The following is a 450058-nucleotide window of genomic DNA, read 5'->3' as shown; positions in this document are numbered from 1 at the left end:
GTCGATGTCGCAGACCTCGGTCTCGTCCTGGTCGATGACGATCCACCACCGGCGCGACGCTCCGCGGACGTCGTCGAACACGAAGTGGACGACCTGCGGCGGCTCCACGACGGCGTCCCGGTCGACGTTGCGGTGCATGTCCCACATCAGCAGCTTCGGATCGAGGTCCTCGTCGCCGAGGGTGCCGATCCACCGCACTCCCCAGAGGCCGACCGACTCCACGACGGTCTGCAGCTCCTTGCCTGCCGGCGTGAGCAGGTATCGGACGTCATGCCCGTCGACCCGCTTCTCGACGATGCCGGCCCGGACGAGCTGGTTGAGGCGCTTCGAGAGCAGCGTCGGAGACATCCGCGGCAGGCCCCGGCGCAGGTCGTTGAAGTGCTGACTGCCCAGCACGAGCTCGCGCACCAGCAGCATCGTCCAGCGCTCGTCGAGCAGCTCCATGGCTTTCGCGACGGGGCAGAACTGGTGGTAGGACGCGCCCATCCCTGCAGCGTACGGCTGGTACAGATCTCGTACTAGGCCGCTTGCAGCGCCGTCCGTAGCGTGCTTGGGGTCGGGCGAGAGACGCCCGGCGAAGGGGGAATCTCGACATGACGACTCACACGACCGCAGCCCAGGACACCGGAGCCGATGCTGCGCTCAAGGCGAAGCACCGCACGATGTGGGGGCTCGGCGACTATCCGGCTGTCGCGACCGAGGTCATCGCGAGCCTCGGGCCGGTCCTCGTGGAGGCGACCGGGATCGGGCCGTCCGACTCGGTCCTCGACGTCGGCGCCGGCTCGGGCAACGTGGCGATCCCGGCAGCGCGCACCGGTGCGACCGTCGTGGCGAGCGACCTCACCCCGGCGCTCCTGGAGAACGGACAGGCTGCTGCGAAGGCCGAGGGTGTGTCCCTCCGGTGGGAGGAGGGCGACGCGGAGCACCTCCCGTACGACGCGGACGTGTTCGATGCCGTGGTCTCCTGCGTCGGCGTGATGTTCGCGCCGCACCACCAGGAGGCGGCCGACGAGCTCGTCCGGGTCACGCGACCCGGCGGACGAATCGGGCTCTTGAGCTGGACGCCGCAGGGCTTCATCGGGCAGATGTTCGCGATCATGAAGCCGTACGCCCCGCCGCCGCCCCCGGGCGCGCAGCCGCCGCCGCTGTGGGGCGACGAGGACCACGTCCGCGCGCTGCTCGGCGACCGTGTCCGTGACGTCATGGCGGCACGGCAGTCGCTCGTCGTGGACCGCTTCGCCTCGGGCGAGGAGTTCCGTGACTTCTTCAAGGCGACGTACGGCCCCACGATCGCGGTCTACAAGGCGATCGCCGACGAGCCCGGCCGCGTGGCGACGCTCGATGCCGAGCTCGCCGAGCTGGGGCGCAGCCACGGGGCGGAGACCGGCCGGATGGAGTGGGAGTACCTGCTGCTCACCTGTCGCAAGGCTTGAGAACGGGGGGCAGGGACCACGCGGCCGGTCAGACGCCGGCGAGGTCGGCGTAGATGGCCGCGTGGTCCGAGGCCTCCTCCACCTTGGACGTCAGCGTCGGGAAGATCTCCCACGGGTCCTTGGTGCGCGGACCACGCCAGACGCCCTTGCGGAAGACGCCACCGCCCTCGGCGCGAGCGAAGAGCGCGTCGGACAGGAGCACGTAGTCGATCTTGTCCTTCTCGTTGCCCGAGCCGTACGTGCCCTTGCGGTGGTTCCAGTCGAACGCGGGGTGGGTGCTGATGTCGGTCAGTCCACCGTCGACGAGCAGCGGCGCGAGGGCGTCGCTGCCCGGGTCGTCGTTCAGGTCGCCCGTCACGGCGATCAGGTCGAACCCCTCGTCGCGCAGGGAGCGTACGATCCGTGCGACCCGGGTGGCCTGCCGCCGTCGCTTGGTGCTCCCGATCGGGTCGCCCGGCGAGCTGTAGCCCTTGGACTTGAAGTGGTTGGCGAGCACCACGAGGCGATTGCCGAGGGGGGTGTCGAGGTGGTACTCGCAGCAGTCCCGGGAGAAGACGGTGCCCGACTCGTCACGGTCGAAGATGTGGCTACGCATCTGAACGAGCCGGTAGTCGGCGTAGGCCAGCATCCCGACGTCGATCCCACGCTCGTCGTTGCCCTCGACGACCATGACCTGCTCGTACGAGGTCCCGCCGACGGCGGGGAGGAGCGACTCCGAGAACAGGTGCAGGTCGGGGCGGTTGTCGGCCTCCACGACCGTGACGACGTCCGCCTCGAGCTCGTCCAGCACCCGTGCAGTGTTCTCGGTCGCGGCGACGTTCACGGCGACGGTCACCAGCTCGACCCAGCCGACCCAGTCGGACCGTCCGGACGCCGCCAGCGACACCGGCCCGGACCGCGGCCGCCGCAGCAGCTGGCCACGCATCTTGCGCAGACGCGCGTACGGCCCGTTGTCGGACTTCAGCAGGCCGAGCGTGCCGAGGAGCGTGAGGATGTCCGGCTCGACTCCCGCGTAGCTGTCGCGGTCGAGAAGCGACGCGAGCCGCGCATGAGCGGCGAGGATCTTCTTTCGTGCCGCCGACGAACCCTGGTCCTCGGCCATCGCCTTCGGCCGCGCGAACAGGTTCTCGACGTTGAACGATGCCAGTCTCATGGTGAACCCCCCGTTCGCCAGTGTGCGCCGGACGGGGGCCGCGCGCGGGGCGGATTGTGCCGCGGTTCGATTGCGCCGTGCGTGCCGCGTCGCCTCAGTACGGGATGCGCAGCGTGGCCTTGATCGGGTTGTGGTCCGAGGCGAACGGTGTGCGGTACCGCTTGCCGTCCAGCCGGATCACCACGCGGAAGGCGCTGACACCGATACCGGGGGAGACGTAGACGTGGTCGACGTGGTGGTGGGTGCGCCACGGCTTGGGTCGGAGCTGGTTCGCGCTGTTGTAGCTGCCGTTCCTGCGGGTCCGCGCCACCGCGTACGCGTCGCGTGCACCCGCCATCTGTCGCATCGCGCGCTTCGGCGCGTCGAAGGTGTACCGCCGTGACGCCGAGGAGTTGTAGTCGCCGGCCCACACGATCGGCCAGGCAGCGCCGTGGGCCCGGCGGACGGCAAGGGTGTCGTTGATGAGGTTGCGAGTCTGCCGGTAGCGCCGCAGGTCCATGGCGCGGGTGGCGCCGGTGGCGAGGTGGACCGACGCGACGAGGAACCGGGCACCCGTCGCCTTCTCCGTGAGCAGCTGGTAGCACCCGTAGTCGGAGGCTCCCTTGTGCGTGCGGTCGAGGAGGATCCGCCCCGAGATCTCTCGAGATCCGGAGAACCGCGACGGGTTGTAGAGGATGCGGGTCCGGGCGTCGCGGACCTCAGTCCCTCTGATCCTGCCGCAGCGAGCGGTCGCTGCGAAGCGGTGCTTCACCTTGCGGCGCAGCGACGGGAAGTTGAACATCCCGTGGGTCTCCTGGAGCGCGACGACGTCGAAGCGGTTGCGCAGGATCTGACGAGCGACGCGGTCGCGCCGCTTCGCCGTCCACGGCATGAAACGGTCGTCCTTGTGGACGTTGTACGACCCGACCCGAACGGTGGTGCGTCCCCGTACGGCGGTCGTCATCGCGGCCGGCGTGACCGCGGCGGCGGTGGAAGAGGTCGCTGCTGTGGCGGGCGCGGGGGAGGTGAGGCCGGGCGTCGTGAGCGCCACGACGACGGTCGTGGCGCTCGCAACAGCGGTCGAGAATCGGGAGAATCCGGTCATACCTCCATGCGATACCCAGAACCCTCGCCACGCAAACTGGCGTCCGTCCCGCTGGCCGACGCTGTCACCGAGCCGGGTCGGCCTCGCCGCGCAGCCGGGCGAACTCCTCGGCGAGCCGAGGCAGCGTGAAGTGGGCGTTGAGCCCGCTCGGGTTCGGGAGGACCCAGGTGCGCGCCGCGCCGATGAGGCGCTGCTGCGGGCCGATCCTCGCCCGAGGCTCGCCGAACGCGGCCCGGTAGCCGGTGATGCCGAGCACCGCGACCCAGGCGGGCTGCGTACGGACGGCGAGCTGCTCGAGCGCCTGCCCGCCCGCCGCCAGCTCGTCACGGGTCAGCGCGGACGCCTGCGCCGTCGCGCGCTCGACGAGGTTGGTGATGCCGAGCCCCAGGTCGAGCAGGACGTCGCGCTCCCACGGCGCGAGGAGGCGGTCGGTGAAGCCCGACAGGTGCAGCGCGGGCCAGAAGCGGTTGCCCGGCCGAGCGAAGTGGAGGCCGGTCGCTCCCGAGTAGAGGCCGGGATTGAGCCCGCAGAACAGGACCCGCAGACCGGGTCGTACCCAGTCCGGGATCGTACGGCCCTGGGCCGCCGCGACCTCCGCCGGTGTCGGGCGCGGCGGGGGTCCTGAGCGTTCGGCGTCCACCGTGCCGTTCTACCGCGTGGCCCGAGCGACCGCCGAAGGCGCCGCTCAGTGCTCGCGCAGCAGGGAGCCCGAGCCCTCGACACGGTCGGTGATGCCGTGCTCGCGCAACGCGTGCCACAGCGTGGCCGCGTTGATCGCGACCACGGGCTTGCCGAGCTCCACCTCCAGCACCTCGGAGAGGCCGACGAACGAGAGGTTGGTCCCGACCTGGACGATCGCGTCCACCCCAGGTCCGTCCAGCTCGCCGACGACCTCGCGCAACCGTGCGTCCTCGACGCGGGCGATGTCGGTCGCGGTCGCGCAGCGCAGACCTGTGATGGCGGCGACGTCGAACCCGGCCTCGGTGAAGAACCGGCCGACCTCGACGTCGGCGACGGGCTGGTACGGCGAGAAGACCGCGATCCGGCGCACCCCCAGCGTCTCGAGCGCGGCACGGCACGCACTCGCACCCGTGGTCACCGGCAGCCCGGTCGCGTCCCGCAGCCGTCGCTCGAACGCCGCGTTGCCCTCGACCCCGCCCCAGAACGTCTCGGCCGACATGCCCATCACGAGCCGGTCGGGCTCGGCCGTCAGGGCGTCGCGCACCGCGGTGTCGATCGACGCGCGGATCTGCACCAGCAGCGCCTCGAACCCTGCGTCGCCGTTCATCGACGGGTCAGCGATGTGCATCGAGCCGGCACGGAACGCCACTCCGTCGACGCCGGCGCGCCAGTAGTCGTGCTCGACGACCGTGTTGGTGGAGGGGACGACCACTCCGAAGAGGGCCCGCGGCCCGACGACATTCGTCACGGCGACCGAGACTACAGCGAGCGCGTCCGGACGACCTAGATTCGTCTCATGACGATCCCGAGCCCTGCCCGTGACCGGACCGTCGGCATCGTCGGCGGTGGCATCGTCGGCCTCGCGATCGGACGTGAGATCGCGGTGCGGCACCCCGGCACACGCGTGGTGGTGCTCGAGAAGGAGAGCAGTCTCGCTGCTCACCAGACCGGTCACAACTCCGGTGTGGTCCACGCCGGCATCTACTACCGGCCGGGAAGCCTCAAGGCGCAGCTGTGCACCCGTGGGAGGGAGCTCCTCAAGGAGCTCTGCGTGGACCGTGCCATCCCGTACGACGAGTGCGGCAAACTCGTCGTCGCGGTCGACCCCGCCGAGAAGGGGCGGTTCGACGCGCTCGAGAGGACGGCGCGGGAGAACGGTGTGCCCGGACTCGTCCGGGTCGACAGCCGCGGCATCAGCGACATCGAGCCGCACGCGGTCGGCCTCGTGGCGCTGCACTCGCCCGCGACCGCCATCACGGACTACGTCGCGGTCGCTCGGGCGCTCGGCGACGACATCGTCACGGCGGGAGGCGCGATCCACCTCTCCACGCCTGTCACCGCCATCGAACGACGAGGTGGCGGCGTGGTCGCGACCTCGGGGTCGCGGGCCTTTCGCGTCGACAGGCTCGTCGTGTGCGCCGGGCTCCAGAGCGACCGCGTCGCCGAGCTCGCGGGAGGTGACCCGGCGCCGCGCGTCGTCCCGTTCCGTGGGGAGTACATGGCGGTCGCCCCGCAGAAGCAGGACCTCGTACGCGGCATGATCTATCCCGTGCCCGACCCGCGCTACCCGTTCCTCGGCGTGCACTTCACGCGCCGTGTCACCGGCGGGCTCGAGGTCGGCCCCAACGCGTTCCTCGCGTTCAGCCGCCAGCGGTACGGGCGAGCGTCGCTGTCACCGCGCGACCTCGTCGACACGCTGGGCTGGCCGGGCTTCTGGCGCTTCGCCGGCGACCACTGGCGTACGGGGATCTCCGAGCTCGGGGGAGTCCTCTCGAAGCGCGCGTACATGGGGGCGGCTCAGCGGTACGTCCCGGCGATCGGCGCCTCGGACGTGACCCGCCACGGCATCGGGCTGCGCGCGCAGGCGGTCGCGCGGGACGGGTCCCTGGTCGAGGACTTCGTCGTCGAGCAGCGCGACGGCGTGACCGCGATCCGCAACGCCCCGTCCCCGGCCGCCACGTCGAGCCTCGCGATCGCCGAGCACGTCGTCGAGCGGATGCACCTCACGGCGTGACGCTCAGCGGCCCTTACGTATGTCCAGTGGGGTTCCCGCGCAGATGGCCCCGGGCTCCACCGGTCGAAGCCTCACGCATTCCCCTGCCGTCTCCGCGGGTACGGGCGGAGGTGGCATCCGAGTCGACGCGAAGGGCATCCTGCGGTCTGGGTGCCAACACCCAGACCGGCTCAGTCCTATCGCGGCCATCGATCAAGCGCCTCGAGAAACTCAGAAATCGAGGCCACCGGCGAGACGTAGCAATCAACGCCCGCATTCCGAAGCACGCCCCTGACAGTCGCGCTATCCGAGCTCCGTCGGCCTCCGCGACGGAGTCGTGCGCCTGCCAGCTGGCGTGCGTGGGTTTGGTCAACGGCCGACTGACCCGCTAGCGACTCACCGCGACGGATAAGTCGGGGGGCTGTCGCAGCCCATACGACGAAACTGGGAGAAACTCCACGCCTGGACATACGGCGCGACTATCGTGGTCACCGAAGCTGGAAATCGGAGGCCGAGACTTGTCATCGAACGGGGTGCCAATTCGCCTTGGCGACCAACTACGCTTCCGACTGCGAGGGCAGCGAGGATCGTACGACGTCGAGGCTGCGGTCATCGGCGTCCATGGTAGCCATATCGACGTCCGTCTGACGGACGAGCGCACACTCCGACTACCGCTGGACGCCATCGAGAACTGGACGAACGTGAACAGCGGCCTCGATAATCGTCCGGGACCTACCGCGCCGGAGAGGCCCGTTCCCGCTTGCATCGACCGCACCCTGCGATTCACCGCTGAACACAGCTTCAGCGAGGCAATAGAAAGCCAACTCGCCGCTCTGTTGGAGTATCAACCGAAGTTCGAGCAGGACAGCGAATGCGACATCCTTGACCGCACGATCATTGTTCTCCGAACGGCCATGAAGCGTCTGAATGCTGAATCGTATCGTGAGGCGGAGGAATATAGATTCGCCTTCCTCGCAGAACTGCATGCTATTAAGAGGGCGGCGAATCCGCGTAGCCGCCGCCTCGAAAAGGCACTTACACGGCTCCGTCAAGAGGAGGCCTTGGAGTGGGGGCGATACACGAGTCGCTTTGAAGCCCGGCCGCACATCCTGACAGATGGCACGCTCGGAATAACTGTTCCGTCGGGTGGAGAGTTTGAACTTCCGATCCGTATCGCACTGGACAATGCGTATATGCCGGCGCGGGATGTTTCCGTCGTAATCGAGCAGCATCGCGGCTTAGAGCTGGTCGGCCATACGCCCGTCATCGAACTGATCGAGCCCGGGGGAACGAGGACAGTATACGTTCGAATGAAAGACAGGAGGAGGCAAGGTGCAAGGGATGACATTCGAATCGAAGTAAAGTTGACATTTGCGGGTACCGGGGCGGAGGTTAGAGAGTCCGGACGCCAGCGTCTGACTGTAAGATTGCGCCGAGCTGAGCCTTTTGAGCCAATCGGTAACCCGTTCCGGCAATATGCCTCGGGGATTCCGGTGGACGAGCCCGGAATGTTCTTCGGGCGAGAACAGCTAATTACCGACATCGTAACTCACCTCCTGTCAGTAAAGCCAGGGCGGTGTTTCGGTCTGTATGGGCAGAAGAGAACCGGCAAGTCCAGCGTTGTGGAGCAGGTTCGTTTGCGCTTAGCGGACGAGGGGATACTCGTCGCGTCTGTTTCCATGGGGGTCGTCGATCGATCCAGCATTACCGCCAGCTTTTTCACCGAGGTGCTTGATCAGTTGCGCTCCCAGGTCGGCGGGCTCCTCAGTGAGTCCGTCTTCGCAAGGCTCCTCACGCGATGGCCGGATAGCGCCGCTGTCGCTCGGGAACCGCTGAACAGTTTCCGGAAGGCGATCGTTGCGACCCGTGCCCTGCTCCGAGCTGACGGCGAGGCGGAGCCGAGATTGGTGATCGTGGTCGATGAGTTCACGTACTTGTTTGAGATCCTCCGAAGGAGTCACGTATCGCCATCCGAGCATGATCAACTTCGCGACTTCATGCGTCAATGGAAAAGCCTGATAGAGGCCAGACTATTCTCGGCTCTTGTTGTCGGCCAGGACTCAATGCCGTACTTCATCGACGCCTTCCCCAATGAATTTAGCGTAATGCAGCTTGAGCGACTCGAGTATCTGACTACCTCCGAGACTGAGACGTTGGCGGACCGCCCAATTCTTCGCATTGATGGAAGTTCTCGGTTCGTCGGGTACGCCCTTCACAGCATTCCCGCATACACAGACGGCCACCCGTTCTTTACGCAGATACTTTGTGATCGCGTTGTCACCATTGCAAACGAGCGGAAAAACCCATCGATCGCGCAGCACGATGTTGAAGAGGCGGTCGAGTCATTACTGGCAGGCCGACGTGAGATCGGGATGTATAGGTTTGACTGCCTTTTGACTGCAGACAACACCGGCATGCTCCTGCACGGCGGAACTTTGGAAGAAGACCCAACTCCACAAAGTCTCGCCGAAACGGCGTCACGAATATTGACAAAGATTGCCGCTGACGCTGGCGCGCAGAATGCTCCAGTCGACCGAGATCGGCTGGACATGAGCGTGTTCGAACTCAAGGTCTATGAGGATCTCCTATTGCGACAGGTCATCACCGAGCGAAATGGGCGGGTGCACATTCGCATCGTCCTGTTTGCTGAGTATCTGCGAAGGCGGGCACGTTGAGTACACGGACGGACCAGGTAGCTAGGGTCGCTGGACTGCTCGGCGGGCGATCAAACGTCGCGATTCACGGGGCTCCGGGCACGGGTAAGACGTGGCTCGCGGATTCTGTCGTCGATTCGTTGCGTGAGTCGGAAGTTCAGATTCTGAGGGTAGATCTCAGTATTTCGCATTCCGGCGCAGAAGTCTTCAACGAGCTACTCGCAACCTCAGAGGGAGAACGCCCGTCCGAGGACGAAGATGGTGTATCTGTGTTCGGTGCGTGGCGGCGACTGCGCGAGGCACTGGTAGCTGCGGGCAGACCTACGATCATCGTGATGGATGAGTTTGATGCGGTGGTGCGTTACGCTGATTCTGTTGATTTTCTTCGACTTTCACGCGAGCTCGTCCACCGCCCTAGCGCCACGACCTGCGTCGGGTTGTTTGTCTCGCGACGCTCGCTCGAGTCAGTTGAGGAGATTGTACGAGGAATTTCTACTCTTGCGACTCTTTGCTACCAGGAGTATATGAGGCCTGTGTCCGCCGACGATATTCGGAGTTCGTTTCCCTTGGCTGCGGCCTTATCGGAAGAGGAATGCCTTCATTGTCTGAACTGGTCGAATGGTCACCCCGCTTTGGTTCGATACTGGCTGAGCGTTCGTCCTGATTGTGTCGGGAATCCTGACGGTGTTTCACAGAAGATACTCGCGATGGATAGGTTGGTCGATTATCTAGACGCGCTTCGGCTTGTGGACGCGGCTGCGCAGTTGGTTATAGGGCCGGTGGTTGATGACTGGATTCGGGAACGCGGTCAGTTGGACGAACTCGGAGTTCTACGGGTAGACGGCTTGTCCATTGGAGTTTCCTATTCCGATTGCGCGGTTTTCGTCGACCTTTTGAGACGTCGGACGTGGGATCTCAATCCGTGGGGGATCCTTGGCCGTGCGGAAGTTCAACTCCGTGGGCTGATCGAGCAGATTCAAGTAGAGCATGACGGTGAGGGCTGGGCGGAGCGCTCCCAACAGCGCGCGATATGCGCGGTGTACGACCGCTCAGTTGCTATGCGGGACGACGACATTCGTCGTCTCGGGCGTGGTGCGAGCTGGCTAGCGTATACTTATCCGGGTGACCTGTGGAACATCATCAGTGTCAATTGGTCGCGGTTTTGCGAGGTCTTTTCGCGAGGTGACAAGCAGTATTGGCGCGAGCGGTTTGAAGGCATGGCGCGGTACCGAACGCCGATGGCACATAATCGTTTTGAAACGGTGACCCGCGAAGATCGCGCGTTGTGTCGTATGTATGCCGACGACATTATTCGCGCGATAGGGGATTGGCGCGAGGGATAGCTACATCTCCCCGGCCTCCGTGACGCTCAGCGCGGGGTGACCGGCGCCTGGAGGAGCCCCGTGAGGGCGTCGACCAGAGCGTCGGTGGACGCCTGGCGACCCATGGCCCGCGCGGAGCCGTCCGCGGCGGCGCGTTCGTGCTCGGCGTTCATCTGGGTCACGAGGTGACGCAGCATCATCGTGCGCGACTCCCACACGTCGGAGGGCATCGCCGGGAGCCGACGCTTGATCTCGCTCATCACGACGCGGACGCTGTCGTCCTCGCTGGTCTGACGGTCGACGAGGGAGCGAAGTGTGGGGTCGGCCGTGAGCTGCGCCGTGAACCGGGCGTACCAGGTGGTGTCGCCGAGCTCGGCCAGGTGGATGACGACCGGCTCGACGAGGCAGGCGACCCACTCGCGCAGGTCGGCGTCGTCGTCCATCCCGGCGAGCATGCGGCCACGGATCGTCGAGATCGCGGCCGAGTGCCGCAACGCGATCGCGCGGACCAGGTCGGTCTTCGTGCCGAAGTGGTAGCCGACCGCCGCGTTGTTGCCCTGGCCGGCCGCCTCGCTGATCTGACGGTTCGAGACGTGAGCTATGCCGCGCTCGGCGTACAGCCGCTCGGCGGTCGCGAGGATCGTCTCCTGGGTCGCGACCGCGCGGGCGTCGCGGCTCGTGGTCTTGGTCACATCCACCTCGTTCGTCGGGACAAAGGCATCCTACAGGTTTGAATAAGTCAAGCACTTGACTTAAAGTCGATCCGTTGTCCCCGCCGTCCCTTCCGAGGAGTCCCATGACCGCCACACTCACCCCTGACTCCGCGCGTCAGGACCTCCCGGCACGTTCGCCGTCGATCATCGTCGCCGTGCTCGCGTTCGCGGGCATCGTCGTCGCCCTCATGCAGAGCCTCGTCATCCCGATCGTCCCCGAGCTGCCGCAGCTGCTGCACGCAGACGCGGCGGACACCGCGTGGGCGATCACCGCGACGCTTCTGGCGAGCGCGGTCGCCGTGCCGATCGTCGGGCGCCTCGGCGACATGTTCGGCAAGCGGAAGATGCTCATCCTGAGCCTGGTCGTGCTCATCGCGGGATCGGTGCTCGGGGCGCTGAGCGACACGCTGACCGTGCTGATCGTGGCCCGCGCCCTGCAGGGACTCGCGTCCGGGGTCATCCCGCTCGGCATCAGCATCATGCGGGACGAGCTGCCGCCCGAGAAGCTCGGCAGCGCGGTCGCCCTCATGAGCGCGTCGCTCGGGATCGGCGGAGCGCTCGGCCTGCCCGCCGCGGCCCTGATCGCCGACAACTTCTCGTGGCACATCCTGTTCTGGACCTCCGCCGTCGCCGGTGTGGTGGCCCTGGCCGGCGTGCTCACGCTCGTCCCTGCCGCCGACCTCAAGAGCGGCGGTCGCTTCGACGCGGTGGGTGCGGTCGGCCTCTCGGTCGGGCTCTTCTCGATGCTGCTCGCGATCTCCAAGGGCGGCACATGGGGCTGGGGATCCGGTCGCACGCTCGGCTTCGCCGCGCTGGCGATCGTCGCCCTCGTCGTCTGGGCGGTGTGGGAGCTGCGGACGACCGATCCGCTGGTCGACCTCCGCACGACCGTCCGCCGCCAGGTCCTGCTGACGAACCTCGCGTCGATCATGCTCGGGTTCGCGATGTTCGGGCTGTCGCTGGTCGTTCCTCAGATCATCCAGGTCCCCGAGGCCACCGGCTACGGATTCGGCGGCTCGATGCTCGAGGTGGGCCTCGTGATGGCGCCCTCCGGACTCGTGATGATGCTGATCGCGCCCGTCTCCGCTCGGATCTCGCGCGTGTACGGCCCCAAGGTGTCCCTGATGGTGGGAGCGCTCGTCGTCGGCCTCGGCTACCTGTTCACCGTGTTCTTCATGTCAGAGGTCTGGCACTTCGTGGCCGCCGCCGTCATCACCGGAGTCGGCATCGGGCTGGCGTACGGGGCCATGCCGGCGCTGATCATGTCGGCGGTCCCCGTGACGGAGACCGCGGCAGCCAACGCGCTCAACACGCTGATGCGTTCGATCGGCACGTCGGTCTCGAGCGCGGTGGCGGGCGTGGTCCTGGCACAGATGACGCTCGACCTGGGCGGCCACGAGGTCCCGTCCGAGGACGGGCTGCGACTGGTCCTGGCGCTCGGTGCCGTGGCCGCCTTCGTGGCGTTCGCCATCGCGGCGTTCCTCCCACGCCGTCAGGCGGGTGAGGTGCTGGCCGTGCGCCGCTGAGGGGTCGGGGGTCTCGATCGCTTCGCGCCTCGACCAGCGGCGTGGGGTGGGCGCCGCGACCAGCGGGCGTGGGGTGGGCACCTCGACCAGCGGACTCCCGTGTTCAGCGCAGTGCGCCGACGTCCTGCACGGTCTCGCCGCCGTAGTAGTCGCTCAGGAGCGCGGCGGCGACGCGGTCGCCCCACGCCTCGAGCCTGCGGCGTCCGGCCTCGCCGCGCCCGAGCACGCGGTAGCGGACGGTGTTCTCGACGAAGGCCGCCGCGGTCGCCCACGGGACCCGGACCGGAAGACCGAGCTCGCGCATGCTCCGGGGGCCTAGGAACGCCGTCAGCATCGACAGCGTGCGCTCCTGTCGTACGGCGCCGCGCGGAAGGTCACGCAGCGTGGAGATGATCGACTGCGCGAGCTGCGGGCCGGCCGCCGAGATGTCGGCCTGGGCCAGCACGAGGTGGTAGTTCAGCCGGTGCCGCTCGCGCTCGGTGTCGACCAGCCACAGGTCGTCGACCCCCATCAGCCAGCCGACGTACTTCCACAGGTGCATGACGGCCTGCGACTCGCGGCGCGTGACGGGGACGCCGAGCGCGCGGGCGCCGAGCAGGAGGACGCCGTCGAACAGGCCGAGCGTTGCGGCCTGGTCGGTCTGGTTGATCGGCAGCCCCCAACGGGCGACGTCCCAGGTGGGCTCGAACGCGTGGTTCACGAGCGCGTGCATCGCGCGGACGTGGACGGTGAGGCGCCAGCCTTCGCCGTACGGGAGAAGGGCGTCCGGCTGGGCGAGCGCCACGGCCCACTTCTGCGTCTCGGCGAGGCGTCGACGGGTCATGTCACCCGTCAGCCCGCCCGTGGCGACGAGCAGGTCGGTCGGTCCGCCGAACCGGTAGCCGCCGATGAGGGAGAGCTGGAGGAGGACGTCGGCGGCGTTGCGGCCGAACCGACGCTGCATCCGGCCCGCCTCGGCGATCAGGTCCAGGTCGACCCAGTCGGGGGTCGCCTCGACGGTCGCGAAGAAGTCCGCGAGCGCCGGTGGGGCGTCGGGGACGGCGACCGGATCCGCGAGCCGTGCCGCGAAGTCGCCCATCGGCACCCGCTGCGGATCGTCGGCTCGCAGACGCATCGCTTCCGCGAGCCGGTGGCCGACCTCGTCGCGCTCGAGGAAGCCGGCGCCGATGCGCGCCATCAGTGCTTCGTCGACGTCGGTGACGCGGCCGAGGAGCCGCAACGGCTTGGCGATGCGGGCACTGCGTTCCTCGGACTCGCGGAACCGGGTCGGGTAGGCGGGCGAGCCGGACGTGGCAGCGGCGGCGGTCTCGAGCGTCGTCATGGCTCCATCCTGACGCGAGTCATCGCTCGCATACCAGTCGTATGCTGAGCCCCATGACCGCGCCAGCACCACCCCCGTACGGCACCTCGGACTCGCTGCAGCCGCGCAAGCAGCCGCGCCAGGCACGGTCCCGGGCGACAGTCGACCGCATCCTCGGTTCGGGCCGTGAGGTGCTGCTCCGCGACGGCTACGACGCGTTCTCGACGAACCGTGTCGCCGAGGCGGCGGGGATCAGCCCCGGCTCGCTGTACCAGTACTACCCGAACAAGCACGCGATCATCGCCGCCATCGTCGAGCGCTACGCCGACGACGTGTCCGACCAGGTCGCGGCCTCGCTCGTCGACCGGCTCGGCGAGGTCGGCCCGTCGATGGTGCGCGCCTGCGCCGACGCGCTGCTGCGGGCTCTCGAGGAGAACGCCGACCTGCTGCGCGTCGTCTTCGAGGAGCTGCCGGCACGACAGAACGCCGTACGCCGTGCTGCCCTGGAACGCCGGGTGCAGGATCTGGTCGCCGCGTACCTCGCGGCATCGCGCGCAGGCTCCCCGTCGACACGACAGCCGACCGTCATGGCCTGGGTCCTGGTCCTCGCGGTCGAGAACCTCGCCGTCCGCTGGGTCGTCGACGCCCCCCAGATCCCTCGCGACGTCGTGCTCGACGAGCTCGTCCGGCTCTGTCTCGGCTACCTGCAGGCCGACCGAGGTGCGGGCAGGCCCAGCCGCTGAGAGCGTGGGGAGACCCAGCCACACGCTCACAGGGGGCTCCATGACCAGGTCCCGCGCGCTCGCGTCGGCCGCCGCCGTTCTCGTCCTTCTCGCGACGGCGGCCTGCACCGACGACGACGATCCCGATGACGACGACACCCCGGCACCGACCGCGACCACGGACGCACCGTCCGAGCCGACCCCGACCACCGGTGCGACGAGCGACGACGACGACAACGACAACGACCCGATGGAGTTCGACCTCGACACGGCCGACGACTCCGTCGACGTCGACGGGGTGGCCTCCGTGTGCGAGAACCCCGACGCGTCCACGCTGAACGTCACGTTTGTAGAGGACGGAGCCGCCGACGACGGGGCGACGGTCGTGGTCACGGTCAGCGGTGGCTCAGGAAGCGTCGTCGTCTCCGGGTCGACGGAGTTCGAAGGCCGGATCACGTCGATGATGATCGCCGACGACGGGGCCGTGAGCGCCTCGGGAGAAGGCAGCCTCGCCGACGACACCGCGCAACCGACCACGTTCACGCTCGAGGGCCGGTGCTGACCGCCCACTGACACCCGGCCCGTCCACGGTCGGGAGGTTGTGGGAGGCTCCGACGCATCGACGATCGAAGGAGCATCCCGTGCAGCTGTCCGACGTGCTCGCGCAGCGGTGGAGCTGTCGCGCCTACCGCGCCGAGCCGGTGCCCGACGAGACGCTGCGCGACGTGCTCTCTCTCGCGCAGCGGACCGCGTCCTGGTGCAACACCCAGCCCTGGCACGTCCACCTGCTCAGCGGTGACGCGACGCGCGAGCTGGCCGAGAGCCTGACCGCCCATGTCCAGGCGCACGCGCCGGCGTCGGACCTGCCGACCCCTCAGGAGTACACCGGCGTCTACCAGCATCGCCGCCGCGAGTCGGGCTTCGCCCTGTACGAGAGCCTCGGCATCGAGCGGACAGACATGGCTGCGCGCGGTGCGCAGATGCTGAAGAACTTCACGTTCTTCGGGGCCCCGCACGTCGCGATCGTGACGACGGACGCCGCCCAGGGCGTGTACGGCGCGGTCGACTGCGGCGGCTACGTGGCCAACCTGCTCAACGCGGCCCACGCGTACGGCGTCTCCAGCGTCGCGCAGGCGGCCGTCGCGATGTACTCCGACCACGTGCGCCAGGTCCTCGGCATCGCCGACGACCGCCTCGTGGTCTGCGCGGTCGCGCTCGGCTACCCCGACGAGGAGCATCCGGTGAACGGGTTCCGTACGACCCGGGCGTCGCTCGACGAGTCCGTCACGTTCGTGCGCTGACCCCCGCGACCCGCCGCGTCAGGGTTGCGGCACGTCGCCGAACGGCCCCGCCTCGCCCATGGAGAGGTTGGCCGCGGACACGATGAGGCCCAGGTGCGAGAACGCCTGTGGGAAGTTGCCGAGCATGCGGTCGGCGACGGGGTCGTACTCCTCCGCGAGCAGGCCGACGTCGTTGCGCAGGGCGAGCAGCCGCTCGAAGAGCGCCCGCGCGTCCGCCGTACGACCGATCAGCGCCAGAGCGTCGACGAGCCAGAATGTCGTCATCACGAACGCCCCCTCGCCGGGCGGGAGGCCGTCGACGGTTCCCTGAGCCGCCGGCGGGTAGCGCATGAGGAGCCCGTCGACGAGGAGGTCCTTCTCGACCGCCTCGACCGTGCCGACGATGCGCGGATCGTCGTGGGGGAGGAAGCCGACCCGGGCCAGCATGAGCAGCGAGGCGTCGACGACATTCGCGCCGTAGAACTGGACGAAGCTGTTCTTGGCGTCGCTCCAGCCCTTCTCGCAGACCTCGGCGTGCACGGCGTCGCGAAGCTCCACCCACCGCTGGACCGGCACCGCCTCCTCGAGGGCGAGCTTCTCCGCGATGCGGATCGCCCGGTCGAACGCGACCCAGGCCATCACCTTGGAGTGCACGAAGTGGCGACGGGGCCCGCGGATCTCCCAGATCCCCTCGTCCGGGTCCTGCCAGACCTTCTCCAGGTGCTCCATCAGCGCGGGGAGCATCGCGTCCTGCTGGTGACGGAGCACCGGCAGATCCTCGGGGTGCGTCACGAGCTCGGCCTTGACGGCGGTCCACGAGGCGTCCAGGACCTCGCCGAACACGTCGAGCTGGAACTGGTCGCTCGCCGCGTTGCCGATCCGGACCGGCCTCGACCCCTCGTACCCGGGGAGCCAGTCGAGCTCGATCTCGGTCAGCCGGCGCTCGCCGCGTACGCCGTACATGATCTGGAACTCACCAGGGCTCCCGGCGACGGCGCGGCGCAACCACCCGTACCACGCCTGAGCCTCGGCCTCGTAGCCGCTGAGCACGAGCGCCTGGAGCGCGAACGACGCGTCGCGCAGCCACGAGTAGCGGTAGTCCCAGTTGCGGACCCCGCCCACGAGCTCGGGCAACGACGTCGTGGCCGCCGCGGCGATCGCCCCGGAGGGCGAGTACGAGAGAGCCTTCAGGGTGATCAACGAGCGCAGGACCTCGTCGCTCCAGTCGCCGTCGTAGGAGCATCGTGACGCCCACTCCCGCCACCACGCCTCGGTGCGTGCGCACGCGGCGGCGGCGTCGAGGGGGAGCGGTGGATCCGACAGGGAGTCGTACCAGACGAGCGAGAACCCGAGGACCTGGGCGGCCGTGCAGGTGAAGTCGGCGACGGTCCGCATGTCCTCGCCGCGCACCGGCACCGCGGCGTGGAGCCGGAGAGCGTCGGCGCCGGCGACCAGCGTCTGACCGCCCGGGACGCTGTTGACCCATGGGGTGATCGAGCCGTAGTCGTAGCGGACGGCCAGCTCCATCGTCATCGGCACGGTGCCCCGGCGACCCTCGACGATCCGGAAGATCCGCGGGTGCGCGTCCGGCGGCGCCATGAAGTCGACGACGGCGACGATGCCGCTCGCCGTCTCGTACTCGGTCTCGAGGACGAGAGTGTCGTGGCGGTACCAGCGGCGTACGGAGATGATCTCCTCCGCCGGCCGCAGCAGCCAGCGGCCGTGGCTCTCGTCGCCGAGCAGGGCCGCGAAGCAGGCACCCGAGTCGATCCTGGGGGTGCACCACCAGTCGATCGAGCCGGTGCGCTCGACCAGGGCCACCGTCTCGGTGTCGCCGATGACGGCGTAGTCCTCGATCCTGCCTGCCATCGGACTCACCCCTCGCTCGCCGTCGGCGCCGCCAGCCTAGCGATGCCTGCCGATCTAGGCTCGGCGCATGAGCGAGACCGCACGCGTGGACGTGCTGGTGGTCGGCGCGGGTCCGACAGGGCTCACGCTCGCCCTGGAGCTGTCGGCGCACGGCGTCGACGTGGCGATCGTGGACGCCGCGCCGGACGCCGTGCACGAGTCGCGCGCGATGGTGATCCAGGCGCGGACGCTCGAGGTCCTCGACCGCCACGGTGTCGCCGACGACCTCGTCGCGGCGGGTGACGACGCCACGAGCGTGACGGTGCACGGTCGGCGCCGGGAGGCGACGATCCGTCTCTTCGACGCGGCGGTCGGCGAGACGGCGTACCCGTTCCTGCTGTTCCTCTCGCAGGCAGAGACCGAGCGGATCCTCGCGGAGCACCTCGCAAGGCGCGGGGTCGACGTCCGTCGGGGGAGCCGGGTGGTCGGCGTCGAGCAGGACGGAGACCGCGTCAGCTGCACCGTCCACGACGACGCGGGGACGCCGGCGCGCGTCCACGCCCGGTACGTCGTGGGCTGCGACGGCGCCCACAGCGCGGTGCGCGAGGCGACCGGGATCGCCTTCCGCGGCGAGACGTACCCGCAGACGTTCGTCCTCGCCGACGTCGACGTCGACGGGCTCGATCCCGGGGTGCACGCCTTCCTCGGCCCGACCGGGCTCGTCTTCTTCTTCCCGCTCGCCCGTCCGGCGCCGTGGCGCGTCCTCACGATGCGGCCGGACGGCGCGGAAGGTCCCACCGCCCTCCTCGACCTGCAGCGGGCGGTCGCCGCCCAGGCGGGCGGGCGGGTCCGCGTCCACGACCCGGTGTGGTTGACCGACTTCTCCATCTCGGAGCGGTGCGTCGACCGGCTGCGCGCGGGTCGGGTCCTCCTCGCCGGCGATGCGGCGCACATCCACAGCCCCGCCGGCGGGCAGGGCATGAACACCGGGATCCAGGACGCGGTCAACCTCGGCTGGAAGCTCGGTCTCGTGTGCCGCGGTGTGGCGCGTCCGGGCCTGCTGGAGACCTACGACGCCGAGCGCCTGCCGATCGGGCGGTACGTCGTCGAGACGACCGGTCGCGTCTTCCGGATCGCGACGTCGTCGAACCCTCTCGTCCGCTTCCTCCGTCCCCGCGTGGCGCCGCTGGTGCTCCCCGTTCTCGCGCGGCTCCCGGCACTGCGGCGCGCGGGCTTCCGCGCGGTGTCGGAGCTCGACGTCCACTACCGCGGTGGTCCGCTCGCGGGCGAGTCGACGGGACGGCGTGCGCGCGGCGCGCGTCCGGGGGATCGTCTGCCGGACGGTCGCGTGCTCGTCGACGGGACGCCGGCCGCGCTCCACCGGTGTCTGTCGGCGACGGCGTTCACGCTGTTGCTCTATGGACCGGTCGGCCGGTGGCCGCAGGCGACGGTCGACGCGATCGCGACCCGGTGGGGCGCCGCCCTGCGGACTCGCCGGGTGTCGCTGTCCGACCCCGCCGTGGATCGGGGAACCGTGCGCCGGCTCGGGATCCCCGCCGACCAGAGCGCGCAGCTGCTGGTTCGGCCCGACGGCTACGTCGCGCATCGTACCGACGGTGTCGACCTGGGCGGGATCGACCGTTACCTCGAGTCGGTGCTCGGCACCGCGGCGGGCTGAGCTCGCCCGGCGCGATCAGCCCTGCTGGTCGCCGACCGGCCTGAGGAGGAGAACCTCCATCGGCTCGGCGAGCAGGTCGGTGACGGCCGTGACCAAGGCCGTGAACTCCGGGGACGAGCCGTGCTCGCGCAGCGCCTCGCCCGACGCGTACTCCTCGAGGAGGACGTACGCGTTCTCGTCGTCCACGCGGCGCTGGAGGTCGTAGCGCTCGCAGCCCTCCTGGTCGAGCATGGCAGGCCGTGCGGCGGCGATCGCGGACTCGAAGGCGGGACCTTCGCCGGCCTTGACCGTGAACAGTGCGACGACATTGATCGCCATGGGGACTCCTTGCTCGGGCCACGGGGACCCGGCTCGCCGGGTACCGGCACTTAGCGGGGCCTCACCACCCGGTCACGTGGAAAGTCCCTCCTGGCAGAATTCTCTGGTGACGATCCTCATCGACCGGGCCGACTTCACGGACCCGCGGCTGGCCGTCTTCCTCCAGTCGCACCTCGACGACCTCGCCCCGACCGCACCAGCGGAGAGCCGCCATGCCCTCGACCTGACGGAGCTGCAAGGCCCGCAGGTGCGGATGTGGGTCGTGGACGACGGTGAGTCGATCGTCGGCACCGCGGCGCTGGCGGCGCTCGAGCCGGCCCACGAGGAGCTCAAGAGCATGCGGACGGACCCGCGGCACCGCGGGCGCGGTGTCGCGAAGGGGCTGCTCGAGCACGTGGTGGCCGATGCGCGGTCGCGCGGAGTCTCCCGGATCTCGCTGGAGACCGGCACCATGGACTTCTTCGCGCCGGCACGGGCCCTCTACGCGAGGGCGGGCTTCGTCGTCTGCGGTCCGTTCGGGTCCTACGGGGAGGATCCGAACAGCACGTTCATGACGCTGTCGCTCACCCCGTCGACGCCCGGATCCGCAGCTCCGAGGGAATGACCGCGCGGCGGGGCAGCCGGCTCTTGTCGTGATCGGTCCCGCCATCGAGCTCGTCGAGCAGGATCTGGACGCCCGCTCTCCCCACGTCGACGTGGGAGCCGCCGAGCGTCGTGAGGGTGGGGTGACAGAGCTCGGCGGCGAAGATGTCGTCGAACCCGACGACGCTGACGTCCGCGGGGACGCGCAAGCCCCGCTGCACGAGCCGTTGGAGGACACCGATCGCCAGCAGGTCGTTGTGGGCGACGATCGCGCTCGCCGACGTCGTCAGGGCGGCGTCCGCAGCCGCTGCCCCGTGGGACGCTCGCGGGACGAACGGGCCGGCGCGGTGCAAGGTCAGTCCGAGCTGGTCCGCCGTCCTCCGCAGCTCCGTCCACCGGTGGCTCGCCATCCACGAGGTCGGGGGGCCCGACAGGTAGACCAGCTCGCGGTGCCCGAGCGACGCGAGGTGCTCGACGATCTGCCGGCACCCGTCGGCATGGTCCAGCGACGCGCTGGGGGCGCCGGCCAGCTCGCGGTTGAGGAGTACGACCCCTCTGACGGCGGCGATCTGGACGAGGTTCTCGTCAGGAAGCCTGCTCGCTGCCAGCACGAAGCCGTCGACCGACCGTGACAGCTGCTGGATCTGGTCGTACTCGACACGAGGAGTCTCCTCCGCGTTGACCAGGACCAACGTGTATCCCGCGGCCTTCGCTCCCAGCTCGGCACCACGGACGAGCTCGAAGTAGTGCGGGTTGGTGATGTCGGAGACGACCATCGCGATCGTCCGCGACCTTCCGGCCGGTGCCCGTCGACGGCGACTGCGGTAGCCGAGCGCGGCGGCCGTGTCGAGGACGCGGTGGCGGGTGTGCTCGCTGAGCCGAAGCGGGTCGGAGAATGCCCGAGACACCGTCGACGGTGCCACGCCGGCGGCTTCGGCGACGTCGTAGATCGTCGGCCTCCCCATGCCGCCATTCAGTCATCGCCGTGCGTGGACGGCAACGAGTTGCCGCCGGTTGCCATCGGATCCCCGCGATCTTCGTGCAACTTCACGGCAACTTTTTGACCCGCTGACAGCCGCGCGGACACCGTGACGTGATCTGCATCTCGTTCGAAGGAGATCACGATGGCAGCCAATCGACGACAGGTCCTGAAGGGTGCGGCAGCGGGGGTGCTCGGTGTGGCGGTGGCGAACGGCGCGGCAGCGATGACCGCCGGGGCTGCGGCATCGTCACCGGCCGCGGCCGGCCTCCGGAGACGCCCGGCACCGAAGCTCGGCGAGCCGGGTTCGCTGGACGACCGGCCGTTCCCGGCGTACGACTACTCACGCGCCAACAAGCTTCCCCGGGAGATGACCGGCTGGTGGCAGAAGTCGTTCACCGTCGGCGAGGAGGTCCGGACCGCGAAGGTCTACATCTCGCCCGAGACGCCGATCCGCTCGTACTACACCGTCATCGCGCTCCCGGACGGCGTGGACACCGAGGAGTTCCTCGAACGGTCCGGCTGGGTCGACGTCGCCTACCGCCGGGAGGAGGGACTCGTCGTGCTCGAGCCCGGCGCGGGAGGCTGGGGAACGCCCGCGGAGGAGGCGGCGTACGTCAACCAGGTGATGGCGTTCTACCAGTCCAACCGCTACTTCTCGATCTTCGGCGTCCACTACTTCGTCGGGTACGGCGCCGGTGCCGCGCCGCTCGAGGCGTGGGCCGTCGCGAACCCGCTGCGGGTGATCAGCCAGGCGTACGTCGGCTCCTCTGGCCTCGACCGCGCCTACCTGGAGTCGTACGCGGACCGCGAGTTCGACGGCACCACCGACAACTACGTGCCGGTCGAGTTCCCCGAGGGGTTCGACCTGATCTCGTACGAGGAGACGCTGCTGCCGACCTGGTACGTCGACCCGCGGAGGTCGTTCTCGGACAGCCTCGCGTACTGGAAGCGGGCCAACGACACCGACTGGCGGGGGGAGCGCGACCGCACGATGGGCGTGGTCTACGAGCAGCGTCGCCGCTCCGACCGGTGGATGACCTCGCACGCGGGACCGGTGTCGCAGGTCGCTGTCGACGAGCGTCGTACCGACCCGTGGGACCCGTCGACCACGCACCACCTCGTCGCGTTCCTCACCTACTACACGCGCTACGAGAACTTCTTCGCCTACGGCAACCAGCTCTACGAGCGGGGACACCTCGACGACCTCGGCATCGAGGTGCGGACGATGATGGTCGAGGGGTACGTCCGCGAGTACCTCGTCCACGTGCCGAGGTCGGCGCGCAGGCGTTGGGGGAGGGCGGCGCCGGTCGTCTTCGTGTGGCCTGGCAACAGCCAGACCGACAAGGTCTTCCTCGACGCCACCCAGTGGTGGAAGGTGGCCGAGGAGGAGGGCTGCATCCTCGTGGTGATCTGCGAGCAGTACAGCAACACCTCCGTCTCCGTGAGCCACTCGGCGTCCAACACGTTCTACCGCCAGCTGCGCGACGTGGTGCTGCGCGAGTACGCGGTGGATCCGACGCGGTTCTACTCGACCGGTCAGTCGGCGGGCAGCATGCTGACGCAGAGCTTCGCGATCGGGGCGCCGGCCTACTTCGCGGCGGTCGCCTCGACGTCCGGCGCGGCGGCCCCGAACGCGTCCGGCAACGTCCGCATCGACGGCGTCGACCACCCGGCCAGCAACGAGGCGATCCCGAACTACCTCGTCTACGGCTACGGCGACCTGGCGAACCTCGAGGGCGACCTCTGGGACGACACGGTCAACACGCTCGACCAGTGGGCGGCGTACCACCTCGCGGCGAACGGTCTCGATCTCGCCGACGTCGACAGCCAGGGCGAGCGCAGCGGGTGGGAGGACCGCTTCGAGACGTGGACCTGGACGAAACGTCACGGTCGGACGACCGTGCCGGTCCTCAAGGTGTCGCGCAACCACTACCGCTCGCACAACACGATGGCGGAGGAGACCCCGCTGCTGTGGGACTACCTCCAGCACTTCAGTGCGGAGGTCGACCGTCGCGGCGAGGTGACGCGGTACTACAGCCCGTCGGCTTTCCGGCGGCGCGGCGACCGCGTCCGCCTGGGGTGACAGCCGGCCCGTCGGTCGCCGCTGCGGGCGGCCGACGGGTGCCCGGTCTGCCATGATCCGAAGAACGGCCGACGGAGCGGTCGGCTCGGACGGGACGGGGGTGGCGGTGGCCATCGAGGACGTGGCGCACGAGCTGTACGGCGCGCTGCCCGCAGACTTCGTCAGCACCCGCACCGCGGCGGCGAAGGAGGCGCGGGCGTCGGGCGACGCCCCGTTGGCCCGACGCATCGCGGCCTTGCGCAAGCCGACGAAGGCGGCCTGGGCGACGAACCTCCTGGTGCGGGAGGAGCGCTCTCGGGTCGAGGCGCTGCTCGAGCTGGGCACGGAGCTTCGCGACGCGCAGGAGCGCCTCGACGCGGCCGTGCTGCGGGGGGCGGCTTCTCGGCGGCGTGAGCTCGTCGCCGAGCTGGTCGGCGCTGCCCGCCGGCTCGCGGAGCAGGCGGGTGAGCCCCTCGGAGACCCCGGCGCGGACGCGGTCGCGACCACGTTGAACGCCGCGCTGGCCGACGCCCGCGCGGCCGCCGCGCTCGAGACAGGCCTGCTGGTCGACTCCCTGACCGCGACGGGGTTCGAGCCGATCGACCTCGACGGCCTCGTGGCCCTCCCGGAGGCGGTCGGCGAGGTGGTCGGGCGACCGCACCTCCGGCTGGTGCCGTCACCCGAGCCGGCGAGCACACGCCGCGCGACCGAACCACGGACGGCCGACCGGCCGGCACGGAAGGCGCGCGGAGCCGACCGGACGTCGTCGGAACCGACCGATGCACCGCGCAGGCGCAGGCCCGATGCACGCAGCACGCCGAAGGCAGGCACGGCGAGGAAGCCGAAGGCCGACGCGTCGACCAAGGCCGACGAAGCGCGGCGGAAGAAGGCCGAGGCGACCCGCAAGCAGGCGGAAGCCACTCGGAAGGACGCCGAGGACCGGTTGAGCAGCGCGCGCGAGGAGGCGGCCGCGGCGCAGCAGCGTGCGACCGAGGCGAGCGCCGCGGTCAACGACCTCGAGCAGCGCCGCACCGCTCTGCAGGACGAGCTCGTCGCGGTCGAAGAGGCCCTGACGCGTGGTCACCGCACGGCGAAGGAAGCACGTCGTGCGACCGCAGCCGCCGAGCGCGAGGAGGCGAGGGCGCGCCGCGCGCTCGACGACCTCAGCTGAGACCGCCGGAGCCGACGGTCGTTGCTGCGGCACCATCCGATCGGTGGACCGCGTGCCAGGCGTCGACGGTCTCCTGGCAGGGTGAGCACCAGACGGGCCGCACCAGGGTCCGGAGACGGTTGCCGCCGGAGCAGGGGCGGCGATGAGAGGAACGCAGCATGACGATGTCTGAACAGTGGGCCGATCGGACCGTGGCCGTTCTCGGTGGCACCGGCCCGCAGGGGCGCGGGCTGGCCCGACGTTTCGCCGCCGCCGGGGTCTCTGTCGTCCTCGGCTCGCGTGACGCCGGGCGTGCCGCCGACGTCGCCGCGACGCTCACCGCGTCGATCGGCGCCGGATCGGCCTCCGTGACCGGCGCGACGAACGCCGACGCCGCCGCTGCTGGAGACATCGTGCTCGTGGCCGTGCCGTGGGACGGGCACCGGGAGCTCCTCGTCGAGCTCGCCCCGAGCCTCGCCGGCAAGATCGTCGTCGACTGCGTCAACCCGCTCGGCTTCGACAAGCAGGGCGCCTACGCTCTGCCGGTCGAGGAGGGATCCGCCGCGCAGCAGGCGCGCGCCGTCCTTCCCGAGTCGGTGGTCACCGCGGCGTTCCACCACGTCTCGGCCGTCCTTCTCGAGGATCCCGAGGTCGAGTCCGTCGACACCGACGTCCTCGTGCTCGGTGACGACCGCGAGGCCACCGACCTCGTCCAGGAGCTCGCCTCGGCGATCCCCGGCGTCCGCGGCGTGTACGGCGGACGGCTCCGCAACGCCCACCAGGTCGAGGCGCTCACCGCGAACCTGATCAGCGTCAACCGTCGCTACAAGGTCCACGCGGGACTGCGGGTCACCGACCTCTGAGCGGTCGCGTCGGTCAGGCGGGCGGGTCCGTCGCGCCGAGGGCCCACCGTCCGAGCAGCGCGCCGTCGTGCTCGAGGAGCAGGCGAGGCACCGCCGCGCGGTGGCTGCCCAGGCCGTGCGCGATCCGCGGGTGTGCCCCCGCGACCATCAGCGGGGAGATCGTCAGGCAGAGCTCGTCGACGAGCCCGGTGGTGACCATCGTCGCGAGGAACGTCGGGCCGCCCTCGCACAGGCCGCGGGTCCAGCCGCGCGCGACGAACGCCTCGGTCATCGTGACGAGATCGACCTCGTGCTCCCCGACGACGAGCACGCCGTCAGGCCCGAGCAGCTCGGCGGCGTGGTCCAACGCCTCCCTGCCCGCCGCTTCGCACGTCACCAGCAGCACCTCGCCGTGGCCCTCACGGGGTTCTGCGACGAGCGACTCGGGAACGCGCCCGCGCCGGCTCACCACCGCCAGCGCCGGTGCCGGTGGGCGTCCGTCCCGTCGTGCGGCCCAGGCGGCGGCGGGCGGTCTCGGAGCGCGATAGCCCTCCAGCTCGACCGTGCCGGCGCCCACGACGACGACGTCGGCCAGCGCCCGGAGAAGCCCGAACACCTCCTGGTCGAACTCGTCGCTGATCGTGCCGGCGAGCCCGTCGCTCCCGGTCGCCGCACCGTCGAGCGTCGTGACCATGTTGGCCCGCGACCACCAGCCGCTGCCCGCGTCGGGCGGGTAGGCGTAGAGGTCGGCGAGGTCGACCTCGCCAGATCGGTCGGCCTCGGTGGCGCCGAAGTCCTTCGGGAGACCGAGATCGTTCGGGAGACCGAGATCGTTCAGGAGACCGAGATCGTTCAGGAGGACGCGCACGACCACACCACCACGAAGTACTGGACCCCGAACGGGTCGTCGTCCCACCGGAGGTCTCCGGTCGGTGCAGGAGCCGTGTCCCGCATGACCGCCGCGAGCACGACGAGTGCCCGGTGGCCGGCGGCGAGCAGCGTGTCGGCCAGCTCGACGTCCTGGGCCAGCAGCGCGTCGGGATCCGGTGTCGCGAGGGCGGTCCGTGTCACCGCGTCGTACGCCGCGGCACGCGGGTCCAGATAGCCGGGTGCCTTCTCGCTCCGGCGCGCGCTGCCCTCGCCGAGTACCAGCAGCGCGGCGCGCTCGGGGCGTTCGACCAAGGGCTGGGCGAGCTTCTCGAGGTGAGCGGCGTCGGCGTCGGCGGGGACGACGAGGTGCTCGACGCGGGGCTGATCGGCCGGCCCGGCGGCGGCGAGGGCCGTGCTCACCAGGAGCTCGGCGACCCGCTCGGCCACCGAGGGCGAGCGCACCGGGTCCTCGACGGTGACGACGACGAGGACGGCGGGCCGGCTCGCCACGAGGTCAGCGACGGCGCGCACGCTGGCGTCCCGCAGCTCACGACCGACGTCGTCACGGCCCGCGAGCTCGGGGAGCAGCAGCGGGGGAGCGGGGCACACGGCTCCGGCGACGATCACCTGGACCTCCTCACGCGAGGCCCCGTACGACGCGGCTCGGCGGCCGGACCCCACGGATCGTGGAGACCATGTCGACGACCTGCCGGGTCTCGACCACCTCGTGGACCCGGAACACCCGGGCGCCGTGCCAGGCGCAGACCGCGGAGGCACCGAGCGTACCCATCAGGCGCTGGCCCACCGGCAGGCCGAGCGACTCTCCGACGAAGTCCTTGTTGGACAGCGACACGAGCACCGGCCACCCGCTGGCGACCATCTCGTCGAGACGGCGCGTGACCTCCAGCGACTGCCAGGTGGTCTTGCCGAAGTCGTGCGCCGGGTCGATGAGGACCCGGTCCCGGTCGACGCCGAGGCTCACCGCGCGCTCGGCGAGCCCCACGGTAGTGGCGATCGCGTCGGCGACCACGTCGTCGTACTCGACCCGGTGCGGGCGGGTTCGCGGCTGCTGCGGGCCGACGTGCGTGCACACCAGGCCCACGTCGAACTCCGCCGCGACCTCGGCCAGCGCCGGGTCGGCACCGCCCCACGCGTCGTTCAGCAGGTCGGCACCCTCCGCGCACACGGCGCGTCCGACGCTGGCACGCCACGTGTCGACGCTGATGACGAGGTCGGGGTGCTCCGCCCGCACCTTGGCGACGAAGTCGACGACGCGGCGCATCTCCTCGTCCGCGTCGATCTCGGCACCCGGTGCAGCCTTGATGCCGCCGATGTCGACGATCTCGGCACCCTGGTCGACGACCGTACGGACGCGTTCGAGCGCAGCGTCCTCCTGCCAGGTGGCGCCCTTGTCGTAGAACGAGTCGGTCGTCCGGTTGACGATCGCCATCATCAGCGTCTCGTCGTCGCCGAAGGTCCTGCGTCCCAGCCTCAGCACGGGTGCTCCGCAGCGTCCCTGCTGGCGTAGCGGGGCACGGTGACGGCAGGAGGGCGCTCGTCGACGGGGACGAACCGGTCGAGAGCGACCGGCTCCTCGTCGCGGATCGCGAACTGGCGGAGGTGCACGGTCTCCGGTCCGGCGGTGCCGTCGGCGCGGGCACGGTCGCGCGCCATCGCGAGGATCTGCGTAGCCATCACACCGAGGTCGTGCAGGCCTTGGTGCCCGTGCTCACGACGGCCCAGGTCGACCTGCGCGATCGCCGACGCGCCATGCGCGGCGGCGGTGTCGACGAGGGCGGCCAGCTCGACCGCGTAGCCGGTGGGAACGGACAGCTCGGCGAACCACGAGCGCCGGATCGCCCACTCGCCGGCGAGCGGCTGGACGAGTCCGCTCAGCTCCGGCCACTGCAGGGCGATGACCGGGCGGGCGACGAGCTCGGTGACGCGCCCCGCCGCCAGCGCCGAACCGTCCCCGAGGATCAGGGGCCGCTCGTAGAAGCCCTTGACGAGGTCGATCGCCGGGTCCTCGAGGAACGGGCCGACGAGACTGACGACGAAGTCGGTGTCCCACTCGACGAGGTCGGCGTCCATGAACACCAGGACGTCGCCCTCGGTGACGAACAGCGACTTCCACATCGCCTCGCCCTTGCCCGGCCGGCTGCCGAGCTCGGGGGCGATCTCCGACGCGCGGTGCACGCGGGCGCCTGCCGCGGCCGCCACCTCGTACGTGGCGTCCGTCGAGTCGGAGTCGACGACGACGAGCTCGTCGACGAGGGGTTCGCCGTCGACCAGGTCGGCGACGAGGCGTTCGACGATGCTGCCGATCGTCTTCTCCTCGTCACGTGCAGGAAGGACGACGCTGATCCGCAGATCCTGCCGACGCTTGCGCTCGACGAGGTCGGCCGCGCTCCATCGGCCTCGCCCGAACGTGCGGCGATTCGCGACTGGGTGGCTCACTCTCGAAATGGTAGTTCACCGGTCCTGACCGGTTCGGGCCCTGACGCTGACTCAGGCGCGGGCGCCGGCGAGGCCCGGTCGGCCGACGACCGCCCCGGGGCGTACGTCAGCGCGTACGCCCGCGGGGCGCGTCGGGAGAGCGTCCGGTCAGCGGTCGGGCCACGGCCGCTGACGCGACTCGTCGCCACGCTCGAGCCGGGGCATCTCACCCAGGGCGTCGACCTGCTCGGTGAGCGCGTCGAGCACCGACCGGAGCTGGATCTGGGCGACCTTCGCGAACGTCCTGACGTACTCGATCTCGGCCACCGGGTGGTCGTAGCGGGCAGCGCCTTCGGTCGGCGCGGTCCGCACCTGCTCGGCCGTCTCGGCGGCCTTCTCGGCGGCGGCAGCCGCTGCGGCGTGCGCGTCGCGGACGATGTCACGCTGCTGCGAGCGCGCCGACACCATCAGCTCGCGGGCGTGCGAGACCGCCTCGTCGATCAGGCTGTCGGCGATCTTCTGCGCCTCGGCGAACATGATGACCGCCTGAGCGCTGATCGGCTCGGTGCTCTTGACGTCGCGGGCCTTCAGCTCCGCACGGAGGGACTCGTTCTCCTCCTCGATCCGCTGGACGGCGCCCGCCAGCTCGCGCAGGAAGATGCCGACCTCGTCCTCGTCGAACCCGCGACGTCGCACCGTGAAGCTCGCGCGGCGGATCTCGGACGCGATCTTGCTGACGTCGGTGGGGGTGGTCATGGCGTCACTCCGTCCTTTCCGTGTCGGCGGACGGCGGAGGGCCGCTCGTCCCGAAGTCCTCGTAGCGGATGTCGTCGCGGGGGATGCCCGCCGCAGCGAGGTCGGTCAGTGAACCCTCGACCATCGCGCCGGAGCCGCACACCAGGACGCGGTAGCCGGCCCAGCTGCCGTGCGCGGCCGCGACCTGGGCGACGTTGCCCCGCAGGCCTCGGTAGGTCGAGTCGTCGGAGACGGCGCTGTCGTAGGCGAACCAGGGGCGGTCGGTGAACGCCCGCATGGCCTCGTCGTCGTACAGGTTCCACGGCATCCGTGCGCCGTGGAACAGGTGAACCTTCGGGCCGCTGCCGGTCTCGCTCCACAGCCGGTCGACCTGCTCGACGAGTGCCTTGAAGGGCGCGAGCCCGGTCCCTCCTGCGACGAGCAGGAGGTCGCGGGTCGGGTCGTCGAGCGTCAGCGCCGTGCCGATCGGAGCGCTCATCCGTACGACGTCGCCGGCCGTCAGTTCCTTGACCATGGCGCTGCTGACCTGGCCGCCGTCGACGATCTGCACGTGCAGGTCGAGCGTGCCGTCCTCACGCGGGGCGTTGGCGGGGCTGTAGTAGCGCCACAGCCGCTCACGCTGGGGGACCTCGACGGCCAGCGACTGTCCAGGCTCGTACGGCAGCGGCTGCTGAGGACGGAGCTGGATCACCGCCACGTCGAGCGTGCGGCGCTCGACCGAGAGGACTTCGGCATCCCACCACGACGGCGCCGTCTTGGCCGCCTCCTCGGCGCCCTGCACCATCGTTTTGGCGATCACGCCGTACGCGGCCGCCCAGTCGGCGGCCAGCTCGTCGGTCCACTGCGATCCGAGGAAGTGCTGGAGGGTGGCGAGCAGGGATGCTCCGACCGCGTTGTACTGGTCGGGCGTCGCGCGGAACCGCCGGTGGTCGTTGCCGAGTTGCCCGAGCAGCGGCGCGACCGTGTCGAACTGGTCGACGTTGCTCACGACGGCGCCGAGTGCGGCGACGAGCTTGTCACGCTGCCCGGACATCGAGATCGGGAACATGCTCCGGACGTCGGGATGGGACAGGAACAGGTGCGAGTAGAAGAACAGGGGGACGTCGTCACCGTTCTTCGCGACGTACGCCCAGCTCTCCTTCAGTGCTGCCGGATCCACGCCGGTCAGCTCTGCGGGGCGACGATCTCGGGCTCGACGGCCGTGAGCGTCCCGCCGAGCGAGGCGATGATGTCGTCGGGGACGCCCGCGCCCACGAGCACACCGACGAGGTGCTCGGTCACCCGCGCGTACGCCTCGGGCGTGATGTCGAGGCCGGCGTGCGCGTCGCGGAGCTCGCGGCCGTCGTACGAGACCGGGCCGTCGAGCAGGTGCGAGATCAGCTGCACCTGGTGACGCTTGAGGCTCGTCAGGTCGCTGTCGGTGAAGTAAGGGGCGAGCGTCTCGTCGGCGAGGACGAGCTCGTAGAAACGGTCGACGACAAGCTTGACGGCGGGTCCACCGCCGACGCGCTCGTAGGGGGTCTGCTCGTCCTGAGCTGTGGCGACCTCGGTCATGCGACGCTCCCTTCTGCGGGGTCGGCTCCGGATTGCGACCCACGTGTCCGGCGCCTGTATAGCAGTGATTTCATCAAGCAGCCAAGGCACTTTGAGGAGGTGCTAGCGCGTTCTGTACGCGTATGTGCGGCTTTGTCGGAAAATGTGAGGCGAAGTCGAGGCGACAGGAAATGTGACCTGCGTCACACTGCTGCGGAGACCCGTTCGCGCGTACGACGTCGGCCCTGCCGCCAGTCGTCGAAGTGGTCGAGGATCGTCTGCTCGGCTGCACGGTAGTCGATGCCGAGCTCGTCCACGCTGCGACTGTTGTCGACCGCGAAGCGGATCCCGAGGTGCTTCGCGATGTAGTCCGGGGTGAGGCCGAAGCGCGGTCCGAGCACGCGTACGGCGGCGTCAGGCACCGGGTGTCGAGGGATCAGGACCCGGCGAGGATGTCGGCTCCTGATGATGCGCGCCATCTCGAGGAACGAGAGCATCTCCGGGCGGGCCACGATGTAGCGGCCGTGCGCGTCGTCGAGCTCGGCCGCGCGGACGTGCGCCGTGGCGACGTCCCGGACGTCAGCGACGGTGAAGCTGAAGTCGGGCGCTCCGTAGAAGAAGTAGCCGCTCATCAGCTCGTTCATCAGGAAGAGGCTTCCCGAGTCGGACGGTCCGCCGATCGAGGGTCCGAGGACGAGGCCCGGGTTGATGCAGACGAGGGACCAACGCTCCTGCGCCCTGGCCGCCTCCCAGGCGAGGTTCTCCGCCCGTGTCTTCGCATAGTGGTACGGGTTGTTCTCCAGCGTGCTCGTCTCGTTCACGTACTCCTCGCGCAGGGTCTGGTCCCGCATCGCGAGCACGTCCACGTAGTCGCCGAAGATCGCGCCCACCGTGGAGGTCAGGACGAGCCGCTCGACGCTCGGCGTGGCGTTGACGGCGTCGATCACGTTGCGGGTACCGATGATCGCCGGATCGAGCACGTCACGTCGACCGTCCTCGATCTGCTCGGGCATCAGGAAAGGGCTGGCGACGTGGAAGGCACGCGTACAGCCGTCCATGGCCGCCGTGAACCCTCCCCCGTCGAGCAGGTCGGCCTCGAAGAGCTCGAGGGTGCCGGGTCGCGTGGCGGCGAGGTCGCGCAGCGGCTGGACCTTGTCGGTGCGTGCCAGGTCGCGGACGCTCGCGCGCACCGCGTACCCGGCGTCGAGCAGCTGGGCGACCAGGTGCCCGGCGACGAAGCCGCTTCCCCCGGTCACGAGCACCGTGTCAGTCATCCGCGCACGATAGCCCCCCGCCCACGCTTCGCTGGTCGAGGCCGGAGCGCCAGCGGAGGATCGATACCGTGGCTCGACCCTCCGCATCCGGTCAGCGCACCGTCTGCACCGCCGTCCGGTACGGCTCGACCGTCACCGGGCCGAGCAGGCCGTTCGTCGTCGGCTCCCGGCTGCCGAACTCGCTCGGTCGCGTGGTGCGCAACCGGTTGAGCAGCGTGCTCGCCACCGTGACCTCGATCGTGTTGCGCCCGGGGACGAGCCGGCCGCCCAGGTCGATCCGCGTGTCGAGCTGGTCGGCGACCGGCAGTCGCCTCCCGTTCACGACGACCCGGTACGAGCCCGAGACGGCGCCCAGGTCGAGCACGGTCCCCGCGTCGGCCAGCGCCTTCGAGGCGGTGATCTCGGTCGTGTACGTCCCGACGCCGACCGCATCCTTGATCTCCGGGATCTGCGTCCACGAGACGAGGTCGACGTCCTCGATCGCGTGCTGCTGGTGGCGCGTGACGTCGGAGGCGTCGTCGGGATCGCCCGGCAGCCACTCGTCCAGGTCCAGGTCCCACGAGGTGAGGGACGTTGGAGCGGGCACCGACCCGATCGTCGACCGGACGACCCGCCCGTCGCTCAGTCGGGTGGTGACGCTGCCGCCCTCGGTGTCCGTCACGGTCAGCGTCTGGCGCGCATGCCTCCCGCCCGTGGTCGAGACCGCCGCGTCGTCCGCAGTGGTCGTGACGGCGTGAACCGCGACTGTTGTCCCGGTGAACCGTCGCTCCGCGAGAGCGAACGCCTTCGCCGCGCCGGGTTCCAGGTCGACGGAGCGGACGACGACCCGGTTGCCCCGGCGGTCGTACACGCCGACGGGCTTCACGGAGCCGGTCCACGGGTCGAGCGTGTACGGGGCGGTGCTGCGGTCACCGGCGATCGCGACGTCGGTCGTGACCGGCGCGTCGGTGCGGTTCACGAGGACGTAGTAGTCGCGGCCGCCGTCCGACCGGCGGGCCACCTTCACGCCGGGGTCGGACACCTCGGCGTCGGCCCGGACCTCGTCCTCGAGGGCAGCGAGGGCACCCGCGTCGTCAGCGACGACGGTCGTCGAACGGGATGCCGCGATGCGCGAGAACGTCCGCCGCACCTCGCGGTCGAGCGCGGCGGCAGCCGTCGCGTCGCGTGCGTATCCGGCAGAACGTGTCGGACCCTCGCCGACGACGACGATCCGCAGCCCCGAACGCGCGAGGCGCTCGACCTCGCGTGCGGTCGCGAGGTCGGTCGGCTCGCTGCCGACGACGAGCGCCCGGAAACCGGCGCCGCCGGGGTCCAGCACGCCGCGGGAGACCTTCTGGCCGCGCAGCGCCCCCGGCGTGGCGTAGCCGAACGTGTAGCCCGCGGCATCGAGGAACGTGCCGTCGTGACTCGCCGCGTCGGCGCCGAGCGCCTGGTTCAGCACCGCGACGTCGTACCGCGCCGAGCCGGTCTGCAACGTCTGCTGCATCCGCGCGTAGTAGCCAGCAGTGTCGGACTGCATCGACCAGGACGGCTGGCGTGGACCGAACGCCTCACCGATGTTCGCGCCGAACCCGTGGAACCCCGGCCAGGATGAGGCGTTGTCGACGACGGTGCCGTCGGCGCTCGGGGGGATGTTCGGGTAGGGCAGGCCGTGGAACACCATCTGGTTCGCGCCCAGCGCGTACTCGCGGTTGACCGCGGCGGTGATCTGCGCCTGCGTGAGGCCGTACAGGTTGCCGAAGCCGCCCGGCAGCATCTCGCTGCTGAGGACCTGCTTGCCGGCGAGGCTCACGCCGGCGGCCGCCGTCCGGAACTGGTCCTCGCTGCACCCGAGCGTCTCGCACTCGGTGACGTCGAGGTGCGAGGCTGCGCCACCGAGGTCGATCGGCTCGCCGTACGGCTGTGCGCGGAAGGTCAGTCCGAGTCCCCTGGCCCATCGGCGGACGGGCTTCACGTGGTTCTCGAGGTAGAGGTCGTTCAGCGTCTGGTCGACGTCGTGGAGGACGCGCTCGGCGACCGTGTCCTGTCCCTCGCCGAACGCGAACTCCGGCGACGGGGGAGCGAACGGGCTCGACGCCTCGCGCTGGGCGAGGGCGGGCAGGTAGGGCCGTACGGAGTAGCCGTTGGTCTTCTGGAAGGCCGCGAAGAACGTCGGCGTCCAGGCCTGCGCGAACTTCAGCTCGAGCGAGTCCTCGAAGATCGATCCGCCGTTGGCCTTGAGGAGGCGCCGCGTGGCCGGGTCGAGCAGCGTGTCGAAGTACGCGATGAACTCCTCTGTGCCTGCCCTGCCGAAGTGGTCGACGACCCGCGACTCCGGGTCGGAGAGCAGCGAGACGGTGGAGCCGAACGGGGCGTCGTTGCGCTGAGCCGTCCCGCGCTGCCAGTAGCCGGTCACGAGCCACGTGCCCTCGGCGGGCGCGGTCCACGAGACCTTCCCGTCGCGTACGGCGCCGCTGATGTCACGGACGGAGCCGAGGTCGAGCCGGGGCTTGGCCTCGGTGCAGTCCGCGACGCACCGGGTCGCCGTCGCGGTGACGTACGTGGGCTGCGACGTCTTCGTCGTGGAGGTGATGACCCCGTTCTCCGACGTGCGGTCCTGGTAGGTCCGCGGGGTCGGCGCCGGGACGGCGGCGGCGTACGTCGTGCCGCCCGCGACGGTCGCGCTCCCGGTGACCAGCTCCTGGCTGGCGCTGTCGGTGCCCACGTCGAGCCCCGGGACTGCCGCCGGCCACCGGCCGCCGAGGGTCAGGTCGACCTGGACGCCGAGCTGCTGGGCCTCGGCGAGCACGGCCCGGACCGCCGCACGCCAGCTCGCGTCACCGAACGCGTGCTCGTCCGGGTCGACCGGGTAGGTGGTGCCGTCCATGACGAAGGCGATCTCGACACCCTTGTAGCCGGCGGCGGCGACCTGGCGGAGCTGGCGGACGGCGGGGCCGGCCTCGACGGAGGACGGCCACCACCAGCGGAACATCGCTCCGTGCTCGCGGTCGGCCGACGTGAAGTCCTTGACGAAGCCTGAGGGTGTGGAGGACGCGCCGGGATGGCGGGCAGGGGGCGCTGCGGTCGCGGGTGCGGTGAGCGCACCGCCGAGGAGGCAGGCGGCCGCCGCGACGCCGGTGAGCCACCGCGTCCTGGGACGGGAGGGGCGAGAGTGTTCGGTCACGGGAGGTCTCCCTGAGGTGAGGGACTGAAACGTTTCATAGCCTGTGACCCAGGTCACCTGACGGCAAGGGTTCGGCCGAGATCTGTCAGGAACCGGCCAGTGCCGCCGAAGGGTCAGATGAAGCCGTGCCGAATCGCCCAGACGACGGCCTCGATCGGCTTGCCGACGCCGACCGACTCGCAGATCTGGCGGGTGCGACGGTGAGCCGTGCGCTCGCTCATGTGCAGGCGGTGCGCGACGACGCTCCACGGCACGCCGGTGCTCAGGACGCGGAGGAGCTCGATCTCCTCGGCGTCCAGCGCGGACCGTGGTGGGGCGTCTCGACGATGGTCGACCTGCATGCCGATCATGCTAGGAACCGAACACCTAGTGAACAAGGTTTTGGCGTGGCAGGTTCCGGCCATCGGTAGCATCGACCCCGTGAGCGGAGTCCGGGGCCGGTACGTCAGCGGGCGTCAACGGGAGGAGAGCATCCTCGAGGCCGCCGCCGCGCGGTTCGCGCAGGCCGGCTACGTGAACACCTCGTTGGCCGCCATCGCGCGCGACGTCGGCATCACCCAAGAAGGCGTCCTGCACTACTTCCCGAGCAAGGCTCACCTCCTCATCGCGGTGCACGGCAGGCGCATGGCGGAGATCCAGCGATGGTGGGGTCTCCTGCCCGCGGCGCCGACGGCGATCGACGTCTTCGCCCGCATGCAGCTGTCGACCACGCTCTTCGCGAACGACCCCGAGCTCGTCGAGCTCTCGGTCCTCACGGCCGTCGAGACCGCTCGCCTCGTCAAGTCGAAGAGCTCGTACGAGGCCGCTGACCATCCCCGCGTCGTCGCTGCCGTCACCGCGCACTTCGCCGGGTGCCTCGAGCGTGGAGACCTGAGTCCGGACGTCGACCCCGAGCGGCTCGCCCGGCAGTGCATCGCGATGAGCGACGGCCTGCACTTCCAGTGGGTGATCTGCGAGCGCGCGTTCGACCTCGCGAGCGTCTGCCTCGACCACCTCGAGTACGTCGCGCGGAGCGTCGTCCCGGAGGACCGGCTCCCGGCTGACCCGCGCGCCGCCATCGCCGCGCTGGCCGAGGAGGGGCTGGGCGACGTCGCGGCCGCCGACGCTGCTCGCTGAGCGTCCGCCGCGGCGAAGGCCGACGTCACTCCTCGTCGGCCGCCTGCTGGTCGAGGAGCTCTCGTGCGTGACGACCGGCGTCCCCTTCTTGGCCGATGCCTCGGCGGAAGCTCTCCAGCTTCTCGCGCCCGCCCGGGAACGGGGGCAGGAGAGGCTGGTCGCGGTCCACGATCGCTTCGATGACGACTGGCCGGTCCGCCGCGAAGGCACGCTCCCAGGCGGAGTCGATGTCGTCGGCCGACGCGAGACGGATGCCTTCGAAGCCGAGCATCGTCGCGTAGTCGGCGTACGGGAAGGCCGGGAGCGCCTGGCTCGCTGCGTACCGCGGATCGCCCTCGGTCTCGCGTTGCTCCCACGTGACCTCGGCGAGGTCTCCGTTGTGGAGCACGAGCACGACGAACCTCGGGTCCTCCCACTCCGGCCACAGGCGTGTCAGCGTCACGAGCTCGTTGATGCCGTTCATCTGCATGGCGCCGTCACCGACGAGGGCGACCACCGGACGGTCCGGTCGGTCCAGCTTCGCAGCGATGCCGTACGGCAGGCCGGATCCCATGCTCGCGAGGGTCGAGGAGAGGTGCGCCGGCACACCCGGGGGCAGCATCAGGTGGCGGGCGTACCAGTAGGTGATGGATCCGACGTCGACGCTCACGAGAGCCTCGTTCGGAATGTGGCGGTTGAGGCGGTGCACCACGGCTTCGGGATTGACCGGCTCGGCCGGTCGCGCGGCACGACGCTCACGGATCTCGTGCCAACGGGTGACCTGCTCCGCGACGCGAGCGGGCCAAGGGTCAGACGCTCTGTGCTCGCCGAGCATCGGCAGCAGGCGTCGGAGGGTCTCGGCGGCATCGCCCCGGACGCCGACGTCGACCGGATAACGGTGGCCGAGGTTTCGGCCGTCGATGTCCACCTGCACGGCTCGAGCGGAGCCGGGAGCCGGGTAGAACTCGGTCCACGGATCGTCCGAGCCGACGATCAGAAGGGTGTCGCAGTGCTCCATCAGCCACCCTGACGCCGTCGTCCCGAGGTGACCCATGACTCCACAGCTGAAGGAGAGCGTCTCGTCCCACCACGGCTTGCCGAGGAGGCTTGTGGTGACGCCCGCTCCGAGGTGCTCAGCGACCGCGCGCACCTCGTCGCCGGCGTGACGTGCTCCCTGGCCGACGAGGAGGGCGGTCCGTTCGCCGGCGCGGAGGACCTCGGCCGCGGCCGCCAGCTGTGTGTCGTCCGGCACGACGTGCGCCGGCGACCACCGGGGGGCGCTGACGACGATCCCGTGCTCGTGCGCGGGCTCGTCGGGGAGCGTGGCGTTCTGGACGTCGTGCGGAAGCACCACCACGCACGGCGACCGCCGCTCGAGTGCGGTGCGGAAGGCACGGTCGATGACCACCGGCACCTGCTCGGGAGACATCACCGTCTGAGCGAAGTCGCGAGCGACGTCGCTGAACAGGACCTGCAGGTCGATCTCCTGCTGGTACTCGGAGCCGAGAACGGTCGTCTGCTGCTGCCCGACCAGCGCCACGACCGGCACGTGGTCCAGCTTGGCGTCGTACAGGCCGTTCAGGAGATGCACCGCTCCCGGTCCCTGGGTGCTCGTGACGACCCCGACACCGCCGGTGTACTTGGCGTGGCCGACCGCCATCAGAGCGGCGTTCTCCTCGTGGCGGGCCTGGACGAACGCCGGGTCACCCGCCGCGCGCCGCAGTGCGCCCATGAAAGGGTTGATGCCGTCGCCGGAGTAGCCGAACACACGCGGCACGCCCCACGCGCGAAGTCGGTCGACCAGGAAGTCCGCCACCAGCAACTCGTCGCCCATCATGATGCCCTTCGTCGTCGGCCGGGTCCTCGACCCTGTACCCAAAGGCGGCGGGTGAGAATCCACCGGCCGCGCGACGAGCGTCCGCTCAGTGCTGCGGTGCGGGCGTGAGCAGGCGTGCCGGGTTCACCACCAGCATCTGGTTCAGGTCGTCGTCCGTCGCACCGCCGTCGCGCAGGAGCGGGACGATCCGGCGGTGGAGGTTCTCCATGTGCCAGTTCGGCACGTGCGTCGCGCGCCAGCTGGGAGGCGTGACACGGCTGAAGAACGCGGCGTCGTGCGACAGCACCATGCGGTCGGCGTAGCCGAGCTCGAGCAGCGCCAGCACCGTGCGTACGCGCTGCTCGTCGGGCAGCACGTGCTCCATGCCGAACCGGTCCATCCCCAGGGTCGCTCCCGTGTCGGCGAGCTCGCGCAGGTAGGCGAGGTCCTCGGAGTCGCCGCAGTGCCCGACGACCACCCGCTCCGGTGCCACGCCGTGCTCGACGAGGAGCGCGAGCTGGTCGCGGCCGTTCTGCGACGGGGCGTGCGTGTGGGTCGTGATCGGCACCCCGGTGTGCTGGTGCGCGATCGCGGCCGCCGTGATCACCCGGACGACGTCCGGCGTGAGACCGGGTCGATCGGTGACCACCTTGAGCATCCCGGCGCGGATCGCCGTGCCGGCGATGCCGACCTCGATGTCGTTCACGAACATCTCGACGAGCGGGTCGGGCCCGTCGATCAGCAGCCCCGGCCCGTGGGTGTGGAAGTACGGCGGGAGCACGTCGGCCGTGTAGTAGCCGGTCGACGCGACCAGCTGCACACGTGACCGGGCGGCGACCGTCGCAACCCGAGCCACGTCGCGACCGAGACCGAGGACGGTCAGGTCGACCACCGTGCGTACGCCGAGCTCCCAGAGCCGGTCGAGGCCCGCGACCGCCGCCTCGACGGCCGCGGCCTCGTCCCACTCCGGATGGGGGAAGTTCAGGTCCAGCTCGGGATGGCCGACAAAGACGTGCTCGTGGATCAGCGTGACCCCGAGGTCCGACGCCGGCACCGGTCCCGTGAAGGTCTGGACCTCCCCCGCCTCCGTCATCCAGCCGTTCCCCGGATCGCCTCGTACACCGCGAGCTGCTCGTCGTTGAAGTTCTCGCGCAGGTAGGCGTCGGCCTTCTCACGGAACGCGTCGACGTCCACGTCGTCGACGACCTCGAGCGACCCGCTCTCCGACCAGGCGTCGAGCGTCTTCTGCTCGTCCTCGGCCACGCAGCCCGGCACCTCGTCGACCGCCTTGTCGACGGCCGCCTGCAGCGCCTCCTGCTGCTCGTCGGAGAGCTCGTCCCAGACCTTGCCGATGATGACCAGGTTGGAGTTCGCCTGGTGCGAGGACATGCTGATGTAGTCCTGCACCTCGTCGAGGCTGATCGCCTCGATGTTGACGATCGGGTTCTCCTGGCCGTCCACCGTGCCCTGCTGCAGCGCGAGGAACAGCTCCTCGTACGCCACCTCGGTGGCGTTCGCGCCGAGCGCCTTGGCGTTCATCAGGAACTGCGGGGACGCCGGGAAGCGCATCCGCAGGCCCTCGAGGTCGGCGGGCTCACGGATGGGGTCGTTCGCGGTGAACTGTCGCATCCCGGCAGACCAGGCACCCAGCGTGGAGACGCCTGTCTCCTCCTTGAAGCCGTCGAGGACGTCGTCCGAGGCATCGCTGTCGAAGAATGCCGCCAGGTGCTCGGCGTCGTCGAAGGCGTACGCCGCGTCGAGCACGGCGACGGGCTCGTAGACGGCCCCGAGTGCCGAGGCGCCCTGGATGTCCATGTCGATGTCGCCGGAGACGACCGAGCTGATCCGGTCGGCGTCCCCGCCGAGCGTGCTGTTGGGGTGGATCGTGACGGTGAGACCGACGTCGGCGTTCGCGACCTCGTCGGCGATGACCTGAGCGCCGCAGCGGTGCTGCGGCTGGGTCTCGGTGTAGCTGTGCGCGAGCTTGAGCTCACGTTCGGTGGAGTCGCCACCGCCTCCTCCGTCGTCGTCGCCGCCGCACGCCGCGAGGGCGAGCAGGGGCACGACCGCGCAGGCGGCGATCGACGCAGTGCGTCGGAGCTTTCGAGCGGACATTTCAGTGGTTCCTTTCTCCGGAGGACTCCCGAGACCGATGGTTGTTGGGGACGTCCACGTCTGGCGGCGCGGCGGTCTCGGCCGAGACCATCTCGTCGAAGTCGCGGAACATCTCCTCGCGATGAGCTGTCCTCCCTGTGAGGAGCTCGAACGTGTCGGCGGCCTGGTGGACCGCCATCCCCGCACCGCTGAGGGTGGGACAGCCGTGTGCTCGGGCGGTACGGAGCAGCTCGGTGAGGAGGGGGCGGTAGACGATGTCGGCGACCCAGCGCTGGGCAGCGAGCAGGCCCTCCGGGACCGGACTCCCCGGGTGCTGAGCCATCCCGACCGGGGTCGCGTTGACGAGACCGCTCGCGTCGGAGAGGGCGTCGGCCAGCGCGTCGGGTCCGTCGACCGCCACCTCCACGTCGGGAGCCGTGCTCGCGAGCGTGTCCCGCAGTGCGTCAGCCCGCGCACGGTCGGGGTCGATCAGGTGGAGTCTGCTCGCACCCAGGTCGACGAGGGCGTCGGCGACGGCGGTGCCGGCACCGCCCGCACCCAGGAGGACGACGTCGCTCAGGTCCGCACCTGGCAGGCCTTCGCGGAAGGCACGGGCGAAGCCGGTGACGTCGGTGTTGTGGGCCCGCGTCACGCCGTCGCGGACGAGGACGGTGTTGAGCGCGCCGATCCGCTCGACCTCCGCGGCACGTTCGTCGACGAGCGGCAGCATCGTCCGCTTGATCGGGTGGGTGACGTTGAGACCGTCGAAGCCGAGCTCGATCGCCGCGGCGAGCAGCCCGCGGAGATGCTCGACCTCGAGCCGGTCGCCCTCGAGGTCGACCGTCTTGTAGACGTAGCGCAGGCCGTGGCGCTGCGCCTCGCGCTCGTGCATCTCCGGGGTCAGCGACGGCTTCACGCCTTGTCCGAGGAGGCCCACGAGGACGGAGCGTCCGGGATCGCGTGGCGCGCTCACAGCCCGAGCTCCTTCGGGAGATAGAGGATCGCGTCGGGCCAGAAGATGATGGCGAAGCACAGCAGGAGCATCGGCACCATGAACGGCAGGGAGCCCCAGAACACCTCGGACATCCGTGCCTTCGCGATCGCCTGCAGGACGAAGATCACCGTCCCTACCGGCGGTGTGAGCAGGCCGATCATCTGGGACAGGATCATCAGCACGCCGAGCGCGATCGGGTCGACGTCGTACGCCGCGCTGATCGGGAGCAGGATCGGCACCATCAGCGTCAGCACCGCGATCGCGTCGAGCGCCGTGCCGAGGACGAGCGACAGCACCAGCACCAGCAGGAGGAACACGGTCGCGTTGTCGGTGAGGCCGAGGACCCACGTGGAGATGTGCTGCGGCACCTGCTCGAGGGCGAAGATGTAGCCGAGCAGGTTGGCGGAGGCGACGATGAGCATGATCGCGCCGGTGGTGAGGACGGCCTCGGTGAGAACCTTCGGCATGTCCCGCAGCCGGAGCGTGCGGTAGGCGAAGCCGAGGATCAGCATGTACGCCGCCCCGACCGCGGCGGCCTCCGTCGGCGTGAAGACTCCGCCGAGGATGCCGCCCAGGATCACGACCGGTGCTCCGAGCGGGGCGATGACGCGCTTGCCGGTCTCCCAGACGCGCGGCCAGCTGAACTCCGTGCGCTGGACGTTGTCGTCGCGGCGCACCCAGAGGAAGACGACGACGCACAGGCCGAGCGCCATCAGCAGGGCAGGGACGACCGACGCTGCGAAGAGGGCGCCGGTCGACACCGCGGCCAGCCCGGCGTAGATCACCGCAGGGATGCTCGGCGGCATCACCGGCGCGATGAGCGAGGAGGACCCGACGACACCGAGCGCGAACCGCTTGGAGTAGCCGCTGCGGAGCATCGCGGGGATCTGGAGCTTGCCGAGCGCCGCGGCGTCGGCGACCGCTGAGCCGCTCATCCACGAGAAGCCGACGCTGACCCCGACGCTGACGTAGCCGAGGCTGCCGCGGACGCGACCGAGAAGGGCGAGCGCGAAGTCGAAGAGCCGGTCCGCGATCCCCGCGTGGTTGGCGAGGCTCCCGAGAAGGATGAAAAGCGGGACGGCGAGCAGCGGGAAGCTCGCGGTCGACTGGGCCACCAGGCGCAGCGGGAGGCCGAGCGACTGGTCGTTGGTGAGGAGGTAGAGGAGCGACGGGCCGATGAACGCGAACGCGATCGGGACACGGATCACCAGCAGGGCGGTGATGAGGAGGCACAGGATCAGGAGGCTCATGCGACCGGTGCCTCCACGTCGGCCCAGTTGTCGCGGGGGGCGCCGACGACGGCGTACTGCACTGCGGCGATGGTGGCGCGCAACGCCGTGCTCACGAAGCCGATCATCGAGATCGCGTAGAACCACGACATCGGCATCCGCATCGCCGGGGACTTCAACATGCCCTGCTCCTGCACGAGCGACCATGCCGCCGCGGTGAGGATGACGCCGGTCGCTGCGACCACGACGCACGAGATGACGCGGACCAGGCGCCGGACGACCTCGTTGTCGACCGTGTCGATCATCTCGATCGCGATGTGCGAGTCGGTGGTCACCAGCACGCCCGCGACCACGAAGGTCAGCCACACCAGGCAGAAGCGTGCGAGCTCACCGGTCCACGGCCAGCCGTCGACCGGCAGGTAGCGCTGGAAGGCCTGCGCGAGCACCAGGAAGAAGATCAGCAGGAGCGCGGCGATGCCGATCGCGAGCTCGATCGCCGTGAGGGTGCGCGTCGTCCGCGACAGCCACAGCGGGGGTTGCGTGAAGAGCTTCTGGAGCCACGCGGGGCCACGCGGCGGTGGTGTGACGTCGGTCATAGCACGCGAACTTAGGGAGGGTGGCAACCAGGCGGCAAGCAGTTGCCACCGGGTTGCCAGATCGTGTTCCCTGTGTGACATGGCCCACCCGACGATCTACGACGTCGCCGCCGCCGCCGGAGTGGCGACGTCGACCGTCTCGCGCGCGTTCTCCACGCCCACCCGTGTCAGCGCACGCACGCGCGAGCACGTCCTCGCCGTCGCTGCGGAGCTCGGCTACCGTCCGAACCCGCACGCGCGAGCGCTGTTCTCGGGGCGCCACCACACGGTGGCGATGGTGGTCTCCGACATCACCAACCCGCACTACTTCGAGCTGATCCGCGGGGCAGAGCTGCGCGCGAAGGCGTCGGAGTACACGCTCGTGCTCGTCAACGCGGAGGAGTCGCCGCGGATCGAGTACGACCAGATCCAGCGGCTGGTCAGCTCGGTCGACGGGTTCGTCCTCGCTGCGAGCCGGCTGCCCGACGAGAATCTCGAGCAGATCGCCGCGCAGCGTCCGGTCGTGCTGATGAACCGTGAGCTCGGCGGGATCCCGAGCGTCGTGCTCGACCACGTGCAGGGGTGCCGCCAGATCGTGGAGCACCTGGTCTCGCTCGGCCACCGGCACCTCGTCTACCTCGCCGGTCCGCGCAACTCCTGGATGGCGTCGACGCGCTGGTCGGCGCTGCGGACGGCGGCGGAGAGCCTTGGCATCGCCGCAGAGCGTGTCGGCCCGTTCATGCCGAAGGTGTCCCAGGGCGGTGCCGCGGCCGACGGCGCTCTCACGACGCGTGCGACTGCGATCGTCGCGCACAACGACCTCCTGGCGATCGGTGTCGTGCAACGTCTCGCCCAGCGCGGTGTGCGGGTTCCCGACGACGTGAGCGTGGTCGGGTTCGACGACATCTTCGCCTCCGACCTGTGCACACCGAGGCTCACGACCCTCGGTGGCGCGCACGTCGAGGTCGGTCGGGCCGCGGTGGAGATCCTGCTCGACATGGCCACGCCGAACGGCAGGACGCGTACGCCGCCACGGGTGGTGCTGCCCACCGAGCTGGTGCTGCGCGGCTCCACGGGGACGGCGCGGGAGACGTAGCCGCTCAGCGGTCGGCCGGCGCCGCGGCGGTGGCGCGTTGCGCGGCGAGGCGTACGGGTGCGTCCGCGGCGGCACCGTACCCGTCGTACGCCTCGCGCCGCTCGACGAACTCGAGGAAGACGTCCCCGAGCGTGCGCGTGTAGAAGTGCACGAACCCGCCGTCGGCGTCCTCGTCGTACAGCAGGTCATAGTCCTGCAGCTGCGCGACGAAGGCGTCGTCCAGCGCGAACCGGGCGCGGAGGTCGTCGTAGTAGTTGTCTGGCACCGGAAGGAACGACAGCCCGCGTCCGCGCGCTGCGCGGGCGAGACCGACGACGTCGTCGGACGTGAAGGCGACGTGCTGCGTGCGCCGGTCCTCGGCCTGCGGCTCGACGTTCAGCGGAAGACGGACGCAGCCGTCCGGCGTCCGCATGACCTGGCTGCGGACGAGACCGCGCGGGCTCGCCACCTCGCGCGACGGCTCGGACTCGAGACCGAGCACACTCTGGTAGAAGAGCACCGCCTCGTCGAAGTCCTGCCACCGCTGGGTGATGTTGACGTGGTCGATCGACCGGGCGACGTCGGCGCGTTCAGGGTCGCCGTAGGTGAACTCGTCGAGCCAGCGCGGGTCCGGCCCGTTGTCGTTGAAGAGGATCTGCATGCCGTCCGGGGCCGCCGTCGCAGGCAGATCCTGCTCGCCGGCGTGCGTCTGCCGGAACACCGGCGGGGCGGCGAGCTCGCGCGCCCGAGCGACGGCGGCCTCGGCGTCGGCGACCTCGAGCCCGAACGCCGCGAGGTGGGCCGGGCGTTCGTTGCCGCGCTGCTCGTTGAGGATCACGCGAGCGCGTCCGGACGACCACAGCCTGACCGGCTTCGTGCGGTGCCGACCGCGGAAGGTGAAGCCGAGCTGCTCCAGCACCAGGTCCACCTCGTCGAGACCGGACCCGCGCAGCTCCACGAAGTCGAACGCCTGCGGGGGAGTGATCTCGGTGAGGTGCTGCGTCGTCTCGGTGACTCCTGGCCGTCTCACCTGGTCCTCGAGCCACACGAGTGAGCGGTGCGCGTGCGCGGCGGTACGGCGGAGGTCGGTCTGACGGAAGACGTCGTTGAACACCTCGAGCGAGAGCGGCCCGGTGTAGCCGGCAGCGAGCACGTGGCCGAGAAAGCCGGTCAGGTCGAAGCTGCCCTCGCCCGGGAAGAGCCGGTGGTGGCGGCTCCACGAGAGCACGTCCATGTCGAGCGCGGGCGCGTCGGCGAGCTGCAGGTAGAAGATCTTGTCGCCCGGGATCTTCTCGATGTCGCTCGGGTCGTGACCGCGCGACAGGATGTGGAAGGAGTCGAGGCAGACACCGACGTTCGGGTGGTCGGCGCGCTCCACGATCCGCCAGGCCCGGCGGTAGTCGTCGACGTACTTGCCCCAGGCGAGCGCCTCGAACGCGATGCGGACGCCGTACGACGCGGCGAGGTCGCCGAGGGTGCGCAGCTGTGCCGCAGAGACCTCGTCGGAGTCGATCGTCGCGGTGCCCACGTTGCTGCACACGAGCATCAGGTCCATGCCGAGACGCTGCATCAGCTGGAACTTGGTCTCGGCGCGCCGGAGGTTGTCGGCCAGCGTGGCGTCGTCGACGCCCTCGAAGTCACGGAACGGCTGGTAGAGGTCGAGCGAGAGCCCGAGCCGGTCGGCGAGCGTCCGGATCTCCTCCGGTGACTCGTATGCGGTCACGAGGTCGGGCTCGAAGATCTCGACGCCGTCGAACCCTGCCTCGGCGCAGGCGTGGAGCTTGGGGACGAGGCTGCCGCTGATGCAGACGGTGGCGATCGACGTACGCACGCCAGTGAACGTACCATTCAGTACATTGCGCGGCTAGAGGGTCGAACGGCGATGGAGCGGCCCCGGGCTCGATAGGGTGGTGCGGTGGCTGACCAGGTCCCGAGGCGACGTGACGCCGAGCGCACGAAGGCCGAGATCCTCGAGGTCGCCACGCGAGCGTTCGCCGAGGACGGCTACTCCGGCGCCCGGGTCGACGAGATCGCCGAACGCACCCGCACGACGAAGCGGATGATCTACTACTACTTCGGTGGCAAGGAACAGCTGTACCTCGCGGTCCTCGAGGCCGCGTACCGAGGCATCCGTGAGGCGGAGGAGCGGCTCGAGGTCGGCGACCTCGGTCCGGTGGACGCCGTCCGGCGCCTGGCCGAGCTGACGTACGACCACCACGTCGAGCACCAGGACTTCATGCGCCTGGTCGCGATCGAGAACATCCACCGCGGTGAGGGGATCCGCAAGCTCGAGGTCCTGCGCGACCTCGGCAAGCCGGCGATGGAGGTCCTCGAGACGATCCTCGAGCGAGGCATCACCGACGGCGCCTTCCGCGCCGACGTCGAGGCGCTCGACGTGCACCTGCTGATCAGCTCGTACTGCGTGTTCCAGGTCGCCAACCAGTACACGTTCGGCTACCTCTTCGACGTCGACATGCTCGACGACAGCACGCGTCCGAGGCTTCGGTCTCTGATCGGCGACGTCGTCGTCGCGTGGCTCTCGACGCCCCCGCGCTGACCTCCGCTGCTCCCGCTTGTCGAGGCGCTTCACCCTCCGCTGGTCGAGGCGCTTCACCCTCCGCTGGTCGAGGCGCGAAGCGATCGAGACCACCCGCACCCTCCCGCTCACGCCTCGAGTCGCAGCAGCCCCGCGCTCGTGGCCCTGAACCCGCACCTGGCGTAGAAGTCGGCGAGGTGCGGCTCGAAGTCGACGTGCAGCCACGAGCACCCTGCGGCGGCGACATCCTCCCGCAGTCGTTCCACGAGGGAGAGACCGATGCCGCGGCGCTGGTACGACGGGTCGACGACGGTGTCCAGGAGGAAGCCGTGCGCACCGCCGTCCCACGCCGCGTGCACGAAGCCCACGAGGTCGCCGTCGAAGGCGCCGACCCACGCGACGCTGTGACGTTCCAGCCGCTCACGCCACGGCGACGCCCGCGCGTCCGGAGTGCCGAACGCGCGGGCGTGCAGGGCGCTGAGCGCGTCGTCGTCCACCGCGAAGCGCGAACGGATCTCGACCATCCGAGCAGGATGCCAGGCTAGGCGCGTCGTCGACCGACCGGCAGCTCCATGAGGTCCTCACCGACGACGAGCCGTCCCGAGTAGCCACGCTGCGCCTTCCGCCACCGCGACATCGGATTGGCGCCCGGCACCATGTGCGAGAGGACGAGGTTCTTCGCCCCGGCAGGCTCCGCGACGTCGCGGCCGACCTGCTCGATCGTGGTGTGCGCGCCGAGGAGGTGCTCGCGGACAGCGGGGCCCACGTCAGCGGGGAGCGCCGCGGTCAGGTCGTCGACGAAGACCGGGTCGATGACTTCGTGGACCAGGTAGTCGCAGTCCTGCGCGAGGTCGATGAGGTTCTCGCTCACGGTGGTGTCACCGGAGACGACCACCGAGCCGTCCGGGGTGTCGAACCGGTACGCGAACGCAGGGGCCGTCGGGTGGTGATCGACGAGCGTGGCCGTGATGCGGACGTCGCCGTCCTCCCACACGGGGATCGGCGCGTCGAGGCGCGGTGGCTTGCCGAGCGGGTCCACCGTCCAGACGCCGCTCAGATCGATGTCGTGGACGTCGAACATCGCGTCCGGAGCGGTGAAGTTGCTGTCTCGAAGCCGGTCGTTCACGTCCTGCGCGAACGCCTGGCGCAGGTAGCCGGTCATGCCGCTGATCCCCGGCGTCGGGTCGTCGGGCGAGACGAGCGCGGGCGCCGGCCGGTTCGGCGGGAACACGCGCGGAAGCGTGTCGCGGCGGCCCGGGCCGAACACCTGGATCGCGCCGTCGGTCCTGCCTGTCGCGTTCATGCTGCCCGTCACGTAGGTGCCGGGCCAGTCGACCGTGTGGTCGCTGTGCAGGTGGGTGAAGAACACGCCGCGCACGTTGGTGAGGGCCGATCCCAAGCCGTTGTCCGGTCCGAGTCCGCTCTGCGCAAGACGTTGGAAGGCGCCGAGCCCAAGGTCCACGACGTACACGCGGTCCTCGAACACGACGGCGGTCGAGACGCCCGCGCGCGTCGCGTCGACGTACGCCGGTCCGCCGGCGGTGCCGAGAAGCACCAGGCGCGTGCGAGCCGGACGACCTCGCCGGTGCGCGGGCGCCCCTGCGGCGGCAGACGGTACGGCGGTGGCGAGCGCGCCGACGGCGGCGGACGCGCCGAGGACCTTCAGGAAGCGGCGTCGTCCCGGGTCCGGCACGGACGACAGGGCGTTCGAGATGACGTCACACATGGACGCGCACCTTCGGGGTGCGGGGAAGGAGGGTCTTCGCGGCGACCGCCATCACCAGGGAGGCGATGCCGACCACGACGAGCGCACCCCCGAGCCCGCCGAGCGCAGCGGTGAGCCCGACGACGATGAGCGGGCAGAAGAACTGGCCGATGAAGAAGGCGGCGGTCCAGAGTCCCGTGCCGCGGCCCCGCAGCTCGAAGGGCAGCGACGAGATCGCCCACGTGACCAGCGTCGGAAGCATGAGCCCCGTGCCCGCGGAGGCGACGACCGCGCCGATGGCCGTGACCGCCACCGATCCCGCGATGCCGATCACGACGATGCCGGTGCCGGCGAGACCCGCGGCGATGGGGAGGAGCGTCGCGGTCCCGCGGCCCGACACCCGCCCGAACACGAAGGCGCCGGTCGCCGTCGCCGCCGACGCGATCGCGCTGATCGCACCGATCGCGGCGGTGGACTCGACGCCGAGGTCGTCGAGGGCGTACGAGAGCTCGACGATCGGGGTGTAGAACACGACGCCGCCGACGAGGGTGAAGAGGATCGGGGCGCGGAGGGTCCGCCACGGGATCGGCGGAAGCGCGTGCGCCTGCGCCGCCGGCGACTCCGTACGTGCGTGCGGCTGCCACAGGACGGTCGCGGCGAGCACGGCGAAGACGAGGCCGGACGCGTACAGCCAGAACGGGGTCCGCCAGCCGAACGACCCGAGCGCACCGCCTGCGGCGAAGAACACGGTGGCGGCGAGTGCGGTGAACACCGTCTGCAGACCCAGCCAGCGGTCGCGCTCGCGCCCGGAGAAGTAGTCGGCGATCAGCGTCGTGCAGCACGTCATGATCGCGGCTTCGGCGACGCCGACGCCGGCGCGGCTCAGCACGATCGCCGGGAGCGGCTCGAGCCACAGCGGCGCGGTGCCGAACAATGCGTAGACGACGAGGCCGCCGACCAGGAGCTGCTTGCGTCCGAAGCGGTCGACGAACCTGCCGGCGAACGGTGCGAGCACTCCGATCATCAGGGCGGGCACCGTGAGAGTGATCGGCACGAGCGCGTCAGCGCCTGCCGTCGCCTCGAAATGGTCCTGCATGCGCGGCAGGACCGGGGCGAGGAGCACCGAACCGAGCACGGGGAGGCAGCTGATCAGCATGAGGAGGAGGCCCTGCCGGCGACCGGCCGACCGGGGAGGGGCTGGCGGGTTCGCACTTCCGGCGAGGCCGGTGCCGGTGTCTGTCATCGTGTGCTCCAGGTCCAGGGAGCGGCGCAGCGGAGGTGCGCGCCGTGTGACGGGCGTCACGACCAGAACTGTGCGGCCTCGGCGTGGCAGCAGGGAAATCGATTGTGTTGGGGTCAGGTATCCATAGCGTCGATGCTGCGGCGTCCGATGTCGTCGCCGACGTCCCGAAGAATCTGGCGCAGCCACTGGTGTGCCGGGTCGGACCGGAACTGCGGGTGCCACCAGAACGCCTCCTTGAGCGGCACGACGTCCCAGGGGCACGCGAAGACACGGATGCCGGCGGCGGCCGCGAGCCGATGGGCGAGCTGCGCCTGGAGCACCGCGACACGGTTCGTCCCGGCGACGAGGAACGGGATCGCGAGGAAGCTGTCGACCACGATGTGCACGTCGGGCTCCACCCCGATCATCCGAAGCTGCCGCGCAGCCGGTGCGAACGCGGTGGGCAGGTTGTACGTCGCGACCCACGGCAGCGCGGCGACGTCCTCGAGCGTGAGCGTCTCGCCGACCCGGTCGTTGTCCTCGGACACGACGCACACCCAGGTGTCCTCGTACAGGTCGACGGCAGGGATGTCGCTGATGAAGCCGTGCGGCAGGACGATGCCGTCGAGCGTCCGCAGCGACTCGCGAGCGTGGTCGACCGCGGCCGGGGTGTTGGGGACGAACCGCAGGCGTACGCCGGGTGCCTGTCGAGCGACGGCGGTCGCGAGGTGGTCGCCGAGGATCGTGGCGCCGTAGTCCGAGACCATCAGCGTGAACTCGCGGTCGGCCGTCGCCGGGTCGAAGTCGGAGGAGGCGTCGAAGACACGCTGGACGCCTGACAGGGCCGTGGCGGTCCGTCCGGCGAGCTGCTCCGCGAGCGGGCTGAGCGAGTACTTGTTGCCCGTACGCTGCAGCAGCTCGTCGTTGAAGTGGCGGCGAAGGCGCCCGAGAGCGGCCGACACGGCGGGCTGGCTCAGTCCGAGCCGCTCCGCCGCGCGGGTGACGTTGCGCTCCTGGAGGAGCGCATCGAGCGTGAGCAGCAGATTCAGGTCGAGATTGCGCAGGTTCTGGCCGGCCATGACGCGAGCATAAACCTCGCTGATGGTGGGGATAGCCAAGTGGCGGTTCCCAAATAGTGACGCAGACCGCAGAGTGGTCGTGGTCACAGCCGGTCATCAACCTCGCAGGAGCCGTTCCATGCCCGCAGTCAGCAGTGCCCTCGTCGTCGGGGCCGGTGCCGCCGGCACCGCCACCGCGATCCTGCTCGCCGAGCAGGGTGTCTCCGTCGACCTCGTGGAGATCAAGCCCGACATCGGCGCGCTGGGATCCGGCATCACGCTGCAGGGCAACGCGCTGCGCGTCCTCCGCGACCTCGGCGTGTGGGACGAGGTCCGCGCGGAGGGCTACCCGTTCGACTCGCTCGGGCTCCGGGCGCCCGACCCGCACGGCACGCTGATCGTCGAGATGGACGACGCCCGCACGGGTGGCCCCGATCTGCCCGCGACCCTCGGCATGTATCGCCCGACCCTGGCCCGGATCCTCGTCGACCGCGCCGTCGAGGCCGGCGCGAAGCTGCGCCTCGGCACGACGTGCACCGCCCTCGTGCAGGACACCGACGGCGTCGACGTGACCTTCACCGACGGCTCGGTCGGCCGGTACGACCTCGTGGTCGGCGCGGACGGCATCCGGTCGTGGACGCGCCGCGCGATCGGCATCGAGCTCGAGACCGCGAGCACCGGCATGGGGATCTGGCGCGCCTTCGTCCCGCGGCCGGAGGCGGTCACGCGCACCGACCTCGTGTACGGCGGCCCCTGCTACATCGCCGGCTACTGCCCGACCGGTGAGGACTCGATGTACGCCTACCTCGTCGAGGACGCTCAGGACCGCAGCGCCCTGAGCCCCGAGGACTCGCTCGCCGTGATGCGTGAGCTCGCCTCGGGCTACCACGGACCGTGGGACGAGATCCGTACGTCGCTGACTGATCCGTCGCGGGTCAACTACACGTGGTTCGAGACGCACGTGCTCGACGCTCCGTGGAACCGCGGCCGCGTCGTCGTGATCGGCGACGCCGCCCACACGTGCCCGCCCACGGTCGCGCAGGGCGCCGCGCAGGCGCTCGAGGACGCGGTCGTGCTCGCCGAGCTGCTGACCTCGCGCGACCGCCTCGACGGCGACCTCTGGGCCACGTTCACCGAGCGCCGCTTCGAGCGCGCACGTGCCGTCGTCGCGGCATCCGTGCAGCTCGGGCAGTGGCTCCTCGACCGCGAGCAGGGTGACGTCCCGGGCCTCATGGGCCAGGTCGCCGCACTGCTCTCCGACCCCGCCTGACTCCACCGATCCCAGACCGGGAGAACCTCCATGACCGAACGCCTCATCACGCACCTGCGGCACGTCGACCTCGCCGTGCCCGACTACGCGCAGCAGCTCGAGTTCTACACCTCGATGTGGGGACTCACGCCGGAGACCAGCGACGACGGCATCGCGTTCCTCGCCGCGGCCGGCTCGCCGGAGCAGTACTCCGTACGACTCCGTCGCGCGGACGAGAAGCGGCTCGACCTCGTGTCCTTCGGCGCCGCGAACGCCGCAGACGTGGACGCGATGGCCGAGCAGCTCGGCCGCGACGGCGTCTCGCTCATCACCGAGCCCGACAAGCTCCAGACGCCGGGCGGCGGGTACGGCTTCCGCTTCTTCGACAACGACGGCCGGACGATCGAGGTCTCGTCCGACGTTGCCGTGCGCCAGCACCGCAAGGTCGAGGAGGGCGAGTCCGTCCCGGTCAAGCTCTCGCACGTCGTCGTGAACTCGCCGAACCCCGAGCAGACCGTCGCCTTCTACGAGAAGCACCTCAGCTTCGCCCTGTCCGACACCCTGTTCTCCCCGCACATGGGCGAGGTCATGTGGTTCATGCGGACCAACCCCCAGCACCACAGCTTCGCCGTCGCACGGGGGCCGCACGTCGCGCTGCACCATGCGTCGTTCGAGATGCGTGGCATCGACGAGTACATGCGGGGGACCGGTCGCCTCCTGCGGGCCGGCGTCGAGAAGGTGTGGGGGCCTGGTCGCCACATGGCCGGCAACAACACCTTCAGCTACTTCCTCGACCCGCACGGCAACACCCTCGAGTACACGACCGAGCTCGAACGCCTCGACGAGGACAGCTGGCACCCGCACATCTACGACTTCTCCGACCCCGAGGTCACCGACCAGTGGGGCACCGCGAACCCGATGAGCGAGTTCGTCGCGAAGCAGTCGTTCAACGATCCCGACCGCGGCGTCTTCGTCGCGCCGCCGGTCTGAGCCCGCATGAGACTCGCCAGCTTCATCGAGGTCGACGGTGCGGCGGCGCCCGTACGAGTCGGAGTGGTCACCGACGAGCGGATCCATCCGTTCGACGACGCGCTCACGATGCGTGAGGTCGTCGAGCGCGGTCTCCCGTACGCCCTCGCAGCAGGGGATGCCGCGCTCGCACGACGGGGACTCCCGCTCGACGGAGTCCGGCTGCTCGCGCCGCTCGAACCGGCGAGCGTGCGTGACTTCGTGGCGTTCGCCGAGCACGTCGAGGGTGTGCGCCGCAGCATCGACGGGGCCTCCGGGGTGCCCGACGCGTGGTACGACGCGCCGACGTTCTACTTCACCAACCCGCACCGCATCTTCGGCCCGGGCGACGACATCGCCTTCCCGGCGCACAGCATCGCGCGCGACTTCGAGCTCGAGGTCGCCGTCGTCGTCGCGGAGCGGGGTACGTCGCTGACCGTGGAAGACGCCGCCGCCCACGTCTTCGGGTACACGCTCTTCAACGACTGGTCGGCGCGCGACCTCCAAGGTCGGGAGATGCAGGTGAGCCTGGGCCCGGCGAAGGGCAAGGACTTCGCGACGTCGATCGGCCCGTGGATCGTCACCGCCGACGAGTTGGCGCCGTACCGCGACGACGACGGCTTCCTCGACCTGTGGTGCACGGTCCTGGTCAACGGCGTGGAGGTCGGGCGTGACCTTCTCTCCAACTCCGGCTGGACGTTCGAGGCGATGATCGCGTACGCCTCGCGCGACAGCGCGGTGGTGCCCGGCGACCTGCTCGGCTCGGGGACGGTCGGGAACGGCGGGTGCCTGGCGGAGCTGTGGGGTCGCCACGGACGGCAGGAGCCGCCCCCGCTGCGCGACGGCGACACGGTCACCATCACGGTCGAGCACCTCGGTGCTCTGACCAACCGCGTGACCTCCGCGCCGCCGGTCCCGCCGATCCCGCCACCGCGGCGGCGGGATCCCGCCCGGGCACGAGGAGCAGACGCATGACCGCGCTCCGCCCCGCCTACCAGCCACCCGTCCCTGCCTGACCGCACGCAACCGAAGGACCCACCATGTTCGAGTACTTCCCCGGCAACTACGTCTGGAACCTGGGCGTCGTCGCGACGCTCAACAGCGGCGGGCAGATCGACGAGGTCGACCGCGCCTGCCGGCCGATCCGCGAGCTCGCCGCCCAGGGTGCCGACGTCGGCACGAGCGCGTTCATGGCCTCCTGGCGCGCCGTCGCCGACCAGCTCGAGGACCAGGCGCTCGAGGCGGAGAAGGCAGGTCACCTCGAGACGGCAGGACAGGCGTACTTCCGCGCGTCCGTGTACGTCTCGCAGGCCGAGCGGATGCAGAGCGCGCACGCGCCAGAGCGCAACGCGGAGTACCAGCACAGCGTCGACCTGCTCGTGAAGTCCTTCGAGCTGCTCGATCCGCGCACCACGAAGGTCGAGGTGCCGTACGGCGACACCAGCCTCCCGGCGTACTACTGCGACGCGTCGACCGACGGCGCGCCTGCGCCGGTCGTGATCATGTGGAACGGCCTCGACTCCACCAAGGAGATGATGGTCGGCGCCGGGTTCCACCACCTGCTGGCGGCACGAGGCATCTCGACACTGATGGTCGACTGCCCCGGCAGTGGAGAGGCGCTGCGGCTGCGCGGGCTGACCGCACGGGTCGACACCGAGGTGTGGGCGGCCGCGTGCGTCGACTACCTCGAGGAACGCGACGACGTCCGTGCCGACCGGATCGGGCTGGCCGGCTGGTCGCTCGGCGGCTACTTCGCGCCGCGCGCCGCCGCGTTCGAGAAGCGGCTGGCGCTGTGCGTCGCGTGGGGCGCCAACCACAACTGGGGTGCGGTGCAGAAGCGCCGCCTCAACCGCGAGGGCGAGAACCCGGTGCCGCACTACTGGGACCACGTCATGTGGGTGTGGGGCGAGAGCGACCTCGACACCTTCATCGAGAAGGCCGAGGCCGTGCACCTCGACGGGGTCGTCGAGAAGATCACGGTGCCGTTCCTCATCGCCCACGGCGAGAACGACCGGCAGATCCCGCTCGACTACGCGCACCGGTCGTACGAGCAGGCGGTCAACAGCCCCAAGCGCGAGCTGCGGATCTTCACCGCGCAGGAGGGCGGCGCCGAGCACATCGGGCTCGACCACCTCGGTCACGTCGCGACGTACATCGCCGACTGGGTGTCCGACACCTTCGTCGAGCTCGACGCCGGGGCAGACGCGTGACGCCCGAGGAGCTCGACCGTACCGATCCCGAGGGCGCGATCGCGGCCGCCGCGAAGCGCGTCTCCAACTGGGGGCGCTGGGGCGCCGACGACGTCCGCGGGACGATGAACTTCCTCGACGCCGGTACGCGGCGCGGGGCCGCCGGCCTCGTTCGGACGGGGGAGTCGTACTCGCTGTCGCAGTCCTTCGACATGGACGGTCCGCAGAAGGGCTGGCGGCGCCGGACGAACCCGATCCACACGATGCTCGACACGGGTACGGACGCCGTCGCCGGTATCCAGGGCTTCCCGCACGGCCTGGGTGGCGCGGACGACGTCGTCACGATGCCCCTGCAGTGCTCGACCCAGTGGGACGGGCTCGGACACATCTTCGATCACGGCGTCGCGTGGAACGGACGGCCCGCGGGGGAGGTGGTCACGAGCCTCGGTGATGGCGTGACCGGGATCGAGACCGTCGCCGACGTCGTCGCAGGGCGTGGCGTGCTGCTGGACGTCGGGCGCGCGATCGGCTCCGACGGCGAGCTCCCCGACGGCTTCGCGATCACTGAGGAGCACCTCGCCGCGACGATCGAGGCGCAGGGTCCGACGTCGGAGGTGCGACGCGGCGACATCGTCGTCGTCCGCACCGGACGTCTCGCACGAGCGCGACGCGACGGGTGGGGTGACTACGCCGGCGGTGCGGCGCCCGGTCTGTCCTTCACGACCACCGACTGGCTGCACCGTACGGAGATCGCGGCGGTCGCGACGGACACCTGGGGCTTCGAGGTGCGTCCGAACGAGTTCGACGAGGCCTTCCAACCGCTGCACCAGGTCGCGATCCCGCACATCGGGCTGTTCATCGGGGAGATGTGGGACCTCGACGCTCTGGCCGGCGCCTGCGCGGACGACGGCGTGTACGACTTCTGGCTGACCGCTGCACCGATCCCCGTCACCGGAGCGGTCGGCGCGCCGGTCAACCCGGTCGCCGTGCGCTGAGGTGGCCCACCCCCGCTGGTCGAGACCGCCCCACCCCCGTTGGTCGAGGCCGCCCCACCCCCGCTGGTCGAGGCCGGAGCGTTAGCGGAGGATCGAGACCTGGGTCTCGATCGCTTCGCGCCCCGACCAGCGGAAGTTCCGTTGTGGGTCGAGGCCCCCCTCTTTCCGTTGGTCGAGGCCGGAGCGTTAGCGGAGGATCGAGACCTGGGTCTCGATCGCTTCGCGCCTCGACCAGCGGAGAGGGTAGGGGCGCCTCGACCAGCGGGGTGGGGTGGGGCGCCTCGACCAGCGGGGCGGCTGCGGCGATCTGTGCGGCGCGCGTCGCGCCCACAGAATCGAGTGGTGAGCATCCGCCTCGTTGAGACGATTCCGTTCGGCCATCTGACGATCTCCTACGACGGGTCCGTGCTGACTCCACGGGCGTGGACCGAGCGCCAGTCCCAGCTCGCGGTCGAGCTCGCCGAGCAGTCGCCGGCAGGACCCGTGCTCGAGGTGTTCTCCGGCGCCGGGCAGATCGGTCTGCTCGCTGCTTCACAGATGGAGCGTGATCTCGTCCAGGTCGACGTGGACCCCGGCGCATGCGCGTTCGCCCGGGCCAACGCGCACGCTGCTGGCCTCGCGGTCACCGTCGACGTCCGCTGCGGCGCACCGGAGGACGTGCTCGCCGAGGCCGAGAAGTTCGCCGTGGTCATCGCCGACCCGCCATGGGTCCCCACCGACGACATCGGCCACTATCCCGAGGATCCGCCGCTCGCGATCGACGGTGGGGTCGACGGCCTCGAGCTCGTACGGCACTCCGTCGAGGTGGTCGGCCGTCATCTTGCCGCCGGTGGTCACGCGGTGGTGCAGGTCGGCCCGTGTGAGCAGGCCGAGGCGTTGACTCAGGCCGTGCGCACCATCGAAGGACTCGAGTGCATCGGCGCCGAGGAGTTCGACCGCGGGGCTCTCGTGGTGATCAGGAGGGGCGCGCCCGGCTGAGGCTGCTCGGTCGCGCTCGCGCCACCAGCCCGGAGCACTCGTTGCAGTCGGACACGACGGGGTGCGCGCACGTCACGACGTGGGAGAGGAACCGGTCGGCGAGCTCGAGGTCGGCGACCTGCTCGGCGATGCTGGCGCGCTTGGCGGCGATGATCTCGAGCCGGTCGGCCCGCTCCGCGGCGGCGAGCTCGCGGACCTCCGCGAGCGAGAGTCCGGCGCGCTGGCAGATCTGGATCATCCGCGCCTGAGCAAGCGTCTGGCCGTCGTAGACGCGATGGCCCGAGGGGAGTCGCGGAGGGCGGAGCAGCCCGACGTCCTCCCAGTGGCGCAGGACGTGTGCGGCGATCCCGAGGACGGCGGCAGCGTCCCCGACCCGCATCTCCGTATCGGGCATTGGCCACCCCTTTACTTCAGGTCGACCTGAAGTTATACCGTCCCGGCATCGATGGTCAAACCCGACGACGGAAGGCGGTCACCCCGGTGTCCGATCAGGTTCGCTCACCCAGCTTCACCGCATGCTGCGCAGCAGCCGCAGGTCTCGTGACGGGCATGGTGCGTCCGCGCCCTCGTGACGAGCGGTTCCTTCGCAGCCTGACCGACGCGGGTCTCCCGCCTGCGACTCGGACCGTCACGATCACGCCGCTGCGGCAGGTCTCCCGGCCGGTCCCGACCGCGATGATCGTGGAGGGTCGCCGGAACCCGCGGCACATCCCCAACGCCCTCCAGTCCTTCGTGGTCACCCACCCGGAGGCCACGTTCCTGGTCGACCCGAGCCTGTGCCTCGACGCCGAGCGTCGCGCCGTCGCGCAGCTGCCGGCAGTCCTCCGAGCTGTGATGAGCCCGCCGGGCCGTACCGTGCCGACCGTCACGGCACTTGGTGAGCTCGACCCGGCGCCGATGCTCGACTTCGCCCTGCCGACCCATGCGCACTGGGACCACGTGTGCGGCCTGCTCGACCTTCCCGACCTCCCTGTCCACCTGCATGCGCGCGAGCGCGACTGGGTGATGGGCGGTCGCGTCGCGCCGGTCGGAGGCGTGCGGGACGCGCTGCGGGGGCGTCCCACCGTCGCGTACGACCTCGACGGCCCGCCCGTCCTCACGTTCACCGCGAGCCACGACCTCTTCGGCGACGGCTCAGTGGTGCTCGTCGATCTCGCGGGCCACACGCCAGGAAGCGTCGGGGTCCTCCTCCACACCGACGGAGGGTGGGTGCTGCTCGCCGGTGACGCGGCGTGGCACGGCCTGCAGGTCGAAGATCTCCGACAGAAGTCCGCCTTCCCCGGTGGACTTGCCGATGAGGACCGGGGCGAGACCTTTCGGACGCTGCACCGGCTCCATGCCGTCAAGGATCGCGTGACCGTCGTCCCCACCCACGATCCGCAGGCTGCTCGACGTCTGCGAGAAGCCGTCGTCCCGCGCTGACGTCGCAGGGCGGTCAGCGGCGAGCGGTCGCCGACGTGGGCAGCGTGTGCAGCGGCGAGGCCGCTGACGCGGCGGCGTCGTCGAGCGTGCCGCGCGCCTCACGGTGGCGCTTCATCAGGACCGCGAGAAGCACCCCCGCCGCGCTGACTGCGGCCATGACCCAGGACGCCGCAGCCAGCCCTCCGGCGAGCGCCTCGCCGTCGGTCGCACCGTCGTCGAGCCGGTTCGAGATCACCGACGCGTTGACCGTCGCCGCGACGGCGGTCGCCACGGCGGCACCGACGTAGCGGGCCATGTTGGAGACGCCGGATGCCGCACCCACGTCGTCGGCGTCGACGCAGGCCGTCGCTGCGGACGACGCCGGGCCGTTCGACAGACCCATGCCGACGGCGATGGCGATCAACGGCAGCAGGAACGCGAGGTAGCGCCAGTCCGACTGGGTCAGCCCGACGACGGCGAACCCGATCGCGGTCACGAGGAAGCCGAGTGCCACGACCTGCCGTCCGCCGAACTTCCGCGCGAGCCGGGGAACGAGCGGCGCGACGAGGACGAGCCCGACCGTCGCGGGGAGCGTCGCGAGCCCGGCCTCCAACGGAGTGAAGCCCAAGGCATCGGGGTTCTGGAAGTAGAGGCTGAGCAGATACATCAGCGCGTTGATCGTGCCGGCGCCGATGAGGATGGCGATCGTCGCGCCGACGAGGGTGCGGTTGCGCAGGAGCGCCAGGTCGAGGAGCGGCACGCTGACCCGCTTCTCGACGGCGACGAACGCGAAGCCGGCGAGCACCGCGACCACGACGCACCCGATCGTGGCGACGCTGAACCATCCCCAGTCGCTGCCCTTGCTGGTCGCGAGCAGGATCGGGCTGAGCGTGAGCGCGACGAGGACGGCTCCGCCGTAGTCGATCGAGCGAGAACGTGTCTCGTCTCTCGACTCGGCGACGTTCGCGAACGTCATCAGCATGCAGGCGACCGCGATGCCGGCGTCGATCCAGAACAGACCCTGCCACCCGGTCAGGTCGACGAGCACGCCACCGACGAGAGGTCCTGCGGCCGCGCCGACGGCGGCAGCCGCGCCCCACAGGGACACGGCACGGAGCTGGGCCTCGCCCTCGTTGGCGACCGACAGGAGGCTGAGCCCGCAGGCGAGGATCGTGGCCCCGGCCGCGCCCTGGATGAGCCGGCCGATGATGACCATCTCGCCGGTGTTCGCGAGTGCGATCAGGATGCACGACGCGACGAAGAGCAGGAGGCCGAGCTGGAAGACCCGCTTGCGGCCGAAGACGTCGCCGAGCGCTCCCGACGTCACGATCACCGCGGCACCGACGAGCGAGTAGCCGGTCACCGCCCACTGCAGGGTGTCGACCGACGTGCCGGTGTCCTCGCTGATCGCCGGGAGCAGGATGCTCACGGCCGACGTGTTGGCGTTCACGACGAGCGTGGACAGGCACGTCGCCGCAAGCACGCCCCCTGCCTTCGCGGTCGTTGCATCCGTCGTCACGGGCACACGCTAGCGTCGGAGGCGCCGGCCCGCACTGTGGTTGTGGGCCGGCACCTCGTACGACGAGCCGCGGAGGCCGTCAGTCGTCGGTCACGACGAGCGTGACCTCGATGTTGCCGCGGGTGGCGTTGGAGTACGGGCAGACCTCGTGAGCCTTCTCGGCGAGCTTCTCGGCCGTCGCCTGGTCGACGTGCGGAAGCGTGATCTCGAGCTCGACGGCCAGGCCGTAGCCGCCGCCTTCGCCCGGACCGAGCGACACGCGAGCGCCTACGGTCGAGTCGGCGACGTCGACCTTCGCCTGGCCGGCCACCAGCCGCAGGGCGGAGTGGAAGCACGCGGCGTAGCCGATCGCGAACAGCTGCTCGGGGTTCGTCCCGTCGCCGCTGCCGCCCATCTCCTTGGGGATCGCGAGATCCACCTCGACGCGGCCGTCGGAGGAGCGGCCGTAGCCGTTCCGGCCGTCTCCGGTCGCGAGGGCTTCGGCGGTGTAGAGGGGGGTCATGGGATGTCCTTTCGTCGGGACAGCTCGTCTGGGGACGAGTGGTGTCGGGACTCTTCGAGGGATCGGGTGAGCTGGTGGACCGCCTGGAGGAGGTCGGCCGAGTCGCTCAGGCTCAGGCCTGTGGCGGAGAACGCCTGCCGGGGAACGTCGCGGGCGAGCTCCTGGAGAGAGCGCCCCTCCGGCGTCAGGGCGACCTCGACCACGCGCTCGTCCTCGGCCGAACGCTCGCGCGCGACGAGGCCGCGGGACTCCAGCCGTTTGAGGAGCGGCGACAGGGTGCCGCTGTCGAGATGGAGACGTGCGCCGAGGTGACCGACGGTCAGGCGCTCGTCCTCCCACATCACGAGCATCACGAGGTACTGCGGGTACGTGAGCCCGAGTCCGTCGAGCAGCGGACGGTACGACGCGGTCATTGCGCGGGACGCGGAGTAGAGCGCGAAGCACAGCTGCTGGTCGATGGTCGGCATGGCCATGAGCCATGTATAGCGCGCAATTCAGTTGTGCACAACTTAAATTCGTCGGACGCAACGACGCCCCTGCGCCAAGGGGGTGCTGCGCAGGGGCGTCGTCGGCTTGTGCCGTGTCAGGTCACGGCATGACCGGGACCCTCCAGCAGTTGGAGAGCGTCCACCGGCCGGCGAGCCGGTCCTCGAGCCAGTCGAGCGCCGAGCCCTGGTCTTCGATCAGCGGGAGGAAGTGGTTCGTGAGCACGACCTTGTCGCCCAGGTTCGGCAGATAGATCGGGTGGTACGTGACGTTGGCGCCCTTCTTGCACCAGTCGACGGCGAGCTGGCGCGCCTGGCCGTGGGGAACGGTGTCGTCGGCGATGCCGGTGGCCACCCGGACCGGGGTGGCGGGCTTGAGTCGTCCGATGCGCTGCGCGTCGACCGCCGCCTTGATGACGGGCTCGCGCGCGACGACCTCGCTGAGGGAGATGCCCTGCTTCGTCCAGTCCTTCGTCCTCGCGAACGGGTAGCTCAGGATCCCGTCACCGACGCACGTCGTGGCGATGTCGGCCAGGGCGGCGCGGCCCTTGTCGTTGGTGTAGGCGTCGACCAGCGGACGCAGCTCGGGGTAGGTGTGCGCGAGACCGTTGACGGTCCATCCGGCAGCGGCCGCGAGGGCGCTCCCGTCGATGCCCGGCAGTGTGCGCGCCAGGTCGGCCGGCGGAGCCCCGACGTACGCGCCGGCGAGCGTGAGCTCCGGGGCGTAGGTGGGCTGGAGCTCGGCCGCCGCGCCGGTCGCGCCGCCGCCCTGGCTGTAGCCGTACAGTCCGACCGGCGACCCGCTGGTGATCGACGTGTTCGGCAGGGCCCGCGTCGCGCGGACGGCGTCGAGGACGGCGTGAGCCTCGTCCAGTCTGTTCACGTAGGTGTGGACGCGGTCGGTCGTCCCGAGACCGGCGTAGTCGGTGACGGTCACGGCGATGCCGCGGGCGAGCAGCCGGTACGCGGCGAGGTTCTCGTAGCCCACCGACACGGTGATGCCGTCGCTGAGTCCCAACGTCAGCGGGTTCTCGAGGGCGAGCGACGCGGCGCACTGGTCGCCCTGGCCCATCGTCCCGGGGGCCAGGACGACGAGCGGTCGCGGCCCGTTGCCGGTCCACCGTGCCGCTGGCTCGATATATGCGGCGGTCACAGCCACCGGCTGCCCGTGCGTGTCGGTGGACTTGTACATCAGGCGCGTCGCGGTGCCGGGGAGCTGGCGCCCGTCGAGGCCCGGCAGGCGGAGGCCGAGCTGGAGCGGTTCGGTGCGGACGAGCGCGCCGTTGGCTGCGGGCAGCGTGGCGGGCGGGTTGTAGAAGGTCGGGATCTTGACGCCTCGGGAGACGACCTGGTCGCCGTCGGCGGCTGAGGCGGGGACCGCCTGGATGCCGACGAAGGCGAGGGCGGACAAGACCGCGGCCAGGCATGCGATGCGCAGCTGCTTCACGAGTGACTCACTCCTGTGGTTCGTGGACGTCCCGCGAGCCGGGTCGTCCAGGGTGTGTCGGAGTGCGTGCACCCGCGGTGGCAGGCGACGGCGCAGCTGTCCGGACCGGCCCGCTCCCTGGGTCCCTCCATGCGGGCGGCCACGTCCTCGCCTCAGTGCGGCGGCGACGTTACTGGCTGGTAACGGAGTGTAGAACGCTGTGACGCGGAGTGACAAGGGGAGTTGCTAGTAGCCGTCTGACAGCGCGCGTGGAGGAGGTTCGCGCTGCTGGGACCGTTCACGTCGGACGGGGGGCCGTTGCCGACGCTGCGGGGAGTGCCGCGCACAGCCTCGAACGGCGAGCCGGACGACGCGTAGACCCGGGGTGGTCTCCGAGCGGGTCGAGCTCGCGGTCGGCGCAGCGCGAGCAGCTGCTCGAGCGCCTGCAGGTCCTCGCCGCGGTCGACGAGCGCACCACCTGATGGTCACCCGCCGAGCGACCGGAGCCTGACCTCGAGTGCGCCGAGTCCCGCCTGCCGTGCCGCCTCGACCGGCGTGCACTCGTCGAACACCGAGGCGAGGCGAGGGTTGGCGCCGTGGTCGAGGAGAAGGTTCGCGACGTCCTCCTGACCGTCGAGGATGCAGGCGACCAGAGCGGTCGACTGGAACTCGGGGTGCGCGTAGTCGACGTCGACTCCTTGGTCGATGTGGAACCGGACCAGCTCGACGTCGCCCTTGCAGGCTGCGTTGAACATGTCCTTCCAGTCACCACCAGACATGGTCTCTCCCTACTCCGTCCTGCTAGCCGTCGGCGGCGAGGCGGCCTCGGGCGACGCTGGTCGCCGAGTGCGCGGGGTCGCCGTCGAACGGTTCGAGCGAGATGTCCACCGAGTCGTACGCGGCGAGGTCCACGCCCGACGGGACGGCGAACGTCTCAGAGTCCTGGTCCATGACGCCGAGGGCGATCATGCCGTTCGTGGTCGGGTCGAGGAGCCAGGCCTGGAAGAAACCGGACCCGGGCGACCCGGTGTCGGCGAGGTCGATCGTGACACGACGTGTGCCACCGTCGTCGACGACCGTCGCCGTCCCCTGCGCCGACTGCCCCTCGAGCGGGATGAGGTCGCCGCTCGCGACCACCGAGCCGTCGTCACGCCCGTCGGACGGATCCTCGCCGCGGTCGACGACGAGGAGCATCCCGACCACCGCAGCAGCGACGCCTGCGACGAACGCGGTGACCCGGATAGCCACCTCACGCCGGCGTGAGCGGTGCTCGAACGGCACGACCGTCCCTGGCGGTGAGGCCCCGGGCGCGGGCTCGGCGACCGCACTCTGGATCCTCGTCCACACCTCCGGCGGCGGACTGACGAGCGGCGGCCGGTCAGCGGTCAGGAGGTCTGCGGCACGCAGCGTCCGAGCCAACTCTGCGACGTCCCCGCTGCACTCGTCGCACTCCTCGATGTGGCGGCTCGTGTCGTCGTCGACCGGGTCACCCATCGCGTAGGCGGCGCGTAGCTCTTCGTCAGGATGGCTCATCGGTCACCTCCACGAAGTCGCGCAGCTGGATCAGGCCACGGCGGATGTGGCTCTTCACGGTCCCCAGCGGGAGGCGGAGCTGCTCGGAGATCTGCGTGTGCGTCAGGTCCGACATGAACGCCAGCTCGAGGATAGTGCGGCGCGGCTGGTCGACCTGGGACAGGCCCTGCGCGATGACGACGGAGTCGATGACCGCTTCGGTCCGCGCCGTGTCCGTGAGCGGGTCGGCGTCGTTGCCGACCCGTGCGGTGAGGCGGGCGTCGCGCGACTGGCGCGCACGATGGTCGGCGATCACGTGACGAGCGATCCCCACGAGCCACGCCGGCAGGGGACGCTGGGTGGGATCGAACCGGACGCGTCCCCGCCACGCCTCGACGAACACCTGCTGAGTGATGTCGTCGGCCGACGCGTGGTCGGTGGCGCGGAGGGCGAGCGTGTGGACGAGCGCCGACCACCGGGCGTACGCCTCCTCGAGCGCCGCGTCGTCCCCACCGCGGAACCGCTCGCCGAGAGCGGCAACGGCTTCGGGTTGCTCGGCACCGGGAGAGCGGGCCGAGAAGCGGGCACGTCTCACGATGGTCTCCAGATCTCGGTGCGTCGAGTCTTCCAGACCAGAATCCGCCTTTCAGAACGATGCATCCAAACACCGGAGCCCAGCGGAAGTACTCACAAGGACCGGTTCGTCCGGTACACCCGATCGAGAGGTGGACTCATGCTGAGATCCAAGGTCATCGGAGCGTTCGTCGCGCTCGTCGCGGGACTCGGTCTCGTCGCCGCAGGGACGGCGCCAGCCGAGGCGCACGCCCGCCACAAGACCGGCTACACGCAGGTCGTGGTCGCTCCGGACGTGTACGCGCTGGTGGCAGGCGCGGGCATCACCCCGGCTCCGATCGAGGGCGCGAAGGCAGCCCCGTACAAGGACACGCTCGCCGCGAAGTTCCCGATCACCGGGTACTCGCTCGGCAAGCTGCGGATCAAGCACAGCGGTGGCATCAGCCTCACGGCGGGTGCGGCGACGATCTCGCTGAAGAACTTCTTCATCGACCTCGGCCGGCTCCGGGTCAGTGGTGAGGTGTCCGGCTCGATCGGGGACGTCGGACGTGCCGACCTGTTCAAGATCGGCCTCTCCGACCGGCGCGACCTCGGCGTCGTACGGCTCCGTCTGACCGACACGGCCGCAGGCGCCCTGAATGCGACCTTCGGTGTCGAGGCGTTCAGCGCGGGCGACACCTTCGGGTACGCGACACCGAAGCCGTTCTCGCGCTTCTGACCTGCGAGGACCCCACGCGAGGTGCCTAGGATCGGTCGGTGACGTGTCCGCGTCACCGACCGATCGGAGGCCCAGGTGCCGGAGTCGACGCTCTTCGTCGGAGGTTCCGTCTTCGACGGCCATTCGTACGCCGGCGCCGCGGAGGTGCTGGTGCGCGACGGTCGCGTGGTCGGTGTCGGGCCAGACCTGGAGCGCGATGGCGCCGAGGTCGTCGACGCCGCGGGTGGGCTGGTTGCGCCCGGGTTCGTCGACGCCCACGTGCACGCCGTCCAGGGCGGGCTGGAGCGGATCCGTTGCGACCTCACCGCCGGCGGCACGCGCGAGGACTACCTGCGGATCGTCGCTGCGTACGCCGAGGCGCACCCGGAGCTGCCCTGGATCCTGGGCGGTGGCTGGGCGATGTCGGCGTTCCCCGGCGGGACCCCGACCGCCGCGGAGCTCGACGCCGTCGTCCCCGACCGACCGGTGTGCCTCCCCAACCGTGACCACCACGGCGCGTGGGTCAACAGTCGCGCGCTGGCGCTCGCCGGGGTCGACGCGTCCACGCCCGATCCGCCGCACGGACGGTTCGAACGCGACGCCGCCGGGCGTCCGACCGGCACGCTGCACGAGGGGGCGATGCACGTCGTGGCGCGCCTCGTGCCCGCGACCACCGACGCCGAGTACGACACCGCGCTGCTCGAGGGCCAGCGCTACCTGCACTCGCTGGGCGTCGTCGGGTGGCAGGACGCGATCGTCGGCGCCTACGCAGGCATGGACGATCCTGGCCCGGCGTACGTCCGTGCGGCCGCGCGCGGAGACCTCACCGCGAGCGTCGTCGGGGCGCTCTGGTGGGACCGCGAGCGTGGCGAGGAGCAGGTGGAGTCGCTCATTGCGCGACGCGACGCGTACTCGGCCGGACGGTTCCGTGCGACCAGCGTGAAGATCATGCAGGACGGGGTCGCCGAGAACTTCACCGCAGCGCTGAGCGCGCCGTACCTCGACCGCTGCGGACACGCCACGACCAACGCCGGGCACTCGTTCGTCGATCCCGACGCGCTGCGCCGGTACGTCGCCCGGCTGGACGCCGAGGGCTTCCAGGTGCACGTGCACGCGATCGGCGACCGCGGGGTACGAGAGGCACTCGACGCCTTCGTGGGCACCGACCCGCGCCGCCGTCACCACCTGGCCCACCTGCAGCTGGTGCACCCGGACGACGTTCCCCGGTTCGCCGAGCTCGGCGTCGCAGCGAACCTGCAGATGCTGTGGGCGTGCCTCGACGAGCAGATGGCCGACCTCACGCTTCCGTTCCTCGGCCCGGTGCGGTCCGGGTGGCAGTATCCGTTCGGCGACCTGCTGCGTGCCGACACTCTGCTCGTCGCCGGGAGCGACTGGCCGGTGAGCAGCCCCGACCCGCTCGAGGCGATCCACGTCGGCGTCAACCGCTGGGCGTACGGCGAGCCGGGGGCGGGCGGCAGCGAGCCGTTCCTGCCCGATCAGCGTCTTCCGCTCGAGGCGGCGTTCGCGGCGTACACGTCCGGCTCGGCGTGGATCAACGGCCGCGACGACGCGGGCGTCCTCCGTCCCGGCGCCACGGCCGATGTGGTCGTGCTCGACCGTGACCCCTTCACCGGGCCGGTGGATGAGGTCGCGGCTGCGAGCGTGACGTCGACGTGGATCGACGGCGTGCCCGTCCACCGGGCCTGACGGCCGCGCAGCGGACCTGCCGATCCACGCGGAACACGGTCGCGCGTCGGCGTCGACGCCGGTTAGCGTCAGCCCCATGGACATCGAGGTGGTGACGCTGGCCGAGCGGCCGGAGCTCGAGCCGCTGCTCGGCGGGTTCGACGCGGCCTGGCCCGAGTTCATGCAGTGGGATCCGATCGCGCCGCTCTACTACTCCGTGGTCGAGGAGTGCTACCCCGAGTTCGTGCAGATCGCACTCGACGCCGCCGTGCCGGACCGCGCGGTTGCGGTCGCGTACAGCGTCCCCGTCGCCTGGGGCGAGGAGCCCCTGCCGCCCGGCGGGTGGGACCGGATGGTCCAACGGTCGGCGATGAACCGCATCCTCGGCACACCGACCACGATGGTGTCCGCGCTGGAGATCTGCGTCCAGCCGGACAAGCGCGGGCGCGGCCTGTCGTCGGTGATGCTGGCGGCGATGCGGGCGAACGCCGAGCGACACGGCTACGCGACGCTCGTCGCCCCCGTCCGCCCGAGCGCGAAGCACGAGCGGCCCGACGAGCCGATGAGCGAGTACGCCCGCCGCCTGCGTCCCGACGGCCTGCCGGAGGATCCCTGGCTTCGGACGCACGTCAGGGCAGGTGGCGTCGTCGAGGGAGTCGCGCCCCGCTCGATGTCGATCCCGGGGACCCTCGAGGAGTGGCGGCGGTGGACCGGGCTGGCGTTCGATCGGTCAGGCCCCGTTCACGTCCCGGGCGCGCTCGCGCCGGTGCACTGCGACGTCGACCAGGATCACGCCGTCTACGTCGAGGCGAACGTCTGGGTCCGCCACCGGATCCGCTGAGGCCGCTCGGCCCCGCTCGCCGGGTCAGCGCACGCCGAGCAGCGCGTTCATCCGGCCGTAGTCGACGCCGCCCTCGAGCAGGTCGAACGTGCCGTCCTCGAGGATGGCGCGAGCGACCCGCTCGGTGAGGCCGTACGCTGCCTCGGCCAGCGCCGTACCGGTGCTGATCCGGCGCGCCCCGGCGGCGGTCAGCTCGCGGACCGACGGTGAACCCGGCCCGGCCATCACGTTGACCGGGGCGCCGACCGCCTTCGTCAGCGTGGTGAGGGCGTCGAGATCGCTCAGGCCGGGCACGAACATGCCGTCCGCGCCGGCCGCGACGTAGGCACGGGCCCGGTCGACGACGTCGTCGAGGTCGTCGCCGCCCAGCAGGTAGACGTCGGTCCGGGCGTTGACGAACAGGGCGACCCCGGCGGCGTCGGCCGATGCGCGGGCCTCGCCCACGCGCGCCGCCATCGCGTCGGTCCCGAGCAGGACACCGGCCTCGGAGTCCTCGAGGTTGATGCCGACCGCGCCCGCGTCGACCAATCCGGCGACCGTCCCGGCGACGTCTCCGAAGCCGGCCTCGATGTCGGTGGTGACCGGGACGTCGACCGCGGCCACGATGCGACGCACGGCGTCGAAGACTGCGACCGGCGCCAACCCTTGGCCGTCCGTCGCACCGAGTGCCCACGCGACACCTCCGCTGGTCGTGGCGATCGCCGGTGCGCCGGCCTCCTGGATCAGCCGGGCGGATGCGGCGTCCCAGGCGTTGGGGAGGACGAGCACGTCGTCGTGGAGGGCGCGGAACGTCGCGGCGAGGTCGTGGGAGGTCATGCCGTCCAGTGTTCCTCGCGGATCGGCGATGTTCCGGCGGGAATCGGACATGACCGTGGACGTCTCGCGAGGAGCCGCGCGTTGGATCCACGAGCCGCTCGTGTCGGGACCCGCCGATAGCGTGGTCGGTGAGTCGTACCGAGAGAGGAGTCACCATGGCTGAGGTCGTCCTATTCCATCACCTGCGAGGGCTGACCGACGGGGTGAAGGCCTTCGCCGACCAGCTCGGCGGAGGCTCGCACGCGGTGCACACCCCTGACCTGTTCGACGGTGAGCTGCCGGGGAGCCTCGAGGAGGGCCTGGCATTGTCGCAGTCGATCGGTGACGCCGGCATCGCCGAGCGCGTCGACGCCGTGCTCGCCGACCTGCCGGATGCGCTCGTCTACGCCGGCATCTCGTTCGGAGTGATGCAGGCGCAGCGGCTCGCGCAGGCGCGTCAGGGAGCCCGGGGCGCTTTGCTCTACGAGGCGTGCGTCCCGGTCACGGGGGAGTGGGCGTTCGGACCGTGGCCTCACGGGGTTCCCGTGCAGGTCCACGGCAAGGACGACGACGAGTTCTTCGCGCACGAGGGCGACATCGACGCCGCGCGAGAGCTGGTCGAGATCGTGGGCCCAGAGCTGGGCGAGCTCTTCGTCTATCCCGGTGGCCAGCACCTCTTCTTCGACAGCTCGTTGCCGACGTACGACGCCGACGCCGCACTGCTCGTCGTCCAGCGCTCGCGTGCGTTCCTCGACCGCCTGGGGTGATCGTGAGCGCACGGGCCCGAAGTCACTCCAGGAATCGAGTTGATCCGCACGCTCGTGCGAGGCAAGATCGTTGTTGGCCGCAACTGGTCATCAGATCTGGACGGAATGGAGCACGGGATGCAGCACCGGGGAAGCGAGGCGGCCCGAAGGGCCTGCTCGGGCTCCGGGCGCCCTGCCTCGACCTTCACAGCCTGATCATCGGGCACGGGTCGAGGGACCGACCCGACCCCCCAGCCTGAGAGCGACCTCCCTGATGCATCCCCTGACCGAGTCCCAGATCCGTGCGTCCTTCGTCAACGCCTCCCGGCGTGAGACGACCCAGGCGCCGCTCCCGCCGAACATCGCCGACCTGAGCTGGGACGAGCACGACTTCCTCGGGTGGACCGACCCGAAGGCGCCGCGGCGGGCGTACGCCGTGATCCCCACCCATGACGGCGTCGTGGGGCTCCTGCTCCGTACGACGCAGCCGACGTCGCAGCGTCCTGCCATCTGCACGTGGTGCGAGGACGTCAAGGAGACCGACGACGTCGTCCTGTACGTCGCCAAGCGCGCGGGGTCCTCCGGGCGCAACGGCAACACCGTCGGCATGCTGATCCACGCCGACCTCTCGTGCTCGGCCAAGGCTCGGCGCCGTCCCGCCCCCTCCGAGCGCGCCGGCGACCCCGACGCGTTCATCGCTCGCAGGGTCGCGGGGCTGCGCGAGCGGACGGCCCGGTTCGCCGAGCGCGTACGCGACGGCGACTAGCGGGCGGCTAGGACAAGGCTGCTTCCTCGGCGGCGATCGTCGTGTCGTCTCCGTGCCCGGTGTGCACCACCGTGGAGCCGGGCAGCGTGAACAACGCCGACCGGATCGACGCGACGATGAGGTCCGCGTCCGAGTACGACCGTCCGGTGGCACCCGGACCACCTTGGAAGAGCGTGTCGCCGGTGAACACGCAGCCGAGGTCCTCGGCGTACAGGCACACGGCCCCGGGAGCGTGCCCCGGCGTGTGGATCACCCGGAGGGACGTGCCGCCGACCTCGATGGTGGCGCCGTCCTGCAGGTCGACGTCCCACAGGCTGTCGGGGTGCGTGAGCTCCCACAGCGGACGGTCGGCCGGGTGGAGCATGATCGGTGCGACCACCCGGTCGCGCAGCGCCGGAGCGACTCGCACGTGGTCGTCGTGCGCATGGGTGCAGACGATCGCCTTCACGGTGCGGTCGCCGACGACGGCCAGGATGTCGTCGACGGAGTGCGGGGCGTCGATCACCACGCACTCGGTGTCGTCGCCGACCACCCACACGTTGTTGTCGACGTCGAACGTCTCCCCGTCGAGGCTGAACGTCCCCGACGTCACCGCGTGGTCCACGCGTGCCATCAGAACACCACCACCGAGCGGAGGACCTCGCCCCCGTGCATGCGGCCGAAGGCAGCCTCGACGTCGTCGATGCCGATCTCCTCGCTGACGAACGCGTCGAGATCGAGCCTGCCCTGCTGGTAGAGGTCGACGAGCATGGGGAAGTCGCGCGACGGCAGGCAGTCGCCGTACCAGCTCGACTTGAGGGCGCCGCCGCGGCTGAACATGTCGATGAGCGGGATGTCGGGCAGCTCCATGTCGGGGGTGGGGACGCCGACGAGGACGACTGTGCCGGCGAGGTCGCGGGCGTAGAAGGCCTGCTTCCAGGTCTCCGGCCGCCCGACGGCCTCGATCACGACGTCGGCGCCCTCCGCTCCTTCGTACACCGCTCCGACGATCTCGCGGATCGCGGCGACCGGGTCGGTGGTGGACGAGTCGACCGTGTGCGTCGCGCCGAGGCGTACGGCGGCCTCGAGCTTCTTGGGGTCGATGTCGACGGCGACGATCGGTGAGGCGCCGGCGAGCGCGGCGCCCGCGACGGCAGCCACGCCGACCCCGCCGCAACCGATGACAGCGACCGACTTGCCGCGAGTCGCGCCGCCGGTGTTGATGGCGGCACCGATTCCCGCCATGACTCCGCAGCCCAGGAGACCGACCGCGGCCGCGCGTGCGGACGGGTCGACCTTCGTGCACTGGCCTGCGGCGACCAGGGTCTTCTCGGCGAACGCGCCGATGCCGAGCGCGGGTGACAGCTCAGTGCCGGCGTCAGGTCCGTCGGCGAGCGTCATCTTCTGGGTGGCGTTGTGGGTGTTGAAGCAGTACTGGAGGTCTCCGCGCTTGCAGGCCCTGCACTCTCCGCACACGGCGCGCCAGTTCAGGACGACGAAGTCGCCCGGCGCGACACCGGTGACGTCCGGTCCGACCGCCTCGACGACGCCCGCGGCCTCGTGCCCGAGCAGAAAGGGGAACTCGTCGTTGATGCCGCCCTCGCGGTAGTGCAGGTCCGTGTGGCAGACACCGCATGCCGCGATCGCCACCACCGCCTCACCCGGACCGGGATCCGGCACGTTGATCGTCGTGACCTCGACCGGCTGCCCCTTGGTCCGTGCGACGACCGCCTTGACCTGCTGCATCTGCTGCTCCTCCGTCGATGGGTCTGCCTCCTCAACCTCTCATTCGAGGCGCTGGCCCGGCACGGCGAGGGTGGTCAGAGCGGTCGCCTTCACGAGACCGGGGGCGCGCGCGGGCGTGATGGTGCCTTGGTGCACGGCCGTCGCGGCACCGTGGAGGAGGCTCTGGATCGCGGTCACCTGCCAGTCGAGCGGCATGTCCCGACGGAACCGGCCGTCTCTGCGGCCGCGTCGGAGCAGCGACTTCGCGCGGTCGACGAGCTGGGTGTGGGCGCGCTGGAGCAGCGCCGGTGACAGTGCGTTCTCGGCTGCCTGGACGAGCCCGCCGTTGCGGAAGGTGACCTCCCACGAAGCGTCGAGGAGGCGTCCCATCGCCTCGTACGGATCACCGCCGAGGTCGACTGCGGACAGCTCGGCCTCGGCTCGGTCGAGTGCGTGCTCGACGGCGACCGCGACGAGGGACGATCGGGACTCGAAGTGGCCGTAGAGCGTCATCCGGCCCACTCCCGCCGCCTTCGCGATCGTCGCCATGCTCACGTCCGGGTCGTCGGCGAGACAGCGGGTGGCGGCCTCGACGATCGCCGTGATGTTGCGCCGTGCGTCGGCCCGCTTTCGTGGCGCGACCTCGTGGACGTCGTCGACCACGGTGGTTCCCCTCTCGACGATGGGTGGTCCTCGCATCCTAACTCGTACAGGTGGGTCCAGGTTCGTGCTAGAGTCATCTCGTACACCTGAGTACGAATTAGGGGGATCCGGATGATGGAGGAAACACACGGGACGATGACCCTGGGGGAGGCGCCGCGCTCGTGGTGGCGGCGTCCGGCCGGAGTCTTCGTCCGCCACTACCTCGAGATGATCGCGGCGATGCTCCTCGGCATGGCGCTGCTCTATCCGCTGTGGACGATGGCGACGGAGGGCGTCGACGCCGACTGGGTTCGTCGTGCGGACGCCGAGTCGACCGTGATGGCGACGGCGATGGCCGTCCCGATGATTGCCTGGATGGTCTTCCGCGGGCACGGTCCGCGGCCGATCGTCGAGATGACGCTCGCCATGTACGCGGGGTTCTGGGTGCTCTTCCCGTTCCTGTGGTGGGGTTCGCTCGACGAGATGGGCGTGATGATGATCGGACACGTGCTGATGCCGGTCTTCATGCTGGTCGCGATGCTGCTGCGCCGTGACGAGTATGCTCACGCGCACTGAACAGACGGTGCGTCGCCCGGGCCTGCCCTTCGGTGCCGCAGCACGGAAAGGTTGGCGTGATGAGGAACGCGATCGTGACAGGCGCAGCGAGCGACATCGGGCAGGCGATCGCCCGCGCGCTCGTGGCCGACGGTGACCATGTCGTCCTCGCCGACAACGACCTCGAGACGGTGCAGGCGTTGGCCCGGGACCTCCCGGGCACGGAGGCGGTGCACCTCGACCTCCGCTCGGCCGACTCGGTGCGCGAGGTCTCCGCCGAGCTCGTCGAGCGTCTCGGAGCACCCGACCGCCTCGTCAACGGGGCAGCAGTGTGCAACGGCGGGGAGTTCGAGTCCGTCGACGAGGCGACCTGGTCGCAGGACCTCGACGTCGTCCTCGGCGGCACGATCCGGCTCTCGCAGGCGTTGCTCCCCTCCATGCGCGAGGCAGGGCGTGGGTCGGTCGTCAACATCGCATCCGTGAACGGCCACGCCTACTTCGGCAGCGACGTCTACAGCGCGGCGAAGGCCGGCGTCCTCAACCTCACCCGGACCCTCGCCGTCCAGTACGGGCCGTTCGGCGTCCGCGTCAACTCCGTGTCGCCCGGCACGGTGGTCAACGCCCCGCGCAGGCGCCAGCTTGCGGAGGATCCCCACGCGCTCGACCGCGCGACCGACTTCTATCCCCTCGGCCGTGTCGGTGTGCCGGACGACGTCGCCCACGCGGTCGCCTTCCTGCTCTCCGACCGCGCGAGCTGGATCACCGGCACCGATCTCCGGGTCGACGGCGGCCTGCTCGCGGGGATGCGCGGGCTCGCCGCGGCGCTCTCCACGGGCACGGACACCGACTGAGGGCCCCGAGTCAGCCACGCTCCCATACCCGGCATGGCTGCGGACATGCGCGCCGCGCGTTTGAAAGCGGCTCGACCGGTTACTTCTCCGGTGGATCGTGCGTCTGTCGATCCAAGTCGTGACCAGCGAGCTAGCCACGGATCGGGGACTGCATGGACCGCTCGGCCGATCTCGTCGTCCTCCTGGATGACGAGCACGTCCCCCGCGGGGTGGCGATGCGGACAGAGGTACACGGTCACGACACCCCCCTCCACCTCGCGTTCTCCTGCTATCTCTTCGATCCCGCAGGTCGTCTGCTGATCACCCGCCGAGCCGTGAGCAAGCGCACGTGGCCGGGCGTCTGGACCAACTCGTTCTGCGGTCACCCGCGACCGGGTGAGCCCGTCGCGGAGGCGGTTCACCGCTACGCCGACCACGAGCTGGGCACGTCGCTGCGCGGTCTACGGTGTCTGCTTCCATCCTTCCGCTACCGCGCCGTCGATCCCACGGGCGTCGTCGAGAACGAGGTGTGCCCCGTCTACACCGCCGTCTGCGACGGGGACCTGTCTCCGAACCCTGCAGAGGTGGAGGAGCACCGGTGGCTGAGCATCAAGGAGACACGTGCCGCGATCGATGCTGCTCCGTGGGCCTTGAGTCCGTGGATGATCCAGCAGGTGAGCAGTCTCGAGGACGCCGGAGCCTGGTGGGCGATGGCACCATGACCCCGGTCCGTGCGGTGCAGGAGCATCTCGCTGCGTTCGACGACCAGGTCGCTCTCCATCTCGAGAGGCTGTGGGAGGGGGTCGCCCAGGGACCCGACGCCGCGGCGCTGAGAGCTGCACTCGACGACGCGGTCTCGGGCGGGAAGAGGTTCCGGCCCAGGCTCCTGGCGGCGGTGCACGCGTCGCTGGGCGGTTCCCGAGACGACGCGACGGTTGCGCAGACCGCCGCGGCCGTCGAGCTGCTCCACACCGCATTCGTCGTCCACGATGACGTGATCGACGCCGACGACGTGCGACGCGGGCGGGCGAGCGTTCCCGGTCGATTCCGCTCCGCCGCCCTGCGCAAGGGCGTGACGGCATCGCGCGCGGCGACGTACGCCCTCGCGGGCGGCGTGCTCACCGGTGATCTCGCCCTGAGTGCCGCGTTCCGTGCGATCGCGACGCTGCCGGAGTCTGCCGAGATCCGGACGCAGGTGCTGGACCTCGTGACGCGTGCCTCGTCCGCGTCCGCCGCCGGCGAGCTCACCGACGTACGGCTCTCTCTCGGCGTGGACCGGCCCACGACCGACGCCGCGCTCGCGCTGGCGGAGGGGAAGACCGCGGCGTACTCGTTCGTGCTGCCCATGGAGCTCGGGGCGACCCTCGCGGGAGCCGAAGCGGACGTCGTCGCAGCGGTGCGCGAGGCGGGTCGGCTGCTCGGGATCGCTTTCCAGCTCTACGACGACCTCGCAGGCGTCTTCGGCGACCCGGCCGAGACGGGCAAGAGCAACCTCGCCGACCTCCGCGAGGGCAAGAGCACGCTGATGATCGTCCACGCGCGCCAGACCTCATCGTGGCCGTTCATGGAGGCGGCATGGGGCGACGCCGCCCTGACCGAGGAACGTGCGGCCGCTGTCCGAGCGGTGCTCGAGCGGTGCGGGTCGCGCGCGTACGTCGAGGCGGTCGCGTCCGAGCATCTCGAAGCCGGAATCGCCCAGGCTCGCTCGGCCGGACTGACCGTCGACGTGCTGGAGTGGCTGGTGACCCTGCCCGCGCGGCCGGCCGTGGGGGCGGCATGAGCCTGCTCGCCCTGAGGTCCGCGCCGCCGGTGTCCCCGGCGAGCAGGTACGACACGGTGGCGGACGCGAGCGCCGCGCTGGTCATTCGCCGTTACTCGACGTCGTTCGGGCTGGCGGCCCGTCTCCTCGCCGAGCCGGTGCGGACGCACGTCCGCAACGTGTACGCGCTGGTGCGCGTGGCGGACGAGATCGTGGACGCACCACGACCCGGCTCCACGACGGCAGAGCGGCGGCGCCTCCTCGACGCCTTCGAGGGCGAGACGGCCGCTGCGCTCGCGACGGGCCACAGCGCCAACCTGGTCGTGCACGCCTTCGCCCGCATGGCGGCGACGTGTGGGATCACGAGCGAGCTGACGTCGCCGTTCTTCGCCTCGATGCGGACCGACCTCGACCGTTCGGACCACGACGAGACCAGCTTCGCCGCGTACGTGTACGGGTCGGCCGAGGTCGTCGGGCTCATGTGCCTGCGGACGTTCGTGCGCGAGCTGTCCGACCCGACGACCGCGTACGAGGCACTGTCCCCGGGCGCGAGACGCCTGGGCGCCGCCTTCCAGAAGCTCAACTTCCTGCGCGACCTGGCTGCCGACCACGACCGGCTCGGCCGGTGCTACTTCCCGGGCGTCGAACCGGCGAACCTCTCGGCCGCGCAGCGTGACCACCTCCTCGACGACATCGACGACGAACTCCGCGTGGCCGCGCGTGCGATCGATGCTCTGCCGGCGAGCTCGCGACGCGCGGTCGCGCTGGCGCACGCCCTGTTCGCTGCCCTCGCGCGCGAGCTGCGCACCGCTCCGGTGGAGCGGATCCGGCACGAGCGGGTGCGGGTGCCGGGACCCGTCAAGGCGGGAGTCGTCGCCAAGACGCTGCTGCGGGGCGCTCGGTGACGGGGCACGCGGTGGTGATCGGAGGGGGCATCTCCGGACTGGCCAGCGCGGCGCTCCTCGCCCGCGAGGGGTGGCGGGTCGACCTGGTCGAGCGTCAGGGCGCGGTGGGCGGACGAGCAGGGGTCTGGGAGCACGACGGATTCCGCTTCGACACCGGTCCGTCGTGGCTGCTCATGCGTGAGGTGTTCGAGCACTTCTTCGCGCTCTGTGGCACCTCGCTCGACGCGGAGCTCGATCTCGTACAACTCGACCCCGCGTACCGCGTCTTCTTCGAGGGGTACGAGGACCCGCTCGAGATCCGGGCGCACCGCGCGGCGAACCTGGCGGCGTTCGAGGCGGTCGAGCACGGTGCCGGTGACGCGCTCGACGACTACCTCGAGTCCGCGCGCGAGGTCTACGTGCTGGCGGTGCGGCGGTTCCTGTACGGCACGTTCGCGTCCAAGCGGTCGCTGCTCACGCGTGACGTGGTGCGCCACGGTCGACGCCTCACCTCGTTGCTCACGCGGTCTCTCGCCACGCACGTCGCCGCGCGGTTCCGCGACCACCGCCTACGGCAGGTCCTCGGCTATCCGGCCGTGTTCCTCGGGACCGCGCCGGACCGTGCGCCGAGCATGTACCACCTCATGAGCTGGATGGATCTCGCCGACGGCGTCTTCTATCCCGTCGGTGGCTTCGGGTCGCTCGTCGCGGCGGTCGAGCGGGTGGCGACCGGTGCGGGTACCCGGATCCGTACGTCGACGACGGCGACCGCGATCGAGGTCGACCGATCGGGGTCCCGGCCCACCGTCGCCGGGGTGCGCGTCGTCGGGCCCGACGGTCGGACCGACGTCATCCCGGCCGACCTCGTCGTCGGTGCAGCCGACCTCCATCACGTCGAGACCGCCCTGGTGCCCGAGGACCTCCGAACCCGCCCGGAGGCGTGGTGGAGCGCTCGCGACCCTGGGCCCGGCGCGGTCCTGGCCTGCCTCGGGGTGAGCGGAGCGTTGCCCCAGCTCGCGCACCACTCGCTCTTCTTCACCCGAGACTGGTCCCGCAACTTCGGCGACATCTTCGACCATCCGACCCGTGTGCCTGACCCGGCGTCGGCGTACGTCTGCCGGCCGTCGGCGACCGACGGCTCGGTCGCGCCGGCGGCGCACGAGAACCTCTTCGTCCTCGTCCCCGTGCCGGCCGACCCCGGCATCGGCCACGGCGGGTTCGACGGGGCGGGGGACCCGACCGTCGAGAAGGTCGTCGACGCCGCCGTGGCGCAGATTGCGGCGTGGGCCGACGTGCCCGACCTCGCCGACCGGATCGTGGTGCGGCGCACGATCGGTCCCGCCGACTTCGTCGCCGACCTCAACGCCTGGTCCGGCGGTGCCCTCGGCCCCGCTCACGTCCTCAAGCAGAGCGCGTTCTTCCGGGCCGGAAACGCCTCGAGGAAGATCTCCGGTCTGCTCTACGCCGGTGCGAGCACGATCCCGGGGATCGGCCTCCCGATGTGCCTCATCAGTGCCGAGCTCGTGCTGAAGAGGGTGCGCGGCGACCGGTCGACCACACCGCTGCCGGAGCCGGTGGCCCGATGAGCTGGCTGTATCTCGCGACCATCGTGGTGTCGACCGTCTGCATGGGACTGGTCGACCACCGGTGGCGGCTCTTCCTCTTCGCCCGTCCCGGCCGCGCGGTCGCGCTCGTCGGTGCGGGCGCTGCGCTCTTCCTCCTGTGGGACCTCGTCGCCATCCGACTCGACATGTACGAGCGCGGAGGGTCGGAGCTGATGACGGGGATCGAGATCGCCCCCGACCTCCCGATGGAGGAGCTCTTCTTCGTCGTCTTCCTCTGCTACCTGACGATGGTCGTCCACCGCCTGCTCCTTCGCCTGCTGGGCTCGGTGCAGACCCGCACGGATCGTGCGCGGCAGAAGGCCGCACGATGACGTACGCCGTGCTGGCCCTCCCGTTCCTCGCCGTCGCCGTGGGGGTGCTCGTCGCCGGAGCGATCCTTCGCCGTCCTGGCCGGCGATGGTGGGTGGCGGTCGCGGCCACGTGCGTGGTGCTGGTGACCCTCACTCTCGTGTTCGACAACCTGATGGTCGCCGCCGACCTCTTTCGGTACGACGAGGAGAACCTCTCGGGCCTGAGGGTCGGTCTCGTTCCGATCGAGGACCTCGCGTGGCCGGTGGTCGCTGCGCTGGGGCTCCCCGGTCTCGCTCTGCTGACCGGCGACCCCGGGGAGCAGACGTGAGCGCGGCGACGATCGGCTCCGAAGGGCGCGGTCACGGGACGCTCGTCACCGTCCTCGGCTCGTCGCGCCCGTTGAGCTGGGTCAACACGGCCTATCCGTTCGGTGCGGCGTACCTCCTCGCCGGCGGTGGAGTCGACCTCGCCTTCCTCGTGGGAGTGCTCTACTTCCTCGTGCCGTACAACCTGCTGATGTACGGCGTCAACGACGTCTTCGACTACGAGTCGGACGTGCACAACCCGCGCAAGGGCGGCGTGGAGGGTGTGGTCCTCGACCGTGACGTCCACCGGTCGACGATCGTCATCGCGGCGGTGGCCAACATCCCCTTCCTCGTGGCGCTGGTCGTGCTGGGCACCCCGGTGTCCAACGCCCTCCTCGCTGTCGCCGTGCTCGCGGTCCTGGCGTACTCGGTCCCCGTGCTGCGGTTCAAGGAGCGCCCGCTCCTGGACTCGCTCACCTCCAGCACGCACTTCGTCGCACCGGCCTGCGTCGGCGTCGCGATGACGGGGGCGTCGCCCGCGTCGGCGGCCGACGTCCTGGCCGCATTCTTCGTGTGGGGCGTCGGCTCCCACGCGTTCGGCGCGGTGCAGGACATTGAGGCCGACCGCGCCGGGGGCATCGCCTCGGTGGCGACGTGGCTCGGCGCCGCAGGCACCGTCCGGCTGGCGCTGGCGGCGTACGTCGTGGCCGGGCTCCTGCTGCTGACGCTGGAACCGCCCTACGTCGTGGCGGCGGTGCTCGCCGTCCCGTACGTCCTCAACGTCGCCCCTTACGTCGTCCTGACCGACGCCGACTGCGAGCGCGCTCACGCCGGCTGGCGGCGCTTCCTGTGGCTGAACTACCTGACGGGGTTCCTCGTCACCCAGCTCCTGATCTGGGCCGCCCTCGGGTGGTAGCGGTCCCGCCACCGCAGCCACGGCGGGAGCACCGTCCAGTTCAGCCGGAGGGTCGTTCGTGCCCGCTGCATCCTCCTCCGACGCTGGGCCCGCCCGGAGAGGGAACGCGCGGAGACTCCGACCGCCACCCGTACCAGCCGGATGCGGCGCGTCGGCCCCACCACGAACGCCAGGTCCATGTCGTCGTGCACGTCGGCGTGGCGATGGACGTCGGCACGGATGTCGAGCCACGTCTGGCGGCGGAACGCCATGTTGGAGCCCCACAGCGCCGTGTGACCGAGCGCGAGGTGGGTGAGGCCGTAGTAGGCGCCGAGGTACGCCACCGCAGCGGCCGTCCGCAAACCGTGTGGCAGGTCGTAGAAGGACCCCAGGCCGCTGACGGCGTCCAGCCGCGGGTCTCGCACCAGCGGTCCGACCAGCTGTGACAGCCACCGCGGTCCCGGTCGGGTGTCGGCGTCGCAGCGCACGACTATCTCGCCGGTGGCCCGGTCGTACCCGGCGGCGGCGGCGGAAGGGATGCCGACGCGGTGCTCGGTCACGACGTGCGCGCCGTGTGCCGCGGCCACCGCCGCGCTGTCGTCGCTCGAGGCGTTGTCGACGACGACCACCTCGCTCGGCGTCATCGTCTGGAGGGCGAGGAGCCGCAGGCAGCGGTCGAGCGCGGCAGCGTCGTCACGGACGGGGATGACGACCGACACCGACGGTGCCACCCCCTGCACGGCGCTACGCCTGCTCATGCTCCTCACGGGTTGCTCCTCATGGCCGCGCGCCGGTGAGCAGCACGCCACGGGCCAGCAGGATGCCCGCGAGCACGGCGCCGACGGTGCCGGCGGCGAGATCAGCGATCGTGTCGGCGTACCCGACCTGGATGCGGTCGTCGATCCGGACATGACCGAACCACTCGCCGAACTCCCACACCGTCGCGAGGGCGACCCCGAGCGCGGTCGTCACCACCGCACTGCCCCACCGGGGGTGACGCAGGCGCGCATCGTCCACCGGTGCGACGGCGTCGAGCCGTACGAGGGCGAGATGGACGACTGTCGCGACCAGTCCGGTCACGGCGGCGTGCACGACCACATCGAGCCAGCTGACGGCGACGTACCAGTCGAGCTGTGCGGCCCATCCGGCGACGAGGATCGACACGCAGTAGGCGATGTCGAGCGAGGCAGGGGCGCGCAGCGCGCGGGGGATCATCGTTCCTCCCAGCACGAGGAAGAACAAGGCACCCGCCAGCGGCCCGAACACGACCAGCCCGACCACGACGCTCACTGCCGCAGCCACCCGCACGGCGTCCGCGACGACCGTCGCCGCCGCGACCGACCGGGTCGACGGATCAGGGCGCACGCCTCGACCCTAACCGCGCTCGCGGGCCAGTGCTGCCGGAGGCGTCCGTGCCCTGCCACCGGGCATGAAGGGCGCACCGAAGGGAACCGCGGAGGCCTGACTGCTCTCGCTCGGACGGGCAGGAAAGCTCGGAGGAGCCCACCGTGGAACGAGAACCATTCGACATCGCCGAAGCCCTGGCGGAGACAGCCCCGACGACCCGCGGTGGCCCAACTCCATGCCGCTGGCTGTTCGTCGCGAGCTTCGCGCGCAGCTCGCCGTCCGTCTCTACATCGAGGCCGAGACGCTCGGCGGTCTGAACCTGTACTCGACGTCTCCGACACCGTGGATCCGGGAGCGGTGCGGCGCACGCGGCACTCGCGCTCGGTCGCTGGCGGCAGGAGGAGACGCTGAACGAGGCGCTCACCTCAACTTACGGACGGTCGCGCAGGAGGTCGTCGAGAGCACCAATGCGGTGCACGCCCGCACGGCCGACCACGACTAGCCTGCCGCCGAAGGACGCAGCTCAGCCGAGGTCGTCGAGCTTGCGGCGCAGCACTGCCCGCTCGGCTGCGCCGCCGCACAGCTCGATCGCCCGCGCGTACTCGTCGCGGGCCTCACCGCGACGCCCCAGACGGGTGAGCAACTCCGCGCGCACGGCGGGGAGCAGGTGCGATCGCTCGAGACCGCCGCCAGCGGCGATCCCGTCCACGATCACCAGGCCGCTGGCGGGGCCGGATGCCATTGCGACCGCCACCGCCTTGTTGAGGTCGACCACCGGTGAGGGAGCGACCTGACCCAGCGCCTCGTACAGCACGACGATCCGGTCCCAGTCGGTCTCGGCCACCGTCGGAGCAACCGCGTGGCACGCGGCGATCGCGGCCTGCAGGCCGTACGGGCCGAGTCCTCGCCCCGCCGATGCCGCCTGCTCCAGGGCAGCCTGTCCGCGTCGGATCGCCGACCGGTCCCAGCGTCTGCGGTCCTGGTCCTCCAGCAGGACGGCCTGGCCCGACGCGTCGAGCCGGGCAGGGAACCGCGCCGAGGTCAGCTCGAGCAGGGCGAGCAGCCCCATTGCCTCCGGCTCGGGTGCCAGACCCGCCAGCACGCGTGCCAGCCGCACCGCCTCCAGGGCGAGATCCGTCCGGATCCACGCGTCGCCGCCGGTCGCCGACGACCCCTCCGTGAAGATCAGGTAGATCACGTTGAGCACGGAGCCGAGCCGCTCGGCCCGCTCGTGCGGCTCCGGGACGGCGAAGGGGACGTGGGCGGCGGCCAGGGTCTTCTTCGCGCGGGTGATGCGGGCCTGGACCGTCGGCACCGGGACGAGCAACGCCCTCGCGATCTCGTCGGTCGTCAGACCGCCCACGACACGGAGCGTCAAGGCGACGCGGGACTCCTTGGGGAGCAGGGGGTGGCAGGCGGTGAACACCAGCGCGAGGACGTCGTCGTCGATCGCGTCCGGGTCGAACAGCACGTCGACGCCAGGGCTGCTCTCGTCGAGGTCACGGGCAAGGGTCGCGTAGCGCTCGTCACGCCCGGAGCGGCGTCGGAAGGCGTCGATCGCCCGGCGACGACCGACCGAGAGCAACCAGCCGGCCGGATTGTCCGGCACCCCGCTGGTCGACCATCCGACCAACGCTTCCGCCAGCGCTTCCTGCGCGACGTCCTCAGCCAGTGGAAGGTCGCCGGTGTAGCGGGCGAGGGCGCCGACGATGCGGGCGGACTCCATCCGCCACACCGCCTCGACGGCGCGCCTCGCCTCGTACCCGTCCATCGGGAGGATCAGAGCTGCCCGGTGCGCTCGCGCCAGACCCGCTCCTTCTGGATCCACTCGTTGTCCTGCGGGAACTCGTCGATCGTCGGGACCCGGCGGATCTCGACCTTCGTGCCCTGCGCGTACGGCAGGCGCTTGGCCCACTCGACGGCTTCCTGCTTCGAGGCGACGTCGAGGATGTAGTAGCCGCCGAACAGCTCCTTCGTCTCTCCGTACGGCCCGTCGCTCACCACCGGGGTCTCGCTGCTGAAGTCGACGACGACCGAGTCGGCAGGGTCGTCGAGGCCCTCGGCCGCGAGCAGGACACCTGCACGCATGAGCTCCTCGTTGAACCGGCCCATGATCTCGAGCATCTCGTCGAAGTCGACGTTCTCGAACTTCGCCAGGCCCTCGTCGGTGGTCCGCATGATCAGCATGTACTTGGACATCGCGTTGCTCCTCGTTCGGTCGAGGTCGCCGTTCGACCTCGCTTCACCCACAGGTCGAACGGGCGATGCGCGGATCGACAGCGCGGAGAACTTTCTTCCGGATCTTCTCACCCAGGCCCTTCGCTGTCTGCGGCGCGCCGCGCTCGGTCGTCGGTGAACGAGTGGTGCTCGTGCGCGATGCGCCAGGCCCCGTCGACACGGCGCAGCCCGATCGTCAGTCGGAGTCGCTGGTCGGGGTGCTCGTCGGAGGTGCCCGACTTCGGGCCGCAGCGCAGCAGCCCGAACGCGTACGCGATGTCGTCTCCGGCAGTCACCTCGAGGGACTCGACCACGAACTCGCCCTCGGCGCGCTGCCAGGCCAGGAACTCCGGCCACGAGTCCCGGTACGCCTGAGCGCCCCGGTTGCCTGCGTACGGAGGTGGGACGTCGAACATCACGATGTCGTCGGTGTGGTCGGCGACCACGGCGTCGAGGTCGGTTCCGTCGTTCACGGCGTCGATCCAGCGCATCACCAGCTCGCGGACTTCGGTCTCGGGATCCATCATGGTCCTCCAGGTCTGAGAGTGTGTCGTCGTGGGAGGAACCCCGGCGGACGGCAGGACTCATCGCGCGGAGCGCGCAGAGTCCGACGAGCTGGCGAGCGCCCGCGAGGGCGACGCCGACGCGTTCGCGCGCCTCGTCGCCCCGTACCGTCGCGAGATCCGGCTCCACTGCTACCGGATGCTCGGCTCGACTGCCGACGCCGCGGACGCGGAGCAGGAGACACTCGTCCGTGCGTGGCAAGGCCTCGGCGGGTTCGACGGCAGGCACCTGCGGGCGTGGCTCTACCGGATCGCCACCAACCGGTGCCTCACGCTGATCGACCGTCGCCGGCGCCGCGAGCTTCCGGTGGCCCTCTCGGGAGGCGAGACCGACGTCGCGTGGCTCGAGCCGCTGCCCGGCAGCTGGACCGGGGAGACACCGGAGGTGCGTGCCCTCGGGCGGGAGAGCGTACGCCTCGCGTTCGTCGCCGCGTTGCAGCACCTCCCGCCGGCTCAGCGGGCGGTCCTCCTGCTGCGCGAGGTCCTCGAGTTCCGTGCCGCCGAGGTCGCCACGATCCTCGACCTCACCGTCGCCGCCGTGAACAGCCTCCTCCAGCGGGCCCGGGCAGCGGTGTCCAGCGGCCTGCGTCCCTCGTCGACGGACGACGACACGTCGCTGGACGTGGTGGCCGAAAGGTACGCGGCGGCGTGGGAGGCGGGCGACGTCTCGGGGATCGTCGCGATGCTCGCCAACGACGTCCGCTACTCGATGCCGCCGCTGCCGCGCTGGTACGCCGGCCTGCCGGACGTGACGGAGTTCCTCCGCGCGGGCCCGATGCGGGAGACCTGGCGGTTCCGGCGGACGACGGCGAACGGGCAGCTGGCCTTCGCGACCTACCTCTACGACCCCGGGCACGGGGACTTCCGTCCGGGAGGGCTGGACGTCCTGCGGGTCGAGAACGGGATGGTCGTCGAGGTGGTCGCATTCCTGGAGGCGGACTTCGCGGCGTTCGGGCTGCACACCTCTCTGCCGGCTGACGTCAGCGTGCGGCCGGTGGTATGAATCGTCTGCGCGCCCGCCTGGCGAGCACAGACGCGAGGAGCGTGCGTTGACGGAGCCTGTGGCGTCGTGGTCGGAGATCGTGGGTCTGATGGTGGTGGGGCGAGGGCCGCTGCCCACGCTGACGGGCGTCGTACGCGTCGTGTCGGTCGACTGGGACGACGATGACGACGGTCGCGGTCCTGGAGAGCCGGTGGAGACTGTGCACCGGGTGTACGTGAGCGGGAGCCGCGTCCGCCGTGAGTCGCTCGAGGGTGTGGTGTGGGCGATCGACGGCGAGGACGAGCAGTGGATCTGGGACGACCCGGACGAGCCGCCGGTGTGCGACCCGTACTCGTCGAGCGCGTTCGGTGAGGATGCTCCGATCACGCGCGAGCAGACCTTCGAGTGGGACGACGACGAGGATGAGCGCCCGGTCGAGCCGATCCTCTCGACCGAGTACCTCGGTCGCCGAGCCTGGGACGTGCGGTGGCGGCATCAGCGACACCGGCGGCTCGTCGTCGACGACGAGACCGGCCTCGTTCTCCATCGCTCGGGCGACGGTGGTGAGGTCGAGGTGGCCGAGTGGTTGGAGCTGACGACCGGAGCGTCTCTGGATGACGGGTTGTTCGAGTGGGATGGACCGGGACCCGTGCGCGGCGGCGGCGACGCCACGCTGCTCGACGCCCGGGCCGAACGCGACGCGCGAGCGCGAGCCCACCTGCTGACCGCGGTCGTGCGGGCGCTCGACCGCTGGGACGAGGTTGCCGCGTTCGCCGCCGAGGCCGAGACCGAAGGCGACCTGCTGACGCGCCTGGGGGAGATGCTCGACATCGATCCGGTGGGCGCGCAAGCAGTGGCTGACCTTCAGCTACGGCGGGCCACCGGCGCATCGCGCGAGCGCATCGAGGACGACCTGGCGGGAGCGCGGTCGTCGCTGTACTGGAACGGGCGGTCCCGCGAGCGCTGGCAGCTCGGCCCGTACGACAGCATGTGGAGACGCGCTCGCTGTAGATTCTGCAACGAAGCCGACGTGATGGCTCTCGTCGCGACCGGTGATCTCCAAGCGGCGAGCGGCTTCTTCCTCTGTGGAGTGTGTTTCGCTGCCGCACGCGCCTCCGACGTCGAAACGCTCGCCCGGCGCGTCGACGATGCTCGGCCTTCGGGTCACCGCAGGACGAGCCGCGACCCGGCGCCCATCCTCGAAGCCATGGAGCGCGGCTCGTACGAGCTTCGCGCGCACCCCGACGGCGCGACGGATCGGTGAGGTTGCGCCGCTCGCCTACGCTGACCGGCATGAGCAGCCTTCGTCGTCGAGCGACCGTCGTCGGCGGGACGCTCATGCTCGCCGGAGCGTCGATGGTCGCGTCCGCGAACGCCGTCGTGCTCAACCGCGCCGAGCGGTGGATCGTCCACGACCCGGCCGACCTCCCGCACGCGCAGGTCGCCATCGTGCCGGGTTCGCTGGTGCGCGCCGACGGCAGCCTCGGCGCAGTCGTACGGCAGCGCGTGGACGCCGCGGTCGCGCTCTACGAGGCCGGGAAGGTCGACAAGCTGTTGCTCTCCGGCGACAACGGGACCCACGAGTACAACGAGCCCGACACGATGCGCGACGCCGTGCTCGCGGCTGGGGTCCCGCCCGGGGACGTCTTCACCGACTACGCGGGATTCAGCACGTGGCACACCATGCGCCGCGCGCGCGAGGTGTTTCGCGTGACGAGCGCCGTGGTGGTCACCCAGAACTTTCATCTCGCACGATCGGTGGACCTGGCGCGCGCGGCCGGCATCGACGTGCACGGGCTCGGCGTGGGAGACATCAACGGTCGGCGGGCGGGCGCACGAGAGGTGATCGCCCGGGTCCGTGGACTCGGCGAGGCGATCGTGCGGCCCGAGGTCGTGCTCGGGCCCGAGCTGCCGATCGCAGGCGACGGCCGCACCTCCTGGGCCACCGACTGACCTCTCGCTGGACAGGACGTATTGGGGCGTTCCGCATCGTCCGCGCCCGTCTGGCCCCTACGATCCTCTCGCCGGACAAGGAAGGACGTGCCGATGACTCACACCGCGCTGAAGCCGCGCCAGGTCGTCATGCTGTCCATCGCCGCAGCCTTGATTGCGGTCGTGGCGGTGGGCGTCGGCTCGTACGCGTGGGCAACCGCGGGGCCCCGGATTGACGAGGAGTACGCCGCCGGGATGAACGGCTCGACCCAGGTACGCGGACCGGGGACGGTGACGATCTACGCCGGGGAGCTGTGTCTGGACGACGACGGGACGGTGGAGCTCCTCGACGTCGCGGTGGCGGACTCGCTCCATGGGATCACGGTGACCGACTTCGGGCTGGTCGAGCCGATGCCGCAGGCCGGTGGTGGAACGGTCGACCTCGGCAGCGCGAAGAAGCCGCTTCGCGAGGCGGTCCGTGGGCGTCCCGTGAGCCGGACGCTCTCGTACCGGTGTGGTGACAACGAGGGATTCGACACCTTCCTGGTCGAACTGCGCAAGCCCCAGGCCGGCAAGGCTCGCGCGCGCGGTCTCGACATCACGTACCGCAGCGCTGGACGCGAGCACACGCTCCACGTCGACTTCGACGTCACATTCCGCGAACCTCGGCGGGGGAGTGCGCTGTGACCGACCCCGTGACGACAGACGTGGCGCCGTGGGTCACGAGGCGCCGTGCCGCCGTTGGTCTCGGCACGGCGCTCATCGTCGTCGCAGGCTCGATCGGGGCGTGGGCCTACCTGACCGCTGGCGCGCGGATCAACGATTTCGAAGACGCCGGGTCAGTCGCGCGGAGCACTCACGTCGCGGGTCCAGCGACGATGTCGTTCTCGATCGGTCCGCTCTGCGTCGACACCGCGGACGGCACTGTGGAGGTGACGGACGTCGTGCCGGCAGATCGCGACGGGGGCCTCACGGTCACCGAGTTCGGGTTCGTGGACTACATCTCCACCGCTGACGGTGGCAGTGAGTCGACGATCGGGGACGAGGAGGCGTCCCTGTCCGAGAACCTTCGCGGACGTCGCCTCACCGCGACGTTGTCGTCCACCTGCGACGGTCGTGACAGCTCGCCGCCCGAGCTGGTGATGCAGATCGACAAGACACGAGCCGGCACCACCGGCACGACGGGATTCGAGGTCTCGTACCGATCGGGGCACCGCAGCCACCAGGTCTTCGTCCCGTTCGGTCTCTGGGTGTGCGAGCCGAAGGTGACTTGCCCCGCGCGGACCTGGTCAAGCATCTCCCGCGGAGGCGACTGATGCCGGATACGGTTCGACCATGACTCGAACCTCCGCCGAGAAGACCGGCTTCTGGGACCGTGCAGCCACCTGGAAGGCCCTCCTTCTCGTGGTGGTCTACCTGGTGTTCTACCTGGCCGTCGGCCGCCTGATCGGCATGGTCTTCGACAGCGAGATCGACGGCGACAACGTGGTGGGGAGTGCGGCGAGCATCTTTTTCGCACTGGTTCTGCCGATCGCGATCGGAGCGGTCGCGCTTCTCCTGTTCGCGATCAAGGTGGGCTGGTTGCGCGCGATCTTCGGTCCGCAGCCGATCGGAGGTCGTCGCTGGATGTGGATCGCCCCCCTTCTGGTGCTGGCGGCCATCGTGGCGCACGTGGCCGGCACCGACTGGGATGCGTGGAACGGGCAGGAGATCGTCGCCCTGGCGTTCCTGGGTCTGTGCGTCGGACTCGCCGAAGAGCTGGCGACCCGTGGTCTGACGGTGAAGATCCTGCGAGACGCCGGGCACTCCGAGCGCTACGTCGCGGTCGTCTCGTCACTGATGTTCGCGCTCATGCACACCGTCAACCTCATCGCGGGGATGTCGCTCCGGACGGTGCTCGCCACCGTCGTCTACACGTTCGCCTTCGGAATGTGCATGTACCTCACGATGCGGGTGACGGGCACCATCTGGGCCGCCATCGTCCTGCACGGCCTCACTGACCCGACCACCATCCTGACCACGGGTGGTCTCGACGAGGCCGTTGTGAGCCAGGGCGGCGGGGCGACCGTCGCCGCCGCCCTGGTGACTGTCGTTCTCATCGCCTTCGGATTCCTCGCGATCTTCCTCGTACGCGGCAAGGTGGGCGATCCGGAGGCGACCCGCGCCACCACCGCGTAAGCAGCCCATCCCGCACGGCAACCGCGAGCGCCACTCGTACGAAGAACCCTTGAGGTCCGCGCCAGTCGGACCCGCGTTCGACCGAAGGGGTTGCTGACGATGAGAAAGCTCTTGATGGTGTTCGGAGGGGTGGTCGCTGCGGCCGGGCTGTCCGTGTCGCCCGCGACCGCGGCCGACGACGCTCACGTGTCCGTGCTGCACGGGGTGCCGGGTGCGGTCGTGGACGTGTATGCGAACGGCGACGCACTGCTGACCGACTTCAAGCCGGGGACACTCACCGATCCCGTGGCGCTCCCGGCTGGTGACTACGACCTGAAGGTGGTCGCTGCCGGCGACGGCGCGGATGGTGACGCGATCATGGAGGCCAACGGCGTCGCTGTCCCGGGCGGTGCCAACATCACCGTGGCGGCGCACCTCGACGCCGAAGGGACCCCGACGCTCACGCCCTTCGTCAACGACACGTCGAAGATCACCGCCGGTGAAGGACGCCTGACGGTGCGGCACGTCGCGGCCGCGCCAGCCGTCGACGTACGAGCGAACGGTGAGCCTGCCTTCACCGACCTGACGAACCCGAACGAGGACAGCGCCGACCTGCCCGCCGGAACGGTGTCTGCCGACGTCGTGCTGGCCGGGACGGACGACGTGGCGATCGGCCCGGCCGACGTCGACGTCGCTGAGGGCACGAGCACCATCGTGTACGCGTGGGGGAGCGCGCAGGACGGCAACCTCAAGCTCGCCGTCCAGACGATCGACGGCATGCACTCCTCGCCGGGCAGCGTTCCGGGCGGCTCGGGCGGCCAGGCCTCGAACGGTCTCGGTGCCGGGAACGTCACCTGGATCATCGGCGGTGTGGTGCTCGCGGGTGCCGTTGCGCTGCTGCTGACCCGGCCGTCGACGTCCCGACGGGTGCAGTGACCACAGGTCGGTTCCACCTTCCGAGGGCGGCCGTCGTCGCGACGGCCGCCCTCCTCGGGGGTGCCCTGGCCGCGGGCGCACTGGTGGTCTTGGACGGTGAGCGCGCGATCGAAGGCGTCGGACCTCGGGTGGACGGACTTCCGGCGGACGTCCAGTCGGTCGCGGGCGCACGTCCGTCGCCCGCGGCGACCCTCGCTGAGCCACCGGTACGGCGGCCGGCCCGGCCGCGACGTCTCTCGATCCCACGGCTCGATCTCCGCATGAAGGTGGTCCCGACCGGCGTCGCGGACGGCGGTGCCATGGAGCTCCCGAAGACGCCGGACCTCCTGGGCTGGTACGAGTACGGCGCGGCACCGGACAGCCCGCAGGGCGCGACCGTCCTTGCCGGTCACCTCGACACCGCGACCGACGGGGTCGGCCCGCTGGCCGAGCTCGGGCGGCTGCGGCGCGGCGACCGCATCGAGGTGAGCGCCGGGGGCGTGGCCGTGCGCTACGCCGTCACGTCCATCACCCGGATCGCCAAGAAGGGTCTGGACACGGATGTGGTGTTCTCCCGCCGCGGACCTCCTCGGCTCCATCTGGTGACCTGCTGGGGGGTGTACGTGCCGAGCGCGGGCGGCTACCAGGACAACCTCGTCGTCGCCGCACGACGGGTCACCGGCTGACATTCGAGAACAACGGGCCGATATGGCATCCGAAAGGGCCTTGCCGGGCGAAGTAGAGGCATGGACCTTCCCGATGCTGCCGAACAGGCCGCCATCGGCGCGCGCCTCGCGCGACAGGACGAAGCCGCGCTCCAGGAGGCGTACGAGCGGTACGCGCCGGTCGTGCTCGCCTACGTCAGCCGGTACGTCGGTCGTGACGAGGCCGAGGATGTGGTGCAACGGACGTTCCTGGACGCGTGGCGCGGGGCTTCGCGGTACGACCCCAACCAGCGGTTCACCGCCTGGCTGTTCACGATCGCGCACCATCGTGCCGTCGACACGCTGCGGGCCCGAAGGCACACGGTCGTCGACGTGGAGTCGATCCGGGACCTCGCGGGGGACGACGGGAGGGAGACAGCCAGCCGGTTCGCGGACGCGGCCGACGTCCGCTGGGCCGTCGCAAGGCTCCCGGAGCACGAGCGAACGGTCCTGGAGATGGCGTACTTCCAGGAGCTCACTCAGAAGGAGATCGCCGCGCGGCTCGACGTGCCGCTGGGGACGGTCAAGGCACGGGCATCACGGGGGACACGAAGACTGGGCGAGATCATGCGAGCGACGGAGGAGGAGCGGCGATGAACACTGAGCATCCCGACCTCGTCGGGCTCCTGCGGGGCGAGCTGAGGAACGTCGACGTCGTCGAGGCCGACGCGCACCTCGAGACCTGCGCCGAGTGCCGCGACGAGCTCGCCGCGATCGCGACCGGGCACGCGTTGCTGACCTCGACGGCGCGGACGCTCCGCGCTCCGACGTCGGTCGTCGTGCCGACTGCACCACCCCTCGCGCCGATTCCTGCGCCGTGGTGGCGGCGTCACGTCGGCACGGTGGTCGCCGCTGCCCTCGTTCTCGTCCTCGGCGCAGTCATGGTCCCGTTCCTCCTCGACGGTGATCAGTCGACGCAGGTGGTCCGGCAGACCGCGGCGCTGGAGCCGGTCGAGGGCACGGGGAGCGGCGAGGTCGTGATGACCGAGCGGGAGGGCGCCGTACGGATGACCATCACGACCCGCGATCTCCCGCGGCCCAGTGCAGGCGACTACTACTACGCATGGCTGTTCGAGCCGTCGACGGAGAAGATGCTCGCCCTCGGCGTGATCAATCCCGACGGCGAAGCCAGCTTCGAGATCCCGAACGACTTGGTCGGTCGGTACCAGGTCGTCGACGTGAGTCTCGAGCAGGACGACGGGGACCCGGGCCACTCGGTGACGTCGGTCCTGCGGGCTGACTACGACGGCGATCAGAGCACGACGGCCGCTGATCGTGAGGACGTGTCGACCCAGAGGAAGAATCTTTTGGCTCCACTGGTGTGACGCACGTCACACCGGGTACCGGCCACTCTGTTCCTCTCGAAAGCCGGTGCAAAATGTCCGAGATCGTCGCTTTTACCCAGAACCACCGCCGCCGGCAGAGAGGACGCAGCTTCGCCGTCCTCGTCGCCGGGATCGTGTCGCTCCTCGCCGCAGCTCTGCTGTCGCCGTCGAGCTCCGCGCAGACCACGACTGGACCAGCGGACCAGCCCTGGACGAACGCTCGCCTGTCCCCGGATGTCCGCGCGGCTGCGCTGCTCGAGCAGATGACGCTCGAGGAGAAGGTCGAGCTGATGACCGGCGACCAGGGAGAGGCGCCGTCGGCGTTCTACAACGCGCCGATCGAGCGCCTCGGCATCCCCGAGCTGCGCATGGCGGACGCCGGCGGCGGAATCGCCGCACGAGGGTGGACCCTCCCCGGCACGGGCGAGACCGCCACCGCGTTCCCCGCAGGCGCGGCGCTCGCAGCGACGTGGAACCCCCGGCTGGCACGACGCTACGGACGCGCCGTCGCCGAGGAGGCCAAGGCCACGGGGCACGCCATGCTCCTCGGCCCGGGGTCGGACATGGGCCGCCAGCCGTTCTGGGGACGCATCGCGGAGGGGATGAGCGAGGACCCGTTCCTCACGTCTGAGCTCACCACACCGTACGTCGACGCCGTCCAGGACGAGAGCGTCATCGCGAACCTCAAGCACTACGCGGGCTACACCCAAGAGGTCGACCGCGGCAACGCACAGGACAGCATCATCGATCCTCGGGCGCTGCGCGAGGTCTACGTCGCGCCGTACGCGGACGCGATCGAGAAGGCCGACCTCGGGTCGGTGATGTGCTCGTTCAACGAGGTCAACTCGGTGTTCGCCTGCGAGAACGACCTCCTGCTGGACACCATCCTGCGTGAGGAGCTGGGCTTCGAGGGGTTCGTGATCACCGATTTCGGGGCGATCCACTCGACGGAGCCGTCGATCGAGGCCGGCACCGACATGGAGACCGGGACGGCGGCGTTCTACGGGGACGCGCTGCTCGCGGCCGTCCGCGACGGCCGGGTGCCCGAGTCGCTCGTCGACCGTTCGGTGCTCCGCATCCTGCGGACGATGTTCGCGATCGGTGTGTTCGAGGGCGACTACACGATGACGTCGATCCCGGTCGAGGAGCACGGTCGCCTCGCGCGGCGCGTCGAGGACCAGGCGGTCACCTTGCTGAAGAACGACGGCGTCCTGCCGTTGCGGCGCCGGATCAGGTCGGCGGCCGTCATCGGAGCCGACGCGAACATCAGCGGCCGGCTCGGTGGTTCCTTCGCGGTCCAGCCGACGTACGAGGTCAGCCTGCTGGACGCGATGCGTGACCTGGGCCGACGGACGGGCGTGCGGGTGCGTTACGCAGCCGGGAACGACACCGTCAACGGTGCCTCGATGATCGAGACCGCGGACATGACCGCGGTGCCGTCCAGCGTCCTCTCGCCGGAGATCGGGTCGGGGAACGGGCTGACGGCACGGCACTTCGGCAACACGACGTTCTCGGGCGACCCGGTGACGCGCCGAGAGGCGCAGGTGCTCTACGACACCGGCTTCACCGCGGGGGTGCCGGCGTTCGCCACCCTCTACTCCTCCCAGGTCCCACCGGTGCCCGACGTCAGTGGGACCGGAGTCGCGGCAGGGCAGTCGGTCACCTACACCGGGACGCTGACCGCACCCGCGACAGGCGACTACCGTCTGGGGCTGACCGGTTGGGGCGACGCCACCGCGTACCTCGACGGCGAGCCGATCGTCGACATGACCGGCGCACCCGGTCGCCGAGAGGTCGAGGCGACCGTGGCGCTGCAGCGGGGCGAGTCGTACGACCTGCGGATCGAGTACGCAGCGACCCAGCCGCTGGTCGCGCTCCAGCCGGGGACCCTGGTCTTCCAGTGGAGCCCGCCGCGTCGTGCGCAGTCGCCGGCCATCGCCGAGGCGGTGCGCCAGGCGCGGCGCTCCGACGTGGCCGTCGTCTATGCGCGCACGTACGAGTCCGAGGAGCGCGATCGCGTCTCGCTGAAGCTGCCGCAGAGCGCGGACCGCCTGATCTCGGCCGTCGCGGCCGTGAATCCTCGGACGGTCGTGGTGCTCTCCACGGGCGGCCCGGTGACGATGCCGTGGCGGCGACAGGTCGAGGCGGTCGTCCAGTCGTACCCCGGCGGACAGGAGGAGGGCGCGAGCCTCACACGCGTCCTGTCGGGGACGGTGAACCCGTCCGGCAAGCTGCCGATGACCTACCCGGTCAGCGAGGAGCAGCTGCCGCCCGGCATCGTCAACCCGTGGGACCGGATCGGCGACACCCGGGTCGAGTTCACGGAGGGCGTCAACATCGGCTACCGCGGATACATCGCATCGCGGACCCGGATGCTCTACCCCTTCGGATTCGGCCTGTCCTACACCCGGTTCTCGTACCGTGGGCTGCGCACGGGGACGCTGCGCGCGGAGGGCCGACGGGACTCGACGACCGTGCGGGTCAGGGTCCGGAACACCGGACGGCGGACAGGCGCCGAGGTCGTGCAGGTGTACGCCGGTCGGCTGCCGGGTCTCGACGCCCCGGCACGCAAGCTCGTGGGCTTCGCGAAGGTGACGCTCCGTCCGGGACGCGCGACCTGGGTGCGGATCCCGGTGTCGCGGCGCAGCCTGTCGTACTGGGACGACGCGAGCAGCTCGTGGGTGACCCCGCGGGGGCGTGTGCCGCTGCTCGTGGGCAGCTCGGCGCGTGACATCGAGCTGACTGGCGCGATCACCGTGCGGTGAGGCCTGCGACACCCGCACCGGACGGCGAGACTGGTCCGGTGCGGGTGGGTGGCGTCGTGGTGACCGGGCGACGCAGCCGCACCGACGGCCGACAGCGGACCCGCGACCGCCATCTGTCCGTGCCCGTAGCTGCGATAGAGCGCGCTCGCCCCGACTGCCGCACCCAGCCCTGCCGCTGCGCCCCACAGCACGGCACCCCGTACGGCGGCTGCTGGCTCCATGTGCTCTCAGGTACCCACTGCGATCGGGTCGCGACAATCATGACGTCCGGGCGTCCCTCCGATCGGCCGGCTACCCGCCGCTACGCTCGGGGCCATGAGCAGGATCTTCGCCACCAGCTTCGCCTCGGTCTATCCCCACTACGTGACGAAGGTGGAGAAGAAGGGGCGTACGAAGGCTGAGCTCGACGAGGTGATCGAGTGGCTCACCGGCTTCGACGAGTCCGCGCTGAGCCGCCACCTGGACGAGGGCACGACCTTCGAGGACCTCTTCGCCGAGGCGCACCTCAACCCGCTCGCGTCATCGATCACCGGGGTCGTGTGCGGCGTACGCGTCGAGAACGTCGAGGACCCGTTGATGCAGAAGATCCGCTATCTCGACAAGCTCGTCGACGAGCTCGCGAAGGGCAAGTCGATGGACCGGGTCCTTCGGTCGTAGCGGCAGCGCTACGCCGAGCTCGTGGATCAGCCCGGCAGGTCGCGTCGGATCACCTCGGCGACGTCGGGAGCCGTGGCGGCGACGACCGCTCGTGCAGCGTCGCCGAGTGCCTCGAGCTGGGCGGGATGCAGGGCGTCCACGACCAGCCGCCGCACCTCGCGGACATGGCCGGGAGCGGCCATCTCAAGCTTCTCGCGCCCAGCGTCGGTGAGCACCGCCCCCGTACGGCGACCCGCCTCGTGACAGGCGCCCCGGCGCACCAGGCCCGCGCGCTCCAGGCGGCCGACCGCGTGCGACAGGCGCGAGACCGACCCCTGCGAGAGGAGCGCCAGGTCGCTCATCGCGACCATGCCCGACGGGGACTCCGCGAGCTGGACCAGGACGTGGTACTCGAACAGGTTGAGCCCGGCGTCGCGCTTGAGCTGCGCATCGAGGGCGGGCGGGAGCGTCGTGAGCATCGCCATCAAGGACGCCCAGTCCTTCAGTTGCGGTGACGTCAGCCAGGCGACGTCGGCGTCGTCGGGTCGGTCTGCCATACCGCGATCCTATCCGCTGCACTTGAACATTCAACTCCCCCCATCTACCGTTCGAGTTGAACGTTCAAGTCAGAGCGCTCATCGTCCCTCCCGAGGAGAAACCATGTCCGTGCTCCGTGTCGACTCGAGCATCCAGGGCCCGAGCTCCGCGAGCAGTGCGCTCGCCGACCTGGTGATGTCCGAGCTCATCGCCGCCCGTCCTGACGCGGCGGTCGTGTCCCGCCACCTCGCCACCGACCCGCTGCCTGCCGATGCCTGGCCGACGGCGATCGCCAGTGCGTTCACCGCGGCCGAGCAGCGTACGCGCGAGCAGGAGGCCGCACTCGCCCTCGCGAGCGAGGTCGCCGACGAGATCCGCAGCGCCGACGCCGTGGTGCTCGCACTACCGCTCTACAACTGGGGTGTGTCCCAGCACGTGAAGACGTGGATCGATCTGGCGATCGCCGGCGGCCAGCAGGGCGAGCCGCTGCTCGAGGGCACACCCACCGTGCTCGTGACGACCCGCGGCGGAGCGTACGGCCCGGGCACGCCCAAGGAGGGCTGGGACCACAACATCGGCTACCTCCAGCGGATCGTCGGCGACGTCTGGCAAGCCGACCTGACAGTCATCGAGCGCGAGTTCACGCTCGTCGGCGTCAACCCCGCGCTCGACGAGTTCCTCGAGCCGGCGACGCTCATGAGGAAGGAGGCCGAGGGCGCCGCCCTCGCCGCCGGGCGGGCCCTCGCCGCTCGCTGAGGTCAACTGGCCGCAGGCGGCACGGCGTGGTCAGCCGCGCCGTCTGCGGATCTCGGCGTTGATCGCGGGTACGACCTCGTGGAGGTCGCCGATCACGGCATAGGTCGCCCGGGTGACCATCGGCGCCTCCGCGTCGGTGTTGATCGCCAGGATCGCCTTGGCCGACGAGCACCCCGCCCAGTGCTGGATGGCGCCGCTGATCCCGCAGGGGACGTAGAGGTCGGGGGAGATGCGTGAGCCCGTCTGGCCGACCTGCTCGTGATGCGGGCGCCAGCCCAGCGACGTGACGACCCGTGAGACGCCGAGCGAGGCACCGAGCAGGTCGGTGAGCTCGAGCAGGTCGGCAAACCCGTCGGCCGACCCCGCGCCTCTGCCGGCTCCGACGACGACCCGGGCCGACGTGAGGTCGCCCGACAGGTCCGGCTCGGGTGCCTCGGTCGACACGACGCGAGCCACGAGGTCGGCGTCCGCGATCTCCGGTGTCTCGACGACCAGCTCGGCCGATCCAGGGTCCGCGGCGGGAGTCGGCTCGACGGCGTGCCCGGCGACCGTGAGCACCGCGAGCCGGTCCGCCAGCCGCATCTCCTCGAGCGCCGCGCCACCGACGACCTGCCGGGTGACGACGAACGGCGTCAGCCCTTCGACCCGAAGCACGTTCGCAGCCATCGCCACTCCTGCCCGCGCCGCCACATGGGCCATCACCTCGTTTCCGCGCGGCGTCCCTGCCGCCATCACGGTGTCCGAGCCGGCCCCGTGCCGTACGGACAGCAGACCCGACGCCCACGCGGCGGCGGCGTACGACGTGAATGCCTCTCCGGTCAGCGCGTGCACCCGCCGGACGCCGTACGATCCCAGCGTCGCGAGCAGCTCGTCAGGCGGTTGACCGACGACGACGGCATCGACCGGGCGGTCGCTCCCCGCCGTCGAGAGCGAGCGCGCGAGCGTCAGTGCCTCCAGGGACACCTCGGTCGCCTCGCCCTCGAGCGAGGTCTCCACCAGCACCAGGATCATCGGGAAAGCACCCCCAGCTGCTCGAGCACGTCGACCACGGCCGGCGCCGCATCGGCACCTTCACCGAGGACCTGGACGACCGACGGCGCAGGCGGCGGACGCAGCAGCCGGACCCGGGAAGGACCGGTCGGCTCGGTGGTGGGCTGCCGTTCCTCGATCGGGACCCGCTTCGCCTTCATCCGGCCGGGCACGGTCGGGTACCGCGGCTCGATGCCACCCTCGAGCACCGTGACGACCGCCGGGAGCGGGACACGGTACGTCTCGTGCCCGTCGGGCCCCGTGCCGGACGCGGTCACCGTCCCGTCGGCGACCGAGACCGTGCTGGCGCCGTTGACCACGGGCCATCCGAGCTCGTAGGCGAGTCGGATGCCGACCTGGAAGTCACCGCTGTCTGCGGCGTCGTTGCCGAGCAGGACCAGCTGCGTGTCGTGGTCGTGCACCACGGCGGCGATCTCCCGTGCGACGTCGGCCGGCCCGAACGCGTTCGCGTCCGCGACCACGTGCGTCGCGTCGGAGCAGCCGACGGCGAGTGCGTGGCGCAGCTGCTCGACCGCGTCGGCATCACCGAGCGTCATGACGCGAGCAGTCCCGGCGTCCGCAGTCAGCTGGACGGTGAGCTCGACCGCACACTCCTCGTGCGCACTCATCGTGAACCCCGCGAAGCGTCCGTCGACCGACTGCGCGTCCTCGGTCAGGACCACCTCGCTGGAGGAGTCCACGACGCGCTTCACGCACACGAGCACGTCGACCATCAGCGGATCCTCTCGTTCGCCGGGTCCCACAGTCCGGTCGCGTCCACCGACCGGACCGTCACCGGATACAGCTCCTCCATGTAGGAGACGGCGAGCTCGTTGCCGATCCGCGCGTGCTCCGGCGGAAGGTAGGCGAGCAGCAGGTGCTTGCCCAACGACGGTGCGGAACCCGCGGTGGTGACGTACGGGTGGTGGCCGTGGCCGTCGGTCAGCGTGCCGCCGTCACGGGTGAGGATCGGCTCGCCGCCGAGCATGTAGCGCTTCACCCCCGACGACGACGTGTGGTCGTCGACGACCATCGTGCACAGCACCGTGTCCGGACCGTCGCCGGACTCCAGCCGAGCCCGCTGTGCGACGTACGCGTCCCGCCCGACGAACTCGGCGGACTTCACCTTCGGGCGCTGCATCCCTGCCTCGACGATGCTGCGTTCGGCGTCCAGCTCGAACCCGAACGCGCGGTAGCCCTTCTCGATCCGGCCGGTCGTGCCGTACACGCCGATGCCGACCGGGACGGCGCCGTGCGGGCCCCCGGCCTCGAGCAGCGCGTCCCAGACGGCCGCGGCCTCGTCCGCGGCGACGTACAGCTCCCAGCCGAGCTCGCCCACGTACGAGATCCGCGAGGCGAGCACGGTCGTCCCGGCCACCTGGACCTCACGGCACGTGAGGAACCCGAATCCGCTGTCACGGACGTCGTCGGAGGTCAGCGAGGAGAGGATGTCGCGAGCCCGCGGGCCCCACAGGCCGATCGTGGAGGTGTCGTCGGACCGGGACGTGAGCGTGGTGGCGCCGTCGTCCGGGACGTGGTCGGCGAACCACTGCCGGTCGGCCGGCCCGTGCGCAGCGCCGGTGACGACACGGAAGCGCTCGTCGCCGAGCCGCATCACGGTGAGGTCGGACTTGAAACCCCCGGCCGCGTCGAGCACGGGCGTGTAGACGACCTTGCCGACCGCCACGTCGCACTGGGCGACGCAGGTCACCTGGACGGCGGCGAGCGCGCCGGGGCCCTCGATGTCGAAGACCTCGAACGCCGTCAGGTCGATCACGCCCGCGGCCTCGCGCATCCGCAGGTGCTCGGCGTTGATGATGGGGCTCCACCAGCGCGCGTCCCACTCGTGGTCGCGGGGCATCACGGCGTCGCCGTAGTCGTCGAGGAGAGCGGCGTTGGTGTCGTACCAGTGCGGGCGCTCCCAGCCGCCGGTCTCGAAGAAGACCGCCCCGAGCTTCTGCTGTGAGTCGTGCATCGGAGCGAGCCGCTGCGGGCGGTCCGACTCGTACTGCTCGGAGGGGTGCACGATGCCGTACGTCTTGATGAACGCCTCGCTCGTGCGGAGTTTGGTGTGCTCGCGTCGCAGCTGGTGCGGGTGGAAGCGGGCGATGTCGCTGTGGCTGACGTCGATCTCGGAGTGGCCGTTCACCATCCACTCGGCGACGGCGCGGCCCACGCCCGGGCCCTCCTTGATCCAGACGGCTGCTGCGGTCCACAGCCCCTTGACGTGGCTCTCGCCGAGGATCGGGCTGCCGTCGCAGGTGAGCGACAGCAGGCCGTTGATGGCGTAGCGCATCTCCGCACCCTCGGCGCCGAGCAGCTCGGGCATGAGCTCGTACGCCTGCTCGAGCTGCGGGTCGAAGTCGTCCGACGTGAAGGGCATCTCGGTGGGTGACAGCTTGGCCTGCTCGATCGAGGGGATCTCGTCGGGCTCGTAGAGGATCGCGCGGTGGGCGTACGAGCCGACCTCCATGTCGGCACCGTGCTGACGCTCGTAGCAGAAGGTGTCCATGTCGCGGACGATCGGAAAGCTGATCTCGCCTTCGGATCCCGCCAGCTGGGGGCACGGCCCCACGCTGATCATCTGGTGCACGGCGGGGGTGAGCGGGATCGAGACCCCGGCCATCGCGCCGATCCTGGGGCTCCACACGCCGCAGGCGATCACGACGTGCTCGGCCTCGATGTCGCCGTCGGTGGTGCGCACCCGGCGGATGCGGCCGTCCTCGACGTCGAGCCCGGTCACCTCGACGCCTGCGACCACGGTCAGCGCCCCGGCCTCGAGCGCCGACTCGCGCATGATGGTGCCGGCCCGCAGCGAGTCGACCACGCCGACGCTGGGCGTCCAGAACGCGCCGATGAACTGGTCGGTCTCGATGAAGGGCACCTTCTCCTTCACGAACGCCGGGTCGACAAGCTCGGCGTCGATGCCCCAGGCCTTCGCGCTGGACATCCGGCGGCGAAGCTCCTCCATGCGCTCCTCGGTGCGTGCCAGCTCGAAGCCGCCGGACTCCGTGAAGACACCCATCTCCTTGTACTGACGGACCGAGTCCAGCGTCAGATCGGTGATCTCGCGGGAGTGGTCCACGGGGAAGATGAAGTTCGAGGCGTGCCCTGTGGACCCCCCGGGGTTCGGGAGCGGGCCCTTGTCGAGCTGCACGATGTCGCGCCAGCCGAGCCGCGCCAGGTGGTGCACGAGGCTGTTGCCGACGATGCCGGCGCCGATGACGACGACCTTGGCCTGGGTAGGGACGTTGGCCATGGACACTCCCGGGTATCTGTTGCGTATGATGCAACGTAGTTCGTGATGCGAAACGTGATCCCAGGATCACCCGCCACGGGCAGGGGGTCAACCCCTGCCCGTGGCGCGTCCGTCAACCGATCCAGGCGTCGACCTTGTCCTGGTTCTCGTCGATCCACTTCTTCGCTGCCTCCTCAGGCGCCATCCCGTCCTCGGAGATGTACTTCGCCACGAGGTTCTGGTCGTCGTTGGTCCACGTGAAGTTCTTGACCAGGTCGACCGCAGGCCCGCCGTCGTCGACCCACGAGGTCGACACGATCTTCTTCAGCTCGGTCTCGGGGTAGTCGCAGTCCACCTTCGCCGGATCGTCCTGGCAGCCGTCGGTGTACTCCGGCAGCTTCACCCGCTGCAGGTCGATGTCGGCGAAGAGCCACTGCGGCTCGTAGAAGTAGCCGATCAGGAACTCCTTGTTCTTCTCGGCCCGCTGGAACGCCGTGATGGTCGCTGCCTCGCTGCCGGAGAAGACCACCTTGAAGTCGAGATCGAGGTTGTTGACGATGGCCTCGTCGAACTGCACGTACGACGGGTCCGCGCCCAGGAACTGGCCCTTGCCGCCGGACTCGCTCGTCGAGAACTCCTTGGCGTACTTGTTGAGGTTCTTGTAGTCGAGGATGTCCGGGTGCTCCTCGGCCAGCCACGGCGGGACGAACCAGCCGATGATCCCGACGTTGCCGTTCGGGCCGAAGTCCTCCGCGCTCCCGTCGCCGCTCTCGGCGAAGAACTTCTTCTCGAGGTCGGGGTGCCCCCAGTCCTCGATGACGATGTCCACCTCACCCGTGCCGAAGCCCTGCCAGGAGACGTCCTCCTTGAGCTCCTTGTAGTTGATCGTGCAGCCCAGCTCCTCCTGCGCCACCGTGCCGACGACGTAGGCGCTGGCCTCGTACCCGACCCACGGGTTGATCGCCATGTTGACCTCACCGCAGTCGCCGGAGGCCTTCGACTCGTTCTCCTGCGTCTGGTCGTCGATCGAGCCGCCGCCGCCGCAGCCCGCGATCAGGGCCATCGCGCACGCTGCGGCCGCCAGTCGCCCTCCCTGCTTCCAGCCGCCGTGCTTGCGTCCGGCTCGTTTCCATCCGTTCGGCATCGTGTGCTCCTTCGTCGTTCGCGGGTGCGATGTGGTGGCTTTCGTCCGGGCTCGATCACGCCCGGTGTGAGTCCGCGTCCTCCTGGGCTGAGGCGCGCATGATCCGGTCGAGCATGATCCCGAGGAGGACGATGCTGATCCCAGCGGCGGCTCCCTTGCCCCACTCCTCGGAGCGGGAGGCGCCCAGCACGATGTCGTAGCCGAGCGCGCCGGCACCGACCATGCCACCGATCACCACCATGGAGAGGACGTACAGGAGGCCTTGGTTGGCGGCCAGCACGAGCGAGTCCCGTGCCATCGGGAGCTGGACCTTCGTGATCTCCTGCCAGGTGGTCGAACCTGTGGAGCGGGCAGCCTCCAGCGTGGTGGTGGAGACGCCTCTGACGCCGTCGGCCACGAGCTTGATCGCGACCGGCGCCGCGTAGACGACACCGGCGATGATCGCGGTGAAACGCGACGGGCCGAAGAGAGCGAGCACCGGGATCAGGTAGACGAACGGGGGGATGGTCTGGCCGGCGTCGAGGAACGGCCGGACGACGAGGTCGACCGCCCGGCGTCGCGCCATCCACACACCGAGCACCACGGCCAGCGCCATCACGAGCACCGTGGCGACCAGCACCATCGTCAGGGTGACCATCGCGTCGTGCCAGAGGCCGAAGACGCGCAGGCCCGTCAGGCAGACGACGGTGGGCAGCAGCGCTCGGACGCCCCCGAAAACCAGCGCCAGGGCGAGGATCGCCAGCGCCGTCAACCACCACGGCGACTCCGCGATCAGCTCCTGGAGCGGGTTCAGCAACCCGTACGTCACCGCGTCCGCGACCGCCTGGGTCAGCCCGTCGAACGTCTCGGTGATCCAGGCGAAGAACGAGTCCACGCCGTCGGCGACCGTCACACCCCACGAGGTCTCGGGGAACTCCGCCGCCCAGACGTACTGCCGCGAGACCCACACCGCAACGAGCGCGGCCACCCCTGTGGCTGCCAGGACCATTCGGCGCATGCGGAGGTCGATCTGGCCGCGGGCTGCCTTCTCGGACGCCTCGCTGGCAGCGGTGGTCGTCCGGTCGAGCATCACCGCGATCACCACGATCAGGGCACCGGGGACGAACGCGTTGCCGACGTCGTTGCGCACCAGCGCCGACAGCACCGGCTGGCCGAGGCCCGGGCCGTCGACGAAGGCGGCGATCGTCGCCATCGAGAGCGCCGCCATCGTCGTCTGGTTGATGCCCACGACGATGGTGGAGCGCGCCATCGGTAGCTGCACCTTCGTCAGCCGCTGCCACCGCGTCTGGCCGGACGAGTCGGTCGCCTCGATGGTCGTCCTCGAGACGTTGCGGATGCCGTGGCCGGCGATCCGGATGATCGGGGGTACGGCGTAGATGACGGTGCACACGACGGCAGCCGAGGCGCCGATGCCGAAGAAGAGCACGACCGGGCTGAGATAGACGAAGGTCGGCATCGTCTGCATCAGGTCCAGGAGGGTGGTGACGACCTTCACCCCGGTGCGTCCGGCCGTGCCGTAGTACACCGCGAGGGGAAGTCCGATCAGGATCGCGATCGTGACCGCGACACCCGTGATGATCAGCAGGTCCATCGAGTCCGACCAGTAGCCGAACAGGCCGAAGGAGAGGAACGACGCGCCGACCAGGATCGCGATCCGCCAGCCGGCCGCCGCCAGACCGGCCCAGGTCGCGAGCGCGACGACACCGAGCCACCCGATCTGCGGCACCGGCCTCGGGAAGTCAGGGATCGACACGAGGCGCTGGAGCCAGTCGACGACGTCGACGAACCAGGCGCCGATCTGATAGGTGAGCTCGACGAGCGGGTTGGTGTCACGGCTGGCGAGCACGGCGTCGCGGAACTCGGTGAGTGCCTGCTGCACGTCGGTGTGGGCGCGCTGCGGCATCTGGAGCGTGTCCTGCCCCTTGGTGAACACCCAGATCAGGATCCACACACCGATGACGATCAACGCCCACGCCCAGCGGGGGAGCGTCCTGCGCGGCGGCTGCGGAGGCGCGGACGTGTCCGGGTCGAGGCGGGGCCGCGCCGTCGTCACGCTCACGAGTGCGCCTCCTCCTCGGCGACGACCACCCGCATGATCGCGTCGCTGTCGACGATGCCGACCAGCTCGCCGGCGTCGACGACCCGCACCGGGTGCTCGGACGCGAGCGCCGCCCGGGCCGCCTGTCGTACGACGGTGCTCGACGTCATCACCGGACCCTCGCTCGAGTCGTCGGGCCGGGGGTCCCGCATGACCCAGCGCAGCGTCAGGACGTGGGACCGCGGGACCTCGGACGTGAAGTCCCTGACGTAGTCGTCCGCGGGCTCCGCGACCACCTCGTCGGGTGTGCCGATCTGGACGATCCCGCCGTCGCGCATGATCAGGATCCGGTCGCCCAGCTTGAGCGCCTCTTGCAGGTCGTGGGTGATGAAGACCATCGTCTTGCCGAGCTCACGGTGCAGTCGGATCACCTCGTTCTGCATGTCCCGGCGGATCAACGGGTCCAGCGCCGAGAAGGGCTCGTCGAACAGCAGCAGCGCGGGGTCGTTGGCCAACGCCCGGGCGAGGCCGACGCGTTGCTGCATGCCGCCCGACAGCTGGTCGGGGTACGACCGCTCGTATCCGGACAGGCCCACCAGCTCGACCACCTCGGATGCCGCCGCACGACGCTCCTTCTTGCTGATGCCGCGGACCTCGAGCCCGTACGCGACGTTGTCGATCACCTGCCGGTGCGGCAGGAGCCCAAAGTGCTGGAACACCATCGACGCGTGGGTACGGCGCAGCTCTCGGAGCTCGGACTCACTCGCCTTGACGATGTCGTGCCCGTCGATCTCGACCTGGCCGGAGGTGGGCTCGATGAGCCGGGTGAGGCAGCGCACGAGCGTGGACTTGCCCGAGCCGGAGAGCCCCATCACCACGAACACCTCGCCGGGTGCCACGTCGAACGAGACGTCGCGGACGCCGACCACGCATCCCGTCTTCGTCTTCAGGTCGGCGCGGGACAGGTCGGCGTCGGGCGTACCGACGATCCGGTCGGAACCCCGGCCGAAGATCTTCCACAGGTTTCGGACTGTCAGAGCGGCGTCGGTCATGCGTGCTCCTCCTGGCTGTTGCGGCTGTCGCCGGGCGGATAGAGGGGGGTGCCGTCGCGAAAGCGGTAGTACGGCACGTCGGCCGGAGGGAGGGGCGTACGACCGCCGATGAGGTCCGCGGCCTTCTCGGCGACCATCATCACGGGCGCGTAGATGTTGCCGTTCGTGACGTAGGGGAACACGGAGGCATCGACCACCCGCAGCCCGTCGAGGCCGTGGACCTTCATCGATGCCGGGTCCACGACTGCCGCCTCGTCGGTTCCCATCTTCGCCGTGCACGACGGGTGCAGCGCCGTCTCGGCATCCGCTCGCACCCAGTCGAGGATCTGCTCGTCGGTCTCCACCTGGACGCCGGGGGAGAGCTCGCCGGCGTTGTACGGGGCGAACGCCGGCTGGTTCAAGATGTCGCGCGCGACCCGGACCGCCTCGACCCACTCGCGGCGGTCGTTGGCCGTCGAGAGGTAGTTGAAGCGCAGCGACGGGTGCACCTTCGGGTCGCGCGATCGGATGCGTACGGAGCCCCGGGTGTCGGCGTACATCGGGCCGATGTGCACCTGGTAGCCATGACCCTGCGTCGGTGCGGACCCGTCGTACCGGATCGCGATCGGGAGGAAGTGGAACATCAGGTTCGGGTAGTCGACGTCGGCGTTGCTGCGGCAGAAGCCGCCACCCTCGAAGTGGTTGGTGGCGCCCAGCCCGCGCCGGTGGACCAGCCACTGGTAGGCGATGCCCGGTCGACGCCACCACTTCAACCCGGGCGCGATGGACACCGGGCGCTTCGACGCGTACTGGATGTAGACCTCGAGGTGGTCCTGCGCGTTCTCACCCACGCCGGGGAGGTGCTGGACCACAGGGATCCCGTGCTCGCGCAGGAGAGACTCGTCGCCGACGCCCGAGAGCTGCAGCAGCTGTGGCGTGTTGATCGCTCCGCCGCAGAGGACCACCTCGCCGGCATGGACGGTACGACGCACCCGCCCGCCGCGCAGGTAGTCGACGCCGACCGCACGCGTACCGTCGAACCGGATGCCGGTGACGAACGCCAGCGTCCTCACCTCGAGGTTCTTGCGGTGGCGTACGGGGTGCAGGTAGGCGCGGGCGGCGGAGAGCCGGCGTCCGCGGTGGACGTTGCGGTCGAAGCGGGCGAACCCTTCCTGGCGGTAGCCGTTGACGTCGTCGGTCAGCGGGTAGCCAGCCTGCTGCGCTGCGTCGAAGAACGCGGTGAAGAGGGGGTTGTCGGCCGGGCCGCGCTCGAGGACGAGCGGGCCGTCGGCACCACGCCATTCGTCGGCGCCGGCGAGACAGGTCTCCATCCGCTTGAAGTAGGGCAGGCAGTGGAGGTAGTCCCACTGCTCCATCCCCGGGTCGGCCGCCCAGCGCTCGTAGTCCATCGGGTTGCCACGCTGGAAGATCATCCCGTTGATCGAGGAGGATCCGCCGAGCACCTTCCCGCGCGCGTGGAAGACGCGCCTGTCGTCGAGGTTCGGCTCGGGATCCGTCTCGTACCGCCAGTCGTAGAACCGGTTGCCGATGGGGAAGGGCAGAGCCGCCGGCATGTGGATGAACGGGTCGGCGCGGAAGTCGGAGCGGCCGGCCTCCAGCACCAGCACCGAAGTGCCGGGATCGGCGGAGAGCCGGTTCGCGAGCGCGCACCCGGCCGAGCCGCCTCCCACGATGACGAAGTCGAACCGGTCTGCGCCCATGCCCGTCGCTGCCTACCCGTCTATCCCCGGACTCTGTTATCCCCGAAACCAGCGCTGCTCGGCCGGTCGGATGTTGTGCCACACGTGCTTGGTCTCGCGGTACTCGTCGAGCCCGGCGGTCCCGAGCTCGCGGCCGATCCCCGACTGCTTGTAGCCGCCCCACTCGGCCTGGGGGACGTACGGGTGGTAGTCGTTGATCCAGACCGTGCCCATTCGCAGCCCGGCCGCGACGCGCTGTCCCTTGCCGGCGTCCTGGGTCCACACGGCTCCGGCCAGGCCGTAGATCGAGTCGTTGGCGATCCGGACCGCCTCGTCCTCGTCGGTGAAGGTCTCGACCGTGAGGATCGGCCCGAACGACTCGTCCTGGGTGACCGACATCGACGTGTCGCAACCGTCGAGGACGGTCGGCAGGTAGTAGTAGCCGTCGGCGAGGTCGGGATCGTCGGGACGCCGACCGCCGCAGCGCAGGACGGCGCCCTCGGCGAGCCCGCGAGCGACGTACGCCTCGACCTTGTCGCGATGCTCGGCACTCGTCAGAGGTCCTGTCTCGGCCTTGTCGTCGAACGGGCCGCCGAGACGGATCCGCGTCGCGCGGTCGACGAGGCGGTCGACGAGCTCGTCGTGGACGCTCTCCTCGACCAGGAGCCGCGCCCCGGCGGAGCAGACCTGACCGGAGTGCAGGAACACAGCGGTGAGCGCGAAGTCGAGAGCGACGTCGAGGTCGGCATCGGCGAACACGATGTTGGGGTTCTTGCCGCCCAGCTCGAGCGCCACGCGCTTCACCGTCGCCGAGGCTGCCGCCATCAGTCGGCGTCCCGTCTGCAGGCCGCCCGTGAAGGAGACCAGGTCGACTCGCTCGTCGGTGGCCAGCGGAGCGCCGGCCTCGGCGCCCGCCCCCAGCACGAGGTTGCCGACACCGGGCGGCAGCCCGGCCTCCTCGAGGAGGCGCATCAGGTGGATCGCGGTGTGCGGGGTGAGCTCGCTGGGCTTGAGGACGAAGGTGTTGCCGGCCGCGAGACACGGGGCGACCTTCCAGGAGACCTGCAGCAGCGGATAGTTCCACGGCGTGATCAGCGCGCAGACGCCGACGGGCTCGTGCACCACCCGGCTGACGACGTCCGGGTTGCCGGTGTCGACGACGCGGCCGGCATCCTCGGCGGCCACCCTGCCGTAGTGGCGGAAGACGGAGACGACGTCGGCGACGTCGTACTGGCTCTCGATGAACCGTTTGCCAGTGTCGAGCGACTCCCACCGGGCGATCTCGTCGGCGTCGCGCTCGAGGAGGTCGGCCACCCTCAGGAGCAGGTTGCCGCGCTCCCGACTGGGCGTGCGCGGCCACGGACCGTCGTGGAAGGCGTGGCGTGCGGCGGCGATCGCTGCTGCGGTGTCCTCGGGCGTCGCCTCGTCGACATCGCCGACCGCGGACCCGTCAGCGGGGCAGCGGATCTCGCGGCGTGCGCCACCGCGCGCGCTCGTCCACGAACCGTCGAGGTAGAGCTCGGGCACCCGGCTCCTCACTCCCCGCGGAGTTCGCCGCGTTGCGTATCCCGCAACACGGTGCATCTCGCGCAACTATTCCTGAGCCGAGACTGGTGCGAGGAGGGCGACGCGTCAAGAGGAGATGCATCTTGTTACGCAATATTGATGCGCTATCGGTGGCCCCAGCCGAGACGGTGCGAGACCTCGGCGGCCGCAGCGACCAGCTGCGGGAGCGCCTGCTCCACGCGCTCGGAGGTGAGTCGGAACGAGGGCCCCGAGACGCTGATCGAAGCGACGACGTCGCCGTGCGCGTTGCGGACGGGTGCAGCCACCGCGGTCAGCCCGTCTTCGAGCTCGTCGACGGCGACCGCGTAGCCGCGCTCGCGGACCCGGGCGAGCTCCTCGCGCAACGTGGGTCGCGTGGTGATGGTCTGGGGCGTGAAGCGTGCGAGCGTGCCGAGGACCTCCTTCAGACGCTGGTCGTCCAGGCCACTGAGCAGCACCTTGCCGTTGCTCGTCGCGTGCAGCGGGATGTGCTGGCCCACCCAGTTGTGCGGCTGCAGGGCCGACGAGCCCGCGATCTGGTCGAGGTACAGCGCCGAGCTCTCCGAGAGCACCGCGATGTTGACGGTCTCGCCGGTGTCGGCAGCGAGCTGGACGCACACCGGCCGGGCTTCCTGCACCAGGTCCAGCCGCGCGGTCGTCGCGCCGGCGAGGCGCAGGATGCCGACACCCAGCCGGTACCGACCGCGCTCGGTCGTCTGCTCCACGAGCCGGTGCGACTCCAACGTGCTGACGAGACGGAAGGCGGTGCTCTTGTGCACGCCCAGCTCACCGGCTATCTCGGTGACACCCGCCTCGCCGACCCGCGCGAGCACCTCGAGGATGATGAGTGCGCGGTCAACCGACTGGACGCCGCCGCTCGGTTCGTTCACGATAGCGAGACTAGACCAAGCGTGTTGCGTATCGCACGTTGCGTTGTTGAGAGCGCAACACTGCGACCCGCGCAGCACTGACCTGCGGAGGTGGAACAGTGCCCTCTCGCGCGCTCCCCACGGTCCCGGCCGGCGACTTCGTCCTCATCCTCTCCTGCCCTGACCGGCCAGGCATCGTGCATGCGGTGTCCGGCTTCCTGGCCTCGCACGGTGGCAACATCCTCGAGAGTCAGCAGTTCGGCGACCGGCTCAGCGGCAGGTTCTTCATGCGCATCGACGTCGAAGTCGCCGGCACGACCACCGCCGCCGACCTCCGGAACGAGTTCGCCCCGGTCGCGGCCCGCTTCGCGATGCACTACGAGATCTGGGACGCGGGCGCGCCGTACCGCACGCTGATCATGGTCTCCAAGCACCTGCACTGCCTCAACGACCTCCTCTTCCGTGCGAGCACCGGGTCGCTGCAGATCGAGGTGCCCGCTGTCGTCTCCAACCATCCCGACGCGGCGGCGATGGCGAAGTCGTACGGCGTGCCGTTCGTGCACCTTCCGGTGACGCCGCAGACGAAGGCCGAGTCCGAGGCGCGGCTGCTGGAGCTGGTCGACGAGCTGGACGTGCACCTCGTCGTGCTCGCCCGCTACATGCAGGTGCTCTCCGACGCGACCTGCGGTGCGCTGTCTGGCCGGGCCATCAACATCCATCACTCGTTCCTGCCGAGCTTCAAGGGCGCGAAGCCGTACCACCAGGCCTTCGACCGCGGCGTGAAGCTCGTCGGTGCGACCGCGCACTACGTGACCGCCGACCTCGACGAGGGCCCGATCATCGAGCAGGACGTCGTACGGGTCGACCACAGCTACGACCAGGACGCACTGGTCGCTGCTGGTCGTGACGTCGAGGCGCAGGTCCTCTCCCGCGCGGTGCGGTGGCACTCGCAGTCGCGGGTGCTGCCCAACGGCGCCCGGACCGTCGTCTTCCGCTGACGCCCGCTCCTCTCGCCAGTCGAGGCCGGAACGAAGCACCTCTCCGTTGGTCGAGGCCGGAGCGAGGCGCTTCTCGTTGGTCGAGGCCGGAGCGAAGCACCTCTCCGTTGGTCGAGGCCGGAGCGAAGCGGAGGATCGAGACCCGGTGCTGTGGTCTCGATCCTCGCCTTCGGCTCGGCCTCGACCAGCGGGGAAGGGCTCGGCCTCGACCAGCGGGGGGAAGGGCTCGGCCTCGACCAGCGGGGGGGAAGGGCTCGGCCTCGACCAGCGGGGGTGCCGCCGAGGGCGACCGACGGCTCGACAGCGTCAGTCGCCGAGCTCCGCGCGCCGGCGTACGACGTACGCCTCGAGCTCCTCGCGGATCGCGTCGTCGAGCGGCGGCTGCTCGTACTCCTCCAGCCGCTTCTGATAGATGTCCGTCGCTCGGGCCGCGGTGTCTTTCGCGCCGCCACGCATCCAGCGCTCGTAGTTCTCCGAGGAGGAGAGGAACGGGCGGTAGAAGCAGGTGCGGAAGCGCTCCATGGTGTGCATCGCACCGAGGAAGTGGCCGCCGTGGCCGACCTCGGTGTGAGCGTCGAACGCGAGCGAGGCCTCGTCGATCTCCAGCGGGGTGAACTCGTGCTGGAGCATCTGGATCAGCTCGCAGTCGATGATGAACTTCTCGTAGCCGGACACGAGGCCGCCCTCGAGCCAGCCCGCGGAGTGCATGACCCAGTTCGCGCCGGCGAGGAACGTCGGCAGCAGCGTCATCATCGCCTCGTACCCGGCCTGTGCGTCGGGGACCTGAGAGGAGGTGAGCCCGCCGCCGGTGCGGAAGGGAAGCCCGAAGTGCCGGGCGATCTGGCCCGTGCAGAGAAGCCCGATGCCCGACTCCGGGGTGCCGAACGTCGGAGACCCGGACTGCATGTCGATGTTGGAGAGGAACGAGCCGAACACCACCGGGCAGCCCGGGCGGATCAGCTGCGAGAGCGCGATGCCCGACAGCGCCTCGGCGATCTGCTGCACCAGCGCGGCAGGGACCGTCACCGGCGACATCGCGCCCATCAGGATGAACGGGGTGAGCACGACCGGCTGGTTGGCCGACGAGTACTCGAACTGGGCTTCGAGCATCCGATCGTCCCACCGCAGCGGCGAGTTGCAGTTGATCAGCGAGATCAGGGCCGGCGTCTGCTCGATCGCCTCCCGCGAGCCGAAGAGGATGTCGGTCATCGCGAGCGTGTCGCGGGCGTTGACCCCGGACACGACGTTGCCCATGTAGATCTTGTCGGTCAGCGTCTGGAGCGCGTACGTCATGTCGAGGTGCCGGCTGTCGAGCGGGGCGTCGTTGGGCTCGGTGACGACACCGCCCGCGGAGTCCAGCACGCCGAAGCCCTGCGCGAGTCGCGCGAAGTTGCGGAAGTCGTCCATCGTCCCGTCACGGCGCACGTCACCCTGGCGGACGAACGGGGGTCCGTAGACCGCGCTGAACGCCATGGCGTCACCGCCGATGTGCACGGTGTTGTCGGGGTTGCGTGCCTGGATGTCGAACTCGCGCGGAGCCTTGGCCACCTGCTCCAGGACGAAGTCCGGGTCGAGGAAGACGGTGTCGTCCTCGACCCGCTGGCCCGCCGCGGCGAAGAGGTCGCGTGCCCGCGCATCCATGAACTCGACGCCGATCTCGCTGACGAGCCGGCGCCACCCGCCGTCCAGCGTCGCCATCGCTTCCTCGGAGAGCACCTCGTAGCGCGGCATCTTGTTGCGGAACATCGCCCCTCCTGGGTAGCCTCCATGATGTGGGACCATAGTTCCACATCATGGGACCCTTGCAGAAGGGGCGGACGAAGGAGAAGCGAGTGAGCGGCGCAAGCACCGGCAGCGGGACGCAGGCGGTTGACCGTGCTGCTCAGCTCGTGTCGACGGTCGTGCACGCCGACGAGCCGCTCACCTTCGCCGAGCTCCAGGACGCCAGCGGGCTGGCCAAGTCGACGACGTCGCGGATGCTCGCCGCCCTCGAGCGCACGGGGCTGGTCGAGCGCGACGCCGACGGCTCTTTCGTCGCGGGGAGCCTCTTCTGGCTGTACGCGGCGCGTCACGATCCGTGGGAGGAGCTCGTCCGTCTGGCCCGCCCTGCCATGGAGCAGATCGGGGACGAGACCGGAGAGACCGTGCACCTCTCGGTGGCCCGCGGCGAGAAGGTCGTGCAGGTCGCCCAGGTGGACAGCCGCTATCTCCTCGGCACGCGTGACTGGACGGAGGTCGAGGTCCCGCCGCACTGCTCGGCCCTCGGCAAGGTGCTGTACGCGTGGGGTGCCCTGGCCATGCCGACCGGCCCGCTCGAGGCGTCGACCGACGCGACCATCACCTCGTACGAGGGCCTGCGCCGCGACGGCGTGCTGACCCGCAAGCGCGGGTGGGCCCTCACCGACGGCGAGCTCGAGATCGGGCTGACCGGCGTCGCCGTCCCGGTCGAGGGAGTGCGCGGCGACGTCGTGGCGGCACTCGGCCTTTCGGGGCCGACCGCGCGGCTCGAGGACCGGCTCGACGAGCTCGGCAAGCACCTGGCGTACCACGCGGCCCAGCTGTCCACGCTGCTGCGTGGTCCGACCAAGTCACAGATGGCTGACTCACCAAGGCTGACCCACTAGGGAGAGAGAGGGCGCGGCGTGACCCCAGAAGAGATCCTGCAGGGCCTGTACGACGAGACGCTGGTCGGCAACGGCCCACGCGTCCTCGAGCTGACGGAGGAGGGGCTGTCGAGCGCGATGGAGCCGCAGACGCTGCTCTTCGAAGCGCTCATCCCGTCGTTGGAGGAGGTGGGTGCTCGCTTCGAGCGCGGCGACTTCTTCGTGCCGGAGATGCTGATCGCCGGGCGGGCGATGGCCGGCGCGATGGAGCGCCTCCGCCCGCTGCTCGCCGAGACCGGGGTCGAGACGGTCGGCAAGTTCCTGATGGGCACGGTCAAGGGCGACGTCCACGACATCGGCAAGAACCTCGTCAACATCATGCTCGAGGGCGCCGGCTTCGAGGTGATCGACCTCGGCGTACAGGTGGCGCCCGAGAAGTTCGTCGCGGCGATCGAGGAGCACCAGCCCGACATCGTCGGCTTCTCCGCGTTCCTCACCACCACGATGCCGATGTTCAAGGCGAACATGAACGCCCTCGAGAAGGCCGGGCTGCGGCAGTCCGTCGTGGTCATGGTCGGCGGTGCTCCCGTCACCCAGGAGTACGCCGACGCGGTCGGCGCCGACGGCTATGCCGCGGACGCCTCGGCCACGGTCAAGAAGGCGAAGGCCCTGCTCCACGAGCGTCGTACGAAGGTTCCCGCATGAGCAGCCTCCACACGGTCCTGCGGTCGGCGACCAAGGAGGTCGTGATCGGGCACGACCAGCGCTTCTGCCTGATCGGCGAGCGGATCAACCCGACAGGTCGCCGCATCTTCCAGGAGCAGCTGCGCGCAGGCGACCTCTCGGCGATCGAGAAGGACGTGAAGGCACAGGTCGAGGGCGGCGCCGACGTCCTCGACGTCAACATGGGCGTCCCGCTCACCGACGAGCCCGCGCTGCTGGCCTCTGCGATCCGTCTGATCCAGTCGATCACCGACCTCCCGATCTGCATCGACTCCTCGGTGGTCGAGGCGCTGGAGGCGGGTCTGTCCGCCTACGAGGGCCGTGCCCTGGTCAACTCGGTCACGGCCGAGGACGACCGGCTCGCCGCGATCCTGCCGCTCGTGAAGCGTTACGACGCCGCGATCATCGCGTTGCCCAACGACGCGGACGAGATCCCGATGGAGGCCGACAAGCGGCTCGACCTCACCGCGAAGATCATCCGGGTGGCCACCGAGGAGTACGGCATCGACAAGGCCGACATCGTCATCGACCCGCTGGCCATGCCGATCGGTGCCGACACGACCACCTCGCTCGTGACGATGGAGACGATGCGTCGGATCCGCGCGGAGCACGGGGTCAACATGACCTGCGGTGCGTCCAACACGTCCTTCGGCATGCCCGACCGGCACACCTTGGGTGCCGCCTGGCTGCCGATGGCGATGACGGCGGGGCTGACCAGCGCGATCATGGACACGCGGACCCCGCAGATCGTCGAGGCGGTCAAGGCGGCCGACGTCTTCCTGGACCACGACGAGTGGGGCATGGCCTGGATCGCCGCACACCGGGCGAAGGCGGCTGCCGTCTCGTGACCGAGTCGCCGCAGACCGTGCTGGACGGGGCCGGGGACGAGGGGCCCGCCCATGACGGCACGGGCCGGGTCGAGCTGTCGTTCACGGTGCGCGACGCGGACCCCGACCGTACGACGGCGCGCCAGGTGCGCGTCCCGCCGGGCGTGACCGTCTTCGACGCGGCGTCGTGGAACGGCATCGCGATCGACTCCACCTGCGGAGGGCACGGCACGTGCCACAAGTGCAAGGTCCGCATCGACGGCCCGAGTCCCGTGACCCGGCACGACGTTCGGACGTTCACGCGCGAGCAGCTCGACGACGGATGGCGCCTCGCCTGCCTGGTGAACACGACCCGCGACGTGGCGGTCGACGTCCCGCCGCTCACCACGCGACCGAAGGCGGCGACCGTCGGTGTCGGACGGCAGGTGATCCTGCGGCCGGCCGTCCAGAAGCGGTACGTCGAGCTCGACGAGCCGACGCTCGCCGACCAGCGCACCGATCTGGCGAGGCTCCTCGACGCGATCGACGACCTCGAGCCGGTGCCCGACCTGCACGTGCTGCGGCGGCTTCCGACGGTTCTGCGCTCGGCCGACTTCAAGGTCACGGCCGTGGTGGTCGACGAAGCGCTGGTCGACGTGGAGCCGGGTGACACCACCAAGACGCAGCACGCGCTGGCCATCGATCTCGGTACGACGACCGTGGTGGCGACGCTGCTCGACGTCACCACGGGCACACCGGTCGCGGTCGCTTCGATGCTCAACCGGCAGCAGCCCTTCGGTGGCGACGTCATCACTCGGATCAGCGCGACGATGATGGATCCCGACGCTCTCGGGCGTCTGCGTACGGCCGCGTGCGAGACGTTGTCGACGCTCGCGACGCAGGTGTGCGCGGAGGGCGGCGTCGATCCGGCGACCGTCTACGAGGTCGCCCTGGCCGGCAACGCGACGATGACCGCACTCGCCCTGGGCGTCGATCCCGAGCCGCTGGGCATGGCGCCGTTCGTGATGTCCACCGCGCAGCCCCCCGACCTGCCGGCCTCCGAGCTCGGTCTGTCGTTGCACCCCCGGGCCCGCGTGACCGTCTTCCCCGCGCTCGGCGCCTACGTCGGAGGCGACATCGTCGCGGGGATGCTGGCCACCGGCATGGACCGTGACAAGCGCACGCGCCTGTTCATCGACGTCGGGACCAACTGCGAGATCGTGGTGAGCGACGGTGACCGCATCCTCGCGACGGCAGCGCCGGCCGGCCCCGCGTTCGAGGGTGGGGCGATCCGCTGCGGCATGCGTGCCGCCGACGGGGCGATCGAGGTCGTCAAGCTGGGGGAGACCGTCGAGCTCGGGGTCATCGGAGACGTCGAGCCGCGGGGACTGTGCGGGTCCGGGCTCGTCGACGTGGTCGCCGAGCTGGTCAGGGTGGGGCTCCTCGACGCGAGCGGACGGTTCGTCGCCGCCGAGGTCGCCAAGGAGGTCGCGCCGGCGCTCGCCGACCGGCTCACCCAGGTCGGGCAGGAGCGGGTGTTCGTCCTGCACCGGCCGACGCCCGGCGCCCCTCCGGAGGAGAGCGTGGTGCTCTCGCAGCGCGACGTCCGCGAGCTGCAGTTCGCCAAGGCGGCGATCTCGACGGGCTGGTCGCTCCTGCTCGAAGAGCTGGGGATCGAGCACCGCGACGTCCAGCAGGTGCTGCTCGCCGGCTCGTTCGGCAGCTACCTCTCGGCCGCCTCCGCGGTTCGGATCGGTCTCGTCCCGAAGCTCCCGGTGCTGAGGATCGTCGCCGCCGGCAACGTCGCCGGCGAGGGAGCCAAGATGGCGCTCCTCTCGACACGTGAACGGGAGGGCGCGCGGACGCTGCTCAAGGAGGTGACGTATGTCGAGCTCTCCGACCGCGCCGACTTCAACGACAAGTTCGTCGACCAGCTCTCCTTCTAGGACGGCGGAGCCCGGACCGAGGACGGCGCTCATCGCCTGCGGCGCGATCGCGCAGCCGTGTGCCGCGATCGTCGCTCGCCGCGGTTGGCCGGTCGACGTGCATCCGCTGCCGCCGCTGCTGCACAACCAGCCCCAGCTGATCGCGGCCGAGGTCCGTGCTCTCGCCGAGCGGCTGCGCGACACGTACCCGCGGGTGGCCGTGGGCTACGCCGACTGCGGGACGTACGGCGCCCTCGACGCCGTGTGCGACGAGCTCGGGCTGGCGCGGTTGCCGGGACTGCACTGCTACGACGTGTACGCGGGCCCCGACCGGCTCGAGCGGTTCTTCGAGGAGCAGCCGGGCACCTACCTGCTCACCGACTTCCTCGTACGCTCGTTCGCGCGCACGGTGGAGCGCGAGCTCGGGCTCGACCGGTGGCCGGAGCTGCGCGACGCCTACTTCGGTCAGTACTCGCGCGTGATCTGGCTGGCCCAGGAACCCGACGACGAGCTGCGTGCCCTCGCCGCGCGCGCCGCGGACAAGATCGGCCTGCCGCTCCGCATCGTCGAGACGGGCGACGCGCGGCTCGAGGCCTCGCTGGCCGACCTGCTGCGCTGACCACCCGCCGGCGGGCGGCGTCACTGGTGGAGGCGATCGAGCAGGTCGCGCCGCCACGCCTCGGTCTCCGCGATCTGGTTGAACGTGAAGACGTGCAGGCCCTCGACCAGGGACGTCGGCTCGCTCAGCGTGGGAGCGCACTTGAGGAGGAAACGCTCACCGGTGAACCCGCCCGGCGCGGCAAGCCGGGCGAACGTGCCCTTGTTCTTGGCCAGGAAACGCGTGGACTCGCCGACGCCGATCTTGGTCGCCATGGAGAGCAGCTTGGTGCGGTCGACCGGACCGGGCATCCCCAGCAGCAGGGGCATCGTGACGCCGCGGCTGCGCATCCGCTGGATCCAGACCCGGATCACTGCGGGGTCGAAGCTGAGGTTGCTCACCACGTGCGTCGCGTACCGGCGCTTGTCCCACATGGCCTGCACGGTGAGGTCGTCGTGGATCGTCGGGTGGGACTCGGGATAGCCGGTGATGCCGACCTGCTCGAACGGGTGGCCCAGGCCCGCGAGGTCCTCGAGCAGCGCGAGCGCGTCCGGGTAGTCGCCGGTCGGATCGGCGTCGCCGCCGGGGACGAAGACCCGGGTGATCCCGGCCGACCTCAGGCGCTCGCAGATCTCGACGAGCTCCGCGCGACCGCTCACCATCCGCGCCGCGAGGTGGGGGACGGTCGTGTAGCCGCGCACAGCCAGGCGCTCGGCCAGCTCCAGGGTCGCCTGCAGCCCCTTGGTCGGCGAAGCAGTCACCGTGACGGGGATCTCGAGCGGCACGTGCTCGACGACCTTCGCCTCGGTCGACGGGGTGGGCAGCACCTCGAAGCGCGCGTGCTCGAGCAGGCGGACCAACGTACGGCGAACGGCCGGGTTGCGCATGATGCAACTCGTTTCGTGATGCGCATCAGTGTCGGCTCAGTCTAGCCCGAACGACGTAGGTGCCAGGCATCACCATGATGCCTGGCCCTCGTCGGGGGTTTCGTGTGAGTCAGGAGCGCGTGGCCACGTGCGATCCGATCGCGTACGCACCCGACGTGCTGACCGGCGAGTACGTCGTGGTCGTGTACTTCTGGTGCGGCGCGACGCTGGCACTCGTCACGGCGTTGGTGCCGTCGTTGGCGCAGATCAGGTCTCCGGTGTTGCAGACGTTGTAGACGAAGACGCCGGTCGGCCACGATGCGCGCTTCCCCCACACGCCGCCGCGGGTCGAGCCGTTCTTGGAGACCTTCCCGCGCAAGGCCGGGTTGAACATCGGGTCACCGATCAGGCCGATTCCCTGAAGGCGTGCGCGCTGGGTGCTCGACAGGCCCACGACCACGTCTCCGACGACGTGCGCGCCCTGCGAGTAGCCGAAGAGAGCGATCTTCGTCGACGGGCACCCGGAGACGTAGCTGTTGATCTTGGCCTTCAGCGCCGTGCGGCCCTGACCCATCGAGTAGAGGTAGTCGAACGATGCCGGGTACGAGACGTAGTCGCTCGTGACGTTCGCCGTGCCCTTCTTCGCCCGGAAGGCGCTCAGCGCAGTGGGCAGGCGGTCACCCATCGAGGCCTTGACCCCGTCGGCGGTCCCGCGTACGCCGATGAAGGTGTACGCGCGGCACGTGACCGCGTTCGCTGCCGGTGCGGTGGCGACCACGATGCCGCTCGCCGCCACCGTCGCCGTCGCAGCGCCGATGAGGGCCCGGCGGATGATGCTCGATCCGAACATGTCGACTTCCTTCCCCGAAGGCCCACATCCGTGTGGGCCGGTCGTGATCACCTTCGCGGCGATCGCGTACGGAGGTAACCCCCGGAAACGGGGGGTCGGCTCACTCCTCGTCGAGCACGTCTCCCGGTGCGGTCCCCACCGCTCGCTCGATGTCCCCAGGGCTGGCGTGCTGCAGGTAGTCCCGCAGCTTGAGGCACGCTGCCCGGTAGTGCTCCCGCGCGGTGTCCTCGCTGATGAACAGCGTGGCCGCGATGTCACCCCAGTGCCGCCCACGGGCTCGGGCCGAGATGACCTGCCGCTGCCGCGGGCTGAGGTCGAGCGAGGCCCCCCGCCGGTCGAGCAGCTCGGTGAGCCCGACGAGGGACTGCGTGATCGCCACCTGCCCCAGGCGGATTCCGTCGACGGCTCGCACCGCGACCTCCGGCGGATCCGACTTGTGGACGACACCGTTCGCGCCCGCCCGCAGGCACAGCGCGAGCACGATCGCCCGCCGCTCGTCGGTGTAGAGGCAGACGGGATGCCCGAGGTCGCGCAGTGCACGGATCGCGGCGCGTCCCTGCTTGGTCGACGACGACACGCCCTGGGGTCCGCGCAGCAGCAGGTCGAGGACGACGACGTCGCAGGCCACCGGCGAGGCCTCGAACTCCTCGACGCTCGCGTACGTCGCCATGACCTCGAGGCCGGGGTGGACGGTGGCGAAGCCGCCGCGGATCACGGTGCTGTCGTCGATGACGACGACCCTCGGGCGAGCCTCCTCTCCGGACGGGTCGGTCACAGCGAGTCCTCTCGGGTGGTCACCGGTCCGACGATGGTGACGGACGTGCCGCGCCCGGGCGAGGAGCGGATCTCGGCCGAGATCCCGTGTCCCGCCAACGCCTCACGCACCTGGGTGTCGAGTCCGAACCCGAGGGGCTGGCTGCCCTGGTCGAAGCCGATCCCGTCGTCGGACACGACAACCTCCCAGGTCGTGCCGTCGGTGTCGGCATGGACGACGACCTGGTGCGCGGCGGCATGGAGCCGTACGTTGTGCAGGACCGTCGTGACGGCACCGCAGGTCGCCTCCCACACCTCCTCGCTGAGCTCGACGTGGGAACCCAGCTCCACGGCCAGCTCGAGCGGGAGGTCGTCGAACCCCTCCAGGGCTGCGGACAGCATCGCGCCGATCGTGCGCTGCGAGCCGTCCGGCGACCGCTGGGCTTGACTGCCGAGGTAGGTCCGCAGGCGTCGTGCTTCCCGGACGGCCTGCAGCCGTAGGCCCGGTAGCACCTCGGCGGGCGTCTCCTCGTCGGAGAGCAGGCGCAGGATGCTCGACGCGTCGTGGACCGTGAGCTGGTAGCGCTGGAGCTCGAGAGCGCGGGTGGCGGAGATCGCGTCGTCGCGTGACTGGTCGGCAGCGGCAGAGAGCGCCCGGAGGTAGTAGACGAGCAGCGCGACGACGATGGCGTACCCGGGGATGGTCAGCGCGTTGTTGAGGCTCGTCTCCCAGGACGCGACGTCGGCCGCGGACGTCCAGGCGATCAGCCACGCACCGAGTGCGGTGGCGTGCACGACCGCCACCGCGGGGCGCAGCCAGGTCGCGGCCAACGCCGCCACGTTGATCGCATAGCCGGGCGCCCACGACTCCCACGTGCCGACGACGTGGGATGCCGGCAGCAGCAGGTTCATCGCGGGGATGGCCACCCAGGCCAGTGCGATGTCCGGAACGTGCCACGCTCCCGCGCGTACCGACCCCGTGAGGAGGCTCTGGCCGATGAGCGCGACCGACACGACGACCACCGCCCCGGTCAGGGCGGCGTACGCGCCGGGGTGGTGGGACAGACGGACGCCGGAGGCGGCGCTGACGACGATCTGGAGCAGGACGACGCCCCGCATCGCCGAGGCGACCAGCGCGATCCCGCGCTCGGCGCGGCGGGCGGAGGTCCGTTCGGGCTCGGACGTGGCGGGTGCCGGCGCCGGTGTCACGGATCGCTCCTCACGTCCGACATGGTGGCAGAGATGACTGATCCGGCCAGGGGAATCGATCACTCCGCCGGGGGAGCGGCCACCGCGCGGTCGTGCTCCGGCCACGCCTCCTCGAACACGAGGAAGGTCCGCGTGCCGAGGACGTCGGGGATGCCCTGGATCTGCTCCATCACGAGGCGTCGCAGTCCTGCGTTGTCCTCCGCGCGGACGAGCAGGAGTGCGTCGAACTCGCCGCCGAGCAGCGCGATGTGCTCGACGCCGGGCAGCGCTGCGAGCCGCGGGCGGATCGCGAGCCACTCGGACTGACGCAGGTTGAGGGTCACGTACGCCGAGGTCCCGAGCCCGCGCGCGTTGGGATCGATGCGGGCGGAGAAGCCCGTGATCACCCCTCGCTCGCGGAGGCGTTCGACCCGTGAGTACGCATTGGCCCGTGAGATGTGGACCGTCTCGGCGAGCTGGCGCATCGACATGCGTCCGTCGCGCTCGAGCTCGTGCAGGATCCGCTGGTCGACCTCGTCCAGCGCTGTCCCGGCCATGTGTCTCCCTTCATCGCGTCGGCACCGCCTTGCCTGGATGAACGGCAAGAAATCTGGGCGATTTGCTGGATGCCTTCTCGAAGTTCGCCTGACTGTAGCGGACAGATAGTGACACACGTCACGATTTGAGGAGACGTGAAGTTCGAGAGGAGTCGCGCCATGGGTATGGAGACGGTGATCGAGCACTGGGACGGCCGCGTGTGCTGCTCCCGCTACGACGCAGAGACAGGGGCTTTCCTCACCGTTGCGATCCACTCGCGTCAGCTGGGCCCCGCGACGGGAGGGACGCGTGCGATGGCGTACCCGTCTCGGGAGCTCGCCGTCGGGGACGCGACACGGCTCGCGAGCTCGATGACCCACAAGATGGCTGTCGCCGGCCTTCCGATGGGGGGCGGCAAGTCGGTGATCGCGCTGCCGCGGGACCGGCGAGAGATCGGGGAAGCCGATTGGCACCGCATCCTCGTGCTCCACGCCGAGACTCTCGCGACGCTCAACGGGAGCTACTGGACGGGCCCTGACGTCGGGACGTCGTCTGCTGACATGGACGTGCTGCACGGGTTGAGCGGCGGCTACGCCTTCGGACGCTCGGAGGCTGCGGGAGGTCCGGGCTCCAGCGCTCCCGAGACGGCCCACGGCGTCTATGTCGGGATCCGCGAGTCAGCGCGCGAGGTGGGCATCAGCGACCTGGCGGGCCGACGTGTCCTGGTGCAGGGTCTGGGTGCTGTCGGCATGGACGTCGCCCGGCGGGTCGCGGCGGACGGCGCGAGGCTGATCGCGTCGGACATCGACCCGCTGCGCTGCGAGGTCGCGAGGACCGAGCTCGACGCCGAGATCGTCGCCGTCGACGACGTCGTCTCCACCGCCTGCGACGTGTTCGTCCCGTGCGCGACCGGAGGGGTGATCGACCGTCGCGTCGCGAGCACCCTCGAGACCCGTGTCGTCGCCGGGTCGGCGAACAACGTCCTGGCCGACGACGCCGCCGCCGACGTCCTCGCCTCGCGCGGGATCGTCCTGGCTCCCGACTTCGTCATCAACAGCGGAGGCGGCATCCATCTGGTGGGGCGCGAGGTGCTCGGCTGGACGGCTGACGAGGTCTCCCTCCACGTCGAGCGCATCGGACGGACCCTCGCCGAGGTCTTCGAGCGTGCGCGCACCGAGCGCACGAGCACGGACCTGGCCGCCCGCCGGCTGGCCGACGACGTCCTCGCCCGCTCGACGCAGAGCGTCGCCAGCTGAGGTGGGTCGGACTAGGCAGATCGGCTCAGGATTGATTTACTGACCGATAGGTTAGTAATTGCCGCGTGACGGGGAAGAACCAGCTTCCAGGAGGCGCGATGACCGCCGCACCGCACATCGACGCCGGACACCCGGCGGATGACGAGCTGCTCGCGCAGTTCGAACAGACGATCGCGCACAACGACCGCATCGAGCCGCGCGACTGGATGCCCGAGCGCTATCGCAGGACGCTCGTCCGCCAGGTCGCTCAGCACGCCCACTCCGAGATCATCGGGATGCAGCCGGAGGGCAGCTGGATCACCCGGGCGCCGTCGCTGCGCCGCAAGGCGATCCTGCTCGCGAAGGTGCAGGACGAAGCAGGTCACGGCCTGTACCTCTACTCGGCGTGCGAGACCCTCGGCGTCTCCCGGGCCGAGCTGACCGACCTCCTCCTCACCGGCAGGCAGAAGTACTCCTCGATCTTCAACTACCCCACGCTGACCTACGCCGACGTCGGCACGATCGGCTGGCTCGTCGACGGTGCGGCGATCTGCAACCAGGTGCCGCTGTGCCGCACCTCGTACGGGCCGTACGGCCGGGCGATGATCCGGATCTGCAAGGAGGAGTCGTTCCATCAGCGGCAGGGCTACGAGCTGCTGATGACGATGATGCGCGGGACGGACGAGCAGCGCGCGATGGTCCAGGAGTCGGTCGACCGCTTCTGGTGGCCGGCGCTCATGATGTTCGGGCCGCCCGACGACCAGTCGCCCAACACAGCGCAGTCGATGGCGTGGGGGATCAAGCGCGACACCAACGACGACCTGCGCCAGAAGATGGTCGACATGACGGTCCCGCAGGCCGAGGCGCTGGGAGTCACCCTGCCCGACCCTGCACTGCAGTGGAACGAGGAGCGGGGTCACTACGACTTCTCCCAGCCCGACTGGGACGAGTTCGCCGACGTGATCGGCGGCAACGGGCCGTGCAACGTCCAGCGCATCGCACACCGCCGCCGCGCGCACGACGACGGCGCCTGGGTACGCGAGGCGGCCACCGCCTTCGCGGAGCGCGAGGAGGAGCACGCATGAGCGTCAAGGCGGAGTGGCCCCTGTACGAGGTCTTCGTACGAGGCAAGCGCGGCCTCAACCACGTCCACGTCGGGTCGCTGCACGCACCCGACGACGCGATGGCGGTGCATCACGCCCGCGACGTCTACACCCGCCGTAGCGAGGGCGTGAGCATCTGGGTCGTGCGCTCGGACGCGATCACGGCGTCGAGCCCGGACGAGAAGGACCCGATGTTCGCGCCGAGCGGAGACAAGGTCTACCGGCATCCGACGTTCTACGAGATCCCCGACGACGTCCCGCACATGTGAGGAAGGAACCGATGGCCGGCTCGACCCACGAGGTGCACGACAACCCGTACGAGGGGCTGCTCGGCGGAGACCCGTCGCACTGGGCGTTCGGCACCGCCACGTACGACCGGCAGAGCGAGGATCCGCTCGCCGGGATCGACACGTCGGTCCCGGACGGCGTCGTCGGCGCCGACCTGGCGACGTACGCGGTGATGCTCGCCGACGACGCCCTCGTGCTGTCGCACCGCCTCTCGCAGTGGTGCAGCAACGCCCCGGACCTGGAGGAGGACATCGCGCTCGCCAACATCGCCCTGGACCTTCTCGGCCAGGCGCGGCTGCTGCTCGCCCGGGCCGCGGCTGCGGATCGCTCGATCGTGCCGCCGCTCCCGGAGGGATCGCCCGTCCCACCAGAGGACGCGCTGGCGTTCTTCCGCGAAGCAGGCGACTTCCGGAACGTACGGCTCGCCGAGGTCGAGGACGGCGACTTCGCCGACGCGGTCGTTCGGCTGCTTCTGTTCGCGACGTGGCGGCTCGCGCTGCTCCAACGGCTCCGCGACAGCCGCGACCCCGTCCTCGCGGCCGTGGCGACGAAGGGCGTGAAGGAAGTGGCGTACCACCGCGACTACGTCGGGCGCTGGTTCCTCACCCTGGCACGCGGGACTGACGAGTCGCGGGCGCGACTCGTCGCGGCACTGGCGCGCGCTTGGCCGCTGCGCGGCGAGCTCACCGACGTCCACGACGTCGAGGCACGCATGGCCGAGGCCGGTGTCGGTGTCGATCCGTCCACGCTGTCGGTCGAGGTCGACGCCGTCCTCGACCAGGTGTTCTCGACGAGCGGTGTCGTCCGGCCGGACGCGGCACCGCTGGCCGGAGTGCGTGGGCGCAAGGGCCGCGACGGGCTGCACACCGAGGCGATGAGCCGGATGCTCGCCGAGATGCAGGTCGTGGCACGCGCCCATCCGACGGGTCGGTGGTAGACGTGCCCGAGGCGACCCACCCCCCGCTGGTCGAGGCGACGCAGTCGATCGAGACCGACACCGAGACCCGTGCCTACGACGTCGCGCGCGCCGTCACCGACCCCGAGATGCCGATGCTCACCCTGGAGGACCTCGGAGTCCTGCGCGGCGTCGACGTCGACGCCGACGGTCACGTGGTCGCCACGATCACCCCGACGTACTCCGGCTGCCCCGCGATGGCGACGATGCGCGACGACCTCGTCCGTTCGCTCCAGGACGCGGGATTCGACGAGGTTCGTGTCGAGATCGCGCTGGAGCCCGCCTGGACGAGCGACTGGATCACCGAGCACGGACGTCGCGCACTCGCCGAGCACGGCCTGTCGGCGCCAGGCCCAGCGCCGCGCCACGACGGACCGGTCGCGCTCACCCTCAGTCCCCCGATCCGGGCCCTGCGCTGCCCGCGCTGCGGTGCGGCCGACGTCGCGCTGACGTCGGAGTTCGGGCCGACGGCGTGCAAGGCGCTCTACCGGTGCACGAGCTGCCTCGAGCCGTTCGAGCACGTGAAGGAGATCTGACATGACGGTGTCCGTGCCCTCACGCGCCACCGCTCGTACGGCGCTGTTCCACACCCTCACCGTTGCGGAGGTCGAGCGGCTCACCGACGACGCGGTCGCGGTCACCTTCGACGTCCCTCCAGCCCTCACCACGGCGTACGCCTTCGCGGCCGGCCAGTCGCTCACGCTCCGCCGCTTCGTCGACGGAGTCGAGCTGCGACGCTCGTACTCGATCTGCGCACCGGTCGGCGGCAGGCTGAGGATCGGTGTCCGCGAGATCCCCGACGGATTGTTCTCACGATGGCTGTCGCACGAGGTGACGCCCGGGACGCCGATCGACGTGCAGACGCCGACGGGAGGGTTCCGCGCCGACCCGGGGGAGGGGGCCCGCCACCTGTGCATCGCTGCCGGGTCGGGCATCACGCCGATCCTGTCGATCGTGGGCACCGTGCTGGCGGACCCGGGCGCCTCCGTGACGATGCTGTACGGCAACCGCACCACGTCGACCGTGATGTTCGCCGAGGAGCTGGCCGACCTGAAGAACCGGTATGGCCCTCGTTTCGACCTGATCCACGTGCTGTCGCGCGAGCCGCGTGACGTCGAGCTGTTCTCGGGGCGCCTCGAGACCGAGCGGTTGCGCGACCTCCTCACCCTTCTCGTCCCGGTCGGCGATCTCGACCACGTGTGGCTGTGCGGCCCGTTCGGGATGCTCGCGGACGCGCGCGCGGTGCTGTCCGAGCTCGGCGTCGAGGAGTGTCGCGTGCACGTCGAGCTCTTCTACGTCGATGAGCCGCTGCCGGAGCTCCGACGTGCGGACCCCGTCGTCGACGGGGCGACGAGCGAGGTGACGGTGGTCCTCGACGGGCGCAGCACGACGTCGGCGATGCCGCGCGGCGAGCCGGTCCTCGATGCCGCCCAGCGGACCCGTACGGATCTCCCGTTCGCGTGCAAGGGAGGCGTCTGCGGCACCTGCCGGGCGAAGGTGGGCGACGGCGAGGTCGACATGCGACGCAACTACGCACTGACGCCGGACGAGGTCGAGAGCGGGTTCGTTCTCACGTGCCAGTCGTACCCGGTCAGCGACACCCTCACCGTGGACTTCGACGCATGAGCGGAGAGGCCGGCGACGACCAGCGCCGTGCGGAGCGGAGTGCGGCCGCGATGTGGGACACGGACGCCGCGAGCAAGGCGCTCGGCATGTGCCTCGAGGACGTCGCCCCGGGCGAGTCACGGGTCTCCATGCTCGTCCGCGACGACATGGTCAACGGCCACGACCTCTGTCACGGCGGGCTGATCGCGGCGCTCGCGGATTCCGCGTTCGCGGTCGCGTGCAACACCGACGGCGTCGTCACCGTCGCGGCGGGCTTCGACATCACGTTCCTCGAGTCGGCCCGCCTCGGCGACCAGCTCGTCGCCGAGGCGCACGAGCGCGCGCAACGTGGCCGGTCCGGTGTGTACGACGTGACCGTCCGCCGCGCGACCGACCGCACCACGATCGCGGAGTTCCGGGGGAGGAGCCGAAGTCTCGGTCGTACGCTCGGCTGAGCGTCAGCCTCGCGGCACGGTGAGACCGTCGAACGCCAGCTCCACAACCGCGTCGGCGAGGGTGGCCGCGTCGACCTCGCCGTCCGGCCTGTACCACTCGGTGAGCGAGTTGACGGTGCCGAACAGCAACCTGCTGATGAGGTCGGGCGCGATGTCGTTGCGCAGCGTGCCCTCGGAGACCGCGTCGCGGACGAGCCCGGCGAGCTGCTCGTCGATCCGGCGGCGACGGGCGAGTGCCGAGATCTCCACCTCGCCGTTGCCACGCACCCGGAGCAGCAGGGTGACCGACGGCAGCTTGTCGACGAGCACCAGCACGCTCTGGCGGACCGCGCCACGGAGACGTGCGTACGCCGACACGTCCCGCGGTTCGCGGGTCGCATCGGCGATCACGGCCTCGAGCCCTTCGAGCGCGTCGTCGAGCGCGAGCGACAGGAGGTGCTCCTTGCTCGGGACGTGGTGATAGATCGCGGACTTGCTGAGGCCGAGCTCGGCGGCCAGGTCACCGACGCTGGTGGCGTCGTAGCCGCGCCTGATGAACACCTCGACGGCGCGCCTCACGAGCAGCTCCTGGTCGTAGCCGGGCCTACCTCGTCGGGCGCTGCCCTGCGAACTCCCGGCGCTCATGGGACCACGTTCTCACAGCGGCTACTCGACGAGGGCTCTGTCGGTCGTCAGCTCGATGTAGGCCCAGAGGTCGAAACCGAGAGGCTCCAGGCGCGCCAGGAGCGACCGTCGGACCTCGTCCTCGTCGGAGACGTCCCAGTGGCCTGGTTCGACGACGAAGTCGACCTCGAGGAACAGCTTGCGACCGACCTTGCGCATGCGGACGATGGGTTCGTCGAGCCCGAAGTGTCGCCGCACGTCGTCGACGGCCAGGTGGACGGACTGCTGCACCTCCGTGGAGGGAGCGCCCTGCAGCAGCTCTCGCACTCCGGATCGCAGGAGCCCCACGGGTGTGGGTGCGAGCACCACGCATGCGGCGATCACGAGAACGGGATCGACATAGGCGACCACGTCGACGGACGTGGAGCGGTCGAGGACCATCGCTGTCACGGCGCCGACCACCATGCCGATGCTGAGGACCGCGCTCGCCCGCCAGGTGGCGATCTCCGCGCCGACGAGGTCGGACGTGGACCGCATCCGTCGCAACGAGAGGAAGACGGCGGCGGCACCGACTGCTGAGATCAGCCCGTACAGCGCGAGGCTCTGCGTCTCGACCGGGTTGCCTCCCTCCCTGACCAGCACGATCGCGTCCACGAAGGCGTAGAGCAGCGTGCCGGCGAGAGCCACTCCCTGCAGCAGGACAGCGAGCGGAGTGAAGGCGTCACGCCCGAACGGGAACCTCTTCGTCGGTCCTTCCTCGACGGCGCGCGCTGCCTGGAGCGCGAACCACGACAACGCGATCCCGATCAGGGCGTACGCGCCGTCGAGGAGCAGGATGCGCAGCTCGCCCACGATGCCCCAGGCCATCGCGAGGGCTCCCAGCGCTGCTGCGGCGACGATCGAGCGGCGCAGTGCCGTGCGCTCGATCGACGCCTGCGCGCGCTGGGCTCCGCTCACGACCGTCAGCGTAGTTCGGATGAGGCGCGACGACGCGAGTCACCGCAGGTAGCGCCGCGCGACGACAGCCTGCTGGTCGGCCGGCCGGCCGAGCTGCATCGTCCACGCGAGGCGCACCAGCGCTCCGTGGGACCAGACGAGCGGGGTCGCCGCCCGGGTCCCTTCGCCGGCCTGGCAGCAGGGCCTCCCCGTCGGGGGCCGACCGTCCCACACCTGCTCGGAGATCATGTCGCCGTCGTTGGCGGCGGCCGCGACCGCGGCGAGGTACGAGGACGCGTCCCGTCCGGCGCTGACCTCGTGCTCCCCGCGCTCGCCGGTCAGGATCGGCCAGCCTCGGCCGAGCGTGGTGAAGGTGCCCGGCTCCGTGATCTCCCACTGCCCGCCGTCACGCGTCTCGCCGTACCCGTCGAAGCTGAACCGCCGCCAGAAGGGGCCGTTCGGGGTCTGGACCCGCAGCTCCTGGTCGACCACCGCGAGAGACGACGCGACGACCGGGTCGGTGCCCGGCAAGATCCCCCAGCGTGTCAGGGCGAGGAAGCTGGGGTCGACGACCCGCCGCTGGTCGATCTGCACCGGCCCGCCGTCGCCCATCTCGTAGGGCGATGCCGTGTCGGGCCGGCCGTTCTTGGTGAGGCGCAGGAAGTACGGCCGGGACGATAGGGGACCGGTGGTGGTGACCGTCCATCCCTTCACCCGGGCCGCCCACCGGTCGGCGAGGCGCAGCCAGCGGCGTGCCGACGCCCGGTCGCCGTTGCGGCGCGCGATGTCGGCGGCGCAGACGAGCCCGGCGATCTGCGCGGCGATCGAGTTCGGCGAGTAGCCGGACTGGTTCTCCCACCGCTCCTGGGGTGAGTACGGCGCCCGGCGACCGGTCTCCTCGTCGCGGAACCGCGCGAGGAAGTCCGCCGCTCGTTTGACCCCTCGGTACGTCGCGCGGCCGGTCTTCCCGGTCAGGCGCGCGAGGACGATCGGCAGCGCCACCTCGTCGAGCTGGAGCTCGGACCACACCGGTTGTCCCTGCACGTCGGAGTTCTGCGGGAAGGATCCGTCGGGCTTCTGCTGCACCCGGAACAGCCAGTCGACGATGCGTCGGGCCGCCGAGCGGTCGCCCATGGCCCACATGGCGCTGCCGAACTCGTACGAGTCGCGCGACCACACGAGGTGGTACGCGCCGGATGGCGAGGAGAGGTCCGGCACCTCGTCGCCCCACACCCATGGGGCGGACGGCGACGCGACGACCGCGCCGGGGTTGAGCTTGTCCTCGGCGGCTGCGAGCACGAGCGCCGAGGCGAGGTACTCGCGCTCGATCGAGGCTGCGGTGGCGGGCACCCGCTTCAGCGACCTCACGTAGCGGTGCCATCCACGGTCGTACCGGCGCTGGACGCTCGCCCAGCCGGTACGCGCGCTGGCCGCGGCGGTGGCCCGTGCAGCGGCGGGTCGGCGGCCGAACCCGAGGGTGATCGTCGCCCGTTGCCTGCCCGGCAGTCCGTTGACACGGCTCACGCGAGCGGTCTGCACGACGTTCCCCGGACCAGCCGAGCGGTGCCGACGGTCGAGATCGTGGTCACGGCGCAGGTCCCGCCAACCGTCGCTCCGGCTGCCGGCGTACCCGTTGGTGCGCGCGCCGAGCCGTGGTCGCGCACGCAGGGCTGTCGCGACCTTCCCGTCGCTCGCCACGAGCGTCCTGCCGACGGTTCGGGCGCGGTCGTCCATGCCGTTGTTGGCGAGTGCCGGGTCGTGCTGGACGTAGAGACGGTAGCGACCTCCGTCCAGCGACGTCAGCCGTACGCGGACCACCAGGGCGTCGCGTCGCGGGTCCGTCGCGACGTGCTTGGTGAGCCGGTAGCGCCCGTCACGACCGCCGATCTGCGCGAACCGGAGGCTCCGCGCGTCGGGGCGGGACGTGGCCGGGCGCATGTCGACCGTCTCGCGGTCGGTGAAGCTGGTGCCGTCGGTCACGACGAGCTCGAGGCTGCGCACGCTCGGCGTCGAGAGGTCCGGGTAGAAGACCTCGCTCACCCTGCCTCGTTGCAGGGTGAACCACACGTTGCTGCGGCGGGCGCGAGCGGTGCCGAAGCCGGTCTTGTCGGCCTCGGTCCAGGTGCTCTTGCGGCCGGGGGTGCCGGGCGCGGGGTCAGCCGGTGCTGCGGCCGTGGGGACGGCCACGAGGAGGGTGGCGCCGAGCAGCAGCGCAGCCACGGCGGCGAGGGCGGCGGTGAGCGGGCGGGACGGGCGACGTACGGGCATGAGGACCTCCGGGAGCGATGTCCGAGCGGTTCCCCGTGACGTACGTCACAAACCGCGCCTCTGCGTCAGACGTCGCGCCACCCGGAGCCGGCCTGGTCGTGGCCGTGCGCAGCCATCAGGCTCAGCCCACCGTCGACCGTGAGCGATGCGCCGGTGACGTAGGCCGAGCGCGGCGAGGCGAGGAAGCCGATCAGCGATGCCACCTCGGCGACGTGCCCGGGCCGACCCAGCGGATTCCCCGACCGCTCTTCGTCGTACGCGTCGGACTCGTCCATGCCGGTCATCTCGGTGGCGATCTCACCCGGGGCGACGGAGTTGACGGTGATGGCGTGCTCGCCGAGCTCGAGCGCCATCACCTTGGTGAGCATGCCGAGCCCCGCCTTGGCCGCGCAGTAGGCCGCTGACCCGACCCGGGGCAGGTGCTCGTGGACGCTCGTCACGTTGATGATCCGGCCGCCCTGGTCGGCCGCGATCATCACCTGCGCCGCGCGCTGGGCAGTGAGGAACGGGCCGTCGAGATCGGTCGCGAGCACGCGCCGCCAGGTGTCGAACGGCAGGTCGACCACCTTGTCGGAGTGGCCGGTGCCGGCGACGTTGACCAGCACACCGAGACCTCCGAGCTGCCCGACGAGCCGGTCCACGAGCGCCCCGGCATCGGGCTGCGAGGCGTCGAAGACCTCGATGTACGCCTTCTGGCCTCGCGCTTCGACCTCCTTTGCGGTCTCCTGGGCCCCATCGCTGTCGTGGTGGCAGGTGAGGCCGACGTCGAAGCCCTCCCGCGCGAGGAGCTGTGCCGTGGCCTGTCCGATGCCGGAGTCGCTGCCGGTGACGATGGCGAGTCGCGGGAAGTGGCTGGTCATGGGAGCTCCTGTCGGATCGTGGACGGCCAGGTGGCCGAGCGGTCACCAGACCGGTTGCCGACGCGAAGCGGTTCAAGCGTTGCCACGGCCCCCGTCTTTGACCCCAAGTGGATGAAGGATGGTCGCGAGGTTGCTTGCTCGGCCGTCGGCTCGTTGACGGGACCGGCTCGAGCGAGGGGGAGGCAATGATGGAGCTCACGACGTGCCCGGAGTGCGGCGCGACTGCCGCGGTGACGTGGCGGTACTGCGAGGAGAGCACCGACGGGCCGGTCGAGCACGTCAGGCTCAGCTGCGTCCAGCGGCACTGGTTCATGGGGCCGGCCGCGTCGCTGCTGACGGGGGGTCCTGGCCGACCGGCGGACGCCCAGCGTCAGCCCTCGACTCCCGTGCTCGCGTGGGACTGGCCGACCGGCTTGCTCTCCGGTGAGCCACGCTGGCGCAAGTAGATCGACAGCACCGCCATCGATCCGACGGCGAGGAACTCGGACTGCCAGTTCTGCAGCGTCCGTGACCAGAAGTCGGCACCCAGGACGTACGACGTCCAGCTCATCGGGTCACGCATCTGCTCGAGCAGGACCTCGTTGTAGGCGGCCCACCCGGCGATCGACTGGACCAGCCAGGACCCCAGGAAGATCGACAGCATCACGAGCAGCAGCGAGTTGGAGAAGGCGGCCGTACGCCAGCCGCCGACCCTCGCCCAGGTGGGGGAGCTGTCGTCCGCGTGACGACCGATCTTTTGATCCTCGGCCGACTCGAGGCCCGCCTTGTGCAGCTCCTTCGACTCGGGTGAGCCGCGCTGCAGCAGCCAGACGGTGGCGAGGATGAAGAGGAGGAACTGCAGGTACTCGCTCTGCCAGTTCTCCGAGACGTCCACCGCGAAGTCGACCGAGCTGAGGTACCGACCGAAGGACACCTGTCCGAAGCCCTCGGCGAGCTGCTGGTTGTTGAACTCGTGCCATCCGGCGAACGCCTGACCGCCGAGCGCCAGCAGGAAGATGACGAGGAAGAACAGGCTCAGGGAGTTGTGCCGGAGGAAGCCGCCCGGCTGCGAGGGCTTCGACCGCCCCGTCATACGTGCCTCACCCCGACGACGAGGAAGTAGGACAGGCCGGCCACGATGATGACCAGATAGGTCAGGAACACTGCACGCATGTCAGCCTCCGCTCACCTGGCAGTCGTACGGGGTGCCCTCGCCGGTCGGCCTGCAGCCGGCGGCAGTGACGCGCCAGCCGTCGTCGTACCGGCTGAAGAACGTCGTCTCCTGGGGCTCGCCCGGACCGTCGTCGAACCGGACGAGCGCCATCACGCCGAAGACCTCGACGGAGCCCGGCTCGCGCACCGCGGGGAGATCCTCCTCGAGCAGAGCCTCGTCGCACGCTGTCTCGGCGTTCTTCTCCACCTCCGTGCGTGTCCTCTCCGACAGGAGGGCGCAGGCCTGCTCGCCGTCGGCGTCGGCGAACGCCTGGTAGAAGTCGCGTGCGACCTCCTCGACCGGCGCGTCCTGCGAGCCCGCGCAGGCGGTCAGGGAAGCGGCCATCGACATGACCGCCAGGACGAGGATCCCGCGTGACGGACGAATCACACCGGTGATGTTACCGCTGTTGCAAGAGCGCCGTTCCAAGGCGTGACGGGGTGTCGAGGTGGGTACCGGCCTAGGGAGTGAAATGCCTGGCGGAGAAGGGAGTGTCCGATGGACGACATGCGCACGAGCGGCCGCGGCCGCGACTCTGATCTGGCGGCGAAGGAGAAGACCCTTCGCGCGCTCACGGCCGCTGTAGGAGCGGTCTTCCTCCTCGTCGGGATCCTCGGTTTCATCCCCGGGATCACGACGAACTACGACACGATGACCTTCGCCGGCCACGAGGGCAACGCCAAGCTCCTCGGGGTCTTCGAGGTGTCGGTCCTGCACAACATCGTGCACCTGCTGTTCGGCGTCGTCGGACTGTGGGCGGCACGTGCGGCACGGACCGCGGTGCCGTACCTGATCGGCGGCGGGGTGATCTACCTGCTCCTGTGGATCTACGGGTTGGTCATCGACTACGACGACTCGGCGAACTTCATCCCGGTCAACGACGCGGACAACTGGCTGCACCTGGTGCTGGGGGTGGCGATGGTCCTGATCGGTGCTGTGGGGGCGAGGATGATCGCGCCGGGAAGGACGGGCACTGCGGACCGCACGCGAAATCGCCGGTGAGGTCGACGAGCGCCGTCGTCACGACGGGTCTCGTGGCTTCGCGAGCGATGCATGGAACCGGGCGGTGAGCGCCTCCGGCACCAGCTTGCTCGCCTTGCTCTGCGCCTTGAGGAGCCACGAGCCGGGGACCACGCGGTCCTTCCCGGCCATCATGGCGGCGAACCCCTCCCGGGCCACCTGGGAGGGGTCCGCCTTCGGCCCGCGGGCGACCCACGTCCGCTGCATGCCGGCGCGAGCGAAGAACGCCGTGTCGGTGGGGCCGGGCTGCAACGACGTCACGGTCACGCCGGTGTCGCGCAGCTCGTAGCGGATCGCCTCGGCGAACGAGTGCAGGAACGCCTTCGACGCCGCGTACGTCGACTGGTTCGGACCAGGGCCTTGTGAGACGACCGACGAGGTGATCAGGATCCGCCCGTACCGCTGCGCCGTCATCACACCGGTCAGGTAGTGCGCGAGCCTGACGGGGGACTCGACGTTCACCGCGAGCAGTCGCAGCTGGTCGGCGATGTCGGTCTGGTCGAAGCGTCCGTTGACCCCGACACCGGCGTTGAGCGCTGCGGCGACGACGGGGCGCGGGTCGGACTCGAGCGCCGCGATGACGTCCTCGTTGCCGGTCGCCGTCGCCAGGTCGGCCGTGACCGGCCGTACGGCCCGGGCGGTTGGCGACGAACCAGCCGTGTCAGGGATCTCCTCGTCGGCGACGGCGAGAACGTCGAGACCCGCCTCGACGAACTCGCTCAGGAGTGCGAGGCCGATGCCGGTCGAAGCGCCGGTCACCAGGCCGAGGGGGCGGACGGAGTCGCTCTCGATGCTCATGACCGCGATGTACCCACGGCGGGTGTCGGCGACACGCATGCATCTGATCGGGCCTCTCGCGACGAAGTACCTGTGAGGCCGGTCAGTCCGGCGCACTCGAGAGGGAGGCAGAAGGATGAGAAGCAGAAGGATCGTCGGAGGGTTGATCGCCCTCATCACCTCGCTGGGGCTCGTCGCCGTGTCCACGGCCCCCGCACAGGCCGAGTCCCGGCAACGGACGGGTTACACGCAGGTTGTCGTCGCCCCTGCCGTGTACGACCTCGTAGCCGGCGCCGGCATCACGCCGAAGGCTGTGGGCGGCGCCAAGGCCTTCGCCTACAAGGGCACGCTCGCGGCGCGGTTCCCGATCACCGGGATCTCGCTCAGGAAGTTGAAGATCAGGCACACCGGCGGCATCAGCCTCGAGGCCGGGTCTGCCAAGATCACCCTCCGCAAGCTCACCATCGACCTCCGCAGGCTCAAGGTCACGGGCAAGGTGAAGGGCTCGATCGGGAACGTCGGACGGGTCAACCTGTTCACGATCCGGCGATCCGACCGTCCGGGTCTCGGACTCGTGCAGCTGCGCTTGACCGCCACGGCGGCTGGCGCACTCAACTCGACCTTCGGTGTCGAGGCGTTCAGTGCCGGTGACACCTTCGGGTACGCGACTCCGCGACCCTTCGGGCGGTTCTGACCCCCCTGACCGGGTCGGCGGGAGGGCATCACTCCGTTCACCCTCCCGTCGGCCCCTCGCCCGGTCAGCAGCTCAGGTGGCGTCCGTACGCAGCAGTCGCCAGCCCCCGGCACTGATGGCGACGGTGGCCCAGATCGCGAGCGTGAGCCTGGCTGACGCTGCCGTCATGTCGTCGCTGGGCCCCTCCCCGAAGATCAGGAACAGGGCCCCGGTGCCTGGCATGTGGGCCGCGACGGTCGTCGACCAGGTGTAGCCGAGCTGGGCGAGCAGCATGGGGAGCACGAGAACGAGCGCGATCACGCTCACCAGCCCTCCTGCGGTGCTGCGGAGCAGGAGCCCCAGGCCGACGGCGAGGAGCGCACCCGTGGCGTGGACGTACGCGAGCCCGCCCATCACCGCGGCACCGTCGCCGGCGGGGAGTCCGAGCCCGGGGAGGAACAGCCACACCACGAGGCTGGCGGCCGCCCCGGAGAGCAGCCCGAGCGCCGTGCCGGTGGCAACGATGACGCCGGTGCGGGCGCACAGCAGGACGCCACGCCTCGGGGTCCACTGCAAGGTGGGGATGATGCCGCCGGTCCCGTAGTCCGCGGTGGCGGTCACGACCGAGAGGGCGAGGATCCCGAAGAGAGCGAACATGCCGCTCATCTGGCCGCCGTCCCACGCGGTCGAACCCGGGGACACCTGGTCGGGGTCGCTCGTGGAGCCGACGAGCCCTCCGAACGCGACGACGGCGGCCGCGGTGACAGCCGCCAGGACGAAGCTCGACCGCAGGGTCCAGACGCGACCGACCTCCGCCCGGCAGGTGCGTGCCACGACGGTGGTGGTGCTCATCGGGTCTCGCCCTCCGCTGAGGTGCTCGGCCCGCCGACGGCGTACTCGACGCTGTCGGCGGTGAGCGCGAGGTAGGCGTGCTCGAGCGACTGCTCGATCTCGGCCAGGTGGTAGAGCGGGAAGCGGAGAGCGTGGGCGATGTCGCCGACCTCGGTCGCGGTCATGCCGGTGACCACCAGCTCGCCGGGCCTCGTGTGCTCGACCTGGCCGCCTTCATGGAGGGCGGCGGCGAGGGCGTCGGCCTCGGGGCTGCGGACGCGGATGCGGCGCTGGTCGGGTCCGCGAAGGATGTCGCCGACGTCGGCATCAGCGATCAGGGTGCCGCGACCGATGACGACGACCCGGTCGGCGATCAGCTGCATCTCACTCATCAGATGGCTGGAGACCAGCACCGTACGGCCCTCGTCGGCGAAGCCGCGGAGCACGTCGCGGATCCATCGGACGCCTTCGACGTCGAGGCCGTTGACGGGCTCGTCGAACAGGAGCACCTGCGGATCCCCGAGGAGCGCAGCCGCGATCCCGAGGCGCTGCCGCATCCCGAGGGAGTAGCCCTTGATGCGCCGCCGAGCGGCCGGGCCGAGCCCGACGTGCTCGATCACCTCGTCGACGCGTGAGATCGGCAGTCCGTTGGACCGGGCCGCGATGCGGAGGTGCGCGCGCCCGGTGCGTCCGGGATGCATGGCTCCCGGATCGAGGAGTGCGCCCACCTCCCTCAGCGGCGAGTGGAGATCGGCGTACGGCTTGCCGTTGATCGTCGCCGTCCCCGAGGTGGGGTGGTCGAGCCCCATGACGATCCGCATGGTCGTCGACTTGCCCGCGCCGTTGGGGCCGAGGAACCCGGTGACTTTTCCCGGCTCGACGTCGAAGGTCAGGCCGTCCACCGCACGCGTCGCCCCGTACTGCTTGGTCAGCTGCTGGATGCGGATCACGGCCGGCCCACCTCGTCCGCCTCGGCCGCCGGAAAGCTGTCGGCGTCGGACGGCTCCCAGCGGAGCAGGTCACCGGGCTGGCACTCGAGCACGTCGCACAGCGCCTCGAGCGTGGTGAACCTGACGGCCTTGGCCCGTCCGTTCTTCAGGACCGCAAGGTTGGCCGGCGTGATGCCGACGCGCTCGGCGAGCGTCCCGACAGCCATCTTGCGTCGGGCGAGCATGACGTCGATGTCGACGACGATCGGCATCAGATCACCTCGTCCAGCTCGGACCGCAGGTGCCTGGCCTCGGTGTCGCGAGCGACCGCCTGAGCGAGGAGCGTACGCATCACGAGCACCAGCACCGCCACACCCGCCACGACGAGCGCGATCCCGCACACCAGCCCCACGAGTCCCGGAGCCACCTGGTCGCCCGGACTCGTCCGGTTGCTGTACGCCGCGAGCACCCCGACCGCGAACGTCAGCACCGACGCGGTCGCGATCGCCCCGATGATGATGTCGACGTAGCGGAACGCCGCGTGCGAGAACACCGTGCCTCGTCTGACCATCGTCAGCAGCTTCCAGATGCAGACGGCGGTGACCTGCAGCGTGGCGATCCCGGCGACCACGATCACGACGAACGGGATCCGGATCACCGGCCTCGCGTCGTCCATGTCGATCCAGATCAGCGGCACCAGCACACACTGCACGAACAACGAGCCCGCAAGCGCGACGGCGATGATCACTTGCAGTGCTCGTACGGCCCAACCACCCATGAAACGATCCCTTCTCACTGTAGAACGAGAGGAATCTATCGAAAAACGGTAGGTACGGCAAGTGTGCTGCGTTAGGCGTCGATCGTCGTCCTGACCTCTCGGCGGGTCCACGGCCAGGTGAGCAGCGCCCAGACCGCGGCGACGACCGCGATCTCGACGACCACGTACGTCGGCCACGGCCCGAGGTAGTCGAGCAGCGAGGAGCGGCTCGGCTTGCCGTTGAGGTAGCCGTAGTTCACGCCGGCGATCGCGTTGTAGGTGAACGCAAGGACCGCCCATGCGAGCGTGATCACGACCGTGCGCCGATACGTGGCCCAGGTCGGCCAGATGCCGAGGCCCACGACGAGGTAGACCGCAGCCCAGACGATGAGGATGTGCATCGCCCAGAACATGACGAAGCGCGGCTCCGGCCAGGTCGAGGCCAGGTCAGGGGTCAGCATCCCCTGGGTCGTGAGGGTGATGCCCCACAGGTAGGTCACGGTGGCGCTCAGGCGCGAGCGTGTCCACAGCGCGTGGACGGCGAACACCCAGGCGAGGTCGCAGAGCTGGAAGGGGAGCGAGGTCCGCGGGTTCCACTCGCCGGGGAGGAACTGCATGACCTGGAGCGGGATGGTCACCGCGCAGATCCCCACCGCGAGCACCCTGCTCACCCGCGCCTCGGCGAGCGTGCCACGCACCCGCCACCCGATCCAGACCACGGCGACGAGACCGACCGCAAACACGATCAGCGCAGCCAGGTGCTGCGAGCCGAAGGTCTCGAAACGGCCGTCCGCCGCCAGGCTCGTCATGAGATCAGGCTAGTGCCCCGGAGGTCGCCACCGGGCCGTCGAGACGGGCCCGACCGGCATCTAACATCGGAACGGTGATGACAGATGAAGAGTCGGCGGCGACCAGTCCTTCGGAGGCGGTGGACCGAGGACTACGGCGCCCGTACGATCCGCGGGTCTGGGGCGCGGTCGTCGGCGCCGTCGGTGGGAGCGTGTTCGTCCACGCGAACCGCGGTGACCTGCCGTACGCCGTCTCCGTCGTCGCAGCCGTGCTGTGGGCGGGTGCGCTGGCGGTGTTCGTCTGGGCTGTGCTCGTCGCGGAACGCCGATTCCCAGCGCTCAAGCCGCTGGCTCGCAGCGCGGGGTGGGTCTACCTGTTGAGCGTGGCGGGCATGCTCGCCCTGATCCAGGTCGGGCGACTGCTCCTCGACTCGGTCGGCGAGGTGGAGGCAGCTCCGGCCCTCATCGTGCTCGCCGTGGGGCTGCACTTCCTACCGTTCGCCCGGGCCTTCGACACGCCGATGTTCACGCGGCTCGGGCTCGTCATGACCGTGCTCGGAGTGGTCGGTCTCGTGCTCGGAATCGCCTGGACTGCGACGGCGGCGGCGGGTGTCGCCGTCCTGACCGGCCTCGTCATGCTCCTGGTCATCGCGGAGGCCGCACTGCGAGAGCGTCCGAGACCCCGGGGCTCTGTGCGTCGGAGGTGACCAGCGGGTTTCGTACCCCGAGTGCTGGGCACTGTCCGGATGCGGAGCCCGGCGGCACCGCGTACACCGAGGAAACGTCACCCATCGCCCGTGCCGGGCCGGCGAGCAGAAGGAGATCACGATGAGCGAGCTCGATCCCGAGTCCACGGAAGGCACGGCGGACGGTGGTGCGGAAGGCACGCCTGGCGTGCACGACGGTGGAGCAGACGGTGGTGCCGACAGCGGCGCAGAAGGCACGGCCGACGGTGGTGCGGAAGGCACGCCCGGCGTGCACGACGGCGGAGCGGACGGTGGTGCCGACAGCGGCGCCGAAGGCCCCGCCGACGGCGGCGCAGAAGGCGTCCCCGGTCGCCACGACGGTGGGGCCGACGGCAGCGCATGACGGCTCACCAGGTCGGGGCGCCCCTCTCGGAGGGGCGCCCCGATCTTCTCAGCGGGATGCTTCCGACCGGACCGGTCGAGAGGCTGCTGGGTCGACCGCTGGAGGAGTTCGCGACGACGTCCTGGGGGCGTGAGCCGCTCCTCGTGACGGCCGCCGAACGCGACGGGGGGTTCGAGGATCTCTTCGACGAGGACGCGGTGGACTCGCTGCTCTCCGACCACGGCCTGCGCACGCCGTTCCTGCGGGTCGCCCGCGACGGGACGACGCTGCCGAACCGCGACTTCACCTCCGGTGCGGGTGTGGGGGCGGGCATCGCCGACCAGGTCGACGACTCCCGCTTGAGCGCACTGTTCGCCGACGGGGCGACCCTGGTCCTGCAGGGACTTCATCGCACGTGGCCACCCCTCGTGCGGTTCGTCGCCGCCCTGGCCGACGAGCTCGGGCATCCTGTGCAGGCGAACGCGTACGTCACGCCTCCGCAGTCTCAGGGCTTCGACGACCACTACGACGTGCACGACGTCTTCGTGCTCCAGGTCAGCGGCGAGAAGGAGTGGCGCATCCACCGGCCGGTCCTCGAGGCGCCGCTGCGAGACCAGCCCTGGACCGACCGGCGAGCTGCTGTCTCCCGAGCGGCGGAAGAGCCTCCGCTGATGCGCACGGTGCTCGGGCCGGGGGACTGCCTCTACCTCCCGCGCGGCTACCTGCATGCCGCGACCGCACTCGGCGACGTGAGCACGCACCTCACGCTGGGCGTCCACGCCTGGACCCGGCACGCCCTCGCCGGCGAGGTGGTGCAGGTCGTGCTGCAGTCTCTGGCCGACGATCCTGAGATCCGCGCGTCGCTCGCCGTCGGCGCCGGGGTGGGAGACGCCGACCATCTGAGCGACGACCTCGAGGTCGTACGGGCAGGACTCGCGGCCGCGCTGGCGACCATCGACGAGCAGGCGGCCGCTCAGAGGCTCGCCGCGGCGTCTCGCCGAGCAGGCCGACCGGCACCCGTCGGGCCGGTGTCCCAGCTGCGCGCGGTTCAGAACCTCCGACCGGAGGATCGCCTGGCGCTGCGGGAGCACCTGCACGCGAGCATCCGCCCTCGCGGCGACGGCGGCGCTGAGCTGGTGAGTCGCGCCGGAGACGAACGGCTCGAAGCCGCTGACGTTCCTGTGGTCGACGAGCTGCTGTCCACCGGCACGAGCTCCGTCGCGGTGCTTGGGGACGAGCTCGCGCGCCGCCTGCTCGCGCGGGCCGTCGTGGTCCGTGACGGCTGATCCGGTGGCTGCCGAAACGCCGTCAGCCGACCCCTTCCGGTGCGCGACGGCGGCACGCGAGCGTGTCGACCCGCTCGCGGCCACGGCGACACCAGCGCGTCGATGGTTGCTGGTCGAGCACCCCGGCCCGTGGCCGTTCAACGCGTTCGCCTCCGACGCGATCGACTCCGACGTCCTCGCGGAGCTGGCCACGGCGATCCGCGGCGCCCGGTCGCGGTTGCTCATGATCCGCCGACCGGGGCGACGAGCCGACAACGCCGAACGGCGCTGGGCCGTCATCGACGCCGAGCCAGGCGTCGAGCAGGTGTGGGGAATGTGGCGGCACAGCGCCGATCTGCGGGAGGCGGCGGCGATCGTACGCGAGCCACTGCCGCCGGCGACCACACCGCCGCCGCCGACTCTCCTCGTCTGCACGCACGGTCGGCACGACGTCTGCTGCGCACTGCGCGGGCGTCCCGTCGCTGCGGCCCTGGCCGAGCGCTGGGCCGAGGAGACCTGGGAGTGCTCGCACATCGGCGGAGACCGCTTCGCCGCGAACGTCGTCGTGCTGCCGGACGGTACGACGTACGGGAACCTCGACGCCGACACCGCCGTCGACGTCGTCTCCTCCCATCTCGCCGGTGCAGTCGTCCCGGCCTACATGCGCGGGGTTGCGTCTGCGCCTCCGTACGGGCAGGCTGCGGTCATCGCCGCGCACGAGCGGTACGGGCCTCTGCCCGCCGACGCGGTGCGGTTCGTCGACGGGCGTCGGTCGGGCGAAGGGTCGTGGGTCGCGGAGGTCACGATCCTCCGCGACGATCACCCGACGCGACTCGTGGTCGACGTGGACGCGAGCGAGCAGGCGCCGGCGATGCTCACCTGTGCGGCGCACACGGAGACGTCGGCGAAGGTCCACACCGCGGTGCGGATTGTGGAGGCGTAGCTTCCGAGGAGGCGACCCGCAGCGCGTCAGCTGCCCGTCTTCGTCACACCGAACATCAACACGCGACGATCGATGTCGTAGAAGACGCTGCTCGTGTTCGTGAGGACGTCCTGGAGGTTGTCGGCGTCCTCGGCGCTCACCGTGAGGATCTCCTCCCAGGCACCTTCGTCCAGCACGAGCTGGAGCGTCCAGATGCCGTCCGCGCCGCCCTCGGCGGCGGTCCAGCTGAACTGGTAGTGCGTGAGCTGGCGTACTCGCAGGCTGTCGTCCGTCACCCGGACTCCGTTGCCGCTGCTTGCCGCGGCCTTCTTCCTAGGGGGCATCGCCGTACTCCTTTGTCCGACTTGCCACGGAGCCCTTCCGCGCCGTGACTCGACGGACGTTCGGTACCCAGGCGTCGATCTCTCAACCGAGGCGGGCCGGCGGCGATACTCGGTCTGTGAGCAGTGGCATGGAGTTCGAGGTCGAAGGCCCGGTGGTGGAGTGGCGGGGCCCCGCGCCGTACTACTTCCTCGCGGTCTCGGAGGAGGTGAGCGAGGACATCAAGTTCGCCGCGAAGGGGGTGGAGTACTGGGGCCAGGTGCCGGTCGTGGTGCGCATCGACGACGTCGAGTTCACCACCGCGCTCTTCCCGAAGGATGGCCGCTACCTGCTTCCGCTGAAGGATGCCGTGCGCAGACCGGCGGAGATCGAGCCGGGGCAGGTGCTCGTCGCGGCGTTGCGCGTAGGCCGTGACTAGGCGCCGGGCTCAGGCCGTGCCGGAACCGATCGACCCCGTCGAAGCGGCCGCTTCGGTGAGTGCAGCCAGTACGGCGGTCACGGCGGGCGGATCGGGTGGGTCGCCGTAGGTCGCGGCGTAGACCTGGCGGTGGAAACCGGCGATCTCGCTCGCCTCGATGTCGCGTCGTCGGTGGGCCTGGAGCGCGAGGCCAGGCAAGGTGGTGACGCCGGCGCCGGCAGCGACGAGCGCCTGGACGACCACCATGTCGTCGCTGTGCGAGCCGATGCGGGGAACGAAGCCCTCCCGCCCGCACGCCGTGGTCAGCTCGTGCCGGCACCGCTCGCAGCCGCCGATCCAGGAGGACGCCCGGTGGTTCGCGAGGCTGTCGTCAGCGTGCCGGCTGATGAGGAAGATCGGGTCGTCCGTGAGATGGAGGAGGCGGGCGTCCGCCTCGAGCGGCGGATCACCCGCATGGCGGAAGCCGAGGGCGATGTCGATCTCGCCGTGCCGCAGCATCTGCAGTGCCTCGACGGGGTGCCGGTCGAACAGGCTCAGCTCGAGCCCGGGGTGGGCTTGGGCCAAGGTAGCCGCGGCTCGCGGCACGACGGTGCTCAGGGTGGAGGCATTCGCGGCCAGCCGTACGAGCCCTGCTTGCAGGCCGACGTGCGCTGCCAGCTCGTTGGTCGCCGCGTCGACCCGTCCGAGGATCTCGGCGGCTCGCTCGGCCAGCAGCCGTCCCTCAGGGGTGAGCCGGATGCCGCGCCCGACTCGCTGAACGAGCCTGGCACCCGTGGCCGACTCGAGGCGAGAGAGGTGGTGGCTCACCGACGGCTGGGAGTAGTGCAGCTCTCGTGCCGCCTCCGTCACCGAGCCGTGCCGAGCCACCGCGGCCAGAACTCGGAGATGAACGATGCTCAACATAGATCAAACATCTTAATGAGATCTGGGGGAGATTGGCATTAGACGTCATGTCAGCCCGCGGTCATGCTGGAGAGCATGGCGACATCGGTCACGCATCTGACCCAGACACCCAAGGGGTAGCCATGCCACTCGTCCGCATCCACAACTTCGCCATCTCGCTCGACGGTTTCGGCACGGGAGAGGGCCAGAGTGCCGACGCGCACTTCGGTCATGCCGGCGACCGGCTCCACCGATGGATGTTCGCCACCCGGTGGTGGGAACCCGGCGGTTCGGGCGGGGTCGACGACGTCTTCACCCGACAGCACGATGCGGGGATCGGCGCCGAGATCATGGGCGCTGGCAAGTGGGGTCATCCCGGCTGGCACGAGGACCCGCAGTGGAAGGGCGCATGGGGTCCGAACCCGCCGTTCCACACTCCCGTGTTCGTGCTCACTCACCACCCGCGCCCGTCGATCGAGATGGAGGGCGGCACGACGTTCCACTTCCTCGACGCCTCGCCGGCCGAAGCGCTCGACGCGGCACTCGAGGGAGCGGACGGCAAGGACGTGCGGATCGGAGGTGGCCCCACCGTGGTCCGCGAGTTCCTGGCGGCCGGGCTCGTCGACCACCTGCACACGGTGGTCGTCCCGATCCTGCTGGGACGAGGCGTACGGCTCTGGGACGGGCTGGAGGGCCTCGAGCAGGACTACCGGGTCGAGGCCACCTCGGCGCCGAGCGGGGTCACGCACGTGACGTTCACGCGTTGAGCGGGCTGTCGTACGAGGGGGGTGCGTTCGCGGATCCCAAGCGCTAGTGTCGACGTGATCCACGTCACAGGAGCACCCCAGCCCGGAGGCGCGCATGCCCGCTCGGTCAACATCCCTCACCCACCGCAGCCGGACGCCGCTCCGGCTTCTGGTCCTCGGCCTGTCCCTCGTGCTGGCCGCAGCGTTCGGTCCACCCTCAGCCAACGCCAGCGATCCCGGACACTCCGGCGACGCGCCGTACCGCGGCAAGGTGATCTCTCAGCTGCGGCACATGACGCTGGAGCAGAAGGTCGGCCAGCTCTTCGTCATCGAGGTTGCGGGTCGTGACGCCAACACGGTCAGCGACACGGCGAAGGCCACCAACCAACGGCTGTACGGCGTCGACACGCCCGCCCAGGCGGTCGCGAAGTACCAGCCCGGCGGGGTCATCTACTACACGACTCGGAACAACGACGACAACATGGGCAGCCCGGCGCAGGTCGCGACGCTCTCGAACGGTCTCCAGTCGGCCGCGCTCGCCCAGCCCGCCCGTATCCCGCTGCAGATCTCGGTCGACCAGGAGGGCGGCGCGCTCGTCGCTCGCTTCGGTCCGCCCGCGACGCAGATGCCCGGCAACATGGCGCTCGGCGCCGGCCGCTCTGCGGCGGACGCTGAACGCTCCGGAGAGGTCATCGGCACCGAGCTCGCCGCGGTCGGTCTGACACAGGACTACGCGCCGGTGGCCGACGTCAACGTCAATCCGAACAATCCCGTCATCGGGATCCGGTCCATCGGCTCCGACCCAGCCCTGGTGTCGGAGCTGGTCGCCGCCCAGGTCCGCGGCTACCACGCGGGCGGAGTCTCGGCCGTGGCGAAGCACTTCCCCGGTCATGGCGACACCGGCGTCGACAGCCACTTCGGCCTGCCCGAGGTGACCCACAGCCGCGCCGAGCTGGAGGCGATCGACCTGCCGCCGTTCCGTGCGGCGATCGCAGCCGGCGTCGACACGATCATGACCGCACACGTCGTACTCCCGGCGATCGACCCGGGTGTGCCGGCGACGATGTCGCACAAGATCCTGACCGGACTGCTGCGCGACGAGCTCGACTTCGACGGCCTCATCGTCACCGACGCGCTCGACATGGCAGGTGCCGCAGCGACGTACCCACCGAACGTCGCCCCTGTCCAGGCCTTCCTCGCCGGCGCCGACCAGCTGCTCGTCCCGCCGCAGATGGACGTGGCGTACAACGCCGTGCTCGCCGCGGTCCGCAGCGGTGAGATCAGCAAGAAGCGGCTCGACGAGTCGGTCTACCGGATCCTGCTGCACAAGCACAAGCGCGGCATCTTCCGCGACCCGTTCGTCGACCCGGCGGCGGCGACCCAGATCGTGGGTGCACCGCAGCACCTGGCCGATGCGCAGGCGATCAGCGACCGCACGACGACCCTGGTCAAGAACGACGCCGGGGTGCTCCCGCTGACGGCCGGTCCGCGCCGCGTCCTCGTGGCCGGTTGGGGCGTCGGGACCACCGCGGGGATCGCGAACGCGTTGGCCGCGCGAGGTGCGACGACGCAGGTTCTCGAGTCGGGGACGACTCCGTCGGCGACGGCGATCGCCAACGCGGTGGCCGCCGCGCAGGGCTCCGATCTCGTGGTGGTGTCGACCAACAACGCGTACGCCGTGAGCGCAGCCACAGGACTGCCGACCGCGGCTGCGGTGGCGCAGACCAACCTCGTACGCGCGCTGCTGGCGACCGGCAAGCCCGTCGTGGTCGCGGCAATGCGCAACCCGTACGACGTCGCGTCGTTCCCCGAGGCACCGACGGTGCTGGACACGTACGGCTACACCTCTCACCAGCTCGAGTCGCTGGTGCGGGTGCTGTTCGGCGAGGTGGACCCGTCCGGCCGCCTCCCGGTCTCGATCCCGCGCGCAGACGGCACCGGTGAGCTGTTCCCGTTCGGGCACGGTCTGGGCTACTAACCGCACGCACGAACGGCCGTCGGGCAGCCAGAGGGGCGCACCAGCGCTCGGTTCTGGCTGCCCGACGCGCGTGTTCCAGGACACGACGATTTCGTGCTTGACCTTGACCCAGCGTCAAGGTTCCACCCTGGAGGCATGACAACAACGCAAGCCATCCAGATAGCCGGACTCACCAAGTCGTACGGCGACCAATCGGTCCTCAAGGGCGTCGACTTCGACGTCGCGCCGGGCAGCATCTTCGCCCTGCTCGGGTCGAACGGAGCGGGCAAGACGACGGTCATCAGGATCCTGGCGACGCTGTTGAAGGCCGATGGGGGGACGGCGACCGTCAACGGGTTCGACGTCGCGACGCAGCCTGCGCGGGTGCGGGAGTCGTTCAGCCTGACCGGGCAGTTCGCGGCAGTCGATGAGATCCTGTCGGGTCGGGAGAACCTGGTCCTGGTCGCGAAGCTGCGACACCTCAAGGACCCGGGCACGGTCGCTGACGACCTGCTCGAGCGGTTCTCGCTGACCGATGCCGGCGCCAAGAAGGTCGCGACGTACTCGGGTGGCATGCGCCGCCGTCTCGACATCGCGATGAGCCTGATCGGTGACCCGCCGATCATCTTCCTCGACGAGCCGACGACCGGCCTCGACCCCCAGGCGCGCATCGAGGTCTGGGACGCCGTCAGGGAGCTCGCCAAGGGTGGAACCACCGTGCTGCTCACCACCCAGTACCTCGACGAGGCCGAGCAGCTCGCCGACCGGATCGCGATCCTGCACCAGGGGCGAATCATCGTGAACGGCACGCTCACCGAGCTGAAGCAGCTGCTGCCGCCGACCAAGGTCGAGTACGTCGAGAAGCAGCCCTCCCTCGAAGAGATCTTCTTCGCCGTCACCGGCACCGACACCTCAGGAGCAAACGATGCCTAACTACTTCGTGACCGACACCGCGACCCTGACCGGGCGGTCGCTGAGCCACATCCGCCGCAGCCCGGACACCATCATCACCACCGTCATCACACCGGTCGCCATGATGCTGTTGTTCGTGTACGTGTTCGGCGGTGCCATCGACACCGGCCCGGGCTCGGACTCCTACGTCGACTACCTGCTCCCCGGCATCCTGCTCATCACGATCGCCTCGGGTGTCGCCTACACCGCGTACCGGCTCTTCACCGATCTGCAGGGCGGCATCTTCGAACGGTTCCAGTCGATGCCGATCGCCCGCTCCTCGGTGCTGTGGGCGCACGTGCTGACCTCGCTGGTCGCCAACATCGTCTCGTTGGTGGTCGTCATCGGCGTCGCGTTCCTGATGGGCTTCCGCACCGGGGCGGACGTACTGGCATGGCTCGCGGTCGCAGGCATCCTGATCCTGTTCACCCTGGGTCTGACCTGGCTCGCCGTGATCCCCGGCCTGACAGCGAAGACGCTGGACGGGGCGAGTGCGTTCTCGTACCCGCTGATCTTCCTGCCGTTCATCAGCTCGGCGTTCGTCCCCACCGACAACATGCCGGGCCCCGTGAAGTGGTTCGCCGAGAACCAGCCGGTCACCTCCATCGTCAACACGGTCCGCGCGCTGCTCGACGAGACGCCGGTCGGCAACGACCTGTGGATCGCGCTCGCCTGGTGCGTCGGTCTCCTCGTCGCCGCGTACGCCCTGGCGATGGCCACGTACCGCCGCACGTTCGCCTGAATCCCCACCACACAAAGGAGAAGCACCATGACCAACTTCCTCACCAAGATCATCGGCGACAAGAAGGAATGGAAGCGCATGGAGGCGCGCGCAGCCTCGCTGCCGAACGACTACCGCACCGTCTACGGCGAGATCAAGAACTACATGTGGCGGTTCACGTCGGGCGACGGGATGGACATCGTCGCTATCCTCGACGACGTGCTCGCGACATTCGAAGCCGGTGCGGCCGAGGGCAAGGGCGTCCTCGAGGTGACCGGTGACGACGTGGCCGCGTTCTGCGACGAGCTTCTGCAAGGGGCCAAGCCGTACGACGGCTACCTGGCGAAGTGGCGCGAGTCCTTGAATCAGGTCGTGCTCAACCAGGACGTGAAGAAGCAGCTCTGAGATGCTCACCATCAGCCAGCTGGCGTCGCACGCCGGAGTGACGGTTCGCGCAGTCCGGCACTACCACGCGAAGCAGCTGCTGCCGGAGCCGGAGCGTGACCGCTCCGGCTACCGGCGGTACGACGCGCAGGCCGTCGTCGAGCTGATCCGGATCCGCACCCTCGCGGACGCGGGCGTGCCGTTGTCGAGGGTGCGTCAGCTCTTGGCGGCCGACCCCGCTGAGTTCGCCGCGGCGGTCGAGGAGATCGACCGCCGCCTGCGGGCTGACATCCGTGAGCTGCAGCGCCATCGCGAACGCATCGCGAAGCTCGCGGCCGGCGACAGCCTGGCGCTCCCGCCCGAGGCCGTGGACTACTTCCGGCGCATGCGTGAGCTCGGGTTCTCCGAGCGGTTGATCGAGGTCGAGCGGGACAGCTGGATCTTGATCGCCGCTCAGGTGCCCGACCAGGTGCCGGCTCTCATGGCGATGAAGCGACAGCAGCTCGAGGAGGGCACACTGCAGAGGCTGTACGTCGACCTCGGCGAGGTGGTCGACTGCCGTCCCGACGACCCGCGTCTCGCCGAGGTCGCGGATCGCGTCGTCGCCTTCATCGAGGCTGAGGTCACCAGGGCCGAGGGCGCGGGCCTGGAGGAGGACTACCCTCTGGACGCCGACCTCATCGACCTGCTCGACTCGGCGTTCCTCGAATCCTTCCCCTGCGCTCCGCAGCTGCTCCGGCTGATCGAGGAGCGAGGTTGGACCGGCTGGACGATGATCGAGCGCTCAGAGCCCCGGAGCCGTCTCGGCGCGAACGGTTGACGACTGCCGACTGTCGCCGGTCTGTCGTACGGTGTGCGGGTCGACGACGGAGAGCACCCATGAGGAGTAGCCATGCGGATCTGTGTCACGTGCGGCGTCGAGTTCAATGAGCCGCTGCCCGAGGTGTGCCCGATCTGTGCCGACGAGCGCCAGTGGGTGCCGGCCGACGGGCAACGCTGGACCACGACAGCGGAGCTCAGGGCCGCGGGCCAGCGGCTCGTCTGGACCGACCGTGAGCCGCGTCGTGCGGAGATCACGACCAAGCCCAAGGTCGGGATCGGACAGACCGCGCAGCTGGTGACGACGGACCATGGATCGTTGCTGTGGGACCCGCCCGGCTACCACGACGACGAGACCGCCCGACAGATCCTCGAGCGCGGTCCTGTGCTGGCTGTCGCGGCCAGCCACCCGCACATGTTCGGTGTCCAGACCGCGTGGGGCGAGGCGCTCGACGCGCCCGTGCTGGTGTGCGCGTCGGACGCGGAGTGGATCGGTCGTCGCTCGGAGCGCGTCCAGCTGTGGAAGCACGATCACGAGCTCGCGCCGGGGTTGAGCCTGCACCGTGTCGGCGGCCACTTCGTCGGCGCCGCGGTCGCCGTCTGGGTCGACGACACCGGCCGCGGCCTGCTGCTCAGTGGTGACACCGTGTTCCCGAACCCCGATCGCCGGTCGTTGGGATTCATGCGCAGCTATCCGAACAAGATCCCCCTGTCGGCAGCTGTCGTCGAGGCGATCGCGGCCCGGCTCTCGACGCTCGACTTCGACCGCATCGTCGGCAACTTCGGCAATCTCATCGACGGCGACGCGAAGTCGGTGCTCTCCTACTCCGCTGCCCGCCACGCCTCGTGGGTGCGTGGAGACCACGACGACGAGACCGGGATCGTGACAGGCCGTTGACTCCCGGGGTCAGCGTGTCGCTCGGGCCCGGCCGCGATCGAGCACCGACCGGTCTCTGCGCCGGCTGAGGATCGAGGTGTTGCTCTCGTCGCTGAGGATCGAGCAATTGCTCCGCCGACTCAGGATGGAGCAGTTGCTCTGATGCGACAGCATCGAAAGCACCGACATCACGGAACCGATCGAACCAGCAGACAGGATCGACCCGATCGATCCGATGGACGCGATCGACCCGATGCTCCCGATGGACAGCACCGAGCCTTCGGAACAGATCGACAGGAACGAGTTCTGAGAACGCCACGAGAGCACGGCGGCAGTCTAGCCGCGCCTGAGCATGCCCATGGAGGAGCAGACGAGTGCTGAGCTACGACATCAAGAAGGAACGCAAGGACCTGTACGCCGCCAAGGCGGCCGACTTCGTGCTCGTCGACGTCCCCGCGATGGGGTTCCTCATGGCCGACGGACACGGTGACCCGAACACCGCCGCGGCCTACCGTGACGCGGTGGAGGCGCTCTACACCACCGCGTACGCCGTGCGCGCCGTCGCCAAGAACCAGCTGAACCGCGTCCACACGGTGGCGCCGTTGGAAGGCCTGTGGACTGCCGACGACCTGACGGTGTTCCGTACCCGCGACAAGGACGCCTGGGACTGGACGATGATGATCGCCCAGCCGGACTGGATCACCGACGAGGTCGTCGCGGAGGCGTTGACGGCGGCCCGCAAGAAGAGCCTCCCCGCGCTCGGCCTCGTTCGCTTCGAACGCTATCGGGAGGGTCGCAGCGTCCAGATCCTGCACGTCGGCTCGTACGACGACGAGGGCCCCACGCTCCGCCGCCTCCACGACGAGTTCCTCCCTGCTCACGGACTGTCACCGAGCGGACCGCACCACGAGATCTACTTGTCCGACGCGCGCAAGACCGAGCCGGTCAGGCTGCGGACCATCCTGCGTCAGCCCGTCGCGGACAGGCCAAGGACTTCGTAGGGCTCGGGATCGAACGATCCGTTCTCCTCCCGGTAGCGCCGCATGTAGTCCGGCCACAGCGCTGACAGTCGGCCGCTGGTCGGATGCCTGTACCAGCTGCGACACCCCTCCGACAACCACACCGTCCCCTGACTGCGCTCGTCGAGGTCGGCGACGTAGGCGTCCTCAGCCGCCGCGGTCGGCTCGATGACGGCGCCCCGGTCGGCGATGAAGTCGACCGCTTGGCTGATGTACTTGGCCTGGCTCTCGATGATGTAGACGATCGAGCCTGCGCCCAGGCCTGTGCTCGGACCTTGCATGACGAAGAGGTTGGGGAACCCGGTGACGGAGGTGCTCGCAAGCGTGCGTCCTCCCTCGGCCCAGTGGTCCGACAAGAGGCGCGCGTCGCGGCCGCGAACCCGATGGGCGAAGGGCAGGTCGACGGCCTCGAACCCGGTCGCCACGACCAGGACGTCCAGGTCGATCGACGACCCGTCGCGGGTCACGATCCCTCGTCCGGTCATCTTCTCGATGCCGGCGGTCTCGAGCTGGACGTGGGGTCGGGTGAGCGCCGGGTAGTAGTCGTTGGAGAGGAGGATCCGCTTGCAGCCGAGCTCGTACCGGGGTCGCAACCGCTCGCGGAGGTCGGGGTCGGCGACCTGAGCCTCGAGATGGTCTCGGGCGAGCTTTTTCATCTGCTCCAGGAACACCGGGACACCAAGGCGCTGTGGGAATCGCGCCTCGCTGTCCCAGAAGAGCTTCTCGCGCAGCATCCGTGCCGTTTCGGGAACCCTGCTGAACATGCCCTTCTCCGCGTCGGAGTACGAGCGGTCCTTGCGAGGCACGACGTACGGAGCCGAGCGCTGGAAGACCGTGAGCGAGCCGGCGACCGCGGCGAGCTCGGGAACGATCTGGATGGCGGAAGCGCCTGTGCCCAGCACGCCGATGCGCTTCCCGACCAGGTCGACGTCGTGGTTCCACCGCGCGGAGTGGAAGATCTCGCCGGTGAAGGTGTCGAGATCCTCGATGTCCGGGATCGACGGGTCGGACAGGTGCCCGCACGCCGTGACTAGGGTGCGTGCCACGTGCAGACCTCGCGTGGTGCGGACGTTCCAGCGTTGTGCCTGCTCGTCCCAGTCGGCCGCGAGCATCTCGGCGTCGAGGAAGGTGTGAGGGAGCAGCCCTTCCTCGACGGCGGTGCGTTCGAGGTAGTCACGGATCTCCGGCTGCCGACCGTACACGTGGGACCAGGTCGCCGACGGCCGGAACGAGAAGGAGTACAGGTGGGACGGGATGTCGCAGGCCGCGCCGGGATAGGTGTTGTCGCGCCAGGTGCCACCGACGGAGGAAGCACGCTCGACGAGGGCGAAGGAGTGCTGGCCCTGGCGAGCCAGGAGCGACCCCAGTCCTAGCCCGGAGAATCCCGTGCCCACGATCAGGACGTCGGTGTCGCTGACGATGGTGCTCACACGGGCTCCTGGCTGATGACGCTGCCCGGCGACGTGCGCGCGGGATCGGCGATGAACTGATCGATGAGGTGGTAGAGCTCTGCGGGTCGCTCGTGCACGACGGCGTGTCCAGAGCGGACCTCGACGTAGCGCGCATTCGGGATCGCGCCGAACAGCAGCCCTGCGTGGTGCGGGGGGACCATCTGATCGTCGGTGCATGCGACGACAAGGGTCTGCGCAGCGATGTCGCCGACCGCGTGCGTGAGGTCGACGTCGCGGTTGAACTGCATCTTCGCCTCACGGTTCGGGCTCTTGGCCGCCTTCTCGACGAGCTCAGTGATCTCGGGGCCCTTCTTCGCCAGCAGGAACGCGGGGCTGTACGCGGTGAAGACCGTGAACTCGGCGAGCACTGGTGAGTCGTCCGCGTTGAGGCGTGACCAGATCTCGTTGCGGAGCTGCTGCTGCGGGTCGGTCCTCAGCCAGCCGGCGACCAGGACGAGGTTCTGGACCAGATCCTGACGCTGAGCGCTGAGCGCGGCGGCGATGACAGAACCGAACGAGTAGCCCACGACGTCGACAGGACGCAGAGGGCTGAGCTCCGCGACGACCGACTCCACCTGCTCGACGTACCAGGACGTGTCCGGCTGCTCGCCGATCTCGTCGGGGTCGGTGAAGTCGAGGGCGATCACGCGATGGTGCTCGGCGAGCATCGGGAAGAGTGCCCAGAAGTGACTGGTGGCCGAGCCGCCGGTGCCGTGGAGCAGGAGGATCGGGGTACGTGGGTCGTCGGGGCTGGTCGAGTCGTAGTACGGCACGGGCGCTCGGGGCGAACGGACGACTCCCTCGCGCACACCGGGAAGAAAGTTCACGGGTTCCCTCAGCAGATCGACGAGATGATTCTGAGAGCGTACTCTCAACTCTGCGGCGTCTGCAACCGCCTGATCCCAGGAGGTTTTGGATGGACGGTGATGGCGTGAGCGCACAGATGATAGTGCGCTTTCAATCATGGTCGCGGCACGAAACCCGGCTCGCGTGCAGTACGCTCTGATGCGTGCCCGCCTCCGTCCACGGTCCACGGGACCTCGCCAAGCGCGAACGCCTGGACCGTATCCGGGCCGCCGCCACCGAACTGCTTCTGGAGAAGGACTTCCAGTCGATCACCACCCGCGACATCGCGCGTCGAGCTGGTGTGGCCGAAGCCACGCTGTTCCGCTACATCAAGGGCAAGCAGGAGCTGCTCACGATGGTCTACGGGGACCAGCTCGATGCGCAGCTCAGCGCCGTCGAGGAGGAAGACGCGCGTCTGGTGGCCGGCCGGGGGAACGCGCCTCCCACCGTCGACAGCGTGGTCGAGAGGATCTTCCACATCTACCGAAGGCGGTGCGAGTTCTACCAGGTCGCGCCGCACAACGCGTCGCTGTACCTGAGGCAGGGCTTCGAGGTCGACCGAGACCTGAGCGCGCGCCCCGTCTCACAGGGTGACCGCACGATCCGGCTCGTCGCCTCGATCCTCGCGGAGGGCCAGCAGACGGGTGTGATCGATCCGTCCGTCGAAGCGGCGCTGGTCGCCCAGAACCTCCACGGCACCTACATGCACGAGATCGACCGCACGCCTGTGCGTGGTCTCGACCCGAGCACGCTCTGGGAGCGGCTCCGGCCGCGCCTGGAGGTGCAGCTGCTGCCCCTGGGGCGCCCCGAGCCGTCACGTGCCCCCGCCACGCCGTAGCGCACGCCTCAAGATCTTGCCGCTCGCCGTCTTCGGGAGCTCGTCCACGAAGCCGATCGCGCGCGGATACTTGTACGCCGCCATCCGCTCGCGGCAGTAGGCGACCAGCTCGGTCTCGGTCGCGACCGCTCCGGGCCGCAGCGACACGAAGGCATGAACCGTCTCGCCCCGGTAGTCGTCCGGAACGCCCACGACAGCCGCCTCGCGGACCGCGGGATGGCCGTAGAGGACGTCCTCGACCTCGCGCGGCCACACCTTGTAGCCGGACGCGATGATCATGTCCTTCAACCTGTCCACGAGGTAGAACCAGCCGTCGGCGTCCATGAAGCCCACGTCGCCCGTGCGTAGCTCCCCGTGCGGGAACGCGGTCGCGGTCGCGTCCGGCCGACCCCAGTAGCCGCCGGCAACCTGCGGACCGGCGATGAGCAGCTCGCCAACCTGGCCTGGAGGGAGCTCCTGGTCGGAGGCGTCGACGATCCTTGCTCGTACCGAAGGGATCGGGACACCGATGGACAGAGCTCCGGAGTCGGGGTCGACCGGCGCGCGTCTGTGCGGTGGCACGAGATGGGTGATCGACGCGGTCTCGGTGAGCCCGTACGCGTTGTGCACGTAGCTCCCGAGTACTGCCTCGACCTCGTCGGCCACCGTGGGCGCGACAGGAGCGCCACCGGAGTAGACCTTGGTCAGCGAGGCGAAGTCGTCCGGGCCGACGCCGGGCAACCCCACCATCGCCGTGAAGGCGGTGATCGCTCCGACGGTGAAAGTGGGCCGGTGCTCGCGGACCAGCTCGACCATCACCTCGGGATGGAAGCGGTGTCCCAGCACCAGCGGGGCTGGCAGGAGCAGCGACAGCACACCGTGACCGACGAGTCCGGTGATGTGGAAGAGCGGTGCGATCGCGAGGATCGCGTCGTGCGACGACAGCTCCATCCACTCGCGGTAGTTGCGGGCGTTCAGCACGAGATTCGCATGGGTGAGGCACGCGCCCTTCGGGTCTCCCGTCGTGCCGGAGGTGTACACGAGGAAGGCCGGGTCGTCAGGGCGGGCGGCGGGCACGTGGACAGGTTCCTGATGGGCGTGGTCGGTCAGCAGGCTGAGGAGGGCGACCGCGTGGGGGAGGGGAGTCATCTCGCGGTCGGGCAGAACTCGCGGGTCGTTGCGGGTCTGGAAGTCTCGCCCGGACGACGTGATGACGATGTCCACCCCGTGACCCGAGTCGGCCAGCACCTCGGCTGCCACCGCGTGGACCTCGTCGAGGCACAGCAGCGCACGAGCACCGGAGTCCCGCAGGAGGTGGCCGAGCTCTCGCTGCTTGTACATGGGGTTGACCGACACGGCGACGCCGCCGGCCTTCCATGCCGCGAGCATCCCGATGACGTACGACGGATGGTTCTGGCTGAACAGTGCCAACCGGTCTCCGACGGCGAAGCCCCGGTGCTGAAGGGCGGCTGCCAACGCGTTGGCGGCGGCGTCCAGCTCGGCGAGACTGATCCTGCCGTCGAAATACCTGATGGCGTCCTGGTCCGGCACGCGGCGGACAGCGTCCTCGACCATGTCGAGCAGGTTGGCGAACTCGGGCTCGACGTCGGTGGGCTGACCGTCGCGGTAGAGCGCGAGCCACGGTCGGTCGGCGTACGGGGAGGTGCTCATCGACGTTCCTTCCTGAGCGGCTACGCGAACGACGTCACGCGGTCGGGGTCGAGACGCACATCGATCAGGAGCGGGCGCGTACGACGTGCGATGGTGTCGCCGACGGCGCTCAGCTCCTCCGACGTGCTGATCGTGACACCCTCGCCGCCCATCGCGGTGGCGACCGCCGCGAAGTCGGGCCACGTGAGCAGGGACAGCGCGGGATCCAGTCCGCGACCGGTGAACTGGATGTGCTCCGCTCCGTACGACCCGTCGTTCGCCACGACGCAGATCAGGTCCAGCTCATGCTGGACTGCCGTCGTGAACTCGTTGAGGCCACCGAGCGCGAACCCGCCGTCGCCGGCCACGAGCACAGTGGGGCGGCCGGGCCGAGCCGCTGCGGCACCGATCGCCATGCCGGTGGCGAGCCCGATCGACGCGAATCCGGCGCCCGCCCACATCCAGGAACGGGCGTCGGGTGCTGTCAGGACGCGCAGCGCGTGAAGCGCGAACCGACCGACGTCGACGACGACCGTCCGCTCGCTCGGCAGGACGTCGTTGAGGTGTCGGAACACGTCCTGGAGGTCGACCGTCCCTGGTCGACCGGGTGCGGCGACGCGGCGCAGCGGTTCGGCGAGCCGGGCCTCGGCACGCGCGGCGAAGCCCGACGGCTCGACCTCCGCCTCGTCCAACCACCGGACGAGCTCCTTCGCGGTCGCGGAGGCGTCGGCGACGATGGCGGCGTCAGGACGGACGAACCGCCCGATCGCTGCCGCGTCCTCGTCGCACTGGACCAACGTCCTGCCGGCGAGCAGGCCGCCCTTGTCGGAGGTCTCCGGGGTGATGGACGCGCCGAACGCAAGGACGCAGTCACTGTCGGCGATGACGTCCTGAGCCGCCGTCGTGGCCAGCGTGCCGAAGATCCCGAGGTAGGCGGGCTCTCCAGCGAAGAGGTCCTTCGCCTGGGCGGTGCAGGCCAGCGGCGCCCCGAGCTTCGCGGCCAGCCGGACGAGCGGTTCTCGCGCGTGGAGGGCCCCCTGTCCGGCCAGGACGATCGGCCGACGGGCGGACATCACGATCCCGAGCGCGGCATCGATGGAGTCCGGATCCGGCGTGCTCGGCGGGAGAGTCAGCGGGGGAGCGACGGCGCCGCTCGACGCCGAGACCTCCTGTCCCATCATGTCGATCGGCACCTCGAGCACGATCGGGCGTCGTTCGGCCCCCGCTCGCCGGAGCGCGTGAGAGAGGTCGGCCTCGAGCGTGTCGGCGGCGCGGGCCGACTCGAACCCCGCGCCGGTCGCCTCGACGAGCGGACGCTGGACGATCTTCTGCGGAGCGTGACGGCGAAGGTCCGAGGTCCGACCGGCGATCACCAGCACGGGGATCGAGCTCTTGGCGCACTCGACCAGTGCAGTGACCACATTGGTCAGCCCTGGGCCGTGTGTCACCGTCGCGACGCCGACCACACCCGTCGCGCGCGCGTGACCGGCGGCCATCATGACCGCGTTCGCCTCGTGCACCGCGCCGACGTAGCGACCGCCGATCTCCCGCACCCAGTGGTCGACGAAGAAGAGATTGGCGTCGCCGATCAGGCCGTAGACGACATCGACCTCGTGCTCGCTCAGCCGACGCGCGAGCTCCGCCTGGTAGGTCGTCACCGGAAGGCCGGGATCCCGGTGAGTGCCTGCCCGATGACGAGCGTGTGCATCTCGACCGTGCCCTCGTAGGTGAGCACCGACTCCAGGTTGTTCATGTGGCGGATCACGGGGTACTCGAGGGAGATCCCGTTCGCGGCGAGGATCGTACGTGCCGTTCGGCAGATCTCGAGCGCCTCGCGCACGTTGTTGAGCTTACCGAGGCTGACCTGCTCGGGGCGGAGCGTCCCCGCGTCCTTCATCCGGCCGAGATGTATCGCCAGCAGCATGCCCTTGGTGTACTCCAGCGACATGTCGGCCAGCTTCTGCTGCGTCAGCTGGAAGCCACCGATGGGTCTGCCGAACTGGGTCCGCTCGGTCGCGTAGGACAGCGCCGCTTCGAGAGAGCTGCGCGCTGCACCCATCGCACCCCAGACGATTCCGTAGCGAGCCTCGTTGAGGCACGCCAACGGGCCCTTGAGACCGCGCACCTCGGGGAACGCCGCCGAGTCGGGGAGCCGGACGGAGTCGAGCACGATCTCTCCGGTGATCGAGGCACGCAGCGAGAGCTTGTGCTTGATCTCGGGTGCGGAGAAGCCGGGGGTGTTCGTCGGCACCACGAACCCGCGAACACCGTCGTCGGTCTGGGCCCACACGACTGCGACGTCGGCGACCGGGGAGTTCGTGATCCACATCTTGCGACCGTCGAGGATCCAGTCGTCGCCCTGTCGGCGGGCGCGGGTGAGCATCGAGCCCGGGTCGGAACCGTGGTCGGGCTCCGTGAGGCCGAAGCACCCGATCGCGGATCCCTCGGCCATCGCCGGGAGCCACTGCTGCTTGTGCTCCTCGCTTCCCCACTTCCAGATCGCGAACATCGCGAGCGAGCCCTGGACCGAGACGAGCGAGCGGATGCCCGAGTCGGTGGACTCCAGCTCGAGGCAGGCGACGCCGTACTCCGTGGCCGTCATTCCGGCACACCCGTAGCCCTCGAGATGCATCCCGAGGACACCGAGCGACCCGAGCTCCTTGGCGAGGTCGCGTATCCCGGGGATCGTGCCGGCCTCGAACCACTCAGCGACGAACGGGTCGATGCGATCGGTGCACAGCTGTCGCACGGAGGAGCGGACGGACTTCTCATCCTCGGTCAGCAAGCTGTCCAGCGACGCGAGGTCCGTCGGCGAGAGGCGTGGGGCGGTGGTCATGACAGGTTCTCCTTCGTGGGGTCGGTCAGCCAGCGGCGAACCTCGTCGTCGTGCTGCCCCAGGCGTGGTGGGGGGAGGTAGCCGGTGACAGGAGTGCGTGAGTACGTGATGGGGTGCCGGACCTGGGCCGGGGCATTCGCGCCGACTTCCACGGTGGGCGCGAGGCCCAGCCGTTCAGCCAGCGCGATGGCGTCTCCGAGGTCGCCGACCTTCCCCGCGGGGACGCCGACCAGGGTCAACGCCTGAACCCAGTGGTCGACGGGAGCGGTCGTCAGCCGTGCCTCGAGCTCGACCCTCAGCCGCGGCCTGTTCTCGACTCGTGCCGCGTTGGTGGCGAAACGGGCGTCGCAGCTCAGGTCGGGGGCACCGATCGCCTCCGCCAGCCGCTGGAACTGGCCGTCGTTGCCGCAGGCGACCGCAAGCTCGGCGTCGCGGCATCGCAGCAGCTCGTACGGCGCGATCGACGGGTGGGCGTTGCCCATCCTGCCGGGCGCCGTCCCCGTGAGGAGGTACGAGCTCGCCTGGTTTGCCAGCGACCCGAGCAGGCTCGAGAGCAGGTTCACCTCGACGTGCTGGCCATGGCCGGTGAGGTCTCGTGCCCGCAGCGCGGCAAGGATCCCGATCGTGGCGTCCTTCGACGTGAGCACGTCGACCACAGCGACGCCGACCTTCGTCGGGTCGGCGTCGGCCTGACCTGTGATGCTCATCAGGCCCCCGACCGCCTGGACGAGGAAGTCGTAGCCGGGGAGCTCAGCCCCGCCGGTGGAGCCGAACCCAGTCACGGAGCAGTACACGATGCCCGGGTTCGCGGTGGCGACCTGCTCGTACCCCAGGCCGTGCTTGGCCAGAACGCCGGACTTGAAGTTCTCGACGAGCACGTCCGCCCGCACCGCCAGCCGCTGAGCGAGATCCCGGTCTCCGGGGTCAGCGAGGTCGAGCGTCACCGAGCGCTTGGAGCGGTTGGCCGCATGGAAGTACGAGGCGGTGTCCCCCTCCTCACCCACCCACGGCGGTCCCCAGGAACGGGTGTCGTCGCCGGAGCCGGGCCGCTCCACCTTCACGACGGTGGCGCCGAGGTCGGCCAACGTCGCCGTCGCCAAGGGTCCGGCGAGGACGCGGGAGAAGTCGGCGACCAGGACGCCGTCGAGCGGCAGCGTCATGCGAGCTCGAGCCTGCCGTCGACCCGTCGCGGCAACCGCCACGGGTCGGCCGCGCGAGCGGGTTCCGGAAGCCACGGGTCAGGGGTCGACTGGTAGCTCACCGGCCGGACGAACCGGTCGAGCGCGGCGGCTCCGACGGAGGTGCTGCCCGGCGCAGAGGTGGCAGGCCACGGCCCGCCGTGCTGCTGCGCCCAGGTCCACGCGACTCCGGTGGGCCAGTCGTCCACCGTCACCCGACCGGCGTTGCGTGCGACGGTCGAGATCAGGAGAGCGGCGTGCGGATCGGTGCCGGTGCCGTCGGTGACGACGGTCGCCGTGAGGCTGCCCTGCAGCTGGCCGAGCGCGAGGACGGCCTCGTCGACGGAGGCGTACTCGACGACGACGGCGACCGGCCCGAAGCACTCCTCCAGCAGTCGGCTGCCGACATGGAGCGCGGTGCTCGGAGCGGCCAGAACCACCGTGTCGGCCGACCAGCCCTTGTCGCTCCGTCCGGTGCGGGCGACCACCTCCGCTCCGCCCTCGACGAGCGCGTCGACGCCGGTCGAAGCCGCCTCGGCGATCCCTCGCGTCAGCATGGTCGCGGACGGGGCGGCCGCCGCGAGCGCGCGCCCGACCTCCGCCGCCACGCCGTGACCCGCGGGCGCGAGCAGCAGCCCGGGCTTGGTGCAGAACTGCCCGGAGCCGAGTGTGAAGGAGGCGACGAAACCGGCCGCGACCTCGCTCGTGCGAGCAGTCGACGCAGGCGTCATCACCGCTGGGTTCACCGTCCCCATCTCGGCGAAGACCGGGATGACGACGTCGCGCTCGTTGGCGAGCCGCCAGAGTGCCGTCCCGCCGGCCTGAGAGCCGGTGAAGCCGACGGCTCGGATCGCCGGCTCCGTCACCAGCTGGACCCCCGCGTCGAACCCGACGACCTGACCGAAGGTGCCCGCCGGAGCGCCCGCAGTGGCGAGAGCGTCTCGGGCGAGGTCACCCAACCGAGCACACAGCAGCACGTGCGCCGGGTGTGCCTTCGCCACCACCGGGCAACCCGCCGCGAGCGCCGAGGCGGTGTCGTTGCCGAGCACCCCGAAGCCGAACGGGAAGTTGCTCGCACCGAACACCGCCACCGGTCCCAGGGGTTGGTTGATGCGGACGAGCGCGGGCGTCGTCGCGGTCGGAGAGTCCGTCGTCAGGTCGAGGTACGACCCCTCGACGGCGACCTCGGCGTAGAAGCGCAGCTGCGCTGCGGCGCGCGTCAGCTCGCCTGTGAGCCGTTCCTGGCCCAGCGCCGTCTCGCAGTCGGCCAGCCGTACGAGCTCGTCACGATGGTCGAGCAGGGACTCAGCGATCGCCTCGAGCCAGAGCTGCCGCTCGCGCGGAGACGTCGCCGCCACCTCGGGCGCGGCCGATGAGGCTCGCTCGACGATGTCGGAGACCTCGCCGGGAAGGCTGTCTCGGACGGAGCCGGCCCGCTCGCCGGTCGTCGGCCTGAAGCTGACGGTGGCGGTCACGCAAGCGCCTCGACGGCGTCCTCGAGCACGGAGACGGCTTCAGCGAGGAGGTCCTCCCCGATGACCAGTGGCGGGAGGAGACGGATGACGTTGCCGAACGTCCCGCAAGTGAGGGTGAGGACGCCGTGGCTGTTGGCATAGTCCGCGACCCGCTTGGCCGCTTCCGGTGCAGGACGCGTCGTCCCGGGCTCGACGAACTCCATCGCCAGCATGGCACCGCGCCCGCGGACCTCACCGACGTACGAGTCGTCGCCGGTCATGGCCTCGAGCCTCGGGCGCACGATCGCCTCGATTCGGCGTGCCTTGGCGGGGAGGTCGTCGCGCTCGATGACTTCCAGCGCTGCACGGGCGGCGGCGCACGCGATCGGGTTCGCGGCGTAGGTCCCGCCGAGACGCCCCGGGCCGACCGCGTCCATGATCTCGGCGCGTCCGGTCACGGCCGAGATCGGCAGTCCGGCGCCGAGCGCCTTGGCAGTCGTGATCAGGTCCGGCACGACACCTTCGTGGTCGACGGCGAACATCGCGCCGGTACGACCGAGGCCGGCCTGGATCTCGTCGGCCACGAACACGATGCCGTGCTCCTGCGCGAACGCCGCGACTCGGGCCAGGTAGCCCTCGGGCGGGACGATGAAGCCGCCCTCTCCCTGGATCGGCTCGACGATGATTGCAGCGACGTTGTGGGCACCGATCTGGGTCGTGACCGTCTCGACGAGCAGGTCGTACGCCTCGTCACCTGCCTGCTCCGCCCCGCCGACCCAGCGGTACGGGTACGGCGAGGGCACCTTGTAGACCTCGGGCGCGTACGGGCCGAAGCCGTCCCGGTACGGCACGTTCTTTCCCGTCATGCTCATCGTGAGCAGGGTGCGGCCGTGGTACGCGTGCGTGAGGACCACGACGGCGCTGCGCCCGGTGTAGGCGCGGGCGATCTTGATCGAGTTCTCGACCGCCTCCGCCCCGGTGGTGAACAGTGCGGTGCGCTTCTCGTGGTCGCCGGGGGTGATCCGGTTGAGCGTGGCAGCGACGTCGATCGCCGGCTCGTACTCGGTGACCATGAAGCAGGTGTGCGTGAAGCGCTCGGCCTGCTCCTTCACCGCGGCGACGACCTCCGGGTGGGACGCACCGACGCTCGTGACGGCGATGCCTGCGGCGAGGTCGATCAGGTGGTTGCCGTCGACGTCGACGATGATTCCTCCGCCGGCCTCCTCGACGAAGACGGGCAGCGTGATGCCGAACCCGGCCGCCACCTCTTCGGTTCGCTGCCGGTGCAGCTTCGTCGACTTCGGCCCTGGGACGGCCGTGGCGAGGATGCGCTTCTGCGCGGGGAGGGACATGACGACTCCTGTCGTGAGCGTGGCTGGCGTGAGCGTGGGGAGTGGGAGGGCTCAGGGACGGACGTCCACGAGCACCTTCCCGGTCGAGGCACCGGTGAACAGGCTGAGGAACGCCTCCGGGACGGCGTCGAGACCGCGGTAGTGGGTCTCCTCGACGCTGACCCGCCCCTGAGTGAGGTGCTCGGCCATCTCGGCGTGGAACCGGTCCCACTTGTCCTCGTGGTCGAACACGAGGAAGCCCTCGGCCCGGAGCCGTTGGGAGAGGATCCGGCCGGTGTTCGCGAGCTGGTACGGCTCGCCGTTGTAGGTCGAGATCGATCCGCAGAGGGCGAGGCGTCCGTGGGTGTTCGTGGCCGCCAGCGCCTGGTCGAGCTGGACGCCGCCGACGTTGTCGAAGACGACGTCGAGTCCCTCCGGGACGTGGCCCGCGACGTAGTCGGCCAGTGCGGTGGTCTTGTAGTCGAAGGCGTCGGTGAAACCGAGCTTCGCGGTGACGTACTCCGCCTTCTCAGTCGAGCCGACCGAGCCGATCACGCGGCTCGCGCCTCGGGCGAGCGCCAGCTGGCCGGCGGCGGCGCCGACGGCACCAGCGGCACTCGTGACCAGGACGACGTCGCCGGGCTGCACGTCGGCGACGAGTGCGACACCCAGCCAGGACGTGAGCCCGGGGTGTCCCATGACGCCGAGGTACGACGACTCGGGGGCGCGCCCGACGTCGATCGGACGGGCCGCTGCAACGGGGACGATCGAGTGCTGGCGCCATCCGACGCGGTGGAACACGTGGCTGCCCACGGGGAGTCGAGGGTCCTGCGACGCGACGACCTGGCCGACGGCTCGGCCCGTCACCGCCTCTCCGAGCTGGTACGTCGCGACGTAGGAGTCGCCGCCGTTCATCAGGCCACGCTGGCCGGGGTCGACCGACAGGTAGTGGTTCTCGACCAGGATCTCGCCGGGGCCCGGGTCGGGGACGGTCACGTCGCTGACGGCGAAGTCCGCCAGGACGGGCAGGCCCTGCGGACGGCGGGCGAGCAGGACGGCGCGGGACGAGGTGGGCATCAGGACCGGAACTCCTTGACGACGTCGCCGATCACCTTGCGCTGGACGAACTTCCAGCCGTCGTCGGTCTTGCGCAGGATGTCGCGGTACATCGACGAACGGTCCACCCGCGGGGCGGCGAGGTCGCGGCCGTCGACGGTGACGATGTAGGCGACGCCGGTCGCATCCTCGGGGCCATCCGGGGTCGCGGTCAGGATGATGTTGTCGTTCAGGTGCTTGAAGCCTCCCTGCTGCGCGTCGATCGCCTGCTGCATGAAGTCCCTGATGGCGGTCTTGCCCTCGACCAGCTCCGGAAAGCGGTAGTGGTCGTACGAGCAGTCCTCGACGAAGAAGTCCGTCATCTTCTCGGCGTCGCCGAGGATGTCGACGGTGAAGTTGTACTGGTAGTACAGCTCCCAGATCTCGACCTTGTCGTCAGTGCTGAGTGCCATGCGTTGCTCCTTCTCGTACGTTCTGGTCTGCGGTGCTCGGAGTCAGTGGGTGAAGGCCGCCGGAGTGCGGCTGGCCCAGTCCAGCTCCCGCTCGAGGGACTGAGCGAGGCGAAGGATGGTGGTCTCGTCGTACGGTGAGCCCACGAGCTGCGCACCGACGGGGAGGCCGTCGGAATCCGTCCCAACCGGCACACTGATCGCGGGGAGGCCGAGGATGTTGGCGTACGAGTTGAACGCGAGCATCCGGGCCTCACGGGGGCTGCTCCCGTCGAGCAGCTCGTTGGCCTCGGCCAGGATCACGCCGACCGGGGGGACCTGGCAGGCCAGCGTCGGGCTGACCAGGACGTCGAAGTCGCGGCGCCAGTGGGCGACCATGCGTCGGCACTCGAGGTGCAGCCGGAGGACGGCCTTGGCGTACTCGCTGGCGGGCAGCTCTTCGGCCATCTTGCGGCGGGCGATGATGAAGGGCTCCGACTGCGACGGGTCGTCGTAGGGGACCGTGTGCAGCGACGCCGCGATCACGGTGGTGCTGTAGATGCGAAGAGCCTCGGTACTGATGAAGTCGGCCGAGACAGGGACGACGGTGTGGCCGGCCACCTCGAGAAGCCGCGCCGTCCGCTCCGCGGTCTCGGCACAGATCGGGTCGACCTCGACGCCGTTCGGGGCATCGAGCATCAGCCCGATGCGCAAGGGGCCGGCCGCCTCGGTGTAGCTGTCCCCGTACGGACGCTCAGGGGTGGGCGCGCGGTACCAGCCCAGCGGGTCCTCGACCGACAGGTAGTCGAGAGTCCTGGCCGCGTCCTCGACGGTGCGGGTGACGACACCCTGCGTGGTGCCGTGCTCCCAGCCGAGGACCTTCGCGGGGACGCGCGCGCGGCTCGGCTTCAGTCCGACCAGGCCGGTCGCGGACGCCGGCATGCGGATCGATCCACCGCCGTCGGACGCGCTGGCGATCGGCGCCAGGCCTGCCGCGACCGCCGCCGACGCCCCGCCGCTCGACCCGGCCGGGGTGCGGTCGAGGTTCCACGGGTTGCGGGTGATGCCGTAGCGACTGTTCTCGGTCACCTGCGTCATCCCGCCCTCAGGCGAGTTCGTCCGCCCCATGAGGAGGAAGCCGGCGTTGAGGATGCGGTCGACGACGAGATCGTTCTCCGGCTGGGGCTCGGTCGATGTGCCGAGGCCGCCGCGCGTGTTGGGCTGCCCGCTGACCGAGACCAGGTCCTTGATCGGCATCGGCACACCATGGAAGAACGGGAGCGCGCCGCCGGAGCCGAGCGCTGCCTCGGCCGCCTTCGCGGCTTGGCGGACGTCGTCGTCGTTGCGCCACACGATCGCGTTGACTGCGTCGTTGTACGTGTCGATGCGCGACAGGTAGAGCTCGACGACATCGACCGGGCTGATCGCGCCGGCGCGGATCGAACGTGCGATGTCGCTGGCGGAGCTGAAGGGGTCCATGGATCTCCTTGAGAATGGTGGGAGGGCAGCGATCAGGCGCCGACGACCAGGCGGCGACGGGGCTTCCACCCACGGCGGGGGACCGCGTCGAGCAGCCGGCGGGTGTAGTCGGCCTGCGGATCGTTGAGGACCGCGTCGGTCGCGCCCTCTTCGACGATGCACCCGTGATGCATGACGATCGCGGTGTCGGTGACCTGCTGGGCAACGGCGAGGTCGTGTGTCACGAAGAGGTAGGTCACGTCGCTCTCGGTGCGGAGGTCGGTCAGCAGGTTGAGGATCTGTGCCTGGATCGAGACGTCGAGCGCGGCGACCGCCTCGTCGAGGATGAGGACTTCGGGATCGACGGCCAGCGCGCGTGCGATCGCGACACGTTGACGCTGGCCACCGGAGAGGCTCCCTGGACGCATGGCGAGGTGACGCTGGTCGAGTCCGACCCGTTGAAGCTGGCTCAGTGCCAGGTCCATGCCCTCGGCGCGGTCAGCGATCCCGTGGAGACGGATGATCTCGGTGAGCCCGTCGCCGATGGTCTGTCGCGGGTCGAGCGACGAGTACGGGTCCTGGAAGACCATCTGGACCCGACGTGCGCGGGCGAGACGTGCCGCTGCTCCGCGTGCGTGCTGCGCCAGTGGTGCGCCGTCCAGCAGGAGCTCACCGGACGTCGGAGTCTCCAGGCCGGCGATCATCCGGACGACTGTGGTCTTGCCGGAGCCGGACTCGCCCACGATGGCGAGCGAACCGCCGCGCTCGACGTCGAACGTGACTCCGTCGACGGCGACGACCGGAGCCGACTTCCGGCCACCGGCGAACTCCTTGCGAAGCTCCCGGGCACTGAGCTGAGGGACGTTCACAGTTCCTCCCGTGGGTCTGCACCGGTCTCGGCGCGTACGGGGTCGGCGAGGAGCGCACCGTCGAGCTCCTCGGCGCGGTGGCAGGCGACCAGCCGGTCGTGGAGGGGACGGAGCGCAGGACGCTCGGCCACGCAGTGGTCAGTGACGAACGCGCACCGCTCGGCGAAGACACACCCGTCCCCGACCTCGAAGCCAGCGGCCGGCCGACCGGGAACGGTCCGGAGCCGAGACCGGTTGCCGAGCTCGGGCCGTGCGGCGAGCAGACCTGCGGAGTAGGGGTGCAACGGCCGCTCTACCAGCGCGTCACCACCGGCGACCTCGACGACCTGGCCGGCGTACATGACGGCGAGCCGATCGCATGCCGCACCTGCCAGATCGAGGTCGTGCGTGATGAGGAGCAGCGCGAGCCCACGTGTTTCGAGCGCCTCGCGCAGGATCGCGATGACTTCTTCCTGCGTGGTGACGTCGAGAGCCGTGGTCGGTTCGTCGGCCAGGATGACGTCCGGCTCGGTGGCAAGGGCCGCCGCGATCATGACTCGCTGCAGCAGGCCGCCGGACAGCTCGTGCGGGTACTGGGTCAGGCGTCGAGGACCGTCGGCGATCCCGACGGCGGCGAGCAGCTCCAGGACCTTGCGCTCGGCGTCGCGACGCGGAACCCGTTTGACCTGGCAGAGCCCTTCGACGAGGAAGTCGCCGACAGTACGCAGAGGATTGATGTGCGCGTGCGGGTTCTGGTAGATCATCGCGATGCTCGAGGCCCGGTACTCCCGGAGGCGGCGAGGAGGCATCGCCTGCACGTCCTCGCCCTCGAAGCGGACCTCGCCCTCGACCTGAGCGCCGTTCGGAAGCAGGCGCATGAGGGCTCGCGCGGTCATCGACTTCCCGGAGCCGGACTCGCCGACCAGCCCGACGGCCTCACCCCGCGCGATCGTCAGGGTGACGTCATGGATGACGGTGGCCGGGCTTCCGTCGACCGGGATCTGGACCTTCAGGTGCTCGATCGCGACCGCTGGTTCGACCGCGGTGTCATCGAGCGTGGTGGTGGTCTCGAGCGTGTTCATCGGCCCTCCTTCTGGGCGGCTGCCGCGAGCCGTTCGCCGAGGATGTTCACGGCGATGACGACCACGAGGACGGCGACGCAGGCCGTCAGCGACTCCCACGGCTTCCCGGCGAGCAGGTCGGCCTGGCCGGTCGAGATCTGAAGACCCCACTCGGCTGCGGGTGCCTGGACGCCGAGGCCGATGTACGAGACCGCGGCCAGGTCGACCAGAGCGGTGCCGAGTGCGATCGTGACGTGAGCCCGGACGAACGGAAAGATGTTCGGAAGCAGATGTCGTACGCAGATCCACCATCCCGAGACCCCCAGCAGCTGAAGGGCGCTCACATAGGTCATCGACCGCTCCCGCAGTGCGACCGGGCGGAGGACCCGAGCGATGTAGGGGATGAATGCGATCGAGAAGGCGACGATCGGTCCCGTGATGCCGGCGCCCACGATGGCGACGACGACGATCGCGAGGATCAGGCCGGGGAAGGAGAACAGCACGCTGAGTGCCTTCCCGACGAAACGGTCGTACCGGCCGCCGATCCAGACCGACGAGAGGACGAGGGCCACCGCGCACACGGTGGCGACGCCGATGACGATCACCGGACCGAGCAGGCTCAGCCGCGTGCCGTAGATCAGCCGGGAGAGGAGGTCACGCCCCAGCGCGTCCGTCCCGAGGAGATGGGCGCCGCTCGGCCCCTGTGACGCCGCGAGGATGTCGGTCTCGTCGGGGGCGTACGGCGCGATCACCGGCGCGAGGACGGCGACCACGACCAGCAGGCCGAGGAAGATGGTGAGCCCGAGCGCGACGCGGTCGCGGCGGAGCACCGACCGACGCGCAGCGGTCTCGGGGCGCAGCCGGCGGCTTCGCCGGCGCGAGGTGGGGGGAACGAGTCCGGTGGTCGTCATCGGCGTACTCCTCGGGAACGTAGCCGCGGGTCGATGGCCAGTTGCGCCAGGTCCGCGATGACGGTGACGACGATGAAGACCACGACGATGAGCATCGTGATCGCCATGACGACCTCCGCGTCGTGGCGCAGGATCGACTGGACGAGAAACGCGCCGATGCCGTCGATGCTGAAAGCGCGTTCCACGACCACGGATCCGGCGATGAGTCCGCCCATCGTCAGGCTGATGACGCTGACGATCGGTGCGGAGCCGTTGCGCAGGACGTGCCGGCGGAAGATGGCGTTGCCGGTGAGGCCGCGGCCGACCGCGGTCTGCACGTGCTCACGGCCGAGCTGCTCGCGAAAGCTCGCGCGGGATATCTGGGCCACGAGCGCGATCCACGACAGAGACAGTGCGATGGCGGGGAGCGTCAGGGAGTGGATCGTGGTCGCCAGACCGTTGCCGGTGTCTGCGAGGGCAGGGAACCAGCCGAGTGAGATCGCGAAGACCTGAATGAGGAAGATGGCGGCCACGAACGTCGGCAGCCCGACGAACACGCTGCTGACCACGGTCAGCGTGGAGTTCACGCGGCGGTTACGGGCAGCGAGGACCCCGAGGCCGATGCCGACGACGACGACGAGCAGGGTGGCGTACAGATCGAGCATGAGAGTGGCTCCGAGCCGCGGCTTGAGGAGGGTGAGCACGCTCTGCCGGTGCTGGAGCGACTGGCCGAAGTCACCGGTGAAGAAGCCACCGAGCCAGTCGAAGTAGCGGATCCACGCCGGTCGGTCCAGGCCGAGGTTCTCTCGGATCTGGGCGACCTCCGTGGCGGTCGCGTCGGTGCCCGCGATCTCGGCTGCCGGGTCACCCGGCACGAGCTGCATGGCCGCGAAGATGACGGCACTGGCAACCAGGATGGTGACGAGCGCGCCGATCACGTTCTTGAGAACGCTCCGCATCCCATTCTCCCTTCGTATGGGGCGGTCCTACTGCGGTTCGGGGGTGGCGGCCCAGATCATCCGGACCGCCACCTCCTGCCCTCGTTCGACGTTGAACGGAGGATCCTGCGACGACAGCGACGAACTACTTCGTCGCGCCGATGGTTGCGAGGCTCGGGTGGTAGACGTACGCGAACGAGGTGGTGAGTCCACCCAGTCCCTCGCGTACGAACGACACCTCGCGCGGGTTCGCGACCGGGATGAGCGGCACCTCAGGTGTGAAGATCGCCTGCGCCTCCGCGAAGGTCTCGGCGCGTTCCGGCTCGTCGAAGGTCTCGGCCGACTTCGCGACCAGGTCGGTGACCGTGGGGTTCTCGTAGCCGAGAAGGTTGAACCGCCCCTCGGGCACCACGACGCGCCGGGCGTAGAAGAGGTAGTCGGGAACGGCGGACCAGCCAGTGTTCATGATCAGGTCGATGCCCTCGCGCGCGGCCGGATCCGTGAAGTAGGCGACGTTCTCGGCTGGCTGGATGGGCTTGATCGTCAGGGTGATGCCGACCTTCTTCATCGACTCCTGCAGCAGGGCCGAGGTGAGACGCATCTGCTCGTGGCCGGCGATGATCGCCAACGTCAGCTCAGACGGCGGGTTGTCCATCGAGTCGATGAGCTTCTTGGCTCCGTCGATGTCGACCTTCTCCGGCTTGTCCAGGTCGTCGAGCGCAGCCTGCAGCGTCTCCGCGCCGTCGCCCCAGAGGAGCTCCGGGGTGAAGGTGTACATCGGCTCGGCCGTGCCGTGGTAGATCTGGTCGGCGACAGCGGTGCGATCGACGAGCAGGTTGACCGCCTGGCGTAGCTTCACGTCGTCCATCGCCCCGGCATTGGGGTAGATCTGCAGCATCTGCGGTGACGGTCCTTGGTAGACCTCACCGGTCTTGCGCAGCGACGCGATGGAGCCTGGCGGCACGTCGTACGAGCCGTCGAGGCTGCCGGACTCGAGGCCCTGGACGAGCGAAGACGCCTCGGTGATGAACTTGAGGTTCACCGTCTTGGCGTGCGGCGTGAACTCGTCGTTCCAGTAGTGGGGGTTGGCTGCCAGGGTCATCCCGCTCCCGGACTGCCAGCTCGCGATCGAGTACGGTCCCGTGCACATGAGCCCGCCCGCAGCCGTGCCGTACGAGGTGCCCGCCTTCTCGACGTAGGCCTTCTCACTGACCAGACCGGCGGTGATCGCCATCGCCTTGACGAAGAGGGAGTCGGGCGCGTTGAACGTGACGACGATCTTGTCGTCGCCCTGAGCGGTGACGGCCTTCACGTTGCCGTACACGCTGCCAGCCCACGTTGAGGCGAGCTCGGGGTCGAGGTTGCGCGCCAAGCTGTACTGGACGTCCTCGACGGTCATCGGCTTGCCGTCGGAGAACTTGACGTCCTGACGGATCGTGAACGTGAGAGTCAGCTTGTCGTCGGAGTACTCCCACGACTCCGCCAGGGCGGGGCTGATGGTGTAGTCGTCGTTGAGCCGGAGCAGCGGTTCGCAGACGTTCGCCTTGATGAGGTTCGCGCTGCTGTCGCCGCCTGCCGCGGGGTCGACGCTCGGCGGCTCGCCGAACGGCACGCCCCAGTTGAGCTCGTCGATGGCGCCGTCGGCTGCGGGCGCGCTGGTGACGACCTCCGCGTCGCGCTCGGAGCTCGCATCCGACGAGGAGGAGCCACTGCACGCTGCGAGACTTGCCGTGACAACAGCGGCGACGGCGACGGAGACCACGCGGGTGAGTGTCCGGGCAAAGGGATTTCGGGTCATGGGTCCTCCAGGAGGCGATCAGGCCATGAGGGGAGCGGGGCGGTCGGCGTTGACCGGTGGGCACATGCTGCCCAGTGATCCGGGCCACGTTCGTTGGACGATCTGCACAACAGTTCATCGCTCTGTGCACATCAACCCGGGGCGGGGCGCACAACTGAGAGTGCGGTCTCATAAGATGGCGGCATGGATCTCCCCACCGTCCAGCACCTGTGCGCGGCGATCCCCGATGTCTTAAGGCCGTTGCCCGCTCAGAGTGCGCCGGACCTCCCTGTGAGTGCGGTCCACGTAAGCGACCTCGCTGACCCCACTCCGTACCTGAGCGGCGGCGAGCTGATGCTCACGACGGGCCTGTCGCTCCCTCGCAACGAAGCCGGGATCACCGAGTACGTCTCGCGCCTCGCCGGGTCGGAGATATCGGCACTCGGACTTGGTCTCGGTCCGAGCCTCCAAGGTGTCCCGCTGGTCCTCCGTGAGGCGTGCGAGCGCTTTCGGCTGACGCTGCTGGTCGTCCCTCCGGAGGGCGCCTTCCTCGACGTGACAAAGTCCTACTGGAAGCTGCGCACCGAAGCCGAGCGCCGCGATCTCGGAGAAGCGGTGGTTGCCCACAGCGAGCTGGTCAAGGCCGCGTTCTCCGGTGATCCGGTCTCGGCGACGCTTCGCTCGCTGGCCTATGCGATGCGCGGGTGGGCCGCCATGCTCGGCCCGTCCGGCGAGGTGGAGCACGTTCATCCCGCTGGTCGGCTGCAGGATGCTGCCGACGTGGCGGCCGAGCTTCGAGCGTCGTCTCGACGTGCGTCGACCGCGCCGCTCACGATGGAACGAACGACAGGCTCGTCGATCGGTTATCCGATCACGCTCGGCCAGCGTGTTGCCGGGCATCTGCTCATCGGGACCGAGAACCGCCTCTCCGGCACGCAGCACCGGGTCGGTCTCGCGGCCGCGTCGCTGCTCACGCTCGGCGCGTTGCGGCGAGACCAGGACCAGGCCAGAACCCATGGTCACGCTCAAGCCGTGGCGATGCTCGTCGACATGCGCCTGGCCGACGCTGCCGCACGGCTTGCTTCGCGACTCGACATCGCGCTCGGACACGAGCTGCGCATCGTCGTCATCGCCACGTCTGCCCCTGTTGCCGTCGATCAGGTCGTCAGTGAGTGGTGTCCTGCCGCGATCGCAGGGTGGCACGACCCTGAGGCGTTGTGGTTCCTTGCGCCGAGCGAGAAGCCTGACCCTGCGGAGCTCGGTGCGGCTCTGTTGGAGGTGGACCCAGCAGCCTCGTCGGTCGTCTCCGAACCGGTTCCGCTCGAGCGGGTCCACGACGTCCGTGTCGGGCTGCAGCGTCTGCTCGCCGGCCTTCCCGAAGCAAGCACCGTCGTCATGGAGAAGCGGTCACTTCGCACGTCCGGCCTCGACCTCGCGCTCCGCCGACTGAGGGACTACGGTCGTGCGGACCTGACTGGAGCGGTCGTCGCCTACCTGCGCAACTGGGGTCAGTGGGAGCCTGCGTCCCGCGAGCTCGGTGTCCACCGGAACACGCTGCGCCATCGGATGTCGCGAGTGCGTTCGTTGCTCGGCGTGGACCTCGATGATCCCGACGTCGCCGCAGAGCTCTGGCTCCTGCTGCGTCACAACGGGCTCGCGTAGGCGGCCGAAGAGAACTGCGCGGCTCGGCCGACGAGCGAGCAGTCAGGCGGTGGCCCAGGGTTCGACGCCGCTTCGGTTCACCGATGCGAGGCGGCGGCCGATGGCGTGCTGGGCGCGCGTGTAGACGTCGTCGTCGTTGCTCAGCAACGAGTCGAGGTTCGCGCCGTCGAGGAATGAGTTCAGCTCGAAGGCGAGCTGGGCTGGCGACTCAGCGCCGTCCAGCTCGCCCCGCCCCTGCGCTTCGGTCAACGCGTGCTCGATCAGCTCGAGCCATTCGTGGCGGGCCGCAGCGAGCGCGTCGTGGACGTCACCGGGGCGGCCGGCGAACTCGTAGCTCGTCTTGGCGAAGAAGCATCCGCCCGGGAAGACGCGTTCTCTGGAGTAGTCGAGCCAGGCGCTCATGAGGGCCCAGACCTGTCCGATCCCAGGCGGTGACTCGAGCGCGGGGGTGACGACCGTGTCGACGTAGATGCGCTTGGCGGCGCGGATCGTCGACAGCTGGAGCTCCTCCTTGGCACCGAACAGCGCGAAGAGGCCGCTCTTGCTGATCGAGAGCTCCGTCGCGAGGCGTCCGATCGAGAGCCCTTCGAGGCCTTCGACGGAGGCGACGTCGACGGCGCGACGAAGCACCGTACGCCGGGTCGCGTTGCCGCGGCGTACTCGTCCGTCGGGGTGGTCGTCCAATGTCGGCTCGCTCTTCATGTCTCCCAGAACTTATCGCACGACCGTGCCTCAAACAACTGGTACGATCGTTCGTATTGTATTCGCCAGAGGGGGAGACATGACCACCACGATCGAGGCGGCGGCGAGCGGGACGCCACAGCCCTTCACCACACGGCTTGCCGGGCACGCCCTCAACGGGCTCGCAAGAGCTTCGTCCCGCACGGCGGCTCGTGCCGCGTTCGAGCTGTGGCGCCGGCCGCTGGTCAGGGGCCCGGTCCGAGAGGACGAGCGCGACGCTCACGAATCAGCGAGGCAGTCAGACCTGCCGTGGCGTGGTCGGCGCATCCGCGTGTACGAGTGGGGTGACGGGCCTCGGCCCGTCCTCCTGATCCATGGTTGGAGGTCACGCGCCTCGCGGTTCGCCCCGATGATCGTTCGCTTGCTCGAGGAGGGCTTCAGCCCGGTCTCGTACGACGCACTCGGCCACGGTGCGACCCGTGGGAAAGCCGGCACGATCCTGGATCACGAGGCGATCATCCGGGCGGTGGGGGAACGAAGTGGCCCGTTCGAGGGTGTGGTCGCCCACTCCCTCGGAGCGCCGATCGCCTTCCATGCCATCCGCAACGGGATGAGTGCTCCGCGCGTCGTCGTCGTCAACGGAGTCGGCGACTTCGGATATCTCGTCGACGCCTTCTGCTCCGCCCTGAGGCTTGGCCCTGACGTCAACGCACACCTGCGAGGGACGATCGAGCGGAGGCTCTTCGACGGCGCGTCTGACATCTGGGAGCGCTTCTCGGTCGGGGATGGGCCTGCCGACGAGCTGCTGGTGGTCCAGGAGAGGTTCGACCAGGTCGTGCACGCGAGCCAGGCTGACGTGATCACTGCTGCCCACGGCTCGCGAGGTCGAAGACACGAGACGGTGGGCCTGGGGCACAGTGCGCTGCTGAACGACCCCGGTGTGCTCGACGTCGTCATGGAGTTCCTGGCCGACAGGGCGCGGTCATGACCGTCCTTGCGGGACCGGGTCCGAGGCGGACCGGCGCGGGCGAGTCACGGATTCGTCGTGGCTCCGCCGACGACCTCGAGGCGATGGAGAGGTTCCTCGCCGAGCTGTCGCCAGAGTCTCTGTACCTGCGATTCCTGACCGGGATGAGCAGCGGATCCTTGCCCGGGCTGGCCAAGCACCTGCTCACACCGAGCGCGCTCGGCGGCTCGCTCCTCGCAGTTCGTGGTGACGTCGTCATCGGGCACGCGATGTGGGCGCCGATTCCGGACACCCACTCGGCAGCAGGTGTCGCGGCAACGGTCGAGATCGCCGTCGTGGTCGCCGACGCCAGCCAAGGACACGGCGTCGGTTCGCGCCTCGTCGACGAGCTCGCCGTGTGCGTGGCGCGCCTGGGCACGCAGAACGTCCAAGCCGTGATCAGCGCCGAGAACCACGTCGTACGGCGCATGATCACCAGCCGGGTGGGCGACGCCCACTACGTCCGCGACGGCCTTCTCCTCACCATCACCGCCGGGGTCGGGGCGATCGCCGTCACACAGCCGGCGTATGGAGCGGCGTGACGCGCGATCGTCCCGCGAGCCTCAGGCGAGCGCCTTGGCCTTCAGCGTCTCGTACTCGTTCTGGTCGATGGCGCCGGAGTCGAGGAGCGCCTTGGCGCTCGCGATCTGGTCTGCCGACGACGTCGGGGTGCTGGCGACCTGCTTGATGTAGTCGGCCTGGGCGGCTTGCAGCTCCGCTGCCTTGGCCATCTGGCGTTCCGTCATGCTCCGGCCGCGTGCGATGAGGTAGATCAGGGCACCGAGCCAGGGCACGAAGATAAGGAGGACTGCCCATCCGGCCTTAGCCCAGCCGCTGAGGGTGTGGTCGCCGAACAGGTCGAAGAGGCACCGGAACCACACCATGAGTGCTGCGATCCAGATGAAGAACCAGAAGGACCAGAGGAGGACTTCTCCGAAGTCGTTGGTGATGGCATCCATGGCGAGCCTCATCTCGTGAGTTTCGGTCCTTGTGGACCGGTAGCCGCAGTGTGGCAGAGCCGGGTGGGCCCGACCAGCCGCAACGCGGATGCGTCGCCGTTCACCGCTCCGGCGGTTCACCCGCCGAGGGTGAGGCGGCCGCACAGACAGGGCACTAACGTCACATCTGGCTGGGCGCTCCTAGCCGCAGTTACCGGCGTCGATCGGGCGTGTCGGTCCAGTGGGAAGGCAACCCCCATGGCCGTACCAGACAGCGGAGCGACGCAGCCGGGCCTGAGTGTCGGGCCCACGAGCGAGTTCAGCCTGTTCTTCCGGGTCAAGGACGGGCAGGCGTCGTCCCTGCGAGATGCACTGCTGAGCTTGCAGGACACACCCGGGTATCGACCGGGTGACTACGGCATGGCGATCCAGACGATCCACGAGGCACGGTTCGTGCTGTTCGACGACGACACGCGCCTCGCGTTCGTGACCAGCTTCGACGGGCCGTGGGACGCGTACATGGAGGACTTCTTCACCTCGGGGCCGACACTGGCTCTCTTCGACGTGATCTTTCGTCACGTGGAGGGGTACGACGGGCTGCCGGACGTCGCAGCTGTGCGTGCGTTCGTCCTCGGTGCTGAACAGACGGCTGCGGCATATGCCCGCAACTACGGCGGCACGGTCAAGGAGATACGGAAGGCGCAGCGCGTGAACCGGGCGTTCCAGCAGGTTCTCGACCACCCGCAGGCCGCCGAGCTCCTTCAACATCCAGCGATGCAGCCGTTGCTGGACGAGGCTGCCGACTAGCGCGGCGAGACCAGGAGCTGTCATGTCTGACCACATCTCCGGGCCGCGGGCCCTCTCCGACCCGATCGCGGACATCACGGACGTGTACGCATTCCCGAGCCCGGAGGTGCCAGGGCGACTCGTCCTCGTCCTCAACACGCTGCCGATGGCCAAGCCGTCCGACCTCTTCTCCGCGGGCCTCCTGTATCGGTTCCGGCTGAGGGCACTCAGGCCGGGGAGCGAAACGTCCGGCTGGGACTTCGTCCCGGAGGATGACGAGCTGGTCCTCGACTGCGTCTTCGACTCTCCGGAGCACGTGTCCGACCCCAACACCGGCGAGCCGGGTCACGAGCAGCACGGCACATGCGTGGCACCCAGTGGCGAACAGGTCTCCTTTCGGGTCAACGCCGAGGAGGGCGGGACCGGACAAGGAGTGCGGATCTTCGCCGGCGTCCGGTGGGACCCGTTCATCATGGATGCCCGGGCGGCCTTGGCCACGATCGCGACGCGAAAGCTTGCCTTCACAGATCACGGCACGATCTTCTTGGACGGCAAGAACGTACTCAGCATCGTCATCGAGATCGACACCGAGATGCTGCCTGGATGGACGCTCGTGGGCGTCGTCGCCGAGACACTCACGCGCGGCGAGTTCAACGTCAGGATCGAACGGGTGGGTCGCCCGGAGGTCAAGAACATGATGCTCGCGCCGAGGGACTTCGACCCGGTCAACCGGGACCTCGAGATCCGCGACCTCTACAACATGGACGACGCGTTCCACCTCGGAGACTCCTACTCCGGTGCCTATCGAGCGCGGCTCGACGCGAACCTCGCGTTCTGGGACGGCCTGGACGGCAAGGCCGACTGGCATCAGGGCGAGAACGGCAGCCATCCGCTGACAGACCTGGTCCTCGCCGACTACCTGGTCGTGGACGTCACGAAGCCGTACGTGGAGCAGGGCTCGTTCCTCGAGATCGAGCTGGCCGCGCGGCACGGTGAGCCGAACGCGACCTGCGGCGGCCGGACGCTGAACGACGACGTCATGGACACGCTCTTCACCCAGCTCGTCAATGCCGGCCACGGCCCCACGATCAGCGACGGGGTCGACGCTGCCACGCGGCCGGGCACGACGAGCTTCCCGTACCTGGCGCTGCCGAACCCGAACCCGCCCGAGCCTCCCGAGCACCACTGATCATGGAACGGCGGTGAGTGGTTTGGAGGTCACGCCGGGCGTATCGCTGGAGCTTGACGACATCCAGGCAGGGGCCCTGTACGAGCGTCCCTCTCCGTACGTCGGCACGTACCTGCTGCTGTGCATCCGTGACCGCGAGGACGGACGTGAGCTGGTACGGAGGCTGCACCGGATCGTCAGCTCCGCCGGTGTTGTCGATGCGGCAGGCGACACGTCGCTGACGGTCGCGTTCACCTACCACGGGCTCGAGGCGCTCGGCGTCCCGGCGGCCTCCTTGGAGAGCTTCGCGCCGGAGTTCCGGCAAGGGATGGCGGCCCGCGCCGAGCTCCTCGGGGACATTGGTGAAAGCGGTCCCGACCACTGGGAGGAACCCTTCGGAGCCGCCGACGTCCACGTCGCCATCGCTGTGCTCTCGTCCGACGAGTCACGGCTCCGAGCCGCCGCGGAGAAGGCGCGCGCAGCCCAGGTAGAGCTCCCCGGGATCGAGCTTGTCTGGCGTCAGGACTGCTATCAGCTGGCGACGGGGCGTACGTCGTTCGGTTTCAAGGACGGCATTGGCCAACCCGCCGTCGAGGGAAGTGGTCGGGCGCCGACGAATCCCCGAGAGCGACCCCTCAAGGCAGGCGAGATCATCCTGGGGTACCCGGACGAGACAGGAGAGCTGCCGCCCATGCCGGCCCCGGACGTACTGGGTCGCAACGGCACCTACGTGGTGATCCGCAAGCTGCACACCAAGGTGGCGGCCTACCGGACGTACCTTCGTTCCAGATCGGCGAACGCGACGGAAGAGGATCTCCTCGGCGCGAAGGTCGTCGGCCGCTGGCAGAGCGGTGCCCCGCTGGCACTCACCCCTGACCGAGACGATCCGGAGCTCGGCAGGGACCCTCAGCGCAACAACGACTTCGGCTTTGCCGACGACCCGCGCGGCTTCAAGTGTCCCGTGGGTGCGCACGCGCGTAGGGCCAATCCTCGAGATGCGCTGGATCACGAAGGCAGCGTCGACGTCCGGCTCCATCGGATGATCCGACGCGGGACGAGCTACGGACCGATGCTCCCCGACGGTGTGCTGGACGATGACGGGATCGACCGCGGGATCATCTTCGTCTTTGCCGGCGCCCACATCAGACGACAGTTCGAGTTCGTGAAGACCCAGTGGCTCAACGACGGCATCTTCATCGGCGCTCCGCTGGAGTCCGACCCGCTCGTCGGACCTCACGACGACTCCAGCAGTTTCACGATCCCGCAACGACCGATCCGTCGTCGGCTCCAGGACCTGCCGCCGTTCGTCGTCACCCGCGGCGGAGAGTACTGCTTCGCCCCGAGTCTGAGCGCCTTGCGCTGGCTCGCCGAGCTGGACACCTGAATGGCGTCACCACAGAGAGGCAGCATCATGAGCTCATCCGGCACCGACCGCTGGGCAGCGCTCGACTTCAGCCTTCCCGCTCCCGACGTCGAGGAGACGGAGCCGCCCGTGCTCCTGGACTACGTCTCCGACGGCCGCATCGCCCGGATCACCCTCAACCGGCCGCACGCCGACAACGCGATCACCACCGAGATGGGTGCCTTGTTGACCGAGGTGGTCGAGGAGATCGCGGTTCAGACGTCCGTCCGGGTCGTCATCCTCACAGGAACTGGCGACCGTGCCTTCTCCGTGGGAAGCGATCTGCGGCAGCGCAAAGCCATGACCAAGGAGGACTGGCTGCGGCAGCGTCAAGCATTCGACCGAACCCTGTACACGGTCCGAGAGCTCCGCAAGCCGATCTTCGCCACCGTCAACGGCATCGCGTACGGCGGGGGATGCGAGCTGGCTCAGAGCACCGACTTCATCATCGCCTCGTCCAACGCGGTTTTCGGGCAGCCTGAAGCCATGCTCGGCTTGGCCGCCGGAGGCGGCTCACCGGCGCTGCTGCCCCGGCTCCTGCCCCGTGGCAAGGCGCTTCAGATGCTGATGACCGGCGACCCGATCCCGGCGGAGGAGGCGTACCGGCTGGGGATGGTCAACGAGATCCATGCACCTGGCGATCTGGCCTCCGCGGCATTGCGGATCGCCGAGAAGATCGCCGGCAACTCGCCGACGGCCGTCCAGGCGGTGAAGCGCGCGGTGCACCTGGGCGAGGGACAGCCGATCGAACAGGCGATCGCGATCATGATGGACGCGCACTGGCGCTCCGCGGTCCACCCCGATCGCGTCGAGGGCATCGGTGCCTTCAACGACGGCCGCGAACCGACCTTCGACGACTCCGACTTCTGATGACTCGTCCTGCAACGCCGTGCCCAGGAGGCTGACACCATGACCGTGGATGAAGAACTCGAAGCGGCACGCGCCGCGCTGGTGATGATCAATCCCGCGCCCTACAACGCCGAGGCCCCGCCCGCTGCGCTCGCCGGTGAGACCACTCCCACGGAGCTCCACTATGTCCGCAGCAACTTCGCGGTGCCCGAGCACGACGGGATCTTGGAGATCGGCGGCGCGGTCGGCACGCGGATCACTCTGACCGTCGACGACCTCCGTGCCATGCCCGCCCACGACCACACGGTCACCCTCGAGTGCGCCGGAAACGGCCGTCTCGAGATGCGGCCGCTGCCGACCGGAGAACCGTGGGGTGACTTCGCAGTCTCCACGGCGACGTGGAGAGGTGCACTCCTCCACGAAGTCCTGGCGAAGGTCGAGCCCGCAGCCGAAGGAGTCGAGGTTCTTGCGGTAGGGGCTGACCACGGCCCTTACCACCTCCAGGCGATCCTGCCCGAGACCGATCAGGACAACCTGACCTTCACCCGGTCGCTGCCCATCGCACAGGCCACCGATCCGTCCGCGGGAATCCTCATCGCCTACGAGATGAACGGCCAGCCGCTGGGTCGCGACCACGGCGCTCCGTTCCGGCTTGTCGTCCCCCACTGGTACGCCGTCGCTTCGGTGAAGTGGCTCAAGCGGATCGATGTCCTCGTCGAGCCCTACAGCGGTGAGTTCCAGACCGGTCACTACATGTACCAGTGGCCCGACAGACCTCACGAACCTGTCTCCCTGATGCGCGTGCGTTCGCGGATCACCGACCCGACACCCGGGTCGACCATCGATGTCGGGACCTGCACGGTCAGGGGCAAGGCATGGTCGGGCGCCGGCCCGATCGCCCGTGTGGAGGTCAGCCTGACGGGAGAGGGCGACTGGCACCCTGCCGAGCTCGAACCGGCCCGCAGCGACTATCAGTGGCAGGACTGGACCTTCACCTGGGAGTCGATCAACATCGGCCGCCACACCTTGCGAGCCCGAGCGACCGACGCCGCCGGCAACGTACAACCCGACGTCCCGCCGTGGAACCGCCTCGGCTACGGCAACAACGCCATCGAAGTCATCTACGTCGACCGCGTATAACCACCACAGGAGACGACATGGACCTGTTCGAGACAGACACGACCCTCCGACTGCGGCGGGAGGAAGCCGCCGCGCGACTCCACGCCTTCGCCGACGCCCTCGGTCGGAACAACGCCGTCGAGTTCGAGCACAAGGGGCGTCGCATCACCATGCACGTGCCCGAGGAGGTCGACCTCAAGGTCGAGGTCGAGATCAGCGACGACGAGCACGAGGTGGAGATCGAGCTCTCCTGGTGAGCCCGCAGGGCGCCCGTTCACCCGCTACGGGTGATCCAGCAGACCCTCTCTCGCTGCGATGGTGTGAAGAGCAGCGTCGATCACGAGTGGGGAATGCATGTCGGTCTCGGGGGCTACAGGTAGTGGGCTGACGCCCGAGCAGATGCGGGAGGCGATCGACGGACTCTCGTCCGCGGACACGATCGACTCGCCGTTCGGGTCCTTGCAGTTCTTCGACGGAGTGCCGCGTCCGGACACCGTGTCCACCGTCTACGACGCTCTCGATCTCATGCGCGGCATCGAGGTGTTCCTGAACGCCGTCCCCGGCGCCTCCTTGGTCGCGATGCGTCGTGGCTTGCAGTCAGCCGGCATCACGTCGCCGCAGGTCATCGGCTTCACCGATCCGCGAGCGAACTCTCGGAGCCTGTTCCTGACCCCGAACACCGAGACCACCTACGGGACCACGTTCCTCGACCTCAGAGCGTGGGGTCCGACCGTGATCGAGGCGCCACCGCAGTCGCTGTGCGTGGTCGACGACTTCTGGTTCCGCTACGTCGCCGACATGGGCATCGCGGGTCCCGACGGCGGACAGGGCGGCAAGTACCTGTTCCTCCCGCCCGGTCACGAGGGCGAGGTCCCTGACGGCTACTTCACCTACCACTGCCCGACGTACTCCAACTGGGTGGTGCTCCGGGCGCTCGGTGGCGTCCCGGAGATCAAGCAGACCAGGATCTATCCGCTCGCTGAGGCAGCGGCACCGGAGGCGAACGAGTTCGTCAACCTCGCCGAGCAGGTCTTCAACACCGTGCACAGCAACGACTTCTCCTTCTTCGAGGAGGTCGACGAGCTCCTCCAGGAGGAGCCGACCGATGCCCTCGACGCAGAGCGTGCCGGGCAGCTCGCGGCCATCGGTCTGGTCGCTGGCCAGCCCTTCACGCCGGACGAGAGGATGCGCGGCATTCTCACCCGAGCGGCCGAGATCGGTGCCGGGATCGCACGCACGGTCGCCTTCGAGTCCCGCGACCCCGAGGCGGTCCTGTACGGGTCCTGGAAGGTGGGATTCGTCGGAGGCAGCCACGAGTTCCTCCGCAACGGGGCGCGGCTGCTGGACGCCCGTACGCAGTTCCACTACCTGGCCACCGTCGTGACCCCTGCGATGGCTCACGCCCAGGTCGGTGCTGGGTCGGCCTACGCCTACACGATCCACGACAGCCGCGGAGATCTCCTCGACGGGGCGCGGACGTACCGGCTGCACGTCGACCCGGACGTCCCTGCGAAGAACTTCTGGGCGGTCGACCTCTACGACACGCAGACGCGGTCACTTCTCCAGGTGCCCTCGACGATCTGGCCGGCTCTGGCGAGCAACACGGGCACTCTCCGATCCAACGCCGACGGTTCCCACGACCTGTACTTCGGCCCCGTGGCCCCTGAGGGCCAGGAGACGAACTGGGTTGAGACCATCCCGGGCAAGTCGTGGTTCCAGCTCTTCCGTATCTATGGCCCGCTCGAACCATGGTTCGACCAGACCTGGCGACTCAACGAGTTCGAGCCCCTCGACTGACTGCAGTTTCCAACTGGGACGCAGGCATGTGGTCCCCGATGCCCTCGCCGGGACAGCTGCCGCGGTGACCACGCCCGGCGTTCAGGCTGCGAGCTTCGCCGTCAGGTCGCCCTGCCGTCGGACGCCGGGATCCTGGCGGGCCGAGCTCCTCTCGACGACGAATCCGAACGGCGTCAGCAGCGCACCGAGCGCTTCCGCGGACCAGTAGTACGCGGTCGTCACCGCGTGGTCGAACGCTGCGCCGGGTTCGCCGTCGAAGAATCCGAGCAGGACGGATCCGCCGGGAGCCAGGACGCGGGCGAACTCGCCGATGATCGTAGGAACCGCCGCAGGCGGGGTGTGGATGATCGAGTACCAGGACAGGATGCCGTCGACAGAGCCAGACCCCATCGGCAGCGCGGCGAGGTCGCCTCGCGAGAAGGCTGGGTGCGAGAAGTTCCGTCGCGCCGCGGAGATGAAGCGAGCAGACGCATCGACCCCCATCACGGTGCGCGTGCCGTCCTGGGACAGCAGCTCGGTCCAGTGACCTGGGCCGCACCCGGCGTCGAGGATCCTCCCATCGATGCCGGCCTGCCACCGTTCGATCGTCGCTCGATCCTGACGCGCCATCTGGTCAACCGTTCCGAGCAGCTCGGTGTACTCGTCGGCGCGTTCGTCGTACGCAGCGCCGACATCCACCGTGGTCACGGCAAGAGACTACCCTCGCCGCCCTTGCCAGCGGCCGGACCTAGTGCCATTGTTATCGCACGGTAATCGGAAGACATTTCCGAAATACCGAAACATTGCGCTGAGGGAGCTGTCATGAGGTCCAGAAGGCACGTACGAAGGGTCCTCACCGTGCTCGCGGTGATGGCGGCCGTCACGATGACGTTCTCTCCCGCACGCGCGCTGGAGGTGCCCAAGACTCTCATCGCCGAGGACTTCCCCGATCCCGAGATCGTGAGGGTCGGCAACACCTGGTACGCCTACGCGACCAACAACTTCCGCCACGTCCCGGTCGCCAGCGCCCCGACGATCGACGGGCCGTGGACCGTACGGGGGGACGCGATGCCGGGTGGGCCGTCGCCGAGCTGGGCGCAGGCCGGGGCGACCTGGGCGCCCGACGTGCAACCCAACCCCGACGGAACGCTCACCATGACGTACACGGCGCGCCACGCGTCCTCTGGTCGGCAGTGCATCGGCGTCGCCACCGCGACGTCGCCGCTGGGCCCGTTCACGCCTGCAGCCGGCGGACCGCTGATCTGCCCCCTGTCCCAAGGTGGTGCGATCGATGCGAACACGTTCGTCGCCGCGAACGGGACGCGCTATCTCCTCTGGAAGAACGACGGCAACGCGATAGGGCAGTCGTCGACACTGTGGCTCAGTCAGACGACGAACAATGGGACAGCGCTCGTCGGCGCCGCGACCGCACTGATCACCACGCCCGCCGGATCCGTCATCGAGGCTCCGGACCTCGTACAGCGCGGCAGCTCGTACACGCTGGTCTACTCCGCCGGCGGCTACGGAGGGTGCGGCTACTCGACCTACTTCTCCTCGGCACCCAGTCTCAACGGCCCCTGGGCGACCGGTCAGGTCCTGATGACGCAAGGGAACTCCGGCATCTGCGGACCGGGCGGAGGCGACGTCGTCACCGCTGCGGACGGGCTCACCGGCGGCGACAAGTTCGTCTTCCACGGGTGGGTGAGCGGCGCGCGCCACATGTTCTCGATCGACCTTTCGTGGGCCGGCACGACTCCCGTCCAAGGCGGGCGCCGAGCGTCGTCGCTGGACGGCGACATGCGTTCCGAGATCGCGTACGTCGAAGCGTCCGGCGACGTCCGCGCCTGGCACAACGACGGGGGCTTCCTCGCGAACCCGTACGGCAGCTCGACCGTCATCACCAGCGGGTACGCCCCCGAGCGGCTGCGGTTTGCCGACCTCGACGACGACGGCTTGGTTGAGATGATCCACGTCCAGTCCGACGGCCAGATCCGCGCCTGGCACAACGACGGCGGGTTCGCGGCCTCGCCGTTCGGGCAGTCGCACGTCATCGCGGCGGGTTTCACCGATCCGTCGCGGGTCCGCTTCGCCGACCTCGACGACGACGGTCGTGCTGAGCTCATCTCCATCCAGCCCAACGGCGAGGTGTGGGCCTGGCACAACGACGGCGCGTTCAGTGCGAACCCGTACGGCAACTCGGTCGTCATCGCCGCCGGGTTCACCCCCGACCGCACGACGTTCACCGATCTCGATGCCGACGGCCGGGCGGAGATCACCCTCGTCCAGCCGAACGGTGACGTCTGGGCCTGGCACAACGACGCCGGCTTCGCTTCCTCTCCGTACGGGACGTCGGTCGTGGTCGCGGACGGCTTCACCGATCCGTCGCGGCTGCGCTTCGCCGACCTCGATGACGACGGCCGTGCCGAGGTGGCGGTCATCCTCGCCAACGGTGACGTCCGTGCCTGGCACAACGACGGCGGCTTCGCGGTCCGGCCCTACGGCATCTCCGTGATCGTCGCCGGCGGGTTCGTCGATCCGGCGCGCACCTTCTTCCTCTGACCGCGACCCACACACGTCCAGAAGTTCGATCCAGGGAGGCTGGCATGACCGACGTATCCAGAAGACGGATTCTCCAACTCAGCGGCGGGGTGGCGGCAGGAGGTGCACTCGTCGTCGCCGCTCCGAAAGCGCTCGTGCCCGAGGCGGCGGCCGACACCTTCGTCTCGACCGCGCTCGGCCCCGGCAGCCCCGAGCCGAACGTCGAGAACGCCAAGCACTGGTGGCTCCCGCAGCGCAACGTGTGGACGCCGATCGGGTGGAAGGGGCACCTGTTCCGCTTCAACTCGATCTACAACGGCGCGCTCATCTGCGACCCGAGCTGGGTGATCGCGGCAAAGCCCAACACTCAGCCGTACTTCGGCAAGAACTTCCAGCTCACGGTCGTCATGCCGCAGCGTGGGGGCGGCTTCCCGAGCTTCCCGACGTCGGTGCACGAGGTGTGGGACGACGACCTCGGGTTCCGCAAGCAGGGCTGGGAGGAAGACCGCGACGCGCCGGTCCTGTGGACGGAGTACCGCCGCCAGGAGGGCCTGATCATCCGGCAGACCGTCTTCGGCCACATCCCGGGCGGGGGTGACGTGGAGACCGCGGTCGAACCGATCTATGCCTGGGTCCGATTCGAGGTCGTGTACGTCGATCCGGTGAAGGCGCCGAAGGACTTCACGTTCCAGCTGTGGCTGAGCAAGGCGTACATGAAGCCCCGCGGCCCGTACGAGCAGGAGAACGGCGTCCCGCTGACCGTCGTGCCGGACGAGGCGCCGATCGCTGGTGGCCTGACGATGCAGCGGGTATGGAACCCCGCCGGCAAGGCGATCACCGTCCCGATCACCGACAAGGACGACAACGTACGCCTCATGGTGACCACCGCCGAGAAGGGCACCATCGCCATGGAGGAGAACTCCGGGCGGGACGGCGTGTACGACCTGCGGCTCGGACTGCCGGTGAAGGTCGGCGCCCACGTCGACCTCCAGATCCCGATGCTCCCGCAGCCGCTCGCCGACGTGAAGGCCGAGATCGCTCCCGGGCGCGATGCGGTGCTCGCCGAGTGCGAGGCGTACTGGCAGCAGCGTGAGGCCACGGTGGCGACTGTCCGCACGCCCGAGAACTACGTCAACCAGGTGCTGCGGCGAGGCCCCCAGCTCGCGGAGATCGTCGCCGAGAAGAGTCCGGACACCGGGCTCTACTCGTTCCTCTCCGGTTCGTACGCGTACGACGTGCTCTGGAGCACGCCGACGTCGATGGTCAGCCACATGTTCCTCGACCGGCTCGGCTACCACGACGTGGTCGAGAAGCATGCGGAGATCTACATGGTCACGCAGGGGACGCGCAAACCGCCCAGCTCGGTGTTCCCCGAGGGGTCGTACCCCGGCTACCTCTCGACTCCGAAGACCCTGCAGTCGATCGACTGGATGAGCGATCACGGCGCGATCCTCGAGATCTTGAGCACCCACGCCCTTGTCACCGACCGACGGGAGTTCATCGACCGGTGGGTCGAGCCGATCGTGAAGGCGTGCGACTACATCGTCGACGCCTGCGCGAGGACGAACCACGACGGCGTGAAGGGCATCATGCCGCCGGGTCACTCGACCGACGAGGGGGTGGAGACGCAGGGCTTCATCGCCCAGTGCTTCACGTACAAGGGCCTGCGCTCCGCGATCACGCTGCTGGAGCGGGAGCAGCATCCGAGGGCAGCCGAGTTCGCCGCGTTCGCCGACGGCTTCAAGCAGACCTTCGTCGAGGCCATCCACGCACTCGCAGACCGCTCGAAGAAGTGGACCGACGAGGACGGCAAGGAGTGGCCGGTGTTCCCGCCGCAGTTCGCGGGCGAAGGCGTGTGGGACGACTTCACGATGCTCGACACCGGAGCGTTGATGTCGGTGTGGGCGGGCCTGATGCCGGCCTCCGACCCGTTGATGAGGTCGTTCGTCGAGTTCTTCCGGGTCGGTCCCAACACGAAGCTGTTCGACCCCGTGCACCACTCGGCGCTCTATCGGGCGGTCCTCGACCACGAGCAGTCGTCGAGCGAGCCTTGCTACAGCTGGAACATGTTCCACAACTGGGAGCTCGGTGACCGCGACCGCTACCTGGAAGGGATGTACGGACTGCTGGTCGGTGGACTGTCGCAGGACACCTACATCTCCAGCGAGCACCGGCACGCGATCTACGGCAACCTCTTCAGCCATCCGATCGTCGTGTGGTCGGTCCTGCACTCCGTGATCGACGACTCGATCTCACCTCAGGATCTGCACCTGATGCGGATGTGTCCGAACGAGTGGCTCTCGTCCGAGCAGAAGACCGAGTTCCTCAACGTCCCGACCACGTACGGCCAGGTCGACCTCGCGTTCGAGCTCTCGCAGGACGGGCGGACTCTCGACGTCCGCTGGAAGGGGCGGTGGCACCACCCGCCCCGCAAGGTCGTCCTGCACGGCGTCCCCGGCTCGGGCGTGAAGTGGATCAAGGTCAACGGCCGCAAGTACCGCGCACAGGAGAGGATCGTCCTCTGATGTCCCAGAAGTCACTCACGCGCACCGGCGTGCTCGCGACCGCGCTAGTCGTCGGGCTCTCGGGCACGCACGCCGCCGAGGCGAGCGCCACGCCACGCGACGGACGCGACAAGGTCCGCCACCACAAGAAGGCCGAGCCGACGTGGAACGCCGATCGTCTCCTCGAGCGAGGGACGAACAAGAAGGCACCGCGTACGCCGTCGGCAGCGGCCGGCGAGAACACCGCGCGCTCGCTCGCGGCGAGCGCCCTTCCTCCGGATGTCACCGGTGATGGCCGCGCCGACCTCGTCGCGCAGATGTCCGCCGCCGACGCCGGGGCGATCCGCATCTACGACACCACCGGGTCGACGACGTCCAACCCGTGGGAGGAGACCTACCGGACGACGGCCACACGATGGGAGTTCGCCGACCTCGCGGTCCTCGCCGACGTCACGGGAGATGCGAAGGACGACCTGATCGTCCGCGACCCTGGTGCCGACGGGGGGACCCTGTGGATCTATCCCAACAACGGCGACCCAGCCGATCCGTGGACCACACGGGTCCACGCGGGGACGGGATGGAACCTGGCCGACACGATCCGGGTCGGAGACGTCACCGGCGACGGGTCTGCCGACCTTCTCGTCCGCGATCCATCCAACTCGGGCGGGACGCTTTGGGTCTACCGCGGCAACGGCTCGACGACGTCGAACCCGTGGACGCAGTCGCCGATCTGGTCGGGCACCGGCTGGAACCTCGCGAACGCCCTGATGCTCGGCGACGCGACGGGTGACGGCAACCCCGACATCGTCGCGCGCGACGGCAGCGGCAACATCCTCGTGTATCCGCACAACGGAGCGACGACGTCGAACTTCTGGACGTCGATCGTCACCGGCGTGACCGGCTTCGGACTGGGTGACCGGCTCGAGCTCGCCGACGTCACCGCGGACGGCAGGCCGGACATCATCGCGCGCACGGAGTCGGGGACGCTCCGGGTCCACCCCAGCCTCGGCACCACACCGGGCAGCATGTGGTCGCCGTCGACCAGCTTCCCGGCAGGCAGCGGGTTCACCTATGCGACCGGGATCCTCGTGGGCGACGTCGACGGTGACGGGCGGCCCGAGCTGGCAGCACGCCTCGGGACCGGACAGAGCTTGTTCGTCCTTCCGAACAACGGGTCGACGTCGGGCAACCCTTGGACCACCTTGCGCGCCGCCGGCACCGAGTGGGGATTCGCCTCTCGGATCCTCGTCGACGACGTGAACGGCGACGGCCGTCAGGATCTCCTCGTCCTCGACCGCGCGGCGGCCAACGGCACGCTGTGGATCTATCTCCACAACGGTGCGGCGACCGGGAACCCGTGGCCGAGCCGGTACTTCGCCGGCACCGGATGGAACATCTTCGACATGATCCTCGCGGGTGACGTGACAGGCGACGGCAAGTCGGACCTCGTCGGACGGCAGCCGGGCGGTGACCTCTACGCCTACCCGGGCAACGGCTCGACGACGAGCTTCCCCTGGGACCCGCGAGTGTGGGTCGGCAGCAACTGGCAGCAGGCCTCGCAGCTCGCGCTCCACGACTTCGACGACGACGGGTATGCCGACCTGGTCGATCTCGAGAACGACGGCTCGCTGTGGGTCTTCCCGACCGCGACCGGAGACCCGATCACCATCGACGGCGACTGGTCCGGTGTGACGTCGCTCGACGTCGCCCACGTCGACGGGACGGGCCACCCTGACCTCGTCGTACGTGACTCCTCGGGGTCGGTCTGGATCCATCCAGGCAACGGCGCGACCGCCAGCAACCCCTGGACGGCGCCGCGCCGCTTCGGCGGAAACGGTTTCGAGTCCGCGATCTCGTTCGGGATGTGACGGCCATGAGCCGGCACAAGAAGGAGAGCGTCAGCACGGCGCAGGCCCCTGCGCCCCGAGGCTGGTACTCGCAGGCGGTGGTGGTCGGCGATCTCGTCGTCACCGCCGGCTTCGGGCCGGTCGATCCGGTGACGCGCGAGCTCGTCGGAGGTGACGACGTGGCAGAGCAGACGCGTCAGACGCTGCGCAACGTCGCCGCCGCCCTCGCCGCTTCCGGTGCGGACCTGCAGGACACGGTGAAGGTCACCGCACACCTGGCGGACGTCGAGCGTGACTGGGACGCGTTCGACGCGGCGTACCGCGAGTTCTTCACCGAGCCCCTGCCCGTGCGGACGACGGCGGGATCGGAGCTCGGCGGGATCCTGGTGGAGATCGACGTGATGGCGGTGAAGGGCTGCGGGCCGCCCGCAGTGTGACCGACCTCGGTGATGCCGCTCGCTCACGCGGGCGGCATCACCGCACGGCCTCGCCGGGCGCCACGTCGAGCAGGGGGAGCTCCTCCCTGGTAGGAAGCCCTTCCCAGTCGCCGCGGGAGCCCACCGCGAAGGCGCCGACGGTGTTGGCGCGAAGGAGACGGGCAGTCTCGGACAGCCCGTCGAGCACGCCCGACAGGTAGCCGGCCACGAACGCGTCTCCCGCGCCGACGGTGTCGACGACGCTCACCCGACGAGCGGGGGAGTGCATGACTCCGTCGGTCGAGTACGAGGTTGCGCCCTCCGCGCCGTGCTTCACCACGACGGTGCGCGCGCCGTGCTCGAGCAGTTGCGCGGCCTGGTCGGCGAGCGACTCTGCGGTCGCGACGAGCGGCAGCTCGTCCTCGGACGCGATGACGACGTCGGCCAAGCCTGCCAGGGTCGCCAACGCCGATCGAGCATCCTCGGCCGACCACAGACGACTGCGGTGGTTGACGTCGAGAGACACCAGGGCGCCGTGGTCGCGGGCCTGACGTGCGGCGGCGCGGACCGCGTCCGCCGCTGCGGGGCTGAGAGCCATCGTGAGCCCCGTGAGGTGGACGATCTGCGGAGCATCGTCGGCGAACGCAGCGGTCACGTCCTCGACAGAGACCATGCTCCCGGCCGAGTGGCGCCGGTGGTAGTCGACCCGCGTCAGGCCGCCGAGTCGTTCCTCGAAGACGACGATGCCGGTCGGTTCGGGCCTGCGGCGGACGCACGAGACGTCGACGCCCTCCGCCGTGAGCGTACGAACGACGAGCTCCCCGATCTGGTCGGGCCCGACGGCTCCGACCCACCGGCACGCGTGCCCCAGGCGAGCCAGCCCGATCGCGACGTTGCTCTCGGCACCTGCGACGCCCAGACTCACCGCGTCCCCGAGGTTCACCCGTCCGGCGCTGCGGAGGCAGCCCATCGCTTCACCGAGCGTCAGCACCTCAGGCATCAGCGGTCTCCTTCCAGGCGTCGACGAACGACCGCGCGCGTGCCCGGAGGTCGTCCCAGTGCTCCCCGACGACCGCGTGTTCACTGACGAGAGAGCTTCCGACACCGACGCCGACTGCTCCCGCCGACGCGTAGGCCCGGATGTTGCCGCGGTCGACACCGCCTGTGGGCAGGAGCGGGACCTCCGGGAGAGGGTCGCGCACGGCGCGGAGGTAGTCCGGGCCACCGACGCTCGCGACCGGGAAGACCTTGACGACGTCGGCGCCGAGACGCCACGCCTGGTCGATCTCTGTGGGGGTGAGCGCGCCGCAGGCCACGGGGACACCGTGCTCGCCGGCGACGGCGAGGACGCCGGGGACGGTCGTCGGCGTCACGAGGAAGTGGGCACCCGCCGAGATCGCAGCGCGCGCGTCGTCGGGCGTCCGGACGGTCCCCATGCCGACCCTGGCCTCGGGTCGTCGTCGGCGCCAGCGCTCGATCGTGGCGCATGCGCCGGGTGTCGTTGCGGTGACCTCGAGGAAGGTGACACCGCCGTCGACGAGCGCGTCGACGAGAGCGTCGGGGGCAGCCGTGCCGCGAAGGCGGACGATTGCTACGACACCGGTGATGCTTGGGCCCGAGACCGGGAGACTCGCCACACGCAGACCTTTCTTCGGCATTGTGAAGACACATTCGAGATATAGAATAGTCTAGGCCCGGGCGGCGACGTTTCACCATTCTGCCCACTGCAACGATGCACCGGCAACGGCGACGAGAGGCAAAGGTTGACCCATGGATGATCGCAGCAAGGCGGGAGATCGGCCGGCGTCCCCTGGGGTTGACCGGGCTCTCACGGTTCTCGAGCACCTGGTCGAGGCCGAGGAGGAGCTCACGCTCACGGCCCTCGCCAAGGTGACCAACATCCCGCTGGCGACCTGCGCGAGCATCGTCTACACGCTCGAGCAGCGCGGGTACGCCACGCGGCGCGTGGTCGGGCGCAGCCACTTCTGGCGCCCGACGCTGCGGCTGTACGGGCTCGCGAGCCAGCTGGTCCGCGACGCGGACCTCTCGAGGGTGGCGACGAGTGAGATGAGGATGCTCGCCGACAAGCTCGGCATGCCCGTGCACATGGGGGTTCTCGACGGACACTCGGTGGTGTACGTCGCCAAGGCCGCGACGCCAGGATTCGTCCAGTTCGACACCTACTCCGGCAAGATTGCTCCCTTCAACCTCACGGCCCTGGGCCGCGCCATCGCCGCGTACCTCGACCCCGACGAGCTCGAGCCGCTGTTGTCGAGGCTGACGCCGGGCCGCGGCCCCAATGCGCCGAAGGGCGGGCGCAAGGCCTTCCTCTCGCTCCTCGAGGACGTGCGCCAGCACGGCTATGCGATGGAGGAGGAAGAGGAGCAGGCCGAGATCTCATGCGTGGCCGCCCCGTTCTTCGGGATCGACGGCCACGTCGCCGGGGCGTTGGGTGTGACGGGCTTCGCGCGTGACCTCACACCGGATCGCATGCGGGACGCCGCCACGGGGCTGGTCGGTCTGACGACCGAGGTCTCACGGCGCCTTGGATGTCCCGCCGAATCGTTGCCAAGGGCGGTTCCGGTCTCGTAATGTTCGCGTATCGGAAATCATTTCCGGTATTTCGAGCATGGAGGTCGGTGTGGGTTCAGTCGCCGCACTCTGGTCGCAGTCTGGTCGCGAGGCCCTCGGACGCTGGTTGCCGGACGCGCTGGTCGTCGTCCCCGTCGGGGCGACCGAGCAGCACGGACCTCATCTGGCCACGGGCACGGACGCCTTCCTGGCGGAAGCGGTCGCCTGGCAGGGCTCGCAGGCCGCGGCCCAGCGGTCGAGCCGCACTCTCCTCGTCGCGCCGACGATCGGCTACGGAGTCTCGGGCCACCATCTGCCGTTCGGCGGGACGCTCTCGCTGAAGCCGGCGACGCTCCTCGCCCTCCTCGGCGACGTGTTCGGATCGGTCGCGGCACAGGGCGGTCGACGCGTGGTCGTGGTCAACGGCCACGGTGGGAACGTCGGTATCTGCCAGGCGGCAGCCGCCGACGCCGCATCGTCCCTCGGACTCGCCGTGGCCCACCTCGACTACTGGCGGCTGGCTCCTCGGGAGGACGACGTCTTCGCCCCAGGGCACGCGGGCGAGTTCGAGACGTCCTTGATGCTGGCGCTCCACCCTGAGACGACAACCGTCCCGGAGGCGCGGTCGACGAGTCCTGCGGTCCTGGCGGTCGAGGACGTGGGCGTCCACACGCCCGCGCTGTGGCAGGCGATCGACGGCTACACCGACGAGCCTGCCAAGGCGGAGGCGGTGGCCGGACGGAGTCGGCTCGACCACCTCGTGGCGCGAGCGGCCGACCGTTTCATCGAGCTGGCCGAGGCGCTGTGATCGACTTCCACACCCACACGCCGTCCTGGCGTACCACCAGCTGGCTGGGAGGGGTCGCCTTCGGGGTCGACGACTTCGTCGCATTCATGGACGGGGCGGGGATCGAACAAGCCGTCGTCCTCAGCCATGACGGCCTGTTCGACCCCTCGCCGACGACGAACGACGATCTTGCGGCGTTCGTCGGTGAGCATCCCGACCGGCTGCTCGGTTTCGGCACCGTCCATCCCCGACTCGATGGTGCTGCAGCGGAGGTGGAGCGGATGATGGGGCCGCTCGGTCTCCGCGGGCTCAAGCTCCATCCTTGGTTGCAGGGGTTCAGCATGCACGAGGCCGGCCTCGACCCGGTCTGCGAGGTGCTCGCGGGGGCGGGCGGCATCCTGCTCAGCCACGACGGCACCCCGCCGTACTCGACTGCCACCCAGATCGCCGCGCTCGCGCGCCGTCATCCGACGCTCCAGGTCGTCCTCGGGCACGGAGGTCTGCACGACACGTGGCGTGAGGCGCTCGCGGCGGTGGTGGAGACGGAGAACCTCTACCTCTGCATCTGCGGCACCCCGCCGTACGCGGCACGCGCCATCCTTGCTGCAGCACCACCGCACAAGGTGCTCTTCGGCACCGACGCCGGTCTCTCCGACCGCACCAGCCAGGACTACGCGGTCGCTCGGGTCCAAGAGATCGACGGGTGGGGCATCACGCCCGCGCAACGCCACGCGATGCTCGTCGACAACCCTCGCGCGCTCCTCGCCGGTCCGCGATGAGAGCGACCGTCGCCGCCGTCCACACGGCACCGATGACGCTCGAAGTGAACCCCGACCTCGTCGTGCGCGGTGCGCGCGGCGTGCATGCCAGGTCCGACTTCCTCCTGGTCCGGATCGTGACGAGCGACGGGGTCGAGGGTTTTGGCGAGGTGAGCGCGACGCCGTTGTGGAGCGGTGAGGACGGCACCACCGCCGAGCACTTCGTACGCACCCTGCTGGCGCCGGCGATCATCGGACGTCCGATCGCCCCTGTGGCCGATCTCGAGGACGTGATGGACCGCGTGCTCGCGCGGAATCCCTTCACGAAGGCCGGCGTCTCCACAGCGCTCTGGGACGCCTACGCGCGGACGCTCGACGTCCCGCTCGCGGTCGCGCTCGGGGGTCCCCGGCGCGACGTCGTCGACATCAAGCTCTCGCTGTCGGGAGACGGAGACGCTCTCCCCCCGATGGTCGCCGCAGCGCGACGACTCGGTTTCGACGCCTTCAAGGTGAAGGTGGGTCTGGGGGTCGACGGTGACGTCGAGCGCGTGCGGCACGTACGAGACGTGGTCGGCCCCGACGTGTTCGTGGGAGCTGATGCGAACGGCGGATGGAGCCGGACGGATGCTGCGCGCGCGATCCCGCTGATCGCCTCGGCCGGCGCGGCTTTCATCGAGCAGCCCGTCGACCCCGACGACCTCGAAGGCCTCGCCGCCGCCCGCAGGTACGGTCTCCCGGTGATCGCCGACGAAGCGGTCTTCGGGATGGCGGACCTCACGCGGTTGGTCCGCGCTGATGCCGCGGACTGCGTGAGCCTCTACGTCGGCAAGAGCGGAGGGCCGGGACGTGCGTTCGCGATGGGGAGTGTCGCGGCCGAGTTCGGTCTCGACGTGGTGATCGGCTCGAACGGTGAGTTCGGTCTCGGGGCTGCGGCGCAGCTGCACGTCGCGTGCGCTCTCCCACGGTTGTCGTCGAGCATCCCGTCAGACGTCATCGGCGCCTTCTACTACCGCGAGGACGTGCTCGCCGCCCCGCTCGACACCGACGGCCGCACGGTCCGGCTGGGCGCCGGCCCCGGCCTCGGTGTCCGCCCACGACCTGACCTGATCGAGGAGCTCCGATGATCGTCGACGTCCACGCCCACACACCCACGCACCGGGATGCCGTGCCGGACGCCGAACGCCAGGTGTTCACGACCTGGCGTACGGATCGCCCCGTGGTCACGACGAACTCCTGGGCGGACTTCGACACCGCGATGGATGCCGCTGACGTCACGATCGTCTTCAACATCGCCGTGCCCGACCCGGCGGCCGCGACCGGCATCCCGCATCCCCCCGAGCGGACGAACGACGCCACGGCAGAGTTCGTCGCACACGATCCTTCCCGGCGGATCGGGTTCATGTCGGTGGATCCGACGGAGCCCGACGCGTTCGACGAGGCCGAGCGGTGCCGCGAGCTCGGTCTCGTGGGCGTCAAGCTGGGGCCGAACTATCAGAACTTCGACCCGCTCGGCGACGAGGCGCTCGCCTTCTACGGCTACTGCGAGCGGAACGCCCTCCCGATCGTCTTCCACCAGGGTGCTTCGCCGATCCGCGCCGCGCCGCTGCGCTACACGTATCCGTTGGTGACCGACGAGGTCGCGCTGCGGTTTCCCGAGCTGAGGATCGTGATGGCCCACATGGGGCACCCGTGGGGCAAGGAGACGGTCGTGACGATCCGGAAGCACCCGCACGTGTACGCCGACGTGTCGTCGATCTACCTGCGCCCGTGGGTCTGCTACGAGTCGCTGCTCGCGGCCGTCGAGTGGGGATGCACGCACAAGCTGCTGCTCGGATCCGACTTCCCCATCGCCAACACCGGAGAAGCGATCGCCGGTCTACGTGCCGTGAACTCGATCCTCGAGGGGACGGCGTTGCCGAGGGTTCCGGGCGAGCTCATCGAGGGAATCATCCACGCCGACGCGCTGTCCGCGCTCGGACTGAGCGTCGGCGCGCCGGCATGATCATCGACGCGCACGTCCGGCTCGGTCGCGGTCGAGAAGTCGTGCTCGAACGCGACGACCTCCTCTCCTCCATGGATCGCCTCGGGATCGACCGGGCACTGGTCGCACCGGACGAGCGGTGCATCGCCGTCGACAACCGCGAGGGCAACGAGCGGGTCGTCGCGGCAGCCCGGGCGTCCGAGGGGCGGCTGATCCCGTATGCGGTCGCCAATCCGTGGCGAGGGGCGGCAGCGGTCGACGAGCTGCGACGCGCTCGAGACGCCGGTGCGCGAGCGCTGTGCGTCGACAGCGTCCTTCAAGGCTTCGACCTGCTCGATGGGCTCCTCGACCCGCTCATCGAGCTCGCTGGGGACGAAGGCTGGTTCGTCTACGTCCGGACAGGGACGCCGCCGAACGCACTCCCGCTACCGCTCGCCAGCCTTGCGCGGCGCTTCCCCGAAGTCCCGTTCGTGATGGGACGTAGTGGTGCGACCGACTTCTGGATCGACGCGGCGCCCGCCCTGCGCTACGCCCCGAACCTCTACGGCGACACCTGCTACGCCCCCTGGGACACGGTCCTGTCGGCCCTTGCCGAGGACAGCGGCATCGGTGCGTCGCGTCTGGTCTTCTCGACGGATGCTCCCTACACCGTCCCCGAGGCCGAGCTGAGGCGGGTCACGGAGTGGCCGATCAGCGCGGCAGAGCGTGCCGAGGTGCTCGGCAACGTCGTGGCAAGGCTCCTCGGCTGAGGCGCGGCCCGTCCGCGGCAATCCCCTCGAACCCCTTGTGGACCGCCGACGGGGCGTTCTAGTATCTGACTACGCGAAAATGTTTTCGAAATAACGAAACTTCACTCGAGATGGGCGCAGACAGCTGATGACGATCGACGCAGGACCCAAGACATCGACCGAAGTGCAGGAGGGTGTCAGCGGCGACGCCGCTGCCCTCGTCACAGGCGTCTCGCCGGTTTTGGAGGTCCCGTTCACGGAGGAGGGCGAGATCGACGAGATCGGGTTCGCTCGAGTCGTCGACCACGTGATCAGCACCGGCGTGAGCAGCATGATGTTTCCCGGGTTCGCGTCGGAGTTCTACAAGCTGACCGAGGGAGAGCGCAGCCGCCTCCTGGAGATCCTTCTCGGGCGCACCGGCCCCCGCAAGGACGTCGCGGCCATCGTCGCCGTCCAGGACCACGCCACCGTGCTCGCGGCGAAGCGTGCGCGACAGGCCGTCGACGCAGGCGCCGACCTCATCAACCTGCTTCCCCCCTACCTCCTCACGCCGTCGCGGCGAGCGATCGTCGAGCACGTGGTCGCCGTTCTCGAGGCCGTCGCACCCACCCCGGTGGTGCTGCAGTACGCGCCGTCGGAGACCGGCACGAGCCTCGATGCCGGCATCATCGCCGGCCTCGCCGCAGCTCACCCCAACCTCCGGCTCGTCAAGGTCGAGTCGAGCCCGCCGGGGCGTCTCATCGGAGAGCTGGCGGCGCTCGATCCTCCGCTCGCCTCGATCGAGGGATACGCCGGCGTGCAGCTTCCGGACGCGTGGCGTCGCGGAGCCGTCGGGACTCAGCCCGGGTGCTCGTTCACCGAGATCTACGTACGGATCTGGAGCCTGCTCGAGTCGGGCGACGTCGCGGCGGGGGAGGACCTGCACCGGCGCCTGCTCCCGTACATCTCGTACTGGATGCTCGACACCGAGCTCATCATCGCCGCCGAGAAGCGCATCTCGTACCGTCGCGGTCTGTTCGCCAGCGACTTCTGCCGCGGACCGGCCCATCAGCTCGACGCAGAAGAGCTGCGTCGGATCGAGGTCTTCCTCGAGGAGTTCTCGGACCTGCTGCCAGATCTGTCCCCGCGGCATTGACGACAGCCCAACTACTGGCACAACCACCGAACGATGAAGGGGATGACCTGCAGTGTTTGCTTTGCGGAAGTTGTTGGTCGCCGGGACGGTCGCCGTCTCGATGACGGCGCTGGCGGCATGTGGTTCCGGGGGAGATGACCAGCCCGACGCGCCTGAGGCGTCGAGCTGGCAGAGCGAGATCGAGGGAGGGCCGATCGAGGTCGGCGTCCTCCCGGCAACGGGCACACCGTCGTTGGCCTTCTTGGACGACGTCGCCGCCACGATGGCGAAGGACATCTCCGGTACGGACGTGAAGCTCACGTTCGCCAACACGGAGGCGCGCCCGGCGCTGGAGCAGCGGTGGCGGTCGGGTGACGGCCTCGACGTCGACTACACGATGTTCGACGGCACCAACGACGCGTTGCTCGCATGGGCCGACGACGGCAAGCTCCTCGACCTCAAGCCGTACCTGGAGCAGGAGGACGAGACCACAGGCGCGCCGTGGCTCGACTCCTTCACGCCCGCCGTGCGTCAGTTCATGGAGCACCCGGAGAGCAAGGAGGTCTACGGCGTCCCGTCCGAGCTCTCGCTGCAGGTGCTCTTCTACAACGCGAAGCTCTTCAAGGACAACGGCATCGCTCCGCCGGCCACGTGGGACGACCTGACGGCGGCTGCCGACAAGCTCACCTCGGCCGGCGTCGACCCGATCGCAGTGACGGGACTCTTCGAGCCCTACATGGGGATGTGGACCGACAACCTGTGGATGCGCACGGTCGGTTACGAGAAGGCGCATGAAGTGCTGATCGAGGGCAAGGGCAGCATCACCGACGACCCCGGCTTCCTCGATGGCCTCGAGAAGATGGAGGAGCTGAGGGACAAGGGCGCGTTCCTCGAGGGATTCGAGGGGACGGACTTCACCGCCGCTCAGGCCCAGTTCTTCCAGGGGAAGGCCGGGATGATCCTCATGGGCAGCTGGCTCGTGAGCGAGATGAAGGACGTCATCCCAGCAGACTTCGAGCTCGGCGTCGTCGCCTTCCCGACGGTCGACGGCGGCACCGGAGACCAGGCAGGGATGATGGCCGCCGCGCAGCTCATGTCGGTCAATGCGGAGAGCGAGAACATCCCGCTCGCGCTCGAATGGGTCCGTCGTGTCACGAGCGTCGAGACCCAGACCGCGCGCGCCGAGGAGATCGGAGAGGTCTCGGCCGTCAAGGACGTCCCCAGTCCGCCCGGTCTGCCTGGCATCGCCGACGTCGTCGGTAGCGCGGACCAGCTCTTCCCCGCCTACTTCGGCCTCCTTCAGTCGAAGGCGAACGAGGTCGTCTATCCGGAGATCACGAAGCTGATGTTCGGCAAGCAGGACGCCGAGGAGACCCTCGCCGCGCTCGACGAGGGCCTGAAACGGGTCTACGGGAACTGACCTCGCGTTTTCCGTCGGCTGCCGCGAGTCCTGACTGAGGGCTCGCGGCAGCCCCCACCCGATCGGAGGACCCATGCTCAGGAAAGCACAGCGACGGATCATCGTTCCGTTCCTGCTGCCTGCGTTCGCGCTCTTGGCACTCTTCTTCTTGTATCCGCTGTTCCGTACGATCGATCTCTCGCTCAACGAGTTCTCCCGCACGGGGACGATGACGTTCGTCGGCACCGACCAGTACGAGCGACTCGTGGGGGATCCTGACTTCGCGAGCTCGCTCAAGAACACGTTCCTGCTGACGATCATCGGCGCGCTGATGCTCTTCCCGCCCGCGATCACCATCGCGTGGGCGCTGTCCCACCGGCTGCGGGGCGAGCGGTTCTTCCGGTTCTTCGTCTTCGCGCCGGTCGTCCTGTCGGTCGCGGTCGTGTCGATCATGTGGAAGTTCCTCTACCACCCGACGCTCGGTCTGATCAATCCCACGTTGGAGGGGCTCGGCCTCGGCGCCCTGGCGAAGACGTGGCTGGGCGACCCTGCCACCGCTCTTGCAGCCGTGACGTTCGTGTCCGTGTGGCACGGCATCGGGATCTGGGTGGTCCTGCTGTGCGCAGGTTTCGAGCGTCTGCCGACCGACGTGCTGGAGGCGGCGCGGATCGACGGCGCGGGTGAGGGGCGGATCCTCTTCAGCATCATGCTGCCGATGCTCGCCGACCTGCTGCGGATGCTTCTCGTGCTCTGGGTGGTCCAGAGCTTCCAGGCCTTCGCCTTCATCTACATCATGACCGGAGGTGGACCGTTCGGATCCACCGAGACCGTCGGCACCCTGATGTACCGGGTCGCCTTCGACCAGGCCGACTTCGGCTACGCGGCAGCCATGGGAGTGGTCCTCGTCGTGCTCATGCTGGTTCTCGCGAAGGTTCTGAACAAGGTGATGAAGCGTGACGAACTCCAGTACTGACGTCATCCAGAAGGACGCCCCGATGAGTCCGCCACCGGCGGTCGAAGAACCGGTGCAGCGGCGCAAGCGCCGGCGCCGGGGTTCCACGGAGCCGCGTGCACCCTTCCGGACGTACCACCTGTTCTTCTACCTGCTCCTGGGAAGCATCGTCGTCTCCACCGCGAGTGCTTTCGCGTGGGTCTTCAACGTCTCGATGAAGACCAACCGCGAGTTCCTTGCCACGTCGCCGTGGGAGCTGGCCGAAGGCTGGCGCTGGGAGAACTACGCCAACGCCTGGAGCGGGGCGAACATCGGCGCGTACTTCGGCAACAGCCTCGTGGTCACACTGACCGCGACCGCCGTCGGCGTCGCCGTCTCGGTGGTCGCCGCGTACCCGCTGGCTCGAGTGCAGTTCCGCTTCAGCGGTGTCGTGCTCGCGGTCTTCCTGATGGGTCTGATGATCCCGTGGATGGTGACGTTCGCACCGTTGTACAACCTGATGCAGGACTTCGGCCTGCTCGACAGCCGGATCGGTCTGATCCTCGTGTACGCCACGTACAACCTGCCGTTCAACGTGTTCGTGCTGACCGGCTTCATGAAGACCCTCCCGTACGAGCTGGAAGAGGCAGCGGCGATCGATGGGGCGTCTCCGACCCGTACCTTCTTCTCCGTCATCCTGCCCCTCATGGGGCCCGGGGTGGCGTCCGTGGCCATCATCAGCTTCTTGCAGAACTGGAACGAGTTCTTCTACGCGCTGCTGCTGATCCATACCCCGGAGAAGATGACGCTGCCCCTCGGTCTGTTCCAGCTCGGGCAGGCGGCGAACTACGGCACGAACTGGGTGACGTTGTTCGCCGGGATGATGATGACCGTCGTCCCTGTGCTCCTCGCATTCGCGCTCCTGCAGAAGCAGATCACCAAGGGCCTCACCGTCGGCGCACTGAAGGGATGACCACATGACCATCGCAGTCGTGACAGGTGCTGCCGGTGACATCGGACGTGCGATCGCCCAAGCGATCGTCGACGACGGAGGCTATGTCGTCCTCGCCGACCGTGACGTCGACGCAGCCAGGGGAGTGGCTCGTGCAGTCCCCAGCACCGAGGCGGTTCACCTCGACCTCAGGTCGGCCGACTCCGTTCGCCAGGTCGCAGACGACGTCCTCGCGCGCCTCGGCCCGCCTGACTTCCTCGTCAACAACGCGGCCGTGTGCAGCAACGTGTCGTTCGAGTCCATCGACGAGGCGACCTGGTCAGAGGACCTCGACGTCGTCCTCGGCGGGACGTTCCGCCTCTCCCAGGCGTTCCTGCCGGCGATGCGCGACGCCGGCCGCGGGGCGGTCGTCAACGTGGCGTCCGTGAACGGTCATGCCTACTTCGGCAACGACATGTACAGCGCAGCCAAGGCTGCGCTGCTGAATCTCACACGATCGCTGGCCGTGCAGTACGGGCCGCACAGCATCCGGATCAACTCGGTCTCACCGGGGACCATCGCGAACGCGGCGTGGAACGCGAGGCTGGTCGCAGCTCCTGACGCGCTCGCACGCGCAGCCCGCTGGTACCCGCTCGGGCGGGTCGGCACCCCGCAGGACGTGGCTGATGCGGTGGCCTTCCTGCTGTCCGACCGCGCCCGCTGGATCACGGGCGTCGACCTTCCCGTCGATGGTGGACTCCTCGCCGGCAACAGGCCCCTCGCTGACGACATCGGTGCAGCAACCGTGCCGCAGCATGACGGGGGCGCCGAAGCCGCCACGGCCGACGCTGCTGACTGACGATCAGAGTGTCACGGGGTGACGATCGCGAACGCCGGGTCGGCCTCGTCCGTCAGTCCGACGATCCTGGAGATCACTGACGCGTCCCCGTCCATCGTGATGTCGTCGGTGCCCGAACCGGCCAACAGGCCCAGCAGCTGCGCCTTGGTCAGCGTCACCACGAGGTCTGCCGGATCAGACCGGTGCGTCGGGTAGTGGACCAGGACGCCGTTGGACAGCTCCATCCGGTACGTCTCGTCGACGTCGGTGAAGTGCCAACGGATCGATGCCGACGCGTCCCAGGCTCGTGGCCCGTTGATCCGGATGGCGATGCTGTCGAAGACCTGCGTGATCGTGAGTGCAGTGGCCATGCCCGCCGCGCTGACGTTGGCGGGGAAGATCTTGCCGCCGAGCTCGCTCGCGCCCGCGAGGTAGTTGTTCCTCCACGTCGCGCACTCGGATCCGTAGCCGAGTCGGGTCAGTGCGTCGGCGAGGACTTCCGTCGCGGCGGCGTGACCGGGTTCGGCGAAGACCGCGTGGCTCGCGAGCTCGGCGGCAAAGCGCAGGTCCCCTTCCTCGGCGAACTCCTTCGCTCGCGCGACGGTGGCGTCGATACCGCCGATCGACTTGACATAGCGAGCAGCAGCGGCCTCCGGCGGGTGCTGCCACAGGTGTGCAGGGTTGCCGTCGTACCAGCCGAGGTAGCGCTGGTAGATCGCCTTGACGTTGTGGCTCACCGAGCCGTAGTAGCCGTGGGTGTGCCACGCCGCATCGAGGGCGGGCGGCATCGCGAAGTCCTCCGCTATCTCGCTGCCGACGAGTCCCTGGTTGAGCTGCCGCAGCGTCTGGTCGTGCAGGTACGCGTACGTGTCGCGCTGCTCGGTGAGGAACTGGATCAGGTTGTCGGTGCCCCAGGTCGGCCAGTGGTGCGAGGCGAATCCGACGTCGCTGTCGTGGGCGTACAGCTCGATCGCCTCGGCGATGTAGCGAGACCAGCCGCGGGCGTCGCGAACCTCGGCGCCGCGAAGCGTCAGGAGGTTGTGCAGGTTGTGCGTGGCGTTCTCGGCCAGGCACAGCGCCCGGTGGTCGGGGAAGAAGAAGTTCATCTCCGACGGGGCCTCGGTGCCGGGCGTGACCTGGAAGACGATGCGTACGCCGTCCAGCGTCTCTTCCTGCCCGGTGTGGGTGATGTCGAGCGTGGGCGCGATCAGCCCCACGGTTCCCGTCGAGGTCGCCGATCCGAGACCTGCACCGAGTGTCCCGGTCGCGCCGAACTGAAGGCCCATCCCCGTGTGGTACATCCCGCGTCGGAGCATCGCGCCACCGGCGTAGACGTTCTCCGAGACCGCGTGCTCGAGGAAGTGCTCGGGCGCGACGATCGGCACGGTCGTGTCGGCATCGACCACGCCGAGCACGCCGCCGAAGTGGTCGATGTGGGAGTGGGTGTAGATGACGGCGGTGACCGGGCGGTCGCCGCGGTGCTCGCGATACAGCGCGAGGCCGGCCGACGCGCACTCGGCGGAGACGAGCGGGTCGATCACGATGACGCCGGTGCCGCCTTCGACGAGCGTCATGTTCGACAAGTCGTATCCGCGGATCTGGTAGATGCCGCCGGTGACTTCGAACAGACCGTGGATGGCGGTCAGCTGCGCCTGACGCCACAGACTCGGGTTCACGGTGTCGGGACAGTCGCCGCTGGTCGCCTCGCCGAAGCCTGCGGCGTCGTAGATCACGCGACCGTCGTCGGCCAGGACCTGAGCGGGTTCCAGCACGGCGACGAGGCCGCGGCTGGCGTTGTCGAAGTCGGTGCGATCCGCGAAGTCTGCGGGCATGTGTGCTCCTCGGGTGATGGGTGACTCACGCTACCTCGCACGGGCCCCTTCGGCGTGCGACCGAACGCTGGTGCCGGCTATCCGCGAAGGTAGGCCAGAACCGCCGACACACGGCGATCCGAGGAGGAGTCGAGGCGCAGCTTGGCGAAGATGTTGCCGACGTGCTTGCGCACCGCCCCTTCGCTCACCACCAGCACCTCGGCGATCGACCCGTTCGTACGACCCTCGGCCATCAGCGCCAGCACCTCCCTCTCGCGCTCGGTCAGCGAGGCGAGCGGGCCGTCGGCGCGGCGCCTGCCGAGCAGCTGCCTGACCACCTGCGGGTCGATGACCGTCTCACCGGCGGCCACCCGGTCGAGGCTGTCGAGGAACTCACGGACGTGCCCGACCCGGTCCTTGAGCAGGTAGCCGATGCCGCCGCCCGCAGCGGAGTCGAGCAGCTCGGAGACGTACGCCTCGGCGACGTACGCCGAGAGCACCATGATCGCGATGCCGGGGTGCTCGCCTCGGATCCGCGCTGCCGCCCGCAGCCCTTCGTCGGTGTGCGTCGGTGGCATCCGGATGTCGGTGACGACGGCGTCCGGTCGCTCCTTCGCGACGTACGCGAGCAAGGCATCCGCGTCGCCCACCGCAGCCACCACCTCGTGGCCCGCACGCTCGAGGATGCCGACCAGGCCCTCGCGCAGGAGCGCCGCGTCCTCGGCGAGCACGATCCTCAGCCGGCGCACGGGCACTCCATCCGCACCTCGGTCGGCCCGCCCGACGGGCTGCTCACCGTCAGTTCGCCACCCAGGGCATCGAGGCGGATCGCGAGTCCGCGCAGCCCGCTGCCTGCACCGTCCAGACGTGCTCCGCCGACTCCGTCGTCGATGACGGTCAGCACCACGCGGTCCGCCTGGCGCCAGGCGTGCACCTCGGTCCGCCGCGCGCGGGCGTGCCGGGCGACGTTGGTGAGTGCCTCGCTGACGACGAAGTACGCCGCAGCCTCGACCGGAACCTGCAGCCGCTCCTCGAGACGGATGTCGACGTCGACCGGGACGGTCGAGCGGTCGGCGATCTCGTGCACCGCGGCCGCGAGCCCGTGGTCGGCGAGCACCCGCGGGTGGATGCCTCGCACGGTGCCGCGCAGGTCGTCGAGCGCCTGCTCAGCCTGGCGGTGCGCTCGGCGGACCAGGGTCAGGCCTGGCCCTTCAGGGACATCGAGCTCTGCGTGCCCGAGGGTCATCGTCAGCGCGACCAGCTGCTGCTGCACCCCGTCGTGGAGATCGCGCTCGATCCGGCGGCGCTCGGTCTCGAACGCGTCGACCAGGTCGACACGCGACCGTCTCAGGTCGACGACCGCTCGGGCCAGCTCAGCCTGGCGGGGGTCGAGCAGCAGTCTGGCAAGCGCGGCCTGGGCCACGGCTGCCAGTCCGACCAGGTACGCCGCCGCGACCAGCAGCACCAGGCCGACCGCACAGGCCGCCCATGCCTCTGCGCCGGGATCGACCTGCCAGCCCATGACCTCCATCCGGCCGACGGTCGCCAGCCACGGAGCCAGCAGCATCACGACCGGGAAGCTCACCGCCAGCACGAGGAGCAGCGCATCGAGCGGCCAGAGCACGACGGCGACCAGGAACGCGTACCCGACCTCCGGCCAGGACACCGCGAGGCGACGGCCTGCGCGGAGCCGGTCGGCCAGCGTCATCCCCGATGGTGCGGCGTGCTGGACGAGCCGCAGCCTCGCGCGCTCCACCACGCCCAGGAGGCCGGCCAGCACCGGAACCGTGGCCAGCACCACGATCCCGACCACGACGACCAGCGTCACCGCACCGACGAACAGAGTGAGGCCGAGCACGACCAGCGCGACCACGCCGACCGGCACGGTCGTCAGCAGGTAGGCGAGGGCACCCCACGGCCACCGGGAGCCCAGGTAGCGCCAGGGCTGTGCGCGTAGGGCGGCCCAGGCGTCCGGCGTACCGCTCATGTCTCGACCCTAGGGCGCAGAGGAGCCCGAGCGGGGTAGCGCACGCGCTACCCCTGGTGTCGCGTACGGGACAGAGATCGGCGGCCTGTCGGCGGATTCGATGGAGAGATGACCACCCACCTCACGACCGACATCGCCGTCGGACTCGATGGCGTCACCCGCACGTACCGGTCCCGCGCGGGCGACGTGCACGCTCTGCGCGGCGTCACGCATGCCTTCACCCGCGGCAGCTTCACCGCGATCATGGGGCCGTCCGGATCCGGCAAGTCCACGCTGCTCCAGGTAGCCGCCGGCCTCGACCGACCCACCCGCGGCGAGGTCGTCGTCGGCGGACAGCCGCTCGGTGCGATGAGCCAGACCGGGCTGACGAAGCTTCGGCGGACGGCGATGGGGTTCGTGTTCCAGTCCTACAACCTGCTCGACGCGCTGACCGCAGCGGAGAACGTCGCGCTGCCGGCGCGCCTGGCCGGTCGGCGCGTCCGGCGTGCTGCGATCGTCGACGCGCTGCGCCAGGTCGGTCTCGAGGGCACGGCGCGGCGGCGACCGCCCGAGCTGTCCGGCGGCCAGCAACAGCGGGTCGCGATCGCTCGCGCGCTGCACCTGCGGCCGGAGGTGCTGTTCGCCGACGAGCCGACGGGGGCGCTCGACCGGAGCTCCGGTCGGCAGGTGCTCGAGCTGATGCGCGCGGTCGCCGACGAGCAGCGACAGACGGTCGTGATGGTGACGCACGACCCCCTCTCCGCGTCGTACGCGCACAGCACGCTTTTCCTGGAGGACGGCCTGGTGGTCGGGCGGTTGGACCGTGCCGACGCGACCCAGATCGCCGCGGCGATGAGCGGCCTGGAGCGATGATGATGCTTCGTCTCAGCCGCCAGACGGTGCGGCGCTCCTGGCCGCCGTACGCCGGAGCCTTCGTCGCCCTCGCCTGCGGGACGGTCCTGGTCGGGACCGCCGTGAATCTCGCTGCCGCCGTCGACGCCGCTGTCGGCGCGTCGGACCTCGGCGCCGACCAGCGCACCCAGCTCACCGACCTGTCCTCCCTCGTCGGCGTGATGTCGGGGATCTCGGTTTTCATGGCCGTGTTCGTCGTGGGCAGCACCTTCGGCTTCGTGGTCGCCTCCCGCCGCCGTGAGCTCGGGATGCTCCGGCTGATCGGCGCGACACCGTGGCAGGTTCGCCGGATGGTCCTCGGCGAGTCCGCGCTCGTCGCGGTGCTGGCCGGGGCAGCCGGCTGTCTGCTGTCCACACCGGCCACGACGGTGTTCGTCTGGGTACTCCGCACGCGCGGACTACTCGACGTCACCCTGGAGCCACCCCCGCCGTGGCTGCCGTGGGCGGTGGCAGGGCCGATCGCCATCGCGGTCGCGCTGCTCGGCAGCTGGCGCTCGTCCGCGCGGGCAGCGCGGGTCGCGCCGGCGGCTGCCCTGCGTGAGGCCGGCGTCGAGCGCCGCCGGCCGAGCGTCGTGGCCATCACGGTCGGGTCCGTCTGCCTCGGCGCGCCGATCGTGTTGATGGCGGCTGCCGACCACTTCACCCCGCTCTTCACCGTGGTCATCTCGATCCTGGTGCCCGAGGTCATGGTGATCGGCCTGGTCTGCTTCGGCGGGGTGCTGTTCCCGTGGCTCGCCGGGTTGCTGGGGTGGCCGTTCGTCGATCGCGACGTCACCGCGCGGCTGGCGCGCGAGCAGGTGCGCACCGCCGTACGCATGCCGGCCGCGCTCGCGGCGCCGATCCTCGCGATCTCGGCGATCGCCGGTTCTCTGATCGTCGCACTGAGCTTCACTGCCGACTGGACGACGGCCCTGGACCGCGAGCAGCTGCGTACGCCGTTCGTGGTCGAGACCGGAGACGACCCGGTGGTGGCAGAGCGGCTCGTCGGGGCGCAGGGCGTGGTCGTCGCCGACCCGCGTTCCACCGTCTCGGCCCGGCTCCGGCCCGACGGCGAGCGAGATCTGGTCGACGTGATCGACCTCCCGGCGGCGACCCAGGCTCGTGGACTGACCGCGGTGGACGGCAGCCTTGCCCGGCTCGGCGCCGACGACATCGTCGTGACCGAGACGTACGCGTTCGACCTCGGCGCGGACGTCGGCGACCCGATCGAGGTGCGGATCGGCGGCCAGCGGATCCGCGCGACGGTCGCCGCGGTCGTACGTGATGCTCCGGACCTGTACGGCGAGGTGCTGGTACCTCGTGCGATGGTCGCCGATCTTCCGCCCAGCGTCCCGGACGTCGTGTTCGTCGACCCCGGCTCCGCGGACCTGGATTCAATGCTCGCCGGCACCGCCGGGAGGGTACTCACGGCCGACGCGTGGATCGACGCGGTCGATCAGCAGACCCGCGCCGGCAACAGCCTCGGGCTGTGGGTGTTCCTCGGCCCGGCCGGGCTGTACGCCGCCATCGCCATCGTCAACGCGGTGCTGATCGGCGCCTCGCAGCGGCGTGCCCAGGTACGGACCGCGATGCTCCTCGGTGCGACCGATCGACAGCTGCGCCGCACCGCGCTGTGGGAGGCCGGCTTGGTCGGCAGTGCCGCGCTCGTCGTCGGGGGAGTGGTGACCGGCTTCGTGGGTTGGCTGATCCGGCAGGCTGTGACCCGCGACGTCGCCGCGGTCGGCATGACGATCCCGTGGCTACCACTGCTCGCCGTCCTCGGCACCTGCCTCGGGTTGACGCTGGTCGCCGCGCTGGTCGGCTCGCGCCGGATCACCCGATCGGGCTGACGCTCAGCACTCGAACACCGACCAGCAGATGTCGTTGCGCAGCCGCTGGTCGTCGAGAACGAGGTCGTGGACGGCTTCCGGCAGCTGGTCCCGCTGCCACCGGCACTCGAGTCGCCCGGCCGTGTCGCTATCCCCCTCGGGTGCGGCCGCCCGGACCGCCTTGATGGCGTAGGCGGCGGCACCCAGCTCGTGCGCGGCGACGTGCGCGACGACCGCGGCCTGGCCGGCGGCGTACGCGGCGTGTCGAGGAGCCCCCCGCAGCTCCCTCGCTGCACCCATGGCGTGGCCTCCGGCTGCGCGTGCCTCCATCATCCTCGCCTCGCCACGTACCCAGGCTCGAGCCTGCTCGATCGCCTGACGCGGTCGTGGATCGTCGGGCCGGGCCGTCTCGAAGAAGTCCAGGACGTGCTCGGCGCAGGTGGCAGCCCACAGCGCGAGGAGGTGGTGATCAGAGTCGGTGAGCGTCCCGCCCCGGCGGATCGTGACGAAGCGAGGATCGCGGACCTTCGGAAGGATCACCGGTCTGCGCCTCCGGCGTCGGGGCTGCCGTTCAGGCGTCGGACTGCTGGGCCTGCTTGGCGGCTGCCTTGATGTCGTCGGCCTCGACCGTATCGATAGCGGACTCGACGATGGCGTCGGCACGCTCGAGCGCCTTGCGGATCTTCACGGCGCCGGGGTCGGAGACGAGCGCCAGAAGACCGGAGTGACCGGGCGGGATGGCGTTCTCGAGCTGTTGCTCGAGCTCGCTGTGGTGGTGCCGCTGACGCAGCTTGCCGACCAAGGCTCCCGCGGTGCCGGCCACGGCGGCGCTGCCGAGGATCGACGGCGGGAAGATCACGCCCAGCGCGATACCACCGACCACGCCCCACTTGAGTCCGGACTTCGTGCTGTGGTCGGTCGCCTTCTGGACCTCGAGCTCGCCGTCGGCGGAGCGGCTCACCACGACCACGCCCTCGATCTCGACACTGCGCCCGTCTTCCACGGACTTGAGGGTCTCGTACGCCTCCCACGCCATGCTGGTGTCGCTGAAGTCGGCAACGAGAAGGGTGTAAGCGCCATCGGAGACGGTCGCCGCGCTCATCTCCACGTCCGGGTTGTTCGTGTCGTCTGACATGCCAGGGCTCCCTTGATCGAGGTGGGGATTCCACTCTCCGGCGGCCCGCCGTCGACGGCATCACCCGACGCGGGTGATGCCGTCGATGCGCCGGGTGAGATTCGCGCGTCCCGAGGAGCGGTGCGGTGCTAGCGTCCGTCCACCGCCGCCTGTGAAGGGACCACCGTGACCAGCTCCGTACCGCTCGACCTCGCCGCGTCGCCGCGCGACAACCTGTACGCGTTCGGCAAGACGTGGGGGACCTTCGGCGAAGACCCGCTGATCTCGACGTTCCACGGTGCGATGTACGCCTCGGTGGGGACCTCGAGGCAGCAGCCGCTGTTCGGGTACGCCGGCACCGGCATCACCAAGGTCCGCTTCGTCGGCGAGGGCTCGACCGAACGCCTCCAGATGCGCGGCAAGGAGACCGGCTTCTTCTACGACCTGCGCACCGGCGACGTGATCGAGAGCTGGGACAACCCGTTCACCGGCGAGACGGTCGAGGTCTATCCGTTCCTCAACGACAAGATCGGCGGCGAGCTCACCCTCGAGATGCCGAAGCTGTTCGTCGGCGACGCCGAGGAGCACGGCGTCCCCATGAACGAGAACGTCGACGCGTCCGACGACGGGTCGCTGCCGTTCATCCTGCCGTGGGCCGTGTACGGCGACGAGGTGCTGCTCGAGTGGGACTACGCCCACGAGTACCCCAACCCGGTCACGCCGTCGGGCTGGCCCAAGTCCTCGACGGGCGACACGATCAACCCCTCGGAGCACTTCGTCATCTACACCTCGAAGCGAGAGCTCGAGGACCGCGACCTCGCCTCCGCTCACTTCCGCGCCGGATTCTCGCGCGTCTCGCCGTTCTGGCCGTGGATGCGGATGGGCGGCTCGGGTCTCGAGAGCGGCGTGATGACCGGAAGGCTGCACAGCCGGAAGACGATCCGCGGGCTCGACGACGTGCCGCCCAAGATCCGTGCCTACACCGAGAAGAACCACCCCGACTACTTCGAGGCGCCGAAGGGCTGGGACGTGTCCGGGCCGATCCTGTCGTCGTGGGAGGCGTACGCCCGCGACACGCCACGCGAGGCGTGACGACCGGCGGATGGTCGTTGGACGGCGCGGGGCGTACGGGGGATCGTGGTGCGGGTGGATGATCTGACGCCCGTCCCAGCAGAGCCCGCGGACGCGACCGCCGTACGCGCGCTGGTGCGCCGCGCGTACGCGCCGTACGTCCCGCGCATGGGTCAGGAACCCGTACCCATGAACGCCGACTACGAGCGCGCCATCGAGGACGGGGACGTCTACCTCGTACGCGAAGGCGGCGAGCTGGTCGCCCTCGTCGTGACCCGCGAGGAAGGCGACCACCTCCTTGTCGAGAACATCGCGGTCGCACCTGGATGGCAGGGACGGGGGATCGGCACAGGGATCTTGGCGTGGGCCGAGGCGACGGCGACGAGCCTCAGGTACGACGAGGTGCGCCTCTACACGCACGAGACGATGGTCGAGAACATCGCGTTCTATCGCCGGCACGGTTTCGAGATCACGCGCGTCGCCGCGGAGGACGAGTTCCGGCGAGTGCACCTGCGGAAGGTGTGCACCACCCGCTGACGGGGCACTTCCTGGGTTGCCGACCCGGGCGCACGGGGCGTCCAGGTTCCGAAGTGAAGGAGACGCGCGTGAACAGATCCACCCGTTTGTTCGTGGCGCTCGGCGCCGCGATCCTGGCGCTCGGACTGGTGAGCCCGGTCGCCACCGCGACCGCTGCGGCCAGCCCATCCGCACCCACGGCTCAACGCGACCTGGTCGAGATCCCGGCGAAGGCCGCGGTCCGACAGGCGGTCGCCCCCAGCGAGTGCACAGGCACCCTGCTCGACGACTACGTCGACGGGCTGCTCGCCGACATGACGAACGAACAGCTCACCTTCCTGTTCGCCCACCTCGACACCCTGCTGGACGTTCCGACGTACGACGCGCTCTTCTTCGGCACGACCGGTGATCCGGACTATGCGCTCGAGTCGCAGGCGCACCAGCTGCAGAACACGTTCCGCGACCTCCGAAGGTTCTGGGACATCGAGTCCGCCGACATCCAGCTGATGGCCATGCACGGCGACGTGCTGCTCGACGCCGACCGCATCGCGGCCACCCTGACCGCCATGGTGGCGGCCGGCGAGATCGCCCCGATGACTCCCGCTCAGATCGCGCTCGAGGCCCAGACGGTCGCCGACTTCATGGAGAGGCAGGGAGACTTCTACGACAACCCGCTGTGGACGCTGAACGCCTTCGCGTTCAGCGGCGAGGACGAGACCGATCCCGTGCTCGCGGCGCTGCCCGACAAGCTGGTGTTCGGCGACGGCATCCTCGCGGCGTACGACGCCATCGGCCTGGGCGACGTCGGTCCGCGGGTGATCATGGCGCACGAGTTCGCCCACCACGTCCAGTTCGAGCTCGGCGTCTTCGACACCGGTCCCACGGATCCTGCCGAAGCCACGCGTCGTACGGAGCTGATGGCCGATGCGATGGCGGCCTACTACGGCGTCCACAAGAAGGGTCTGGCGCTCAACCAGAAGCGGGTCACCGACGCGTTGCTGAGCTTCTACACCGTGGGGGACTGCCAGTTCGCGAGCCCCGGCCACCACGGGACACCGCTGCAGCGCGAGCGCGCCGCCGCGTGGGGAGCCGAGCTCGCTGCCGCTGCGCAGCCGCGAAGCTCTGTGCTGTCGGCCGCGTCCTTCATCGAGCTGTTCGAGGCTGCGCTGCCGCGCATCATCTCCGGGAGCTAGCGGGAGGAGGAACGGCGCCGCCCGCGGTCCTTCGGGCCGGGGGCGGTTGCGCGCCTTCATCGTCCGCTTATTACGAACGCGCTGCGTACGGAAGCCTGGCGATGGCCCTCGCGTCACATCGCGGACCATGAAAGCATTCCGGCGAGCCGCCTCGGGATGCCCTGTCCAGAGGGCGTATATTACGTACGCGAGGCAGCCGCAATCGTGCCCACAAGGCACGCGCGAGCCAGGACAGGGGATGGACTGATGTCAACCAGCACAGACGCCGTGAAGCGCCGAGCGGGGCGCAAGCGTGACCCGAGGGTCGAGCCGCTGGTCCTCAACGCGACGCTCGAGGTCTACGCTCTCAACGGGTGGCGTGGGCTCACCTTCGACGCGGTCGCCCGGTCTGCCGGGATCGGCAAGCCCGCCATCTATCGGCGGTGGGAGAGCCGTGAGCTCCTGCTCGTCAGCGCCTTCAACCGCACCAACTTCCCGACGGCGCGAGACATGGGCGGTCTCGAGGCGGACGTCCGTGACTATCTCGCCCAGTGGCTCGACTGGTACTCCGCCCCGTTCCTTCCCCAGGCTGGCAGCAGGATCCTGGTCGACTGCACCAACAACCCTGAGCTCGACCGGCTCTACCGCGAGGTCGTGATCGGTCCGCGCGGTCGTGCAGCGCGGCAGGTCACGCGGCGCGCGATCGCCCGGGGTGAGCTTGCCGGGGACGTCTCCGCGGCAATCCTGCCCGACCTCATCCTGGGCGGGATGTTCTTCCACTGGGCGTTCTCCACCGACCGTGACGACCCCGGTTTCGCCGAGAAGTTCGAGAGAGAGTCCACCGCACTCGTGGACGTCATCCTCAGGGGTCTGCACAGCGCGTCCGAGTCCTAGGAGAGCCGATGGCACCGCACGTCGTTCCAGGTCGTGAGCTGCCGACTCACGTCACGATCTACGAGGTGGGTCCTCGCGACGGTCTTCAGAACGAGGACGTTGCACTCACCGCGGAGATCAAGGTCGAGTTCATCCGTCGCCTGTTGGCGGCCGGACTGCCGATCGTCGAAGCGACGAGCTTCGTACACCCGCGGTGGGTGCCGCAGCTGGCCGACGCCGCCGAGGTGATGGCCCAGCTGTCGGCCGAGGCAGAGGTGCTGCCCGTGCTGGTGCCGAACGAGCGCGGGCTCGAGCGGGCGGTCGAGCTCGGAGTGAGGCACATCGCGGTGTTCGGGTCTGCGACGGAGACGTTCGCACGGCGGAACCTCAACCGAAGTCTCGACGAGCAGTTCGCCATGTTCGAACCGGTCGTCACCGCAGCCGCCGACCGGGGCATCTCGGTGCGGGCCTACGTGTCGATGTGCTTCGGCGACCCGTGGGAGGGTGGGGTACCGGTTGAGCAGGTCGTGGCCGTCGGTCGAAGGCTCGTCGACCTCGGTGCATCGCAGCTGAGCCTCGGGGACACGATCGGTGTGGGCACGCCCGGGCAGGTCACCGCGCTGCTCGACGCCTTCAACGCCCAGGGTCTCCCCGACAGCGCGCTGGCGATGCACTTCCACGACACGTACGGCCAGGCCCTGGCCAACGCCTACGCCGCGCTCCAGCACGGCATCACGACGTTCGACGCGAGCGCCGGCGGCCTCGGAGGTTGCCCGTACGCGGAGAGCGCCACGGGCAACCTGGCGACCGAGGACCTCGTGTGGATGCTGCACGGCCTCGGCATCGAGACCGGGGTCGACCTCGACGCGCTGGTCGGGACCTCGCGGTGGATGGCCGGTCAGCTGGGCCGACCGGCACCCAGCCGCGTGGTGGCTGCCCTGACGAAGTGAGGCGCCTTCATCACTTCTCGGCGCCGGCGGAGAGCTGACCCACGAGGTGGCGTCGCTGGATCTTCCCGGAGGGGGTGCGGGGGATCTCCTCGACGAAGTACACGTCGCGAAGCTGCTTGTACGGCGCAAGACGGTCCGCCATCCAGGTGATGATCTCCTCGGCGCTCGTGTCGACGCCGTCGGCGACGACCACGGCTGCAGCCGGCCTCTCGCCGCGACGCTCGTCGGGGACGCCGAACACCGCACAGTCGGCGACCAGGGGAGACGACACGAGGACGCGCTCGACCTCGACGGGGGAGACCTGGGTGCCGGACACCCGGATGATGTCCTTGACGCGGTCGGTCACGACGACCCAGCCCTCGGGTTCGACGTGGCCGATGTCGCCGGTGCGGTACCACCCGCCGTCCAGGAACGGGGAGTCTCCCTCGGGCAGATAGCCCTCCATCCGCGCCGGACTGCGCACCACGATCTCGCCGGTGCTCCCACGCGGGAGGAACTCGTGGCTCACGACGTCGATCGTCTCGACGTCGACCGCTGACGGAGGAAGACCCACGGAGTCCAGGCGCCCGTGCGGCAGCGAGGAGACGGGGTTGACCGCGACGATCGGAACCTCGGTCGTGCCGTACGCCGGAAGCCAGCTGACCCCGATCCGATCACTGACCTGCTGGGCGATGTCGCGGTTGACCGGAGTGGCGGACCAGTTGAGGTAGCGCAGCGACGACAGGTCGAACTCTTCGAGATCGGGCATGGCAGCGAGTGCTGCCGCGATCGGGGCGACGGTCATGCCGATCGTGATTCGATCCTGCTGGAAGCTCTCGACCATGCTTCGGGGTGTGAACCTCGGGAACAGCCGGATCGTCGCTTCGCCGATGAACGTGGCGCCGATGTTGACGATTCCGAGGATGTGAGCCAGGGGAGTCAGAGCCTGAAGCCGGTCCTCGCGGGTGATGTCGAGAGACTCGCGCCACTGGCGGGTCGCGACGACGAGGCTGTGATGCGTGTGGCGGACGGCCTTCGGCATGCCGGTGGTCCCAGAGCTGAACGGGAGTGCCAGCTCCATGTCGCCCGGATCGAGCCCGCGAACCCCGGCGGGCACGGCCGGAGCAACCTCGGACAGCAGGTCCGCGATCTCGGACCATCCGTCGATGGCGTCGCCGGGACCCGCGACCACGGCGAGCTCTGGGCGGGCTACCTCGTCGAAGATCGGCGCGACCGTGCGGCTCGCGACGATCGCTCGCGGACCGGTGAGCTCGAAGGCGTGTCGGATCTCGGCGGCGCGCCACGCACTCGGAAGCATGACGGCGGAGGCCCGCAGGCGGCACAGGGCGAAGAAGACGAAGACCCATTCAGGTTGGTTGCCCAGGCAGAGCGCAACCCGGTCTCCTGGCCGCACTCCGCGGGCGTACAGGGTCGCCGCCAACGTGTCCGCGGCGCTCTGGATCTCCGCATACGTGATCTTCCAGTCGCCGGCGAGCAGGCCGACACGGTCCGGTGACCGGTCGGCCGTGTCGTCGAGGATGTCCGAGTAGTCGAAGGTCATGACCCACCGCCTGTGCTGAGTGCTTTCCCGCAGGCTATTGCGTACGGAGTGCGGACACAATAGTCGGACCGCGCCTCGCGGGTCAGCCGGAGTTCCTTCTCAAACGGCTTGACAGTGATGTGGGCCACACCTATGTTGACACCGACGTCGAAATTAATAACGGGCGGTCGAACCCCAGGAGAGGTCATGAAATCAATGCACGTGACGCGAGCGAAGGTCGTGCTGACCTCGCTCGCCCTCGCCGCAGCAGTCGCAGCATGCGGCGGTGGCGGCGGCGACTCCGCGGAAGGAGACGCCGACGGCCCCTACAAGTGGGGCATCAACGCCGAGCTGTCCGGACCGGTCTCCTTCTACGGCGAGTCGCTCCAGGCGGGCGTGAAGGCCTACGTCGACCAGGCGAACGCCGACGGCGGAGTCGACGGCCACGAGATCGAGGTCACGGCGCTCGACAACGCCGGCGACTCGTCCCGCTCGGCGACGAACGCGACCCAGCTCGCAACCTCCGACCAGGTCAACGCGATGTTCGGGTTCGTCCTCAGCGCCAACTGCTCGGCCGCCACGCCGGTCGTCGAGCGCTACAAGGTTCCGCTCGCGTGCCTCTCGGTCGCCGAGCCGAACGACTACGTCTACAACCTCGGACCCAACAGCACGCGCATGGCTGGGGCACTCCTCGGGGCGTCGAAGGAGGTCAGCGGCAAGGAGAATCCCAAGGCAGCCCTCGTCCACCTCAACACCCTGACGGTCCTGGCACTCGCCGACGCCGTGAAGGAGAAGGCGGGCGACGCCGGGGTCGACCTCGTGACCTCCCAGGAGCTCGACCTCGCCGCGACCGACGTCTCGCCGCAGGTGGCCAAGGTCGTCGCCGCCAAGCCCGACGTCGTCATCGTCAGCAACTTCGGCCCCGGATTCCTCGCAGTCCTGAAGGCGGTCCGCGCGGCCGGACTCGACGTGCCCGTGGTCTGGGCGGACGGCACCGGCAACCTCACGTCGCTGGAGGAGTCGACCGACGAGAACGTGTACGCCATGAGCGCCTACGAGCTCGTCGACCCTGACAACGCGACTGGGGCGGCCGCTGACTACATCGAGGCGATCTCCCCGACCCTCGACGAGGTCAACGCCGTGACGCTGAACGCCGGGTACACGGCGATGGGCTACATCACGGCGAATGCCTACGGACAGGGGCTCGCGAAGTGCGGTTACCCGTGCTCGGGTGAGGACCTCGGCAAGGTCCTCGACACGGAGGAGTTTGACCTCGAGGGGCTGGTGTCCGGCTTCTCCTACGAGGACGGCCACTACCCGTACCCGGACTGGTACCTGTACAAGGTCGTCGGACCGTCGTACGAGAAGGTCGGCACGTACGAAGCTGACTGATCCGCCGCAAGAAGTCGGGTGCGTCCGATCCCTCATCGGACGCACCCGGCTCTTGCGTGTGCCGGCCGGCGGTGCAGAGCGTGACCGTGGGCTATTGCGGACGGAGTGCGTACGGAATAACCTGCGGGCAGGTCGCGTCGTTGCGGCCGTCACATGATCAGGAGGCTGCGGTGACGACTGAGGCGGTGTCCAGCGAGGCCGGTCCGGCGAGGCTCGACGAGTTTCGTGGGCAGGTCCTCGAGTTCCTGGCGGACAACCTGCCAGACGGCTTTCGAGGCGTGGGCGCGCTGGCAGGCGACGTACGAGAAGCGTTCCTCGGTCCTTGGCGTGATGCCCTCGTACGCACGGGCTACATCGCACCGGAGTGGCCCGTCGAGTACGGCGGTGCCGGCCTGACGCAGCAGCAGCGGATCGTCCTCGACGAGGAGTCCGCCCGCGCCGGCGCGCCGCTGTGGGCCCTGCCGACCGACCCCATCGGCTTCGGACTGCTGGGATCGATCGTGCTCCTGTGGGGAACTCCTGAGCAGAAGCAGCACTTCCTCCCGGCACTCGTGTCTGGCGAGCACCGTTGGGCACAAGGCTTCTCCGAGCCGGAGGCCGGCAGCGACCTGTTCAACCTGAGGACGAGGGCCGTGCTCGACGGTGACGAGTGGGTCGTCGACGGGCACAAGATCTGGCAGACCCAGGGCCACAAGGCCAACTGGATCTTCCTTCTCGCGCGCACCGATCCTGCAGCGAGAAACCGAGACGCGCTGTCGTTCCTCCTGGTCCCGCTGGACCAGCCCGGCGTCGTCGTCACACCGATCCGCTCGATGACCGGCGAGGAGGAGTTCGCGGAGGTTCGCCTCGAGGGCGCCCGGACTTCCGCCGCGAATATCCTCGGCGCGCCGGGGCAAGGAGCGCAGGTGGCGCTGAGTCTGCTCGGGTTCGAGCGGTCGGCCTTCGGGGCTGCTCACGTCCACTACGGCAGCGAGCTCGACCGACTCGTCGTTCTGACCCGCGAGCAGGGGCTCGAGGACGATCCTGGAATCCGCCAACGGCTCGCCGATGCCCGGATCAAGATCGAGGTGATGAAGGCGATGTCGTTTCAGGCCCGCAAACGCGCCGCCGCAGGGTCCTCGCCTGGCCCGGAGTCATCGGTTTTCAAGCTCTACCAGACCACGTTCGACCTGACGCTGACGGAGCTGGCGATGGACCTCCTGGGGATGGGTGCGACGATCACGACCGGCCAGCCTTCGGCAACCGTCCTCGGTCCTGATCCGGTTGGCACCCCCAACTCGTCGGCGGCGTGGCAGTCGGCGTACCTGAGGTCGCGAGCGGCAGTCATCTACGGCGGCTCGAGTCAGATCCAGCGCAACACCATCGGCGAGCAGGTGCTCGGCTTGCCCCGCGAGCCCCGTCCGACGGGGGGTCGGGCATGAGCTGGCCTGCAGATGCCGAGCTCGTCGAGGACCAGGACCACGCCGATTTCCGGAGCAGCGTGCGCTCCTTCCTCGCGCAGCATGCTCCGACTCGTCGCGTCCGCCAGTTGTGCGACGACGCCGGCCGCGTCGAGCGGAGTGCACTGTGGCGGCAGCTGTGCACCGAGCTCGGTGTCGCCGGTCTGTGCGTGCCCGAAGAGTTCGGCGGCCAGGGCGCCCCAGCGTCGTACCAGGTGGTTCTCCTCGAGGAGCTCGGTCGCACGCTGGCACCGGTCCCGATGTTCGCCAGCACCGTCCTCGCCACGACCGCCCTGCTCGAGTCTGGCGACGCCGAGGCGTGCAAGCGCTGGTTGCCCGCGATGGTGCGTGGCGAACGCGTGGCCACCATGGCAGCCGGGGAGCGCCCCCACGACTGGGACCTTCGTTCGGTGACGACGACGGCGACCTGCCTCGGCGGGCGCTGGCGCGTCACCGGCTCGAAGCCGTGGGTGGTCGACGGCGACAATGCCACGCTCGCCCTCGTGCTCGCCGACTCCGCAGACGGCTCGGTGCTTCTCGCCGTCGATCTCGACGACGAGGCGGTGCGGCGTGAGGTCAGCGCCACGCTCGACCCCACGCGTCCCGCGGTCACCATCCACGTCGACGACGTCGTGGCCGATCTCGTCGGTGGCGTGGGTGAGGGCCGCCGCATCGTCGACGCGACGATGCGGCGCGCTGCGGTAGCCCTGGCCGCGGAGCAGCTCGGGGTCGCCACGCGTGCCCTCGAGATGGCCGTGGAGCAGGCGAAGACGCGCGTTCAGTTCGGCCGCGCGATCGGATCGTTCCAGTCGCTCAAGCACCTGCTCGCCGACTGCTACGTCGAGGTCGAGGGGCTGCGAGCCTCCGTGCGACACGCCGCCCAGGCTCTCGACGACGGGGACCCGGCGCAGGCCACGCTGCTCGCCCATCTCTGCAAGGCGGTCGGCTCGGACGTCGCACTCGACGTGGCGGGGGCCAGCATCCAGGTTCACGGAGGCATCGGCTTCACGTGGGAGCACGATGCTCATCTTTACTTCAAGCGGGCAACCGTGAGCCGTCAGTGGCTCGGGACGCCCGCGTACCACCGCGACAAGGTCGCCGCCTTGATGCTCGGCGCGACCGCGTGAACAGGGAGGAATGCCCCATGGAACCCGTTGACATCGGCTTCAGACCCACGATCGGTGACGCCGTTCGTCGGGCCGCCGCGGAGTTCGGCGATGCCGACTACATCGTCACGCTCGAGGACCGGTTGACGTACGCCGAAGCCGAGGCGGCGTCAGCGGGGCTGGCCCGTCGGATGCTCGCGCGCGGAGTCGGCAAGGGCACGCGCGTCGGTCTGTTCTATCCCAACGGGACCGACTGGGTCGTGGCGTGGCTCGCTGCGTCGCGGATCGGCGCCGTGGTCCTTCCGTTCAGCACGCTCTACGCCCCCGGGGAGCTGCGGAAGGTGCTGAGGTTGGGTGACGTCGACGTGCTCCTCGCGCCGGCGAAGGTGCTCAAGGTCGACGTCCCAGCCTTTCTCGAGGAGGCGTTGCCGGGACTCGCCGCGCAGACAGGTCCGCAGCTGCGGTTGACCGGAGCGCCGTACCTGCGACGCATCTGGCTCGACGGCGAGGTCGATCGTCCGTGGGCGGTGCCGTTCGCGCTGCGCGACGAGCCGACCGCCGACGACGTCGACGCGGAGCTCCTCGCGGCGGCTGAGGCCGAGGTCGCCCCGTCCGATGCCGCGATCATCATCCACACCTCTGGCACCACCGCCGATCCCAAGGGGGTGGTTCACACGCACGCGACCTTGATGCGGCAGTCGGCGATCATCCCACCGATCATGCAGCAGGCAGCGCCCGACGGTCTCGCGCCGAAGTACTTCTGCGCCATGCCGTTCTTCTGGATCGGAGGGATCCTCGGCGTGACGGGCACTCTCCACGCGCCGGTGACCCTGCTGGTGATGGCTCGGCTCGAACCCGGCGGCGCGCTCGAGCTGATCGAGCGGGAGCGGGGAACGTCGATCGCGGGCTGGCCGACCTTCACTCAACGAATGCGGCTGCACCCGGACTTCGCGACGCGCGACCTCTCGTCCGCGCCGACGCTGCTCGAGGGGCCGGCAGACCTGGCGCTGATGGGGACGACGGACAACATTCCTCGGCACCGGAGCATGACCGAGACCGGAGGCAGCTTTCTCACCACGGATGTCTTGGTGGTCGACGAGCACGGCAAGGAGGTGCCGGCCGGTGAGGAGGGCGAGCTGCTCGTCCGTGGACCCGGCATCATGCTCGGCTACAACAAGCGCGAGGCCTGGGAGGCCTTCGACGCCGACGGCTGGCTGCATACCGGCGATCGGGTGTTCGTCCGCGAGGACGACCCGTCGGTCTACTTCGCAGGCCGGTTCACGGAACTGATCAAGACCTCGGGCGCCAACGTGTCGCCGAAGGAGGTCGAAGCGGCCGTCGACGAGCACCCCGAGGTCAACCACTGCTTCGTCGTCGGTGTGGGCGACCCCGACCTGGGACAGGAGGTCGTCGCGGCCGTGGTGCCGCGCGATCCCGAGACCTTCGACGCCGAGGTCGTCACGGCGTACCTCCGTTCGGAGCTGTCGCCGTACAAGATCCCCAAGCGCTGGATCGTCGTCGACGAGGTGCCGCTGCTTCCCACGACCAAGCCGGACAAGCGTGAGCTGCTGCGCCGGATCGAGTCGGGGGAGATCGGCTGAGGGCGCAGCGCGGCGGCGCCGACGGCGCGGGCTATTGCGTACGAAATGCGATCTGGATGTGTTCAGATCGCATTTCGTCGTTCCGCAGAACCTTTGTCAGCCGTGGGCAGGATGGAGCAAGTCTATTGCGTTTGGATAGCGTACGTATTACGGTCATCACACCGCGGACGTCGTAGTCCCGACACGAGTGCTAGGTGCCTAACGAATGACATCGCAGAGTCCCCCGACCGGCCTCCGAACGGAGGGGCTGACCTTCCGTGTGGGAGGAGCGAAGATCGTCGAAGACGTCTCGCTCGCAGTCCCGGCCGGCGAGTTCTTGGGCATCATCGGCCCGAACGGAGCAGGCAAGACGACCCTCCTGAACCTGCTCAGCGGAACCGTCCGCAGCACCAGCGGTCGCATCCTCCTCGGCGACACCGACATCACTCGTCTGGCCCCGCACAGGCGCGCCCGTCTCGGGTTGTCGCGGACGTTCCAGACCTCATACCTGCTGCTCGGGCTCAGTGCGCTCGAGAACGTGCGCCTCATGGCGCAGTCCCGCAACGTCAAGGGTGTTGGGCTGCTCCGGCTCCTGACTCCGAAGGACGCCACGACCGCCGAAGCACGCGAGGCGCTCGACCGCGTCGGACTCGGCGCCGCCGCGGGCCGCCCGGCCGGATCGCTGTCGCACGGTGACCGCCGCAAGCTCGAGCTCGCCATCGTCGTCGCCGCCCGGGCGCCGTACGTGCTCCTCGACGAGCCGATGGCCGGCGTCAACAGCGAGGACGTCGAGGGCCTCACCGAGCTGATCCGAGAGCTGCACCGCGAATCCGGCGCGACGTTCCTGATGGTCGAGCACCACCTCGAAGTCGTTCTCGGCCTCGCCGAGCGCGTCGCCGTCATGCACAAGGGCGAGCTCCTCGCCGTCGACGCGCCGGACACCGTCACGTCCGACGAGCGGGTCCAGACCGCGTACGTGGGAGAGCTGCTGTGATCGACACCTTGCTCCGGCTCGAGGACGTGCACGCCTCCATCGGCGTCTCGCACATCCTCCAAGGAGTGTCCTTCGACGTCCCCACCGGCGACGTCACGGTCATCATCGGCCGCAACGGCGTCGGCAAGACGACGACGCTTCGCGCCGTGCTCGGCCTCGTCGAGCGGAGCGGCGCCATCCACTACCGCGGTGAGCGCATCGACACGCTCGAGACGTCGCGAATCGCCCGTCAGGGCATCGCCTACGTCCCCGAGGACAGGGATGTGTTCGGCGACCTCACGGTGTCGGAGAACCTCGCGCTCGCCGAGCGGAAGGGCAGCGACCACCACTACGACCTGGTCTACGAGCTGTTCCCGGAGCTCGAGACCCGTGGCCGTCAGCTCGCGGGGACGCTCTCGGGCGGTCAGCAGCAGATGGTCTCGCTGGCCCGAGGGCTCCTGAACGACAACCCGCTCATGCTGATCGACGAGCCCACGAAGGGTCTGGCGCCCAAGGTCGTCGCCGAGGTCGTCGGCGCGCTCGAGCGGGTCAAGGGCCGCTCCACTGTGCTGATGGTCGAGCAGAACATCGCGGCGGCCCGCCGGCTCGCCGACCACGTCGTGATCATGGCGCAGGGACGTGTGGTCGCCCAGCACTCGCCCGAGGTGCTTGAGGACGACGCCACGATCCGCGAGGCGCTCGGCGTCGGCGGCACCAAGGGAGGCCGCTGATGGAAACCCTCCTCGTCCTGGCGTTCACCGGCCTGAGCGTCGGATCGCTGTACTTCCTGCTCGCGTCGGGTCTGAGCCTCGTCTTCGGGCTGATGAACGTCTTGAGCCTCGCGCACGCTGCGTTCCTGACGGTCTGTGCCTACGCCAGCTGGCTCGTGCTCAAGCAGGCAGCCGGCGACGAGCCCACGATGTGGCGGCTGTTGCTCGCGATCCTGGTCGCGACCGTCGTCGGCGGTCTGCTCGCCTTCGTCACGGAGGTGACACTCCTTCGTCCGCTCTACACCCGTGACCACTTCGACGCGGTGCTCGTCACCCTCGGGCTCGGCTTCGTGCTCACGGCGCTGCTCGGCGGGATCTGGGGACACCAGGAGCGGGTCATCCCGCTGCCGAAGTCCTTGACGTCGACCACGAACATCCTCGGCGCGAACATCACGAACGACCGCATCCTGATCGTGGGCGTGGCTGTGCTGATCTTCGTTGCGGTCATGCTGTTCCTGAAGCGGACCCGGCACGGCCTGATCGTCCGTGCAGGTGTCGACAACCGCGACATGGTGCGGGCGCTCGGCATCGATGTACGCCACTCATTCACCTTGGTGTTCGTGCTCGGCGGCCTGCTCGCCGGAGTCGGAGGCGCACTCAGCGGGATCTATCTGCGGGCCATCACCCCTGGTACGGGCGAGGCGTTCCTGATCTTCGCGTTCATCGTGCTCATCATCGGCGGGCTCGGCTCGGTCCCGGGCGCTTTCGTGGCCGCGTTGGGCATCGGCTTGATCCAGCAGTACTCGAACTACTACATCAGCGGCGGGGCCGGCGACGTGATCGCCGTTCTTCTGATGGCACTCACGGTTCTGATCCGACCGCAAGGTCTCTTCGGGCGAGAGGGGCGTGCGGTATGAGGGCGAGACGAGCGCGCGGTATGAGTCTCAAGCGGATCACCCCCTGGGCTGTCGTCGGCACGCTCCTCGTCGTGCTCGCCTGCATCCCCTTCATGAGCTTCACCACCGGCGGATTCCTGCCGTACGAGATCAACAGCCCCGGCAGCCTGCAGGTCCTGGCGCTCGTGCTCGTCACCGCAGCGCTCGCGGTGTCCTTCGACCTCGTGTTCGGCTACACCGGCCTCATCTCGTTCGGCCACGCCCTGTTCTTCACCCTCGGTGGCTACGGCTTCGTGATGGTCCTCGTCCACACCGATCTCGGGTTCGGCCCGGCCGTCCTGATCGGGTTGGGCGCCGCCACCCTCGGCGGGCTGCTCGTCAACTCCGTGGCGCTGCGGGTGGCAGCCCTGTCGTTCGCGATGGTCACGCTGGCCTTCGCCGAGGTCGTCGCGATCGGCATCGGCCGCAACTACTGGGGGACCGGAGGCGAGGAAGGCCTCGCCATCCCCTACGAGAAGATGCCCGAGCAGCTCATCGGCGTGCTCAACACCAAGAACATCTACTGGCTCGCCCTCGCGACACTGGTCGTCGTGATCGCCGTCGCTCTGTGGGCCACCTCCACGCGCCTGGGCAAGATGTGGCAGGCGATCCGCGAGAACGACCTGCGGGTCAACGTGATGGGCATCAACACCTATCTCTACAAGCTGATCGGCACGACGCTCAGCGCCCTCCTCGCCGGCATCTGCGGTATCGCCTACGTCATCGTGCTCGGCTCCGCCGTACCTCACATGTCAGGCCTGATGTTCTCGCTCAGCCTGATCGTGATGGTCGTGATCGGTGGTCGAGGTTGCATCTGGGGCGCAGCGCTGGGCGCGACGATCTACGTGCTTCTCGAGCAGCGGCTGCCGGTTCTCGCGTCCTCCGAAGGCGTGAAAGGCCTCCCCGAGGTCGTACGGATCCCGCTGTCCGAGCCGCAGCTGCTGCTGGGGGTCGCCTTCATCGCTCTCATCTACTTCTTGCCTGGCGGCATCGCCGGCATGTTCACCAAGCTCCGTACGCGGAGCGTGTCTCGATGAACCAGGAAGGTCCCATGGGCTACCGATACATCCAGTACTCGACCGAGGACGAGGGAACGATCGCCACGATCACCCTCGACCGGCCGCGTCAACGCAATGCGCAGCACCGGGGTCTGCTCGTCGAGCTCGGCGACGCTTTCGACCGGGCGGAGCAGGACGACACCGTGCGTGTCGTGATCCTCCGCGGTGCCGGCACCGCATTCTCCTCGGGGCACGACATGGGCAGCAAGGACATGCTCGCGGAGATGACGCCAGGACCCGACCTCCACCCGTCGTTCGAGATTCGCGGCGGCACCAAGGGGACGGTCGAGCGGACGTGGATGCAGGAGTGGCACTACTTCTTCCACAACACCCGCCGCTGGCGTGACCTTCGCAAGATCACGATCGCGTCGGTGCAGGGACCGGTCTACTCGGCTGGGCTGATGCTGATGTGGGCGTGCGACCTCATCGTCGCCGACGAGACGGCCGTGTTCGCCGACGTCGTCGGCACGCGGCTCGGGATGTGCGGTGTCGAGTACTTCGGGCACCCGTGGGAGTTCGGTCCCCGTCGAGCCAAGGAGCTGCTGCTCACCGGCGACTCGCTGTCGGTCGAAGAGGCCCATCGCCTCGGCATGGTCAGCAAGGTGTTCGCCGAGGGAGCCCTCGAGGGAAGCACTCTCGAGCTGGCCCGCAAGATCGCGAAGGTCGACAGCGCTGCCGCGCTCATGATCAAGGAGTCGGTCAACCAGACGCAGGACAACCAGGGCTTCTACAACTCCCTGCAGTCCGCGTTCACCCTTCACCAGCTCAACCACGCTCGGTGGGCCGTGGAGACCAACGGCGAGCTGCTCGTACGGCCTCCCGAGGCCGACGAATCCGCCACCTGGAACCGAGCCATCGACCGTACGAAGGCCTCCCCGAACGACGCCACAGGCGACGTGCGGGCGACCCCCACCACCTAGGAAGGCACAAGAAATGTTCACTCAGAAGCGCACGGGGCGCCTGCTGGTCACGGCCGCAGCAGCGTGCCTGGCACTGACCGCCTGCGGCGGCTCAGGATCGGACGACGACTCTGCTGGCGGCGACACCGTCAAGGTCGGGATCATCGTCTCCGAGACGGGCATCTTTGCGACCCAGGCCAAGGACTTCCAGAACGGCTTCAACGCCGCACTCGACCACCTGACCGACGGGACGATGGCCGTCGACGGTCACAAGATCGAGATCATGGTGGGCGACGACACGGGCGATGCGGCCGTCGGGTCGGCGAAGGCGAAGGAGTTCCTCGGCCAGGGCGCGACCATCCTCGCCGGCACCACCGACTCCGCCGTCGCTGTCGGTGTCGCCGAGCAGGCGGTCCAGAACAACGCCATGTTCATCGGCGGCACGGCCGGCACGACGGCGTTCGTCGGGATGGACAAGAAGGTCTTCGGCACCGCCGGATCGTCCCCCGCCGGTCAGATGATCATCCCCGAGATCATGGGCGGCAACGTCGACGGCAAGACGCTCGTCACCATCGACCAGGACTATGCCTTCGGGCAGACGATGGCCGCGGCGATGAAGGCACAGCTGGAGCCGATGGGCGTGAACGTCGCCTCGTACCTGCTGCCCGTCAGCACCACGGACTTCACGCCCACGATGCTGAAGGTCGAGAAGGACGCACCGGACTACATCACGACGACATGGGCCGGCAAGGGCTTCAACCAGCTGCTCGGCTCGCTCGACAGCCAGGGACTGCTGGAGAACGCCGAGTTCTTCAAGCCCCTGCTGCTCAAGGAGGGCTGGGCACCAGTCGGCGAGGCGCTCGGTGACAGCGTCGCGAGCTCCACGTTCTACCTCTCGTACTTCGCGGGAGCCACGGACAACGAGGCCGACAAGGCGCTCCAGGTCTACTCCGAGGCCAACGACCACGCCATCGAGTACGACGACGCCGTCGGCTGGCACGCCGGTGCGATGGTCGTCCAGGCGATCAAGGAGGGCGGCACGGACACCGAGGCCATGGCCGAGGCGCTCCAGGGCTACTCGTTCGAAGGACCTGCAGGGACCGTGACGATCCGCGCCGAGGACAACCAGGTCACCGTGCCGCAGTTCACCGTGCGGCTCGTCAAGCAGGGTGACGAGTGGGTCGCCGAGCCGATCGAGGCGTTCACGGCGGAGCAGCTCGAGCCGCCGGTGGTCAACCCGCTGAAGTAGGCAGGCCGCACGCGACGAGGGGTGCAGTGGTCCGGATCTCGGACCACTGCAACCCCTCGTGTGTCTTGGCGGGCCGCTTCAGCCGGGAAGGGTCACGACGACGGTCCCGGGACCGACGGTGACGGTGTCCTCGACGAGCGTGCGCATCTCGATCTCGACGATGCCGGTGGCGCCGTCACGGTGCTTGCCGATCACCCTCCCCTCGACCCGGGCAACGGAACCGACCAGGGTGAACCGGCGCATCCGGAAGTCACGCAGGGCACGGATGGTCCCTGCCGAGCCGATCCAGTCGCGTACGACGCGTTCCCACATGCCTTGCAGGAGGATCGCGCTCGCGTACATCGAGGGCGCCCCGGTCGCCCGGGCGTACTCGTCGTTGTGGTGGATCGCGGTGTAGTCCCGCGTCGCCCCGGCGGCGAGCACCAGCCTGTGGACGGGTAGCGGGTACGAGGCGCCGGGCAGGACGTCGCCGACGGCCACCTCGTCGTACGTCCGTTGGTCCGCCTCACACACGCTCTGCCTCCTCCGGCTCCGGGTGCGGGTCGTAGAGATAGATCTCGCCGGTCATCCGGCAGACGCGTTCACCGGACTCCGCCACCACGTCCCGCTCGAACCGCACGAACGCTCCGCGACCGACCCGAGTCTCCTTCGGTGTGCACGCGAGGAGCCGGCGTGGTCCCGCTGCGACGCGATCACCGATGTGGAGTGGCCGGTCGAACTCGAGCGAGATGCCGCTCCCGAACATGCTGCTGGTCGGCGGTGCGCCGGGAACGACGTCGTCGCCGATCGGGCTCCAGCTCGGCTGGGCGTCCCGGTCGGCCTCGTCGGGATAGAGCTCCCCGCCGCCAGGCGTCCACGCCCGGGGAAGCAGGAAGGTCCACACCGAGGTGTACGGGGCGACGATGTCTGGATGGCCGTGCTGTCGCGCGGTGTCGGGGTCGGTGTGCAGAGCCGAGTCGAGCTCGAGCGGTTCGACGAAGCGCCGGACCGCGCCACGCTCCACCGTCTCAGGTCCGAAGCGGAGCTCGTCGTCGTCGAGCAGCTGACCGACCTTGTCCATCAGCGGCTGCCAGGCGCGCTTCCAGTCGTCGTCCATCGGCTCAGTACGACTTCGGCAGGCCGAGGACGTGCTCGCTCATGTAGTTGAGGACCATCTCCTGGCTGACGGGTGCGATCCGCATGAGCCGCGACTCGCGGAAGTAGCGCTCGACGTGGTACTCCCGGGCGTACCCGAACCCGCCGTGGGTCTGAAGCGCGGCGTCGGCGGCCTGGAACCCGGCGTCGGCGCACAGGAACTTCGCGGTGTTGGCCTCGCGTCCGCAGGGCTCGCCCCGGTCGTACTTCTCCGCCGCGATCCGCGCCATCGCCTCGGCCGCATCGAGGCGCATGGTGGCCTCCGCGAGCGGGAAGGCGATGCCCTGGTTCTGGCCGATCGGCCGATCGAAGACGATGCGTTCCTTGGAGTACGCGACCGCCTTGCGAAGGGCGGCACGACCGATGCCGAGGGCCTCGTTCGCGAGCAGGATGCGCTCAGGGTTGATGCCGTCGAGGAGATAGCGGAAACCCTTGCCCTCTTCGCCGATCAGCGCAGAGCCGGGTACGCGCAGGTCGTCGATGAACAGCTCGTACGACGAGACCGCGTTGCGTCCCATCTTCGGGATGGCGCGCATCTCAACCTTGTCGCTGTCCAGGTCGACGACGAACATCGAGAGCCCGTCGGTCGGGCGGCCGCCCTCCGGAGCGGGGCTCGTCCGCACCAGCATGACGGCCTTCTCGGACTGCGCCGCCTTGGTGATCCAGACCTTGCGTCCGTTGATGACGTAGTCGGTCCCGTCCTTGCGTGCCTGGGTGCGGATCCGGCTGGTGTCCGACCCGGCATCAGGCTCGGTGATCGCGAAGCAGACGTGCAGGCTCCCGTCCGCGGCGCGGGGGAGAAGCTCCTGGCACAGTGCGTCACCACCGTGCTTCGCGACCAGGTTGAGCCCGAAGATCGTGAGGTGGAAGGGGCTGCAGCCGTTCATGCCGGCGCCGGAGGCAGCGATCTCGTACAGCAGAGCGGCCGCGGAGGAGATTCCCATCCCCGCCCCGCCGTACTGGGTCGGGATCGCGATGCCGAGCCAGCCGGCGTCGGCGAACGCGTTGTAGAACTCCCAGGGGAACTCGCTCGCCTCGTCGAGCTTGGCCCAGTAGCCGTCGTCGAAGCGGCCGGCCAGGTCGCGGACGGCGGAGCGGATCTCCGCCTCGCTCGGCAGGTCGTCTCCCGGCTCGACGGCGCTCACACGAGCCACCGCCCGCCGTCGACATAGAGGACCTGGCCGGTCACGAAGCTGGAAGGCTCGCTGGCGAAGAAGAGCACCGCGTTGGCGATGTCCTCGGGCTGGCCGACCCGGCGCAGCGGCATGCGGGCGGCGTACTCGGCGAGGCGTTCTTCGAGGGGCACGCCCACGCGCTCGGCGACGGCTCGCGTCATCTCGGTGTCGATGTAGCCGGGGGCGACGCAGTTGGACGTGATGCCCATCGGCCCGAGCTCGAGGGCGACCGTCTTGGTGAAGCCCTGCAACCCCATCTTGGCGGCGGAGTAGTTCGCCTGGCCGCGGTTGCCCAGCGCGGCCGTGGACGAGAGGTTGATGATGCGCCCGTACTTCTGCTCGACCATCGAGCGCTGCGCGGCTCGGGTCATGGCGAAGGTTCCCCGCAGGTGCACCTGCATGACGGTGTCCCAGTCCTCGTCGGTCATCTTGAAGAGGAGGTTGTCGCGGGTGATTCCGGCGTTGTTCACCAGGATGTGCACGGAACCGAAGGCGTCGACGACGCGAGCAACCGCGCCCTCGACCTGGTCGCTGTCGCCGACGTCGGCTCCGAGGCCGATGGCGTCACCGCCGGCTGCACGGATCTCGTCGACGACAGGAGTCGTACGCTCCTCGTCGAGGTCGAGCACGGCGACGCGCGCTCCCTCGGCCGCGAGGTCCTTCGCGATCCGTGCGCCGAGTCCGCGCGCTGCTCCGGTGACGACGGCGACCCGGTCCTGGAATCTCGTCATGACGTCCTCTCGCATTAATTTTGATGTCGGAGTCGAAAATAGGCGCGAGCGACCCTCGGGTCAAGAAGGGCGAGGAGTCTGCTCGAGCAAGGCGGACTTCTGGACCTTGCCGGTCGCGTTGAGGGGCAGCTCATCGATGATGCGGACCTGGCGGGGAACCTTGTAGTTCGCCATGTTGTTTCGCGACCACGCGATCACGTCTGCCTCGTCGACGGGTTCGGAGGCGACGACGAATGCCATCCCGACCTCACCCATCCGCTCGTCCGGGATGCCCACGACGGCCACGTTGGTGATGGACGGGTGTCGCATGAGTATCGACTCGATCTCCGCGGGATAGGCGTTGAAACCGCCGACGATGAACATCTCCTTCGTGCGACCGACGATCGTCAGGTATCCGTCCTTGTCGAAGCGACCCAGGTCGCCGGTCCGCAGCCAACCGTCGTCAGAGAGTACGGCCGCCGTGGTCTCGGGATCATCGAGGTAGGCACTCATCACCGAGGGGCCGCGCAGGAGGATCTGGCCGACCTTGCCAGCGGGCACCGGTGCGTCGAACTCGTCGGCGACACGGATCTCGAAGCCGGGACGGGCCTTGCCGACAGTGGTGGCGATCTTCTCCGGGGTGTCGTCGCGCGAGGTGCTCGCGGCGGTGCCTGCCTCCGTGAGTCCGTAGCCGGAGACCACGTAGTCGAACGGCAGCTCGGCATAGATCCGCCGGATGAGCTCGACCGGGATGTCGGCCGCGCCGGTCACCGCGACCCGGAGGGTCGACAGGTCGAACGCCGAGCGTTCTGGGTGCTCGAGAATCGACCCGTACAGCGTCGGTGCTCCGGGGAATACCGTGATCTGCTCACGCTCGACGGCCCGAAGCGATGCCGCCACGTCGAACACCGGGACGGGCAGCATGCACGCGCCGACCGAGGTGCTGGCGAGGATGCCGGCCTTGAGCCCGAACATGTGGAAGTACGGGTTGACCATGAGATAGCGGTCGTCCTCGCTCAACCCGGTCATCACAGCCCAGTCCTGGGCGACCGCGAGCGTCTGGGACTGAGTGGCGATGACGCCCTTGGGTGTCCCGGTCGTCCCCGACGTGAAGAGCATGTCCGCTGGGTCGTCCGGTCCGATCAGCGTGCGGCGGCGATCGACCTCGTCGAAGTCGGCGTCGGTCGCCCTGTCGAGAAAGTCCGCCCATGACACCGACGGCGCAGTTGCCGGGCCGCGTGCGGCGACGATGGTCCGCAGGTCCGGGAGGTCCTCCTCCGTGGACTCGAGCATCTCGACGTAGTCGGTGCCGAGGAAGTCGGTCACGGCGATGAGGACTCCGACGCGGCCACGACGCAGGAGCTCGGATGCCTCGAGACCCTTGAAGCGGGTGTTGATCGGGATCAGCGTCGCGCCCGCCTGGTGGATCCCGAGCACGGCGATGATCCACTCGGCGGAGTTGAACGCCCAGATCGACACCCGGTCTCCACGCTCGACGCCGTCGGCGACAAGGGCCGCGGCGAAGCGCCGCGACTCCTCGAAGAGGTCGGTGTAGGACATCGTGCGGTCACCGTCGACCACGGCGACCCGATCGGCGTGCGCGTGTGCTGAGGCGCGCAGCATCTCGGCGATGCTCGGCCATCCGCCTTCGGGTTCAGACATTCGGGATCTCCTCGCTCGAGATATTTGACTTCGACGTCAATATAGACTTACATGAGGGTCCTTCGGAAGGTGTGACGCCGAATCAGCGACACGCCGGTAGGAAATCGACGGAGGTGCATGTGGACGTACGGCTCTCGCCTGAGCAGGTCGCCCTCAAAGAGACTGCTCGCAAGCTTGCTCAGACGCTGTGCCCGGGCAACGTCAGCGACCTCGATGACACGGAGCGCGCAGCCAAGCTCGATGCTGCGGTGACGTCGTCGGGCTGGCGTCAGCTGCGACTTCCCGACGATGAGCCAGGCACGCCCCTGGCGTCGGGCGTCGAAGCCGCGATCGTGGCCGAAGAGCTCGCCCGCGCGCTGGCTGACACCTCCTATCTCGGACCGTTGCTCGCCGGCGACCTCGCGCGTCGCGCTGGCCTTGAGGACGTCGATGCCACCACCTTCGCACTCACCTCCGACCTTGCTCATCTGGCTCGCGTCCCCACGAGCGACGCCGCCGAGACTGTCGCCGTCGACGCCGGCGGCAGTGCGAGCGCGCTCGTCCTCGAGCCGAGCAGGAACGGGTACGAGCTGCGTACGGTCGAGCTACGGCCGAGCGTGATCCGCACCGACCTCACCCGCCCCCTCGCCGGCGTCGCGACCGCCCCCGTGCCCGTCGAGGGCGCGGCCGAGCTGAGTGAGGACGACGTGACGGCGTGGACCGCGCTGGCGCTCGCGATGCTCTCGGCCGATCTCGTCGGCGTCATGCGCGGAGCGGTCGAGCTGGCGCGTGACTACGCGCTGGTGCGCGAGCAGTACGGCACCACGATCGGTTCGTTCCAGGCCGTACAGCACCTGATCGCTGAAGCGCACGTCGCGGCTGAAGGGTCGTACAGTCTTGCGCTGCACGCAGCCTGGGCCGCCGACGTGCTCACTCCACGCGAGGCGCTGCTCGCGGCGCGGCATGCCAAGGCATTCAGTAGCCGCGCTGCCCTGACGGTGTGCGAGACCGCGATCCAGGTGCACGGTGGGATCGGCAACACATGGGAGTGCATGGCGCACGTGTACCTGCGCCGCGGCCTGCACTCCAGCGACATCCTGGGTGGAGCCGGCGCAAGCCTGGCGTTCGTGCTCGCCCAGCACGGACTCAAGGGTGGTGACGATGGACTACGGTGACTCGCCCGCAGAGGCGCAGTTCCGATCGGGGCTGCGCGCGTGGCTGGCTGAGAACAACCCTGGGCTGCCGGCCTCATCGACGTCTGACGAGTACTGGGCCGGCCAGGCTCCCTGGCACCGCGCGTTGTACGACGCCGGATACTTCGGCATCTCGTGGCCGGAGTCGGTCGGCGGACGGGGCCTGCCCTCGGTCTACGACGTCATCCTCGACGAGGAGCTCGCGGCCGCCGGGGCGCCGCCGCGGCCGAGCGTCGGCTACCTCGTACAGGGCATCTTGCGCCACGCAGGCGATGACGTCCGCCAACGCTTCCTTCCGGGGATCGTGAGCGGGCGCGAGCGGTGGTGCCAAGGCTTTAGCGAACCCGATGCCGGCTCTGACCTCGCTGTCCTGCGCACGCGCGCCGACCGTGACGGCGACGACTACGTGATCAACGGGCACAAGGTCTGGACGAGCTACTCGGATCAGGCCGACTGGTGTCTCGTCCTGGCGCGTACGGACCAGGACGCCCCGAAGCACAAGGGAATCTCCGCCTTTGCCGTCCGCATGGACCAGCCCGGCGTCCAGCAGCGGCCGCTGCGGATGATCAACGGGATCACGCGTGAGTTCGGCGAAGTGACCTTCGACGGAGCCCGCGCCCGCGCGGTCGACATGGTCGGCGAGCCGGGGGAGGGGTGGCGCCTGGCGATGACCGTCGTCAGCCACGAGCGCGAGCCCGGCGAGCTGGGTTTCGTGTCGCGCTACGCGAAGGCTGTCAAGGAGCTTGCGCAGCTCGCGCGCGAAGACCGAGCGGCGTACACCGAGGAAGATCTCCACACCCTCGGCTGGGCACTCGTCGGCACCGAGATGCTCCGGCTCCACGTCCGCCGTCGTCTCTCCGACCGGCTCGACGGGATCACCCACGGCCCCGAGGGGTCGGTCGACAAGGTCCTCATGACCCAGGTCGAGCAGCAGGTCGCCCACGCCGCGCTCAAGGCCAGCCGCGTGCATCCCGACCACGAGGAAGACACGTGGATGAAGATGTACCTCTACAGCCGTGCGCAGAGCGTCATGGGCGGCACTGCCCAGATCCAACGCAACCTGATCGCGACCCGGATCCTCGGCCTGCCGCCCTCGTAGCCCCGCCCCGTCCCCGTTTTGTGCAATCCCGACAGGTTTCCTCGGTGCGATTCCTGCCACAAGTGCACAAAACGGGGACGCGGCAGTCCGCTAGAGCGGGAGGTCCATCGGCACCCGCCGCGCGTCGAGGGCGGTCTGCCCGATCTCCTGGGTGATGGCGGTGCGCGAGCCGAGCAGTCGGTCGAGCAGCAGAGTACGGCGGAAGTAGTGGTGGAACCGGTGCTCGGACGTGAAGCCGATCCCCGCGAGGACCTGCTGAGCGTGCTTCGCTGCCGTACGAGCGGCGTCTCCAGCGAGTGCCTTCGCCATCGCGGCGTGCGCCGACGGCAGGGTGCCCGCGCTGCCGCCATCTGGGCCGTCACCGATCATGACGTCGCAGCACGCCGCCGCCGCAGCCGAGGCACCTTCGAGGGCGATGAAGGAGTCGACGAGCCGGTGGCGAACGGCCTGAAAGGACCCGATCGTACGGCCGAACTGCACCCGGGACGTGGCGTGCTCGATCGCGAGCTCGAGCATGCCGCGTCCGACTCCGACGAGCTCGCATGCGACGCTGACCTGCCCGAACGCCAGGGCACGTGCCCAGTCCACACTGGGCCCGTCCTCGAGATCCCCGGTCGCGACCTCGGCCGTGACGCTGAACAGACGCGCATCGGCGTCGACACCCAGGATCGGCTCGACCGTGAGCAGCTCGGTCGGGACACGCACGACGCGACAGCCGGTCGGGTCCCCGACGGCGACGGCAACGCGCGTGGCAGCGAGGATGCGCGCGGTCGCGACGCCGGCGACCGTCACACCCTCGTCTGACGCCGTCGTCGGAGGCTGCTGGCTCCCGAGGCGAGGGAGGAGGACAGCGTCCGGCGCTGCGTCGAGGCCCAGCGCGCCTGCGACGACGTCATCGATCGCGCCCGAGGTGGCGCATGCGCGGCCCTGAGCCCCCAGCACGATGCTGATCGCCGGCCCACCCCAGGCAGCCAGCGCATCGCGCCAGCCGATCGCCTCGAGCCCGTCGTCGGGCAGGGTGTCCGTACGGTCGAAGACCTTGCGGACAGTCTCGGCGAACTGCTCGCGCTCGCTCTGCTCCATCACGACTCCTCTCCGAGGCCCAGCACGCGCCGGGCAAGAACGTTGCGCTGGATCTCGGACGTACCCCCGTAGATCGTCGCCGCGCGCGAGTAGAGGAACTCCGAGCGCCAGCGGCGACTCGCCGGGTCCTCGCCGGCGACGACCCGATCGGCGAGACCGTCAGCCACCAGGTCGTAGACGGCCTGTTCGGTCAGTCCGAGGAGGAGCTTGTCGACGGAAGTCTCGGCACCGAGCCGATCACCGGCGCTGATCCTGTACTGCGTACCGCGCGAGACGGCGCGCAGGGCGAACAGCTTCATCGCCACCTCACCCACAGAGCGAGGGTCGAGCGCGTCAGGCTCGGCGTCGCCCAGCAGGTCTACGAAACGCCGGTGTACGAAGGCGCCGCGGTGCCACAAGGCAGTGCTCCGCTCGTACGGCAGCAGGTCCATCGCGACCGCCCAGCCGCCTCCGACCTCACCGAGGCGGCGGGCGTCGGGGACCAGGACGTCCTCGAAGAAGACCTCGCAGAACTCGTCGACGCCGTGCTGCGTCTCGATCGGCCGTACGGTGATCCCGGGCGTGTCCATGTCGACGAACAGCGCCGTGATGCCGCGGTGCGCCGACTCACGGGTGCCCGTACGAGTCAGGAGCACGCAGCGATCGGACAGCTGGGCGTGACTCGTCCACACCTTCTGGCCGTTGACCAACCAGCCGTCGTCGGTCTGGACTGCCTTGCACGACAGGGCAGCGAGATTGCTGCCGGTGCCCGGCTCCGAGAATCCCTGGCACCAGTGCTCCGCCCCGCTGAGCAGGAGCGGGACGACCTCGGCTGCAAGGCCCGGCGAGGCGAAGTCGATCATCGTCGGCGCGAGCACCTCCGTCATGGACCAGCCGCCGGGCTGCACGAATCCCTCCGCGGTCAGCCGCTCGCCGAGCAGCGCCCGATAGATCGGGGCGCCACCCAGACCGCCCACCCGCTCCGGCCAGCCGTAGCGACCGAAGTCGGCGTCGTACGCGAGCTTCTTGACGATCGCGAGGTGCGCGAGCTGGCCGGCCAACGTGCCTTCCCCGGCCTCGACCGGTGTCAGCTGTGCACGGTTCGTCTCGATCCAGGCGTCGAGGTCGGTACGGAACGTCAGCAGGTCCACGGTCGGGCGCCGCTCAGCTCGCGGAGCTGGTCGGTGCCGGCCGCAGCGGGTCGTGCGCCTTCCCGGAGTTCTGCGAGCCGTCGCGGCGCAGGAACGTCATCGCACGGGTCTGCAGCCGCCAACCGTCTGTCGTCCGGGTGTAGGTGTCGGTGTAGTAGCCGATCCGCATCGCGTGGTCGGTCTGCGCGACGAACGACAGCGTCTGTACGCCGGTGGCGGTGTCGCCGTCGATCTCGAGGAGAGGGATGCCCGTGGTGTAGTGGCCGCGCGGCGCTGCGTCCATGAGAAGGGGGAAGTCCGTCGTGTCGTAGATGTCTCCGAAGGCGCTGTACGTTCCGCCGGGGGCGAAGACGCCGACGACACCCTCGACATCGTGCTGGGTCATGCGGACTGCGTAGCGGGCCAGCAGCTGCTGGATCTCGATGACGTCCGCGATGGTGTTGCTGTCCATGCTCACCTCTGTGCTCGGGGTTGGTCAGATTCCTAGCGACTTCGCGATGATCGTGCGCATGACCTCACTGGTGCCGCCGTAGATGCGGGTGACGCGCGCGTCGGCGTACAACCGCGAGATCGGGTACTCGGCCATGTAGCCGTAGCCGCCGAACAGCTGGAGGCACCGATCGATCGCGCGACCCTGCACCTCCGTCGCGAAGAGCTTGATCTTCGCTGCGTCGACCGGCGACAGGCGCCCCTCGTCCAGCTCGGCGACGCCGTGGTCGACCATCAGCTGAGCGGCGTCGAGCTCAGTCGTCACCGACGCCAGCTCGAAACGGGTGTTCTGGAACTCGGCGATGCGCTTGCCGAAGGCCCTCCGGTCCTGGACGTAGGCCTTGGCGAGCTCGACCGCGGCCTTCGCGTTGGCCACAGCCGTCACGGCGATGCCGAGCCGCTCCTTGGGAAGGTTGTTGCCCAGGTGCTCGAACGCGCGGCCTTCCTCACCGAGGAGGTTCGTGACCGGGACGCGTACGCCGTCGAAGAAGAGCTCAGCGGTGTCCTGGACGTGCATGCCCAGCTTCTTCATCGGGCCGCTGCGGGTGAATCCGTCCATGCCGGACTCGACGACGAGGAGCGAGAGGCCCTGGCGAGGGTTCTCCTCGTCGGAGGTGCGTGCGACCACGATCGTGAGATCGGCCAGCATGCCGCCGGTGATGAAGGTTTTCGCCCCGTCGAGGACATACGCGTCGCCGTCGCGGCGGGCGCGCGTGCGGATCGCCGACAGGTCGGATCCGGCGCCGGGCTCGGTCATCGCCACGGCGGTCAGGAGATGCCCCGCGGCGAGGCCGGGGAACCACCTCTGCCGCTGCTCGTCGTTCGCGTACGCCAGGAAGTACGGCAGGACGACGTCGAGGTGGCACCGCAACGGGCCGGTGGCGACGAGTGCCGCCGAGACTTCCTCGCTCAGCACCGCGCCGAAGCGATAGCTCGCCTCGCCGGCGCCGCCGTACTGCTCCGGGATCGTGAGTCCCATCACCCCGAGCTCGCCGAGCCGCTCGAAGAACGAGCGAGGAACGAGGCCCTCGTCCTCCCAGTCGGCGTAGACGGGCACGACCTCGTCCTGGAGGAACTTGCGCACCATCAGGCGGAAGTCCTCGTGCTCCTGGTCGTAGAGCGTTCTGCGCATGCGTGTGATGTCCTTCCCGGCGTCCGTCAGCCGACTCGTTCGAGCACGATCGCCATTCCCTGGCCCATGCCGACGCAGAGCGTCACGAGCGCGAGCTCCGCGTCGTTCTCATGGAGGATCTGCATCGCCTGACCGATCAGGCGCGCGCCGGTCATGCCGAACGGGTGGCCGAGCGCGATGGCTCCGCCGTTGACGTTCACCTTGTCCTCGTCGAGTCCGAGTGCACGTTGCGACGCCACCACCTGCGCGGCGAACGCCTCGTTGATCTCGATGACGTCGAGGTCGTCTGTCGTCAGGCCGCACCGGGCCAGCACCCGCTCGGTGGCGTCAACCGGACCGAGACCCATGATCTCGGGGGAGAGGCCCGATGCGGCGGTGCCGATGACGCGCGCCTGGACCGGCGCGTCGAGGGTGGCGGCGATCGTGTCGCTCACCACGACGAGTGCCGCAGCGCCGTCGTTGAGCGGACAGCTGTTGCCGGCGGTGACGGTGCCGTCCGGGCGGAAGACCGGCTTCAGCTGCGACAGGCCGTCGAGCGTGGTGCCGGGCCGCGGAGAGTCGTCATGCTCCATCCACGTGCCGTCGGCGAGCTTGACGGGGGCGATCAGTCGGGAGTGGGAGCCGGCTGCCTCGGCTGCGGCGTACCGTTGCTGCGATCGCAGGGCGAAGGCGTCCTGGTCGGCGCGGCTGATGCCGCACAGCTCGGCGACGTTCTCGGCGGTCTGTCCCATCGGGATGTAGTAGTCGGGCAGATCGCCCTCCTCGCGCGGGTCTCCCCACGTGCCGCCGCCACCGGTCGCCCGGAGCGAGGTCCGGTCCTGCGCGGCGGCGAAGTCCGGGTGCTCGGTGCCCGCCGGTGCAGGTCGGTAGCGCGAGACGCTCTCGGCCCCGACCGAGAGGAACGCCTCGCCCTCCCCGGCGCGGATCGCGTGGAACGCCATGCGCGTGGTCTGGATCGACGAGGCGCAGGCGCGGTTGACCGTGACCGCGGGCAGATCGTCACGCCCCAGGAGGACCGCGACCCGTCGTCCGAGGTTCTGCGACTGCTCGCCGGTGTGGTTGGAGGCTCCGATATAGAGGTCCTCGATCGCCTCGGGGGCGAGCCCGGGCACCTTGTCGAGCGCCGCCTGGACGACTGTGGCCGCAAGGTCGTCGGCGCGGGCATCGACCAACGAGCCCTTGTGAGCGCGCCCGATGGGCGTACGGGCGGATGCGACGATGACGGCGTCTGGCACGTTCATCTCCTTCGAGTGGTGGGCGCGGGGATCTCTGTCACAACGATCTACAATATTGACGTCGAAGTCAATAACGCCGGTCGCCGGAGATCACGACCGGCCCGCGGCGTGTCTACCGACTGGAGCGGCTGATCAGGCGCCCGAGGTTGGCCTGGAACTCGGGCTCGTCGAACGACCGGGTCTCGGCGCCGAGCACGGCGGCGAGATCGCCGTCGAGCCGGTCGCGCAACGGCTTGTCGAGCGCTCGCAAGGTTTCGCGTACGGACTGGGGCGGCATCGCCGCGACGCGACGGGCCAGCTCGAGCGCCTGCTTGAGCGCCTCGCCCGACGGTGCGACCCGGTTGGCCAGACCGACGCGGAGGGCCTCTTCGGCCGACATGCGCCCGCCGAGCAGGATCCACTCCTTTGCGCGCTGCAGGCCCATGTGCTGTGGCCACGTCATGACCGACCCGTCGCCCGCGACGAGCCCGAGCGAGACGTGAGGATCAGCGAAGAACGCGTCCTCCGCCATGACGACCAGGTCGGCGAACCCGGCCACGCTGGCGCCGAGGCCCACCGCGGGGCCGTTGACGGCGGCGATCAGGGGGAGGGGGAACTCGACGATCGCACGCACGATCGCCGCGGCCTCAGCCATCACTTCGTCCCGCAGCTGGGGGTCCTTCACCATCCGGTCGAGCAGCCCGAAGTCGCCGCCGGCCGAGAACGCTTGCCCGGCGCCGGTCAGGACGACGGCGCGGAGACCGTCGATCGCAGCGACGTCGTCCCAGATCGTCGCGAGCCGCGCGTGCAGGTCGGGGTTCGACGAGTTGAGCGAGTCGGGCCGGTTGAGAGTGACGACGGCGATCGTGTCGTCCACCTCGACGGTGATGACGTCCTGGGGCATGGCGCGCCTTTCGGTGGGAGACTCACAGTCTGCGCCAAAACCTTAGTCGACGTCAATATTGCTTCTGACGACGAATGCGCCAGCGCGGGGTCAGGTCTCGTCGGAGCTGATGCCGAGCGCGTTGCACCACAGGAGCGTCAGCTGCTCGACCGCCTCATTGATCTCGAAGTCGCCCCCGCGGATGAACATCTCCTCGGCGAACCGCGCGACCATGCTGCCGAGGGCCGTGGCGGCGTACCGGACGTCGACGCGCGCGTCGGCCAGCCCCTTCTTCTGCAGCTTGGCGATCGAGGACTCCATCCGGGACGCGAGGTGGTCGTCGCGGCGCTTGCGCACGGCCTGGACCTCGGCGTCGTAGCGGCTGACCTCCTCGATCACCCGCATGATCTTCGCTTCCTTCTTGTAGGCGCGAAGGTAGGAGCGGTTGGCGGCCCGGATCCGTTCGACGGCCGGCGGCTGCTCGCCCTCGAGGGTCAGGTCGTCCATCCCGACCAGGCGAACCTCGACCTGCTCGGCGATCTCGCGGAAGAGCGTCTCTTTGGAGTCGAAGTAGTGGTAGAAGGAACCGTGCGAGACTCCAGCCTCAGCAGAGATGTCGCTGATCCTGGCCTGAAGGAATCCGTCGCGCTCGAACACCGTCTTGCCGGCTTCGAAGAGGCGCACGCGGGTGCGGCGGCCTTTCGCGGATCGCGGTGTGCTGTCGACCATTTTTGGTCCTCCTTCTGATTGCGACGTCAGAGTACACAGCGGGTCACCCCGTCGCAGCGCGGCCGGGCTTCATCGAAGCCACGATCTCGATCGCACGCTCGACCAGTCGGGCGGTCGTCCCGTCGTCGAGCACGCGGTCGTGGTACGAGCCGGCGAGCACCCTCGACCCGTCGGCCGGGACGAAGACGAACTGCGAGCGGACGCTCAGGATCTCGCCGTCGTCGGCGATCGTCGGCGATCCGCCGAGGTGGATCCCGGGCGGCGACGCGGCGGCGAACGCTGCCAGCGCCTCACGCCCCTCGACCCGCTTGCCTGCGAACGTGAGTACCCCGTCAGGGATGAAGATGTCCGCCCAACCATCGGCGTCTCGAGAGTCCACGCGTACGGCGTAGTCCGCCATCAGCGTGCTCACCCGCGCGTATCGTGCTCCGTCTGTGTCTTCCACTGCTTGCTCCTCGTTCGTACGACTCATCACGTGGTTGCACCGCCAGGGTGTTGAAGCCGCTCGGCGACGATCCGGCGTACGCCTCCACCGGCGAGGGCTCCGCGTCGGACCTTCCCGGTGGCGGTGCGGGGCAGGGGCGACTCCCACACCACGACCTCCTCCGGAAGCTTGCCCTTGGCGAGCCCTGCGGCGCGCAGCTGCTCGGTGATCGACCCGAGCGAGACCGTCGTCCCGGCCTGGGGGAGGACGGCAAGGGCGAGGTGCTCGCCCGTCTCGGGATCCGGCACGGCGTACGCGGTTGCCTCCTCGATCCCGCGAAGCAGCCGGGCCGCCGCGTCGATCTCGGGCAGGGAGATCTTCATCCCCTTGCGGACCACGACCTCCTTGAGCCGTCCGGTGATCACCAGCCGGTCACGGTCGACCTCGTCGCGCTCGAGCCGCCCCAGGTCACCGGTCCGGAACCACCCGTCGGTCGTGAAGGCGTCGGTGTTGTCGTTCGCGTCGGCGTACCCCAGGAACAGCATCGGACCACGGAGGAGCACCTCGCCGGAGGGGGCGATCGCGACTTCGGAGCCGGGCCCCGGCGCGCCGTCGTTCGCGAGTCGTGCATCACCCGTGTCGGAGGGAAGGGAGAAGGTCGCGACGGGAGCCTCGGACGAGCCGTACACGCGGCTCACGACGATTCCCCACCGGTCCGTCGCGAGCTCCAGCAGGTCGCGCGGGATCATCGCGCCCCCGAGTGCGACGGCTCGGATCGGCAGGCGCTCGAGCTCGCGCCGCCGGGCCTCTCGGAAGAGCTCCTCCGCGATGATCGGCGCGCCCCCGAGCGTCGTGCACCCGTGGCCGAGCACCCGCCGCAGAGACGGTTCAGGATCGAAGCGGTCTTCGAGGACGAGGCTGCCGCCGGTGTCGATGGCGAGGTGGACGTGCATGATCCCGGTGATGCTCGCGACCGGGCTGCTGAGGAAGGCCGAGTCAGCCGCAGTGAATGACAAGGCCGTCGCCATGTTGCGTGCCCCCGCGCCGATCGACCTCAGGCTGTGGAGCACCGCCTTCGGACGACTGGTGGTGCCGGACGTGAAGAACACCGACGCTCGCATCGACGGATCCGGCTCCACCCACCTACGGTCCGGGTCGCCGACCGCGCCCAGATGGTCGAGGTCGAGCACCGCTGCCCCCAACTGGTCGAGATCGAGACTCGTGACGAGATCCCGGGTCGACACGACGAGATCGGCACCGAGCGCTTCGAGCGCGTGTCGAACGTCGGCGATCCCACACCTGCGGTCCAGGAGCACGGCGGTGGCGCCGGTCCGGAGAACAGCGAGGTAGGCGGTGACAGCGGCAGCCGAGACCGGGGCCACGATGAGGACGGCACGTCCCGGCCTCGCGCCCGAGCGCCGCAGCCGGCCGACGGCGACCGCCACGGCGTGCTCGAGCTCGCCGTACGTCCACGAACGGGCGTCGTCGACGAGCGCGATCCGTGACGGCTCCGCGGCCGCCCAGCGCTCGAGACCGTCACGCAACCGGTCGATCGAGATGTCCGCGGCGGGACCTGGTGCCGACAGGCCGAGCTCGGCGAGGATCGTGTCAGTGTGTTGACCGAGACCGGGGACGGCCGCGAGCGGCTGCTCCCACGTGGTCGACTCGAACGGCGCGCGCAGGCTGGAGACCGGGCCCACTGGGGAGTCGACCTGCGCCCACCGGTCTCGCGCGACGATCTCCGGGTGACGTGCCGCCTCGGGAACGCTGCGCAGGACGGCGCTGCCGATCCCGGCCCGGTCCGCACGCGCGCAGATCTCCTCGGCGTCGTGCTCGACGGTCCACCGGCGGATCTCGGCGTTGATCGCGTCGGTGTGGCGCCAGCGCTGGTCGTTCGTCGCGTACTCGGGATCCTCGGCCAGGTCGTCGCGCTCGATCAGGTCCCGCGTGAGGCGCTGCCACTCTCCGTCGTTCGTGGTGCCGAGCACGACCGAGCGGCCGTCTCGCGTCGGGTACGAGCCGTACGGGGCGACCGTGGGTGAGCTCATCCCGTGCGGCGGCCGCTCCTGACCCGTGTACAGCGCGTGCAGCAGGGAGAAGCCAAGGAAGTCCGCGGAGACGTCGAACATGTTGATGTGCAGTGCGGCCCCGCGGCCGTGCTCGTGCCGTGCCTGGAGGGCGGCGAGCACGGACACCGCTGTCATCAGTCCGCTTCCCACGTCCGCCGAAGGGATCGCCGGCCGCGCCGGTCGCCCGGGCCAGCCCGTCGAGGCGCACGAGCCGGACTCGGCCTGGACCAGCAGGTCGTACGCCCGCCGGTGGGCGTGGGGTCCGTCGTGGCCGTAGCCCGAGATGTCGACCGCGACCTGGTGCGGGCGAGCCGCGACGAGACTCTCGGCGTCGAGTCCGAGACGAGCAGCCGCGCCCGGCGCGAGGTTCTGGACCACGACGTCGGCCCGGTCGAGCAGCGCCTCGAGCGTCGGACGAGCCGCGGGGTCCTTGACGTCGAGCGCGATCGACTCCTTGTTGCGGTTGAGCCACACGAAATGGGTCGCAAGTCCGCCGGCGTCCTCGTCGAACCAGCGTGTGAAGTCACCGGTGCCGGGTCGTTCCACCTTGATCACCCGCGCGCCGAGGTCGGCGAGGACACGGGTGGCGTACGGCGCCGACACCGCCTGCTCGAAGGCGACGACGGTGATGCCGCTCAAAGGGGCGGTCAGGGGGCCCACGTGTTCCTCCAGGCTGTTGCGCTGCATAGGACGCAACTATAACTTTGACGTCGATGTCGAAATCTAGTCCTTCGAGCAAGGAGTTGCCGTGGAGATCGTCGCCACCGGGACCGACGACGTGACAGCGTCATTGGATGACGGTGTCCTGGTCGTCACCCTCGACCGCCCCGAGGTGCGCAACGCCCTCTCGCTCCCGCTGCTCGAAGGACTGGCCGCGGCGCTGGACGTCGCCTCCGGGTCGGCCGAGGTTCGAGCACTGGTGCTGACCGGTGCCCGTGGCGCTTTCTGCGCGGGTGGCGACGTCGGCCTGATGGCGGCTGGGCGGAGCATCTTCGGTGCGGCCGACGATCCAGACGGCCGCGCGACCGCCCAGGCAGATCTCCAACGCCGCACCGTGGTGAGGCTGCGCGAGCTCGCGAAGCCGACGATCGCGATGATCCCGGGGCCGGCGGTGGGCGCGGGTCTGGCATTGGCGCTCGCCTGCGACGTCCGCTACGCCGCGAGCTCCGCGGTGCTGATGACCGGGTTCGGGCGCGTGGGCCTCGCGGGAGACTTCGGCTGCAGCTGGCTGCTGCACGACCTCGTGGGTCGAGCGGTCGCGCGGGAGCTGCTCTACTCCTCCGCGGCCGTCCCCGCCGACGTCGCGCTCGCGCGCGGACTCGTGAACGGAGTCCATCCCGACGACGAGCTCGTGGAGCAGACGATGCGAGTCGCACGACGGTTCGCGCGGGTGCCGGCTCCGGCGGTTGCGGTGATGGCGGCGACCTCCGACCTCGTACCAGCCCTCTCGTTCGCCGAGGCGTGCGACCGTGACGCCGAGGAGCACGTACGACTCACCGCCACGCCCGAGCACCGAGCACTCGTGCAAGCCCTGGTGGCTCGCCGATGACCGCACGTCGGGTCGCGCTGGTGACCGGAGCGGCACGCGGACAAGGGCTGGCCGTGGTGCGGACGCTGCTGGACGACGGATACGCCGTGGTCGCCTGCGACGTGCTCGCGGACGAGCTTGTGAGTACGGTCGAGCCGCTGCCCCGCGACGCGGTGCTCGCGCAGCGGCTCGATGTGACCTCGGCCGACGAGTGGCAGGAAGCGATCGCCGCCGTCCGTGAGCGGTTCGGCCGTCTGGACGGCCTCGTGAGCAACGCCGGGATCCTGCACCGCTCACCGCTGCTCGAGGAGGATCCCGCCGACTTCGAGCGTGCATGGCGGGTCAACACCCTCGGTCTCCTGCTCGCCCTCCAGACGTGCGTCCCTTTGCTGCGTGAAGGCACGGCGCCGGCGGTCGTCGTCACCGCGAGCAACGCCGCGATGCGTCCCTTCGCCGAGCACGCCGGCTACGGGGCGTCGAAGTGGGGAGCCCGCGGCTTGGCGCAGAGCGCTGCGGTCGAGCTTGCCGAGCTCGGGATCCGCGTCAACACCCTGCTCCCGGGAGCGATCGCGACACCGATGCTTCCCGAGGCGAGCATCCCCAGGATCTCGTCGTGGGTGCCTCTCGGGCGACCGGGTCGCACCGACGAGATCGCGTCCGTCGTCTCCTTCCTGCTCTCCGAGCAGGCTTCCTATCTCACCGGCGCCGAGATCCTCGTCGACGGTGGCCAGCTGCTGAGGACCCACCTATGACGATGCGCATCTCGATCCACTCCTCGACCACCAACCACGGCAGCGTCGCGCAGGTCGTGGACGAGGTCTCGAGGGTCGGTCGGACAGGACTTGCGGGCTACTGGGCGCCGATGCTGAACGGCCTCGACACCCTCACCGCGCTCGCGGTGGCGGCGAGCCGGGTCGAGGACGTCGAGATCGCGACGGCCGTCGCTCCGATTCCCCTCCGCACGCCGTATGCGCTCGCGCAGCAAGCGCTGACCGTGCAGGAAGTGTCCGGAGGTCGCTTGACCCTCGGGCTCGGGACGTCGCACAAAGATCTGGCCGAACGCCTGTTCGCGGCCGAGTGGGGCTCGCCGATGGCCACGATGCGCTCGTATCTCGCCGAGCTGCGCAGTCTGCTCGGTGGCGAGCAGCCCGAGCGGCTGCAGCCGAGGGCGCCTGCGCCGCAGGTCGTGCTCGGCGCGGTCAACCCGGTCATGGCGGGGTTCGCTGCCGAGCAGGCGGACGGCGTGGTCACGTGGGCCTCCGGACTGCGCACTGTCGAGCAGGTCATCGTGGCGGCGGCCGCCGGCCGTACGGAGCCGTTCCGGATCGTGACCGCGCTCCCGCTGTGCGTGACCGACGACGTCGACGCGGCCCGCGCGGCGATCCACCGCAAGCTCGGCGCGAACGACGCGCTGCCGTCGTACCAGCGAGTGCTGGAGCGCGAAGGTGCCGACGGTGTCGCGGCCCTGTCCCTCGTCGGCGATGAGGCGACCGTCGCCGGCCAGCTGCACCGGTTCGCCGACGCGGGCGTCACCGAGTTTGCGGCCCACGTCGTGGCGCGAGGGGACGACGACGAACGCACCTGGCGGTTCCTCGGTGGTCTCGCAGCGCAAGGACGTTGACGGGATGTGACCTGCTCCATAAACTGACGTCGATGTCAAAGTCGTTTTCTGATCCGCGTCACCTTCGTACGACCGAGGTAGGGAGATTCGCAACGTGGGCGTGTTCGCACAAGCCGTCTGGGGCTCGATAGTCACAGGCTCGCTCTACGGGCTGGTCGGAGTGGGGTTCGTCCTCCTCTTCCGGGCGTCGAAGGTCCTGAGCTTCTGCCAGGGCGGGTTCATGCTCCTCGGCGCCTTCCTCTTCTACGACCTGGTGAAGAACGAACAGCTGCCGTTCCTCGTCGCGACGGCGATCACGGTGACGCTCGTGGCGATGTTCAGTGCGTTCGTCTACATCGTGGTCTTCGCGAAGGTAGCCGCGCGAGAGCCCTTCGCCACCTCGGTCGCCACGATCGGCCTGGCGGGGGTGCTCCAGGCCGTGGTGGCGGTGCGCTACGGCACCAGCCCGCTCGCCCTGCCCGACGTCGTGGGCGACCGTTCGTTCCAGGTCGCCGGCGCCACCATCACGGTCGCCGACCTCGTCTCGGTCGGCATCACGCTGCTCGTCGTCGCCGCGATCCTGCTGATCCTCGCCAAGACACAGCTCGGTCTTCAGATGAACGCCGTCGCCGACAACCCGGGCCTGTCGGTCCACCTGGGCGTGAGCGCGGCGCGGATCGCGACCATCGCGTGGGGCCTGGCAGGACTGACGGCGGCCTTCGCGGGCATCGCCTTCGCGCTGCGGTCGTCGGTGGACCCGGTCGGAGTCGCCAACATCGGCTTCTTCGCCTTCCCCGCGATCATCCTCGGTGGCCTCGACTCGGTGCCGGGAGCGCTCTTCGGAGGGCTCGTCCTCGGCGCGCTGCAGAACGCGGTGGCGGCCACGCTCGGCACGGACTGGGTGGACCTGGTCGCCTTCTCCGTGATGCTCGCCTTCCTGATGGTTCGTCCGACCGGCCTGTTCGGCAAGGCCGAGGTCGTGAGGTTGTGATGGACATGTCCCCCGCGCAGGTTCCCGAGATCGCCGACGCCCCTGTCGACGCGCGATCGTCCTCCGACGCGCCAGACCCGTCCCCCCAGTCGGGCGGGACCGGTGGTCGCACCGGCCGGCTGAAGGACGCGCTCACCCGTCCGGGCGCTCCTACCCATCTCGCGGTGACCCTCCTGCTCGTTGCAGCAGCGCTGTGGGCGGCTGGGGCTGGCCCCTACATCAACCTGATCGCCCAGTCGTGCGCGATCTTCGCGATCGCGTCGATCGGTCAGTCGATCCTGGTCGGCGGCGCGGGCCAGATCGCGCTGAGCGGCGGCGCCTTCATGGCGATCGGTGCGTTCACCGCCGGCATCATGGTCAGCTGGGGGGTGGAGAGCTTCCCGGTCGTCCTGCTGGGGTGCACGCTCGTCGGCTGGACGGTAGGGGTCGTGTCCGGACTGCCCGGCCTGCGCTTCAAGGGCCTCTACCTGCTGCTGTCCAGCCTGGCGCTGCAGTTCATCGTGACGTCGCTGACCCGGCAGTACCAGGCGGAGTACCACCCGGCCGGGCTCGTGCTGCCCCCGCTGGAGATCGGCTCGTGGGACCTGTCGTACGGGACGAACCTCTACTGGACGCTGATCGTCATCCTCCTCGTCATCTACGCCGCCACCGCCCTCGTCGAGCGCACGGGCATCGGGCTCGCGTGGCGCGCGCTGAAGGAGAGCGAGGTCGCGGCCGCGATGAGCGGCGTCGACGTCGTCCGCTGGAAGCTGTACGCGTTCGCGGCGAGCGGTGCCGTCACGGCGATCGCGGGTTGCCTGTTCGCGTACTGGGTCGGTCGCGCGGACTACGAGTCGTACACGCTCACGCTGACCATCACCCTTGTCACGATGATCTTCATCGGCGGTGTCAGCTCCCGGTTGGGCGCGATCATCGGCGCCGTCGTCATCTCGGTCCTGCCGTACTTCCTCCAGAACCAGGTGTCGGTCTGGATGCAGAACGCCGGGATCAACTTCGACTGGTACCTGAGCAACGTCAACACCGTCAACGCAGGACTGTTCTCCCTGCTGTTCCTGCTGGTGATCCTGTTCGAGCCCGACGGCATCGAAGGCATCCTGCGCAAGCTGGAGTCGAGGATCAGGGCGCTCGTCAGTCTCGTCGGCAAGAAGAAGGCGGCCGCTCGATGAACGCGATCCTCTCCGTACGAGACCTCACCGTCTCCTACCGCGGCGTGCCCGCCGTGACCGGCTACGCGGTCGATCTCGAGCCGGGCACCCTCACGATGATGCTCGGACGCAACGGCGCCGGGAAGACCTCCACGCTCCGCGGGATCGTCGGGTTCCTCCCGGGCGAGACCGGCCGGTCCAACGGGCGGATCGAGCTGCTCGGCAAGCCCGTACGACGACCGCACCCGCTCACGCTCTCGCGCGCCGGCCTCGAGCTGATCGCCGAGCGGAACAAGGTGTTCACTGGGATGACGGTCGACGAGCAGCTGCGCCTCGTCGCTCCGACCAAGGCGCTCAAGAACCAGGTCCTGGAGTACTTCCCTCGGCTGGCGGACCGGCTCATGGTCAGGGCCGGGCTGCTGAGCGGCGGTGAGCGACAGATGCTCGCGACGGCGCTCGCCCTGCTGCGTACCCCGAAGGTCCTCCTTGTCGACGAGCTCTCGCTCGGACTGGCGCCCGGTGTCGTGCGCGAGCTCATGCAGTACCTGCGGCGGCTCGCCGACGATCAGGGGCTCGCCATCCTCGCGGCGGACCAGTCGGTGTCGGAGTCGCTCGCGGTGGCCGATCGCGTCCAGGTGATGGACGACGGCCTGGTCGTCGCCGAAGGCGCCATCGACGAGCTCGATGTCGAGGGAGTCCTCGACACCTACCTGGGTCGGGAGAAGGTGTGACCGTGCTGCTGGCACTCGAGAGCGTGGACGTCGAGCTCGGAGGAGTCTCGATCCTGCGTGACATCAACTTCGAGGTGGAACGAGGACAGACGTTCGGCATCGTCGGTCCGAACGGCGCAGGGAAGACGACGATCCTCAACGTCGTCAGCGGCGTCGTCCCGACCGTGCGTGGCGAGGTGCTCTTCAAGGGCGAGAGGCTGACCGGCACCTCTCCCCACAAGGTCCGCAATCACGGCATCGGTCGCAGCCTGCAGTCGACCCAGTACTTCACCCACCTGACCGTCCTCAACCTCGTCTCGCTGGGGCAGCTCAAGAACTCGGTCTGGGGGGCGCTGCGGTTCTCCGACCACCGACGCACCCAGTTCGAGGCGGCGAGCCGCAGCCGCGCGATGGAGGTGCTCGAGCTTCTCGACCTCACCTCGTACGCCCACCGGCCGCTCGGCGAGCTGTCTAGCGCGGTGCAGAAGCTGGCCGACATGGCCCGCGCTCTCGCGGTCGGCAACGAGCTCATCCTGCTCGACGAGCCGACTTCAGGCGTGAGCGCGAGCGAGCGAGGGGCGATCGCCGAGGCGCTTGCCGAGATGCGCCGGCTCGGCCGGACGATCGTCCTGATCGACCACGACCCCGGCTTCGTCGTCAGCAACTGCGACCAGCTGATGGCGATGAACTTCGGCGAGGTCCTGCGTGTCGGTGAGCCCGGCGCGGTGATGTCGAGCGCCGAGGTGAAGCGGTCGTACCTCGGGCAGTCCGCAGAGTGACCGGTCAGCACAGCCAGTTCCCACACCACGGAGGTACGAGATGACGTCCACGCGCACGCGACGCATCAGGCCAGTCGTCGCTGTCGGCACTCTCGCGCTCGCGGCCTCCGCGTGCGGGGGAGACGGCGGGGCGAGCGGATCGTCCGGCGACGGGACCTACACGTGGGGCATCAACGCCGAGCTCTCCGGGGTCACCGCCTACTACGGCGAGGGCATGGAGGTCGGGATCCAGGCGTACCTCGACGAGGTCAACGCCGACGGCGGGATCAACGGCCACAAGATCGAGCTCGTCACGCTCGACAACGCCGCCGACGCCTCGCGCACTGCGACGAACACCACGCAGCTCGCCACCGCGGACGAGGTCAATGCGATCTTCGGCTTCGTCCTGAGCGCCAACTGCTCGGCGGGGACACCGGTCGCCGAACGGTACGAGGTGCCGCTGGCGTGCATGTCGCTGGCAGAGGCGAACGACTACGCGTTCAGCCTGGGTGCCGACAACACCAAGGCCGGCAGCGCCATGCTGGCGGCGGCGTCGGAGGTCGCCGGGGTCGACTCACCCCGCGCTGCGCTGGTCAACATCAACACGCTGACCTCGGTGGGCTTCGGCGACCAGGTCGAGGAGAAGGCAGCCGACGCCGGCATCGAGATCGTGACCCGCCAGGAGATCGACCTCGCGGCGAGCGACTCCTCCGCGCAGGTCGCCAAGATCGTCGCGGCGAAGCCGGACGTCGTCATGATGAGCAACACCGGACCCGGCTTCCTGAGCGTGCTGAAGGGGGTTCGAAGCGCTGGGATCGACGCTCCCTTCATCTGGGTCGACGGCACGGGCAACCTGCCGTCGCTGGCGGAGTCGACCGACAAGAACGTGTACGCGCTGACGGTCAACGAGGTCGTCGACCCGGCCACCGCCGAGGGCGCCGCCTCCGAGTTCCTTGACGCGGTCGAGGGCGAGATGCCGTCGGACAACGTGCTCGAGCTCAACGGTGCCTACACCGTTCCGGCGTACATGACGGCTCGTCTCTTCGGTGCGGCCCTCGAGGAGTGCGGCTACCCGTGCAGCGGCAAGCAGCTCAAGGAACAGCTCGAGCAGACGACGATCGAGCTCCCGGGCCTCGCGGACGAGTTCGGATACGACGGCGACGACCACTACCCGTACGCCAAGTGGCACCTCTACCGGATCACCGGTCAGGACGTCACGTACGTCGAGTCCTTCGAGTCGGATTGAGGCGTGAGATGTCCAGCATGAAGGTTGCCGTCGGGATCGACCCGCGGACGGACATCGGATCCATCCGCGACCTCGCCGTCGGCTACGAGCGCGCAGGCGTCGACGTGATCTCCGTCCCCGAGTCGTACGGCTTCGACGCCGTGAGCATCCTCGGGCTCCTCGCCGGCATCACCGAGCGGGTCGAGCTGATGTCGGGCATCGTGCCGATCTACTCCCGGACTCCCGCGCTGCTCGCCATGACCGCTGCCGGCCTCGACCAGGTGTCCGACGGGCGGTTCACGCTGGGTCTCGGAGCGAGCGGACCACAGGTCGTGGAGGGGTGGCACGGGCTTCCGTACGACGCGCCGCTAGGCCGCACGCGGGAGATCATCGAGATCCTGCGCACCGTGTGGCGCCGCGAGCACCTCGACCACCAAGGACGTCGGTACGAGATTCCCCTCCCGAAGGAGCGCGGCACCGGCGCCGGGAAGCCGTTGAAGATGCTGCACCGTCCGTTGCGCGCGGAGATTCCCGTCCTCATCGCGGCGCTCGGTCAGAAGAACGTCGAGCTCGCAGCCGAGGTCGCCGAGGGGTGGATCCCGTTCCTCTACATCCCGGAGAAGGCTGATCGCGTGTGGGGGAGCGCGATGGATGCCGGTCTGGCGAAGCGGGACACGAGCCTCGGACCGTTCCAGATCGTGTCCGGAGGCCCGATGGCGGTCGGCGACGACGTGGAGCACCTACGTGAGCTCGATCGAGCGCACCTGACCTTCTACGTCGGCGCGATGGGCCCCCGCGAGGCCAACTTCTACAACCGGGTCGTGCGCCAGTACGGGTGGGAGGCCGAGGCAGAGAAGGTACAGGACCTCTATCTCGACGGGCACGTCGCCGAGGCGACGGCGGCCCTCCCCACCCAGCTGCTCGAGGGAACATCGCTGATCGGTGACGAGTCGTACCTCCGTGACCGCCTCCAGGCGTACAGGACCAGTGGCGTCACGGTGGTCCAGGTGACGCCCGTCGGTCCCGACCCGATGGGTGACCTCCATCGGTTCGCCGAGATCGTGCACTCCCTGTGAGCACCACGACGATGCGGGAGGTCGTCGTCTGCGAGCCCGTGCGGACCGCGGTCGGCGCGTACGGGGGAGCCTTCCGATCGGCGAGTGCGGTCGACCTCGGCGTGAGCGCGTTGCAGGGACTGCTGTCCCGTACCGGTCTCGACCCTGCGGTGATCGACGACGTGATCCTCGGCCACTGCTATCCGACCGCGGACGCGCCGGCGATCGGCCGGGTCGTCGCGCTGGACGCGGGGCTCCCGGTCACGGTCGGGGGGCAGCAGCTCGATCGTCGTTGCGGCTCGGGTCTGCAGGCGGTGCTCACCGCGATCCTGCAGGTGGGTACCGGCGTGAGCGAGGTCGTCGTCGCCGGCGGCGTGGAGTCGATGAGCAACGTCGCGTTCTTCTCGACGGACATGAGGTGGGGTGGTGCACGTTCCGGGGTCCAGATCCATGACGCCTTGGCGAGAGGGCGGGTGACCGCGGGGGGACGGCTTCATCCGGTGCCGGGAGGGATGATCGAGACCGCGGAGAACCTGCGTCGCGAGTACGCGATCGCGCGCGAGGAGCAGGACGCGCTCGCCGTCGAGTCGCACCGTCGTGCGGTGGCCGCGCAGAGGAGTGGCGTGTTCGCCGAGGAGATCGTCGGGACCACCGTGTCCGAGCGCCGCGCGGAGGTCGTCGTCGACCAGGACGAGCATCCGCGTGCCGATGCCAGCCTCGAGACGTTGGCATCGCTGAAGCCGATCCTGCGAGCGTCGGACCCCGCCGCCACAGTGACGGCGGGCAACGCCAGCGGTCAGAACGATGCCGCGGCACTCGTTCTCGTCACCTCGCGAGAACGTGCCGACCAGCTCGGGTTGAAGCCGTGGATCCGGCTCGTGTCGTCAGCCGTTGCCGGGGTGGAACCGAGCCGGATGGGCATCGGTCCGGTCCCGGCGACCGCGCGTGCGCTCGACCGGGCCGGGCTGACGCTTTCCGACATCGACGTGATCGAGCTGAACGAGGCATTCGCCGCGCAGGCCCTCGCCGTGATGCGGGAGTGGCGCTTCACCGACGACGACCTGGCGCGTACGAACGTCCACGGATCCGGCATCTCGCTCGGCCACCCGGTCGGGGCGACCGGCGCGAGGATGCTCGGAACGATGGCGCGTGAGCTCGACCGGCGCGAGCAGCGGTACGGGCTCACGACGATGTGCATCGGCGGCGGTCAGGGCCTCGCGGCGGTGTGGGAACGCGTCCGGGCGTAGGCGCGACAGCCGTCCCGGCTCACCAGTTGCCGGCCAGTGTGATGCAGTACGGATGCCCGCCGGGGTCGATCAGCACCCGCCACGTCTCGCCGGGTTGCTCGTCCGGGACCCTGGCCCCGAGGTCCACCATGGCCTTCTCGGCGGTCGCGAGATCGTCGACGGCAAGGTCGAGATGGAACTGCTTCGAGCCGTGCTCGTTGGGCCACGCCGGCGCTTCGTAGTCGGGGATCGAGCCGAAGCCGAGCGCGTGGGAGGGTCCGGTGAGCATGGCGTACTCGTCTTGGGAGTGCGCCACCTCCCAGCCCAGCACCTCGGACCAGAATGCTGCCGACGCCGGGGCGTCCGCGCAGTCCAGAGTGATCATCTTCAACTCGGCCAAGCTCATGCTTCTCCGCTCCGCGACGAGACCTCTCGTCGCTGATGGTGTCGTGGACAGAGCGCCAGCATCGCCGGATCGGGGTCGCGCCGGCTTGAAGAAACGCGACACGGTGGCGACGCCTGTGATCCGGCTAGACCGCAGAGGTGGTCTTCGGAAAGGCCACAGACGCGGCCACGGCGCCGGCTGCGGCGATCACGGCCAGCGTCGCGAATGCGGCGCGCAGTCCCTCGATCTGTGGCGGGCTGTCCGCCCCGGTCGTACCAGCCACGGTTGCAGCCACGGCCGTGACGATGACGACGCCGAGGGTCGAGCCGATCATGAAGGAGGTCTCCTCCAGCCCGGAGGCGGCACCGGCATCGTCGGGGTCGATGTCGCTGACGGCTCCGATCTGTCCAGCGACGAATGCTGCACCCATGCCGACGCCGAACACCAGCAGGCCGCCGATGAGCAGGGGCACGCCGGCGTCGTCGGCAGGGAGAGCGGTGAACGACGCGCAGGCGATCGCCAGCATGGCGAGACCGACGGGCGCGACGCTTCGGAGGCCGTGTCGTGTCACCATCCGCTGACCGTAGGCGACGGCCAGCACCGAGCTGAGTGTCATCGCCGCGAGGATCAGGCCGAATGCGAGCGAGGTCAGTCCGAGGACCTGCTGGGCGTACACGGTCGTCAGCGTCAAGAGGCCGTCGACGCAGATGCCGCTGGCGACGACCACGATGTTGCCGACGACGAGTGCGCGTGACTGGAAGAGCCGGGCCGGAAGGATCGGGTCGGTGCTACGGCGTTCGACGACCACGACGGCTGCGGCGATCGCTGCCGAGAAGGTCAGCGGGAGCCAGACCCGCGGTGCCCATCCCGAGACGGGGACGGCGAGGAGCCCGAGCACCAGCAGCATCAGCGCGGCCGACACCAGCGCGCCACCCACCAAATCGAGGCGGCGGTGCCCGAGCTTCTTGGACTCCGGGAGCCAGCGGGGAGTGAGAAGGACGACCAGCAGGCACACGGGGATGTTGATGAGGAAGATCCACGACCAGCCGAGGCGGTCGGTGACGAGTCCTCCGAGCAGCAACCCGGCGGTCGCGCCGATCCCTCCGAGGCCGCCCCACACTCCGAGCGCCCGGTTGCGGCGGGGCCCCTCGGGGTAGAGGGCCAGCAGCAGCGCCAAGGCTGCTGGTGTGAGAGCGGCGGCGCCGATCGCCTGGACGGCACGGGCCGCGATCAGGACGGCGCCGGAGGTGGCGAGGCCGCACCCCAGCGATCCCAGGCCGAAGACCGCGACGGCGGCGAGGAACACCCGTCGGCGGCCGAGGATGTCGGCCATGCGGCCGAAGGGAAGCAGGAAGCCGGCCACGACCACCCCGTAGACGGCGACGACCCAGGCGAGCGCCGTCGGCGTCATCGCGAGATCCGCGCCGATCAAGGGCAGGGCCGTGAAGATGCTTGTCGAGTCGAGCACGACCATGAAGAAGGCGGCGCACAGCAACCCCAGCGCGGGTGCAGCCCCGACAGGGGTGGCCGGCCTCATCGGGAGCCGGCGCCCAGTGGCAGGGGAAAGCAGTCGATGATCTGGTCGAGCAGGTCTCGTCTGCCGGCGACAGCGATCATGCCGCTCTCGAGCGCGGCATCGAGCGTCGCCTCGGTGTAGACGACGGACGCGAGGACCTTCGGATCACCGCCGATCTCCACGTCGACGTCAGGGTCGTCGCTGCGGAGGACGGCGAGGGTGCCGTCATCGACGGTTCCCGCGAACCGCTCGTCGCCGAGCCGGACGGCGAACCGCGCCGTGACTCCCCGGGCGCGAGCGGGGGAGAAGTTCGTCCTCAGCGACAGGATGAACGACGACGCGCTGAACGACAGCGTCGACGGGCCTTCGCTCGTCGCAGCTCCCCACCGCCCGAGGGCAAGGATCGCGGGCTCAAGCTCGCGACCCCACGGTGTCAGCTCGTACACGGTGACGGCCGTCGGCGGTGGCAGCTTGCGTTTGGTGAGGACTCCTGTCTGTTCGAGCTCGCCAAGACGCGTGCCGAGGATGTTGGTGCTCACACCGGGCAGCGCCACGGCGAGGTCGGTGTATCGCTTCGGACCGAGGAGGAGCTCGCGGACGACGAGGAGCGCCCAGCGTTCTCCGACCACGTCGAGCGCTCGCGCCACGCCGCAGGCATCGGAGTAGGTACGCATCCAGGGACGTTATCAGATTTGCAAGCAGTTGCTTGCAGTTTGCAAGTTCCGCTTGCCACCCTGCTGCGCCACCGGCAGGATCGACGGGTGACCAAGTACCTGATCTCCTTCCCGAGCGAGGCAATGGTCCTCACAGACGAGGAGCTCCCGATCGTCGCCGCCGAGTCCCATGCCGTCATCGAGGAAGCCAAAGCCGCCGGCGTATACGTGTTCGGAGGCGGGATCGACGAGTCGGTCGATCCGGTGCTCGTCTCGGCCGACGGCTCGCTGGGCTCAGAGCCCTATCCCGGAACGAACATCCGGGGCGGGTTCACCGTCCTGGAGCTTCCGGACCGCGAAGCCGCGGAGGAGTGGGCCCGCAAGATCGCGACCGCGTGCCGTTGCGCGCAGGAGCTCCGGGAGTTCATGTACGACCCCGAGAGCTAGCCGCGCTGCTACTCCGGGCTACGGGTCGACAGGTTCCAGATCGCTGCCGCGAGGCTTCCCCAGATGACGACGATCGCCACGATCATCATCACGATCGCTGGTCCGCTCATCTCAGCGCACCTCCCCGGACGGTTGGCGAGGCGTTGGTGACTCGGGTACCTGCAGAGTGGTCTCCGGTCGCCACGGGACTCTGGTCGCGACGAACCCGAAGACGATGACGGCCACGACGGTGCCCCAGCCGAAGACGTTGAGCATCCAGCCGGGATAACCGCCGTACGGGGTGTCGACGGTGTCGATGAACTCGCGGACGAGCACGTACGCGAGAGCGATCGGTGCGATGAAGCCGACCAGCACCTTCCACCAGGCGCTGATCGGGATGGAGCTGTACTCGTTGAGATGGTCGGCCATCGACGGCAGCGCGCGTACGACCCAGGCGAGGACGACCATGCTGACGATCGCCACGAAGAGGATCCCGAACTTGTTCATGAAGTTGTCGATGATGTCGAGGACGTAGAGTCCGGAGGTGGTCCCGAGGAACACGAGGCTCACCAGAGCGCAGGGAACCGAGACCGCCACGACTGCGCCGACTCGGGTCATCTCGAACTTGTCGCGTACGGCGGAGATCACGACCTCGAGCACGCTGACGAGCGAGGTGAAGCCGGCAATCACGAGGGACGCGAAGAACAGCACGCCGATGAACGCCCCGAATGACGCCTCGCTGATGATCGTCGGGAACGCGATGAACGCCAGCCCGATGCCGCTGCTTGCGACCTCGTCGACGGCTACGCCGTTGGCCTGCGCCATGAACCCCAGCGCTGCGAAGACCCCGATGCCGGCCAGCAGCTCGAAGCCGGAGTTGGCGAAGCCGACGACCAAGCCCGAGCCAGGCATGTCGGTGTCGCGCTTCACATAGGAGGAGTACGTGATCATGATCCCGAAGCCGATCGACAGCGAGAAGAAGATCTGACCGTATGCCGCGGCCCACACCCCGGGTTTGGTCAACGCTTCCCAGTCCGGCGTGAAGAGCGTGTCGAGTCCGTCCATGGCGCCGTCGAGGAAGAGGGATCGTGCGACGAGGGCGACGAACGCGATCACGAGGATCGGGATGAAGATCAACGACAGCATGCCGATGCCCTTCTGGACACCGAGGACGAGCACCGCGATCAGCGCTGCCCACACGACGGCGAGGGGGATCATGACTCCCCACACCGGGTCGAGAGTGACTCCGGGCTCGCTGACCTCGAGGAACTCCCCGAAGAAGTAGCCCTCCGGATCGTCACCCCAGGACTCGTTGAACGAGAAGAACGTGTAGCGCAATGCCCATGCGAGGACGGCCGCGTAGTAGACGCCGATCATGAAGCAGATGCCTACCTGCCACCAGCCCAGGCCCTCGGTCCGGCGCGACTGTCGCGCGAACGACAGCGGTGCCGATCCGCGGTTGCGATGCCCGAGCGCGTAGTCGAGGAAGAGGAACGGGATGCCCGCGGTCAGCAGCGCCACCAGGTAGGGGATGACGAACGCGCCGCCACCGTTCTCGTACGCCACGTACGGAAAGCGCCAGATGTTGCCCAACCCGACGGCGGAGCCGATCGCAGCCAGGATGAAGACCCGGCGAGAGTTGAACATGCCCCGCTTCTGCTCATCGGCGGTGACGTCGGCGTGGGCCACGGTTCCTCCCTGGTACGGGGTGTCTCCTGCGGCCGAGACTAGGGCGGATCGACGTGGAATGCATGGCGAAGCTCGTTGCCAGGGATGCCGGCGGCCTATCCGGTCTCCTCAGGGCAACTGATCGTTGTCTCCGCCAGCTGTGTCGAGCGTCAGCACGGGGATCTCTCGCTGCGTCCACCGGCGGTAGGAGCTGAACCCGGGGAAGACTTCCTCGCCCCGTCGGTAGCACTGTTCTCGCTCGTCCCCCTGAAGCTCACGGGCGACCACCTCGCGGGCGGTGCCGCCGAGGACGATCGTCGCCGCAGGGTGAGCTCGCAGGTTGTAGTACCAGGAGGGGTGGTGCGGTCGGCCGAAGTTCGACGCGATGAGGATCGTGCGGTCGCCGTCTGGCAGTGGCAGCACTGGCACGGTCCGCGGAAGTCCCGTCCTCGCGCCGGTCGTCGTGAGCATCGCGATCTCGAGCCCGGCGAGCCACCCCGACGCCGTGGTCCGCCCCGAAGAGAGCCGGTAGACCAGCTCGTCCAAGGGTTGTTGGATGACGCCGTACAGCGTGGCCATCGGTCGCGTCGCCGCTTGGCGTCGGATGATCCGCCGCGCAAGTCGGGCCTGCCGATAGCTCTGCTGCATCTCGTGAACGTATCAAATGCTACGAGTAGTAGCAATAGATACGAGCAGTTTCATCTACTATGTCCGCGTGACCCCGAAGCAAGAAGGACGACTGGGAGCGGAGCGACGCTCTCGAGGGCCCAGCAGGCTGGTGCGTGCCGCAGTGGTCGAGGCGACCATCGCCGAGCTGTCCGACGGCGGCTACGCCGCGGTGAGCCTGGAGAGGGTCGCGCGGCGCGCGGGTGTCGCCAAGACGACCCTCTATCGCCGATGGGGGACCAAGGAGGGGCTGGTGCTCGAGGCCATGCTCGAACGCGCGGGCACGCGCGTGTCGGTCCCGGACACCGGATCCTTGCGAGCCGATCTGCTGGAGTTCGCCGAGACCGTGGCGACCAACGCCGCCACCCCGGAGGTGTCGGCCATGGCCAGAGCGGTCGTGGCAGGAGCGCCGCACGACAGCACCTTGGCGGCCGCGGCCCGCGACTTCTGGGCCCAGCGGCTCGCACTCGACGCGGTCATCGTCAGCCGGGGAGTGGACCGCGGCGAGGCCGCCGCCGACACCGATCCGCAGCGGGTCATCGAGTCAGTGATCGGCCCGATCCACCTGCGGCTCCTGCTCACCGGCGAACCGGTAGACGGCGACTTCCTCGAGGGCGTCGTGGACACGGTGATCGACGGCATCGCCTCCGAGACATAGCGACTGGTCAGTCGGTTCCCCGAAGGAGGGCGCCTCTGAGCGCTTCGGCGTCGGCGTCCAGGAGCAGTCGGTCGCGGGCCTTCCAGTCAGCCTGGATCACGAAGCCATCCCCTGCGAAGCGGGGGATGACGTGCAAGTGGAAATGGAGCACCTCCTGGAACGCGACCGTGCCATCGGCGACGAAGAGGTTGATCCCGTCGCAGCGCAAGCCCGAGCGCCGCACGGCTCGTGCCATCTGGTGGCCGACCGACCACACGTGAACGCTCGTCTCTCCGTCGAGGTCCTCCAGGCCTACTGCATGTCTGCGGGGCACGACGAGAAGGTGTCCGGGTGTCGCTGGGTTGATGTCCATGAACACCACGGTGATGTCGTCTTCATAGACCATGCTGGCTTCCGCCCGCTGCGCCACGATGGCGCAGAAGATGCACCCGTCCCGCACGGCCTCCGGCGCCTGAGTCATGGCGCGATCGTTTCAGGCGAGTCGGATGCGTGCCACGTATTACTGCGCTCGACCGATGATCTGCCCGACGCGGATAGCATGGTGGACAGCTCGAGTGCCGCAGGCAGGGGTCTCTATGCAAGCCGTCATCCAGGACAGGTACGGCAGCGCGGACGTCGTACGGTGGGGCGAGCTCCCCGACCCCGTGCCGGCCGATGACGAGATTCTTCTCCGCGTCCGAGCAGTCTCGCTGAACGGCTCGGACCGGGAGAACCTGGCGGGCCGACCCGCGTACGCGCGGTGGACCAACGGGCTGCGCCGTCCGCGGAACCCCGTGCCCGGCTCCGACGTCGCCGGCGTGGTCGCGGCCGTCGGTCGTCGGGTCACGGAGTACGCCTGGGGTGACCAGCTGTACGGCGAGCTCGCCGGGTATCGCGGCGGGATGGCGGAGCTCGTTGCCACGCGGCCCAAGCTGTTGGCCCGCAAGCCCGACGGACTCTCGTTCGTCGAAGCGGCGGCGATCCCGCAGGCTGGAGGCATCGCGCGGAGGGCAACGGCCGGTGTCCGACCCGGAGACGCCGTGCTGGTCAACGGCGCCGGTGGTGCCGGTGGAGTCTTCGTTGTCGGTCTTGCGAAGCACGCCGGTGCCGAGGTGACCGCGGTCGACCGAGGCGACAAGGCCGACTTCCTGAACGAGATCGGGGCGGACCACACCATCGACTTCGCCAAGGACGACTGGGCCGACGAGCGCGGGCGCTACGACCTGATCGTGGATCTCGTCGCTGAACGCTCGCCGTTCCGTGTGCACCACGCTCTGCGTCCTGGCGGGCGGTACGCGATGCTCGGCGGGAGAGCCAGGATCTTGCTGGGTACGGCGTCCCTCGGCCCTTTGGTCGGGAGGGTCCATGGCAAGCGGGTCGGCGTGCTGGTGGTGCCGCAGTCGCGGGCGGAGCTTGAATCAGTCAGTGCCCTGATCCGCCAGGGCGCCTTCACGCCGCGGATCGACAGCGTGTATCCACTGCACGACGCGAAGGCAGCCTTGGCCCGGCTCGCCGCGGGCGACAGCCGCGGCAAGATCGTGCTCGAGGTGCCCGAGGGCTGATGATCAGGACCGGTCGTCAAGTTGCGCCTCAGCGCGGCTCGCCCATGCGGTGGCTATCGGTCAGCTCGGAGGCCGGACTCGATGGCGAACACCACGAGCTGTGCCCGGTCGCGCGCATGGAGCTTGACCATCGCGCGGCTGACGTGAGTGCGCACCGTTTCGGGGCTGACCACGAGCGCGTCGGCAATCTCCTGGTTAGAGCGGCCGGTTGCGACCCATCCGAGGATCTCGCGCTCCCTCTCGGTGAGGTCCTCCAGCCGCGGGTGCGGGCGGGCCGTGGCGGACGAGCCGCTGAATCGCTCGATCACGGTGCGCGTCACCGACGGGGCGAGCAGCGACCCGCCCGCGGCCACGACGCGGATGCCGTCGAGCAGCGCCGTCGGCTCTGCGTCTTTGAGCAAGAAGCCACTGGCCCCGTGTCGTAACGCCTCGAAGACGTACTCGTCGAGCTCGAAGGTCGTCAGCATCACGATCCGTACGCCGTCCAGCGCGGCGTCACCGTTCACCTCGGCGAGCAGCGCGAGCCCGTCCAGCACGGGCATCCGGATGTCGCACAGCACCACGTCGGGGGTCGTCCGGCGGATCAGTGCGAGCCCCTCGCGTCCGTCCGCTGCCTCGCCGACCAGCTCGAGCCCGTCCTCGGTGGCGATCAGCGTCGCGAGCCCCATCCGGACGAGCGGCTGGTCGTCGACAAGCCCGACCCTGATCACGGTTCCTCCGGCAGCGAGGCATGGACGCGGAATCCTGCACCCTCGGCGGGACCCACCACGAGCGTGCCACCGACTTCACGGACCCGTGCGCGCATGCCTGTGATGCCCATGCCCTCATCCTGGCCGGAGGTCGGGCCACCGCGTCCGTCGTCGCTCACCGTCACGTCGAGCACGGGGTCGCTGCGCGTGAGGGCGACCACCGCCCGGGTCGCGCCCGCGTGCCGGAGGACGTTCGTCAAGGCCTCCTGCACGACCGCGTAGACGACCTCACCGAGGCGGTCGTCGGCGTCGCCCACGTCGCCTGTTCGTACGACGTCCAGCCCGCCGGCGCGTACCCGGTCGAGCAGCGCGTCGAGATCGTCGAGTCCCCGTGCAGGGCGGCGTACGGCATCGGCGCCCGACATCCGCCCGAGCTCGGCACGCAGCGCGTCGAGCGACTCGCGGCTCGTCACGCGGATCGCCTCGACGCTCTCGCGTGCCTTCGCCGGATCGCGATCGAGAACGTGCAGTGCGACGCCGGCCTGCATCGCGATCACGGCGAGGCCATGGCCGACACCGTCGTGCAGGTCCTGCGCCATCCGCAGCTGCTCCTCGGTCGCCGCGCGGGCGCTACGGTCGGCGCGCGAGGACTGCAGCTGGCTCACGGCGGTGGCGACGGCACCGGCCGCGGCGACCACGGCGAGCAACCCGATGGCCTGCCACACCTCCTGCGTCCGCGGTCCGTCGGTGGCCAGCATCCGGATCACGAGCGAGGCGGCTGCGACGAGGGCGGCACCGACAGCCCACGGCACCCACCGGTACGAGGTGGCGCGCATCGCGAGCACGAATGTCACGGTCGGGAGCGCCAGGAAGATCGGTCCGTCCGCGAAGCCTGCCCCGAAGTAGACGGCGGTGCAGAGTCCGCTGGCTGCGAGCGCGACCTCCGCCCGCCACGGGAGGATGGCGGGAAGGACGGCGAGCACGGCGGTGAGGCTGGCACCGATGACCTCGCCGTGGCCGGAACCCACCTCCCGGTTGGACGCGACGGTGCCGAGCAGCACGACGATCACCACGGTCCACGGCCACCAGCCGGGAGCGTGGACCACGTCGATTCGCCGGTCGCTCACGGGCCGAGGATAGACCGCGCCGAGCCCTGCGGCGTACGACCACGCGAGGCTCCGCCGTACGCAGATCCGCGTACGGAGGAGCCGCGACACGACGGACGCTTTGCGGCGCCGCGGCGACGACCGTGGGGACATGGACGATCTGGTGGTACTGACAGACGGGCTGACCAAGAGGTACGGCGACCGACTCGCCGTGGACTCGGTCAGCATGACCGTACGGCGGGGCGAGGTCTACGGATTCCTCGGCCCGAACGGGGCCGGCAAGACGACGACCCTGCGGATGATGCTCGGACTGATCCTGCCCACGGCCGGTACGGCGAGCGTCTTGGGACGGCCTGCCGGTCGCCCCGACACAATCGCTCGGGTGGGGGCACTCGTAGAGGGGCCCGGGTTCTTCCCGTACCTGTCCGGGCGCGACAACCTGCGGACGATGGCCCGCTACCGCGGCCTGGGCGACGACGCGGTCGCTGCCGCACTGGCCCGCGTCGACCTCGCGGACCGTGCGGACGACAAGTTCAAGGCGTACTCACTCGGTATGAAGCAGCGGCTCGGTGTGGCCTCCGCGCTCATGGGCGACCCGGAGCTGATCGTGCTCGACGAGCCGACGAACGGGCTCGACCCCGCAGGCATGGCCGACATGCGTGCCCTCGTGGTGTCGCTCGCGCGCGGCGGGCAGACCGTGCTGCTCTCGAGCCACCTGCTAGCCGAGGTCCAGGAGATCTGCGACCGCGTCGGTGTCATCAACGGAGGTCGGCTGCTGCGCGAGGCTCGGGTCGACGAGCTGCGCGGCGACGCCACACTCCGGGTGCACGCGACCCCGGAGGACGCGGCGATCGCGGTCGCGATGCGGGTCGCGGGGGAGGACGCCGTACGCCGTACGCCGCGCGGGCTCGAGGTCGGGCTGCCGGCGTCGGCCGCGCCTGCACTCGTACGGGATCTGGTGGCGGCCGGTGTCGACGTCCACGAGGTGTCCCCGGCTGAGCGCACCCTCGAAGAGGTCTTCTTCGAGATGACCACCACAACGGCGACGACGGCAGTGCAGACGGAAGAGAGGGTGTCATGACCACCGTGATCGACAGTACGACGCGCAGCACGCGGGCGGAGCTGCTCCGCCTCCGCAAGTGGCCGGCCGTGTGGGTGACGTTGACCGTGTGGGTCGCGCTGGCCCTGGTGTTCGGCTACCTGTTCCCCTACCTGTCCTACCGGACAGGCGACCTCAGCTTCGCCGGCGACGGCGACACCCGGACACAGCTGCTCGTCGAGATGCTGCCGGCTGCGCTCCCGACGGTGCTCGTCCAGGGGCTGCCGATGTTCGGCGGTGCGCTGGCACTGGTGCTCGGGGCGATCGTGGCCGGCAACGGCTACGGCTGGGGCACATGGAAGACGGTCTTCACCCAGGGTCCGTCCCGCCCCGTTGCGGTGGGCGGCTCGCTCGTGGCTCTCACGGTTGCCGTCGTCGGCATCCTTGCGTTGACCCTGGTGCTGTTCACCGGCGTCTCGCTGCTCGTCGCTGGGGTGGAGTCGCAGACCGTTACGTGGCCATCGGTCGGCTCGCTGCTCGAGTCGTTCGCCGGCGGCTTCCTCGTGCTCGAGATGTGGGTGTTGCTCGGCTACGCCCTCGGGACCGTAGCGCGCGGTCCGGCCCTTGCGGTCGGCCTCGGACTGGTCTGGGCCCTGGTCATCGAGAACCTCCTCCGCGGGGTCGGCGCGCTGCTCGGACCCGTCGAGGCGGTGACCGAGGTCCTCCCGGGGACGGCGGGCGGCTCGCTCGTCGGCGCGCTCATCGACGTCTCGGCCAACCCGAACGAGACTCCCGGGATTCTCGACGTGCTCTCGGGCGGGCAGGCGCTGGTGACGGTGACGGCGTACTGCGTCGGGCTCGTGGTCCTGGTGCTCGTCCTCGTACGACGCCGCGACGTCGCCTGAGTCGCCTGCCGCACGTCGATCGCCACGACGGGAGATCCGACCCATCGTATGGATCGGATCTCCCGTCGATGGTCGGTCCTCGTGTCGACGCGGAACACGCTCTCGCTGAGTCGACCACAAGCGCTCGCGGATCCTTGCCCTCAACGGCAGGAGGGTCGTGGAGAGACGCCGTACCGCACGAGGTCGCCTCAGATCAGACCAGCGACTCCGCCGTCCGATCGCCGCTGCGGCGCGCGCTCGGCCGCCGGTGTGCCACGACCCAGATCCCGAAGACCAGCAGCCACAGCAGGTAGACGGCAGCGGTGAAGTACAGCGCCGCGGTGATGGCGCAGACACCGGCGAGCACGGTGAACACCCGCATCCAGCCGGGCATCTCTGCCTTCGCCGCCAGCAGCAGCGCGATGGTGCCGACGAAGAGCGCCGGTGCCGGCCCCGCGAAGAGGTGGCCGATGGTGCCGATCGTGTACGCAACCGACAGCGGGATCTCTTGTGCCTGTGCGCCACCTTCGGCCATCGCGACCTGGAACCCGCCGAGCACGCACAGACCGGACACCGCGGTCGCCACGCCGGCGACGGACAGGCCCCACACCCACCCGCCGACTCGGTCGACCCTGTCGCGGACAGCCCATCCGAAGACGATCAACCCCATCGAGGTGAGGGCGCCGACGGTGTACAGGGCGAAGTCGAGGTTGCGGTGCCGCCCTTCGACGAAGGCTTGAACCTCGGACTCGTGAAAGTTGCCGCCCATCGTGCCTGCGAAGCTCCAGACGATGATGCCGGCAAGGAAGACGAGCAGACCGAGGCCCGCAGTGCGTGGAATGGTGTTCATGGTTCCTCCCCAGAGTGGTGAGCCGTGGTCGCCGGCTCCGATCCGACGGACCGGTTTCGACGCTAGGGAGCCGTGGACGCCCATGTCGTCGTCAGCGGGAGCGAGATCTGCCGACCGCGAGGAGGAGAACGTAATCCTCCGGAAGGAGGACGCGCCGCGACAGCTCTGGACGTAACGTCGGAGTGTGACCCGCAAGCAGTGGGCCTTCGACATCGCTCTGGCGATCGCCGTCGGCATGCAGGGGCAGGCAGAGGCATGGTGGGGCTACGGCGAGACCCACCGGCAGGGTCCGCTCTGGGCACAGTCGGCGCTGTACGCCGTGCTGGCGCTGCTCCTCGTCATGCGTCGCTGGCGCCCGCTGACGTGTCTGGTGGCGATGACGGCGGCCTGCGTCGTCGAGCATGCGATGTACGGGTCGCCCGAAGGATTCGCGGTTGCACTGGCGCCCTTGATCGCGACGTACACGTGCGCGCGGTGGCTCGAGTGGAGGCGCTCCTGGATCGCGTTGGCGCTCGCGCCTGTGGGATGGCTCGCGTGGTCGGCGTTCGATCCGATGAACGACTCCCTCGCAGACTGGTACGGCAGCAGCGTGTGGATGTCACCGTTCGTCATCGCTTGGCTGCTCGGCGCGCTCGTCCGCAGCGTCCGGCTCAACGCTGACCAGCGCCGGCTCGCCCGTGAGCAGCGTGAGGCCCATGCGGTCGCGGTGGAGCGGACACGGATCGCCCGCGAGCTGCACGACGTGATCGGGCACAGCGTGAGCGTCATGACGGTCCAGGCCTCTGCCGTACGCCGCCGGCTGGCCCCCGATCAGGCGGTCGAGCGACGTGCCCTCGAAACCGTCGAGTCGGTTGGGCGTGAAGCCCTCGCAGAGATGCGCCGCATGGTCGGCGTGCTGCGCGAGGACGGGAGACCAGGCGACCGCGAGCCACCTCCCGGCACCGATCAGCTCGACAGGCTCCTCGAGAAGTTCCGTGCCGCCGGGTTGCCGGTCGAGCTCACCATCTCCGGCACGCCACGGTCACTGGCGCCGGGGCTCGACCTGACGGCGTACCGGCTTGTCCAGGAGGGGCTCACCAATGCGTTGCGCCACGCCCGCAACCCGCGAGCAGCGCAGGTGAGGATGGACTACGGCGAGACCACGCTGCGGCTGTGCGTCAGCGACGACGGAGAACCAGCGACGGTGGCGCATGCCGCCGTGGCTGAAGCGGGCAGCGGTCTGCTGGGCATGCGGGAGCGCGTAGCGGTGTACGGCGGCGAGCTCGTCGCCCGGCCGCTGCCCGACGGCGGCTTCGAGCTGCTTGCGACCCTGCCGTTGGAGCCGGCGTGACGACGGCCGAGGACACCGCGACCATCGGCGTGCTCGTCGTCGACGACCAGGCGCTCGTGCGCACCGGCTTCCGCCTCATCCTCGAGATCGAGCCCGACCTCACCGTGGTGGGAGAGGCAGCCGATGGTGACGAGGCGGTCGACCTCGCGGCGTCCGTCAAACCGGACGTCGTGCTGATGGACGTACGGATGCCGGGCACCGATGGCATCACCGCGACCGAGCGCATCGTGGCGGCGAGCGGGGAGGAGGTCCGCGTCGTCATGCTCACGACTTTCGACATGGACGAGTACGTGTTCGACGCGTTGCGTGCAGGTGCGAGCGGATTCCTCCTCAAGGACGTGCAACCTGAGTTCCTCGTCGCCGGCATCAGGGCGGTGCACGGCGGAGATTCCCTGCTGGCGCCTTCGATCACCCGGCGCATGATCGAGACCTACCTGGATCGCCCCGCGGTGATCGACCCCCGTGCTCGCAGCAGCCTCGACGCGCTCACAACCCGTGAGCGCGAGACCCTGCTCCACCTGGCCAAAGGGCTCACGAACTCCGAGATCGCCACCCACATGTTCGTCTCCGAAACCACGGTCAAGACGCACATCGGTCACATCCTGACCAAGCTTGGCCTCCGCGATCGCGTTCAGGCGGTCATCTTCGCCTACGAGACCGGCCTCGCCGGAGAGCGCTGAATCGTCGCTAGCAGGTGTCGCGAATCGTCCCCGCTACTGCTGAGGGCCTGCTGCACGGAGGGTCTTCAGGATCTCGGCATGTCGGAGCAGGAAGGCGCTCTCGTCGAGGCGTTTGCGGCGCAGCCACCCGGAGACTTCGCTGTTGTGCTTGCTCGCGTTGCACGACGTACAAGCTGGGACCACGTTCGGCAGCGTGTAGCGGCCGCCGCGTGAGATCGGCAGGACGCAGTCCTTCTGGAGGGCGGTGGTGGCTGCGCCGCAGTAGGCGCAGCCACCCCACGCGATCACGAGGTCGGTCCACTGCGTTGTGGTGAGGTCGTTGTCGACTCGTTCGAGTCGTCGTTGCCGACGTTTGGCGTACCGCGCACGTGTGGTGGCCGAGGCGTTGCTCGGAAACCTGCGCCGACGGCTCACAAGGTGACGTTACCGCGACGACTCCGGTGATCCGAGCTCTCAGCGCGTCACCAGCTCAGCTTCCGGCATACGTTCGGGTCCTGGTCGCCCTCCCACGAGTCCTGGCGGTGCATCATCGCGTCCCTCGTCTGCGGACCGTAGACGCCGTCGACGTTGATGCGCTCGATCTGCTGGACGCGCCTGAGTGCGGCCTTGGTCTTCGGGCCGAAGTTGCCGTCGACCCCGATGTTGAGCACGGACTCCCCGTAGCCGCGGTAGCACCAGGTGATCGAGTACTGGAGCTGCCAGACCGCGCGGTTGCTGTAGCCCTCCTGGAGATGACAGTGCAGGCTGCCGCCGCTCGTCGCCGGCACGGACAGGATGCTGCCGCTCCTGGTGACGCCGTACCCGTTCGTGGTGCAGGCGGGACTTGCGGCAGCGGGGCCTCCGGACGCCAGCACCAGGCCCGCGGTGAGCCCGGCGGTGGCCAAGACGGTGATGATCTTCTTCTTCATGACGTATCCCCCTGGGTGACGCTGGATGGACACCGTGGTCTTCTCGCCTGCTGTCCGCGGGCCGCCACAGCGAAGGGATCGTGTCACCGAGGAGCGAGCCGTCGACAGGCATTTCGATGAGCATTGAAAGTGCTCGCACGGTGAACCGATGAGTTTGCGAGGCTGTGGAGGTCCTGGTGGGCGTTCTGGTCAGGGGGAATCCAGTGCTGCGCATCCACTTCGGCGAGCTCGACCTCGCCCGTACCCGTTTTGCCGTCGCGCCCGATCCGTTGTGGGAGATCGCGTCGAGCCTGCACCGCTTCCAGACGCGCCGGGGGCGGTGGGCACACGGTCGCTGGCACGCGGACGCAGTGCGCACCCTGCGCGGCACCGCGCTCGGTCGCGCCGTACGCACGCTGCTCCTGCCGCTGTATCCGCGCGCCCAGTACTACCCGGACTTCCTCACACCCGGCGAGGGAGAGGCCGGTCTCGGAGCGGGGCTGGACGCGATCCTCGCCGCACCGAAGGGTCGTGTCACCGAGGAGATCAACCAGATCGAGCCGCACCGCCGCCACGCCTCGCCGCTGCACGCGCTTGCCACGCTGAGGGAGCGACGCGTCCTGGTCGAGACGCTGCGCGCATACCACTCCGCCGTGATCTCGCCGGTCGCCGGTCAGATGCGAGACCACCTGGACAGTGAGCGGGCCTTGCGATCCCGGCATCTGCTGGACGGGGGAGTGGACGGCCTTCTCCGAGGGCTCGGCCCGACGATGCAGTGGCGTCCGCCGGTGCTCAGCGTGGTCGACCATGTCGACGACCGCGACGTCCACCTCGACGGACGTGGACTCCGCCTCGTCCCCTCGTACTTCTGCTGGCAGCAGCCGGTCACCATGGCAGACCCGGCGTTGCCCCAGGTGCTGGTCTACCCGATGCCCCGCACCGCCGCGGACCACGTCGCTGCCTCCTCGGAGGAGGCCGTGGCGGCGCTGATCGGCGGAAGCCGCGCCACCGTGCTCGCAGCCTGCGCGACCGGCGCCACCACCTCCGAGATCGCTCGAAGGGTGGGGGTGTCAGCCGGGACGGTCAGCTATCACACCCGTACGCTGCGCGAGGCCGGGCTGATCAGCAGCCGTCGCCATGCCGACACCGTGCTTCACACGCTGACCCGCCTCGGCGCCGACATGCTGCGCTACACGGGGTGATGCGCCGGGCATTCACCCGCGATGGATGACCCAGACCGCCTCCATCGAGGTCATCATGAAACGGACGGCTATCCGCAGGAGGGCATCATGTGTCGCTGGCTCGCCTACTCCGGCTCACCCGTCCTCATCGAGGAGCTCCTGTACAAGCCTCAGCACTCGCTGATCGTGCAGAGCTTGAGCTCCGAGCTGGGGGCCGAGCCGACGAACGGGGATGGCTTCGGCGTGGGCTGGTACGGCCGCACGGGGACCCCCGGAATCTTCCGCAGTGCTGAACCGGCGTGGAACGACCGCAACCTTCGCGACCTTGCGATGCACATCGAGTCGCCGCTCGTCTTCTCGCACATCCGCGCCTCCATCGGCTCGCCGGTGCAGCAGACGAACTGCCATCCGTTCCGGCACGGACGTTGGCTGTGGATGCACAACGGATACCTCGACGGCTTCGCGGTCATGAAGCGCGACCTCATGATGGCGGTGGACCCGGAGCTGTTCCCTTCGATCGAGGGTTCGACGGACTCGGAGCTGTTCTTCTTCCTCGCGCTGACCTTCGGGCTCACCGAGGACCCGCCGGCCGCGGTAGCCCGCGCCGTCGGCCTGATCGAGGAGACGGCGCAGCGGTACGGAGTGAGTTTTCCGGTGCAGATGACGGTGGCGACCACGGACGGCGAGACCATCTGGGGGTTCCGCTACTCCAGTGAGGGGCGCTCGCGCTCCTTGTTCCACAGCACCGACGTCTCGACACTGCGCCACCAGTACCCCGACAACCCCATGCTGCACGGACTGTCGGACGACACCCGGCTCGTGGTCTCCGAGCCTCTCGGCGACCTGCGCGGCGCGTGGCGTGAGGTCCCGGAGGCGACGTGCGTCATCGTCCACGGCGGCTCGGAGGAGCTGCGTCCCTTCCTACCCGAGCTCGCCGCATGAGCCTGCCGAATACTGTCGACGGCGTCATCTCCCGCCTGCGAGACATCGACTCCGGACTCCCGGCCAAGGACGGGGTCGCGGTGTTCAACCGGATGTACCTCACCGTCACCGAGCGGGTCGCGGCGGTCATCGCCGATCCGGCGTCCGCCGGCACCCGGTTCCGGGACGCTGAGACGATGGCCGCGCTCGACGTCGGCTTCGCCAACCACTGGCTGGCGGCGATCGACGACGCCGCGGCGGGGCGGCGGGTCACACCGGCGTGGCGACCACTGTTCGAGGCACGTGACGCGAGGCGCCTGTCCGTCCAGTACGCCATCGCGGGAATGAACACGCACATCGAGCACGACCTTCCGATCGCCGTGGTCGACACCTGTCGAACGGGTGGCCTCGAGCCTGACGACGTCCACGCCGACTACGAGACGGTCAACGAGATCCTCGCCCAGGTCGAGTCCTCGATCCGGCGGTCGTTCCTGGACGCGTCAGGGCGTGCGGTCGATGATCGAGTCGGCCCGATAGTCCACCTGCTCAGCACCTGGAAGATCGACAAGGCACGTGATCTCGCATGGGTCACCGCCGAGACGATCTGGGCGCTCCGCCGAACGAGGATCCTGCGTGGCCGCTTCCTCGACGGTCTGGGGCACACCGTGGGCATGACGTCGAGGGCGCTGCTGATCCCCGCGGGCTAGTTGGTGATGCTGACGTTGAAGTTGGCCGGGTAGGCCAGCGACGGGTCGTACCCGCGATCTTCCATCTCCCCGTGCACCGTCCGCAGCCGATCCAGCCACGCGAGCATCACGCGGCGTCCTGCTCCGTCGAGTGCCATGTCCTCGACGTGGCTCTCGAGGAGCATGTTGAACGGGCGCCAGGTCACGAACAGGACCGCGAGCGTGTCCAGCGCCCGCACCTGATCCATCTGGTCGGTGCTCTCCGGGACCACGGCGGGCACAGCGAACCCGAACGTCCCGTAGTCCCAGATGACGTTGTTGAGAATGTCGTGCTCGACGGTCGAGAGGTGGATGACCGTCGCGCACACCCGGGCCAGCCATTCACGGGTCATTCCACCGTCGGGTCGGCTGACGGAGTTGGGGAGCAGCGTGTCGAGCGCGTCGGCCCACCGCGCGAGGTCGGGGTCAGCGCGCACGGCGTCGTCGTTGGCGTAGTACAGCGCCACGTACTCGCGAACGTAGCCGAGGTTGACTGCCCACAGCTCGAGGACGTTGTCGCGGTACGGGTAGTCGAACGGCGTCTCGGTGGTTCCGTGGCGTTCGAACTGGGTGTCCGGTGTGAAGCTGTGGAGGTCGAAGTCGCGCAGGTGCCGCGCTGCGAGCGCGGCGACCTCTTTCGCGTCGTGGGAGAACAGGGTGACCGCGAAGCTCTTGGCGCCGGCGAAGTGTGCGTTGCAGTTCTCGAGGTTGCCGATGAGCAGCGTGTGGAAGGTGTGCTGGAGCAGTCGCCTGACCGGGTGGCGGGCGGTCAGCTCGTTGATCGTCGCGATGGCGAAGTCGGTAAGGATGACGTTGTGGATCGAGAGGTTGTGGCGGAAGGTCGTCATGTCCTCGTTCATGGCCGCGAGCAGTGCTCGGCGGGCGGTTCCCTGCTCGAGGCCGTCGCTGCGGATCACCGTACGGGTGCGGAGGCCCGCCGCGGTCGCTGACAGCACGGCCTTGCCGCCGGGCCGGACCAGACCGTCGCGCACCGGCTGGTCGAGGTAGTGCGAGAGGTCCACGACGTACTCGTCCTCAGCGGCCTCACCAGCGGTGACCTCCTGCGCCGTCGCTCGCCGCAGGAACGAGCCGAAGGGACCGCGGACGGCGATCTCGGCGATCACGTCGGCGTCCGGCCCGCGCAGCTCCGGCGGCAGCACCGGGCGCCGTACTCCTGCCTTGTCGAACTCGCGCGGGTATACAGCATCGAGGAATGCCTGCTCGTCGGCCGGGATCGGGGGAGCGTCCGGAGGCGCCAGGTCGACCAGCAGACGGCGCAGTCGCATCTGCACCCGGATCTTGAGCCCGCGCCGTTCGGCATGGTCGGAGGGGATGAAGGTGGCCGCGACCCGGACCCCTGGAAGAGGGATGTCCGGCCACAGCTCGTCATGGGACACGTAGTCGATCCGCGTGTCCACGGGTTGCGCCAGCGGTTCGATGGGGTGATCTTTGAAGCCGGCGCTGAGAAAGCCGGCCAGGATAGTGCGGTACAGGCGGAAACGCTGCCGCGTCAACATGTTCCGAGAGTAGCCGCGCAGCACGATCGTCGGGGATGAGTCGCATCCCTGACGACCCTCGGTCGACGCAGGCGGGCCTGATGAGGAGTTGCCATGGCCACCGACGTACCCGACGAGCTGACGGCAGCCAACGCGGAGACTGGCATCGACCGCGGCGAGCGCCAGGCGACCCTGTTCGCCGAGCACGTCGCGCGGGTCGCGCGTGAGGGCGCGTTCATCGAGCCGCCCGACCTCGGCACTCCACCACCTGGCCCGCAGCCGCCCCCCGACGTCCTCCGCGGTGCCAAGGTCGCGGCCGGGCGGGTGCTCGGCACCGTCGGCTCCGGCATCCTGCACGGTGTCACGAGCCTGCTGGGCCGCCACACGAGCGGGCGGGTCTGGACCAACTGGTACGCATCGGGTGCCCATCTGCCGGGGCCCGTGTCGACGTCGGTCAAGATTCTCAAGCTGGCCCACATGCGCGAGACGTTGTTCGCGAACAACGTCGTGCGGACGTACGCAGCCGGTCAGGCGACCGGGTTCGCCGAGCCGCAGTCGCAGGTGCCCACGTTCGCTCGACGGTGGCGGACGGCCGACGGCAGCTGGAACGACCTGTCCTGCGACGAGGCGGGGAGGATCGACCCGATGGTCGGGGCCGCGTACACGCGGTTCTTCCGCAACGTCGGAGACGACTTGGGCCTTGCCGGCGTGCGCCCGAGCGACAACCCCGCAACCGACCCCGTGAGCGTCCGCGACGTCAGCCGCAAGCTGCTCGCCTCCAAGGGCCCACGGGTCGAGATGCCCTTCCTCAACCTGTGGGGCGGGGCCTGGATCCAGTTCCAGAACCACGACTGGATCAGCCATGGCACCGACCTCGACGGGAAGACCGACACGATCCCGCTGGCCGAGGACGACCCGCTCCGAGAGCACGGCATCGACCACCTCGAGGTCCGCCGGTCGCTCTCAGATCCGACCCGGCGCGACGACGGCCCTGACCGGGACATGCCGGTGACGTTCCTGAACGAGGTGACCCACTGGTGGGACGCGTCCCAGGTCTACGGCAGCGACTGGGAGACCCAGCACTCCCTGCGCGCCCACACCGGCGGCCGGCTGATCGTGAACGACGACGGCTCGCTCCCTCTCGACCCTGAGACGGGCACCGAGCGGTCCGGGTTCGTACGGAACTGGTGGGTCGGGCTTGCGATGCTGCACACGCTCTTCGCTCGCGAGCACAACGCCATCGCCGACAAGCTCGCCCGGTCCTATCCGGACTGGGACGACGAAGCGCTCTTCCAGACCGCTCGGCTCGCCAACGCCGCGCTGATCGCCCGCATCCACACCCTTGAGTGGACGCCTGCCATCCTCCCGAACGAGGCGCTGCTCAGCGGCATGGAGGCGAACTGGTTCGGTCTGGCGACCTCGCTGCTCGGCGGCGAACGCAAGCAGGCGCTCGAGGATGTCCCCATCGCCAGCCGGGAGCTCGGCGGGATCGTCGGCAACGCGCCCGTCGACGCCCCGACGTACGGGCTGTCGGAGGAGTTCGTCAGCATCTACCGTCTGCACTCGCTGCTGCCCGACCGGATCCGCCTCGTCGACGCCGACGGCGACGAGGTGGCGTCAGTCCCGTTCCAGCGCACCCGCCATGCCGCGTCGCCTGCGCTGCTGGCCGAGCACGGGTTCGAGGCGCTGGCACGGACGATGGGCGAGCAGTCGGCGTGTGCGCTCGTCAACAACAACTACCCGGACTCGTTGCGCGCGATCACGGTGCCGGGCGCTCCGGTCGCCGACATCGGTGCCATCGACCTCTACCGCGATCGCGAGCGTGGCGTGCCGTCGTACAACCAGCTGCGCCGTGAGCTCGGCCTGGAGCCCGTGCCCGACTTCGACGCCCTCACCGACGACCGCGACTGCGTGGCCACGCTCCGCGAGGTCTACGGCACCGACGCTGACGGGCACGACAACATCGACGACATGGACCTGCTGGTCGGCACGCTCTCGGAGGGGCACCGTCCCACCGGGTTCGGTTTCGGCGAGACCTTGTTCCAGATCTTCATCCTCAATGCGTCGCTCCGGCTGCTGGGTGACCGGTTCTACACCACCGACTTCCGCGAGGAGGTCTACACGCCCGAGGGGATCGCGTGGGTGGACGGGACCACCATGAAAGACGTCCTGCTGCGTCACTATCCCGACCTCGCGCAGACCGGCCTCGCCAACGTCTCCAACGCCTTCGAACCCTGGGACATCGGCCCGCTCTCGCCCGAACGCCACCCCCTGCGCGCCTGGGAGGGACGCCACGACGACCCGTGGGCCGGCGACGCCCCGGACGTCCGTTGAGCGAGCGTCATCCGCCGGGGACAGGAGGGCACTCCAACACTTCGATCGAGTTCCCAGGGAAGAGCCCGAGGTGCGGGTGGTCGGAGAAGATCCGAACCGCTTCGTCGTGACTCGCCGCCTCGACGAGGGCGTACCCGGTCTTGGGGTCGGTGAAGTCCTCGACGCCGTCAGCGGTCAAACGCTTCTTCCGGTAGAGCGGGGCGCCAGGGTCGACCAGCGCATCCTGATGGGCCTGCGCCCAGGACGCCCATGCGTTCATGAACTCGGACTGCCGCGCAGCATCGAGATCGTCCTTGTCCGAGTCATCCGCAAATCCGTTGTAGATCGCCAGGAACTTGGCCATGCCACCCACCTTAGGAGACTTGTTCGTCGGCCAGGCCCCGATGAGTTTCCGCATCGAAGACGGTCATCACGGCATGACTCAATACCTGCTGTCCGTTCCCCACGACTCCGACGAGGAGCCGACCATGGAGACCATGGACCCGGCCGAGCTCGAGGCGGCCATGGCTGCCACTGGCGCGATCATCGAAGAGCTGACGTCGACCGGCGCGTTCGTCTTCGCGGGCGGGTTGATGCCGCCCTCGAGTGCGATCACGGTCGACAACACCGGCGAGTCGTTGAGCAAGGTCGACGGCCCCTTCGTCGAGGCTCCCGAGTACCTGGGGGGATTCTGGGTCATCGAGGTCGCCGACGAGGAGGCTGCCCTCGGTTGGGCGGCCAGGGCATCGAAGGCCCTCGGTGGCCCGATCGAGGTCCGCGCCTTCCAGGTGCCGCCCAGCGAGTGATATTCATCCACGAACCGGCACCCGCCGCTGGCATCCTGAGGGGATGTCGAACTCGTGGTGGGAAGGCCTGCAGGCGATCGGCCTGTTCCTCTCGCCGTTCGCGGTGGCGTGGCTGGCGTACGTCCTCAGCATCCGCCAGTCGCGCAACGACGAGCTCAAGCGTGTGCAGCTGGAGTACTACAGCGTGCTGGCTCCGCGTCTCAACACGCTCGTCTGCTACGTCACGTTCATGGGGGACTGGCGCGACATCTCACCGCCCGAGGTGGTCGCGCTCAAACGGCAGCTCGATCGGGAGTTCTTCGTGGCAGCCCCGCTGTTCTCGCCCCGGGTGCGACAGAGCTACGACGCCTTCCTCGACGACTGCTACCGGACGTTCGGCGAGTGGGGCACCGACCCTAAGGTCCGAAGCAGCGCCGCCCCGCGTCGCGAAGTCTGGCGCGGCGAGTGGGACTCCTCCTGGGACGCCATGTTTGAGCTCGGTGACGACGTGCAGCTGACCACGGAGATGGTTCGGAAACCGCGTCGATCGCACGACGAGCTGATCGCCGCACTGGTGACCGATCTCAAGGTGGTCCGCTCTCGGCCGAGCTACACGTCAGACCTGGTCGCGCTCGAGAGGTCGTCACAGGGGCACCCTGAGAGGGATTCCGTGCCACCCCGCGCTGCCCGACGGTGACGCCGCTCAGCGCGGCGCGGGCGAGTGTCGTCGGGCTAGGTCCGTTGACGCGCGAGCCGGTTGCGGCGCTCCTCCTCGCGCTTGGAGTAGGCGGCGGCGCGGATCGCTTGGTCCGACTCCAGGCCGCTGCCGAGTCCACCTCCGACGGTCGCCGCGGACGCGACGAACCAGGCCAGTACGAAAAGGTCGCCGTAGCCGAGCGATGCGTTGAGATACCCGCCCATCACCGCGGGGTCGAGGACGAACAGCGCCCAGACCAGATTGACGACGTACAGCGCGACGTAGCAGATGAGCACGCCGACGGTGAGGGTCACCAAGGTCGAGATGTTGTAGAGGCGCGACCTCTCCCGAGCCTCTGAGGAGTCATCGTCCGGGCGGTCCCAGAGGCCGCCGTCGATCACGAGCCAGGCGACGACGAGCGCGACGGACGCGACCGTCGCGACCACGAGGCGCCACCATGACAAGGAGCCGGCCAGGAGCCAGACGGTGGAGTTGACCGTGGCGACGGCTCCGGTTGCCAGCGCCGCGACGAGCGCGGACTTGAGCCCGGGCACGAGCAGCCACGGTCGGTTGGCGAGCACCATCCCCGCGAGCAACCGCCCGCGGCCACCGCGACGGGGGAGCGGGACGCGGTGCTCGTCCTGCGAGGAGGAGTCAGTCATGCCGCCGACGAGCGTGCGTACGGCTTGGCGAGTGCGCGACTGCACACGCAGGCCGCCGAGCGCAGGCAGCGACAGCACGGCTCTCCGTTGTTGCGGGTCAGCTTCGATGAGGAGGTAGCGTCCGTCGTCGTCGCGAAGGGGAAGCTCTGTCAGGCCGACCACGAGGTCCCATTCGTGCTGGTGAGCCTGGTCGCCCAGACGCGCCAACGCGGTGTCGACGTCCTCGGAACCGGTGGTGAACGGCTCGCTGACGACCTCGATGTTCCAGGCGTCGTGATGCTCGCTCTTCGGCGGTTCGATGTCCTTGATCCGATGCGCCATCTCGGTAGGCGAGTCGGGATCAGCAACAAGACCGACGTGGATCGGCTTCATGGTCCGCATGTACCCATCGCGTTCGCGCAGACACGTGAGCCGTTGGTGGGAGCAGCCGTCGCCCGGCCTGGCGTCGGCCGTCCCCTCGCCTTTTCGGCGTGCTCGCACGACCGATGGTTGACTTAGTTGCCGGACGGAACGGATGTAGTGGGGAGGCGGTGAGGCGGTGGCGCAGCACCCAGGGGAGCTTCTCGAACGGCTTACGGGGGCGTTGGCCCGGCGAGATCCCGACCAGTCGCTGAGTGGACGGCTCTGCGAGTCGTACCGTGAACTGGCGGGTGCTGACGGAGCGGCGATCACCGTCGACTACAACAACCCCACCCGCGTGACGGTCTGCACGACGAACTCGCTGGTGAACCGGCTCGAGGACCTCCAGGATGTGCTCGGCGAGGGGCCCGGCCACACCGCATCGGCATCGGGTCGGATCGAGCGGTGCGCTGTCCCCGGAGACCCGGCGTCGAGGTGGCCGGTGTTCGTCGAGTCGGCGCGGGAGATCGTGGGCAGCGCCTTGATCGTGGCGGTCCCGTTACAGCCCGAAACCGTGGTGTTCGGCGTGATCACGCTCTACCAGAGCCCGCCGTCGCCGCTCGCGCTCGATCGTCACGACCTGCAGTTCCTCGCCCACGTGGTCGGCGTGGCACTGCTCTCCGACCAGGATGCCGCGTCCAGCAACCTCACGAGCGGGCCATGGGCGTCGCGTGCACGGATTCACCAGGCGACGGGCATCGTCGTCGCGCAGCTGCAGGTCAGTCCGGGGGATGCTCTGGCCGTCCTCCGAGCCCATGCTTACGGCCAGCAGACGACGTTGGCCGAGATCGCAACAGCGGTCGTCGAGCGGCGCATCACGTTCTCCCTCTGATGATTGGTGGCACGCCCATGAAAGGAACACACTCGTTGAGCGGTATCGCCGGTTCGTCTTCCGCCCTGGTGCAGGACTACGACCTGATGGGAGCGCTGGCGAAGACCGTCGCGGAAGCGACCGAGCACGTCGGGGCGGAGGCTGGCGGGCTCCTCGTCACCAACACAGGCGGTGATCTCGAGCTGCTGTCGGCGACCTCGCACCGCGTGACCGAGCTGGAGACGTATCAGGCGTTCTCAGGCGAAGGGCCGTGCGTCGAGTGCGTGCGTCAGCAAGAGACAGTGCAGGGCGAGCTGAGCCAGGTCGCCGATCGTTGGCCCACCGTCGCCGCAATCATGGAATCTTCCGGCTACACCTACGTCCTGGCAACGCCGCTCCGATGGCGTGGGACGGCATTGGGAGGGCTCAACCTCTTCTGGCGCAGACCGCCCGACGCCGTGGCGGAGGCGGAGACTGCCGCTCAGGCTTACTCCGACATCCTGACGCTGTTCATCATTAACGCGGGTCCCGTGGGCCCCGAGGTCGCACGCCAGCGTGTCGAGGTCGCGCTCGAGGGCCGCGCGGTCATCGAGCAGGCCAAGGGCGTCCTCTCAGAGCTGGAGGGTCTCAGCATGGATGACGCCTACGAGCGGTTGCTCGAGCTCGAGCGAAGCACAGGTGAGCATCTCACCGACGTCGCTCGAGGTGTGGTGAGGAAGGCACAGGAGCGCGCCTAGGAGATACGACCGCGCCGGACGGCGCTTGGTCACGTCGGGGCGGGCAATGGTGCGGCTGGCGTTCGCGCCACGATCGCGGCAGCGGAGATCAGGTCCCAACCGGGAAGGTGCTGGTTGCGCTGCGGGATGTGCTCCCGATGCTCCTCGTACAGGTCGAGCAGCCGACTGACCGCCGCGATGGTCGGCGCGTCGGGGTCGTCGTCGGGGACGCGGCACGCGTGGCGGGCGACGGTGAGCGGCACGCCCGGCTCGTCGCCGCGTTGCATCGGTTCGAGTGCCGCGAGGAGGTTGGTGGAGATCACCTCGAGCAGCGGGCTGGGCGGTTGCGGTTCGGCTGCGGGTGGCGGGCCCAGCTCCAGGGGTTCTGCGCCCTCGACCAGTCTGGCGAACTGTCCGCCGATGACCGCCGTGATCTGTGCGACGTCCAGTCCAGCCTGCCACGCGCACCGGGCGGTGGTGAAGGTGTGGGAGACCGGGGTGCTGTAGGGCAGATCGCTGGCATTGAGGATGCGTCCGGGCGGGATCAGGCGGAACAGGGCGAGGACGTTCGCGGGGTTCCACCACGCGGTGTCGAAGAAGAGGTTGGGTGCTTGCTCGACATGTCCTCGCAGCTGTCCGAGGTCGGTGAGTGCGCAGTGGGCGAGCACCAGGCGGAGCCCGGGCCACCGCGCGCACAGCTCGAGTACCTCGTACGCGATGGAGTCGAGTTCTGGACCCGCATGAACGATGACGGGAAGGTGTCGCTCGTGGGCAGTCTCGTAGAGCCGGTTGAGCCTGATGTCATCGAGGTCGAAGCCATCGCTCGACAGGTGGAGCTTGACTCCTCTGGCCCCTGCAGACAGCCCGTCCTCCAACAGGCCCACCTCGCTGGGGGTGAGTCGTACGAAGGGCGTCAGTCGCCCCCCACTCTGCGCAGCAGCCTCGGCACACCGGAGGTTGGCCTCTCGGTAGCCGCTCGGTTCAGACAGCGGGAAGACCGCGGCACGCGCATCGATGGCCTCGAGTGAGCCGAGCAGCTCGTCCCAGCGTGCCGTGAAGCCGCTCGGATCGTGCTCGCCGACATGGGTATGGGCGTCGAAGACCTCCGCGCCCGGCAGGTGGTCGAGGAGGCAATGCAGCCACGGCTGGATCAGGTGGTCGGCGTACATCGTCGTGCTCAGCCGTCGACGTTCGCCGTACGCTCGACGAGGTCCGCCAGCAGAGCCGGCATTCCCCGCTGCTCGCGCAGGTCTCGTTGGCGGGCGTACTCAGGAGGCGCTGTGAGGATCTCCTCTACGGCGTCGAGTGGTCTGTCGAGACCGTCGGGCGCCAGCTGTGCGCGGGCGTCATCGAGCGCGCGCCAGGCGAGCTCGCGCATGGGCCGTCGTGACCCGTTGGCGTCAATGACCGTCGCTTCGAGTCCACGGCGGCACGATCTGAAGTCGTTGGCGAGCACCGCCTCGTCCGGAAGGTCATGGAGGTCTGGTGCTTCAACGGCATGGCGGGCAAGACCTTGCACCAAGGCGGTCAACCCGGCGATGCGGTCCAGAGACGACTGGGCGTCCATCACCCGCACCTCGATCGTCCCCAGTCTGGGCTGCGGCCGGAGCTCCCAGCACACGTAGCTGTAATCAGGCACCTCGTACGCCCACATCGAGCGTTCGATCGCCTCGACGTACTCATCCCAGCTGCGGAGCGCCGGTGGCATCGTCGTGCGCGGATAGGACCTGAGGATGGCCGGCCGCGAGCAGGCGAGCCCGGAGTCACGAGCGTGCCAGTACGGCGATCCTGCGGCGAGTGCGCGGAAGACGGCAAGGCGGTTGCGCAGTCCACGGAAGACCCGCAGGGCGCTTGCGGTGTCCGGTAGGCCGACATGGACCTGGAAGGCTGCCGTCGGCGTTCGGAGCAGGCCAGCGAACTCGTCGCCGAGCCGGTCGTAGCGAGGCGATGTCGTGAGGTCTGCTGCTCCGAAATCGGCACTCGGGTGGACGCCGACCGCCATTGGGCGAACGCCTTTGACCATCAGCGATCCGCGCAGGCTCTGCAGTGACTTGCGCACTTCCTCGGCATCACTGCACACCTGCGTCTCGAGCTCGACCTCGTCGACGAAGATCTCACTCTTGAACGTGCCTCCGGCAGCGGGTCCGCAGACGGTGGCCATCAACGGCTCCGCAGCCGACCCCAGCATCTGTCCTTCTTGATCGACAAGGAACAACTCGTCCTCGACCCCGACGGTGAACTCACCACCAGGCTGCCAATCGAGGCTAGGGGCGCGCACCTCGTGCGCAATGGCGATGGGTAGATCGCTCGTCACGGCGGGCCTCCGGAGAACAGTGATCGCCTCAAGTCCGGAGGTACCCCGTCGGGCTGCGGCAATGCGCGGGGTCGGGTGGCCGCGCGGGAAGCCCTGGGCGAGGTGTGAAGTAGATCACAGTCGATTGTCGACAGTCGGCAATTAGTCCTACGCTCCACAGGTCGTTGCAGGCCGAAACAATGGAGATGCGAGCGTGGTCAACGTCCTGATCTCGACCTACCTCGAGCCTGAACAGGTCGACCGGATCGCCGCGAGCGACCCGCGGGTGAAGGTGCTCTACGCGCCCGAGCTGCTGCCGGTCCCGCGCTACGCGGCCGACCACACCGGAGCAAGACACGAGCTCGATGGCGAGCAGCAGGCTGCCTGGGAGTCGCTGCTCGCGCAGGCGGACGTCGCGTTCGACTTCGACTGGCAGGCACCCGAGCAGCTCTCAGAGCGGGCACCGCGGTTGCGGTGGATCCAGGCGACGAGCGCCGGCGTCGGGGCGTTCATGCAACGGACCGGCCTGCACGACACCGACGTCGTCGTCACCACGGCGGCCGGCATCCACGCCGTCCCGCTCGCCGAGTTCGCCGTCGCTGGAGCGCTCTACTTCACCAAGGGCATCGACGAGCTGAACCGCCGCAAGGCCGACAAGCACTGGGAGCGGTACACGACGTCTCAGCTTGCCGGTCGTCGGGTCACCGTCGTCGGGCTCGGCGGAATGGGTCGGCACACCGTCAGGCTCTTCGCCGCGCTCGGCACCAAGTTGAGCGCCGTCGGTCGTCCCGGCAGGGAGTACGACCTGCCCGAGGGTGTGGACCTCTTCTCCACCGACGACCTCGACAAGCTGCTCCCCGCGACCGATGTCCTCGTGCTCTGCACGGCCCTCACGCCTGAGACCCAGGGGCTGGTGGACGCGGGTCGCGTCGCCGCGCTTCCGGTCGGCGCGGTCGTGGTCAACATCTCACGGGGGCAGGTCATCGACGAGGACGCGCTCATCGACGCCCTGCGCGCAGGGCGGATCGCGGGTGCCTGCCTCGACGTCTTCGAGCGGGAGCCGTTGCCGGATTCCTCGCCGCTGTGGGACCTGCACAACGTGATCGTCTCGCCGCATTCGGCCTCGACCGTTGCCTCGGAGAACCGTGCGCTCACCGATCTCTTCATCGACAACCTTCAGCGGCACCTTGACGGGCGCCCGCTGCGCAACCTCTACCGCCGCGACCTCGGCTACTGAAGAAGGACCTCATGAGCACCCTCAACGGCACCTGGTACATCGCCCCGACACCATTCGACGAGTCCGGCGCTCTCGACACCGACAGCCTGCGAGAGCTGGTGGCTGCAGCCGCCCGGTGGAAGGCGGACGGCATCACGATCCTCGGCGTCATGGGCGAGGCCCCGGCGCTCTCCGACGACGAACGTCGTGTCGTGCTCGACACGGTGGCCGATGCGGCGCGTGACGTCATCCCGCTCGCGGTCGGCTGCTCCTCGCCGTCAGCCGACCTCACCCGGTCGAGGATCGACGAAGCGACGAGCGCCGGTGCAGCTGCCGTCATGGTCGCGGCGCCGACCCTGTTGAAGGACGTCGACCAGATCGGCGGCTTCTTCTCGCGGGCGACTGCGGGGTGCGCCGTGCCGGTGATCGTCCAGGACGAGCCGGCTGCGACCGGGGTGATGCTGCCGGTCTCGGCGCTGCTCGCCGCACTGGACGCGAGCGCGAGCACCTGCGTCAAGCTCGAAGACCCCCCGACGCCGCCCAAGATCGGCCGGCTGCTCGAGGCACGTCCCGAGCTGACCGTTTTCGGAGGACTGGGTGGAGTGAGCGCGTACAGCGAGCTGCGCCGGGGTGCAGCCGGGACGATGACCGGGTTCGCCTTCCCCGAGATCTTGCGCGCGATCAGGTTGGCGTTCGAGCGCGGCGACATCGAGACGGCGGCGCGTGTGTTCGACCACTACCTGCCCTACATCGCCTTCGAAGGCCAGCCGGTGGTCGGGCTACGCATCCGCAAGGAGGTCCTGCGACGTCGAGGGGTGATCAGCACCGCCACGACGCGCGCTGCCAAGGGACCGCTCGACCAGGCGACCAGCGACGAGCTCGACGACGTTCTCGATCGCGTCGGACTCGTGCCGTCGCCGGAGCCGCTCACGATCGAAGAGCTGGGGGACCGCTGATGGCCCGCCGTGCTCTTGTCGGCGGCGCGACGTCGGGCATCGGCGCCGCGGTCAGCGACGACCTGGCGTCGAGCGGCCACGATCTCGTGCTGTGGTCGCGCGATGTCGCCCGGCTGGAGGCGAAGGCCGACGACCTGCGATCGCGTCACCATGTCACGGTCGACGTCGTCGCGGCCGACGCAGGAAGCGAAGGCGCGGCCGCGGAGGTCGCGGAGGCCGCGCTGGCTGCAGGGGGCGTCGACGTCATAGTCCTCAATGCGGGTGGCCCGCCGCCCTGCCCCGCGGACGCCACGGACGCCGAGGGGTGGCGCGCAGCGCTCCAGCTGCTCGCCATCACACCGATCGACCTGGCGACGCGACTGCTGCCCGGGATGCGCGCGCGCGGTTTCGGGCGCATCGTCGCGGTCCTCTCCTCTGGGGTCCGCGAGCCGATCCCCGAGCTGGCCTACTCCAACGCCGGCCGTTCAGCGCTCGCGAGCTGGATGAAGACCGTCGCACGGACCGTCGCCGAAGACGGCGTCACGGTCAACGGAGTGATCCCTGGGCGGATCGACACGAGCAGGGTCGCCTCCCTCGACCAGTCCGCCGCCGAGCGCACCGGTCTCGGCGTCCAGACCGTGCGGGCGCGCAGCGAGGCGGGGATCCCTGCCGGTCGATACGGACGCCCTGAGGAGTTCGCTGCGGTGGTGGGGTTCCTCGCGTCGGAGTCCGCCTCATACGTGACGGCGAGCATGCTCGCCTGCGACGGCGGCATGATGCGGAGCCTCACGTGAGCACGCCGGCCCTGCGGATGGCCGAGGACGTCGGCCTGCTGCCCCCGTCGGGCATCCGCGCGATCGCGTCGGCCGCCTGGGCCGTCCCCGACGCGATCCACCTCGAGTTCGGTGAACCCGACTTCGACACGCCGACGCACGTCGTGGACGCGGGGGCCCGGGCCGCACGAGACGGCAGGACGCGATACGCCCCCACGCCCGGCATCCCGGAGCTTCGCGACGCCGTGTGCGCCAAGCTGGCACGGGACAACGCGATCACCGAGGCGACTCGCGACCACGTCATCGTGACCCCGGGGGGCGTCGGCGGTCTGACCCTCGCCTACCGGGCGCTCCTCGAGACCGGCAGCGAGGTCCTCGTCCCGGATCCCGGGTGGCCGAACCTCCGGACGATCGCCGACATCGTCAAAGCGGTGCCCGTCCCGTACCGCCTGACTGCGGACCGCGACTACCAGCCGGACGTCGATGCCCTCGACTCGCTGGTGACCGACCGGACGCGGGCGATCGTCGTGAACTCGCCGTCGAACCCGCTCGGTTCGGTCTGGTCGCGCGCCAGCATCGAGGCCGTTGCCGAATGGGCGACGTCGCGTGGCCTGTGGATCATCTCGGACGAGTGCTACGACCAGCTCTGGCTCGACGAGCCGTCGACGAGCATCAGCGCCGTCGCGCCCGATGCTGCCGTCGTGACCGTCTTCTCGCTGTCGAAGACGTACGCGATGACCGGGTGGAGGATCGGCTACGCGTACGCCGATCCAGCCGTCATCACCCGCATGGCGAAGGTCCAGGAGACGACGACCTCGTCGGTGAGCACGCCGACGCAGCATGCGGCGATCGCCGCGCTCACCGGCGACCAGGCTGGCGTGGCGGCGATGCGGTCGACCTATCGGTCGCGTCGCGATGCCGCTGTGCAGCGGGCGACGGAGCTCGGACTCGACGTCCTGAGGCCGTCCGGTGCGTTCTACCTGTGGGTGCGGCTTCCTGTCGGCGCGGGTGACGCGACCACCTTCGCGCTCAACCTCCTGGAGAGGACCGGCGTGGCAGTCGCTCCCGGACCGGCCTTCGGCGCAGGCGGAGAAGGCCATGTCCGCGTGTCCCTCGCAGCGGCTCAGCCCCACCTGATGCACGGACTCGACTGCATTGCCGAGGTGGCGCTCTCGGCGTCTCCGTCGTACGAGCCCTCCCGACAGCGTCGTCGGACCCCACCCTCATCGCAGGCGCGAACCACGCCCCTGCACGTCACGTCCCTCGAGGAGAACTGATGGCACCACGGAAGACGTTGCTCAGTGCGGTCGCCCTGGCGGTTGCACTGACAGCCTCGGCATGCGCCGGGAACGACAACGACCAGGCGGGTTCGAGCGGATCGGGACGCGATCCGCGGTACGGCGCGACCATGACGGTCGCCTACAAGAGCGACCCGAAGACGTTCGATCCCGCGGTCTGCTACGACGCGACCTGCTGGAACAACATGCGGATGCTCTTCGACCGCCTGTACGACTACGTCGGCGACACGATGGAGATCGCCCCCCAGGCCGCCGCGGCCATGCCGAAGGTGAGCGCCGACGGTCTGACGTACGACATCCCGATCAAGGAGGGGATGGTGTTCAGCGACGGCAAGCCGCTGACCGCCAAGGACTTCGCGTACTCCTTCCAGCGGATCCTCGATCCGAAGACCAAGTCGCCCGTCGCCAGCTTCTGGTCCGGGATCAAGGGCGCGCAGGAGTATGCCAAGAACCCGGAGGGTGAGGTCGCAGGGATCAAGGCCGTCTCCGACACCGACCTGCAGATCACGCTGACGGCTCCGAACAACGCCTTCAAGTACGTGCTCGCGATGCCGCACGCCTCGGTCATCGAGCAGGGGACCGGCGACACGGTGGCCACGGAGCCCGTGGGTTCCGGCCCGTTCTCGCTCGACCACTTCGACCCGGGCCGCGAGATCGTGGTCAAGCGGAACCCGACGTACTGGGACTACCCGCGTCCGTACGTCGACGAGGTCGTCGAGAAGCTCGGCGTCGAGCCGTCGGTGCAGCTGCTCCAGGTGCAGAAGGGCGACATCGACCTGATGGGCGACCCGATCCCGCCCGCGCAGTACCTCCAGGTCAAGAACGACCCGGCCCTCAAGAGCCAGATCAAGAACATCACCAAGCCTTCGACGTACTTCCTGACGATGAACACGAAGATGGCGCCGTTCGACGACCCCAAGGTCCGTGAGGCCGTCTCGTATGCGATCGACCGGACGATGTTGCTCAAGCTCGTCAGCGGTCAGGGTTCGGAGGCCAACGAGTTCCTGCCGAAGGACATCGTCGGGCACACCGACGAGGACCTCCTCCACGACCAGGATCTTGCGAAGGCCAAGCAGCTGCTCGCAGACGCCGGCTACCCGGACGGGTTCAGCACGACGCTCTACTCCTGGAACACGCCCCCGTGGACCCAGATGCTCCCGCAGATCCAGCAGGACCTCGGCAAGATCGGGATCAAGGTCGACGCCCAGCCCATCCAGCAGAGCACGTTCTTCGACGTGGCGGCCACGCCCGGCAAGGCGCCGATGACGCTGACGTTCTGGGTCGCCGACTACCCCGACGGAAGCGACTTCTATCAGGCGCTGCTCTCGTGCGCGGCGGCCGTGCCGGGCGGTCAGAACTACCCGTTCTACTGCAACCCGAAGGTCGACGACCTCGTCGCCCAGGCGCTGGCTGCGGGCACGACCGACGAGGCGGACAAGATCTACGCCGAAGCCACGAAGCAGATGCTGGCCGACAACCCGATCGTCCCGCTGTTCTACGGCAAGAAGACCGAGGTCTTCGGCAAGCAGGTCGGGGGATACCACTCCCAGCCGGTCTGGGGTTGGGACATGACCAGCTACTGGAAGACCGACGGGTCGACGACCAAGCCCGCCAAGGGCTGAGCAGGCTCGCCGGGCTCGGCGTCCTCCTGCGCCGAGCCCGGTGACCCGTCATCGACCCGATCTCCCTCGCTAGCCGACCATCCGGTCGGCTCCACCACGACCACACCCCGACGAGGACGTGCAGCATGGCAGCTCTTCTCGACGTCGACCGACTCACGGTCGAATTCACCGGACTCGGCTCGCCGGTCAAGGCCGTACGCGACGTGTCGTTCTCGCTCGGGGCGGGCGAGCGCGTCGGGGTCGTCGGCGAGTCCGGGTCGGGCAAGTCCGTCACCTCGCAGGCCGTGATGCGTCTCCTCCCGGATACCGCACGGATCGGGGGATCGATCGAGTTCGACGGCCGGGACGTGCTCTCGATGGACCCGACGAGTCTCGCCGTGTGGCGCGGCTCCGACATCGCGATGGTGTTCCAGGACCCGATGTCCAGCCTCAACCCGCTCATGCGGGTCGGTACGCAGATCATGGAGGTGCTCCGGCGTCACCGAGGTCTGTCGAAGTCCGAAGCACGTGCCGAGTCGGTGCGACTGCTCCGCGTCGTCGGGATCGCCGACGCCGAGCGCCGTGTCCGTGACTATCCCCACCAGTTCAGCGGCGGGATGCGTCAGCGGGTGTGCATCGCGATCGCTGCCGCCTGCACGCCGAAGCTCATCATCGCGGACGAGCCGACGACGGCGCTCGACGTCACCATCCAGGCTCAGGTCCTCGACCTCCTCGATCACCTGTCCGACGAGCACGGCACCGCGGTGATGCTGATCAGCCACGACCTCGGCGTCGTCAGCAGCTTCTGCGACCGGATCCTCATCATGTACGCGGGCCGCATCGTGGAGGCCGGATCGACAGAGCAGATCATCATGTCGCCGCGGCATCCGTACACCCGGGCGCTCCTCGACTCGATCCCGCGGCTGCGCGGGGAACTGCCGCGCCGTCTCCCGACGATTCCCGGCGCTCCTCCCACTGGCGCGACGCCTCACGAGCGGTGCAGCTTCGCGGCGCGGTGCCCGCGCGCGGAGGAGCGCTGCGGGGTCGAGTCGCCCGATCTCGTTCGTGCTCCCGACGGTCGGGAGACCGCCTGCCACTTCCCTCTCGACGCGGAGGTTGCTCTCGCATGACATCCCTCGAACAAGCCGAACGCCCCGTCGTCGACGTACGCAACCTGTCCGTGCGCTACGGCGGGACAGGCCTCCGGCGGTCGGCTGGTGTGCTCGCGGCGAACGACGTCAGCTTCTCGATCGTCTCGGGCCGCACATTGGGCATCGCCGGCGAGTCCGGCTCTGGCAAGAGCACCGTCGCTCGTGCCCTGATGCGGGTCGTGGAGAGCAGCGGCGGCACCATGGAGGTGGCGGCTCACGACGTGGGGCGCCTCTCGGGCCGGGCACTGAGGTCGTTCCGCAAGCACATGCAGATGGTGTTCCAGGACCCGTACGACTCGCTCAACTCACGGTTGACGGTCAGCGAGAACATCGCGGAGGGCCTGGTCGCAGCCGGAGTCCGTCGGCCGGACCACGCCGTACGGGTCCGCGAGCTGCTGGCCCAGGTCGGGCTGCCGACGGAGTTCGCGCGGCGGTATCCGCACCAGCTCTCCGGCGGCCAGCGCCAGCGGGTCTCCATTGCTCGCGCGCTCGCCGTCGAGCCTGAGGTCCTGGTGTGCGACGAAGCGGTCTCGGCCCTCGACGTCTCGATCCGCGCTCAGCTCCTCAACCTGCTCAAAGACCTGCAGCAGCGGTACGGGATCGCGCTCCTCTTCATCTCCCACGACCTCTCGACGCTGCGGTTCATCGCCGACGACGTGGCCATCATGTACTTCGGGCGGATCGTGGAGACGGGGCCTGCGGAGGTCGTCTTCGCCGATCCCCGCCATCCGTACACGCGAGCGCTGATCGACGCCGTGCCGGAGCCTGGCGTCAAGCGGTCGTACCCACGCAGCCGTGTCTCCGGTGAGGCGCCCAGCCACGACGACCGGCCGACGGGATGCGCGTTCGCGTCCCGCTGTCCTCTGGCCAGCGAGATCTGCCGCGACCGCGATCCTGCGCTCGAGGCGCGCGCCAACGGGGCCGCCGTCGCCTGCCATCACGCCGACGTCGCGGAGACGAGCTCCGCTCGACCAACGTCAGAGGTGCCTCGATGAATCCTTCGTCGGACTACGCCGCCACCGCCGCGCCCAGCCTTGCCGACCTCGACGCGACTCTCGTCGCCGACGGAGCCGACACAGCGCTGCCGGCCGTCACCGTCCGCCGGCGCGTACTCGCGAGCCTGCGTCACGACCTGCCAGCGATGATCTCGCTCGCGTTGCTCGTCATCCTGGCCCTGGCCGCCCTCTTCGCTCCGCTGCTCGCGCCGCACGACCCGCTCCAGACCTTCCCCAACGGTCTGTCGGCCGACGGTGCGCCGCTTCCACCGGGCGGGTCCTTCCCGCTCGGGACCGACCCGAGCGGGCGTGACGTGCTCTCGCGCCTGCTCTACGGGGCGCGGGTCTCGCTGACCATCGGGATCCTGGCCAACGGCCTCGCAACGGTGCTGGGGGTGATCGTCGGGACCTGCGCCGGCTACCTCGGAGGCTGGGTCGAGACCGTCCTCATGCGGATCACCGACATCGTCATGTCCTTCCCGATCCTCCTGCTCTGCATCGCCTTGATCGCTGTCACCGGACCGAGCGAGAAGAACGTGATCATTGTCGTCGCCCTCATCTACTGGACGACCCTCGCTCGGATCGTGCGCAGTCTCGTGATGTCGCTGAAGGAGCGCGAGTTCGTCGTGGCCGCACGCACGCTCGGACTCGGTCACTGGCGGATCATGCGCAAGCACCTCTTCCCGCACCTGGTGCCCACGATCATCGTGTACGCGACGTTGGGCGTTGCGTCGTCGATCCTCATCGAGGCGTCGCTGTCCTTCCTCGGCGTCGGGGTGCCGATCCCGAACCCGTCGTGGGGCCAGATGGTCGATCAAGGACGGGAGTACTACCAGATCGCACCGTGGCTCCTCGTCTTCCCCGGTCTGTGCCTGGTGCTGACCGTGCTCGCGTTCAACCTCGCCGGGGACTGGCTGCGCGACCTGCTGGACCCCACCGCAGAGGAGCGCCGCTGACATGGGCCGATTCTTCGTACGGCGGATCCCGCAGACCGTCGTCGTCCTGTTCGGGGTCGTCACCCTCACGTTCATCCTCACGCACGTCGTGCCGGGAGATCCGGCTCGACTCATCGCAGGTCCGAACGCCAGCGCGGAGACGGTCGCGTCGATCCACCACGAGCTGGGACTCGACGAGAGCCTCTTCCAGCAATACCTGCTCTACGTCCAAGGGCTGCTGCACGGGGATCTCGGACAGAGCTACGCGCTCGCGGGCCAGTCGGTCGCCGACGCGATCCTCCACGCGCTCCCGGTCAGCATCGCGGTCGCCGTCGCGGGGGTTCTGTTCGAGGTCCTGATCGGTGTGCCCGTCGGGATCATCGCGGCGTACCGGCCCAAGGGTCTCCTCGACCGGTTGACGACGTTCGGCACCCTTCTCGGACTGTCGGCGCCGCCGTTCTGGCTGGGACTGATCCTCCTGTACGTCTTCGCGTACCAGCTGAACGTGTTCCCGCTGACCGGGTGGGAGCCGCCGTACATCAACTACCTCATCCTTCCCGGCTTCACCCTGGGCATCGGTGGAGCCGCCTGGTACGCGCGGCTCACCCGCACCAACATGATCGAGGCGCTGCGCGGCCCGTACGTGCAGATGGCTCGGGCGAAGGGCATGCCCGAGCGGCGGGTCGTGCTCGGCCACGCGCTCCGCAACGTCGTCGCGCCGCTGGTCACCATGCTCGGCATGGACTTCGGCTACTTCCTCGGCGGAGTGGTCGTCATCGAGTCCGTCTTCGGGCTGCCCGGGGTCGGGAAGCTCACCTTCGACGCCATCGGGACGCTCGACATCCCGATGATCACCGGCGCCGTGCTCGTCGCCGCGCTCTTCATCGTCGTGATGAACCTCCTGGTCGACCTCGCCTACGCGGCGATCGACCCGCGGATTCGTCGCTAGTCCCTACGAAAGGAAAATCATGACCACCACCAAGAAGCTTCGTGTCGCGGTCGTCGGCACGGGTCGCTGGGCCCAGCGGGCCCACATCCCGGGCTGGCAGCGCGACCCGCGCGTGGAGGTCGTCGCCCTCGTCGACAGCGACGAAGCCGTGCTCGCCGAGGCCGGCGCGACGTTCGGGGTGAGCGACCTCTACAGCGACTACCGCGAGATGCTCGAGCGCTCCGACATCGACGTCGTGGACGTCGCGACCGCGAACACCGCGCACTTCGAGATCTCCGAGGCGGCGCTGAAGTCCGGCAAGCACGTCCTGTGCGAGAAGCCGGTCCACCACGACTACCGTGAGACACAGCGCCTCGCGGACCTGGCGAAGTCGACCGGCCTCAAGACGAAGCTCGGATTCACCTTCCGCTACGCGCCCGCGGTCCAGTACGCGCGCCACCTCATCGAGCAGGGGTTCGTCGGGACGCCCTACATCTTCAACGGCTACGAGCAGAACAGCCAGTGGATCGACCCCCAGACCCCGATGCGGCAGGTCGACCCGGATGCCGACCCGGACGTGATCGCGACTTCCTCGATCGAGGGGTACGGCGCTCCGATCATCGACATCATGCACGAGTGGGTCGGCGCCGAGCTGAAGTCGGTGGTCGGCACGATGCGGAACTTCGTCCCGGAGCGCATGGTTCGCGCGACCGGCCAGATGCAGCGGTTGAACATCGACGACGGCGACATGTGGATCTGCGAGTTCGACAACAACGTGATGGCGTCGATCCAGTCGTCGTACGTGACCGTCGGCAACTTCCCCGGCATCGAGGCGCGGATCTTCGGCTCGCAGGGCGCGATCATCATCCGTCTCGTCGAGGAGTTCGGCATCTGCCAGACGATCAAGACGGCGACGAAGGACGAGGTCGAGTTCGTGGAGCGCGAGATCCCGGCCGAGTTCTTCCCCGAGGGCGGCAACTCGCGCGAGGACTGGGACTTCCTCTTCTACTCGAACCTCTGCGCGGACTTCGCGACCGAGATCCTCGACGGCGGCCCTCAGAACCAGGGTGGTTTCGCCCAGGGCGCGCTCGTGCAGGAGACGGTCAACGCGTTCGAAGCATCGTTCCGCCAGCGCGCGTGGGTGTCGTTCCCGCTGGCCGCGAACGAGGAGGCAGCCCGTGCCGAGTGACCCGAGCGCGCACGTCTGGGGCGAGCTCGCCGACGACGCCGTCGCCGATCGGATCGTCGAGTCGGCTCTCGCCGTCGCGGACGGACACAGCGAGTACGCCGACGTCCGACTCATCGAGGCCGAGGAGATGAGGCTCTACACCCAGGTCGGTGCCGACCCCGACGAGCGCCTCGAGCACTCGCGCGGCATCGGTGTACGCGTTCTCGTCGACGGTGCCTGGGGCTTCGCCTCGCGTCCGTTGATGGACCGCGAGGACGCAGAGGTCGCAGCGCGCCAGGCGCTCGCAAGTGCGCGAGCGTCCGCAGGCGTCACGGCCCCGGTGAAGCTCGAGCCCATGTCGCCGGCCAGCGGTCGGTACGAGTCGGCGGTCGAGATCGACCCGTTCACGGTCGGGGCAGATGTGCGGCAGTGCCTTCTCGACGAGGTCCTGGCCAACGTGAGCCGCTCCTCGTCAGTGGTTGCGGCTCAAGCCGGGCTGAACGCAAAGCGACAGCACCGCCATCTCGGCAACAGCGAGGGCTCGCGCCAGCACCAGCACTTCGTGGAGACCGGCGGCGGTGTGATCGCGACGGCCTCCGGGCACGGCGACGTCCAGCGCCGGAGCTATCCCAACTCCTTCCACGGCAACACCGCTGGCGCCGGCTGGGAGTACGTCGCGACGTTGGACCTCGCTGCGCAGGCCGTACGGGTCGGGGAGGAGGCGGTCGCGCTGCTCACAGCGCCAGTCGCGCCGGCGGGTCGTGCCGACGTGGTGCTCGGTCCCCAGCAGGTCTCGCTGCAGATCCACGAGTCGTCCGGGCACGCGCTCGAGCTGGACCGGATCCTCGGCGACGAGGCGAACTATGCCGGCACGTCGTTCATCGGTGTGGACGACATCGGCTCGCTGCGCTACGGCTCGCCGGCGGTGACGATCACGTCGGATCCGACCATTCCCGGGACTCGGGGGAGCTTTGCGTTCGACGACGAGGGCACGCCGGCGCGGCGCACCCGGCTCGTTGACGAGGGGATCGTCCGGGCCACGCTGTCCAATCGCGACGCGGCCGCGCGCAGCGGGCAGGAGCTGACCGGTGCCGCACGCGCCGACGGCTGGGGGTACCTCCCGGTCTGCTTCGCCACACACGTCTACCTCGAGCCCGGCTCGGGGTCGCTCGACGAGCTCCTCGACCGTCTCGGCGACGGCGTGTACGCGGACGACAACCGCAGCTGGTCGATCGACAACCGCCGCTGGAACTTCCAGTTCGGGACGGAGGTCGCGTACGAGGTGCGCAACGGCAAGCGGGGCAGGCTCCTCAAGAACTTCTCGTACGGCGGGACCACACCGCAGTTCTGGGGCTCGGTCGAGGCCGTGGCCGGACCGGAGGAGCTTCGGATCTTCGGCTACCCGTGCGGGAAGGGGGAGCCCAAGCAGTGGGGCTTCCTCAGCCACGCCGCTGCCCCTGTCCTGGTTCGAGACCTCCGGATCGGAGTCGCATGATGACCGTCCTTCAGCAGGGCTTCGCAAGTCCCTTGACCGCCGACCGTGCGCTCGAGATCGCGGACGCTGCGGTCCGCGGCTCTGCCGCCGATGCCGTCGAGGTGACGGTGCTCGGTCGTACGGGGGAGTACACCCGGTTCGCCGGGGACCGCATCCATCAGCCGCAGGACATCACCGAGGTGACGGCGATGGTGAAGGCGGTCGTCGACGGCCACGCGGCCCGCGCGTCGACGTCCGACCTGCGCAGCGTTGCCGAGACCGCGCAGCGTGCGGCCGGTCTGGCGCGGGAGCTCGCCGGCGCGGCTAACCGGCCGGGATCGGTCGTCGTCGCCGAGCCCGCGCAGATCCCCGAGCTGCGGCTCCGGCACGACGACACCGTCGCCTTCGATGCCGGTCGACGCGTCGCGCTGGTACGCCGAGCGATGGACGGCGCCCGGGCACGCTCCGGTCAGGCGTACGGGATGATCGGGCGGGCGCTGACGCAGATCGCCGTCGCGAACAGCGCGGGGGTCTCGGTCGAGGCGAGCGCAACTGAGGCGTCCGGCTCGCTCACCGTCGCCGTCGACGACGGGACGGCTCATTGGATCGACCTCCACCGGTCGGCGGACGCACTCGGCGCCGAGGGCGCGATCGACGCGACCCTCGACCGGGCGGTACGCGGTCGAGGCCGGATCGCGGTCCCGGACGGCGAGTTCACCGTCGTGCTCGGCCCCGAGGCGGCAGGGGAGCTCCTCGGGTTTCTCGAGGCCTTCGGCTTCTCCGGCGACCTGGCCGCTGCCGGGGTCGGCGTGTGCGCCCAGAACCACGGCGACCGTCTGGTTGCCCCGACCGTCTCGGTCGCCGACGACGCGCTGTCGTCGTACGGGCTCCCGATCCCGTTCGACTTCGAAGGGACGGCCAAGCGACGGGTGCCCTTCTTCGAGCGGGGTGTCGTCGGAGAGCCAGTCACCGACCTGGCGACAGCGGCCGCGCTCGGCACGCCGTCCACCGGCCATGCCCACATCGCTCGCGAGGAGGTGCCGCACCCGGTCGCCGCGAATGTCGTGATGGAGCCGGGGACGGCGACCGAGGCGGATCTGATTGCGGGTGTCGATCGCGGCATCTACGTCGAGCGGTTCTGGTACACGCGGCTGGTGGACAGGTCGGCGTCGACGATCACCGGGGTGAGCCGCGACGGCTGCTTCCTCATCGAGAACGGTCGCCTGACCCAGCCGCTGGCGACCGGCCGCTTCACCCAGTCGGTCCTCGGCTTCCTCGCCACCGTCGACGGTGTCGGAGACACGGTCAGGTCGCAGCCGGTGATGAACGTGTGGAACGGCAGCGCGTCCGCGCCCGCCCTCCGCGGACACGGCTTCCGCTTCGGCAGCCGGCCATTGGAGGCAGGGAAGTGAGCATCGCGACCAACGCCGACCGGATCATCACGCAGCGGTTGGTCGGCGAGGTGTGGCCTCCGCTCGCCGACCGCCACGCCTACCGGGTCGATGCAGACGGCGACCCGTTCCTGCTGCCCGGCATGGGCGGTGTGACCCTCGGCGTCCACGTCGGTGATCCCGCCACCGGCTACGCGGCGGACCACCTCGAGCCCGGCCTGTCGGTCAGGCACGCCGACCCCGCAGCCAACATGGCGTTGCAGTTCCTCAGCTGCGTCGGCAACGAGGTGGTCGTTCAGAGTGGTCCTTCCGCGGGCGCGCGTGGCCGCGTCATCGGGCAGCACGCGTACGTCCTCGTCGACATGGCGGACGAGGCGATGAACGACGTCTCGACCGGCGACCGTGTCGTGGTGACCGCTCGCGGGCAAGGGCTCGCCTTCGACGACCATCCCGACGTGATCGTGAAGAACCTTGATCCGACGCTCGCCACCGTCATGCCGTTCGACACCGCCGGCGACGGGCGGCTCCGGGTCGGCGTCGCGGCCCGGGTTCCTGCTTCAGCGGTCGGAGCCGGAGCCGGGATGGTGTCGGAGTTCGCGAACACCGACCTCATGGGCGCGTACCCCGGGCTCAGCCCGGATCTCAGCCTGGGACTCGAGACCTTGCGTATCGGCGACCTCGTCGTGCTCGAGGACCAGGACCACCGCTTCGGACGCGGCTTCCGCGAGGGCTACCTCACGGTGGGCGTGATCAGCACCGGCCACTGCCACCTGTTCGGACATGGCCCGGGTCCGTCCTCGATCCTCTCCGGACCGGCGGCGGCTTTCGAGATCGTCGAGGACGAAACGGCGAACCTGAGGACCTACTTCGCTGCCATGGAGGCATCGTCATGACCACGCTCAAGCCTGTTGCCGTCAACCTCGCGGGAATCGTCGAGACACCCCAGTTCGGCTCGAGCCCCTTTGGCATCGATGTCGACGGTCGTCCGTACGTCCCCGTCGGAGACGGCGGCGTCGTCACCGGCCTCGAGCTCGGCCATCGAGTCTTCGACCACGACGGTGACCATGCCGCGCCGGGTGTGACCGTGATCCATCCAGACCCGGCCGCCCGGCACGCGCTCACAAGTTTCGCCTGCCTGGGCAACGAGGTCGTGGTCCGGTCGGGTGCCGCCGCGGGCGAGACCGGACGCGTGCTGGGCAAGCGCGGTGAGGCGGGTCGCGTGATTGCGGTGTTCGAGCAGCAGGCCCTCGCCCTGCTCGTTCCCGGCGACGCGCTGATGATCCGTGGCATCGGACAGGGCCTGAGCCTGCCTGCCGAGCTCGCGGCAGAGGGCGCGGCCGTCCTGAACATCGCCCCGGGTGCCCTCGCAGCCCTCGGCGTGACGATCGGCAGCGTCATCTCGACCTCAGTACGAGCGGTGGTTCCGTCCAAGCTCGTCGGGAACGGGCTCGGGCGCCCTGCACAGCAGTGGGACGTCGATCTCAGCGTGACCCGCGAGACCGCAGGAGGCTGGGGACTTGCGGACCTCTGTCTCGGTGACCTCGTTCTGGTCTCGGACCTCGACGTCCGGCACAACATCGGCTACCGGCAGGGCTGGAGCACCCTCGGCGTGATCGTCCACGGCGCGAGTCCGCTCCCTGGACACGGGCCCGGACTCATGCCCGTCGTGTGTGCACGAACGGATTCGTTTGCCCCTACCATCGACCCTCGAGACCACCGCGGGGCGACCCTCGAACGCATAGCATGTGAGAACCGTGACTGAAGCCAACATTTCGTCCTCGCTCGGCGGCATTCCCGACACTGCAGTGCGACACCTGTCCCTCCCGGAGTCGGTGCACCAGGTGCTGCGCCGTCGCATCCTCAACAACGAGCTTCCCGCCGGGACGCGGCTGGTCGAGGTCAACCTCGCCGAGGAGCTGGGGGTCAGCCGTTCGACGCTGCGGACGGCGCTGCGCCAGCTCGCGCAGGAGGGCCTGGTCGACATCGCACCCAGGCGGTACAGCACGGTGCGACGCATGTCGTACGAAGAGGTCCAGGACGCGTGCTACGCACGGTATGTCCTCGAGGAGGGCGCGATGCGCGCCATCGACGACCACCGGCTGTCGGAGCTCGCCGATGCGCTGGACAGGGTCGTCGACAAGATGGCCGACTCTGCCGAGAGCGGCGACCTGGCGGCGATCGTCGACCTCGACACGGAGTTCCACGGGTGCATCGTTCGCGAGGCGCACAAGGAGCGGCTCGCGAGCTTGTGGTCAACATTGGACGCACAGATGGGTGCGCTGATGCGCTCGTCGATGGAGGATCAGCACATCGATCTGGGTGAGGCTGTAAAGCGACACCGACAGTTCGCAGAGATCGTCCGTGGCGCAGATCGCGGTGAGATTGCGGCCGAGCTGTACCGCCACTACCTGCGCGAGAAGGGCGAGACACGGCGAGAGGGGTGACGCACTACTTGCCCGGTTGTCCGAACGACGACCTTGTTGAGTCAGCGAGCTCGCGTCGTGATCCAGACCGTCGGGTAGGTCCGGTGGTCGGGGTTCATGCGGGACAGATCGTTCGGGGTAGAACCTGAGCTTGCTGTTCTGCTGCCGAATCTCCCGGCTGTGCCGCTCGTTCCGGTCTGATGCCCCTGGGCGTGAGGACGGACGAACCCCGCGGCGGGCACGTTCGGATGCTCGAGGTGGCCCAGGGTGGCGAAGGCCGGACGTCAGCCTCCGGCCCGATCTCACGTCCGGAAGCGGCGCTGTCGCCCTCTTGTTTTGTGCCCTACCAAGGACTCGAACCCCGAACCCAGTGAGAAGGTCGGCAGCGTTCGAAAGTTGGACGGCCTCGACGCCTTGGGTTCCATCAGTCATCGCAACGGGTGATGAGTGACGGAGGTTAGTGGGGCGGGGGTCAGGCCGATCTTCGACCACGCACCCCGGCGAATGCCGTGACGCGGCACGTGTCGAGGCGGAGGTTGCGTTCGTCCTCGCCGACGACTTGATCGACGGGAAGTTCGACATCGCCCATGTAGAGGCCGCAGTCGAACAAGGCGGGACCCTCGATCCATGGCGGGTGGCGACGGGCTGAAGCGTTGGGATTGCTGTTTGACAGCTCGGCGTGAGCGCGGAGACGGGTTGACGGCACCACCCGGCAGCCCTAGCGTCTCAGCCATGTGTCGAACTATTCGACATATGTTCGGATATGTCGAATGTACCACCTCGGGTCGACTGCTCCGGACTGACCTTCACGAAGGAGCAACGCACATGAGGACTCGGCACAAGAGCGCGACTCTTGCGGCCTTGGCGGCCACGGCAGCCTTGTGCGTCGGCACTCTCGTCGCCCCGTCAGGGGTCGCGAGTGAGCCGACGCAGGCGGTTGTGGAGGAGCCAGACGCATCGATCGTGCTGGGTGAGACCAACGAGCCACGCGGGCTCGTCCAGATCGAGGAAGGAGATGGGCAGACATCGCCGGTGACGATCGGCGGGCAGAGCGCCCGCAAGACGGTCGGGACCGGCGCCCACTACATGTACGTCAAGATCGACGACTCGGTCGCCTTCGACAGCACGTACGTCGCGTGCGTGCGCGCCGAGTACTACGACGAAGGCAAGGAAGGCTTGAGCCTGCAGTACGACTCGCAGGCCAGCGCCTACGCCGCGGCCGGCACGGTGATGCGTGCCGACACCAAGACGTGGCAGACGGCGGCCTTCAACATCGTCGACGGGCGCTTCGCCAACCGCGAGAACGGAGGCGCCGACTTCCGGCTGTCCGCTGGGTCCGGTGGCGCGTCGATCCACAGCATCTCGCTGACGATCATCGAGAACGACGACGGCGTGACGCTGCCGTGCGCGGCCGGTGAGGCAGCGCCGTCGACGAGGTGGAAGGTGCTGCACTCGGAGAACTTCCAGGCGCAGAGCCGCGCGGTCGACACCGACGAGAGCGAGTGGGTCCGCCACGACTACGACGAGCAGGTCGACACGATCATGGACGACGCGGGCGACTGGTGGAAGAACGACTATGGGCCGACCTGGGAGCCGGACGTGCTCAAGAGCTTCACGACCTACCGCAAGGAGGTCAAGTTCGGCAAGGGCGACTGGTTGACCGCGACGCTGTCCGCGCGGGACTGGAACAACTCCGGCTCACCCCAGAACCCGCCGAGGATCTCGACGACGAAGCTGCCCACGAGCGAGAAGGCGCTCAGGATCGACTCGCCGGACTCCTACGACGGTGCGTTCGTCACCACGAGCGAGAAGCTCCCTTCGGAGTACCGGCTCGAGTACCGCCTCAAGACGCTCGACTTCGGCGGCCAGCGCAACGGCAGCATCTTCTACGACGGCAAGGAGAACGGCTACTCGCCCGAGGACGCGCAGTGCAAGACCCAGTTCCCGTACGCGGAAGGCATCGGCACGCCCGGATGGGGAAACGATCCCACCAACCCCGATCCCTGCGCCTGGCAGAGTGTGGTCGACGGCCCGTTCGGCTACAACGCCTTCCACCTGCTCGGGATCGTCGACTTCGAGAAGCCCAAGCCGGCGAACCTGCACTTCTGGCACTATCGCCGCAAGATCCTCATGGATTCCTTCGCCCAGCACCCGGACCGGATCGGGTCGGGCAGCGGTGGTCGGGTCTGCAACCCCGCCGACAACACCTCGTACGACTACCGTGACAGCACCTACAACGTGATCGACATGTGGTTCAACGGCCTGCCGAACTTCACGCCAGGCAAGGGTGGGATCACGGGCAACTCGCAGTGGTTCTCGACCACGTGCACGCGAGGGCTTCCGGTTCCGATCTCGCCGTACGCGGCGGCCGAGATGAAGCCGGAGTTCATGCCGAACTCTGACTACTTGTTCGCGGTGGAGCGCAGCAAGACCGGCTACACGATGGAGGTCACCGGTGACTTCCTGCACGCCGGCCACATGACGCTGCGGTTCTACTCGCCGTTCATCGGTGGGGCAACGCCCATCTGGCACTACAACAACACGCCTGACCAGTACGACGGCCGCTTCAACCGGACGTTGGTGCAGAACGGGGTGTTCGGCCAGCAGCAGTGGGCCGACCAGTGGCCGGCCGGGTCGAGCTACCCCGACTTCCCGGTCATCGGTGATCCCTACACCGATGCAGGGGAGGGGAGCGCCACCATCGACTCGATCACTCTCATGGTTCCGAAGGGGAGCTGAACGGTGACCGCCTGACCATCACCTGGGGCGCCCGTCCGGAACTTCCGGGCGGGCGCTAGGCGTATTGTGGGTCGCCGATCCCAGTACTGTGCGAGTCATGGAGAACGAACCGAACGCACGCGGTGTCTCCACCAGCGTGGTGCACGCGTTCGCGATCCTCGACCAGGTCGCCGCCGCCGGCGCCGAGGGCATCACCCTCGCAAAGCTCGCCGGCGGAGCGAGCAAGGCGCGGAGCACGATCCATCGGTACGTGACGACGCTCTTGCACCTCGGTGTCCTCCGCCGAGACGACGGGGGTCGCCTTCACCTCGGCGTCCGTCTCCTTACGCTCGCGACCGAGCTGCTCGATGAGGACAACCTCCGCTCGGCTGCCACGCCGGTCCTGCGAGATCTGGGCGCCTCGACCGGCGAGACCGTCCACCTCGGAGTGCCGACGGGCGGACGGATCGTCTACATCGAGAAGGTCGAGAGCTCGCACTCCGTGCGGCTCGTCTCCGCTATCGGCCATCAAGTGGCGATGCACTGTACGTCGATGGGAAAGGCCGTTCTTGCGCAGCTGCCGCCGGACGAGCTCGACGCCGCGCTCTCTCAGCCGAGACCGGCCCAGACGGTGCACACGCTTACCGAGCGTGACGAGCTGCTGGCCGATCTGGCGGCGATCCGTGCGTCCGGGATCTCGATGGACGAGGAGGAGAACGAACTCGGGGTCTGCTGCGTAGGCGCGGCGATCCTCGACAGCAGGTTGCGGCCGGTCGCAGCGATCAGTGTCTCGGGGCCGTCAGTCCGGATGACCACGGAGCGGCGTGAGGAGATCGCGCCGCTGGTCCTCGATGCCGTCCGACTCATCGAACAGGCGTTGGGCCACCGCGGCCAGAACGCCACGTGAGGGTTCCCGAGCTTGCTGCCTAACGCACGACGCGGGCGTTGCCGCCGTCGGCGAACCGCTCTACCTCGGCGATGTTCGCCATTGAGGTGTCGCCCGGTGTCGTCATAGCAAGAGCCCCGTGCGCAGCTCCCAGCTCGACCGCCCGCTTCAGGTCGCTGCCGGTCAAGAGACCGTGAATCAAGCCTGACGCGAACGAGTCGCCACCACCTACGCGATCGAGAATCTCGAGTCGCTCGCGGTGGGTCGCCTCGACGAAGCCGACGTCGCGCGACCACGCGATCGCGCCCCAGTCGTTGACGGTGGCGGTCCTGACCGTACGCAGCGTGGTAGCGGCCACCGCGAAGTTCGAGAACTCCTTCGTTGCATGCTCGATCATCTGCCGGAACCCGTTCGTCTCCAGCGCGGAGAGAGAGGCGTCGACCCCAGGTACGTCGAAGCCGAGGCTCGCCGTGAAGTCCTCCTCGTTGCCGATCATGATGTCGACGTGACGGGCGAGTGCGCGATTGACCTCCTGCGCCCGCTCCTGTCCTCCCACGTCCTTCCACAGGCTGGGGCGATAGTTCAGGTCGTACGAGACGACGGTGCCGTGACGCCGGGCAGCCTTCATCGCCGCTTCGGCAACCTCCGGAGTCGTCTCCGAAAGCCCCGCGAAGATTCCGCCGGTGTGCAGGACGCGGACGCCGAGGGTTCCGAAGAGGTGGTCCCAGTCGACGTCGTCCGGCCTCAGTGCTGCGGCGGCGGTGTGTCCGCGGTCGGATACCCCGAGGGCTCCTCGTACGCCGAAGCCACGCTCGGTGAAGTTGAGCCCGTTGCGGACGGATCGACCGACGCCGTCGTACGGGCGCCAGACGATCTTGCTGGCATCGACGCCACCGGCGAGGACGAGTCCCTCGACCAGATGCCCGACCTCGTTGTCGGCGAGGGCGGTCACCACCGCCGTGCGGTGCCCGAACACGCGGCGTAGTCCGCGGACGACGTTGTACTCGCCGCCTCCCTCCCACGCTGTGAACGTACGGGCGGTGCGGATCCGCGACTCGCCGGGGTCGAGTCGGAGCATCACCTCGCCGAGGGCGACGGCGTCGTAGGCGCACTCGTCGGCGGGTCGGAATTCGATCGGCGTGGCGGCGGTGGGCACAGGTTCCCCTCGAGACTGTGTTCAGGATGCTGAACAGTGGGCTATATTCTGAACGAAATGTAGCCCGACGTGCGCGCCGCTTGTCAAGGCGGGCGCCGAGGAGGTCGTGATGTCCGAGGTTGATGGTCGGGACGGGGATGCGTTCGCGAGGGTGCGTGCGGTCGACCGGGCGATGGAGGTCCTCGAGTTCTTGGCCGTACGCGAGCGCCCGGCGACGCTGAGCGAGCTGTCCCGCGAGCTCGGAGTCCCCAAGAGCACGCTCGCCGGCATCTTGCGCACCCTCGCGGCCCGGGGCTGGCTGCAGGAGGGGCAGGGCGGCTTCACCATCGGCCCGCGCTCGCTCGCGGTCGGCAGCGCATACGTGAGTGGCGACCGGGTCGTGGCGCAGTCCGCACCGCTCCTGGACGCCTTGCTCGAACGACTCGGGGAGACCGTGCACCTTGCATGCCTCGATGGCCACGACGTGCTCTATCTCGCCAAGCGCGAGTCCGCGCACCCGCTGCGGATGTTCTCCGCGATCGGCCGTCGGCTTCCCGCTCACGCCACGGCCTTGGGGAAGGCGATGCTGGCCGAGCTCAGCGAGACCGACGTCGAGGCAGTCGCCGACGGGTCGCTTCGAGCGCTCACCGAGAACACGATCACCTCGCCGGACCGTCTGCGGGACGAGATCGCGGAGACTCGTGGACGGGGATACGCCGTTGACCGGGGCGAGAACGCCGACGGGATCTGGTGCTTCGCCGTAGCGCTCCCAGTCGGCGACGCGGGTTCGCACGCCATCAGCGTGTCGATACCCCTCCTGCGCCTGACGCCCGAGCTCGAGCAGCGCGCCGTCACCGAGCTCGTCGAGGCGCGGCGGCGGTTCGGCCGTCGGTGACAGCCATGTGACCTACTTGACACCGGCATGTGACCGAGAGCACAGTGAGCGCACGCATTCGCACTTATCGAAACAGATTCGAGTTATTCGAATGACTACAACGCGCAAATCTTCGAGCGTCGCCAAGGCGTTCGAGCTCATCCAGGTCATCGCCGACGGCGGTCCCGACGGCGTCGGGCTGCAGGATCTGGCCGCCCGTGCGCAGGTCGCCGTCAGCACGGCCCACCGCTACGTCACGTCGCTCCTCGACCTCGGCGTCGTCGAGCGCGACGGTGCCGGCGTCTACCGGCTCGGCGTGGGGCTGGTCCGCCTTGCCGGGCAGTACCTGGAGGAGGACGTCCTGCTCCGCGTCGCCCACCCGTACCTCGTGGAGCTGGCAGGTGTCAGCGGCGAGACGGCCCACCTCGGCGTTCCGATCGGCGACCACATCGTCTACGTCGACAAGGTCGAGAGCGATCAGTCCGTGCGGCTCGTGTCACGCATCGGCAGTGAGGTCCCACTGCACTGCACGTCGATGGGCAAGGCCCTGCTGTCACTCATGCCACCGGACGAGCGGGCTGCCCGCCTCGCCGGCGACCTCGCGCGACCGACCCCGAAGACGCTGTTCGGCGATTCCCTGGCAGCGGAGCTCGAGCGGGTGCGCGAGCAGGGATACGCCCTCGACGACGAGGAGAACGAGCTCGGCGTCCGCTGCATCGGCCTGCCGATCGTGAACGCCTCGGGCGAGCCGGTGGCGGCGTTCAGCGTGTCCGCCCCGGCGAGCCGGTTCACGGCTGATGCCTGCCACGACCTGGCTCCGACCGCTCTCAGGATCGCGCACGAGATCGGAGCCGCGCTCGGCTACGCCGGTGCGACGCGACGCAACGCGGGATGAAACCCACTCCACGCACACACGAAAGGCAAGACTGATGACCGTCAGCACGTTCGACGTCACCAACCCTGGCACCGGCGAGCTCCTCGGCCAGGTCCCCGACATGACCGAGGATGACGTCCGCCGCGTCGTCGACGACGCCCAGACCGGCCAGCGCGCGGTCGCGGCGATGCCGTCCCACGCGCGGGCAGCGCTGCTCGAAGAGGTCGCGACCCGGATGGCTGCCGAGCGCGACAGCATCGCCGCACTCGTCGCCGCAGAGAACGGCAAGCCGCTTCCGCAGACCGAGGGCGAGGTCGACGCCGCGATCCGAATCTTCCGCGGTTACGCCGCCGAGGCAACCCGCATCTTCGGCCGGCAGATTCCGCTCGACGCAGTCCCCGGACTCGAGCGCAATCTCGCCATCACGGTGCGCGAGCCGCTGGGCGTGGTCGCGGCGATCGTACCGTTCAACTACCCGGTCGAGCTCTACGCGCACAAGGCGGCCGCTGCGATCGCGGCCGGCAACGCGGTGGTCGTCCAACCGCCGTCGCGCTGCCCGCTGTCGCTGGTGCGGGTGAACGAGATCTTCGCGGAGGCCGGGGCACCGCCGTACGCGCACCAGCTCGTCACCGGCGGTGTGCGGGTGTCTCAGATGCTCGCCGAGCTGCCGGGCGTGGCCGCGGTGACGCTGACCGGCAGTACGGTCGCGGGCCGCGAGCTCGCCCGTCGCGGCGCCGACACCTTCAAGAAGGTCCTGCTCGAGCTCGGCGGCAACGACGCGCTGATCGTGTGCGAGGACGCCGACCTCGAGAAGGCGGTCGACGCCGTGGTGCTGGGTCGGCTGGCGCGAGGTAACGGGCAGATCTGCTGTGCGGTGAAGCGCGTGTACGTCGATGAGGCCGTCCATGACGCTTTCCTGGATCTGCTGCTGCCGAAGGCGGCCGCGCTGCGCGTCGGTGACCAGCTCGACCGGGCCACTGACGTGGGCCCACTCATCGCCGAGTCGGCCGCACAGGCGGTCGAGGCTGCGGTCAATCGGCTCGTCGGCGACGGAGCCACCTTGCTGGCCGGCGGGGAGCGCGACGGGGCCTTCGTGACCCCGGCGGTTCTCGCCGACGTGCCGGAGAAGAGTCCGGCCTTCGCCGACGAGATCTTCGGCCCGGTCGCACCGATCGCTCGCTTCACCGACGTCGCCGACGCCGTACGGATGGCTAACGAGTCCCCGTACGGCCTGCACGCCGCCGTGTTCACCCGCGACGTGTCGCGCGCGTTCACGCTTGCCAAGCAGCTCGACGTCGGCGGGGTCGTGATCAACGGGTCGACCGCCCTGCGGGCCGAGAACCTCCCGTTCGGCGGGACGAAGGACACCGGTGGATACCGCGAGGGCCTCCACGAGACCGTCACCGACCTCACCCGCCAGAAGACGATGATCGTGATGGAGGCGTTCGAGTGACGCTGGAGATCCGTGGGGTCCACAAGTCGTACGGGCCGGTCGAGGTGCTTCGCGGCATCGACCTCACCGGGCGTCCGGGAGACGTCGTCGCGGTGGTCGGCGCCAATGGGGCCGGCAAGTCGACGCTGATCAAGATCCTGTCCGGTGCCGAGCCGATGACCTCCGGTGAGCTGCGCTGGAACGGCGAGGTGCTCGACCTTCAGTCGCCCCACGACGCGCAGGAGGTCGGGATCCGCACCGTCTACCAAGAGCTGACCCTCGTACCTGAGCTGTCGGTCACCGAGAACGTGCTGATGGGGATGCTCCCGCGCCGCTATGGGTTCATCGACTGGGCCGCTGCCCATGCACGCGCCCAGAGCCTCCTCGACGAGCTCGGTTTCGGTGCCGTCGATGCGACCGCGAAGGCAGGGCGCCTCACCGTCGCCCGGCAGCAGATGGTCGAGATCGCCAAGGCGCTGGCGACCGAGCCTAAAGTGCTGATCCTCGACGAACCGTCGGCCGTTCTCGCAGGCGGCGACCTGGACTCGCTGTTCGCGCTGATCCGCCGGCTGCAGGAGCGAGGAGTGCTGATCGTGTACGTCTCGCACCGCCTCACAGAGGTGACCGCGCTTGCTACGTCGATCGTCGTCATCCGCGACGGATCGGTCGTCGAGACCACCGTGCCCGCATTGACCTCCGAGAACGAGCTGATCACCCTGATGGCGGGGCGCAGGTTGGAGCGGATCTATCCGGACCGACGCACCGACCGAGGGGCACCCATGCTCACGGTCGCTGGGCTGTGCCGCGCCGGAGAGTTCGAGGATGTCTCCTTCACCCTCCACTCCGGCGAGATCGTCGGAATGTTCGGGCTGGTCGGGGCCGGCCGCAGCGAGCTCGCCCACTGCCTGTTCGGCGAGACCCGACCCGACCGCGGCACCATCGCCGTCAACGGTCGTGAGGTCCGGATCGACCGTCCCCGCACCGCGATCCGGCACGGCCTGGCACTCGTCACCGAGGATCGCAAAGGCTCGGGGCTGGTCGCGGAGATGACCGTACGCGACAACATCGCGCTGCCGACGATGAAGTCGGACACCGTCGGCCCGCTGATCGACCCGAAACGCCGCGACGTACGGGTCAGCGCGATGATCGAACGCTTCGACATCTTGCCCTCCCACTGCGCCCAGATGCCGATCGTGCGGCTGTCCGGCGGCAACCAGCAGAAGGCGATCCTCGCCAAGTGGCTCCTGGTCGAGCCGCAGATGCTGATCCTCGACGAACCGACACGCGGCGTCGACATGGCGACCCGGGTCGACATCTACCGGACCGTCGATGCGCTGGCGCGCTCCGGCCACACCATCCTCCTCATCTCGTCGGACCTCACCGAGGTCATCGGCGCCACTGACCGCGTGCTCGTGATGCACGACGGCCGGCTTGCGGGCGAGATCCCTTCCGCGAGCGCCACGGAGGACCAGGTGCTCGCCCACTCGATCGGAGAAGCAGCATGACTCCCGGGACGACCTCGCCCGCACCGCCGCAGGAGCAGGGCGACGCACGCGTACGCATCCCGCGGATCGTCGTCGCCCAACGCGACATCACTGCCGCCGTCGGGTTCGTCATCCTGCTGGTCGCACTCGTCGCCCTCGCTGCGTTCACCACCGAGACGTTCCTCTCCGAGCGCAACCTCACGAACCTGCTCAAGCAGATGGTGACCACCGGACTACTGGCGTACGGGATGCTCGTCGTCATCCTCACCGGGGGCATCGACCTGTCCGTAGGGTCGGTGGTCGCGTTCGCCGGCATCGTCAGCGCGGGCCTGGTGTCCGACCTGCCGCTCCCGCTGGCGCTCCTGGTCGGGGTCGCCGCAGGGGTCGCGTTCGGGGCGATCAACGGCATCCTCATCGCCGGCTTCGACCTCGCCCCGTTCGTGGTCACGCTGGCGGCGCTGACCACGATCCGAGGGTTGGCGTTCGTCTACTCCGACGTACCCATCGCCCCGGAGGATCCCAGCTTCTTCACGCTCGGCTCGCAGATGCTCGGCCCGATTCCGCTCACCACGGTGATCATGCTCGTGGTGTTCCTTGTCGGCGGTGTCTTCCTGTCCCGAACGCCTGCGGGCCGCTCGATCATCGCGATCGGGGGCAACAAGGAGACCGTGCGACTTGCCGGCATCAGCGTCAAGAAGAACCTGATCCTCGCCTACACGATCAGCGGCTTCTGCGCCGGCCTCGCCGGTGTCATCCTCGCCAGCCGGGTCGGGATCGCCCAACCCAGCGTCGGTGTCGCCTTCGAGCTCGACGCGATCGCCGCCTGCGTCATCGGCGGCGCCAGTCTCGCGGGCGGCAAGGGTTCCGTGCGAGCGACGTTCGGCGGCGTCCTCGTCCTCGCACTCATCAACAACCTGCTCAACCTCTACGGAGTGCAGAGCTACTGGCAGCAGGTCCTCAAGGGCCTCATCATCGTCGCGGTCATCATCATCCAGGCCCGTTCACGCCGAGGCCGCTGACCGATCTCGCGCCACACCATCCCATCAACCGAACCACACCTATCAGGAGAGAGACATGCGCATCACACGAATCAGTACGGCGGTCGTCGCGGGCGTGCTCGCGATGGGCCTCACCGCCTGCGGCGGAGACGACGAAGGCGGCGGTAGCGGCGACGGCGACTACACCGTCGGTATCGCCAACTTCATGCTGTCAGGCCCCTACTTCGGCGGCATGGACAAAGCCATCAAGGCACAGGCTGACGAGGCCGGTGTCGAGACGGTCAGCACCGACGCCAACGGCGATGCTGCCAAGCTCGCCTCCAACGTCGAGGACCTGATCAGCAAGAACGTCGACGCCGTCATCATCTCGGGCGGTCCGCTCGAGTCGGCGCCGGGCGTGCTGGCGTCGTTGAAGGCCGCCGACATCCCGGTCGTCCTCGTCGACCGCAAGTTCGCATCGGGCGACTACACGAGCTGGATCGGGCCGGACAACGAGGCCATCGGCGTCCAGAACGGCGAGTTCCTGACCGCAGAGCTGCCCGAGGGCGGCAAGGTCGCCATCATCAAGGGCGGCCCGGCCGACAACAGCATCGGACTCGCCCGGACGGACGGACTGAAGTCGGTGCTCGAGTCGAACAGCGCCTTCACCTTGGTTGAGGCACCGGACTTCGGTAACTGGGCCTCCGACGGCGGCCTGTCGGTAATGGAGAGCCTCCTGGCCTCGCACGACGACCTCGACGCGGTGTTCTGTGAGAACGACGCCATGTGCCTCGGCGCGCAGCGGGCGATCGACGACGCCGGACTGACCGACCAGATCATCATCGCCGGGGTCGACGGGCAGCTCGAAGCACTGCAGGCGATCGCGAAGCCGAGCAACTACGTGGTCACCGGACTCAACAGTGCCGACGAGATCGGACGCCTCGGCCTCGATCGCGCCGTGGAGATCCTCGACGGCGACGACGTCGAGAAGGACACCGTCGTTCCGTCGCCGCAGATCACCGCTGAGAACGCGCAGGAGTTCATCGACAAGGGCACGTTCTGAGCACCACGACCACCGACGCCGCGCACGGCGTCGTACGAGAGGAGAGGAGAAGCAACGTGACGGACGGACCCGACGCGGCGACGGTGCTCAAGGCACTCGAGCGCGACTACGTGGTGGCCGTGCTCCGCGCGCCGGACGCCGAACGCGCCCGAACCGCGATCGCGGCGCTGATCACGGGGGGAGTGACCGCGGTCGAGGTCGCCTACACGACGCCCGAGGCGACCGACGTGATCGACTGGGTACGCACCGAGCACCCCGAGATCGTCGTCGGAGCAGGAACCGTCCGCACTCAGCAGCAGGTGCAGGATGCGGCCGCAGCCGGAGCCGCATTCCTCGTGAGCCCCGGCCTGGATGCGGCCGTCGCAGGCGCCATGATCGACTCCGGTCGCATGTGTGCCGTCGGCGCCCTCTCGCCGACGGAGGTCATGGCGGTCGCCGCCTACAGCGGCATTCCCGTCGTCAAGCTGTTCCCAGGATCGCTCGGAGGGCCCGCGTACCTGCGAGCCCTCCGAGGACCCTTCCCGGAACTTCGCTTCATGCCCACCGGTGGTGTAGCACCGGAGAGCATCCGCAGCTGGATGGAGGCCGGAGCCGCGGCGGTCGGCGCGGGCGGGGAGCTGTGCCCCTCGTCCGCGATCGCCACCGGCGACTCGGCTGAGATCCAACGTCGAGCACGCCTCTTTCTCACAGCGGTGCGCTCGGCCCGGGACTCACGCACCACGTCCCATTCCTGAGATTCGCCAGAACACCAGACAAGGAGCAGCAATGCGTCACCACAGAATAGTGACATCGGCGGGTGCTGGGCTCGCCGTCGCGGCGGTCTTGGGCGCCACGATGGTGCCCGCGACCGCCAGCGGGACATCAGCAGAGGTCCCGCGTGTGGCAGAAAGCGCTGCCGCGGCCGCAGCGGCCAAGCCGCTCGACGTCGCGGCAGCGTACGCCGTCGACAGCAAGAGCTTCGAGATCCGGTTCAGCGCGCCGCTCGGCGACGAGATCCGCACCTTCGTCGACGGCAACCCCGCGTACCTCGCCGAGTACCTCCGGGTGTCGGGCGGACGCGCGGGCCAGTCGGACGCCAGCCTCGACGGCCGCTCGCTCGACGAGGTCACCGGGACCCGTGTGTACACGGTCGACGGGGACCCGCGGTCGCTGCGGGTGATCCTCGGGGCCGAGGTTTCGCTCCGCGCCACCTCGTACAAGGTGTGGCTGGACGGAGACGGCCACACCCTCTCCGACGATCTCTTGATCCGTGCCGCCAACGGCGCCGAGTTCCGGGGGGAGACGACGAAGGCCCAGTCGTTCCGCGGGGCCACCCACGCCCCGGGCAAGGCGTCATTCGGACAGGTCAAGTCCCGTGACTCGCGCACACTGCGTGTCACCTTCGCCGAGTCCGTAATTGCGGGCATGCCAGCCGGCCGCTACTCGGCCACCGGCATCACGGTCAAGCGCGCCGACGGCAGCGACATCCGTCCGTCGTACGTGCAGGCCGTCACCGGCAGCGATCGCCGAGTCTGGGACCTGACGTTCACCGAGGACCTCGGCAAGGGGGACCGGACGCTCAGCCTGGCCGGAGGGACCCACGCGCTGGTGACGGCCGGTGGATCCCTCGGGGCGTCGGACGTCCTGACAGGATCGGTGTCCGGAAACGCGTCGCAGCGTACGGCCCCGAAGATCACCGACGTGCAGGTCGACAAGCAGCGCGCCAACGTCGTCATCCGTTTCGATCGCAAGATCGATACGTTCAATGGCGGCGAGGACGCGGGCCCGCTCGCGGAGACGCCGAAGGGCACCGGCGGCAGCACTCTCGATCGCGACTCGCTGCTCGACGGTGTCGAGCTCGCGGGCAAGGTCGACGGCAAGGGCTCGCTCGAGGACAACCTCGAGGAAGTCGCCGCGTACGCACCCGACCTGCACACGCTCGTCGTGAAGCTCGAGGCGGGCGACCGTCTCGTCGCCGGCTCGCGTGGCTCGGTGTCGCTCGACAAGGGCATCGTCACGGATCTGGCTGGGACGGACAACGGCAAGCAGACCGTCAGGTTCACGGTCCCTCGGAGCAAGACCCCGAAGGAGTTCGACGCGAGCGCTCGCGACTACCTGAAGGTCGACAAGACCTCGACCGCGAACCTGCGTCGCAACGCGTTCACCTACACCGACCCCGAGAACGACGACTTCTCGGTGCGGCCGGAGAACGTCGAGAACCGGCTGATCGACGAGAAGCACGACGCGATCGTCGTCGAGAACAAGTACATCGAGGCGACCTTCGTCCCGGGCTACGGCGGCCGCCTGCTGTCGCTCATCTACAAGCCGACCGGCAACGACCTGCTCTACACGAACCCCACCGGCACCCCGTACGGGTTCACGAGCACACCGCCGGGGCAGAAGGGGAACAGCCCCTTCTACCACAACTGGCTGATGGTCTGGGGCGGCATCTTCCCGACCCTGACCCAGGCCGAGCACGGCAAGTACTGGTTCATGCCGTGGGACTACGAGATCGAGCAGACCGGGGACTCGGTCGCGATCACGATGACCAAGAAGGACGACTTCGACTACGCCGACAAGCCGGGCAACTACACGTACGGCAAGACCGAGCTCGAGACCAGCGTCACCTACACGGTGTCGAAGACGAGCCCGGGGGTCGACATGTCGGTCTCGATCCACAACCCGACGGACACGACGAAGAAGTACGAGTACTGGACCTGCACGACGCTCGCACCGGGCGCGCCGTCCGACGCCGGGTCTCCGACGATGGAGATCGTCTCGCCGGTCAGCGTGATCCAGCGCGAGTCCTGGTACCCGTGGATGGATGACGTCGAGAAGCCTGCCAACCCGGCGACCCCGGGAGACCGCTACAAGGTCCTCGACAAGCTCAAGAAGATGGTCAACTGGAACCGCGACGGGATCGCCTACGGCCAGGGCCTCAAGGACAACCCGCAGGGTGACTGGTGGGGTGTCATCAACCAGGAGAACGGCGAGGGTGTCGTCCGCGTCGGCGACAACGACGTCACGCCGGGCATGAAGTTCTGGGAATGGGGCTTCGCGAACTCGTTCGACACGAACATCTTCAAGAACGGCAGCTCGGCACGTCCGTACATCGAGCTGTGGGCGGGCGTCTCGAACAAGTTCTTCGAGGCGAAGACGATCGGTGCCGGCGAGACGATCTCGTGGACCGAGTCGTACCTGCCGACGATGGATCTCGCCAACGTCACCAACGCCAACGAGGCGGGCTCGGCCGAGGTCGCGTTCAGCGGCACGGGAGCGAACCGCACCGTCCGCGGTGACGTCTTCTCGACCCGGATCGGCGAGCGCCTCGGCGTTCGCCTGGTCGACACGGCCACGGGGAAGGTGCTGGCAAGCAAGCAGTTCACCGGCGCGGCTGAGGAGTCGACCGACCTGAGCGCCCGCGTGGGAGCGGGAGCGACGGTGAGGCTTGAACTCACCGACAGGACCGGGAAGGTCATCCTGACCGCCGACAAGACAGCGGACTGACGGGACCATCGGGGCGGCACCAAAATGGTGCCGCCCCGATGTCCTGTCCGCGGCGAGCCGGTGTGCGTCTGTGACGCTCCGTGAGGTGCCCGATCGATCGCACGGGAGCTAAACCCACAAGCGGCCGGAACGTATGCTCAGGGCGCGCGGGTCGACCTCGGTCGGCTGAGATCGTCGAACGTCACGACTGCGTCGGCCCGGGCCTCTCACGCCGCTTGCTCGGGGGATAGCAAACCTCTCGCATTGGCGTCCGCCGCGCAGACGTTTCCGCAAAGAAGAAGGCCAGAACCCTAGGGGGTATCTGGCCTGCTTGTTTGTGCGCCATCAGGGACTCGAACCCCGAACCCAGTGAGAAGCGGGAAGCGGTTTTCGCTGGTACGGTCGGGTGCGCGAAAATGTGCTCTGACCTGCGGCGATGCCCGATTGGGTTTCTCGCCGTTCCTGGCTATTTCGCGGCGTTTCGCGACCAAAGACGGAGCATAAACCGGAGGTTTGCGCTCCGGGCAGCCGCCTGCCGATGGGTGCCGCTCCGGCGGGATCGAGGTGGGCGACCTGCGGAACTATCTACTCCACGAAGGACAGCTCGTACCTCAGCAAGCGAAAGTGCGCGACGGTCGCGCCGGCCTTGGCCGGTGCGCCCCACTGAGTTGACGTCGTCAACAATCGAAAGAAGGCGAGGTGTCTCAGGAGATGCCCTGCGGTGAGCATGACAGCGCATCCTTCGGACGTGCCGTCCCGGACTCGTGGGCAAACTGGCAGGCGGTAACAAGCGCACGAACGACGTGGACACGAAAAGCGAGAACGCGGGAGAGCGCTGCGCATGCCAAACACCCCTAGGCGCACTGCTCTGCTTGCTCCGAACCTCCATCGAACATGCCTATGCGAACTTGGGCCGACCAGAAGATCCACGGGTCGTCATCGCGGACACAACAGGGCAGCAGCCCGTTGATGCGCTGTTGGCCGAGTCAGTGACCTGTGTCCCAAGCTTGGCCATCGTCGGCCGATACGGTCTGAGCCATGCCGACCGACACACCTAATCCTCCGCACGCGCAGCCGCAGGTATCGCCACGTCTCCTCGAGTTGGCCGACGTGTTCGCGTTCTGTCGGTCTGCGTTCCTGGAGAGCGCAGACCGCTACCACTGGACTCCCGCCGAAAGCTCCCCTGCGGAGCAAGACGCCACCGTGTTGCCATCGCCTGACCCGGCGATCGTGGATCCGCAGGGGGAGACGGGGTTTCGGCTGGTCGCCGAGGTAGTGCAGACCTACATGCTTGCCGCAAGTGGTCATCTGGGTGGCTTAGAGAGCATGTACGCAACCGGAGAAGTGCACTTCTCCCCGGGTCTTCTCGTTCGCGCCGTTATGGAGAACTGTGCCCACGCGCTCTGGGTTCTCGGCGAGGACGGAGATGACCCAGAAGAGCGACTGGCGCGGGCCTACCTCGAGGAGTTGAAGAGCGCCGAGGAAGCGCAGGGAACCGCGAAGCTGATGGGTGGTTCGAACAGCAGCCAGTACCAGAACGCGCGCGCACGGCACCGACTCCTGCGCAGACAGCTCCAGGGCAGATTCGCTGTTAGTCCCGACGAGCTCGGCACAGGTCAACTCCGCGGCCAGACCCTGCCCGGGCTAACCGACTCGGTGCGGTGGATGTATGACCTCGCCGCGGCAGCGGGAGGCACGATCGACTCTCGGGGCGCAGAAGGGATCTATGGCTTCTTGTCGAACCTGACGCATCCGACCCTGTACCCGATAAAGCAAATGCGGGTGTGGATCCACGACGAGACAGCTGGGCATGCTGTGGCCCACCTGCGGCTCGACGTCGCCTTCAGCGAGAATCTGGCGCGCGTGGCGCTTGCCGCGTTCTACAACACCCTGACCTACGTCACTTCCTACTTCGGATGGCCCATCGATCTCATTGACGGGCTAACAGCGCGACTCGACGAGGCCATCCCCGGATTCTTGATCTGACCTTGGGCGGCGGGCGGGGTGAGATCGGAAGGGGACCGCTCATTGACTCACGCAGTTGCGGGCTTAGTTCGGCATCGGCCAAGCCAGACAGTCGCTCGACGCTTTGGCACCTTCATCCGTGGACCGTGTGAAACAGCGCGGGGAGCCGGATGCCACAAGCGGCGGGTACAGGCGGCGGATGACGCTTGTCGCGGTTGAGAGAACACCGTGCGACGCTTCCGTGCACGTTGGCAGCCGCCTACCTGGATGCGGAGGGGTTGACTCGGCTGCCGGGGACGGCGACCGTGATGATGTGTCGCGGTTCGGGGTCGCCGTCGATGTCAAACGCGGTGTGGCCGATGAGGGCTGCGATGTGGGGGGGCGGGCCGGTTTGGTCGAACGCCTTGTGGCGGAGCGCGACGAGGAACCCGATGCGGATGTCGTTGCCCTGGTAAGTGGCGGCCTGCTTGAGGTAGGCGGTGCGGTCGCTCATTGGCCTCTTGGTGTAGTCGACCTTCATCTCGATGTGGAGTGCGAACCCGTCGTACACCAGGCGGATGTCGATTCGGCCGCCGCCGATATGGGAGACCTCGTAATGAACGCGGTCGCCCAGGTTGCCAACCAGGTAGTTGTACAAATCTTCGTGGACGGCGCCCTCGTTCGCCGTCGTGTCGAACAAATACCCGTAGTGGCTGGCCGAGGAGTTCGTCCTGCTGACGACGAAGTTGATGATGAGGAGCAGCATCTCGTCGACGGCGGGGACGACGGCGTCCTTGTAATCCGGACTCGTGGCCAGTTTGGCGCGGAGCGAGACGAGCAGGTCTTGCTGCGGCAGGTTGAGGTGAGACCTTCCGGCCGCGACGTGGTCCATGTGCTCCTCGATGGCCTCCAAGAGCTTCGGGGACATCTGGCCGAGGAGTTCTGCGTCAGGCGAACCGGGCGGCACCAGGCGGCCAAGGTGCGGGGGTAGCGGCGTAGATGGGACGCCGCCGCCGGCTTTTCGCGAGGCATCGCCATCCCTCGCCACTCGGCGCGCGGCGTCGACGAGCGCGCGCGCTGCATCGAGCTTCGCGATGTCGTCGGCGTCGGGGGCCTCCTGGGCTTCGAGGGTTGCGGTGAACTCCTCGAGGTTCGACAGGTGGCTTGCATTGCGCGCGAAGCCGGACTCGATGACAGGCTGGACGAGGTCCTGGACACCGGCGATGTCGGCGCCCCGGGCTCCGACGCGGAACGAGCGGGAGGACACGTAGACGTTCAGGAGGCCCCCGATGACGACCTCTGCCTGGTAGAAGCCGTCCTTGCCGAGATGGCTGCCCATCTGCTCCAGGTCATTGGTCAGCGCGGTCCAAGCGGTGAGCGTCGCGCGCTTGCTGTCGCCATACCAGTGATCGAGGCCGCTGGAGTCCATGGTAAAGCGGTGGACCTTGTCCCGAATACCTGCGATCTCTGAAGCGGACAGCGGGTCGGTGGCAAATGCGCCCATGGGGTCGTTGGCCAGGATGCCGGCGACAAGTTCGCGCAGCGCTTTGACGACGGCCGCCATCGGTTCGGCGTCTGGTCGCTCGTGAGTGGTCGCTGCGATCTCGAAGTACTGGGCCGCATCCCCTAGGTGCGGGCACATGTCTTCGACCGACGCAGCGCGCAGCGCCCGCAGCAGCGACACCATAGCGAGCACCCAGGACGCATCGGACTCGACGTCCGCGGCGAGTTCCGGGTCGCCCGCGGCTACAGGGTCGAGGCCCCCGATGATTCGTACGACGCTCACAAGTGGGTCTGCCGCGGGCCAGATGTCGATCGCGGTCGAGACCGACCGCATCACCGCTCGGGCCATTGGGCGGACGGTCGGTGTGGTGAACCTCTGCAGCAGAGCTAGGAGCGAGAACTGAGACCCGTGCCCGGCGGCGACGAGCTGGGTCAGGACCTCAAGTGCGTCCGCGGAGGCAAGGTCGGCTCTGGGTTCGCGCTCATCCCTGGCCAGGAACGCGGCGGCCACCGTTTCAAGCCCGGCAGCAAGTTTGTCGCCGGCTGCGCCGACGGCGGCGGCACTGGTCAGGAGCGCGTCGAGGGAGTCGCGGAGGAGTGAGGGCTGTCCGGTGGCGAGGACTGCGTCGGCAACGGCGGCTGCTGCAGTTGCCGCGTCGGCATCACCCGGTTCGGCATCTCGGGCGACGAGCGCCGCGACGAGAGGGAGTGTGCCCTGGCTGGCCAGGGTCGAGGCGTCGGCGGCGATCCGTGCCCAGCCGCCGATGTCAGCGACTGCCGTCTTGGGGAGCGGCTTCCCGCGGGCAATTCGGGCCAGTTGGAGGACGACGTCGTTCAGCGTTCCAGCGGTGACATCGCTCATTTGCTGGCCTCCCTGGTCGTGGTGTGTCAGTTAGTTGCCCGAGCTCTCAGCAGATCCCAAGCTGTGGGTCACCACACGAAGTTGTCGCCGAGGGCGATAAGCCGATTCTCCTCGGGGAGGAGCTTGACGAGCGGGTCGGTGCTGCGGGTGGCGACGATGATCTGCATCGGAGCCTCCTTCGCTACTGCGAGCAACGCCTCCACCATGCTGGAAAGGTCACCGTCGGGCATCTCCTCGGCCGCGGGAGAGTCGAGCAGCAGGAACCCCGGGTGCCTGCCGATGTTTTCCACGTACCCGTGTTTGATCAGCGCGATGACGGTGGCGATCTTCAATCGCAGCTGCTCGCCCGGAGACACGGCACCGTAGGTCGAGGCGTCACCGTTCTGCCGCAACGACATGTTGGCAGCGCCGTCTAGCTTGATGTTGCTGAGCCCGTCGGCACCGAAGCTGATGACTAGCCTTTCAATCTCGGCGGAGATCGTAGCGAGCAACGGGTCCTGGTGCTTCTTGACCCACTCGCTGAGGACCTTCTCGGCAGCCTCGGCGACCGCGAGCTGCACCGGGTCGACCGGGGATGCATCGACCGGTGTGACCGGGACTGCGAGCGCCGCGGCGGCACCTTCGGCCCGGGCAAGCTCCAGGTCCAGGACGCGGCGCTCATCGACGGACTTTAGGAGCGCCCCGCTGATGCCGGTCTCCTGAACCAGGCCATCGTGGGTGACCTGCAGCGCGTTGATCTGGTCGCGAAGCCCACCCATGACAACGTCGACGGCGGCGACGGCATTCTCGAGCGCCACAATTTCGCTGATGGGTTCCGGTTCGTCGTCGTCGCTGGAAACCGCCGTGGTCGAAGAGACCAGGGCGGCCGCGACGCCGGCGTCGACGGACTCAGCAACGACGATGTTCGCCTCGAGCGCCTCCAGGTTCAGGTCGCTGGTGCACACCGAGCACCTGTGCTTCTCTGGCTCGGCATTGCGACGCTCGGCGGTCACGCCTGCGGTGCACCGCGGGCAAACGGTGGGCTCCATCTGGTGGAAGAACTTTGTCAGCAGCGCGTGCTCGTGCTCGGTGTGTTGCCGAGCCTTCGCGGCCTTCAGTTCCCGGCGGGCGGTATCGGCGGCCGCCGACTTGTGCAGCAGTTGCGTCTCGAGGGCGTGGATCTGGCGGGCCAAATCGGCGATCTGGACGTTCGTCGCAGCGAGCTTCGTCGGGTCCGGGATCCCGGCCGGCAGCGCGGCGAGCTTTGCCTTGACGTCCTGGACGGTTTTCTCCGCCTGGAGGCGAGTCGCCTCCACCGCATTGGTCGCGGTCTTCGTCATTGCGTCTGCAGCCTTCTGCTTCGCCACCAGCGCTCCTGAGACGGTCGCCGCGGTAGCGAGTACCGGAACCCAGTCGGTGCCGATGAACATCTGCATCAGGCGGATGCTGAGAGTGGACTCCTTGCCGATGATGGACTTCAGGTACTTCGGCCGCACCCAGAGCGCGTTCATGTAGGAAACCCACTTGTGGGGGACGACTCTCCCTTTTTGGGACACGGTGAACGGGTCCAGGCGCAGACGGTTCAACATGACCGAGTTCATCGCGTCCTCAAACGACTCATTGTCGAACCGTGCGATGACCGTGTCGGGCGTGCCGTCGTCCTTGGTGACGGTGATCGTGCCGGCGCTGGCAAGCCCGTTGGCGGCGTCGTATGCGACCCGCAGGGTCTCGTCGCCGACCTGCCAGTCGACCTCGACGTGCTCGATCCATCGGCGAACAGCGACGGAGAACTCCGCGCACCTGCCCGACAGGGACCACAGGAGGACGTTCATAATGCTCGACTTGCCGCGCAAGTTGACCCCAGAGCCGACGCCGTTGACGCCGTCCTCGAGCTTCCACGTGAAGTCGAACGGCACGAGGGCCCGCAGGACGGGCTCGTCGGACTTCTCGTCCTGGGCCACCTCGCCCCCACTATCCGCGTCGACCTTCCCATCGGTGGCACGCTCGCCCGCGGCAGAGGGGGAGACTGACTCGGTCCCGGTTTCCCCGTCCCCGTCTTCGCTCTCCTCGTCGCCATCGAGTTCGAGCTCAAGTTGCGCGTCGCCGATCTCTTCTAGCGGGAAGCCCGCCGCGTCCGGGTGGTCAGGCTTGAGCCGTTTTGTTCCACGGAACGCCACCTGCACTACCCGCAGATGCACCGGCACACCCTGTGACGCGGACGTCGGGATGCCGAGGTCCGCGAGAACCTGGTCGACCGCCGCGGCGGTCATGACTAGCTTGTTTTCTTTGCGGCGCCGGCCAAGGACCCCAACGATTTCGTCAGCAAGCGCACTCACATGCCACCTCCAGAACCACCCGAGGTGGCATCGAGACCGTCAAGGCGCTTCCGCACATGATCAGCGATAGGCGCAATATCCAAACCCAACTGCGTCCCGGCGTACGTCGCCTGCTCGTACTGCCGCTCCTTCAACTTCGTCCCGACCGTATCGCCAGCGACTAGGGCCACGAGGTCCGCCTGCCGCGTGTACCAGTCCAGCTCCGAATCCTTTGCGACCTCCGCCACCGCCGCCACACCGTCCGCCGTGATGAACACCTGATTGCGGTGACTCTTTGTCCCCGGCGTACCAGAACGACGGAACGTCGCCAAGCCGTACGTCTCCAGCAACGACATCGCATCGTCAATGGCCTCGTACGCTCCGTAGAACCAACGCGGCATTGGGTAGTGGTGCAGGTCCGGCTCCGGGTCCTCCAACAAGCTCCGGGCGACCTTCAAGTACTTGTTTCCGAGTGTCCCGTCTACGACCTGCGAGATGACCTCGTCGGCCAAGTAGTCCGGATTTCGCATCCAGAAGTCCATCGCCTGCAACCGCAACTCGCTGCGTACAGCCTTCACCGCCACCGAAGGGTCGCCGTCAGCTGACGCCTCACCGGTGCGGTCTGCGAGCACGAGAAGGCGCAACGCATGCTGGGTCCGCGTGTGCGATGGCCGGTCCAAAGCGCCGCTCGAGCTCGTGGTCATCGCCTAGTTCCTCTCGAGCGCGCAGTTGCAGTGGCCGTGCATAGTCGCCGAACCTATCGAGAATAGCGAGTTCAGGCAGGGCGTTGGCCAAGTTCGTCCGCATCGATTGCCATGCATGAACTCTCGACGTTGGTTCTATCGGGATAGCGGACACCGAGCCGTGGCCACGGCGCCCGCAGGTGTGTTGGATGGCCTGCAACCGGGAGTCACTTCGGTTCCCGCGAAGCGGCACGTCGCGCCGAGGCGCTCGACCACAGAGCATTCTGCAAGAGGTGTGTCACCGATCTGGTGACACACCTCTCGTCCGATGTGGCGACGCGCTTAGTCGGGATCGTCGGTGTCGTCGAAGACGTCTGCCCAGTCGTCGATGGGATGGGCGAATGCACTCTCGCCGGACGCAAGGAGGCTGCGCGTGAACAGTTCCTGGTCTGACATCAGTTCGTCGAGGGCGGCTGCGAGGTCTTCGTCGGCGGCGTCGCGGTCGGCGAGGACGGCGCGCAGGACGGCGCGGCGTACGAGCTCTTTGGCGAACGACGCGGTGACGCCCTCGGCCCGCTCAGCGGCGTTTTGGAGCGCGTCTGGTGAGAACGTCTGGTCGCGTGAGTAGAGGGTGAAGAGTGCTGCTCGCGCGCCGGCGTCGGGGAGCGGGATCTCGACGGCGAGGTCGACGCGTCCGGGACGGCGCGCGAGGGCCCGTTCGAGGAGGTCGGGACGGTTCGTGGTCATCACGAAAGCGACGTCGGCGTCGCCGTCGAGGCCGTCGAGCGCATCGAGAAGCTCGAACAGCATCGAGTCGGGTGAGTCGATCATGTCCCGGTCCTCGGCGACGAGGTCGCAGTCCTCCAGGACGACGATAGCCGGCTCCAGACTGCGTGCGATCTGGCTCGCCTCACGCACGAGGCCCAGCGCGTTGCCGCTGAGCAGGATTGCGGTGACGCCTTCGCTCTTGCCGACGAGGTGTCGCACGGTGTGGGTCTTGCCGGTTCCGGGTGGTCCGTACAGCAGCACGCCGCGCTTGAGGTGCTGCCCGGCCCGGCGCATCGCCGCGTGGTTGGCGCCGATCTCGATGACGTGCCGTTCGATTCGCTCCAGCGTCCCCGGTGGGAGGACGACCTCGTCGGACGGGACGTGGGGTCGTTCGTGGAAGAACAGACCGTCGAGGGTCTCTTCGTCGTAGCGCTGACCGGAGAAGGAAACGACCTGGCCGCGCAGGACGCTGCGTTCGGCCATCAGCGCGCGCAGGCTCGCGAGGAACTGTGAGGTCGCCTCGGCGGTGGGTGATGCGATTTCGAGCTGTGCGGAGCCAAGACCGAACATGGGGTTGGCGTCGCGCTGACGCACCGCGAGGGGTACGCCGTCGTGCTCGAACAGCCATACGCCGTGCGAGACGACTTGGCGGTCCTTGCCCGGTCCGATGGGCAGCGTCACGTAAGAAACTGGTCCGACGTCGGTGCTGCCGAACTCACCGCGGAGGACGTCCGCGAACGATCCGTGTCCCGCGTGATGGCTCGCAAGTCCGACCAGCTGACCATCACGCGCCAACTCCGTCAGAGCAACGTCGGCGTCAGCGAGCCGTATCCTGCTGAGTCGTTCCGTCACGACCGCGATCTCGGTCGAGGCGCATCCGAGATGGCGGTCGACGAGTGCCGTGAGCGGTGACGAGGTCGAGCGGTGCTGGTGCTGGTCGACGACCTCGCGCAGGAAGCGGGAGAACGTGTCGACGAAGTCTGGAACGTCGGTCATGGGCGAACTCTGCCACGGGCCGCACGGCAACCCCGTGAACTCGTCGGGATCCGTGATCGTGGCCGAAGGATCGAGCCATGCACCCCAGCCGCGAACGGCCCCCGCCAGCTCGAGCGAAAACTGAACTCCGCGCGTAGTAGCCGCTGTCTCCTAGGCTGAGATCAGTTCGTCCCGCGCGCTTCTGACGAGCGAATGGATCGATTGCCGAGCGGACTCGGCGTCGGCATCGAGGCGCTTGAGCTCCGTGGCGTTCTTCAACTCGCGGATCTGGTTCATGCACTGTGCCGCTGCAGCCAGGACCCGTTCGTTTGTGGTGAGTAGCTCGACACGAAAGTAGGCGGCCCACGCGTCGCCCCTGCGTGCACGCACCTCGTCCCGGAGTGACTCCGAGGGTGCGTTGGTTCTCAGCAGGTGTGTCTGCCTTGCCAACTGACTATGTCTGTACGCCACCAACGCGGCGCCCAACGCTGAGCAGGCTTCCAAGCGCTCGGCGTGGAGTCTGTCTGCGTTTGCGTTGCGTCTGGCGGTTCGCGCCAGTTGGGCTTGATAGGCGAAGGCAAGGCTTCCACCAGCGAGCGTTCCCAGCACAGCGATGAGGGCGGGCCACATGCGCCCATCTAACTAGGAATCCCGGCCGTGCCTCGACACCTCCACCGTGGCGCTCTGTTCGAGCCACAGCGGACGAGTAGGTCGTGCAGCGGTGCGCGAGCACCGACGCGGCCACGGCCGTGACGGCGCTCGCGCACCGCGTGCTGCCCAAGTCCTGCTGGTCAGCTGGCCGGCGGCTTGGCCTCGTCCTTCACAGTCTGCGCCGAGGACTGCCCTTCGTCCTTCACGTGCTGTGCCGACTCCTGAGCCGTGCTCTTCACCTGGTCGGCTGCGTCGGCGGCCTGCTCCTTGAGCTGTCCGCCCATCTCTTGGGCGACCGACTTCGCCTCGTCCATCAGGGGCTGCCCCTTGTCCTTGGCCGTATCCACCACCCGTTTCGCAGCTTGGGCCTCCTTCTCGCTGGCTGGCAGCAGGGAGCCGATGACCGCTCCGGCGGCGAACGCCATCAGACCGGCGGCCAGAGGGTTGCCCTGCGTGCGCGATCCAACGGCGTCCACGGTGCTCTGAGCGGCGGAGCCGACGGCATCGGTGGCGTCGCCCATCTTGCTGCTGCCGGTGCTCCCGGCTTCACGGACCGTGTGGGTGGCGGACTGCGTGGATCCCATGACCGCCTCACGCATGCGGCGCATCCGGCCGCGGGCGGCCTCCTTGCGGCGTTCCATCATGCGGGAGGGGCTGACCTTGTCGGCGAGGTCGTCGATGTTGCGCGACAGGTCCTCCCTGGTGTCGGCGATGTCGTTGGTCAGCTGTTCTTCTGTGCTTTGGCCCATTGCACGTCCTCCTTCAGTGTCTGCTGGGTGGTTTCCAGGGTCGGATCGACCTTCTGGAGCTCCTTGCGGCCGCGGAGTCCGAGGACCGCGGCGATTGCACCCCACACGATGGTGAGGATGAGCCCCGCTACCTCGATGGGCATCCAGTTGTCGAGCAGCCAGATCACCGTGAAGGTCAGAGCGATAGCGGTCAGGTGCGCGGCGACGCCGGCGCCGCCGAGGAGGCCTGCACCCTTGCCTGCCTTGGTGGCCTCTGCCTTCAGCTCCGTCTTCGCCAGGTCCATCTCCTGCTTGACGAGCTGGCTCAGGTCCTTGGCGATGGCGCCCACGATGTCACCCAACGACCGGGTGTCATCGTTGCCCGAGTCGTCGACGTCGCGTGGCCTGGACGGCGACGCGCCGTGGTCGAAGTTGCTCATCACACACCCCGGCCTGGCAGCTCGCTCGCGGCGGGGTCGGTCACCGGGTCGACGGACATGGTTCCCGGCGTCACCGGAGTGACTGGAGCAGCCGGAGTCTGCGCGGCCACGTCTTCGTAGACCGGAGCGACGTCGGTGTCTTCGTAGACCGGGGCGACGTCGGTCGTGCTCGTACGGTCGTCGCTGCCGTTCGCTGCCTTCGCTCCGCGTACGAGGCGGCCGGCGACCACGCCGGCGGCCAGGGCGCCGAGTAGGAAGGTGCCGGGCCGGCGGCGCGCGAAGTCGCGCACGTCGTCGAGCAGCTCGACCGGTTCGCGCCGTTCCAGGACGTCGGTCAGGTCCCGGACCCGGCCGGACGTCTGCCGTGCCAGATTGGCGGCCATCCCCGGCTCGGCGCGGTCGGTCATCTGGTCGAGGTCGTCGGTGAACGAGCGCAGTGTCCTCACCAGCCGGTCGCGCTGGACGTGGGACTGCTCGTCGAGCTCGGTCCTCGCCTGGTCGATCAAGTTCGCCGCCTGGTCCTTGGCTTCTCCGACGACGTTGGCTGCCTCGTCCTTGGCTACTGATCCGACACGTCTGCTCTCGTCGGCAGCGGTGGCTGCTGCCGCCTGCGCGTTCTCCTTGGCGCCACCCTCATCCGCCCGTGCGGTCGGTGTGGTCGGCGCGAGCGGCTCTGTGTATCCGGGTGTGCTCATGGCGTCCTCCATGTGTGGTGGCCCGAGGGTGGCTGAGCGGAAACCACGAAGTCGGGTCCTTCTCCCGGCGTCGTGTCGCGCGCCACCCCTCTGGTAGCGGAGCAAGTACCCCCCGGAAGGACGCCCATTCGTCCAGTCGCCGTCGCTCTGTTCCTGGCCGATGAGCAGGCCGACACGCCATCGCCAGTCTCATAGAAGGCCCAGCGGTGGGTACCGCATCGTCATGCTCCAACCACCGGTCATGGGCAAGGCGCACGGTGCCTTCAACATGGCCGCTGGCCTATGGCCGCTCGTCCACATGCGTGGCTTCGAGGCCGTGTTCGGTCCGAAGGTCGACCGTTGGCTCGAGTACACCGTCGCCGGCATGCTCACCTCCGTCGGCTATGCCCAATGGAAAGCCGGCACGGCTGAGGACTGGCGGCATTCAAGACGGCTCGGCATCTCGACCGCCACCACTTTGCTGGCGATCGACCTGATCTACGTGCCTCGCGGCCGGATCCGGTGGACCTACCTGATCGACGCGGCCGAGGAGACCGCCCTCATCGCGGGCTGGATCGTCGCCGGTCGGAACCATCGCAAGTACGGCCAGTGACCGTCGGTACGCCCTTCCCGGGGAGAATCACCCGGTCGCAGGCAACGGTGCGGTCGGGGTTCGCGCCACAGTTGCGGCAGCGGAGATCAGGTCCCAGCCGGGAAGGTCCTGGTTGCGCTGCGGGAAGTGCTTTCGATGCTCCTCGTACAGGTCGAGCAGTCGATTGACCGCGGCGATGGTCGGCGCGTCGGGGTCGTCGTCGGGGACTCGGCACACGTGGCGGGCGACGGTGAGCGGCTGCTCGGCCAATGGCTGGATATCGGGTCCATCAGGGACGCAGGCGCTGGCTGCCCTGTTAACGCACGCGCGACCGGTGACCACGTCTGTCAGGCCTGTGCGTGGCCGCACAGGCTCCAGTGCAACCTGCTCACCGCTCTGCCCTGCCAGCGGTGAAGTCTGACTCCCAGCTGGTGACCGCGCCTTGCGTCAACTCGTAGCCCTCCTGCGTCACGGCGGTGACGGCGACGTCCCTGTTGCTCCGGTAGATCCCGGGGGCGACGACGCGATCACGCACGAGGTAGTCCACCCCCTGGACCTCAGGGATCTGGTAGGTGTCCTGGCCGCGGCCGGTGCGGTCGACAAAGACCGGCGGCTCCGGCGTCACGGCAAAGTGCAGCCCGTGCCCGAGCGGGAAGAGGGTGTCGGCGCCGTCGGGGATCGCGACGGGGAGCCGACCGACCGGGTTGACCCGCCCCATGAGCACCCGCGCAGCCGCTTCCAGCGAGACGTCGGCGTAGCCGTACGTCGCGATGGCCGCCCCGGTCTCGGCCGCGCTGGCGACGTCGTACGGGTTGCGGACCGCGACTTGTGCGACCGGGACGTCCGATTCCGCGAGGGCGGCGACGAGCGCCTGCTGTGCCGCACTCGGTGCGTACCCGGCGGACTGGGTGAGGACGACCACGACGTCGTGCCCGGCCGATGCGGTGACCGTTGCCTCGATCTGAGGGCCAGTGGGATCGGATGCCGGGTGGACGGTCACGTCGGCCCCTTGGTCGGTGAGCTCCTCGGCCATGGAATCGAGCCGGGCGCTGCCGCCCCAGCCGGTGAGGAAGACGTCGGCGCCCTCGGCCAGCGGGAGCAGCCGGCCGTGGTTGCTTAGCAGCGTGACGCTGTCATCGGCGATGTCGGTGGCGGTGGCGTAGTGCTCGGGGGTGGCCATGACGTCGTCCACCGCGCCCACGTCGACAATGGGGTCGTCGAGGACCCCCCGCTTCTTCTTCATCTCGAGGATCCGTCGCACCGAGGCGTCGATCCGCTCCTCGGTGATCTCTCCGTCGGCTACGGCGGCCATGACACCGTCGTAGGCGACCCGCAGGTTAGGCGGCATGAGCATCTGGTCCGCCCCGGCGAGGATGGCCTCGACGGGCACGCGGTCGTCGCCGAACTCCTCCCGGGCACCCTGCATGCTCAATGAGTCGGTGATGATGACGCCCTCGAAACCCATCTCCTCACGGAGCAGATCGGTGAGGATCGGAGCGGAGAAGGTGGCAGGCCGACCTGAGGGGTCGAGGACGGGCACGACGATGTGTGCGGTCATGATCGAGTCGGCCCCGGCGTCGATAGCGGCCTGGAAGGGCGGGAGGTCCTCGGTGCGGAACTCTTCCTCGGACTTGTCGATGAGTGGGACGCCGTAGTGCGAGTCGACCGCGGTATCGCCGTGGCCGGGGAAGTGCTTGACGGAGGCGGAGATCCCGCCGTCGTCCTGGAAGCCCTTCACCTGAGCAGCGCCCAGCGCAGAGACGAGGTCGGTGTCACCCCCGAATGCGCGCACCCCGATGACGGGGTTCATGGCATTGGAGTTGACGTCCACGATGGGTGAGTAGTTCTGGTTCACCCCGACGGCGGAGAGCTTCTCGGCCGTGATGCGCGCGGCATCACGGGCGTGCCTGGCGTCGCGGGTGGCCCCCAGCGCCATCGCGCCGGGCAGTTGGGCGGACGGCTGGGGCAGACGGACGACGACGCCCTCCTCCTGGTCGATGGACGTCGTCATGGGGACGCCATGGCCACCGCTCATGGCCCGGGCCTGGACATCATTGGACAGCCGGGCGACTTGATCTGGGGATCGGAGGTTGTTCGACCAGCCGAAGTAGATGATCCCGCCGGGATGGAACTCGTCGATCATCGCGCCGATGCTCGGCACTCCGGCGGCCGGGATGTTGCGCGGGTCTGCCTCGTCGATGGTCGTCCCGTACATGTAGGGGACGAACATCTGCCCGACCTTCTCCTCAAGGGACATCCTGTCGATGATCGCCTCGATGTCGTCTCCAGCATCGGCGGTGGCCGGCGCGGTGAGTGTCGCCAGCGCGATCCCGCTCGCCCCGACGGCGGCCACCCACCCGCGCCAACTACTTCTGCTCACGATGCTTCCCTCCGTCGAGTGGGGGCCGCGACACCGACCCCGCGCTCACTGTGTCCGATGTCACAATGACCGTCAAGGTGGAGCAATTCCGACTTCAGCGCGGTGCCTCGCCTCTCGAGGCGGAACCGTCACCACCAGCGGTGAGCCTCTTTTGGGCTCTTCGGTCAACGAGCATTCGGCGCGCGCCCGAGGCCTCGGCCGCGCCCGCGGAGGGTGTCACGAGAAGCGGGATATCGGTGCCGCGATATCGGAGGTGACTGTCGTGGAGCAGATTCTCATCCGCAACCTTCCGCCCGGCACGAAGGCTGCGCTGGAGGCGCGAGCGAAGCGTCATCATCGCTCGGTGGAAGCGGAGGCACGCGCGATGCTCGCCGATGCGCTTGAGCGCGAGCCCGCCACGCTCGTCGAGCTGTTGAGCACGGACGAGGGCGCTGACATCGAGTTCGAGCCCAAGCGGTTGCGGCTCACCGCCCGCACGGCTGAGTGCTGAGCTGACCGGTGCAGTACGTACTCGACACGGGTGTGGTTTCTGCGTTGCGCGTCCGTGGTCGCAAAGTTTGTGGCGGCCACCACGGTCGCTGAGATCGAGCGCGGCATTGTTGCCAAGGAGCGTTCCGACCCAGCCCAAGGCGGTGTTGCGCCTTTGGTTCGACGAGCACGTCCTGCCCGCCTTCGCAGGTCGAGTGCTGGCTAAATATGATCGTGGCCCAAACTGAATGCTCGGCTGACGCACGGTCAAGCATTCGACAGCCCGTGGGGAGTGAATGGGAGGGAGGCGCACCCGGTGGCGCGCGTGCTCATCGTCGTGACCTCTCATCGTCAGCTCGGCTCATCGCGATTGCCGACGGGCGTCGGGCTACAAACGTTCGCGGCTCCGTATTACGTGCTGACTGAGGCCGGTGTGGAAGTTGCGGTCGCCTCCGTGCAGGGTGGGGAGCCGCCCATCGACCCGTTGAGCTTCGGGGAGGGCGTCGAGACGGTCGCCTTGGAGCGCCTCACACACGACACCATGGCAATGGCGATGTTTCGCGATCCGCGTCCCTTGTCGACACTGTCGGCTGACGAATATGACGGTCTCTTCTTCGCGGGCGGCCATGGTGGCATGTGGGATCTTCCCGACAATCCGACGGTCGCGACGCTCATCGCCGCTGCGTTGGATGCGGGCACGCCAGTGGCAGCGGTGTGCCACGGGGTTGCCGCCCTATGTGGTCGGCACCCACGGACAGGTCACCCTTTGGTCCAGGGCCGGAAGGTGACCGCGTTGACCACCCAGGAGGAGGTCGAGCTCGGGCGAGAAGGGCTCGTGCCGTTCCTTTTGGAGGAACGTCTTGTCGAGCTGGGTGCCGTGTTCGACGAGGCGCCTGTGTTCACGTCGCACGTCGTGACGGACGGTTCACTGATCACCGGGCAGAACATGCGCTCGGCCGACCACGCTTCACGCTCCCTCCTGGCCGCGCTCGCTGCGTAGCCGAAGACCGGATCTGGGCGTGAAAACGTTTCCGGCAGGACTTGGCGCGCGTTCGACCCGGCGATGTCGATCGCGGAGGGGCCTCTCCTGCTGCAGCGGCTCAGAGGTTGTCAGGGCGCAGTGACCCTGCTTGGTCTCAGTCACACTGAACCCCCGCATACTCGCGAGTGTCGGCAATCAACCGAAGAACCTGTCAACCCTCACCGAAAACGTGTAGGGCCTCAGCCGAAGACGACATGTTGTCCAGAGCGGTTTTCGCGGGTTCGAAGGTCTGCTCGAAAAGTGCACTGACCTGTGGTGGGTTCGATCGGGCGGCGTCTCGGCAATCCTGGCTGATTCGCGGCGTTTCGCGCCCAAGGACGGAGCATTAACCGAAGGGTTACTTGCGTAGGTACCAGCGTCCCCCGAGCCATGTAGTCGGGTAGACGATGAGCACCAGCGCGACAGCGAACCATGCCGGGAGCACATTCGCTGTCGCCGGTATCGTGGCCACGGCGACGTTGGAGATTACCGCGACTGCTGTGGCGATGATCGCCAGAAGTTGAACATGGCGTGCGGGGCGGTTCGGCGCGACTGCGGCGGTCACGAAACCACCAAGTACGCCGAATGCCATTCGATAGCAGAGCGCGAGGATGTTCATCCAAAGCACATCGAATCCGTCCGCTCGCTGCTGGGCCACAGTGGGGAACACGCCGGTGTTCTCGAGCAGGATGTCAGCGCTTCTTGACAAGATGAGGGGGAGGACGAACCCTGCGGCGACTGCCAGAGTGCTGCGTCGGAGTTGCTTGCCTCCCGAACCGGCCGGGGCATGCCCGTCCTCCACTTCGAGCTCCATGTCGGTCAGGCGGCCGGTGGCGATTGCCAGGCGGGGTCGCGGCCGTACATGCCAAGGATCTTGTGTTGCAGGGCTGCGTCGGCGGCGACCGGCACCTGAGGGCCGAAGACCACGAGCCCGGGGCGGAAGGCGCCGGGAACGCGGAACTGCTCGGGAATGGCCTGGGCGATCGGCCACAACAGCTGTAGGTCCTCGTCCTGGATGGTGTCGTCCTGGCCGGTTGCCCGGGCTAGGTCCCACCCGTGCATGACCAGGTCGACGCTCAGTGCCGCGTCAACGTGCTCGGCGAAGGTCAGTGTTCCCGTTGGGGTGTCGCTCGCGGTCCCCGCAACTGCCGGGTCGTCTAGAGCGAGCTGCAGCTGGGCCCGCGCGGAGGTGAAGGCGTCGATCGGACCGGCCACGGCCGAGGACTCCGGACCTAGGGAGCGGCCCAGTGGCGCAAGCATGGCGGCATGCATGTCAACAACGTGGTCAACGACGTCGCGGGCGGTCCAGTCCTGGCACGGGGACTGCGATGCCCACGCGACAGTGCCCACCCCCGAGATCAGTTCTTCAAAGCGCGCCGCGCGGCGCCGGTAGCGGCTGGCGATATCGTCCCGGCCCACGTCGCTGGGGCTAGCGTGGTTCTGGCCGGCGACAGGGCGGGCGGCGTCGTCGCGTCCGGCCCTAACCACATCGTCCAGCCGTTCGAACGCTTCCTCCAGGCCGTCGCGGCCGATCGATCCCAGGGCGCGGTCACGGGCGGCGGCGGAGGTGAACTCGATGATCCGGGAGACCGTGGTGACACCGTCGCGCTCGTCGAACATCGTCGTAGTACGTGTCTCACCATCGGTCCAGTCGTCGTCCCACCGCTCGGACGTGGCTAGCCGGGTCGGGGCGTCCACGGCCTGGTATGTGCCCCGCAGCGCCATGTCCGCCCGATTCGGGCGTTCCAAGACGAACAGGAACCGGCCCCCCGCCCGGAGGTCCATCTCGCAGGTGGTCAGTTGCCAGCCCCGCGGCCCGTACCACTGTCGCAGCAGCTCGGGCTGGGTCCATGCGTCGAACACCAGCTCTCGCGGTGCGGCGAATGTGCGGGTGATCACCAGGTCTCGGGCATGACGCGGCTCGATGATCACGTCGCCGGTGGTCCTCATCGCTGCTCTCCCGGACCGCCGGCTTCCGGGTTGGCCGGGTGCAGATCGGCCAGCAGCGTGTCGAGTCGCTCGTAGCTCTCGGTCCAAAACTGCCGGTACTCGTCCAGCCAGTCGGTGGCGCCGCGCAGCGCGTCTGCCTCGAGCCGGCAGGGGCGACGCTGTGCGTCGCGGCGGCGGGTGATCAGGCCGGCGCGTTCCAAGACCTTCAGGTGCTTGGAGATCGCCGGCTGGCTCAGCGGGAATGGCTCGGCCAGTTCCAGCACCGTGGCCTCGCTCCTCGACAGGCGAGTCAGGATTGCCCGGCGGGTGGGGTCGGCCAGAGCGGAGAAGGCGACATCGAGACGACGGTCGGCCTCTTCCAGTACATTACCATTCGGTTCCATAACCACAGGGTAATCTACGGATGATTTGGGCGCAACAAGCGTGATACCGCGTCAGCGATATCGGAGGTGACAGTTGTGGAGCAGATTCTCATCCGCAACCTTCCGCCCGGCACGAAGGCCGCGCTCAAGGCCCGAGCGAAGAGTCATCATCGCTCGGTGGAGGCCGAGGCACGCGAGATACTCGCCGATGCGCTCGAGCGCGAGCCGGCCACGCTCGTCGACCTGTTGAGCACCGACGAGGGCGCTGACATCGATTTCGAGCCCGAGCGGTTGCGGCTCACGGCCCGCACGGCTGAGTTCTGAGCCGAGCAGTGCAGTACGTACTCGACACGAATGTGGTCTCTGCGTTGCGTCCGCGGTCGCAACCCGTTGGTGGAGTCGTGGGCAGCGTCGGTGGCCGCCAAGGATCAGTTCGTGGCGGCCACCACGATCGCCGAGATCGAGCGCGGCATCCTTGCCAAGGAACGTTCCGACCCAGCCCAAGGCGACGTGTTGCGCCGTTGGTTCGACGAGCACGTCCGGCCCGCCTTCGCGGATCGAGTGCTGCCGTTCGACCTGTCTGCTGCCCGGGTCTTGGCAACCTATCGAGTCCCAGGACATGCGCCGCTCGACGACGCCCTGATCGCCGCGATCGCCCAGGCGGCTGAGATGACGATCGTCAGCAGAACCTCCCAGCACTTCGAACCACTCGGCGTTCGATGCATCAACCCATGGGATGCCGGGAAGCACGCGAGCTGACGCTGCGGCGGTACTCATCCGCGTGGCCGCTACTGCAGCTGGCCGCGCCGGCGCTCGAGCGTCGCCGTTTCGCCGGTGTTGCCGGCAAGGTCGATGGCCCGGGTGTAGGCCTCCCGAGCCTGCTGCTCGCGACCGAGCCGGCGAAGCAGGTCGGCGCGAGTGGCGTGGTAGGCGTGGTAGTCGTTCAACGGCTCAGCGAGGTTGTCGACGATGGCCAGTGCCACCTCTGGGCCGTCGAGCTCGGCCACGGCGATGGCGCGGTTGAGGCCGACGACCGGGGACGGGTCGAGACGGGTGAGCTGGTCGTACAGGGCGAGGACCTGTGACCAGTCGGTGTGGCTGCTGTCGCGGGCGGAGGTGTGTACGGCGTTGATCGCGGCCAGGATCTGGTACCGACCGGGAGGGGTCCCGGCGGCCGCGGCGACGAGCCGCTCGCGTACGAGGCGATGACCCTCACTGATCAGCTCAGCGTCCCAAGCCGTACGGTCCTGTTCGTCGAGGGCGACGAGCTCGCCGTTGGCCGCGATCCGTGCCGGTACGCGGGCCTCGCTGAGGAGCATGAGCGCCAGCAGGCCGGCCACCTCTCCGTCGTCTGGCAGGAGGGCGTGGACCAGGCGGGCGAGGCGGATCGCCTCGGATGTCAGATCGTGGCGGATGGGGTCGGCGTCGGCGCCACTGGCGAGGTAGCCCTCGTTGAAGACGAGGTAGAGGACTGCGAGCACTCCCGAGCCGCGGGCAGGGAGGTCGTCGGCGGACGGAATCCGGTAGGGGATCCGCGCCGCCTTGATCTTCGCCTTCGCACGCGTGATGCGCTTCTCCATGCTGCTTTCCCGTACGAGGAACGCCCGCGCGATCTCCGGCACGGTGAGCCCGCCCACCATGCGCAGGGTGAGAGCAACACGGGCGGGCATTGCCAGCGCCGGGTGGCAGCAGGTGAGGATCAGCCGAAGCCGGTCATCGTCGACGACACCGTGCGGCTCGGCGGGACTGTCGTGGATCACCTGCGCCTCTTTGTGCTTGTCGTCGCGTTTGCTCTCCCGCCGGATCCGGTCGATGGCCTTGCGGCTGGCGGTGGTCGTCAGCCACGCGCCGGGGTTGGGCGGCACACCGTCGGAGGGCCAGCGCGCGACGGCGGTGGCGAAGGCGTCGGCTGCGGCTTCCTCCGCGATGTCGAGATCGCCGAAGCGCCGCGTCAGGACGGCGACGAGCCGAGCCCATTCGGCGTGGTGCGCGTGCGTGACGGCGTCCGCGATGTCGCTCACAGGAAGGGACGGACCTCGAGCTTGCGGTCGCAGATCGCCGACGCCTCGGTGGCGAGCTTGAGCGCCACGTCCCGGTCCGGTGCCTCCCACACCCAGACGCCGGCGAGGTACTCCTTCGACTCGAGGAACGGGCCGTCGCTGAAGACCGGCTCCTCGCCGCGGGAGTCGATGACCGTGGCGGCGTCGGGGTCCGCGAGACCGCCCGCGAACACCCAGTAGCCGTCGGCGATCAGTCGTTCGTTGAACGCGCTGATGGCCGACCGCCTGTCGGCGCTCCCGGGGCTTTCCAAGTCATCGATCACGGAGACGAGATAGCGCATCTGAACATCTTCTCCTTTGGTGTCGGTTGTTGCTCCGGTGGTCGCGGCGTCAGGCTGGCTGAGGCCGCAGGTCGCGCAACGGATCGGCGTACGTCGGGCGCCCAGCCGGCCGGTGGACCTGGATCGCCACACCCTTCGAGTCGACCCGTGAGTCGACGAGGTCCAGGGCGACGTCCCGACCGCTCTCGGGGAACAACCTCGCACCTTGACCGACGATCACGGGTACGACGATCAGCGTCATCTCGTCGATCAGGTCGTGCGCCAACAGCCACCGGGTCAGTGCGCCGCTGCCGTGCACCTGCAGCTCGCCGCCCGGGTTGGCCTTCAACTCGCTGAGGGCCAGTGCGAGGTCGCTATCCAGGACGGTGGTGTTCGACCATCGCGGATCGGTGAGCGTGGTCGACGCGACGTACTTCGGGCGCTCGTTCAAGGCCACACCGATCGGGTGGGTGCTCATGGGCTGGATCGACCCCCACGACTGGGCGAACAGCTCGTACGTCCACCGTCCGAACAGGAACGCATCGGCACGCTTGTAGGTCTGGGCGATGAAGTCGCGGGTCTCGTCGTCCCCCTTGCCGAACGCCCATCCGCCGCGCTCGAACCCGTTCCTGCGATCTTCCGATGCGCTGCCGTTTCCTTGCATCACTCCGTCGACACTGATCTGGGTCATGGTCGTGAGCTTCATGATCGCCTCCGGTTGATGGGGTGTTCGGCCGCCTTTCGGCCGGACTCACCTCTTCTACGAAGACGGAGGCGTCGATCGGACATCGCTCACGATTTTTTCGCTGACGTCGGGGAGCCGCGGGTGTCGCGTGCCCAACACATGGGCGCATCCCCGCCCGTGTCCGCGACGCCTACACCGCCGCGCACCCATCAGACGGGAGATCGATGGGCGCTGACGACACGACGCGGGTCTAATGCTCGGCCGGCATGGCGGACCCGGGTCGCAGCGGGGGACTCGAAGAGGTCGAGGACGTGTTCCGCGCACACTGCTGTCCACAGCGCGAGGAGGTGGTGGTCGGCATCGATGAGGGTCCCGCCGCAGCGAATCGTCACCAGGCGGGGCCCACGAGTCCTCGACAAGATCACGGTCGGCACTCGTCATTCGACGCTAGTTCGCGCAGGCGGTCCGCGCTCTCACCATCGGCGGGAAGGAATGTCTCGATCGCGAGGCTCGCGGCCGTAACCTCCAGTGGAGCGCCGATCGTTGCGATCAACGTGAACAGCCGGACCGGGCCCAATGGCGTGCGGAGCTCGAGCGTGACCATCGGCTGCTGGGCGGCCACCGTCGGCGCTTTGTCCGGCAGGTAGGACTCGACCTCGTCGATCAGCTCGACGAGTGCCTGGTCGGCGTTGTCGCGGCCCGTGCGTCTCAGCCGTTGTATCAGCGGAAGGCTGCAGGCGGCGGTCATGGACGAGACACTGGGCAGGCCGCCGGGATGGACCGACAGACGCAGCATGTTCAGCGGTGGCTTCAGGAGCTCGGGATCCACTCCGCGCCACAGAAGGGACGCTGCGTCGTTGGCGTCGACCAGGTTCCACAACCCGTCAACTATCAGCGCCGGGTTGGGCATATGCGCATCCAGCAACCGGCCTAGAGACTCGCGCAGCAGCCTCATCGCCTCAGAGTCGTACGGCTCATCGAGGTACATCGGGGCGAAACCACCGGCCAAAAGCACGTGGTTGCGTTCGGACATGGGCAGGTCGAGGTGATTCGACAGGTGGATCAGCAGCTGTCGGCTGGGCTGCGCGCGCCCCGTCTCCACAAAGCTGAGGTGCTTGGTCGACATCTCGGCGTCGAGGGCCAACTCGAGCTGACTGAGCCGCCGGTGCAGTCGCCAGAAGCGGATCAGCTCGCCGACGGTCTGTGGCTCTACCCGTGCTTCTACGGTCATCTGGCGGTGTCGCAATCTTTGAGGTCTCGATGGCGGGTCAGCGTACGACGAGGGCCCGCCGACCATCCATTACCTGCCCGGTAATGCGAATGGCTGCACCAAGGAGGTAATGGATGTCGCGCTTCGCCCGGGCGATAGTGAACGGCGTCCACAGCCACGCATTCGGAAGGCAACACTATGAACCCCACCTACACCGCCGTCGCCACCTCGTCCGGTCGCGACGACCGCGCCGTCACCTCCGACGGGCAGCTGGATGTCCAGCTCGCACTGCCCAAGGAGATGGGCGGAACCGGCGACGGCGTCAATCCCGAGCAGCTGTTCGCCGCAGGCTGGGCCGCCTGCTTCGCCACGACCTTGGATCTGATCGCGCAGCGGCACGGCCTGGACGCCACGGACGTCGCGGTCACCGCCGAGATCAGCCTCGTTCCGGCCGGCGCGGGTTTCACCCTGGCCGCCGCGCTCCGGGTCGGGCTGCCCGATCACCTGAGCGGCGAGCCCGGCAACCGGTTGGTGGAAGCAGCACACCGCTCCTGCCCGTACTCCAGCGCCACCCGGGGAACCATCCCGGTCGAGGTCGTCGTCGAATAGACCGAGACCCGTGCCGTCAGGCGACGCCTGCTCTTTTCGACGAAATCATGGGTACTGGGCGGCACGCTCTCCGGCACTACTCCCGGCCCAGCAACTCCCGTGCCTGCCAGTCAACCAGCGGGAGTCGCACCTGATGTCAAGCGCCCGTCCGCGGCGTTGAGGGCGCGCTGCTGGATGGATGGCGCCGTTGCCAACCGGCCGTGCCAGCAGTTTCAGCTGTCGAGGAAGCCCCACTTCAACCGACTGGGGATCGTGCCTCGCGTGTGCAGAGGAGTTGAGGCCTGCACGGCAGTCAATAGGGGGACAGCTAAACACCATGAATCGAGGACAGCGAAGATGACCGACAATGAGGCGACCGGCGAAGCAAGGAGCTTTCGATTCGGTGTTGTTGCTCTGTCAACGCTCTTCGAAAGTTGGGCCGGTTGTGAACCACCCGCGGCAGCCCTGCGCAGAACCTCGTTCTCCTGCTCCAGGAGCTGGATCCGCTTGTTCGCTTCGTGCAGCTCTTTGCGGTCGTCGTCGGTCATACCGGGGCGCTTGCCGTCCTCGATGTCAGCGCGCGCCTCATCCATTTCGCCAGCGAGCCTTCGGAGATGCCGAAGTCCTTCGCGATCTGAGGCAGGGGCGCCTGGCCCTTGCGGGCCACAGCCACGACATCGTCGCGGAACTTGGGAAAGGGCTTAGCAACGGTCGACGTCCTCTCAGCGAGCGCGAAACCCTCACAGGTCAGGTGTCAACCTGACTCGGGGCAGCCCCCTCGGCCTCATCTCGATACCAATGGCGCGAAGTCCTCGCTCTGATCCGTTGAGCACGTTCAGTTGAGCGTCAGCGACAGTTTGAAGGCCGCAAAGATCTCGGGGTCTTGAAAGACTGAGTTGCGGCTGATGCCGGCGTGGGTGACGGTGAAGACTTGCAGAGTGTGCAGGCGGTATTCGCCCTCGACTCGGTTATATGCGGCGAAGGCTGGTTGCCCGTTTGCGGCCACGGTCAGGAGGCGCCAGTCCCTTCCGTTGGCGTCGAATACCCAGTCCATGAAGAGACCGTAGTTGTGCGGGCCTCGGAACCAGTTGAGCAATGGCGGCATCTCCATCACGACGTCGGCCGCCAAGAGTTGCTTGAGGGCCTCGACGTCGGCAGCGACGAAGGCTGCCATGTAGCGCTCAAGCCACAGGCGTTGCTCGCCTGCTGTGGGTACCTCGACGATCTCCGACCCACGGCCGACTTCTCGGATCCGGGACCGGGCTCGCTGCAACGAGCTGTTGACCGCAACGACCGTCATGTCGAGTATCTGGGCTGTCTCGGCCGCGGAAAATGCCAGGACGTCACGGAGGATCAGAGTCCCACGTTGTCGGGCCGACAGATGCTGTAGGACCGCGACGAAGGCAAGGCGCAAACTGCTGCGAGCGGCTGAAGCGACAGCCGGGTCTGTCGCCTCGACCGCTGAGTCGGGCAGAGGCTGGAGCCATGGGATCTCCGTTTCCAGCGCGAACGGCGCCAGCGGATCTCGCGGCGCGACCAAGCCTGACGGGAGGGCACGACGACCGTTGCCAGCAAGCGCGGTCCGACAGACATTCGTCGCAATCCGGTACAGCCAGGTGCGGATCGAGGCGCGCGCGGTGTCGTACTGTTCACGCGCCCGCCAGGCGCGCAGGAGCGTCTCCTGCACCAGATCCTCGGCGTCGTTTGCCGACCCCACCATGCGGTAGCAGTAGGCGACCAACTCGCTACGGTACTGTTCCAGCCCGGCGTCGAACTCCGTCAATGCAGGTGTCACCTCTGCGTAGGGCTGTTGTGGTAGGCGGCGATCAGCCAGCGCCCGTCTCGCCTCTCCATCACCCACGTGCAACTGACCCTTCCCTGAGCTGGCACCTCGGACTGGCCAGGAAAGAGGATTCCGGACTGGGTCAAGACGATAGCGGCATCGCTGCCGACGAATCGGACACCGATCCTCTCGTTGACTGTCGAAGTGCCGTGAAGTGGTCCGGCGAAAGCAAACGCCATACTTTCTCGGATCTCGTCCCGACTGCCTCGGAAGGAGCCGGGCATGATCGCAGTGGCATCAGGGGTATAGCTGGCGACCATCCCGTCGGCGTCCCCAGAGGCCCAGGCACGGTAGGAATTATCCAGAACCTCTTGGATAGCGGCCTCGTCCGTGGTGCGGCTCTCCGTCATGGAGTCTCCTTCGTCGCTCCGCCGGCTCTTCCGGCGATCTCACAGATACATACCGACGGAACACCCCAAACTGATCGCCGGCGGGGCAACTTACTTGTGCCGATTCGGCTGGCGTCATCGGCCCTACCCCGCGCTGCTCACAGACTCCGGCAATCAGGGAGGGAGCTTGCTCGCGCGGCGGGGGTCTTCAGCTCGCGACCGCCATGAAGGCCAAGGCCGAAGGGATCAGAAGGATTGCCAGGCGAAGAACACCGAGGACGCGCGAGGGCGTCAGCATAGGACTCTCGCCACGCGCCATCGCCCATCGGATGAGGACCAGCACGACGAAGGTTGCGGGTAGCACGAACGGCAGCGCCATTAGCGACCAGACGAGGAGCACGAAGCGCCCTTGCTCGCGGCTGGACAGACACCAGGCAGGCGCTTCGCATCCGGCAGGAGGTGCATCCGAGAGCCATGGCCAGAATCCGATCACGGCCGGCAGAATCCCGTAGCCCACCACCACAGTGACGAGCCACCCTCCCCACCACCGTGCTGCGCTCATGGGCTCAGTGTCGAGGTGCGGGGGTTCACCTCGCGTGATGTCACCTGGGCAGCGCCGCGCGATAACGGCCCTGAGGACGTGGTATTGCCTTTCATCCGCAAGCGCAGTGAGTCGAGGGCGGAAGGCTCACACCTCTTGCACTCGCCGTGCGCCGTCACGTGACCGTCGTCAGCAAGCCCTCGATCGTGGCCCTGTCAACGTCTTCGACCCAGCCTGTGGAGGGGTGGACACCTGATGACTTCGGTTGACGCAACCCCTCCCTTGACGCCGACTCCCGCGCACTCTGAGAAGAGGCACAGCCAAGCGATGGGGGAGAACGATGGAGAACGACGTACCGAGCCGGTTCGAGCAGCTCTGGACGGTCGCCGAGGCAGCGGCGTACCTGGGCGTTGCGGTGAAGACGCTCTACCAGTGGCGATGCCACGGAATCGGCCCAAAGAGCTACCGCGTGGGCGGCTACCTGCGCTACCGGCCAGCAGAGGTCGACGCCTGGGTCGATGCGCAGGCCGTCGCCACCTGAGGCGCCGACATGGCACGCCCACCGATCCCGATCGGCAGCTGGGGTCTCATCCGTACGAACCCCACTCCACGGAAGGGTGACGTGCAGCGGTACGTCGCCGTCACTGACTTCCGCGACTTCGACGGCCATATCCGGCGGATGCAGGCGACCGGCGCAACGGCCACGCAAGCACGTCAGAACCTGAGAACGAGGTTGCAGGAGCGCTCGTCCACCGCGACACGTGGTGATCTCACCGGGATGACCAAGTTCGCGGTTGCGGCCGACGTCTGGCTCCAGCGCCTGGACACGATGGTGGAGGACGGCCGCCGGTCACCGGGGACCGTGGAGACGTACAGGGGGCAGCTGCGCAACCATGTCCTGCCGGCCATGGGCGAAGTCCGACTCGGAGAGCTCACCACGCCGCTCGTCGACCGCTGCCTGAGCTCGCTGCGCACTCGGATCAGCCCCGCGACGGCCAAGAGCGCCAAGAGCGTGATCTCGGGCGTCATGTCGCTCGCCGTCAGGCTCGGCGCTGTGGCGCACAACCCTGTTCGTGAGGTCGACCGGATCGAAGCCCGGTCACGTCGCCAACCGCGAAGCCTGACGGACGACGAGCGCGTCACCTACCTTCGCCAACTGGCCGCGCACGAGCGAGCGTGGCAAAAGGACCTTCCGGATCTGGTGTTCTTCATGCTGGCGACCGGCGTGAGGATCGGGGAGGCCCTCGCGACCGTGTGGTCGGACGTCGACCTCGAGTCAGGCACGGTACGAATCACCAGCACGCTGATTCGTGTGAAGGGCGAGGGCCTGGTCCGGAAGAGCACCAAGAGCAGCGCCGGCGAGCGGACGCTCGGCATGCCGTTCAGCGCCGTCCAGGTGCTCCACCGTCGCTTCGTGACGGGAGCACGGCTCGACCAACCTGTCTTCCCTGACACGAATGGCGGGTTCCGCGACCCCGCGAACGTCCGGCGCGACCTCCGAGATGCTCGCGGCGAGGACTTCAGCTGGGTCACCTCGCACACGTTCCGCAAGACCGCGGCGACGATCCTGGACGAGGCTGCGCTGTCCGCGCGGCTCGTCGCCGACCAGCTCGGCCACGCGCGGCCGTCGATGACCCAGGACGTGTACCTGATGCGGCGGAAGGTCGACTCCCAGGCCGCCACGGCGCTCGAGTCCGCGCTCGGTGACGCCGTGCCTGAGCGTCAGTTCCGAGGGTTTTCCGAGGGCAAAGAAGAAGGCCAGAACCCCTAGGGGGTATCTGGCCTGCTTGTTTGTGCGCCATCAGGGACTCGAACCCCGAACCCAGTGATTAAGAGTCACTTGCTCTGCCAATTGAGCTAATGGCGCGTGGTGCCTCTGAACCGTCGTCCGAAGCAGTTGGAACTTTAGCAGGGCGATTGGGGAGTCCAAAATCGAGGGGTCCCTTGTGGCGGGGCTCACGCCGAGCGCCCCGTCATCCCAGCAGGAAGCCCAGGGCGATGGCGGCCGGCACCTTGGAACCGGCGACGTACATGTGGGACTTGCCAGGCAGAACGACCGCTCTTCCTTGCGGGATCCCGGCGGCGGTGCGCCGGAAGAGGTCCTCCGAGTAGAAGGGGTCAGCGGCCCCTCCGATCACGAGCGTCGGCGCCTGGATGCGGCCGAGTTCGGGCCCCGCGTCGAAGACGTCCTCCGCCGTGATCGTGATCATCATGTCGCTGCGATCGCCCTTCGCGAAGCTCCCGCCGACGAGCCACCCCACCCCTCGTACGGGGTAGGTGAGGGGCCGTGGGGCGAGGGCCTCCATGAGTACGGCGGTGGCTCCACGGCCGTCTCCCTCACGGGTCAGGCGCAGCACCTCAGCCTGGACGTGCCGGCCATGCGCCGACAACCGGCAGGCAGATGCGGCGATCACGAGGCGCTTGACGAGACCGGGGGAGTCGATCGCGAGCTGGAGGGCGACCGAGCCGCCGGTCGACGTGCCGTGCACGAACGCGGACCCCCCGAGGTCGTGCTCGATCGCGTGGGCGTAGTCCGCGGCGATGTCGGACATCGTCGCGCCGGGCTCGAGACCGGGTCGGCGGTTGGTGACGTACACCGTGAAGTGGTCGGTGAACGACGCCGCCCACGACAGGATCATGCGCCGTTGCATGCCCGTCGGGTTGGCGTGCTCGGGCGTCAGTCCTGACACGACGACTAACGGCGGCCCGTCTCCCATCCGGAGATAAGGGAGACCGGTGCTGAAACGGCTTTCGATCACCGCGCCCATGTCGATCAGACTCCTCGCTCCTCCAAGGCTTCCGTGAGCAGCGCGACGAGCGCCTCGAGCTGGACGTCGGCCGACGCGTGCGTCTCCTCCGTCGAACCATCGAGCGCTGTGGCGGCGAGCTGCGCCTTGGAGTCGATCAGCTCGGCCACCTTGGCGTCGATCGTCTGTGCGCCGATGATGCGCCACGCCGTGACGGGCTCTCCCTGCCCGATGCGGTGGACGCGGTCGATCGCCTGCGTCTGCTCCGCGTCGGTCCACGACAGCTCGGCGAGCACGACGTTCGACGCGACCTGGAGGTTGACGCCGACACCGGCGGCGGTCAGCGAGCAGACGATCACGGCGACCTCGGGATCGTTCACGAACGCGTCGATGTCGCGCTGCCGCTGCGTCGAGGTCTGGTCGCCGCGGATCGTCGAGTAGCGCAGACCACGCTTGGCGAGCGTCTCCTCGGCGACGTCCATGACGTCGAGGTGCTTCGCGAAGAACACGACCTTGCCGACGCTGCGCGCCAGCTGCGCCGTGTAGTCGGCGGCGAGCCCGGCCTTCGCGAGACCGATCCGGCGCATCATGCCGAACACGTTGCCGGTCTCGTTCGAGTCCTCCTCGCGCTCCCACTTGGCGACGAGGCGTACGAGCTCGTGGTCGATGCCCTCGACGACCTTGCCGGACTTGCGTGTCTCCAGCGCCGTGTCGTACCGCTTCATCATGCGGCGAGCGAGCTCCTGCTCGGCCGCGTGGATCGAGCGGCCGGTCTCGTCGTCGAGCTCGACCGGGATGTCGGCGATGCGTCGTGCGGGGATGTCGGCGGCGACGTCGACCTTGCGGCGTCGCACGATGCCGAGGTCCACGACGCACTTGCGCGCGGCGGGATAGAAGCCGGGCTCACCCGGGGCGAGCCCGGTGTCCTCCAGCGCTGCCATCAACTCCGGCATCGGCTTGCGGTCGTCGATCCAGCCGAGGTACTGCCAGATCGCACGGAAGTCGTCGATGTCGTTGATCAGCGGCGTGCCGGTCAGCGCCATCAGCAGCGGTCGTACGGTGCGTGCGCGGATGCGCTCCGAGAGCTCGAGGGCGTGCTGGGAGCGCTGCGACTTCCGGTTCTTGATGAAGTGCGCCTCGTCGACGACCATCCCGCGGAACCCGTGGTCGCCGAGCCAGCCGACGTGGCGGTCGAGCACCTCGTAGTTCACGACGACGATGTCGGCGAACCCGTCGATGGTGTGACCGTCGCCGTGGATCACCGTCGTGCTGCGGCGAGGCGTCCAGAGCGCCGCCTCGCGAGCCCAGTTGATCTTGACGACGTTCGGGGCGACGACGAGCAACGGGTACGCGTTGGCGGCCTGGGCGGCGAGCAGCGCCTGGGCCGTCTTGCCTAGACCCGGCTCGTCGGCCAGCAGGAAGGTGCGGTGGCCCTCGGCAGCCGACGCGATCAGCGCGGCCTGGTGCGGCATGAGGTCGTAGTCGGCCGCAGTGTGCAAGGACGTCGGGTCCGGGAGCTCCATGCTCGACGCGGGGCCGCCGCGCTCGAACGAGCGGAGCAGCGGCTCGATCAGCTCCCAGTTGGCGAGCCGGCCACCGGACGTACGGCGGGGGGTGGCCGCCGCGGAGAAGTCGGGGGTGAGGAAGGGGTTCGCGAGCTGTCGTGACGCGACCGACTGAGGTACGACCGTGCGCGGTGCGGGAGCGGCCGGCGCATCCGTCGGCTCGGGCTCCGGCTCGTCCTCGACCTCGAGGCCGGCGGCGGTCAGCATGTCGCGCCGAAGCTTCGTCGCAGCGGGGGAGGGGACGGCGTCGTCGGCGAGCAGCGTGAAGAGGGAAGGGTCCCGTGCGGCCGTCGTGGCGAGGATCGTCGCGATCCCGTCGAGGCGCTTGAGCTGCTCCGTACGGCGTGACTCGGGGATCTCGTCCACCTTCACGCGGGCGCGTTCCTCGCGGACGAGGAGTGCGATGACCTGGAAGGCGGTCCGCGTCGAGGTGGTCGCCGTACCCCGGAGGACGGCGCGCTCGACCTCGCGGACGGCCTGCGCGAGCAGAGGGAGGATGCCGACGTTGTCCACGTCGGCGTTGCGTGCGCGCTGCTGTCGGCGCGGACCACCCTTGCGACGGGGGTCCGGTCGACGCTTGGCCGGCTGAGCCAACGATCCTCCTCAGGATTCGTACGCTGTGTCGCCGGAGCGAGGTGCACCGACGACGGCCGCCCGGAGGCCCCGGTGCGGCGGCGCAGGAGATCTCGGCTCCGAGACCTGCGCGGCCCCAGCGAGCGTAGAAGTCCGTCGAGCGGCTGCTGACGACGGCGGAGGAGACGGCGAGCGCCGGTGTCCTCGTACTGGCCTCTGGATGGCTGCGCCTTCGATGATACGCGCACGGGCTGCCCGTGCGCCGGAGGATGCGCCGGTCGGGCACGTCGCGCCGCCGCGCCGAAGCGCGATCCCGCATGCAAGCGCCGTGGACACTGACCTGCCCCGGTGCGATGTTGGAGCGGTGACGCGCACGATCGATGCCGACTACCTCGTGGTCGGCGCGGGCGCGATGGGCATGGCCTTCACCGACGCCCTGACCGGCCACGCCGACGTCCGCGTCGCGCTGGTCGACCGTCGCCACAGCGTCAGTGGGCACTGGCTCGAGGCGTACCCCTTCGTACGACTCCATCAGGCCTCAGCCTTCTACGGCGTGCCTTCGACGCTGCTCGGCGGCGGCCAGCTGCAGCAGAGCGGACCCGAGGAGGGCCTGCAGGAGCGGGCCACCCAGCCGGAGATCTGCGCCTACTACGCCCAGGTGCTCGACCATCTGCTGGCCTCGGGACGGGTGGAGTTCTACCCCAACTGCGAGTACGTCGGCGACCGCACCGTCGTCTCGCACATCTCGGGGGAGCGGTTCGAGGCGGCGGAGCGCTGCCGCGTCGTCGACGCCCGCTACCTGGCTCCGAGCATCCCCGCGGAGACGCCGCCGCCGTTCGCGGTCGACGAGAATGCTCATGTGGTCGCGGTCAACGAGCTCGCCCGGCTGGAGGAGGCGCCGAGCCAGTACGTCGTCGTCGGGTCGGGCAAGACCGCGACCGATGCGTGCATCTGGCTCCTGTCGCGCGGCGTGGATCCCGACGCGATCTGCTGGGTACGCCCCCGCGAGCCGTGGATGTTCAACCGGGCGTTGGTCCAGCCTGACGCCGCCGTGTTCCTCGGCATGGTCGCCGGCATCATGCAGGCGGCCGAGGAGGCGTCCTCCCTCGACGACCTGTTCTTCCGGATGGAGGAAGCGGGAATCATGCTGCGCATCGACCGCGCTCTCACGCCGACGATGGCCAAGGCGCCGACGCTCGCCCAGTGGGAGCTCGACCAGCTCCGGACCATCGAGAACGTCGTCCGTCGTGGTCACGTCCAGTCGGTCGGCCGGGGCACGCTAACCTTCGCCGACGGGTCGGTCGAGGTCGCGGAGGACGCGCTCGTCGTCCACTGCGCGGCGGACGGTCTGAAGAATCCACCGCTCGTCCCCGTCTGGCGGCCGGAGGAGATCACCCTGCAGCCGATCAGGGCCGGCTTCCCCTGCTTCGGCGCCGCAGTGACCGGGTACGTCGAGGCGACCCGCGAACGCGACGACGAGAAGAACCGGCTGTGCCCTCCGACGCCGTACGGCAACTCGACGGCGGGGTGGGTCAAGATGGTGCTCCTGGGCAGCCGGGCCGCCATGTCCTTCTCGGCCGAGCCCGACATCGTGGAGTGGTCGGACCAGGTGGCGCTCAACCCCTCGCAAAGCCCGCAGGCCCAAGGCCACTCTGCCGCCTTGGACGACGCGCGCGCACGCATGGCCGCGCACGCCGGTCCCGGACTCGCGAGGCTCGCCGAGCTGCGGTGACCAAGCCGGCGGTGCTCGCGATCAAGGGCGGGCTACGGCCAGCGCAGGTGCCTCCGGTGCAACAAAACCGGCAACTATTTGTCGGGAATGTGACGTGAATCATACCGTTCATTCACCTTTGGGGCGGTCGCTCCGAGGCCTCCGACCAAGAGGCGATCGGTGTGCCCCTGGGATCGCCGACCAAGATAGGAGCCCCCCGTGAAACGTCGCACACTCATCACGTCAGCCGCCGGTGCAGCCGCAGGCGGTGCTGTGGCCACCATGGCGGGTCCTGCCATCGCGGCGGCGCCGGCTTCCATGTCGCCTGCGCAACGAGCGAGAGCGCGCCGCCCCGAGACCATCGCTGCCCGCACTCTCCTGTTCGGGGTCGAGAACGTCGACCCACATACGGGGTTGATTCCGCTCGACCGTGTCGTGGTTTCCTGGATCACCAACAGCAGTTTCGCCGTCGCCGTGGGTGGCCATGTGGTGTACCTCGACACCTTCGTCACCCGACTTGAGGTGACCCCTGGGCGCACTCCTTTTGTGATCAAGGACCTGGTCGATGCTGCCCCTCGTGCCATCCTCATCGGGCACGGTCATTCGGACCATGCCGAGAACGCCGCATATCTCGCTGCCAAGACTGGTGCGACCCTCTATGCCAGCGAGGAAACCTGTGCGGCGATGACCGCCGACTTTGAGCGGATGCGCACCGACCCCGTCATCCAGGGCGATCCGGTGACTCGATTCCCGACGAACGTCTCGCTGGACCTGGTGCCTGTCACCTCGGTCGGCTCCACGCCTGGCACTCAAGTGCTTCGTCTGAAGTTCCTCGAACCGTTCGCGCAGGTGGTCGCCTTCCGGCACCTGCACTCGATCGCGACCCCGCCAGACCCCGCGTACCCTCGCAACAGCTTGGTCCCGCCGGATGGCGTGATTCCCGTCGACCCCCGGGACGCGAGCATCTTCCCTCCGGGGACTCCGCTCCGCCCGTCCAATCCGCCGCAGCCCGGGCAGATGAATCTGCGTACAGCGGCGGGCGCTGGTGGTGCAGTGGCGATGTTCTTTGCGATCACGCTCCGCAACGGTTCACGCCTGTGCCTCGGATGGCAGGACACTATTGGCGCCCTCCGCGAAGGCAAAGGTTCGGCTTGGCCGGACGGTACACCCGCGGATGGTCGACGCATCACGGACCTTCTCCAGAGAATGGCGCCGATGGACTGGTACTCCTCAGCCGTCGGGACTGCGAACTTCCTCAACAACGGGCTCCGTGATCTCATCGACTACCAGCAGGCGGTGGGCGCGCGCATCTTTGTGCCGAACCATCAGACCACCGGAGGGTCAGACGTCGGCGAGACCAAGGCCGTCGTTCACTACGCCGTCTACCTGGAGCAGCTGCGCAACATGGGCATCCCCGAGGAGCAGTGGCCAGACATCAGGTGGACGCAGGACCCTGCCGACTACCTCAAGCCGATGGTCTTCGACGCCAAGGAGCGCAATGGAGGATCGGATCGTCAGCGGCGGGCTCAGCTTCGCCATTTTGATCAGTACCCCTTTGCCGAGCGCAGGAAGTTCGATGCGCAGCGCACGGCCTCCGCTGCAGCCATGAAGTCCTCCGGGGTCCAGTCGGACGACTGCTGCTAGACAGGAAGCTCCCCAGCCACTTCGAACTGCTGCAGCGTCAGCGGATCAGGCGAGAGCGCGCCGAGGAAGTCCGCGGCGTCGAACAGCTCGCCCGGAGCAGCGGCCCCCGCGCCGGTGGATCGTCCGTCGAGCAGCCGGACGGCGGCCTCGACGACGAGCGGGGCGCTCACGGCATAGATGTCGCGGCCGCTCGCGGTGATCCGGTGCGTCTCGCCGCTGACCCGCGCCACGACGTCGACGACGAACTGCTGAGCGGACCGGCCGCTGTCGTCCGCCGCCGGCGGAGGCGGCGTACCCGGATCGCGGAGCTCGGTGAGGGCTGACGTGCTGAGGAAGGAGTCGAGCCTGTCGATCGGAAGGTGTCGGGCGAGGAGGATCGGCTCGGAGAAGGGCAGGGTGACGACGGGCTGCTCGCCGAGTGAGGTGGGGAAGTGCCACGAGGACTCGGCGGTCTCGCCGAGCGGCGCCAGGCGACCGTCGGCGATGGTCCGACGCGGTGCGGTGTTGCGGTCGCCCGTGATGCGGGTGCCTGCTGTCGGCCACCACCGGTCGAGCCCGATCGCGACCGTCACCGCAGCCTCCTCGGTGGTCCCCGCGAGGAGGGCGGTCGTGAGGAGGTCGGCGAATCCGCCGTAGAACGCCATCGCGGGCACGACCGCGACCCCTGCTTCCGCGGCGTCGCGGGACCGCGCGGCGTACACAGCCTCGACCGCGGGCTGCTCGGCCGTGACGTCGAGGTAGTGCGCCCCGGCTGCGACGGCCGCCTCCGAGACGGGCAGCGCCGTGTCGAGGAACGGGCCGGCGACGTTGATGACGGCGCCCGCGCCCGACACGGCATCGCGCAGCGCATCGGGATCGTCGACCCGTGCCGGGCGGATCTCGAGGTCGGGACGACCGTCGAGCATCTCCTTGAGACGGCGCTCGTCGCGACCGGCGAGGATGGGGGTCTGGCCGCGGCGGATCAGCTCGTCGACGACGAAGCGGCCGGTGTGGCCGTAGGCACCGTAGACGACGACGGGGGCGGAGGAGGGGGAGGAGTGCGTCATGACGCCATTCCATCGCCTCACGCACCAGGCCGCGAGTGTCTGAAGTGACACCTGTCGTACAGTTTCCGACATGGTGACTGTGGGGCTGGCGCTGCATTCCGACGCGATGCTGTACGAGACGGCGATCGCGGCCGAGGTCTTCGGCGTCGACCGGTCGGACCTGTCGTCCGACGGGACCTGGTACGACCTCGTCGTCGCGACCCCCGACGGCGCCCCGACGCCCTGGCTCACCGACGCCACGTCGGTCGACTACGAGGCGCTCGCCGAGGTCGATCTCGTCGTCGTTCCGTCGACGAACCACCTCGACGCCGTGCCCGACCCGCGCCTTCTCGATGCGTTGCGCGAGGCTCACGCCCGAGGTGCGCGGGTCGCGTCGTTGTGCACTGGCGCGTTCGTCGTCGCAGCCGCGGGCCTGCTCGACGGGCGCGAGGCGGCGACCCACTGGATGCACGTCGACGAGCTCGAGCGCCTCCACCCGGCCGTACGGGCGCGCGCCGACGTCCTCTACGTCGACGACGGGCAGATGCTCACCTCGGCCGGCAAGACGGCCGCGCTCGACCTCTGCCTGCACCTCGCACGGACCGACTTCGGCAGCGCCGCCGCCAACGGCCTCGCGCGACGGCTGGTCGTCGCGGCGCAGCGTCCGGGCGGGCAGGCGCAGTTCATCGCGGCGCCCGTACGGCCGGTCGGCACCGACCGTGTCGGCGCCGCGATGGACTGGGCGCGAGAACACCTCGGCCAGCCGCTCACGGTCGACGACCTGGCGCGCGAGGCGGGGTTGAGCGGGCGCCAGCTGGCTCGTCGGATGAGCGCCGAGACCGGCATGACGCCGTTGCGGTGGCTGCACCGCGAGCGAGTCCACCGCGCCCAGGAGCTCCTGGAGCGTACGGACGCCTCCGTGGAGCAGATCGCCGGCCGGTGCGGGCTCGGCAGCGCGACGACGCTGCGGCGTCATTTCGTCAGCGCGGTCGGCGTGAGCCCCACCGCGTACCGCACGACGTTCCGCGGCTGACCTCGGCGGAAGCCCGCTAGAGGTGCCGACCCTCGTGCTCGAGGATCGCCATCGCGGCGTTGTGGCCGCCGATGCCGCTGACGGCTCCGCCACGCCGGGCACCGGACCCGCACACGAGCACCCGTGCGTGACCGGTCTGCACGCCCCAGCGTTCGGCGGGCGTGGACCTGAGCTCCTCCACCCACGGCCACCGCAGGTCGCCGTGGAAGATGTGGCCGCCGGGCATCGCGAGGTCGTCCTCGATGTCGGCCGGCGTCTTCACCTCGACGCACGGGTCACCGTTCTCGTCCCGCGCGACCACCGACGCGATCGGCTCCTCGAGGTACGCGTCGATCGCCGCCTCGAACGCCCGCCAGCCGCGGTCCTTCGCCTCCGGTCCGCTGGCCTCGTACGGCCAGTGGATCCCGAAGTAGGTGAGCGTCTGAGCCTCGCTCGCGGCCAGCTCCGGTCCGAGGATCGAGCGGTCGGTGAGCGTGTGGCAGTAGAGCTCTCCGCACGCGACGTCGGGAGACGGCACCGCGTACGCCCGCTCCAGCTCGGAGTACGTCTCGCCGAGGTGGAACGTGCCCGCGAACGCCGTGGCTGGGTCGATGCCGGACCGCAGGCGCGGCAGCCGGTCGACGAGCAGGTTGAGCTTGAGCTGGGAGCCCCGCGGCTTCGTGGGGAGCGGGTCGCCGAGAAGGCCGGCCAGCACGTACGGCGCGACGCCGGAGAGCATCCAGCGAGCCGCAACCGTGAGCCCGTCGGCGTGCGATCCCGCAGTGTGAATGGCGACACCCTCGAGCCCGGCGTCGACCGAGGTCACCGTGACGCCCGTACGGATGTCGGCGCCAGCCTCCTCGGCGACGCGTCGCAGCTCGTCGGTGACGGCGCCCATCCCGCCGACAGGGACACGCCACTCGCCGGTCCCGTTGCCGATCAGGTGGTAGAGGAAGCACCGGTTCTGCAGCAGAGACTCGTCCGAGAGGGACGCGTACGTCCCGATCAGCCCGTCGGTCGCCACCACGCCGCGGACCAGGTCGCTGGCGAACCGGCGTTCGACCGCGTGCCCGAGCGGACGCGCGACCAAGTCTTCCCAGACGACCTCGCCCACCTCCTCGCGGACCGCGCGCAATGTCGGCAAGGGCTGCAGCAGGGTGGGCGCGACGGTCAGTGCGAGCTGCTCGGCGTCGCTGTAGAACGCCCGCCACGCCTCGTACTCGCTGTCCGTCCCGGTCGCGTCACGGAAGGAGGCGACGGTCGTCGGGCCTTCGTGCGTCTCGACCAGCAGACCGCCGCCGTCGTACGGCGTGTAGGAGGCTGTCTCGCGCGAGCGGAGCTCCACGTTCAGTCCCAGCTCGTGGATGAGCTCCTGGGGCATCAGCGACACCAGGTACGAGTAGCGCGAGAGGCGCGCGTCCACGCCCGGGAACGGCCGCTCGCTGACCGCGGCACCGCCGGTGTGGTCGAGGCGTTCGATCAGCATGGTCCGCAGGCCGGCGCGGGCCAGGAGGGTTGCCGCGACGAGGCCGTTGTGGCCCCCGCCGACGATCACGACGTCGTGGGTCTCGCTCATGCCGGCCAGCCTAGGTCTCGATCGGGGTGGGGTCTCGATCGCTTCGCGCCTCGACCAGCGGTCGGAGGGAAAGGTTGCGGAAAGTTTAATGCTCAACTAAAGTCCGGAGTACCGACTTCCAGGGAGGCCTCCCATGCCTGCTGTCACCGTTCCCGACTGGACCGTTCTCCCGCGCGTGATCTCCGTCCCGGAGCACGACGACCGCGAGGTCGTCTCGATCACCACCGCCCCGCAGGGCTACGAGGGTGAGGGCTTCCCCGTCCGCCGCGCGTTCGCCGGCGTCGACCTGCGCCACCTCGACCCGTTCATCCACATGGACCAGATGGGCGAGGTCGAGTACGCGCCGGGTGAGCCCAAGGGCACACCGTGGCACCCGCACCGTGGCTTCGAGACGGTGACCTACATGCTCGACGGCGTCTTCGACCACGCCGACTCCCACGGCGGCGGCGGGTCGATCACCGACGGCGACACGCAGTGGATGACCGCCGGCAGCGGCCTCCTGCACATCGAGGCGCCGCCCGAGTGGCTCGTCGCCAAGGGCGGCCTCTTCCACGGGCTCCAGCTCTGGGTGAACCTCCCGAAGTCGATGAAGCTCGCGACGCCCCGCTACCAGGACCTGCGCAGCTCCGAGGTCGGGCTCGCGACCAGCTCCGACGCCGGCACCCTGATCCGTGTCATCGCCGGCGACGTCGACGGCGTGAAGGGCCCGGGCAGCACCCACACGCCCATGGCGATGGCCCACCTCACCGTCTCGCCGGGCGCCGAGGTCACGCTGCCGTGGCGGGCCGACTTCAACGCGCTCGTCTACGTGATGTCCGGCGACGGCTACGTCACCGGCTCGCGCCGCGCGCTGCGTGCCGGCCAGCTCGCCGTCCTCGGCTTCGGTGAGACGATCACGGTCGGCGCCGACCGCCACCAGGACTCGCGCCACCCCGCGATGGAGGTCGTGATCCTCGGCGGCCTTCCGATCCGCGAGCCGATCGCGATGGCAGGCCCGTTCGTGATGAACACGCGCGCCGAGGTCATGACGGCGTACGAGGACTACACCAAGGGTCGGTTCGGCCAGATCCCGGCGCAAGACGTCCCGCACGGCGACGTCGCGGGGTCCACACCCGGCGCCTGACGGCTCCCCGAAGGGGCAGGGCGAGGCCGGTCGACGCGGCGAGGGCGGCGCCGAGAACGCTGACAGCGCCCCACCCGCCGTGCACCCAGGCGAGGGTGGTCGCCGCCGACCCGGCCGCGCCGCCGACGAAGAACGCCGTCATGAACGCGGCGTTCAGGCGGTTGCGCAACGCGGGGTCGAGCGCATAGATCGCGTTCTGGTTCACGTTGAGCAGCATCTGCTGAGCCACGACGAGCACGAGCACACCGAGCGTCAACCATGCGAGCCCGGCGGCGCCCCCGCTGCCGCCGAGCGCGATCGCCCCCCACGCGACGGGCAGCGCGAGCGTCGACACGAGCCCCACCGCACGTGCCCGGCCCGCGTCGACGAGTCGCCCCGCGACCGGCGTCGCCACGACACCGGCGATCCCCATCAGGCCGAAAGCCCCGATCGCGGCCTCCGACCAGCCGTACGCGCTCGCGAGCAGGAATGTCGACGCCGTCCAGAAGGTGTTGAACGAGGCGAGCGAGAGCGCGCCGACCAGCGCCCGGCGGCGCAGGACCGGTTGCGTCGCGAACAGGCCGAGCGTCGACCGGATCAACGCCGGGTAGGCGATCCCCGCTGGCGTGTGCAGCGTCGGCAGGCGGTGCCACAACGCCACCGCGACGCCCGCCACGAGCACACCGCACACCACGTACACCGAACGCCACCCCGCGAGCTGCGCCACCGCTCCCGAGATCGGGCGCGACACGATGCTGCCGAGCAGGAGGCCGCTCATGACGACGCCGACGACCCGGCCGCGGTGGGCGGGGTCGGCGAGCGTCACCGCGAACGGCACCACCACCTGCGCTGCGACCGAGGTGAGTGCCGTCATGGTCGTCGTGACCAGCAGGACTCGACCGCTCGGTGCCAACGACGACGCGACGAGCAGGGCGGCCGTCGCGCCCAGCAGCGAGACCGCGAGGCGTCGACGCTCCACCAGGTCGCCGAGCGGCACCACGAGCAGCAGACCGACTGCGTACCCCACCTGCGCTGCCGTGACGATCGTCGCGACGCTCGCGTCCGAGACGCCCAGATCGGTCGCGAGCATGTCGAGGAGCGGCTGCGCGAGGTAGTTCGCCGACACCGAGAGGCCAGTGGCGAGGGCCATCAGGAGGAGCAGCGGACGGGTCATCCACCCAGCGTCGTCGGGGACCGTCGATGAGTCCAACACATGATCGTCACGGACAGCATGACCAGATGTGATGGATCGTGGGACGATGCCGGGATGGAGCTTCAGCAACTTCGGTACGTCGTCGCCGTGGCCGAGACCCGCAGCTTCACGCGGGCCGCGCAGCAGTGCCACGTGGTCCAGTCGGCGCTCAGTCACCAGGTCGCCAAGCTCGAGCGCGAGATCGGTGCGAGGCTCTTCGACCGTACGAGCCGGCGCGTCACCCCGACGGCGGCCGGCGAGGCGTTCCTGCCGGCCGCCCGCGAGGCGCTCGACGCCACCGAACGCGCCCGCGCCGAGGCCGCCGCGGTCTCCGGGGTCGTCAGCGGGCGTCTCCGGCTCGGCGCGATCCCGACCGTGACGGCGTTCGACCTGCCGAGCCTCCTTCGCGACTTCCGCGCGGCCCACGCCCGCGTCGACGTGTCGCTGCGCACGGACGGGAGCCAGGAGCTCGTGGCGCAGATCGCGACCGGCACGGTGGACGTCGCCTTCCTCGGGCTGCCGCCGGGGCGCGTGCCGCGAGGCGTACGCAGCCGGCTCGCCGGGCGCGGTGAGCACGTGGCCGTCGTCGCGCCAGACCATCCTCTGGCGGAGGAGCACCGAACCGACCTCGCGACCCTCGCGCCGTACCCGTTCGTCGACTTCACCGCGGGGACGCCGGGTCGCCTCCAGGTCGACGAGGCGTTCGCCGCGGCGGGCATCGAGCGCCACGTCGCGTTCGAGGTGACCACCGGCGACCTCGCAGCGGGCCTCGTGGCGCAGCGGCTCGGGATCGCGCTGCTCCCGGGCGCGTACGCGGCGACGCTCACCGGCGTCCGTACGGTCGAGATCGCCGACGCTCCCGTTCGCGAGGAGCACGTCGCGTGGAGCCGCCACCGCCCCTCGCCCTCGGCGGCGGCGTTCCTGGAGATGCTCCCCGCTGAGTGAGCTCGATCCAGCCGGGGGCGCTCGCTCAACCAGCGGGACGTGACACGCGGACCAGCCGCCGCCTGCCTGCCACGACGAGGGCCGCACCGATCGCGAGCAGGAACGCCCCGAGCAACGGCAGGACGCCGGACGCACCGCCGGCATCCGGAAGATCGCGTTCCGCCTGGCGGGGCACCACCTCGATCGTCACGACGGCGTACCCGCACAGCTCGGGCGCCGAGGTGCTGCACCGGCGGTACGTGAGGACGTCAGTGCCGACGAAACCGGGCAGCGGTGCGTACGAGAGGGTCCCGTCCTGCGCGAAGCGTGCGATGCCGCTCGACGCGGGGGTGACGATCTCGGGCCGCGCGGCGCGCCCGACGCTGCCCGGTGCAGTCGAGACGCGTACGGCGGTGCCCTCGGCCGTCATCGCGTGAGCGTCTCCGGCAAGAGGGTGGACAGCGATCGTGACCGCGGCGGGGGAGCACAGGACGTACACCGATCGGAGGCAGCGCTCGTAGAGGTAGGTGTCGTAGCCGGTGAACGGCAGGGTGGGCGCGTAACGCATGGCGTATCCGGCAGTCGTCACCCGCCCGTGGCTGGGGGCCACGAGCGTCCGAGGCGGCCCGGCTCGGCCGACGTCGTTGGCGGACACAGGAACGCGCACGTCGGCGCCGGCTCCGGTGGTGGCGCGGTCGTCGACCGTCAGCGGGCGTACGACGACGTTGACGGTCGCGTCGTCGCAGACGTCGGTCGCGGCGCGCCCGCACACGCGGTAGCGCACCGAGTCGATGCCGGTCCGTCTCGGCCCGGCGACGTAGGTGAGCACCGAGCCGTCGAGCCGGGCTGTGCCCGCGCTCGGCTGCCCGAGCAGGACGGGAGCACCGACCTCCCCGAGGTCGTTCGTCGCGATGTCGATCGAGACCGCCTGACTGGCGCTGACGCGGGTGAGGTCGTCCGTCGCGCGAGGTCGTACGGTCAGCGCGACGGTGCCCTGGTCGGTGAGCCCGCCCTCGTCCGCTACCTCGGCCGTGAAGCTGGTCCGCCCGACGAACGAGCCGTCGGGCGTGTACGACCAGGTCCCGTCCTCGTTCACGACGAGGGCGCCGCCGTCGGGCGGAGGACCGACGAGGCGGTACGTCAGGCCCTCGCCACCGACCCGCAGCGCCTGTCGGCCGGAGCGTGGCATGGTGACGGTCTCGGCCGTCTCCGGATCCGTCGCCAGAAGCCGTCCGTAGACCGTCTGGTCGACATGGGTCACCCGGGCACTGTCGGCGAGCGACGGCGGGTGGTTGGGGGTGGGAGCCTCCTCGACCGTGATGGTGACGGCGGCCCTCGAGCAGAGGTCCGGAACCGACGGGCTGCAGACCTCGTACTCGAGGACGTCGGGTCCGACGTACCCGGTGTCCGGCGTGTACGAGACCGTTCCGTCGGCGTTCGCCACCGCGGCGCCGTGGTCGGGGTCCGTCACGATGCTCGGCTCGGAGGGTGAGCCGAGGTCGTTGGAGCGCACGTCGACACTGATCGTCTGATCCTGGACGACGGCGACGGCATCGTCGGCGGCCACAGGACGGACCGTGACCGTGACCGTCGCGTCGTCGCACAGCGACTGGTCGCCCGCCGCCGTGACGTCGCACCCGCGGACCGTGAAGGTCTCGAGTCCACTGAAGCCGGCCGCCGGCTCGTACCGGAAGGAACCGTCAGCCTCGACGCTCGCCGTACCGCGGGCGGGTGGCGAGAGGAGCTCCACGGTGACGGTCTGGCCGTCGTCCACGTCGAAGACAGGGACACGCCCTTCGACGGCGGACTCGGCGTCGGTGGCGACAGCCAGGTCGGTGAGCACCGGCGGGTTGTTCGGAGGACGCACCACGTGCACGGTGACGGTCGCCTCGCCGCACAGGTCCGGGTCGGTGACGCTGCACGTCCGATAGCGGAACTCGTCCGTGCCGACGAAGTCCCGGTCAGGCGTGTAGAGGAAGACACCGCCGGCACCACCTGTGACGGTGCCGGATGCGGCCTCCTCGATGACCACGGGATCACTCGTGGCGCCGCGGTCGGTGAGACCTACCGGGATCGCGACCGGCTCGTTGCGCAGCGTCACCACCGTCAGCCCCGTGACCAGCGGATAGACCTCGATCGTCACGGTCGCGCTGTCGCACAGGCTCGGAACCCCGTTGTCACACCCTTCGACGGTGAACCGGTCGCGCCCTGCGAAGCCCCGCTCCGGGACGTACAGGTACGCGCCGTCCGCCTGGACCAGCACCGAACCGTGGTTCGGCGCGGACAGGTCGTCGAACTCCAGTACCTGCCCGGCGTCCGCGTCCTCGCCGTTGACGTTCGCCGTGACCGGCCGGTCCGTGACCGTCACGATCGTCTGGTCGTTCACCGAAGGCGCGGTGTTGTCCGGGCTGGGCTGCACCACGGTCGTGACGCGCGCGGAGGGCAGTGATCCGTCGTTGTTCGTGTCGTCCGGGTCGATCGTCGTGCTCGAGCCGCGTGCCACGTCGACGAGCGTTCCCTCGCTGGGTGCGGTCCCTCCGACGGTGAGGACCCGCGCCGCCCCCGGATCCAGGTCACCCAGAGACCAGGTCGCTACGTCGCCACTGATCGTCCCGGCGTCGGATGCTTCCGGCGACGCCAGCGCCGGGGGCAGGTCGTCACGCACCTGCACCGCCTGCGCGACGGCGGGACCGAGGTTGCGCACGGTGATCTCGTACGAGAGGCGTCCGCCCTCGTCCACGCTGGCGGGTCCGGACTTGGTGACCGAGAGGTCGGCGGTGGGCTGTTCCCCGACGGGAACACAGCCCGGGAGGGTGGCGGTCGGCGGCGGCACGTCGACGGCACCTCGGACGACGTTGGTGACCGTCCCGCTGGTCGTGTCGAAGATGCCGGCACCGGGTGACGTGTCCTCGAAGACGATCGGGTTGACCGGCGAGTCGCCCACGAACGTGCCCTGCGTGCGCGTGCTGCCGGTGAACCGGTACTGCCCGAACCCGGTGACCGCTCGGTCGTTGCTGAAGTCGCGGCCGGTCATGACCGCCGTCGTGGTCGACCGGACGGTGCCGTTGTTCTGGAAGTTCGCGCCGAGCGACACGTGACCGGAGTTGGAGAGGGCGCCGTTGTTGGCGAGGTCGCCACCGATCGTCAGCGTGCAGGCGTTGGAGATCGTCGACTGGCCGTTCGACGTCAACCGGCCGGAGACCTCCAGCCACCCCGTGTTGTCGATGTCTCCCGAGCTCGTCACGTCACCCGCGAGCGTCATCGTGCCCGAGTTCTCGATGCGCGAGCTGCCGTTGAGGTTGACGTTCGAGGGGAGCGAGGCATCACCCGCGTTCTCCATGACCGCCCCCGACGAAAGGTTCAAGAAGGACGCCACAGTGAGGGTCCCGCCCGCCTCGTTGCGCAGCGACGCCACGCCGTTCGTGGTCATCCCCTGCGGGAACCCGGTCGTTCCTTCGTTCACCAGGACGAATGCTGCGCCGGTCGCGATCGAGGGAAAGGCCGCCGTACCGCGCACGAGCACCGCTCCCGACGCGTTGTTGATCCAGGTCGGGGAGAAGCTCCCGGAAGCGGTCACGCAGATCGCGGCACCGTACGGGAAGGAATTCACCCCGCCGGTGTACCGCGCGCTCACGCGGACCACGTCGGAGGGCTGAAGGTCGAGCGTCGCGGCCGAGTCGGTCGCGATCACCACGGTCGGGTTCGTACAGTCTGCTTCCCACGACTGGGCTGCGGCCTGCGTGGCGGGGACCTGGACGGCGCCGATCGCCAGCGCGACGACGGTTGCTGCCCACCCAGCACGCACGATTCCCCCCGGATCTCCACGCGGCTCAGGGGCCCAACCCTAGGTCCGCGGTGAGATGCGTGCATCGCGAGCACGGTGCGGACTCGACGGGGCGGGCGCGCCGTTAGCCCCTCGACGCGCAGGCGTGTAGAAACGACGCATGGCCGACTTCGTGGGGTCCGTGGACCAGGGCACGACCAGCACCCGCTTCATGATCTTCGACCACGACGGCGCCGAGGTGGCTCGCCACCAGCTGGAGCACGAGCAGATCCTGCCACGCAGCGGCTGGGTGGAGCACAACCCGCTCGAGATCTGGGAGCGTACGAGCGCCGTCGTCCAGACCGCGCTCGCCAAGGCCCACCTCTCGGCCGCCGACCTCGCGGCCATCGGCATCACCAACCAGCGCGAGACCACGGTCGTGTGGGACCGCCGGACAGGGCGGCCGTACGGACCGGCGATCGTCTGGCAGGACACCCGCACCGACCGGCTCGCCTCACGGCTCGAGCAGGAGGGGCACGGCGCCGTGATCCGCGAGAAGGCCGGCCTGCCCCCGGCGACGTACTTCTCGGGAGGCAAGATCGCCTGGTTCCTCGAGAACCTGCCCGACCTGCGCGCGGCCGCCGAGCGTGGCGACGCTCTCTTCGGCACCACCGACTGCTGGGTGACCTGGCAGCTCACCGGCGGCCGGCACGGGGGAGTGCACGTCACCGACGTGACCAACGCGAGCCGCACGATGCTGATGAACCTCGAGACCCTCGACTGGGACGACGAGCTGCTGGAGATCTTCGGCATCCCGCGGGCGATGCTCCCGCAGATCCGCCCGTCCTCGGTCGCCGACGGCTACGGGACGACGCTCGAGAGCGGTCCGTTCGCCGGTGAGGTCCCCATCACCGGGGTCCTCGGTGACCAGCAGGCCGCGCTCGTCGGGCAGGTGTGCTTCGCGCCCGGCGAGGCCAAGAACACCTACGGCACCGGCAACTTCCTGCTGCTCAACACCGGCACCGAGATCGTCCGCAGCAAGGCCGGCCTGCTGACGACCGTCGCGTACCAGCTCGGCGACGCCGACCCCGTGTACGCGCTCGAGGGGTCGATCGCCGTCACCGGCTCGGCCGTTCAGTGGCTGCGCGACCAGCTGGGCATCATCTCCGGCGCAGCACAGTCGGAGTCGCTCGCGCGGCAGGTCGAGGACAACGGCGGCGTCTACTTCGTCCCGGCGTTCTCCGGGCTGTTCGCCCCGTACTGGCGCTCCGACGCCCGCGGCGCCATCGTCGGCCTGTCCCGCTACAACACCAACGCGCACCTGGCGCGCGCGACGCTGGAGGCGATCTGCTTCCAGTCGCGCGACGTCGCCGACGCGATGGCCCAGGACTCCGGTGTCCCCGTCGGCGTGCTCAAGGTCGACGGGGGAGTGACCCTCAACGAGCTGTGCATGCAGATCCAGGCCGACGTCCTCGGCACGACGGTGAGCCGCCCCGAGGTGGCCGAGACCACGGCGCTCGGCGCGGCGTACGCGGCAGGTCTGGCGGTCGGGTTCTGGCGCGACACCGACGAGCTGCGCCAGAACTGGAAGGAGTCCAAGCGCTGGGAGCCGACGTGGGACGAGGAGCGCCGCGAGGAGGCGTACGCCGGGTGGAAGAAGGCCGTCCAGCGCACCCTCGACTGGGTGGAGGTGGACTGACGTGCGACCGGTCGCCCTCGACCAGCAGACGCGCAGCGGTGCGCTCGCCCATCTCTGCGCCGCCGGCTCGAACGGTGTCGCCCCACTCGACGTGCTCGTCATCGGCGGCGGCGTCGTCGGCGCCGGGTGCGCGCTGGACGCCGCGACGCGCGGCCTCACAGTCGGCCTGGTCGAGGCGCGCGACCTCGCCTCGGGCACGTCGAGCCGCTCGTCGAAGCTCATCCACGGCGGCCTGCGCTACCTCGAGATGCTCGACTTCGGACTGGTCGCCGAGGCGCTGGCCGAGCGCAGCCTCCTCGTCGACCGGCTCGCGCCCCACCTGGTGCAGCCGACCCCGTTCCTGTATCCGCTGACGCACCGCGTGTGGGAGCGGGCGTACGCGGGCGCGGGCGTCGCGATGTACGACTCGATGGCGTGGCTGTCGGGCCAGGCGCGGGGCGTCCCTCGACACCGGCACCTGACGCGACGCCGAGCGCTGCGGCGCATGCCGTCGCTGCGCAAGGACGCGCTGGTCGGGGCGATCGAGTACTACGACGGCCAGGTCGACGACGCACGCCACACGATGATGCTCGCGCGGACCGCTGCCTCGTACGGCGCGCACGTCGCCACCCGCGCGCGTGTCACCGGCATGCTCCGCGAGGGCGAGCGGGTCACCGGCGTCGAGGTGCGCGACCTCGAGTCGGGGGACGCGTTCGAGATCCGGGCCTCGCAGGTCATCAACGCGACCGGCGTGTGGACCGACGAGACGCAGGCGATGGTCGCCGAGCGCGGCCAGTTCCACGTCCGGGCGAGCAAGGGCGTGCACCTCGTCGTGCCGCGCGACCGCATCCAGGGCGAGTCCGGCCTGATCCTCAAGACCGAGAAGTCCGTGCTGTTCGTGATCCCGTGGAAACGGCACTGGATCATCGGGACCACCGACACCGACTGGTCGCTGAGCAAGGACCACCCCGCCGCGAGCCGTACCGACATCGACTACCTCCTCGACCACGTCAACGCCGTGCTCGCGACGCCGCTGACCCATGCCGACGTCGAGGGCGTGTACGCGGGGCTGCGGCCGCTGCTGCGCGGGGAGTCCGAGGCGACCTCGACGCTCTCGCGCGAGCACGCGGTCTCGCACTCCGTGCCCGGGCTCGTCGTCGTCGCCGGCGGCAAGTACACGACGTACCGCGTGATGGCCCGCGACGCCGTCGACGCGGCCGCGCACGCACTCGGGACGACGCGCGTGATCCCCGCGTGCGTGACGGAGGACGTGCCGCTGCTCGGCGCGGACGGCTACACGGCGCTGTGGAATCGCCGCGGTCTGCTCGCCGCGCGCAGCGGGCTGCACGAGGTCCGCATCGAGCACCTGCTCAAGCGGTACGGCTCGCTGGTGCACGAGGTGCTGGATCTGATCGTGGACGACCCGTCGCTGGGCGAGCCGCTCGGTGGTGCCGACGACTACCTGCGGGCGGAGATCGTGTACGCCGTCTCGCACGAGGGCGCCCGCCACCTCGACGACGTGCTCACCCGCCGGACCCGGATCTCGATCGAGACGTTCGACCGCGGCACGGCGTCCTGCGAGGAGGCGGCGGAGCTGATGGCGGGGCCGCTCGGGTGGGGTACGGAGCAGGTGCGGCGCGAGGTCGAGCACTACCGCGCGCGGGTCGAGGCCGAGCGCGAGAGCCAGACGATGCTGGACGACGAGACGGCAGACGCGGCGAGGATGGGGGCGGAGGACGTCGTGCCCGTGGCATTGGACTAGCCACCCACCCTCGGCGGTCGAGGCGCCCCACCCATGGTGGTCGAGGCGCGAAGCCTTGGTGGTCGAGGCGCGCCACCCTTGGTGGTCGAGGCGCGAAGCGATCGAGACCGGGGATCTCGATCGCTTCGCGCCTCGATCAGCGGATGGGGGTGGCCTCGATCAGCGGATGGGGTGGCCTCGATCACCGGAGGGAGCGGGGGCCGGGGGTCTCGCCCGTACGATCGAGCCGTGCCTCCTCGTTCACCTCTCCCGCCGCGTGACGGTCTCGGCGCGGTCTGGCTGCGTACGCCGGACCGCGGCCGTGAGGCGGTCGCCTGGACGACGATGGGGGAGTGGCTGCGGTGGCGGCTGCCGGAGCAGGTCGACGTGACGGGGATGTTCGTCGACCGCCGCTTCGTGGACGACGCGGGCACGTCGATCGCCGATGGCGACGCCTACCAGCCGCACACGTTCGTCTGGTTCTACCGCGACCTGCGCGAGGAGGCGCCGGTGCCGGGCGACCTCGAGATCCTCCATCGTGACGAGCGACTCGTGGTCGTCGACAAGCCGCCGTTCCTCGCGACGATCCCGCGCGGGCGGCACGTCCGCGAGAGCGTGGTCGTACGGCTGCGCGACGAGCTCGGCCTGCCGGAGCTCTCACCGGTGCACCGCCTCGACCGGATCACCTCCGGCGTGCTCGTCCTCACCACCGCGCGGCGCTGGCGAGGGCCGTACCAGATGCTGTTCCAGCGACGGGAGGCGCGCAAGACCTACCGTGCGCTCGCGCCCGTCGATCCGACCCTGAGCCTGCCGACGAGGGTGAGCAACCACCTCGTGAAGCGCCGCGGGCTGTTCCAGGTCGAGGTGGTTCCCGGCGCGGCTCCCAACGCGGTGACTCACGTCGCGCTCGAGGGACGGCACGGCGAGCACGGCGTCTACGTCCTCGACCCCGCCACCGGCCGTACGCACCAGCTGCGCGCGCACCTGCACGGCCTCGGCATCCCGATCGTGGGCGATCCCGTCTATCCCACGGTCCTCGACATGGACCTCGACGACTTCACGACGCCGCTCCAGCTGCTGGCGAGCGAGCTGGCGTTCACCGACCCGGTCGATGACACGGCACGTCATTTCGCCAGCCGCCGCTCGCTGCCGCTGCTGTCCGAGGAGTGACCGGAGCGGGTGCCGCTCACGGCACGCGCGCGGTCCACCCGGGGTCGGCGTACTTGCTTGCCGCCAACGCCTCCATCTCCGCACGCGTCGCATCGTCGAGCGAGACCCGCGTCAGCCCGTAGCTCGCCTCGAAGTGGTCGACCATCGCACGGACGATCTCGTCCCGGCTCATCCCGGTCTGGCTGCGCAGCGGGTCGACGCGCTTCCCGGCACTCGTGACGCCCTTGTCCGACAGCTTCTCGCGCCCGATCCGCAGGACGTCGAGCATCTTGGTCGCGTCGAGGTCGTACGACATCGTCACGTGGTGAAGCACGGCGCCACTGGAAAGCCGCTTCTGCGCGGCGCCACCGATCTTGCCCTGCGGGGTCGCGATGTCGTTGAGCGGGACGTACGAGGCGTCGAGACCCAGCGCGCGCAGCGCCCGGATCACCCAGGCGTCGAGGAACGCGTACGACTCTCCGAAGGTCATGCCCTCGACCAGCGACGCCGGCACGTACAGCGAGTAGGTGATGGTGTTGCCGGGCTCGACGAACATCGCGCCGCCGCCGGACATGCGGCGGACGACCGTCACGCCGTGGCACGCCGCCGCCTCGAGATCGACCTCGTTGGACAGCGACTGGAACGAGCCGATGATGACCGAGTTCGACGCCCACTCCCAGACCCGGAGCGCCGGTGGTCTGGTCCCAGCACCGACCTGGTGGGCCAGCAGCTCGTCGAGGGCCATCTGCTGCGGCGGGTGGAGCCGGCCCGCGTCGACCAGCTCGAACGAGTGATCGTGCCAGGCCGTCGAGCGACCGAGCGCGCGCGTGACGGCGAACCCGACGGACCGGGCGTCGAAGCCGATCATCGTGGCACCGTCGAGTGACTCCTCCACGGCTTTCGCGTACGACCCCACGCTCGCGTCGGCGGGCATGGTCTCCAGTGCACCGTTGATCCGTTCGAGCGCCTCGTCGGGCTCCAGGAAGAAGTCGCCGGAGACCTGTACGCCCCTGATCCGGCCGTCCTCGACATCGAGATCGACGGCGACCAGCTTGCCGCCAGGAACCTTGTACTCGCCGTGCTGCATCCGTCCTCCTCGTCATCGACGGTACGCGTCGTGCCTGGAGGGGTGGACGGCTCGGAGGTCCGGGTTGTCCAATGGCAGGAGCCGACGAAAGGAAGCTCATGTCTCTGCAGGACGCCTTGACCAACGAGGAGCGGCTGGCCGAGCTGGACGTCGACGCGCTGAAGCAGCTCGTCGGGCTCGTCGAGTACGACGCCGGGAGCGACCCGTTCCCCGTGACCGGCTGGGACGCGGCCGTGTGGGCCGTAGGCAACGCGACGCAGTCCGCGCACTTCTACCAGTCCGCGTTCGGCATGGAGCTCGTCGCGTACTCGGGTCCCGAGACCGGCAACCGTGACCACGTCTCGTACGTGCTCAAGAGCGGGGCGGTCCGGTTCGTGCTCAACGGCGGCGTCCACCCTGACAGCCCCGTCATCGCCCACCACGCCAAGCACGGCGACGGCCTCACCGACATCGCCCTCGAGGTGCCCGACGTCGATGCGTGCATCGAGCACGCGCGCGCCCAGGGCGCCACGGTCCTCGTGGAGCCGCACGACGAGAGCGATGAGCACGGGACCGTACGCCTCGGCGCCGTCGCGGCGTACGGAGACACGCGGCACACGCTCGTCGACCGGTCACGGTACGACGGCCCGTACCTGCCGGGGTACGTCGCGCGCACCTCGTCCTACCGCAAGCGCGCCGGAGCCCCGAAGCGCGTGTTCCAGGCGCTCGACCACATCGTCGGCAACGTCGAGCTGGGCCGGATGAACGAGTGGGTCGACTTCTACAACCGGGTCATGGGCTTCACGAACATGGCGGAGTTCATCGGCGACGACATCGCCACCGACTACTCGGCGCTCATGAGCAAGGTCGTCGCCAACGGCAACCACCGGGTGAAGTTCCCGCTCAACGAGCCGGCCGTCGGCAAGAAGAAGTCGCAGATCGACGAGTACCTCGAGTTCTACGACGGCCCCGGCGCCCAGCACCTCGCACTCGCCACCAACGACATCCTGCGTACGGTCGACGCCCTGGTCGAGGAAGGCGTCGAGTTCCTGGCGACCCCTGACTCGTACTACGAGGATCCGGAGCTGCGGGTGCGGATCGGCGAGGTCCGAGTGCCGATCGAAGAGCTCCAGAAGCGGGGCATCCTGGTCGATCGCGACGAGGACGGCTACCTCCTTCAGATCTTCACCAAGCCGATCGGCGACCGTCCGACGGTGTTCTTCGAGTTCATCGAACGCCACGGATCCCTCGGGTTCGGCAAGGGCAACTTCAAGGCGCTCTTCGAGGCGATCGAGCGGGAGCAGGAGAAGCGCGGCAACTTCTGAGCGTCGCGCCCGCTGGTCGAGGCGTCTCCACCCGCTGGTCGAGGCGTCTCCACCCGCTGGTCGAGGCGTCTCCACCCGCTGGTCGAGGCGCGAAGCGATCGAGACCCTGGTCTCGAGACGACCAGCGGGAGTGTTTGCTGGTCGAGGCGCGGAGCCCTTCGAGACGTCCTCGCAAGCTCGGGCTCCTCAGGACAAGCGATCGAGACCTGTGGTCTCAGCCCTGTGCGGGCTCGATCCGTCCGACGACTTCGCCGAGCGCGATCCGGCCGCCGCCCGTGCCGGGCGCGGTGTAGCGCAGGACCACCTCGTCGCCGTCCTCGAGGAAGGTGCGGCCTCGTCCCAAGATCTCCTTGCCGAAGGGCTCGGCGCCGCCCCAGCTCAGCTCCAGGAATGACCCGCGCTGGTTGCGATCGGGTCCGCTGATCGTCCCCGACCCGAACAGGTCGCCCGTACGCAGCGACGCGCCGTTGACCGTCATGTGGGCCAGCATCTGGGCGGGGGACCAGTACATCGAGCGGTACGCCGGTCGGCTCACGACCACACCGTTCAACGCGATCTCGACCGCGATGTCGAGCCCTCGCGCGTCGTCGGGAGCGAGGTAGTCGAGCGGACGCGGATCCTGTCCCGGCAGGTCGACCCAGGCAGCGTCGAGCGCCTCGAGCGGCGTGACCCAGTGCGAGATCGACGTCGCGAACGACTTGCCGAGGAACGGGCCGAGCGGGACGTACTCCCAGGCCTGGATGTCGCGGGCGGACCAGTCGTTGAGGCCGCTGACGCCGAACACGTGATCGGCGAAGTCGCCGACCGCCACCGACGTGCCGAGCGCCGACGGCGTGCCGACGACGAAGCCGAGCTCCGCCTCGATGTCGAGGCGACCCGAGGGTCCGTACGTCGGTCCGTCCTCGCCGCGTCGTTGTCCCCGCGGGCGGACGACGGGCGTCCCCGATGCGACAACCGTCCCGGCGCGCCCGTGATAGCCGACGGGGAGGTGCCTCCAGTTCGGCAGGAGCGGCTCCTGATCGGGTCGAAAGATCCGGCCGACGTTGGACGCGTGGTCGAGCGAGGCATAGAAGTCGACGTAGTCGGCCACTTCGAACGGCATCCGCAACGTCACGCCGGTCAGCGGCACGAGATGCGGGCCGACCGTGGGTCGTTCCGACTCGTCGGTCAGCAGGCGCGAGACACGTTCTCGAAGGCGCCGGTGGACCTCTCGGCCGCGAGACATCAGCGGGTTGAGCGATCCCGCGCGAAGGACGTCGTGCAGGTCGGACGTGGCGTCGACGAGCGGGGCCAGGTCGAGCAGGTGGTCACCGATCCGGACGCCGACACGAGGATCCTCCTCCGCCCGGCAGAACACCCCGTACGGAAGGTTGTCGACGTCGAAGAGCGAGCCGGCCGCTCCGGGCACCCAGGTGGTCATGGTGTCTCCAGCAGTCCGAGGGCGAGGAGGTCGTCGACCGGCTCGACGACGCTGCACGAGCCGAACGAGGTGAAGCGCCGTCGTGCTGCGGCGAGGTCGGCAGTGCGTGCCTCCTCGACGAGAGCTGCCCCGTCGCGTACGTCGAGCGCTGCGGCGATCTCCTCGACGGCGGCCCCGTCGATCGCGCGGGCGGTCGCCACGAGGACGTTGACGAAGCCGTGGTGCTCGAAACCCTCGGTGGAGCGGTGGCGGACGGCGTGGTGCAGCCCGGCCGTGCACTTGAAAGGCACCTCCCGCTCGACCGCGGCAGCGATGGACGCGGCGAGCGGGGGCGATGACGGGAAGGCCGCTGCGGCAAGCCCGCCGGTGCGCAGCTTGAGGTGCATGCCGGAAACCGCGAGGGCGTCGACCGCGTCCAGCCACGTCGAGGTCGGCTCGCGCACCGGCAGCTCGACGTACACGGGGACGTCGTCGAGGTCGCCGTCGCGGCGGGCTGCCGTGATGGCGGCAACCGTGCGGTGGACGTGCTCGACGAGATCGTCTGCCCCCGTCGGAGCGACCTCCAGGCCTGCGATCGTTGCGTCGGCCGTGACGAGCCCTCGCACCACGCCGGCCGACGTGCCGGGATCCCCGGAGACGAGGACCGACAAGGCGAGCGGAGCCGACGCCACCGCCGGCACGTCGCCGTGCTTGACCACGAACGTGCCGACCAGGTCGGCGTACCACTCGTGTCGGCGCCGGAGGTGTGCGGCGACGGCGTCAGGGAGCGCGCTGTCTCCCGGGGGGAAGGTCGCGGCGTCGTCCACGAGCCCGACCCAGGGCTCGGGCACGAGGACGCCGTGACGGTCGTTCGCCGAGGTTGACATCGCGCGTACCGTAGCACCGTAACCCTGATATCGGCGAGCGATGTTCGATAAACGAGCAACGGAGCAGACGATGGCGCACTACCGGCAGATCGGCGACGTCCCCGCGAAGCGGCACACGCAGTTCCGCGACGACGACGGGCAGCTCCTGTACGAGGAGCTGATGGGGGAGGAGGGCTTCTCGTCGGACTCCTCGTTGCTCTACCACCGCGGCGTGCCGTCGGCGATCGTCGCGTCGGAGGTGTGGGACCTCGCCGACCAGACGAGGACGCCCAACCACCCGCTGAAGCCGCGCCACCTGAAGCTGCACACGCTCTTCGAGGACGGCGCGAAGGCCGACCCCGTGACCGGGCGCCGGCTCGTGCTCGGCAACAACGACGTGCGCATCTCGTACGTGGTGACGGGGGTGGACCCCTCGCCGTACTACCGCAACGCGATCGGCGACGAGTGCGTGTACGTCGAAGCCGGGGCGGGCGTGGTCGAGACGGTGTTCGGTGTCGTCGCCTACCGGGCGGGGGACTACGTGATCGTGCCGCGCGCGACCACCCACCGGTGGGTCCCGCGCGAGGCGAGCCGGCTCTATCCGATCGAGGCCAACAGCCACGTCGCCCCGCCGAAGCGCTACCTGTCGCGGTACGGGCAGCTCCTCGAGCACGCGCCGTACTGCGAGCGCGACCTGCACGGTCCGACGGCGACCTTCAGCGCCGACGGTCGCGACGTCGAGGTCCTCGTGAAGCACCGCGTCGGAGGCCAGGTCGTCGGGACGCGCATGGTCTACGCGTCCCACCCCTTCGACGTGGTCGGGTGGGACGGGTGCCTCTATCCGTACACGTTCAACATCGAGGACTACATGCCGATCACCGGCAAAGTGCATCAACCGCCGCCGGTGCACCAGGTCTTCGAGGGGCACAACTTCGTCGTCTGCAACTTCCTGCCGCGCAAGGTCGACTATCACCCGCTGTCGATCCCCGTGCCGTACTACCACTCCAACGTCGACAGCGACGAGGTCATGTTCTACGTCGGCGGTGACTACGAGGCGCGCAAGGGTTCGGGCATCGGGATCGGCTCGATCTCGCTCCACCCGGGCGGCTACGCGCACGGCCCGCAGCCGTCGGCGATCGAGGCGTCGTTGGGAGTCGACTACTTCGAGGAGTCGGCCGTGATGGTCGACACGTTCGCGCCCCTGGAGCTGGGTGAAGGCGGTCTGGCCTCCGAGGACCCGGCCTACGCGTGGACCTGGTCCGGCCGAGGACCAGAGGATCCTGCGGTTTTTTCCAACAGCTGAGCCTCCAACAGCTGAGCCTCCAACAGCTGAGCCTCCAACAGCTGAGTCGCAAAAAGGACGAGGCCCGGCGAGAACGACGTCCTCGACCGGGCCTCCATCGGGGTGGATGACGGGACTTGAACCCGCGACCACCGGCACCACAAGCCGGTGCTCTACCAACTGAGCTACACCCACCGCGCGCTCCACGGCGAGACCGTGTGCGGCGAGAAGAAGTGTAGCGGGTCAGCCCTCGTCGTCCGAAATCCGGGTCGGCTCTGCGACCTGTCCGCGCAGGGATCCGGCGTGCTGTGCGGCGATCGCCCGGGCGGTCTCGGTGTCGGGGCCGGGCTCGGGCACGAAGACCGCTGCACGGTAGTAGCGGAGCTCCTCGATGCTCTCCTGGATGTCGGCGAGCGCGCGGTGGTTGCCGGTCTTCGCGGGGGAGGCGAAGTAGGCGCGCGGGTACCAGCGGCGCGACAGCTCCTTGATCGACGAGACGTCGATCACGCGGTAGTGGAGGTAGCCCTCGAGGTCGGGCATGTAGCGCAGCAGGAACGCGCGGTCGGTGCCGATCGAGTTGCCTGCGAGCGGCGCCTTGCGGGGCTCGGGGACGTGCTGCTTGATGTAGTCGAGCACGACCTGCTCGGCGTCGGCGAGGGCCATGCCGTCGTCGAGCTCGGTGATCAGACCGGACGCGGTGTGCATCTCGGTGACGACGTCGTTCATCTGGTCGAGCGCCTCTCGCGGCGGCTTGATGACCACCTCGATGCCCTCGGCGACCGGGTTGAGGTCGAAGTCGGTGACGATCGCCGCCACCTCGACCAACGCGTCTCGCTCGAGGTCGAGCCCGGTCATCTCACAGTCGATCCACACAAGCCTGTCCACGGCAGTCCACCCTAGCCTCCCCCTCTGACCCCTACAGGTAGCCTGGGTCGCGAATCGCTGGGAACGCGGGCCCCGCCACGAACGTTGGACGGGCGACACGTGTCCGTACGAGAAGGATGGTTGCCAGGTGGCCAGCAGGGACGACAAGCGCGAACGCCGCGAGCGAGCAGCCGAGCTGCGCAAGGAGCGCGAGCGTCAGGAGAAGCGACGTCGCAACATCATCACGGCGGCCATCGTGGCCGTCGTCCTCGTCGTGATCGCCGTCGCCGGGTTCGCCATCAAGTCCGCGGTGGACGAGGCTGCCGGAGACTCGGTGCGTACACCCAAGGGGCTCACCGAGAACAACGGCGTGGTGCTGAGCGCCACCGACGTGGGTGGCACCGCCAACCCCGACGCGGTCAAGGTGACGTTCTTCGAGGACTTCGCCTGCCCGCACTGCAAGGCCTTCGAGGCCGAGGCGGGCACGTGGATCGACGAGCAGGTCAAGGCCGGCACCATCGAGGCCGAGTTCCGCCCGATCGCCTTCCTCACCCAGTTCTCCAGCGATGCGCTGGCCGCGTCCATGTGCGTCTTCGAGGACGGGGGCGCCGCCGCGTACCGCGACTTCACCGAGCAGGTGTTCGTCAACCAGCCGACCGAGGGCGGCGAGCTCGACGAGTCGGACTTCGTCGAGATGGCCGAGACCAGCGGCGCCACCGGTGCGAAGGACTGCATCGAGGGCCGGCCGTTCCGCGACTGGGCCGAGGTCCAGGGTCCGCCGACCAAGGCGGCCTTCGAGACGCCCGACGCCGAGGGCACCAAGCTGAGCGGCACGCCGACCGTGTGGGTCGACGGTGTGACGGTCAACGGTCCCGAGGTCGACGGCCAGCCCGGCGTCCCCGGTCTCGCGGACATCCAGGCCGCCGTCGAGGCTGCACAGGCCCGCTGACCCGAACCGACGTCGGTCGGTCGAGACCACGACGCCCCGTACGCCCCGTGCGTACGGGGCGTCGCTTCTCTACGGTGGGCAGGGACGACACCAGACGATCGACGGGAGCGACATCATGGCCGTACGCACGGCAACGACGCAGTGGACCGGTGGGCTGCAGGACGGCTCGGGGAGCGTCAACCTCGACAGCTCCGGGGCTGGTTCTTTCGACGTCTCGTTCCCCAAGCGGGTCGCCGACGAGGCGGACGGGACGACGAGTCCTGAGGAGCTGATCGCGGCGGCGCACGCCGCCTGCTACTCGATGGCGCTGTCGGGCGGCATCGCGAACGCCGGCGGCACCCCGCAGTCGTCGACGGTCAAGGCGGACGTCACCGTGCGCCCCGACCGCGAGAACGGTGGGCTGCTGATCTCCAAGATCGTCCTCACCGTCCGGGCGAAGGTCGACGGCCTGACCGCCGACCAGTTCGCCGAGGTCGCCGAGGAGACCAAGAAGGCGTGCCCGGTCAGCAAGGCTCTCGCCGCGGTCCCCGAGATCGAGCTCGACGCCGCTCTGGAGAGCTGAGCGCGCCCGGCAGGATTCGAACCTGCGACCGGCGGATTAGAAGGCCGCTGCTCTGTCCAGCTGAGCTACGGGCGCCCAAGCGACACCCTATCGGCGGCGGCTTCGTGGGGGTACGCGGATAGGGTTCGGGGTGTGTCCCAGCCGTGGTCGGCGCCGTCGCCGCAGCCTCCTCGCTCGCCGGCCCCGCTCGGGCCGCTCCCGCGCCTGCCCGACCCCATGTGGCAGCGCGGTCACACCCTCCTCGTCGTCCTGATGTTCGTGACGGCGGCGATCGGTGTCGTCGGCGCGGGCTACCTGTCGATCTCCACCGGCGACGTCGCCGGCAGCGGCCTGAGCCTGTTGTACGCGCTCCTGCCGCTGCCGGCGCTGCTCGGCTGCTTCTTCTGGCTCGACCGCTACGAGCCCGAGCCGTGGCACTACAAGCTCGCCGCAGTCGTGTGGGGCGGCGTGGTGTCGGTGGTTCTCGCGCTCGCAGCCCAGCTCTTCATCTCTCACACGTTCGACCTCTCCAACGAGGCGCTCGCGACCTTCATCGCGCCGGTCACCGAGGAGCCGGCCAAGTGCCTGTTCCTGCTGCTCACGTTCCTGCGGATGCGTCGAGTGATCGACGGGGTGATCGACGGTCTCGTGTTCGCCGGGCTCGTCGGTCTCGGCTTCGCCTTCGTCGAGAACATCGGCTACTACGCCGGCGCGTACCTCGGAATCGACGAGGCCGGCATCGACGGCGCCGGCGCGACGACGGCGACGTTCGTGCTGCGCGGCATCATGAGCCCGTTCGCCCACCCGATGTTCACCGCCGCCTTCGGCATCGCGATCGGCCTTGCGGTCCGGCAGCGGTCGATGGGCCTGCGGGTCCTGCTCTGCGTGGCAGGGCTGGTCGGGAGCATGGCGCTGCACGGCATCTGGAACGGCAGCGTCAGCTACCTCGGCGGCACCGGGTTCCTGCTCGCGTACGGCTTCACCGGCCTGCTCCTCGCCGGGACGGTCGTGCTCGCAGCGATCGCCCGTCGCAACCAGGGCCGCTACCTCACCCGTGCGCTCACCGACGTCGCGCGCCGCGGCTGGCTCGTCGCCGACGAGATCCCCTTCATCGCGTCGCTGTCCTACCGGGGCAAGGCCGTTAAGCACGCCCGTGCGTACGGCGGCGACGCGTCCGCGAAGGCCACCCGGCGCTACCAGCGCAACGCGATCACGATGGCCTTCCTCTACGCCGGCGTGATCGATCGGTTGGCGAAGCCGAGGGCCGCCGAACGCGTCGACGCCCTGCTCGCGCAGATGCGGGTGCTGCGCCCGTACGTCGTGCTCCCCGCGCCGTTGCGGTTCGCGTACGCCCCGGCGCGCGCGCCGTACCCGCAGGTCCGGCCCGGACCCCCGTACGCCGCGCCGCCGCCGCGCCCGTACGCCCAGCCGAGCGTGCCGCCGCCGTACGGGCACCCGAGCGTTCCCTCGGCGAACGGTCAGGCCGTCGCGCCCCCCGCAGGACCGGCCCTCCCTGTCGACGTGCCGCCGCACGCTCCGGGCCGCGACGGGCGCACCGAACCCCGTCGTCAGTGACTTCGACGACGCCCGGGTGGTCCGCGAGGGTCGCGAGTAAGACCTCGGCCGAAGTCTCCACTACGCTGAGGCGGTACAGCACACCTTCTCCGGAGGTACGAGTGTCGAGGGATGGTTCCACCGCGACCCTGCTCGCTGCGCTGCTCAAGCTGCGCTCCGAGCTGGGCGGTGCTGCCCTGGGCCTCGACGTCCCGGGGGCCGCCGAGGGGCGCGAGGCCCAGCGATCGCTGCTCTCGCAGCTCGACGACTACGTCCTCCCGCGGCTGGTGCAGCTCGACGCCCCGCTCCTGACGGTGATCGGTGGCTCCACCGGTGCCGGCAAGTCGACTCTCGTGAACTCGCTCGTGGGTCGCCAGGTCACCGAGTCAGGAGTGCTCCGGCCGACGACACGCTCGGCCGTGCTCGTCCACAACCCGGCCGACGCCGACTGGTTCCAGCCGGACCGCATCCTCCCCGACCTCGCCCGCGCCACCAGCCAGTCGCACGACACGCGGTCGCTGACGCTGGTCGCCGCGCACACGGTGCCCCAGGGGCTCGCGCTCCTCGACGCACCGGACGTCGACTCGGTCGAGGCCGACAACCGGCGACTCGCGGGCGAGCTGCTCGCCGCGGCCGACCTGTGGCTCTTCGTGACCTCGGCGGCTCGCTACGCCGACCAGGTGCCGTGGGACTACCTGCGGGAGGCGGCCGACCGCAGCGCCGCCGTCGCGATCGTCCTCGACCGCACACCCGAGCCGTCGATGGGCGAGGTCCGCGGTCACCTCGCCCGCATGCTCACCGCGCGCGGCCTCAAGGACTCTCCGCTGTTCACGGTGCTCGAGGGTGACGTCGACGAGGACGGCCTGCTGCCGCCGAGCGCCGTCGCCCCGATCCTCAACTGGCTCCACGACCTCGCCGCCGACCCGGAGGTGCGCGCCGCGATCGTCACGCAGACCCTCGACGGCGCAGTCCGCAAGATCGTCTTCAGCGCGTTCGACGTCGCCGACGCCGTTGCCGACCAGGGCGCGGTGCTCTCCTCGCTCGTCGAGGACGTCGACCGCGCCTACACCGGTGCCGAGGCCGCCTTCGCGAAGGACCTCTCCGACGGCACGCTGATGCGGGGGGAGCTCGCGGCTCGCTGGCGCGACTTCGCCGGGTCCGGTGACCTGCTCCGCGGTGCCGACGACCGCATCGGACGCCTGCGCGACCGCATCGTCGACAGCGTGCGCGGCCGTCGCGCCCGGGTCGCCGAGGTCCAGGAGACGCTCGGCCACGACATCGAGCTGCTGCTGCTCGAGCAGGCCGAGGCCGGCGCCCACGCGGCGTACCAGGCCTGGGAGGCGTCCGGCGCCGGCGCGTCGCTCCTCGCGGGCTCGGGGCGAGAGCTGGAGCGTGCCACCCGCACCCTGCGGACGCGTGCCGAGCGCATCGCCTCCGACTGGATCGAGGCGTGCACGGAGATCGTGCGGGCCGAGGGCGCCGAGCGTCGCATGACTGCGCGCTTCCTGGCGCTCGGCACGGCCGGTTCCGCGGTCACGCTCGGCATCTGCGTCGTCAACGAGCTGGCCCCCCGGGAGGACGAGGTCGCCAGCGGAGCATCGACCGCCCGCGAGCTCCTCGTCGAGGTCTTCGGCGACGTGACCGCCCACCGTCTGCTCGAGCTCGCCAAGGAAGACCTCCTGCGCCGAGCGGGCACCGTGCTGCGTGACGAGAGGCAGCGTTTCTACGACGTCCTCGCTCGGACTGCCGCTGCACCCTCCGCAGCCGATAGCATTCGAGCCGCTGCGCGTGCCGCCGAGGATGCGCGACACACCGACTTGATCCCCGAGGACTGGGACTGACGTGACTGGGACTGATCTTGCCGGCGCCTCGCCGGCACCGTTGTTCAGCACGAGCGGCGGTGACGTCGCCGCGCGCGTCGACGGACTCGCCCGCGCCGTGGACGCCACCGCTGGTCGGCTCGACCCCGCGCTCGTCGAGGAGGGAGCCGTCGTGGTGCGCCGCGCCGGCGAGCGTCTCCGCCTCGCCAGCGACCGCACCGTGGTCGCGCTCGCGGGTGCGACCGGCTCAGGGAAGTCGTCCCTCTTCAACGCCGTCGCCGGCATCGAGCTCTCGGCCGTGGGCGTCCGACGTCCGACGACCTCCTGGGCGATGGCTGTCGCCTGGGGCGAGAGCGGCACGCGAGAGCTGCTCGGCTGGATGGGCATCGCGGAGCGTCAGCAGATGTCGCTGACCAGCCCGCTCGGCTCCACCACAGACGACACGAACCTCGACGGTCTGGTGCTCCTCGACCTCCCGGACCACGACTCGACCGAGGTGTCGCACCACCTGGAGGTCGATCGACTCGTCCAGTACGCCGACGTGCTGGTGTGGGTCCTCGATCCCCAGAAGTACGCCGATGCGGCGATCCACGAGCGCTACCTCCGCCCCCTGGCGCGCCATGCCGCCGTCACGATGGTCGTGCTCAACCAGATCGACAAGCTGCCGCCGGAGAAGTGGGACGGCGCCCTGCAGGACATCCGCCGACTCCTGGCCGACGACGGACTCGCCGGCGTCCCCGTCCTGGCCGTGTCCGCACTGCGGGGCGACGGCGTCGACGACCTCAAGCGCGCCCTCGTCCGCCGGATCCGCGACAAGCAGGCCGCCGGCATGCGCACCGGCGCCGACGTCGAGCACGTCGCGAGGGCGCTCGGTCAGGTCAGTGGAGACGCGCCGGCGATCGGTCTGACCGACTCCGACCGCGACCAGCTCGTCGAGGCGCTCGCCGACGCGGCGGGCGTGGCAGCCGTCGCCGACTCCACCGAGAAGACGCTGGTCTCCAAGGCCGTGTCCGCGACGACCTGGCCGCCGCTGCGCCTGATCGGACGCTCGAAGTCGAGCGGCGCTCGCGGCGGTGACGGCGCCGACGGGGTGCCGGCGCGCGTGCAGCGGCCTGCCGTCGACGTCGCGGTCCGCGACGTGGCCGAGAAGTCCACCATCGGCCTCACGGCTCCGTGGGTGCAGTCCATGCGCCGCGCGGTCGTCGTCCCCAACCGTGATCTCGGCGACGTCCTGGACGGCGCCATCGCCTCGACCGGTCTCGGTCTCGGTCGTCCGCCGGCTTGGTGGTCGGCCGTCAAGGCGATCCAGTGGGTCGCGCTCGCGGTGACCCTCGGCGGGCTCCTGTGGCTCCTCGCGCTGGCCGGAGCCGGTCTGACCGGGAGCACGTCCGCCCCGACCGTCGGAGGCGTGTGGCTCCCCGTGATCCTCGCGGTCGCCGGTCTGGTCGTCGGGCTCGGGCTGGCCCTGGTCACCACCGTCGTCGCGAAGTCTTCGGCACGGAGCAGGGCTCGCGGGGTCGAGGACCGCCTCCGGTCCACGATCGCCGACGTCGCCCGTGCCCGCGTGCTCGATCCGGTCGACGCCGAGCTTGCGGCGTACGACCAGGCGCGACGCGGCATCGCGACGGCACTCGGCCGCAACGTCTGACCGGTCGTCCTCGCGTCATCCGTCCACACGGTGTGCTCGTCCACAGCGGCGAGGACGCCGTGGTTCGTTCCTGCGCGGAGAACCCACATTGAGGGTGTCCCCGATGACAGGAGCGCCCATGAGCGACAACCAGATGACCGTCTACGGCAACGTCGGCACGCCCGTCGAGCTTCGCGAGAGCGGCAGCTTCGCGTGGGCGATGTTCCGGGTCGGATCCACGCCGCGCTACTACGACCGGCAGCAAGGCGGGTGGCGTGATCTTCCGACCGTGTGGATCACCGTGAAGGCCGCCCGCACGCTGGCACAGAACGCGGCCACCTCCCTCCAGCTGGGGGACCCGGTCGTGGTCCTCGGCCGGCTCCGCACCCACACCTGGCAGGACAAGGAGTCGGGGGAGGAGCACCGTCGCGACGTCCTCGAAGCGACTGCGGTGTGCCACGACCTCAACCGCGGGACGACCACGTTCCGTCGCAACGAGCCGGCGCCCACTGTCGAGACGCCGTCGCAGGAAGGAGAGGCGGTGGCAGCGTTCGAGAGCACCCATGCCGTTCCCGACCTTCGAGCGGAGGCGGTCGCCGTCTGAGGTGTGCTGCTCCTCCGACGGTCCGATTCACGGCTCCGCCGGGGGAGCGCCTACGCTGGACCCATCATGGCTGACTACGTGTTCACCCTGCGCAACGTCCGCAAGTCCCTCGGCGACAAGGTCGTCCTGGACGACGTGACGCTCTCGTTCCTCCACGGCGCCAAGATCGGCGTCGTCGGCCCCAACGGCACCGGCAAGTCGACCCTGCTCAAGCTGATGGCCGGCATGGAGCAGCCGAGCAACGGCGACGCCTACAAGGACCCCGAGGCCAACGTCGGCATCCTTCTCCAGGAGCCGCCGTTGACCGAGGGAGCCACCGTCCTCGAGAACGTCGAGGAGGCGGTCGCCGAGATCAAGGGCAAGCTCGACCGCTTCAACGCGATCAGCGAGGAGCTGGCGAGCCCCGACGCCGACTACGACTCTCTCCTCGCGGAGATGGGCGAGCTGCAGACCGATCTCGACCACGCCAACGCCTGGGACCTCGACTCGCGTCTCGAGCAGGCGATGGATGCGCTGCGGTGCCCGCCGCCGGACACGATCGTCGACAACCTCTCGGGTGGTGAGCGCCGCCGCGTCGCGCTGTGCAAGCTGCTTCTCCAGCAGCCCGACCTCCTGCTCCTCGACGAGCCCACCAACCACCTCGACGCCGAGAGCGTGCTGTGGCTCGAGCAGCACCTCGCCAAGTACCCCGGTGCCGTCCTCGCCGTCACCCACGACCGCTACTTCCTCGACAACGTCGCGCAGTGGATCCTCGAGCTCGACCGCGGCAAGACGCACCCGTACGAGGGCAACTACTCCACCTACCTCGAGACCAAGCAGCAGCGCCTCGTGGTCGAGGGCAAGAAGGACGCGAAGCGTCAGAAGATCCTCGAGCGCGAGCTGGAGTGGGTCCGGTCCAACCCGAAGGCCCGTCAGGCCAAGAGCAAGTCGCGTCTGGCGCGCTACGAGGAGCTCGCCGCCGAGGCCGAGCGCCGTCGTTCGGTCGACCTCTCCGAGATCAACATCCCGGCGGGTCCGCGCCTCGGCGACGTCGTCCTGGACGTGAACGACCTCACCAAGGCGTTCGGCGACCGCACGCTGATCGACGACCTGAGCTTCTCGCTGCCGCGAGCGGGCATCGTCGGCATCGTCGGCCCCAACGGCGTCGGCAAGACCACGCTGTTCAAGATGATCATCGGCGAGGAGCAGCCCGACGCCGGCAACCTCACGGTCGGCAGCACGGTCAAGATCTCGTACGTCGACCAGTCCCGCGGCGGCATCGATCCGGCCAAGAACGTGTGGGAGGTCGTCTCCGACGGACTCGACCACATCAAGGTCGCCAACTTCGAGATGCCGAGCCGGGCGTACGTCGCGTCGTTCGGCTTCAAGGGCCCCGACCAGCAGAAGCGTGCGGGGGTCCTCTCGGGCGGTGAGCGCAACCGCCTCAACCTGGCGCTCACGCTGAAGATGGGCGGCAACCTGCTGCTTCTCGACGAGCCGACCAACGACCTGGACGTCGAGACGCTGCAGTCGCTGGAGGACGCGCTCCTCGAGTTCCCGGGCTGTGCCGTGGTCATCTCCCACGACCGGTGGTTCCTCGACCGCGTCGCGACCCACATCCTGGCCTGGGAGGGCGACGCCGACAACGCTGCCGCGTGGTACTGGTACGAGGGCAACTTCGCCGACTACGAGGCCAACAAGATCGAGCGTCTCGGCCCAGAGGCCGCACGACCCCACGCGCTGACCCACCGTCGCCTCACACGCGACTGATCCAGAAGCACGAACAGTACGAGGCCGGCCCCGTTCAGCGGGGCCGGCCTCGTACGTCGTGCTGTGGGGCGATCGTCGTCAGGGGACGACCTCTCAGAAGCCCTGACCGCCCAGGTCGCGGCGTACGCGCTCGAACGCCTGACCCAGGATCTCGAACTCGTCCTCGGTGAGGTTGTCCATCAGGTATCGACGGACGCCGCCGACGTGGGTGTGAGCGGCGTCGCGGAGCCGGTCCATGCCGGCCTCGGTGAGCTTTGCGTTGACCCCGCGGCCGTCGGACAGGCACGACGCGCGCTCCACCAGCCCGGCGCGCTCGAGCCGGCTGACGGTGTGGGTGATGCGGCTGCGCGAGTGCGCGACCTGGCTGGCGACCTCGGCCATCCGCAGGGTCCAGTCCGGGGCCTCCGAGAGTCGGACGAGGATCTCGTACTCTGGCATCGAGAGGTCGTGCTCGCGGCGCAGGTCACGGTCGAGCTGGTCGAAGAACGCTGTTGACCCGCCGAGGAACGAACGCCACAGGCGTTGCTGCTGGTCGTCGAGCCACCGCGTGTCGGGGGCGGTCTGCGTGGTCGAGGTCATGGACCGATTGTACCCAGGGAATAGTTGCGTCTTCAATTAGTTATGCTACGGTGAAGGCAGTTGGTTGAAGCCGCAACTACAGCGGCGAGGCCGGCGCCAAGCCCTAGAAGACCACCACGACCCAAAAGGGGACGCAGCACCATGGCACAGATCACCACAGGCACCTGGAACTTCGATCCGACCCACACCGAGATCGGTTTCACCGTCCGTCACATCATGAGCAAGGTGCGCGGCAAGTTCGAGAAGTTCGAGGGAAGCATCACCACCGCTCCGGAGATCACGGAGTCGACGACGACCGCGACGATCGACCTCACCTCGATCAACACCGGCACGCCGGACCGCGACGCGCACCTGCGCTCCGCCGACTTCTTCTCCGTCGAGACGCACCCCACGATGACCTTCACGTCGACCGGCGTCGTCGCGAAGTCGGACACCGACTTCGTCGTCACCGGCGACCTCACGATCAAGGACATCACCCGTCCGGTCGAGCTGTCGGTCGAGTTCCTCGGCGAGGGCAAGGACCCGTGGGGCGGCACCCGCGTGGGCGTCGAGGCCACCACGACGATCAGCCGCAAGGAGTTCGGGATCGACTTCAACATCCCGCTCGAGGGCGACAAGGTCATGATCGGTGACAAGATCACCGTCAACATCACCGGCGAGGCCGTTCTCGCCCAGTGATCCCGCCGATGCCGTGACGCCATCGCGTCGCGGCATCGTCGCGTAGAGCGCGCGGCTGTTCTGGAGTTTCCCCCGGCTTCAGGACGGCCGCGCTGCTGTTTCAGCCGCGCCGCCCTCTGCGCGTCGGTGGCCGGCACGCCTCAGTCGGCGGGAGTCTCCTCGGGCGCAACCTCGTGGGTGACGCCGACCGACCGCAGGGCCATCTGGGCGTGGATCCGGCCGAGCGACTCTGGCGTCCGGGCGCCCTGCGGCTGGTACCACCGGACGAGGTCGATCGCCATCGAGATCAGCGCGAGCGAGACCCCGGGGACGTCCTGGACGTCGAAGACGCCCTTCTCGACACCGTCCGTGATCGCCTCGTGGTAGACGCGCTCGATGTCGCGTCGGTATCCGGCGACCTCCCGGCGGTGCTCGGGAGTCAGCGCGGCAATCTCGTACTGGACGACACGGGCGCCCGCGGTGTGCGTGGCGTGGTAGCGCGTGAACGCGAACTGCATGTTGGCGAGACGCTGCACAGGGTCGGCGCTCGTCGCCGCCGCCGCGCGGATCATCTCGAGGCACTCGATGTGCCCGGAGCTGCTGACCTCGTACAGCAGCTGCTCCTTGGAGGCATGGTGCACGTAGAGTGCTGCCGGGCTCATGCCGGCCCGTGTCGAGATGTCACGGGTCGTCGTCGCGTGGAACCCGCGCTCGGCGAACGCGTCGATGGCGGCGTCGGTCAGCCGCTTGCGGGCTGGAGCCTCGGTCATGGTCACTCCTGGGGTCGAGGAGGGTGGGGGGACCCCTCCACGCGCTAAGCGCGCGCTTAGTACACTCTAGGGGATCACGATCTCATGACCCGGAGGCCCTCCCGATGAAGCGAGCAATCTTCGAGGACGACCACGAGGCCTTCCGCGCCTCGGTCGCGGCGTTCGTCGAGCGGAGCGTTCTCCCGAACGTCGAGCAGTATGCCGTCGACAAGGGTCTGCCGCGCGACTATTGGCTCGGGGCCGGCAAGCAAGGTCTCCTCGGGCTCGAGGTGCCGGAGGCGTTCGGCGGTGCGGAGGCCGGTGACTTCCGCTTCAACGCCGTTCTCGCCGAGGAGCTGTCGAAGGTCAACGCCGCGCTGCCGTCGTGCACCGGCATCCACTCCGACATCGTCGCCCCGTACCTCGTCGAGCTGACCACGGACGAGCAGAAGGAGCGCTGGCTTCCCCGGTTCGTCACCGGTGAGCTGCTCACGGCCATCGCGATGACCGAACCGTCCGGCGGGTCCGACCTGGCAGCGCTGAAGACCACCGCCGTCCGCGACGGCGACGACTGGGTCATCAACGGCTCCAAGACGTTCATCACCAACGGCTGGTCCGCCGACCTGGTTGTCGTCGCCGCCCGCACGAGCCCCGAGAAGGGGGCCAAGGGCATCACCCTCTTCGCCGTCGAGACCGGCATGGACGGCTTCACCCGCGGCCGCAAGCTCGACAAGGTCGGCCAGAACGAGTCGGACACCGCCGAGCTCTTCTTCTCCGACGTACGCGTGACCGACGCGCAGGTCATCGGCGAGGTCGACCGCGGCTTCATCGCGATGATGGAGCGTCTCCCGCAGGAGCGTCTCTCGTGCGCGGTCTCCAACGTCGCGCACGCCAAGCAGATCCTGCTCGAGACGATCGACTACGCCAAGGACCGCCAGGCCTTCAAGCAGCCGATCGGATCGTTCCAGCACAACAAGTTCCTGCTCGCCGAGCTCGTCACCCGCATCGAGTCCGTCGAGGCGTACGTCGACGCCGCGGTCATGGCGCACACCCAGCGCGCCCTCACCGCGATCGACGCCGCCAAGGTCAAGTGGCTGTCGTCGCAGGTGCAGAACGAGGTGCTCGACCACTGCGTCCAGCTGCACGGCGGCTACGGATTCATGAACGAGTACCGAGTCGCGCGCGCCTGGCAGGACGCCCGCGTCACCAAGATCTGGGCCGGCTCGAACGAGATCATGAAGGAGCTCATCGGCCGCGACCTCGGGCTCTGACCTCCCGGTCACCCCTGCGACACCGTCTCGGGACACCCGCAACACCGGCTCAACTCAAGAACAGTCTGGACCTCGAGAGAAGGACATCTCAATGCCTGAAGCCGTCATCGTCTCCACCGCGCGTTCGCCGATCGGGCGCGCGTTCAAGGGCTCGCTCAAGGACATGCGTCCCGACGACCTGAGCGCGCAGATGGTGCGCGCCGCGCTCGACAAGGTCCCCGAGCTCGACCCACGCGACATCACCGACCTCATCCTCGGCTGCGGACTCCCCGGCGGCGAGCAGGGCATGAACATGGGCCGCATCGTCTCGGTCCTCCTCGGCTACGACTTCCTGCCTGGCACGACGGTCACCCGCTACTGCTCGTCGAGCCTGCAGACCACCCGGATGGCCTTCCACGCGATCAAGGCCGGCGAGGGCGACGCCTACATCTCGGCCGGCGTCGAGACCGTCAGCCGCTTCGTCAAGGGCAACTCCGACCTGATCCCCGGCCAGGAGATCACCAACCCGATCTTCAACGACGCCGTCCAGCGCACGGAGTCGTTCACCGAGGGCGGTCAGAAGTGGACCGACCCGCGTGAGGACGGCAACCTTCCCGACGCCTACATCGCGATGGGCCAGACCGCGGAGAACGTCGCGCAGGTCCTCGGCATGAGCCGCGAGGAGCAGGACCGCTTCGCCGTACGCAGCCAGAACCTCACCGAGCAGCGCATCGCCGAGGGCTTCTGGGCTCGCGAGATCACGCCGGTCACGCTCGCCGACGGCACGCAGGTCACGGCCGACGACGGCCCGCGCGCCGGCACCACGTACGAGGCGGTCTCCTCGCTGAAGCCGGTGTTCCGGCCCGACGGCACCGTCACCGCCGGCAACGCCTGCCCGCTGAACGACGGCGCCGCCGCGCTCGTCATCATGAGCGACCAGAAGGCGAAGGACCTCGGCCTCACGCCGCTCGCCCGCATCATCTCGACCGGTGTCACCGGTCTGTCGCCCGAGATCATGGGTCTCGGACCGGTCGAGGCGATCCCGCAGGCGCTCAAGAACGCCGGCATGAGCCTCGGCGACGTCGACCTCTTCGAGATCAACGAGGCCTTCGCGGTGCAGTCGCTCGGATCGGCCCAGCAGCTGGGGATCGACGAGGACAAGCTCAACGTCAACGGTGGCGCGATCGCCGTCGGCCACCCCTTCGGCATGACCGGCGCTCGCATCACGGCGACGCTGATCAACTCGCTGCAGTGGCACGACAAGCAGTACGGCGTCGAGTCGATGTGCGTCGGCGGCGGCATGGGCATGGCGATGGTCATCGAGCGTCTCTCGTGAGCGGAGACGCAAAGCGCTTCGCCGGGCGAACCGCGATCATCACCGGTGCCAGCCGCGGCATCGGACTCGGCGTCGCCGAGCGGATCGTCGCCGAGGGCGGACGCGTGTGCATCACCGCGCGCAACGACGAGGCCCTGCAGGAGGCGGTCGTCCACCTGGGGGGTCCCGAGGTCGCGATCGGCGTCGCCGGCAAGGCCGACGACGCGGCGCACCAGGACGACGTGATCGCACGCACGATCGAGGCCTTCGGGTCGATCGACCACCTGGTGAACAACACCGGCATCAACCCGGCGTACGGCCGCATGATCGACCTCGACCTCGGCGCGGCCCAGAAGATGTTCGCCGTCAACGTCCTGAGCGCCCTGGCGTGGACGCAGAAGGTCTACGGCGCGTGGATGGACGCCCACGGTGGCACGGTGGTCAACATCGCGTCGGTCGCAGGGATCAAGCCCGCTCCCGGCATCGGCTTCTACGGTGCGACCAAGGCCATGCTGATCCACGTGACCCAGGAGCTGGCGGTCGAGCTGGGGCCGAAGGTGCGCGTGAACTCGGTCGCTCCGGCGGTCGTCAAGACCAGGTTCGCGGGCGCCCTGTACGAGGGCCGCGAGGAGGAGGTCGCCGCGGAGTACCCGATGAAGCGCCTCGGCGTGCCCGAGGACATCGGCTCGGTGGTGGCGTTCCTGCTCTCCGACGAGGCCGGCTGGCTGACCGGTCAGAACGTCGTCATCGACGGCGGACTGACCCTCACCGGCGGAGTCTGAGGTGTTGCCCGATCGCCCGGGCGTCGTCATCACCGGCGGCGGCAACGGGATCGGGCGGGCGATCGCGCACCGGCTGGTGGCAGCCGGTGCGCGGATCGTCGTCAGCGACCTCGACGCCGATTCTGCGGCGCGGGTCGCCAACGAGGTCGGCGGTCTCGCCGTGCCGGGCGACGCGGCGACGGAGGCGGGCGTACGCGCCCTGGTCGACGCCGCACGCGACCACCTCGGAAAGATCGACGTCTTCTTCGCGAACGCCGGCATCGCCCGAGGACACGGTGCCGCGACCGAGGACGACTTCGAGGCGTCGTGGCAGGTCAACGTCATGGCGCACGTACGCGCGGCGCGGGCGCTGCTTCCCGACTGGCTCGAGCGTGGGGAGGGGCGGTTCGTCGCGACGGCTTCGGCTGCCGGGCTGCTGATGATGCTCGGCTCCGCCCCGTACACGCTCAGCAAGCACGCCGCCGTCGCGCACGCGGAGTGGCTCTCGGCGACGTACCGGCACCGGGGGATCGTCGTGCAGACGCTGTGCCCCCAGGGCGTGCGTACGGCGATGCTCGACGACTCGGGTCCAGCGGGCGACGTCACCCTCAAGGACACCGCGATCACGCCGGAGGCGGTGGCGGAGACGGTGTACGCCGCGCTGGGCGACGACCGCTTCCTGATCCTGCCGCACCCCGAGGTCGCGGACTACGTGCAGGCGAAGACGGCGGACCCCGACCGCTGGCTCGGTGGCATGAACCGCCTCCAGCAGCGCGTCGAGGACCTCCGTCCGGACTTCTGACGCGTCCCGGCCCAAGGGTCGCCACGCCACACCGCAAAGGCCGCTCGTACCCCGCAAACTTCTGGGGTGCGAGCGGCCTTTGCGGCGCTAGCCTGGCAAACGGACTGGCGATCAGGTGCGTGCGCAGGCCAGGCCGGCAGCGATCAGCGGCTGCGTGGCCTCACCCATCCGGCCGAAGCCCTCGCCGACCGTCTGGCCCTGCGTGAACCGGTAGTGGATGCCCTCGGTGATGATCGCGAGCTTGAAGTAGCCGAGCGCGAGGTGGAACCCCATCGTCGAGACGTCGCGTCCGCTCCTCGAGGTGTAGCGCTCCAGCACCTCGTCGACCGACGGGTAGCCCGGGGCAGCAGTCGCGTCGGCGACCGCGTTCTTGAGGGTCGTACGGCCCATCTCCTGGTAGACGATGGTGAGCGCGATGTCGGAGAGCGGGTCGCCGAGCGTCGCCATCTCCCAGTCGAGCACTGCCGTGATGCGGTCCTTGCCCTCGGGCGAGGTGTCGACGAGCGCGTTGTCGAGGCGGTAGTCACCGTGGACGATCGTCGCGTCGGAGCGCTCGGGCACATGAGCCCCGAGGTAGTCGCGAAGCTCCTCGTAGCCGTCGAGATCGCGGCTCTTGGAGGCCTCGGCCTGCTTGGTCCAGCGCCTGACCTGCCGCTCGAGGTAGCCGTCCGGACGCCCGAAGTCCGCGAGCCCGACCGAGGCGGGGTCGACGGCATGCAGGTCGGCGAGGGTGTCGATGAGGCGTTCGGCGAGGTCGCGGGTGCGCTCCGGACCGAGCTCCTCGAGCTCGGCCGCACGACGGATCGCCCGCCCCTCGGCCTTGCTCATCACGTAGAACGGTGCGCCGAGCACGTCGGTGTCGTTGCACAGGGCGTGGACCTGCGGCACCGGCACGTCGGTCGGCCACAGGGCGCCCATCACGGTGTGCTCGCGGCTCATGTCGTGAGCCGTGGCGAGCACGTGGCCGAGCGGAGGTCGACGGACGATGATGTGCGTCGTCCCGTCGGTGACGTCGTACGTCAGGTTGGAGCGGCCGCCGGGGATGACGGATCCGCTGAGGGGGCCGTCCACCAGGCCGGGCACCGTCTCGTCGAGATAGGTGCCCAGCCGGTCGAGGTCCAGACCGGGGAGGTCGTCGGCCATGTCAGTCCTTCGGTCCGCCGGCGACGTAGATGACCTGGCCCGAGACGAAGCCGGACTCCTCGCTGGTGAGGAAGGAGGTCGTCGCCGCGATGTCCTCAGGCTGGCCGACCCGCGCCACGGGGATCTGCTGGGCGCTGAACTTCTTGAAGTCCTCGTAGTCGACACCGAGGCGGGCGGCAGTCTCCGCCGTCATCTCGGTCTCGATGAATCCGGGGGCGATCGCGTTGGCGGTCACACCGAACTTGCCGAGCTCGATCGCGAGGGTCTTGGTGAAGCCCTGCATGCCGGCCTTCGCGGCCGAGTAGTTGGCCTGGCCGCGGTTGCCGAGCGCCGAGGTCGACGAGAGGTTGACGATGCGGCCGAACTTCGCCTCGACCATGTGCTGCTGAGCCGCACGGGCCATGAGGAACGCGCCGCGCAGGTGCACGCCCATCACGGAGTCCCAGTCGGCGACCGACATCTTGAACAGCATGTTGTCGCGGATGATGCCGGCGTTGTTCACGAGGATGGTGGGGGCGCCGAGCTCGGCGACGATGCGCTCGAACGCGGCGGCGACTGCCTGCTCGTCGGACACGTCCGCGCCGATCGCGACGGCCTTGCCGCCTGCTGCGGTGATCGCGTCGACGGTGGCCGCGCAGGCCGCCTCGTCGAGGTCGATGACGGCGACGGCGTGGCCGTCGGACGCGAGGCGCTTGGCGACGGCGGCGCCGATGCCGCGTGCGGCGCCGGTGACGATGGCAGTGCGCTGCTGGCTCACAACTTCTCCTCGATGCTTCGAACGGTGCTCGGGACCGCTAAGCGGTCGCTTAGCGAGGTCGCTAGCAACGTACCTCATCCGCCGTGAGCGACGACACAGGGGAGCGGGGGCCGGAAACCGTCCGTCCTGCCGGTCTGTCACGATCAACGGGTGCGCCACGTCTTCCCGTGCCCGATGCGCTGGGCCGACATCGACCAGCAGGCCCATGTCAACAACGTCACGTACGCCGACTACCTGCGTGAGGCCCGGATCGCGGCAGTCAGCGAGACGGGGGAGTCGCTCGGAGGCGAGCGCGTGCTGCGGCTCGAGGTCGACTACCGAGCCCCTGTGGTCTTCCGGCCGGAGCCTCTCCTCGTGGAGACCAGCTGGTCGGGCGACGGCGTCGTCGAGCAGGAGCTCGTCGATCTCCGCGAGGACGGCGGACGCACGGTTTTCCTGCGCGCCCGTACGACGCTGGCCGACGTCCCGGAGACCCTGCCACGCATCCCGCCCAGCCCCGGCCGTACGACGTCCGCGCCGATGCGGATCCGCGTCCGTGACCTCGGTCCGGACGGCGTGGTCGACCCCGTCGCCATGCTGGAGCTCTTCCAGGAAGGGCGGGTCGCGTTCATCACGATCGCGACCGGGCGTCGCGTGCACCCGTGGGTCGTCGCCCGGAACGAGACGACCTTCCTCCGACCAGCGCCGTACCGCGCGGAGCCCTACGTGGTCCGCAACGGCGTCGGACGTGTCGGTCACTCCTCGTACGAGGTGCGCGCGGAGCTGATCGACGAGATGCCGACCGACGGCGGCGGGCCGGTCGTGGTCGCGACGTCGCGCGCGGTGATGGTCGCGTTCGACCCCGTCGCCCAGCGGTCGCGCGAGATCTCTGAGCACGTGCGCGCACAGCTCGCCGAGTACGTGGCGCTGTGAGCCGACCGCACGAGCGGCCAGGTTTGAGTCGATCGGGAGAATGAACAGCGTGAGTCAGGACCAGGCGGAGCAGCAGCAGACCTTCTACGACGCGATCGGCGGCTACGACACGATCGCGGCGATCGTCGCCGCCTTCTACGAGGGCGTCGCCGAGGACCCGGTCCTGCGTCCGATGTATCCCGAGGAGGACCTCGGCCCGGCCGAGGAGCGCTTCACGTTGTTCCTCGTCCAGTACTGGGGCGGGCCGACCACCTACTCCGAGCGCCGCGGTCACCCGCGCCTGCGGATGCGCCATGCGCCGTTCGCGGTGACGCCGACGGCTGCGCAGCACTGGCTGCTCCACTTCCGCGCGGCACTCGACCGAGTCGCGCTGTCGCCCGAGCACGACCGAGAGTTCTGGGCGTACGTCACCCACGCGGCGCAGTTCATGATCAACGCGCCCGAGGACCTCGGCTAGCCAGCCGCTACCGCCGACGCTCCGGCCCCGAAGCCTCCGGCTCGGACGGCGGAGCTTCGTCGCCCTCCGCAGCAGCTGCCTCTGCCTCGGCAGCCTCCGCCTCTGCAGCGGCCGCGGCCGCCGCCGCGGACTGCGGGGGAGCGCCGTACGCGGCCGCGTGGGCGTACGGGATGTCGATGCCGAGAGCGTCGAAGCGGTCCTTGATGAGCTCGCGCATCTCGCGCGCGACCTCCCACTGCTTGAGCGGCGCCGTCTTGAGGACGACGCGGACGACGACACCCTCGGCCGTCCACCGCTCGACGCCCCACACCTCCGGCTCCTCGAGCACGGCACCGCTCCACGAGGGGTCCTGCCACAGCGCGTGCGCGACCTCGTGCAGGACCTCGCGGACCCGGCCGAGGTCGACCTCGTAGCCGACCGGGATGTCGAGGACCGTGCGCGCCCAGTTCTGGGACTGGTTGCCGACCCGGATGATCTCGCCGTTGCGGACGTACCAGACGGTGCCGTTGACGTCCCTCAGCCGCGTCACCCGCATGCTGACGGCCTCGACGGTGCCGACCGCGTCACCGAGGTCGACGACGTCGCCGACGCCGTACTGGTCCTCGAGGATCATGAAGATGCCCGACAGGAAGTCCTTGACGAGGCTCTGCGCGCCGAAGCCGAGGGCGACACCGAGAATGCCGGCGGACGCGAGGAGCGGCGCGATGTTGTAGCCGAGCGTCGCGATCACCATGAAGGCGACCACGGTGAAGATGACGATCGTCGAGATGTTCTTGAGGAGCGACCCCATGCTCCGTGCGCGCTGCTCGCGGCGCTCGTGCAGCGCAGGGCTGAACGACTCGGCAGCCCGAGCGCCCGGGACCGTGCCGGACGCCGCGCTCCGGACGACCCGGTCGATGATCCGGTTGACGAGCCAGCGGACAGCGAGTCCGCCGAAGACGAGCATCAGGATCGCGACCGGCTTCGCGAGCACGACGTCGGCGATCTCGGCGGCGGTGCCGTTGTCGGTCCAGTGGTAGACGAGGCGGCAGATCTGGTTGCTGGACTCTTCCCAGCACTGTGCGCTGTCTGCTGCGAGCGAGACGTCGGCCATGCGGACGACGTTAGCGGGGCCGCACCAGCGTGCGCGGACGGCTCCACCGGTTGCCGGGTGTGGACAGGGCGTCCTCGACCTGAGCGGCGAGGCTGAGCAGCAGCGCGTCGTGGCCGGGTCGGCCGGCGATCATGGTGCCGATCGGGAGGCCGGCCGCGCTCCACCCGGTCGGCAGCGACAGGGCAGGGCACCCGGCGACGTTCCAGATCGACGTGTACGGCGTGAACGCCTTCTGGGCCTCGAAGTCGGCCGACGGGTCCGAGTCGTCGCGCAGGGAGCCGATCGGCGCCGGAAGCTGCCCGATCGTCGGCGTGAGGACCACGTCGTAGTCCTCGTACGCCGCGAGGGTGCGCTGCTCGGCCTGCCGGAGCGCCAGCAGCGCGTCGGCGTACTCGACACCGCTCGCCGCGCGTCCGCGCTCACGCTCCCACCGCGTGAGCGGACGCAGGAGCTCCTCGCGCTCGAGAGGCACCGCAGCAGACGCGGCACCGACGAACCATGCCGTCTCGAAGGCAGCGACCGTCTCCGGGCCGAACGGAGGGTCGACCTCGACGACGTCGTGGCCCAGTCGCTCGAGCAGGCGGCTCGTGTCCTCGTACGCGGCGACGACCTCCGGATGAGGCGGCACGTCGCTGATCACGGGCGCGTGGAACCGTCCGACGCGCAGGCGCCCGGGTGCACGGCGGCTGGCGCCGAGCATGCGGCTGCCTGTCAGGGCGAGCAGATCGAGGAGGGCGGCTGCGTCGGCCACGGTGTTCGCGAGGGTGCCGGGGACGACGAGACCCGACACGTCGATCTCGGACGGCATCTCGGGGACGAGGCCACGGGTCGGCTTGATCCCGACCAGCCCGCACACCGACGCCGGGATCCGGACGGAGCCGCCCCCGTCCGAGCCGAGCGCGACCGGGACGAGACCCGACGCCACCGCCGCGGCCGCACCGCCCGACGAGCCGCCTGCCCCCCGGGTGAGGTCGTACGGCGTGCGTGCGGGGGGCGCGACGTCCGGCTCGGTGTAGCAGGGCAGGCCGAGCTCCGGGGCGTTCGTCTTGCCGAGGCTGATCATGCCGGCGGAGGCGACCAGCAGCGCGACGGTGCCGTCGTCCTCCGGGACCACGTCGGCGAACGCCGCTGAGCCGAACGTCGTCCTGACCCCCGCGGTCGGTGTCAGGTCCTTGATCGCCGTCGGCACGCCGAAGAGCAGCGGCAGCGCGTCGGCTCCCGGGCCGCGGAGGGCATCGCGGGCAGCGATCGCGGACGCTCGTGCCTGGTCCGCCGTCACAGTGACGAACGCGCCGACCTCGTCCGACAACGCCGCCGTCCGTTCGAGCAGCGCATCGACGGCGACGACCGGGTCGGTCGTGCCCGCGCGGTAGGCGGCGGCGAGGGCGAGCGCGGACGACAGGACGTCGCCGTCATCGGAGGGCATACCGCCGAGCCTAGACGCGTCGGGTGCTCGGCTAGAATGACGGCCATGCTGAGCCGGAGCCGTACCACCGCTCGTGTCGTTGCCCGTTCTGCCGTCGCCGGTGCCGTGATCGCGGCGCCGGTCGTCGCGGTCGCCGCCGCCGCCCCGGCCTCCGCCGAGGTCCCGATCGGCTGGGACGAGGCCAGCGCGCTGTCAGGTCTCGACGTGCTGCTGATCTTCGTCGGCATCCCGCTCGCGATCGTGCTGGTGCTCGTCGTGTTCGGCTACGTGCTCGCACGCCGGACCACCCCCAGCTACCTTCCCTACATCGCCGCCCCCGGTGAGGCGATCACCGCGGGCTCCGACCACGCGGAGATCTCCGCCCACCACTGACCGGGCCGCACCGATCGGACCGCACCGACCGGACCGTCCGGACCACCGCTGACCAACCTCTCGAGGAGACCCGACGATGAGCTTCTCGCGTCCCGGCGCCATCGACCTCTCGGCGCTCAAGAACACTGCCACCGGCGGACCCGCCGGACGCCCGTCCTCGAGCCCTGCGCCCGCCGGCGCCTCGTGGGTCGTCGACGTCGACGAGCGGACGTTCCAGGACGTCCTCCAGAGCTCGCTCGACCACGTGATCGTCATCGCGCTGTGGTCGTCGCGCTCGCCGCAGGGCGCGTCGTTCAACGACTCGCTCGCGAGCGTCGCCAACTCCTACGCAGGTCGTCTCCTGCTCGCACGGGTCGACGTCGACACCAGCCCCCAGATCGCGCAGATGCTCGGCGCCCAGGGCGTCCCGTTCGTGCTCGGTGTCGTCAAGGGCCAGCCCGTCCCGCTGTTCCAGGGGACGGTCGACGAGTCGCAGATCCGTCAGTACTTCGACGAGCTGCTCCGTGTCGCCGAGGCCAACGGCGTCACCGGCACCGCTGCTCCCGTCGGTGGTGACGAGGCTCCCGTGGAGGAGGGCCCGGTCGACGACCCTCGTTTCGCGGCCGCGGACGACGCGTTCGCGGAGGGTGACTACGCGACCGCCATCGCCGAGTACGAGAAGCTGCTCGCGTCGAACCCTGCCGATGCGGAGGCTGCCGAGCGGTTGGCAGGCGCGAAGCTCCTCCACCGCACCGGCGACGCCGACCTCAACGCAGCACGCCAGGCAGCGGCCGACAACCCGGACGACATCGACGCCCAGCTCCTCGTGGCCGACCTGGATCTCTCCGGCGGTCACGTCGAGGACGCGTTCGGCCGGCTGATCGATCTCGTCCGTCGCACCGCGGGCGACGACAAGGAACGCGTCCGCGCTCGGGTGGTCGAGATGTTCACGATCGTCGGGAGCGACGACCCGCGCGTCAGCGCCGCGCGACGCGCACTCGCAAGCGCACTGTTCTGAGATCGAGGCCCTGACTCGCCGCGCTGACCTTGCTCACCGCACCGTGTTCGGTAGGCCCCTGCATACTGGCTCCATGCGACGGGTGGCCGGGTTCGGGTTGCTGGCGCTCGGGGTCGTCGTCGCCATCGTGGGCGCGGTGGGTGCCGTCGCCTTCGGTCCCGACGACCGGATGACGACAGGGTCGCGCGAGATCGACACCGATGCTCGCGCGGTCGTCACGCGCCCTGCCGTGCTCGCACGCTACGGCCCCCAGGTCAGCGTGCAGATCGAGGTGCCGGACGACAAGCCGGTGTTCCTCGGCCTCGCGAACACCGTCGACCTCGACGACTACCTGGCGTCGACCCAGCGCGTCGAGATCACCCGCTACCGCGTTCCGTGGTCCGTGAGCACGAAGCCGGTCACCGGTGACCAGTTCCTCCCGGCTGCGCCGACGGCACTCGACTGGTGGCTGGAGCAGACGTCGGGAGTCGGCGGGGCGCAGCTGCGGTTCGACCTGCCGGACGAGTCGGTCTCGCTGGCCGCGCTGGCGATGGGCGACGCCGACCTGTCGGGTCTGCAGGTCACGGCGGCGTACGAGGTTCCTGGTGCCTTCGGCGTCTCGGTCGGCACGGCGGTCTTCGGCGTCGGGGTGGCGCTCCTCGGCGTCGTCGTGGCCGGTCTCGTTCCGGCGGTCCGCCGTCGCCCTCCGGGCGTCGAGACGCCTGGACTGACCGACGACGAGTGGGACGAGCCGTGGCTGGAGACCGATCCGGCGGACGCGGACACGTGGGACGACTTCCTCGACGAGGAGGCGGTGCCCACGGGTGCGGGGGCGAAGGACTCGCGCGCCGGAGCGGGAGCGGCGTCACGGCCGGCCAAGCCCCCGCGCAGGCGTCTGCGACCCTGGTCGCGACGGGCCGCCGAGGCCGCGCCAGACCGGGTGAAGGAGGACGCATGACGGTACGCACGCGCCCGACCCGTCGAACCGGTCTGGCCGCGGTCGTCGCGACCCTCGCCGTGACGCTCGTCGTCGGGTGCGGTGCGATCCCAAGGGAGAAGTCGAGCACCGACGTCTCCAAGATCGCCGCGAACCAGAGCGAGATCGAACGCACGTACCGCAACTTCGAGAAGGCCCGTGGCGCCGCGTTCACGGCGCTCGATCCCGACATCCTGGCGCTGGTGGAGTCGGGCTCGGTGCTGGCTGTCGACGGTGGGGCGATCGACGTCGCCAAGCGGCTCAACGGCAGCGCGTCGACCGGCAAGGGCGTGAGCGGGGCCGAGGTGGAGGACGTGTACACGCCGCGGCTCGCCGAGTACCCTTTGTGGTTCCTCGCCGTCGCCCGTGACGACACCCGCGGCGTGCGGCGCATCCAGGTCTTCGAGCGGGCGTCGTCCACCGGCAGGTGGGAGCTCACCGCGACGCCCGAGGCGCTCATCAGCACGGTCCTGCCCGTCCCGAAGACGTCCGGGGACGAGCTCGAGACGGTCGACCCGAACGTCGCCGACGGCCTCGTCGCGTCTCCGAGCGGGGCGCTCCAGGCGTACGCCGCGGTGCTCGGCGACCCGTCGTCGCCACGCGCCAACCAGGTGACCGCCGACTCGTTCGTCACGCAGATGCGCGCCCAGGCGGCCGGTCTCGCCAAGCCGGGCACGACCTTCCGCCGTACGTGGTCGTCGCAGCCGGTGAAGCACGCGGTCCGCACCGAGGACGGCGGTGCCCTGGTCTTCGGCACGCTCATGCGTCAGGACGGGTGGGTGCTGTCGCCCGGCGCGACCGTGAGCTGGCCCCCCACCTCCGAGCAGCGCGCGTACTTCGGCGAGCCGATGGCCCGATCGGGCCTGCTGCGCTACTACCACCAGGTGCTGCTGTACGTGCCGCCGACCGGCGGCGTCGGCCTGCCTCGGGTGCTGGCGCAGTACGGCGGCGTGATCGCGTCCGAGGACACGGCAGGCGTCGCGACACCCTGAGCGCGCGCTCGTGGGTCGAGGCCGCTCAGGCGTTGCCGCGGAAGACCTGCCCCGCCTCGCGGTAGGCGTCGTCGGGGTCGACGTCGAGGCTGTCGAGCAGCTCGATCGTGGCGGCGGTCGCGCGTTCGCGGACGAGATCGCGGTCGCACCAGTGGATGCCGGCGATCTCCGTCGGCTGGAGCGTCAGCGGCGTCTGAGGGTCCCACGGCTCGACGTCGAAGACGAACAGCACCGCATCGTCCCAGGCGCTCCACGGCGGCAGCCAGTTGACCGTACGCAGACCGCGCACGCGTGCGTCGACACCGAGCTCCTCACGGAGCTCGCGCACCACCGCGTCCGCAGGCGACTCGCCCGGGTCGACGACACCCCCAGGGAGATCCCACTCGCGCTTGTAGGTGAGCTCGCACAGCAGCACGCGGCCGGCGTCGTCGCGGACCAGCGCCTGGGCGATCGCACGCTTCTTGGGCAGGGCCGCGTTGAGCATCGCGACGAAACCCTCGCGCGTCCCCGGGTGCGGGTCGTCCGACAACCGGGAGAGCAGCTCCTGGTCGGGGGCGCCGACCCGTCGGAGGAGCCCGTCACGGCGCATGCCGGCGCGGGCGGCCGCGCGGCGGTCGGCGACCGTGTCCTCGTCGAGCAGGGTCTGCACGCGAGTGGCTCCCAGCTCGTCGAGCGCGTACGTGATCGCGAGGTTGACGGCACGGGACCGCTGCGGCTCCTCGGTGCGACCGAGGTCCCAGGAGAGTGACGCCGTACGGTCGTCGCCGACCGCGACGCTGAAGGTGCCGAGGGCGTCCTCGCCGTCACGTATCTCATAGGCACTGCCCTCGTACGCGCCGTCACCGAGCGGCCGCAGCGTGAGGTCAGCCATCGGCCGGCTCGATCCACGTCAAGGAGAGCGCGGGCAGGCGTACGGCGGCGGACTGCGGCTGCCGGTGCCAGGCGATCGGCTCGGTCTCCAGATCGGGGCCCGGCGACGCGCCCGCACCGCCGTACGCCTCGTCGTCGGTGCAGAGCACCACCCGCCACGCCCCCGCGTCGGGCAGACCGACACGGTAGGACTGCCACGTCTCGCCGGACATGTTCGCCACGCAGACGAGCGTACGACCACCACCGCGGCGGACGAACGCGTACACGTTGCCGGCAGCGTCGTCCGCCTCGAGCCAGGCGAAGCCGTCGGGGGAGTAGTCGTCCTCCCACAGGGCGGGGTTGGCGACGTAGTGGGCGTTGAGGTCGGTCACGAGACGCTGCACGCCTGCGTGCGAGGGCGCGTCGAGCGACTCCCAGTCGAGGGAGCGCTCCTCGGACCACTCGCGCTCCTGCGCGATCTCGGCACCCATGAACGTCAGCTGCTTGCCGGGGTGCGACCACTGGTACGCCAGCAGCGCGCGGAGGTTCGCGAAGCGCTTCCAGTCGTCGCCAGGCATCTTGCCGAGCAGCGAACCCTTGCCGTGGACGACCTCGTCGTGCGACAGCGGGAGCACGAAGTTCTCGGCGTGGTGGTACATCATCGCGAACGTGAGCCGGTGGTGGTCGTGGCTCCGGTACATCGGGTCGGTCTCGACGTAGTCGAGGGTGTCGTGCATCCAGCCGAGGTTCCACTTGAAGCCGAACCCGAGCCCGTCGTACGCCACGTCGCGGGTCACCCCGTCGTAGGCGGTCGACTCCTCGGCGATCATCGCGATGCCGCCGAAACGGGCGTAGCACGACGCGTTGAGCTCCTGGAAGAACGACACCGCCTCGAGGTCGATGTTGCCGCCCTGAGCGTTCGGCGTCCAGCCGCCCGGACCGCGCGAGTAGTCGAGGTAGAGCATCGAGGCCACCGCGTCGACGCGCAGCCCGTCGACGTGGAACTCCTCGAACCACCAGAAGGCGTTCGCGAGCAGGAACTCGCGCACCTCGCCCTTGGTGAGGTCGAAGACGTACGTGCCCCAGTCCGGGTGCTCGCCACGGCGGGGATCGGCGTGCTCGTACAGCGGGGTGCCGTCGAAGCGCGCCAGCGCCCAGTCGTCGCGCGGGAAGTGCGCCGGGACCCAGTCGAGGATCACGCCGATGCCCGCCGCGTGGAACGCGTCGACGAGAGCACGGAAGCCGTCCGGGTCGCCGAAGCGTGAGGTCGGCGCGTAGTAGCCCGTGACCTGGTAGCCCCACGAGCCGCCGAACGGGTGCTCCATCACCGGCATCAGCTCGACATGCGTGAATCCGCGCTCGGCGACGTACGGGACGAGAGTCTGCGCCAGCTCCGCGTACGACAGACCGCGGCGCCACGAGCCGAGGTGCACCTCGTACACGCTCATCGGCTCTGCCCACGGCTGGCGGGTGGTGCGGTCGCGCACCCACGTGTCGTCGGACCAGACGTGCTGCGAGGTGAAGACCCGCGACGCGTTGTCCGGCGGCACCTCCGCCCACGTCGCGAACGGGTCGGCCTTCTGCCGCCAGACGCCGTCGGCACCGTGCACCGCGTACTTGTAGAGGGCGCCGTCACCGATGTCGTCGACGCGCCCGCGCCACACCCCGTCGTCGCCACGCGTCAGGCCGTGCGCGTGCCCGTCCCAGCCGTTGAAGTCGCCCAGGACCTGCACCTCGCGCGCGTGCGGTGCCCAGACCGCGAAGTCGACACCGTCGTCGCGCTGGTGGGCCCCGAGGTCACGCCAGAGGTCTCGCGTCATGGTGGCGAGTCTTTCACGCTCGGACGGCGCCGTGTGGAGGACGTGGGGACCACCACGTCCACCACCGGTCAGCCGAGAAGGTCCTCCAGCGACGTGCGCGGGATCGCTGCCCAGTCAGGCCGGTGGTCGACCTCGTAGACGAACTCGTACAACGCCTTGTCCACCTCGTACGCCGCGAGCAGCGCCGTGTCCGCAGACGTGGGCTGCGCCTCCGGATCGCCGCCGTAGCCCGCGAGGAACGCCGCGCGGTTGCGCTCGACCCACGCGCGTGCCTGCGCGACCGCCGTCTCGTCGGTGGTCGCCGTCTGGAGCAGGTACGAGTTCGCGGCGTAGTCGAAAGACCGCGTGATGCCGGCGACGTCGCGCCACACCGAGTCCAGGGCCACGCGCTCCTCGAGCGGCGCGACGGGCTCGCCCTCGAAGTCGATCAGCTTCCATCCGGCGGTCGTACGCAGCGTCTGACCGAGGTGGAGGTCGCCGTGGACCCGCTGTGCGCGCACCGGGCTGTCGAGCGTACGGAGCCGGGCATAGACCGACCGCGCGGCGTCGGCGTACCGCTCCAGCTCGTCCACCCGCTCGGCCAGACGGGCGAGGCGTTCGTCGAGCCGGTCCGCGAGCGCGGCCAGCTCGTCGGCTCGCCAGTCGGCCGTCGGCAGCCGCTCGGCCATGAGGGTGTGCACGAGTCGCACGGTCTCACCCAGGCGCAACGCCTCACCGGCGAAGTCGCCGCCGGCGGCCGAGGGCTCCAGATCTGGCTCGGCGAGCAGGTCACGCACGCTCGCGCGGGCGCTCTCCCAGCCGTTGCTCGCCGTCCTCAGGAACCGCTGGAGCATCGCGAGATCGTACGAGGCGCTGGTGCCGGGAGGTGTCGCGCTGATCCAGCCCCACAGAGCCGCGATCGCCTCGTCGCCGGGCCCTGCGAGCGCGTCGTGGATCTCGACGTCGGGGTTGCGGCCGTCGACGACCTTCCGGAAGACCTTCAGCATCGCGGTCTCCGCCACCACCATCGAGGTGTTCGACTGCTCGACGGCGAGCAGCACCGACTCCGAGTCGGGGCTGATCACCGTCGCGCCGTCCTCGCCGAGCGGGATGAGAGAGGTGTAGGAGGTGTGGTCTCGATCGCTTCGCGCCTCGACCAGCGGGGAGGAGGCCTCGAAGAATCCCTTCATCAGCACCTGTCGCGCCACCGGGTCGTGCAGCGCGTCGTAGACGTACAGGTCCGCAGCCGTCTCTCCGGCGCCCAGGGAGGTCGTGCCGACGAGCCCGTACGCGTTGGCCTCGATCGGTTCGTCGCGGTAGGCGAGCGGCACATTGTAGGTCTGCGTGCCCCCCGGCCCGCGGACTGTGACGAGCTCGAACCTCACTCCGATCCCGGTCGACGGGTGGCTGAGCCACTCGAGGGGCTGGATCCGGTCGACCTCCCAGCCCGTGCCCTCCCCGGCGAACCACCGTTGCCGGACGAGGTACTCGAGCACGTCGTGCGTGCGGTCGGTGGACATCAGGACTCCTCCGTGTCGGACGTGCGGCGGCCGAGCCGGAACCAGTAGAAGCCGTGCCCGGCGAGCGTCAGCAGGTACGGCAGGTCTCCGATCGCGGGGAACTCGACACCGCCGAACATCTCGACGGGCCGCACCCCTGCGTACGCGTGCAGGTCGAGCTCGATCGGCTGCGGGAAGCGAGAGAGGTTGTTGACGCAGAGCATCACGTCGCCCTCGTGCTCGCGGACGAACGACAGCACCGACGGGTTCGAGCCGCCGAGGTCGCGGAACGTGCCGACACCGAAGGCACGGTGCTGCTTGCGGATGTGGATCATGCGCCGGGTCCAGTGCAGCAGCGACGACGTGTTCTCCTGCTCCGCGATCACGTTGACCGACTGGTAGCCGAAGACGGGGTCCATGATCACCGGCAGCGTGAGCTTGCCGGGGTTGGCGACCGAGAAGCCGGCGTTGCGGTCGGGAGTCCACTGCATCGGCGTCCGGACGCCGTCGCGGTCGCCGAGCCAGATGTTGTCGCCCATGCCGATCTCGTCGCCGTAGTAGAGCACCGGCGACCCGGGGAGGCTCAGCAGCAGCGCGGTGAAGAGCTCGATGCGGTTGGTGTCGTTGTCGAGCAGCGGCGCGAGGCGGCGACGGATGCCGATGTTCGCCTTCATCCGCGGGTCCGTCGCGTACTCGCGCCACATGTAGTCGCGGTCCTCGTCGGTCACCATCTCGAGCGTGAGCTCGTCGTGGTTGCGCAGGAAGATGCCCCACTGGCAGCCGTCCGGGATGTCCGGTGTCTGCTCCATGATCTCGGAGATCGGGTAGCGCGACTCCCGACGCACCCCCATGAACAGGCGCGGCATCACGGGGAAGTGGAAGCACATGTGGCACTCGTCGCCACCGACCTTCGGGTCGCCGAAGTAGTCGACGACGTCCGACGGCCACTGGTTCGCCTCGGCGAGCAGCACCCGACCCGGGTAGTTGTCGTCGACGAACCGGCGGACCATCCGCAGGAACTCGTGGGTCGGCTCGAGGTTCTCGCTGCTGGTGCCCTCCTCCTCGTACAGGTAGGGGACGGCGTCCAGCCGGAACCCGTCGACACCGAGCTCCAGCCAGAACGCGAGCGCGTCCAGCATCGCCTGGTGGACGGCGGGGTTCTCGAAGTTGAGGTCCGGTTGGTGACCGTAGAAGCGGTGCCAGAAGTACTGGCCGCGCACCGGGTCGTACGTCCAGTTCGACGACTCGGTGTCGACGAAGATGATGCGCGCGTCGGCGTACGCCTCGTCGTCGTCGGCCCACACGTAGAAGTCGCCGTACGGGCCGTCGGGGTCCGTGCGCGACTCCTGGAACCACGGGTGGGCGTCGGACGTGTGGTTCATGACCACGTCGATGATGATCCGGATCCCGCGTGCGTGGGCCTCGTCGAGGAGCTCCTTGAAGTCCTCGACCGACCCCAGCTCGGGGGAGACGCTGGTGTAGTCGGCGACGTCGTAGCCGCCGTCGCGCAACGGCGACGGGAAGAACGGGGGCAGCCACAGACAGTCGACGCCCAGCCACTGGAGATAGTCCAGCTTGCTGGTCAGCCCGGCGAGGTCGCCGATGCCGTCGCCGGTGGAGTCGTGGAACGAGCGGACGAGGACTTCGTAGAAGACGGCGCGCTTGAACCACAGCGGATCGTCGTCGCGCCGGTCCACGGTGAGGTCCGGTGCTGGCACGGGGACGTTCATGCGCGCCACCCTAGTGCCACTCGCCCGGCGAATCTGCTCGGCGACCTGCGCGCGCAGCACTAGGGTGAGGCCATGCTCGTGGCCGTGGTCGCTGCCGTCCTCTCCGGGATCGCCATCGGTGCGCTCCTGATGTGGTGGACCGGCCGGCGCGAGCCCCCGGAGCCGATCGCGGCACGTCACCTCACGCCGATCGCGCCCGAGGTGCGCCAGGCGACGCTGTGGACGCAGGGCAACCGACCGGTCGACCAGGTGACCCGCGCAGAGATCAGCCGGCTCCTCGAGTCCGGGCGCAAGATGGAGGCCATCAGGCTGCTCCACGGGAGCACGAACCTTTCGCTCCTCGCAGCGCGGTCCCGGGTCGACGAGTGGTCGGTCCTGATCGAGCGCCGACTGATCCAGCAGGCGTACGACGACGCCTCGGACCTCGACCACGCCGAGGTCGACGAGACCCTTGCCGGCGACCTCAGGGAGATCGCTCAGTTCCGCTGGGGCCGGTGGCGGGCGCTCAAGCTGCTCCGGCGCCGTACGACCATGCGGCTCGTGGACGCGTGGGACTACGTGGAGACGCTCCACCGCCGCCCTACAGCCTGAGGGCCCCGCTGGTCGAGGCGCGAGCCCGGCCCCGCTGGTCGAGGCGCGAGCCCGGACCCGCTGGTCGAGGCGCGAAGCGATCGAGACCTTCCGTTCCGCTTCCCAGCTGGTTCGGCCCACCGAGCGACGCCTGCGTCTACTCAGCGACGCCTAGAGACGTCGCTGAGTAGACGCAGCGGACGCTTTGTGCGTACGCCCGCCCCTCAGCGCAGCACGGTCAGCACGTGGGCGACCTCGGCGTCGCCGCCGAGCCGCACGTAGTTGTCCTCGCTCCACTCGTACACCTGGCCCGTCAGCTCGTCGCGGACGGCGAAGCGCTCTCCCCAGCCGATCCCGAGCGCGGGCAGGTCGAGATGGACCGTCGTCTCGTGCGCCACCGAAGGCTCGAGGTTCGCGACGACGATCACCGCGTCGTCCGGACGGCCAGTGTCGCGCGCGTCCGTCAGGTGGCGGCGCGAGTAGCAGAGGATGTGGTCGGAGTCCGTGTCGTGCACGCGCAGCCGGTGCAGCTGCTGGAGCGCCGGGTGCTCGCGCCGGATGCCGTTGAGCCTCGCGATGAACGGCGCGATCGAGTGCTCGACGTCGAAGTTGCGGTGCCGGATCTCGTACTTCTCGGAGTCGAGGTACTCCTCGCTCCCGGGCCGCAGGGGCGTGTGCTCGAGCAGCTCGAAGCCGGAGTACATGCCCCACGTCGGGGTGCCGGTCGCGGCGAGCACGGCCCTCAGCCGGAACATCGCCGGATCACCCGTCTGCAGATGGGACGGAAGGATGTCGGGGGTGTTCACCCAGAACGCCGAGCGCATCACGTGCGCCTTGCGTCCGGACACCTCCGCGAGGTACGAGGACAGCTCCTCCTTCGTCTCGCGCCACGTGAAGTAGGAGTAGGACTGGTGGAACCCGACCGTGCCGAGCGAGCGCATCATCGCCGGTCGCGTGAACGCCTCGGCGAGGAAGACGACGTCGGGATCCGTACGGCGCACCTCCGCGAGCAGCCGCTCCCAGAACGGCACCGGCTTGGTGTGCGGGTTGTCGACGCGGTAGATCCGGATCCCGTGCGCCATCCAGTGCCGGACCACGCGCAGCACCTCGGCGTACAGGCCCTCGGGGTCGTTGTCGAAGTTGAGCGGATAGATGTCCTGGTACTTCTTGGGCGGGTTCTCCGCGTACGCGATCGTGCCGTCGGCGCGCGTCGTGAACCACTCGGGGTGCGCGGCGACCCACGGGTGGTCGGGCGCGCACTGGAGCGCGAGGTCGAGGGCGACCTCCATGCCGCGCTCGCGGGTCGCGGAGACGAACGCGGCGAGGTCGTCGAACGTGCCGAGCTCGGGGTGGATCGCGTCGTGGCCGCCTTCGGCGGCGCCGATCGCCCACGGGGATCCCGGGTCGCCCGGCTCGGGATGCAGCGAGTTGTTGCGGCCCTTGCGGTTCACCCGGCCGATCGGGTGGATGGGCGGCAGGTAGACCACGTCGAACCCCATCGCCGCGACCCGGTCCAGCTGGTCGATCGAGCCCCGCAGGCCGCCGTACGATCGCGGGAACAGCTCGTACCAGGATCCGCTCAGCGCACGCTCGCGGTCGGCGAACACCGGGTACGAAGGGGTGCTCTCGAGCAGGTCGCGCACAGGGAAGCGGCTCATGATGTCGAGCACCTCCGGCGAGGTCGCGGCGTCGATGCGCTCGGCGGCACCGACGCGCCGGTCGCGGAGGGCCTTGGCTGCGCTGCGGAGCGTGTTGCGCTCCGCGGTCCGGCCGCGGGGGAGCGCCTTCGCGGCGCGCTCGAGCAGCAGCGCGCCCTCGACGGGCATCAGCTCGGTGTCGACGTCGGCGGCGACCTTGACCGGCGCGTCGTGCAGCCACGTGCCGAACGGGTCGGACCACGTCTCGATCCGGAACGACCACGGGCCCGTCGCGTCGAGGGTCACCCACAGCTCGTGGTGGTCGTTGTCCAGGTGGGGGAGCGGGATCCAGGGGCGGTCCCGCCGGTCGGGGCCGGTGAGCACGACTCCCGCGCCGAGTGCGTCGTGCCCCTCGCGGAAGATGCGCGCCCGGATCGGGAACGGCTCGCCGACCGCGGCCTTGGCGGCGTACGCGCCGTGCTCGACGACCGGGCAGACGTCCATGACCGGGATCCGCAACATGCGCGCCACGCTATCCGACAAGGCGCCACGGCTCAGGCCACCGGGCGCCGATGCTCAGGGCGCCTCGAGCAGCAGCACCAGGCTGTGCGCGGCGACCGGCACCGACGCGCCGGAGTCGTACGCCCCGTCGTGATCGAGGTCGGCGGTGTCGAGCGCGACGGCGTACTTCCAGGGCCACGGCCCGTCGGGCAGCATCCAGTCGACCTGTTCGTCGCCCGAGTTGAGGAGTACGACGGCGCACGCGCCGGTCGGGGCGCCGTTGAGTGCCAGGCCGAGGGTGCGCAGCCCCTCGTCGTGCCAGTCACCTTCGGCCCAGTCACGTCCGTCGGGGTGGAGCCAGCGCAGGTCCTCGCGACCGTCCTCGGAGACCGCGCCGGTGTAGAACCGGGTGGTCCGCAGCACGGGGTGCTCGGCCCGCAGCGCGTTGACGCGCGAGACGACCTCGCGGACGTGCTCCCAGCCCACCTCGGCCACCGGCGGGAGCCAGGTCATCGGCGAGTCGTGGCAGTACGCGTTGTTGTTGCCGCCCTGCGTCTGCCCGAGCTCGTCACCGGCACGCAGCATCGGGACACCGGCAGCGAGCAGCGTCGTCGCGACGAGGTTGGCTGCCTGGCGTCGACGCAGCGCCAGCACCTCCACGTCGTCGGTCTCACCCTCCACACCGCAGTTCCAGGAGCGGTTGCCGGAGTGGCCGTCGCGGTTGTCCTCGCCGTTGGCCTCGTTGTGCTTCTCGTCGTACGAGACCAGGTCGCGCAGCGTGAAACCGTCGTGGGCGGTGATGAAGTTCACCGACGCCTGCGGGGGCCGGCCGCTCGGCTCGAACGTCGCGGACGACCCCGCGAGCCGCATCGCGACGCCGGCGACACCGCCGCCGTGGCCACGCCAGAAGTCGCGCACCTCGTCGCGGAACTTGTCGTTCCACTCGCTCCAGCCCTGCGGGTAGCCGCCGACGAGGTAGCCGTCCATGCTCGCGTCCCACGGCTCGGCGATCAGCTTCACGCTGCGCAGGACCGGGTCGCGGCTGATCGTCTCGATCACCGAACGCGCGACGTCGACGCGGCCGCGACCGGTGCGGGCGAGCGCGGACGCGAGGTCGAAGCGGAAGCCGTCGACGTGCATCTCACGAACCCAGTAGCGCAGCGACTCCACGATCAGCGCCGAAGCGGGCGCGGAGTCGGCGCGCACCGTGTTGCCGCACCCCGTGACGTCGAAGTAGTGGCCTTGAGCGTGCCGGTAGTAGCCGGAGTCGTCCAGCGCGCGCAGGTGGATCCTGGGGCCGCCCTCGCCGCCCTCGGCGGTGTGGTTGTAGACGACGTCGAGGATCACCTCGAGCCCCCGCGCGTGCAGCGCCCGGACCATCTCCTTGAACTCACCGACCGGGTCGTCGCCGGCGGCGTAGGGCGCGTGCGGGGCGAGGAACGACACCGTGTTGTAGCCCCAGTAGTTGACCAGCCCTCGATCGGCGACCGTCGGCTCGGTCACGAAGTGGTGCACCGGGAGCAGCTCGACCGCGGTGACCCCGAGGTCGACGAGCCGGTCGAGGACCGCGGGGTGCGCGAGCCCGGCGTACGTGCCCCGGATCTCCTCCGGGACGTCCGGGTGCTGCATCGTCATCCCGCGCACGTGCGCCTCGTAGACGACCGTCCGGTCCCACGGCGTGCGCGGTGGCGCGTCGCCCGACCAGTCGAACGCCGGGTCTGCGACGTACGAGCGAAGGCGTGACGTGTTGCCGTCGAGCCCGCCGTCGACGTGCTTGGCGTACGGGTCGAGCACCCGGACGCCGTCGACCTCGAACGCGTACTCCTGCCCCGGGCCGACGCCACGCACCTCCACGTGCCAGATCGAGCCGGTCCTGGAGTCGACCTCGTACGTCCCCACGCCGGGCAGCAGCAGCCGCATCCGACGGGCACGCGGGGCGTGGACGGCGAAGTTGGTGCCGGACACGACGGGTTGCGCCCCGAGGGGGTACGGACTCCCCGGCGCACTGGGGTGGCGCTCGTACGCCCAGGTCTCGGCCATGCCCCCATCATGAAGCACCCCGCCGACGTGCTCAGACCCCGGCGTGCGGCGTTCGCTACCCTCGGACCACGCGTACGTCGACAGCAGGACTGTCACGACGCGGCAGACTCCACGGCTTCGCGCCCGAAGGAAGGCAGCACTCATGGGTGAGTTCGTCAGGCTCGAGGTGACCGACGGCGTCGGGACGATCCGGCTGGACCGTCCGAAGATGAACGCGATCAGCCTGCAGCTCCAGACCGAGCTCGCGGAGTGCGCCGCGGAGGCGACCGAGCGCACCGACGTGTCCGCGGTCGTCGTCTACGGCGGCGAGCGCGTCTTCGCCGCCGGTGCGGACATCAAGGAGATGTCCGACCTCACCTATCCCGAGATGAGCACGCGCGGCCGTGCCCTCCAGGCTGCGTTCAACGCGGTCGCCGCGATCCCGAAGCCGACGGTCTCGGCGATCACGGGCTACGCCCTCGGCGGTGGCTGCGAGCTCGCGATGTGCACCGACGTCCGCTTCGCCGCCGACAACGCCAAGCTCGGGCAGCCCGAGATCCTCCTCGGGATCATCCCCGGCGCCGGGGGTACGCAGCGGCTCCCGCGCCTCGTCGGCCCCGCGAAGGCGAAGGACATCATGTTCACCGGTCGCATGGTCGACGCCGCCGAGGCGCTCGAGATCGGCCTCGTGGACCGCCTCTTCCCGGCGGAGTCCGTGTACGACGAGGCGCTGGCGTGGGCACGACAGTTCGTCGGCGCCGCCTCGCTCGCGCTGCGCGGCATCAAGGAGGCGACCGACCGCGGGCTCGAGGTCGACCTCGCGACCGGGCTCGACATCGAGCGCCACGTCTTCTCCGCCCTGTTCGCCACCGACGACCAGAAGACCGGCATGCGGTCCTTCGTCGAGAACGGCCCGGGCAAGGCCACCTTCGAGGGGAAGTAGCACGATGAGCACCGACGCCGATGTCGACCTGAACGCCAGCCCCAACCCGCACGCCTCCGCGGACGAGGTCGAGGCCGCCTGGCACGACACCAAGCTCGCGCAGGTCCTGTACCACGACTGGGAAGCCCAGACGTACGACGAGAAGTGGTCCATCTCGTTCGACGAGCGCTGCATCTCCTACGCGCGCGACCGCTTCGTAGCGGTCGCCGGAGAGGCAGGCTGGCCGTACGGACGCAGCCTCGAGATCGGTGCCGGCACCGGGTTCTTCACGCTCAACCTGATGCTCGCGGGCGTCGTCGACAAGGGCACGGTCACCGACATCTCTCCCGGGATGGTCGAGGTCGCGAAGCGCAACGCCGACGGGCTCGGCTTCGCGCTCGACGGCCAGGCCGCCGACGCGGAGGAGCTGCCGTACCCGGACGAGTCGTTCGACCTCGTGATCGGTCACGCGGTCATCCACCACATCCCCGACGTCGAGAAGGCGTTCCGCGAGATGCTGCGGGTGCTGCGTCCCGGTGGCCGCATCGTCATCTGCGGCGAGCCGACAGCGCGGGGTGACTTCGTGGCCCGGCGCCTCTCGCGGCTGACGTGGTGGGCGACCACGAACGCGACGAGGCTCGGACCGCTGCGCGGCTGGTCGCGTCCGGCCGAGGAGCTGGACGAGTCGTCGCGCGCGGCAGCGCTCGAGGCGGTCGTCGACCTGCACACCTTCGAACCCGCAGCGCTCGAGCGCACGGTCCTGCGCGCCGGTGGCGTCAACGTGCGTACGGCGACCGAGGAGCTGACGGCGTCGTGGTTCGGCTGGCCGGTCCGTACGTTCGAGGCTGCCGTCCCGGAGGACAAGCTGGGGCCACGCTGGCGGATGTTTGCGTACAAGTCGTGGCTCCGGCTGTCCGCGCTCGACAAGGCGCTCACCCCGGTCGTGCCGAAGGGCCTCTACTACAACGTCTCGGTGTCGGCGACCAAGCCGTGACAGCCCTGCCCGTGACACCGCTCCGATGACGGTTCCCTTGCCATGACCGCCCCGCGCCCGGCGCGCTTCGTGACCCTCGACTCGCTGCGGTGGGTCCGGCGGCACCGCGCCTGGACGGCGTACCACCTCGTCCGGTACTGGCGCTTCTGGCGGTTCAAGCGCCGCCATCCCGACGTCGTCACGGAGGGTTTCGTCTTCCTCGGCCGCGGCGTCGTGATCGAGACGAAGCCGCCGTACGGCCGGGTGGTCCTCGGCAGGTTCGTGCACCTCGGCGACCGTACGGCGCTGCGTGCCCACAACGGCACGCTGCGGCTGGGCGACAAGGTCGTCATGGGGTCCGACAACACCGTCAACGCGCACCTCGACATCGAGGTCGGCGCAGCGACGATCGTGTCGGACTGGACGTACATCTGCGACTTCGACCACGTCACGCTCGACCTGGCGAAGCCGATCAAGGACCAGGGGCTGGTCGTCTCGCCGGTCCGGATCGGCCCGCACTCGTGGATCGGCGTGAAGGCGACCGTCCTGCGGGGCACGCGTACCGGTCGCGGCGTCGTGCTCGCCGCGCACACGGTGGCGCGCGGTGAGTACCCGGACTTCGCGATCGTCGCCGGCCTCCCCGGACGGGTGGTGAAGAGCCGTCGCGACGACCTCGCCGACTGGGTCGAGATCCAGCGCTACACCGCCGAGGTCGCGGAGGAGCAGGCCGAAGCGCGTGAGCTGCCGCCGCCCGGGTGAGACCGCCGGCGGCCGTTCGATCTCCACCTCCGCTCTGCCCAGAGCAGAATGCCCTCCCGATCACGGCAGACCCGGCCTAGCATCCGAGCATGGGTGACGTCATCAGGATCGGCCCGCGCCGCAGGTTTCCGGCAGCAGAGCCGGAGCCGCTCTGGCGCGACGTCCTGGGTCGCCGGATCCGCGCGCTCCGGCTCGAGCGCGGCCAACGCCTCGCTGACACGGCGGCCGCGGCCGGCATCTCGCCGCAGTACCTCTCCGAGGTCGAGCGCGGCCGCAAGGAGCCGTCGAGCGAGATCATCGCGGCCGTCGCCGGAGCGCTCGGGACGACCCTTCTCGATCTGACGGAGCACGTCTCGGGCGAGCTCCGACGCGACCTGTACGCCGGCACGTCGCTCGACCTCGGCCCGAAGGCGCTCGCCGCGGTCGTGTGACCGCTGCCAGCGCCCGTACGCCGCCTCACCCGTACGACAGCAGGTCCCGTGGCTCCATGACCGCGTCGACGAGGCCGTACGCGCGCGCTGCCGTCGCAGAGAAGACACGGTCGCGGTCGGTGTCGTGGCGCAGCGTCTCGACGGACTGACCCGTGTGCGCGGACAGGATCGCCTCCATCTCGTTGCGGACCCGGACCACCTCGTCGGCCTGGAGGATGAGGTCGGGGATCGTCCCCTGACCGCGTGCCGCGGGCTGGTGGAGCACGAAACGGGCGTGGGGAAGGGTCGCACGTCGACCCGGGGTGCCGCCCGCGACGAGGACCGCGCCGGCGGCGATCGCCTGTCCGACGCACACCGTCGCGATCGGCGAGCGGACGTGCTGCATCGTGTCGTAGACCGCCAGCATCGCCGTCTCGTCGCCGCCCTCGCAGTTCACGTACAGGTTGATCTCGGCGTCCGGGTTGTCGGCCTCGAGGTGGAGGAGCTGTGCGATCAGCGCGTTGGCGACCCCGGCATCGATGGCGGTCCCGAGGTAGACGATGCGCTCGGTGAGGAGGTGCGAGTAGACGTCCATGATCCGCTCGCCGCGAGGATTGCTCGCGATGACGTTGGGGATCGTGTATTGGTTGGACGCAACCTGCTTGCTCATCGCGCCACCCCGATCCCGACCGTCCGCCGCCGTGCGGGCATCACCTGGTCGAAGCTGTCGACGACGTGGTCGACGAACCCGTACGACCGGGCCTCGGCCGCGGTGAACCAGCGGTCGTGGAGCGAGTCCTCGAAGATCTGCTCGACCGGCTGCCCGGTGTCTTCGGCGACGAGGGCGAGCACGGTGTCCCGGGTGTGGCGCAGGTCGTCGGCCTGGACCTCGATCTCGACCGCGGTCCCTCCGATCCCGGCCGAGCCCTGGTGCATGAGGACCCGAGAGTGCGGAAGGGCGTACCGCTTGCCCGGCGTCCCCGCCGACAGCAGGAACTGCCCGGCGCTGCACGCGAGCCCGAGGGCGAGGGTGGCCACGTCGCAGGGGATGAGCCGCATGACGTCGCGCAGCGCGAGCATCGACGGCACCGAGCCGCCGGGGGAGTGGATCCACAGCGCCACGTCGGTGGCGGGGTCGTCGGCGGCGAGTGTGAGGAGCTGGGTGGCGAGGAGCGTTCCGTTGTCGTCGTCCAGGACGCCGTCGAGCACGAGGATGCGTCGCCCGAGCAGGTACTGCCGCGCCGTGGTGTCGAAGGAGGGTGCTCTGGTGTCGGTCATGGCTCCACGGTGACCGCGCGGACCCGGGCGGCACCAGCGGATCACCTGCCGGCAGATCTGCCCTGAGCTGATCGGGTGGGCGCTGCTACGCCCGGACGGCGGTGACGACCAGGTCGAGCGACGCCGCGAGGTCGTCGGCATCCCCCTCGCGCAGGTCGAAGTCGTCGACGGTGACCGACCGGACGGCGTCGGCGACCGTCGTCGGCCACAGCTCGTACGGCCCGGCGATCTGCGCGTCGACGAGCGAGCCGTGCTCGACCTCCCAGTCGGCGAGGCGCTCCCCGTGGTGCAGCCCGGCGAGGCTCGCGACGGTCGCGTGCGCGGCGACCAGGTCGTGCAGCTGCTCGGGCTCGAGCTCCTTGGGGTGGTAGATGTTGCCCGGCGGGAAGGTCAGCGTGTTGGGCGTGCTGACGACGAGCGAGCCTCCGGGGCGGAGCACCCGCGCGCACTCGGCGACGAAGGCGTCCTGGTCCCACAGGTGCTCGACGGTCTGCAGGCTCACCACGACGTCGAAGGACGCGTCGGCGTACGGGAGGGCGACGAGGTTGCCGCGTACGACCGGCACGTCCGGGTAGGCGCTGCGGACGTGGCCGGTCGCGTACGCGTCGTAGTCCAGCGCGACCAGCGACGCGGCGTCGTGGCTCAGCAGGTCGGCGCCGTACCCCTCGCCGCAGCCGGCCTCGAGCACCGCTCGACCGCGCACCACGTCACGGAGCGACTCGTACACGACCTCGTGGCGTCGGAACCAGTAGTTCTCGTGCCAGATGCCCGGCACGGTGCGCTCGCCGGTGATGACCATCTGCGGCTTGCCGTCGCTGTCGCCGCTCGTGCCAGTGCTGCTCACGCCCGAAAGCGTAGGTGCCCGATCGCGCGCTCAGACCTGCGGGTTGCGGATCGCGCGGTCCGCGACACCGGAGACGAGGGACGCGATCACGACGGCGATCACCACACCGACGGCGGCGCTCGCGATCTGCTCCTCGAGCTCGAGGTCCACCGTGAACGGCAGCACCCCGACGATCACCGTCACGAGCGTCATGATCCAGCCGAAGAAGAGCCGCGGTCGCGGAGTCGACAGGAGCAGCAGGTGCATCAGCGCAGTGGCGAGGAGTGCGCAGCCGAACGCGAGCGCGGCGTAGGGGATCGTCGAGGCGACGTCCCACTTGCCGCCGCCGGACGGCACGAGCACCGCGATCTCGAACACGCCGCGACAGACGAGGAGTCCGACGACGGCGGCCAGACCGGCCACGACGGCGGTCGCGACGCCACCGGCCCACAGCTTGCCGGCATCGATCGAGAGGCCGCTCGGAGCAGCCGACTCGGGCTGACGGTCAGGGTCGGGCTGTCCCATCGGGGGTTGCTGGTACGACATCACGCGCCTCCTGGCGGGCCGGGTGACCGTCACGCTACCGCGACTGCGACCCCGACGAGGACTGTCGCGGCCGCCTCGTCCGTAATGACCGGTTGGCCGAAGAACGGACCGGGCGAGAAGGCGTCTCGGGGCGTGCCCTACTCTCGGGGAGTGTGACGGCGAAGCCGTGTGACCCACGCCACCCGTCTCGATCTCGTCAGCAAGGTTACCTGTCGGTAACGTGGCGGTAGCGGGATCGTCCACGATCCCGGCACACTCGCAGCCGCCCTCGGCTGCCGCGACGCGCGTCCCGTGCGAGCGCCGTGTACGGAAGTCGATTCCACAGGAGGGGCCGAGAAGGCCATGAACATCGTCGTCTGTGTGAAGTACGTACCGGACGCTACGGCGGACCGGTCCTTTGACTCGTCGGACAGCACCGTTGATCGCGAAGGCGTCGACGGACTGCTCTCCGAGCTCGACGAGTACGCCGTCGAGCAGGCCCTGCAGGTCGCGGAGGAGAACGACGGCGAGGTGACCGTCCTGACGGTCGGCCCGGCCGACGCTGCCGACGCCGTCCGCAAGGCTCTCCAGATGGGCGCCGACAAGGGCGTCCACGTCGAGGACGACGACATCGCCGGCTCCGACGCCGTCGCGACGTCCCTCATCCTCGCCAAGGCCCTGGGCACCCTCGAGTACGACCTCGTGTTCTTCGGCATGAGCTCGACCGACGGCACCATGGGCGTCGTCCCCACCATGGTCGCCGAGCGCCTCGGCCTCCCGGCAGTCACCTACGGCTCCGAGATCACCGTCGACGGGTCCACGGTCACCGTGCGTCGTGACGGCGACGTCGCGACCGAGACCATCACCGCCACCGCCCCCGCGGTCGTGTCGGTGACCGACCAGTCCGGCGAGCCGCGCTACCCGTCCTTCAAGGGCATCATGGCGGCCAAGAAGAAGCCGGTCGAGGACCTCACGCTCTCCGACCTCGGCATCGATGCGTCCGAGGTCGGCCTCGACGCCGCCTGGACCAAGGTCCTCTCGTTCTCGCCGCGCCCGCCGCGCAGCGCCGGCGAGATCGTCACCGACGAGGGAGACGGCGGCGTCAAGCTGGCCGAGTTCCTCGCGTCGAAGAAGTTCGTCTGAGGAGCAGCGACAGATGAGTGAGATTTTTGTTCTCGTCGACCACGTCGACGGCACCGTCCGCAAGACCACCGGTGAGCTCCTGACGCTCGCCCGTCGTCTCGGCACCCCCTCCGCCGTGTACATCGGCTCCGGCGCCGACGCGGCGCAGGCCTACCTCGCGCAGTACGGCGCGGAGAAGGTCTACGTCCTCGACGCCCCCGAGCTCACCGAGTTCCTCGTCGCTCCCAAAGCCGAGGCCCTCGCCGAGCTCGTCTCCAGCAAGCAGCCCGCCGCGGTGCTCGTCTCGAGCTCGGCGGAGGGCAAGGAGATCGCCGGCCGTCTCGCGATCAAGACCGAGTCCGGTCTGATCACCGACGCCGTCGACGTCCGCGCGGGCAGCGACGGCGTGGAGACCACGCAGTCGGTCTTCGCCGGCAACTTCACCGTCGAGGCGACCGTCACCAAGGGCACCCCGATCGTTGCGGTCAAGCCGAACTCCGCCGCACCCGAGGAGTCGCCGGCCGCCGGTGCTCTCGAACCGGTCTCGGTGACGGTCTCCGACGCCGCCAAGACGGCGAAGATCACCGACTCCAAGCCGCGTGCGGCCACCGGGCGTCCCGAGCTGACCGAGGCCGCCATCGTGGTCTCGGGCGGTCGTGGCACCGGCGGCGACTTCTCGCAGGTCGAGGCGTTCGCCGACTCGCTCGGTGCGGCAGTGGGCGCCTCGCGCGCCGCCGTCGACTCCGGCTGGTACCCGCACAGCTTCCAGGTCGGCCAGACCGGCAAGACCGTCTCGCCGCAGCTGTACGTCGCCAACGGCATCTCCGGCGCGATCCAGCACCGCGCCGGCATGCAGACCTCCAAGACGATCGTCGCCGTCAACAAGGACGAGGAGGCGCCCATCTTCGAGCTGGTCGACTTCGGCGTCGTCGGCGACCTCAAGGAGGTCCTCCCGCAGGCGACCGACGAGGTCAACAAGCGCAAGGGCTGACGCGCAGATCGGTCCCGTGCGCCCTCGTGCGTCGCAGAATCGCCACGTCTCCGGTCCGGAGGCGTGGCGGTTCTGCGTCTACGCGCCCGTGACTACGCCTCGCCAGTGATTCCAGTACCTCACAGCGCTCGAACGCCCCGCGTGATGTCTGATTTGAGGCGGTCTGATAGAACTCTTCCACGATCACAGGGCCGCGTTGTTGTAACACTTCGGTAAGTGTCTGCTCCCTACCCTGTTCTGGTCGATGATCCCGAGCAACCATGGGTCCGCGGAAGTTTTTCTGCGCGTTCCCAACACAATCAGGAGGATTCCCATGCGACTCTCCCGGCGTACTCGCCTTGGAGGCGTGGCGCTGCTCGCAGCGATCGGACTCACACTGTCCGCCTGCGGCGGCGGGGGAGATGACGACAGCGACTCGGGCAGCAGCTCGACCGATGCCGTCATCACCGCTCGTACCACCGAGCCTCAGAACCCGTTGGTGCCTCAGGCCACCAACGAGGTCGGCGGCGGCAACGTCATCGATCTCCTCTACGCGGGCCTCATCACCTACAAGGACGACGGGTCGCAGGAGCTCGAGGTCGCTGACTCGATCACCTCTGACGACAACCAGCTCTGGACGGTCAAGCTCAAGGACTGGACCTTCAGCGATGGCACGCCGGTCACGGCCAAGTCGTTCGTCGACGCGTGGAACTACGGTGCCCTGAGCACGAACGCGCAGAACGCCTCGTACTTCTACTACCCGATCAAGGGTTACGAGGCCGTGCAGGAGGAGAACCCGACCGTCAAGACGATGGAGGGTCTGAAGGTCGTCGACGACAAGACCTTCACGATCGAGCTGAACCAGCCCGAGTCGGACTTCCCCCTGCGTCTCGGCTACTCGGCCTACTACCCGCTGCCTGAGTCGGCCTTCGCCGACATCAAGGCCTACGGCGAGGCCCCGGTCGGCAACGGCCCCTACAAGCTCGACGCGTGGGAGCACAACAAGGAGCTCCGCCTCGTCCCGAACGAGGAGTACGACGGCGCTCGCAAGGCTCAGAACGGTGGCGTGACCTTCGTGGTCTACACCGACACCGACGCCGCCTACACCGATGTCCAGGCCGGCAACCTCGACGTCCTGGACACCGTCCCGGACAGCGCGCTGCAGACCTTCCAGGACGACGACTCGGTCCAGGCGATCACCGCTCCGGGCTCCGTCCTGGGTGCGTTCCAGTTCCCGAGCGACCTGCCGGGCTTCACCGGTGAGGCCGGCAAGCTCCGCCGCCAGGCGCTCTCGATGGCCCTCAACCGCGAGGAGCTCACCGAGAAGCTGTTCTTCGGCACCCGCACCCCGGCGAGCGACTTCAGCGCGCCGCCGATGCCGGGCTGGACCGACGAGATCCCGGGCAACGAGGTCCTCGAGTTCAACGCCGACGAGGCCAAGAAGCGCTGGGCCGAGGCTGAGGCCATCGAGCCGTGGGGCAACAAGAAGCTCCTGATCGCGACCAACACCGACGGTGCCGGCAACAAGGCCTCCGTCGACGCGATGTCGAACCAGATCAAGAACGCCCTGGGCATCGACGCGGAGCCGAAGTACTACGCCACGTTCGACGAGTTCCTCGACGACCGTGACAACAACAAGACCGGTGCCCTGTTCCGCGCCGGCTGGCAGCCCGACTACCCGTCGATCTCGAACTACCTCGGCCCGATCTACGGCACCGGCGCGGCTTCGAACGACGGCAACTACTCCAACCCGGAGTTCGACGCGGCGCTGGCCAAGGCGGCCGGCGCGACCAGCGACGAGGACCGTTACCAGGACTTCGTCGACGCGCAGGCGATCCTCATGGAGGACATGCCGGGTCTGCCGATGTGGTACACCGACGGGACGGGCGCCGCTGCCACCGGCGTCGAGAACGTCAAGTTCAACTGGCAGGGCGTGCCGATCTACCAGAACATCACGAAGTAGATCGCACACGACCGCAATGCAGGTCACGCGGGGTCAGCGCCACGGCGCTGCCCCCGCGTGACCCTGCGCGGGTCAACGGCACCCGATCGGTGTCAGTGGCCTGATACCTTTTAACCATTCCGTAGGAGGCCACTGATGTGGTGGTATGCCGCGCGGCGCATCTTGCAGACGATCCCCGTCATCCTCGGGTCGACGCTGCTGATCTATGCGCTCGTCTTCCTCCGGCCTGGTGACCCGATTCGTGCGATCTTCGGCGACAAGCCCGTCTCCGACTCCGTCATCGAACAGGTCCGGGCCCAGTACAACTTCGACGAACCCTTCCTCATGCAGTGGCTGCTCTTCCTCAAGGGCGCCATCACCTTGGACTTCGGTCAGTCGTTCACCGGACGCGACGTCAGCGACCTCGTCGCCGACGCCTTCCCGGTCACCATCAAGCTCGCCCTCATGGCCCTCGTGATCGAGGCCGTCCTGGGCATCGTCGCCGGCACGATCGCCGGCCTCCGCAAGGGCAAGCTCTTCGACTCGACGATGCTCGTCACGTCGCTGCTCGTGATCGCGGTCCCGATCTTCGTGTTCGGCTTCGTCATGCAGCTGATCTTCGGCGTCAAGCTCGGTTGGTTCCCGCCGACCGTCGGCGGCAACACGTCGTTCTACAACCTGCTGCTGCCCGCGATAGTCCTTGCCCTCGTCTCCTTCGCGTACATCGTGAGGCTGACGAGGACCTCGGTCGCCGCCAACCTCACGGCCGACCACGTACGCACTGCCCGCGCCAAGGGGCTGTCGGAGGGCGTCGTGGTGCGACGGCACGTGCTGCGCAACTCGCTCATCCCGACGGTGACCTTCCTCGGCGCCGACCTGGGCGCGCTCATGGCCGGCGCGATCGTGACGGAGGGCATCTTCAACATCCCGGGCATCGGCAACCTCGCCTTCAACGCGATCAAGCGTGGCGAGACACCGACGATCGTCTCTGTGGTGACGATCATGGTGCTCGTCTACGTGCTCACCTCGCTGATCGTCGACCTGCTCTACGCCTGGCTCGACCCAAGGATCCGTTATGCCTAAGCCCACGCTCCCGGGGCAGGAGCGCTATGTCGCCCCGATCGACGAGACCCCGCTCGCGGCGGTCGACTCCGTCCAGGTGGACGAGGCGCCGGCCAGCCAGTGGAAGGAGGCGTGGAAGCAGCTCCGCAGGAACCCGATGTTCTGGGCGTCGTCGGTGCTGCTGACCATCCTCGCGATCGTCATCATCGCCCCGGGTCTGTTCACGAACGCCGACCCGCGCTTCTGCGAGCTGAGCAACAGCCTGAGCCCGGCCGAGTCCGGTCATCCGTTCGGTTACGACAAGCAGGGCTGCGACGTGTGGGCACGGACCCTGTACGGAGCGCGTGCCTCGGTCGCCGTCGGCGTGCTGACCACGCTCGTCGTGGCGGGGCTCGGTGGCCTCACCGGTGCTTTCGCCGGCTTCAAGGGCGGTCTGTCGGACACGTTCATCTCTCGTATCAGCGACATCTTCTTCGCGATCCCGCTGCTGCTCGCCGCGATCGTCTGCCTCTCGGCCGTCAACAACTGGTTCCCGGACCGCGGCTTCTGGGGCGGCGTCCTCGCGGTCGTCGCCGCGCTGGGCCTGTTCGGCTGGCCGCAGATCACCCGCATCATGCGCGGCTCCGTCCTCGAGGTGAAGAACTACGAGTTCGTGGACGCGGCGCGAGCGATCGGTGCGACGAACCAGCGCAACCTGTGGCGCCACATCGTGCCCAACGCACTCTCGCCGGTGATCGTCACCTCGACCGTGTCGCTCGGCATCTTCATCGTCGCGGAGGCGACGCTGTCGTTCCTGGGACTCGGTCTGCCGTTCTCGGTGATCTCCTGGGGCAACGACATCAGCTCGGCGCAGGAGCTCGTCCGTTCGGGCACCTCGCTCAACGTCATGTTCGTCCCGGTGACCGCACTGGTCCTCACCGTGCTCAGCTTCATCCTGCTCGGTGATGCCGTCCGCGATGCGCTCGACCCGAAGGAGAGGAAGCGATGAGCCAGCAGCCACTCCTCGAGGTCCGTGACCTCGATGTCGCCTTCTACTCCGACAAGAAGGCCGTCCCGGCAGTCCGTGCCGCGAACCTGACCGTCTACCCCGGTCAGACGGTCGCCATCGTGGGCGAGTCGGGGTCGGGCAAGTCGACGACCGCGCACGCGATCATCGGCCTGCTCCCCGGCACCGGCAAGGTCACCGGCGGAGAGATCCTGTTCGACGGCAAGAACATCGCGACGTCGAGCAAGAAGGACTTCGTGGCCCTGCGCGGCGACCAGATCGGTCTCGTCCCGCAGGACCCGATGACCAACCTGAACCCGCTGTGGCGAGTCGGGGACCAGATCAAGGAAGCCCTGATCGCCAACGACATCGCCAAGGGCAAGGACGCCGACCGCGCGGTGCTCGCGCTCCTCACGGAGGCCGGCCTGAGCGACGTCGATCGTCGCGCGCGCCAGTATCCTCACGAGTTCTCGGGCGGCATGCGTCAGCGTGCTCTCATCGCGATGGGACTGGCGGCCCGTCCGAAGCTGCTCATCGCCGACGAGCCCACGTCGGCGCTCGACGTGACGGTGCAGAAGCAGATCCTCGACCACCTCGACGGGCTGACCGACGAGCTGGGCACGGCCGTCCTGCTGATCACGCACGACCTCGGCCTCGCCGCCGAGCGTGCCGACCACATCGTGGTGATGTACCGCGGCTCGGTCGTCGAGTCCGGACCGGCGCTCGAGATCCTCAAGAACCCCGAGCACCCGTACACGAAGCGGCTCGTGTCGTCGGCTCCGTCGATCGCCTCGCAGCGGCTCTCGTCGGTCAAGGCGCGCGAGGAGGTCCGCGAGCAGGCGGTGCAGACCGCAGGCGAGATCGCGGCCGAGGTGGCGACCGCGAAGGGTGTCGTCGGCAAGGGCGAGAACGAGATCATCGTCGTCGAGGGCCTGACGAAGGTGTTCAACCTTCCGGGCGACCGTCCGTGGCGCAAGACCGAGCTGCGTGCGGTCGACGACGTGACGTTCACGCTGCCTCGTGGCACCACCACGGCGATCGTGGGGGAGTCCGGTTCGGGCAAGTCCACGGTGGCGAGGATGGTCCTCGGGCTGCTCCAGCCCACCGAGGGCACTGTCCTGTTCGACGGGTACGACACCTCGCAGCTGAAGGGCAAGCGTCAGATGGCGCTGCGTCGACAGATGCAGCCGGTGTTCCAGAACCCGTACGCGTCGCTGGACCCGATGTACTCGATCTACAAGTCCATCGAGGAGCCGCTGTCGACCCACGGGATCGGGTCGGCGGAGGAGCGCGAGGCCAAGGTCCGTGACCTGCTCGAGAAGGTCTCGTTGCCCACGTCGCTCATGCGGCGCTACCCCAACGAGCTGTCCGGTGGTCAGCGTCAGCGTGTCGCGATCGCGCGTGCTCTGGCGCTCGAGCCGGAGGTCGTGGTCCTCGACGAGGCGGTCTCTGCGCTCGACGTGCTGGTCCAGGCCCAGATCCTGGAGCTGCTCAACGATCTCCAGGCCGAGATGGGTCTGAGCTACCTGTTCATCACGCACGACCTCGCGGTGGTCCGCCAGATCGCCGACGACGTGCTGGTGATGCAGAACGGCAAGATCGTGGAGGCCGCGAGCGTCAACGAGGTGTTCGACGATCCGCGTCAGAGCTACACACGCAAGCTGCTCGACGCCATCCCGGGGCGGGATCTGCTCGCCTCTGCCTGAACGCTGAGCCGGTGCCCTCGCCGCCACCCCGCTGTGCGGGAGTGACGGCGGGGGCACCGCTGTCTCGAGGGTCGGCTCCCAGTTGACTCTGTCGAACATGTGTTCGAACATTGAGGAGTGACGCTTCTCGACCAGTTGGCTGCTCAGGTACGCGCGATGGAGGGCTCGACCCCCGCGCGGGACCGGCTCCCTGCGTTGCCCGCACTGGACCGGATAGTCCCCGGTGGGCTGCTGCGCGGCGCCGCGTACGAGGTGACCGGGTCCCTCGCCCTCGCCCTTGCCCTGGCGGCCGGACCTTCTTCGGAGGGGGCCTGGTGCGCCGTGGTCGGCGTGCCCGAGATGGGAGCAGAGGCTGCCGAGGCGTTCGGTGTCGCCCTCGACCGGACCATGCTCGTGCCTGCGCCCGGAGAGCACTGGCCGCACGTGGTCAGCACGCTCGCAGACGTCACGGACGCGATCGTCGTACGCCCGCCGCTGACCGTCCGCGACGTCGAGGCACAGCGGATCGTGGCTCGGCTACGCCAGCACGCGACCACGCTGCTCGCCCTGACACCGCACGCCGGTGCGTGGCCACGTCCTGCGGGGCGCCTCGAGGTCACCGAGAGCTCCTGGACGGGCGTGGGCGCGGGGCACGGGCACCTGGGACGACGTCACGTCACGGTCACCGCGACGGGACGCTGGGGGCGGCCGCACCGGACCCACCTGTGGCTGGACGCGAGCGTCGAACCAGCTTTCGACGCCGTGCCCGCGAGCCCCGTGCCCACGAGCCCCGTACCCCTCGATGCTGTGTCCCTCGATGCTGTGCCCCTCGATGCTGTGCCCGCGACCGACTACGGGATGGCGAGCTGATGGCACGCACGCTCGTGGTGTGGTGCCCCGACTGGCCGGTTCGAGCAGTACGCCACACCGCTGCCGGCATCGACCTCCCACGGGGTGCACCGGTCGCCCTGTTCGAGCACGGCGAGGTGCGGGCGTGCTCCATGTCGGCGCGCGCCGAGGGCGTACGCCGTGGTCAGCGGATGCGTGACGCGCAGGCGCGCTGCCCCGACCTGGTGACGCTCGACTACGACCCGGGTCTGGACGTACGCGCGTTCGAGCCGATCCTCGCGTCGATCGAGGAGATCGCGCCCGGGGTACAGCCCTTGCGTCCCGGCACCTGCGCCGTACGCGTGGCAGGTCCGGGACGCTACTTCGGCGGTGAGCAGCACGCGGCTGCCGTGCTCGCGGAGTGCCTGGTGGGGCACGGCGTCGACGACGTCCGGTTCGGCATCGCCGACGCGGTCTTCGCCGCGGAGCAGGCTGCGCGGCAGGCGCTCGCCCAGGACAGCGTCGTGGTGCCGCCCGGGGAGTCCGCCGCCTTCCTCGCTGACCTGCCGGTGGGAGTCCTCGACAGGCCTGAGCTGGTGAGCCTTCTGCAACGGCTCGGGCTCCGCACTCTCGGGGCGTTCGCGGCACTGCGCTCCGCAGACGTCCTGACCCGGTTCGGGCCGGACGGCGCTCTCGCGCACCGGCTCGCCCGCGGTGTCGACGACCGGCCTTTCGCGGCCCGTCGACCTCCCTCCGACCTCGAGCGCGAGGTGACGTTCGAGCCGCCGTTGGAGGACGCCGAGGCGGTCGCGTTCAGCGTCCGTCGGACGGCCGAGGCGTTCGTCTCCGACATCGCCGAGCGGCAGCTGGTCTGCACCAGCGTCTGGGTGGAGGTGCACACCGACCGGGGGGAGACCTCGGAGCGGCAGTGGCTGCATCCGCGCTGGTTCGACGCCGGCGATCTCGTCGACCGCGTCCGCTGGCAGCTCCAGGCAGGAGCCTCGTCAGCGGTGGCAGCACCGGTGAGCGGGGTGAAGCTGGTGCCGGCCGACGTGGCCCCGGTGACGGACCACGCCGAGGGGCTGTGGGGGAGCGGACCCGATGCGCGTGTCCATCGTGCGGCGTCGAAGGTGCAGAGCATCCTCGGACGCGACGCCGTGGTGTCGGCCGTCGTCGGGGGTGGTCGTGGTCCGGCCGACCGGCGGACGCTGGTGCCGTGGGGAGACCCGCTCGTCCCGGACCGGGCGGTGGCACCGCCGTGGCCGGGGAGCCTGCCTGCGCCTGCGCCTGCCACGGTGTACGACCCGCCGCGGCCCACCCGGGTGGTCGGGGCCTCGGGGCAGCCCGTGATGGTGAGCGCCCGGGGGATGGTGACGGCGGCGCCGGCGCAGTTCGGAGTCACGGATTCTTCGGGCACAGGCCTGCAGCCCGTCGCCGCGTGGGCAGGCCCGTGGCCGGTCGACGAGCGGTGGTGGGACGCCGAGCATGCGTCACGTGCGGCACGTTTTCAGGTCGTCGGCGTCGACGGGAGCGCGTGGCTGCTCCGGGTGAGCGACGGCGTCTGGTGCGTGGAAGCGAGGTATGACTGATGCGGAGCCGACTGATGTGCGGAGCCCGCTGATGCGCCGACTGATGCGTGGAGCCGGCTGATGGGGTTCAACAACCCGGACATGCCGTGGTCGGAGCTCGAGCGCCGGCTGTCGGGTCGGCTGCTGCCCGAGGAGCAGTTCGACAAGCCCGACGGCGGTGACGGGCCGGCGTTCTCGCGCAAGCGTGGTCCGTACGAGCCGCCGACGGCGGGCGGCCCCGAGGCGGCCGGGCCGGACGAGCCCTACGTCCCGTACGCGGAGCTGCACGCACACTCCGACTTCAGCTTCCTCGACGGCGCGAGCAGCCCGGAGGCGTTGGTCGAGGAGGCGGTGCGTCTGCGGCTGACCGGGTTGGCGCTGACCGACCACGACGGCTTCTACGGTGTGGTGCGGATGGCGGAGGCGGCCGCGATGCACGGCTTGCCGACGGTGTTCGGGACGGAGCTGTCACTGGCACCCGCCGAACCCGGCCAGGGCGCATCAGGTCAGGGCGCATCAGGTCCGGGCGCATCAGGTCCGGGCGCATCAGGTCGGGGCTCACCAGGTCAGGTCCCATCAGGTCAGGGCGCAGCGCGACAGGCACGCCCTCGGCAGGCCAGCGCCGACCCCGAGGGCACGCACCTTTTGGTGCTCGCACGCCGCCAAGAGGGCTATCACCGTCTCTCCGGCGCGCTCACCGACGCTCACCTGGCCGGTGGCGAGAAGGGACGCCCGGCGTACGACCTCGACGACCTCGCCGATCGGCTCGGGGAGCACGCGATGGTGCTGACGGGATGCCGCAAGGGCGCCGTACGCCAGGCGCTGGTGGGTCGGTCCGGTACCGAGGTCGACGACGCTGCCGCGGAGAAGGAGGTTCGTGCGCTCCTCGACCGGTTCGGCAGCGGCAACGTCGTGGTCGAGCTGACCGACCATGGAGACCCGTACGACTCGGTCCGCAACGACGCGCTCGCCGCGATCGCGTCTCGGCTCCACCTCCCTACTGTCGCGACGGGCAACGTGCACGCGGCGACTCCCGCCGACCGGCGGCTGGCGGGTGCCGTGGCCGCGGTCCGTGCGCGCCGGAGCCTCGATGCGATGGACGGTTGGCTGCCCGCGGCAGGCCCGCCGTACCTGCGCTCAGGAGCCGAGATGGCGCGTCTGTTCGCCCGCTATCCAGGAGCGGTCGAGCGGACCGTCGAGGTGGCTGCCGACCTCGCGTTCGAGCTGCGCCGAGCGCGGCCGCGGCTGCCGAAGCAGAAGGTCCCCGACGGACACACGCCGATGTCGTGGCTGCGCGAGCTCGTACGGAAGGGTGCCGCCCAAGTCTACCGTGATGCGCCGTCGAGCACCTATGAACGCCTCGAGCGCGAGCTCGCGGTGATCGAGGAGCTGGACTTCCCCGGCTACTTCCTGATCGTCCACGACATCGTCGCGTACGCGAAGTCCCGCGGGATCCTGTGCCAGGGGCGAGGCTCGGCCGCAAACTCTGCGGTCTGCTACGCGCTCGGGATCACCGCAGTCGACTCGGTGAAGTTCGACCTCCCGTTCGAGCGGTTCCTGTCGGCGACCCGTGACGAGGAGCCGGACATCGACGTCGACTTCGACTCCGATCGGCGCGAGGAGGTGATCCAGTGGGTGTACGCGCAGTACGGCCGCCACAACGCGGCGCAGGTCGCCAACGTCATCTCGTACCGTCCGAAGTCCGCCGTCCGCGACATGGCCAAGGCACTCGGCTACTCGCAGGGGCAGCAGGACGCGTGGTCCAAGCAGATCGACCGCTGGAGCAGCCTGCCCCGTGACGAGGCGACCGAGGACGTGCCCGAGCCGGTGCTCGACCTGGCCGAGCAGCTCCTCAAGGCGCCGCGCCACCTCGGGATCCACTCCGGCGGCATGGTGCTCACCGACCGGCCGGTGGGGGAGGTGTGCCCGATCGAACACGCCCGCATGGAGGACCGCACCGTCCTGCAGTGGGACAAGGACGACTGCGCGTGGATGGGGTTGGTGAAGTTCGACCTGCTCGGACTGGGCATGCTCGGTGCGATCCAGCACACGTTCGACATCGTCGCCGAGCACACCGGTGAGCGGTGGGACCTGGCGTCGATCCCGAAGGAGGAAGCCGGCGTCTACGACCAGCTGTGCCGTGGCGACTCGGTCGGCGTGTTCCAGGTGGAGAGCCGCGCGCAGATCGGCACGTTGCCGCGCCTGAAGCCACGGCGCTTCTACGACCTGGTGTGCGAGATCGCCCTGATCCGGCCCGGGCCGATCCAGGGCGGCGCGGTGCATCCGTTCATCCGCCGACGCACGGGGGAAGAGAAGATCACCTACCTGCACCCCGTGCTGAAGCCGGTGCTGGAGCGGACCCTCGGAGTGCCGCTGTTCCAGGAGCAGCTGATGCAGATCGCCATGCAGGTCGGTGGCTGCACCGGTGACGAAGCCGACCTGCTGCGTCGCGCGATGGGGTCCAAGCGTGGGGTCGAGAAGATCGAGCGGCTGCGCGCGACGCTGTACGCGGGGATGGCCGCGCACGGCATCACCGGTGACCTGGCCGACGAGATCTATCTGCGGATCGAGGCCTTCGCGAGCTTCGGGTTCGCCGAGTCGCACTCGATCAGCTTCGCGCTGATCGTCTACGCGAGCACATGGCTGCGGCTGCACTATCCGGGGGCATTCCTCGCGGGGCTGCTGCGGGCGCAACCGATGGGGTTCTACTCGCCGGCGAGCCTGGTCTCCGACGCGCGGCGCCACGGTGTGGAGGTGCTTCGCCCGGACGTGAACCGCTCAGGCGCGAGCGCGGACCTCGAACCGCTCGCGAGCGCGGACCTGCTCGACGAGACGGACCTCGAACCGCTCGCGAGTGGCCCCTCGAGCCACTCGACCACCGGTCACGACGCCTGCCTCGACCCGGACCAGCCGCCCGTCGGCCCGTTCGACGCGAGCATCCCGTTCGACCACGCGTGGCACCGGCGTGACGGACGGTTCGTCGTACGCCTCGGGCTGGCCTCGGTGACCTCGGTGGGAGAGGACGCGGCCGAACGGATCGTCGCCGAACGCGCACGCCGCGGGCCGTACACGTCGATGACCGACCTCACCCGCCGCGTCTCGCTGACCCCGGCGCAGATGGAGGCGCTTGCGACGGCGGGTGCGTTCGAAGGATTCGGGTTGTCGCGGCGGCAGGCGCTGTGGGCGGCGGGTCCCGCGGCCCAGGAGAGCCCGGACCAGCTCGAGGGCACTGCGGTGCTCGGCGCCGCACCGACGCTGCCGGGGATGAGCGAGGCCGAGACCACCATGGCGGACCTGTGGGCGACGGCGATCGCTCCCGACAGCCACCCGATGGACCACATGCGTCCGGCGATGGGCGTACGCGGTGTGCTGCGGGTGTCCGACCTGGCTGACGTGGAGCCGGGTCGACGCATCGAGGCCGCAGGCCTTGTCACACACCGGCAGCGTCCCGCCACCGCGGGCGGAGTCACCTTCCTCAACCTCGAGGACGAGACGGGGATGCTCAACGTCATCTGCACGGCAGGACTGTGGGCCCGCTATCGCCGGATCGCCCGTGACTCCAGCGCCTTGGTGGTCCGGGGGATCGTCGAACGACGTGACGGCGCGATCAACCTTCACGCCGACCGGCTCGAACGCCTGCCGATCACGATGCGGACGGCCTCGCGCGACTTCCGGTGAGGGCAGAGCCGGTGAGGGCAGAGCCTGGCACGAGATCGAGTCGGTGCGAGCGTCATTGGCGAAGCCGACCGACGAGATGAGCGAGGTGGGCTTCGAGCGGTGATGCGGACGCGTGGACGCCTCGTCCCCGCGGGACCGTGCGGGCAGGGCCGCGCCCGGCCGGACCAGCGCGGCGGGTCGCATAGGTGTGACCGGTCGGCGTTCGCCAGCGCACGCCCTCAGCAAGGCGGGGGTCGGAGGTCTGAGGCGCGGGTGAAGCGCCGGCGCTCGTCTCGCGGACGCTGTCGCTGCCGATCGCGCCGTCATCGGCCCGACCCGGTGCACCATCACCGGTGATCGGCGTGACGCTCCAGCCACGCATCTCCTTGACGAGGTTGTCGGACTGACACGCACCGCCAGCGTTGTCGGCCGTGCTGGTGCCGCCCCGCGCATGGGACTGAAGGTGGTCGAGATCGCGGACTTGCTCATCGCAGGAGGGTCGGAGACAGGTGTCGTCCGCTGCCCGGACCATCCGGGCGAGGCCGGCCGGGAATCGGCGCCGACGACTGTCGACGCCAGTCACGCGGTCACCGGTCGGCGTGGTGAAGAGTCGCCGCACCCACGCCTGCTCGACCTCGGCGGCATCGGTCGCGATCCGTCGGGCGAGGCCGGCCGGGATCGGTCCGTAGCCCTCCAGCACCGCTGGAGTGTCCTCTGCGCCGAAAAGCACCTCCGGTCGCATCAACAGACCGATCTCAGCTGACGGGCTCGAGACACCCGGCGAACCACTCGGTGCGACCGAATCCCGATCGGCGCGCAACGCCGCGAGCGCAAGGTCGCAGGTGATCTGTCGACTCCCGCGTCCGGCGGCTCGCCCCGTGGCCTGGTCGGTCAGCGTCCGACGCGCAAGGTGGTTCCAGGCGGCGACCACCTGCTCGGCCGGCCCGTACACGCTGAGCGTGGCCATCGCGTCGGCGTTGCGGCGCAGCCTCACCGAACGCTTGGCCCGCGCCCGCTCGGCGCGCACCTCGGCGCCCTCGGGGTCGAGGGCGAGCGCGATCCGGCGTGCCTCTCCGCCGGCCTCGCGCAGGGTGAGGTCGGGCAAGACGCCGCCGAGGTCCGCATCGACCGTCCTTCGGAGGATTGGCGGCAGCGCGGAGGTCTCCCTGCAGACTGCCCGGGCCACCGCCGTACTGATCACGCCGGACGTGAGCAGGTCACGAGTACGCGGGTGATCGCGGAGGGCGCGGGCGAGGTCGTGGCTGCGCTGCGCCGCCTCGGTGGAGACGCCGCGGGCCATCGAAACCTCCGCGCGGACCGAGCGCTCGACGGCGCGCGACGCCCGGTCGACAGCGACGGGATCGGTCGGGTCGGCGGCCGCGTGAGTGATGCGGCGGCGAGCGTCGAGCGCCGCGATCGAGTCCAGCTGAAGAGCATCGACCATGTGTCGGACGCGCTCGCAAGCCGCGATGACCTCGACCTCTTGAGCGCCCGCAGCCAGGTCGGCGGCGGACGCGTCCGCCAGCCGCGACTGGGCGTCGACGACCACCTGGCCGGCCCGCGAGAGCAGGTCGGCGAGAAGAGGAGCAGGGTGGCCGTCGAACATGTGTGCGACGCTATCGGCCGCGACCGACACACCCGAGAAGGCGTGTCAGGCCACCCCGAACGCGATCGCGCAGTGCCGCAACGCGTCGTCGCTGCACAACTCGAGTCGGAGCCTCTCGCCACGGCTCACCGGCACGGGGCGGTGGATCACGGGGGCCGACGACGTGCGCTCGGCGATGCGTGTCCAGCCACCGCGATACCGGTAGACCACGTAGACGACGGGGGTCTGCAGCTCGTTCTCGACCGCCACCGTCGCGTCCTCCGACCGGAACGTGAGCGACGCCTGCCGGTCGCCCTTGCGGAGAACGGCGTCAGCGTCGTGACCACCCGTGATCGAGCTGACCGACTGTGCTTCCGTACGCCACACCTCACCAGGCGCGGTCGTCGCGGCGTACGCGAGACCCGCGATCACCGCCACGGCCGCGAAGCCGCCCCCGAGCAGGCGCGCGCTTCGTCCGTGTCCCACACCGCTGTCCGTCATCGGTTCCCCCGTCGTCGACAACTCCAGGAACCGTAGGGACGGACGCTTTCACGGCACTTTCACCGCGCGACCACCGGATCGGCCCAGCAACGATGTGGCGTCCATCGCCGGGCCACCCGTGGACTCACCTCACGCGTACCCGTACGAGGTGGAGCACTTCGTGCCGCCGGACGTCTTGGCGCAGACCTTGACGCGGACCTTGCGCCCTTCCTTGAGGTTGAAGCCCTTGTCCGCGAGCCACCAGTGCGGCCCCGGCTCGAAGCCCCACGTCGCGTAGTTCGTGTCACTGGTGCCCATGTGCCCGTCCATCGCGGTCTTCCAGCCACCCTTGTAGTACTGGAACGAGAAGTACGCCGGCTTGGTCGTCGTGTTCGAGGCGTAGAAGTTGTCGCCCTGGGCGTTGAACCAGCCCTTGGCCTCGTACGTCCGGTCCTTCCCCTTGTACTTGACCGATCCGTCGGCGTCCTTGCCGCCCTTGTCGTAGGGCTTGGGCTTCTGGCAGTCGTGCTCGGTGATCTTCCAGTTGCCCGCCATCCTCGTCCAGGTCTCCGCCGAACAGCTGGCAGCAGCCGCCGGCGGTGCGGTCATGACCGCGCCGACCACAGCGGCTGCCGCGGCTAGGATTCCGGCGGTCGTCGTGCGTGTGCGTCGCATGCTGATGAGCTCCCTCTGTGCGTGGTTCGTGTACGGCCGGGACGCTACGAACTGTCGCTTTCACGGAGGTTTCACGTGCCTTGCGCAACCGTCTGGCACACTAGGGCGCGTGTCCAAGATCACGTCGGGCTCCGGCGACGCCGCCGCGGCCCCGCTCCCGTACGCCGTCATCGGTGCCGGTCCGTCCGGCCTTGCGGCGACCCGCGCACTGACCCGCCGCGGCATCGCCGTCCTGGGCTACGAGCTCAACGCCGACGTCGGCGGACTGTGGGACATCGACGGCCCGCGCAGCACGATGTACGAGTCCGCCCACCTCATCTCGTCCAAGACGACGACCCAGTTCGCCGAGCTGCCGATGGGTGACGACGTCGCGGACTACCCGAGCCACCGCGAGCTGAAGAAGTACTTCCACGAGTACGCCGACCGCTTCGGCCTTCGGGAGCACTACCGGTTCGGGACGGAGGTGACGCAGGTCGAGCCTCATCCGGACGGGGGATGGATGGTGAGGTCTCGATCGCTTCGCGCCTCGACCAGCGGGGGAAGCGCGTCGACCAGCGGGGCCAGCGGGGGAGGCGCGTCGACCAGCGGGGCCAGCGGGGGAGGCGCGTCGACCAGCGGGGAGCACGCCGAGACGGTTGACCGCGTTGCTGGGGTCGTGATCGCCAACGGGACGCTCTCCGAGCCGAACGTCCCCCAGCTCAAGGGCGGCTTCGACGGCGAGATCTTCCACACCAGCGCCTACAAGAAAGCCACCGTCCTCGCGGGCAAGCGGGTCCTCATCATCGGCGCCGGCAACTCCGGATGTGACATCGCCGTCGACGCCGTCCACCACGCGGACTCGGTCGACATGAGCGTGCGGCGTGGCTACTACTTCGTCCCGAAGTACCTGTTCGGCAAGCCGGCCGACACGCTCAACCAGGGCAAGCCGCTCCCGCCGCGGATCAAGCAGGCGGTGGACAGCCGCGTGCTCAAGCTGTTCACCGGAGACCCCGTCAAGCTCGGCTTCCCGAAGCCGGACTACAAGATCTACGAGTCGCACCCGATCGTGAACTCGCTGATCCTGCACCACCTCGGCCACGGCGACCTGAGCATCAAGCCCGACGTCGACCACGTGGACGGGTCGACCGTGTTCTTCAGGGACGGCACGAGCCGCGACTACGACACGATCGTGCTGGCGACCGGATACACGCTGCACTACCCGTTCATCGACCCTGCCCTGCTCCGGTGGAACGGGTGGTCGCCGCAGCTGTACCTCAACATCTTCAGCCCGCAGCGCGACGACCTCTTCGTGATGGGCATGGTGGAGGCGTCGGGTCTCGGGTGGCAGGGCCGGTACGAGCAGGCCGAGCTCATCGCGTCGTACGTCCAGGCGAAAGCTGACCGCCCCGACGAGGCCGCCGCGTTCGCTGCGAAGACCCGCGGGCCGCAGCCTGACCTGACCGGCGGCTACCACTACCTCGGCCTCGAGCGGATGTCGTACTACGTGAACAAGGACGCCTACCGCGGCGCCGTTCGTGCCGCGATCGAGGAGCTCTCATGAGCCTGCTCGCCGCCGACGTCGACACGATCACCATCTCGTTCAACGAGAGCTCGCTGACGATCCTCAAGATCGTCCTCGGCGCCATCTTGTTCGGGGTCGCGCTCGACACCCGTCTCGAGGACTTCCGTGCGGCAGCCCGTAAACCGGTCGCGATGGCGGTCGGCATCGGAGGGCAGTTCCTGCTGCTGCCGGCGATCACGTTCTGCCTCACGCTGGTGCTCGGGGTCCGTGGGTCGATCGCACTCGGCATGATCCTCGTGGCCTGCTGCCCACCGGGCAACGTCTCCAACATCCTGACCCACCGCGCACGCGGCGACGTCGCGCTGTCGGTCGCGATGACGTCGGTCGGCAACGTGCTCGCGATCTTCCTGATGCCGCTGAACTTCGCCTTCTGGGGCGGCCTCCACCCGACCGGCCAGGACTTCCTGGCCGACATCGAGGTGGGTCCCTGGGACATGCTGAGCGAGGTCGTGCTGGTGATCGGTTTGCCGTTCGCGCTCGGCCTCACCGTCGCACGGCTGTGGCCGAGGGTCGCCGCGCGTTCGCACGGGATCGTCAGCAAGGTCGCGTCGATCGCCCTGGGCGCGATCATCGTCATCGGGATCACCGGCAACTGGGACGTCTTCATCCACTACATCGGCATCGTCCTGATCGCCGTGTTCCTGCACGACGCCCTGGCGCTGCTCCTGGGGTACTCGATCGCCCGCGGCGCACGCCTGTCGGACCGGAGCACGCGTGCGATGACGTTCGAGGTCGGGATCCGCAACGCCGGCTTCGGGCTTCTGCTGGTGTTCGAGTTCTTCGACGGGCTCGGCGGCATGGCGCTCGTTGCCGCGTGGTGGGGCATCTGGGACATCATCGCCGGACTGTTCGTCGCCACCTTGTGGGCGCGACGGCCGGTCCGGGACGAGAAGGTCGAGGTGCCGGCATGAGCCGTACGGCGGGGGCCGTGCGCCGCGTCCTGGTGACCGGTGGCTCGGGGTTCCTCGGGTCGTCGGTGGTGCCGGGCCTCGCCGCCGACGCGGACGTGGCGCTGGTCGTCAGCGGCGACGTACGCGATCCGCGCGAGCACGTCGACGGAGTCGTCCACGTGACGCTCGACGTCACCGACGCGGACGCGGTCTCACGGACGGTCGCCGAGCACGAGATCGACACGATCGTCCACCTCGCGTCGATCGTGAACCCGCCGCCGGGGATGACCGACGACGTCGCGTACGAGGTCGACGTGGAGGGCACCTCGCACGTCCTCGCTGCGGCGGTCGCGCACGGCGTACGGCGACTCGTCGTGTCCTCGAGCGGTGCGGCGTACGGGTACCACGCCGACAACCCCGCATGGATCACCGAGGACCAGCCCGTGCGCGGCAACGACGCCTTCGCGTACAGCCGCCACAAGCGCCTCGTCGAGGAGATGCTCGCCGTCGCCCGTCACGAGCACCCCGAGCTCGAGCAGACCGTGCTGCGGATCGGCACGATCCTCGGGGAGCGCGTCGACAACCAGATCACCGACCTGTTCCGCAAGAAGCGGCTGCTCAAGATCGCCGGGTCGGACTCGCCGTTCGTCTTCATCTGGGACACTGACCTCACCGCGATCGTCGTGCGTGCCGTGATCGCCGACGTCACCGGCACGTTCAACGTCGCCGGCGACGGTGCGCTCACGATCGATGAGATCGCTGCCAGGCTCGGCCGGGGCACGCTGCCGATCCCGGAGATCGTGCTCCGTGCGGCGCTCGCCGTCGCGAAGCCGTTGCGTCTGACCCAGTACGGTCCCGAGCAGACGAAGTTCCTCCAGTACCGCCCGGTCCTCGACAACTCCCGCCTCAAGTCGGTCTTCGGGTACGAGCCCACCCGTACGTCCGCGCAGGCGTTCGACGCCTGGAGGATCGCGCACGGTCTGTGACGCCGCAGTCCCGCCGTCGTACGGTGGTGCCATGGTGCGGGCGATCCGGGGGTCGGAGGAGTCGCTGGTCGAAGCCACGGGGGCGTCGTACGCCCAGTGGTTCAAGACGCTCGACGACGCCGGCGCGATCGAGGCCGACGGCACACCGTGGCCCCACGGCAAGATCGCGGCGTTCCTCGTTGACGAGGGCGTCGACGGGTGGTGGGCGCAGCACGTGACCGTGGTCTACGAGCAGGAGCACGGCATCCGCGCGCCCGGCCAGCGCGCCGACGGTTCGTTCAGCGCGACCGTCTCGCGGACGTTGGACGAGCCGGTCGCGGACGCCGTACGCCGGGTGGTGCCGGTCGTCGCCGACGCACTCGGGGCTGCGCGGCCGAACCTGAACCTCGAGGCGAAGAACCCGAGCGGCCGGTTCCGCCAGCACGACGGCACCGTCATCGTGATCGGCTTCAGCCCGCGCGGCGAGGGTCGCAGCGTCGTCGGGCTGGAGCACACGGGGCTCGACGCCGACGCGGATCTCGACGCCGTCAAGCAGCGGTTGAAGGAGTTGCTGTCGGGTCTCTGACGGGAGGCACCGATCCACGCGCTCGGCGACGTGTTGGCGGTCTCAGCGTCGGTTCGACCAGGACGTCGAGCAGGTCAAATTGTCGCTGAGTCCGCCGCGAACCGTCGCTGAGCCGACGGCGGCGCGTGCTCAGCCGCCGGTGGCCGTGCCGGTGCCGGCCTCCAACAGTTCCAGCGTGTAGCCGTCCAGATCCTTCGCCAGGCCGACGACGGCGTCGCCGAGCGCGGCCTGCGGTGCCGGCTCGAGCACGATCGATCCGCCCGCGGCCTCGATCGCGCGCGCAGTCGCCGTCGGGTCGGGCACGTAGAAGACGAGCTTCACCGGGTTCTCCGCGTAGTCGTGATCCCGGCCGTCGGTGTAGTGCATGAGCACGACCGCCGCACCCTTCGACATGTCGTCGAACCCGAGGATGATCTCGTCCATGTAGCCCGGGATCTCGAACGACCTCAGCTCGCTCATGCCGAACGCCGACCGATAGAACTCCGACGACGCTTGCAGGTCAGCGACGCCGATGCCGGCCGCACCCACGGTCGTACGGTTCGGCGCTGACGTGGCCTCCACTGTGGCGGGCTGTGCGGTCGGGTCGGCTCCGGCCGGGTCGTCGTCCGTGCCTCCGCACGCGACGACGGCGCACAGCACTGCCGCCACGACGGCCAGTCGAGCAGCCTGTCGGTCTCCCACGATGACGTGCCTCCCGGATCGATCCCCTACGGTCCGGTGCACCGTCCCACGCGGCTCGGTCCCCGGGGCCTGAGACGGCATCTCATCTCGGCACGCCGACCTCGGCACGCCGACCTCGGCACGCCGATCTCTGCACGCCGACCTCGGCACGCCGACCTCGGCACGCCTACAGCGCCGCAGCCGGCCCCACGACGTGCTCGACGACGCCGCGGGCGAACCCGACGAGGTCGTCGTGCTCAGGCATCACGAACACCTCGTCGAAGCCGACCTCGGCGTACGCCGCCAGCGTGTCGGTGAACGACCCGTCGAGAGCGACCGGGCCGTTCCACAGGATCGTCTTGCGGATCTCGTCGTACGGGCGTCCGACGGCCTCGCAGTGCTCGCGCAGGACGGCGAGCTTGTGCGCGACGCCCTCGGTGCCGTAGCCGGGCTGCGCGAACACGTTGCACGCGTCGGCGTACTGGGCGGCCAGCCGCAGCGTCTTGCGCTCGCCGCCTCCGCCGACCATCACGGGCACCGGCCCGATCGGCTTGGGGGAGCAGAGCGTCTCGGCGAGCTGGTAGTAGCGGCCGTCGTACGGACCGTCGTCGTCCCCGTACATCTGAGCGACGATCTGCAGCGTCTCCTCGAGCCGGGCGAGCCGCTCACCGGCCGACCACAGCGGGACACCCAGGCCGCGCTGCTCACGCTCGTACCAGCCGGCGCCGATGCCCAGCGTCGCTCGGCCACCACTGAGGACGTCAAGCGTCGCGACGGTCTTCGCGAGCAGGCCGGGGTGCCGGTACGGGACGCCGGTGACGAGAACCTGGAGCCCGACCCGCTCCGTCCGGGCAGCCAGGAACCCGAGCGTCGTGTACGCCTCGAGCATCGGGTCCGGTGCGCCTCCGGCGTAGTGCTCCATCTGGAAGAAGTGGTCCATCACCGACAGGGACCGCACGCCTCCTCCGTCAGTGATCGCCCCGACCTCGGCGTACGTGGGTGCGATCGCCGCCGCGCCTCCGTCCACGTCGAAGCGGGGGAGGTGCACGGAGACGTCCATGGTCAGGCCGCCGCGTCCAGCTCGGCAACGGTCTCGGCGTCGAGCGTCAGGTCGGCGGCGGCCATGTTCTCCTCGAGGTGGGCGATCGACCCCGTGCCCGGGATCGGCAGCATCACCGGCGACGTCTGCAGCAGCCAGGCGAGCGCGACCTGTGCCGGCGTGGCGTCGTACCGCTTCGCCGCGTGGCCGACCGGACCGTCGGGCGAGGCGAGGTCGCCGGCGTCGACCGGGGCCCACGGGATGAACCCGATGCCGTGCTCGGTGCAGTAGTCGAGGACGTCGGCCGACGAGCGGTCGACGAGGTTGTAGCGGTTCTGCACCGTCACCACGGGCACGTACTGCTGCGCCTCCTCGATGTCTGCGATGCTCACCTGGGACAGCCCGACCGCGCGGACCTTGCCGTCCGTGCGCAGCTGGGCCAGCGTCTCGAACTGCTCCTGGCGCGGCGTGCCGGCGTCGATGCGGTGCAGCTGGAGGAGGTCGATCACGTCGGTGCGCAGGTAGCGCAGGCTCATCTCGACCTGCTGCTGGAGGTACTCGCGGCGTCCGAGCGGCCACCACTCGTCAGGCCCGGTCCGGACGAGGCCGGCCTTGGTGGCGATCGTCACGCCGTCCGGGTACGGCGCAAGGGCCTCGCCGATGATCTGCTCGCTCACGTCGGGCCCGTACGAGTCGGCGGTGTCGATGAAGTCGACGCCGAGCTCGACCGCGCGCCGGACCACCGCGCGTGCGGTCTCGCGGTCGGCCGGCTCGCCCCAGATGCCGGGGCCGGTGATCCGCATCGCGCCGAACCCCAGCCGGTTCACGGTGCCCACTGCGTCGATGTCGAACGTTGTCTGCATCTCAGTCCTCGCTGTGCTGGTTCTCGTCGGGTTGCTGGTCGTCGTCGTACGAGTCGTCGTCGCTGGCGGCGAGCGTCTCGTAGTACGCCCGTCCGGAAGGGTAGTAGTCCTCCCAGACCGGCTCGTCCTCACCGGCGACGCGGGCGGCGAGGACGCCTGCGAGGTAGTCGCCGCGGGGCCCGCGTTCGCCGAGCTCGTCGGCGCCGACCTCGTGGACGACCAGCTGGAGATCTGTGCTGTCGTCGTCACGGGCGCGCAGGTAGCCGTCGACGACCGTGCCGGTGTCGAGCCTGACGGTCAGGTGGTCGGGTTCGCTCTCGCTCATCACGGTGACCTCGATGGCACCGAGCGGTGCGTCGCCCGTCAACATCTCCCACACCTTGTCGCGTCCGCGGGGAAGGACGCTGGTGTAGACGAGGTCGCGGTGTCCGTCGTGCTGGCGCACGCGCCCCGTCGGCAGGTGCTTCATCGCTCCAGCCTGGCAGGCGGCGCGCGCACGCACACATCAAGAGGCCGACTACGCTTGGTCGCGTCATGAGTCTTCCGGCCACCTCGATCACCTACCTCGACCATGCGGCGACCACGCCGATGGTCCCTGAGGCGATCGCGGCGATGAACGCGACGATGGTCGAGGGCGGCAACCCGTCCTCGCTGCACGCCTCCGGTCGGCGCGCGCGCCGGCGTGTCGAGGAGGCCCGCGAGCTCATCGCGCAGCGCATCGGTGCGCGACCCAGCGAGATCGTGTTCATGTCGGGCGGGACCGAGGCCGACAACCTGGCCGTGAAGGGTCTCTACTGGGCGCGCCACCACGCAGACCCGGCCCGCCGCCGCATCATCGCCTCGACGGTCGAGCACCACGCGCTCCTCGACCCCCTCACCTGGTTGGAGAAGGACGAGCGTGCGGTCGCCGACCTGGTGGGCGTCGACCGTACGGGTCGCCTCGACCTGGGTGCGCTGCGTGCCGCTCTCGAACGCGACCCCGCCGACGTCGCCCTGATCAGCTGCATGTGGGCGAACAACGAGGTCGGGACCGTTCAGCCCGTGCCCGAGATCGTGGCGCTCGCCTCCGAGTACGGCGTCCCCGTGCACAGCGACGCGGTGCAGGCGCTGGGCCACGTCCCGCTGGACTTCGCAGCGAGCGGTCTCGACGCGATGAGCCTCTCCTCCCACAAGCTGGGTGGCCCGACCGGCGTCGGCGCCCTCGTCGTACGAAGGGAGGTCGACACGGTGCCGTTGCTCCACGGGGGCGGGCAAGAAAGAGACTTGCGGTCGGGGACGCTCAACACGGCGGCGATCACCGCGTTCGCGGCCGCTGTGGACGTCGCGGTCACGCGCCGGGCCGAGGAGTCACTGCGGCTCGAGGCGCTGCGCGAGCGGCTGGTCGCGGGAGTGCGTACGGCGGTGCCGGAGGCGATCGTCAACGGTGCCGACGACGCGGGTCCGGCGCACCGGCTGCCCCACGTCGCGCACCTCACCTTCCCCGGGTGCGAGGGCGACTCGCTGCTGATGCTGCTGGACGCCCAGGGGATCGAGTGCTCCACGGGCTCGGCCTGCTCGGCAGGTGTGCCGCAGGCGAGCCACGTGCTGATCGCGATGGGGATGGACGAGGTCGCCGCACGCGGCTCGCTGCGCTTCAGCCTGGGCTGGACCACGACCGAGGCGGACGTCGACCGGCTCGTCGCGGCGCTGCCCGCGGTGCACGAGCGGGCGCGGGCCGCCGCGAAGGCGGGGCGTCGCTGATGCGCGTCCTCGCCGCGATGTCCGGGGGAGTGGACTCTGCCGTGGCCGCTGCCCGCGCCAAGGACGCCGGGCACGACGTGACGGGCGTCCACCTGGCGCTGTCGCGCAACCCGCAGTCGTACCGCACCGGTGCCCGCGGCTGCTGCTCGATCGAGGACAGCAACGACGCCCGCCGCGCCGCCGACGTGATCGGCATCCCGTTCTACGTGTGGGACATGAGCGACGAGTTCCACGAGGAGGTCGTCGAGGACTTCATCGCCGAGTACACCGCCGGCCGCACACCCAACCCGTGCCTGCGGTGCAACGAGAAGATCAAGTTCGCCGCCGTGCTCGACCGGGCGCTCGCGCTCGGGTTCGACGCCGTCGTCACGGGTCACTACGCGCGGCTCGAGACGGCACCGGACGGGACGGTCGCCATGCATCGCGCCGCCGACCACGCCAAGGACCAGTCGTACGTGCTGGGAGTCCTCACGGCCGACCAGATCGCGCACTCGCTGTTCCCCCTCGGCACCGACACGAAGGACCAGGTACGGCTCGAGGCGGAGCGCCGGGGTCTCCAGGTCGCGAACAAGCCGGACAGCCACGACATCTGCTTCGTGGCCGACGGTGACACGCCGGGATGGCTCCACGACAAGCTCGGCACGAAGCCGGGTGTCATCGTCGACGAGTCCGGCGAGGTGCTCCGCGAGCACGAGGGTGCGTTCGCGTTCACGATCGGCCAGCGACGCGGGCTGAGGCTCGGACGCCCTGCCGCTGACGGAAAGCCGCGCTTCGTCCTCGACATCGAGCCGGTGACCGGCACCGTGACGGTCGGTCCGCACGCGCACCTCGCCGTCGAGGCGCTCGAGGGCATCCGTCCGCTGTGGTGCGGTACGCCGCCCGACGGTGAGATCTCCTGCACCGTCCAGCTGCGCGCGCACGGCGACGAGCACCGTGCGACCGCCCGCATCGTCGGAGACCGTCTCCTGGTGGACCTGCACGACCCCGCGCACGGCATCGCGCCGGGGCAGGCCGTGGTGCTGTACGACGGCACCCGGGTCGTCGGGTCGGCGACGATCGCCGCCACCAGCAGGGCCACGGTCGCCCGGTGATGAGAGCGACCGGCGTCGGGTCGATGCCCGGCGAGGACCTTCGCGGGATCGTCCGGTTCGTCGTGGACGAGCTGAGCCTCCCGTTCCTCCCCGAGCTGCCCGCACGCGGCGACGGCGCTGGCATGGTCGGTCGGGCGGTCGCCCTGCTCGACGGGCTCGGTGCCGACCTGCAGCCCGCCGGCTGGCGCCTCACCGACCGGCCGGGGCTGGACCAGCGGCGTGCCCGCTCGCTCCTGTCGTACGACCTGGACGTGCTCGAGGAGGAGACGCAGGGCTTCGAGGGCGACCTGAAGATCCAGGTCACGGGGCCGTGGACGCTGGTCGCCGCGATGGAGCGTCCGCGCGGCGACCGGGTGCTCTCGGACCACGGTGCGCGCCGCGAGGTCGCGCAGTCGCTGGCGTCGGGCGTCGCCGCACACGTCGACGAGGTACGCCGACGCGTGCCGGGTGCCTCACTGATCGTGCAGGTGGACGAGCCCGGGCTCCGCGCGGTCCTCGACGGCCAGATCCCGACGGCGAGCGGCATCGGCCGCCACCGCCGCGTCCACGACCCGGACGCGGACGCGGCGTTGCGGGAGGTGACCGCCGCCGTACGCGGTGCTGGCGCGCGGCCCGTGGTGCACATGTGCGCCCCCGGCGTCCCGGTCACCCTGCTGTCAGGGGCGGGATTCGAGGCGATCTCGTTCGGCCTCGCGCTCGTGCCGCGCGCCGACTACGACGCGTACGCTGCGGTGCTCGAGGCCGGTGTCGACCTCTGGCCGGGTGCCACCGCCGACGACCCGTCCGCGCTGCGCCGTACGGTCGACACGTTCTTCTCAGGCCTCGGCTTCGGCGAGGACGCCTGGGTCCACCGGACCGTCCTCACGCCGGCCTGCGGCCTGGCCGACCGCGACCCCGCCGACGCCCGCGCGATCCTCCGGCGTGGCGCGGACGCGACACGCCTCTGAGGTCGTCCCGAGTCGCGCCGCGACACAGGTCACGTACTCTGCCTCTGGAGTACGACTGTGCCGAAGGGGGCAGGATGAGGACATCTCGGACCAAGACCGCGCTTGCAGTTCTGCCCACGATCGCGGTCGGCCTGGTCATCGCGCCCGTCGTGGCGTGGAACCAGACCGTCACCGTCGGGACGACCCCCGACCCCCACGCTTACGCGCTCACCTCGTACGCCGTAGCCGCGGACGCAGCGCCGGTTGGAGAACCGAGCACCGAGCCGCCCGTCGAGGGCGCGCTGGCGCCCGACGGCACACCGGCTCCAGACCCGGAGCAGGAGGTGTCCACCGCCGTGGACACCCCCGTGATCCCGACCGAGGACTTCCGGGTCGCAGGCGTCACCTGGGACCGTGGATCGGTCGACGGTCAGGTCGTCACCTACGTGCGCACGCGCGAGGACAGCGGCTGGACTGACTGGTACCGGCTCGAGGACACCACCGACGACGGCCCCGACCCGGGCACCCGGGAGGCCGCGAACGCGCGTGCCGGCACCGCTCCACTGATCGTCGGCAGCTCCGACGCCGTCGAGGTCACCGTCGCCACGCCCGACGGCGTCGTCCCCGACGACGTCCAGGTCGACCTGCTCGACCTCGGCACCACGACCACCAAGCACGTCGAGCCGCTCGCGGCCGCCAGCGCGGCGACCCCGATGCCGACGATCAGGTCGCGGGCCGCGTGGGGAGCCGACGAGAGGATCCGCGACAGGTCGGCGCCCGACTACGGCAAGGTGCAGGGCGCCGTCGTGCACCACACAGCCGGGTCCAACTCGTACTCCAAGGCCGAGGTCCCGTCGGTGATCCGAGCGATCTACGCGTACCACGTCAAGGCGCTGAAGTGGCGCGACATCGGCTACAACGTCGTCGTCGACAAGTGGGGTCAGGCCTGGGAGGGGCGCTGGGGTGGCCTCACCCGCAACGTCGTCGGCGCCCACGCCCTCAACAACAACTCGACGACGTTCGGGATCTCCGTCCTCGGCAACTTCGAGTCTGCCGCTGCCTCCTCCGCGGTGGTCGAGACCGTCTCTCGTGTCATCGCGTGGAAGTTCTCGCTGAACCACGTCGTGCCCGCCGGGACCCGGACCTTCACGACGAACACCGGCAAGAAGGTCGTACGCACCAAGATCGTCGGACACCGCGACGTCGGCCAGACCGCGTGCCCCGGCCGCTACCTGTACGCCAAGATGCCGACCATCCGCAGCCGCGTCGGTTCCCTGATGAAGAACGCCGGCATCACGCCGACCATCGCCGTCTCGGCCGCGCCGCTGGCGTACACCGTCGGTGGCGACCGGGTGGACGCCGCCATCACCGTCACCGCGTCCGGACGCGTCCCGACCGGCACCGTGCAGGTGGTCGACACCGATCGCGGCGACGTGCTCGGCGAGGCGGCACTCGTCAGCGGGAAGGCGTCGATCAAGCTCCCCAAGCTGATGTACGCCGGCACGCGACGTCTCGCCGTCCTCTACAGCGGCGACGTGGCGGTCGCCTGGCGGCAAGGAGCGCCGTTCACGGTCACGGTCGCCAAGGCGAAGACGTCCACCACCGCCTCGTACGACGCCCGCGCCGTGGTCTCCGGCGACCAGGTGACCGCGCGCGTGACGGTGGCCGGCGCGAACGTCGTGCCTCGCGGGACGGTCAGCATCCTGTCCGGTTCTACCGTGCTCGGCCGCGCCACGGTGTCGCAGGTCGGGGACCAGTCGGTCGCCGCGGCGACCGTCCGGCTCCGGCGCGACCTGGCCGGTGGCACGCACCGCCTCGTCGCCCGGTACGACGGCCACTACGCGATCTACAGCTCGGCGGCACCGTGGGCCGCGCTCGCCGTGACGAAGGGGACGAGCGCGCTGTCGGCAGGGTTCGTCGCCCCGCCGAGGTGGCGCGACAAGCCGGTCCTGCGGGTGCGTGCCAGCGCCCGCGGCCAGTCGCCGACCGGCACCGTCGTCGTACGCGAGAACGGCCGCGTCGTGGGGTCACGAGCCCTCTCGCGCGGGTACGCGGACGTCCGCCTCACGCAGAACCGGACGAAGCGCCGCACGATCACGATCTCCTACGCCGGGTCGGCGAACCTGAGGCCGGCGGCCACGATCTCGAGGTCCTCGACGATCTACCGGGCGAAGCTGCGGGTCACGCGCAAGCTGAGCGCGAAGAGGGTCAAGCGGGGCAAGAAGGTCTGGCTGCGCGTGCGTGCGACGGCACCCGGCTACTCGCGCATCACGGGCACCGTCACGGTCTACCGGGGAAGCCGGATGATCCGCTCGGCGCAGATGACCAAGAAGCTGAGCGGCCGGGTCTCGATCCGGATCCCGACGGGTACGAAGGGCACGCGCAAGCTGCGCGTGCGGATCGACCCGCGCGGATATGTCCACCCCTACCGATCGAGGACGCTCACGCTCAAGGTGCGCTGACGGCGACGCCCAGGGAGTCGGCGGCGATCCACCTCGGCGCGCCGTCGAGGTAGAACGTCTCGAGCTCGATGACGGCGAAACCGGCGGAGACGAGACTGTCGGGGATCGTCCGCGTGAGGTGGCAGCCACCGAAGAACCGCTGCTGGAGCGGGTCCAGGCGGTGCTGCCACCGGCGTACCGGCTCGTCCGGCGCGAGCCCGTGCTCGAGGAAGTGGACCGTGCCGCCCGGTCGTAGGACGCGCCGGCACTCGGCCAGCGCGGCGTCCAGGTCCGGGATCGTGCACATCGTCCAGGTGCTCAGCACGGCGTCCGCGCTCGCGTCGGGCATCGGCAGCGACTCGCCGTCCAGTCCCACGCGACGGATCGGGACGCGGGAGTCGACCACGCGCTTCTCGGCGAGGCGCCAGGCGACGTCCGAGGGCTCGACGGCTGCCACGGAGCGTACGCCGAGCGGGTAGAAGGGCACGTTGAGGCCGCTGCCGAAGCCGATCTCGACGACGTCGCCGGTCAGCCCGGCGCAGACGCGAGCCCGACAGGGGTCGCCCTCCGCCATCCCGCAGAAGACGTCGATCACGCGGGGCAGGACCTGCTCGCGGTACCAGCGCATCTTCGTTCTCCTCTCTGCCCACATCGTCGCGCGCTCCTGTCCGAACGCGAGGGTAGATTGTCGCCCGTGCCCACTCCTGATGAGCGCCGCCCCGACGAGTCCATCGAGAGCCCGCCTGACGAGGCCGCTGCCCGCGGACGGCATGCCGAGCTGAGCGAGACGATCGAGCAGGCGCGCACCCGCTACTTCGTCGACGACGAGCCGACGATCTCCGACGCCGAGTACGACCGGTTGATGGTCGAGCTCCGTGAGCTCGAGGACGCGTTCCCTCAGCTGCGGACCCCCGACTCGCCGACCCAGACGGTCGGCGGCACCGTCTCGACGGCCTTCACACCCGTCCGCCACCGCAGGCGCATGGAGAGCCTCGACAACTGCTTCTCGTTCGACGAGCTGTCGGCGTGGGGCGCCCGCGTCGAGAAGGAAGCGGGCAAGGAGAGCGACTTCCTCGTCGAGCTCAAGGTCGACGGGCTGGCGATCAACCTCACCTACGAGTCAGGGCGGCTGGTCCGGGCCGCGACCCGCGGCGACGGCACGGTGGGTGAGGACGTCACCGCCAACGTCCGCACCATCGACGGCATCCCTCACCGCCTGACCGGGTCCGACGAACATCCCGTGCCGTCCTTCCTCGAGGTGCGCGGCGAGATCTACTTCCCCACGCAGGCGTTCGAGGAGTTCAACGCCGCGTGGAGCGAGGCCGGCAACACCCCCCTCTCCAACCCGCGCAACGGAGCGGCCGGGTCCCTCCGCCAGAAGGACCCACGCGTCACGGCGAGCCGTCCGCTGCGGATGGTCTGCCACGGCATCGGAGACCGCGAGGGCTACGTCCCCGAGCGTCAGTCCGACGCCTACACCGCGCTCAAGTCCTGGGGGCTTCCCACCAGCGACCGGGTGCGGGTGCTGTCGACGATGGCTGAGGTCGAGGAGTTCATCACCTACTACGGCGAGCACCGGCACGACGTCGAGCACGACATCGACGGGGTCGTGGTCAAGGTCGACCAGATCTCGCTCCAGCGGGCGCTCGGGTCGACCTCGCGCGCCCCTCGGTGGGCGATCGCCTTCAAGTACCCTCCCGAGGAGGTCAACACGACCCTCCTCGACATCCGGGTCAACGTCGGCCGCACCGGCCGCGTCACCCCGTACGGCGTCATGGAGCCGGTGCTCGTCTCCGGCTCGACCGTCGAGATGGCGACGCTCCACAACGCGTCGGAGGTCGCCCGCAAGAACGTCCGGCCCGGTGACACCGTCGTGCTCCGCAAGGCGGGAGACGTGATCCCCGAGATCGTCGGACCGGTGCTCGCCCTTCGGCCCGACGACGCCGAGCCGTGGGTGATGCCCACCGAGTGCCCCTCGTGCGGCACCACCCTCGCCCCGTCGAAGGAGGGTGACGCCGACCTGCGCTGCCCCAACACCCAGAGGTGCCCGGCGCAGCTGCGGGAGCGGCTCTTCCACGTCGGGAGCCGCGGCGCGCTCGACATCGAGGTCCTCGGCTACGAGGCCGCCAGCGCGCTGCTCGACGCCGAGGTCCTCACCGACGAGGGTGGCCTGTTCTCCCTCGGTGAGGAGGATCTGCTCCGCGTCCCGCTGTTCACCCGTGCTGCCAAGAAGGCCGAGCGTGAGGCGGGTGCGGGAGAGAAGGTGCTCTCCGCGAACGGACGCCGTTTCCTCGACAACCTCGGCCACGCCAAGACGCAGCCGCTGTGGCGCGTCGTCGTCGCGCTGTCGATCCGCCACGTCGGCCCGACCGCGGCGCGCGCCCTTGCCGCTGAGCTCGGCAGCATCGACGCGATCCGTGCCGCGGACGCGGAGACGCTCGCAGCGGTCGACGGCGTCGGACCGACGATCGCGGTGTCGGTTGCTGAGTGGTTCGCCGTCGACTGGCACCGCGACATCGTCGACCAGTGGGCGGCGGCCGGTGTCCGGATGGCCGACGAGCGCGACGCGTCGATCACCCGGACGCTCGAGGGACTCACCATCGTCGTCACGGGCTCACTGCAGGGCTTCACCCGCGACGAGGCCAAGGAAGCGATCCTCGCGCGCGGCGGGAAGGCATCCGGGTCGGTCTCCAAGAAGACGAGCTACGTCGTCGTCGGAGAGTCCGCAGGATCCAAGGCCGCGAAGGCCGAGGAGCTCGGCGTGCCCGTCCTCGACGAGGACGGGTTCGCCGAGCTCCTGCGCGACGGGCCGTCCGTCAGCGCTTGACGACCTTCACCGTGATCTTGTCGGTCGAGGGCGCGAGGCGAGAGCTCCCGGCGTAGACGACCCGCAGGCGGTGCTTGCCCGCTTTCAGCGCCTTCTTGCGAAGGGTCACCGTCGCGCGGCCGTCACGCAGCCTCTTGGTCGCGAGGAGGCGCTTCCCCTTGTAGACGCGGATCTTCCCGGTCGCCTTCGAGGCGGGCCGGACCTTCACCTTGACCTTGCCCGTCCTGCCCCACGCGATCTTCTTGGCCGTCGCGCTGACGTGGCTGGCCTGCTTGGCCTGCGCCCCCTGTGCGGGCGGCTTCGGGGCAGGTGCCGGGGTCGGCGGCGGTGTGGTCGGGTCGCCCGGGACGGCGGCGAGCGGGCCGACCATGAGGTCGAGCGTGTTGCCGTCACCGGTCATCAGGGCGTTGAGCACACCGTCGTTGATCAGCGTCGGACAGCCCGACAGCTTCGGGATCGTGAACGTCGCCGACATCGGGAACGCGTCGGTCAGGCTGAACGGCGCGCTGCTGACCAACGTCGTGGAGATGACACCCGTCTTGCAGTTGCGGCCGCCGAGGTTCAGGAGGTTGAACAGCGGGAGATCGCTGCGCACCTCGGGGAGGGCGATCCGAAAGCTGGTGTCCGCGGTGACGATGCCGTCCGTGCCGACCTTCGAGACGGTCTGGCCGACCGGCTCGAGCACGACGGTCGAGGTAGTGTCGCCGAGCCACGGGAGCCCGAGCGCGCGCACCTTCGCGGTGATCGGCGGGATGATCATCTCGCCGACCAGGGACGTCGTCGTGAGGTCGAAGTCGCCCACGATCCGGGCGCCCTCCGGCATCGGGAGCACCGCGCCGTCGGCGAGCGGGTTGGCGAGGGTGGTCGTGCCGGTGATCGGCAGCACCACCTTGATCGGGGCTGCGTTCGCGGCGGGGGCTCCGACGAGCCCGGCTGCGAGAAGCGCGGCTGCCGCGAGGGGTGCGGCGACGAGGGATGTGCGCATGAGGGTTCCTCCCAGAAGGTGCGAACGCGAGGTTACTGGTCGTTTGCACCAGTTGTCACCGGTTGGCGGCGCCGGCGGCGGAAGCGGGCGGAGGTCCCTGGCGACGGTCGCGACCACCGGTTGGGGAAGAATGAGCGCGCCACGCTTCCCCGGAGGACCTGATGTCGCACCCCCACGGCCCCCAGCCGCCCGTCCCGCCCCAGGGACCCCCGTCGCACGGACAGGCGCCACAAGGGCCGCCGCCCGGCCCGTACGGCCCGCCTCCGCAGGGACCGTACGGCCCGCCTCCTCAGGGCCCGCCTCCTGGTCCGTACGGCCAACCCCCGCAGGGCCCGCCGCCCGGATGGGCACCACCGCCCGCGCCGTCGTACGGTCAGCCCCCGCAGCAGTCGTGGGGACCTCAGGGCACAGGCGGCTACCCCCCGCAGCAGGGCGGCGGCGCTCCCCAGTGGGCGCCGGCTCAGGAGGAACCCCCGAGCGGCGGCAACCGTGGCCGCACCCTCGCCATCGTGATCGTCGGGGCGGTGCTCGCGCTGGCGCTGATCGTCGCCGCCGTGGTCGTCGGCGTCCGGATGGTCGACAGCGACGACGGCGACTCGAGCGGGTCGTCCGAGGCGGGAAGCAGCGACACGGACAGCGACAACGGCGCTGAGGACGGCGCCGAGGGCGGGGGCGACGCCGATGCGATGAGCGAGGACTCCGTCGCTGACCTGCGTGCCAGCCTCGACGCCGAGGAAGCCTGGACCTGCTACGAAGCGGTCCCAGCCGCCATGTCGACGTGCTTCTACTTCGTCGCCGGCGACGACCCCCAGCGGGCGACCCTGCGGATCGACCTCGCCGACGGTCAGGTGACCCAGGTCGACCTCGCCCCGTACCTCGTCGACGACCCGCGCCCGGTCACGGAGGCCGCCGCGCGTGCGGTCGGCGACGCGCTGTTCGAGGGCCTGGGCGACGATCTCGCGGAGGCAGCGGCCGCAGACGCCGAGCTCAGGCCGGACGACCTCGGCGCCGCGGCCACCTTCACCGCGTACGGGGACGGGTTCCAGATCCGCGCCGAGGGCGCCGAGTCGACGCCGCCGGCAGCACCTTCGCCGCCGAAGACGGCCGCCCTCGCCCCGACGCTCACCAGCGCGGGATTCACGTGCGAGAACAGCGACGCGACCACGATCGCCTGCACCAAGAACGACGGTCGGACGGAGGTCCGTGCCCTGGGCATCGACCACGACACCTCGTCCAGCTGGAACGTGTCGGTCCGCGGCGCGGCGTACGACAAGCCGCTCGACGAGACGCAGGCCCGTACGCTGCTCGGCCAGGAGCTGGTGAAGCTCGGGCTCACCGATGAGGCCGGTGCCACGTTCGTGACCGCCGCGGCCGACCGTCAGGAGGGCGACTTCTCAGGGTTCCGGCTGGCGATGGGCATCTACTCGCCCGGGTCGGACGCGCACGTCTCCGCAGCGGTCGAGAACATCCGTTGACGCACCCGGACGGCGCCTGAGGCCGACGGCCTAGGATGGATCGGTAACCCCACCCACGCTCGAAGGGACTCTCCGTTGTCCGACGGGATCTCGCGTGCCGACGTCGCCCATCTCGCGAACCTCGCACGCATCGACCTCTCCGACGCCGAGCTCGACCGGTTGACCCCTGAGCTCACGGTCATCCTCGAGTCGGTCGCCAAGGTCGCCGAAGTCGCGTCTGCCGACGTGCCGCCGACCTCTCACGCCGTGCCGCTCTCCAACGTGTTCCGCGAGGACGTCGTCACGCCCGGTCTGACGCCCGAGCAGGCCCTCGCCGGCGCGCCCGCCGTCGAGCAGCAGCGGTTCGCGGTGCCGAAGATCCTCGGGGAGGAAGCATGAGCACGAGGAACCGCAGCGGAGGTACGCCGAGGTACGAGGCGTGGCGGAGCGAGGTCCCGGAGTGTTCAGGCAAGGAGGGCACAGCATGAGTACGATCCGCCTGAGTGCCGCGGAGATCGCCGACAAGCTGGCCGCGGGCGACGTCTCCTCGGTCGAGGTCACGCAGGACCACCTCGACCGGATCACGGCCGTCGACGGTGACCTCAACGCGTTCCTCGCGATCGATGCCGAGGGTGCGCTCGAGACCGCGCGCGACGCCGACGCGCGCCGTGCCGCCGGCGAGACGCTCCACGGGCTGGCCGGAGTCCCGATCGCGGTCAAGGACGTCGTCGCGACCGAGGGCATCCCGACCACCGCGGGCTCGAGGATCCTCCAGGGCTGGGTGCCTCCGTACGACGCGTTCCTCGCGCGCCGCATCCGCGCGGCGGGTATGCCGATCCTCGGCAAGACCAACATGGACGAGTTCGCGATGGGCAGCTCGACCGAGCACTCCGCGTACGGTCCGACGCGCAACCCCTGGGACCGCACCCGCATCCCAGGTGGGTCGGGCGGCGGCTCGGCCGCGGCCGTCGCGGCGTACGAGGCGCCGCTCGCGATCGGCACGGACACCGGTGGATCGATCCGCCAGCCCGCCGCCGTCACGGGCACGGTCGGCGTCAAGCCGACGTACGGCGGGGTGTCGCGCTACGGCCTGATCGCCCTGGCTTCCTCGCTGGACCAGGCCGGTCCCGTCACCCGCTCGGTGCTCGACGCGGCGCTGCTGCACGAGCTGATCGGCGGCCACGACCCGCTCGACTCCACCAGCATCGACGCCCCTGTGCCGCCGGTCGTCGAGGCCGCCCGTCGTGCCGATGTCTCGGGCCTGCGGATCGGCATCGTGCGCGAGCTCGGTGGTGAGGGCTACCAGTCGGGCGTCCGCGCCCGCTTCGACGAGGCCGTCGCGCTGCTCACCAAGGCCGGCGCCGAGATCGTCGAGGTGTCGTGCCCGAGCTTCGAGTACGCCCTCTCGACGTACTACCTGATCCTCCCGGCCGAGGCGAGCAGCAACCTCGCGAAGTTCGACGCGATGCGCTACGGCCTGCGGGTCAGCCCCCAGGGTGTGCCCGACCCGAGCGCGGAGCAGGTGATGGCCGCGACCCGCGAGGCCGGTTTCGGCGACGAGGTGAAGCGCCGCATCATCATCGGCACCTACGCGCTGTCGAGCGGCTACTACGACGCCTACTACGGCTCCGCACAGAAGGTCCGCACGCTGATCGCGCAGGACTTCGCAGCGGCGTTCGAGCAGGTGGACGTGCTGATCTCCCCGACGTCGCCGACGACGGCGTTCCCGTTGGGGAGCAAGCTCGACGACCCGATGTCGATGTACCTCCAGGACGTCGCGACGATCCCCGCGAACCTCGCCGGGATCCCGGGTCTGTCGCTGCCGGTCGGCGTCGCGGAGGAGGACGGCCTGCCGGTCGGTCTCCAGGTCCTCGCTCCCGCGATGGCCGACGACCGCCTCTACAACGTCGGTGCCGCGCTGGAGCGACTGCTGCTCGAGCAGTGGGGCGGTCCGCTCCTGTCGCGTGCGCCCGAGCTGCCTGCGTCGTCCGAGGCTGCGTCATCCAAGGAGGGAAGGGCATGACCGCCACCCGTACGGAGCTGGTCCCGTTCGACACCGCGCTCGAGACGTACGACCCGGCGATGGGACTCGAGGTCCACGTCGAGCTCAACACGGCGTCCAAGATGTTCTGCGGCTGCTCGACCGTGTTCGGGGCGGAGCCCAACACGCAGGTGTGCCCCACCTGCCTCGGGCTGCCCGGCGCTCTGCCGGTCGTCAACGGCAAGGCCGTGGAGTCGGCGATCCGCATCGGCCTCGCGCTCAACTGCTCGATCGCGCCGTGGTCGCGGTTCGCGCGCAAGAACTACTTCTACCCGGACATGCCGAAGAACTTCCAGACCTCACAGTACGACGAGCCCATCGCGTACGACGGCTGGACCGAGGTCACGGTCGAGACCGACGAGGGCCCGCAGGTCTTCCGGATCGAGATCGAGCGCGCACACATGGAGGAGGACACCGGCAAGTCGCTGCACGTGGGGGGCTCGACCGGTCGCATCCACGGTGCCGACTACTCGCTGGTCGACTACAACCGTGCCGGCATCCCGCTCATCGAGGTCGTGACGAAGCCGATCGTCGGCGCCGGCAAGTACGCGCCGCAGGTCGCTCGCGCGTACGTCGCGTCGTTGCGCGAGCTCGTGAAGGCGCTCGATGTCTCCGATGCACGGATGGAGCAGGGCTCGATGCGCTGCGACGTCAACCTCTCATTGGCGCCGAAGGGCGTCGACGTCCTGGGCACGCGCTCGGAGACCAAGAACGTCAACTCGTTGCGGTCGGTCGAGCGCGCGGCGCGCTACGAGATCGAGCGCCACGCCGGCATCCTCGACGCCGGGCAGAAGGTCGTCCAGGAGACGCGCCACTGGCACGAGGACACCGGGGTGACGACGTCGGGCCGTGAGAAGTCCGACGCCGAGGACTACCGCTACTTCCCCGAGCCGGACCTCGTACCGGTCGCGCCTTCGGAGGCGTGGATCGAGGAGCTGCGTTCGACCCTGCCCGAGCCGCCGGCCGAGCGTCGCGCGCGCCTGCAGGGGGAGTGGGGCTACTCCGACCTCGAGATGCGTGACGTCGTAGGAGCGGGCGCCCTCGACCTCATCGGGGCGACCATCGCCGCCGGTGCCTCGCCGACCGCTGCACGCAAGTGGTGGCTCGGCGAGCTCGCCCGGCGCGCGAACGACACCGCGACGCCGATCGACGAGCTCGGCGTGACCCCGACGCAGGTCGCCGAGGTCCAGGCGTTGGTCGACGCGAAGCGGATCAACGACAAGCTCGCCCGCCAGGTCTTCGACGGCCTCGTCGCAGGCGAGGGCACGCCCGAGGAGATCGTGGCCGCACGCGGCCTCGAGGTGGTCTCCGACGACGGTGCGCTCGCCGCGGCCGTCGACCGGGCGATCGAGGCGAACCCTGACGTCGCCGACAAGATCCGCGACGGCAAGGTCGCGGCGGCCGGTGCGCTGATCGGTGCCGTCATGAAGGAGATGCGCGGCCAGGCCGACGCAGGCCGCGTCCGCGAGCTGATCGTCGAGAAGCTCGCCTGACGTCTCGTCGTCTGATCTCCTTCGCGGTGCGGCGCGGAGAGATCAGACGAAGACGACGGAGACGGCGACGATCGCCACGGCGATCAGGGCGACGACTCCGAGGGCGACGCCGACGGCGATCCCCACCGGGTGACGGTCGACGAGGGTGGTGCTGCCGGGCAGCCACGCCTCCCAGTCCTTGCCCTTGCGCAGGTCTGGCCGGATCGGGAAGCCGCAGAGCCGGGCGATCGCCTGCAGGTGCTCGGGCCGCCACTCCTCGGAGGTGATGCGGAACAGCCGTGCTCCGTCCGGGCCGACCACCGTCAGCAGGTCCGCGCCGGTGAGCGCCTGCTTCCCGAGGGTCCCTCGGCTCACGGACAGGTCGACGACCACGTGCCTCCCGTCCGGCCGCGTCCAGCGCAGCCAGCCCGGGACGAGCTCGACCCGGCAGGACCGCAGCCGGCGGACCAGGAGCAGCACGCCGACGATCGCGGCCACGACGAAGGCCACCAGCTTGAAGCCGACCTCCGCCAGCGAGTCCGAAGTCAGCAGGAGGACCGCGACGAGGCCGACCACGGCGGCGCTGCGGCGCAGCGTCTGGGAGCGAGCACGGGCGGCATCGGGCCGGAAGGTGACCTTCTCTTGCGGGTACGGCGGTTGCTGGAGCGGTTGCCCGGGCTGCGGCTGCTGAGCGTACGTCGGGGGGTGGGGGTCACCGTACATGCGAGCAGGTTAGGCCAGGGCTGTCCCGGCGCTCGACGTGGACCCGTCGGGCCGTGTCACGGTGCGGGCACGCTGCGCCTAGGCTTCGCGTCATGACCGTGGTCCTCGCTCCGTTCTCCTCCGACGAGCTCGCCGCACCGGACGGGCTCACCGTGGTGCCGTTCTCCGGCGCCGCCGACGACCTGCCGTCCGACGCGGTCCTCGCGCAGGTCGAGATGTGGGTCATCCCGTACGCGCTGGAGTTCCCCCTCGGCGAGCTCGCGGTGAGGATGCCGAGGCTGCGGGTGATCCAGGCCCAGTCCGCAGGCACGGACGGCATCGTGGCCCACATCCCTGACGGCGTCGTGCTGTGCAACGCACGAGGCGTCCACGACGCGTCGACCGCCGAGCTCGGCGTCGGCCTCATCATCGCGTCGCTCCGTGGGATCCCGACCTTCGTCCGCGCGCAGGACGAGGGCCGCTGGGCTGCGTGGCAGTGGTGGCCGGCACTCGCCGACCGGACGGTGATGATCCTCGGGTACGGCAGCATCGGCGAGGCGCTCGAGCGGCGGCTCGCCGGGTTCGAGACCACGATCGTCCGGGTCGCGAGCCGTGCGCGCGACGGCGTGCACGCCGTGGACGAGCTGCCCGAGCTCCTGCCGCAGGTCGACGTGGTCGTGGTGCTCACGCCGCTCACGGATGCGACGCGCCACCTCGTCGGCAAGGACTTCCTGGCCGCGATGAAGGACGACGCGCTCCTCGTCAACCTCGCGCGTGGTCCGGTGGTGGACACCGACGCGCTGCTGGCGGAGCTCGGCACCGGGCGCCTGCGGGCCGCGCTCGACGTCACCGACCCCGAGCCGCTGCCCGACGACCACCCGTTGTTCAGCGCCCCGAACGCCCTGATCACCCCGCACGTCGCCGGCGGCACCTCCGCGATGCGCCCGCGGGTCGTCGCCCTCGTCCGTGATCAGCTGCGGCGGTTCGCGGCGGGCGAGGACCTCGTCAACCGGGTGTCACGCTGACGGCTGCATCGCCCAGCGGATCGTCCGGGTCGCCACCGCGCCGGCGGGTCGCAGCGCCACGGTCTCGGTGATCGGCAGCCAGGGCAGTCGCAACGGCCCGCGCGCCCAGCGGGGGAGGAGGCCCACGGCTGCTCCTGCCAGCGCGGAGTAGCCGGGCCGCAGCGCCCAGGGAACCGGCGGAGTCAGCAGGATGAACCGGGCCGCCTCGCGTGCCGCCGGGGTCGAGGCGAGCTCGGGCCGGTACGCCGCGAGTCGCGCTGCGAGCCCGGCGGTGTCCGTCGGCGGGTCGTCCGCGCCGAGGGCTACGGCGACCTCGGCAGCCTGTGCCACGTACGTGTCGCGCTCGCCCGGTGCCAGCGGGCGAACGCCGTACCGGTCGTGGGCGCGCAGGAAGCTGTCCACCTCGGCGACGTGGACCCAGGTGAGCAGGTGCGGGTCGTCGGCGGCGTACGGGCGTCCGTCCGGCGCCGTGCCGTTGATCCGCTTGTGCACCGCGCGGACGACCCGGACGGCGCGGTCGGCGTTGTCGATCGTCCCGAACGTGGTCTCCGCGATGAAGCCGCTGGTGCGCTGGAGCCGCCCCCACGGATCGCCGCGGTAACCCGAGTGCTGGTCGACCGCAGCCATGGCCAGCGGGTGCAGCGACTGCATGAGCAGCGCGCGGATCCCACCGACGAACATCGACGCGTCGCCGTGGACGCGCTGGATCGGGTCGTCGGGGCCGAAACGGCGCGGTCCCTCGTCGCCGTGGATGCGCTGGCGCCGCCGCTCGCCGTCGTCACCGGCCACGCGCGCGAACAGTGTCTCCCCGAGCCGGTCGCGCACACCCATGTCTCCGAGCCTAGACCCGCCCCAAAGAGTTCACCGTGGACGTGATGGCGGCGGCGAACCGCTCGGCGGCACCATCGACGTACGGCAGGAAGAGGGAGGGCTCGGTGAGCTCGAGCTCGATGACCTGCGGCGTCCCCTCCGGCGAGGTGACGAGGTCGACCCGCGCGTAGAGGAGATCGAGTCCGCCTCCGAGGGCGTCGCCGGCGGCCCGCAGGGCGCGGCGCGCGACGTCGATCTGTGCGTCGGTCGCGACCGTCGGCGTGATCCGCTCCCGGGAGTCGCGGTCGTCGCGGACGCCTTCGCCCTGCGTGAGCATCGCTCCCTTGACGACGGCGTGGGAGTACTCGCCGCCCGCGAAGAGGACGGCGGTCTCACCGTCGGAGTCGACCGAGGCGACGTACGGCTGGAGCATCGCCGTGCGCCCGGACTCGACGAGGTCGCGGCTGTGGGAGAGGGCGTCGTCGGCGTCCGTCCATCGTGCGGTGTCGCGCGAGCCGGCGGAGACGGCAGGCTTCACGACCCATTCCGCAGCGCCGACGCCGACGCCCCAGGCATCGGCGTGCGTGGCGAGCACGTCGGCGTCCGTGACGTCCCAGGCGGTCGGGATCACCGGGCACCCCGCACGGGCGAGGTCGCGGAGATAGGTCTTGTGCGTGTTCCACGCGATCACGTCCGACCGGTTGCGCAGGCGCGGGACCCGGCGCGTCCAGGCGAGGAACTCGTCGTGGCGGTCCGTGTAGTCCCAGGTGGTCCGTACGACCGTCAGCGCGTAGTCGTGCCAGTCGACGGCGTCGTCGTCCCACACCTCGACGGCGGCGTCGTGCCCGAGATCCTGGACGGCGCGGCGGAGGAGGTCGAGCTCGGCGTCGTCGACGTGGGAGGCGGAGCTGGCGAGGGCGATGCGGGCCACGGGGTTCCCTTCGGGTGGAGGACGGCCGCCTCGACGGTACGCGACCGGAGGTCAGCGCTCGTCCGCGCCTCGGCGCTTGCGGATGTCGTGGGCGATCGTGTTCTCGTTCGCGAAGAACGCCAGACCCCAGTCGGCGACGGTCGCAGGGGACCGCAGCCGGGGATCGTCTCCGAGCATCTCGCGTACGGCGCGCAGGTCGGCGGTGCGCTCCTCGAGCTGGGCGATGTAGGCGTCGAGCCACCGCTGGACGTGCTCGGGGGCGACCAT

At 69.5% G+C, this 450058-nt stretch carries 435 protein-coding genes and 3 tRNA genes (2 of these 438 cut by a window edge); 238 read left to right on the top strand and 200 right to left on the bottom strand.

Annotation, left to right across the window (positions count from 1 at the left end; translation table 11 throughout):
• Positions 1-486, bottom strand: the 5' portion of a protein-coding gene (locus AB3M34_RS16940) for a winged helix-turn-helix transcriptional regulator (RefSeq protein ID WP_370615707.1). Its footprint begins 192 nt before the window's first position; the window shows 486 of its 678 coding nt (coding positions 1-486); its start codon is at positions 484-486; the stop codon falls past the left edge of the window.
• A gap of 107 nt (positions 487-593) precedes the next feature.
• Between AB3M34_RS16940 and AB3M34_RS16935 the strand changes: the two genes are divergently transcribed.
• Positions 594-1433: a class I SAM-dependent methyltransferase gene (locus AB3M34_RS16935; protein ID WP_370615705.1), complete on the top strand. Its 840-nt coding sequence runs from the start codon at positions 594-596 to the stop codon at positions 1431-1433.
• 28 nt (positions 1434-1461) lie between these two features.
• Here AB3M34_RS16935 and AB3M34_RS16930 read toward each other — a convergent pair whose 3' ends face one another.
• The 4 genes from AB3M34_RS16930 to AB3M34_RS16915 form a co-directional block, all read right to left on the bottom strand.
• Positions 1462-2586: an endonuclease/exonuclease/phosphatase family protein gene (locus AB3M34_RS16930; RefSeq protein ID WP_370615704.1), complete on the bottom strand. Its 1125-nt coding sequence runs from the start codon at positions 2584-2586 to the stop codon at positions 1462-1464.
• Between the two features lie 94 nt (positions 2587-2680).
• On the bottom strand, positions 2681-3670 hold the full coding sequence (locus AB3M34_RS16925; RefSeq protein ID WP_370615702.1) for an endonuclease/exonuclease/phosphatase family protein: 990 nt from the start codon (positions 3668-3670) through the stop codon (positions 2681-2683).
• A gap of 64 nt (positions 3671-3734) precedes the next feature.
• Positions 3735-4310, bottom strand: a complete 576-nt coding sequence (gene mug, locus AB3M34_RS16920) for a G/U mismatch-specific DNA glycosylase (protein WP_370615700.1) — start codon at positions 4308-4310, stop codon at positions 3735-3737.
• A 45-nt stretch (positions 4311-4355) separates the two neighbouring features.
• Positions 4356-5099 carry a maleate cis-trans isomerase family protein gene (locus AB3M34_RS16915; RefSeq protein ID WP_370615698.1) on the bottom strand — a complete coding sequence of 248 codons (744 nt, stop codon included), beginning with the start codon at positions 5097-5099 and terminating at the stop codon, positions 4356-4358.
• Between the two features lie 48 nt (positions 5100-5147).
• Between AB3M34_RS16915 and lhgO the strand changes: the two genes are divergently transcribed.
• From lhgO to AB3M34_RS16900, 3 genes are all read left to right on the top strand, one after another.
• Positions 5148-6365, top strand: coding sequence for an L-2-hydroxyglutarate oxidase (gene lhgO / locus AB3M34_RS16910; protein ID WP_370615697.1), 1218 nt, complete (start codon positions 5148-5150; stop codon positions 6363-6365).
• Between the two features lie 497 nt (positions 6366-6862).
• Complete coding sequence (locus AB3M34_RS16905; protein WP_370615695.1) at positions 6863-9019, top strand: AAA family ATPase; 2157 nt, start codon at positions 6863-6865, stop codon at positions 9017-9019.
• Complete coding sequence (locus tag AB3M34_RS16900; RefSeq protein WP_370615693.1) at positions 9016-10341, top strand: ATP-binding protein; 1326 nt, start codon at positions 9016-9018, stop codon at positions 10339-10341. Before AB3M34_RS16905 ends, AB3M34_RS16900 begins: the two co-directional genes overlap by 4 nt.
• A 26-nt stretch (positions 10342-10367) precedes the next feature.
• On the opposite strand, the gene AB3M34_RS16895 is transcribed toward AB3M34_RS16900, so the two are convergent.
• Positions 10368-11012 (bottom strand): TetR/AcrR family transcriptional regulator, encoded by a 645-nt coding sequence (locus AB3M34_RS16895; protein ID WP_370615692.1) that lies wholly within the window; start codon positions 11010-11012, stop codon positions 10368-10370.
• A 104-nt stretch (positions 11013-11116) separates the two neighbouring features.
• On the opposite strand from AB3M34_RS16895, the gene AB3M34_RS16890 reads away from it, so the two are divergent.
• Positions 11117-12559: an MFS transporter gene (locus AB3M34_RS16890; RefSeq protein ID WP_370615690.1), complete on the top strand. Its 1443-nt coding sequence runs from the start codon at positions 11117-11119 to the stop codon at positions 12557-12559.
• A 103-nt stretch (positions 12560-12662) separates the two neighbouring features.
• Here the strand turns inward: AB3M34_RS16890 and AB3M34_RS16885 are convergent, their stop codons facing one another.
• Entirely contained in the window at positions 12663-13880 is a 1218-nt protein-coding gene (locus tag AB3M34_RS16885; RefSeq protein WP_370615688.1) for an oxygenase MpaB family protein, read from the bottom strand.
• A 53-nt stretch (positions 13881-13933) separates the two neighbouring features.
• Here AB3M34_RS16885 and AB3M34_RS16880 point away from each other — a divergent pair, with 53 nt between their 5' ends.
• The 3 genes from AB3M34_RS16880 (at position 13934) to AB3M34_RS16870 (ending at position 15882) form a co-directional block, all read left to right on the top strand.
• The gene (locus tag AB3M34_RS16880; protein ID WP_370615687.1) at positions 13934-14602 is read left to right on the top strand and encodes a TetR/AcrR family transcriptional regulator; all 669 of its coding nucleotides are present in this window, start codon (positions 13934-13936) and stop codon (positions 14600-14602) included.
• A 40-nt stretch (positions 14603-14642) separates the two neighbouring features.
• A complete protein-coding gene (locus AB3M34_RS16875; RefSeq protein ID WP_370615686.1) occupies positions 14643-15143 on the top strand; it encodes a hypothetical protein in 501 nt (166 codons plus the stop codon).
• 79 nt (positions 15144-15222) lie between these two features.
• Entirely contained in the window at positions 15223-15882 is a 660-nt protein-coding gene (locus tag AB3M34_RS16870; RefSeq protein ID WP_370615684.1) for a nitroreductase, read from the top strand.
• Positions 15883-15900: 18 nt separating this feature from the next.
• Here the strand turns inward: AB3M34_RS16870 and AB3M34_RS16865 are convergent, their stop codons facing one another.
• Positions 15901-17730 (bottom strand): glycoside hydrolase family 15 protein, encoded by a 1830-nt coding sequence (locus AB3M34_RS16865; protein WP_370615682.1) that lies wholly within the window; start codon positions 17728-17730, stop codon positions 15901-15903.
• A gap of 67 nt (positions 17731-17797) precedes the next feature.
• Between AB3M34_RS16865 and AB3M34_RS16860 the strand changes: the two genes are divergently transcribed.
• Positions 17798-19387 (top strand): FAD-dependent oxidoreductase, encoded by a 1590-nt coding sequence (locus tag AB3M34_RS16860; protein ID WP_370615681.1) that lies wholly within the window; start codon positions 17798-17800, stop codon positions 19385-19387.
• Between the two features lie 15 nt (positions 19388-19402).
• Here AB3M34_RS16860 and AB3M34_RS16855 read toward each other — a convergent pair whose 3' ends face one another.
• Positions 19403-19705 (bottom strand): putative quinol monooxygenase, encoded by a 303-nt coding sequence (locus AB3M34_RS16855; RefSeq protein WP_370615679.1) that lies wholly within the window; start codon positions 19703-19705, stop codon positions 19403-19405.
• A 106-nt stretch (positions 19706-19811) separates the two neighbouring features.
• Between AB3M34_RS16855 and AB3M34_RS16850 the strand changes: the two genes are divergently transcribed.
• Positions 19812-20309: a GNAT family N-acetyltransferase gene (locus AB3M34_RS16850; protein WP_370615677.1), complete on the top strand. Its 498-nt coding sequence runs from the start codon at positions 19812-19814 to the stop codon at positions 20307-20309.
• Here AB3M34_RS16850 and AB3M34_RS16845 read toward each other — a convergent pair.
• The gene (locus AB3M34_RS16845; RefSeq protein WP_370615675.1) at positions 20269-21252 is read right to left on the bottom strand and encodes a LacI family DNA-binding transcriptional regulator; all 984 of its coding nucleotides are present in this window, start codon (positions 21250-21252) and stop codon (positions 20269-20271) included. The genes AB3M34_RS16850 and AB3M34_RS16845 overlap by 41 nt on opposite strands.
• A 159-nt stretch (positions 21253-21411) precedes the next feature.
• On the opposite strand from AB3M34_RS16845, the gene AB3M34_RS16840 reads away from it, so the two are divergent.
• From AB3M34_RS16840 to npdG, 3 genes are all read left to right on the top strand, one after another.
• The gene (locus AB3M34_RS16840) at positions 21412-23352 is read left to right on the top strand and encodes a hypothetical protein (protein WP_370615674.1); all 1941 of its coding nucleotides are present in this window, start codon (positions 21412-21414) and stop codon (positions 23350-23352) included.
• Between the two features lie 52 nt (positions 23353-23404).
• Positions 23405-24502 carry a hypothetical protein gene (locus AB3M34_RS16835; protein ID WP_370615672.1) on the top strand — a complete coding sequence of 366 codons (1098 nt, stop codon included), beginning with the start codon at positions 23405-23407 and terminating at the stop codon, positions 24500-24502.
• A 158-nt stretch (positions 24503-24660) separates the two neighbouring features.
• A complete protein-coding gene (gene npdG, locus AB3M34_RS16830; RefSeq protein WP_370615670.1) occupies positions 24661-25344 on the top strand; it encodes an NADPH-dependent F420 reductase in 684 nt (227 codons plus the stop codon).
• 13 nt (positions 25345-25357) lie between these two features.
• Here npdG and AB3M34_RS16825 read toward each other — a convergent pair whose 3' ends face one another.
• The 10 genes from AB3M34_RS16825 to AB3M34_RS16780 all read right to left on the bottom strand — a co-directional run bounded on the left by AB3M34_RS16825 (position 25358) and on the right by AB3M34_RS16780 (position 35696).
• Positions 25358-26191, bottom strand: coding sequence for a dihydrofolate reductase family protein (locus AB3M34_RS16825; RefSeq protein WP_370615668.1), 834 nt, complete (start codon positions 26189-26191; stop codon positions 25358-25360).
• Positions 26176-26820 (bottom strand): hypothetical protein, encoded by a 645-nt coding sequence (locus AB3M34_RS16820; RefSeq protein WP_370615666.1) that lies wholly within the window; start codon positions 26818-26820, stop codon positions 26176-26178. Before AB3M34_RS16820 ends, AB3M34_RS16825 begins: the two co-directional genes overlap by 16 nt.
• Positions 26821-26830: 10 nt before the next feature.
• Positions 26831-27691, bottom strand: a complete 861-nt coding sequence (gene folP, locus AB3M34_RS16815; RefSeq protein ID WP_370615664.1) for a dihydropteroate synthase — start codon at positions 27689-27691, stop codon at positions 26831-26833.
• Complete coding sequence (locus AB3M34_RS16810) at positions 27685-28650, bottom strand: glucosyl-3-phosphoglycerate synthase (protein ID WP_370615662.1); 966 nt, start codon at positions 28648-28650, stop codon at positions 27685-27687. The genes folP and AB3M34_RS16810 overlap by 7 nt, the downstream gene beginning before the upstream one ends.
• A gap of 147 nt (positions 28651-28797) precedes the next feature.
• Complete coding sequence (locus tag AB3M34_RS16805; protein ID WP_370615661.1) at positions 28798-29385, bottom strand: DivIVA domain-containing protein; 588 nt, start codon at positions 29383-29385, stop codon at positions 28798-28800.
• 4 nt (positions 29386-29389) lie between these two features.
• Positions 29390-30544: an FAD-binding oxidoreductase gene (locus AB3M34_RS16800; RefSeq protein WP_370615659.1), complete on the bottom strand. Its 1155-nt coding sequence runs from the start codon at positions 30542-30544 to the stop codon at positions 29390-29392.
• Positions 30545-30549: 5 nt separating this feature from the next.
• Positions 30550-30939: a group I truncated hemoglobin gene (locus AB3M34_RS16795; RefSeq protein WP_370615657.1), complete on the bottom strand. Its 390-nt coding sequence runs from the start codon at positions 30937-30939 to the stop codon at positions 30550-30552.
• 182 nt (positions 30940-31121) lie between these two features.
• Entirely contained in the window at positions 31122-32192 is a 1071-nt protein-coding gene (locus AB3M34_RS16790; protein WP_370615656.1) for an NAD-dependent epimerase/dehydratase family protein, read from the bottom strand.
• A gap of 91 nt (positions 32193-32283) precedes the next feature.
• Positions 32284-35355, bottom strand: a complete 3072-nt coding sequence (locus AB3M34_RS16785; protein WP_370615655.1) for a glycosyl hydrolase — start codon at positions 35353-35355, stop codon at positions 32284-32286.
• A gap of 113 nt (positions 35356-35468) precedes the next feature.
• Positions 35469-35696, bottom strand: coding sequence for a hypothetical protein (locus AB3M34_RS16780; protein WP_370615653.1), 228 nt, complete (start codon positions 35694-35696; stop codon positions 35469-35471).
• A 79-nt stretch (positions 35697-35775) separates the two neighbouring features.
• Between AB3M34_RS16780 and AB3M34_RS16775 the strand changes: the two genes are divergently transcribed.
• Positions 35776-36471, top strand: a complete 696-nt coding sequence (locus AB3M34_RS16775; RefSeq protein WP_370615651.1) for a TetR/AcrR family transcriptional regulator — start codon at positions 35776-35778, stop codon at positions 36469-36471.
• A gap of 25 nt (positions 36472-36496) precedes the next feature.
• Here AB3M34_RS16775 and AB3M34_RS16770 read toward each other — a convergent pair whose 3' ends face one another.
• The 6 genes from AB3M34_RS16770 to AB3M34_RS16745 form a co-directional block, all read right to left on the bottom strand.
• The gene (locus tag AB3M34_RS16770; RefSeq protein ID WP_370615650.1) at positions 36497-38287 is read right to left on the bottom strand and encodes a thiamine pyrophosphate-requiring protein; all 1791 of its coding nucleotides are present in this window, start codon (positions 38285-38287) and stop codon (positions 36497-36499) included.
• Positions 38288-38372: 85 nt separating this feature from the next.
• A complete protein-coding gene (locus AB3M34_RS16765) occupies positions 38373-39359 on the bottom strand; it encodes a phosphotriesterase family protein (RefSeq protein ID WP_370615649.1) in 987 nt (328 codons plus the stop codon).
• The gene (locus tag AB3M34_RS16760; RefSeq protein WP_370615648.1) at positions 39356-40381 is read right to left on the bottom strand and encodes a DctP family TRAP transporter solute-binding subunit; all 1026 of its coding nucleotides are present in this window, start codon (positions 40379-40381) and stop codon (positions 39356-39358) included. The genes AB3M34_RS16765 and AB3M34_RS16760 overlap by 4 nt, the downstream gene beginning before the upstream one ends.
• Position 40382: 1 nt before the next feature.
• Complete coding sequence (locus tag AB3M34_RS16755) at positions 40383-41333, bottom strand: shikimate dehydrogenase (RefSeq protein WP_370615646.1); 951 nt, start codon at positions 41331-41333, stop codon at positions 40383-40385.
• Positions 41330-42604, bottom strand: coding sequence for a TRAP transporter large permease (locus AB3M34_RS16750; protein ID WP_370615645.1), 1275 nt, complete (start codon positions 42602-42604; stop codon positions 41330-41332). The genes AB3M34_RS16755 and AB3M34_RS16750 overlap by 4 nt, the downstream gene beginning before the upstream one ends.
• Positions 42601-43179 (bottom strand): TRAP transporter small permease, encoded by a 579-nt coding sequence (locus AB3M34_RS16745; protein WP_370615643.1) that lies wholly within the window; start codon positions 43177-43179, stop codon positions 42601-42603. Before AB3M34_RS16745 ends, AB3M34_RS16750 begins: the two co-directional genes overlap by 4 nt.
• 79 nt (positions 43180-43258) lie before the next feature.
• Here AB3M34_RS16745 and AB3M34_RS16740 point away from each other — a divergent pair, with 79 nt between their 5' ends.
• Positions 43259-44254, top strand: a complete 996-nt coding sequence (locus tag AB3M34_RS16740; RefSeq protein ID WP_370615641.1) for a LacI family DNA-binding transcriptional regulator — start codon at positions 43259-43261, stop codon at positions 44252-44254.
• Between the two features lie 4 nt (positions 44255-44258).
• Here the strand turns inward: AB3M34_RS16740 and AB3M34_RS16735 are convergent, their stop codons facing one another.
• Positions 44259-46064: a sugar phosphate isomerase/epimerase and 4-hydroxyphenylpyruvate domain-containing protein gene (locus AB3M34_RS16735; protein ID WP_370615640.1), complete on the bottom strand. Its 1806-nt coding sequence runs from the start codon at positions 46062-46064 to the stop codon at positions 44259-44261.
• A gap of 84 nt (positions 46065-46148) precedes the next feature.
• On the opposite strand from AB3M34_RS16735, the gene AB3M34_RS16730 reads away from it, so the two are divergent.
• Positions 46149-46790, top strand: coding sequence for a TetR family transcriptional regulator (locus tag AB3M34_RS16730; protein WP_370615638.1), 642 nt, complete (start codon positions 46149-46151; stop codon positions 46788-46790).
• 107 nt (positions 46791-46897) lie between these two features.
• Here the strand turns inward: AB3M34_RS16730 and AB3M34_RS16725 are convergent, their stop codons facing one another.
• From AB3M34_RS16725 to AB3M34_RS16710, 4 genes are read right to left on the bottom strand one after another with little or no spacing between them, the layout of a single operon-like run.
• Positions 46898-47293 (bottom strand): GNAT family N-acetyltransferase, encoded by a 396-nt coding sequence (locus AB3M34_RS16725; RefSeq protein WP_370615636.1) that lies wholly within the window; start codon positions 47291-47293, stop codon positions 46898-46900.
• Positions 47294-47310: 17 nt separating this feature from the next.
• Entirely contained in the window at positions 47311-48495 is a 1185-nt protein-coding gene (locus AB3M34_RS16720; protein WP_370615634.1) for an MBL fold metallo-hydrolase, read from the bottom strand.
• Positions 48488-49777, bottom strand: coding sequence for an MFS transporter (locus AB3M34_RS16715; protein ID WP_370615632.1), 1290 nt, complete (start codon positions 49775-49777; stop codon positions 48488-48490). Before AB3M34_RS16715 ends, AB3M34_RS16720 begins: the two co-directional genes overlap by 8 nt.
• 53 nt (positions 49778-49830) lie before the next feature.
• Complete coding sequence (locus tag AB3M34_RS16710; RefSeq protein WP_370615631.1) at positions 49831-50775, bottom strand: LysR family transcriptional regulator; 945 nt, start codon at positions 50773-50775, stop codon at positions 49831-49833.
• A 118-nt stretch (positions 50776-50893) separates the two neighbouring features.
• Here AB3M34_RS16710 and AB3M34_RS16705 point away from each other — a divergent pair, with 118 nt between their 5' ends.
• From AB3M34_RS16705 to AB3M34_RS16680, 6 genes are all read left to right on the top strand, one after another.
• Positions 50894-52024 (top strand): FAD-dependent oxidoreductase, encoded by a 1131-nt coding sequence (locus AB3M34_RS16705; RefSeq protein ID WP_370615629.1) that lies wholly within the window; start codon positions 50894-50896, stop codon positions 52022-52024.
• A gap of 30 nt (positions 52025-52054) precedes the next feature.
• Complete coding sequence (locus AB3M34_RS16700; RefSeq protein WP_370615628.1) at positions 52055-52993, top strand: VOC family protein; 939 nt, start codon at positions 52055-52057, stop codon at positions 52991-52993.
• Positions 52994-52999: 6 nt separating this feature from the next.
• Entirely contained in the window at positions 53000-53986 is a 987-nt protein-coding gene (locus AB3M34_RS16695) for a fumarylacetoacetate hydrolase family protein (protein WP_370615626.1), read from the top strand.
• 65 nt (positions 53987-54051) lie between these two features.
• Entirely contained in the window at positions 54052-55221 is a 1170-nt protein-coding gene (locus AB3M34_RS16690; RefSeq protein WP_370615624.1) for an alpha/beta hydrolase family protein, read from the top strand.
• Positions 55218-56195 (top strand): cyclase family protein, encoded by a 978-nt coding sequence (locus AB3M34_RS16685; RefSeq protein WP_370615622.1) that lies wholly within the window; start codon positions 55218-55220, stop codon positions 56193-56195. The genes AB3M34_RS16690 and AB3M34_RS16685 overlap by 4 nt, the downstream gene beginning before the upstream one ends.
• Before the next feature lie 342 nt (positions 56196-56537).
• Complete coding sequence (locus tag AB3M34_RS16680; protein ID WP_370615621.1) at positions 56538-57173, top strand: methyltransferase domain-containing protein; 636 nt, start codon at positions 56538-56540, stop codon at positions 57171-57173.
• On the opposite strand, the gene AB3M34_RS16675 is transcribed toward AB3M34_RS16680, so the two are convergent.
• Complete coding sequence (locus tag AB3M34_RS16675) at positions 57151-57567, bottom strand: MerR family transcriptional regulator (RefSeq protein WP_370615619.1); 417 nt, start codon at positions 57565-57567, stop codon at positions 57151-57153. The two genes, AB3M34_RS16680 and AB3M34_RS16675, sit on opposite strands and share 23 nt — an antisense overlap.
• Positions 57568-57653: 86 nt before the next feature.
• On the opposite strand from AB3M34_RS16675, the gene AB3M34_RS16670 reads away from it, so the two are divergent.
• Positions 57654-58595, top strand: coding sequence for an MBL fold metallo-hydrolase (locus AB3M34_RS16670; RefSeq protein ID WP_370615618.1), 942 nt, complete (start codon positions 57654-57656; stop codon positions 58593-58595).
• Between the two features lie 13 nt (positions 58596-58608).
• Here the strand turns inward: AB3M34_RS16670 and AB3M34_RS16665 are convergent, their stop codons facing one another.
• From AB3M34_RS16665 to AB3M34_RS16635, 7 genes are all read right to left on the bottom strand, one after another.
• On the bottom strand, positions 58609-60093 hold the full coding sequence (locus AB3M34_RS16665; RefSeq protein WP_370615616.1) for an MFS transporter: 1485 nt from the start codon (positions 60091-60093) through the stop codon (positions 58609-58611).
• Positions 60094-60172: 79 nt separating this feature from the next.
• Positions 60173-60595, bottom strand: a complete 423-nt coding sequence (locus tag AB3M34_RS16660; RefSeq protein ID WP_370615614.1) for an organic hydroperoxide resistance protein — start codon at positions 60593-60595, stop codon at positions 60173-60175.
• Positions 60592-61068: a MarR family winged helix-turn-helix transcriptional regulator gene (locus AB3M34_RS16655; RefSeq protein ID WP_370615612.1), complete on the bottom strand. Its 477-nt coding sequence runs from the start codon at positions 61066-61068 to the stop codon at positions 60592-60594. The genes AB3M34_RS16660 and AB3M34_RS16655 overlap by 4 nt, the downstream gene beginning before the upstream one ends.
• Before the next feature lie 115 nt (positions 61069-61183).
• Positions 61184-62527, bottom strand: coding sequence for a lipase family protein (locus AB3M34_RS16650; protein WP_370615610.1), 1344 nt, complete (start codon positions 62525-62527; stop codon positions 61184-61186).
• A 464-nt stretch (positions 62528-62991) separates the two neighbouring features.
• Positions 62992-63285, bottom strand: coding sequence for an ankyrin repeat domain-containing protein (locus AB3M34_RS16645; protein WP_370615609.1), 294 nt, complete (start codon positions 63283-63285; stop codon positions 62992-62994).
• Positions 63286-63307: 22 nt separating this feature from the next.
• The gene (locus tag AB3M34_RS16640; RefSeq protein WP_370615607.1) at positions 63308-64039 is read right to left on the bottom strand and encodes an anti-sigma factor; all 732 of its coding nucleotides are present in this window, start codon (positions 64037-64039) and stop codon (positions 63308-63310) included.
• Positions 64026-64613 carry an RNA polymerase sigma factor gene (locus tag AB3M34_RS16635; RefSeq protein WP_370615605.1) on the bottom strand — a complete coding sequence of 196 codons (588 nt, stop codon included), beginning with the start codon at positions 64611-64613 and terminating at the stop codon, positions 64026-64028. The genes AB3M34_RS16640 and AB3M34_RS16635 overlap by 14 nt, the downstream gene beginning before the upstream one ends.
• Positions 64614-64751: 138 nt before the next feature.
• Between AB3M34_RS16635 and AB3M34_RS16630 the strand changes: the two genes are divergently transcribed.
• The 3 genes from AB3M34_RS16630 (at position 64752) to AB3M34_RS16620 (ending at position 67815) form a co-directional block, all read left to right on the top strand.
• Complete coding sequence (locus tag AB3M34_RS16630) at positions 64752-65309, top strand: hypothetical protein (RefSeq protein WP_370615603.1); 558 nt, start codon at positions 64752-64754, stop codon at positions 65307-65309.
• A 75-nt stretch (positions 65310-65384) separates the two neighbouring features.
• On the top strand, positions 65385-66995 hold the full coding sequence (locus AB3M34_RS16625) for an amidohydrolase (RefSeq protein ID WP_370615601.1): 1611 nt from the start codon (positions 65385-65387) through the stop codon (positions 66993-66995).
• 76 nt (positions 66996-67071) lie between these two features.
• Positions 67072-67815 (top strand): N-acetyltransferase, encoded by a 744-nt coding sequence (locus AB3M34_RS16620; protein ID WP_370615599.1) that lies wholly within the window; start codon positions 67072-67074, stop codon positions 67813-67815.
• Between the two features lie 24 nt (positions 67816-67839).
• Here the strand turns inward: AB3M34_RS16620 and AB3M34_RS16615 are convergent, their stop codons facing one another.
• Positions 67840-68631, bottom strand: coding sequence for an isocitrate lyase/PEP mutase family protein (locus AB3M34_RS16615; protein WP_370615597.1), 792 nt, complete (start codon positions 68629-68631; stop codon positions 67840-67842).
• Between the two features lie 155 nt (positions 68632-68786).
• Here AB3M34_RS16615 and AB3M34_RS16610 point away from each other — a divergent pair, with 155 nt between their 5' ends.
• Positions 68787-69377 carry a dienelactone hydrolase family protein gene (locus tag AB3M34_RS16610; protein ID WP_370615595.1) on the top strand — a complete coding sequence of 197 codons (591 nt, stop codon included), beginning with the start codon at positions 68787-68789 and terminating at the stop codon, positions 69375-69377.
• 253 nt (positions 69378-69630) lie between these two features.
• Complete coding sequence (locus AB3M34_RS16605) at positions 69631-70122, top strand: FBP domain-containing protein (protein ID WP_370615593.1); 492 nt, start codon at positions 69631-69633, stop codon at positions 70120-70122.
• A 7-nt stretch (positions 70123-70129) separates the two neighbouring features.
• On the opposite strand, the gene AB3M34_RS16600 is transcribed toward AB3M34_RS16605, so the two are convergent.
• From AB3M34_RS16600 to AB3M34_RS16590, 3 genes are read right to left on the bottom strand one after another with little or no spacing between them, the layout of a single operon-like run.
• Positions 70130-70735 carry an MBL fold metallo-hydrolase gene (locus AB3M34_RS16600; RefSeq protein WP_370615591.1) on the bottom strand — a complete coding sequence of 202 codons (606 nt, stop codon included), beginning with the start codon at positions 70733-70735 and terminating at the stop codon, positions 70130-70132.
• Entirely contained in the window at positions 70735-71847 is a 1113-nt protein-coding gene (locus AB3M34_RS16595; protein WP_370615590.1) for an S-(hydroxymethyl)mycothiol dehydrogenase, read from the bottom strand. The genes AB3M34_RS16600 and AB3M34_RS16595 overlap by 1 nt, the downstream gene beginning before the upstream one ends.
• A gap of 39 nt (positions 71848-71886) precedes the next feature.
• Positions 71887-72525, bottom strand: coding sequence for a TetR/AcrR family transcriptional regulator (locus tag AB3M34_RS16590; protein WP_370615588.1), 639 nt, complete (start codon positions 72523-72525; stop codon positions 71887-71889).
• 75 nt (positions 72526-72600) lie between these two features.
• On the opposite strand from AB3M34_RS16590, the gene AB3M34_RS16585 reads away from it, so the two are divergent.
• The 9 genes from AB3M34_RS16585 (at position 72601) to AB3M34_RS16545 (ending at position 79633) form a co-directional block, all read left to right on the top strand.
• Positions 72601-73044: a hypothetical protein gene (locus tag AB3M34_RS16585; protein ID WP_370615586.1), complete on the top strand. Its 444-nt coding sequence runs from the start codon at positions 72601-72603 to the stop codon at positions 73042-73044.
• Positions 73045-73103: 59 nt separating this feature from the next.
• Positions 73104-73874 (top strand): SDR family NAD(P)-dependent oxidoreductase, encoded by a 771-nt coding sequence (locus AB3M34_RS16580; protein WP_370615585.1) that lies wholly within the window; start codon positions 73104-73106, stop codon positions 73872-73874.
• 152 nt (positions 73875-74026) lie between these two features.
• Entirely contained in the window at positions 74027-74575 is a 549-nt protein-coding gene (gene idi, locus AB3M34_RS16575; RefSeq protein ID WP_370615583.1) for an isopentenyl-diphosphate Delta-isomerase, read from the top strand.
• Positions 74572-75633 (top strand): polyprenyl synthetase family protein, encoded by a 1062-nt coding sequence (locus AB3M34_RS16570; protein WP_370615582.1) that lies wholly within the window; start codon positions 74572-74574, stop codon positions 75631-75633. Before idi ends, AB3M34_RS16570 begins: the two co-directional genes overlap by 4 nt.
• Positions 75630-76517, top strand: a complete 888-nt coding sequence (locus tag AB3M34_RS16565; protein ID WP_370615580.1) for a phytoene/squalene synthase family protein — start codon at positions 75630-75632, stop codon at positions 76515-76517. Before AB3M34_RS16570 ends, AB3M34_RS16565 begins: the two co-directional genes overlap by 4 nt.
• A complete protein-coding gene (gene crtI, locus AB3M34_RS16560; RefSeq protein WP_370615578.1) occupies positions 76514-78082 on the top strand; it encodes a phytoene desaturase family protein in 1569 nt (522 codons plus the stop codon). The genes AB3M34_RS16565 and crtI overlap by 4 nt, the downstream gene beginning before the upstream one ends.
• A complete protein-coding gene (locus AB3M34_RS16555) occupies positions 78079-78432 on the top strand; it encodes a lycopene cyclase domain-containing protein (RefSeq protein ID WP_370615577.1) in 354 nt (117 codons plus the stop codon). Before crtI ends, AB3M34_RS16555 begins: the two co-directional genes overlap by 4 nt.
• Positions 78429-78740 carry a lycopene cyclase domain-containing protein gene (locus AB3M34_RS16550; protein ID WP_370615575.1) on the top strand — a complete coding sequence of 104 codons (312 nt, stop codon included), beginning with the start codon at positions 78429-78431 and terminating at the stop codon, positions 78738-78740. The genes AB3M34_RS16555 and AB3M34_RS16550 overlap by 4 nt, the downstream gene beginning before the upstream one ends.
• Positions 78737-79633: a prenyltransferase gene (locus AB3M34_RS16545; protein ID WP_370615573.1), complete on the top strand. Its 897-nt coding sequence runs from the start codon at positions 78737-78739 to the stop codon at positions 79631-79633. Before AB3M34_RS16550 ends, AB3M34_RS16545 begins: the two co-directional genes overlap by 4 nt.
• On the opposite strand, the gene AB3M34_RS16540 is transcribed toward AB3M34_RS16545, so the two are convergent.
• The 5 genes from AB3M34_RS16540 to AB3M34_RS16520 form a co-directional block, all read right to left on the bottom strand.
• Entirely contained in the window at positions 79576-80370 is a 795-nt protein-coding gene (locus tag AB3M34_RS16540; protein WP_370615572.1) for a glycosyltransferase family A protein, read from the bottom strand. The genes AB3M34_RS16545 and AB3M34_RS16540 overlap by 58 nt on opposite strands.
• Positions 80371-80389: 19 nt before the next feature.
• The gene (locus AB3M34_RS16535; protein WP_370615570.1) at positions 80390-80977 is read right to left on the bottom strand and encodes a hypothetical protein; all 588 of its coding nucleotides are present in this window, start codon (positions 80975-80977) and stop codon (positions 80390-80392) included.
• Between the two features lie 505 nt (positions 80978-81482).
• Entirely contained in the window at positions 81483-82730 is a 1248-nt protein-coding gene (locus AB3M34_RS16530) for an RNA polymerase sigma factor (protein WP_370615568.1), read from the bottom strand.
• 8 nt (positions 82731-82738) lie between these two features.
• A complete protein-coding gene (locus AB3M34_RS16525) occupies positions 82739-83158 on the bottom strand; it encodes a YciI family protein (protein ID WP_370615566.1) in 420 nt (139 codons plus the stop codon).
• 107 nt (positions 83159-83265) lie between these two features.
• Complete coding sequence (locus AB3M34_RS16520) at positions 83266-83703, bottom strand: YybH family protein (protein WP_370615564.1); 438 nt, start codon at positions 83701-83703, stop codon at positions 83266-83268.
• A 28-nt stretch (positions 83704-83731) separates the two neighbouring features.
• Between AB3M34_RS16520 and AB3M34_RS16515 the strand changes: the two genes are divergently transcribed.
• The 12 genes from AB3M34_RS16515 (at position 83732) to AB3M34_RS16460 (ending at position 95176) form a co-directional block, all read left to right on the top strand.
• Positions 83732-84742, top strand: a complete 1011-nt coding sequence (locus tag AB3M34_RS16515) for an RNA polymerase subunit sigma-70 (protein WP_370615563.1) — start codon at positions 83732-83734, stop codon at positions 84740-84742.
• Between the two features lie 46 nt (positions 84743-84788).
• The gene (locus AB3M34_RS16510; protein ID WP_370615561.1) at positions 84789-85985 is read left to right on the top strand and encodes a hypothetical protein; all 1197 of its coding nucleotides are present in this window, start codon (positions 84789-84791) and stop codon (positions 85983-85985) included.
• Positions 85986-86014: 29 nt separating this feature from the next.
• Positions 86015-86674 carry a SanA/YdcF family protein gene (locus tag AB3M34_RS16505; RefSeq protein ID WP_370615559.1) on the top strand — a complete coding sequence of 220 codons (660 nt, stop codon included), beginning with the start codon at positions 86015-86017 and terminating at the stop codon, positions 86672-86674.
• A 93-nt stretch (positions 86675-86767) separates the two neighbouring features.
• Entirely contained in the window at positions 86768-87340 is a 573-nt protein-coding gene (locus AB3M34_RS16500) for a hypothetical protein (protein WP_370615557.1), read from the top strand.
• Positions 87337-87969 (top strand): hypothetical protein, encoded by a 633-nt coding sequence (locus tag AB3M34_RS16495; RefSeq protein ID WP_370615555.1) that lies wholly within the window; start codon positions 87337-87339, stop codon positions 87967-87969. Before AB3M34_RS16500 ends, AB3M34_RS16495 begins: the two co-directional genes overlap by 4 nt.
• A 19-nt stretch (positions 87970-87988) precedes the next feature.
• Positions 87989-88831, top strand: a complete 843-nt coding sequence (locus AB3M34_RS16490) for a CPBP family intramembrane glutamic endopeptidase (protein ID WP_370615553.1) — start codon at positions 87989-87991, stop codon at positions 88829-88831.
• A 99-nt stretch (positions 88832-88930) separates the two neighbouring features.
• A complete protein-coding gene (locus AB3M34_RS16485) occupies positions 88931-89746 on the top strand; it encodes a DUF4397 domain-containing protein (protein WP_370615551.1) in 816 nt (271 codons plus the stop codon).
• Positions 89743-90411: a class F sortase gene (locus AB3M34_RS16480; RefSeq protein ID WP_370615549.1), complete on the top strand. Its 669-nt coding sequence runs from the start codon at positions 89743-89745 to the stop codon at positions 90409-90411. Before AB3M34_RS16485 ends, AB3M34_RS16480 begins: the two co-directional genes overlap by 4 nt.
• 60 nt (positions 90412-90471) lie before the next feature.
• Positions 90472-91026: an RNA polymerase sigma factor gene (locus AB3M34_RS16475; RefSeq protein WP_370615547.1), complete on the top strand. Its 555-nt coding sequence runs from the start codon at positions 90472-90474 to the stop codon at positions 91024-91026.
• A complete protein-coding gene (locus AB3M34_RS16470) occupies positions 91023-91754 on the top strand; it encodes an anti-sigma factor (protein ID WP_370615545.1) in 732 nt (243 codons plus the stop codon). The genes AB3M34_RS16475 and AB3M34_RS16470 overlap by 4 nt, the downstream gene beginning before the upstream one ends.
• 53 nt (positions 91755-91807) lie before the next feature.
• The gene (locus tag AB3M34_RS16465) at positions 91808-94519 is read left to right on the top strand and encodes a beta-glucosidase (protein ID WP_370615543.1); all 2712 of its coding nucleotides are present in this window, start codon (positions 91808-91810) and stop codon (positions 94517-94519) included.
• A gap of 315 nt (positions 94520-94834) precedes the next feature.
• Entirely contained in the window at positions 94835-95176 is a 342-nt protein-coding gene (locus AB3M34_RS16460) for a DUF2200 domain-containing protein (RefSeq protein WP_370615541.1), read from the top strand.
• 26 nt (positions 95177-95202) lie between these two features.
• Here the strand turns inward: AB3M34_RS16460 and AB3M34_RS16455 are convergent, their stop codons facing one another.
• Positions 95203-95712, bottom strand: coding sequence for a MarR family winged helix-turn-helix transcriptional regulator (locus AB3M34_RS16455; RefSeq protein ID WP_370615539.1), 510 nt, complete (start codon positions 95710-95712; stop codon positions 95203-95205).
• A 103-nt stretch (positions 95713-95815) separates the two neighbouring features.
• Between AB3M34_RS16455 and AB3M34_RS16450 the strand changes: the two genes are divergently transcribed.
• On the top strand, positions 95816-96448 hold the full coding sequence (locus AB3M34_RS16450; protein WP_370615538.1) for an FMN-dependent NADH-azoreductase: 633 nt from the start codon (positions 95816-95818) through the stop codon (positions 96446-96448).
• Positions 96449-96478: 30 nt separating this feature from the next.
• Here AB3M34_RS16450 and AB3M34_RS16445 read toward each other — a convergent pair whose 3' ends face one another.
• The 9 genes from AB3M34_RS16445 to AB3M34_RS16405 form a co-directional block, all read right to left on the bottom strand.
• On the bottom strand, positions 96479-97459 hold the full coding sequence (locus tag AB3M34_RS16445) for an electron transfer flavoprotein subunit alpha/FixB family protein (RefSeq protein ID WP_370615536.1): 981 nt from the start codon (positions 97457-97459) through the stop codon (positions 96479-96481).
• The gene (locus AB3M34_RS16440; protein WP_370615535.1) at positions 97456-98211 is read right to left on the bottom strand and encodes an electron transfer flavoprotein subunit beta/FixA family protein; all 756 of its coding nucleotides are present in this window, start codon (positions 98209-98211) and stop codon (positions 97456-97458) included. The genes AB3M34_RS16445 and AB3M34_RS16440 overlap by 4 nt, the downstream gene beginning before the upstream one ends.
• Complete coding sequence (locus AB3M34_RS16435; protein ID WP_370615533.1) at positions 98211-100736, bottom strand: GcvT family protein; 2526 nt, start codon at positions 100734-100736, stop codon at positions 98211-98213. The genes AB3M34_RS16440 and AB3M34_RS16435 overlap by 1 nt, the downstream gene beginning before the upstream one ends.
• 112 nt (positions 100737-100848) lie before the next feature.
• Positions 100849-101859 carry an ABC transporter substrate-binding protein gene (locus tag AB3M34_RS16430; RefSeq protein WP_370615532.1) on the bottom strand — a complete coding sequence of 337 codons (1011 nt, stop codon included), beginning with the start codon at positions 101857-101859 and terminating at the stop codon, positions 100849-100851.
• Positions 101860-101914: 55 nt separating this feature from the next.
• Positions 101915-103918, bottom strand: a complete 2004-nt coding sequence (locus AB3M34_RS16425; protein WP_370615530.1) for an ABC transporter permease — start codon at positions 103916-103918, stop codon at positions 101915-101917.
• Positions 103915-104949 carry a quaternary amine ABC transporter ATP-binding protein gene (locus AB3M34_RS16420; protein ID WP_370615528.1) on the bottom strand — a complete coding sequence of 345 codons (1035 nt, stop codon included), beginning with the start codon at positions 104947-104949 and terminating at the stop codon, positions 103915-103917. The genes AB3M34_RS16425 and AB3M34_RS16420 overlap by 4 nt, the downstream gene beginning before the upstream one ends.
• Complete coding sequence (betA, locus tag AB3M34_RS16415) at positions 104946-106649, bottom strand: choline dehydrogenase (protein ID WP_370615527.1); 1704 nt, start codon at positions 106647-106649, stop codon at positions 104946-104948. The genes AB3M34_RS16420 and betA overlap by 4 nt, the downstream gene beginning before the upstream one ends.
• Before the next feature lie 36 nt (positions 106650-106685).
• On the bottom strand, positions 106686-108155 hold the full coding sequence (locus AB3M34_RS16410; RefSeq protein ID WP_370615526.1) for an aldehyde dehydrogenase family protein: 1470 nt from the start codon (positions 108153-108155) through the stop codon (positions 106686-106688).
• Positions 108156-108298: 143 nt separating this feature from the next.
• On the bottom strand, positions 108299-109063 hold the full coding sequence (locus tag AB3M34_RS16405) for an IclR family transcriptional regulator (protein ID WP_370615525.1): 765 nt from the start codon (positions 109061-109063) through the stop codon (positions 108299-108301).
• A 98-nt stretch (positions 109064-109161) separates the two neighbouring features.
• On the opposite strand from AB3M34_RS16405, the gene purU reads away from it, so the two are divergent.
• The gene (gene purU, locus AB3M34_RS16400) at positions 109162-110040 is read left to right on the top strand and encodes a formyltetrahydrofolate deformylase (protein ID WP_370615523.1); all 879 of its coding nucleotides are present in this window, start codon (positions 109162-109164) and stop codon (positions 110038-110040) included.
• A 306-nt stretch (positions 110041-110346) separates the two neighbouring features.
• Here purU and AB3M34_RS16395 read toward each other — a convergent pair whose 3' ends face one another.
• The gene (locus AB3M34_RS16395) at positions 110347-111786 is read right to left on the bottom strand and encodes a trimethylamine methyltransferase family protein (protein WP_370615522.1); all 1440 of its coding nucleotides are present in this window, start codon (positions 111784-111786) and stop codon (positions 110347-110349) included.
• Between the two features lie 86 nt (positions 111787-111872).
• Here AB3M34_RS16395 and AB3M34_RS16390 point away from each other — a divergent pair, with 86 nt between their 5' ends.
• From AB3M34_RS16390 to AB3M34_RS16370, 5 genes are all read left to right on the top strand, one after another.
• The gene (locus AB3M34_RS16390) at positions 111873-112664 is read left to right on the top strand and encodes an IclR family transcriptional regulator (RefSeq protein WP_370615520.1); all 792 of its coding nucleotides are present in this window, start codon (positions 111873-111875) and stop codon (positions 112662-112664) included.
• An 18-nt stretch (positions 112665-112682) separates the two neighbouring features.
• Positions 112683-113348, top strand: coding sequence for a corrinoid protein (locus tag AB3M34_RS16385; RefSeq protein WP_370615518.1), 666 nt, complete (start codon positions 112683-112685; stop codon positions 113346-113348).
• A complete protein-coding gene (locus AB3M34_RS16380) occupies positions 113345-114214 on the top strand; it encodes a dihydropteroate synthase (protein WP_370615516.1) in 870 nt (289 codons plus the stop codon). The genes AB3M34_RS16385 and AB3M34_RS16380 overlap by 4 nt, the downstream gene beginning before the upstream one ends.
• The gene (locus tag AB3M34_RS16375; protein WP_370615515.1) at positions 114211-116118 is read left to right on the top strand and encodes an ASKHA domain-containing protein; all 1908 of its coding nucleotides are present in this window, start codon (positions 114211-114213) and stop codon (positions 116116-116118) included. Before AB3M34_RS16380 ends, AB3M34_RS16375 begins: the two co-directional genes overlap by 4 nt.
• A 97-nt stretch (positions 116119-116215) precedes the next feature.
• Positions 116216-116716: a DUF1638 domain-containing protein gene (locus AB3M34_RS16370; protein ID WP_370615513.1), complete on the top strand. Its 501-nt coding sequence runs from the start codon at positions 116216-116218 to the stop codon at positions 116714-116716.
• Positions 116717-116736: 20 nt separating this feature from the next.
• On the opposite strand, the gene AB3M34_RS16365 is transcribed toward AB3M34_RS16370, so the two are convergent.
• The 5 genes from AB3M34_RS16365 to AB3M34_RS16345 all read right to left on the bottom strand — a co-directional run bounded on the left by AB3M34_RS16365 (position 116737) and on the right by AB3M34_RS16345 (position 120909).
• Positions 116737-117582, bottom strand: coding sequence for a methylenetetrahydrofolate reductase (locus AB3M34_RS16365; protein WP_370615511.1), 846 nt, complete (start codon positions 117580-117582; stop codon positions 116737-116739).
• Positions 117583-117691: 109 nt separating this feature from the next.
• Positions 117692-118411 carry a cutinase family protein gene (locus AB3M34_RS16360; protein ID WP_370615509.1) on the bottom strand — a complete coding sequence of 240 codons (720 nt, stop codon included), beginning with the start codon at positions 118409-118411 and terminating at the stop codon, positions 117692-117694.
• Between the two features lie 100 nt (positions 118412-118511).
• A complete protein-coding gene (locus tag AB3M34_RS16355) occupies positions 118512-119186 on the bottom strand; it encodes a hypothetical protein (protein ID WP_370615508.1) in 675 nt (224 codons plus the stop codon).
• Complete coding sequence (locus AB3M34_RS16350; RefSeq protein ID WP_370615506.1) at positions 119183-120373, bottom strand: hypothetical protein; 1191 nt, start codon at positions 120371-120373, stop codon at positions 119183-119185. Before AB3M34_RS16350 ends, AB3M34_RS16355 begins: the two co-directional genes overlap by 4 nt.
• Before the next feature lie 59 nt (positions 120374-120432).
• Positions 120433-120909, bottom strand: coding sequence for an Lrp/AsnC family transcriptional regulator (locus tag AB3M34_RS16345; RefSeq protein WP_370615505.1), 477 nt, complete (start codon positions 120907-120909; stop codon positions 120433-120435).
• 159 nt (positions 120910-121068) lie between these two features.
• Between AB3M34_RS16345 and AB3M34_RS16340 the strand changes: the two genes are divergently transcribed.
• From AB3M34_RS16340 to paaI, 7 genes are all read left to right on the top strand, one after another.
• Positions 121069-122145, top strand: coding sequence for a Glu/Leu/Phe/Val dehydrogenase family protein (locus AB3M34_RS16340; protein WP_370615503.1), 1077 nt, complete (start codon positions 121069-121071; stop codon positions 122143-122145).
• 98 nt (positions 122146-122243) lie between these two features.
• A complete protein-coding gene (gene paaA, locus AB3M34_RS16335; protein ID WP_370615502.1) occupies positions 122244-123209 on the top strand; it encodes a 1,2-phenylacetyl-CoA epoxidase subunit PaaA in 966 nt (321 codons plus the stop codon).
• Positions 123206-123496: a 1,2-phenylacetyl-CoA epoxidase subunit PaaB gene (gene paaB, locus AB3M34_RS16330; RefSeq protein ID WP_370615500.1), complete on the top strand. Its 291-nt coding sequence runs from the start codon at positions 123206-123208 to the stop codon at positions 123494-123496. The genes paaA and paaB overlap by 4 nt, the downstream gene beginning before the upstream one ends.
• A gap of 11 nt (positions 123497-123507) precedes the next feature.
• Complete coding sequence (paaC, locus tag AB3M34_RS16325) at positions 123508-124452, top strand: 1,2-phenylacetyl-CoA epoxidase subunit PaaC (protein ID WP_370615498.1); 945 nt, start codon at positions 123508-123510, stop codon at positions 124450-124452.
• A gap of 2 nt (positions 124453-124454) precedes the next feature.
• Positions 124455-125006 (top strand): 1,2-phenylacetyl-CoA epoxidase subunit PaaD, encoded by a 552-nt coding sequence (gene paaD / locus AB3M34_RS16320; protein ID WP_370615496.1) that lies wholly within the window; start codon positions 124455-124457, stop codon positions 125004-125006.
• Position 125007: 1 nt separating this feature from the next.
• Positions 125008-126096: a 1,2-phenylacetyl-CoA epoxidase subunit PaaE gene (gene paaE / locus AB3M34_RS16315; protein ID WP_370615495.1), complete on the top strand. Its 1089-nt coding sequence runs from the start codon at positions 125008-125010 to the stop codon at positions 126094-126096.
• On the top strand, positions 126093-126530 hold the full coding sequence (gene paaI / locus AB3M34_RS16310; RefSeq protein WP_370615493.1) for a hydroxyphenylacetyl-CoA thioesterase PaaI: 438 nt from the start codon (positions 126093-126095) through the stop codon (positions 126528-126530). The genes paaE and paaI overlap by 4 nt, the downstream gene beginning before the upstream one ends.
• A 3-nt stretch (positions 126531-126533) precedes the next feature.
• Here the strand turns inward: paaI and AB3M34_RS16305 are convergent, their stop codons facing one another.
• From AB3M34_RS16305 to AB3M34_RS16280, 6 genes are all read right to left on the bottom strand, one after another.
• A complete protein-coding gene (locus AB3M34_RS16305) occupies positions 126534-127154 on the bottom strand; it encodes a TetR/AcrR family transcriptional regulator (protein WP_370615491.1) in 621 nt (206 codons plus the stop codon).
• Between the two features lie 21 nt (positions 127155-127175).
• Complete coding sequence (locus tag AB3M34_RS16300) at positions 127176-128090, bottom strand: cation transporter (protein ID WP_370615489.1); 915 nt, start codon at positions 128088-128090, stop codon at positions 127176-127178.
• 39 nt (positions 128091-128129) lie between these two features.
• A complete protein-coding gene (locus AB3M34_RS16295) occupies positions 128130-130337 on the bottom strand; it encodes a glycoside hydrolase family 15 protein (RefSeq protein WP_370615488.1) in 2208 nt (735 codons plus the stop codon).
• Between the two features lie 65 nt (positions 130338-130402).
• Positions 130403-131197 carry an SDR family oxidoreductase gene (locus tag AB3M34_RS16290; protein ID WP_370615486.1) on the bottom strand — a complete coding sequence of 265 codons (795 nt, stop codon included), beginning with the start codon at positions 131195-131197 and terminating at the stop codon, positions 130403-130405.
• Between the two features lie 370 nt (positions 131198-131567).
• On the bottom strand, positions 131568-132269 hold the full coding sequence (locus AB3M34_RS16285; protein ID WP_370615484.1) for a DUF6766 family protein: 702 nt from the start codon (positions 132267-132269) through the stop codon (positions 131568-131570).
• A gap of 81 nt (positions 132270-132350) precedes the next feature.
• On the bottom strand, positions 132351-132779 hold the full coding sequence (locus AB3M34_RS16280; protein ID WP_370615482.1) for a hypothetical protein: 429 nt from the start codon (positions 132777-132779) through the stop codon (positions 132351-132353).
• 108 nt (positions 132780-132887) lie between these two features.
• Between AB3M34_RS16280 and AB3M34_RS16275 the strand changes: the two genes are divergently transcribed.
• Entirely contained in the window at positions 132888-133391 is a 504-nt protein-coding gene (locus AB3M34_RS16275; RefSeq protein WP_370615481.1) for a DUF4383 domain-containing protein, read from the top strand.
• A gap of 18 nt (positions 133392-133409) precedes the next feature.
• Here the strand turns inward: AB3M34_RS16275 and AB3M34_RS16270 are convergent, their stop codons facing one another.
• Positions 133410-134207, bottom strand: a complete 798-nt coding sequence (locus AB3M34_RS16270) for an SDR family NAD(P)-dependent oxidoreductase (RefSeq protein ID WP_370615479.1) — start codon at positions 134205-134207, stop codon at positions 133410-133412.
• A 115-nt stretch (positions 134208-134322) separates the two neighbouring features.
• Here AB3M34_RS16270 and AB3M34_RS16265 point away from each other — a divergent pair, with 115 nt between their 5' ends.
• A complete protein-coding gene (locus AB3M34_RS16265; protein WP_370615477.1) occupies positions 134323-134880 on the top strand; it encodes a hypothetical protein in 558 nt (185 codons plus the stop codon).
• Between the two features lie 72 nt (positions 134881-134952).
• Here the strand turns inward: AB3M34_RS16265 and AB3M34_RS16260 are convergent, their stop codons facing one another.
• From AB3M34_RS16260 to AB3M34_RS16240, 5 genes are all read right to left on the bottom strand, one after another.
• Positions 134953-135711: a hypothetical protein gene (locus AB3M34_RS16260; protein WP_370615475.1), complete on the bottom strand. Its 759-nt coding sequence runs from the start codon at positions 135709-135711 to the stop codon at positions 134953-134955.
• The gene (locus tag AB3M34_RS16255) at positions 135708-136640 is read right to left on the bottom strand and encodes an ABC transporter ATP-binding protein (protein ID WP_370615473.1); all 933 of its coding nucleotides are present in this window, start codon (positions 136638-136640) and stop codon (positions 135708-135710) included. Before AB3M34_RS16255 ends, AB3M34_RS16260 begins: the two co-directional genes overlap by 4 nt.
• Positions 136637-136891 carry a helix-turn-helix domain-containing protein gene (locus tag AB3M34_RS16250; protein WP_370615471.1) on the bottom strand — a complete coding sequence of 85 codons (255 nt, stop codon included), beginning with the start codon at positions 136889-136891 and terminating at the stop codon, positions 136637-136639. Before AB3M34_RS16250 ends, AB3M34_RS16255 begins: the two co-directional genes overlap by 4 nt.
• Positions 136891-137397 carry a DUF2975 domain-containing protein gene (locus AB3M34_RS16245; RefSeq protein WP_370615469.1) on the bottom strand — a complete coding sequence of 169 codons (507 nt, stop codon included), beginning with the start codon at positions 137395-137397 and terminating at the stop codon, positions 136891-136893. The genes AB3M34_RS16250 and AB3M34_RS16245 overlap by 1 nt, the downstream gene beginning before the upstream one ends.
• Before the next feature lie 71 nt (positions 137398-137468).
• Positions 137469-138185, bottom strand: coding sequence for a TIGR02206 family membrane protein (locus AB3M34_RS16240; RefSeq protein ID WP_370615467.1), 717 nt, complete (start codon positions 138183-138185; stop codon positions 137469-137471).
• A gap of 74 nt (positions 138186-138259) precedes the next feature.
• Between AB3M34_RS16240 and AB3M34_RS16235 the strand changes: the two genes are divergently transcribed.
• The 4 genes from AB3M34_RS16235 to AB3M34_RS16220 all read left to right on the top strand — a co-directional run bounded on the left by AB3M34_RS16235 (position 138260) and on the right by AB3M34_RS16220 (position 141440).
• Complete coding sequence (locus AB3M34_RS16235) at positions 138260-138871, top strand: hypothetical protein (protein ID WP_370615466.1); 612 nt, start codon at positions 138260-138262, stop codon at positions 138869-138871.
• Between the two features lie 121 nt (positions 138872-138992).
• Positions 138993-139253, top strand: coding sequence for a hypothetical protein (locus tag AB3M34_RS16230; protein ID WP_370615464.1), 261 nt, complete (start codon positions 138993-138995; stop codon positions 139251-139253).
• Positions 139250-140518 carry a cupin domain-containing protein gene (locus AB3M34_RS16225; RefSeq protein WP_370615462.1) on the top strand — a complete coding sequence of 423 codons (1269 nt, stop codon included), beginning with the start codon at positions 139250-139252 and terminating at the stop codon, positions 140516-140518. Before AB3M34_RS16230 ends, AB3M34_RS16225 begins: the two co-directional genes overlap by 4 nt.
• A 4-nt stretch (positions 140519-140522) precedes the next feature.
• Complete coding sequence (locus AB3M34_RS16220) at positions 140523-141440, top strand: sucrase ferredoxin (RefSeq protein ID WP_370615460.1); 918 nt, start codon at positions 140523-140525, stop codon at positions 141438-141440.
• Positions 141441-141466: 26 nt separating this feature from the next.
• Here the strand turns inward: AB3M34_RS16220 and AB3M34_RS16215 are convergent, their stop codons facing one another.
• On the bottom strand, positions 141467-141763 hold the full coding sequence (locus AB3M34_RS16215; RefSeq protein ID WP_370615458.1) for a hypothetical protein: 297 nt from the start codon (positions 141761-141763) through the stop codon (positions 141467-141469).
• Positions 141764-141879: 116 nt separating this feature from the next.
• Between AB3M34_RS16215 and AB3M34_RS16210 the strand changes: the two genes are divergently transcribed.
• Positions 141880-142179: a DUF1905 domain-containing protein gene (locus AB3M34_RS16210; RefSeq protein ID WP_370615457.1), complete on the top strand. Its 300-nt coding sequence runs from the start codon at positions 141880-141882 to the stop codon at positions 142177-142179.
• Between the two features lie 9 nt (positions 142180-142188).
• On the opposite strand, the gene AB3M34_RS16205 is transcribed toward AB3M34_RS16210, so the two are convergent.
• Positions 142189-143082: a LysR family transcriptional regulator gene (locus AB3M34_RS16205; protein WP_370615455.1), complete on the bottom strand. Its 894-nt coding sequence runs from the start codon at positions 143080-143082 to the stop codon at positions 142189-142191.
• A 122-nt stretch (positions 143083-143204) separates the two neighbouring features.
• Here AB3M34_RS16205 and AB3M34_RS16200 point away from each other — a divergent pair, with 122 nt between their 5' ends.
• The 7 genes from AB3M34_RS16200 (at position 143205) to AB3M34_RS16170 (ending at position 149537) form a co-directional block, all read left to right on the top strand.
• Positions 143205-143828 (top strand): dihydrofolate reductase family protein, encoded by a 624-nt coding sequence (locus AB3M34_RS16200; protein WP_370615453.1) that lies wholly within the window; start codon positions 143205-143207, stop codon positions 143826-143828.
• A 94-nt stretch (positions 143829-143922) separates the two neighbouring features.
• Positions 143923-145785 (top strand): glycoside hydrolase family 3 protein, encoded by a 1863-nt coding sequence (locus AB3M34_RS16195; protein WP_370615451.1) that lies wholly within the window; start codon positions 143923-143925, stop codon positions 145783-145785.
• 135 nt (positions 145786-145920) lie between these two features.
• The gene (locus tag AB3M34_RS16190; RefSeq protein ID WP_370615449.1) at positions 145921-146697 is read left to right on the top strand and encodes an ABC transporter ATP-binding protein; all 777 of its coding nucleotides are present in this window, start codon (positions 145921-145923) and stop codon (positions 146695-146697) included.
• A complete protein-coding gene (locus tag AB3M34_RS16185) occupies positions 146690-147457 on the top strand; it encodes an ABC transporter permease (RefSeq protein ID WP_370615448.1) in 768 nt (255 codons plus the stop codon). The genes AB3M34_RS16190 and AB3M34_RS16185 overlap by 8 nt, the downstream gene beginning before the upstream one ends.
• A 27-nt stretch (positions 147458-147484) precedes the next feature.
• Positions 147485-147841, top strand: a complete 357-nt coding sequence (locus AB3M34_RS16180) for a DUF1048 domain-containing protein (protein ID WP_370615447.1) — start codon at positions 147485-147487, stop codon at positions 147839-147841.
• 1 nt (position 147842) lies between these two features.
• Positions 147843-148640 carry a MerR family transcriptional regulator gene (locus AB3M34_RS16175; protein WP_370615445.1) on the top strand — a complete coding sequence of 266 codons (798 nt, stop codon included), beginning with the start codon at positions 147843-147845 and terminating at the stop codon, positions 148638-148640.
• 72 nt (positions 148641-148712) lie between these two features.
• Complete coding sequence (locus AB3M34_RS16170) at positions 148713-149537, top strand: hydrolase (protein WP_370615443.1); 825 nt, start codon at positions 148713-148715, stop codon at positions 149535-149537.
• Between the two features lie 9 nt (positions 149538-149546).
• On the opposite strand, the gene AB3M34_RS16165 is transcribed toward AB3M34_RS16170, so the two are convergent.
• Positions 149547-149843: a hypothetical protein gene (locus AB3M34_RS16165; protein ID WP_370615441.1), complete on the bottom strand. Its 297-nt coding sequence runs from the start codon at positions 149841-149843 to the stop codon at positions 149547-149549.
• Between the two features lie 47 nt (positions 149844-149890).
• Between AB3M34_RS16165 and AB3M34_RS16160 the strand changes: the two genes are divergently transcribed.
• Positions 149891-150517 carry a GyrI-like domain-containing protein gene (locus tag AB3M34_RS16160; RefSeq protein ID WP_370615440.1) on the top strand — a complete coding sequence of 209 codons (627 nt, stop codon included), beginning with the start codon at positions 149891-149893 and terminating at the stop codon, positions 150515-150517.
• On the opposite strand, the gene AB3M34_RS16155 is transcribed toward AB3M34_RS16160, so the two are convergent.
• Positions 150484-151965 (bottom strand): flavin-containing monooxygenase, encoded by a 1482-nt coding sequence (locus AB3M34_RS16155; protein ID WP_370615439.1) that lies wholly within the window; start codon positions 151963-151965, stop codon positions 150484-150486. The two genes, AB3M34_RS16160 and AB3M34_RS16155, sit on opposite strands and share 34 nt — an antisense overlap.
• Entirely contained in the window at positions 151962-152813 is an 852-nt protein-coding gene (locus AB3M34_RS16150) for an alpha/beta fold hydrolase (protein WP_370615437.1), read from the bottom strand. Before AB3M34_RS16150 ends, AB3M34_RS16155 begins: the two co-directional genes overlap by 4 nt.
• A gap of 182 nt (positions 152814-152995) precedes the next feature.
• Between AB3M34_RS16150 and AB3M34_RS16145 the strand changes: the two genes are divergently transcribed.
• Complete coding sequence (locus tag AB3M34_RS16145) at positions 152996-153670, top strand: TetR/AcrR family transcriptional regulator (protein WP_370615435.1); 675 nt, start codon at positions 152996-152998, stop codon at positions 153668-153670.
• On the opposite strand, the gene AB3M34_RS16140 is transcribed toward AB3M34_RS16145, so the two are convergent.
• The 14 genes from AB3M34_RS16140 to AB3M34_RS16075 all read right to left on the bottom strand — a co-directional run bounded on the left by AB3M34_RS16140 (position 153647) and on the right by AB3M34_RS16075 (position 170539).
• Positions 153647-155320 carry an AMP-binding protein gene (locus tag AB3M34_RS16140; protein ID WP_370615433.1) on the bottom strand — a complete coding sequence of 558 codons (1674 nt, stop codon included), beginning with the start codon at positions 155318-155320 and terminating at the stop codon, positions 153647-153649. The two genes, AB3M34_RS16145 and AB3M34_RS16140, sit on opposite strands and share 24 nt — an antisense overlap.
• A gap of 20 nt (positions 155321-155340) precedes the next feature.
• Positions 155341-156957, bottom strand: coding sequence for a thiamine pyrophosphate-binding protein (locus AB3M34_RS16135; RefSeq protein ID WP_370615431.1), 1617 nt, complete (start codon positions 156955-156957; stop codon positions 155341-155343).
• Complete coding sequence (locus AB3M34_RS16130) at positions 156954-158135, bottom strand: acyl-CoA dehydrogenase family protein (RefSeq protein WP_370615429.1); 1182 nt, start codon at positions 158133-158135, stop codon at positions 156954-156956. The genes AB3M34_RS16135 and AB3M34_RS16130 overlap by 4 nt, the downstream gene beginning before the upstream one ends.
• Positions 158132-159295 carry a CaiB/BaiF CoA transferase family protein gene (locus AB3M34_RS16125; RefSeq protein ID WP_370615427.1) on the bottom strand — a complete coding sequence of 388 codons (1164 nt, stop codon included), beginning with the start codon at positions 159293-159295 and terminating at the stop codon, positions 158132-158134. The genes AB3M34_RS16130 and AB3M34_RS16125 overlap by 4 nt, the downstream gene beginning before the upstream one ends.
• Positions 159292-160788, bottom strand: coding sequence for an aldehyde dehydrogenase family protein (locus AB3M34_RS16120; RefSeq protein WP_370615425.1), 1497 nt, complete (start codon positions 160786-160788; stop codon positions 159292-159294). Before AB3M34_RS16120 ends, AB3M34_RS16125 begins: the two co-directional genes overlap by 4 nt.
• Positions 160785-162119: a 4-aminobutyrate--2-oxoglutarate transaminase gene (gene gabT, locus AB3M34_RS16115; RefSeq protein ID WP_370615423.1), complete on the bottom strand. Its 1335-nt coding sequence runs from the start codon at positions 162117-162119 to the stop codon at positions 160785-160787. The genes AB3M34_RS16120 and gabT overlap by 4 nt, the downstream gene beginning before the upstream one ends.
• Positions 162120-162170: 51 nt before the next feature.
• Positions 162171-163175, bottom strand: coding sequence for an NADP-dependent oxidoreductase (locus AB3M34_RS16110; RefSeq protein ID WP_370615422.1), 1005 nt, complete (start codon positions 163173-163175; stop codon positions 162171-162173).
• Positions 163175-163606 carry a nuclear transport factor 2 family protein gene (locus AB3M34_RS16105; protein WP_370615420.1) on the bottom strand — a complete coding sequence of 144 codons (432 nt, stop codon included), beginning with the start codon at positions 163604-163606 and terminating at the stop codon, positions 163175-163177. The genes AB3M34_RS16110 and AB3M34_RS16105 overlap by 1 nt, the downstream gene beginning before the upstream one ends.
• A gap of 42 nt (positions 163607-163648) precedes the next feature.
• The gene (locus AB3M34_RS16100; protein ID WP_370615418.1) at positions 163649-165061 is read right to left on the bottom strand and encodes an amidase; all 1413 of its coding nucleotides are present in this window, start codon (positions 165059-165061) and stop codon (positions 163649-163651) included.
• A 32-nt stretch (positions 165062-165093) separates the two neighbouring features.
• A complete protein-coding gene (locus AB3M34_RS16095) occupies positions 165094-165909 on the bottom strand; it encodes an ABC transporter ATP-binding protein (protein ID WP_370615417.1) in 816 nt (271 codons plus the stop codon).
• Complete coding sequence (locus tag AB3M34_RS16090) at positions 165906-166970, bottom strand: ABC transporter ATP-binding protein (RefSeq protein ID WP_370615415.1); 1065 nt, start codon at positions 166968-166970, stop codon at positions 165906-165908. The genes AB3M34_RS16095 and AB3M34_RS16090 overlap by 4 nt, the downstream gene beginning before the upstream one ends.
• On the bottom strand, positions 166967-167860 hold the full coding sequence (locus AB3M34_RS16085; RefSeq protein WP_370615414.1) for an ABC transporter permease: 894 nt from the start codon (positions 167858-167860) through the stop codon (positions 166967-166969). The genes AB3M34_RS16090 and AB3M34_RS16085 overlap by 4 nt, the downstream gene beginning before the upstream one ends.
• Positions 167857-168798, bottom strand: a complete 942-nt coding sequence (locus tag AB3M34_RS16080; RefSeq protein WP_370615412.1) for an ABC transporter permease — start codon at positions 168796-168798, stop codon at positions 167857-167859. Before AB3M34_RS16080 ends, AB3M34_RS16085 begins: the two co-directional genes overlap by 4 nt.
• 124 nt (positions 168799-168922) lie before the next feature.
• Positions 168923-170539 carry an ABC transporter substrate-binding protein gene (locus AB3M34_RS16075; RefSeq protein WP_370615411.1) on the bottom strand — a complete coding sequence of 539 codons (1617 nt, stop codon included), beginning with the start codon at positions 170537-170539 and terminating at the stop codon, positions 168923-168925.
• Positions 170540-170758: 219 nt separating this feature from the next.
• Between AB3M34_RS16075 and AB3M34_RS16070 the strand changes: the two genes are divergently transcribed.
• Entirely contained in the window at positions 170759-172216 is a 1458-nt protein-coding gene (locus AB3M34_RS16070; protein ID WP_370615409.1) for a PucR family transcriptional regulator, read from the top strand.
• A gap of 42 nt (positions 172217-172258) precedes the next feature.
• Here the strand turns inward: AB3M34_RS16070 and AB3M34_RS16065 are convergent, their stop codons facing one another.
• Positions 172259-172918: a TetR/AcrR family transcriptional regulator gene (locus AB3M34_RS16065; RefSeq protein WP_370615407.1), complete on the bottom strand. Its 660-nt coding sequence runs from the start codon at positions 172916-172918 to the stop codon at positions 172259-172261.
• On the opposite strand from AB3M34_RS16065, the gene AB3M34_RS16060 reads away from it, so the two are divergent.
• Positions 172917-173885, top strand: a complete 969-nt coding sequence (locus AB3M34_RS16060; protein ID WP_370615405.1) for an alpha/beta hydrolase — start codon at positions 172917-172919, stop codon at positions 173883-173885. The genes AB3M34_RS16065 and AB3M34_RS16060 overlap by 2 nt on opposite strands.
• Positions 173882-174445, top strand: a complete 564-nt coding sequence (locus AB3M34_RS16055) for a GNAT family N-acetyltransferase (RefSeq protein ID WP_370615403.1) — start codon at positions 173882-173884, stop codon at positions 174443-174445. The genes AB3M34_RS16060 and AB3M34_RS16055 overlap by 4 nt, the downstream gene beginning before the upstream one ends.
• A gap of 21 nt (positions 174446-174466) precedes the next feature.
• Here the strand turns inward: AB3M34_RS16055 and AB3M34_RS16050 are convergent, their stop codons facing one another.
• Positions 174467-174874 (bottom strand): SHOCT domain-containing protein, encoded by a 408-nt coding sequence (locus tag AB3M34_RS16050; RefSeq protein WP_370615402.1) that lies wholly within the window; start codon positions 174872-174874, stop codon positions 174467-174469.
• A 225-nt stretch (positions 174875-175099) separates the two neighbouring features.
• Between AB3M34_RS16050 and AB3M34_RS16045 the strand changes: the two genes are divergently transcribed.
• From AB3M34_RS16045 to AB3M34_RS16015, 7 genes are all read left to right on the top strand, one after another.
• Complete coding sequence (locus AB3M34_RS16045) at positions 175100-175648, top strand: hypothetical protein (RefSeq protein WP_370615400.1); 549 nt, start codon at positions 175100-175102, stop codon at positions 175646-175648.
• 22 nt (positions 175649-175670) lie between these two features.
• Positions 175671-176816: a DUF4331 family protein gene (locus AB3M34_RS16040; RefSeq protein WP_370615399.1), complete on the top strand. Its 1146-nt coding sequence runs from the start codon at positions 175671-175673 to the stop codon at positions 176814-176816.
• Between the two features lie 13 nt (positions 176817-176829).
• Positions 176830-178179: a Dyp-type peroxidase gene (locus AB3M34_RS16035; protein ID WP_370615397.1), complete on the top strand. Its 1350-nt coding sequence runs from the start codon at positions 176830-176832 to the stop codon at positions 178177-178179.
• A 27-nt stretch (positions 178180-178206) separates the two neighbouring features.
• Positions 178207-179067, top strand: coding sequence for an enoyl-CoA hydratase/isomerase family protein (locus AB3M34_RS16030; RefSeq protein ID WP_370615396.1), 861 nt, complete (start codon positions 178207-178209; stop codon positions 179065-179067).
• A gap of 39 nt (positions 179068-179106) precedes the next feature.
• Positions 179107-180186, top strand: a complete 1080-nt coding sequence (locus AB3M34_RS16025; RefSeq protein ID WP_370615395.1) for a sulfite oxidase — start codon at positions 179107-179109, stop codon at positions 180184-180186.
• A 17-nt stretch (positions 180187-180203) separates the two neighbouring features.
• Positions 180204-180422, top strand: coding sequence for an amphi-Trp domain-containing protein (locus tag AB3M34_RS16020; RefSeq protein ID WP_370615393.1), 219 nt, complete (start codon positions 180204-180206; stop codon positions 180420-180422).
• 97 nt (positions 180423-180519) lie between these two features.
• Positions 180520-181962: a DUF1254 domain-containing protein gene (locus AB3M34_RS16015; RefSeq protein WP_370615391.1), complete on the top strand. Its 1443-nt coding sequence runs from the start codon at positions 180520-180522 to the stop codon at positions 181960-181962.
• Positions 181963-182043: 81 nt separating this feature from the next.
• Here AB3M34_RS16015 and AB3M34_RS16010 read toward each other — a convergent pair whose 3' ends face one another.
• Positions 182044-182649: a class I SAM-dependent DNA methyltransferase gene (locus tag AB3M34_RS16010; protein ID WP_370615389.1), complete on the bottom strand. Its 606-nt coding sequence runs from the start codon at positions 182647-182649 to the stop codon at positions 182044-182046.
• 114 nt (positions 182650-182763) lie between these two features.
• On the opposite strand from AB3M34_RS16010, the gene AB3M34_RS16005 reads away from it, so the two are divergent.
• Genes AB3M34_RS16005 through AB3M34_RS15990 form a run of 4 tightly spaced genes read left to right on the top strand, consistent with a single transcriptional unit; the run spans position 182764 to position 189267 of the window.
• Entirely contained in the window at positions 182764-184500 is a 1737-nt protein-coding gene (locus AB3M34_RS16005; protein WP_370615388.1) for a family 43 glycosylhydrolase, read from the top strand.
• 44 nt (positions 184501-184544) lie between these two features.
• Positions 184545-187004: a hypothetical protein gene (locus tag AB3M34_RS16000; protein ID WP_370615386.1), complete on the top strand. Its 2460-nt coding sequence runs from the start codon at positions 184545-184547 to the stop codon at positions 187002-187004.
• A complete protein-coding gene (locus AB3M34_RS15995; RefSeq protein WP_370615384.1) occupies positions 187004-188851 on the top strand; it encodes an FG-GAP repeat domain-containing protein in 1848 nt (615 codons plus the stop codon). Before AB3M34_RS16000 ends, AB3M34_RS15995 begins: the two co-directional genes overlap by 1 nt.
• 5 nt (positions 188852-188856) lie before the next feature.
• On the top strand, positions 188857-189267 hold the full coding sequence (locus AB3M34_RS15990; protein WP_370615382.1) for a RidA family protein: 411 nt from the start codon (positions 188857-188859) through the stop codon (positions 189265-189267).
• A gap of 37 nt (positions 189268-189304) precedes the next feature.
• On the opposite strand, the gene AB3M34_RS15985 is transcribed toward AB3M34_RS15990, so the two are convergent.
• A complete protein-coding gene (locus AB3M34_RS15985) occupies positions 189305-190246 on the bottom strand; it encodes a sugar kinase (RefSeq protein WP_370615381.1) in 942 nt (313 codons plus the stop codon).
• Positions 190239-190883, bottom strand: a complete 645-nt coding sequence (locus AB3M34_RS15980; protein WP_370615379.1) for a bifunctional 4-hydroxy-2-oxoglutarate aldolase/2-dehydro-3-deoxy-phosphogluconate aldolase — start codon at positions 190881-190883, stop codon at positions 190239-190241. The genes AB3M34_RS15985 and AB3M34_RS15980 overlap by 8 nt, the downstream gene beginning before the upstream one ends.
• Positions 190884-191016: 133 nt before the next feature.
• Between AB3M34_RS15980 and AB3M34_RS15975 the strand changes: the two genes are divergently transcribed.
• The 11 genes from AB3M34_RS15975 to AB3M34_RS15925 all read left to right on the top strand — a co-directional run bounded on the left by AB3M34_RS15975 (position 191017) and on the right by AB3M34_RS15925 (position 201305).
• Positions 191017-191838, top strand: coding sequence for an IclR family transcriptional regulator (locus AB3M34_RS15975; RefSeq protein ID WP_370615377.1), 822 nt, complete (start codon positions 191017-191019; stop codon positions 191836-191838).
• A gap of 49 nt (positions 191839-191887) precedes the next feature.
• The gene (locus AB3M34_RS15970; RefSeq protein WP_370615375.1) at positions 191888-192625 is read left to right on the top strand and encodes a creatininase family protein; all 738 of its coding nucleotides are present in this window, start codon (positions 191888-191890) and stop codon (positions 192623-192625) included.
• Entirely contained in the window at positions 192622-193383 is a 762-nt protein-coding gene (locus AB3M34_RS15965) for an amidohydrolase family protein (RefSeq protein WP_370615374.1), read from the top strand. The genes AB3M34_RS15970 and AB3M34_RS15965 overlap by 4 nt, the downstream gene beginning before the upstream one ends.
• Positions 193384-193415: 32 nt before the next feature.
• Complete coding sequence (locus AB3M34_RS15960) at positions 193416-194486, top strand: mandelate racemase/muconate lactonizing enzyme family protein (RefSeq protein ID WP_370615373.1); 1071 nt, start codon at positions 193416-193418, stop codon at positions 194484-194486.
• A complete protein-coding gene (locus AB3M34_RS15955) occupies positions 194483-195364 on the top strand; it encodes an amidohydrolase family protein (RefSeq protein ID WP_370615372.1) in 882 nt (293 codons plus the stop codon). The genes AB3M34_RS15960 and AB3M34_RS15955 overlap by 4 nt, the downstream gene beginning before the upstream one ends.
• The gene (locus AB3M34_RS15950; RefSeq protein ID WP_370615370.1) at positions 195361-196092 is read left to right on the top strand and encodes an amidohydrolase family protein; all 732 of its coding nucleotides are present in this window, start codon (positions 195361-195363) and stop codon (positions 196090-196092) included. Before AB3M34_RS15955 ends, AB3M34_RS15950 begins: the two co-directional genes overlap by 4 nt.
• A gap of 127 nt (positions 196093-196219) precedes the next feature.
• Positions 196220-197206 (top strand): dihydrodipicolinate synthase family protein, encoded by a 987-nt coding sequence (locus tag AB3M34_RS15945; RefSeq protein WP_370615368.1) that lies wholly within the window; start codon positions 196220-196222, stop codon positions 197204-197206.
• 61 nt (positions 197207-197267) lie between these two features.
• Positions 197268-198605: an ABC transporter substrate-binding protein gene (locus AB3M34_RS15940; RefSeq protein ID WP_370615367.1), complete on the top strand. Its 1338-nt coding sequence runs from the start codon at positions 197268-197270 to the stop codon at positions 198603-198605.
• A 73-nt stretch (positions 198606-198678) separates the two neighbouring features.
• Entirely contained in the window at positions 198679-199557 is an 879-nt protein-coding gene (locus tag AB3M34_RS15935; protein WP_370615365.1) for a carbohydrate ABC transporter permease, read from the top strand.
• Positions 199538-200488 (top strand): carbohydrate ABC transporter permease, encoded by a 951-nt coding sequence (locus tag AB3M34_RS15930; protein WP_370615364.1) that lies wholly within the window; start codon positions 199538-199540, stop codon positions 200486-200488. Before AB3M34_RS15935 ends, AB3M34_RS15930 begins: the two co-directional genes overlap by 20 nt.
• A 4-nt stretch (positions 200489-200492) precedes the next feature.
• Positions 200493-201305 (top strand): SDR family oxidoreductase, encoded by an 813-nt coding sequence (locus AB3M34_RS15925; RefSeq protein ID WP_370615363.1) that lies wholly within the window; start codon positions 200493-200495, stop codon positions 201303-201305.
• 11 nt (positions 201306-201316) lie between these two features.
• Here AB3M34_RS15925 and AB3M34_RS15920 read toward each other — a convergent pair whose 3' ends face one another.
• The 3 genes from AB3M34_RS15920 to AB3M34_RS15910 all read right to left on the bottom strand — a co-directional run bounded on the left by AB3M34_RS15920 (position 201317) and on the right by AB3M34_RS15910 (position 205082).
• Positions 201317-203116, bottom strand: a complete 1800-nt coding sequence (locus tag AB3M34_RS15920) for an alkyl/aryl-sulfatase (protein WP_370615361.1) — start codon at positions 203114-203116, stop codon at positions 201317-201319.
• Positions 203117-203193: 77 nt separating this feature from the next.
• Positions 203194-203850, bottom strand: coding sequence for a response regulator (locus tag AB3M34_RS15915; protein ID WP_370615359.1), 657 nt, complete (start codon positions 203848-203850; stop codon positions 203194-203196).
• Entirely contained in the window at positions 203832-205082 is a 1251-nt protein-coding gene (locus AB3M34_RS15910; protein WP_370615358.1) for a sensor histidine kinase, read from the bottom strand. Before AB3M34_RS15910 ends, AB3M34_RS15915 begins: the two co-directional genes overlap by 19 nt.
• A 108-nt stretch (positions 205083-205190) precedes the next feature.
• Here AB3M34_RS15910 and AB3M34_RS15905 point away from each other — a divergent pair, with 108 nt between their 5' ends.
• Positions 205191-205934: an ABC transporter ATP-binding protein gene (locus AB3M34_RS15905; protein WP_370615357.1), complete on the top strand. Its 744-nt coding sequence runs from the start codon at positions 205191-205193 to the stop codon at positions 205932-205934.
• Positions 205931-207802, top strand: coding sequence for an FtsX-like permease family protein (locus AB3M34_RS15900; protein ID WP_370615355.1), 1872 nt, complete (start codon positions 205931-205933; stop codon positions 207800-207802). The genes AB3M34_RS15905 and AB3M34_RS15900 overlap by 4 nt, the downstream gene beginning before the upstream one ends.
• A gap of 3 nt (positions 207803-207805) precedes the next feature.
• Here AB3M34_RS15900 and AB3M34_RS15895 read toward each other — a convergent pair whose 3' ends face one another.
• Together AB3M34_RS15895 and AB3M34_RS15890 are read right to left on the bottom strand one after the other, a co-directional pair.
• Entirely contained in the window at positions 207806-208321 is a 516-nt protein-coding gene (locus tag AB3M34_RS15895) for a putative immunity protein (protein ID WP_370615354.1), read from the bottom strand.
• A gap of 31 nt (positions 208322-208352) precedes the next feature.
• Positions 208353-208916 (bottom strand): DUF1269 domain-containing protein, encoded by a 564-nt coding sequence (locus tag AB3M34_RS15890; protein WP_370615353.1) that lies wholly within the window; start codon positions 208914-208916, stop codon positions 208353-208355.
• A gap of 165 nt (positions 208917-209081) precedes the next feature.
• Here AB3M34_RS15890 and AB3M34_RS15885 point away from each other — a divergent pair, with 165 nt between their 5' ends.
• The 5 genes from AB3M34_RS15885 to AB3M34_RS15865 all read left to right on the top strand — a co-directional run bounded on the left by AB3M34_RS15885 (position 209082) and on the right by AB3M34_RS15865 (position 213477).
• Entirely contained in the window at positions 209082-209987 is a 906-nt protein-coding gene (locus AB3M34_RS15885) for a DUF1838 family protein (protein WP_370615351.1), read from the top strand.
• 54 nt (positions 209988-210041) lie between these two features.
• Positions 210042-210503 (top strand): GNAT family N-acetyltransferase, encoded by a 462-nt coding sequence (locus AB3M34_RS15880; RefSeq protein ID WP_370615349.1) that lies wholly within the window; start codon positions 210042-210044, stop codon positions 210501-210503.
• A 68-nt stretch (positions 210504-210571) separates the two neighbouring features.
• Complete coding sequence (locus AB3M34_RS15875) at positions 210572-211675, top strand: hypothetical protein (protein WP_370615347.1); 1104 nt, start codon at positions 210572-210574, stop codon at positions 211673-211675.
• A gap of 246 nt (positions 211676-211921) precedes the next feature.
• Positions 211922-212548 carry a TetR/AcrR family transcriptional regulator gene (locus AB3M34_RS15870; RefSeq protein WP_370615345.1) on the top strand — a complete coding sequence of 209 codons (627 nt, stop codon included), beginning with the start codon at positions 211922-211924 and terminating at the stop codon, positions 212546-212548.
• A gap of 8 nt (positions 212549-212556) precedes the next feature.
• On the top strand, positions 212557-213477 hold the full coding sequence (locus AB3M34_RS15865) for a hydroxymethylglutaryl-CoA lyase (RefSeq protein WP_370615344.1): 921 nt from the start codon (positions 212557-212559) through the stop codon (positions 213475-213477).
• A gap of 10 nt (positions 213478-213487) precedes the next feature.
• Here the strand turns inward: AB3M34_RS15865 and AB3M34_RS15860 are convergent, their stop codons facing one another.
• Positions 213488-215017 (bottom strand): class I adenylate-forming enzyme family protein, encoded by a 1530-nt coding sequence (locus tag AB3M34_RS15860; protein ID WP_370615343.1) that lies wholly within the window; start codon positions 215015-215017, stop codon positions 213488-213490.
• A 186-nt stretch (positions 215018-215203) separates the two neighbouring features.
• Between AB3M34_RS15860 and AB3M34_RS15855 the strand changes: the two genes are divergently transcribed.
• The 10 genes from AB3M34_RS15855 to AB3M34_RS15810 all read left to right on the top strand — a co-directional run bounded on the left by AB3M34_RS15855 (position 215204) and on the right by AB3M34_RS15810 (position 226337).
• Positions 215204-216388, top strand: coding sequence for an ABC transporter substrate-binding protein (locus AB3M34_RS15855; RefSeq protein WP_370615342.1), 1185 nt, complete (start codon positions 215204-215206; stop codon positions 216386-216388).
• A gap of 170 nt (positions 216389-216558) precedes the next feature.
• Positions 216559-217809: an acyl-CoA dehydrogenase family protein gene (locus AB3M34_RS15850; protein WP_370615340.1), complete on the top strand. Its 1251-nt coding sequence runs from the start codon at positions 216559-216561 to the stop codon at positions 217807-217809.
• Positions 217806-218954, top strand: coding sequence for an acyl-CoA dehydrogenase family protein (locus tag AB3M34_RS15845; protein ID WP_370615338.1), 1149 nt, complete (start codon positions 217806-217808; stop codon positions 218952-218954). The genes AB3M34_RS15850 and AB3M34_RS15845 overlap by 4 nt, the downstream gene beginning before the upstream one ends.
• 17 nt (positions 218955-218971) lie before the next feature.
• Complete coding sequence (locus tag AB3M34_RS15840) at positions 218972-220534, top strand: class I adenylate-forming enzyme family protein (protein ID WP_370615336.1); 1563 nt, start codon at positions 218972-218974, stop codon at positions 220532-220534.
• 205 nt (positions 220535-220739) lie between these two features.
• Positions 220740-221507 carry an ABC transporter ATP-binding protein gene (locus AB3M34_RS15835; RefSeq protein ID WP_370615334.1) on the top strand — a complete coding sequence of 256 codons (768 nt, stop codon included), beginning with the start codon at positions 220740-220742 and terminating at the stop codon, positions 221505-221507.
• Entirely contained in the window at positions 221504-222217 is a 714-nt protein-coding gene (locus tag AB3M34_RS15830; protein ID WP_370615332.1) for an ABC transporter ATP-binding protein, read from the top strand. The genes AB3M34_RS15835 and AB3M34_RS15830 overlap by 4 nt, the downstream gene beginning before the upstream one ends.
• Complete coding sequence (locus AB3M34_RS15825) at positions 222217-223113, top strand: branched-chain amino acid ABC transporter permease (protein WP_370615330.1); 897 nt, start codon at positions 222217-222219, stop codon at positions 223111-223113. Before AB3M34_RS15830 ends, AB3M34_RS15825 begins: the two co-directional genes overlap by 1 nt.
• Before the next feature lie 20 nt (positions 223114-223133).
• Positions 223134-224168 carry a branched-chain amino acid ABC transporter permease gene (locus AB3M34_RS15820; RefSeq protein ID WP_370615328.1) on the top strand — a complete coding sequence of 345 codons (1035 nt, stop codon included), beginning with the start codon at positions 223134-223136 and terminating at the stop codon, positions 224166-224168.
• A complete protein-coding gene (locus tag AB3M34_RS15815) occupies positions 224165-225109 on the top strand; it encodes an enoyl-CoA hydratase (RefSeq protein ID WP_370615326.1) in 945 nt (314 codons plus the stop codon). The genes AB3M34_RS15820 and AB3M34_RS15815 overlap by 4 nt, the downstream gene beginning before the upstream one ends.
• Positions 225110-225122: 13 nt before the next feature.
• The gene (locus AB3M34_RS15810) at positions 225123-226337 is read left to right on the top strand and encodes an ABC transporter substrate-binding protein (protein WP_370615324.1); all 1215 of its coding nucleotides are present in this window, start codon (positions 225123-225125) and stop codon (positions 226335-226337) included.
• A gap of 78 nt (positions 226338-226415) precedes the next feature.
• On the opposite strand, the gene AB3M34_RS15805 is transcribed toward AB3M34_RS15810, so the two are convergent.
• From AB3M34_RS15805 to AB3M34_RS15785, 5 genes are read right to left on the bottom strand one after another with little or no spacing between them, the layout of a single operon-like run.
• Positions 226416-226850, bottom strand: coding sequence for a hypothetical protein (locus tag AB3M34_RS15805; protein ID WP_370615323.1), 435 nt, complete (start codon positions 226848-226850; stop codon positions 226416-226418).
• Complete coding sequence (locus tag AB3M34_RS15800) at positions 226843-227433, bottom strand: FAS1-like dehydratase domain-containing protein (protein WP_370615321.1); 591 nt, start codon at positions 227431-227433, stop codon at positions 226843-226845. Before AB3M34_RS15800 ends, AB3M34_RS15805 begins: the two co-directional genes overlap by 8 nt.
• Positions 227434-227437: 4 nt before the next feature.
• On the bottom strand, positions 227438-228616 hold the full coding sequence (locus AB3M34_RS15795; protein ID WP_370615319.1) for an acyl-CoA dehydrogenase family protein: 1179 nt from the start codon (positions 228614-228616) through the stop codon (positions 227438-227440).
• Complete coding sequence (locus AB3M34_RS15790; RefSeq protein ID WP_370615317.1) at positions 228613-229377, bottom strand: beta-ketoacyl-ACP reductase; 765 nt, start codon at positions 229375-229377, stop codon at positions 228613-228615. The genes AB3M34_RS15795 and AB3M34_RS15790 overlap by 4 nt, the downstream gene beginning before the upstream one ends.
• Before the next feature lie 60 nt (positions 229378-229437).
• Positions 229438-231018, bottom strand: a complete 1581-nt coding sequence (locus tag AB3M34_RS15785) for an AMP-binding protein (protein ID WP_370615316.1) — start codon at positions 231016-231018, stop codon at positions 229438-229440.
• Positions 231019-231137: 119 nt separating this feature from the next.
• On the opposite strand from AB3M34_RS15785, the gene AB3M34_RS15780 reads away from it, so the two are divergent.
• Both AB3M34_RS15780 and AB3M34_RS15775 read left to right on the top strand, forming a co-directional pair.
• A complete protein-coding gene (locus tag AB3M34_RS15780; RefSeq protein ID WP_370615314.1) occupies positions 231138-232172 on the top strand; it encodes an acyl-CoA dehydrogenase family protein in 1035 nt (344 codons plus the stop codon).
• Positions 232159-233289, top strand: a complete 1131-nt coding sequence (locus AB3M34_RS15775; RefSeq protein ID WP_370615312.1) for an acyl-CoA dehydrogenase family protein — start codon at positions 232159-232161, stop codon at positions 233287-233289. The genes AB3M34_RS15780 and AB3M34_RS15775 overlap by 14 nt, the downstream gene beginning before the upstream one ends.
• A gap of 90 nt (positions 233290-233379) precedes the next feature.
• Here the strand turns inward: AB3M34_RS15775 and AB3M34_RS15770 are convergent, their stop codons facing one another.
• The 9 genes from AB3M34_RS15770 to AB3M34_RS15730 form a co-directional block, all read right to left on the bottom strand.
• A complete protein-coding gene (locus AB3M34_RS15770) occupies positions 233380-234372 on the bottom strand; it encodes an acyl-CoA dehydrogenase family protein (RefSeq protein ID WP_370615311.1) in 993 nt (330 codons plus the stop codon).
• Positions 234372-235502, bottom strand: a complete 1131-nt coding sequence (locus AB3M34_RS15765) for an acyl-CoA dehydrogenase family protein (protein ID WP_370615310.1) — start codon at positions 235500-235502, stop codon at positions 234372-234374. Before AB3M34_RS15765 ends, AB3M34_RS15770 begins: the two co-directional genes overlap by 1 nt.
• 13 nt (positions 235503-235515) lie before the next feature.
• Positions 235516-235953, bottom strand: a complete 438-nt coding sequence (locus AB3M34_RS15760) for a nuclear transport factor 2 family protein (RefSeq protein ID WP_370615308.1) — start codon at positions 235951-235953, stop codon at positions 235516-235518.
• A gap of 24 nt (positions 235954-235977) precedes the next feature.
• A complete protein-coding gene (locus tag AB3M34_RS15755; protein WP_370615306.1) occupies positions 235978-237123 on the bottom strand; it encodes an acyl-CoA dehydrogenase family protein in 1146 nt (381 codons plus the stop codon).
• A gap of 26 nt (positions 237124-237149) precedes the next feature.
• Complete coding sequence (locus AB3M34_RS15750; RefSeq protein WP_370615305.1) at positions 237150-238358, bottom strand: acetyl-CoA C-acetyltransferase; 1209 nt, start codon at positions 238356-238358, stop codon at positions 237150-237152.
• A gap of 112 nt (positions 238359-238470) precedes the next feature.
• Positions 238471-239241: an enoyl-CoA hydratase/isomerase family protein gene (locus AB3M34_RS15745; protein ID WP_370615303.1), complete on the bottom strand. Its 771-nt coding sequence runs from the start codon at positions 239239-239241 to the stop codon at positions 238471-238473.
• A 90-nt stretch (positions 239242-239331) separates the two neighbouring features.
• Positions 239332-239949, bottom strand: coding sequence for a TetR/AcrR family transcriptional regulator (locus AB3M34_RS15740; protein ID WP_370615301.1), 618 nt, complete (start codon positions 239947-239949; stop codon positions 239332-239334).
• A gap of 43 nt (positions 239950-239992) precedes the next feature.
• Positions 239993-240361: a nuclear transport factor 2 family protein gene (locus AB3M34_RS15735; RefSeq protein ID WP_370615299.1), complete on the bottom strand. Its 369-nt coding sequence runs from the start codon at positions 240359-240361 to the stop codon at positions 239993-239995.
• A 59-nt stretch (positions 240362-240420) separates the two neighbouring features.
• Complete coding sequence (locus AB3M34_RS15730; RefSeq protein ID WP_370615297.1) at positions 240421-243102, bottom strand: CoA transferase; 2682 nt, start codon at positions 243100-243102, stop codon at positions 240421-240423.
• An 88-nt stretch (positions 243103-243190) separates the two neighbouring features.
• On the opposite strand from AB3M34_RS15730, the gene AB3M34_RS15725 reads away from it, so the two are divergent.
• The 10 genes from AB3M34_RS15725 (at position 243191) to AB3M34_RS15680 (ending at position 252701) form a co-directional block, all read left to right on the top strand.
• On the top strand, positions 243191-243991 hold the full coding sequence (locus AB3M34_RS15725) for an enoyl-CoA hydratase-related protein (protein WP_370615296.1): 801 nt from the start codon (positions 243191-243193) through the stop codon (positions 243989-243991).
• A complete protein-coding gene (locus AB3M34_RS15720) occupies positions 243988-244722 on the top strand; it encodes an SDR family NAD(P)-dependent oxidoreductase (RefSeq protein WP_370615294.1) in 735 nt (244 codons plus the stop codon). Before AB3M34_RS15725 ends, AB3M34_RS15720 begins: the two co-directional genes overlap by 4 nt.
• Positions 244719-245591: an LLM class flavin-dependent oxidoreductase gene (locus AB3M34_RS15715; RefSeq protein ID WP_370615292.1), complete on the top strand. Its 873-nt coding sequence runs from the start codon at positions 244719-244721 to the stop codon at positions 245589-245591. Before AB3M34_RS15720 ends, AB3M34_RS15715 begins: the two co-directional genes overlap by 4 nt.
• Positions 245592-245685: 94 nt before the next feature.
• Complete coding sequence (locus AB3M34_RS15710; protein WP_370615290.1) at positions 245686-246561, top strand: branched-chain amino acid ABC transporter permease; 876 nt, start codon at positions 245686-245688, stop codon at positions 246559-246561.
• Between the two features lie 5 nt (positions 246562-246566).
• Positions 246567-247727: a branched-chain amino acid ABC transporter permease gene (locus AB3M34_RS15705; RefSeq protein WP_370615288.1), complete on the top strand. Its 1161-nt coding sequence runs from the start codon at positions 246567-246569 to the stop codon at positions 247725-247727.
• Positions 247724-248437 carry an ABC transporter ATP-binding protein gene (locus AB3M34_RS15700; protein ID WP_370615286.1) on the top strand — a complete coding sequence of 238 codons (714 nt, stop codon included), beginning with the start codon at positions 247724-247726 and terminating at the stop codon, positions 248435-248437. Before AB3M34_RS15705 ends, AB3M34_RS15700 begins: the two co-directional genes overlap by 4 nt.
• A gap of 2 nt (positions 248438-248439) precedes the next feature.
• Positions 248440-249195 carry an ABC transporter ATP-binding protein gene (locus AB3M34_RS15695; RefSeq protein ID WP_370615285.1) on the top strand — a complete coding sequence of 252 codons (756 nt, stop codon included), beginning with the start codon at positions 248440-248442 and terminating at the stop codon, positions 249193-249195.
• 40 nt (positions 249196-249235) lie between these two features.
• Positions 249236-250420, top strand: a complete 1185-nt coding sequence (locus AB3M34_RS15690; RefSeq protein WP_370615284.1) for an ABC transporter substrate-binding protein — start codon at positions 249236-249238, stop codon at positions 250418-250420.
• A 17-nt stretch (positions 250421-250437) separates the two neighbouring features.
• Positions 250438-251475 (top strand): LLM class F420-dependent oxidoreductase, encoded by a 1038-nt coding sequence (locus AB3M34_RS15685; protein WP_370615282.1) that lies wholly within the window; start codon positions 250438-250440, stop codon positions 251473-251475.
• Positions 251472-252701 carry an acetyl-CoA C-acetyltransferase gene (locus AB3M34_RS15680; protein ID WP_370615280.1) on the top strand — a complete coding sequence of 410 codons (1230 nt, stop codon included), beginning with the start codon at positions 251472-251474 and terminating at the stop codon, positions 252699-252701. The genes AB3M34_RS15685 and AB3M34_RS15680 overlap by 4 nt, the downstream gene beginning before the upstream one ends.
• A 19-nt stretch (positions 252702-252720) precedes the next feature.
• Here the strand turns inward: AB3M34_RS15680 and AB3M34_RS15675 are convergent, their stop codons facing one another.
• The 3 genes from AB3M34_RS15675 to AB3M34_RS15665 all read right to left on the bottom strand — a co-directional run bounded on the left by AB3M34_RS15675 (position 252721) and on the right by AB3M34_RS15665 (position 255255).
• Positions 252721-253080: a VOC family protein gene (locus AB3M34_RS15675; RefSeq protein ID WP_370615279.1), complete on the bottom strand. Its 360-nt coding sequence runs from the start codon at positions 253078-253080 to the stop codon at positions 252721-252723.
• Positions 253081-253210: 130 nt separating this feature from the next.
• A complete protein-coding gene (locus AB3M34_RS15670; RefSeq protein ID WP_370615277.1) occupies positions 253211-254602 on the bottom strand; it encodes an MFS transporter in 1392 nt (463 codons plus the stop codon).
• A complete protein-coding gene (locus AB3M34_RS15665; protein WP_370615275.1) occupies positions 254599-255255 on the bottom strand; it encodes a winged helix-turn-helix transcriptional regulator in 657 nt (218 codons plus the stop codon). Before AB3M34_RS15665 ends, AB3M34_RS15670 begins: the two co-directional genes overlap by 4 nt.
• A gap of 87 nt (positions 255256-255342) precedes the next feature.
• Here AB3M34_RS15665 and AB3M34_RS15660 point away from each other — a divergent pair, with 87 nt between their 5' ends.
• The gene (locus tag AB3M34_RS15660; protein ID WP_370615273.1) at positions 255343-255681 is read left to right on the top strand and encodes a YciI family protein; all 339 of its coding nucleotides are present in this window, start codon (positions 255343-255345) and stop codon (positions 255679-255681) included.
• An 8-nt stretch (positions 255682-255689) separates the two neighbouring features.
• On the opposite strand, the gene AB3M34_RS15655 is transcribed toward AB3M34_RS15660, so the two are convergent.
• The 3 genes from AB3M34_RS15655 to AB3M34_RS15645 all read right to left on the bottom strand — a co-directional run bounded on the left by AB3M34_RS15655 (position 255690) and on the right by AB3M34_RS15645 (position 257976).
• A complete protein-coding gene (locus AB3M34_RS15655) occupies positions 255690-255791 on the bottom strand; it encodes a methionine/alanine import family NSS transporter small subunit (protein WP_370615271.1) in 102 nt (33 codons plus the stop codon).
• A 1-nt stretch (position 255792) separates the two neighbouring features.
• The gene (locus tag AB3M34_RS15650; protein WP_370615269.1) at positions 255793-257349 is read right to left on the bottom strand and encodes a sodium-dependent transporter; all 1557 of its coding nucleotides are present in this window, start codon (positions 257347-257349) and stop codon (positions 255793-255795) included.
• A 108-nt stretch (positions 257350-257457) separates the two neighbouring features.
• On the bottom strand, positions 257458-257976 hold the full coding sequence (locus AB3M34_RS15645) for a nitroreductase family deazaflavin-dependent oxidoreductase (RefSeq protein ID WP_370615268.1): 519 nt from the start codon (positions 257974-257976) through the stop codon (positions 257458-257460).
• 67 nt (positions 257977-258043) lie between these two features.
• Here AB3M34_RS15645 and AB3M34_RS15640 point away from each other — a divergent pair, with 67 nt between their 5' ends.
• On the top strand, positions 258044-258652 hold the full coding sequence (locus AB3M34_RS15640) for a TetR/AcrR family transcriptional regulator (protein ID WP_370615266.1): 609 nt from the start codon (positions 258044-258046) through the stop codon (positions 258650-258652).
• 7 nt (positions 258653-258659) lie between these two features.
• Here AB3M34_RS15640 and AB3M34_RS15635 read toward each other — a convergent pair whose 3' ends face one another.
• On the bottom strand, positions 258660-259112 hold the full coding sequence (locus AB3M34_RS15635; RefSeq protein WP_370615264.1) for an HIT family protein: 453 nt from the start codon (positions 259110-259112) through the stop codon (positions 258660-258662).
• Positions 259113-259227: 115 nt separating this feature from the next.
• Between AB3M34_RS15635 and AB3M34_RS15630 the strand changes: the two genes are divergently transcribed.
• On the top strand, positions 259228-260193 hold the full coding sequence (locus AB3M34_RS15630; protein WP_370615262.1) for an NAD(P)-dependent alcohol dehydrogenase: 966 nt from the start codon (positions 259228-259230) through the stop codon (positions 260191-260193).
• 53 nt (positions 260194-260246) lie between these two features.
• Here AB3M34_RS15630 and AB3M34_RS15625 read toward each other — a convergent pair whose 3' ends face one another.
• Complete coding sequence (locus AB3M34_RS15625; RefSeq protein ID WP_370615260.1) at positions 260247-260903, bottom strand: response regulator; 657 nt, start codon at positions 260901-260903, stop codon at positions 260247-260249.
• A complete protein-coding gene (locus AB3M34_RS15620) occupies positions 260900-262009 on the bottom strand; it encodes a sensor histidine kinase (RefSeq protein WP_370615258.1) in 1110 nt (369 codons plus the stop codon). Before AB3M34_RS15620 ends, AB3M34_RS15625 begins: the two co-directional genes overlap by 4 nt.
• Positions 262010-262139: 130 nt before the next feature.
• Between AB3M34_RS15620 and AB3M34_RS15615 the strand changes: the two genes are divergently transcribed.
• Both AB3M34_RS15615 and AB3M34_RS15610 read left to right on the top strand, forming a co-directional pair.
• Positions 262140-263069: an ATP-binding cassette domain-containing protein gene (locus tag AB3M34_RS15615; protein WP_370615257.1), complete on the top strand. Its 930-nt coding sequence runs from the start codon at positions 262140-262142 to the stop codon at positions 263067-263069.
• Entirely contained in the window at positions 263066-263932 is an 867-nt protein-coding gene (locus AB3M34_RS15610) for an ABC transporter permease (protein WP_370615256.1), read from the top strand. Before AB3M34_RS15615 ends, AB3M34_RS15610 begins: the two co-directional genes overlap by 4 nt.
• A gap of 193 nt (positions 263933-264125) precedes the next feature.
• Here AB3M34_RS15610 and AB3M34_RS15605 read toward each other — a convergent pair whose 3' ends face one another.
• Positions 264126-264761, bottom strand: a complete 636-nt coding sequence (locus AB3M34_RS15605; protein ID WP_370615254.1) for a hypothetical protein — start codon at positions 264759-264761, stop codon at positions 264126-264128.
• Positions 264762-264945: 184 nt separating this feature from the next.
• Here AB3M34_RS15605 and AB3M34_RS15600 point away from each other — a divergent pair, with 184 nt between their 5' ends.
• On the top strand, positions 264946-266091 hold the full coding sequence (locus AB3M34_RS15600) for a sensor histidine kinase (protein ID WP_370615252.1): 1146 nt from the start codon (positions 264946-264948) through the stop codon (positions 266089-266091).
• A complete protein-coding gene (locus tag AB3M34_RS15595) occupies positions 266088-266771 on the top strand; it encodes a response regulator (RefSeq protein ID WP_370615250.1) in 684 nt (227 codons plus the stop codon). The genes AB3M34_RS15600 and AB3M34_RS15595 overlap by 4 nt, the downstream gene beginning before the upstream one ends.
• Positions 266772-266804: 33 nt before the next feature.
• Here AB3M34_RS15595 and AB3M34_RS15590 read toward each other — a convergent pair whose 3' ends face one another.
• Together AB3M34_RS15590 and AB3M34_RS15585 are read right to left on the bottom strand one after the other, a co-directional pair.
• On the bottom strand, positions 266805-267059 hold the full coding sequence (locus AB3M34_RS15590; protein ID WP_370615249.1) for an HNH endonuclease: 255 nt from the start codon (positions 267057-267059) through the stop codon (positions 266805-266807).
• Between the two features lie 173 nt (positions 267060-267232).
• Positions 267233-267679 (bottom strand): peptidoglycan-binding domain-containing protein, encoded by a 447-nt coding sequence (locus tag AB3M34_RS15585; RefSeq protein WP_370615247.1) that lies wholly within the window; start codon positions 267677-267679, stop codon positions 267233-267235.
• Positions 267680-267882: 203 nt separating this feature from the next.
• Between AB3M34_RS15585 and AB3M34_RS15580 the strand changes: the two genes are divergently transcribed.
• From AB3M34_RS15580 to AB3M34_RS15570, 3 genes are all read left to right on the top strand, one after another.
• Complete coding sequence (locus tag AB3M34_RS15580) at positions 267883-268860, top strand: ArsR/SmtB family transcription factor (RefSeq protein ID WP_370615246.1); 978 nt, start codon at positions 267883-267885, stop codon at positions 268858-268860.
• Positions 268861-268947: 87 nt separating this feature from the next.
• A complete protein-coding gene (locus tag AB3M34_RS15575) occupies positions 268948-269781 on the top strand; it encodes a class II glutamine amidotransferase (RefSeq protein WP_370615244.1) in 834 nt (277 codons plus the stop codon).
• Positions 269778-270467: a DUF5995 family protein gene (locus tag AB3M34_RS15570; protein ID WP_370615242.1), complete on the top strand. Its 690-nt coding sequence runs from the start codon at positions 269778-269780 to the stop codon at positions 270465-270467. The genes AB3M34_RS15575 and AB3M34_RS15570 overlap by 4 nt, the downstream gene beginning before the upstream one ends.
• Here AB3M34_RS15570 and AB3M34_RS15565 read toward each other — a convergent pair.
• The gene (locus tag AB3M34_RS15565; RefSeq protein WP_370615241.1) at positions 270464-272002 is read right to left on the bottom strand and encodes a lipoxygenase family protein; all 1539 of its coding nucleotides are present in this window, start codon (positions 272000-272002) and stop codon (positions 270464-270466) included. The two genes, AB3M34_RS15570 and AB3M34_RS15565, sit on opposite strands and share 4 nt — an antisense overlap.
• A gap of 93 nt (positions 272003-272095) precedes the next feature.
• Here AB3M34_RS15565 and AB3M34_RS15560 point away from each other — a divergent pair, with 93 nt between their 5' ends.
• On the top strand, positions 272096-274315 hold the full coding sequence (locus AB3M34_RS15560; RefSeq protein ID WP_370615240.1) for a peroxidase family protein: 2220 nt from the start codon (positions 272096-272098) through the stop codon (positions 274313-274315).
• Positions 274316-274322: 7 nt separating this feature from the next.
• Here the strand turns inward: AB3M34_RS15560 and AB3M34_RS15555 are convergent, their stop codons facing one another.
• Positions 274323-274658, bottom strand: coding sequence for a hypothetical protein (locus AB3M34_RS15555; protein ID WP_370615238.1), 336 nt, complete (start codon positions 274656-274658; stop codon positions 274323-274325).
• A gap of 124 nt (positions 274659-274782) precedes the next feature.
• Between AB3M34_RS15555 and AB3M34_RS15550 the strand changes: the two genes are divergently transcribed.
• Both AB3M34_RS15550 and AB3M34_RS15545 read left to right on the top strand, forming a co-directional pair.
• On the top strand, positions 274783-275100 hold the full coding sequence (locus AB3M34_RS15550) for a YciI family protein (RefSeq protein ID WP_370615237.1): 318 nt from the start codon (positions 274783-274785) through the stop codon (positions 275098-275100).
• Between the two features lie 43 nt (positions 275101-275143).
• A complete protein-coding gene (locus tag AB3M34_RS15545) occupies positions 275144-275776 on the top strand; it encodes a hypothetical protein (protein ID WP_370615235.1) in 633 nt (210 codons plus the stop codon).
• 35 nt (positions 275777-275811) lie between these two features.
• Here the strand turns inward: AB3M34_RS15545 and AB3M34_RS15540 are convergent, their stop codons facing one another.
• Positions 275812-276759 (bottom strand): hypothetical protein, encoded by a 948-nt coding sequence (locus AB3M34_RS15540; protein ID WP_370615234.1) that lies wholly within the window; start codon positions 276757-276759, stop codon positions 275812-275814.
• A gap of 217 nt (positions 276760-276976) precedes the next feature.
• Between AB3M34_RS15540 and AB3M34_RS15535 the strand changes: the two genes are divergently transcribed.
• On the top strand, positions 276977-277669 hold the full coding sequence (locus tag AB3M34_RS15535) for an ANTAR domain-containing protein (protein ID WP_370615232.1): 693 nt from the start codon (positions 276977-276979) through the stop codon (positions 277667-277669).
• A gap of 17 nt (positions 277670-277686) precedes the next feature.
• Positions 277687-278385 carry a GAF and ANTAR domain-containing protein gene (locus AB3M34_RS15530; protein ID WP_370615230.1) on the top strand — a complete coding sequence of 233 codons (699 nt, stop codon included), beginning with the start codon at positions 277687-277689 and terminating at the stop codon, positions 278383-278385.
• Positions 278386-278414: 29 nt separating this feature from the next.
• Here AB3M34_RS15530 and AB3M34_RS15525 read toward each other — a convergent pair whose 3' ends face one another.
• The gene (locus AB3M34_RS15525) at positions 278415-279533 is read right to left on the bottom strand and encodes an amidohydrolase family protein (protein ID WP_370615229.1); all 1119 of its coding nucleotides are present in this window, start codon (positions 279531-279533) and stop codon (positions 278415-278417) included.
• 8 nt (positions 279534-279541) lie between these two features.
• Complete coding sequence (locus AB3M34_RS15520; RefSeq protein ID WP_370615227.1) at positions 279542-280642, bottom strand: carboxylate-amine ligase; 1101 nt, start codon at positions 280640-280642, stop codon at positions 279542-279544.
• Positions 280643-280871: 229 nt separating this feature from the next.
• Between AB3M34_RS15520 and AB3M34_RS15515 the strand changes: the two genes are divergently transcribed.
• The 17 genes from AB3M34_RS15515 to AB3M34_RS15435 all read left to right on the top strand — a co-directional run bounded on the left by AB3M34_RS15515 (position 280872) and on the right by AB3M34_RS15435 (position 300570).
• The gene (locus tag AB3M34_RS15515; protein ID WP_370615225.1) at positions 280872-281894 is read left to right on the top strand and encodes a D-2-hydroxyacid dehydrogenase; all 1023 of its coding nucleotides are present in this window, start codon (positions 280872-280874) and stop codon (positions 281892-281894) included.
• An 11-nt stretch (positions 281895-281905) separates the two neighbouring features.
• Positions 281906-282829 carry a dihydrodipicolinate synthase family protein gene (locus AB3M34_RS15510; RefSeq protein ID WP_370615223.1) on the top strand — a complete coding sequence of 308 codons (924 nt, stop codon included), beginning with the start codon at positions 281906-281908 and terminating at the stop codon, positions 282827-282829.
• Positions 282829-283602 carry an SDR family oxidoreductase gene (locus AB3M34_RS15505; RefSeq protein ID WP_370615222.1) on the top strand — a complete coding sequence of 258 codons (774 nt, stop codon included), beginning with the start codon at positions 282829-282831 and terminating at the stop codon, positions 283600-283602. The genes AB3M34_RS15510 and AB3M34_RS15505 overlap by 1 nt, the downstream gene beginning before the upstream one ends.
• The gene (locus tag AB3M34_RS15500; protein ID WP_370615220.1) at positions 283599-284858 is read left to right on the top strand and encodes a pyridoxal phosphate-dependent aminotransferase; all 1260 of its coding nucleotides are present in this window, start codon (positions 283599-283601) and stop codon (positions 284856-284858) included. Before AB3M34_RS15505 ends, AB3M34_RS15500 begins: the two co-directional genes overlap by 4 nt.
• The gene (locus AB3M34_RS15495; protein ID WP_370615218.1) at positions 284858-286501 is read left to right on the top strand and encodes an ABC transporter substrate-binding protein; all 1644 of its coding nucleotides are present in this window, start codon (positions 284858-284860) and stop codon (positions 286499-286501) included. Before AB3M34_RS15500 ends, AB3M34_RS15495 begins: the two co-directional genes overlap by 1 nt.
• A 125-nt stretch (positions 286502-286626) precedes the next feature.
• Complete coding sequence (locus tag AB3M34_RS15490) at positions 286627-287610, top strand: ABC transporter ATP-binding protein (RefSeq protein ID WP_370615217.1); 984 nt, start codon at positions 286627-286629, stop codon at positions 287608-287610.
• Entirely contained in the window at positions 287607-288626 is a 1020-nt protein-coding gene (locus tag AB3M34_RS15485; protein ID WP_370615215.1) for an ABC transporter ATP-binding protein, read from the top strand. Before AB3M34_RS15490 ends, AB3M34_RS15485 begins: the two co-directional genes overlap by 4 nt.
• On the top strand, positions 288623-289582 hold the full coding sequence (locus tag AB3M34_RS15480) for an ABC transporter permease (RefSeq protein WP_370615213.1): 960 nt from the start codon (positions 288623-288625) through the stop codon (positions 289580-289582). The genes AB3M34_RS15485 and AB3M34_RS15480 overlap by 4 nt, the downstream gene beginning before the upstream one ends.
• 1 nt (position 289583) lies before the next feature.
• A complete protein-coding gene (locus tag AB3M34_RS15475) occupies positions 289584-290510 on the top strand; it encodes an ABC transporter permease (protein ID WP_370615211.1) in 927 nt (308 codons plus the stop codon).
• 19 nt (positions 290511-290529) lie between these two features.
• The gene (locus AB3M34_RS15470; RefSeq protein ID WP_370615210.1) at positions 290530-291678 is read left to right on the top strand and encodes a Gfo/Idh/MocA family protein; all 1149 of its coding nucleotides are present in this window, start codon (positions 290530-290532) and stop codon (positions 291676-291678) included.
• Positions 291668-293152, top strand: a complete 1485-nt coding sequence (locus AB3M34_RS15465; RefSeq protein WP_370615208.1) for a TldD/PmbA family protein — start codon at positions 291668-291670, stop codon at positions 293150-293152. The genes AB3M34_RS15470 and AB3M34_RS15465 overlap by 11 nt, the downstream gene beginning before the upstream one ends.
• A complete protein-coding gene (locus AB3M34_RS15460; protein ID WP_370615206.1) occupies positions 293149-294543 on the top strand; it encodes a TldD/PmbA family protein in 1395 nt (464 codons plus the stop codon). The genes AB3M34_RS15465 and AB3M34_RS15460 overlap by 4 nt, the downstream gene beginning before the upstream one ends.
• A complete protein-coding gene (locus AB3M34_RS15455; protein WP_370615205.1) occupies positions 294540-295415 on the top strand; it encodes a DUF4438 domain-containing protein in 876 nt (291 codons plus the stop codon). Before AB3M34_RS15460 ends, AB3M34_RS15455 begins: the two co-directional genes overlap by 4 nt.
• Positions 295412-296284 carry a DUF4438 domain-containing protein gene (locus tag AB3M34_RS15450; protein WP_370615203.1) on the top strand — a complete coding sequence of 291 codons (873 nt, stop codon included), beginning with the start codon at positions 295412-295414 and terminating at the stop codon, positions 296282-296284. Before AB3M34_RS15455 ends, AB3M34_RS15450 begins: the two co-directional genes overlap by 4 nt.
• Positions 296277-296966 carry a GntR family transcriptional regulator gene (locus tag AB3M34_RS15445; RefSeq protein ID WP_370615201.1) on the top strand — a complete coding sequence of 230 codons (690 nt, stop codon included), beginning with the start codon at positions 296277-296279 and terminating at the stop codon, positions 296964-296966. Before AB3M34_RS15450 ends, AB3M34_RS15445 begins: the two co-directional genes overlap by 8 nt.
• Before the next feature lie 804 nt (positions 296967-297770).
• Positions 297771-299684 carry a hypothetical protein gene (locus AB3M34_RS15440; RefSeq protein WP_370615199.1) on the top strand — a complete coding sequence of 638 codons (1914 nt, stop codon included), beginning with the start codon at positions 297771-297773 and terminating at the stop codon, positions 299682-299684.
• Between the two features lie 97 nt (positions 299685-299781).
• Positions 299782-300570 carry an IclR family transcriptional regulator gene (locus AB3M34_RS15435; protein ID WP_370615197.1) on the top strand — a complete coding sequence of 263 codons (789 nt, stop codon included), beginning with the start codon at positions 299782-299784 and terminating at the stop codon, positions 300568-300570.
• Between the two features lie 19 nt (positions 300571-300589).
• Here the strand turns inward: AB3M34_RS15435 and AB3M34_RS15430 are convergent, their stop codons facing one another.
• A complete protein-coding gene (locus AB3M34_RS15430; RefSeq protein WP_370615196.1) occupies positions 300590-301705 on the bottom strand; it encodes a sugar kinase in 1116 nt (371 codons plus the stop codon).
• A gap of 109 nt (positions 301706-301814) precedes the next feature.
• Here AB3M34_RS15430 and AB3M34_RS15425 point away from each other — a divergent pair, with 109 nt between their 5' ends.
• The 9 genes from AB3M34_RS15425 (at position 301815) to AB3M34_RS15385 (ending at position 313839) form a co-directional block, all read left to right on the top strand.
• On the top strand, positions 301815-302579 hold the full coding sequence (locus AB3M34_RS15425; protein ID WP_370615194.1) for an IclR family transcriptional regulator: 765 nt from the start codon (positions 301815-301817) through the stop codon (positions 302577-302579).
• A gap of 91 nt (positions 302580-302670) precedes the next feature.
• Positions 302671-303453 (top strand): IclR family transcriptional regulator, encoded by a 783-nt coding sequence (locus tag AB3M34_RS15420; protein ID WP_370615192.1) that lies wholly within the window; start codon positions 302671-302673, stop codon positions 303451-303453.
• A 34-nt stretch (positions 303454-303487) separates the two neighbouring features.
• Positions 303488-304885 carry an aldehyde dehydrogenase family protein gene (locus tag AB3M34_RS15415; RefSeq protein WP_370615190.1) on the top strand — a complete coding sequence of 466 codons (1398 nt, stop codon included), beginning with the start codon at positions 303488-303490 and terminating at the stop codon, positions 304883-304885.
• Positions 304882-306369: a sugar ABC transporter ATP-binding protein gene (locus AB3M34_RS15410; RefSeq protein WP_370615189.1), complete on the top strand. Its 1488-nt coding sequence runs from the start codon at positions 304882-304884 to the stop codon at positions 306367-306369. Before AB3M34_RS15415 ends, AB3M34_RS15410 begins: the two co-directional genes overlap by 4 nt.
• Positions 306366-307367 (top strand): ABC transporter permease, encoded by a 1002-nt coding sequence (locus AB3M34_RS15405; RefSeq protein WP_370615187.1) that lies wholly within the window; start codon positions 306366-306368, stop codon positions 307365-307367. The genes AB3M34_RS15410 and AB3M34_RS15405 overlap by 4 nt, the downstream gene beginning before the upstream one ends.
• Positions 307368-307422: 55 nt before the next feature.
• Positions 307423-308388 carry a sugar ABC transporter substrate-binding protein gene (locus AB3M34_RS15400; RefSeq protein ID WP_370615185.1) on the top strand — a complete coding sequence of 322 codons (966 nt, stop codon included), beginning with the start codon at positions 307423-307425 and terminating at the stop codon, positions 308386-308388.
• A gap of 56 nt (positions 308389-308444) precedes the next feature.
• Positions 308445-309122, top strand: a complete 678-nt coding sequence (locus tag AB3M34_RS15395) for a bifunctional 4-hydroxy-2-oxoglutarate aldolase/2-dehydro-3-deoxy-phosphogluconate aldolase (RefSeq protein WP_370615183.1) — start codon at positions 308445-308447, stop codon at positions 309120-309122.
• 145 nt (positions 309123-309267) lie between these two features.
• Positions 309268-311874 carry a DUF5107 domain-containing protein gene (locus AB3M34_RS15390; protein WP_370615182.1) on the top strand — a complete coding sequence of 869 codons (2607 nt, stop codon included), beginning with the start codon at positions 309268-309270 and terminating at the stop codon, positions 311872-311874.
• Between the two features lie 1017 nt (positions 311875-312891).
• Positions 312892-313839, top strand: a complete 948-nt coding sequence (locus tag AB3M34_RS15385; protein WP_370615180.1) for a hypothetical protein — start codon at positions 312892-312894, stop codon at positions 313837-313839.
• 238 nt (positions 313840-314077) lie between these two features.
• Here AB3M34_RS15385 and AB3M34_RS15380 read toward each other — a convergent pair whose 3' ends face one another.
• The 7 genes from AB3M34_RS15380 to AB3M34_RS15350 form a co-directional block, all read right to left on the bottom strand.
• Positions 314078-316162 carry a hypothetical protein gene (locus AB3M34_RS15380; protein WP_370615178.1) on the bottom strand — a complete coding sequence of 695 codons (2085 nt, stop codon included), beginning with the start codon at positions 316160-316162 and terminating at the stop codon, positions 314078-314080.
• 68 nt (positions 316163-316230) lie between these two features.
• Positions 316231-318411 carry a hypothetical protein gene (locus AB3M34_RS15375; RefSeq protein ID WP_370615177.1) on the bottom strand — a complete coding sequence of 727 codons (2181 nt, stop codon included), beginning with the start codon at positions 318409-318411 and terminating at the stop codon, positions 316231-316233.
• 62 nt (positions 318412-318473) lie between these two features.
• A complete protein-coding gene (locus AB3M34_RS15370) occupies positions 318474-319160 on the bottom strand; it encodes a hypothetical protein (protein ID WP_370615176.1) in 687 nt (228 codons plus the stop codon).
• Positions 319161-319481: 321 nt separating this feature from the next.
• Positions 319482-320903, bottom strand: a complete 1422-nt coding sequence (locus AB3M34_RS15365; protein ID WP_370615175.1) for an AAA family ATPase — start codon at positions 320901-320903, stop codon at positions 319482-319484.
• 770 nt (positions 320904-321673) lie between these two features.
• Positions 321674-322282: a DUF3618 domain-containing protein gene (locus tag AB3M34_RS15360; protein WP_370615173.1), complete on the bottom strand. Its 609-nt coding sequence runs from the start codon at positions 322280-322282 to the stop codon at positions 321674-321676.
• The gene (locus AB3M34_RS15355) at positions 322255-322701 is read right to left on the bottom strand and encodes a phage holin family protein (RefSeq protein WP_370615172.1); all 447 of its coding nucleotides are present in this window, start codon (positions 322699-322701) and stop codon (positions 322255-322257) included. The genes AB3M34_RS15360 and AB3M34_RS15355 overlap by 28 nt, the downstream gene beginning before the upstream one ends.
• Positions 322701-323396 carry a hypothetical protein gene (locus tag AB3M34_RS15350; RefSeq protein WP_370615170.1) on the bottom strand — a complete coding sequence of 232 codons (696 nt, stop codon included), beginning with the start codon at positions 323394-323396 and terminating at the stop codon, positions 322701-322703. The genes AB3M34_RS15355 and AB3M34_RS15350 overlap by 1 nt, the downstream gene beginning before the upstream one ends.
• Before the next feature lie 223 nt (positions 323397-323619).
• On the opposite strand from AB3M34_RS15350, the gene AB3M34_RS15345 reads away from it, so the two are divergent.
• On the top strand, positions 323620-323988 hold the full coding sequence (locus AB3M34_RS15345; RefSeq protein WP_370615169.1) for a hypothetical protein: 369 nt from the start codon (positions 323620-323622) through the stop codon (positions 323986-323988).
• Positions 323989-324015: 27 nt separating this feature from the next.
• On the opposite strand, the gene AB3M34_RS15340 is transcribed toward AB3M34_RS15345, so the two are convergent.
• Together AB3M34_RS15340 and AB3M34_RS15335 are read right to left on the bottom strand one after the other, a co-directional pair.
• Positions 324016-324237, bottom strand: coding sequence for a hypothetical protein (locus AB3M34_RS15340; RefSeq protein WP_370615168.1), 222 nt, complete (start codon positions 324235-324237; stop codon positions 324016-324018).
• A 118-nt stretch (positions 324238-324355) separates the two neighbouring features.
• Positions 324356-326347, bottom strand: a complete 1992-nt coding sequence (locus tag AB3M34_RS15335) for a glycoside hydrolase family 3 protein (protein ID WP_370615166.1) — start codon at positions 326345-326347, stop codon at positions 324356-324358.
• Positions 326348-326609: 262 nt separating this feature from the next.
• Between AB3M34_RS15335 and AB3M34_RS15330 the strand changes: the two genes are divergently transcribed.
• Positions 326610-326837, top strand: a complete 228-nt coding sequence (locus AB3M34_RS15330) for a FitA-like ribbon-helix-helix domain-containing protein (protein ID WP_370615164.1) — start codon at positions 326610-326612, stop codon at positions 326835-326837.
• Between the two features lie 294 nt (positions 326838-327131).
• Positions 327132-327815, top strand: coding sequence for a type 1 glutamine amidotransferase domain-containing protein (locus AB3M34_RS15325; RefSeq protein WP_370615162.1), 684 nt, complete (start codon positions 327132-327134; stop codon positions 327813-327815).
• Positions 327816-328194: 379 nt separating this feature from the next.
• Here AB3M34_RS15325 and AB3M34_RS15320 read toward each other — a convergent pair whose 3' ends face one another.
• The 3 genes from AB3M34_RS15320 to AB3M34_RS15310 are packed head-to-tail and all read right to left on the bottom strand — an operon-like array spanning position 328195 to position 330169.
• A complete protein-coding gene (locus AB3M34_RS15320; RefSeq protein WP_370615160.1) occupies positions 328195-328650 on the bottom strand; it encodes a hypothetical protein in 456 nt (151 codons plus the stop codon).
• Positions 328651-328655: 5 nt separating this feature from the next.
• A complete protein-coding gene (locus tag AB3M34_RS15315) occupies positions 328656-329786 on the bottom strand; it encodes an SRPBCC domain-containing protein (RefSeq protein WP_370615158.1) in 1131 nt (376 codons plus the stop codon).
• Entirely contained in the window at positions 329783-330169 is a 387-nt protein-coding gene (locus tag AB3M34_RS15310; RefSeq protein ID WP_370615157.1) for an ArsR/SmtB family transcription factor, read from the bottom strand. Before AB3M34_RS15310 ends, AB3M34_RS15315 begins: the two co-directional genes overlap by 4 nt.
• 75 nt (positions 330170-330244) lie before the next feature.
• Between AB3M34_RS15310 and AB3M34_RS15305 the strand changes: the two genes are divergently transcribed.
• Both AB3M34_RS15305 and AB3M34_RS15300 read left to right on the top strand, forming a co-directional pair.
• Complete coding sequence (locus tag AB3M34_RS15305; protein ID WP_370615156.1) at positions 330245-330472, top strand: FitA-like ribbon-helix-helix domain-containing protein; 228 nt, start codon at positions 330245-330247, stop codon at positions 330470-330472.
• A 111-nt stretch (positions 330473-330583) separates the two neighbouring features.
• Positions 330584-330907, top strand: coding sequence for a hypothetical protein (locus AB3M34_RS15300; protein WP_370615155.1), 324 nt, complete (start codon positions 330584-330586; stop codon positions 330905-330907).
• A 29-nt stretch (positions 330908-330936) separates the two neighbouring features.
• Here the strand turns inward: AB3M34_RS15300 and AB3M34_RS15295 are convergent, their stop codons facing one another.
• From AB3M34_RS15295 to AB3M34_RS15275, 4 genes are all read right to left on the bottom strand, one after another.
• Positions 330937-332169, bottom strand: a complete 1233-nt coding sequence (locus tag AB3M34_RS15295; protein ID WP_370615153.1) for an RNA polymerase sigma factor — start codon at positions 332167-332169, stop codon at positions 330937-330939.
• Positions 332166-332489 (bottom strand): YciI family protein, encoded by a 324-nt coding sequence (locus tag AB3M34_RS15290; RefSeq protein ID WP_370615152.1) that lies wholly within the window; start codon positions 332487-332489, stop codon positions 332166-332168. Before AB3M34_RS15290 ends, AB3M34_RS15295 begins: the two co-directional genes overlap by 4 nt.
• A gap of 49 nt (positions 332490-332538) precedes the next feature.
• Entirely contained in the window at positions 332539-333174 is a 636-nt protein-coding gene (locus tag AB3M34_RS15285) for a dihydrofolate reductase family protein (RefSeq protein ID WP_370615150.1), read from the bottom strand.
• 400 nt (positions 333175-333574) lie between these two features.
• Positions 333575-334384 carry a helix-turn-helix domain-containing protein gene (locus AB3M34_RS15275; RefSeq protein WP_370615149.1) on the bottom strand — a complete coding sequence of 270 codons (810 nt, stop codon included), beginning with the start codon at positions 334382-334384 and terminating at the stop codon, positions 333575-333577.
• 177 nt (positions 334385-334561) lie between these two features.
• On the opposite strand from AB3M34_RS15275, the gene AB3M34_RS15270 reads away from it, so the two are divergent.
• Positions 334562-334972 carry an Ohr family peroxiredoxin gene (locus AB3M34_RS15270; protein ID WP_370615148.1) on the top strand — a complete coding sequence of 137 codons (411 nt, stop codon included), beginning with the start codon at positions 334562-334564 and terminating at the stop codon, positions 334970-334972.
• A 212-nt stretch (positions 334973-335184) separates the two neighbouring features.
• Here AB3M34_RS15270 and AB3M34_RS15265 read toward each other — a convergent pair whose 3' ends face one another.
• The 4 genes from AB3M34_RS15265 to AB3M34_RS15250 all read right to left on the bottom strand — a co-directional run bounded on the left by AB3M34_RS15265 (position 335185) and on the right by AB3M34_RS15250 (position 337685).
• Positions 335185-335544, bottom strand: coding sequence for a hypothetical protein (locus AB3M34_RS15265; RefSeq protein WP_370615147.1), 360 nt, complete (start codon positions 335542-335544; stop codon positions 335185-335187).
• Positions 335545-335786: 242 nt separating this feature from the next.
• Positions 335787-336734, bottom strand: coding sequence for an RNA polymerase subunit sigma-70 (locus tag AB3M34_RS15260; protein ID WP_370615146.1), 948 nt, complete (start codon positions 336732-336734; stop codon positions 335787-335789).
• Between the two features lie 8 nt (positions 336735-336742).
• On the bottom strand, positions 336743-337144 hold the full coding sequence (locus AB3M34_RS15255) for an SgcJ/EcaC family oxidoreductase (protein ID WP_370615145.1): 402 nt from the start codon (positions 337142-337144) through the stop codon (positions 336743-336745).
• A gap of 187 nt (positions 337145-337331) precedes the next feature.
• Complete coding sequence (locus AB3M34_RS15250) at positions 337332-337685, bottom strand: hypothetical protein (protein ID WP_370615144.1); 354 nt, start codon at positions 337683-337685, stop codon at positions 337332-337334.
• A gap of 319 nt (positions 337686-338004) precedes the next feature.
• On the opposite strand from AB3M34_RS15250, the gene AB3M34_RS15245 reads away from it, so the two are divergent.
• Positions 338005-338205 carry a helix-turn-helix transcriptional regulator gene (locus tag AB3M34_RS15245; RefSeq protein ID WP_370615143.1) on the top strand — a complete coding sequence of 67 codons (201 nt, stop codon included), beginning with the start codon at positions 338005-338007 and terminating at the stop codon, positions 338203-338205.
• A 9-nt stretch (positions 338206-338214) separates the two neighbouring features.
• A complete protein-coding gene (locus AB3M34_RS15240) occupies positions 338215-339435 on the top strand; it encodes a tyrosine-type recombinase/integrase (RefSeq protein ID WP_370615142.1) in 1221 nt (406 codons plus the stop codon).
• 23 nt (positions 339436-339458) lie between these two features.
• Here the strand turns inward: AB3M34_RS15240 and AB3M34_RS15235 are convergent.
• The 3 genes from AB3M34_RS15235 to AB3M34_RS15225 all read right to left on the bottom strand — a co-directional run bounded on the left by AB3M34_RS15235 (position 339459) and on the right by AB3M34_RS15225 (position 342570).
• A tRNA-Lys gene (locus tag AB3M34_RS15235) sits at positions 339459-339531 on the bottom strand.
• A 106-nt stretch (positions 339532-339637) separates the two neighbouring features.
• A complete protein-coding gene (locus AB3M34_RS15230; protein ID WP_370615141.1) occupies positions 339638-340354 on the bottom strand; it encodes an alpha/beta fold hydrolase in 717 nt (238 codons plus the stop codon).
• An 83-nt stretch (positions 340355-340437) separates the two neighbouring features.
• The gene (locus tag AB3M34_RS15225; protein ID WP_370615139.1) at positions 340438-342570 is read right to left on the bottom strand and encodes a DEAD/DEAH box helicase; all 2133 of its coding nucleotides are present in this window, start codon (positions 342568-342570) and stop codon (positions 340438-340440) included.
• Positions 342571-342913: 343 nt separating this feature from the next.
• Between AB3M34_RS15225 and AB3M34_RS15220 the strand changes: the two genes are divergently transcribed.
• Both AB3M34_RS15220 and AB3M34_RS15215 read left to right on the top strand, forming a co-directional pair.
• Positions 342914-344281 (top strand): NAD(P)-binding protein, encoded by a 1368-nt coding sequence (locus tag AB3M34_RS15220; RefSeq protein WP_370615137.1) that lies wholly within the window; start codon positions 342914-342916, stop codon positions 344279-344281.
• A 198-nt stretch (positions 344282-344479) separates the two neighbouring features.
• Positions 344480-345904, top strand: a complete 1425-nt coding sequence (locus AB3M34_RS15215; RefSeq protein WP_370615136.1) for an MBL fold metallo-hydrolase — start codon at positions 344480-344482, stop codon at positions 345902-345904.
• Here AB3M34_RS15215 and AB3M34_RS15210 read toward each other — a convergent pair.
• The gene (locus AB3M34_RS15210; protein ID WP_370615134.1) at positions 345901-346950 is read right to left on the bottom strand and encodes a saccharopine dehydrogenase family protein; all 1050 of its coding nucleotides are present in this window, start codon (positions 346948-346950) and stop codon (positions 345901-345903) included. The two genes, AB3M34_RS15215 and AB3M34_RS15210, sit on opposite strands and share 4 nt — an antisense overlap.
• Before the next feature lie 70 nt (positions 346951-347020).
• On the opposite strand from AB3M34_RS15210, the gene AB3M34_RS15205 reads away from it, so the two are divergent.
• Positions 347021-347962 carry a helix-turn-helix domain-containing protein gene (locus AB3M34_RS15205; RefSeq protein WP_370615133.1) on the top strand — a complete coding sequence of 314 codons (942 nt, stop codon included), beginning with the start codon at positions 347021-347023 and terminating at the stop codon, positions 347960-347962.
• A gap of 16 nt (positions 347963-347978) precedes the next feature.
• Here the strand turns inward: AB3M34_RS15205 and AB3M34_RS15200 are convergent, their stop codons facing one another.
• Positions 347979-349517, bottom strand: coding sequence for a phytoene desaturase family protein (locus AB3M34_RS15200; protein ID WP_370615131.1), 1539 nt, complete (start codon positions 349515-349517; stop codon positions 347979-347981).
• Positions 349518-349650: 133 nt separating this feature from the next.
• On the opposite strand from AB3M34_RS15200, the gene AB3M34_RS15195 reads away from it, so the two are divergent.
• Entirely contained in the window at positions 349651-350640 is a 990-nt protein-coding gene (locus AB3M34_RS15195; protein WP_370615130.1) for a pirin family protein, read from the top strand.
• Here the strand turns inward: AB3M34_RS15195 and AB3M34_RS15190 are convergent.
• Positions 350540-351793 (bottom strand): MFS transporter, encoded by a 1254-nt coding sequence (locus AB3M34_RS15190; RefSeq protein WP_370615128.1) that lies wholly within the window; start codon positions 351791-351793, stop codon positions 350540-350542. The genes AB3M34_RS15195 and AB3M34_RS15190 overlap by 101 nt on opposite strands.
• 93 nt (positions 351794-351886) lie before the next feature.
• Here AB3M34_RS15190 and AB3M34_RS15185 point away from each other — a divergent pair, with 93 nt between their 5' ends.
• On the top strand, positions 351887-352756 hold the full coding sequence (locus tag AB3M34_RS15185) for a LysR family transcriptional regulator (protein ID WP_370615127.1): 870 nt from the start codon (positions 351887-351889) through the stop codon (positions 352754-352756).
• Positions 352757-352781: 25 nt separating this feature from the next.
• Here AB3M34_RS15185 and AB3M34_RS15180 read toward each other — a convergent pair whose 3' ends face one another.
• On the bottom strand, positions 352782-356540 hold the full coding sequence (locus tag AB3M34_RS15180; RefSeq protein WP_370615125.1) for an Ig-like domain-containing protein: 3759 nt from the start codon (positions 356538-356540) through the stop codon (positions 352782-352784).
• Positions 356541-356679: 139 nt separating this feature from the next.
• On the opposite strand from AB3M34_RS15180, the gene glpK reads away from it, so the two are divergent.
• From glpK to AB3M34_RS15165, 3 genes are all read left to right on the top strand, one after another.
• Positions 356680-358197: a glycerol kinase GlpK gene (gene glpK, locus AB3M34_RS15175; RefSeq protein ID WP_370615123.1), complete on the top strand. Its 1518-nt coding sequence runs from the start codon at positions 356680-356682 to the stop codon at positions 358195-358197.
• Between the two features lies 1 nt (position 358198).
• A complete protein-coding gene (locus AB3M34_RS15170; protein ID WP_370615121.1) occupies positions 358199-359938 on the top strand; it encodes a glycerol-3-phosphate dehydrogenase/oxidase in 1740 nt (579 codons plus the stop codon).
• A gap of 324 nt (positions 359939-360262) precedes the next feature.
• Positions 360263-361087 (top strand): pseudouridine synthase, encoded by an 825-nt coding sequence (locus AB3M34_RS15165; protein WP_370620032.1) that lies wholly within the window; start codon positions 360263-360265, stop codon positions 361085-361087.
• Positions 361088-361103: 16 nt separating this feature from the next.
• On the opposite strand, the gene AB3M34_RS15160 is transcribed toward AB3M34_RS15165, so the two are convergent.
• Complete coding sequence (locus AB3M34_RS15160) at positions 361104-362153, bottom strand: lipoyl protein ligase domain-containing protein (RefSeq protein WP_370615119.1); 1050 nt, start codon at positions 362151-362153, stop codon at positions 361104-361106.
• A 98-nt stretch (positions 362154-362251) separates the two neighbouring features.
• Here AB3M34_RS15160 and hppD point away from each other — a divergent pair, with 98 nt between their 5' ends.
• The gene (gene hppD / locus AB3M34_RS15155; RefSeq protein ID WP_370615117.1) at positions 362252-363457 is read left to right on the top strand and encodes a 4-hydroxyphenylpyruvate dioxygenase; all 1206 of its coding nucleotides are present in this window, start codon (positions 362252-362254) and stop codon (positions 363455-363457) included.
• Between the two features lie 214 nt (positions 363458-363671).
• Here the strand turns inward: hppD and fahA are convergent, their stop codons facing one another.
• Both fahA and AB3M34_RS15145 read right to left on the bottom strand, forming a co-directional pair.
• The gene (fahA, locus tag AB3M34_RS15150) at positions 363672-364877 is read right to left on the bottom strand and encodes a fumarylacetoacetase (protein ID WP_370615115.1); all 1206 of its coding nucleotides are present in this window, start codon (positions 364875-364877) and stop codon (positions 363672-363674) included.
• Positions 364874-365743 (bottom strand): hypothetical protein, encoded by an 870-nt coding sequence (locus tag AB3M34_RS15145; protein ID WP_370615113.1) that lies wholly within the window; start codon positions 365741-365743, stop codon positions 364874-364876. The genes fahA and AB3M34_RS15145 overlap by 4 nt, the downstream gene beginning before the upstream one ends.
• A 70-nt stretch (positions 365744-365813) precedes the next feature.
• Here AB3M34_RS15145 and AB3M34_RS15140 point away from each other — a divergent pair, with 70 nt between their 5' ends.
• Entirely contained in the window at positions 365814-367025 is a 1212-nt protein-coding gene (locus AB3M34_RS15140; protein ID WP_370615111.1) for a homogentisate 1,2-dioxygenase, read from the top strand.
• Positions 367026-367126: 101 nt separating this feature from the next.
• Here the strand turns inward: AB3M34_RS15140 and AB3M34_RS15135 are convergent.
• Both AB3M34_RS15135 and orn read right to left on the bottom strand, forming a co-directional pair.
• Positions 367127-367199: transfer RNA gene (locus AB3M34_RS15135), tRNA-His, on the bottom strand.
• Positions 367200-367247: 48 nt separating this feature from the next.
• Complete coding sequence (gene orn / locus AB3M34_RS15130) at positions 367248-367889, bottom strand: oligoribonuclease (protein WP_370615110.1); 642 nt, start codon at positions 367887-367889, stop codon at positions 367248-367250.
• A gap of 127 nt (positions 367890-368016) precedes the next feature.
• Between orn and AB3M34_RS15125 the strand changes: the two genes are divergently transcribed.
• The gene (locus AB3M34_RS15125) at positions 368017-368817 is read left to right on the top strand and encodes a DsbA family protein (protein ID WP_370615108.1); all 801 of its coding nucleotides are present in this window, start codon (positions 368017-368019) and stop codon (positions 368815-368817) included.
• A 115-nt stretch (positions 368818-368932) separates the two neighbouring features.
• Complete coding sequence (locus AB3M34_RS15120; RefSeq protein ID WP_370615107.1) at positions 368933-369379, top strand: OsmC family peroxiredoxin; 447 nt, start codon at positions 368933-368935, stop codon at positions 369377-369379.
• 1 nt (position 369380) lies between these two features.
• Here AB3M34_RS15120 and AB3M34_RS15115 read toward each other — a convergent pair.
• Positions 369381-369454: transfer RNA gene (locus AB3M34_RS15115), tRNA-Arg, on the bottom strand.
• 57 nt (positions 369455-369511) lie between these two features.
• On the opposite strand from AB3M34_RS15115, the gene AB3M34_RS15110 reads away from it, so the two are divergent.
• From AB3M34_RS15110 to ettA, 5 genes are all read left to right on the top strand, one after another.
• On the top strand, positions 369512-370933 hold the full coding sequence (locus AB3M34_RS15110; protein ID WP_370615105.1) for a PrsW family intramembrane metalloprotease: 1422 nt from the start codon (positions 369512-369514) through the stop codon (positions 370931-370933).
• Positions 370934-371034: 101 nt separating this feature from the next.
• Positions 371035-372753 (top strand): ABC transporter, encoded by a 1719-nt coding sequence (locus tag AB3M34_RS15105; RefSeq protein WP_370615103.1) that lies wholly within the window; start codon positions 371035-371037, stop codon positions 372751-372753.
• A gap of 1 nt (position 372754) precedes the next feature.
• Positions 372755-374380, top strand: a complete 1626-nt coding sequence (locus AB3M34_RS15100) for a GTPase (protein WP_370615101.1) — start codon at positions 372755-372757, stop codon at positions 374378-374380.
• Between the two features lie 118 nt (positions 374381-374498).
• Positions 374499-374963 carry a single-stranded DNA-binding protein gene (locus AB3M34_RS15095; RefSeq protein ID WP_370615099.1) on the top strand — a complete coding sequence of 155 codons (465 nt, stop codon included), beginning with the start codon at positions 374499-374501 and terminating at the stop codon, positions 374961-374963.
• A 66-nt stretch (positions 374964-375029) separates the two neighbouring features.
• A complete protein-coding gene (gene ettA / locus AB3M34_RS15090; protein ID WP_370615097.1) occupies positions 375030-376712 on the top strand; it encodes an energy-dependent translational throttle protein EttA in 1683 nt (560 codons plus the stop codon).
• A 93-nt stretch (positions 376713-376805) separates the two neighbouring features.
• On the opposite strand, the gene AB3M34_RS15085 is transcribed toward ettA, so the two are convergent.
• Entirely contained in the window at positions 376806-377291 is a 486-nt protein-coding gene (locus tag AB3M34_RS15085) for a MarR family winged helix-turn-helix transcriptional regulator (protein WP_370615096.1), read from the bottom strand.
• 141 nt (positions 377292-377432) lie between these two features.
• Between AB3M34_RS15085 and AB3M34_RS15080 the strand changes: the two genes are divergently transcribed.
• Complete coding sequence (locus tag AB3M34_RS15080; RefSeq protein WP_370615094.1) at positions 377433-377969, top strand: YceI family protein; 537 nt, start codon at positions 377433-377435, stop codon at positions 377967-377969.
• 140 nt (positions 377970-378109) lie between these two features.
• Here AB3M34_RS15080 and AB3M34_RS15075 read toward each other — a convergent pair whose 3' ends face one another.
• Positions 378110-378718 carry a TetR/AcrR family transcriptional regulator gene (locus AB3M34_RS15075; protein WP_370615092.1) on the bottom strand — a complete coding sequence of 203 codons (609 nt, stop codon included), beginning with the start codon at positions 378716-378718 and terminating at the stop codon, positions 378110-378112.
• A 104-nt stretch (positions 378719-378822) separates the two neighbouring features.
• Here AB3M34_RS15075 and AB3M34_RS15070 point away from each other — a divergent pair, with 104 nt between their 5' ends.
• The 4 genes from AB3M34_RS15070 (at position 378823) to AB3M34_RS15055 (ending at position 382825) form a co-directional block, all read left to right on the top strand.
• Positions 378823-379968, top strand: coding sequence for an acyl-CoA dehydrogenase family protein (locus tag AB3M34_RS15070; RefSeq protein ID WP_370615090.1), 1146 nt, complete (start codon positions 378823-378825; stop codon positions 379966-379968).
• A gap of 91 nt (positions 379969-380059) precedes the next feature.
• On the top strand, positions 380060-381283 hold the full coding sequence (locus AB3M34_RS15065; protein WP_370615089.1) for an acetyl-CoA C-acetyltransferase: 1224 nt from the start codon (positions 380060-380062) through the stop codon (positions 381281-381283).
• Complete coding sequence (locus tag AB3M34_RS15060) at positions 381280-382044, top strand: SDR family oxidoreductase (RefSeq protein ID WP_370615088.1); 765 nt, start codon at positions 381280-381282, stop codon at positions 382042-382044. Before AB3M34_RS15065 ends, AB3M34_RS15060 begins: the two co-directional genes overlap by 4 nt.
• 1 nt (position 382045) lies before the next feature.
• The gene (locus tag AB3M34_RS15055; protein ID WP_370615086.1) at positions 382046-382825 is read left to right on the top strand and encodes an SDR family oxidoreductase; all 780 of its coding nucleotides are present in this window, start codon (positions 382046-382048) and stop codon (positions 382823-382825) included.
• Positions 382826-382936: 111 nt separating this feature from the next.
• On the opposite strand, the gene AB3M34_RS15050 is transcribed toward AB3M34_RS15055, so the two are convergent.
• Entirely contained in the window at positions 382937-383968 is a 1032-nt protein-coding gene (locus tag AB3M34_RS15050; RefSeq protein ID WP_370615084.1) for a phosphotransferase family protein, read from the bottom strand.
• Position 383969: 1 nt separating this feature from the next.
• Complete coding sequence (gene fabG / locus AB3M34_RS15045; protein WP_370615083.1) at positions 383970-384725, bottom strand: 3-oxoacyl-ACP reductase FabG; 756 nt, start codon at positions 384723-384725, stop codon at positions 383970-383972.
• A gap of 150 nt (positions 384726-384875) precedes the next feature.
• Between fabG and AB3M34_RS15040 the strand changes: the two genes are divergently transcribed.
• Positions 384876-385637: an acyl-CoA thioesterase gene (locus AB3M34_RS15040; protein ID WP_370615082.1), complete on the top strand. Its 762-nt coding sequence runs from the start codon at positions 384876-384878 to the stop codon at positions 385635-385637.
• Positions 385638-385677: 40 nt separating this feature from the next.
• Positions 385678-386094, top strand: coding sequence for a globin (locus AB3M34_RS15035; RefSeq protein ID WP_407070168.1), 417 nt, complete (start codon positions 385678-385680; stop codon positions 386092-386094).
• A 7-nt stretch (positions 386095-386101) separates the two neighbouring features.
• Here AB3M34_RS15035 and AB3M34_RS15030 read toward each other — a convergent pair whose 3' ends face one another.
• Both AB3M34_RS15030 and AB3M34_RS15025 read right to left on the bottom strand, forming a co-directional pair.
• The gene (locus AB3M34_RS15030; protein ID WP_370615079.1) at positions 386102-387187 is read right to left on the bottom strand and encodes a mechanosensitive ion channel family protein; all 1086 of its coding nucleotides are present in this window, start codon (positions 387185-387187) and stop codon (positions 386102-386104) included.
• 10 nt (positions 387188-387197) lie between these two features.
• A complete protein-coding gene (locus AB3M34_RS15025; RefSeq protein ID WP_370615077.1) occupies positions 387198-388613 on the bottom strand; it encodes an amidase in 1416 nt (471 codons plus the stop codon).
• Between the two features lie 45 nt (positions 388614-388658).
• On the opposite strand from AB3M34_RS15025, the gene AB3M34_RS15020 reads away from it, so the two are divergent.
• The 4 genes from AB3M34_RS15020 (at position 388659) to AB3M34_RS15005 (ending at position 391929) form a co-directional block, all read left to right on the top strand.
• Positions 388659-388985 (top strand): hypothetical protein, encoded by a 327-nt coding sequence (locus AB3M34_RS15020; protein ID WP_370615075.1) that lies wholly within the window; start codon positions 388659-388661, stop codon positions 388983-388985.
• Between the two features lie 76 nt (positions 388986-389061).
• Complete coding sequence (locus tag AB3M34_RS15015; protein ID WP_370615073.1) at positions 389062-389982, top strand: co-chaperone YbbN; 921 nt, start codon at positions 389062-389064, stop codon at positions 389980-389982.
• Positions 389983-390055: 73 nt separating this feature from the next.
• Positions 390056-390919, top strand: coding sequence for a hypothetical protein (locus tag AB3M34_RS15010; protein ID WP_370615071.1), 864 nt, complete (start codon positions 390056-390058; stop codon positions 390917-390919).
• Positions 390916-391929, top strand: coding sequence for a hypothetical protein (locus AB3M34_RS15005; protein WP_370615070.1), 1014 nt, complete (start codon positions 390916-390918; stop codon positions 391927-391929). Before AB3M34_RS15010 ends, AB3M34_RS15005 begins: the two co-directional genes overlap by 4 nt.
• A 25-nt stretch (positions 391930-391954) precedes the next feature.
• Here the strand turns inward: AB3M34_RS15005 and AB3M34_RS15000 are convergent, their stop codons facing one another.
• From AB3M34_RS15000 to treS, 4 genes are all read right to left on the bottom strand, one after another.
• Positions 391955-392800, bottom strand: coding sequence for an NUDIX domain-containing protein (locus AB3M34_RS15000; RefSeq protein ID WP_370615068.1), 846 nt, complete (start codon positions 392798-392800; stop codon positions 391955-391957).
• On the bottom strand, positions 392793-394598 hold the full coding sequence (glgB, locus tag AB3M34_RS14995; RefSeq protein ID WP_370615066.1) for a 1,4-alpha-glucan branching protein GlgB: 1806 nt from the start codon (positions 394596-394598) through the stop codon (positions 392793-392795). The genes AB3M34_RS15000 and glgB overlap by 8 nt, the downstream gene beginning before the upstream one ends.
• 68 nt (positions 394599-394666) lie before the next feature.
• Positions 394667-396097 (bottom strand): maltokinase N-terminal cap-like domain-containing protein, encoded by a 1431-nt coding sequence (locus AB3M34_RS14990; RefSeq protein ID WP_370615064.1) that lies wholly within the window; start codon positions 396095-396097, stop codon positions 394667-394669.
• On the bottom strand, positions 396097-397806 hold the full coding sequence (treS, locus tag AB3M34_RS14985; protein WP_370615062.1) for a maltose alpha-D-glucosyltransferase: 1710 nt from the start codon (positions 397804-397806) through the stop codon (positions 396097-396099). Before treS ends, AB3M34_RS14990 begins: the two co-directional genes overlap by 1 nt.
• Positions 397807-397878: 72 nt before the next feature.
• Here treS and AB3M34_RS14980 point away from each other — a divergent pair, with 72 nt between their 5' ends.
• Positions 397879-398397, top strand: a complete 519-nt coding sequence (locus AB3M34_RS14980) for a hypothetical protein (protein WP_370615061.1) — start codon at positions 397879-397881, stop codon at positions 398395-398397.
• Positions 398398-398600: 203 nt separating this feature from the next.
• Here AB3M34_RS14980 and AB3M34_RS14975 read toward each other — a convergent pair whose 3' ends face one another.
• Positions 398601-400535, bottom strand: a complete 1935-nt coding sequence (locus AB3M34_RS14975; RefSeq protein WP_370615059.1) for an alpha-1,4-glucan--maltose-1-phosphate maltosyltransferase — start codon at positions 400533-400535, stop codon at positions 398601-398603.
• A 54-nt stretch (positions 400536-400589) separates the two neighbouring features.
• The gene (glgX, locus tag AB3M34_RS14970) at positions 400590-402554 is read right to left on the bottom strand and encodes a glycogen debranching protein GlgX (RefSeq protein WP_370615057.1); all 1965 of its coding nucleotides are present in this window, start codon (positions 402552-402554) and stop codon (positions 400590-400592) included.
• Between the two features lie 142 nt (positions 402555-402696).
• Between glgX and AB3M34_RS14965 the strand changes: the two genes are divergently transcribed.
• The 4 genes from AB3M34_RS14965 (at position 402697) to AB3M34_RS14950 (ending at position 405618) form a co-directional block, all read left to right on the top strand.
• Positions 402697-403476, top strand: coding sequence for an enoyl-CoA hydratase/isomerase family protein (locus AB3M34_RS14965; protein ID WP_370615055.1), 780 nt, complete (start codon positions 402697-402699; stop codon positions 403474-403476).
• A gap of 4 nt (positions 403477-403480) precedes the next feature.
• Positions 403481-404449 carry a class I SAM-dependent methyltransferase gene (locus AB3M34_RS14960; protein ID WP_370615054.1) on the top strand — a complete coding sequence of 323 codons (969 nt, stop codon included), beginning with the start codon at positions 403481-403483 and terminating at the stop codon, positions 404447-404449.
• Positions 404450-404491: 42 nt separating this feature from the next.
• A complete protein-coding gene (locus tag AB3M34_RS14955; protein ID WP_370615052.1) occupies positions 404492-405187 on the top strand; it encodes an acyltransferase in 696 nt (231 codons plus the stop codon).
• Between the two features lie 89 nt (positions 405188-405276).
• On the top strand, positions 405277-405618 hold the full coding sequence (locus AB3M34_RS14950) for a helix-turn-helix domain-containing protein (RefSeq protein WP_370615050.1): 342 nt from the start codon (positions 405277-405279) through the stop codon (positions 405616-405618).
• 25 nt (positions 405619-405643) lie between these two features.
• Here the strand turns inward: AB3M34_RS14950 and AB3M34_RS14945 are convergent, their stop codons facing one another.
• The 4 genes from AB3M34_RS14945 to AB3M34_RS14930 form a co-directional block, all read right to left on the bottom strand.
• Positions 405644-406267, bottom strand: coding sequence for a ClpP family protease (locus AB3M34_RS14945; protein ID WP_370615048.1), 624 nt, complete (start codon positions 406265-406267; stop codon positions 405644-405646).
• On the bottom strand, positions 406264-406875 hold the full coding sequence (locus AB3M34_RS14940) for a ClpP family protease (RefSeq protein ID WP_370615047.1): 612 nt from the start codon (positions 406873-406875) through the stop codon (positions 406264-406266). Before AB3M34_RS14940 ends, AB3M34_RS14945 begins: the two co-directional genes overlap by 4 nt.
• An 85-nt stretch (positions 406876-406960) precedes the next feature.
• Complete coding sequence (locus tag AB3M34_RS14935) at positions 406961-407719, bottom strand: class I SAM-dependent methyltransferase (RefSeq protein ID WP_370615045.1); 759 nt, start codon at positions 407717-407719, stop codon at positions 406961-406963.
• A 30-nt stretch (positions 407720-407749) separates the two neighbouring features.
• Positions 407750-408244: a DUF6069 family protein gene (locus AB3M34_RS14930; protein WP_370615043.1), complete on the bottom strand. Its 495-nt coding sequence runs from the start codon at positions 408242-408244 to the stop codon at positions 407750-407752.
• Positions 408245-408586: 342 nt separating this feature from the next.
• Between AB3M34_RS14930 and AB3M34_RS14925 the strand changes: the two genes are divergently transcribed.
• The 9 genes from AB3M34_RS14925 (at position 408587) to AB3M34_RS14885 (ending at position 422063) form a co-directional block, all read left to right on the top strand.
• A complete protein-coding gene (locus AB3M34_RS14925; RefSeq protein WP_370615041.1) occupies positions 408587-409366 on the top strand; it encodes an electron transfer flavoprotein subunit beta/FixA family protein in 780 nt (259 codons plus the stop codon).
• 13 nt (positions 409367-409379) lie between these two features.
• Positions 409380-410336 (top strand): electron transfer flavoprotein subunit alpha/FixB family protein, encoded by a 957-nt coding sequence (locus AB3M34_RS14920; RefSeq protein ID WP_370615039.1) that lies wholly within the window; start codon positions 409380-409382, stop codon positions 410334-410336.
• Between the two features lie 346 nt (positions 410337-410682).
• A complete protein-coding gene (locus tag AB3M34_RS14915) occupies positions 410683-412278 on the top strand; it encodes a peptide ABC transporter substrate-binding protein (RefSeq protein WP_370615037.1) in 1596 nt (531 codons plus the stop codon).
• A gap of 135 nt (positions 412279-412413) precedes the next feature.
• Complete coding sequence (locus AB3M34_RS14910; RefSeq protein WP_370615036.1) at positions 412414-413340, top strand: ABC transporter permease; 927 nt, start codon at positions 412414-412416, stop codon at positions 413338-413340.
• Positions 413333-414307, top strand: a complete 975-nt coding sequence (locus AB3M34_RS14905; RefSeq protein ID WP_370615035.1) for an ABC transporter permease — start codon at positions 413333-413335, stop codon at positions 414305-414307. Before AB3M34_RS14910 ends, AB3M34_RS14905 begins: the two co-directional genes overlap by 8 nt.
• Complete coding sequence (locus AB3M34_RS14900; protein WP_370615033.1) at positions 414304-416010, top strand: dipeptide ABC transporter ATP-binding protein; 1707 nt, start codon at positions 414304-414306, stop codon at positions 416008-416010. The genes AB3M34_RS14905 and AB3M34_RS14900 overlap by 4 nt, the downstream gene beginning before the upstream one ends.
• 117 nt (positions 416011-416127) lie before the next feature.
• Positions 416128-416859 (top strand): hypothetical protein, encoded by a 732-nt coding sequence (locus tag AB3M34_RS14895; protein ID WP_370615032.1) that lies wholly within the window; start codon positions 416128-416130, stop codon positions 416857-416859.
• Entirely contained in the window at positions 416859-418406 is a 1548-nt protein-coding gene (locus AB3M34_RS14890; RefSeq protein ID WP_370615031.1) for a DNA polymerase Y family protein, read from the top strand. The genes AB3M34_RS14895 and AB3M34_RS14890 overlap by 1 nt, the downstream gene beginning before the upstream one ends.
• 60 nt (positions 418407-418466) lie before the next feature.
• Entirely contained in the window at positions 418467-422063 is a 3597-nt protein-coding gene (locus AB3M34_RS14885) for an error-prone DNA polymerase (protein ID WP_370615029.1), read from the top strand.
• 52 nt (positions 422064-422115) lie between these two features.
• On the opposite strand, the gene AB3M34_RS14880 is transcribed toward AB3M34_RS14885, so the two are convergent.
• The 3 genes from AB3M34_RS14880 to AB3M34_RS14870 form a co-directional block, all read right to left on the bottom strand.
• Positions 422116-423648 (bottom strand): hypothetical protein, encoded by a 1533-nt coding sequence (locus AB3M34_RS14880; RefSeq protein ID WP_370615027.1) that lies wholly within the window; start codon positions 423646-423648, stop codon positions 422116-422118.
• A 45-nt stretch (positions 423649-423693) separates the two neighbouring features.
• The gene (locus AB3M34_RS14875) at positions 423694-424128 is read right to left on the bottom strand and encodes a hypothetical protein (protein ID WP_370615025.1); all 435 of its coding nucleotides are present in this window, start codon (positions 424126-424128) and stop codon (positions 423694-423696) included.
• A 129-nt stretch (positions 424129-424257) separates the two neighbouring features.
• Positions 424258-424782, bottom strand: coding sequence for a hypothetical protein (locus tag AB3M34_RS14870; RefSeq protein ID WP_370615023.1), 525 nt, complete (start codon positions 424780-424782; stop codon positions 424258-424260).
• Between the two features lie 109 nt (positions 424783-424891).
• On the opposite strand from AB3M34_RS14870, the gene AB3M34_RS14865 reads away from it, so the two are divergent.
• The 4 genes from AB3M34_RS14865 to AB3M34_RS14850 are packed head-to-tail and all read left to right on the top strand — an operon-like array spanning position 424892 to position 428784.
• Positions 424892-426322, top strand: coding sequence for a flavin-containing monooxygenase (locus AB3M34_RS14865; RefSeq protein ID WP_370615021.1), 1431 nt, complete (start codon positions 424892-424894; stop codon positions 426320-426322).
• The gene (locus AB3M34_RS14860) at positions 426319-427254 is read left to right on the top strand and encodes a bile acid:sodium symporter family protein (protein ID WP_370615019.1); all 936 of its coding nucleotides are present in this window, start codon (positions 426319-426321) and stop codon (positions 427252-427254) included. The genes AB3M34_RS14865 and AB3M34_RS14860 overlap by 4 nt, the downstream gene beginning before the upstream one ends.
• Positions 427251-428219 (top strand): SDR family oxidoreductase, encoded by a 969-nt coding sequence (locus AB3M34_RS14855; RefSeq protein WP_370615017.1) that lies wholly within the window; start codon positions 427251-427253, stop codon positions 428217-428219. The genes AB3M34_RS14860 and AB3M34_RS14855 overlap by 4 nt, the downstream gene beginning before the upstream one ends.
• Positions 428220-428250: 31 nt before the next feature.
• Complete coding sequence (locus AB3M34_RS14850; protein ID WP_370615016.1) at positions 428251-428784, top strand: hypothetical protein; 534 nt, start codon at positions 428251-428253, stop codon at positions 428782-428784.
• 129 nt (positions 428785-428913) lie between these two features.
• Here AB3M34_RS14850 and AB3M34_RS14845 read toward each other — a convergent pair whose 3' ends face one another.
• From AB3M34_RS14845 to AB3M34_RS14830, 4 genes are all read right to left on the bottom strand, one after another.
• Positions 428914-429465, bottom strand: coding sequence for a VOC family protein (locus tag AB3M34_RS14845; RefSeq protein WP_370615015.1), 552 nt, complete (start codon positions 429463-429465; stop codon positions 428914-428916).
• Between the two features lie 166 nt (positions 429466-429631).
• Positions 429632-430504: an LLM class F420-dependent oxidoreductase gene (locus tag AB3M34_RS14840; RefSeq protein ID WP_370615013.1), complete on the bottom strand. Its 873-nt coding sequence runs from the start codon at positions 430502-430504 to the stop codon at positions 429632-429634.
• A gap of 2 nt (positions 430505-430506) precedes the next feature.
• Entirely contained in the window at positions 430507-431346 is an 840-nt protein-coding gene (locus tag AB3M34_RS14835) for an aldo/keto reductase (RefSeq protein WP_370615012.1), read from the bottom strand.
• A 1-nt stretch (position 431347) separates the two neighbouring features.
• Entirely contained in the window at positions 431348-431815 is a 468-nt protein-coding gene (locus AB3M34_RS14830) for a hypothetical protein (protein WP_370615010.1), read from the bottom strand.
• Positions 431816-431880: 65 nt separating this feature from the next.
• On the opposite strand from AB3M34_RS14830, the gene AB3M34_RS14825 reads away from it, so the two are divergent.
• From AB3M34_RS14825 to AB3M34_RS14810, 4 genes are all read left to right on the top strand, one after another.
• The gene (locus tag AB3M34_RS14825; RefSeq protein WP_370615008.1) at positions 431881-433086 is read left to right on the top strand and encodes a cysteine desulfurase family protein; all 1206 of its coding nucleotides are present in this window, start codon (positions 431881-431883) and stop codon (positions 433084-433086) included.
• The gene (gene mnmA / locus AB3M34_RS14820) at positions 433086-434177 is read left to right on the top strand and encodes a tRNA 2-thiouridine(34) synthase MnmA (protein WP_370615007.1); all 1092 of its coding nucleotides are present in this window, start codon (positions 433086-433088) and stop codon (positions 434175-434177) included. Before AB3M34_RS14825 ends, mnmA begins: the two co-directional genes overlap by 1 nt.
• Entirely contained in the window at positions 434177-435124 is a 948-nt protein-coding gene (locus tag AB3M34_RS14815; RefSeq protein ID WP_370620030.1) for a methionine synthase, read from the top strand. Before mnmA ends, AB3M34_RS14815 begins: the two co-directional genes overlap by 1 nt.
• A 74-nt stretch (positions 435125-435198) precedes the next feature.
• Positions 435199-437565, top strand: coding sequence for an Ig-like domain repeat protein (locus AB3M34_RS14810; RefSeq protein WP_370615005.1), 2367 nt, complete (start codon positions 435199-435201; stop codon positions 437563-437565).
• Here AB3M34_RS14810 and AB3M34_RS14805 read toward each other — a convergent pair.
• Positions 437552-438172 (bottom strand): class I SAM-dependent methyltransferase, encoded by a 621-nt coding sequence (locus AB3M34_RS14805; protein ID WP_370615004.1) that lies wholly within the window; start codon positions 438170-438172, stop codon positions 437552-437554. The genes AB3M34_RS14810 and AB3M34_RS14805 overlap by 14 nt on opposite strands.
• 66 nt (positions 438173-438238) lie before the next feature.
• Here AB3M34_RS14805 and ligA point away from each other — a divergent pair, with 66 nt between their 5' ends.
• Positions 438239-440371: an NAD-dependent DNA ligase LigA gene (gene ligA, locus AB3M34_RS14800; protein WP_370615002.1), complete on the top strand. Its 2133-nt coding sequence runs from the start codon at positions 438239-438241 to the stop codon at positions 440369-440371.
• On the opposite strand, the gene AB3M34_RS14795 is transcribed toward ligA, so the two are convergent.
• Positions 440361-441356 carry an Ig-like domain repeat protein gene (locus AB3M34_RS14795; RefSeq protein WP_370615000.1) on the bottom strand — a complete coding sequence of 332 codons (996 nt, stop codon included), beginning with the start codon at positions 441354-441356 and terminating at the stop codon, positions 440361-440363. The two genes, ligA and AB3M34_RS14795, sit on opposite strands and share 11 nt — an antisense overlap.
• 509 nt (positions 441357-441865) lie before the next feature.
• Between AB3M34_RS14795 and AB3M34_RS14790 the strand changes: the two genes are divergently transcribed.
• From AB3M34_RS14790 to gatB, 4 genes are all read left to right on the top strand, one after another.
• Positions 441866-442831 (top strand): hypothetical protein, encoded by a 966-nt coding sequence (locus AB3M34_RS14790; protein WP_370614999.1) that lies wholly within the window; start codon positions 441866-441868, stop codon positions 442829-442831.
• Positions 442832-442906: 75 nt separating this feature from the next.
• Entirely contained in the window at positions 442907-443209 is a 303-nt protein-coding gene (gatC, locus tag AB3M34_RS14785; protein ID WP_370614997.1) for an Asp-tRNA(Asn)/Glu-tRNA(Gln) amidotransferase subunit GatC, read from the top strand.
• Positions 443210-443294: 85 nt separating this feature from the next.
• Positions 443295-444833, top strand: a complete 1539-nt coding sequence (gene gatA, locus AB3M34_RS14780; RefSeq protein WP_370614995.1) for an Asp-tRNA(Asn)/Glu-tRNA(Gln) amidotransferase subunit GatA — start codon at positions 443295-443297, stop codon at positions 444831-444833.
• Positions 444830-446344: an Asp-tRNA(Asn)/Glu-tRNA(Gln) amidotransferase subunit GatB gene (gatB, locus tag AB3M34_RS14775; RefSeq protein ID WP_370614994.1), complete on the top strand. Its 1515-nt coding sequence runs from the start codon at positions 444830-444832 to the stop codon at positions 446342-446344. The genes gatA and gatB overlap by 4 nt, the downstream gene beginning before the upstream one ends.
• 42 nt (positions 446345-446386) lie before the next feature.
• Here gatB and AB3M34_RS14770 read toward each other — a convergent pair whose 3' ends face one another.
• Complete coding sequence (locus AB3M34_RS14770; protein ID WP_370614992.1) at positions 446387-447046, bottom strand: hypothetical protein; 660 nt, start codon at positions 447044-447046, stop codon at positions 446387-446389.
• Positions 447047-447138: 92 nt separating this feature from the next.
• On the opposite strand from AB3M34_RS14770, the gene AB3M34_RS14765 reads away from it, so the two are divergent.
• Positions 447139-448050 carry a 2-hydroxyacid dehydrogenase gene (locus tag AB3M34_RS14765; protein ID WP_370614991.1) on the top strand — a complete coding sequence of 304 codons (912 nt, stop codon included), beginning with the start codon at positions 447139-447141 and terminating at the stop codon, positions 448048-448050.
• On the opposite strand, the gene AB3M34_RS14760 is transcribed toward AB3M34_RS14765, so the two are convergent.
• The 3 genes in view from AB3M34_RS14760 to AB3M34_RS14750 are tightly spaced (at most 51 nt apart) and all read right to left on the bottom strand, a layout consistent with a single transcriptional unit that may run on beyond the window.
• Complete coding sequence (locus AB3M34_RS14760; protein ID WP_370614989.1) at positions 448042-448881, bottom strand: oxygenase MpaB family protein; 840 nt, start codon at positions 448879-448881, stop codon at positions 448042-448044. The two genes, AB3M34_RS14765 and AB3M34_RS14760, sit on opposite strands and share 9 nt — an antisense overlap.
• A 10-nt stretch (positions 448882-448891) precedes the next feature.
• On the bottom strand, positions 448892-449791 hold the full coding sequence (locus AB3M34_RS14755) for an ATP-grasp domain-containing protein (protein WP_370614987.1): 900 nt from the start codon (positions 449789-449791) through the stop codon (positions 448892-448894).
• Between the two features lie 51 nt (positions 449792-449842).
• Positions 449843-450058 carry the end of a PadR family transcriptional regulator gene (locus tag AB3M34_RS14750; protein WP_370614986.1) on the bottom strand. Its footprint extends 348 nt past the window's final position, so the window shows 216 of its 564 coding nt (coding positions 349-564); its start codon lies off the right edge, out of view; its stop codon occupies positions 449843-449845.

The sequence above is a fragment of the Mumia sp. Pv4-285 genome, from assembly GCF_041320275.1.
GTDB lineage: Bacteria > Actinomycetota > Actinomycetes > Propionibacteriales > Nocardioidaceae > Mumia > Mumia qirimensis.
The sequence above is the reverse complement of the archived record's forward strand: the minus strand, read 5'-3'. Positions and strand labels throughout refer to the sequence as shown.

What these genes read in the sequence shown, in the direction of transcription:
- AB3M34_RS14940 (WP_370615047.1), bottom strand. Translation starts at nt 406,875, where the DNA reads ATGACCGACACCAGAGCACCCTCCTTCGACACCACGGCGCGGCAGTAC.
- AB3M34_RS16570 (WP_370615582.1), top strand. Translation starts at nt 74,572, where the DNA reads ATGACCCCGGTCCGTGCGGTGCAGGAGCATCTCGCTGCGTTCGACGAC.
- AB3M34_RS14875 (WP_370615025.1), bottom strand. Translation starts at nt 424,128, where the DNA reads ATGACGGACAGCGGTGTGGGACACGGACGAAGCGCGCGCCTGCTCGGG.
- AB3M34_RS15420 (WP_370615192.1), top strand. Translation starts at nt 302,671, where the DNA reads ATGACTACAACGCGCAAATCTTCGAGCGTCGCCAAGGCGTTCGAGCTC.
- AB3M34_RS15350 (WP_370615170.1), bottom strand. Translation starts at nt 323,396, where the DNA reads ATGAGCACACCCGGATACACAGAGCCGCTCGCGCCGACCACACCGACC.
- paaB (WP_370615500.1), top strand. Translation starts at nt 123,206, where the DNA reads ATGAGCGTCAAGGCGGAGTGGCCCCTGTACGAGGTCTTCGTACGAGGC.
- paaE (WP_370615495.1), top strand. Translation starts at nt 125,008, where the DNA reads ATGACGGTGTCCGTGCCCTCACGCGCCACCGCTCGTACGGCGCTGTTC.
- AB3M34_RS15545 (WP_370615235.1), top strand. Translation starts at nt 275,144, where the DNA reads ATGTCGAACTCGTGGTGGGAAGGCCTGCAGGCGATCGGCCTGTTCCTC.
- AB3M34_RS16030 (WP_370615396.1), top strand. Translation starts at nt 178,207, where the DNA reads ATGAGCTCATCCGGCACCGACCGCTGGGCAGCGCTCGACTTCAGCCTT.
- AB3M34_RS16760 (WP_370615648.1), bottom strand. Translation starts at nt 40,381, where the DNA reads ATGTCCGCTCGAAAGCTCCGACGCACTGCGTCGATCGCCGCCTGCGCG.
- AB3M34_RS16305 (WP_370615491.1), bottom strand. Translation starts at nt 127,154, where the DNA reads ATGAGCGCCGGGAGTTCGCAGGGCAGCGCCCGACGAGGTAGGCCCGGC.
- AB3M34_RS14760 (WP_370614989.1), bottom strand. Translation starts at nt 448,881, where the DNA reads ATGGGTGTGCGCGACCGGCTCGGGGAGACACTGTTCGCGCGCGTGGCC.
- fahA (WP_370615115.1), bottom strand. Translation starts at nt 364,877, where the DNA reads ATGACCACCTGGGTGCCCGGAGCGGCCGGCTCGCTCTTCGACGTCGAC.
- AB3M34_RS15835 (WP_370615334.1), top strand. Translation starts at nt 220,740, where the DNA reads ATGACATCGCAGAGTCCCCCGACCGGCCTCCGAACGGAGGGGCTGACC.
- AB3M34_RS16490 (WP_370615553.1), top strand. Translation starts at nt 87,989, where the DNA reads ATGACTCGAACCTCCGCCGAGAAGACCGGCTTCTGGGACCGTGCAGCC.
- AB3M34_RS16460 (WP_370615541.1), top strand. Translation starts at nt 94,835, where the DNA reads ATGAGCAGGATCTTCGCCACCAGCTTCGCCTCGGTCTATCCCCACTAC.
- ettA (WP_370615097.1), top strand. Translation starts at nt 375,030, where the DNA reads ATGGCTGACTACGTGTTCACCCTGCGCAACGTCCGCAAGTCCCTCGGC.
- AB3M34_RS15375 (WP_370615177.1), bottom strand. Translation starts at nt 318,411, where the DNA reads ATGACCGCCGCGGCGGTCGACCAGGTTCTCGCGGACCTCGGCATCCCG.
- AB3M34_RS16110 (WP_370615422.1), bottom strand. Translation starts at nt 163,175, where the DNA reads ATGCCCACCTCGTCCCGCGCCGTCCTGCTCGCCCGCCGTCCGCAGGGC.
- AB3M34_RS15415 (WP_370615190.1), top strand. Translation starts at nt 303,488, where the DNA reads ATGACCGTCAGCACGTTCGACGTCACCAACCCTGGCACCGGCGAGCTC.
- AB3M34_RS15485 (WP_370615215.1), top strand. Translation starts at nt 287,607, where the DNA reads ATGACATCCCTCGAACAAGCCGAACGCCCCGTCGTCGACGTACGCAAC.
- AB3M34_RS14975 (WP_370615059.1), bottom strand. Translation starts at nt 400,535, where the DNA reads ATGTTGCGGATCCCGGTCATGGACGTCTGCCCGGTCGTCGAGCACGGC.
- AB3M34_RS16175 (WP_370615445.1), top strand. Translation starts at nt 147,843, where the DNA reads ATGCTCACCATCAGCCAGCTGGCGTCGCACGCCGGAGTGACGGTTCGC.
- AB3M34_RS16270 (WP_370615479.1), bottom strand. Translation starts at nt 134,207, where the DNA reads ATGAGCATCGAGAGCGACTCCGTCCGCCCCCTCGGCCTGGTGACCGGC.
- AB3M34_RS16525 (WP_370615566.1), bottom strand. Translation starts at nt 83,158, where the DNA reads ATGTCCAAGTACATGCTGATCATGCGGACCACCGACGAGGGCCTGGCG.
- AB3M34_RS16240 (WP_370615467.1), bottom strand. Translation starts at nt 138,185, where the DNA reads ATGACGAGCCTGGCGGCGGACGGCCGTTTCGAGACCTTCGGCTCGCAG.
- AB3M34_RS16470 (WP_370615545.1), top strand. Translation starts at nt 91,023, where the DNA reads ATGAACACTGAGCATCCCGACCTCGTCGGGCTCCTGCGGGGCGAGCTG.
- AB3M34_RS16040 (WP_370615399.1), top strand. Translation starts at nt 175,671, where the DNA reads ATGTCTGACCACATCTCCGGGCCGCGGGCCCTCTCCGACCCGATCGCG.
- AB3M34_RS16765 (WP_370615649.1), bottom strand. Translation starts at nt 39,359, where the DNA reads ATGACGGAGGCGGGGGAGGTCCAGACCTTCACGGGACCGGTGCCGGCG.
- AB3M34_RS15585 (WP_370615247.1), bottom strand. Translation starts at nt 267,679, where the DNA reads ATGAAGAAGAAGATCATCACCGTCTTGGCCACCGCCGGGCTCACCGCG.
- AB3M34_RS16295 (WP_370615488.1), bottom strand. Translation starts at nt 130,337, where the DNA reads ATGCCCGTACGTCGCCCGTCCCGCCCGCTCACCGCCGCCCTCGCCGCC.
- AB3M34_RS15400 (WP_370615185.1), top strand. Translation starts at nt 307,423, where the DNA reads ATGCGCATCACACGAATCAGTACGGCGGTCGTCGCGGGCGTGCTCGCG.
- AB3M34_RS15745 (WP_370615303.1), bottom strand. Translation starts at nt 239,241, where the DNA reads ATGCCCCAGGACGTCATCACCGTCGAGGTGGACGACACGATCGCCGTC.
- AB3M34_RS15555 (WP_370615238.1), bottom strand. Translation starts at nt 274,658, where the DNA reads ATGGCCAAGTTCCTGGCGATCTACAACGGATTTGCGGATGACTCGGAC.
- AB3M34_RS14810 (WP_370615005.1), top strand. Translation starts at nt 435,199, where the DNA reads ATGAGGACATCTCGGACCAAGACCGCGCTTGCAGTTCTGCCCACGATC.
- AB3M34_RS16245 (WP_370615469.1), bottom strand. Translation starts at nt 137,397, where the DNA reads ATGGGTGGTTGGGCCGTACGAGCACTGCAAGTGATCATCGCCGTCGCG.
- AB3M34_RS15975 (WP_370615377.1), top strand. Translation starts at nt 191,017, where the DNA reads ATGGATGATCGCAGCAAGGCGGGAGATCGGCCGGCGTCCCCTGGGGTT.
- AB3M34_RS15525 (WP_370615229.1), bottom strand. Translation starts at nt 279,533, where the DNA reads ATGTACGCCGACCACCTGATCCAGCCGTGGCTGCATTGCCTCCTCGAC.
- AB3M34_RS14900 (WP_370615033.1), top strand. Translation starts at nt 414,304, where the DNA reads ATGAGCCAGCAGCCACTCCTCGAGGTCCGTGACCTCGATGTCGCCTTC.
- AB3M34_RS16660 (WP_370615614.1), bottom strand. Translation starts at nt 60,595, where the DNA reads ATGACCCCCCTCTACACCGCCGAAGCCCTCGCGACCGGAGACGGCCGG.
- AB3M34_RS15145 (WP_370615113.1), bottom strand. Translation starts at nt 365,743, where the DNA reads ATGTCAACCTCGGCGAACGACCGTCACGGCGTCCTCGTGCCCGAGCCC.
- AB3M34_RS16340 (WP_370615503.1), top strand. Translation starts at nt 121,069, where the DNA reads ATGGGTATGGAGACGGTGATCGAGCACTGGGACGGCCGCGTGTGCTGC.
- AB3M34_RS16835 (WP_370615672.1), top strand. Translation starts at nt 23,405, where the DNA reads ATGATCCGAAGAACGGCCGACGGAGCGGTCGGCTCGGACGGGACGGGG.
- AB3M34_RS15845 (WP_370615338.1), top strand. Translation starts at nt 217,806, where the DNA reads ATGAGCTGGCCTGCAGATGCCGAGCTCGTCGAGGACCAGGACCACGCC.
- AB3M34_RS15405 (WP_370615187.1), top strand. Translation starts at nt 306,366, where the DNA reads ATGACTCCCGGGACGACCTCGCCCGCACCGCCGCAGGAGCAGGGCGAC.
- AB3M34_RS16005 (WP_370615388.1), top strand. Translation starts at nt 182,764, where the DNA reads ATGAGGTCCAGAAGGCACGTACGAAGGGTCCTCACCGTGCTCGCGGTG.
- AB3M34_RS16130 (WP_370615429.1), bottom strand. Translation starts at nt 158,135, where the DNA reads ATGACCACCGCCCCACGCCTCTCGCCGACGGACCTCGCGTCGCTGGAC.
- AB3M34_RS16215 (WP_370615458.1), bottom strand. Translation starts at nt 141,763, where the DNA reads ATGCCCCCTAGGAAGAAGGCCGCGGCAAGCAGCGGCAACGGAGTCCGG.
- AB3M34_RS15470 (WP_370615210.1), top strand. Translation starts at nt 290,530, where the DNA reads ATGACCACCACCAAGAAGCTTCGTGTCGCGGTCGTCGGCACGGGTCGC.
- AB3M34_RS15955 (WP_370615372.1), top strand. Translation starts at nt 194,483, where the DNA reads ATGATCGTCGACGTCCACGCCCACACACCCACGCACCGGGATGCCGTG.
- AB3M34_RS15290 (WP_370615152.1), bottom strand. Translation starts at nt 332,489, where the DNA reads ATGCGCTATCTCGTCTCCGTGATCGATGACTTGGAAAGCCCCGGGAGC.
- AB3M34_RS15000 (WP_370615068.1), bottom strand. Translation starts at nt 392,800, where the DNA reads ATGGCTGACCTCACGCTGCGGCCGCTCGGTGACGGCGCGTACGAGGGC.
- AB3M34_RS16720 (WP_370615634.1), bottom strand. Translation starts at nt 48,495, where the DNA reads ATGTGTGACGTCATCTCGAACGCCCTGTCGTCCGTGCCGGACCCGGGA.
- AB3M34_RS16855 (WP_370615679.1), bottom strand. Translation starts at nt 19,705, where the DNA reads ATGGCGATCAATGTCGTCGCACTGTTCACGGTCAAGGCCGGCGAAGGT.
- AB3M34_RS14910 (WP_370615036.1), top strand. Translation starts at nt 412,414, where the DNA reads ATGTGGTGGTATGCCGCGCGGCGCATCTTGCAGACGATCCCCGTCATC.
- paaC (WP_370615498.1), top strand. Translation starts at nt 123,508, where the DNA reads ATGGCCGGCTCGACCCACGAGGTGCACGACAACCCGTACGAGGGGCTG.
- AB3M34_RS14930 (WP_370615043.1), bottom strand. Translation starts at nt 408,244, where the DNA reads ATGTCGTACCAGCAACCCCCGATGGGACAGCCCGACCCTGACCGTCAG.
- AB3M34_RS16420 (WP_370615528.1), bottom strand. Translation starts at nt 104,949, where the DNA reads ATGACCGACGCCGCTCTGACAGTCCGAAACCTGTGGAAGATCTTCGGC.
- AB3M34_RS14890 (WP_370615031.1), top strand. Translation starts at nt 416,859, where the DNA reads ATGGCACGCACGCTCGTGGTGTGGTGCCCCGACTGGCCGGTTCGAGCA.
- AB3M34_RS15095 (WP_370615099.1), top strand. Translation starts at nt 374,499, where the DNA reads ATGAGCGACAACCAGATGACCGTCTACGGCAACGTCGGCACGCCCGTC.
- AB3M34_RS15570 (WP_370615242.1), top strand. Translation starts at nt 269,778, where the DNA reads ATGAGCCTGCCGAATACTGTCGACGGCGTCATCTCCCGCCTGCGAGAC.
- AB3M34_RS14795 (WP_370615000.1), bottom strand. Translation starts at nt 441,356, where the DNA reads ATGCGCACATCCCTCGTCGCCGCACCCCTCGCGGCAGCCGCGCTTCTC.
- AB3M34_RS15690 (WP_370615284.1), top strand. Translation starts at nt 249,236, where the DNA reads ATGACGTCCACGCGCACGCGACGCATCAGGCCAGTCGTCGCTGTCGGC.
- AB3M34_RS15345 (WP_370615169.1), top strand. Translation starts at nt 323,620, where the DNA reads ATGCTCCAACCACCGGTCATGGGCAAGGCGCACGGTGCCTTCAACATG.
- AB3M34_RS16015 (WP_370615391.1), top strand. Translation starts at nt 180,520, where the DNA reads ATGTCGGTCTCGGGGGCTACAGGTAGTGGGCTGACGCCCGAGCAGATG.
- AB3M34_RS15820 (WP_370615328.1), top strand. Translation starts at nt 223,134, where the DNA reads ATGAGTCTCAAGCGGATCACCCCCTGGGCTGTCGTCGGCACGCTCCTC.
- AB3M34_RS16630 (WP_370615603.1), top strand. Translation starts at nt 64,752, where the DNA reads ATGCTGAGATCCAAGGTCATCGGAGCGTTCGTCGCGCTCGTCGCGGGA.
- npdG (WP_370615670.1), top strand. Translation starts at nt 24,661, where the DNA reads ATGACGATGTCTGAACAGTGGGCCGATCGGACCGTGGCCGTTCTCGGT.
- AB3M34_RS14855 (WP_370615017.1), top strand. Translation starts at nt 427,251, where the DNA reads ATGAGCCGTACGGCGGGGGCCGTGCGCCGCGTCCTGGTGACCGGTGGC.
- AB3M34_RS15870 (WP_370615345.1), top strand. Translation starts at nt 211,922, where the DNA reads ATGTCAACCAGCACAGACGCCGTGAAGCGCCGAGCGGGGCGCAAGCGT.
- AB3M34_RS15705 (WP_370615288.1), top strand. Translation starts at nt 246,567, where the DNA reads ATGTCCCCCGCGCAGGTTCCCGAGATCGCCGACGCCCCTGTCGACGCG.
- AB3M34_RS14925 (WP_370615041.1), top strand. Translation starts at nt 408,587, where the DNA reads ATGAACATCGTCGTCTGTGTGAAGTACGTACCGGACGCTACGGCGGAC.
- AB3M34_RS15450 (WP_370615203.1), top strand. Translation starts at nt 295,412, where the DNA reads ATGACCACGCTCAAGCCTGTTGCCGTCAACCTCGCGGGAATCGTCGAG.
- AB3M34_RS14850 (WP_370615016.1), top strand. Translation starts at nt 428,251, where the DNA reads ATGGTGCGGGCGATCCGGGGGTCGGAGGAGTCGCTGGTCGAAGCCACG.
- AB3M34_RS15815 (WP_370615326.1), top strand. Translation starts at nt 224,165, where the DNA reads ATGAACCAGGAAGGTCCCATGGGCTACCGATACATCCAGTACTCGACC.
- AB3M34_RS16690 (WP_370615624.1), top strand. Translation starts at nt 54,052, where the DNA reads ATGTTCGAGTACTTCCCCGGCAACTACGTCTGGAACCTGGGCGTCGTC.
- AB3M34_RS16890 (WP_370615690.1), top strand. Translation starts at nt 11,117, where the DNA reads ATGACCGCCACACTCACCCCTGACTCCGCGCGTCAGGACCTCCCGGCA.
- AB3M34_RS16705 (WP_370615629.1), top strand. Translation starts at nt 50,894, where the DNA reads ATGCCCGCAGTCAGCAGTGCCCTCGTCGTCGGGGCCGGTGCCGCCGGC.
- AB3M34_RS15925 (WP_370615363.1), top strand. Translation starts at nt 200,493, where the DNA reads ATGACCATCGCAGTCGTGACAGGTGCTGCCGGTGACATCGGACGTGCG.
- AB3M34_RS14885 (WP_370615029.1), top strand. Translation starts at nt 418,467, where the DNA reads ATGGGGTTCAACAACCCGGACATGCCGTGGTCGGAGCTCGAGCGCCGG.
- AB3M34_RS16285 (WP_370615484.1), bottom strand. Translation starts at nt 132,269, where the DNA reads ATGACGGGGCGGTCGAAGCCCTCGCAGCCGGGCGGCTTCCTCCGGCAC.
- AB3M34_RS15320 (WP_370615160.1), bottom strand. Translation starts at nt 328,650, where the DNA reads ATGGAGCTCGAAGTGGAGGACGGGCATGCCCCGGCCGGTTCGGGAGGC.
- AB3M34_RS15575 (WP_370615244.1), top strand. Translation starts at nt 268,948, where the DNA reads ATGTGTCGCTGGCTCGCCTACTCCGGCTCACCCGTCCTCATCGAGGAG.
- AB3M34_RS15540 (WP_370615234.1), bottom strand. Translation starts at nt 276,759, where the DNA reads ATGGCGCATCGGATCAAGGACATCGAACCGCCGAAGAGCGAGCATCAC.
- AB3M34_RS16710 (WP_370615631.1), bottom strand. Translation starts at nt 50,775, where the DNA reads ATGGCCGGCCAGAACCTGCGCAATCTCGACCTGAATCTGCTGCTCACG.
- AB3M34_RS15655 (WP_370615271.1), bottom strand. Translation starts at nt 255,791, where the DNA reads ATGAGCGGACCAGCGATCGTGATGATGATCGTGGCGATCGTCGTCATC.
- AB3M34_RS15685 (WP_370615282.1), top strand. Translation starts at nt 250,438, where the DNA reads ATGAAGGTTGCCGTCGGGATCGACCCGCGGACGGACATCGGATCCATC.
- AB3M34_RS15025 (WP_370615077.1), bottom strand. Translation starts at nt 388,613, where the DNA reads ATGCCCTCCGATGACGGCGACGTCCTGTCGTCCGCGCTCGCCCTCGCC.
- AB3M34_RS15715 (WP_370615292.1), top strand. Translation starts at nt 244,719, where the DNA reads ATGACGATGCGCATCTCGATCCACTCCTCGACCACCAACCACGGCAGC.
- AB3M34_RS16065 (WP_370615407.1), bottom strand. Translation starts at nt 172,918, where the DNA reads ATGAAGAGCGAGCCGACATTGGACGACCACCCCGACGGACGAGTACGC.
- AB3M34_RS14990 (WP_370615064.1), bottom strand. Translation starts at nt 396,097, where the DNA reads ATGTCCACCGACCGCACGCACGACGTGCTCGAGTACCTCGTCCGGCAA.
- AB3M34_RS15205 (WP_370615133.1), top strand. Translation starts at nt 347,021, where the DNA reads ATGGTGACTGTGGGGCTGGCGCTGCATTCCGACGCGATGCTGTACGAG.
- AB3M34_RS16045 (WP_370615400.1), top strand. Translation starts at nt 175,100, where the DNA reads ATGGCCGTACCAGACAGCGGAGCGACGCAGCCGGGCCTGAGTGTCGGG.
- AB3M34_RS16465 (WP_370615543.1), top strand. Translation starts at nt 91,808, where the DNA reads ATGTCCGAGATCGTCGCTTTTACCCAGAACCACCGCCGCCGGCAGAGA.
- AB3M34_RS16500 (WP_370615557.1), top strand. Translation starts at nt 86,768, where the DNA reads ATGACTCACACCGCGCTGAAGCCGCGCCAGGTCGTCATGCTGTCCATC.
- AB3M34_RS15275 (WP_370615149.1), bottom strand. Translation starts at nt 334,384, where the DNA reads ATGACCGTAGAAGCACGGGTAGAGCCACAGACCGTCGGCGAGCTGATC.
- AB3M34_RS15615 (WP_370615257.1), top strand. Translation starts at nt 262,140, where the DNA reads ATGGACGATCTGGTGGTACTGACAGACGGGCTGACCAAGAGGTACGGC.
- AB3M34_RS15760 (WP_370615308.1), bottom strand. Translation starts at nt 235,953, where the DNA reads ATGGACAGCAACACCATCGCGGACGTCATCGAGATCCAGCAGCTGCTG.
- AB3M34_RS15250 (WP_370615144.1), bottom strand. Translation starts at nt 337,685, where the DNA reads ATGAGCGCAGCACGGTGGTGGGGAGGGTGGCTCGTCACTGTGGTGGTG.
- AB3M34_RS15140 (WP_370615111.1), top strand. Translation starts at nt 365,814, where the DNA reads ATGGCGCACTACCGGCAGATCGGCGACGTCCCCGCGAAGCGGCACACG.
- AB3M34_RS16430 (WP_370615532.1), bottom strand. Translation starts at nt 101,859, where the DNA reads ATGCCGAACGGATGGAAACGAGCCGGACGCAAGCACGGCGGCTGGAAG.
- AB3M34_RS15635 (WP_370615264.1), bottom strand. Translation starts at nt 259,112, where the DNA reads ATGACTCAGGCGCCGGAGGCCGTGCGGGACGGGTGCATCTTCTGCGCC.
- AB3M34_RS16180 (WP_370615447.1), top strand. Translation starts at nt 147,485, where the DNA reads ATGACCAACTTCCTCACCAAGATCATCGGCGACAAGAAGGAATGGAAG.
- AB3M34_RS16205 (WP_370615455.1), bottom strand. Translation starts at nt 143,082, where the DNA reads ATGTTGAGCATCGTTCATCTCCGAGTTCTGGCCGCGGTGGCTCGGCAC.
- AB3M34_RS16555 (WP_370615577.1), top strand. Translation starts at nt 78,079, where the DNA reads ATGAGCTGGCTGTATCTCGCGACCATCGTGGTGTCGACCGTCTGCATG.
- paaA (WP_370615502.1), top strand. Translation starts at nt 122,244, where the DNA reads ATGACCGCCGCACCGCACATCGACGCCGGACACCCGGCGGATGACGAG.
- AB3M34_RS16085 (WP_370615414.1), bottom strand. Translation starts at nt 167,860, where the DNA reads ATGACGACCACCGGACTCGTTCCCCCCACCTCGCGCCGGCGAAGCCGC.
- AB3M34_RS15195 (WP_370615130.1), top strand. Translation starts at nt 349,651, where the DNA reads ATGCCTGCTGTCACCGTTCCCGACTGGACCGTTCTCCCGCGCGTGATC.
- AB3M34_RS15770 (WP_370615311.1), bottom strand. Translation starts at nt 234,372, where the DNA reads ATGGAGCAGAGCGAGCGCGAGCAGTTCGCCGAGACTGTCCGCAAGGTC.
- AB3M34_RS15785 (WP_370615316.1), bottom strand. Translation starts at nt 231,018, where the DNA reads ATGTCTGAACCCGAAGGCGGATGGCCGAGCATCGCCGAGATGCTGCGC.
- AB3M34_RS15565 (WP_370615241.1), bottom strand. Translation starts at nt 272,002, where the DNA reads ATGTTGACGCGGCAGCGTTTCCGCCTGTACCGCACTATCCTGGCCGGC.
- AB3M34_RS15645 (WP_370615268.1), bottom strand. Translation starts at nt 257,976, where the DNA reads ATGCAGCAGAGCTATCGGCAGGCCCGACTTGCGCGGCGGATCATCCGA.
- AB3M34_RS15085 (WP_370615096.1), bottom strand. Translation starts at nt 377,291, where the DNA reads ATGACCTCGACCACGCAGACCGCCCCCGACACGCGGTGGCTCGACGAC.
- AB3M34_RS15560 (WP_370615240.1), top strand. Translation starts at nt 272,096, where the DNA reads ATGGCCACCGACGTACCCGACGAGCTGACGGCAGCCAACGCGGAGACT.
- AB3M34_RS15015 (WP_370615073.1), top strand. Translation starts at nt 389,062, where the DNA reads ATGAGCTTCTCGCGTCCCGGCGCCATCGACCTCTCGGCGCTCAAGAAC.
- AB3M34_RS14880 (WP_370615027.1), bottom strand. Translation starts at nt 423,648, where the DNA reads ATGTTCGACGGCCACCCTGCTCCTCTTCTCGCCGACCTGCTCTCGCGG.
- AB3M34_RS15245 (WP_370615143.1), top strand. Translation starts at nt 338,005, where the DNA reads ATGGAGAACGACGTACCGAGCCGGTTCGAGCAGCTCTGGACGGTCGCC.
- AB3M34_RS16745 (WP_370615643.1), bottom strand. Translation starts at nt 43,179, where the DNA reads ATGACCGACGTCACACCACCGCCGCGTGGCCCCGCGTGGCTCCAGAAG.
- AB3M34_RS16345 (WP_370615505.1), bottom strand. Translation starts at nt 120,909, where the DNA reads ATGGCCGGGACAGCGCTGGACGAGGTCGACCAGCGGATCCTGCACGAG.
- AB3M34_RS16230 (WP_370615464.1), top strand. Translation starts at nt 138,993, where the DNA reads ATGAGCGAGCTCGATCCCGAGTCCACGGAAGGCACGGCGGACGGTGGT.
- AB3M34_RS16365 (WP_370615511.1), bottom strand. Translation starts at nt 117,582, where the DNA reads ATGCGCAACCCGGCCGTTCGCCGTACGTTGGTCCGCCTGCTCGAGCAC.
- AB3M34_RS16060 (WP_370615405.1), top strand. Translation starts at nt 172,917, where the DNA reads ATGTCTCCCAGAACTTATCGCACGACCGTGCCTCAAACAACTGGTACG.
- AB3M34_RS16080 (WP_370615412.1), bottom strand. Translation starts at nt 168,798, where the DNA reads ATGCGGAGCGTTCTCAAGAACGTGATCGGCGCGCTCGTCACCATCCTG.
- AB3M34_RS16880 (WP_370615687.1), top strand. Translation starts at nt 13,934, where the DNA reads ATGACCGCGCCAGCACCACCCCCGTACGGCACCTCGGACTCGCTGCAG.
- AB3M34_RS16645 (WP_370615609.1), bottom strand. Translation starts at nt 63,285, where the DNA reads ATGTCTGGTGGTGACTGGAAGGACATGTTCAACGCAGCCTGCAAGGGC.
- AB3M34_RS15800 (WP_370615321.1), bottom strand. Translation starts at nt 227,433, where the DNA reads ATGGACGACGACTGGAAGCGCGCCTGGCAGCCGCTGATGGACAAGGTC.
- AB3M34_RS16440 (WP_370615535.1), bottom strand. Translation starts at nt 98,211, where the DNA reads ATGGTCGACGTGCTCGTGTGCGTGAAGCGCGTCGTGGACTCCTCCAGC.
- AB3M34_RS16540 (WP_370615572.1), bottom strand. Translation starts at nt 80,370, where the DNA reads ATGAGCAGGCGTAGCGCCGTGCAGGGGGTGGCACCGTCGGTGTCGGTC.
- AB3M34_RS15285 (WP_370615150.1), bottom strand. Translation starts at nt 333,174, where the DNA reads ATGAAGCTCACGACCATGACCCAGATCAGTGTCGACGGAGTGATGCAA.
- AB3M34_RS16885 (WP_370615688.1), bottom strand. Translation starts at nt 13,880, where the DNA reads ATGACGACGCTCGAGACCGCCGCCGCTGCCACGTCCGGCTCGCCCGCC.
- AB3M34_RS16580 (WP_370615585.1), top strand. Translation starts at nt 73,104, where the DNA reads ATGAGGAACGCGATCGTGACAGGCGCAGCGAGCGACATCGGGCAGGCG.
- AB3M34_RS15365 (WP_370615175.1), bottom strand. Translation starts at nt 320,903, where the DNA reads ATGACCGACGTTCCAGACTTCGTCGACACGTTCTCCCGCTTCCTGCGC.
- AB3M34_RS15995 (WP_370615384.1), top strand. Translation starts at nt 187,004, where the DNA reads ATGTCCCAGAAGTCACTCACGCGCACCGGCGTGCTCGCGACCGCGCTA.
- treS (WP_370615062.1), bottom strand. Translation starts at nt 397,806, where the DNA reads ATGAACGTCCCCGTGCCAGCACCGGACCTCACCGTGGACCGGCGCGAC.
- AB3M34_RS14815 (WP_370620030.1), top strand. Translation starts at nt 434,177, where the DNA reads ATGAGAGCGACCGGCGTCGGGTCGATGCCCGGCGAGGACCTTCGCGGG.
- gabT (WP_370615423.1), bottom strand. Translation starts at nt 162,119, where the DNA reads ATGTCCCTCCCCGCGCAGAAGCGCATCCTCGCCACGGCCGTCCCAGGG.
- AB3M34_RS16195 (WP_370615451.1), top strand. Translation starts at nt 143,923, where the DNA reads ATGCCCGCTCGGTCAACATCCCTCACCCACCGCAGCCGGACGCCGCTC.
- AB3M34_RS15990 (WP_370615382.1), top strand. Translation starts at nt 188,857, where the DNA reads ATGAGCCGGCACAAGAAGGAGAGCGTCAGCACGGCGCAGGCCCCTGCG.
- AB3M34_RS15900 (WP_370615355.1), top strand. Translation starts at nt 205,931, where the DNA reads ATGATGATGCTTCGTCTCAGCCGCCAGACGGTGCGGCGCTCCTGGCCG.
- glpK (WP_370615123.1), top strand. Translation starts at nt 356,680, where the DNA reads ATGGCCGACTTCGTGGGGTCCGTGGACCAGGGCACGACCAGCACCCGC.
- AB3M34_RS16600 (WP_370615591.1), bottom strand. Translation starts at nt 70,735, where the DNA reads ATGGCACGCGTGGACCACGCGGTGACGTCGGGGACGTTCAGCCTCGAC.
- AB3M34_RS16675 (WP_370615619.1), bottom strand. Translation starts at nt 57,567, where the DNA reads ATGCCCGATACGGAGATGCGGGTCGGGGACGCTGCCGCCGTCCTCGGG.
- AB3M34_RS16875 (WP_370615686.1), top strand. Translation starts at nt 14,643, where the DNA reads ATGACCAGGTCCCGCGCGCTCGCGTCGGCCGCCGCCGTTCTCGTCCTT.
- AB3M34_RS15385 (WP_370615180.1), top strand. Translation starts at nt 312,892, where the DNA reads ATGCCGACCGACACACCTAATCCTCCGCACGCGCAGCCGCAGGTATCG.
- AB3M34_RS16450 (WP_370615538.1), top strand. Translation starts at nt 95,816, where the DNA reads ATGTCCGTGCTCCGTGTCGACTCGAGCATCCAGGGCCCGAGCTCCGCG.
- AB3M34_RS15755 (WP_370615306.1), bottom strand. Translation starts at nt 237,123, where the DNA reads ATGCGCAGAACGCTCTACGACCAGGAGCACGAGGACTTCCGCCTGATG.
- AB3M34_RS16125 (WP_370615427.1), bottom strand. Translation starts at nt 159,295, where the DNA reads ATGACGCTGCCGCTCGACGGCGTCCTGGTCGCCGACTTCTCCCGCGTC.
- AB3M34_RS15070 (WP_370615090.1), top strand. Translation starts at nt 378,823, where the DNA reads ATGAAGCGAGCAATCTTCGAGGACGACCACGAGGCCTTCCGCGCCTCG.
- AB3M34_RS15605 (WP_370615254.1), bottom strand. Translation starts at nt 264,761, where the DNA reads ATGAACACCATTCCACGCACTGCGGGCCTCGGTCTGCTCGTCTTCCTT.
- AB3M34_RS16445 (WP_370615536.1), bottom strand. Translation starts at nt 97,459, where the DNA reads ATGATCCTGGTGCTGGTGGAGACCTCGCTCGAGGGCGAGGCGACCGAG.
- AB3M34_RS15790 (WP_370615317.1), bottom strand. Translation starts at nt 229,377, where the DNA reads ATGACGAGATTCCAGGACCGGGTCGCCGTCGTCACCGGAGCAGCGCGC.
- AB3M34_RS15160 (WP_370615119.1), bottom strand. Translation starts at nt 362,153, where the DNA reads ATGCAGCACGGCGAGTACAAGGTTCCTGGCGGCAAGCTGGTCGCCGTC.
- AB3M34_RS16790 (WP_370615656.1), bottom strand. Translation starts at nt 32,192, where the DNA reads ATGACTGACACGGTGCTCGTGACCGGGGGAAGCGGCTTCGTCGCCGGG.
- AB3M34_RS16550 (WP_370615575.1), top strand. Translation starts at nt 78,429, where the DNA reads ATGACGTACGCCGTGCTGGCCCTCCCGTTCCTCGCCGTCGCCGTGGGG.
- AB3M34_RS14945 (WP_370615048.1), bottom strand. Translation starts at nt 406,267, where the DNA reads ATGAGCAAGCAGGTTGCGTCCAACCAATACACGATCCCCAACGTCATC.
- AB3M34_RS15030 (WP_370615079.1), bottom strand. Translation starts at nt 387,187, where the DNA reads ATGGCCGACGTCTCGCTCGCAGCAGACAGCGCACAGTGCTGGGAAGAG.
- AB3M34_RS14840 (WP_370615013.1), bottom strand. Translation starts at nt 430,504, where the DNA reads ATGGACGTCTCCGTGCACCTCCCCCGCTTCGACGTGGACGGAGGCGCG.
- AB3M34_RS16485 (WP_370615551.1), top strand. Translation starts at nt 88,931, where the DNA reads ATGAGAAAGCTCTTGATGGTGTTCGGAGGGGTGGTCGCTGCGGCCGGG.
- AB3M34_RS16055 (WP_370615403.1), top strand. Translation starts at nt 173,882, where the DNA reads ATGACCGTCCTTGCGGGACCGGGTCCGAGGCGGACCGGCGCGGGCGAG.
- AB3M34_RS15425 (WP_370615194.1), top strand. Translation starts at nt 301,815, where the DNA reads ATGTCCGAGGTTGATGGTCGGGACGGGGATGCGTTCGCGAGGGTGCGT.
- AB3M34_RS14955 (WP_370615052.1), top strand. Translation starts at nt 404,492, where the DNA reads ATGACCGCCCCGCGCCCGGCGCGCTTCGTGACCCTCGACTCGCTGCGG.
- AB3M34_RS16610 (WP_370615595.1), top strand. Translation starts at nt 68,787, where the DNA reads ATGGCTGAGGTCGTCCTATTCCATCACCTGCGAGGGCTGACCGACGGG.
- AB3M34_RS16000 (WP_370615386.1), top strand. Translation starts at nt 184,545, where the DNA reads ATGACCGACGTATCCAGAAGACGGATTCTCCAACTCAGCGGCGGGGTG.
- AB3M34_RS15120 (WP_370615107.1), top strand. Translation starts at nt 368,933, where the DNA reads ATGGCCGTACGCACGGCAACGACGCAGTGGACCGGTGGGCTGCAGGAC.
- AB3M34_RS15190 (WP_370615128.1), bottom strand. Translation starts at nt 351,793, where the DNA reads ATGACCCGTCCGCTGCTCCTCCTGATGGCCCTCGCCACTGGCCTCTCG.
- AB3M34_RS15865 (WP_370615344.1), top strand. Translation starts at nt 212,557, where the DNA reads ATGGCACCGCACGTCGTTCCAGGTCGTGAGCTGCCGACTCACGTCACG.
- AB3M34_RS16795 (WP_370615657.1), bottom strand. Translation starts at nt 30,939, where the DNA reads ATGACCGAGGTCGCCACAGCTCAGGACGAGCAGACCCCCTACGAGCGC.
- AB3M34_RS15740 (WP_370615301.1), bottom strand. Translation starts at nt 239,949, where the DNA reads ATGGTCGACAGCACACCGCGATCCGCGAAAGGCCGCCGCACCCGCGTG.
- AB3M34_RS14980 (WP_370615061.1), top strand. Translation starts at nt 397,879, where the DNA reads ATGCTCGTGGCCGTGGTCGCTGCCGTCCTCTCCGGGATCGCCATCGGT.
- AB3M34_RS15240 (WP_370615142.1), top strand. Translation starts at nt 338,215, where the DNA reads ATGGCACGCCCACCGATCCCGATCGGCAGCTGGGGTCTCATCCGTACG.
- AB3M34_RS16640 (WP_370615607.1), bottom strand. Translation starts at nt 64,039, where the DNA reads ATGAGCCATCCTGACGAAGAGCTACGCGCCGCCTACGCGATGGGTGAC.
- AB3M34_RS16200 (WP_370615453.1), top strand. Translation starts at nt 143,205, where the DNA reads ATGCCACTCGTCCGCATCCACAACTTCGCCATCTCGCTCGACGGTTTC.
- mnmA (WP_370615007.1), top strand. Translation starts at nt 433,086, where the DNA reads ATGCGCGTCCTCGCCGCGATGTCCGGGGGAGTGGACTCTGCCGTGGCC.
- AB3M34_RS14870 (WP_370615023.1), bottom strand. Translation starts at nt 424,782, where the DNA reads ATGCGACGCACACGCACGACGACCGCCGGAATCCTAGCCGCGGCAGCC.
- AB3M34_RS15020 (WP_370615075.1), top strand. Translation starts at nt 388,659, where the DNA reads ATGCTGAGCCGGAGCCGTACCACCGCTCGTGTCGTTGCCCGTTCTGCC.
- AB3M34_RS15950 (WP_370615370.1), top strand. Translation starts at nt 195,361, where the DNA reads ATGATCATCGACGCGCACGTCCGGCTCGGTCGCGGTCGAGAAGTCGTG.
- AB3M34_RS15270 (WP_370615148.1), top strand. Translation starts at nt 334,562, where the DNA reads ATGAACCCCACCTACACCGCCGTCGCCACCTCGTCCGGTCGCGACGAC.
- AB3M34_RS15475 (WP_370615211.1), top strand. Translation starts at nt 289,584, where the DNA reads ATGGGCCGATTCTTCGTACGGCGGATCCCGCAGACCGTCGTCGTCCTG.
- AB3M34_RS16695 (WP_370615626.1), top strand. Translation starts at nt 53,000, where the DNA reads ATGAGACTCGCCAGCTTCATCGAGGTCGACGGTGCGGCGGCGCCCGTA.
- AB3M34_RS15075 (WP_370615092.1), bottom strand. Translation starts at nt 378,718, where the DNA reads ATGACCGAGGCTCCAGCCCGCAAGCGGCTGACCGACGCCGCCATCGAC.
- AB3M34_RS14805 (WP_370615004.1), bottom strand. Translation starts at nt 438,172, where the DNA reads ATGCGCTGGTACCGCGAGCAGGTCCTGCCCCGCGTGATCGACGTCTTC.
- gatB (WP_370614994.1), top strand. Translation starts at nt 444,830, where the DNA reads ATGACCGCCACCCGTACGGAGCTGGTCCCGTTCGACACCGCGCTCGAG.
- AB3M34_RS15035 (WP_407070168.1), top strand. Translation starts at nt 385,678, where the DNA reads ATGAACAGCGTGAGTCAGGACCAGGCGGAGCAGCAGCAGACCTTCTAC.
- AB3M34_RS14860 (WP_370615019.1), top strand. Translation starts at nt 426,319, where the DNA reads ATGAGCCTGCTCGCCGCCGACGTCGACACGATCACCATCTCGTTCAAC.
- AB3M34_RS15010 (WP_370615071.1), top strand. Translation starts at nt 390,056, where the DNA reads ATGCGACGGGTGGCCGGGTTCGGGTTGCTGGCGCTCGGGGTCGTCGTC.
- AB3M34_RS16025 (WP_370615395.1), top strand. Translation starts at nt 179,107, where the DNA reads ATGACCGTGGATGAAGAACTCGAAGCGGCACGCGCCGCGCTGGTGATG.
- AB3M34_RS16595 (WP_370615590.1), bottom strand. Translation starts at nt 71,847, where the DNA reads ATGCAGCAGGTCAAGGCGGTCGTCGCACGGACCAAGGGGCAGCCGGTC.
- AB3M34_RS15005 (WP_370615070.1), top strand. Translation starts at nt 390,916, where the DNA reads ATGACGGTACGCACGCGCCCGACCCGTCGAACCGGTCTGGCCGCGGTC.
- glgB (WP_370615066.1), bottom strand. Translation starts at nt 394,598, where the DNA reads ATGACGCGAGACCTCTGGCGTGACCTCGGGGCCCACCAGCGCGACGAC.
- AB3M34_RS15700 (WP_370615286.1), top strand. Translation starts at nt 247,724, where the DNA reads ATGAACGCGATCCTCTCCGTACGAGACCTCACCGTCTCCTACCGCGGC.
- AB3M34_RS15490 (WP_370615217.1), top strand. Translation starts at nt 286,627, where the DNA reads ATGGCAGCTCTTCTCGACGTCGACCGACTCACGGTCGAATTCACCGGA.
- AB3M34_RS16840 (WP_370615674.1), top strand. Translation starts at nt 21,412, where the DNA reads ATGGCAGCCAATCGACGACAGGTCCTGAAGGGTGCGGCAGCGGGGGTG.
- AB3M34_RS16050 (WP_370615402.1), bottom strand. Translation starts at nt 174,874, where the DNA reads ATGAGGCTCGCCATGGATGCCATCACCAACGACTTCGGAGAAGTCCTC.
- AB3M34_RS16380 (WP_370615516.1), top strand. Translation starts at nt 113,345, where the DNA reads ATGAGCAGCCTCCACACGGTCCTGCGGTCGGCGACCAAGGAGGTCGTG.
- glgX (WP_370615057.1), bottom strand. Translation starts at nt 402,554, where the DNA reads ATGGCCGAGACCTGGGCGTACGAGCGCCACCCCAGTGCGCCGGGGAGT.
- gatA (WP_370614995.1), top strand. Translation starts at nt 443,295, where the DNA reads ATGAGTACGATCCGCCTGAGTGCCGCGGAGATCGCCGACAAGCTGGCC.
- AB3M34_RS15945 (WP_370615368.1), top strand. Translation starts at nt 196,220, where the DNA reads ATGACGATCGACGCAGGACCCAAGACATCGACCGAAGTGCAGGAGGGT.
- AB3M34_RS15840 (WP_370615336.1), top strand. Translation starts at nt 218,972, where the DNA reads ATGGAACCCGTTGACATCGGCTTCAGACCCACGATCGGTGACGCCGTT.
- AB3M34_RS15670 (WP_370615277.1), bottom strand. Translation starts at nt 254,602, where the DNA reads ATGAGGCCGGCCACCCCTGTCGGGGCTGCACCCGCGCTGGGGTTGCTG.
- AB3M34_RS15510 (WP_370615223.1), top strand. Translation starts at nt 281,906, where the DNA reads ATGAGCACCCTCAACGGCACCTGGTACATCGCCCCGACACCATTCGAC.
- AB3M34_RS15440 (WP_370615199.1), top strand. Translation starts at nt 297,771, where the DNA reads ATGAGGACTCGGCACAAGAGCGCGACTCTTGCGGCCTTGGCGGCCACG.
- AB3M34_RS15855 (WP_370615342.1), top strand. Translation starts at nt 215,204, where the DNA reads ATGAAATCAATGCACGTGACGCGAGCGAAGGTCGTGCTGACCTCGCTC.
- AB3M34_RS15810 (WP_370615324.1), top strand. Translation starts at nt 225,123, where the DNA reads ATGTTCACTCAGAAGCGCACGGGGCGCCTGCTGGTCACGGCCGCAGCA.
- AB3M34_RS16020 (WP_370615393.1), top strand. Translation starts at nt 180,204, where the DNA reads ATGGACCTGTTCGAGACAGACACGACCCTCCGACTGCGGCGGGAGGAA.
- AB3M34_RS15360 (WP_370615173.1), bottom strand. Translation starts at nt 322,282, where the DNA reads ATGGGCCAAAGCACAGAAGAACAGCTGACCAACGACATCGCCGACACC.
- AB3M34_RS14965 (WP_370615055.1), top strand. Translation starts at nt 402,697, where the DNA reads ATGGGTGAGTTCGTCAGGCTCGAGGTGACCGACGGCGTCGGGACGATC.
- AB3M34_RS16395 (WP_370615522.1), bottom strand. Translation starts at nt 111,786, where the DNA reads ATGTTCCGCAACAAGATGCCGCGCTACGAGGTGCTCTCCGAGGAAGCG.
- AB3M34_RS16605 (WP_370615593.1), top strand. Translation starts at nt 69,631, where the DNA reads ATGCATCCCCTGACCGAGTCCCAGATCCGTGCGTCCTTCGTCAACGCC.
- AB3M34_RS15065 (WP_370615089.1), top strand. Translation starts at nt 380,060, where the DNA reads ATGCCTGAAGCCGTCATCGTCTCCACCGCGCGTTCGCCGATCGGGCGC.
- AB3M34_RS16170 (WP_370615443.1), top strand. Translation starts at nt 148,713, where the DNA reads ATGCGGATCTGTGTCACGTGCGGCGTCGAGTTCAATGAGCCGCTGCCC.
- AB3M34_RS16935 (WP_370615705.1), top strand. Translation starts at nt 594, where the DNA reads ATGACGACTCACACGACCGCAGCCCAGGACACCGGAGCCGATGCTGCG.
- AB3M34_RS15550 (WP_370615237.1), top strand. Translation starts at nt 274,783, where the DNA reads ATGGAGACCATGGACCCGGCCGAGCTCGAGGCGGCCATGGCTGCCACT.
- AB3M34_RS15315 (WP_370615158.1), bottom strand. Translation starts at nt 329,786, where the DNA reads ATGAGGACCACCGGCGACGTGATCATCGAGCCGCGTCATGCCCGAGAC.
- AB3M34_RS15630 (WP_370615262.1), top strand. Translation starts at nt 259,228, where the DNA reads ATGCAAGCCGTCATCCAGGACAGGTACGGCAGCGCGGACGTCGTACGG.
- AB3M34_RS15720 (WP_370615294.1), top strand. Translation starts at nt 243,988, where the DNA reads ATGACCGCACGTCGGGTCGCGCTGGTGACCGGAGCGGCACGCGGACAA.
- AB3M34_RS16780 (WP_370615653.1), bottom strand. Translation starts at nt 35,696, where the DNA reads ATGCAGGTCGACCATCGTCGAGACGCCCCACCACGGTCCGCGCTGGAC.
- AB3M34_RS15610 (WP_370615256.1), top strand. Translation starts at nt 263,066, where the DNA reads ATGACCACCGTGATCGACAGTACGACGCGCAGCACGCGGGCGGAGCTG.
- AB3M34_RS16435 (WP_370615533.1), bottom strand. Translation starts at nt 100,736, where the DNA reads ATGGCCAACGTCCCTACCCAGGCCAAGGTCGTCGTCATCGGCGCCGGC.
- AB3M34_RS15935 (WP_370615365.1), top strand. Translation starts at nt 198,679, where the DNA reads ATGCTCAGGAAAGCACAGCGACGGATCATCGTTCCGTTCCTGCTGCCT.
- AB3M34_RS16865 (WP_370615682.1), bottom strand. Translation starts at nt 17,730, where the DNA reads ATGGCAGGCAGGATCGAGGACTACGCCGTCATCGGCGACACCGAGACG.
- AB3M34_RS16250 (WP_370615471.1), bottom strand. Translation starts at nt 136,891, where the DNA reads ATGCCGATCGTCGTCGACATCGACGTCATGCTCGCCCGACGCAAGATG.
- AB3M34_RS16805 (WP_370615661.1), bottom strand. Translation starts at nt 29,385, where the DNA reads ATGACCACCCCCACCGACGTCAGCAAGATCGCGTCCGAGATCCGCCGC.
- AB3M34_RS16930 (WP_370615704.1), bottom strand. Translation starts at nt 2,586, where the DNA reads ATGAGACTGGCATCGTTCAACGTCGAGAACCTGTTCGCGCGGCCGAAG.
- AB3M34_RS16360 (WP_370615509.1), bottom strand. Translation starts at nt 118,411, where the DNA reads ATGTTCGGATCGAGCATCATCCGCCGGGCCCTCATCGGCGCTGCGACG.
- AB3M34_RS15905 (WP_370615357.1), top strand. Translation starts at nt 205,191, where the DNA reads ATGACCACCCACCTCACGACCGACATCGCCGTCGGACTCGATGGCGTC.
- AB3M34_RS16190 (WP_370615449.1), top strand. Translation starts at nt 145,921, where the DNA reads ATGACAACAACGCAAGCCATCCAGATAGCCGGACTCACCAAGTCGTAC.
- AB3M34_RS16105 (WP_370615420.1), bottom strand. Translation starts at nt 163,606, where the DNA reads ATGGCACTCAGCACTGACGACAAGGTCGAGATCTGGGAGCTGTACTAC.
- AB3M34_RS15530 (WP_370615230.1), top strand. Translation starts at nt 277,687, where the DNA reads ATGAAAGGAACACACTCGTTGAGCGGTATCGCCGGTTCGTCTTCCGCC.
- AB3M34_RS15185 (WP_370615127.1), top strand. Translation starts at nt 351,887, where the DNA reads ATGGAGCTTCAGCAACTTCGGTACGTCGTCGCCGTGGCCGAGACCCGC.
- AB3M34_RS15825 (WP_370615330.1), top strand. Translation starts at nt 222,217, where the DNA reads ATGGAAACCCTCCTCGTCCTGGCGTTCACCGGCCTGAGCGTCGGATCG.
- AB3M34_RS15985 (WP_370615381.1), bottom strand. Translation starts at nt 190,246, where the DNA reads ATGCCTGAGGTGCTGACGCTCGGTGAAGCGATGGGCTGCCTCCGCAGC.
- AB3M34_RS14830 (WP_370615010.1), bottom strand. Translation starts at nt 431,815, where the DNA reads ATGAAGCACCTGCCGACGGGGCGCGTGCGCCAGCACGACGGACACCGC.
- AB3M34_RS16100 (WP_370615418.1), bottom strand. Translation starts at nt 165,061, where the DNA reads ATGGACCCCTTCAGCTCCGCCAGCGACATCGCACGTTCGATCCGCGCC.
- AB3M34_RS15460 (WP_370615206.1), top strand. Translation starts at nt 293,149, where the DNA reads ATGATGACCGTCCTTCAGCAGGGCTTCGCAAGTCCCTTGACCGCCGAC.
- AB3M34_RS16925 (WP_370615702.1), bottom strand. Translation starts at nt 3,670, where the DNA reads ATGACCGGATTCTCCCGATTCTCGACCGCTGTTGCGAGCGCCACGACC.
- AB3M34_RS16290 (WP_370615486.1), bottom strand. Translation starts at nt 131,197, where the DNA reads ATGACCAGCCACTTCCCGCGACTCGCCATCGTCACCGGCAGCGACTCC.
- AB3M34_RS15255 (WP_370615145.1), bottom strand. Translation starts at nt 337,144, where the DNA reads ATGACGGAGAGCCGCACCACGGACGAGGCCGCTATCCAAGAGGTTCTG.
- AB3M34_RS15775 (WP_370615312.1), top strand. Translation starts at nt 232,159, where the DNA reads ATGGACTACGGTGACTCGCCCGCAGAGGCGCAGTTCCGATCGGGGCTG.
- AB3M34_RS16620 (WP_370615599.1), top strand. Translation starts at nt 67,072, where the DNA reads ATGGACATCGAGGTGGTGACGCTGGCCGAGCGGCCGGAGCTCGAGCCG.
- hppD (WP_370615117.1), top strand. Translation starts at nt 362,252, where the DNA reads ATGTCTCTGCAGGACGCCTTGACCAACGAGGAGCGGCTGGCCGAGCTG.
- AB3M34_RS16505 (WP_370615559.1), top strand. Translation starts at nt 86,015, where the DNA reads ATGAGCAGCCTTCGTCGTCGAGCGACCGTCGTCGGCGGGACGCTCATG.
- AB3M34_RS16185 (WP_370615448.1), top strand. Translation starts at nt 146,690, where the DNA reads ATGCCTAACTACTTCGTGACCGACACCGCGACCCTGACCGGGCGGTCG.
- AB3M34_RS15380 (WP_370615178.1), bottom strand. Translation starts at nt 316,162, where the DNA reads ATGAGCGATGTCACCGCTGGAACGCTGAACGACGTCGTCCTCCAACTG.
- AB3M34_RS15355 (WP_370615172.1), bottom strand. Translation starts at nt 322,701, where the DNA reads ATGAGCAACTTCGACCACGGCGCGTCGCCGTCCAGGCCACGCGACGTC.
- AB3M34_RS16770 (WP_370615650.1), bottom strand. Translation starts at nt 38,287, where the DNA reads ATGATGGGCGACGAGTTGCTGGTGGCGGACTTCCTGGTCGACCGACTT.
- AB3M34_RS14920 (WP_370615039.1), top strand. Translation starts at nt 409,380, where the DNA reads ATGAGTGAGATTTTTGTTCTCGTCGACCACGTCGACGGCACCGTCCGC.
- AB3M34_RS16655 (WP_370615612.1), bottom strand. Translation starts at nt 61,068, where the DNA reads ATGGCCATGCCGACCATCGACCAGCAGCTGTGCTTCGCGCTCTACTCC.
- lhgO (WP_370615697.1), top strand. Translation starts at nt 5,148, where the DNA reads ATGACGATCCCGAGCCCTGCCCGTGACCGGACCGTCGGCATCGTCGGC.
- AB3M34_RS16090 (WP_370615415.1), bottom strand. Translation starts at nt 166,970, where the DNA reads ATGAACACGCTCGAGACCACCACCACGCTCGATGACACCGCGGTCGAA.
- AB3M34_RS15910 (WP_370615358.1), bottom strand. Translation starts at nt 205,082, where the DNA reads ATGAGCGGTACGCCGGACGCCTGGGCCGCCCTACGCGCACAGCCCTGG.
- AB3M34_RS16860 (WP_370615681.1), top strand. Translation starts at nt 17,798, where the DNA reads ATGAGCGAGACCGCACGCGTGGACGTGCTGGTGGTCGGCGCGGGTCCG.
- AB3M34_RS16265 (WP_370615477.1), top strand. Translation starts at nt 134,323, where the DNA reads ATGAGAAGCAGAAGGATCGTCGGAGGGTTGATCGCCCTCATCACCTCG.
- AB3M34_RS15370 (WP_370615176.1), bottom strand. Translation starts at nt 319,160, where the DNA reads ATGACCACGAGCTCGAGCGGCGCTTTGGACCGGCCATCGCACACGCGG.
- AB3M34_RS14765 (WP_370614991.1), top strand. Translation starts at nt 447,139, where the DNA reads ATGACCGTGGTCCTCGCTCCGTTCTCCTCCGACGAGCTCGCCGCACCG.
- AB3M34_RS14825 (WP_370615008.1), top strand. Translation starts at nt 431,881, where the DNA reads ATGAGTCTTCCGGCCACCTCGATCACCTACCTCGACCATGCGGCGACC.
- AB3M34_RS14960 (WP_370615054.1), top strand. Translation starts at nt 403,481, where the DNA reads ATGAGCACCGACGCCGATGTCGACCTGAACGCCAGCCCCAACCCGCAC.
- AB3M34_RS16700 (WP_370615628.1), top strand. Translation starts at nt 52,055, where the DNA reads ATGACCGAACGCCTCATCACGCACCTGCGGCACGTCGACCTCGCCGTG.
- AB3M34_RS14905 (WP_370615035.1), top strand. Translation starts at nt 413,333, where the DNA reads ATGCCTAAGCCCACGCTCCCGGGGCAGGAGCGCTATGTCGCCCCGATC.
- AB3M34_RS16615 (WP_370615597.1), bottom strand. Translation starts at nt 68,631, where the DNA reads ATGACCTCCCACGACCTCGCCGCGACGTTCCGCGCCCTCCACGACGAC.
- AB3M34_RS15960 (WP_370615373.1), top strand. Translation starts at nt 193,416, where the DNA reads ATGACGCTCGAAGTGAACCCCGACCTCGTCGTGCGCGGTGCGCGCGGC.
- AB3M34_RS15920 (WP_370615361.1), bottom strand. Translation starts at nt 203,116, where the DNA reads ATGCCCGCAGACTTCGCGGATCGCACCGACTTCGACAACGCCAGCCGC.
- AB3M34_RS15080 (WP_370615094.1), top strand. Translation starts at nt 377,433, where the DNA reads ATGGCACAGATCACCACAGGCACCTGGAACTTCGATCCGACCCACACC.
- AB3M34_RS15860 (WP_370615343.1), bottom strand. Translation starts at nt 215,017, where the DNA reads ATGACCTTCGACTACTCGGACATCCTCGACGACACGGCCGACCGGTCA.
- AB3M34_RS16475 (WP_370615547.1), top strand. Translation starts at nt 90,472, where the DNA reads ATGGACCTTCCCGATGCTGCCGAACAGGCCGCCATCGGCGCGCGCCTC.
- AB3M34_RS16740 (WP_370615641.1), top strand. Translation starts at nt 43,259, where the DNA reads ATGGCCCACCCGACGATCTACGACGTCGCCGCCGCCGCCGGAGTGGCG.
- AB3M34_RS16590 (WP_370615588.1), bottom strand. Translation starts at nt 72,525, where the DNA reads ATGCGAGGACCACCCATCGTCGAGAGGGGAACCACCGTGGTCGACGAC.
- AB3M34_RS16845 (WP_370615675.1), bottom strand. Translation starts at nt 21,252, where the DNA reads ATGGGGAGGCCGACGATCTACGACGTCGCCGAAGCCGCCGGCGTGGCA.
- AB3M34_RS15495 (WP_370615218.1), top strand. Translation starts at nt 284,858, where the DNA reads ATGGCACCACGGAAGACGTTGCTCAGTGCGGTCGCCCTGGCGGTTGCA.
- AB3M34_RS15050 (WP_370615084.1), bottom strand. Translation starts at nt 383,968, where the DNA reads ATGGCCGACGACCTCCCCGGTCTGGACCTCGACCGGCTGGGCACCTAT.
- AB3M34_RS16260 (WP_370615475.1), bottom strand. Translation starts at nt 135,711, where the DNA reads ATGAGCACCACCACCGTCGTGGCACGCACCTGCCGGGCGGAGGTCGGT.
- betA (WP_370615527.1), bottom strand. Translation starts at nt 106,649, where the DNA reads ATGGGCGCAGACCGGTTCGACTTCGTCATCGTGGGAGGCGGCTCGGCC.
- AB3M34_RS15435 (WP_370615197.1), top strand. Translation starts at nt 299,782, where the DNA reads ATGGAGAACGAACCGAACGCACGCGGTGTCTCCACCAGCGTGGTGCAC.
- AB3M34_RS15310 (WP_370615157.1), bottom strand. Translation starts at nt 330,169, where the DNA reads ATGGAACCGAATGGTAATGTACTGGAAGAGGCCGACCGTCGTCTCGAT.
- AB3M34_RS16070 (WP_370615409.1), top strand. Translation starts at nt 170,759, where the DNA reads ATGGATCTCCCCACCGTCCAGCACCTGTGCGCGGCGATCCCCGATGTC.
- AB3M34_RS16275 (WP_370615481.1), top strand. Translation starts at nt 132,888, where the DNA reads ATGGACGACATGCGCACGAGCGGCCGCGGCCGCGACTCTGATCTGGCG.
- AB3M34_RS15890 (WP_370615353.1), bottom strand. Translation starts at nt 208,916, where the DNA reads ATGTCAGACGACACGAACAACCCGGACGTGGAGATGAGCGCGGCGACC.
- AB3M34_RS15265 (WP_370615147.1), bottom strand. Translation starts at nt 335,544, where the DNA reads ATGGATGAGGCGCGCGCTGACATCGAGGACGGCAAGCGCCCCGGTATG.
- AB3M34_RS16225 (WP_370615462.1), top strand. Translation starts at nt 139,250, where the DNA reads ATGACGGCTCACCAGGTCGGGGCGCCCCTCTCGGAGGGGCGCCCCGAT.
- AB3M34_RS15480 (WP_370615213.1), top strand. Translation starts at nt 288,623, where the DNA reads ATGAATCCTTCGTCGGACTACGCCGCCACCGCCGCGCCCAGCCTTGCC.
- AB3M34_RS16520 (WP_370615564.1), bottom strand. Translation starts at nt 83,703, where the DNA reads ATGATGGATCCCGAGACCGAAGTCCGCGAGCTGGTGATGCGCTGGATC.
- AB3M34_RS16725 (WP_370615636.1), bottom strand. Translation starts at nt 47,293, where the DNA reads ATGGTCGAGATCCGTTCGCGCTTCGCGGTGGACGACGACGCGCTCAGC.
- AB3M34_RS16585 (WP_370615586.1), top strand. Translation starts at nt 72,601, where the DNA reads ATGATGGAGGAAACACACGGGACGATGACCCTGGGGGAGGCGCCGCGC.
- AB3M34_RS14835 (WP_370615012.1), bottom strand. Translation starts at nt 431,346, where the DNA reads ATGCAGACAACGTTCGACATCGACGCAGTGGGCACCGTGAACCGGCTG.
- paaI (WP_370615493.1), top strand. Translation starts at nt 126,093, where the DNA reads ATGAGCGGAGAGGCCGGCGACGACCAGCGCCGTGCGGAGCGGAGTGCG.
- AB3M34_RS15505 (WP_370615222.1), top strand. Translation starts at nt 282,829, where the DNA reads ATGGCCCGCCGTGCTCTTGTCGGCGGCGCGACGTCGGGCATCGGCGCC.
- AB3M34_RS16140 (WP_370615433.1), bottom strand. Translation starts at nt 155,320, where the DNA reads ATGAGCACCTCCCCGTACGCCGACCGACCGTGGCTCGCGCTCTACCGC.
- AB3M34_RS16530 (WP_370615568.1), bottom strand. Translation starts at nt 82,730, where the DNA reads ATGGACGGGTACGAGGCGAGGCGCGCCGTCGAGGCGGTGTGGCGGATG.
- AB3M34_RS16565 (WP_370615580.1), top strand. Translation starts at nt 75,630, where the DNA reads ATGAGCCTGCTCGCCCTGAGGTCCGCGCCGCCGGTGTCCCCGGCGAGC.
- AB3M34_RS14950 (WP_370615050.1), top strand. Translation starts at nt 405,277, where the DNA reads ATGGGTGACGTCATCAGGATCGGCCCGCGCCGCAGGTTTCCGGCAGCA.
- idi (WP_370615583.1), top strand. Translation starts at nt 74,027, where the DNA reads ATGGACCGCTCGGCCGATCTCGTCGTCCTCCTGGATGACGAGCACGTC.
- AB3M34_RS15200 (WP_370615131.1), bottom strand. Translation starts at nt 349,517, where the DNA reads ATGAGCGAGACCCACGACGTCGTGATCGTCGGCGGGGGCCACAACGGC.
- AB3M34_RS15165 (WP_370620032.1), top strand. Translation starts at nt 360,263, where the DNA reads ATGGGGGAGTGGCTGCGGTGGCGGCTGCCGGAGCAGGTCGACGTGACG.
- AB3M34_RS14770 (WP_370614992.1), bottom strand. Translation starts at nt 447,046, where the DNA reads ATGTACGGTGACCCCCACCCCCCGACGTACGCTCAGCAGCCGCAGCCC.
- AB3M34_RS16455 (WP_370615539.1), bottom strand. Translation starts at nt 95,712, where the DNA reads ATGGCAGACCGACCCGACGACGCCGACGTCGCCTGGCTGACGTCACCG.
- AB3M34_RS15665 (WP_370615275.1), bottom strand. Translation starts at nt 255,255, where the DNA reads ATGCGTACCTACTCCGATGCCTGCGGCGTGGCGCGAGCGCTCGACGTG.
- AB3M34_RS16750 (WP_370615645.1), bottom strand. Translation starts at nt 42,604, where the DNA reads ATGAGCCTCCTGATCCTGTGCCTCCTCATCACCGCCCTGCTGGTGATC.
- AB3M34_RS15210 (WP_370615134.1), bottom strand. Translation starts at nt 346,950, where the DNA reads ATGACGCACTCCTCCCCCTCCTCCGCCCCCGTCGTCGTCTACGGTGCC.